Source organism: uncultured Bradyrhizobium sp., from assembly GCF_947648125.1.
Taxonomy (GTDB): Bacteria; Pseudomonadota; Alphaproteobacteria; order Rhizobiales; family Xanthobacteraceae; genus Bradyrhizobium.
In genome coordinates this window covers 343,547-752,267 of the sequence record NZ_CANSMR010000001.1, presented here as the reverse complement: position 1 = coordinate 752,267, position 408,721 = coordinate 343,547, and the positions used below count along the sequence as shown (strand labels likewise).

The following is a 408,721-nucleotide window of genomic DNA, read 5'->3' as shown; positions in this document are numbered from 1 at the left end:
CTCCCCTTGCGGGAGAGGACAGCGCCTCCGCCAGCTTCAACCACGCTTGGGTGAGGGGTTGCCTCCCCAAGCACGCCGTGTCGAGAGAACCCCTCACCCGTCGTCGCGGAGTTTATCATGGGGCGGCGCTTTGCGCCGACCCGTTGGCGACGCCACCCTCTTCGACAAGGGGAGAGGGAAAGAACGCCGCACTTCGGGTTAGCACATGAACATCCAGTTCCTGATCCAGCTCCTCGTTAATGGCCTCGTGGTCGGCACGCTCTATGGCGTGGTCGCGATGTCGTTCGTGCTGATCTACAAGGCGACCCAGGTCGTGAACTTCGCGCAGGGCGAATTGCTGCTGGTCGGGGCCTGGGTATGCTGGGCGCTGCTGACGAAGTACCAGGTGCCGTTCTGGATCGGCATGCCGATCACGCTGGTGTTCATGTTCATCTTCGGCATCGCGATCCAGGTCGTGATCCTGCGGCCGATGATCGGCGAACCGATCATTTCCGTGATCATGGTGACGATCGGCCTCTCGACCGTGTTCCAGGCCGCGCTGAAGTGGATTTTCGGCGTCAACCCGCAGCCGTTCCCGCGCGTATTCCAGAGCCAGTCGGTCAGTCTGTTCGGCCTGCAGATCCAGACCGTCTATGTGATGAGCCTCGTGGTATCGCTCGCCATGATGGTCGGCATGGCCTGGTTCTTCCGCGCCTCCAAATACGGCCTGGCCATGCGCGCCACCGCCTTCAACCAGCAGGTCGCGCAGTCGCTCGGCATTTCCGTGAAGAGCGTGTTCGCGATGGCGTGGGCGATCTCGGCCACGGTCTCGGCGGTCGCCGGTGTCGTGGTCGCCGTGGTCAACGGCGTATCGTCCGGCCTCTCCGCCTACGGCATCAAGGTGTTTCCGGCCGCGATCCTCGGCGGACTCGACTCGGTCGGCGGCGCCGTGCTCGGCGGCATCATCATCGGGTTGTTGGAGAACGTCGCCCAATATGTCGACAGCGAGTATCTGCACTGGGGCAATCTCTACGAGATCGCGCCGTTCTACGTCCTGATCATCATCCTGATGATCAAGCCGTACGGGCTGTTCGGCACCAAGGACATCGAGCGGGTCTGATCAATGGCAACGAGCACCCTCATCCCGTCGGGCGATTTCCGCACCAGCTACGCGGCCGACACCACGATCTTCCCGACCGCGACCAGCCGCAACTTCGCGATTGCGGGCATTGCGCTCGCCTGCTTCGCGCCGATGCTGCTGTCCAATTATCTGCTCAGCATCGCAATCCAGATCGGCATCTTCGCGATCGCAGCGCTCGGCCTCAACGTCCTGGTCGGCTTCACCGGCCAGATCTCGATCGGCCACGCCGCGTTCTTCCTGTTCGGCGCCTTCACCTCGGCCTACATCTCCAACAACGCGCCGATCCCGGTGTTCTTCGCGATCCCCCTCGCCGGGGTGATCACGGCGCTGGTCGGCCTGGTCTTCGGCGTGCCGGCGGCACGGCTGAAGGGGCTCTACCTCGTCATCGCAACGCTCGCCGCGCAGTATATCCTGCTCGACTTCTTCTCGCGCGCCGACTGGTTCTCGGGCGGCTCGGTGCCGGCCAGCGCCAACCCGTTCTCGATCTTCGGCTACACCCTGCGCGGCGACCGGCAGTATTTCTACGTCGTGCTCGCCTACATGGTGATCAGCTATCTGCTGGTCACCAATCTGATGCGCACCCGCGACGGCCGTGCGCTGGTCGCGATCCGCGATCACTATCTCTCCGCCGAGATCATGGGCATCAACTTGACCAAGTACCGGACGCTGTCGTTCGGACTGGCCGCCTTCTTTGCCGGCATCGCCGGCGCGCTTTACGCGCATTATCAGCTCGTGGTCTCCCAGGAAGGCTTTGGCATCGAGCGCTCGGTGCTGTTCCTCGCGATGGTCATCATCGGCGGCACCGGATCGGTGATGGGCACCCTGATGGGCACGGCCTTCGTGGTGCTGCTGCCGGAATCGATGGAATGGCTGAGCGCCTGGCTGAAGGGCAGTGCCATCGACAAGGTGCTGCAGCTCAACAACAACATCACCTTCCTGCGCGAGATCGCGATCGGCCTGATTATCATCGGCTTCCTGATGTTCGAGCCGGACGGGCTCGCGCATCGCTGGCGGCAGATCAAGGCCTACTGGAAGCTCTATCCGTTCTCGCACTGACGCTTGGAACAACTCAAATTCGGTTCAACGAATAAAAGCAGGAGGAAACAACAATGACGATTAGATCCCTTTTGAGCTCGGTCTCCCTCGCGCTGCTGGTCAGCAGCGCGGCCGCCACCGCGCAGGCGCAGATCGCCATCGGCCATCTGCAGGACCTCTCGGGCGGCACGTCCGACGTCGGAACGCCCTACGGCCAGGGCGTCGCCGACACCTTCGCCTGGGTCAACAAGAACGGCGGCGTCGGCGGCAAGCAGCTCAATGTCGACAGCAACGACTATGGCTACCAAGTGCCGCGCGCGATCGCGCTGTACAAGAAGTGGTCGGCATCCGACGCCAAGGTCGCGGCGATCATGGGTTGGGGCACGGCGGACACCGAGGCGCTGACCGGCTTCCTCGCCCAGGACAAGATCCCCGACATGTCGGGCTCCTACGCCGCCGCGCTAACCGATCCCGAAGGCACCAGCGGCAAGGCCAAGCCCGCGCCGTACAATTTCTTCTATGGCCCGAGCTACTCGGATGCGCTGCGCGCCGAGCTGACCTGGGCGGCCGAAGACTGGAAGGCGAAGGGCAAGCCCGGCAAGCCCAAATTCGTCCACATGGGCGCCAACCATCCCTATCCGAACGCACCGAAGGCGGCCGGTGAGGCGCTCGCCACCGAGCTCGGCTTCGAGGTGCTGCCGCCGCTGGTGTTCGCGCTGACGCCCGGCGACTACTCGGCGCAATGCCTGAGCCTGAAGAGCTCGGGCGCCAATTACGCCTATCTCGGCAACACCGCGGCTTCCAACATCTCGGTCATGAAGGCCTGCAAGACCGCCGGCGTCGACGTCCAGTTCCTCAGCAACGTGTGGGGTATGGACGAGAATGCCGCCAAGACCGCAGGCGATGCCGCCGACGGCGTGGTGTTCCCGCTGCGCACGGCGGTCGGCTGGGGCGGCAATGCGCCCGGCATGAAGACGGTGATGGAGATCTCGAAGATGTCCGATCCATCGGGCAAGGTCTATCGCCCGGTGCATTACATCGCCGCGGTCTGCAGCGCGCTCTACATGAAGGAAGCACTGGATTGGGCCGCCAAGAACGGCGGCGCCACCGGCGAGAACGTTGCCAAGGGCTTCTACCAGAAGAAGGACTGGGTCCCGGCCGGCATGGACGGCGTCTGCAATCCATCGAACTGGACCGAGAAGGATCATCGCCCGACCACGAAGGTCGACCTCTATCGCGCCAAGGTTTCCGGCGCGACCGATGGCGACATCAACGACCTGATGGGCAAGGGCACGATCAAGCTCGAAAAGGTGAAGACCGTCGAACTGCCGCGCAAGCCGGAATGGTTTGGCTGGTAACTCAGGAAGTCGTCATCCCCCGCGAAGGCGGGGGATCCAGTACGCCGCGGCCTCTCGATTGATCGCTGGCGCCTCTGGAATACTGGGTCACCCGCTTTCGCGGGTGACGACAGTGGAGAGTGATCAAGACCATGAACGAAACCCTCGAAGCCACCCGCCCGGTGCCGACGGCCGTCCCGCCGCCGCCACTGCTCAGCATCAACAACATTGAGGTCGTCTATGACGACGTGATCCTGGTGCTGCGCGGCCTCAGCCTCGAGGTGCCGAAGGGCGCGATCGTGGCGCTGCTCGGCGCCAACGGCGCCGGCAAATCAACCACGCTGAAGGCGATCTCCGGCCTGCTCAAGACCGAGGACGGCGAAGTCACCCGCGGCGAGATCCTGTTCGAGGGCCAGCGCATCAACGGCATCGATCCGGACAAGATCGTCCGTCGCGGCATCTTCCAGGTGATGGAGGGCCGCCGCATCGTCGCCGACATGACCTCGCTGGAGAATCTGCGGCTCGGCGCCTTCACCCGGCGCGACGGCGAGGTTTCGTCCGACATCGACATGGTGTTCAAATATTTCCCGCGCCTGAAGGAGCGCACTGGTCTCGCCGGCTATCTCTCCGGCGGCGAGCAGCAGATGCTCGCGATCGGCCGCGCGCTGATGGCGCGCCCGAAGATGATCCTGATGGACGAGCCCTCGATGGGGCTGTCGCCGCTGCTCGTCAAGGAAGTGTTCGCGATCATCAAGGAGATCAACCGCGACCTCGGCGTCACGATCCTGCTGGTCGAGCAGAACGCCCGCGCCGCGCTCTCGGTCGCGAGCCATGGCTACATCATGGAACAGGGCAAGGTCGTGCTCGACGGCTCCGCCGACGAGCTGCGCGACAATGAGGACGTCAAGGAATTCTACCTCGGCGGCGCCGGCGACCAGCGCAAGAGCTTCAAGAACCTGAAGAGCTTCAAGCGGCGCAAGCGCTGGCTGTGAGGATACCGGGCGTTTTCGGGCGGAGTTGCGTGTGCAGAAAACGCGTCAGACCAGGAAGGCGGTCCTATCCGAGCACCTGCTCAGCTTCAGTGACCGCGCAGAGCACATGGTAGAACGACGACGCCGGGATGGTGGCGACCAGCGATCTGCCCTCGCGGTCGAATTGGTCGTACCAGCCGCCGGCCACCGGATGGCTGAGATAGTGCCGCTCCAGCAGCACCAGCGCCGCGCGGGCCTCGTCCGCCGCGCCGGCTTCGCCCGACTCGGCCTGCGCGATCCAGGCCTTCGCCAGCTCGCTCTGCGGCCACAGCCGCCTGCTGTGGCGGCGGATGTTGCCCTCGGCGTCGCCCTCGTCGATCAGGCAGCCGGTGGCGTCGCGATAGCGCAGCGCAGAGGCCAGGAGCTCGCCGCGCGGACGCCCGGTGGGGCAACCGGTGATCCGCTCAAATCCCTTCAGCAGCCAGACCCATTCCGCGAGGTGCCCGGGCTCGACGCTGACCGGCGGGATCCTCGACCAGTCCTCCTCGAAATATTCACCGAGCGTGTGGGTCTGCTTGTCGTAGAGGTTGGCCAGGAACAGCGCGAAGAAATCGCCGGCGCGGTTCTGGAACGACAAATCATGCGTCGCGTCGAAGCAGGCGATCATCGCCTCGAACAGATGCATCTGCGGGTTCTGCCGGCGCGGCATCGACGGCGGCAGGCCTTCCTGGAAGCCGCCATGGGGCGAGCGCAGCTGGGTGTCGAGGAACGACAACAACGCGTCGATCTCGGCGCGGATCTGGGCGTCTTGGTCGAGGCCGTAGGCGGTCGCCAGCGCAAGCAGCACGAAGGCATGGCCGTAAGTGTCGCGCAGCGGGTCATGCACACCGCCTTCCGGCGTCAGGCTGAACACGAAGCCCGGCCGGCCATCCGGTGCCTTGGCCTTGGCCAGCAGGTACTCCAGCCCCTTCAGCGCGATCGCGCGGCCTTCGGGATACCAGCCCATCTGGGCCGCCTTGGCGTAGCAATAAATCTGGCGCGCCTGCACAAGCAGGCGGCGCGGCGCGGCGTTGTCGGCTGTCCCATCCTGATGCAGCCGGTCGACAAAGCCGCCGGCCGTGCCGTCCCAGCCGACCGTCGACCACAGCGGCAAGGCGTGGTCGATGATGCGGTGCTTCAACCTCGCGACGACGTCGGCGGCCCCGTCCGCCGCAACGCTCTCTGCCTCAGCCATCGTGCTCCCTGGAACCGTCCCAATGTCAGCGGTCACCGTCTGATAGCACGGGCGGACCGGCACGCCACCTGCGCAAATCCTCTCAAGGACCTGCCATGACCGACCATTACGATGCCCTTGAAACGCGCGAACCGGCCGAGCGCGAGGCCGCCCTGTTCGCCCGGCTGCCGGATGTGCTGCGCAGGGCGATGGCGGCGCCCGCCTATGCCAACCTGCTGAGGGGCACCGACCCCGCCTCCATCACCAGCCGGGAGGCGCTCGCAGGACTGCCGGTGCTGCGCAAATCGGAACTCCCGGCCCTGCACAAGGCCGCCCCGCCCTTCGGCGGCTTCGTCGCCGACAAGCCGGGCTCGTTCGCCCGGCTGTTCACCTCGCCCGGACCGATCTTCGAGCCCGAAGGCCGCCAGGCGGACCCCTGGCGCGGTGCGCGGGCGCTGTTTGCGGCCGGCTTCCGCGAGGGGGACGTGGTTCTCAACACCTTCAGCTATCACCTCACCCCCGGCGGCTTCATCTTCGACGCCTCCGCGCGGGCGCTCGGCTGCGCGGTGATCCCGGCGGGCCCGGGCAATACCGAGCAGCAATTCGAGCTGATCGAGGCCTATCGCCCGGTCGGCTATAGCGGCACACCTGATTTCCTGAAGATCCTGCTCGACGCCGCCGCAGCGGGCGGCCGCGACGTGTCCTCGATCAAGCGCGCTCTGGTCTCCGGCGCCGCCTTTCCGAAATCGTTGCAGGAGGAGATGAAGTCGCGCGGCGTCGAGGCCTACCAGGCCTTCGGCACCGCCGATCTCGGCCTGATCGCCTTCGAGACGCCGGCGCGCGAGGGGATGACGGTCAATGAGGATTTGATCCTGGAGATCGTCAAGCCCGGCACCGGCAATCCCGTTGCGCCCGGTGACGTCGGCGAGATCGTGGTGACCTCGCTCGATCCGCATCATCCCTGGATCCGCCTCGCACTCGGCGATCTGACTGCCGCCCTGCCCGGCGCGAGCCCATGCGGACGCACCAACATGCGCATCAAGGGCTGGATGGGTCGCGCCGACCAGACCACCAAGGTCAAGGGCATGTTCGTGCGCCCCGAGCAGGTCGCGGAAATCGCCAAGCGCCATCCCGAACTCGGGCGGCTGCGCCTCGTGGTCACGCGCGCCGGCGAGGCCGACGCGATGACGCTGAAGGCCGAATGCGGTTCGCCGTCCAATGCCCTACAGGGTGAGGTTGCGGCCACGCTGCGTGCCGTGACAAAACTGGGCGGCGCCGTCGAGCTGGTCGGCGCAGGCTCGCTGCCGAACGATGGCAAGGTGATTGCGGACGAGCGATAGCCTTGAGGCCCACCCGGGGCGTGCTCGGTCCTCATTGTCGCGCGCGGCATTGTGAACTATTGAGCTGGCTCATGCTTCGTGGAGACGGGATCATCACCTCATGAGCAGCGCTTCCGAAAGTGAGCCGCGACGACCGGCGGTTTTCTTCGATCGGGATGGCGTCCTGAACCGGGATATCGGTTACCTGTTCGAGAGCCACAGGCTGATCTGGATCGACGGCGCCCGCGAGGCGGTGAAGGCCGTCAACGACATTGGTTATTTCGCGTTTGTCGTGACCAACCAGTCAGGCGTGGCAAGAGGCCTCTATGAGGAGGCGCACATCCAGCAGCTCCACGACTGGATGGCCGTCGAGCTCGGCAAGATCGGCGCGCATATCGACGCCTTTGAGTATTGCCCGTTCCATCCTGAAGGGACCGTGGAGCGATATCGGCAGGTCAGCCCCCGACGCAAGCCGTCGCCGGGCATGATCACCGATCTGCTGACGCGCTTTCCGGTCGATGTCGAACGAAGCTTTCTGGTCGGCGACCAGCCGACCGATCTCGAGGCAGCCCGTGCGGCCGGCCTGAAGAGCTACCTGTTCTCAGGCCCTAATCTGGAGATGTTCCTGAGGCCGCTGCTGCAGCGAAGCTGAGCTCCGCACCCCGTGCGAGGCCACCATCGGAGATCAGAACTTCCGAACCAGGTCGATCACCTCATCCTGCTGCTGGCGCGTGATCTCGGCGAAGATCGGCAGCGAGAGAATCTGGCCCTGATCGCGATGGGCGTTGGGAAATTGCTCCGCCCGATGGCCAAACCGTGCATAGGCCGGCAGGAACGGCAGCGCGGTGGGGTAGTTGATCGCGGTCTGCACGCCGTTGGCGTTCAGATGCGCGGCGAGCGCGGCGCGGCGCGGATGCCTGATCGTGTAGAGGTGATAGACGTGGCTGCGCGCCGGCGCCACTTCGGGCACCACAACGTCCTCGATCTGGTTGAGGCCGGCGTCGTAGACCTCGGCGGCGGCCTGCCGGGCTTCGGTCCATGCGGTGAGATGCGGCAGCTTGGCCGAGAGGATCGCAGCCTGCATGCCGTCGAGCCGGCTGTTGACGCCCTCGATGTGGTGCTGGTGCTTCACCAGCCCGCCATGGCGCGCCAGCATCGCCATCTGCTCGGCCAGCGCCGCATCGTTGGTGACGACCGCGCCGGCATCGCCCATCGCGCCGAGATTCTTGCCGGGGTAGAATGAATAGGTCGCGGCCTCGCCGAACGTCCCGACCATGCGGCCCTTGTAGCGCGCGAGATGAGCCTGGGCGCAATCCTCGATCACCCAGAGCTTGTGCTTCTGCGCGATCGCCATGATCGCGTCCATATCTGCGGGCTGGCCATACAGATGCACAGGGATGATGCCAACTGTGCGCGGCGTGATCGCCGCTTCGATCGCGGCCGGATCGATCGTGAACGTCGCGTCATCGGTGTCGCAGAACACGACGGTGGCGCCGGAATGGGTGATCATCGCCGCCGTCGAGATCCAGGAATGCGCCGTCGTGATCACCTCGTCGCCCGGCTTCACCTTCAGCGCGCGCATGGCGAGGTAAAGCGCATCGGTGCCGTTGGCGCAGGACACGCAATGAGCCACCTCCGCAGCCGCGGCGAATTCGCGCTCGAAGGCGTCGACATAGCTGCCGCGGATGAACGCGTTGTCGCGGATCACGCCGGCGATCGCGGCATCGATCTCGCCCTTGATGGATTGGTATTGCAGTTGCAGATCGGCAAACGGCACCGGCATCGATATTCCCCTATTGGCTCGCCAGCAGCCGGCGCGCCGGATTGCCGGCATAGGTGCCTGATATCGTGATGTCCTTGGTCACGACAGACCCTGCGCCGATGACGACGTCATCAGTGATCCTGACCGGCATGATCGTGGCGTTGGAGCCGATCGACACCCGGTTGCCGATAACCGTCTCGCGCCACAGCTCCTTGCGCCCGCGCGCCGGGCCGCCGGTTGAGAACGTGTCGTTGACGAACATCACACCGTGCCCGACGAAGCAGTCCTCGCCGATGGTGACGAGCTCGCAGACGAAGGCATGCGATTGCACGCGGGTGCGGGCTCCGACGACCACGCCCTTCTGGATTTCGGTGAAAGGCCCGATGAAGCAGTCGTCGCCGACCGTGCAGCCATAGAGATTGCAGGGCTCGACGATCTTGACGCGTTCGCCGAACGCGACATCGCGCACGCTGGCCTGATGCACTTCCGGCCGATTCACGAAACGACACCCAGCCGGCTCAACCGCGGCGTGAAGCGCAGCGCAACTTCCTCTCCGGTCTCGATCGACTCATAAAGGGCCGAGATCAGCTCCAGGCTCTTGCGGCCCTCGAGCCCGTCGACCAGCGCCGCACGCTGGTTCTCCAGGCAATCGACCACGTGATGATAGTAGGCCTGATGGCCGAAGCCGTAGACGTTGGGCGGGTTGACCGAGAACTTCTCCACGACGTCCTTGTCCGACGGCAGCTCGTTGACAAAACGCCAGTGCCGGATCTGGTTGACCGCAAAACCGGAAATCTCGACCGTGCCCTTTTCGCCCAGGATCGACAGCGAGCCTTCGAGATCGGTCGGGCGCGCCGCGGTGGTCGCCTCGATGATCCCGAGCGCGCCGTTGCGGAACTTCAGCGTGGCGACGGCGGTGTCCTCGGTTTCGATCTTGGCCAGCGCCGTCGTCGCGCGCGCATGCACGCTCACCACGTCGCCGAAGAACCACTCCAGCATATCGACATGATGGCTCGCCTGATTGGTCAGCACGCCGCCGTCATAGGCCCAGGTGCCGCGCCAATCGTCCTGGTCGTAATAGGCCTGGTCGCGGCACCAGCGCACCCGGACCGTCCCCAGGATGAGCTTGCCGAAGCGGCCGGCATCGAGCGCCTCACGTGCCTTGACCACCGGCACGTTGAAGCGGTTCTGCTTGACGATGAACATCTTGATGCCGGCCTCGTCGCAGGCCCGGATCATGTCGTCGGCATCCTGCAACCGCAGCGCCATCGGCTTCTCGACCACGACGTGCTTGCCCGCCCTGGCACAGGCGATCACATGCGCGGGATGCAGCCCGCTCGGCGTCAGCACGGCAACGGCGTCGATATCCTTGCGGCCTAAGAATTCGTCCATGTCGTAATGGGCGGGAACGGCGAACTTCCCGGCAATCGCATCGGCACGCGCACGAAGCGGATCGCAGACCGCAACCAGGCTCGCTCCCGCGATGTGATTGCCACCCAGGAGATCGGAATGGCGCTTGGCGATACGCCCGCACCCGAGCAGGCCAAATCTGATCATGCAACAGGCCCTGTCTTGTCTCGTGACCAGCCATTGCAGCCAGCCGAAGAGCCGAGGGAACAAGCGGCCTTGCGAGCCGCAGCATAGCGTCCATTACCCAGAAAACTCGGGATAAGGCAAGGCCTTGCCCTGATCGGACAACACGACCGACAGCGGATTTGTGACGCAAGGTAACGCCGCTGCATCACCGGGGCTGGAAAAGCGGCTCGAACACCAGCCTGTCCTTGTCGTCCCACCAGCGCCGTGCCATGTCGTTGGGTCCAGGAGACGTCATCGTGTGGCGATTGTTCGGGCCTAGCCTGCTCGAATACGATCACCAACGAGACAGTCCAAACGCGGAGCCCGGTACGGCGGCAAATGAGAATGAACGATCGCATCATGCAGCTGGAGCCGGATTTGGGCCGGCGCCAAGCCAAACTTGCCCTGCTCGCCTATGCCCACGTCGCGATTTGCTGCATTTCGCTGTACTGCATCACGATCACAGATTCGTTCCCGGGCGTCATCGGCTTCGACAAATCGCACCTGACATCTGCAATCCTGAACGTTCTGCTGTTCAGTCCCGTCGTCATCCTGTTCGCATTCAGCCGCTTCAGCTTCGGCTATCTCGTCGGCTTCTACTTCTACATCATGGTTCTGGGATATCTCTGGCTGATCGAGTTCTCGCTGCTCGACTATGATCACCGCCTGGCGCTCATCTCGATCGTGCTGTCGGCGTTCGCCTTCCTTGTCCCCACGCTGTTTATCACCTCGCCAATGCGGCAGGTTGTCGTCATGCCGGCCCGCGCCTTTCACATGATGCCTTCCGTCATCCTGATCGCCTCGGCTGCAATCATCGGCATCGGCGCCCTCTACAACCTCAAGCTGGTCGACCTCAACGAGATGTACAAATATCGCGCGGAGTTGGCGTTGCCAGGCGCCCTGCGATACGCGGTCTGGATCGTCTCAAACGCCCTGTTGCCACTCGCCTTTGCCTGCTTCGTCACCAGCAAGCGGTTTTGGCAGGCAGGGATCGCTCTCGTTCTGATGCTTCTGTTCTACCCGATCATGCTGACCAAGATGGCGCTGTTCGCACCGGTCTGGCTGCTGTTTCTCGCGCTCGTCTGCAAGCTGGCGGAGGCCAGGGTTGCAACGATCCTGTCGTTTTTCCTGCCCGTCCTGATTGGCATGATCCTGTTCGTCCTGGTCAAGACCGACTTGTTTCCACTGACCCCCGGACTGGTTTATTTCGGCACCGTCAACACCAGGATGGTTGCGATCCCGTCGCTCGCCCTCGAAATCTACAACAACTACTTCTCGGCACATCCGCTGACCCATTTCTGCCAGATCAACGCGGTGAAGCTCGTGGTCGCGTGCGCCTACGACGAGCCGATATGGGCCGTCATGGCCCGGTCGTACGATCTCGGTGCCTTTAATGCCTCGCTGTTCGCCACCGAAGGCATCGCTTCGGTCGGCCTCGTGCTCGCCCCGGTGTCCGCACTGGGCTGCGGCCTGATCATTGCTCTCGGCAATCGCCTCTCGTCCGGATTGCCGCCGCAATTCGTGCTGCTATCCGCCGGGCTGCTCCCGCAAGTTGTCCTCAATGTACCGCTTTCGACAGCCCTGCTCACGAACGGCACCGGGCTGCTCTTCCTGCTCTGGTACGTCGTACCGCGGTCGGCCTTCGACCAGACGGCAGCGCCGGCAGTCGCAGTGAGCGACCACCGACCAAATGCTGAGGCTGCCTAGGCGCGAATGATATTGTCCGCCGGCTGAGGAAACTTTCCGCGACAATCGACCAGCAGCGGCGCATGCGCGCCGAGCAGTTGATAGTCAAACTTGTCGTGGTCGGTCGCAAGCAGGACGCAATCGAATCGCCGCAGATTGTCCTCGGTGAGCGCGACACTGGACAGGTCGAACGAATGCGCCCGCATCTTCGGGAACGAGGGCACGTGCGGATCGCTGTAGGACACCTTGGCGCCGAGATCACGAAGCCGCTCCATCAGCGCCACCGACGGCGATTCGCGGACGTCGTCGACATTCTTCTTGTAGGCGATGCCGAGCACCAGGATCGAGCTGCCGCTGATCGACTTGTGCCTCTGATTGAGGGCCAGCGAGATCTTCGACACCACGTAGTCCGGCATCGCGGAGTTGATCTCTCCGGCAAGCTCGATGAACCGAGTATGCATACCGTACTCCCGCGCCTTCCAGGTCAGGTAGAACGGGTCGATCGGAATGCAGTGGCCGCCGATGCCGGGACCGGGGTAGTACGGCACAAACCCGAACGGCTTGGTCGCCGCGGCGCGGATCACCTCGTGAATATCGATCCCCATCTTGTCGGCAACCATCTTCATCTCGTTGACGAGACCGATGTTCACCGAGCGATGGATGTTCTCCAGGAGCTTCGTCAGTTCGGCGGCCTGGGTCGAGCTCACCGGAACGACCTTGTCGATCACCTGGCGATAGAGGGCGATGCCGGCCTCGAGACATGCCGGCGTGCAGCCACCGCACACCTTCGGGATCGAGCGGGTCGAGAAGTTCTGGTTGCCGGGATCTTCGCGTTCCGGCGAGAAGACAAGAAAGAAATCGCTGCCGACCGTGAAGCCGCACTTCTCGATGCGCGGCTTCAGCTCCTCTTCGGTCGTGCCGGGATAGGTGGTGCTCTCGAGCGACAGTACCATTGCCTGATGCAGGTACGGCAGAAGCGACTCCGTCGTATCCAGCACGAAGCTGAGATCGGGCTCGCGATATTTGTTGAGCGGCGTCGGAACGCAGAGGATTAGCGCATCGACTTCCTTCGCACGAGAGAAGTCCGTGGTCGGCTCGAAGCCCAGCTCCGTCGCCTGCTTGATGCTGGCGCTCGAGATATGCTCGATATAGGAGCGCCCGGCCCGAAGCGCATCGACCTTGGTCTGGTCGATATCAAAGCCAATGACCTTGTAACCGACCTCGCTGTAGCGAAGCATGAGCGGCAGGCCGACATAGCCCAAGCCGACGATGCCAATCCTGGCGGTCTTGCGGTCCAGCCTGTCGATCAGTTCGGAATTCATGTGTAACGCCCGTACGCCTGGTTGTGATGATTTCTGCGCGGCAGATACCATCCGGTTCTAATCAGTCAGCCGAATAAAATGCGCCGATAAAGCTTCTGGTGAGGTGGCTGCATAGACTTGTTGCGCTTGGCCGGCAAGCCCAAACGCGGCACAGCGTCCTATCCTGGGGGCCCCCGGTCGCGCCGCGGCGGGGTTGCCGCACCGGCCAAGCCTTCATTCCAGTGATTTGCGACAGGTCCAATAGAGATCGAGTCCGCAAAGCCGCGGAACCGGCGATGCCAGCAACCGCTCGCGGCTCCAGAACCTGAGTGGTCCCTCGCTGGCCGCATTCTCCGTGGCCGCGTCGAATTCGGATAATCCGGCACAGTATGACCGCAGCGACCTCTCCGAGATGAATTCCGTCGCCGGCGCAAGCGCGCCGTCGCGGGACCTGTCATAGGCCGCCGTCTCGCCATCCCGTAGCGTGCCGCGGTACCCGTTCAGCTCCCGCAGCCAGTAGCCGATTGTCCGCCTCGGCTCGAGCCAAAGCCGGCGGTATGAGTAGCTCCAATAAACCATGCCCACCAGCTGTCCCCCGGGACGCAGGAGTCTGCGGCAAGCTGCGATCGCGGCCTTGAGATCTCCGGTGTGGTGGAGACAGCCAATCGCGATGATTGCATCGAAGGAACTGGCAGGTAATGCACAGCTCAGGATGCTGCCCTGCACGGCCTCGCCTGCTAGCCCACTGCGCCTGAGCCGCTGGTTCACCATCAGGACCGGATTGGCCGCGATGTCGAGCCCGGTAAACACCGCGCCGCTCTCCGCCAGCTTTTGCGAGACGCTGCCGTAGCCAAGCCCGATTTCCAGCACGCGCTTGCCTTGCAGCGCCTTCCAATTCACGCGGCGCTCTAGATACGGATAATACCGGAAATAGTTCTCGTCGTAGCGACGCAGGGACTCCATCGACGAATCGGTGATGCCCCATGCTTGAGCGGCGGCTGAGCCGCAAATCTCATCCCAGAACGAAGCATTCGCGTCGTCGATCGACTGCTGCGCTGCAATCATGGCAGGGCCTCCACGCGAGTGTCCCGACGTATCCTCAGCGTCCCAATCTTCGCAGGCACGCTTGAACGACAGGACGTAGCTGTGTCTGAATTATTGCCGGCGTCAGCCTCCAAAGCGGCTTGCCGTACCTAGTCGCCAACTCCATGACGCCTGTCGCGCTAGCGCCTTGCTGCACCAGCTCGACGACGGTTGTCGCATAAGAGCTTTGCACGGCGGCCTTTTTTTGCACCACTGCGCGATCGAACCGAAGAGCTGAATGACCCCGCACGCCCTTTTCGTCGTGCTTGTCCAGCGCGGCTGCCATCTGATCATAGACAACCTTGCTGGTCGCTTCCCAGTTGAACTTCTCGAGGAAATACGCGCGGCTGGCGCCCCTCCTCCCACTCAGCGAATCCGGATCCCGCGCCAGCGCGTTGACCTCCTCGACCAGCGAGGTCATGTCGCGCAAATCGAATACGCGTCCGAAGTTGTTGTCGGTCACAATGCTCCGCACGTATTCGAGCTCGCTCGTCAGGATTGCGAGCCCCGCCGCGAGATACTGAGACAGCTTGTTGGGACAGGCAAACTTGTATCCGAGATGAACTGATGGATCGTACGGAATTATCCCGACGTCGGCCTCCGCCGCCGCCGCAACCAGGTCCTCTTCCGCGACCGCCTCGGGAAAGAATATCCTCGTACCCAGCAGCCCGGTGCCCCTCGCAATCTCGATCAGTTCGTCCCTGTACGACCAGTGCGGGCCCCGAAGCCACAGGATCGCCTTCTCGTCCGTTCGCGGCCAGGCATCGATCAGCTTGCGAACCGGACGTTCCGGATGGAAGTTTCCCTGAAAAAGGAAGACGACCGAGCCCGGCTTCAAATCGCTGCGATCGACAAATCGCTTGCCGATCCCGGCTGCGGCGGACACCAGCTCGCAGTTCGGTACCGCAGCGAAGGGCTTGCCATATTCGAGTTCAAGCTGATCGGCCAAAGGCGGCGAGACGGTGCAGCAGACGTCGGTCAAGCTGACAAGCCTTCGCTCGATGCTCCCCCAGAACTCGAATGCCCACGAGCTATCGATGAAATTGCCTTTCCAATATTCGTGAGAGTCGTAGACGCATACGGCATTCGATTCCTTGGCGAGGATCAGCGCTGCCGGCAAGGCATCGAGGTCCGCCGCGACGACCACGTCGTAAGTGCCGATGGCCCGGGCCGCCCTCAACAAGGAGGAGTTGACGTCATAGAAATAGCCGCAGTACCACGTGAATCGATCGATCTCCGTCGTGGTTTCAAATGCACCCAGGCGCTCGGCGAGCGTTGCCCGGTTCATCTTCGAATATGCCCGCAGCATGAGCAGGACGTGTTCGGGGAGATGGTCGCCTTCACTGCCGAACTCGACGGGATTCGATACCGCATCGTCGGCATGACTTGCCCGCTCCACCCGAACCCTCGTTCGACCTCGGCCCAAATCCTCGATCGCTGGACCGAGCTTGGCCTCGCTCTTGATCCCGAGTTCGATGACGTCATAGTCGCGGTTGGTCAAACCGGTGCAAAACCAGTCGATCCTCGGATCCACGGATGGCTCGTGAGCCATCACCATCAACGCCCTTCGGCGCGGCGTCTTCGAAGCGGACGGTGCCGGCGCATCCTCGGATCCGGCAGATGATGCCGCCTGCCGCCGCGACGTCCGTTCGTTGATTTCCCGTTCCAGGGCAACATCGACCTTCTCGACGAAGCGGGCGTAGCTGAGATCATCATTCATCACGATCTCTTCGAACGCGGCGTCCGTCAGCTGCTTTGCCCTCGTGTTGTCGCCAGTGACCTCCAAAGCCTCGTCCAGATTCGAAAGGTCCCGCTTCAATGAAATGTAGTGGCGGCCGGGAACAAAGATTTCCGAGTAGCGTCCTTCGTACAGCAGCTGAACCGAGCGCGTTGCGGCGGCTTCGAAATGCCGGGGCGAGATCTGCGCATAGTCGACGTTTCCTTCATACTTGTGGAGGAACAGCTCATGAGCGCGCAGATAGAACTCCTCCGAGTCCCGAGCGCCCTCTCGGTTCAGATTTTCGTAGCCTTGGCACCATTTCTCGACGGAGCCATCAAAGTCGAACAGGTTCGATCCGCTCTCGACACCGAGGCTCACTCTCGAGTTGGCCAGGAACTTGAACCAGTTCTCGCCGCCTATCCGGTCTTCCCATCGGCTCGAGATATCGATCTTCCGATTCGAGCCCGACACCGCCTTCGCGACATCGAATCCAATCTTCCGCTTTTCAAACCCGAGCCTGCCAAACGACAAGGGCTGCACCGATCCACGATAGCCGATGTCGATGGTGCGATCCGCCAGAGGCGGACTGCTCAACGAGCGGAGGAATGGAGACACGAATCCGGTGAGCGCATGGACCACCGAAATGTTGCCGACAGTCGAACGGGGGTACACTTTTTCGAGCTCGGCCGGCGGCACGCACGTGATCAGCACGTTGAAGCAATTGTCGCGGATGAATTCGGCCCAGCGCGCCGAATGATAGTGCTCATCCTGCTTGGCGAGCACCTTCACGCCGTCATAGTCTCGGAACTTCAACGCCAGGCGGCTGTCCAGATTGAAGAGATTGGCTGGAAAATATGCGGTCGTGTTGTGAAGAATGATCCCGTCATAGGCCTTGAGATCCACGGTATCCGGCATGGCCAGACTGCCACCCCCTGGGTTGGGCCACAGATTCAGGAGGTGAAAGTCAAAACGAGTGAAGGACTGCCAGCTTGCGATCTGCTCGCCGACGGTGTTGATGCCGTGCGGGTCGAAGAAAGCGACAAGCAGGAACTTTGGTTCGCTCTTGCGGTTGGGATTTCCGCCGTAGACCGGACGGTTCTGCAGAAACGAACTCATCCTGCCTTCCTCAATTCATAGCACCCGTCGATACCCGTGACCTTGCCATCGACGTAAGGAACACCTCTGTCATCGAATACGATCTTTGAAAGAAACTTCCTGCTCTCGATCCGCAACGATGGATTCATCATCGGCGCGAACCGCTGAGGAAGCAGCGTCATCTCGAACAGCGAGATGCAGTTGCCGATGTGCTTGGCCTGAAAATTGGCCGCCGCGGCGACTGCGAACATCTCTTCGACGGTCCAGTTCCGGCTGATCGGGCAATCAAAGCCATCCGTGGAGCGACGGAACGCCTCCTCGGCGGGCAAACCACGGTACCTTTCGTCTGCCGCAGGCAGGATGTGCGTGGCGTAGAGGTGAAACCAGAGGCTGTCGCGATTGTACACCATCAGCCGCGCGTACCCCGACGGCTTCAGGATGCGCCAGAATTCCTTGAGAACCCTCTCCGGATCGGGGACGTGGTTCAACACACCGCTACAATGCACGTAGTCAATCGAGTTGTCCTCGATCGGTAACCGTTCGGCGGTTTCGCTGATCTGAATGAGCTTGCACTGATAGCCGTGCAGGTTGAGGCGGGATGCAGACTCCGCGAGGGACGGCTTAGAAACATCAAGCCCGTAGACCAGAGCGGGACGGGAGTTGGCCATGAAGCCAACCAGATCGTGCCCCGGCCCGCACCCGTAGTCGAGAATAACCTCGCCGTCGTGCGACGCTGTGGGCAGAAACTTTTCATAGTCGATGTACTGGCTATTTCGCCAATCAAGGTATTCGAGTGACTCGGTCACGCTGGAGAACTGCTTATGGAGCGTGACGTTGTGGTCGCTCCAATAATTCTCCGATGAAGGTTCGGCAGCTGTCGCGTCGCCAGCAGTGTGCGACGTCACCAATTTGCTCATCAGCAAGTTCCTCAGCTTTCTAGACATAGTTCAATGTTCGACCAGTTGAATTTTGTGTGACGATCAATTTCGATTCCCGCCGCGGCCTGGATGTTGTCCGTGGCTGGCAAAGCCGGCGGGAACTTTAAAATAGGGAAGGCAGGAAAAACCACCTTAGCCGCTCGGCGTGCGGTTTTAGTTCAGTGACCTCGGCGGAAGCTGGTTTCCGTCGGGGGCAACCCGCGTGTCAGCCGTTCATAGACCAGTTCGAACCGCTCGGCGCAAGCATCGGCGGAATGCCATTTGAGCGCAAATTCGCGACTGGCCTTGCCCAAAGCACGGCGCCTTTCTGCGTCCAGGAGCAAGTCCTTCAGCACGGCGTAGATCGTCTGTTCAGTCGCAGACACGATCGGGCATTCCTCGAGGAAGCCGAGCGTGCTCACTCCCGGCGCTTCGTCCTTTTTCATGAAGCAGATCGTCGGCCGGCCCAGCATCATGGCCTCGCAAGCCTGCGCACCGTATCGGCCGTAGTTGAGCTGATCGACGAACACATCGGCCTGCGCCTGGATGAAGCGCACATCCTTGCTCGGCACGTTGGTCACGAATTCCAACCGTACCGGCATCCCCTCGCCCCTCAATCGATCTATCGCAGCCAATATCGCCGGAGTTCCCTTGATGTTTCGGCCATTCCGGGACCTTAACTCGTAGTTCCCGACCGCATGGTAGACGATCAATTCGCCTTCGGACCGCTCCAGCTTGTACTCGGCGGGGATCTCAAGATCGGGTCGCCAGAGCTCTGCGTCGACTGCCGCCGTCAGCGGATCGCGGAAGACGTTGTCCACCGTTCCCTTCCAATCGAGAGCAGGCGATCCGCCAGTATCCACCACGTCGCACATGGTATGGATCTTGCGGCCCCATGCGAGGTTTGCGGCGTCCGAACAGACTTCCGGGTGCTCCTGCCAAACGCATTTGTTGCAGGCTCCGCTCCAGTTGACGATGCTCGATTGAGCGACACCGTCGTTGCACCCCGATACTGTGTAGCCGATCTTGATCCCTCGCTGTCTCAGGCGAAGGAAATCGACCGGCAGCCCGTCGTAGCTGCGCTGTTGATCGAAATATGCCGGGAAGATCGACATGCACCCGACCCCATGGAAGTGAACCATGCCGAACCGATCCTCGACTTCGGCAAAGAAGTCGAAGAGCCTGCGCTGAAACCGTTCTGGATCCGGGTCGAACAGATTCAGGTCTTCGCCATGATAGAACTTCGCGTTCGGCCCGTTCGGGTTTTCGATGCTGGCGGAGATCGCGTCCCACCCGCGCCTGCGCAACGCCGCGGCAAGGTAGAAGTAGTTGTAGTAGCAATTGTGGATGAATAGAACGCTGCGGCGACCGGCTCCGCTGCCAGCATCGCGACCAGTTTCCCGGGATTTACCAACCTCACGCTCAAATTCCTGGAGCGGCTTAGCGACCCTCTCGAGGTCGAGAGCACGCATGACTGCAACCGGACCAAATTTGAGGACGGAATGCCTGCGGCCCTGTTCGGAACCCTGCCCGGAGATGATCCGTACGCCCCGGCCGAGGGCGTCGAGGTCTGATGCAAGTCCGATGATCAATGGACCAATCTTCACGGCACGGGCTACGCTATCGAACATCGAGGGCGGCCGAGCGACCACGCCCGATTGATCGAGCATCAGCGTCGTCGCGGCCAAGCGCCCGCGCTGCCAGACACGAGCAAGGAGGTATTTCATACGGGCAAGAAACAAACTCGACTCCTATTTGCCGCCGGCATTGCGTCGGCCCGCCAGCGCCAAACGTCTGTCATAGTCGTCGCGGAGCCGACGCGCCCGGCCGAGCAGGGCCCGAGTGATGCGTTCGGACGGAGACATCGCGTCGGGTGTCCACCAATCCGGATGGGTCAGCAGGTGAAGGCGTTCGTGCCCCATGGCGATCACCTCGCCCATCGGCTTGAAACGCCAATAGCCGTTGGAGTCTGAGCAATAGACGTAGTCGCGCCGCAAGGTTCCCGAATACGCGTTCGACAAGCCGGCAATCTCGCTGTCCTGAAAGTCCAGCAGGTTTGACTGATCGGGATTGTGCCAGCTCAGAGCCCGGATGGGCGATTGCAGCAGCGTCTCAAGCAGGGCCTGCTCTCGACGCACGGCTGCGCTCAATGCGTCCTCGCTCCAGGTCCTGGTGGCGTAGGCGCTGGCATCAAAATGCAAGCCGATCTCATGGCCGAGCGACTGGATCCGCCGCAGCATGGCTTCGGTTTCAGGCTCAAAGATGCTATAGAAGCAGGAACGTGGATTGATGAAGTAGGTCGAAACGACGCCTTCCTGGTGTTCAATCTCTGCCAGCCGGACCGCGCGATTCATCGAGACGTCGACGTCATGCCGCCAGATGACGTGAGACCCGGAGGATTGATCGCCATAACGCGCAAAGCGATAGCCTGCGCTCTTGAGCTGGCGCAGGATGTTCTGGAACCCCGCTTCGGTGAATTCCGAGAACTCACCCAGACCGTCGTCGATGGCCGCCGCCCGGTCGATTTTGAAGATCTGCCCGTGAAGCTCCACCGTCAGGTTGCTGTGGGACGTCGACGCGCAAGCACGTCGACGCAACTCGAACTCCTGAGAGGTGGTGAGAGCGTTCACGCGGCAGAGCTGCAGGAAATCGCTGCGCCGCGTCTTAATCGGCCCCCAGCGGACGTCGGGGAGCGCCCGCATCGGCTTCCGCTCCAGCATCCGCGCTCCGCACCGCTCAATCAGCCGGAGTGCCGCCCGGTTCGCTTCGGCGAGCAGGCTGTCCGGCGTCGCATCCGGCTTCACGTCGAACATCTCCACCGCGACAATAGCGCCGTCGTCGACCCGCTCCGTCATCAAGTGGAGCGTGGCGCCGTACCTTTGCGCACTGCGATAGATAGCAAAATGATGCGGATCGCGGCCGGGAAACTCCGGTGAGGCCGCGTGCAGATTGTAGGCGGGCTTGGTCAGGCTGGCCAATAGATCGCCAGGCACGATCACACCCGTGCCGAAGCAGATCAGGCTGGTGTCCCGATCGACTGGAGCCGCGCGCAGCGACTCCAGGTCGCGGACCACCGCGATCGATGCCGAAGGCCCGAGGGCTTCCGTTACCCTGTCCAGGGCCCGCCCGGTCGAGCTCGTGAGCAGAATGATCTTTTGCGTCATGGACCCTTCGCGGCCTCCGCGAGCGGACGGCCATCCCACATCAGGTAATCGATCACCGAGAGCCCGGGAATGAACCGGGACGGCTCGCAATAGGCCTGCTGTACGAAATTCAGCTTGACGAGACCGAGACCGTTCTCTGCAAAGAGCTCATCACGCTGATATCCGGCCGCACCGTCGCCTGACAGATAGGCCGAGCCGTCGACTGCCTTCACCAGCGAGACCAGCAGGTCGGTGGCCTTGCCCGAGTATTGTAGCGTCGATTGCAGCACAAATCGGGTCGACAGGCCGAGGTGAGCCGCAATCGCCTTGATCGCGCGAATGTTGAAACTCGCGAGGTTGCTCTCGCTTTCAAGGATGAGCGGTTTCAGCACCGCCATGCCGGCGTCAAACCGCGGCGCCTTGCCGTAGTTTGCTTCCAGGGTCCGCACCAGTTTGGCGCGCCAGGATTGCGCGTCGTCAATGCTCACCGCGCCGATCGGAGTACCGAGAGACACATGCTGGAGCGGACAAGTCACCCAGCGCGCCTCGCCCTGCACCGCCAGGCGCACCCGGTTGCACCAGGACCCCATGCCGCCCGAGCCGGCGCGCGGATAGGCCACCGCATCGAGGAACACCAATGCGTCGGCGCGCCGGATCTTCTCAAAGTAGCCGAGCCACGGAAAGAAATTCGGCTGATGAATCGCAATAAGACCGGTCACGGCGGCTCACAGGCGCGCGTCGAAGAACGATTTGAGGCGACGAAACCACATCAAGCCGCCCGCAAAGACGGCGGTCGAGACCACCGCCAGGTAGATGAACATCCACAAGGGAGGCAAGGCACCATCGATGATCGGCGCGCGAAACATTGCCGCGATGACGTAAAATGGATTGAACTGAAGCAGCTTCGCAATTCCGGCCGGATAGGCGCTGAGCGGATAGAAAATCGGGGATGCGAACAACAGCAGCGTCAACACATTCGGCAGGGCCAGCGCGGTATCGCGCACAAAGACGTTCAGTGCGGCCAGGAAAAGGCCAAGTCCGGAGACGAAAAGCGTGCCGAGGAAGAGCGAGACCGGCAGGAACAGCAAGACCGGGTTCGGGGTTTCACCCGACACCGCAAAGAGAACCACGATGACGGCGAGCGATACCAGGAGCGGGAAGAGCCCGGTCAACGCGCCGACCACCGGAAGGAGTTCGGATTTGAAAGCCACGTTTTTGACGATTCCGGCATTGCCGACGACCGACGTCGTCGACGCGGAAAGTCCCTCGCTGATCGCGAGCCACGGGCCATAGCCGCTCAGAAGCCAGACCACGTAGGGGATTGCGCCCTCCCGGCCCGGCAGCCGCCCGGGAAAGACAAACGTGAAGACGAACGTGAAGATTCCCATCAGGAACAGAGGTGACAGCACCGCCCAGATCAGTCCTAGACCGGAACCGAGATACCGGTCGGCGACAGTGAGCTTGAACAAGCTCAGGAGCATGCCGAAATCTCGGCGATCAAATCCGGCAATGTTCATGTGCTGGCCGCCACGATCGCGCGCCCCCTGATTTCCGGCGAATACAGCAGCAACGGCTTGCCACCAAACTGCCCTTCGACATCCACGACTTCGAACACCCGCGTCGAGCTGTCCAATTGTCCTCTCTCATCGCTCAGCTCGACATCCAGTTGATAGAGATCGGCTCCGAGAATGAAAGGGTCCATGGCGACGCGCACCTCGAATGATGTCGAAGCCGGCAAGTCGAGCCCGGCGGAACTCGAGTCCTGTCGCCAGACAGACCGGCCATCCACTCTCACGATCGAGAGCAATATTCGGCAGCGCCCAACGGGTTTGCGCAGCGTCCCCGCGACCCGCATCTCGAGTGGATGCATCGCAGTCAACGCCCCGCTTTGATCCTTGCCGTCCTGGACCAGGTTGACTGCCGTCAACTCTCCCCCATCCCGGCGATCGCTCCGAGCGGAAGCCGATTGCCCGAACTTCTTCATCAATGTCTTTTCGTCCGCTTCACGTATCGACTGCTCATATGCCGTAACAACGGTCTTTGGATCGCCATCCATCACGATGCGACCGTGATCCATCCACAGACAGCGCGAGCACATCTGCACGATGGCCTTCAGCCCGTGTGCAACCACGATGACGATGCGTCCTCCGGCGGCTACTTCAGCCATCTTCTTCGAAGCCTTCTGGCTGAAGAAGTAGTCGCCGACGGAGAGCGTCTCATCGATGATGAGGATATCGGGCTCGATGAAGGCGCCCATCGAAAACGCCAGGCGAGCCTTCATTCCCGATGAATAGGTGCGCACGGGCCGATCGATGAATTCCCCGAGCTCGGTGAAATCGATGATCTCCTGGCGAACCGCGTCGATTTCGGCGCGGCTGCGGCCGTGGATCGCCCCGTCGAGATCGATATTCTCCCGCCCGGTGAGATCGTCGCGCAGCACCGCTCCGATCGAGAGCATCGCGTGGACGTCGCCCACCACCTCGACGGTGCCCGACGTGGCCGGCATCAACCCAGTCAGGACCGATAGCAGCGTCGTCTTGCCGGCTCCGTTCGGGCCGATGATGCCGACCCGTTCCCCCTGAACAATATCGAGCGAAACCCCTTCGAGCGCCCGCACCTCACGCACGCGACCTTCGCTCTTGCCCGCGCGCAGTGCCGCCAGCAATGAGACCGGACCACCTCCGTGCTCGGTGAGTGCGAATGTCTTGGTCAGATCGGTGACCTTTATCGCCGCGCTGCTCATTGCAATGTCCATCGCGCCGGAAGCACCAGACTTCCAGTTGCTTGCCCGACGACCTCAAGGGCAAGTCCGGTACCGTCGAGCCAGCTGTAGCCATCAAGGCCGATACGCTTGCCGGTCTCGTCGACCAGCATGAGGCCGAGCCGGCACTGATAATGGCCAGGCTCGAGCGGAAACGCGGGCACTGAAGCCTCAACTGCGTAGCGTCCGGGTGCATTGCCCACCAGGACGGGGGCGCGCGACATCACCGACGTTTCCCAACCGAAGCCGGGCTGGAGACGCTCGATGGTGAATGTCGAAAACACCTCGGAGGGCTGAAGTATCTCGGCCTCGGCCCGCATGATAAAATCTTCGCCCTGCCTTATCGTCGGCGGATAGGACGGTGGCGCATTGAATTTCGCAATGCCTGCGACGTATTCGTCCCCCCCCTGATCGCTATAGAGGTATTGCCGCACGGCCCGGTCGGCCGGCCCCGAGAAAATCACCTTGCCGCCCTCCAGAATGCGCGCGGTTTCGCACAAGCGCAGGATCGCAGCCCAGTCGTGGGTCACGAGAATTCCCGTTGCGCCTCTGGACAGCCTGTCGCGCAGCCGCCGCCAGCACTTAGACTGGAAGTGCTGATCCCCGACCGACAAGATCTCGTCGAGCAGATAGACATCGTACTGGCCGGCCGTCGCCGTTGCGAAATAGAGCCGCGCTCCCATGCCAGCCGAATATGTCTGCACGGGGTCGTCGAACCGGTCTTCGAGCTCCGAGAAATCGTGGATATCGGCGATCATCTCAGACCGCTCGCGGGCCCCGAACCCATGCACCATCAGCAGACGATCGGCATACTGGCGGCCGGTGAGTTCCCGGCTCGCCACGACGCCGAGCTCGTAAAGTGCCGACATTGCCCCCCTTACGGAGATGCGTCCGACGTCCGGTGCATAGGCGCCACCGATGATCCGCAGCAGCGTCGACTTGCCTGCCCCGTTCCGGCCAAGGATGCCGACAAACTGCCCCTTGGGCACGTCGAAAGTCACATCTTGAAGCGCCTTGAAGCGGGCCACCGATGCGTCGAGCCCAAACGCGATCCGCCACGCATTGCCGCGATCGATCAGCGCAAAGCTCTTCGAGACCCCCTCGCAGGTGATGGCTACGGCGCGACGCATTCTCGTGAAATTCCTTCGGGCAGGCCGGACGCTGAAGCTCAGGTCGCCGCGAGCGCGCGGCTCAACGCCTCGACGACGATGTCGATATCCGACATCGTCATGCCGGGGAACAGCGGCAGCGTGATCGTCGTATCCTCGGCCCTGATTGCATTCGGAAACTGATTGGGATCGAGACGATATTTGTCCCGATAGTATCCCAGCCCAGGTACGGCGTGCGTTCCCGGTCGGGTCTGAATACGTTGCTCGGCGAAAGCGGCCATCACCGCATTGCGACGACGGCGACCGCCATCGGAAATCCGAACGACGAAGGACTGATAGCTGTGACCCGCGTCCTGGGCTGGTAGCACGATGTCGGGGATGTCCGACAGACGCTCCCTGTATGAAGCCGCAAGACCGCGACGCTCCGCCAGGAGAGTGTCGAGTTTGGCCATTTGCGCAACGCCGACCGCGGCCTGAATATCAGACAGGCGCAGATTGTATCCGATGCGATCGTAGTTCGCCATCGTCCACGGCCCAACGCCTTCGTCCTCGATGATGCGCTGGCTGCCGGCACCATGATTGCGCACCGAGCCGATGATCGCGGCAATCGAGTCATTGTTGGTCGTCACAGCTCCGCCCTCGCCCGTGGTCACGACCTTCCGCGGGTGAAACGAGAAGCAGCCGATATCCCCGAGCCCGCCGACGGGCTTGCCACGATAGGACGTACCGATCGCGCAAGCCGCATCTTCGATAATCGCGATCCCGTGGCGCGATGCGTGCGCGCGGATTTCATCCATCGGCGCGGCCAGCCCGAACAGATGCACAGCAACGACTGCCCGTGTTCTCGGCGTGATCGCCGCCGCGAAGGCTGCGGGATCAAGGTTGTATGTCGCGAGATCGATATCAGCGAACACCGCCTTCGCTCCGACATATTCGGCGCAATGGGCACTCGTCACCCATGTGAAGGCCGGCACGATGACCTCGTCTCCCGTCTTCAGTCCCAGAGCCATCGTGGCAAGGTGCAGGGCGGCGGTGCAGGACGTCGTAGCGAGCGCGTGTTTCACGCCGTGCCGTTCGGCAATGAGCCCCTCGAACTTCTGGGTCATCGGCCCTTGCGTAACCCAGCCGGAGCCCAGACAGGCGCGCAACTGCTCGATTTCGGCTTCGTCAAATTTCGGCGCTGTAAGCTGCATCATGGTGCCAGGAAGAGAGGAGTGGTCAGAGAGCGAACGACAACAAGTCGGGACTCTCGTAGGTGTGACGTTCGTCGGACTGGGTTTCGCCGAGGAAGAGATCGAGATAGGGAAGATATGAGTCTGCCCCGACCAGAACAACCTCTATCTTTCCGCGCGTTCGCAAACCGTCGAGTCTTCCGGCGACCTTCTCCCGGTGCAGTCTGCGCAGCGCGCCTTGAAAGGCAAGACCGAAGCTCGGACCAAGCATCTGCGGCAGAACCCGCCAAGAATAATAGGCCAGCAGGAACGACGGATGCCGTGTTCCAAATTCGAGATCGTGAGGGGCAAACAGTTTCTGCCAAGGAAGCCGGATATCCTTCTGAACCTTCGACAGCGGTCGCGCTCCCGGAACTTCGTGATGCTCTTCCAGCAAAACCGGGAGGACGCGCGTGCCGAGGCCGTGCTCGTCGATATATTGCCTCAGCCCCACGCACGTCCCCATCGTGCCCGACGCCACGGCTACCAGCGAGACTTCTCCGGTCGCCGAAAAAAGCTGCGGCGCAAGATGGGTCTTGTGCGCCCAGGGATTTCTCCAGTTGTCGTACTGGTCGAGGGTGTAATTTCCCTCCTGGGCTCCCTCGCGACGGGCGCGCTCAACCGGCGTTTCTGCGGGGTCGCTGTGCAGGACGACCTCGACGCCGCCCCCCATTACGGAGATGGCATTGATCTTGCCGCGCGCCGTACCGGCCGGCATGATGAGCTGGCAGCGGATGCCGAGCGCCTTGCAGATCTTGGCGATGCCGTGCCCCGTATTGCCGCTGGTCGCCTCTTTCACGATGGTTCGTTGCGAGATCAGACCTTCGGAGATCGGTCCGAGCAGCAGTTCACGCGCCATATACGACTTGCTGTGCTCGACCTCGCCTGGAATCGACGCCGCCCGGATGACGACGCCATCGCCGTGGAATGGATTGAGCCATTCCGGAAACGGTGCGGAAACACGCACCAGGCGGCTGGCTGCCGGATCAGTCGCAGCAAGAAACGGATGATGCGCAAGGCTCATGGCTTGTCACCTTCTTGATCAGCAGTAACGAACTGCACGGATTCGACCAGTCTTGCGGCGCGGTCGCGCGCCTCCGCGTTCGATTTCGATCGCACCAGCACATAACCCGGGCGTGCCAGATCGTTGTGAAGGTCGAGTCGGGCCTTGCCGACCTGTTCGTACATCTCGGCATCGACCACGTCTGGGAGATCCTTGATCCCGCGGAAGCCATCGATGGCCCGCAGAATGCCCTCTCCCCGCGGGAAATAGTGCCACACCAGATGCTCGGATGCTTTTCTCGTGAAGTCCGGCAGGCCACCGGTCAAGATCGCCGCGAGCAGTCCCGGGTAGTCATAGCCGGTCGATATCTCGCAGATCGGATGGAAATTGAGGCCACCGCCCGGACGTCCTCCGACCTCGAGCAGAAATGCCTCACCATTACGGATCAGGACTTCGAAATGCGTCGTGCCATCGGTCAAGCGCATCGATGCACAAGCGGCAAACACGAGGCGTTCGAGCGCTGCCCGGTGGGAGTGACCGATAGGTCCGGGGAAGTGGAGCTTTTGCACCACCGTATCGTTCCCGGGATAGTTCTCCTTGTCGGAGATCGACAACAAGGTCGGGCTTCCGCGGCAAATCAACACCTCCAGTGTGTGCTCGGTTCCCTGGATGAATTCCTCGATGACCACGTCGCCGTCGAGATAGGTCTTCTCGACGTCGCTCAGACGGGCCTGCACCTCGTCCCAGCCGCGGGCGACAAACACGCCGCGGCTTCCTCCACCCGAAAATGCCGGCTTGACCACGGCCGGCCAGCTCTCCCATTGCGGAAGCTGCCCGGCCGCAAGTTGCGCCACCGTGCTGAACACGCAGCGCGCAGTCGGCAATCCGCCCTCGATCCAGCAACGCTTCATCGCAACCTTGCTGACGAAGCAAAGCTCTGCAAATTCGTTCCAGCCTGGCAGACCGCGTTCTCTCGCGATACTGGCTGCGGCGCGGATGGCAAAGTCGTTCAGCGGAATGATCCCGTCGAATGCGACCTCTGCCAGCGCTGCCGACGTCGCGGCAACGTCGGAGAAATTCTGCTGGACAAACAGGTCCGCGACGTCACGCGCGGGGGCCTCTGCGCTGCCGTCGACCGCAACGACACGATAGCCATGTTGCTGGATCCGCTTGATGGCCGGGCATGCCATCTGATTGCCACCGAGCAATACAACAGTCTTCATCGGTTTCAGCTCCAGCTGCTTCCCACGCGTCGGCGACTAGCTAGCGGCCCATACCGCGCCATCGGCCGGTTAATTCGGCGAAGCGCTCCTGTTGGGCAGCGAAGATGAAATTGTCCTTGTCGATCGCATTGTCCTTGTACGCGTAGATGGCGTACTCGTACGGCATGTAGTCATGCCTGACCGTAAATCTGTTGGTCAGGCCGGTAACGACCCGAAGCACGTCTGCGAACGGCGGCCTCGCGTGAACCGGGTGGGTGTAGTCGACCAGCGGGCTCAGCAGATTGAAGACGAGGCCCTTTCGGCAGAGCCCCCACATGATCCCCAGCATGCTTTCAAAATGATCCATGAAGGGCACGGCTTCGGTTGCACTGCTGAGCGCCTGGCAGCAGAAGCACCAGTCCCAGACGCGATCCGGCGGCGTCTTCTGGATATCGACAACAGCGAGCTCCGCTTCGGGATAGACACGCTTTCCTTCCTCGATCAGCTGCGCGTTGATGTCGATCCCGGTGTAGACGCCCTGCCAACCCGTGGAGCGGAGAAAATCGAACAGGTCGCCGTAGCCACAGCCGATATCGACGATCGAATCGGCCGCCAGCAAACCGTCAACCTGACGCAGGATGTCAAAGAAGAACGCCTGTCGATGCTTGGGTTCGCCGAGTGCGGCGGCGCCATGCCCGATCTCGTCGATACGGCTCGCGTAGCGCGCCAGGATCTTTTCCTTGTCAATATCGTGCATGAGTTCGCTCGGTTGGTCGGGAGTTTCAGTTAAAGACCGGCTCGTTCAGCCTGCGGCGCCTTGGCCCGTATCAATTCACCGAACGCGTCGCCGTTGACGATGCCTGATGCTCGGAAGATTGCTGACGCAACGCATATTCGACGTTGATCAGCGACCAGATGAGCAGGCGGCGATTTTCGCGACCGTCGAGATGATCGCCGATCAAGGCGCGCAGCGGCTTGGGGTCGAGGTAGCGGTAGATTTCCGCTTTATCGTCGAACAGGATGCTGCGGACGAAATCGATGCTCTGCCCCTTGAACCAGCTTGCGTCCGGACCGGAGAAACCCTGCTTGCCCCGTTCGGCGACTTCTTGCGGAATATGGCGAAGCATCACGTTTCGCAGCAGCATCTTGCCGTCGTGAGCCTTGTGGAAATATGCTGCCGTCTTCCTGCCCAGTGCATTCTCGTCCAGTGCGACGACCTCGTCGAGCTTGCCGAGTTTCATCCGGACCGGCAGCTTCATGGCGAAATCGACAAGATCGTTGTCAAGAAACGGCACGCGCGTTTCCAGCGAATGCGCCATCGACAGCTTGTCCTCCACGGTCAGCAGCCCGTGGAGAAACGTCTTGGCCTCCAGATAGAGCGAATGATTGACGTAGTCCTCCGGACGGGTCAGGCGCTCCGCGTGCTGGCTGAACATGTCCCGGAAGATATCGCGCGTCCAGACACCCTGCACCTCGCTCCAGATCGGCGCGAAGACACGCTTCAGCACGCTGTTGGGAATGAGGCGCTGCCAGTAGTCGTAATACTTGTCGATATACTCCTCGAAGCTCTGGTTCACCACGGCACGATAGTAACGCCACGGATAGCCGCCGAAGATCTCGTCGCCGCCGGTCCCCGCCAAGACGACCTTGTTGAACTTGCTGGCGAGCTGCGCGACGTAATAGTTCGGATAACTCTGTCCGACCCGCGGCTCTTCCAGATGCCAGGTCAGCTTGGGAAGTACGCGCTCCATGTCGCCCGACTTCAGCACCATTTCGTAGTGCTCGGTACGAAACAGATACGACATTCGCTCCGAGGCAGCGCGCTCGTCGTACTGCAGCTCCATGCCGGACACCGAGCTCAGGTCGAAGCCGCACGTGAAGGTCCGCATGTAGCTGAGCGACTGCGCCGCGATCGCCGTGACCGTTCCCGAGTCCAGGCCGCCCGAGAGATACGCCCCGATGTCGACATCCGATACGAGCTGCCGCTTCACGGCCTGCTGAATCAGATGGTCGAGCTCGTCCTGGTAGTCAGCTTCGGACCGGCCCGTCTCCGGCTCCTGAAAGGCATAGTCCCAGTATCGGGTCAGCCTTGGCTGCGTGCCGGGTGCAGCCTCGGGCGATACGGTCAGGTAGCAACCCGCGGGCAGGATACGAACGCCCTTGAGCAAGGTGCGGTCAGTGAAGAAGTTCTGGAACGTGAAGTACTCGAACAGCCCTTCGGAATCGAGCTGTGAGCTGAAGTTCGGAACGGCACGGAAGGCCTTCGATTCCGATGCAAACAGCAACTGGTTGCCGCCGGACCAGTAGTAAAGCGGCTTGATGCCGTAGCGGTCCCTCGCGAGCGTGAGCTTGCGCTCCTTGCGATCCCATAGGGCGAAGGCGAACATGCCGTTGAAGCGCTGCAGGGCACCCAGGCCCCATGCAGTGATCGCTTGCAGCAGGACTTCGGTATCGCTGGTCGACCTGAAGCGATGCCCCTGCGATTCAAGCTCGGCGCGAAGCTCCCGGTAGTTGTAGATTTCGCCATTGTAGGAAATCACAAACCGGCCGTCGGCCGTGTGCATCGGCTGCTCGCCGGTCGGGCTGAGGTCGATGATCGCAAGCCGGCGATGTCCGAGACCGATCGCGCCGTCGATCCATTGGCCTTCGCCATCCGGACCACGATGGGCGATCGCCGTCGTCATCGCACGCAAAACATGCGAAGAGACCGGCCGCTGGTCGAGGTTAAGAATGCCTGCGACGCCGCACATGCCTAAATCCGCCTGATCCCGGACCGCAAAGCCTTATTCAAGGCCGGCCTTCGCACGTCGGCGCTCGAGGCCGGTCCGGTGCTTCGACCGCCATTCGATCAGCATCTGCAAGCCCTCACGCAAATCGACTTCGGCAGTGAAGCCGATCTCCTCTGCGGCTCGCTTCGTGGAGCCGACCCGATTGCGGACGAACGTCGCATTGCTCCGCGGCGCATACTGGATCGGCTGATTTGACCCCGTCAGCTGCAACAGCAATTCGGCGAGCTGCTTGAGCGAGGTGCGCTCGCCCGTGCCGACATTGTAGTAGCGGGCGACCGTATCGGCCGACATCGCGCAGATGTTTGCACGCGCACAATCCAGCACCGACACGAAGTCGAACGCTTCCGAACCATCTCCCAGGATGGTCGGCCCTTCGCCGCGGTCGATCGCATCGAGCATCTTCATGATGACCGCGATGTAGGCGCCCTGATAGTCCTGACGCGGCCCGTAGACGTTCATGTAGCGCAGGCCGACCGCCGGAAGGCCATAGCGGTGACAGAATGCGGTCGCCATCGCCTCGCCCGCAATCTTGGTCGCTCCGTAGAAATTCTTGTTGTTGAAGGGATGATCCTCGGTCATCGGCTCTTCCACGGCATCGCCGTAGACCGAAGCCGACGACGAATAGACGAGACGCTTGATCCGGTTTGCGACGCAGGCTTCGAGCACGTTGAACGTACCGCGGATGTTGGTGTCGAAGGCCGCCCGCGGAAATTCATGACATTGCAGCAGCCACAGCGCGGCAAAGTGGAACACACCATCCTTGCCCTTCATCGCGGCGTCGAGGATGTCGGGTTGGCAGACATCGCCACCCGCTTCGAATATCTTGACCCGCGGATCCCTGAGGATCCGGTCGAGGTTCTCGAGGGAACCGCGCGCGAAATTGTCGAAGATCACGATCTCGCCGACGTCGTGCTTCGCGAGCTGCTCGACTGCATGGGAGCCGATCAATCCCGCTCCGCCGATGACGAGGAATTTCTTGCCGTTGATTTCCAAGGCTGACCTCTTGGACTGGAGTTTGCGCTTCACCACGAGCGGACAGATTGAGCTCGAGGAAAAATCATGATGACTGTGAAGACGACCGGCACGAGAGCGACGGACCCAATCCGTCGGCGAGGACCTCAACCCGCTGCACGTAACGGGGCTTGATCTCGCAGCAGTTCCGCTATCTCGAAAGCTGCCCGTCCTCGCCCGTAGTCGGTGATTTCGCTCCGCACCAGATGCGCCGGCCCCTTCCAGAGCCGATTCCAGCCGTTGGTCACCGTCTCGGTCCATTCGGTTTCATCGCGCAGCGTAATGCATGGCACGCGATGAAAATAAGCTTCCTTCTGGAGACCGCCCGAGTCCGTATACACTTCCGCAGCGTGGTGCAGCAGCTTCGCCATGTCGAGATAACCGACCGGGTTAATGACGCGCAGCCCTTCCAGGCTCACGCCCAGCCGCGCGGCGGCGCCCCTGGTGCGCGGATGCAGCGGCAGGACCACGGTGCGCCCGCGCGACTGCTCTAGCAGGAACTGAACGACTTCACGGAGCCGCTCTGGATCATCCGTATTCTCGGCGCGGTGTACGGTTGCGAGCGAATATTGCTTGGGCCGCAGCTGCAAATCGGCCAGGATCGTCGAACCGATCTCGGCCTTCTCCAGCGCGAACACGGTGGCGTCGTACATCACGTCGCCAACGTGATAAACGCCGTTCACCACACCTTCGGTCGCGAGGTTCGCAATGGCCGTCGCGGTGGGGCAGAGATGAAGCGTCGAGAGATGATCCGTCACGATCCGGTTCAGTTCCTCGGGCATGCGCCGGTTGAAGGAACGGAGCCCGGCTTCGACATGGGCCACCGGAATGTGGAGCTTGGCGGCGGCCAGCGAACCAGCCAGCGTCGAATTGGTGTCGCCGTACACAACGACCCAGTCCGGCCTTTCGGCAAGCAGGATCGGCTCGATCGCCATCAGCATCCGCCCGGTCATGTCGCCGTGACCACCGCCATTGATGTCCAGATGATGCTTCGGCTTCGGGATCGCCAGCTCCTCGAAGAACAGATCGGACATGTTCGCATCGAAATGCTGACCGGTGTGAATCATCACTTCGGCCAGACCATCCGTTTCACGGATCGCCCGGCTGACCGCTGCGGCCTTGATGAACTGCGGGCGCGCGCCAACAACTGTAAGAATCTTGATCGACATCAGGAATACTTCGCAATGTCCGGCACATGCGCGACATGGTTGTGCATGCAGCCGAGGATGCGGCCGCGATTTTCTCGCGTCCACGCGATGGTCCGCCTAAGGCCTTCCTCATGCGCGACGCGCGCGACGAAGCCGAGCTTCTCGCGCGCCTTCGCCGGATCGCCGAAGCGCTGACCCGACCTGTCCCAGTCGCGCGCCGGCGTGAGCGCGATCGGGGTCTGGTTGCCGGTGATCGAGTTCACCCGCTTCGCCAGATCGAGGATGCTGGTCTCGACGCCCGAAGCGAGATTGTAGATCTCGCCGGGGTCACCCGAGAGGGCGCAAGCCATCAAACCGCGCGCCATGTCTTCGACGAAGATGAAGTCGCGCGAGGCTACCCCGCCATTCTCGACCGGAAGCGCTTCGTCGTGCAACGCCTTCCAGATGAAGGTCGGGGTGACGTTCCGCCAAACCGTGTGAACGGTGCCGCGCCAGCGGCCCGCACCCAGGATCTCTCCCGGCCCGTACACGTTCTGGAAACGAGCCTTCACGAAGGGGAGCTTGTACCGGGTGAAATAGTAGTTGCCGTACATCTCCCCGATCAGCTTGGAGATCGAATAGGGGCTGTCGTGGTACAGCGAGACCGGAGCATCCTCCGTCGTCGCCGAAGCGCCGTCGAAGGTCTTCTCGGCCACCGCGCAACCGGCTGCGGCATACACCACCTTCTGCAGTGAGCGGATGGCCTTGAGCCTTTCGAACAGCTTCAGGCTGGTCAGCGTGTTGTTGTCGTGATCCGCCATCGGATCGGCGATCGACGACTGGTTGCCGTGGAAGCATGCCAGATGGAAGGCAAAGTCGAGGTCATCGGGCAGTGCGGCGAGCACGGCGTCATCGGTGATCGGACGCGAGACGAACTGGATCCGGGGATCATCCGGCACGTTCGAGGCGTCGGCCGACAGCAAATTGTCGACGACAATGACCTTGGCCGGCGCTTGTTCAAGCAACAGCCGCACGAGATTTGAGCCGACAAATCCGGCTCCGCCGACGACGAGAATGGTCGATCCGTTAAATGACTTCATGATCAGCTCTTGGGTGCCACCAGGTGACTGTAAACGTCGCTCACGCCATGGGCGTCGTACCAGGCAAGCAGCCGTCGAATGGTCTCGTCGAACGGCACTTTGGCCTGCCATCCGAGACGCTCGCGGGTCCGGCTTGGGTCCGGAACGACCGACGGCACGTCGTCGTCGCCCACCGGCACCACCTTCACGTCGGGATCGGCCGGCAGGCCGAGGTGGGCACGCACGAGGTCGTAGATTTCCTTGATCGAGTGGCCGATCCCGCTCGATACGTTGAAGACGCCGGTCGGCGCCTGCTCGGCCATCGCGAGATCGACCGCAGCCAGGAAGTCGGACATATCGAGGAAGTCGCGCTGCGCGTCGCTGCAGAAGCAGCCCTGCCCGGCCTTCAGGCGCTTGTAGAAGGTCGGGATCGGACCGATCGCCAGACGGGGACCGGTCACGTTGGCAAGTCGCAGCGACATGTAAGGCAGGCCGCTCATCGCCAGATACTGCTCGCCGGCAACCTTCGAAATGCCGTAGCTGGTGAACGGCCGCAGCGGATGCTCGACCGGGATCGGCGTGGTTTCCGGCCGGCCATAGCACAGCACGGTCTGGAAATTCAGGATCCGGCTCGCGCCGGCGGCACGTGCCGCATCGATCACGTTCACGGTGCCATCGACGTTGGTTACGACGTCTTCCCGCCAGTTCGCCGGATCCTTGTAGGACGCGGCCGAATGCACCACATGAGTCGGCCGAAACCCCTCGAATGCCGAAGTGACGAGGTCCCGATCGGCGATCGAGCCTTCGATCAAGGTCAGGCCCGGAAGCGCAGGCACAACCTCGCGCTTGCCGGTGGCGAAATTGTCGATCACGAGGATCTCGTGACCTTGCGGCAGCCAGTGCTCGATCAGGTTCGAGCCGAGGCAGCCCGCGCCGCCGGTGATGATGATGCGCATGTCGCCGTTCCGATCAGGTGCGGATTTCCGCACGCGCTTCCTTCAGGTGCGTATAGCCGCCGACAACGCCTTCCTTCTCCCAGCGCTCGACCGACAGGCGGGCGATCTCATCGAGCGAGGTGAACTCGACGGCACCGAAATCCATGAAGGTGCGTGACGGGTCGAGCAGAATCGAAGGTGCATCGTCCGGGCCGAGCGGCTTCACTTCCGGCTCCGGATAATCATTGATCTTCATGGCCCGCACCACGGAATCGTAGAGCTCCTTGATGGCGACATCCTTGCCCGACGAGAAGTGATAGGTGCCGCGGCCGACACCACCGGCGGCCTTGACGACGACGCGGGCAAGATCGCCCGCGTAGCAGAAGTCGCGGCGCGCCGGCGTGACGAAGCACTTCTGTCCCTTGGCCAGCCGCCCGTAGAAGATCGGCAGCGGCCCCGACACGTTTCGCGGCCCGATCACGTTGGCAAGGCGGAACGTCACCCATTCGACGCCGGAGAACTGCACGTAGTGCTCGCCGGCCGTCTTCGAGATCGCATAGCTGGAATTGACCGGGTTGATCGGGTGGTCGAGCGGGATCGGCGACTGCAACGGCTTGGTGCCGTAGCAGAGCGCCGTCTGGAAGTAGATCAGACGCGAAACTCCGAAGGTCTTGCAGGCCTTCGCGATGTTGGCGGTCCCGACCGCGTTCACCAGCGCATCGCTGCTCCAGTCCTCGGGATCCTTGTAGGACGCCGCGGTATGGATCACGACCTCGGGCCGGAAGTCCGAGAACAGCTGATCGACCACCGCGGCATTCGCGATCGTGTCCTCGACCAGAGTCAGGTTTGCATGCTTGGTGAGGTTGTCCGCCCGGCCGGTCGCATAATTGTCGATCGCGACCACCGTGTCGCCGCGCGACAGCAGCATGTCAATGACCGTCGATCCGACCTGCCCGGCACCGCCGGTTACAAAAATCTTCATAGCCACCGTCCAGATTGAGAAGTTTAAGCCTTAACCATCGCGCGGAACTCGGCCGCCCGGTCATGAAACCGCTGGTGCCAGAGCTCCAGACTGAGGAGACCCCAGGTCTTTCGAGAGAAGCGGGATTGCCCGCCGAAGCTGGAGAGCACAACGTCGCTGTTGAAGAACGGCCGATGCTTCGAGCGCTGTTCGCCAAAGATGTCGAGCACGAAGTCCTTGAGCTCGCCGTCGAACCATTCCTTCAGCGGCACCGGGAAGCCCATCTTGTCCCGTCGCTGCAGCAGCGCCTTGGGAAGGGTGTCGCGATAGGCCGTCTTCATGAGTTGCTTCATCTGCCCGCCCATGAACTTCACGTCGGCTGGCACGGTCGCGAGAAACTCCACCAGCGGATGATCCAGCAACGGCACGCGGCTCTCCAGCCCGTGTGCCATGCTCATCCGGTCCTCGACGTGAAGCAGCGCCGGCAACAGGCACTTGAAGTCGAAATGCGTCATCTTGTCGAAGTACGCTTCCTTCTTCACGTTGTCCTGGTTGTTGAAGATCGCGCGGAACGACTCGAACACAGCTTCCTTGTTCAGCGCACTCCAATCGACCTCACCGACCATGTCGGTCGAACGATCGACCAGGCGGAAGTACCTCTGATCAAGATCCTCGAACAGGCCGGCGCGCCAGAATTCCTTGATCATGGGCTTGTATTCGCGCAGCAGACCGAGATTCGGCACAATCGACTCGATCGTGACCACGTAGTGGCCGCTCTGGTAGGTGCCATCGATCGCAGCTTTGATGCACTGCTCGAAATAGGCCACCAGGTAGCGCGCATAGCCGCCGAGCAGTTCGTCGCCGCCCTGCCCGCCGAGCACGACCTTGACGTTCTTGGCCGCGAGCGCGGACACCATGTATTGCGGGAACGAACCCGGCCCGGCGACCGGAAAATCCAGATGGTAGATCACGTCGCCGATGCTGTTGCGGAAGTCGGCGGCGGTGATGTCGACCATGTGGAGCGACATGTCCGCCAGATCGGTCACCGTCTTGGCGTAGCCGCTCTCGTCATAGCCGGGGAATTCGAGAAAGCGGCCGTGGAATGCATCGCGGCTGCGGTGATCCAGTTTGGACGCCATCAGCGCGACGAGGCTGGAGTCGAGACCACCCGACACGTAACCGCCGACCGGGACGTCGGAGCGCAGATGCACCTGCATCGAGTCGGACAGCAGTTCGGTGAAGCGCCGCTCGAAGTAGGCAGGGCTGCGATCGAAATCGACATCGTACTGCACGTCCCAGTACCGGGACGTCACGACGTCGCCGCCCTCGAGCCGCAGCAGATGGCCAGGCAGCAGGGCGGATATCCCCCTGAACAGGGTCTTCTTGCCAATCGTGTACTGGAATGTGAGATACTCACTCAGCGCATCCGCGTCGGTCTCGATGTCGCTCAGGAACGGCAGCAGCGCCTTGGCCTCCGAGGCGAAGTAGAAGACCTCCTGCTGCACCGTGTAATAGAACGGCTTGATCCCGAAGCGGTCGCGGGCGGCAAACAGCTTCTTGTTTCGATCGTCCCAGATCGCAAAGGCGAACATCCCGCGCAGATGATCGACACAGCGCTCGCCCCATTTGGCGTAGGCGGCGAGGATCACCTCGGTGTCCGAACTGGACTTGAACGTCCAGCCATCCGAGAGCTGTTCCCGAAGCTCGATGAAGTTGTAGATCTCCCCATTATAGGAAATCACGGTGCCGTTCGCGCCCTTCATGGGTTGGGCACCGGAGGGGGTCAAATCGATGATCGCGAGCCGGCGGTGAACCAGCCCGACGGCTCCGGCTTCATCGCTCCAAAGCCCCGAACCGTCGGGCCCGCGATGAGCGATCAGGCTGCTCATCGCATTGAGCGACGCCGCGCCCCTTGCAACGGGACGACCGGACAGAGATGCGAATCCTGCAATGCCACACATGAAGTCAGAAAACCCCGATATTCAAGCTCGTCGAAGAGACCACACTATCCGCGAATTCTACGCACCAGCGAGAGCATCTGGCGGACAAGCGCAACGACAATTGCGTGAAAGAAATTGGGCAGCAACCTGATTTCCTTCACATCCTCGATGTGATGTTGATGCGCCTGAAGAATGGCGCGGGTAAAAGATTCACGTAAGGCAAGCTCGTCTGTTATCGCACCAGGCGGCGGATCGCAATCGGGCAGTCGCCGCCCCTTTCGGATCGCAGCATCACGAACTTCCGCTAGCAGGCCTGCCACGAAATTCCTATAGCGGAACTTCGGATCGTCGACCAATGCACGGTAGCACGCCTCGATCCGCGCCTGGTTTGCGCTCTGGTCCTGCATCTGCTCGTAGACCTCATCGGCATTCGAGCAATCAGGCGCGAGCGCGATGTAGTGCTCACCCGCCTTCAGGGCGCCGGCGTAGTTGCCTGGCGTCAGGATCTGACAGGACCGCGCGATCGCCGCCTCGAACAGGCGCGGCCCGGCCGCAGTATACGCCTTCTTCATATCCTGACCCGGAAAGCACGCCTGCTCCAGTTCCTCGAAGCTCGCCGCCGGATTGCGCTGAAGCTGCCTCTCGACGCGTTCCCTCATCTCCCCTCTGGGATCCAGCAGGGAGCTTCCGCTCTCGCAGCCGAGGGTAAACCTGCTATTGCCCAGAAACTGCAGCCAGGCGTCGCCGACAAGAGCGTCACGCGCCTGCGTCGAGATATCCAGCTTCAGCCTGCGATCGGCCATTTTCGACCGGAAGCGATCGCCCAGTTCGGCCTTCACCTGGCCGACTCTTCCGTAATAGGCGGGCAACGCTCGCGCCCTGTAGCCGACGTCGATCGCCCTGTCGTTGAATGGTAGGGCAAAGCGCTGCATCAGACCGATGTCGACATCGTCAACATATCCCGTAAGCGCCTCGAGCACCCGCGCCTTCTTCTGCGCCCGAGGATAAAACTCCTCGCGGTGCTCGTAACATACCGAATAGACGAGATCGACGTTCCAGTCCGCGAGCCAGCTGTCGAGCACTTCGGCATGGTCGTACTCGTCTTGGGGCAGCGCCACCTTGACGGCATCCGACTTCCCGACAAAGTCGTAAGCATCGAGGATCCGATCCAGCCATAGCGACTTCGGCCGCGCCCATCTCCAGCACAAGAACGTGGTGTCGAGAACGATCGCATCGAAAATCTGTTCGCGCAGACGTGCCGTGACGGGTTGGCGCGCGCTGTGCAGCGTGTACTCATGCTCGGGAGCATATTTGACGAGCGCGAACGCATGATTGATCGACGTGCGTCGCGCCGACGCAAGATCGTCGAGTTCGTGCAGGATGAGAATTCGCATGACCGAAAATCAATCCTGCACCCGGCGACACGGAGCCGCGAGCGTCCTGCAGCGGATACAACGCTGTTGGGTGTCTTCCATCCCAATCCAGCGCATTTCATTCCTCTCGTGGGATGAACGGGTGCGGCCCATCACGAGATCTTCGGCCTTGTCCAACGACGCAGCGGGGCCCGAGCGAGGCGCGCAAACACACCAAACGTCCTCACCACAACAGTCCCCGCCGTTTTGGTCGGACGCCGGCGGCCTCGCTCCAGACGCTGCAGCGCTCTTCGGATCGTGGCCCGGCGACGTTCCTTCCTCATCAGCGCAGTGAGTTCTGCGTCGGCATACGGCGATTTGGCCGCAGCCATTTCGGGACGGAATGCGCGGTCAATGACGCGATCGACCTGCGCAACCATTGCCTCGAAGCTGTTGTCGGGATTGAGGGCAACCTCGCGATAGGCCCGATCGATGATCTCCTGGACCCGCGAGCGGTCGCGCAGCACACCAACGACCTCGGACATGTTGGAATGATCCTTTCTCAGCGGCACGTAGTGCCGCCAAGCCTCAAGTCTTCCGGAATAATGGCCGTCATAGAGGATCATTAATGTTCGCAACGCGGCTGCTTCGAAACAGCGCGGCGAAATGACCGAAAGAACGATCTGACCGTCTGCATCCTTGAAGTAGAGATCGCGCAGCGTGTCGAAACCTACCGCCGGGTCACGGGCCACATGTCGTTCGACGTTGCGCTGAATCTCGCCGGTGAAGTCACAAATGCTCGAGCCGCTTTCGGTGCCGAGGACGGCCTTGCAGTTCGCGAGAAACTCGATCCAGCTCTCGCCGTATATGCGATCTTCCTCGCGCGTCGACATGTCGCAGATCAGCCCGTACCCGGCGGCATCCGCCTTGAACCGATCCGCAATCAGCCACTTTTCCCGGGCAAAGCTTCCCAACCACGCCGGAAGCTTTCGCGCGCGATAACCGACATCTACAGCGCGATCCTCGAATGGCGGGACCGTCCTGCCGAGCAATTCAGTTGGAACGTAGCCGGTGAGCAAGGTTTCCCGGACGACACCCGGCAGTCGCTCCTGGGGATATACGTCGTCCATGATCTCCGGCGGGACGACGCTGAACAGGACGTGGATACCAAGCCCCCTCAAGGCGTCAGTAGTCTCATTCGTCCATCGATACTCGTCCTGGACGAAGGCGGCCTTCAGCCCCTTGAACCTGCTGATGGCCGCACGCAGATTGGGACCAATATAGTCGTCCATGCAGGCGACGAGAGAATAGTGGATTAGGACGCCGTCAAACCGGTCGAGCTCAAGCGCGTCGGACAGGTCGCCTTTCGAGTTGAAGATATGGATCGCGTGCCGGGATGATTTCCTCAGACTCATCACATGGTCGATGATCGTAGAGGCACTTCCTCCCGCGAAATCGCAAAGCAGCAGCAATTGAAGAGACCGCCCAGACGTGGGCGCCTCGACCGCCCGGCGCGAGAAATCGGAGACTGGGTGCATCTGTCTGTATGACTGAAGTTGATTTGGAAGCGCAGGCTAGTGCGGCTCTTTCAGAAAACATCGACCGTCGGCTTCGATGTAAGCCTCACCCGACCGCGGACACACAAGATCCACCCCGAGCCGCTCGCCGGCCCTGCTCATCCAGCCGATCCGTCTTGCCGGATTTCCTGCCATCAATGCAAACGCAGGGACATCCTTCGTGATGACGGCGCCGGCCCCGATGAAGCAGTATTCGCCCAGCGAATGTCCGCAGACGATGGTTGCATTGGCACCGATGCTGACGCCGCGCCCGATCGGCGTCCTGCGAAATTCATCTTTCCGCGACACGTCGGCGCGCGGATTGTTGACATTGGTGAAGACGCAGCTCGGGCCGCAAAATACGTCGTCGGCGAGCTCGACACCGTCATAGATCGAGACGTTGTTCTGGATCTTGCAGCCGTTTCCGATCCTGACATTGGGACCAATCGTCACGTTCTGGCCGATCGAGCAATTCTCACCGATCACTGTGCGCGACAGGATGTGACAGAAGTGCCAGACCTTGGTGCCGCGTCCAAGCACGGCACCGTCGTCGACGTAGCTCGACTGATGGATCAGCACGCCGGGGAAGCGCGGATCCTCGCGCATCTCGCTCATTTGTGCATCGCCTTCTGGGCGAAGGCGTGAACGCCATTGCTTCGAACGATCGGCGCATGGCGGAACGTGGACACGATATCGATCGAGGGGCGCACTTCGTCGAGCCTGAAGCCGCGGCCGGCGATGATCTCCTCGTAGCTTCGCGTGTGGAGATCGGTGAACCCTTCGGAGAACTCGACCTCTTCGCCATCGACGGTGATGGAGCGGAAGGTCGTCTTCTTGCCCTTCACGCCCTCCGGCAGGTCGTTGCGGTCAAGCGAAAGGAACCAGCTGACGTCGGCGCGCTCGCATTCCAGCGAGCCTGCCGCCCGCTCCGCCTCGCGCAGATGCGCCTCGTTGCGGCTGGCGGGTCCGAACACGAAGCTCAACATGTCGAAGAAGTGCACCCCGATGTTGGTCGCCACGCCACCGGACCGGTCTTCTGCGCCTTTCCAGGAGGTGTGATACCAGCGCCCGCGCGACGTGATGTAGGTGAGCTCGACCTTGTGGCGCTTCTGCGAATTCGCGAAACGATCCCGAAGCGCAATGATCGCCGGGTGCAGACGCAATTGCAGAATGGTGGATATCCGCCGGCCGGTATCGCGCTCGATCGCCGCCAGCCCGTCGATATCGCCGGGATTGAGCACCAGCGGCTTCTCGCAGATCGCGTCGGCCCCGGAGCGCAGCGCGAACCGGCAGTGCGCGTCGTGAAGGTAGTTCGGCGAGCAGATCGTCATGTAGTCGATTTTCTTGCCGTCGCGCTGCATCGCGCCGACGTAACGATCGAACAGCTCGAACTCCGTGAAAAACTCGGCATCGGGAAAATGGCTGTCCATGATTCCCACGGAGTCGTTGGGATCGTAAGCCACGGCGAGCTTCCCACCGGTGTCGGCCATCGCCCGCATGTGACGCGGCGCGATGTAGCCGGCCGCCCCGATCAGCGCGTAGTTCGTCATGAAGTCCCTCTCTTCGAACGTTCTGTTTGCTTCAGGCAAGCTACCGCACTCGGGGTGAATCAGCGTCACACCCGAGCCAAAATATTTCCGTCACGCCCGCCGGACAGCAGAACGCGCTCAAGCCGCGGCGATCAGATCCGCCCCGACGAGAACGCGCACCTTGCGGCCCAACAGGTTCAAGAGAACGGCCACACGATGGTGGTCGCTGGCATTTTCCACAAGCGCAAGACTATCGACGAATGCGCCATCGACAATTCGTACCGTGTCGCCGGGCGAGAAAGCCGCTCTGCGCACAAGCGTGATGAAGCCGGCCTCATCCTCGCGCGACTTCAAGGCATCGATGACGCCGTGTTCTACCACGGCCGGCCGATCGCCGACGCACACAAGATGCGACACGCCGAGCGTCGACTGGACTGCACGCCATCGCTGGGACTCGACGTCGATCCCGACAAAGAGATAGCGCGGAAACAACGGACGCGGCACAGTCTCCACTTTCCTGGCGTGACTGCGGCGCTTCATGTAGCGGGGAAAATAGATAGAAAACCCCTGCCGTTCGAGATTGGCGGCGGCCTTCACCTCGGCATTGACTTGCGTCTGCACAACGTACCAGTGGAAACCCGGCTCCATGGCCATCACGCTCCCTGTGGCTGCTTGGGACACAAGCCCAGCAGCCCCGGCGCGAGCACCCTCTCCGCCCCGAAATTGCTAACCGCCTGATCGAAGACAGTTCGCGCGGCCGTCAAATGGGTCACCACAACCGCATCGAACGGCTCGTCCACCAGCGCGTAGGAGGACACCACCTTTACCCCGATGAACCGGCTCGCGGTGGCGTCGGGATCGACGATGGCGAGGATCGCGATCGGGCCGTCGACCGCACACAGGATCGCGATCTCGCAAAGGTCCGACTGTCCGGCGAGCACGACCCGCCTGAAGCCGCGCGCCTGCGCGTCCTCAAACAGCCGAGCAAATTCCTCCTTCGCCTTGCGGAAGAGCGAAAAGGAGTCCGTAAGGAACTGGACGGTCAGGCGCGATTTTTCGGAGAAGCCTTGCGGGGTGAGGTAGTAGGCATAGCGCCGCGCAGGCGCCGACCCGACCTTGACGAAGCCTTTCTTGATCGCCCGCTTCAGGTAGGCATTGACCAGCCCGAGCGCGACGCCCAGTTCGGCCGCGATGTGCCGCTGCGATTGCGCGCCATCCGCCTCGAGGGAGCTGAGCAGTCCCAGCACAAGCCGGTCGCTGTCACCCTCATCCGTCGGTAGAATGCCTGCCATCACGCCTATCCCCACTGGAGAGGCTGATAGCGCGTTCACTCGATGAACGTCAAGCGAATTCGTTCACGCAATGAACACGTCAACTATCTGATTATAAATGGATTTTATTCACGCTTATGTGTCGGGATGGCCACACTTCAGGCCCGATCATGCCGTTCCAGCCAGATATCGCGCCGCGAGCGCTGAATAGCTGTAGCGCTGCGCGACAGCGATGCGATCCCCCCGGGGGCGGGCCGGACCGTTCAGGGCCGCGCACAGCGACGCTGCGAGCGCACCGGGATCATCCGGCGCGCACCGCGCGGTCACCAGGTCTCCGAGCCCGGCGAGCGCCGGCTCTTCGCAGGCGATGACGCTGCGCGGCGCGAACAGGCAATAGTCGAACAGCTTGTTGGGGCTGATGCCATGATAGTAGAGCGCGTTCTTGTGGAAGGCGACCACCGCGCAATCGGAAGCGTGCAGCATGCCGTGCACGACCGATCGATCGATTTCATCGTGAAATTCGACATTGGCAAGCCCGGCAGCCCGCTGTTTGAGCGCCTCGCGCGAGGTGCCCGACCCGATCATCACGAAATGAATCTCGGGGCTCGCTTTGCCGAGAATGGAAGCGGCGTCGAGAATGGCTTCCACGGCATTCGGGGGGCCCATGCCACCGGCGTAGAGTACGACGCGCCTGCCCTGTTGCTTCAGCACATTGATGCGGTCGATCAGAGGGTGAGCGAGATTCTCGATGGTCAGCGCGTTCTGGATTTCGTCGTCGGACACCCCGTTGGGAATCCACAGGAACTTGCCGGCCGCCAGGCCGCGCGCACGCATATGGGCTTCCGCGCCCGCCAGCAGACAGATCACGCGATCTGCCTCACGATAGGCGGCGCGCTCTTTCCAGCCGAGCACCTTCATCAGGGGATGCCATGCCGGGGTCATCCCAAGGGCAATGATGCTCTCCGGCCAGAGGTCGCGGATCTCGATCCAGAACCTGGCATCGAAGCGCCGCGCGACCTGATGCGCCGCCGAAATGAAGAACAGATGCGGGCTCGACGCGATCATCAGATCCGGTTTGCCGAACTGCGCGGCAATTGCCGACGCTGCCGAGCTTACGGCGGGACCAAAGCTCAGATTGTTGCGAAGCCGCCCCAGGCTGCCATTGCCGTAGCGCGGCGTGTCGAGGAACCAGAAGTCGACGCCATTGATCCGCTGCGGTCCCGGCGCGCGCGGTTGCCTGTGCAGATGATGGAAGCCGGCGCTGACCACCACCACCCGATGGCCCATCTTTGCCCAGGCGTCGGCCAGCCAGAACGGACGATAGTGACGGCCGAGGCCCGGACCGCCGGCAAAGGGATGCAGCAGCCAGATGTTCATGCCACGCCACCGGGCGCCGCAAATCGCCGGTAGAGCCGGTTGAGCTCCGCCGCGTCGTGCTGCCAATTGTAATTCCGGGTGACCGCCGCCCGCCCCGCCAGCCCCAATGCGATCGCGCGTCGAGGGTCGTCGGCGAGCCTGGAAAGGCTGTCAAGTAAGGCCGCGCGATCGTCGAGCGACACGACAAAGCCGCATCCCGCCGCCTCGACGATCTCTTTGGACTTCGGCAGATCACTTGAAATGACAGGTAGCCCAGCGGCCATATATTCAAAAAGCTTGGTTGGAAGTGACAGCAAATAATTAGGTTCGGGCAACAGCAGATTGAGCCCGATGAGACTTTCGTTGAGCAGCGTCGCGATCTCACCACGCCCCAGCGTGCCTCTGTATGACACGTCCGTGGACGTTTTCTCAAGCCAGGCCTGTTCCTCGCGGCCGATGCTCCCCGCGAGCACGAGCGGCAGCCGGACCGCCGCACATGCCTCCACCATCTCGACCAGTCCGCGGTCAAAGCTGGTGCGCCCCACATAGACCGCCTGACGTCGCCGCGCGGTCGTCGCCGTCGGCGCGATGAATTCGTCCAGCCGCACGGTGTTCCGGACCAACGTGACATCGGCACCGTAGGCACGGAAGCGATCGGCCATCGCCGGCGTCGCGGCCACGATCGCATCAAAATGCCGCGCGGCGTTTCGCTCCACCAGTTCCATCGCGCGTGCCACAGCCGGCCGCATCCAAGGCCAAATCCACCGCTTGGAATGGATATCCAACGGCACGTCCTCATGGACGTCGTAGATCACCTTGCAGCCGCGCCTCTTGAGCCGCAACGCGAACGGTATCAACTCGGGGTCGTGGAATTGCACGACATCGGCTGTGGCCGCATGGGCGAGCGCAATCGCTGCCCTTCCCGCCACCCAGGGACGCTTCCATCGCGCCATCGGCGGTATCTCGATCAACTTGAATGCAATGCGTCCCGGGTCACTCGGGCGCGGCGGCCGCGCCACGACGGTCACGTCGTGACCGGCCTCGGACAGGCTTCGCGCCTCCTTCTCAACAATTCGAATGTCGTTGGCGGAGTGGACGCTCGACAGCATGCAGATCTTCATGGGGCTCCAACCCGGAAGCGTTCACCCCAAAGCGCCACGCAGTAGAGCCGCCAGCGCATTCCGAGGTCGAGCCGGTGGAACTTGCGCTTCACCGCCACCATGTCGACGTAGCGGGCAAGCAATGTGCTGCCGACCACCTTCTCATACATCGCCGGCGAGTGCCGGTTGAGCCAGATCTGATCGGGCGCGGCAAAGCCGATCTTGTCCTTGCGCCAGGAAATGCTGGCCGGAAGAACCTCCTGCATGGCTGCACGGAGCGGCCATTTCGTCCAGCCTTGGTTCAGCTTGATGCGCGTCGGCAGACTCAGCGCAAACTCGACAAATCGATAGTCCAGAAACGGCAATCGCGTCTCGATGCCGAACCGCATCGAGTTCTTGTCCTCGAAACGCAGCAACATCGGCAAATTGGTTTCGGTGATCTCCAACACCTGCATTTGCTGCGCATCGCGCGTCTCACGCGCGAAACGGCGAAGACACTCCGGCAGGTCCGGGCGCTTCAGGAAGGTGTACTGCCAGCGGTAGAATGCGCTCCGCAGCGCCGCCGAGCTGGCGCCGAACAGGTACATCAACAGGCGGCGCGCCGATACGCCGGCCTGCGTGGCGGCACGAAAGGCGGAGAGAAATCCGCCGACACCGGCGTGATCGAGCCGATCGCGGAGCCAGGCCGCATAATAGCGGTGATAGCCCAGCAGCGTCTCGTCACCGCCCTGGCCGTCGAGAAGCACGATCACGCCGTTCGCGCGCGCCGTCTTCATCACCTCGTATTGCATCATGATCGAGGGTCCGCCGAACGGCTCCTCCTGCACATCGAGCAAGGCTTCCGCGGTCGACGCGAAATCCTCGTAGCTCGGCTTGGTGCGCAGCCAGTTCAGCTCGGCCTTGGCCACGACATCGGCCGCGTAGGCTTCCTCATTATTCGTCGTCTCCTCGCTGACGGCCGTGATGGCAAAGAACCGCTCGTTGGAATTTGCCGCATAGCGCTTCGCAGCCAGCGTCGCGACGCTGGAACTGTCCAAACCTCCCGACAGGCAGGTGCCGACGCGAACGTCCGAGCGCAGGCGCAGCCGCGTCGCATCGTCCAGCAGCTCGGCCAGCGACCTCGTGGCATCCTGCTCGTCCGCCACGGCCGCGCGCGGCGCCAGCGAATAGTAGCGCTCTATGGCGATCCGGCCGGTCGAGACGTCGACCCGCATCTTGTGTGCGGGCAGCAGCTTCTCGATACCCTTGAAAAAGGTCCGATTGGTGTGATCACTCAAACCGCAGACTAGGAAATCCCTGACGAGATCGTCGTCCGCGATCGAACGCCCGATCAACGGAAGCAGTTGGCGGATCTCCGAGCCGAAGGCGAACTGGGTTGGCATGTCTGCGAAGTAGAACGGCTTGACGCCAAAGCGATCGCGCGCGCAGAACAGCGTGTTGTCGCGCTCGTCGTGAATCGCAAACGACCACATGCCGTTGAAGCGGTCGAGGCAACTCTCGCCCCAGTGGATATAGGCCGCCAGCAGGACCTCGGTGTCTGAGGCCGTGTGGAAGACATGTCCCAGCGCCTCCAACTCGGCGCGAAGCTCGAGGTAATTGTAGATCTCACCGTTATAGGTGATCCAGATCGGGAGCAGACGGTCGCGCATCGGCTGCGCGCCGTCTTCCGTCAGGTCGATGATGGCAAGCCGCCGGTGCCCTAACCCGACATTGCCATTGATCCTGACGCCGCGACCATCCGGACCGCGGTGCGCGACAAGATCCGTCAATCGATCGACCTGACCGGCATCGACGAGCCCGTTCTTGGCGACTAGGCCGAATATGCCGCACACGGTTTGATGAGCCTAATCCGCTTGTGTTTCGTGATCGGTCCGACAGGCAGCGCATCTGAGCTGCCGCGTCCTGCGCGCAAACACTTCGCGTCTGTCGCGAGGAAATGCCACGCAGCACCCAAGCGCCTCTCTAGCCTGTTCACGCGATGAACGTCAACCTTACGGCGCAAGGGATATCGCGGGCGGCGCGCCGGACCGAATGGGCACCGAACATCCAGCGACACGGTCGTTCAAACTAACACCGAGCCTGGATAATCGGCAGACCCGCGCAACACTGGTAGTTGTTCTGACGTTCCCGATCGTCTACCAGAGCGAAGGAAGGCCACGAGGGCGTGACTATGGACCATGGCGAATACGTCTCGAAGACCGCGGCGCATTACACTGAACAGTGGGGCGCGGACCTGAAATTTGGCGATTTTGTCAAGCAAAACCCTGACGCTGCCAAGGCCATGCCCTCCCGTCAGCTACCATGGCAAAGCGTGTTCGACAGAATCCGAGACGAAGCCAGCCAGCGTACCGTGAGGGTCTACGACGCAGCCTGCGGCTACGGCGACATCATGAATGCACTGACAGCAACGCCGAATCCTAACGGCCTTCGCTATTTCGGGATGGACCTCCACGGTTCTCTGGACGACATCGCGCGCCCGGCTAACGCTTCGCTGGTGCAGGGCGACATCACGAAGCCGGCTGATCAAGGCCTGTTTGATTTCGTTCTGTGTCGTGCGGCAATCCATCACACGCCGAATCCACAGGCTACCTATCGGACGCTGGTCGACCAGCTTGCGAGCGGTGGCACGATCGCGATCACAGCCTACGCAAAAAAAACTCGAATGCGGGAGGCGATCGATGACGCTCTGCGATCGGAGATCATCGCTATGGACACCGGCGCGGCCTTTGCAGTAGCCAACCAGGTCACCAAGCTCGGGCGTGATCTTCAGGCGTGCGACGGCGTCGTCACAATCGCGGAGGATCTGCCGTTCCTCGGCATCAAGGCCGGCCGCTACCCTGTGCAATCGTTCATCTATCAGCATTTTATGAAGTGCTGGCACAATTCGGGATTCTCCGAGCGACATTGCGACCTGGTCAACTTCGACTGGTATCACCCGCCCTATGCGTACCGCTACGAAATGGACGAGCTAAGGCAGTGGTCAGCCGAGTGCAGTTTGGTGGTGACGAGGACCGCTTCTACCGAGGCACAGCACTATCTGGAAGCGACCAAACCCTAGCCGAGGTTTGATTTGTGTCGTGAGCGGCCGGGGCAGCTGGTTTCCGTGCACGGCGGTCTACTGGTCGTGACTTGCCGAAACTCCGCGGCCGACCACCGCTCAACCTTCACATCAATTTTGCGGCTGGTTGATCGATATCCCGGTGAACTGCCCGCCGCATGGCATCGGCGAAGCTCGCCGCGAAGGCGCGCACGCGATCATCCTGCTGCGGAACGATGTTTCTCACCACCTGTCCGTGGCATTGTCCCGATAATTGCGCCAGATGATCTGCCAGCGCGGCTGGATCATCGACACCGAAATAGCGCGCAGCTCCTTCGGTCTGTTCCCGATGCACGTCGATATCGGACAGAATCATCGGCACGCCGAACGACTTCGCCTCCTCGACCGTCGAACTCCAGCCTTCGAAACGCGATGAATTGATCATCGCGGTCGACGCCCGCAGCAGCGCGTAGACGTGCGCCAGCGGAATGATGCCGACGTGGCGGAAAGATGAATCCAGGCCGCGCTTTTGGATCTCCGCTTTGACGAGCTCGTAGTAGCCGGGTTCGCGCCGATCCTCGGTGCTGCCGGACGCACAAACGGTTACGTTCACGCCACGACGCTTCAGGATGGTCAGCGCTTCGACCACAAGCTGGTGGTTCTTGTGGCGATAGAACTGGTTCGGCAGATAGAAGTAGTTCTCCGGCAAGCCATAGGTCGCGATGACCTCGCGCGGGTCTTCGTTGAGAAGCCCGGTGGGCGGCTGGGTCGCGAAGCGAACCACGTAGACCTTGTTTCTAACCCGCGGATAGTAGGCTTGGAAATCGCGCAGCGCGCTTTCGCTGCTCAGCAATATGGACCGCCCGGAGGCGATCTGCATACGGAAGCCGAGTTCGCGGCGCCAACGTGCGGTGGCTGGAAATAACTCCGGCAAGGATCGGTGCTGCAGATCGGGGATCCAAGCCACCGCCGGCAGCGCGAGCCGCCAGCCGAAGAAGCGCGCCGATTCGACCACCGCATCAACCCGCGCGTTTCGAAACGCCTGCGCTGCACCACGATCCAGGCCGCGCACCAGCGCGGCGGTCAGGCCCGGCTGCCCGTCGAATGCCGCTGAGCGCGCGATCTCGACACCCGGGATCGCGGCGAGTTCGGCAAGCTCGTTCGCATCGGCCTGATGCCCCGCGAGGACGACCGGAACGAATTCGCCGGGATGAAAGCGGGCCAGCGCCGCAAACAGATTGCGCTGATAGTTGTACCCGCCAGCCCAGAGCGGACGCGAAATATGGTTGAACGCAAAGCGTACCGGGCCGGCAATCGTCACGAAGCCTGTCCCTTGAACCAGGCGACGTAGTCGGCAAGGCCGCGATCGAGCGGAATCCGCCAGTCGAACTTCATGCGACGCAGACGCGCATCGTCGGCCAGCAGGCTGACCGGATCGCCGTGCCGCGCAAGGCCCGAATAGTGCACGACAGTGTCGCTGCCCCAATGCCTGATCAGCCCGTCCGCGATCGCCGTCACGCTGGTTCCGTGGCCGGAGCCTCCGTTGATCACGGAGAACGCCTCCGACGATAGCTGCTGCGCGACACTTGCCAGCAATCTGGCGACGTCGCGCACGTCGATCCAATCGCGGATTTCAGCGCCGGTCCCGCCGAGAGTCAGCGGACTCTGGCCCGCCTTCAGCCGCGAGCAGATATCCCACAGCAACTGCTTGCGCAGGTTGGGTCCATACACCGAAAACAGCCGCACAACGGCGGAGCGAATACCGAATGACCGGGCGTAGCTCTGGCACAATTGCTCCATCATCAGCTTGTGCTGGCCATAGGGTGACATCGGCGTCAGCACCGCGTCTTCCGGAATCGGCCCCAAATGATCGGCCCCATAGACCGCCGCGCTCGATGCCACGATCAGTGCGGAGTTTGGCGCAGAGCCGCGCAACCATTCCAGCAGGCGAGCGGTGCTCGCCACGGTCCGGGAAAAATCCTCAAAAGGCCGTTCGATCGAGACACCGACGGACGATCCGCCGGCCAGATGAAAGATATGCGTCGGCAGCCCATGCGCCGTCGCGAGTGCATTCAGATTGGCCGCATCGATCTCGCCGTTGATCCAGCTCTGCAAACCGAGCCGCCGGGATTCCGTTGCGTCAAGCGCGCCGTGTCCGACGCCGTGCACCGCGTGGCCCGCTCCCGCCAACTCATGCACGAGATGGCGGCCGATAAACCCGTTCGCGCCTGTAACCCAGACGATCATCGCTCAGGCCTTGTGACAGACAAAGGAGTAGAGCCGACCAGGTCGATTGTCGAAACGTTCGGCCATCGACAGCAGCGATCCGAAGACACGGCGCGATCCAAGCGCGGTTCGCCACAGCGGCGCCACCGGAATCTTTTGCGACAACCTGGTCACGATCGCGGCTTTCAGGGTCTCCGACGTATAGGGAAACAGGTTGATCGGACTTTGCAGCGGCGCCAGCGTGTCGACCGCGGAAAACCCTGCCTTGGTCAACGCGCCGGTGTAGCGATCGAGCAGGAAGGCATGTTCGCCGCCGTAAAGATGGTGCAACGGGTGCTGCGCAAGGAACTGCGGAAGATCCGCCTCCTTGCTGATGACATGCTCACGCGCCGCGATCAGCATGCCACCGGGCCGCAGCACGCGAAACATCTCCCGGCACGCGCCCTCGAGATCGCGCGTATGGTGCAGCACAGCGCGGGCGAAGACGAGATCGAACGTCGCATCGGCGAACGGCAGCCGCTCGGAAAACTCTTCGACCACCTGGATCGGCAATTGCGTCTGTTGCGCCAGGCCGCGGATCGCCGCCCCGCCCACGATCGCGCTGGGGTCCGGTTCGAGTGCCGTTACGGCAAAGCCGGTTCGGGCGAGCGCGTAGCTCGCGATGCCGCGACCGGCTCCAACGTCGAGCGCGGCACCTGACCGGCCGGTGAGCAACGTGGCGACCGCTTGCCACTCGGAACTCTGGAAATAGCGCTCAGCAGCGCCAACCAGCGGATCGTCGTAGAACGCGTCGAGCACAAGCTGGCGCTGCTCCGGCTGATTGCGCAGCCAGACCACCGCGTCCTCCCAGGTGGTAAACTGGCGCTCACCGTTCATTGGGGCCAAGCTCCCTTACCAGCACGGCCGGATTGCCCGCCACGATCGAAAACGGCGCGACGTCCCTGGTCACGACCGCGCCGGCCGCGACGATCGCGCCCTGCCCAACTGTCACACCGCGCAGCACCATCGCAGCCGCGCCGATCCAGGCATCATCGCAGATCTTAACCGGGCTCTCGTCAAGCGAGATATCGTTCGGATGTCCGCGCGTGAAAATCTGCCGGACCTGCCGGTGACGCTCCGCCGAACGCAGCGGATGCGTGAGATTGTCGAAGATATTTGCCGAATGCGAGATCAACACGCGGTTGCCGAGCTCGATCGAGGCGGCCGACCAGATCCGGGTTCCCTCGCCGACGTAGCACCACTCGCCGATCTTGATCTCGCCGCCATGCGCGAAGGTCAGGAGTTCGCCTAGGATGCGGCTGTTGCGGCCGACGACGATCTTGTCGGAATCGCCCCGGATGTTTCTGATCCTGGCAGAGCGGCCGAGCGCCGCGTCCGGCTGCAACCGGCACGTCGCACGACCGATCAGGCGCTGGATCAGATAGTCGATATTCATGCCGTCAACTGCAGGCATGCGACGGCGCGCGACGACGCCGCAAGGTCGTTGCCCCGCCCCTTGCCGGTGTGGGTGTCGAAAACGGTGGCGTCAGCGAGCGCCTCGGCGCTCTGGCGCGACCAGCCTTGTCTCGAATAGCCGAAATAATCGACATGGTGAGACGCCGCCCCGAATACCTCGATGATCCGTTCGATCATCGCAAGATCGAACACCTGATACCAACCGAGATTCTCGCGTTTGCCGAACGGCACGGAGATCAGGCAAGTCCCGCCGGGCTTCAGAATGCGCTTGAACTCCTTCACCGCGGGAACAAAGCCGTCCCGATCGGTCTCGGCGTCGCGCGGATCGCCCGTGTAAAGCATCTGATTGTCGAGGCCGATGTGCTCGATCGTCGAGATGCTGGCGACGGTGTCGAACACCTGATCGCCGAACATCGTCTTGCGGAGATCACCGAACACATAGGAGTAGCCGTCACGCCAGTAGCAGCGCCGCTCCGGCGCCAGCGTCATGATGGTGAGATCAGCGCCGCGCAATGGCGGACGCTGCAGCAGGAAGTCGTGGTTGAAGGTCGATCCCGCATCCAGCATCTTGCCGACATTGCTCAGCCGGCCATAGACCCACGGATATTCCACCACGCGCTCGTCCATGGCGACGCCGTAGCCGGGCGGAAGCTCCTTCCCGGCTCGAAGCAGGCCCGCGTCGATGGCCGCGGTGATCGTATCGCGCTTGACCGTCTGATAACCCGGGCCGAACGGCCGCGGCCGCAACCTGAACAGCGGCACGGCGAGCCCGTCGGCCACCCATTTCAGTTGATGGATCAAGTCACTTGCAGACATCATCTCGGCCCGATCGCCCGCCCACCGGCCGGCACTGTGCACCCTCTAGAGCCTTTTCCGTTCCGATGGAATCGGAACAGGGCTCCAGATTCTCGTTTCGGCGTATTTTCTTTACGCGAAACAGCATCCACTTCGCTCGAAAAGCCCTCTAGCACGGCTCAATCCGCGCAACGAGATCGATAAACTGGGCCCATTGCGAGGCCTTGCTGTAGGTCTGCCGCACCCGGCTTCGGCCGGACGCGGCGATCGCGGCCCATTGCGGCCAATCCTGCAGGCTGCTTGAAATCGCCCCGGCGGCCCTTTCAGGCGCGTCGTAGGTGCGCATCGTGACGCCGTCCTGCATCGCCTCCGGATAGTTGCCGGAATCCGACACGAGCAGCGCTCCGCAGCCCATTGCCTCGAAGCAGCGCATATTGCCGCGATCGTTGCCGGCCATGTCGATGGCGCCGTTGAGCACGATCTTGGCGGACCCGAACAGCTCGTAGAGGTCCCGGCCGAACAGCGGCAGTCGCGCTATTCGCGCGATGACGTCGGGCCTGCGGTGCTTTTGCAGCGGCAGCAACCGACCGACCGCGCTTTCGGCAAGCCGTGTCAGCCGCGACGCATCGAGGCAGAACACGATCTTGCGTTCAGCGGCCAGAGCCGCGACCTGTTCGAGCGTCCTGCCGCGCGCGCTGTGATGCCGCGAATATCCACCGACAAACGCCACATCGATCGGCCGTTCGCCGTGGCCGTACTGCTCCATGACAGGATCGATCGCGGGGAAGAACAGCTCCGCCCGGCAGCCCTTGCTGCGCCACGCCTCGAGGATCGACGGGAAGTTTCCAAGCACCGCGCCGTAGGCGGTCAGGTCGGCATTACCGGAAGGCGCCGCGCGCCAGCACAATGTCTTCTTCACACAGCCCGGAAGCCTGGCGATGAACGCACTCGGATAACGCACCGGATCGAGATTGTAGAACACGTCGGTCATGTGATGCTCGATCTGCGCGAGCAGAATGGCTTCGAGCGTCGGCGTCCCCTTCATGCCCTGCTCACGCGCCCACTGGCGCTGCAGCACTTCGTCGTCGCCATTGGTGAAGAAGGCTTCGGGTGCACCGTCGAGCACGGGCTCGAGAAAATGTGCCGCGCCGAAGCGATCGTGCAGGAACACATCGCGACGTGCCGCAAAGGTTGACGCTTTTGCCGCAAGCTGGTTCAGCCGCGGCAGATAGGACGGATAGAGACCGCTATTCTGGAACAGACGCATTGGTTATACGGACCTTGCCAACATCCATTTCATGTTCAGGTATGGCCAGATCCGGCCGACGGATTCCCAATCCCAGCTCTGCGATGCCGTCAAGTGGCCGACGGTCTTTCGAAGCGGCGCTTCGTCGACGAACTCGGCAAACGCCGGGACATTGCGATTGAGCAGCTCATTGGTCCAGCCCGCCAATGGCCCGTTCAGCCATTCCGGCATCGGCGAGTTGAAGCCGACCTTGCGGCGCGCGGTGCGGATACTCTCAGGCATCAGGTTTGCCATCGCCTGCCGCGCGACCACCTTGGTCATGCCATCGGCCGATTTGCTCGTTTCCGGCAGCGCCATCGTGTAGGTCACCAGCCGCCAGTCCATGAACGGCATGCGCACCTCGATCCCGTGCGCCATCGAGAGCCGGTCGAAATTGCGCAGAATGGTGGGCAGCGTGGTCGAGTGGAACATCCGATAGAGACGCCGGTTCAGCGCGCCCCACGCGTTCGGCAACTCATCATCCTCTGCGACCAACGGCAGCGCTGCGGGCATCGCCGTCAGGCCTCCCCGCAGGAAATAATGCCCCTGGCGCCTGATCATCTGCGTCCGCAGGAAGTCGATGCCGCGTTGCGCCAACTGCGATCGTGACGTGAGCGCGGCTGCGGCGTTGCGGATCCGGAATGCGGTGGACTGCCCCTCCTGCAGGTAGGCGCCCATCAATTCGTCCGCTCCGTGGCCATCGAGCGAGACAGTGACGTTCTGGCGCCGGAGTTCGCGATAAATCAGCCACGGCGCACTCGGCAGCCCGATATAGACGTCGTCGTTGTCGTCAAGGATCCGATCAAGGTCAGTGAGCGCATCGGCGCGCCCGATCTCGAGAAAGCTCGGCGCCACATCGGCCCACGCCGCCGCTTCCTCCGCCATCGGCCGTTCGTCGTTGCTGGCGCCGGGAAAGGTGGCGACAAAGGCGTGCCGCCAGGCGGTCGAGTCGCGCGGTCCCATGCCGGCCTTCTCATGGGTCGCCATCGCGCAGATCACCGCAGACGAATCGAACCCGCCGGACAGGCAGGTCCCAATCGGAACGTCGCTGCGCATGCGCAGCGCGACGGAATCCTGAAACAGGTCGCGAAAGCGCTCGATGCGTTCGGCCTCGGTATCCGGGATATCAGGCAGATGATCCACCGTCCGCCACCAGCGGCGCACCTGCACCCGGCCCTGGCGCAACCACATGCAGTGCCCGCCCTGCAGGCGCCGCAGTTGCGCGAACAGAGTGCGCTCGCTGCCTTCGATCCCGAACGGGTCAAGCAACAGCCGCCGCGCCACGTCGACATCGAGCGACGTCTCGACCAGCCCGCTCCGCGCCAGCGCCCGCTGCTCGGACGCGAACACGAACCGCTCGCCTGACAACGCGTACAGCAGCGGCTTGATGCCGAACCGATCGCGCGCGAGGAACAGATCATCCGTGACGGTGTCGTAGATCGCCAGCGCCCACATGCCGTTGAAGCGCAGCAGCATGTCCTCGCCCCACGCCTGCCAGGCGGCAAGGATCACCTCGGTGTCGGACTGACTGCGGAAGACCGCGCCCTTCGCCTCGAGCTCGCGGCGCAGTTCGAGAAAGTTGTAGATCTCGCCGTTGTAGACGATCACATGGCGGCCATCGCCCGATGCCATCGGCTGATAGCCGCCCTCGCCGGGATCGATGATGGCGAGCCGGCGATGGCCGAAGGCGACGTTTCGCTTCGCGTTGAACCAGGTGCCCTCGCCGAACGGACCGCGATGCGCGATCAGGCTGGTGAGCCGCGAGATGTCGGCTGGGTCCACGGGGCCGCCGCGCAGATTGACGATGCCTGCGATACCACACATGTCTAGGCGGCCTTGAAGGGCAAGAAGCGTGCGACGATGACGCGAAGATCCCGCCAGCAGATGGCGCGATAGGGACCAAGTTGCGACACGGCGACGGCGGCGACAAAGATCGCCGCCGCCGACACGCCGTAGAGCGACACCACATACCACCATGACGGCGCGTGGTCGAACGGCGCATGGCCAAGCTGCGCGCGCAGCACCAGCGCAACGGCGATTCCCGTGCCGAGCGGGATCAGGACGAAGTGCATCATCCGTGACCACATGGCCGAGAGCCTGAAGGTTCGTCGCAACAACAGCACCGTGACGACCATCTGGGCAACCATCCCGACGCAGGAGCTCCAGCCGGCCGCCTGCCAGCCGAAATACGGCAACGCAATGGCGCTGGTCGCCAGCGTGAAGGTGCCGGTGACGAGCGAGATCAACGCGTTGAAACTGGAGCGTCCCTGCGAGAGCAGATAGAACGCGAACACGTTGGCGCTCGACCCCAATATCCCGCTGATCGCAAGCACCACCAGCACGAGCTGCGCCTCGGCGGCGACCTCGGCGCCGGTCCATCGATACAGCAGCGCGCCGGCAACCGGGATCAGGCCGCCAAGCGCGCTCGCGGCAAGCACGTTGAGAATCCAGGAGGAGCGAAGCAGCAGGTCGACCTTGCGATCGTCATCCTCTTTCTGCAGCGTGCTGAAGAACGGGAACAAGATCTCGCCGATCTTCAACACGCCGATATAGACCGCCTCCTCCAACCGCTGCGCGACGCTGTAGAAGCCGACGAATTGCGGCTGCAGCAGCGCGCCGAGCAGATAGCGGTCCGCCTGGCCGGCAAACAGCGCGCCGCTTTGCGCCGCGACCTGCCAGCCGCCAAGTTTCACGAGTGCGCGCAGCGCAGTGCGATCGAGCGCGGGCCGCACCAGCCAATCGCTGATCGCGTGCCGCGACCAGGCGAAGGCCATCAGCAGATTCGTCGCGAAGCCCAGGGCCTGGCAGCCGAGGAAGGTCGAGGCGCGTGGGGCGTATGGGATCAGCAGCAGCATCGACATCGTCGTCACCACCGTGCCGGTGATGCTGATCGACGCGATCCGCCGATAATCCTGGCGCGCCGTGAACAGCGAGAGGAAGACCGCAAACAGGCACTGGAACAGCCAGCCGGCGCCGGCCAATGCAAAGGCAAGCCCGAGGTCATCGGACGCCGGACCACCCAGGTGAAATCCCAATCGCGCGAGCGGCGGTCCGGCAAGGATCAGCAATGCCGAGATCAGGCTGCCCACGGCGATCGCGAGCGCAAGGGCGGTCGCGAAGAAATGCCGTGCCTCGTCACGATCGGACGGTTCCAGCCTTTGCGCGAGCTCGCGCGCCGTCGAGAGGCCAAGCGCATTGCTGAACATCAGGGCAGGCGCGACGCAGGCTGTCACCAGGCCCGCAACCCCGAAGGCGGCAAGGCCGAGCCGGAAGATCACGAATGGTAGAATCGCGAGGTTGAGCAGAACCGCGACCGCGAACGCCGTCGCGTTCCACGCCGAATTGCCGAGCAGATGGGATGGGCCCTTTTTCACCGCCATGCCCGCTTTCGGTCGATCGCCTCGATGCGCCTCAAGTGCCTCTTCCATAAGGGCAAAAACTCACTCGGATGGCGACGGGCTAGCAGCCGGCGCAGTGATTGTCGAGGGTTGGCGGATGGCAGGGCCTGTAAGCAGGTGTGGGGAAACCTGAACGACGGCCGAGGCGGGGGCCGATATTCACGGAATCATGCCTGTTTGTTTCCAGCCCGGCTTGTTGCCCGGGTAACAGTTGGAAAGGTCAGCCAAATTGTCTATGGCAGATAGGCAGTAGCCCCAGAGCGGCCCGCCAAACAAGAGGTGTCTCAATGCCCTTTCCCCGCGCATCCCAAGCCCTGTCCCGGTTCACCGTGCTGGATTTGACCCGGGTCCGGTCGGGGCCGACCTGCGTGCGCCAGCTCGCCGACTGGGGTGCCAACGTCATCAAGATCGATGCGCTGCTGGAGGACGGCGGCGGCGAGCAGCCGGGCGGCCCGCGTGGCGGGTCGGATTTCCAGAACCTGCACCGCAACAAGCGTGCCATGACGCTGAACCTGAAAGATCCCAAGGGGCTCGAGGTGTTCAAGCGGCTGGCCGAGCAAGCCGACGTTATCGTCGAGAACTTTCGGCCGGACGTAAAGGCCAAGCTCGGCATCGACTATGAGAGCGTGCGCAAGATCAATCCGCGGATCGTCTACGGCAGCATCTCCGGGTTCGGCCAGGATGGCCCCTATCACAAGCGGCCGGGCTTCGATCAGATCGCGCAGGGCATGGGCGGCCTGATGTCGGTGACCGGCGCGCCCGGCGAAGGACCGATGCGGGTCGGCATTCCCGTCGCCGACCTCACCGCGGGGCTGTTCTGCGCGATCGGCATCCTCACCGCGCTCCTGGAACGCGACGTCTCCGGCGAAGGCCAGTGGGTGCAGACCTCGCTGCTGCAGGCGCAGATCTTCATGCTGGATTTCCAGGCGGCGCGCTGGCTGATGGAAAAGGAAGTCGCGAAACAGGCCGGCAACAACCATCCGACCTCGATCCCGACTGGTGTGTTCAAGACCACCGACGGCTACATCAACATCGCCACGACAGGCGGGCGGATCTGGGAGCGCTGCGCACAGGCGATCGGCGCGCCCGACCTGGTCACCGACCCCGATTACGCGACCGCACCGGCGCGCTCGAAGAACCGCGACGCGCTGAATGCACGAATCAACGCGCTGACCGAGAAGAAGTCGACCGAGACCTGGGTGCAGGAGCTGAACGCCGCCGGCGTGCCGTGCGGGCCGATCTATTCGATCGACCAGATGTTCGAGGATGCCCAGGTCAAGCATCTCGGCATGGCGCAGCACGTGCCGAATGACGAGAACCGGCACATCCAGCTGGTCAGCCAGCCCGTGACGCTGTCGCGGACGCCGAGCAAGATGGCGGCGCGCCCGCCGGAATTCGGCGAGCAGACCGAGGAAGTGCTGGCCGAGTTCGGCTTCGGCCAGGACGAGATCGCCGAGCTCAGGCAACGCAAAGTCGTCTAGAGATTCTAGTCTTGACGCGTTTTCTTCACGCGAACCGATATCCACTTCGCTTGAAAACGCTATAAGGCCTCACGTCTTTGCCGGCCGCACCAGACGCGCGACGCCGGCAAAGGCCCGATCGATCACCGGCCAGAATAGCAGCACGATCGCCAGGGTCGTGATGGTGCCGACCAGGCCGTTCGACCAGAACACCTTCATGTCGCCGCCGGCCCCGATCATCGAAAGCCGGAACGCGTCCTCGGCGCGGCTGCCGAGCACCAATGCGAGCGTGAACGGCGCAAGCGGGAAGCCGATCTTCTTGAAGACGTAGCCGACCACGCCGAAGCCCAGCATCAGCCAGATATCGAACATCGCATTCTGGATCGCATAGGCGCCGATCGCGCAGGACACCACGATCATCGGGGCGACGGCCGCGAACGGCACGCGCAGAATCGAGGCGAAGATCGGCACCGTGGTCAGCACCAGCACGAGACCGACGACGTTGCCGAGATACATCGAGGCGATCAGGCCCCAGACGAAATCCTTGTGCTCGACGAACAGCAGCGGCCCGGGGTTGAGGCCCCACACCATCAGGCCGCCAAGCAGGATCGCCGCTGTGCCCGAACCGGGAATGCCGAGCGCGAGCATCGGCAACAAGGCCGCGGTGCCCGAGGCGTGGGCGGCGGTCTCCGGCGCGAACACGCCCTCGATGCGGCCCTTGCCAAAACTTTCCTGATCCTTGGCGAAACGCTTGGCGAGGTTGTAGCCCATGAAGGACGCCGCGATCGCACCGCCCGGCGTGATCCCGAGCCAGCAGCCGATCACGGACGAACGCAGCAGCGTCACCCAGTACTTCGGTAGATCCTTCCACACCGAGAGCACGACGCGCAGGCTGATACTGGCGGCGTGCCCGCGCAGCGCCAGGCGCTCCTCCATCGTGAGCAGGATCTCGCTGATGCCGAACAGGCCGATCACAGCGACGAGGAAGTTGATGCCGCGCAGCAGCTCGGCGGAGCCGAAGGTCATGCGCAGCTGCCCGGACACCGTATCCATGCCGACGCCGGCGAGCAGCAGCCCGAGCGACATCGAGATCACGGTCTTGTGCTTGGCCTCGCGGCCGAGGCCGACGAACGAGCAGAACGTCAGCAGGTAGACGGCGAAGAATTCCGGCGGGCCAAACTTCAGCGCGAACGACGAGATCATCGGCGCCAGGAACGTGATCAGCAGCACCGCGACCAGCGAACCGATGAAGGACGAGGTGAACGCGGCCGTGAGCGCTTCGGCCGCCCTGCCCTGCTGCGCCATCGGATAGCCGTCGAACGTGGTCGCGACCGACCAGGCTTCGCCGGGGATGTTGAACAGGATCGAGGTGATGGCGCCGCCGAACAACGCGCCCCAATAGATGCACGACAGCATCACGATGGCGGATGTCGGATCCATCGTGAAGGTCAAAGGCAGCAGGATCGCGACGCCGTTGGGGCCGCCGAGCCCAGGTAGCACGCCGACGAAGATGCCGAGCACGAGGCCGACCATCATCAACAGCAGCGTCTTCCACGTCAAAAGGACGGCAAAGCCGTGTAGCAGGAGACCGAAGGCTTCCATGTCTCGAAATCCCGTCGGTTACTAAAGCGCGATGAAATGAGGTCGAATTGTCATCGCGCTTTAGCTCCTTGTTTGAGCATGATCTTTTCGGAAAACCGCATCACACTTTTCCGGATCATGCTTCAGTAGCCGAAGGCCGCTTCGAGCGGCCCCTTCGGCATGATGACGTCGAATGCGATGTCGAAGGTCACGAACATCGCGGCGGTGAAGATGAAGGCGGTGAGCAGCGACTTCCACAGCGCGATCTTGCCGACGAGGCGCATGAAGCCCGCGATCAGGAGAAAGCTCGCGACATAGAGGCCGAGATATTGGGTGGCGAGGCAGAACAGGAATGTCGGCACGAACACCGCCATCACCCGGCGAAACTGGGCGCGGGTGACGAAGGTCTCGGCGGCTTCCCGGCGCGAGACGAAGGCGGCGCCGAGGCCATAGAGGCTGGCGGCGCCGAGAATCACCGAGAGATAGAACGGAAAATAGCCCGGCTGCGGCCCGGTCGAGTCCCACGATGCGCCGGTCCGCCAATTGTCCCAACCGAGCACCAATGCGAGCGCAAGCAGCAGCAGCGAGACGATGACATCGACGACGCCGGTAGAGACGACGGCGGGCGAGTTCTCTTCAGGCGCGGTCGGATCGTCGACGACGATCTCAAGTTCGGTATTGGACATGGATTGGACGGTCTGGGTTGCGAGGGCAACGATTGGGATAGCGTGCTGAACCAATCACCGTCAATGCAGCCTTCAGCTAACGCCCGGAACGTTCGGGAAATGCGCTCGCAAGCGCAGCACGATCAGCGCCGAGGACGCCGCGCTCGGTGATCAATCCCGTAACCAGCCGCGCCGGCGTGACGTCGAAGCCGAAATTGGCGACGGAAGAGCCGTCCGGAACCACGCGCACGGTCTCGATCCGTCCGTCCGCCGTGCGCCCGGTGAGGTGCGTCACCTCACTGGCGGCGCGTTGCTCGATCGGAATCTGCCTGACGCCATCATCGATACTAAAGTCGATGGTCGGCGACGGCAGTGCAACGTAGAACGGCACATCGTTGTCGTGCGCGGCGAGCGCCTTCAGATAGGTCCCGATCTTGTTGCAGACGTCGCCATTGGCGGCGACGCGGTCGGTCCCGACGATCGCAAGGTCAACCATGCGATGCTGCATCAGATGGCCGCCGGTGTTGTCGGGGATCACCGTGTGCGGCACGCCGTGGTGACCGAGTTCCCACGCGGTGAGCGAGGCGCCCTGATTGCGCGGACGCGTCTCGTCGACCCAGACATGGATCGCAATGCCGCGATCATGCGCCTGGTAGATCGGCGATGTCGCCGTCCCCCAGTCGACGGTTGCAAGCCAGCCAGCATTGCAATGCGTCAGCACGTTGACCGGCTCGCCCGGCTTCTTGGTCGCAGCGATTTTTTCGATCAGGCCGAGCCCGTGGCGGCCGATCTCACGGTTGATCTCGACGTCCTCGTCGGCGATCTCGCGGGCGCGGGCATAGGCCGCTTCCGCCCGTGCTGAAGCTGCGAGCGGCGCGAGCGCGCGTTGCATCTCGTCGATCGCCCACTTCAGATTGATCGCGGTTGGCCGGGTCGCAGCCAGCATCTTGCCGGCCCGGTCGAGCGCCGCATCGGAGGAATCGGCGCGCATCGCCAACGCCATGCCATAGGCCGCGGTCGCGCCGATCAGCGGCGCACCGCGCACCAACATCGAGCTGATGGCCTCGCCGGCCTCCTCAGCCGTCGTGATCTTCGCAACGATGAATTCATGCGGCAGCCGCCGCTGATCGATCGCGCCGACGGACCAGCCGTCGGACTCGAGCCAGATGCTGCGAAAATGGCGCCCGTCGACTTTCATGCGCTCAGGATCCTTCCTGCGACGGCATCGAGCTTGGCAAGCAGCTGCGGATCGCGGGCCGTAGGCGCCGTGATCAGCGCGGTGTCCAGCGCGCGATCCGAGCCGATCGGACAGGGCTCGTGCTCGCGCGGAAAATCCCGTGCCAGACGCGCGACCAGCGCCTTGGCCTTCTCGGCGTTCGAATTCAGCACCCGGATGATATCCTGCACCGTCACGGCATCATGCGCCGGATGCCAGCAGTCGAAATCGGTGACCATCGCCACGCTGGCGTAGCAGATCTCGGCCTCGCGGGCGAGCTTGGCTTCGGGCATGTTGGTCATGCCGATCACCGAATAGCCCTGCGCCTTGTAGGTCAGGCTTTCGGCGAGCGAGGAGAATTGCGGTCCCTCCATGCAGAGATAGGTGCCGCCGCGCGCGAACGCGATGCGCTCGGCTTCGGCAGCGGTGGCGAGATGCTTCACCAGCAACGGCGAGACCGGATGCGCCATCGACACATGCGCGACGCAGCCCTTGCCGAAGAACGAACTCTCGCGCTTGTGGGTGCGATCGACGAACTGGTCGACCAGCACAAACGTGCCCGGCGGCAGCTCTTCCTTGAACGAGCCGCACGCGGACAGCGCGACCAGGTCGGTGACCCCGGCCCGCTTCAGGACGTCGATATTGGCGCGATAATTGATGTCGGACGGCGACAGCGCGTGTCCCGGGCCGTGCCGCGGCAGGAACACGATCGGCAATCCAGCCATATCGCCACGGCGCAGCGGCGCCGACGGCTCGCCCCAGGGGCTCGCGATGGCTTCTTCGCGGACGTTTTCCAGGCCCGGCAGATCGTAGATGCCGGATCCGCCGATGATCCCCAACACGGCTTTGCTCATGATCGCTCCATGCGGTCCCGCAACGGCGACGGAGGGGTGACCCAGCCCGATCGGGCTCGCCGGACGTTCGGCCATACTGCGGCGCAATAATCACTGCGCCGCTGCCGCTTGCAAGCCTATTCCGGCGAGAGGGTAAGCAAAACCGCGACCGCTATTTCGCAACAAAGCCCGCGGCGTTCATCAGCGAGGCATTCTGCTTGTCGTCATCCTCGAGGAACTCGACCATGTCCTTGCCGGTGAGGAAGATCGGCTTCAAGGCCTGCTTCTCCATGTAGTCCTTGTACTCAGCCGTCTGCGTCACCTTCTGGAACAGGTCGACATAGAACGCCTGCTGCTCCTGCGTGACCTTGCCCGGCAGGAACATCGCGCGCAGCATCAGATACTGCACGTCCAGCCCCTCTTCCTTGCAGGTCGGGATATCGTTCCAGGATTGCGTGTCGGTGACCTTGGTCTTGTAGGAGATGCGCTCCTTGTCGAACACGCAGAGCGCGCGGACCTGCCCGGCGCGCCAGACCTCGAGGTTTTCACTGGGATTGTTGACGTTGGACTCGGTGTGGCCGCCGACCAGTTGGGTCGCAGCCTCGCCGCCGGACTTGTAGGGCAGATAGGAGAATTTCGCGCCGGTCTTCTGCTCCATAAAGACAGTCAGGACATGATCTTCGCGCTTGGAGCCGGTACCGCCCATCTTGAACGGCGCGCTCGCCGCCTTGGCGGCCGCGATGAAATCCTTGACGGTCTTGGGGCCCGACGCATTGTCCCACAGCACGAACTGGTCGAGCGCGATCACCGACACCGGCGTCAGGTCGCGCCAGTTGAACGGAATCTTGGCCGACAGCGGCAGCATGTAGATCAGCGAATAGGCGATCAGCACCTTGTTGGGATCGCCCTCGCTGGACTTCATGTACATCAGCGCTTCCGCACCCGACGCGCCGCCCTTCAGCGAGACCACCATCGGCTGCTTCATCAGATTGTTCTTCTGGATCGCCGCCTGCATCATGCGCGCCATCTGGTCGGATGCGCCGCCGGCGCCCGCCGCAACCACGATCTCGACCGGCTTGCTCGGCTCCCAGCCGGCGAAGGCCGGCGCGCTCAGCAGCAAGGCCGCGATGGCAGCCGTGGCTTTCACAATCTGTCCCACGTTCTTCTTCCCTATCTATTTGTTCGGCTTGGTAAAACCGTTGCGGTGGCGGGTTGGCGTCATTGTGCCGAGAATGCAGGTGAGTTCAAGCCGCCGAACTGCCGCATGGCGTATGACTTTGGAATGAGGTGAGTGTCGTTGCTCTGCTCGCATTGACAAACGGTGTCATCGCCCGGCTGACCGGGCGATCCAGTATTCCGGTGGCAGTCGTTATTGAACCGATGGGCCGCGGCGTACTGGATCGCCCGGTCAGCCGGGCGATGACAGCGGTGGTTGCGACATAGCTCGCCCCGGAATGACGACGGAGAGCCCCCCGCGCCTTGAGCCAACTCGCCGCCGCTACTTGCCCTTGAAGTTCGGCGCGCGCTTGTTGAGGAAGGCGTCCATGCCCTCGCGGAAATCCTCGCTCATATAGGCGCGCAGGATCAGGTCTTCGCCCTCGTCGCGCGACAGGGTGCGGCGGATGCGGCGGACCGCTTCCTTGGTCACCTCTATCGTGATCGGCGCATGGCCGGCCACGAGCTGCGCGGTCTCGGTGGCACGGCGTTGCAAGGTTTCCATGTCGGGGACGACTTCGTTCAGCAGCCCGAGCGCCAGCGCTTCGGGCGCCTCGACCAGACGCGCCTTGAAGATCAGATCCTTGGTGCGTGCCGGACCGACCAGCGACACCAGCCGCGAGATGTTGGACATCGACAGGCAATTGCCGAGCGTACGTGCGATCGGGAAGCCGATCCGGGTCGCTTCGGTGCCGATGCGGATGTCGCAGCATGCGGCGATGCCGGCGCCCCCGCCGGTGCAGGCGCCGGCGATCGCCGCGATGACAGGCACGCGGCACTGTTCGAGCGTTCCCAGCACGCGGTCGATCCGCGCCTCATAATCCAGCGCATCCTGCGCCGTCTTGAACGCCCGGAACTGCGAGATGTCGGTGCCGGAGGCGAACGCCTTCTCGCCGGCACCGGTCAGGATCAGCGCCTTGATGGAGCGATCCTGATTGATGTTCTCGCAGATGGTGGCCATCTGCTCATACATCGCAAACGTCAGCGCGTTGCGGGCCTGCGGCCGGTTGAACGTGATGCGCGCGATCCCGTCCGCGACGGAGTAGATCAGGTCTTCGGTCGGTGCGACAGGCGCGTTCATGTCTCGCTCTTTCTGTTCTTTGCGATAAGATTTCAGGCCAGTCTGCTCAAGCAACGGCTTTCGACGCCTGCGCGGCGTCACGCCCCTTCAGAACTTCCATCGCCGCCAGCACACCGCCACTGCGATGCGCCACCTTGGCGAGATCGAGACCCATCTCGACGCCGGACAGCGTGCCCATCAGCATCAAATCGTTGAAGTGGCCGATATGTCCGATCCGGAACACCTTGCCCTTGACCTTGTTGAGGCCGGTGCCGAGCGACATGTCGAAATTCTCGAGCACGACCTTGCGGAAGTGGTCGGCATCGTGGCCGTCAGGCACCCGCACCGCGGTCAACGCCGGCGAATGCGCGCCCTGTTCCTGACACTGCGTCTCCAGCCCCCAGACCTTGATGGCGGCGCGCGTCGCTTCGCTGTGGCGCTTGTGGCGGGCGAAGACGTTGTCCAGCCCCTCCTCCTCCAGCATCTTCACGGCCTCGCGCAGACCGAACAGCAGGTTGGTCGCGGGCGTATACGGCCAGGTGCCGGCCTTGTTGATGTTGATGACCTCCTGCCAATCCCAATAGGAGCGCATCCCCGGATTGGCCTTGGCCACGGCAAGCGCCTTCTCCGACACAGCGTTGAAGCCGAGACCGGGCGGCAGCATCAGCCCCTTCTGGGAGCCGGCGATCGAGACGTCGATGCCCCAGGCATCGTGCTCATATTCGAGCGAGCCGAGGCCGGAGATGGTGTCGACCATCAAGAGGGCGGGATGCTTCAAAGTGTCGAGGATCTTGCGGACGTTAAGCGGATAGGTGACGCAGGCGGTCGAAGTCTCGTTATGGACCACGCACACCGCCTTGATCTTGTGCGCCTTGTCGGCGGCAAGCCTTGCTTCGATCTGCTCGAGGTCGGCGCCGTGGCGCCAGTCACCCGGAATGAAATCGACGTCGAGCTTGAACTTGTCGGCGATGCCGTGCCACAGCACCGCGAACTGGCCGGTCTCGCACATCAGAACCTTGTCGCCCGGCTGCAGCGTGTTGACGATCGCGGCCTCCCAGGCGCCGGTCCCCGACGAGGGGTAGATGATCACGGGCTGCTTGGTGCGGAACACACGCTGCATCGCAGAAAGCACGGCAAAGCCGATCTCGGCGAATTCGGCACCGCGATGGTCCATGGTCGGCATGTCCATCGCCCGCAGCACCCGGTCCGGCACGTTGGTCGGTCCCGGAATCTGCAGAAAATGCCTTCCAGTATGCACGGTCATGAGCGTCTTTCCCGGTCTTGTCTTGGTCGTGGTGAGCCGCTCGCATATCACTATCCGGAAATTGAAGCCAACCATATCAGCCCATAACGGCCCACATGGCTTAACCTTTCTTGAGATAGCTCAGTGAGTTGACCCGACGTCCGATCCCGCACATTCAGCCCGGGAAGCGCTCGAAGGCCGGAAGATCGTGAAGCGAACCCACCCATCCGACGCGTTCGGCCGTCTGCACCTGAACCCTGGGCGCGATCGCATTCGGATCGTCAAGCGCGGCGATCCTGACCTGCATCATGCCCATCTGGTCGAGAATTCCGTTGCTGAAGAACAGCCCCGCGCCGCATGCCGGGCAGAACGAGCGCTGGCCGTTCTCTGAAGACGAATAAAGCTTCGGCTTCCCCTGGATCGAGACCGCGGCCCGCGGGACCATTGCCCATGCCAGCATCGGCGCGCCAGATTGCTTACGACAATCGTGGCAATGGCAGACGGTACTGAAAGCCGCCTGATCGGGGATTTCGAACCTGATCTCACCGCAATGGCAGCCGCCGCGAAGCATACCCAAGCTCAAACCTCCCGACCTCTCTTCAAGATCGCATCCATGTCACCATTTTCGCCGGGTTTGTTCTCCTCCCGGCGGGGGGCCGTCATGCATATCTGACGGCGCTCCGCCGAGGCCGGCAGCCGCTCATTCGGCGGCCACCACCTTCCCCGTCGTCGCCAGTTCGCTCGCCTCTTCGAACGGACGCTCGGGGTGCATCAGGAACGCCGAGAAACCGCCGAGCAGCAAGAGGCCCATCGACATCAGGAACGGCAGGTACCAGTTGCCGGTGGCGTCGATGACGAAGCCGGCAACCAGCGGCGAGACGATCGCCGCAAACGCCGAGCCGGTGTTCATGAGCCCAGCCGCCGTGCCGGAATATTTCGGCGCGATGTCCATCGGGATCGACCACATCGGGCCGATCACGAGCTCGGCGCAGAAGAAGCCGGCCGACAGGCAGAGCGCGACCACCGTGATGTCGTGAACGAACAGGATCGGCATCAGCGAGAGCAGCGCGCCGGCAAATCCCACGATCGTGACGCTGAGCCGCGCCAGCCGCACATTGCCCGTGCGCTCGAGGATGCGGTCAGAGATGACGCCGCCGATGCTGTCGCCGACGACGCCGGCAAAGAACACGCCGGATGCGAACAGCGCCGAGTTCTTCAGATCGAGGCTGTAGTTGTTCTTGAAGAACAGCGGCAGCCAGTTGAGGTAGAGCCACAGGCACCAGCCGTAGCAGAAATAGGTCAGCGTCACCGGCCACATCCGCTGCAACAGCGGTCCCCACGGCACTTTCGGCCGCTCGCCCTGCGGCCGCGGCGGCAAGGTCGCAAGCTCGGCCGCGGTGATGGAGCCATGGTCGCCCGGCTCGTTGCGGAAGTACCAGACCCACGCGACACCCCAGATCAGACTGACAACGCCGAGCACGACGAAGGCGCCGCGCCATGTCAGCCAGAGGATCAGCAGCGCGACCACCGGCGGGGTCACTGCGTTGCCGAGCCGTGCGAAGGCGTGTGTCAGGCCCTGCGCGAAGCCGCGGCGGTTCGCGGGCGTCCAGTACTGCATGGCGCGGGTCGCGGTCGGGAACGTCGCGCCTTCGCCGAACCCGAGCGCGAAGCGCGCGATGAACAGCGCGGCAAGACCATGGACAAAGCCGGTCATGATGGTCGCCGCAGCCCAGATCATGCCGCACCAGAACAAGGTCTGGCGCGGCCCGAAGCGATCGCCGACCCAACCGCCGATCACCTGGAACAGCAGATACGGATAAGCGAAGGCCGAGAACACCAGGCCGAGCTCGGTGTTCGACAGACCGAGCTCCTTCTGGATCTCGCTGGCCGCGGTGCCGATGTTGACGCGGTCGACATAGGTGATGAAGTACATCACGCAGAGCATGGCCAACACGACATGCGTGGCCTTGAACCGAAGCCTCATATCCCTCCCCTCCCTAGATCCGCGATTTTTCTGAGCCGTTGGCGTGCGGTATGCCGTTGGTCGGCGCTTAGGTACCGACCACCTTCAGATGCGACGCGTTGCGTTGATCGCGCTGCTCCAGCAGCCGCATCGCCGCCTCGACGCCGCCCGAGCGGTGCGGCACGCCGGCAACCGACAATCCCATCTCGACGCCGGTGAGCGCGCCGAGCAGCGTCAGCTCATTGCATTCGCCGAGATGGCCGATGCGGAACACCTTGCCGGCGACCTTCGACAGGCCGGCCCCGAGCGACATGTTGAAATTGTCGAGCACGGCCTTGCGGAACTGATCGGCATCATGGCCGGGCGGCATCAACACCGCAGTCAGCACCGGCGAGAACTCCGACGGCTCCTGGCAGAGATTCTCGAGCCCCCATTGGTTGACGGCCGCGCGCGTGGCGGCGGCGAGCCGCCGATGGCGGGCGAACACGTTGTCGAGCCCCTCCTCCAGCAGCATCGCGATCGCCTCGCGCAGCCCGTAGAGCAGGTTCGTCGCCGGCGTATAGGGGAAGAAGCCCTTGGCGTTCGGCTTCAGCATCTCCTCCCAATCGAAATAGGAGCGCGGCATCTTGTTGCTGCGGGAGGCGGCGCGGGCCTTTTCCGAAATGGCGTTGAAGCCGAGGCCGGGCGGCAGCATGAACCCCTTCTGCGAGCAGCTGACGCTGACATCGACCTTCCACTCGTCGTGCCGGTAATCGACCGAGCCGAGCGAGGAAATGGTATCGACCATCAGCAGCGCCGGATGCGCGGTGCGGTCGATGCCGGCACGGATGTCGGCGATCCGGCTGGTCGCGCCGGTCGAGGTCTCATTGTGGACGACCATCACCGCCTTGATGCTGTGCGCGGTGTCCTCGGCGAGCCTTGCTTCGATCAACGCAGGATCGGCGCCGCGCCGCCAATCGCCGGCGATGAAGTCGACCTCGATGCCGAAACGGCCGGCGAGCTGCCGCCACAGCGTGGCGAAGTGGCCGGTCTCGACCATCAGCACCTTGTCGCCGGGCGACAGCGTGTTGACGATCGCGGCTTCCCAGGCACCGGTGCCCGACGATGGGAGGATCACCACCGGGCATGTGGTCTGGAAGATCTTGGCGCTTCCTTCGAGCACGGTGCGGCCAAGCGCGGCAAACTCCGCGCTGCGGTGGTCGATGACCGGCATGTCCATCGCGCGAAGAATGCGATCCGGGACCGGGCTTGGGCCTGGAATCTGCAGAAAATGGCGTCCTTGATGCATGAGAACCTCCCAATCGCCGGATTTCGGCCTCGCCGTCAGTCATTTTGCATTCATTTTTTGTATTTTCAATCCAATTTTGGTATTCGATTGTGGAGATCGACGCGACCGCGCCGGCAAATTATTGTTCAGAATATGAAATCTGCGATTCCCGAGATTGGGGCTCCGATCACCGAGCCAGCCGCCGGCAACGGCGGCGACCGCCAGGAGGTCTCGCTGCACGGCGAGATCCTGTTGCGGCTCCGCGACTACGTCGTGGAGGGCAACATTCCCGAGGGCGGGCGCGTTCCCGAACGCCAGCTCTGCGAAATGCTGGGCATCTCCCGGACGCCGCTGCGCGAGGCGCTCAAGGTGCTGGCCGCCGAAGGCCTGATCGAGCTATTGCCCAATCGCGGCGCCCGGGTGCGCCAGCTCAGCCAGCGCGACCTCGAGGAATTGTTCGACGTCATGGCCGGGCTGGAGAGCCTGGCCGGACGGCTGGCCTGCGAGAGCATCACCGACGAGGAAATCGCCGCGATCGAGCGCCTGCACTACGAGATGTACGGCCACTATTTGCACCGCGACATGCACGGCTATTTCCAGAACAACCAGCAGATCCACGAGAGCATCGTTGCGGCCGCGCGCAACGAGACGCTGAAGACGACCTACGCCAACTTCGCGGGCCGGATCCGCCGCGTGCGCTACTCCGCCAATTTCGCCCGCAAGCGGCAACGCTGGGCCGAGGCGATGCGCGAGCACGAGGCGATCCTCGATGCGCTGCGTCGCCGCGCCGGCAGCGAACTCAGCGACATCCTGTTCGCCCACCTGCGCAACAAGCGGAGCGCCGCGATCGAGCACCTCGCCGAGGGAGCGGATGGCACCCAGGAGGCAGCGCCTCACGGCAGCTAGTTGCTCATTTTGAATTCATAATGTAATTCTCGGCGCAATCGAATGAATAATCCACGGGCAATATGGGTTGCGCCGCGGATCACATCGGATCTGGGATGAAGAACGCCTCATCGCTCGAACAGCGCCTGCGGTCCGACCTGACCGGCGACGTGTTTTTCGATGCCTTCAACCGCGGCCGCTACGCGACCGACGCCTCGTTCTACCAGATCATGCCGGCCGGCGTGGTGGTGCCGCGCACCGTCGACGAGGCGCTGCGAACGCTTGCGATCGTCCGCGACGCCGGGCGGATCGTGACCCCGCGCGGCGGCGGCACGTCGCAATGCGGCCAGACCGTCAATGACGGCATCGTGGTCGACCTGTCCAAGCACCTGAACCGCATCGTCTCGCTCGATGTCGAGAACCGCATCTGCGTGGTCGAGCCCGGCATCGTGCTCGACGATCTCAACCGCCAGCTCAAGAAGCATGGGCTGTGGTTTCCGGTCGACGTCTCGACCGCGTCGCGCGCCACGATCGGCGGCATGGCCGGCAACAATTCCTGCGGCGGACGCTCGCTGCGCTATGGCACGATGCGCGACAATACGCTGTCGATGGATGCGGCGCTTGCCGACGGCACGCTGCTGCATTTCGGCGAGGTGCCGCGCGACCTGACGCGGATCAACGCTCCCGACAGCGGATCGCAGCTATTCCGCGACATGCTCGATCTCGGCGAACGCGAGGCGGCCGAGATCGCGGACAAATTCCCCAAGGTGCAGCGCCGCGTCGGCGGCTATAACCTCGACGCGCTGGTGCCACGCAACGCGCCGAACAACATGGCGCATCTTCTGGTCGGCTCGGAAGGCACGCTCGCCTTCACCACGCAGGTCGAGCTGAAGCTGTGGCCTGTGATCCGCAACAAGGCACTCGGCGTCTGCCATTTCGGCAGCTTCTACGAGGCGATGGACGCGGCCCAGCATCTGGTCAAGCTGCGGCCCATTGCCGTGGAGCTGGTCGATCGCACCATGATCGCGCTGGGCCGCGAGATCGCGATGTTCCAGCCGATCATCGCAGCAGCCGTGCGCGGCGATCCGGACGCCATCCTGGTGGTCGAGTTCGCCGAGGAAGACCAGGCCGACAATCTCGCCCGCCTGAAGCAGCTCGGACAGCTGATGGGCGACCTCGGCTTCGGCTGGGACAAGCCGCAGCGCAAATGGGGCGGCGTGCTCGAGATCGTCGATCCCGCACTGCAGACCGGCATCGCCGATTTCCGCGCCGCCGGGCTCAACGTCATGATGTCGATGAAGCAGGAGGGCAAACCGGTCTCCTTCGTCGAGGATTGCGCGGTGCCGCTGCCGCATCTTGCCGACTATACCGAAAGGCTCAACGCCGTGTTTGCCAAGCACGGCACCCGCGGCACGATGTATGCGCATGCCTCCGAAGGCTGCCTGCATGTGCGCCCGGTGCTCAATCTGAAGCTCGAGAAGGACGTCAAGGCAATGCGTGCCATTGCCGAGGAAGCCTTCGCGATGGTGCGCGAGTACAAGGGCTCGCATTCCGGCGAGCACGGCGACGGCCTGGTGCGCTCGGAATTCCACGAGACCATGTTCGGCGCGCGCATCGTGGCGGATTTCCGCGAGGTCAAGCAGCGCTTCGATCCGACCAATACGCTCAACCCGGGCAAGATCGTCGATCCGCCCAAAATGGACGACCGCTCGCTGCTCCGTTTCTCGCCGGAGTATCGCGTCGGCGAATTGAAGACCGCACTCGACTGGTCGGCCTATCCCGGCGCCGGCGGCGGTTTCCAGGGCGCGGTCGAGATGTGCAACAACAACGGCGCCTGCCGGAAGCTCGAAGGCGGCGTGATGTGCCCGTCCTATCGGGCGACGCGTAATGAGAAGGACGTCACCCGCGGCCGCGCCAACACGTTGCGGCTGGCGATCTCGGGCCAGTTGGGGCCGAACGCACTCGCCTCCGACGAGATGATGGAGACGCTGAAACTCTGCGTCTCCTGCAAGGCCTGCCGCCACGAATGCCCGACCGGCGTCGACATGGCCAAGATGAAGATCGAGGTGCTGGCCGCGCGCGCCGCGACGCACGGCCTGTCGCTGCGCGACCGGCTGGTCGGCTATCTGCCGCGCTACGTCGATCTCGCCTCGCGCCTTGCGCCGGTCGCGAACTGGCGCAACCGCAGCCCGCTGCTGCGCGTGCTGTTCGAGAAGGTCGCCGGGATCAGCGCCAAGCGCGCGCTGCCGGCGTTTCGCCGCGACACCTTCCGGCCGGACGCCGAGATGCTGGGTCCGGCGGATGGCCGCGAGGTGGTGCTGTTCGTCGATACGTTCAACCGCGGTTATGAGCGCGAGAATCTCGACGCCGCGGTCGAGGTCCTGGTCGCCGGCGGCTATCGCGTGCATCTGCCCAGGCCGTCGGACGGCGGCCGCCCGCCGTGCTGCGGGCGCACGTTCCTGTCGGCCGGGCTGGTCGAGCAGGCCCGCGCCGAGCTCGACCGGCTGGTTGCGACCTACGCGCCGTTCGCGGCGCGCGGCGTGCCGATCATCGGCCTTGAGCCGAGCTGCCTGCTAACGCTGCGCGACGAGCTGCTGTCGCTGCGCTCGGACGACGCTGCGGAGACCGTCAGCGCGCACGCTCTGCTGCTCGAGGAATTTCTGGTGCGCGAGGCCGAGGCCGGGCGCCTCGCTCTGCCGCTCGGCGCGGTCGCCGGCAAGGCGGTCGTGCACGGTCATTGCCACCAGAAATCCTTCGGCGCGTTCAAGCCGGTGGAGAAGGTGCTGCGGCTCGTGCCGGGCCTCGACGTCAAGACCATCGAGTCGAGCTGCTGCGGCATGGCCGGGGCGTTCGGCTACGGCGCGGACACCTATCAAACCTCGATCGAGATGGCCGAGCTGTCGCTGTTGCCGGCAGTCCGTAGCGCGGATCAGGACACGCTGATCGTGGCCGACGGCACCTCATGCCGGCACCAGATCAAGGACGGCAGCGGACGCACGCCGCTGCATGTCGCCAGCGTATTGGCGATGAGCCTGAAACGTGCGACATCGAATTCCGACCAATCGTTACCGACAAAGGAAGAGGCCCATGGCTGAGCTCACTCTCGATATTGCCCGCAAGATTCTGGATGCCGCGCTCGCCAAGGGCGTCGAGAAGAAGCTGAAGCCGCTGGTGGTCACCATCCTCGACGCGCGTGGCGCGGTGAAGGTGACGGCGGCGCAGGACGGCACCAGCCTGATGCGGGCCGAGATCGCCCACGGCAAGGCCTATGGCGCGCTGGCGCTCGGGATGGGATCGCGGGCGCTGTTTCAGCGCGCGCAGGAGCAGGCCTATTTCATCGACAGCGTGAACACGCTGGCGCAGGGTCGGCTGGTGCCGGTCCCCGGCGGCGTGCTGATCATGAACGGAGGCACCCTGCTCGGCGCTGTCGGCGTCAGCGGCGACACCTCAGACAATGACGAGATCTGCGCTGTGGCCGGTATCGAAGCCGCTGGCCTGAAGGCCAACGCGGGTTAGATCCCGCCTCATTTGCTGATACCCTCAGGTATTATGGCGGGGCCATAGCGCTGGGCGATGTTCTGCGCACGGGGCAATGAGGGCGCAACTTATGTCGTGGGGGTTCGAGTCACGAAACCCACTATTTTGGACGCTCAGTTTTCTTACCGCAGAGCGGTATGACTCGCGAGGCGGCTCATTGACAGTTCGTCAAAGCTGCCATTTTCGCGCGATTCTTCCCCCCAGAATAGTGCCCGAGCAGGTTCAAATCCCGGACGTGCAACCATCTCAAATTGCTGTTTCAGGCAGTAGCCTGACTGAACCCCGCCTCGTCTCCTGGCCAGTGCGTCCCGAACGCAGTGAGCATCTTCTAAGCTATTGATTTTTCTTGCGTGACATCCGTTTTCGTACCGTTTTGTTCACGGTCGTTTCACCCCAATTCGTTGCGATTTCGTTGCGGAGTTTCTCAACGAGAACTGCATTCGCTGCAGCGTTCGGGCTTTCGGAGACTTGGATAGCTGGTCGGAACTCGGGCAAGGTCCACCCGACCAAGCGGTCATTGCCAGACCGGCTCTCCGGCGCGACGGGCACGAAACTGAGGCCATCTTGCACGAAGCGGTGAGTCCTCTGTGAGCGGTCGGGGTTCGAGTCAGTGGTCGCGGAACGCTTTCATGGCAGAGGCCGAGCCTGCAGCGCCACCCAACAGGATTTCTGGGCGTGGTCGAATAGGCCGAGGTGCTCGGCGATGGCCTCGGCGGCCAGACTGGTCAGGTCGGGTCGCGGTAAACGCACGAATGCTTCCGCCTCGGCGCCTGACACAGCGATCTTGAGACCCTGCTTGCGCGCCAAATGCATCATGGCGACATTCTCGACCAGGCAGTTCATGAACATCACGCGCATACCCCAGTTGCGGGCACGCGCCGTGCAACGTTCGAGCAGAGCGCCGCCGATACCTTGGCCTCGGCTCTGCGGCAAAACGGAGATGCCCAACTGCGCATGTCCGTCCTCGCGAGCGAGGTGGGCCGCACCAATGATTTCGAGATCGTTACCCGTGACGACAAAGACGACGTCACGGGTCAAGTCGATACCTTCGACGTAGTGGCGTATACCATCGTCGGACAGCATATGCGCGAATCTGAGGTGGCGATCTTCCACGTCAAGGGCCAGCAAATGGGTGAGCAGTTGCGGCCGTTCGTTCGCGTGTAGTTCACGCGTCAGTGCGCTCATTCCCAGCCAGATCCCTGGATCATTCCCATGGCCAGATCCCTGGATCATTCACATGCGTTCGCGGGCCGCGCGTCCCTCAATGCGCGGGCGCGGCCGCCGGTAGACCTTTGGCGGAGGCTGGACGTATCGCCAGCAACAGAAGCGCCCCCGACAGCAGGTACAAAGCCATCACGAAGTAGATGCTGTATATATTGTCGCCGGTGCTTCTCAGGATCAACCCGTTGATTGACGGGCTGACCGCCGGACCGAGATTTCCAAGGCTGCTGATGAGAGCAAGACCGCCGGCGGCGGCCCCGGCCGACAAATACTCGCTCGTCAGCGCGAAAAAGAGCGGAGTCGCCGAGGCGATCCCGATGACGGCGACGGCGAGCGCCAGGATCGATCCGACCAAATTCCCCTGCAACAGGGTGGTTGTGAAAAGACCGATCGCCGCAATGACGACGCAGACCGCAAAGTGCCATCGGCGCTCATGTCGCTTATCCGAATGACGGCCAATCAGGATCATGCCGATGATCCCGGCGGCATTCGGGAAGCTCGCGTAGATCCCGACGAGGAACAGATCCTTGACGCCCCAGCTCTGGATCAGGGTCGGCACCCAAAACACCATTGTGTAAGTGGCGCCCAGCAGAAAGAAATAGACCAGCGCCAGCGCATAGGCCTTCGGATCCTGCAGCATCTGCACAAAGGTTCCGTCAGCCTCGCCTGCGACATCCTTGACGTCATGCCGGAAGGCATCCTCGACCAACCCCTTTTCCTCAGTCGAGAGCCAGGGGGCTTGGTCAGGTTTGTCCTTCAGCAGGAGGTAGACCAAAAAGCCGAGAACAATCGCGGGCAATCCCTGCGCGAGGAACAGCCATTGCCAGCCATGAAGACTGGCGAAACCGTCGAGGTATTTCAGAATGAATCCGTTCAGTGGTCCCGCCACAAGCGATCCTATCGTGGTGGCCGACATGAAGATCGCAATCACCTGCCCGCGCCGCGCTGACGGATACCAGTAGGTGAAGTACAGAATTACGCCCGGAAAGAAGCCCGCCTCAAAGACGCCAAGCAGAAATCGCACAACGTAAAACTGGAGAGGCGTTGATACGAACATCATGGCGGACGCGGCCAGGCCCCAGAGCACCATGATGCGCAGCAACGTCTTGCGCGCGCCGATTCTGTCCAAAAGAAGATTGCTGGGCACTTCAAAGAGGAAATATCCGATGAAGAAGATGCCCGCGCCGAGGCCGTAGACAGCATCGTCGAACGGCAAGGTCTGCTTCATCTGCAGCTGCGCATATCCGATGTTGATACGGTCCAGGTAGGCGACCATGTACGCAACGAGCAGCAGCGGCAGGAGACGCCAGTCGATCTTCGAGAACACGGCCTTGACAGACGGGTTTTCCAGCGCCGACGACGCGACGCTATTTGCAGGCTGCAAATGCATATGCTTCCACCCGATATTCCTGGACTCTGGTGACCCGCGCGCGGCATTCGCCCGCCGGCCCCGGCGAGATATTTTGGGTCAATCCCGCCGCGGCGGCGTTACCTCGCCGCTCGTCCGGCCGCTTGCGGTTTCTTCTGCCGCCGTCGGGCCCTGATGCGCGGCTACGGGAGGCGCGGGCCTTATCGATGCTCCCTTCGTGGAAACCTCGACAGGCTCGTTCGACGCCATTGTTGGCGGCGTGGCCGTCGCGGCGACGGATGGCAGCGCATGAATCTCCCGCAACGCCGCGCGAAAGTGATCGATCAACTCATAGGACTCGTCCTGCGAGCTGCGGCCGCTGCGATGCGCTTATGTTCGGGACCACTATACTCGGGCGAGTGGTCGACGTAGCTGCGCGGAATATCTTTTCATCCAATGTCAGTGCAGCCGGTACAACCTCGAGATATGCCGCATGCGCATAATGCGCGCGCCGTCATCTACTCGTTCGTCTGTCAAACACCCGAGACCGAAGCTGCCTTCATGTTGCCTTCCGTTTCCGTGTCGACCTTAAAGCCCCTTGCGGATAAATCACGACCCAGGGTCTCGGGAAGCAGAAGTGAGGAGAGAATGAAAATAGCCGCAGCGGGAAGGGCCACGGCCACCATGCCGTTCAGCAGGCTTCCGCCTAAATGCCCGGCCGCAAGCGGTACAATCACGGGGGCGATGCTGCCGAGCCCTCGACCTCCCATATAGAATGTAGACACCGCCGTCGCACGCAGGTTGACCGGATAGAGTTCGGAAATCCAGACGCCTGTCACACCCAGCGCCACGTTGCCAATGCCGAAACCGATGTAGAGCCAGAACATCGGCCATTCGGTCTTCGATCCGGCGTAGAGCTGACTGCCCCATACGGCCATACCGACCAGAGACCCGACCCAAAACAGCGCGGGCACGAGAGCTCCGAAGCGGCGGCCGGCTCTGTCGTTGAAAAAGCCGTTCGCGAGGTAGCAAATGCCGCTGACTACGGAGAGCAGGACGGCCGTCGTACGGACGACATCACCTGGCGTATGCATATCACGTAGAAGCAGCGTCGGAATAAAAGAGACGACGCTGTAGTAGCAGAGCATATAGCTCATCAACCATACGAAGCCGATGACGGTCTGCCGTGCCAGCCCGTTCCGGAAGAGATCCGCGAGCGGAAGTGTGCGAGCTTCTGCCGTGGCCCGGCTGGCCTTGCGTTGCGCCTCATACTCCAGCCAGATCTTGGATTCAGGCATGAAGAAGCGAATAAAGATGATCAGTAGAATGGGCACGCCGCCACTCAGCAAACCGATGCGCCAGCTCCACTCGTCACTGAACGTTGCAATCAACCAGATGCCAACGATTGAAGCCGTGGACGACGCGATCACGGCGCAACCTTGGAGCGCGGCCGCCCCCAAACCTCGGCTGCCTTTTTTCCAGGCCTCGTTGAAGAGCACCATGCCGACGCCGTACTCGCCGCCGAGACCGATGCCGGTGATCAAGCGCAGCGCGGCAAGAGACCAGTAATTCCATGCGAACGCCGAAACAATCGCGGCGACAGAAAACAGTGCGATTGTGAGCTGAAGCGAAGTCTTTCGGCCAAATCGATCACCGATAACGCCGAATAGCGCTCCACCGATGGCCGATCCGAACAATGTAAGCGCTTGCAGCGAGCCGACCTCGGTGAGCGATAGCGACATCGATCGCTGGATCGCAGGCAAGAGGAACGGGAATATCAGAACGTCATAGAAATCGAGTATGTAGCCCAGCATCGCCGATATCATGATCGAGTACCGTTGCCCCGGGGTGTAGTCTTCCGAACTCGAGGTGGCTGCCGACATGTGACGCGTTCCTGTTGGAGGATTGAGATCGATAGAATTGCCGAGACGCTTGCTGCGTCTTTGAGGGTCGAACGGCGACTCCGGCATTTATTGGAGGGCACAAACGCGACCCCGGTATCATTCGGAGCGCATTCGCGACTCCGGACTTGCGCGCGTGATGCGCAGGGCCTAGCGGCCCGGTGCCTTCAACTGCGGATAAGCAAAATCGCCCTTGTCGAGGATGTGAATATCATCGAGCCACAGGCTGCAGCCGCGAAGCGGAATGTCCAAATGACACGGCGTGTCATTCGTACCGCCGAGCTCCGTGTTCGGACCCGTCGAGAACAGGACGTTCCCGTAGAAGGAGAGCGCATTCATGATGTGCTCCGACGAGAATTCCTGGGAAGCGGCGATGTGGTGCCAGGTGGCACGCTCGTTCGCCCCCCAGCCGATATGCGAGATCGCCCAGCCGCGCGTATCGCCGAAGCTGTCGATATAATTCTTGATGAGCAACGCATCGGTGCCTTCACCCTTGAGGTCGACGATGTAGCCATCCTTGATGGTCAGCGTGACCGGCGACTGGATGTAACGTTTAAACGCGCAGAGGATGTCACCGGGCATCAGCACCACAGTGCCGTTGACCTCGCCGTCGGTCGCCTGGGTAAAGGCAAAACCTGACGGGAAGTGATCCCAGCGCCCGGGCTCATCCGTGTATCCGTATTCGGAAATGACCGGGTATTGCTTCAGGCCATAGATGACGTCCGTTCCGCCCGGTGACGTGATCCGCATTTTGCTGGCCGACTGCAGCAGGGTTCGCGAGAGCTCTGTTCGCCGGCGCAGATCTTCGGTCGGGAACATTTTCTTGAGGATGTGGAACGGTTCCATCACACGCAGGATGCGCGTGCCTGCCTCCTGAATTTCGAGTTGCTCACGGGAGAACAGCAACCCCAGAAGATCGATCACCATATCCACGCGCTTGAGCGTATCGATCGCCGGCTGGTTGCCGGCGAGCGCATGCCGGCCCTGCACGCCCGCGACCTTGCCCTGGCCGTACTTGGGCACGTTGAGATGAAAGGTCGTTGCGCCCAGGCTTTGCGCAGCGAGCATGAAAGCCTGGGCGTATTCCTGCTGATCCTCGCCGCCGCTCAGGACCGCAACAATTTCGCCCTTCTTCACCTTGCAGAGTGTCAACTCGGCCTTGAAAAGCTCTAGCATGTCAACATCAACGATTTGTCGGGACATCTTCACTGATCTCCTGTTTGCTGGACGTGGACGCGCGACGGTCGAACCGGTCGCGCTAGAAGCTCTTCAACGATCGAAAGAAAGCCCTCCGTATCGTCGATCTGCATTTGGTGCCCCGCGCTCTCCAGCGTCCTGATCGCGATCGACGGCAGCAATCTGCGAATTTCTGTTTCATCTTCGGGCCGAATGACCCCTCCTCGCCCCGCAACGATTAATGCGGTCGGAACGCTGAGGTGGGCGAGGTCGCGATGAATGTCATCGTGATGAAAGCCCCTGTGACCTTCGATGAGCGCGCGCTCGTCGCAAGTATGCATCCACTCCGCCCTGGCGCGGATGTGCTGCTCAGGCCACCGAGGCGCGGAAGGGCTGCGCAGAGCTGCGTCGATCTCGCCACGCTTTGCGCTATGAAGCAGTTTGAGGAGGGGTTCGATCGGAATCGGGTAGGCCCGGCGTCCCGGACCAGAGACCGGTGGATCGATCAATATCAGCTGTTCAACAGATGATGGCCGCCAGCGTGCAGCACGTATTCCGATGCGGCCGCCCATTGAGTGGCCCATCAGTGTGTACGGACCAAGTCCGAGCGCCCCAGCGAACGAGACGAGATCGGATGCGCACGCGTCGAGAGAGTAATTGAGATGCGGGCCACTTTCGGACAGGCCGCGGCCGCGGACATCGAGCACGTATACGTCGTGTCCGATGCACAATCGCTCCGCGATGAAAGCCCATTGCGCCGCAGTCGTCGATATGCCCGGCACAATCACGATAGCAGTTCCTGTTCCGCCGAAACGCAGATAGTGCTGACGGATGCTGTTGGCGCGCACATGTGCCCCGTACAGAAGTCCGGATGCTGGGGCGCGGCTCACGTCAGCTGATCCTCTGTACGAAAGTCCGACAGCGGACGAAGGCGCTCGATTGCGACGTCCGTCGGCACCACGTCTGCGTACTTGCTGGCGATATCGAACAGGTTGATGGCGTGCGACGTGGGCGAGCGGTCATAGACCGCATCGCTCGGCACGATTGATTTGAAGTTCAACGCGCACGCATCCACGACCGAGGCCCGGACGCAGCCGCTTGTCGTGCAGCCGGTCACCACAAGCGAGTCGATGGCGGCCCCGATCAGATACGTCGCAAGCGGAGTGCCGAAGAATGCGCTTGCCTGCGTCTTCGGCAGCAGTAACTCGCCGGGCTCCGGAGCCACTTCACGGACGAACTCATAGCCCTCGGGCGGGATCCGCATGATACCGGGGATCTTTGCGGAGAACGCGCCCTGGTCCTGGCCCACCTTCCGCGCTACATGCGGGAAAATCACCGGCCATTTTCTCTCGCGAAACAGCCGCACCAATTCGGCGATATGTGCGATGGCATGCCAACCCGCTTCGCCGCAGCTGGTGGGATATTGCTTGATTGCCTCGCGGATCGGCATCGGCCTGTCGCCGACCGAGCGGTACTGCACATCGATGACAAGAAGCGCAGGTCGTTTGCCAAATCCAGCCGCGCCACCTAGCCCTGCGAGCACATACGTCTCGCGCTCTTCGAGAGGCAGCACATCATCCCACGGCTGCTTTACGGCAGTCATTGCCCGCTCCAGTTATGTTCGTCGGCGGAGTGAAGAGGAATGGTGGTCGCGTCGTACCGGTAGATCCAGTCGTAGCGTGCGGATGTTGCTTCCGATGACCACTGCGTCTTGATGTAATCACCCGCCGTCTCCGGCTTGCACAACGCCTTGTTATGGAAGATCGGCAGCATGCCGGCCGCCGACTTCACGACCTTGCTGGTGCGATCGAGCCGGAGACTTTGATATGCCTCGAATACCGCCGCGACGTCGTTGGGATTCTCATCGAGGCAACGGGCGAGGACTGATGCATCCTCCAGCGCCATGTTCACGCCCTGCCCGAGGTACGGCAGCATCGAATGGCAGGCGTCGCCAAGCAGGGTAACGCGCCCCTTCGACCAGCTAGCCAGCGACGGCCGCACGAATAGGCCCCATTTGTTCAGGGTATCGACGTTCTTGACCAAGTCGACGATGTCCGGATGCCAACCCTCAAAGTCCTTTAGGCATTCCTCGACCGAACCGCTCTCCGACCAGGATTCGAGAAGCCAATCGTCATGGTCGACCTGGCCCGAAAAGGTCATCATCACCGTGTTCTGCCAGCGGACCGGGTAGGCCGTGACATGCGCGGTGGGCCCAATCCATGTTGCCACCTCGGGTTCGCGCTGATGCGGCGCAAGGCGGTCGACCGGCACAAGGCCGCGCCAGGCGATGGTCTTCGTGTACTGGCTCTCGATCTTGCCGATAAGGCCAAGACGGACCTTCGAATGAGCACCGTCAGCGCCGATCAGGGCGCGCCCTTCGACTTCGGAGCTGTCAGCGAGCTTGGCCCGTACCCCTTCGCCGTTTTGACTGAACCCGACAACGTGGGCGTTCAGATGAATGGCGCCCGGCTTCAACTGGCGCACGCCGTCAACCAGGATCTTCAGCAGGTGAGCGCGCAGCAGCAGATAGGGTTGATTGCGCGCTGCATCGGAGCTGCGGTTGTAGAGCGGCCACCTATCCCCGGTGTTCCACAGCCGAATCGAGCGTCGCTCGGCCGCTATGCAGTTTTGCTCGACCTGTTCGGTGAGGCCAAGATCCCGAAGAACGCGCACGCCGTTCATGGAGATCCAAAGGCCGGCTCCCACCTCGCGCAACTCGGACGCTTGCTCAAGTACGTCACAATCGATGCCGCGACGGAGCAGTGACAGCGCCATCGCTAAACCGCCGATGCCGGCGCCGGCAATGAGGACGCTTGATTTGCTGACCTGTTCAATGCTCATGACATCTCCAAACGATAATTGCGCTGTCTCGCAACGGATTAAGCGGCATCTTCGGAGACTTGCCCGGCGGCAAGGCTCCTTACGGCTACGAAAATCTTGGTGTATCCCGTGCAACGGCAGAGGTTGCCGTGCAGGTAGTGACGGATTTCTTCATCGGTCGGGTGCGGCGTCGCCTTCAGCAATGCTGTGACCGCCATAATGAAGCCCGGCGTGCAGAAGCCGCACTGAAGGCCGCCGTGAAGTACGAACGCCTTCTGAATCCGTGATAGGCCATCGGGCGGCGTCACGCCCTCAATTGTCGTGACTTCCCGCCGATCGACATCGACGGCGAGTGTGGTGCAACTCGATATCGGTTCACCGTCGAGCAGAACGGTGCAAGCGCCGCACACTTCCATGTCGCAGGAACGCTTGGTCCCCTTTAGGCCAAGGCGATCGCGGATCAGATCGATCAACAGCGTATGGGTCGGAACCTCGATCGCGGTCGCCTGGCCATTCAACGAGAATGAAATTGGCAGCGCATACGTCATGTCATGCGCACCCGCCTGCTGCGATGGCCTCTTCGGCGTTTCGCAGCAGCAAGACACCTGCAAGATGGCGCTTATAGTCGGCGCCGCCATGCCTATCCTCATTGACTTCAAGCTCATCCAGTGCCGTCGGGAGCACCGCCTCGATAGCCGGGCGAACCTCGGCGACGGATATGCCCTGGAGGGCTTCTTCAACTGCCTTCAAGGGCTGAGGTCGCGAACCGAGCGCTCCGACCCGCACGCGGGCGCTTCTGATCCTCCTTCCGTTGGCGTCCAGCGACCAGGCCATGGCGACGTTCACCGAGGGCCTCTCACCGTGCTTGAACCGCCGATAGGTCACGGGCCCGGCAGGGCGCGGAAACACCACGCGCGTCAGCAACTCGTCGGGCTCCCGCACCGTTTCCAGCTCGCTCCGGATAAAATCGTCGGCGTGGACCAAGCGGGTGCCGCTCGGACCTTGAAGCACCAGCCGCGCATCCAACGCCCCGAGCATCGTTGGCGGATCCGCATGCGGCTCGCCGAAGCACAGATTGCCGCCGATTGTTCCGACGCTGCGGACCCGGACGTTCGCCACATCGGCACAGAGCGAGGCCAGCGCCGGCACATGTTCGCGAATGACGGGATCGCCCGCGATCTTTGCGTGCGTGCAGCGCGAGCCGATTTCCAGCTCGTTCGCGTCGTTCAGGACGATGCGATCGAGGCCGGGGATTCCCTTGATGTCGATAAGCCGCTCGGTATGGATGACGCGCATCTTCATCGCCAGCAGCAATTCGGTGCCGCCGGAATAAAACATGCCGTCGCCCTCCTGCCCGACCGCCCTGATGGCGTCGGCGATGGTGGATGCCCTCTCAAATTCGAAAGGAGTCGTCAGCATGATCAGGCCGCGCCTAGCAGGTTTTTGAGTCGCGCCTCGAATTCCTCGAAATTCTGGTCAACGCGGCGTCTGATGATCCCGAGTCCCATGGTCGCCAGGCGCCCCTGGATGTCGACCTTCGCGTCGACGGCCAGCTTGGAGCCCGAGTCTTCCGGAATCACGCTGACGTCGAGGATGACCGCGAGCCTGGTCCCGGTGATTTTGTCGCGGCCCGTGGCACGAGTGCGGACGTGAGACGGCTCCGTCACCGACTCGACAAGGATCTCGGCCGGCACTTCGAGCTTGAAAGGCCCGATCTTCTGCTTGACCGTCGCCTTGTAGGATTCCAGCCGCGCGATCTCTTCGACGTCCTCGCATCCGGGGATACAGGACGAGATGCTGGGCACGTCAATCAACGTCTTCCAGAGATCCTCTGGCGTCGCCGGCACCAGCATCGACATATTGAATTCCATGAATTCACTTTCTCTTCTGCAAGGCGCGCCATACCTTTTCAGGCGTCATGGGGAGATCCGTAATTCGGATGCCGTAGGCCGAGAACAGCGCATTGGCGATCGCCGGCGCGACGGGCAGGATTGCTCCTTCACCCATTCCTTTGGCGCCGCCCGGGCCCGGCCCGTCGCCATTCTCGACCAGGATGGTGTCAAACACCGGCGGCACGTCCGAAATGCGCGGGATCATGTAGTCGATTGGCGTCGCGTTGATGGGTTGACCGTCCTCGAATTCTAGCTGTTCGTAGAGCGCGTGTCCGAAGCCCATGGTGGCGGCGCCCTCGTCCTGGCCTTCCGCGGCGACGCGATTGATCACGCGCCCGACGTCGGCGGCGCTCGCGTAACGTGGCACGCGAATCTCGCCGGTGTCCTCATCGACGACGATTTCGGCAAGGCCCGCGGATGTTTCCCAGAACAGCGGTGACTCGGCCAGCGCGCCTTTCTTCGAACGCGGCGTGATCGCGCCACGCCCGACGACCTCCCCGGAGTCGACGCCGAGCGTGCGGTGGAAGATCTGATGGAAGGTCAGAACCTCCGACCCGGTAGAGACCCCCCCCTCGACGAGCGACAGACTCTCCTTGGGAAGCTCCCAGACATCCATGACCATGTCGAGGATCTGATCGGCGGCATCGAGCGCAGCATTCTCGACCGACAGGCCGACCACGACGGTCGATCGGCTCGCGCCCGTGCCCCAGTCGTATGGGGCGACGGCCGTATCTGCGCGCAAGGTGCTGACTGCGGAGAACGGCTGCTTCAGCGTCTGCGCGGCGATCCGGGCCATGGTTGCATGCGCGCCCTGGCCGACTTCGACGCTGGAGACCGAAACCAGGATCGATCCATCGATCTTGAGACGGACGATCGCGTTGGCGATCGGCGTGTTCGCCGGATCGGTCGCGGCGACCGCCATTCCGCGAGGCCGCCGATTCGAAGCCTGCGAGTCCGATGCGAACGACTGGGTCACACGGCCCATCAGCTCACTCATGTCCATGTCGAGCGCACGGAGATCGGGCCGTGTGCGCTCACCACGGGCAGCGAGGTTCTTCAACCGGAACTCGGCCGGATCCATGCCGATGGCCGCAGCGACATTGTCCATATGGGATTCTTTGGCCCAGACAGCCTGCGGCCCGCCGATAGAACGGAAGGCGGCGCCGGGAACGGTGTTGGTATAGATAGCCGAGGCCTCGAGGCGCAGGTTCGGCACCGCATAGGGGCCAATGATGCGATTGGCTGATTTGGTAGCGACAGCCGAACCCGTGTCGGAATAGGCGCCGCCATCGAGTAGCAGTTTGGCGCTCTTGGCGAGGATTCGTCCCTTTGCGTCCACGGCCGTGCGAATCGTGACGTCGGCCCCGAGCCTTCGGCAGGTCAGCATCGAATCGGAAATCGATTGGGCCACGCGGACAGCGCGCTGCACCTTCCACGAAGCGGCCGCCACCAGCGGCTCGATCTTCACTGAGGCCTTGCCGCCGAAGCCGCCGCCGACGAAAGGGACGATGACACGGACCTTGGCCAACTGCAGACCGAACAGGCGCGACAGCACCTTTTGAACCGCGGTCGGCGTCTGCGCACCGGCCCAGACTGTGAGGGAATCGCCCTTGAAGTCCGCGATGACCGTGTGCGGCTCCATCGCAAAGTGAGAGATGGCTGGAAACGTGAAGTGATCCTCGTGAACGTAGGCAGCGGCCGCCTCGGCGGCGTCGACATCGCCGACATTGCTGCGGTAGGTGTGGAAGATGTTGCTACCTTGCGTCGGCTTGGCGCCACCCTTGAAATAGAAGTCCTGAAGATTTTCGTGGCGTTCATGGATCAGCGGCGCGTCTTCCGCCATGGCCTCCTGGATGGTCGTCGCGCGCGGAAGCTCATCGTATTCGATATCAACTAGTTCTGCGGCGTTTTCCGCGATCTCGATTGTTTCAGCGATCACCACGGCGACGGGTTCGCCTACATATCGCACACGGTCGGTAGCAATGATGGGCCGGTCCTTGAGCACAACGCCCCAGCGCCCGAACGAGGCGACATCCTTGCCGACAAGCACGTCCACGACGCCGTCCATCGAACGGGCTGCGCTCGTGTCGATCGAAACGATGCGGGCATGAACGGCCGGCGAACGAACCACAAATCCGTGCAGCATCCCCGGGACCGTCAGGTCGGTAATGTATTCGGCGCGCCCCGTGACCTTCTCGATCAGGTCTGGTCGAACGGAGCTCATTTGGTCAGTTGCCGACATTCGTGAAGCCGATGGTGCCTTGGTGCCCCGCTGAGGCGATCTGAGGACACTACGGCATTTATCACTTGTATGCAAGTGCTGCACTTGTACACATGATCTATGATGCACCGCACCGCGAATGAGGGGAGCCCGTCCAACAGCTCGCGGCCGAATGTTGAGCGCCGCACGGCTTCAGTCCTTAAAGCTGTAGATGTCCGCCACCCGGACGACCGAGGAGCCGGGAAACGGGCAGCTCGTGCCGGATCACCTCAACACGGCGGTGGGACGATAAAGTCGGTCTCCGGCCAACAAAGATGGATTCCTGAGTTCAACGAATGTAGACCAATGATCGGCGCCGAGGACTTCGGAGTCGATCAGCCAAAGCTCTCTCGGCGAGATGCGGCAACCGCAAGGGAACGAAAGTCGTGCAAACGAAAACGAAGCGGCGCTCGGTGGAAAAGAAAAAAGAAGCTGCACAGTCATACAGGCTGGATGACGCACCGGGCTTCTTGCTGCGCGTCGCGCTCCGTACTCACACAGCCATCTTTGCCGCGAAGATGATTGAAGAATTGACGGCGCCCCAATTCTCAACGCTGGCGAAATTGAGGGAGGTCGGACCTTGTTCGCAAAACCATTTGGGACGCCTTATACACTACGACTCGGCTACCATTACCGGCGTTATTAATCGTCTCAAATTACGCGGCCTTATAACGAGTTCCGAGGATCCTTTGGATCCGCGACGGCGGGAGGTCGATTTGACCGACAAGGGCAGACGAGTGGCGGACGCCGCAATCGAAACGGTCGGTGAGATTTCAAGCGAGACGTTCGCTCCCTTGACCCGGGAAGAATTTCGAACACTTACCGAAATCCTCAAGAAGATCATACGCCGCTGAGCCCGTTCCCGTCCGGGGTCGAGGATTTTGCGCCTGATCCGGCACGCGATGCCGCCTCCGAAAAAAATCGGCGGCCCACAGGCCGCCGATTGGATCGCAGAACTAAGCAACTAGCCCGCAGGCCCCGCGACCTCCAGGATTGGGCCGAACAGCTCCCAGCGTTCGCCGTTGAACCGCATCATCTGCAACCGTTTGTGGAGGCGGTAGTCGGTCGGCGAGGTGTCGATCGTGATCCCGGGCAGCGCGAGGTCGCCCGTGACATTCTTGAGCGAGGCCGCCTGCTTCATGACGTTCTCGCGCGTCAGGTTGTCGCCGCACTGCTGCAGCACGTGGACCAGAAGCTGTGCCGCGCTGTAGGCATAGGTGTTGAAGTTCGAGCTCTTGTCCCCGTCCGGATCGTACTTCTCCATGAAAGCCAGATAGCGTTTTATGCCCGGATCGTCCTTCCATTGCGGATCGAGCGGCTCCTTGCCGTAATTGGTGCTGATGAGACCCTTGGCGTTTTCAAGCCCGGCCGGTTTCAGGACGCTGCCGACCGAGCTAGCCTTCATGTCGACGATCTGGACCGGATGCCACCCGATCTCAGCGGTCTTCTTGATTGCCTGCGCCGTCTGCTTCGGGGTGGCGGCGATGAAGAACAGGTCGGCGCCGGCATCCTTGATCCTGAGGACTTGCGAGTCGACGGCCGGATCGGTCACCTCGTAGGCAGCTTCCGCGACCACCATCTTGGCGGCATTGTCTCCGAGCCCCGCCTTGATGCCGTTCAGATAATCCTTGCCGAAGTCGTCATTCTGATAAAGCACGCCGATCCTGGCGTCCGGATGCTCCTTCAGGATGAACTGGCCGTAGATGCGCCCCTCGACAAAGTTGTTCGGGTCATAGCCCATGGTCCACGGAAAGTCTTTCGGATCGGAGAACCTCGAGGCGCTGGCGGCCGCGAACAGCTGTGGCACCTTCCTGGAATTGAGATATTTCTGCACGGCTGCGTTCGAAGGCGTGCCGAGGATCTGGAAAGTCAGGAGCACCTCGTCGCTCTCAATGAGCTTGCGCACCTGCTCCACCGCCTTCGGCGGCGAATAGGCGTCGTCATACTGAATCAGGTTGATCTTGCGGCCGTTGATACCGCCCTGATCGTTGATCATCTTGAAATAGGCGGCCTCTGTCTTGCCGATCGAGGCATAGGCCGATGCCGGCCCCGAGAATGGCATGGTCTGACCGACCTTGATCTCCGCATCGCTGGCGCCGGGGTCGTATTTTTTCTGGGCTTTCGCCGGTGAGACCGTCAGCGTAATCGTTAGCACCATTGCGATGACCAGATGCAGAAACCCAGTCCTCATTCTCATTTCCTTTCCGATGCAATTCTTCATGTAATGTCTCCTCCAGTGCATCAAGGGATTCGACATTCATCCTCGCTCCGCAAAGCGCTTCCGCTTCTCTGCAAATGCGGCCACAGCTTCGCGTCGCTCTGGCGACGTGAAAGTCAGTGCCTCCAGTGCAACAGACGTATCGAGCAGCAGATGCGCATACTGCTTGATAATCTTGTTGATGCTGTATTTGGTCCAGATGATTGACTTCTGCGGACCGCCGGCGAGCATCTCGGCATACTCGATGGCTGCGTCCTTAACGTCCCGGTCAGAAATGACTTCGTTGATCATCCCCATGGACGCCGCCTTCTCCGCGGAAATGAACTCGCCCGTCATGAGATAGTGTTTCGCTCGCACCGGTCCCATCAGCAGCGGCCAGATCACGGCACCACCATCTCCGGCCACCACGCCGGCCGTCACATGGGTATCGGCAAATCGCGCAGTCGGGCTTGCGAAGATGACGTCGCAGAACAATGCAAGTGTTGCACCTAGACCGACAGCAACGCCGTTGACGGCGCCGATAAGTGGCACCTCCACCTCAAGCATATTGCGGATGAGGTGGCGTCCGCCCCTCGTTGGCGACGGACCCTTGCCCTTGCCGAGCCCCGTGTCGAGCGACTTCTGATCGCCCCCCGAGCAGAAGCCGCGGCCTGCACCGGTCAGAACGATCGCACGGACGGACTCGTCCTTGTCGAGATCCACAAAGACCTGCTCCAGTTCCTCGTGCATTTCCCAGTTGATCGCGTTCAGAATATCCGGCCGGTTCATCGTCACAACGGCGACGCCGCTGTCGCGCTTCTCGATGATCAGATACTTGTAGCCATGCTGTGTCATTGATCTTTTCCTTTTGTTTCCCTGTCGGTTACGTCTGCGGCTGCAGCCTTCCGAACTCGCTGCGGTGGAAGATGAGGGGCTGCCCGCGGCTATGGACGACGACGGCATGGAGTTGGAGCAGCACGATGACGTGATCGCCCGCCTCCAACTCCTCGCGGACAGTGCAGTCATACTGGGCGATCCCCTCGGTGAGCATCACCGCACCGCTATCAGTGATCTCGAAGGCGATGCCGCTGAACCGCTCCTGAGCCGGGCCGGCGAGCTGGCGGCACAATGCGCCGTGGTCTTCGGCGAGCACCGTGACACCGAGGTGCTCGGCTTTGCGCAGCTCGGGCCACGTGGACGAGCCTTTCGCAACACAGAATGACACCAGCGGGGGTTCGAGAGAGACCGAGGCGAACGAGGAGGCCGCGAGACCCATCAGCCTCCCGTCGACCTGCGCCGCCACCGCCACCACACCGGTCGGGAATGCGCCGAAAGCGTCGCGCAGCATCCTGCTATCCATCTGCTCGCTCATGGATGGCATGCGACTCACGCTCCGTACGCGGTGGCGTACTCGACCACGAGATCGGTCACGGCATCCAGTGCGGCGTGGCCGATCGCTGTCGAACTCCCTTTGGGGTCGCCGAGGACACCGTTGGGCGAGACCGCGTCGATGCCGTCGACGAACGCCCGATGCAGAAATTCCTCGTCGACCGTGCCCAGGTATCCCGCCGCCGCCCGGTCTGCCCGAACGCTTTCGGGGTGCAGGACGAGCATCACCGAGGTCTCCGCCACGTCTGCGTGACCACCGACGTGGCTTCCCAGACCAGCGACCGACTGCGCGGACCTCCGCCACGCGTCCAGAATCGCGGCACTGTCTCTATAGACGATGACCTGAAGTGTCGGGGTGAGCGCCGCAGCCAGCCGCGGCTCGAAGTCGCGCATGATCGGATAGTTGCCGATATGACCGGAGAAGAGGACGACGCGGGTGAACCCGTGCGCAGCCAGGCTGCTGCAGTAATCCATACAGATCGCCTCCAAGGTGGAGGGACGCACCGAGAGGGTACCGGCGAAGCCGAGGTGGTGGGGCGAGTACCCCACCCTGACCGTGGGCAGGACCAGTGCAGTGCCTAGCTTGTTGGCGATGCGAAGCGCGAGGGCGTCGGCGTGATCGCTGTCCACTGACAGCGGGAGATGAGGTCCGTGCTGTTCGATCGCGCCCAGCGGAAGGATCGCCGTACGGGCGCCGCCGGCGATCGCCTCAACGATCTCGGCGCTGGTCAGATACTCCATTCGCAGCTCCCTCGGTCGCCTGGGATACTTCATCTCATGTCCCTCCTCAGCCCTGGAGCCGCGCCTGGCCAGCGAACTCGTTGCGCTCCGCGGCGCTGTACATCTCGTCGACGAGCGCGCTGAACGAGGTCAGCACCGCAGCTCGACGGATCGTGCCCTTGGACGTGAGCTCACCCGCGCCGGGCGAGAGCGCACGTGGCGCGATACGGAAGTCCTTGAGCTGAAGGGGACGCGCGAGTTCGGCGTTGAGTTGCTCGATCCAGGATCGCAGGCCCTCATGCAGCGCATCCCTGTTGAGCCTGCCGCCCTTCTCGGTCGGCCAAATGAGGACGGTGAGGTAATTGCGGCCATCACCGACAACCACGGCCTCCTCGACAAGGGGACTTGCCTTGAGGCGCACCTCGATGGGCTGCGGGCTAATGGTCTTGCCGCCACTGGTGACGATGATGTCCTTGGCCCGACCGATGAGCTTGACCTCTCCGGAGGCGTCGACCTGGACGAGGTCGCCAGTGCGGTACCACTCCCCATCCATCACTGCCGCGGACGCCTCCGGGTCGTTCCAGTAGCCGCGGAACAGCAGGGGCCCCTTCACCATCAGCTCGCCCTCGCTGCTGATCTTGATCGCGAATCGCGGATCCGGCATCGCCTTGCCGACGGATCCCGGAGGTGGGAAGGCGCGGTCCCACTGCGCGAGGACCCAACCGCAGGTCTCGGTGGTGCCGTAGAGCTCGCGCAAATCCAAGCCCCACATTTGCCACAAGGCATGCACCTCGGGGGTCATCGCTCCCGACGCGGTCCAAGCGACGTCGACCCGATCCACGCCCAACTTCGCGCGCAGGGGCAGGAACACCTGCTCCTGCGCCTTGTCGTAGCGTGCTTGCAGTTCGGCAGGCACGATGTCGCCGCGCCGGCGCGCGGCGGCGACCTCTCGAGCCACCGCCATCGCGTCCTCGTAGGACTTTTGGAAGGATGCCGGCGAAGCTTTGATCGCCGAGAGTGCGCCGCTGAGCAGCTTCTCATGAAGCCGCGGCGGCCAAACGATCCCGGTAGGACGTACGCCGCGGAGGGCCTCGGAGCTCTGGTCCAAGCGGCAGAAGGTCACCACCGCCCGGGTCATGATCGGCGCAAAAACGCCGGACAAGGCCGGAGAGACGTGTGACAGGCCCAGGAAACTGACTGAGTCTCGGCGGCTCTTGGTCAGTTCGGGGTTGAGAACGACGGAGCCGAGTATCGAGTACTGCAGGGTGCGGTGGGTATGGATGACCCCCTTGGGGGTTCCTGTGGATCCTGAGGTGTAGAACAAGGCCGCCGTTTGATCGATGCCCCCACCGTCGAGGAGGAAGTCGAACAGAGCCGGGTTGGTTTCGTCGAGGGCTTGGCCGGCCTCGCGCAGGTCGGCCCAAGTCTTGCTGGCGACCGTCTCGGGCAGCCCCGACGGAGCGCCGTCGAAGCTGATCACGGCCCGCAGCGCGGGAAGCTCCGCAGCGACCGCGGCAACCTTTGCGACGTCGGCATCGTCTCCGACGACCATGGCGACAGCTTCGCTGTGCCCGGCGAGCTGCCTCACCTCCACGGCGGCGCTCGTGGGGTAGACGCCCACCGGGATCGCCCCGACGGAGAGGATGCCGAGCGCCGTTATCACCCACTCGCCCCGGCCTGGCGCCATGATGGCGACCCTGTCCCCGCGCGTGACGCCGAGGGCGGCCAGGCCGAGCGCCACCTCGCGCACGGCCGAGGCATACTGCGCCCACGTGGTCGGGATCGCGCGCGTACCGTCCCATTGACAGAACGCGACCTCCTCGGGTTCGATCTCGGCTCGGTCCTGCACCATCTGGGCGAAGGTTCGCTCGACGGCCTCGAAGTTGGCGACGCCGCTGTCGACGACGCCGCTCAGCACTGGCACCTGCTGTGTGCGGGCGGCGGCTGCGGGGGCGGGATTTGTGACCATTGTCATCGCTCCGGTTCGTGAAGCAGACCTGCCGGGCCTGCGTTCGGTGTGGTGTTCAGCGCTGGCGGCCTTCCGTCGGAAGGTCGCGACAACGCACGACCCTGCCTCCATCCTTCACGGAGGCTCCGGGCCACGGGGTCATTGAACCAGGAGGCAGCCTTGGCGAGCGTCATTTCGGCTCGCTGTTGATTCTCAATGTCGTCGTAGTCGTTCACGGTATGCTTGAGCGCCGCATAGAGGACAGGCGCGCGTCGTCCGGCCTCGCGGGCTCGGCCGAGCGCTTCCGCCACTAATCGGTCCGGCTCGACGATGGCGTCGACGAGACCCAACCGCGCCGCCTGGTCAGCGCCGATGAGCTCCCCGCTCAGCAGCAGGTCACGCGCGGCCCGCATCCCGATCAGTCGGACGAGCCGCTGGATGCCTTTATCCGCAGGCAGAAGGCCATGTCTGATCTCTGGAAATCCGAACCTGGCGTGAGGCACGGCAAGCACAGCGTCCGCAAAGAGCGCGTATTCCACGCCGCCGCCGACGCAGTCGCCGTTGACGGCGGCGATCACCGGAGCCGGGTATCGTTCCATCGCAACCAGCAGGTTGTGGAACGCCCGCATCCGGTCCGCGATCGGGTCAGCGGCGAGGCCATCCGCCTCCTTGATGTCGCCGCCGACGCAGAAGAACCGCTTTCCGGCGCCGGTGATCACCAGCGGCGGCGGATCGCTCTCGCCACGATCCCCGAACAGCGCCGTCATGGCGAGCAGCAGCGGACGGTTCAACGCATTGGCCGGCCTCCTGTTGAGCGTTGCGACCACGACACCGTCGTGGTCGACCGTCAGCAGCCCGGTAGCCGCCTCGCTCTCGTTTGGCGTGGATGGAGCCGTCATCTGATGCATCGCTCCTCTAGTTGCTCGAGCGTGTGATCATGACCGAACGGTCCTCATCGCGGGCCGATGGAAGCGCGAGGGTCGCTTTTCACGGAAGGCCTGCCGGCCTCCGCGAAGATGTCGTCGTGGGGCAAGTTGGTCATCGGGTCTCTCCCACCATGGCGGCGCCGACGGCCTTGTCGGCTTTCTTGGGAGCAGTCTCGTCGGTCTTTCCGGCGGCGCGCTGGTGGGCCTCGACTTCGGCATAGTGGGCAGGGCGAGCGGTTCGAATGTCGGCAAGGATCTCCTCTGCCCTGCGCACCACCGACCTGGGGTTCTTGAAAGCAGGGATAACGTAATTGCCGAAGAGCTCGATGGACTTCATCAACTCCCGGTGCGGGAGACCGTCGACGCGCATCGCGATCGCGTCGATGCCTATGTCGACGAACCGCTGAACCTGGGCGATGCAGGTCTTGGGATCCCCGACGATGAAGCTGGCCGACTCATCAAATAGGTAGCGTTGGTTTCTGAAGTCGACGTTCTTGATCTTTCCGAGGCTCGCATAGTCGCTGGACAGCTTCGAGAGCCGCTCGTAGGCGTCGATGGACAGAGCGACGCTCTCGGCCAGAGTGGCCGCCCACCGCTCCGCCTCCTCACTCGTCTCAGCGCAGTGCATTCCGCCGGACACGACCGCTACCTTCTGCGCCTGCACCGGGTACACATGCTCGGCGCTCGCCAGCTCCTTGTCGTAGAGGTCGGCCATCCTCTGCACGGAGCCGAATCCGCTATAGCCGCCACCCATCATGGCGCCGATGCCCATCCGGGCCGCAGCAGTGACCGACTCCGGGCTTCCGGTCGCCATCAGGATCGGCGGATAGGGCTGCTGAACGTGCTTGGGAACCAGGCTGCGCGGCGGGATCTTGTAGTGCTCTCCGACGAAGGAGAAGACGTCGTTCGCGAGGGCTCGGCGAATGACCTCGATGCCTTCGATTTGCTGGCCCCGCGTCTCGTCGGGGGAAACCTCGAAGGCGCGCAGCGCGAGGGTGGTGTTGCCGCGTCCGACGCCAAGCGCGACGCGGCCGTTGGACAGGATATCCTCGGTCGCCAGCCGCTCCGCAACGCGCAGCGCGTGGTTGATCTTCTTGGGCAGCGGCGTGATCAGGTGGATGAATTGGATCCTGCTGGTCAGCGCCATCAAGTACGGAAAAATCACTTCGGGGGCTGAGGTCGAGGCCGTGCCAATCGCGACGTGTTGTTCCGAGCACCCGAACGCATCGAAGCCCACTTTTTCCGCCAGCAGAACCTCGTCAATGAGCTCGCGGTAGCGCCGCGCGTGGGTATGTCCCGGTGGGGTCTCCCCCTCGCTAAAGAAGACAAACCGCATGCGTCGCGCCTCCATTTGAGTCCAAAATGTTAATCTGCACTAACATTGAGCTCAGTGAATCGCCTTGTCAACAGCCTTCAGTCAGCCGGGCCCTTGAATAGAATATTTCTAGATTTCTCGCAAAAATATGAAATGCTGTAAAGCAAAGCGCGTACAACAAGGTGCCGAGGCCCTTACCCGAGGCCAGGCGACGTCGCAAAAAAGTTAGGCATGATTTACATTCCGATGAAACGAGATGTTTACGTGATCCGTTCATTCAGCTTGGGACAGACGACGCGGGCGCGAGGGATGGCAAGGTGCTTCGTGTGCGCTGCGTGGTACGGTTCGTCCCGATGAGCATCCAGCCATTACCGATCAAGCGGGCATACAGCAGCGGGCGGCGCGCACAGTTGATCGCGGTCGCCGCCGAGCTCTTCCTGCAGCACTCCTACGACGCGGTCACTGTCGAGATGATCGCTGCACGCGCGGGCATCACCGGCCCCGGACTTTATCGCCACTTTCAGAACAAGCAGGCACTTCTGATCGCGGTTCTGGAGGAGCCGACGCAGATCGTGCACGGGATCGCAAAGCGGATCGCGGAAACGACGACGGAACCTAAGGCGGCCATCGTGGCGATGGTCGAGTCGCACATCCGGTTGATTCTCAAGGGACCACCCAGCACGCTCATCTTCACAAAGAACGAGCACGCTCTTCCTGAACACGACCACAGAAGGATCCGGCGCGAGATGGCGTTGTACGCCGAAGAGTGGGTTTCCGTCGTAATGCCGCTTCGGCCCGACCTGTCCGAACCGGAGGCGCGACTGCTAACGCAGGGCGTGTTCTCCATGCTCAACACGGCGGCGACACTCAAGAAGGGCCTAGACGAGGCGTCAATCGTCTCCATCATGCGGCAGGCTGCGCTACACGCGCTGCTCGGCCGCGGCGACCTCTAACCTACGTCTGGCCTGCCTGCGCAAACCCTATCAATGAGACGGTCCTCGCGTCCGCAGAATCCCGCGTATCGCCGTTGCTGCACATGAGAGATCCGAATGTGATGGGCGAGCCCCGTGCGATCCAGGCCTTGATTAGTTCCCTTCGGCGTAGCTGCAGAGACGTGTGGCGCTTGACGTTAGCAGGCTTTCCGTCAGCCCGACGGGCAAGGCATCCTCAAGCGCCGCACCGCGACGACGCTGCGGTGGGTCGCCTACAAGGCTAATGCGCATACTGATCTGGGAGAGAACATATGCATCAGGTATTCCAAGAATTCATTGATGCAATAGTCGGCGCCGAAGATGCCGCAGGCTTCTCCAACGCGCTGGCGAAAACAGCATCCGCTTTGGACCTATCGTGTTTCGCTTATCTCGCTCTCAAGAGCGAAGAAAACAAGCATCCCCAACTCATCTCGACTTATCCATCGCGGTGGACGGCCCATTATCTACACAACAAGTATCAAATCATCGACCCCGTCATTAGAGAAGCGCTTCAGAACCCAGAGCCCTTTCGATGGGGAGTCGATTTTCGATCACAAACCACTTCGATGGCGCAGCGGCAACTATTCGACGAAGCCGCGCAATTCGGAATCCGGTCTGGCTTCACGGTTCCCATTCACGATGGGTATGGCCCAATCGCTGCATTGACTTTCGCCACCGACGAGCGCCGGCCACAGTTCGAGAAGTGCATTGATTCGTACGCGCGTGTTCTTCAGCTCATGGCAATGTATTTTCATGCTCACCTTCGTCGCAAGCTCGGGAACGAACATGGTCTCGACGGAATTCGACTGTCGCGCCGCGAAGTAGAATGTTTGGAGTGGGCGGCTCAAGGAAAGAGCTCTTGGGAAATCGGCTGCATTCTCGGTATCTCGCGCAACACAGTTGCGTACTACCTCGAGAATGCGAAGGAAAAGCTGGGCGTTCGCACGATCGCGCAGGCGGTGACGCATCTAGCCGCTGCTAGCAAAAGAAAGCAGAATTAGGACGCACGCCCCCTACAACCACAGGTAATGACTCACATCAACAATCTCGCTTCAAAGGAGTGATGATCACCTTTGGAGGGATTATGATTCAACTGATCACGCCACCTTCGTATGGGGAGTTTTCCGGCACTCTCGTTGAAATGCATCGGTTGAGGCATCGTGTCTTCAAGCTGCGCATGGCATGGGAAGTCCAGATCAGCGGCGACATGGAGATCGACGAATTCGATGCGCTGTATCCTGACTATCTAATCCAGATAGATGAAAACGGCCAAGTGCAAGGTTCCGTTCGCCTGCTTCCAACTCTTGGCCCGACCATGCTTCGCGACACCTTTCCAACGCTCCTTGAAGGCCGACCCACGCCATCAACTCCTCTCGTCTGGGAAAGTAGTAGATTTGCAATCGATGTTGCTGCCGATGCCCCAAAAGGAGATCACGGTATCACTCGCGCTGCTTACGAGCTATTTACGGGAATGGTCGAGTTCGGGCTTTCTAGGCAGCTCACGGATATCGTTACCGTCACGGACGTCCGAATGGAGAGAATCCTCCGACGAGCTGGCTGGCCGCTGCGACGTATTGGCATTCCTTCCACAATTGGCAACACGTTAGCCGTGGCGGGTTACCTTCAGGTTTCTCGCGATACTCTGGTCAGCCTTCGTAAGGCCGGCGGTCTCTCGGCACCGGTCCTTTGGACGCCAGTAATCTCCGCGGCCGTCTAGAACGATCTATGCCAACAAGCAATATGCACGTCCCGCCTTAAGCGGGACGCCGTGTCTTGCGGTTTGCCTACTGGCTATGAACATGACAGAGAACAATCGACGAAACGCGGCGAGCGCCGTTAACCTGCAACAGCTTCGATTCGCCGTGGTTGCCTGCGACTACGGCAGCTTTCGACGAGCCGCTGAAGTGCTTTCGATCAAGCACACTGCCCTGAGCCGATCCATCGGTCAGCTTGAATATCTAGTTGGGACTTCGCTGTTCGAGCGCTCCAGCGGGGGAATCAAGCCCACTGTCGCTGGCCAAGCGGTTTTGCGAATTGCGCGGCTGATCCTGGAACAGGTCGACACGCTCGTTGACACTGGGAGGTCCGGTGGTCGCGGCGATGCTGGCCATCTTGTCATTGGCTTCTACACGTCGGTGTCCACCGGAAATTTGCGAACAACGATAGGTGAATTCAAGAAGCTGCTCCCGCAGATCGAATTGGCAACGATGGAGCGCTCTCGCTTTCATCTGATGACCGCGCTCCGTAACGGGACCGTCGATGTCGTCATTAGCCCTGGACGTCTGGTTTCAAAGGATGTCAACTCACGGCTGCTCTGGAGCGAACGCATCTTGATCTCGTTGCGTCAGGATCACTGGTTGGCGGCACGCGAGATCATTTATTGGGCCGATTTGCGTAACGAAAAGATACTTCTAAGCAAGATTGATCCTGGACGAGAGCTCGAGGATCTCTTGATTTCGAAGCTCGTGTTATCTGACGACCGGCCCGCGGTAGAGCGCCATGACGTAAGCCGCGGCATTATCAAAAATCTGACGAATATGGGCATGGGGCTCACTCTGGTGATGGAATCGGATATCGGCGCAAGTTTCGCTGGCCTGGTGTACCGGGAATTGCAGGATGGAACGGGGCCAAGCCAGGTGGACTTCTACGCGCATTGGCGCGGCGACAATGGGAATCCGGCTCTGAAGCGTTTCCTCAGCCTGTTGGCGGAACGCTATCCCTCACCTCCCACAGCTCTCAGGCTGTGACCGGCTCGCCTCGCCTTTGCAAATCCACGGTCCGTGGCCATGAAGCGCGCCAACATAGGCGCGATCAGCCTCGCCGGATCGATGGACTGCCCACATTCGCGTGCCAAAACCTCTGCATATGCGACTAGATCTCGATGAACTGAAGCTGAAAGCTCAGTGGTGACCTTGACCGGCTTATCGTCGGGCAACGCTCCTATTTTAAGCTTGGGCATGGCACTACCCTCCGTATGGTGCGAGTATGAGGTCGCGGTTGACAAGAACGCGAACCGGGAAACCAGGTCGTATGGTCAAAGTGGGTTGAATATTGAGGCTACGCCGAACCACCTGCTGTCCAGTTTGGTTCAATGAGTCGGAGGCGCCATGCCGCAACGCCTGAATGATGGCGCTGTCGTTGCTATTTGTGTCGGATCCTGCACCTAGTTCCGTCCCGACAGCCAAGAACGTCGACAGCGCAGCCGCCTTGAATAACTCACCCCAGTGATTGTCGACCTGGTCTTCGAGGCCTGCATAGCCGGCGGTGTCAGCGCCAGACTGCCGCTCAAGAACGATGGAATGTCCATTCGGCATGATCAGCCTCGTCCAAACAAGGAGGACGCGGGATTGGCCAAAAGCGACCTGGCTGTCGTAGATGCCGATCAGACGCGCTCCCTGAGGCACAAGCAGATAGCGGCCAGTTGGCGTGTCAAAAACATTCTCTGTCACCTGCGCTGTGATTTGGCCTGGAAGGTCCGATCGGATCCCGGTGATCAGGGCCCCCGGAATGACCGTCCCGGCCTGTACAATATACGGTGAAGCCGGCCTGGAGATTCGGTCAGGGCTCACCGTGCGACGATCCACAGCAGCATTCACGAAGGCAAGCTTCCCGTCCTGACCGTTCTGCAAAAATCCGTCGGCGGCGGTGCTCGCTGCGTTCGGTGACCCGACACGGTCGCCTACAGCAGCCGCAGCGGCGGGCGGACGCACCTCTCCTCCATTGGTCGCAGCGAACAAATGGCTGATCCGGGCTGCTTCGGTCTCTTGGTCTCGGCGCTGCTGTTCCGAGTCAGCGCCGATCGTCGACGACTGGCCTCGGGAAGCAAGGATTGGTCGACCGAGGTCACCAGGGAGCGGCGGACCTAGCTGCGGTACCGCCTGACGTGGAATGCCAGTGTAGTCCTTCGGCAGCGTCGCTATGCCGTCGGCAACATTGTGGTGGTCGGTGCTGTAAAGCTCATCGGTCGCCTGGTTTCGGGCACGATTGCTCTGCAACGACCACAACATAGCTCCGCCGATGACGAGCAAGGCAACCGCGCTTCCTCCCGCCAGAACCTTCCGCGACAACCGTGTCACGCGCGGATGGTCCGCTCTTAGCCGGAAACTTCTGGACGCATCGTCCTGCGTTTGCGGAGGAATCGCCTCTTCGCGGTCATTTCCGTTCTGCGTGTTCATTACGACGGCCTCCCGTCGGTCCTGACAACTCTGACCTTCTGCTGGTGTTCACCCCCGAGCCGCAGTTCCGCGGCAGCAAACAGTCGATCCACAATCAACACATTGCCGTAGGCGCGATAGTTGACGAGTTGCGTCTTGCCGTCGGGGCCGATGACGAAGAGCGGAGGCATCTCGCCTTGGACAATCCCTTGTGGAAATTCGACGTAGACCTTACGGCCGTCGTCATATGCGGCAAGCGGCCGCCAGGGTGGGCTGTCTCCTTCGATCGCATAACGAAAGACACGCTGGGCTGGATCGGGAAGGACGGGTCTGAGCGTGGCCGATCGCGATCGTTCGCGAACGGTTTCGGGATAGTACCAGGCGACGGATGGCATGTAGGGCCGCTCGCGGGAGCGGAGCTCGATCAGATAAGTACGCTGGTCTGTATTGACGACAAGGTTGGTTTCGATCGACGCGCGGGTCGGCTTCACCAGGATATGGACGCGTCGCGTGTCACCACTTCCGCTCTCGGTATCGCCTACGACCCAGCGCACTGTGTCTCCGGCCGCGATTGGCCCCGATCCTGTCAGTTGCTCTCCCTCCTCGAGCGCAATGTCCGTGATCTGACCCGGGGCCGCGTAAACCTGGTAGAGCGCTCCCGGACTGTAAGCGTAGATCTGAGCCGCGTTGAAATATCCCCGCTTACGCGGTTCGACGCGCGCCGCGCTGTTTGCGGCTTCAACCCGGCTTACAGGTTCGGCCTCTTCCTTCACCCCCGACTTGCCGCCGAGCACTGGTTTCCAAAGCGGAGGAACGTGAAGCGATTTCGATCTGTCGTCGACGGGCACTGGAGGCGCCGGCAGCGCTGGCACTTCCGCGTCATAGCTGATCTCTGGTGGAATATAGGTCGCGCAACCTCCGAGGGCCGACGTACAAAACAGCAGAGTGGACAAGATCGCTCGCTTCGAGGTTACGAACCCGGCGTTGAGCCTGCTGTGTCGAATAGAAGGCTTTGCACAAGCGTTTGACGTCGTCTTGGTCACTGACCCAGCTCCTTCGACCAGTTGATGGCGCGGACGTAGACGCCAAGAGGATTTTTGCGCAGGCGTTCGGCATCGCGCGGCATCTCGATGACGACCGTGAGTATCGCGGTCCAACGTTCGGTCGAGCTCAACGAGCCGTTGTCGTAAATGCGCTGATTCCACGCGACCCGAAAGCTGTCGGGTGAGGCACGGATGACGCTCGAGACCTCGACGGAAATCTGCGTTTTGCCCAACTTGGCAAAGGGATCGTTGTTGCGCGCGAAGTCGTTGAGGGCGACCGCGCCGCGATCGGTCGCAAAGTCATAGGCCCGAAGCCAATTCTGGCGCAGCACGATGCCATCGGCGGGAAGGCCTCTGACATCCTCGATAAAGCGCGCTAAGTGATAGGCGATCTGTGCATCAGTGGGTTGATAGTCGACGCTGGCCGGAGCGACCCTTTGAGCCTGGCCGAGACGATCGACCTCGACCACCCAAGGCGTGATCGACCCCTGCGCAGATTGCCAGACAAGTCCGCTTGCAAGACCTGCCGACAGCATGAGACAGCCGAACGCCATGAAGCGCCAGTTTTTAGCCTGCACGCGGGCGGATCCAATGCGTTCGTCCCAGACCTGTGCCGCCTTTTGATAAGGCGTAATCGGTCCGGGCATGCGCCCGTAATGAACGGAAGATCGTTTGAACATCGATGTTGCCCCAGTGGATCGAGTGATCGGTGTCAAGTCGCGCGGCTTTATGGTTTGAGCCGTCGCCGCCTGCGGCGGGTGGCTAAGGCGATGCTTGGCTGCGTTTCAGCGCTCTCCTTCGGACAAATCGACGGAGGAACCGCTGCCGCCATGATCGCCGGAGCGGACCGCGTGGCCGGCGGTCGCCGCGCCATGTTGGATGGTCTGGGCACGTTTCAAGCGCCGCGCCCAATCAGGCTGCCCGTCCGCGGAAGCGCTCGCAGCCGGTTCATTCCCCTGGCCGTTGCTGGTGAATGCGGCGACCGCCCGACGTAGCGGACTCATGGCGGTCGAGCTACCGGCTTCGGCGACGCCGGCAAGACCACCGCTTCGATAAGCTGCGGTTGCTCCACTTAAGACAAAGCTCCCACCGCGCGCAGCACCGGCTATGGCTCCGCCGGCGAGGCCGGCACCACCAGCAGCAAGGCCCGCGCCCGCTGCAGCGACGCCGCCAGCGGCAAGACCCGTTCCGATCGCAGCGCCAGCGCCGACTTGCGGTCCGCCGGACACCAGGCCATTTGCGATTCCGGGACCGAAGATACCGAGGCCCAACAACGAGAGCGCCGCAAGTACCAACGTCATCGCGTCCTCGATGGTCGGCTGTCCGCCGCCGAAGCCTGAGGTGAACTGCGAGAACAGGGTCGAGCCGATGCCGACAATCACGGCCAGGACCAGAACCTTGATTCCGGACGATATGACGTTGCCCAGCACGCGCTCGGCCGCGAAGGCAGTCTTACCAAACAAGCCGAAGGGAATGAGCACGAAGCCGGCGAGTGTCGTTAACTTGAACTCGATCAGGGTGACGAAGAGCTGGATCGCCAAGATGAAGAAGGTGAGCAGAACAACAACCCACGCGAACAAGAGAACGACGATCTGGACGAAATTCTCGAAGAAGCTGATGTAGCCCATCAAGCTGGAGATCGAGTCGAGCAGCGGTCGACCAGCATCGAGCCCGACTTGCGCGATCTTTCCCGGTCGCAGGAAATCTGCCGAGGAGAGGCTAGCGCCAGATGCTTTCAGCCCAAGACCGGCAAAGCTCTCGAAGACGATGCGTGCGAGGCCGTTCCAGTTGCCGATGAGGTAGGCAAAGACGCCAACGAACAGCGTCTTCTTGACGAGGCGCGCGATGATGTCCTCGTCCGTTCCCCAACTCCAGAACAATGCGGCGAGCGTAATGTCGATCGCAGCCAGGGTTGTTGCGAGATATCCGACATCGCCACCTAATAGCCCAAAGCCATTATCGATGTAGCGGGTAAACGTCTCCAGAAACTGATCGATAATGCCGGTACCGGTCATGGCCTGCTCGCTTCAGGTAGCGCCACGGATGGATACCCTTGCGGCATCCGGCTCTCATCCTTTGGCGTGGGCGACAGACTCGAGGCCAGATCGGGACGCCGAGACGCGGCACCACCGCCAAAGAAGCGACGCCGGCTTTCGGCCCAAACTTTTTGGCAATATTGATAACCTGCCGCGTCCTCCGAAGTGACGGTACGGCAGCGGGCTAGGTCGGAACTGTCGACGTTCGAGGTCTGCTCCGCCTTTGGCGGCGCAGATGTCTCCTCTCCGCCACGGAGCTGGATCGCGCAGGCTGCGACGACCAATATCCCGGCGGATACGAGCAGCGACAACGCCTTGAATGGCCCTGTATCGCTCATCAGTGAAACATCTGCACGTTGGAGGATTGATAGCCCTGTGCCGGCGTCAGAAACCGCCTGAGTTGCTCTCGGCCCTGGTCTTGCGCCGCAGCGCGCTGTGCCGCTTCAAGGCTTTGCGCCCTGCCCTGTGCCGCCACGGCGGCGGTAAGATCCGCGAGTTGCTGCGCTTGAAGCGCAAGGATCTGGTTGCCGGCCTGGGTTGCCTGCAGCGCGCCGCTGGCATCTTGACTGGATGTGACAAGTGCCGATGTCTGGATGCGGTTGGTGTCGAGATTGCTGACGACTCCGGCCTGGACCCGGAGCGAGTCTTGCAACGCTGCGACAGAATTTTGCCACCGCGATTGAGCGTTGCTGGTCAGCACTTGGCTCGACTGGCTGCCCGTAGCTGGCGCATAGCTGGTCGAGAACGCGCGATCGATCTGCTGGACGTCGTAGGCGATCCGCTGAGCCTGGGCCAGCAATTGCTGGGTCCGTTGGATCGATGCTTGCAATTGCTGCAAGGACGAGTACGGCAGGTTTGCCAGATTCCTGGCCTGATTGATCAGCATCTGCGCCTCGTTTTGCAACGAGGTGATCTGATTGTTGATCTGCTGCAGCTCGCGCGCGGCGGTCAGGACGTTCTGGACGTAATTGCTGGGATCGAAGACGATCAGCGCCCGCGCCGGCGCTGTGGCGCCAAGCGCCAGGGCAATAGTGCTGGCAGCCAGCAAACAGTTAAAGCGGCTCATAGCGATCTCTCTAGGTTGCCGAGATTGGGGATCAGATCCGTGGCCCAGGCGACGCCGCGGTGCTGGAGCCAGGCGGGCACGAAGCCGTCACGTCCGTGCTCGGCAAGGAGCCGTTCGATGGCAGCCTGGTCCGTCTTGGACGAGGCCGCCGTAAAGGCGAGGGCCACCTCGCCAAGCCCAAGTTCGAACATCCGGTTGCCGCGGCGGGACTGGCAGTAGTAGTCGCGCTTGGGCGTCGCCCGGCTCAGAAGCTCGATCTGGCGGTCATTGAGGCCGAAGCGGCGGTAGATAGCTGATATCTGCGGCTCGATCGCCCGCTCGTTCGGCAGCAACAGCCGCGTTGGACAACTTTCGATAATCGCCGGCGCGATCGCGGAGCCGTCGATGTCCGAGAGCGATTGGGTGGCGAAGATGACCGACGCGTTCTTCTTGCGGAGCGTCTTCAGCCATTCCCGGAGTTGGCCGGCAAAATCCTCATCATCGAGGGCAAGCCAGCCTTCATCGACAATAAGAAGTGTGGGCCGGCCATCGAGACGGTCCCCGATTCGATGAAAGAGGTAGGCCAGCACGGCCGGCGCCGCGCTCGTTCCGATCAACCCTTCGGTCTCGAACGCCTGGACAGAGGACTCGCCAAGGCGCTCGAATTCGGCGTCGAGCAGACGACCTGACGGACCGCCCAGGCAATAAGGCTGGAGGGCACGTTTCAGGGAATTGGATTGCAGCAAGACTGAAAGGCCCGTGAACGTACGTTCCTCCCTCGGCGCTGAAGCGAGAGACGTCAGCGCCGACCACAGATGGTCCTTGACCTCCGGGTTGATCTCGATCCTTTCACGCGCCAGGATCGCGCCGATCCATTCGGTCGCCCATCCTCGCTCAGAAGGATCGTCGATCCAGGCCAGCGGTTGCAGCGCGACAGGGTTTTCGTCTCCGTCGGACAATGCACCGCCGAGATCATGCCAGTCGCCGTCCATCGCGATCGCGGCCGCCCGGATCGAGCCACCAAAATCGAACGCAAAGATCTGAGAGTTCGGATAACGCCTGAACTGTAGCGCCATCAGAGCGAGCAGGACCGATTTGCCAGCTCCCGTCGGTCCCACCACGAGAGTATGGCCGACGTCACCGACGTGGAGAGAGAATCGGAATGGGGTCGATCCCTCGGTCTTGCCGAACAGGAGTGGCGGACCCTTGAAATGCAGATCCCTCGCTTCGCCTGCCCACACGGCCGACATCGGAATCATATGAGCGAGGTTGAGGGTCGAGACCGGCGGCTGCCGCACGTTGGCATAGACATGTCCCGGCAGGCTACCGAGCCAGGCTTCAACGGCGTTCACCGTCTCGATCATGCAGGTGAAATCTCGCCCCTGGATGACCTTCTCGACAAGCCTCAGCTTTTCATCGGCAGCACCGGGATCACTATCCCAGACAGTGATGGTCGCCGTGACGAAGGCTTGTCCGATCTGGTCCGAACCCAGTTCCTGCAGAGCGGCGTCGGCGTCGATAGCCTTGTTGTGGGCATCGGTATCGAGCAGCGTCGACGCCTCGTTGGTCATGACCTCCTTGAGAATGGCACCAATCGACTTTCTCTTTGCGAACCACTGGCGGCGGATCTTAGTCAGGAGCTTGGTGGCATCGGTCTTGTCGAGCATGATTGCGCGGGTCGACCAGCGATACGAAAATGCCAGGCGGTTCAAGTCATCCAGAATTCCCGGCGTCGTCGTGCCCGGGAAGCCAACGATCGTGAGAACTCGCAAATTGGCTGAGCCCAACATCGGCTCGAGCCCGCCAGTGAGCGGCTGGTCGGCCAAGAGTGCATCGATGTACATGGGAATTTCGGGCACTCGAACGCGATGACGCTTGGTCGAAATCGTTGAATGCAGGTAGGTCAGGGTGTCCTGATCATCGAGCCAGCCACATTCCGGCATGAACCCTTCGAGGAGCTGAAGCACGCGGGTGGTTTGATCGGTGAACCCGCGGAGTACCTCGCGAGCGTCTGCTCCCACGGTCCGATCGCGTCCCTCATAGAGCAGTCGCTCTGCCTTCGCCGCCCCCTCCTCCGGCGGCAAATAGAGGAAGGTCAGGAAATAGCTCGACTCATAGTGGGCGCCTGCCTCTTCGAATTGCGCTCGGCGCTCGGCGTCGACCAGTGCAGACGCGACGTCCGGAAAGGTGTTCGGCGGGTAAACACCTGAAAAATGACGCTGCGCCTCAACGAACACGGCCCAGCCGGATCCCAGACGACGCAAAGCGTTGTTCAGACGGCCGGCGACGGCGACAAGTTCAGCCGGCACTGCGCTGTCGAGGTCGGGGCCCCTGAATTTCGCAGTCCGCTGAAACGAACCGTCCTTGTTCAGAATGATCCCCTCATCGACCAGCGCTGCCCAAGGCAGGAAGTCGGCGAGGCGAGCATTGGAATGGCGATATTCGGCAAGGTTCATCATGACTGAGCTCAAGCGTTGAGGTGACCGGGAATGCGCAAATGTCGGCGCACCACATCGACGAAGGCAGGATCGCGCTTGGCGGCCCAGACGGCGGCCATGTGACCGATGAACCAGAGAACGAGACCCGCGATCCACAGCCGCAGTCCAAGTCCAAGAGCGGCCGCCAACGTGCCGTTGATGATCGCGACCGATCGCGGCGCGCCACCCATTAGGATGGGCTCGGTGAGTGCGCGATGCACGGGCACAACAAAGCCTGCGACTGGCTCATCCATCAGATCACCACGCCGCCGCCGAAAGAGAAGAACGACAGGAAGAAGCTCGAGGCTGCGAACGCGATCGACAGTCCGAACACGATCTGGATCAGCCGCCGGAAACCACCCGATGAATCGCCGAACGCGAGCGTGAGCCCGGTCACAACGATAATGATGACGGCCATAATCTTTGCGACCGGACCTTCAACCGATTGCAGGATCTGATTGAGTGGCTGCTCCCACGGCATGTTCGAGCCAGCCGCCCGTGCCGGCGCGGCCGTCAGGAGAATAGCGCCAAAAGCTCCCAGTGAGGCGGCTTCTCGAAGAAAGCGAAACTGCGGACGCATATCAGTCTCCTGCTGGTGAAAGGCTATAATCGCCAGTGGCTCCAAGCCCCGTGACGAGGGCGAGCTCGGCAAGGCGACGATCGGCACCGCGTCCCGTGAGCACAGCGACGAGGTTGATGGTCTCGGCGATCAGCGCCCGCGGCACCTTGATGACGGCTTCCTGGATGAGTTGCTCAAGCCGCCGTAGCGCACCGAGCGCGGTGCCGGCATGGATGGTGCCGATGCCGCCGGGGTGACCGGTGCCCCAGGCCTTGAGCAAGTCGAGCGCTTCAGCGCCCCGGACCTCGCCGATCGGGATACGGTCAGGACGCAGTCGAAGCGAGGAGCGGACAAGGTCTGATAAGGTGGCTACCCCGTCCTTTGTCCGCAGCGCGACAAGATTGGACGCCTTACACTGAAGTTCGCGCGTGTCTTCGATCAGCACGACCCGGTCAGAGGTCTTGGCCACCTCGGCCAGGAGCGCGTTGGTCAACGTGGTCTTGCCGGTCGACGTCCCACCAGCGACGAGGATGTTCTTGCGCGCAGCGACCGCAGCCCTTAAGGCGCTGCCATGATCTGATGTCATGGTTCCGGCAGCGACATAGTCGTCGAGTGTGAACACGGCGACGGCGGGCTTGCGGATGGCGAAGGCGGGAGCGGCAACGACTGGAGGCAACAGGCCTTCGAAGCGCTCCCCAGTTCCGGGGAGTTCGGCCGAGACGCGTGGCGAGCCGGCATGCACCTCGGTGCCCACGTGGTGCGCTACCAGGCGTACAATGCGTTCGCCGTCCGCCGCGGACAAGGTTTCGCCAGTATCGGTGAGGCCAGTCGACAGCCGGTCGATCCACAAACGCCCGTCCGGATTGAGCATGACCTCGATGATTGCGTCGTCTTCTAGGTAGCCGGCAATCGCCGTACCAAGTGCGCTGCGGAGCATTCGCGCGCCGCGCGAATTCGCCTCCGATTGAAAGGAATGGATTGCCACCGCCGTCCTCACCAAATGAGGGCGTCTAAAGAACGCCCTCAGATGGGATGATTAGAAAAGCCACCGATCGACCTAGCGCAACAAGCGCTTTCATCGATCGTAGACTGGCGTAGAAAAAGGAAAGACTAGATACAGATACTTGACGTCGTCTGCTCGAACGTTGCGGTCGCTGCTCACCACTCCACATCGCCATCCGCTGGGATTAGTACGACCGCTTGGTCGTATGGAATGACCAGCTCGACTGCGTCGGAGACGCCAACCCCCTCGAAGGAGGGTATTGAACCCCTTCTCCAGGCAAAGGATCGAAGCCATGGTAGCGCAAACCAAACGAACGCCGCTATCTGTGCTGCTACGTTGAGACCGAACGCGACTTGATAAGCCAGGATGGCCCGATGGCCATCCACCGTGGACCACTGGTCCAGAACCAGGCCCGTCCCATATTGGGCGAGAAATGCCCAACCGAAGTGCAGCAGGTTCAACGCACCGTTTGCACGCCCGGCAAGCTCTGGCGGAAAGTAATCCGCTATGACCGTAAAGCTGACCACTGTCGCAGTTCCGACAATTGCTACAACGGACCACGGCAAAAGGGATGGCAAAGGCGCGCGCAGGATCAAGGCAAGCTCGGCGACGATGAACAGCACTGCGACAATCGCTAATATCGTTTCGGCTCCCACCCCTCTTCGTCTTAGATAATGAACCGTGGTACCGAATATCCAGGCACCGCCGCAGAGTGCCGTCGACATCGTGAACAGCTGTCCGACAAGGCCAGCACGATCAAATCCCTCTACGTCCGTCAGCCACGACGACGCCCATAATCCCTGCAGAGACCAGGCGGATCCCACACAAGTCGCTGACAACGGGGCAACGCGCCAGAAACGCCTGTCGCCAAAAACGGACCTAAGGGTGGCGGGATTTGATGCGGTTGGTGGGATGATGGCTCGTTCAGGAACAGCGAGATAGATGAGCACCGCCGTCGCGCCGGTCGCGGCCGCCAGGATTTCAAGGAGCTGTCGCCAGTCCATCCAGGCGAGCAGGTGTTCAGCGGGAGCAGTCGCGGTCACCGCGCCGAGCGACCCCAACATGATCATGTAGCCATTCAGCAAGGCTACCCGTTCCCCAGGAAACCAGAGAACGATGGATTTCAACCCGGCCGTCAGCGCAGCCGCAACTCCAAGGCCGATCATTGCTCGTGAAATCAAAAGCGACGGTAATCCCGTCGACATCGCGAACAGACCGGCACCCGCGGCGGCGACCAAGAGCAACGCACTTTGGACGCGGCGCGGGCCAAAGCGGTCCAGCAATATACCGATGGGGATCTGAGCCGCCGCGAACACCAGGAAATAGACTGACGTGAGCAACCCGAGGTCGGCAGTCCCGAGCCCGGCATCCGAGACGAGACGGCCGGAGATCAAAGCGTTGATCGTTCGAAACAGATATGAAAGATAGTATGCGGCGGTGAATGGAAGAAAAACGCGCGCGACGAGACGCCATGCCACTGAAGTTTGCATGCTGGCCCCCTTTTGCTCCTCAGCTCATTCGAGCCGATAGCGCGTCCAGCTTTTTGTCGGCTTGGCTAAATTACTACGGTCGTGGACTGGCGTAGAAAAAGGAAGACCCGCGAACAGCGTGTCTCGTCATTCAATCAGGTTTCGTTGCCAGGTTCCTGACAGACGATATCTTCCGGAATCTCTCGTAGAAAGCTCTGCCCCTTTTGCAGGCGGCGCCCGAGCGCCTCGATAAATCCTTCAAAGCGTTCCCGGCCCTTGAGCTGCGCGGCCGCCTGTGCGTCGTTGGGCAGCGGTGGCGTGATGGTCAGCCAGAAGCGGATGAATAGGGCTAGGGTTTCGGCCGTCAGGCCAACGTCACGCTCCAGCCTCTGCATCTGACGCGATAGACGGTCCAGGCGACGGGTGAACGCCGCCTCCCGCCTGTCCGCCCCGTCTGGTGACAGAAAGGACGCAACGGCCGCTTCCACGATCGCAGACCTGGAAAGATTCTTACGATCGGCGAGATCTGCGATCTGCTTCAGAAGCTCCGGCGGAAAGTACACATTCATGCGGTCGCGCATGTTGGCTCACAGCTCCATGCCGTCATTCGGGTCCATCGCGACTTGACGGGGGACGCCACGCATCTGCTGACGGAGAAGTCGGGACTGGCGTACCGCATCATCATCGTCGTCAAGAACAACGGAAAATTCTTCTGCCGGCGTTGAATCGATCGTCTCCTTCACGATCGCAACGTGATCGGGGAGCTCAGGCTCGCGACGGAGCCCGCTGTTCGCCGTGTCGTCCTCTGCCTGCTCCGCCCTGCTGGTTGGAAGCGCTGCCGGCGTAAGGGTTCCAAGCGTCGACCATCCGTCCGTCCGCGATGAGAGGCCAGAGGCCGCAGGATCCGGCGGCGACAAGACGCGTTCGGAGAACCGCTGATCCTCGTAATAGCGCACCTTCTTGGCGCGGATCGGGGGTGTCCCTGCCACCATGACGATTTCCTCCCGCGGCGGGAGCTGCATGACCTCACCAGGAGTCAAGAGCGGCCTCGCCGTTTCCTGACGCGAGACCATGAGGTGCCCCAGCCAGGGATTCAACCGGTGACCGGCATAGTTCTTCATCGCCCGCATCTCGGTCGCCGTACCCAGCGCGTCTGAGACCCGCTTTGCGGTCCGCTCGTCGTTGGTCGCGAAGCTGACTCGGACGTGGCAATTGTCGAGGATCGCGTTGTTCGGCCCATAAGCCTTCTCGATCTGATTGAGCGATTGCGCGATCAGGAAGCTCTTGATCCCATAACCAGCCATGAATGCCAGCGCGGACTCGAAGAAATCGAGACGTCCAAGTGCTGGGAACTCATCGAGCATCATGAGAACTCGGTGCCGGCGGTCGCTGGCATGCAAGTCTTCGGTCAGGCGGCGGCCGATCTGGTTCAGCACCAGGCGGATCAACGGCTTGGTCCGCGAGATATCGGATGGCGGGACCACGAGGTAGAGCGACGTTGGTCGGCCATCAGCAATCAGGTCGGCGATACGCCAATCGCACCGCCGGGTCACCCGTGCCACGACGGGATCACGGTAAAGCCCGAGGAACGACATCGCCGTGGAGAGGACGCCGGACCGTTCATTCTCGGACTTGTTGAGGAGCTCGCGCGCAGTCGAAGCGACCACCGGATGGGCGCCCTGCTCGCCAAGGTGCGGCGTGGTCATCATGGCCTTCAACGTCGCCTCGATCGACCGCTTCGGATCGGACAGGAAGGCCGCCACACCGGCCAAGGTCTTGTCCGCCTCCGCATAAAGGACGTGGAGGATGGTACCGACCAGGAGCGAGTGACTGGTCTTCTCCCAGTGGTTCCGCTTGTCCAGTGAGCCTTCGGGGTCAACCAGGACGTCGGCGACGTTCTGGACGTCGCGCACCTCCCACTCCCCGCGCCGGACCTCGAGAAGCGGATTGTACGCTGAAGACTTGAGGTTGGTCGGATCGAACAACAGGACGCGGCCATTCCGCGAACGGAAGCCGGCGGTCAGTTGCCAGTTCTCTCCCTTGATGTCGTGAACGATGGCCGATCCCGGCCAGGCCAGAAGCGAGGGAACGACGAGCCCGACGCCCTTGCCCGATCGTGTGGGCGCGAAACACAACACGTGTTCCGGTCCGTCATGGCGAAGGTAGTCCTCCTCGAGCTTGCCTAGCACCACGCCATCCGGACCGAGCAGTCCAGCAGCTCTGACCTCCTGCTTATCGGCCCAGCGCGCCGAGCCATAGGTCTCGACATTCTTGGCCTCCCGCGCCCGCCAGACCGACATGCCAATCGCCGCGGCAATCGAAAGAAATGTTCCTGACGCCACGATGAGGGCTCCCTCGACAAAAACCTGAGGCGCGTAGGCGTCGTAGACGAACCACCACCAGAAGAAGATTGGCGGGTAATAGACTTTCCAGTCCGACAGTTCGAACCACGGCCGCCCCAGCTCCGGCTGGTACGCGAGCCGCCAGGCCGTCCACTCGGTTGCTCCCCAGACGGCCATCAAAACGATCAGGCCGACGACGATCGACTGGCCCCAAAGGATCTTGGTTCCGGACATCTCGAAGGTCCCTCCGCAATGGGGTTATCGTGATAGCTAGAGGCCCAGGTCGCGCTTGCGGCCAAAGCCCCATTCGATGCCGCCGCTATCCTTCGCGACGCCGGTGACGTGTTGGCCCAACTTCTTCTCAAGCTCGCGCGACCACGGCACGAGCTGGAAGCCGAGCCCGTTGTCGATCATGGCGAAGCGTCCCGAGGCGAGCGTCAGCCGCTGGCGATACGTACCCGCCACATGCTCTCCGGAAGCCGCCTTCGTGTGAGGCAGCCCTGTGTCGGCCGAGACCTTTACGGCTACCTCGTCCAGTTCGCGTCGGCGCAACGTATTCAGAAGGTCGCGTTGCAGGATGATGCGCTGGCCCTGCCGCCGCGCCAGTCCTTCCTCAACCAGACGCTCGGCGCGAGCTTCCATGGCCTCTCGAGCCTCGCGACCAAATCCTCCCATGGCGAGCGGCATCGGATCACGTTCGACCAGCCGATGGTCGAGCCAGGTCGCTCCCTTGGCAGTAACCTGCTCAGCCAGATCGAGATCTGAACGGGTCGCGAGTACCAGGGTGGGACGCGGATCACTGGCGTGACCGAAACTTCGGACTTCAACGATGCCGCCGACCGGCGGCGCATGGTCGAAGGCCTCGATTCCACGGAAACGAACGTGGTGCGCGCGTCCGTCTGTTCCGTCGATCAGGGCGTAGGCCTCGCCCGTCAGTTCGTCATGCAATCCCCGATCGACCAACCGGCCGGCTGTCTGGGCCGACGGCTGTCCGCCTTCGATAACGAAGTCGGCAACTCCGCGCGCCTCGCCGCGCTCGGTGAAGGCGCGGTGCATGGTCTTGATGATATCGCCGCGCATACCGAGATCCCGGAGGTTGCGCTCCGCCTCGAGCCCGACCATCCATTCCCCTGGCGACGCTGGTGCCGCGAGGCCCATCTTCTCCAGATGCTGGAGGCGACCAACCATCAGACGTCGGATCTCAGGATCGGAGCTACCGGGATTCTCGGGCCGAAGATCGATATAGCCGGTTTCATCGGCTGCCCACCGGATCTCCCGATCGAGCCGCGTCCATCGCTCTGCCGTGACTTCCCTATCCAACGCGTTACGAATCGCGTGCTCCCGCTTAGGACCGAGTTCGATGGAGACGAGTTCTTCAGCGCGTGAGCGGAGGCCTCGGCTGATGTAGTCCCGGGAGATCACGAGGTCAGCTCCTTCCTGATCGACTCCTCGAACGAGAAGATGGACGTGAGGGTTGTCTGTGTTCCAATGATCGACGGCTACCCAATCGAGCCGCGTGCCAAGGTCGGTTTCCATCTGCTTGGCGAGGTCGCGGGTGAAGGCCTTGAGGTCGGTCATCTCGCCAGCATCCTCGGGCGAGACGATGAACCGGAAATGATGCCGGTCGCCCTCACACCGTTCCGCGAAGGCCACGCCATCGGCACGGTCGCTGCCGGCGTCGAACATCTCGGCCCGCTCACCGCTCCGAGTCACGCCATCGCGCCTCAGATATGAGATATGGGCAGTCGGCGGCGCCGAACGGAACGCTCGCCCTTTGTGTCGAACGACGCGCGCCTTCATCACCACACGCCGCGTCGGACTGAACAACCGGCTGCGGCTAAACGCGAGCCTGCCGCGTCCAAACGTCGAGCGCCCATAGGCTGCGGAACGCTTACCATACGCAGCCTGACCCGAGGTGTGCCCGGCTTTGTTCGCCGCGCGGAGCACTTGGTTGATGAAGCTCTTCGGCTTGGGCGCGCGGGTGCTACGGATGCGCCCTGGCCGAATACGCAGTTCACTGTCGCGTACGATCATGGCTGGGCCCCGAAGAGCTCAAAAGCGCCTACAGTGCCGAAAATGTCCTTGATTGCATTGCTCAAAACGCAAGGCGCGGCACGCGCCACGACCGACCGGCACGGAAGAACCCAAGCCACGTCAGTGGCTTGCTGTTCGACCGGCGAGCCTCTTTTATCTCGCCGTCCTGCCGTCGTGGTCTCCCGGTCGCCGGTTCCCCAAAGAGCCGCCGCGACTTGGCAGCCAACTCGCGAAGCCCCCACTGCTTCCGAGCGCTTGCGATAGCGATCGTTACCCGAAGGGCCGAGACACCCGAAGGGTGGCTCGGTGAGGAGCAAAGCGACGAGTAGAGCGCGGGCCGAAGGCATCGCCCGTATGCCATCAGCACGTGCCACTAGCTTTGTGAAGCACGCCAAGGCTTGCGAACTCGCACAGTTGGTCATTGCGATGCTCCCGAATCCGATCGAGGGACGAACATGCCAATCGGCTTGGGGACCATGGCTGAAACATCGGGCGCCGAGATTGCGGTCGTGACACCGCTCGACGGCATGAGCGCCAGCAACCGATCGCGCGTTTTCATGAGATCGGATCGCCCGACGAATTGCGTCGCCGCCGCTGATGATTGGCCGATGAACGCCCACCTCGGCGGCAGTTCGATCGCAAGCAGATTTGCTAGCTTTGCAACGTATGTTCGCGTCTCTTCTGGCAAGGAGCCGTCAGCGAGATGCTCTTCGTAGCGAGATGGTCCCGCGTTGTACGCGGCAAACACGCCAGGCGAGCCATACCGATCGAGCAGTTCGCGCAAGTAAGCCGTGCCGGCCAAGATGTTGTCGTGCGGGTCGTAGGGGTCGTTCCCGAGATTGTAGCGCTCGCGCAGTTCAGCCCAAGTCGCCGGCATGATTTGCATCAGGCCCATTGCGCCTTTCGGCGATCTGGCGTGCACGTCACCAGCACTCTCGATACTTTGGACTGAACGGATCCAGTTGGGCGGAATTGCAAAGCGTAGTGAGGCTTCATTGATGAAGCGGGCAAATGAGTGAGCGGTCTGACTGATCGCCGGACGTCCCTCTGATGCGCTCTGGGCAAAAGCATCACTGTCGGGCGCGGTCAGAAGAAGCAGCAAGGGCACGACAGAACAAACGCGCGTGCCCAACCGACCCAAGCACGCGGTCGGGCTCGCGCCAGCCTTGCCGACATCGATCGAGACGGAGGTGCGATCCCGTGACCGATCAAACAAGGGAACGGGGAGGATAACACGTCGAATACGCACCATCACTCCTCCCACGACCACACCGGGATCGCGCGGCCGATCACGCTAGATGCCGGAAGAAATCCAAAATACCGGCCATCAAAAGAGTCGTCCGACTGCCAGTTCATCAGAAACAGCTCGCCGTCGCCGACGACGCGGCAGCCCTGCCATTTCGGCAGCCGCCTGCCTCGTCTGTCGTGATCCTTCGCCTCGCCCACCGCGAGGTCGTCGACCGAAATCGTGAGGCCGGATCTGCAAACGCTCTGCCCCGGAAGGGCGAGCACGCGTTTCAGCATGGGGACGCCAATGGGCAAATAGCCATTAAGGTCGAGGAAGGTCGCGAGCGGCTCCGGCGGCTGCACGGCGACCAATTCAGTGACTTGGAATTGGTCCGCCGGCCGGAGGCGGTAGAGACCGATCGGCACGCTCGCGGATGCGTTCCAGATGTAAAGCGGAAGCGGCTCCAGGATGATCGTCGTGACGAGCGCAGTAGCCGCCCCAAACGTCGCGGTCAGCGTCTTCAAGCGGCCCGTCATCGCATTGTCCTCTGACGGTGAAGCCAGGCCTGATGGCGCGCTTTCGTGTATGGGCGCGGGTTTTCGTTGACGGACAAGCGGTTATGGACGTGATGCCAATGATCAGGCGCGACATCAGCTGGATCGATGCCGAGTGCCTCAACGGCATCGGTTATTTGCAGCACTCGCTCGACCTTCGGCCAGCTGGACAGGCGCAGCAGAATCTCACCGCCGGGTGTCACATAAGGGACGGTCGAGCAGCGCTGTCCCGGAGCGACCGCGCGCAAGATGTCGATCCGCGAAATGATTGTCCCAAAGTCGTTGGAGGTCCAACGGACGAAAGCAAAGATGCTGCCGGGCGCAAATGACAGGACGCGCCGATGGCGATCAAGCTTCCGTTCCTTCACGATACGACCGAACCGAATGCGGTTTTCGATGCGTTTCTCAAGCCACAGCACTTCTACTTCGGTAAGATCGCTCACGCCGCCGCTCCCTGATGCTGGGACGGAGTGCGGTGAGCGTTGAGGCCGATGAAGGACTGGCGCGGCTTCTGGCGGCGAGCAGGATTGACGGGCCCCCGCTGCCAGTCACCTCCAATGTGGCTGGTCGTCTGATCCGTTAGAAGAAATCCGAAGGATTTCTGGTTAGTAAAGTTAGAGGGTCTAGAAAGCGCGAAGAAACAAGCTCTTAGGCTCGATTCCGGTCCCCGATAGCACGATGATTGGGTCCTCCATAGCACGAGGGTTGCGGTCCCCGATAGCACGAGTTGATTCACAGGTTGTCCTCCGAATTTGGAACGAGACCGCGCCGGCGCAGGCGTGCCGTTAAGGGAGCAACAGGCGTAGGAGCGAAGTTCAGCCGCTCGGTACCGTTCGGATCGCGCGTCAGCGCGAGCTGATAGCCGGGCAATGTCTGGCGCTGGACGATCTGGCGGACGTCGTAAGAAAAATGCTTAAGCGGCGAGAGAATGCCGGACTTGGCATGGAGGTGCAGAAGATCAAAGCTCCAGCCGCTGTCCTGCCGACCGCCATGCTTGCGCACGAGCCGATAGAGCCACCGCTCAAGTCCGCCCGTCAGATCGAAATAGGCGCGATCGATCGTCAGCACGAGCGCTTCATCGATGACGCCAGCGTAGAACCAATCCGGCAGGATCAGCTCGATCCCAAATGGACGACCGTTTGCATCGGCCGTCTCCTTCCATTCGTTGATCCAGGAGAAGCGGTGTCGCCGTCGTTCTGCCGGCTGACGGATCGACGTCAGCACGGTCGTTGACTGAAGTCTGTCAAGACCAGCCTTCAGGCGGTCATAGTCACGTGCGCTGGTGCCGCGGCCCACGAACGTCAAAATCTCGTAAGGCGTTGCAGCCATCAGGCGCGAGGTCTTCAAGCCTGCGTCACGGGCTTCGACAATCTGGGACGCGGCCCAAATCAGAACGTCTGCATCCCAGATGGTCGCCATGCCGTGTTCCGGCACCGGTTCGACACGAATTGCGATCGTACCCGCGCGGAAATCGATCGGCACGATCCGCTTGGTCTTTGCGAGCGAGAAGAACGGATAAGCCATCAGATCCTGCGCTTCGCGGGGCGCGAGATCACCGGGCAGCGTTCGAAAGAGCTCAAGCTGCTCGCGCTCGGAATGGTGTTTGCGCCGCATGGTCATTGCTCTCACGCGGCGATCAGCGACGTTCCTGGCCCGCATACGGGCGCAGCACCGGATGCTTCTTGGCCGGCAGCACAGTGCCCTTTCCGGGATCTGACGTTGACGTTTTGGAGCCGAGATCGGCCCACGCTTTCAGGTCATCGACGGCGTAGACGACACGTCCGCCAATCTTCCGATACGTCGGTCCCGTGCCGTATGTGCGGTGCTTTTCCAGCGTACGACCGGACAGGCCAAGATAGCGCGCGGCCTCAGGTGTACGCAGGAAGCGCGGGGGAAGACCGGCCATTGGATCGGGCATTTGGGAACTCCAGGAGGACAGCGCATTACGCTTGGCTAGGCCGGCGTGCGTGCGGTCATCATGGAGGAGCAGGATCTCGGAGGGGGATGCTGAATGTTGAGGGTACGATTTTCGGCACCCCTCGGGGACTGCCCTACTCGTCCCTGCGCCCGGGCCGCAGGAGTTTGCGGTAACCGCCGCGCATCAACGCGAGGCCGCCTTGCACCAGGCGGATTGTTCGATTGCGCAGATCATGCGTTTTCCAGGCGCGATCAGGGACGCGCTTTTTGCCGAAGAGCGCCTCGGCGATAACGCGATAGCTACCGCCGGCGCGGTGAGCATCGAGCGCCCGGATCGCAGCGCTCAGGCGTTCGCGCCGGTGTTTAGGTAATTGGTGAAAGGCAGGGCCTGGCGCGCGTCCATTCATCGCGCGCCATAGCCGTCGGGCTGCATACGCACGTGTGTCGAAATCGCCATCGAACGGCAATTCGGCTGCGTATGACGCGCCGAGCACCGGCGGCTCTTTGGACCAGACACGATGATCTACCGCGCCAATACGCAGCACGGCATGCCAGCCGTCGGCAGCGCGGCGCATCTGGCCCGCCGTAAGATCGAGCAGTGGCCGAGACGGCGCCCTGCCATCGTCGGCCATTGCGACCTTGACCGGAACGACCGCCGCTAAAACTTCGGGCGTCCAAAAGATCGTCTGCTCGTCGAACGACCTCTGCGGATCATGGGCGAAAGCAGATACCCCATTTCCTCCTGAATTCCTCGGTCACTGCACCATCTGAGTTGCTTGCGATCATCGCCGCGTACTCGCGTCGATAGTCCGCGTTACGGCGAAGACATTCCCAGGCGATGTCGGTGATTTCGGCGTCTTGTAGGCTCTTGTAGGAATCCGGCGACCGCCAGTCGAATTCAGGCATTGCTTCCGCCCCATTGCACGCAGCTAACAAGGATTGCGGCGCAATAGGTATGAACGAGGCGGTTGTAGGAAGCCCCTAGTTTGGCACCACGTGGTGCACCGGAATGACCACCCGTCAGCAAAAGAAAATAGTTCTGCCTGCAAGTCGGCAGCCGGCCATTTTCTTCTATTTGGAGCCAGTGCCACGTAATAGGCGGCCCTGCTCAGTTACCCATTTGGCACGCGCAAGGTGGCTCTGATATGCGCTCCGCGCACGGTCCGGCTCTCGCTCGGGGTCCATATGCAAGACCAATCGAGCCACTTCGCGCCAGTCCGCCCCTTCACCTTCGGCCTGCAGAAGGCGAATGTACGTGACGACATGCTGTTCGTCATAAGCCGTCAACGTCGGCTCGTTCGGCGCACTGTCAGCTACGTTTGGATCTAGGGATGGCTTCTGCATCATACCCCGCTTTTAGAACGCCTATAAGCTACGCCATGGTTTGGTCGCAATCCAGACTCCGTTGCCCGTTGGAATCCTGGATAGTCGTTCGGTAGATCGGTGGCCGAGCTCGGTCGCGTACGTCCCGTCGCCACAGTCGATAGCATGTTCGGACACGAATAGGAACGATCGTTCCTAGAACGATCGTTCCGGCTCAGTTCCCATATCGCCATGGATCTCAAAGAGATCATGGCTGTGAACCTGCGTCGGAAACGCCACGATCTACAAATGACGCAGGAGGAGCTGGCCGAGCGCGCGGGTTTAAGCGCCCGCTACGTCGGCGCCATCGAGCGCGGTGACGTATCAGCAAGCGTCACCGTGCTCGGGCAAATAGCTGAAGCATTGGGGGTCGAACCGGGGGACCTGCTCAAAAAGGCTGCGCGGCTTAGCAAATCGTAAGCCGCCTCAGGCCTGCCGCGAAGCGCCCCGCCCGGCGGACCGGACGGGGCTTGGTGGGGCGCTCTTACTCGCCGGTCTTGCGTGGCCGCGACCACAGGAGATTGTAGCCTTCACCGCCCTCATCATCGAACAGGTTCGCGTAGATCGGAGCGTTGAAGGAGGGGTCGTCGAGCTTGAGCGAGAGGTAGTCCCGGCCCTCCTCGGAGCGCTTCGACCAGGCAGCCCCGATCTCGGCCCGGCCCACGTAGATGCGGTGGCTGGGCGCGTTGTCGTTGGACCGGTTCGTCTCGGCGACGATGCGGACGCCCTTAGCTTGCAGGCTCAGGGTGACGATCTCGCCCTGGAAATCGTTGCCGACCTTCTTGAAAGAACCGATGTTAGCCATGTCACTTCTCCTGTTGTGTTTCGAGCCCGCGACCACCGCGGCCTCGATGGCGATCTGCAGGCCGAAGACGATCGGCGACGCACCCGCTCGCGGGCCGGAGCACAGCGGAGGACGCCGTTGTGGCGACTTTCTTGCCTCGCGAGGAATGGGCGAAGCCCAGGGGAAGAAAGTCGCATCAACGGCGTTGCGGCTCAGACGATCGAGGCGAAGCCGGTCTTCGGCCAGATCAAGCCATCAATGAGGCCACGTGCGTCGCGTGCTGAACCGCAATCTCGGGAGAAGACGTGGCGTATCTCGGTTGTGCTGAACAAGAGATGGAAACGATTCGGCGCAGAAAGAGAAACAACCTGCTGCAAAGGGTGGTATCGTCTCCGAAGAAACGATCGAGACATCGCTGCTCCGCCGCAGGCTTAGTGGGCCCGGCCGAAAATGGGGCGCTTGGTCAAGGCCCCGAGGGGGACTGCCCCTCCCCGCTCAGGTCCCGATCATCCCTCGTTCAATGCTTCGATCTATGCGAGCCTGCTCGGCGACGAAGGCGGTGAACGGTCATCCCTCGCGCGTAGCGGCTGGAAGAACTGGGTGTGATGGATTCTCCACCAGCCCAGCCAGTTCGAGCGGGCGTGGCTCTGCAAAAGCAGTCAAGCGTGTCCACGTTGTGCCTCCAATACAGACCGCGCCCAGGCAAGCGAGGATCTCTCGCCAAGCCAGCGAGGGCATACCGATCTGGGACAGAGCGAACGCCAAATGATAGCCGGCGACGGCGGCGGGAATAGCGAATGCTGTCGCGATTGCGATGCGCAAGGCCAAGGACCGAGCAACGGCAACCGCGATCTGGCCGAGGACGAGCGTCAGCGCACCGCCCGCCGTTGCGATAAGCAGCGCGCCAATGAGGCCGGCACCGCTCTGTAACGCCATCATCCCGATAGTGAGTGCGACGAAAAACGGCAAGGCATACACAGCGAGCGCAAAAATCGCCCAGCAGAACAAGCCGATGCCGAGTGTGTTGAGAACAAGCCCAATGGCGAGCATGGTGGTGGCTCCATGTGCATAGATTTGAGAGTCGCGCCTTCCACCACCACCACGGCGCAACCTGGACATAAGATCGAAACGAGGCGGAGTTGCGGCGCACCCCGCTTTGATGGTTGGAGGCGAGAAGACGGCGCTCACGCGCCGCCGAACCTCCAAACGGGAATACCGAGGCGCTTCGCCTTGTCAGCGAGGTTGTCCTGAATTCCCGTGCCTGGGAAATGCATGACTCCGATCGGAAGAAGTTCGAGCATGGCGTCATTGCGCTTGAACGGTGCCGCCTTGGCGTGCTTCGTCCAGTCGGGCTTGAAGCCGATCTGAGGCACTTTGCGGTTGATCGCCCATTTGGAGGCGATCAGTTCGGCTCCTTTCGGGGAGCCGCCGTGGAGCAGCACCATGTCTGGATGCTTGCCATGAACCTTGTCGAGGCGGTCCCAGATGAGGTGATGGTCGTTGAAGTCGAGCCCACCGGTGAGTGCGATCTTTGGTCCCGGTGGCAACATGACTTCCGTCTCGGCCCGACGCTTGGCTGCGATGAAGTCGCGGGAGTCGATCATGGCCGCGGTTAGCGTACGGTGGTTTACCAACGATCCCGATCGGGGGCGCCAGAATGAGCCGGTGTGAGTCTCGAAGCGCTCTATGGCCTGATCACGGAAGAGCTCCAGGCAGTTGCGGCGCTCAATCAACGTGATGCCTTCCGCCGTGATGCGTTCGAGTTCGACGGATCGAATTTCGGAACCGTCCTGCTCGCGCTGACTCTTCTGTTGCGCCTGTTCGTTGTCGTCGAGTTGGCGACCGATGCGGTCGACGGCACGATGGAACAGGTTGACAGTCGACCAGAGCAGATCGTCGAGGTCCGGCTCGAGCCGCGTGTCGCTCAACGTGGCGACCAAGGCATCGAAGATGTCAGCGACGGCACCGGTAATGATCCTGCCCTCGGGAAGCGGCCGTGGATCGGGCTGGTCGTCGAAGGGGCGGTAACCGAAGAGCTGCAATTCGGTAAGAACGTGTTCGGTCGCAGATGCGGCGTGCGGCGGTTCGATGTCATCGTGGTCGGTCATGGAGGCGATCCTTTGCCGGATCGGCCGCGACCATCGCGGCCTTCGTGGCGATCACTCAGACGGCAAGCGGAACGGGCCAGAACCCGGAGCAGAGCGGAGGGCCGAAGCTCAGCGGAGGATGGCGGAGGCCGGCTATTTTGCTTCGCGATGCAAAGCGCGCTCGCCAGATGGCTAATGTGACTTCTCGTCGCCGGCGCGCGGCGGAAAATAGCCGGATGCAGCCATTGCCGGCCCGAGCCGCTTGCCGTCCGATCGCCCTCTAGAAGGCCGTGGTCGCGTCCTCTTCCGGCAGTGGCGGCACCGCGACCGACCTGTCGACGCCCATCGAATTGCCGGGGCTATTCCGCGGTTGCCATCGACGAATGCAGGAAACGGACGACGTCCTCCGGTACGAGTTGAAGTAGCAACGCTGCTCGTAGGGCCTCAAGGCCGAAGATGTGCAGATCTTCGTTGAAGTCGCCCAGCCGGGGCGACAATGCGATCGCTTCAATGCCGGCGGCTTCTGCGCGCTGGGTGAGAATAGCCTGTACGGCATCTCCGGCGGCATCTGCGTCACGGGCGATATAGAGTCGGCGTAGGCCAGACGGCAGCAACATGGCTGAGAGGTGATTGGCCGAGAGAGCAGCGGTCATGGGCAAGGTCGGCAGTACACAACGCAGCGACAGCATGGTCTCGATCCCCTCGCCCGCAGCGAGCACGTCGTCCACCACGCCGAAGCGAACGGCGTTACCAAGCAGGTCGCCCATGGCCCGTCGTGGCGTGTCGATCGGGGCCTTGCCGAGCCGCACGCGATCAAAGCCGTGTGGATCTAGCCAGGTGCGATGCACGCCGGTGATCCGTCCCTCGAGGTCCGTGACAGAGCCTATCATCGCCGGCCAGGTTTCAGTCGGCAAATGCTCGTCCGGTCGGTAGTAGCAACGTGGGTGGAAGCGCAGGCTACCACCATGGTGGATTTGGCTTATTCCACGACGTTGCAAATACGTTTCCACCAACGTCCCTTCGATCGGACCGGATATCGCAAAGAGTCGACGGGCGGCTTCTTGCGATCCGGCCGGCACGACTGGACGAACGGGTCTCGGGAGTGATTGCTCCTCAGAACGAGGCAGCTTCAGAAAGCGCCTCGCCTCCTCGGCGACCTCGCGGAAGTCTCGCAGGGAAAGGCTTTCGCGGATGATGTCGAGGAGATCGCCATGCCCCCCGGTCGCGGCGTCGGTCCATTTGCCGGCGGGGCCCTTCGACGATTCCTGGAGCCGCACAAATAACGAGCGGCCCGGAGTATTGTGGACGTCGCCAACCACCCAGTACCGCCCCGCCCGCTTACCATTGGGGAGATAGTGTCGGCACACCGCCTCGGCCTCGCGCGCGAGGCGGCGTGCCAGCTCGGAGACATCGCCGGACATCACGCGGCCTCCCGCTCACTGACGCCCGTAACAGGATAGGTGTCGAGCACCCTCGACAGGACTTCAATGCCGCTCGCGTCCGTGGGTACGAACATGCGCAGCTTCCAGGAGATGATCTCCCCAAAGAGGCCGTAAGCACGGAGGCGATCGCGCATCGTGTCGTTGAATCCCGACAGCTCGATGCGATATGCACCCATCACCCGAACTCGACGAAGCTGGAGCCCCTCCGTTAGATCGAGGACGGTCCGTCCTTCCATCAGCGCGGCAAAGGCAGCATCCGGCGTCAGCGAAGGTGCGTCCGCCGCAAGGACGCTTGCGACCCAGACAGCAGAGACCTTGCGTCCGATGATGCGTTCGCCCGCATCGGTTTGGAGCCGATAGACGCGGGTCGACTCGTTCGGCAACCGCTTCCAGATCGGTAACAGCAAGCCCGCCACAACGTGGATCGTGCTTTCCGTGAACTCGGGTACCTCGGCAAGCTCCGCCAGCCAGGTCGAGGCAAAGCGTTCACGATCCGCTTCGTCCCAATGACTTTCGGCCATGGTGGTCAAGGGGACCGTGTGCTGATCCATCGGCCGGATCAGACGGACGCGCTGCTCGATCTCGCCGTCATCGAGCATGATGCTCGGGGCCGGAACCTGCACGGCGGCTCGTCCCGAGCGCTCATTGACCAGCAGGACGGCCTGACGATCGGAAAGACGAGCAAGAGCATCATCCAGACTCACCGGATGATTGCGCTGGCGCTGGGCGACCGTGAGCAGCCGGGTCTCGGCGCCGGTCCCCGGATGGTCATAGATCGTCCGCCGGTCGGTGACGACAAAGCTCTCGGCACGGAGGGTTTCCAACCCCACTTCGTAGGTGCCGGATGCAACCGCGCCTTCGATCCGAGCGGTCAAGAGCTGCTCGAAGGCGGTGAACAGCACATTCTGTAGGTCAATGGTGAGCGCCAATAACCTGTTCAGAAAGGTCGTGATCGGCGGCAGGTCATCCCTGAGCCCATTGGCATCCATGAGCTTCAGACCGGTCGCATCCTCGAACCTCCCAAGCGAGCAACCGTCGACCTTGCCTCGGACGAGCAACATGTAGAGTTGACGCAACGCGTCACGCCCATACTGACTTTCGAGGTTGTCCTCGGGCCGGAACAGCCCCTGTCCTCCGGTCTGGCGCTGGCCGCGCGTAATGGCTCCCAAGGTGTCGAGCCGTCGGGCGATGGTGCTGAGAAAACGCTTTTCGGCCTTCACGTCGGTCGCAATGGGGCGAAACAGCGGGGGCTGAGCTTGATTGGTCCGGTTTGTCCGGCCGAGCCCCTGGATCGCAGCATCCGCCTTCCAGCCGGGCTCGAGCAGATAGTGGACCCGCAAGCGGCGATTCCGCGCCGACAACTCGGCATGGTAGCTCCTCCCGGTGCCACCCGCGTCGGAGAACACGAGGATGCGCTTGATGTCGTCCATGAAGGCCGATGTCTCAGCTAGATTGGCCGAACCCGCGCGATTTTCGACCACCAACCGGTCGCCCTTACGAATGATTCGGCGCGAGCGGCCAGTCACTTCAGCGACCATGTCGGTGCCGAAGCGCTGCACGATTTGATCCAGCGCCCCGGGTACCGGAGGCAGCGAGGCGAGTTTCTCGATGAGGCGGCCGCGTCGTGTTACGGCTTCCCGGCTCTCAACCGGTTGGCCATCACGATAAACAGGCCGAGAGCAGAGGTTGCCCTCCGAGTCGGTAAAGGGCTCGTAGAGCTGGACCGGAAAGGAATGGGCGAGATAGTCGAGCACATACTCGCGCGGGGTGATGTCGACCTGGACGTCGCCCCAGTCTTCGGTCGGGATCTCGGCGAGCCGGCGCTCCATCAGCGCTTCGCCCGTTGAGACAATCTGGATGACAGCGGCATGGCCGGCGTCGAGATCGCGGTCGATCGATCGAATGAGCGACGGCGTCTTCATCGAGGTCAGCAGATGGCCGAAGAAGCGCTGTTTGGCGCTCTCGAAGGCGGATCGGGCCGCGGATTTTGCCTGCCCGTTCAGCGTTCCGGTTTCGCCGGTGATGTTGGCGGCCCGCATCGCCGCGTCGAGGTTGTTATGGATGATGCTGAACGCATCTGCATAAGCGTCGTAGACGCGAACCTGTTCCGGCGTAAGCTGGTGTTCAGCGAGTTCGTACTCGACGCCCTCATAGGACAATGAGCGGGCAGCGTAGAGACCAAGCGCCTTGAGGTCGCGCGCCAGCACCTCCATTGCCGCAACTCCACCCTCCTCGATTGCCTCAACGAACTCGGCGCGTGTGGCGAATGGGAAATCGGCACCGCCCCAAAGGCCGAGGCGTTGGGCATAAGCGAGGTTGTGGACCGTGGTGGCGCCAGTCGCCGAGACATAAACCACGCGAGCATTGGGCAAGGCGTGCTGGAGCCTCAGGCCCGCACGCCCCTGCTGAGAGGCCGCCTGGTCGCCGCGCTCGCCCTTGCCCCCGACCGCATTCTGCATGGCATGGCTCTCGTCGAAGACGATCACTCCGTCGAAGTCGGAGCCCAACCATTCTACGATCTGCCGTACACGCGAAAGCTTTTCGCCACGCTCGTCGGTGCGTAGCGTGGCGTAGGTGGCAAAAAGGATGCCTTCCGAAAGGCGGATTGGGGTGCCCTGGCGAAACCGGGACAGAGGTGTAACGAGCAGTCGCTCCATGGCGAGCGCGGACCAGTCGCGCTGGGCATCTTCGATCAGCTTGTCGGATTTGCTGATCCAGACCGCACGGCGGCGATCCTTAAGCCAATTGTCGAGCAGGATTCCGGCGACCTGCCGCCCCTTGCCCGCGCCGGTACCATCGCCGAGAAACCAGCCGCGGCGAAAGCGGACGGCATTCTCTGCGTCGTCGCGCGCGGCAGTTACAACATCAAACGTCGCGTCGACCGTCCAGGAGCCCGCCAGAAATTCGGAATGCGCCTCGCCGGCATAAATGACGCTCTCCATCTGGGCGTCCGACAGAACTCCATCTGCCACCAGGGTCGACGGCAGGTGCGGACGGTAGGACGGCTTCGGCGGCGCAACGGACGCCATCGCCGCGGATTGCACGAGCTTGGTCGGATGCGCGCACGATCCGGGAATACGGATCGACTGCAATCCGTACTCCTCATAGAGCGCGTCGGTTAGCCGGGCGCCTTCCGGCGGCGACCATTCGACCGTCTCGTACGTTAGTTCGACGCCATTTGGCGCTGCACTTTCCGAAGTGGACGACAGACGTGATGCGGAAGCGCCCGCTGATCGAGACATTGCACGCCGCCTGACGACGTCGGCCACGACCGGCGCGGCGAGGGGCAGCCTCGGAGGCACATGCTGGGTTACCCAATTGAGCAAGGTGGCGACATCGCCGGCCATGCCTTGCGAAGCAGGAAAAGCCTTCAGATCGGCAGCGGGCAGCTTGTCGATCACAAGCAGCCGCGTGTCCGTCTGAGTGCCGTGCTTGGCGTAGACGGCGCCGTCGATCGCGGCAGAAAACACGACCCGTCCGCGCTCCTGGAGGCGAATAAAGGCCTCTAGCCACGCTGGGTTATCCGGCGCAAGGCCTGCGCCAGCGATGGCGACGAGGCGTCCACCGTCGCAAAGACGCGCGAGTGCCGAAGCGATGTGCCGGAAGGCGGCGTCCGCCATCCGTCGATCGACATTCGCTACCGCGGAGAACGGCGGGTTCATCAGAACGACGCTTGGTACTACCCTCGTGTCGAGATGATCATCGATCTGCGCGCCGTCGAACCGCGTAACCTCAATGTCGGCAAACAAATGGTCTAGCAACGCCGCTCGGCTATCGGCCAACTCGTTCAACATCAGAGAGCCACCGGCGAGCTCGGCAAGGATGGCGAGCAAGCCGGTCCCCGCGGATGGCTCCAGAACGCGGTCGGCAGGCGTAATGCCGGCCGCGGCGCATGCGGTCAGCCCAAGCGGGATCGGCGTCGAGTATTGCTGGAGCGCCTGACTGTCCTCGGAACGCCGCGTATGGGTCGGCAGACAGCTCGCGATTCTCGCGAGCATTGGCAGCATGGCAGCCGTCGAGCCAGCCTTGGCGCGCATGGCCGGACCAAACTTGCGCAGGAAGAGAACGGTTGCCGCCTCGCAAACGTCATAGGCGGTCTTCCAATTCCAGGCTCCGGTTGCGTCCGAGGCACCGAATGCAGCCTCCATGGCGCCACGCAGGACGGCGGCATCGATGCGACGTCCGCGTTCGAGATCAGTCAATATCTGTCGGGCGGCCTTGAGGGCGGCAGAGGTGAGAGTGGCAGCGGCATGCATCGAGAGCGGCGCGGCGGCGGCGCCGCCAGCGAGGGATTCGGTCATGGCAGGATTTCTCGGGAGAGCAGGAACGGGTCGAACCATCAGGCGCTCTCCTTTGACCCAACGGCTCAAACCCTTCCCGGCCCGACTCTCCCTCTCAGCGCTCGCCCACAAAAATGGGGACCGGCGCTGCACGCCGGTCCCCAAGCAACTGCAGGACGGCCGGAGCCGTCCCGCTCATGTCACTCAGCCGCGTCAAGCTGTTGCGGGTCGTCGTCGCTCGCGTTCTCCCGATCCTCATCGTCGGCGAGGAATTCGGGCAGCGGGCCCGCTTCGCCCTCCTGCGCCACTGGCGCCGCATCGGGATCGACGAGACGCAGCGGTTCCGGTAACCAACCCGAGCCGTCGAGAAGCCGCTCAGCCTCCTTGGCCATGTCAGCTTTCTTCAGGTGGTCGATCAGTTGCGCGGACGATTCACCCCGTGCTTCCCGCACCGCCTCCAGAATGCGAGGCTTGGTGACCCGGCCGAGATAGTTGTCGGCGGTAGGTCGCCAGCCGGCCTGCACCATGTCGAGCCCGACCGCGCGCGCCAGCACATTTGCCTGGTCGAGACGCGTTCGGACGCCGTGGGCGGAGACACGGCCCTGATTGTAGCGGTTGGCTGGCTCGTAGAGAGCGTTGATCGCAAATGAGGCACAGTGAGCGAACAGGGACGCCTGAGCGGCACCGTCGAGAGCTGTGAGCGCATCCCAAAGATCGTTCTCGCCCTTCGGCAACCGTGCTTTCCAGAACTCGTGCCGCGCCTCAACGGCCTTCGCGGACGCGCTCTCCCTCAGGCCGGGGGCTTGAGCGGGAAAGGTCGGCGTGCGAAGTCCGATCTCAAGGGAGCTCCCAGACGACGAGAACCGGTAAAAGGCCGTCAGCACGAAGTTGTGCAGCACTGCCTGGAACGCGATCGCGGGATTTTCTGCCAGCGCATCTCGCAATGCCAGCGTGCGATGCGCCGTCAGCTCGGTGATAAGCCGATCTGGCAGAGGCTTCCTCGCGTCCTCATCATCTTCTTCAGCATCAGCAGCGTCACCAGCGACCGCGATGACCGTGTGCTGGACGGAGCTACCTGCCTCCTTCCCCTCGATCGACGGTGTATCGGCGCCCTGCGCGACGTCGGGATTGACTGCGGCCATGTCGTCCTCCGGACGGACATAACCCCGGTCCACCTGGAGACGCCCTTCGGAATCGACGCTGACAAATACACCGGCATGGACGATCTCGGCCGGATCGTAAATCATCGACCGGTCCTCGAACGCCATCAACACCGCCTCGATTTGGCGGAGACGCTGATCGATCTCGTCCGGCAACTCGTCGGCATCCTGGTAATCGGATTCAAGCTTGACCTGCTCGGCGTTGAGGGCGTCGATGGTGGCCTGCTCCTCAGGAGAGAGATCGACAAGTTTGCCGTCGAGTTTTCTGAGACCCCTGGTGTGATTGAAGGGGAAATCGACGGCCACCGATATCCACCTCCAACCTTCGGCGGCAATGGTCTCAGCCTCGACTTTGAGCTTTTCCGTAACGAGGCGGTCGAGCAATGCGATGTCCTGAAGCCAGCCGCCGTCATCGTGCTCAAACAGGTCCCGCAGAACGCCGCCGCCGGCTTGCTCGTAAGCAGCCAGCCCAACGAATTGCACGCGTCGATCAGATGCGCGGGCGGTGCTTTCCGTCAGCATGCGTCGGATCTGATAGGGCTCGTCGCAGCCGGAGCGACTGACGTTGTCCCAAACTTGCTCCCGTCGGGCGTGATCGCCGGTGACCGAGAACGCCATGAGCTGTTCGAGGGTCATGCGGTCGTCGGCGTAGAGCTCGTGCAGCTTCTGCGACACCGACGCCAGGCGCAATCTCTGCTTCACGATGGCCGGCGTCACGAAATGCCGCGCGGCGATATCTTCCTCGCTCAACCCGGCGTCGCTCAACGTCTGGAAAGCTCGAAACTGATCGAGGGGGTGCAGACCGACCCGCTCGTCATTCTCTGCGAGCGAGTCATCTTCGGCAATTCCCCGGTCACGCACGATGCAGGGAACGGCTTGCGTCCTGGCCATGCGCTTTTGCTTCACAAGCAGTTCGAGGGCCCGGTAGCGCCTGCCACCTGCCGGCACTTCGAACATGCCAGTTTCGTTTCGTTCGGCATCAAAGACGGAACGAACATTGAGGCTCTGCAGAAGCGTGCGCTGCGCGATACTTTCAGCGAGCTGCTCGATGGAAATTCCCGCTTTCACACGACGAACGTTGGACTGGCTCAGCACTAGCTTGTTGAAAGGGATGTCGCGCGAGGGAGACAGCGTGATCTTTTGGACAGCCTTAGTCATGTCGATACTCCACGACGGGCGGCCGAAAGCCTCTCTCTCAGCCTCCAACCCGTCGCTCGACAAGGCTCCGCCCTCTAACTCTCACACTGGCCCTTGGGGCAATCTCCCAACCGCCCCCGAGAGGAAGCCCTCTCCCGCGCGAACGACTGCTTGGGCCTTGTGGACCATTGCAGCGGACCTCTTGCCTCGACACCGCAATCATCGAGAAAGGTGAGCAGACTGCCACAGGCCGAGTCCTGCCGATGCGCCTTGTCCACAAGGCAACACATTGTTTGGCCCGAGCAGTCGTTCCATCGCCTCAAAAGTGACCTCAGCGGAGCGAAGCGAAGCCAACAAAGACGCAGCCGGCGAAAGGGCAGTGATAGCGACGCGGGCATGAAATGACCGCGGGCACCGAGGAGACTGCAGTCGCGAGACCGGTTAAAAAGGCACCCGCGTTCGGGGCAGTGATAACGGCGCCGGCATGGAATGCCGGCGGCCCCTAACGCGAGAGCCTCCGGCGAGCGACACATTTCCTCTCTTTCCAAGAGCCGGACGCTAGGTGTCACCCCTTTTTGGGATTTCAGCCAAGCAGCCATGGCGCCAATCAGAGCCGTCAGCATACCGGGCTGAGATACAGAAATGCTCCGAGTACAACGCCTTAGCGCTTGCGAAAATCACCGCTTCTGCGAGCAATTTCGACGAGGTCTGAAGACCTCATCTGATGATCTATCGTCACGTCTCACCTCATGCTTAAGGGATTACGATACGAATAAGCTGGCCATTGCGTCAGAACTTTCCATTTTTCAGAATATTGTGATCGCGTTGTGTAGCGCGAGGGACCGAAGCCTGCAAAGGCCGTGACGCGAAGCGGCACGGTTCATATGTGGACGGCCCCCGACTTGCAAGGATTGGATCGGTCAGCATGCTCGGATCGCTTGCGCTCATATGTCCGGCCTATTTTCGGATCTTACGACCCTTGGCCAAGATGGGCTTCGCGGACAGTGAGTTCCAAACACGAGAGCGGCATTTGCTGCCGGTAAACCGAGCGGAGTGTCTCACATGACCGGCTCGCGCCGAACGTACCACCTCTTCCTTTCCTGCAAGTTCCGGCCTCAGCGTCAGGTCTAGCCGTCTGACGCAAAGCTCTGCTTGTCGTTCAAAGTCTATGTCGGCGATGGGATCGGCACCGCGCTCGCAGCCCGGTACCGTTCGCCGGTGACCATCAGTTTCCAAGCTATTCGCGCCAGCTTGTTTGCTAACGCTATCGCCACCAGCTTCGGCGGCTTGCGCGCGATGATGTTTGTCAGCCAGGGCCAAGAGCGGCTCCCGCGTCGTCGCACATCCGCGATCACGGCTGTCGCGCCAGCTACCAAGACGGTTCGCAACATGCCGTCACCGGCGCGCGTGATGACACCGAGTCGATTCTTGCCGGCCGTGGAATGATTTTTTGGCGTCAGGCCAAGCCAAGCGGCAAAGTTTCTTGCCGATTTGAACCCGCGGGCATCCACGACCTTGATTGACAGCAGCGTCGCGCCGATTGGCCCAATTCCTGGAATGGTTGCCAGTCTTCGGCTCATCTCGTTGCTCCGATGGATTTGCGTGAGCTTCTTATCGAGAGTAACGACCTGATCATCGACGCGCGCCAGTTCTGCAGCCAACGCCTCTATCAACTCTATCGCCAGGTCCGGGACTGTCGCATCAGCCTTGATATCGATCAGCAATTGCGGAAGCCGCGAAAGCACCTTGGGCGCGGTAAAGCCGAACTCAGCGGCGTAGCCGCGGATCGAATTGGCGAGCTGGGTGCGCCTACTGATGAACTGAGCCCGCACGCGCGTCAGCATCTGCGCGCCCTGCTGCTCAGGACTTTTGACCGGCACGAAGTTCTTGCGCAGTTTTGGCCGGCTTGCCGCCTCGCAAATCGCCTCGGCGTCCGCAGCGTCGGATTTCCCTCGCTGCACATACGGCTTGACATATTGTGGCGGGATCATCGCGACCTCATGTCCGAGCGATCGTAGCTCCCGCGCCCAATAATGCGACGCGCCACAAGCTTCCATCGCGACAAACGCTGGCGGCAAACGACGGAAGAATTCCAGAACCTGGCCGCGCCTCAACTTGCGCCGCAAGACTGGTTGCTCCATCCCGTCAACGCCGTGTAGCTGAAATACGCTTTTTGACGTGTCCAAACCGATTCGAACAATTGCCACGGACGGCTCCTTTGTTTGAGGTCATCGACGACCCCATCCTGCCACGCACACCGGCGGAAGGGGGCCGTCCACCCCAACACGAGAGCCCGGCCGCCTCGAGCGGCGCGCAAGAGACCGCAATTCGAGCATCCGGTGAGAGGCCATCCATGTTGCAAGATCTAGCCCTTACTTCAGGATCCATTCATAGACGAAGCTCTCCGGGCCGCGAAGCGATTGGAAGCACCAAGATCGTCAGACCGCTGCTAAGGTGACACTCCGCGCGAGGTGTGAGCCGAAAATCGCATGAAATGGGGAGCCGACCGACGACGGCGTGCTGGGCCGCCTGACCTGACGGTTACGTCCAGCGATGTGCACAACGACAGCGACGTCAGCGGCCGCTTGCCGCGCGGACTCACACCCACCTCGATGCCGGCTATTCCGACGACCAAGGCATCTAACTATCGTGCGATGCGCTTACTATCCAACACGGTTGTCGGAATAGACGCACATAATGTGTGCGATTCATATGCCTCTCGATAAGCGGCTAACATTGTAAACCGAGCGCAGCGTTGAGGGGAGCGGCGTCGCAGTTCGCGATCATCGGTTAATCAAGCTAGATCGGCTCTTCGGGTCTGCCGACGCCGACATCGGCGGATAACCGAATTGTCGTCTACCGACCTATTTACGCGCCAAAGCCGCCGATTACCACATTGGAGAATTGATTCGCTTTTTTGCCCGCTTTGCGAGCTCCGATTGGAATGTTCGCTTGATCGGGTAGGTGATGCTCATGACGCACCGTGCGACTATTCCGGCTCGCTATCCGCCTATCGGAGCGTGGCCCGCCCTCATGCTAGCCGACATGGCAGCAGCATACTTGGATTTCACCGATACTCGTGAACTTGCGCGAGCCGTAAGGCGCGGAGAAGCACCACCACCAGTCGCATATCGTGGGATCGGACGGGCTCGGCAACCGGTTTGGTCCAAGGCCGCGATCGATCATTTCACAAGCCCGCGTTCCAGTATCAATAGAGATGGACCGGCAGGCGAGGATTTAGCCACCCTCGTAAGACCTCGAGCTGTGTAGCATTGAAGCTTCCCCGATACTGCCGGTTAAGGCCATTGAAGAGCGGTCAATGCGGATATTACTTCGAGCCGCCTACGTGGGCGCGCCATGAGGGATGCCCGGTCCATGCCGAACCATTGGGGCGCGATCACGCAGTCGCTGTCGTCAGAGCCGAGAACATTCTCCTGCCGGCCTTTGACAGCTGGCGATCTAACGGTTTGAGCGATATGGTCCCAGCTTCCCCAGTGCCCGGCACATTCGATTGGCTGGTCAGCATCTTTAAGGCGCACCAGAAATGGGCCGAGATCGATTTCAAGACCCAACGATTATATGGCCAAGGGCTAGCGCTCTTCGCAGACTATGAATTGAGCGATGGTAGCCGCGCAGGCTCAAAGCAACTCGCTGATTTCACCAAGGCATATGTCGACGCGATCTATGCAAACCTGCTCATCGTCGAGGATAAGGACAAGGGCGGAAAGATCGTCAAGCGTGAGCGTCGCCGATTCGCAAATGCGGCCATGACCGCTTGTAGAAGAGCCTGGTTCGTTGGCCAACGCGCGCAAGAAGCGAGAGTTCCGCCGGTCAACCCGTTCGCGCGGATGGGTCTAAAGTCGCGCGGCCCCGGGCAAACGGTGCGCGAGACGCCAACGGCGACTTGGGAAGAGCTTGTGTTGTTCAGGCGAGCCGCAAGCAGATTGGGATACCATTCGGTCGCAACCGCTGCATTGCTCGCGTGGGAATGGTTGCAACGCGAGGAACATATATTCGGCGCCTTCGAAATTCCTCACTATCGGCCGAAAGAACGGCCCAATAGCGTGAGGATTGTACATCCAAAAAACGGCGAGGAAGCCTGGTGGCCGCTGTTCGACGAGAAGGGAGATTCACTATTTCCTGAGTTGATGGCAGAGCTCGACGCTCTTAACGAAAGAATCTCCTCAGGCCTGGTCTTTCGGCGTGATCATGCTCATCGCAAGTCGTCCAACCTGGTTCCGTGGATTACCGAGCGAAAGGATCTGCGATACCTTCGGCACGTCGTCAAAAAAATAGTTTTAGCAGCTGGACTGCGAAAAGAGCTGTCCTTTACGTCGTTTCGCCATGGTGGGTTCACGGAAGGCGCCGACAGCGATCTCACGGATGCTGAACTACGTAGCGCCGGTCGTCATCGCTCGAGCCAACAGCTTCCAACCTACGCCAAGCGGACGCAGAAACAGTTGATTGCCGCCGCCAAAAAGCGCCGCGAGGAACGAGCCAGAACGGCGGCTCTGGCAAGTGGCACTCCTGCTGCTCATTCTCCGATCGATTCGAAAATCGACGCTGCCGACATCTGATCTTTGGGGCGCGCGCTCAATTCTCAGCTGAAGGAGCCAATGCCTTCGGCCTAACGTCCAGTCCATGATGGCTTGCGCTTCTCGCCGAAGGCCTTGAGGCCTTCCTTGGCGTCCTCGGTCATCGCGAGCAGCGCGATCTGGCTTTCGGTGTAGGCGATGCTTTCGTCGAACGACATCGACGCGATCGCGCGCATCGCGTACTTGCCGCGACGGATCGCGGTCGGCGACTTGTCGACGATGCGGCCGATCAGCCAATCGACCTTGGCATCGAGCTCGGCCGCCGGCACGACGTAGTTGAGGAGACCCGCGGCCTGCGCGGTCTTGGCGTCGAACGGCTCGCCGGTCAGCGCCCATTCGTTGATGAGGCGTGCAGGCGCGATCGATTGCAGCAGGCTCAGCACCTGCATCGGAAACACACCGACCTTCACCTCGGGCAGACCGAAGATCACGCCATCGGCGGCGACCGCCATGTCGGTCATGCACAACAGCCCCATGCCGCCGGCCATGCAGACGCCGCCGACCCGCGCGATCGCGGGCTTGGTTGCGTTCTGCGACAGCCGCAACAAGTCCGCGTAGTCGACATTCGGGCGCGAGAAATCCATCGAGAATGCCGCGCCGCTGTTCTGCAGATCGGCGCCGGCGCAGAACGCCTTGTCGCCCGCGCCGGTCAGCACGATGACGCGCACGTCCTTGTCGTCATGCGCCTCGCGATAGCCCTTGGCGATGCCCGCGATCACACCGGCATTGAGCGCGTTTCGCTTGTCCGGGCGGTTGATGGTGATCCAGAACGCCTGCCCGCGCTTCTCGAGAAGAACGCTGTTGTCGGTCATGTTTCCTGCCTGTTTTCTTAGCCGTGCGCCGTTGCCAGCCGACATTTGCGGCAGGAACGGCGCCGACTGCAAGCAGGATTTAAGCCGCGGCGGACGCCTTCCGGATCCAGACCTTGTTGTCGTGGAACGCGGCGCCGCCAAGCGGCGCGACAGCCTCCGCCCCAGTCAGCATGTTGATGCCGCGCCCGCCGATGTGGGACTTGTTCGGATGGATCGACTCGGCAATCAGCACGCCGCGGCGAACGCCATCGAACAGTTTTGCGGTCAGCGTGGTCTCGCCGCGCGTGTTGCCGAGCGTCACGGCCTCCCCGTCGGCGATCGACAGCGCGACCGCATCGTCGGGGTGGATCATCACGGTCGGCGCGCCCTCGCGGGCCTGCGACGACGGCGTTTCGTTGAAGCTGGTGTTGAGGAAGCTGCGCGACGGCGAGGTCGCGAGCCGGAACGGATGCTGCGCGTCCGCTTCCTCGATGATGGTCCAGTGGTCGGGCAGCGAGGGCATCTTGTCCCACGCACCCATCAGCCCGCCGACGCCGACCGGGACCTTGCCCCAATCGACCTTGAAGTGGAACTTCTTGTCGGCATGGGCAAAGCCGTCGAGATAATGCGAGGTGCGGAAATCCGGCTGCAGGTCGCGCCAAATATCGGCCTCCAGCTTTTCGATATCGCCATGCCCGCTCTTCTTCAACGTCGCATCGATCAGCTGGCGCGGCGTCATTTCGAAACCGGGATGCACCGCATTGAGGCGGCGACCAAGCCCCTGCAGCACCTCGTGATTGGAGCGGCACTCGCCGGGCGGATCGATCAGCTTCGGGCCGACCGAGATGTGCTGGTGACCGCCGCCGTAATAGAGGTCGTCGTGCTCCATGAACATCGTCGCCGGCAGCACGATGTCGGCCATCTGCGCTGTCTCGGTCATGAACTGCTCATGCACCGCGACGAACAGATCCTCGCGCGCAAATCCCTGCCGCACCAGCGCCTGCTCAGGCGCCACCGTCATCGGATTGGTGTTCTGGATCAGCATCGCCTTGACCGGGCCGCCGCCCTTCAGCGCCTCGGCATCGCCGGTCAGGATGCGGCCGATCTTCGACTGGTCGAGCACCCTTGTGGTGGGATCGATCGCATCGTGGCCCTCGATGATCGACTCGTCGAAGCGCCAGATGCCGGCATTGTTGAAGAATGCGCCGCCGCCCTCATATTGCCAGGCGCCGGTCACCGCAGGAATGCACAGCGCGGCGTGCATCTGCGCGGCGCCGTTGCGGCTGCGGGTGAAACCGTAACCGAGACGGAAGAACGAGCGCTGGGTCGTCCCGACCAGCCGCGCGAATGCTTCGATCTCCTCGACCGGCACGCCCGAGATCGCGGCGGCCCATTCCGGCGTGCGAGTCTTCAGATGCGCTTCCAGCTCGTCGGGGCAATCGGTATAGCGCGCGAGATAGTCGCGATCGGCAAATCCCTCGCGGAACAGCACATGCATCACGGCGCAGGCGAAGGCGCCATCGGTTCCCGGCCGCAGCAGGATCTTGATGTCGGCCTGCTTCATGGTCTCGTTGTTGTAAACGTCGACCGCCGCGATCTTCGCGCCGCGCTCCTTGCGCGCGCGCGATGCGTGCGTCATCACGTTGACCTGGGTGTTCACCGGATTGGTGCCCCAGATCACGACGAGGTCGGAGACGCCCATCTCGCGCGGATCGACACCGGCGATCTTGCCGGTCCCCGCGGCGAAGCCGATGCGCGCGATGGTCGAGCAGATCGTGCCATAGAAGCGCGAATACTTCTTCACATGCGACAGCCGGTTGAGGCCGTCGCGCATCACGAGCCCCATGGTGCCGGCGTAGTAATAGGGCCAGACCGACTCGGCGCCGAACTCCCGCTCGGCGGCGTCGAAACGCGCCGCGATCTCGTCCAGCGCCTCGTCCCAGGAAATCTGCGCGAACTGGCCGGAGCCCTTCGGGCCGGTCCGGCGCAGCGGAACCATCAGCCGTTCGGCATGGTGAATCCGCTCGGCGTAACGCGCGACCTTGGCGCAGATCACGCCGGCCGTATAGGTCTGTCGTTTCGAGCCGCGCACCCTGCCGATCGAGCGTCCCTCGATGACCTCGACGTCGAGCGCACATGCCGAGGGGCAGTCGTGCGGACAGGTGGAATGGCGGATGTCGACCTTGGCATGCTGGTTCATGGCCGAATTGGTAACATCAAATATCCGCTCCGCCGAGGGGCATTATTGACCCAATCCGGGCGAAAACCGCGCATAAGCCATGCGGCAAACGCCCAAATGCTCGGCTACCGGCCCACTGCGTCCGTCAAACGCGGAAGATGCGGGTGTAGTGCGATTTGATCGATTCCCCTTCCCTCTCCACCGCCGCGGGGTCGTCCTTCATCGTCTTGATGTCCTTGAGCGGCTTGCGCCCGGCTTTCTCTTGAGCCTGCGCGTGGACCGACCTGAGGCCGCCGATCTCGACGTTGAGCTGCTGTCCCTCGCGCCCGAGCGCGAACGATTGAAACAGCCTTGCCGCATTCGGATGCGGACAGTCCTTGAAGATCCCATCGGGGCCGACAATGATCGGCGACCCTTCGGTGGCGTAAACCGGCTCGACCGGTCGGCCGGCCTCCTTCAGCTGAAAGATGTTGTACTCGTTGCCGTCGGCCATCACCGCGCGCTCGCCGAGATCGAGCTTCTTCGGTGGATCGGTCGAGGACTGCACCTGCATGATGTTCTGCTTTGCGAGCTGCTCGAAGAAGCTCCAGCCGAGGTCGCGCTGCATCTGATAGGTCGCCGTCATGATGGTGCCGCTATAGCCGGGGTGCCCCTTCACGATCTTGCCCTTCCATTTCGGATCGAGCAGATCGGAAAAGCTCTTCGGCGCATCCTCGGCCTTCACGAGATTGGTGTTGTACGCAATGATCGAAAGCCAGACCCGGAAGCTTGCGAATTGCCCGTCCGCGTCGCGATGCTCCTCCGGATAGTATTTCGCGACCTCCTCCGGGACATAGGACGCCAGAATGCCATCGCGCTTCCACACGATGAAATGTGCGGCGTCGGAGGAATTGACGACGTCAACCGCGTGAATGTTGCTGGAATATTCTTGGCCCACCCGCTGGAACACACGCTCCGCGCCGGTGCGTTCGACACGCACGGTGATCCCGGCATATTTCGCCTCGAACGCCTTCGCCAATTTCTCGGCGACCGGCAGATCGGTCGAGGTGTAATAGACGACCTGTCCCTCTTTCTTCGCCGCCTCGATCAAGGTCGGCGTCACCGGTTCCGCAGGTGGTGCGGCGGCGATCACGCGCGTTGAAAAGGCGGTCCCTGCCAGCACGGCACTGGTGCCCTTCAGCAGATCGCGGCGCGACAGCCCAGGATGTTTCCTCATGTGATCCCCGCACGCGATGGCGAAGTTTGAGTACGATGTCTGTCGTCGACAGATGCTTCAGGTTGCAGCTAGACTTCTGGTCAAGAAAGAAGACTAAAGTTGGGGGAGACGATCAATGGCGGGCTTTCGGTACGCCTTGATGTGTGTCGCGGCATTGCTGACCGTGTCGATGTCAGGCTCGCATGCCGACGCCGAGGACGCTTGCGGTCCGCACCGCCGATCCGCTGCCCCGCCGAGGACGCTGCTGGCCTGCGCGCGGTGCTGCTCGCTGCGGACGCGTTCTTCTTGCCCGACGCCAAGGCATCAACCGCCGGAATTCACGTCGCCAAGGTGCTGGGTCAACTCGACATCGCTGGTGCCGTCGCCAGTCGACTGAGAATCTATCCGAGCGGCGCGACGGCCATGCGGCATCTGGCCGAGTCCAGCGACCGGCGGCCGATTGGTTGCACGCAATCGACCGAGATCATCAGCACCAAGGACGTCGTGCTATCGGGCACCTTGCCGCCGGGATCCGGCTCGCGACCATGTATACGGCTGCTGTTGCGACACAGGCCTCCGCTGCATCGCATGCGCAGCGCCTGATCGCACTGCTGACGTCACCGCGGGCGGCGCCGCAAAGCGGGCTTCGTCTCCTAAAGCGGGATGGGGTTAGGTTGAATCGATTTGGGATTCCCAAATCAGTGTGTTTCTGATTCACCATGCTGGCTGGACGGGAGGCCAGCATGGATGGGTAAGCCTTATTTTCTGGATCTGCGTAGGCGTGTCGTGTCCGCGATAGAGGGCGGGATGTCGCGCAATCGGGCCGCCAAGCAGTTTGGGGTGGCGATCAGCACTGCCATCGGCTAGATGCAGCGGGTCGAGGAGACCGGCAGCGTTGAGCCTGGCCAGATGGGCGGTCACAAGCCGAAGGCGGCTTCGGGAGACCACGCAGTCTGGCTGTCACAGCGGATCAAAGACGGCGATTTCACCATACAGGGGCTCGTTGCCGAACTTGCCAGACGCGGCCTGAAGGTCGACTACCATTCGGTGTGGGACTTCGTGCATGCCGAGAAGCTCAGCTTCAAAAAAAGCGTGGCGGCTGGCGAACGCGATCGACCCGAGGTCGCGCGGCGGCGAGCCCAGTGGACAAAATATCAAGGTCGCGTCGAAATTGAACGGCTGGTCTTCATCGACGAGACCTGGACCAGGACTGATATGGCGCCCTTGCGGGGATGGGCGCCGCGCGGGCGCAGGCTTCACGCCAAGGTTCCCCACGGCCGCTGGAAGACCATGACCTTCCTGGCGGCCCTGCGCCATGACCGCATCGATGCGCCCTGGTTCATCGAGGGGCCGATCGATGGCGTGAGCTTTCGTACCTATGTCGAGAAGGTCCTCCTGCCGACCCTTCGACCCGGCGATATCGTCATCCTGGACAACCTCGGCAGCCACCGGAGCAAAGCAGTTCGCCAATTCATCCGTTCGGTCGGCGCCAAACTCTTCTTCCTCCCAAAATACTCGCCCGACCTGAACCCGATCGAACAGGTCTTTGCCAAGCTCAAGCACCTTGTCCGAAAGGCAGCCGCGCGATCCGTCGACGCGGTCTGCGCCGCAATCGGCCTCGCACTCGATGCCTTCACCTCCGAGGAATGTGCCAACTACCTCAAAAACTCAGGCTATCGAACGTAATGCCATCACGCTTTAGGTGGTGTGGACTCTAAGGATTCCCTTTTAGGAGCAAATCAGATTCAAGGCTGCTTTTGGGGAGGTAGCCATGGGTGTGATGGACCGTTTGGTATTGAGCGACGCGGCGTGGGAGCGGATAGCGCCGCTGATCATAGGGCGCCCCGATCAGAAGGGCTCCACCGGGCGCGACAACCGGATGTTCGTGGAGGGTGTGCTGTGGATCGTGCGAACGGGGTCTCCCTGGCGCGATCTCCCGGAGGTCTTTGGCGATTGGAACAGCGTGTTCCGACGCTTCAGCCGATGGAGCATCAAGGGCATTTGGTGGCGGATCTTCGAGGCGATGTCCGATGATCCGGACTTCGAATATCTGATCGTCGATTCCACCATTGTTCGGGCGCATCAGCACGCCGCCGGCGCCAAAAAGGGGGGTCTGAAGATCAAGCGATCGGTCGCTCGCGCGGGGGCCTGAGCACCAAGATACATATGGCCGTTCGAGGCTTGGGATGTCCGGTGCGGTTCACGCTTACCGCAGGTCAGAAGGGCGATGCACCGCAAGCCGCCGCATTGATCGAAGGCTTATCCGCCGAGGTCGTCATGGCCGACACCGCCTATGACGCCGATCATTGCGCCAAGCCATTGTTGCCAAAGGCGCGATCGCCGTCATTCCCAACAACCCGTCACGCGCGCTCAAATATCCGCTCGACAAGCACCTCTATGCCCAGCGTCACCTCGTCGAATGCTGCTTCTCAAAGCTCAAGCAGTTCCGACGCGTCGCAACCCGCTTCGAAAAGACCGCCCGAAATTATCGCGCCGTCGTCACCCTCGCAGCCATTGTCCTATGGATGCGCTAGTGTCCACACCACCTAGAGCGCGCCGCGAGCCGGCTCGGTAGGTGCGTAGGATGGGTAGAGTCAACGGGGCCGCGCAATGCGCGGCCCCGTTGACTCTACCCATCCTACGATCGTTGCTCACCACTGATAGCGCACCACGCCCTTGCCGGCGTAGCTGGTCGTCACGCTGGAAAATTCGCCATCGAAGGTCGCGGCCACCGACCAGTTGTTCAGCCATCGCATCTCGACGGACGCCGTCGTCAGGGCGGATTCGCTGGCCCGGGCGGCGCCGTTGACCACGAAGGACGCGCCGGGCAGGGCCTGGAACGTGCTGGCGACCGAGCGGTCCGGATTGAAATCATGCGCCCAGGCAAAGCGGCTGCGCAAGGTCAGCACGCCGTTCGATAGCGCAAGCGATTTGTCGGTGCGGATGCCGAGCTCGCTGCTTGTATCGGTCACGCTTTTGGCGGCATAGGCGAGCGCAAAGGTCGACGCGCCGGTCACGGCGCCCTCGGCATAGGCAGGCAGGTTGAAGGTCGTGAACTGGCCCGCTGCGTAAGGCGTGATGCCAAGCCCGCCGATCCACGGCGTGACGAAGCGGTAGCCGCTCTCGAGGCGGCCGGAATACGCATTGGCATTGAATTCGGCGCGAAGCTGATCGACGCCGGCGACCGTGACTGTGCGATTCGTCGTGATGTCCTGCCAGCCGTAGGCGAGGCCGGCCGCGACGTAGGCAGCACCTTCGGTGTGGCGCACATAGGCGCCGGTCTGGAACAGGTCGGAGCGGCCGGAGCCGCCATTGGTCACCGAAAAACTCGTGCCGCCGCCGGCCAGCGCGAAGCCGGCGACGGTGTTGGGCGAGAACTGGTAGTCGGCGCCGACCGCAGTGCCATAGATGCTGCTGCTGGTGTTGTTCGATCCCGTCGCTGTGTTGCCGTCGGTCGATTGCGAGCCGCCGAAACCCGCCACCCACACGTTCCAGCGCGGCTGGAGCGGCGCCGCACGCGGCGCCTTGATGAACATCGCATAGGCGTCGTTGCTCTTCCCGGCCGCATAGGCGCTGGCGCTCTCATCGGCGAAGCCCGGCGCGCCCGGCATGACATCGGCTCCGCCGCTCCGGTTGGCGAAGGGATCGGTCATCACCCCCATGAACTGGCTCATGGCGTCAAATGTCGTCTGCTGCGAGGCGGTCGCGGTCTCGCCGGAGATCTGCGTCAGCGCATTGGACAGGTTGGTCCCGGTCAGTGCGAACAAATTGAGGAAACCGGGCGGCAGCGTGCCGCCGCCGTTGAAGAAGTTGTTCAGCGTGTTGGCGATGCCTTGCTGATTGCCGTTGAATGCCCCTGGCGCTATCCCGCCGCCACCACCACCGCCATCGCCGCCGCCAGGGGTCACGGGCGGAGGCGGGCCGAGCGTCGACACCAGTTTGAGCACGACGTCGGTGTTGGTATAGCTCAGGCTCGCGACGAAGTTGGCCAAATTGACGGTCTTCAGCGCATCGAACGTGGTGCCGCCGAGCCCGGCCGAATGCAGGATGGTGTATTGCTTGCTCAGGCTGCTGCCGGCAGTGAACACCGCCTGCACGTTGCCGGCCAGCGCGGCCGTGCCGTTGACATTGACGAGCGACGCCGTCGCGCCGTTGACCTGCACCAGATAGAGCGCTCCGGACGTGAAGGCGAGATTGCCGGCGACCGTCAGCGTGCCCGGCGTACCGATGAGCGGTCCCGGCACGGTGATGCCGAGACCTGGAACCACGGTGCCGGGTGCCAGGATGCCGCCGTTAATCAGCGTCGTGCCGACCGTGCCGGTACCGCTGAGCACGCCGGGGATATTGAAGGCGCTGTTGACCGTGGTCAGGGCCGAGCTCGCAATCGAGCCATCCACCTCGAGTGTGCTGCCCACGGTGGTGTTGCCGGTGTATGTGTTGGTCCCCGAGAGAACCACCTTGGCGAGCGATGACGGAGAGGAGGGCACGACGAGTGAGCCGGTCCCGGAGAGCGCCGCGCTGATATTGCCCGACTCGATGTGGAAGGTCCCCGACGAGGCGAGGGTGCCGTTGGCGATGGTGCCGCCGAGCATGTACAGACCGCCGTTCTGCGTTTGCGTCGTGCCGCCGAGATCGAGCGTGGCCCGGGGGCTCAGCAGCTCAAGCGAATTTGACGCAAGGCCGAGGGTCCCGGCGCCGACCAACCGCAAGCCCCCGGTGGCGAGCGTGGTATCGCCCGAATAGGTGTTGGCACCGGAGAGCGTCAGGGTCTCCTCTGAATATTTGGCGAAGTAGCCACGGCCCGAAATGACACCGGAGAATGTGGTGTTCGCCCCGGGGAAGCCGGTCAGCCCGAGACCTCCATTGCCAAGGGTGACGTTGCCTGCGCCGGCGAGCGACGCAACATTAACGCCGTAGCCATTGAGATCGAGGGTGGCACCCGCGGCGACCGTGACTGCGCTTTGCGGTGCGAACGCGAAGTCAGCGCCCGCGCGCAGCATTCCGGCGAGGACATTCGTCGGCCCGCTGTAGCCGTCTGTGCTCGCTAGCAGCCTGAGCGTGAGCGTCAGGGTGCCGGCCCCGGTCTTGGTCAGACCGCCGGTTCCGGTGAATGCGCCTCCGAAGCTCACGTCATTGCCGTTGGTGTCGAACGTGCCGCCGCCTGCATTCATCGTCACGGCGCGCGTTGACGCGAGCGTGAAGCTGTTGGTGAATTGCAGCGTGCCGCCGTTGAAGGTGAGGCCGCCGGTCGCCGCGCCGAGATTCTGGTCGGCCGACACGGATAGCCTGCCGCCGGTCAGGGTAGTGCCGCCGGTGTAGCTGTTCGCGCCGGTGAGGCTTGTGCTGCCCGCCAGCACATTGACCGAGCCGGCGCCGCTGATCGTCGGGGCGAAGACGTAGTTCGTCGATGTGTGGTTGAAGTTGATCGTGCCGGTGCCGGCGCCGAACGATACGCTCGCGGTGCTGAGCGTGCCGGGTGCAGCCACCAGGCTTCCGGCACCCGCCCCGATATTCAGCGTCGCGCTCGACCCGGCCTGCACCGCCAGCTGGAGCGCTGCCGCCGTCACCGTGCCGCCATTGGCAATCGTCAGCGTTCCGGCGCCGCCGCTTCCAACGACGATGTTGCCGGTCGACGTCCAGGTCGAACCGGCGCCGGTCACGGTGACCGCGCCTTGCGAACCGGACGAGAGACCGAGCGTGCCGGTCGAACTGGCCAGCGTGCCGCCGCCGCCGATCGTCAGCTGTCCGACGCTGGACAACCCGACTTGCAGATTCGTCGTCGCGGCACCCGGCGTTCCGATCACCGTCGGATTAGGCGTGACGGTATCCAGCTTCGCGTCGGTGCCGGCTGTCGGAACGCCGTTATTCCAGTTGCCGGGGGTGAACCAGTCGGTGGAGGTCGTGCCGGTCCAGACGGTCTGTGCGAACGCGGGGTCACTCGCCGCGCACAACACGATCAGGCCCCCAAACACTTGCGCGCGCCGCAACTTCATGATGCCCCCGCGGAACGGCTTCGGGCCGTGATTCCCGTTCATCGCCTGCGTCCCAACCTTTAGTTGAAGGTACTCTTCGAGGGTCACAGAAACAAGATGCCTACGGCGACACAAACCGTGAGGCGTTGTCATCCCGCGGACATAAACCGCAGCGATTCGAAATGGCACGCGCGTGCCACGAGGCGGCTGGGTAGGATGGGTAGAGCGCAGCGAAATCCATCATCTCATACGCGGCGCGAAGCCGATGGGTTTCGCTCGCGCTCTACCCATCCTACGGATCGGCCATCCCGGCTATCGCCATGCCCAAAACTGTCATCGCCCGCGAAAGCGGGCGACCCAGTATTCTAAATTAGCGCCAGTTATCTGAGGCCTGTCGGTGGTTCATCGACCGCGGTACCGCCGCCGTCGACGAACAGCGTGCTGCCGCTGACATAGCTTGCCGCGTCAGATGCAAGATAAGCGACGGCGGTGGCGACTTCGTCGGCGCTGCTCCAGCGATTGAACACGGTGTGGCCGGCATAGAGGCTGCGCGTTTGCCTTCCGTGGCGGCTTCATATACTAATATATCAATTCTGGGAGCAAGAATGCCCGCCCGCTCGCCGAAAAAGTCGGAGCTCCGCACCCTCGCCAGCCACCGGCGGACCGGCCGTCCGCGGACCGCAACTGCGGCGGCGCGGATCTATGCCGAGCTGCGTGCTGAGCTGGTGTCGTTGCAGCGCAGGCCCGGCGATCCAATCATCGAGGCCGAGATCGCGCGCGCCTATGGCGTCAGCCGAACACCGGTGCGGGAAGCCATCCTGCGCCTGTCGGACGAGGGCCTGGTCGAGATTTTCCCGCAATCCGGCATCTTCGTGTCGCGCATTCCGCTCGCTGCACTTCCGGAGGCGATCATCATCCGCAGGTCGCTGGAGGAGACCACGACCGGCATGGCAACCGAGCGCGCCAGCGCCAGCCAGATCCTCAGCCTGCACGCGATCCTCGAACGTCAACGCGAGGCCGAGATGGCCGGAGATCGCGAAGCATTCCATCAGGCCGACGAAGCCTTTCACGCCGCCATCGCCGACATTGCCGGACATCCCGGCATCTGGAAGCTGATCCTGCAAGTCAAGGTTCACGTCGACCGCTTCCGATGGCTGACCCTGCCCCAACGTGGGCGGATGGCCGAGGTTATCGCCGAGCATGAGGCCGTGATGGCCGCGATCGAGGCGCGCGACCCGGCAGCCGCTGGAGCTGCGATGGCGCGGCATCTCGAACGGCTTCTGGCCGACATCTCGGCCACCCAGCACAACAATCCGGAGTTCTTCGACGAGCAGAGCCAGCCGGCATGACCGCGGCCGGACTCCGGCCAGGCATTTTTGGAAGGAAACAACATGAACCGTACAGATCGAGCACAGCAGCGCGGTGCCGGGCTCAACCGTCGTGACCTCATCAAGATCGGCGCCGGCCTCGGCGCAGTCGTTGCGACCTCGGCGCAGACGGCCCCCGCCCAGTCGAAAGCGGTCTTCAAGGCGTCGGACGTGCAGCCGCCGGGCTACCCGACCGTGGTCGCGACGGAAAACCTCGGCAAGAAGCTGGCGGCGGCGACCAACGGCCGGCTGTCGCTACAGATGTTCCCCTCGATGCAGCTCGGCGGCGAGAAGGAAACCATCGAGCAGACCCAGATCGGTGCGATCCAGATGCTGCGCGTCAGCGCCGGCTCGATCGGCCCGATCGTCGATGACATCAACGTCGTCAACATGCCCTTCCTGTTCAAGAACATGGCGCATGCCGAGCGGATGATGGACGGCCCGATCGGCCAGGAGCTGCTGGACAAGATCACGGCAAGCCCGAATGCCGGGCTGGTCGCGCTGTGCTGGATGAATTCCGGAGCACGCAGCCTCTACAACACCAAGCACGCGATCAAGACGATCGCCGACATCAAGGGCCTCAAGTTCCGCGTGATCGGCAATCCGATCTTCATCGACATGATGAACGCGCTTGGCGGGAACGGCGTCGCGATGGGCTACGATCAGGTGTTCAGCGCGCTGCAGACCGGCGTCATCGACGGCGCCGAGAACAATCCGCCGAGCTACGTTTTCAGCAATCACTACACCGCGGCGAAACACTTTTCGCTCACCGAGCACCTGATCGTTCCCGAGGTGCTGGTGTTCTCGAAACGCGCCTGGTCCGCGCTGTCAGCCGATGACCAGACGCTGATTAGGAAGCTTGCCCGCGAGGCGCAGATGGAGGAGCGCGGGCTCTGGACCACCTACGAGCAGCAGGCGATGGAGAAGGCGAAGGCTGCCGGGTGCGAGATCATCGAGATTGCCGACAAGGCGCCATTCCAGAACGCAGTCAAGCCGGTCTGGGACAAATACGGCCCGAAATATCAGGACATGATCGCACGCATCCAGTCCGCCTGACGCCACGTCACAAGGGACATCAACATCTTGCAGGAAACGGGCATGGCCGGATCGTATCGCCGCGCGATGGACTATTTGTATCTTGCCTGCGTCATCACGGGCTCTGCCGCGCTGATCCTGATTTCAGCGGTCATCCCCTGGGCGGTGTTCACGCGCTATGTGCTGAACAGCGCCGCATCCTGGCCCGAACCTCTCGCGGTGCTGCTCACCATCGTCGTGACGTTCATCGGTGCAGCCGCCGGATATCGGCTCAATCTGCATATGAACGTCGCATATTTTGCCAACAAGCTGCCTGCCCCGCTGCGCAATCTGACCGACCTTGTCGTCCAGCTGCTGATGGGCGTGATCGCACTGTTCATGATCATCTGGGGCGCTCGGCTCGTCGAGGTGACCTGGTACAACACCATCGCCGACTTCCCGTCGCTTTCGGTCGGCGTCACCTATCTTCCGATTCCGATCGGCGGCGCCTGTCTGCTCCTGTTCATCATCGAGCGGATTTTTCTGGGTGCCCCGCCCGACCCGATCGCACCACACCGCGACTTTTCCGCCGACTGATCGCGAGAGGCCCCGATGGATATCCTCATTCTGCTCGCGACGATGCTGTTCTGTTTCCTGATCGGGATGCCGATCGCCTATTCGCTGGCGATGGCGGCCATCGTCGGCGCCTTGTGGATCGGCATTCCCCTGGAAGCGGTGATGCTGAAGATCTCCGACGGTGTCAGCAAGGTCGCGATGCTGACGATCCCATTCTTCGTGCTGGCCGGCGCGATCATGGCGGAGGGCGGCATGGCCCGCCGCCTGGTTGCGTTTGCCGACGTGCTGGTTGGACTGACGCGGCTGCGTGGCGGCCTCTCGATCGTCAATGTGCTGGCGACGACATTTTTGAGCGGCATTTCCGGATCGGCCGTCGCCGATACATCCGCCATCGGCTCGGTGATGATCCCGCAGATGGAAAAGAACGGCTATCCTCGCGTGTTCGCGACCAATCTGACGATCACCTCGTCGGTCCAGGCCCTTCTGGTGCCGCCGAGCCACAATGCGGTGCTCTACTCGCTTGCAACGGGCGGAACGATTTCGATCAGCGCCCTCTTCATGGCCGGCGTGTTCCCCGGGCTGCTGCTCGGCTTCTCGTTGATCATCCTGTGCCTGGCCGTCGCCTATCGCGAAAAGCACCCGCACGGCCAGACCGTGCCGGCCAAGGACGCAATCCGGATCGCCATCGATGCCTCCTGGGGTCTCATTACCCTCGTCATCATCCTTGGCGGCATTCTCGGCGGCATCTTCACCGCAATCGAGGCCGGCGCCGTCGCCTGCATCTGGGCCTTCTTCGTCACGATGTTCATCTATCGCGACTATCGCTGGCGCGACCTGCCGGTGCTGCTCCATCGCACGCTGCGCACCGTCGCGATGGTGATGACGCTGATCGCGTGCGCCTCCAGCGTCGGCTACATCATGGCCTTGACGCAGATGCCGGCCAAGATGACAGCCTTCTTCCTGTCGATCTCCGATAACAAGTACGTCATCCTGCTCCTGATCAACGTCCTGCTGCTGGTGCTCGGCACACTCGTCGACATGGCGCCATCGATCCTGATCGCGACACCGATCCTGTTGCCTGTCATGAAGAACTTCGGCGTCGATCCGGTGCATTTCGGCATGATCATGCTGCTCAATCTCGGCATCGGCCTGTGCCATCCACCGGTCGGAGCAATTCTGTTCGTCGGCTGCGCGGTCGGCAAGGTGACGATCGAGCAGGTCATGCGCAAGATCTGGCCGTTCTACGCGGTGATGTTCTTTGTCCTGATGTGCGTGACCTATCTGCCGGAAATCTCGCTCTGGCTGCCGCGGCAACTTCAGGTGCTGCACTGAGGGCAAGCGGCACCTTGCAGAACTGCTGCCGTCACCGGAACCCATCGACATCATCGCCAGGGCCGGGATCAAGCCGCTCTGAGCAGATCAACATTGCGCGACACGCACAGCGTGTGACCTTGCGACCGTTCGCCGGCATCCCTAGGCTCCCTGCCCATAACAAACAAGACCAGGGAGGCGATCGTCATGACCACAAGGCGGGATTTCCTGAAAGCGGGAGTAAATGCGGCGGCAGGCATCGTGTTCTGCGGCTGCGGGTTCGTCCACCATGCGAATGCGCAGCAATCGCGCCGGAAATTGCCAGTCAGCGTCGACGGCAAGCGCATCAGGACGATCGACATTCACTCGCATTGCCACTTCCGCGAGGCCGGCGCGCTGCTCGGGGCAGACGCCGGAAAATATCAACTGCCGCCGGTCAACGGCGCCGCCGAGGCCTTTATCGAGATCGACAAGCGCCTCGCTGCGATGGACGCGCAGGCCGTCGATATGGAGGTGCTCTCGATCAATCCGTTCTGGTACGACTGCGATCGCGACCTTGCCGGGAAGATCGTGAAAATCCAGAATGAAAGGCTCGCCGAACTCTGCGCTTCGAAGCCCGAGCGGTTTGCGGCTTTCGCCTCGCTGACGCTGCAGGCGCCGGATCTTGCGGTGCAGGAGCTGGAGACGGCGGTGAAGAAGCAGGGGCTGAAGGGCGCGGCGATCGGCGGTGTGGTCGATGGCGTCGAATTCTCCGATTCCAGGTTTCATCCCGTATGGGCCAAGGCCGAGGAACTCGGCGTTCCCCTGTTCATCCACCCGCAAGGCGTGCCTGAGCTCGGTAAGCGGCTCTCCGGCAATGGCTGGCTCGGCAACACCATCGGCAATCCGCTCGAGACCACGATCGCACTGTCCCATTTGATCTTCGAGGGCACGCTCGACCGCTTCCCGGGATTGAAGATCATCGCCGCGCATGGCGGCGGCTATCTCCCCTCCTATGCCGATCGCTCGGATCATCCCTGCCTGGTCGGACCTAAGGGATGCAATCCGGAGACCAAGCTCCAGAAGGCGCCGACCGAATATCTCAAGCAGATCTACTTCGACTCTCTGGTCTTCACGCCTGAAGCGATCCGGCATCTCGCCGCCCAGGTTGGCGCCGGCCAGATGGTGCTGGGAAGCGACTATCCCTATCCATGGCAACTGGCACCGGTCGACCACGTCTTCGCCTGCTCATCGCTGAGCGACGACGACAAGGCCAACATTCTCGGCCGGACCGCAGCGAAGCTGCTCGGCGTTGCCGCGTGACGACGGTGCCAACGATCAATTGGCCTTGACCGTCCGCGTCTCATTGCGCGGCAGCGCCGTGGGCGCCGGCTGCGCGATCCTGGTCAATGGATCGGCATCGACGGCGTCGGTTCCCGCGAACTCCGCTTGCGCCGCGTCCGATATCCATTTGACCGCGGCGGGGTGGCTGACCAGCATCCCGATCAATGCAACGATCACGAGCACCGGCAAAGCGATCAGCTTGATGCTGAAGCTCCCGTAGTTGCCTTCCGGATCCCGCTGCCGGTTGTCGAAAGAGCCCTGCATGGATTCCTCCACAGTGCGAGTGTGCTCCACCGAAGCGTCACTTACCGCAGGGCACGCAAGGCCGATGTGAATGGTTTCACAGGCTTTGTCCGGTTCACCATTTCGTGAAACGCCGGAGCGACCGCGCAGACGGGAGAGCGACTACTCGCCGTCATCAGCCCCGGCGTCGACCAGCGCCTGCAGCGACTCGGGCTTCAGCACGACGATCGCGCCATGTTCGAGCCTGACCCAACCGCGTGTCGCCCACGCGCGGAGCTGCTTGTTGATGCTCTCGCGGGTCATCCCGACCATCTCGCTGATCTCCTGCTGGGTGATCGAGATGGTGCGCCCCTGCGGCTTGTGCTTGTCGCTCAGGCGCAGCAGCGCGCTCGCCAGACGGCCGGGCAAGTCCTGCAGGATCACCTGTTCGACCTGGTCGCTGGTCCAGCGCAACCTTGCGCAAAGCAGCTCGATGAACTTCATTGCAAGCGTCGGCTGGCTGCGCACGAACGGAATGAACTCGCGCCGGTCGATAACGAACAGCTCGCAATTGGTGTTGGCGGTGGCGTCGGCCGTCCGCGACAACCCATCGAGCAGCGCGATCTCGCCGAATATCTCCCCTGCCTCGATCAGGTTCAGGATCGCGTTGCGACCATCCGGCGACGAGATGCTGATCTTCACCGTGCCCGAGATCACCGCGATCAGGCTGGTACCCGGATCGCCCTTGGAGAAGATCGTCGTTCCGCGTTTCAGCGTGGTGTGCTTGGCATAGCGGCAGAGCTGATCGAATGCCTCGGGCTCGAGATCGGCAAAGTAAGGATGCTTGCGCAGCACCGATAGCTTGTTGTTTGAAAACAACGGCGCGCCGGCAGTTCGTTCTATGGGCAGCGCACCGGTCATTGTGATCCAGACTGATTGTGTTGCGTTCGATCGGCGCGCCAGCAGCGCGACACACCGACAAGCCATCGATCAATGAAAGCGGAAAGGAGTATAGCCCCACCGGGGGCCTACAGCAACAAAAGGTCCAGGCCGGTGAGATCGGGCCAGAAGGCGACCAAGATACAATTTGGGATAAATATGCGCCTAGTTGCAACGCTCAATTGCAGCCGGCGATTGTCCGTGATCTGGAAAACCCGGTCGATCAGCGACAATCTCGCCTGGCAAGACCCTTTCAGGTCATCGCCACCCACTCACAGCAGCTTGCCGTCCGGCCCAAAGAACGGATGCGGCCCGTCAAACTGACCGATGGGGATCTGGTGCGTGACCAGCTGTCCAAAGTCCTGCCCGGGAAACCATGTGTGCAAATGAAATGCGGGCGGTTCCACCTTGAACGATGGTTCGCGGAGATGTCCGAGGTCCAGGTCAACCGCGTGGTTCGGCGCGGGGCATATTGTCACGGCAATCCCGGCGACGGTGGTCAGCATCGCGCGATGGACGTGCCCGCACGCGATCAACCGCACACGCGGGTGACGCTTGACAATGTCCGCCAATGCGTCGGCATTGAAGAGGTCTTGCCGGTCCATATGCCAGATGCCGCCCTTGAATGGCGGGTGATGCAGGAAAAGCAGCGCCGGTCGGTCGGCTGCCGTTGCCAGCGCCGCGTCCAGCCATTGCAGCGTGGATGCTTCGAGCATACCGTGCGGCTTGCCGGCAACGCTTGAGTCAAGCAGCAGCAGATCGAGGCCATTCACTTCGATCTTCTGGTCGAGCGGACCTGTTGGGTGAACATAGGGCGCGGCCGGAAACGCGTCGCGCATCCACTGGCGCGAGTCGTGATTGCCGGGAATGCCGGCAAACGGCAGGCGCAGCGGCGCAAGCAATTGCTTGAGATAATCGTATTCCTCGACCGACGGCGTATCGACAAGGTCGCCCGAGATGACGACGAAATCGGGCGCCGGCTCGAACGCTCCGAGCGCCGCCACACAGCGCTCAAGCGCCTTCGCGGTATCGACCCGGCCATAGGCCAGCGCTCCCGGCGGCTTGATGTGGAGGTCGGATATCTGTGCGATGAGAACCGGTTTCGGCGGCATCGATCAATCTCAGGGTTCGGAAGGGAGCAGACGAACGGCGTCGGCCGCGATCGAAAGCCCGATTCGATCGCCAACCTTGGCCTGGACTGTGTTGGGCGCGTCGACATTGAGTGGCTTGCTCGATGCACCACTCACGACGAGCCGCTGCCGGTCGCCGACGAAGCTGACGGAATCAACTGCTCCCGAGAGCAGCCCTGCCCCGGCGTCCGTCACGCGAATGGTTTCGGGACGGATCATGACGGTCGCGTTCGCAGCTGTCGCGCCACCCTCGATCGGCAATCGCCCGCCGGGCAGGATCAGTACGTCGTTCTCGATCGGAGCTTCAACAATATTCGCCGCTCCGATGAATTCCGCCACGAAGCGGTCCTTCGGTGCGAAGTAGACCTCGCGCGGCGTGCCGATCTGGGCGATCGCACCTTTCCGCATCACCACGATACGGTCACCCAATTCCATGGCTTCGGACTGATCATGGGTGACATAGATCGTCGTGATACCAAGCGCTCGCAACAGCCGGTTGAGCTCGCCTCGCAGCCGATCCCGCAAGGCGGCATCAAGCGCGGTCAAGGGCTCGTCGAGCAGCAATATGCCCGGCTGGATCGCGACGGCGCGCGCCAGTGCCACACGCTGACGCTGTCCGCCCGAAAGCTGGTCGATGCGGCGGTTCTCCAACCCCGTGATGTTCGTGAGAGCCACCAGCTCGGCGACGCGTGCGGCACGCTCGCCCCTGGCGACGCCGCGGATCTTCAGGCCGTAGGCGATATTGTCCGCCACCGTCATGTTGGGGAACAGGGCGTAGGACTGAAACACCATGCCGACATTGCGGCGCTCGATCGGGACCGAGGTCATATCCTTGCCGTCGAACAGCACCTTGCCGCCCGCATCCGGCAACTCGAGGCCCGCGATGATGCGCAGCATCGTGGTCTTGCCGCATCCGGATGGTCCGAGCAGCACCAGCGTCTCACCGCGCGCGATGTCGAGGGTTGCGGGATCGAGCGCCCGCGTCCCATCGGCAAAGGTCTTGCCGCACGCCTCGATCCGCACTGCTGCACCGTGCCCGGTCGTATTCATCGCTTGTGATTCCTGTCGGCCAGCAGTTGCATCGCGACCAGCAGCGGAATGATCATCACGAAGAAGATCAGCGTGTAGGCCGAGGCCACTTCGAGCCGCATCGAGGCGTAGCTGTCGGCGAGCCCGATCGGCAGTGTCTTCGTTAGCGGCGTATGCAGCATCCAGGTCAGGTTGAACTCGCCGAGCGACAGCGTGACCACCATCAGCGCGCCGGCCAGAATTCCCGGCAGCGCATTCGGCACGATGACATCGCAGAATCGTCGCCATGGCGATGCCCCGAGTGAGGCAGCGCCTTCATCGAGCGTCTTGATGTCCACGGTCGCAAACACCGCCATGACCGAGCGCACCATGAACGGCATGGTGAAGATCACGTGGCCGACCAGGATGAAGAGCCAGGAACGGCGAAACCCGCCAAAGCTCCCATACGTGAGCAACAGCGCAAGCGCGATCGCAAGCCCGGGGATCGCCAGCGGCAGCGTGATGATCTCCTCGACGATGCGGGCAAGGCGGCCTCCCCGCGCATGCAGCGCGTAGGCCGCAGGGACGCCGGCGAGCAGTGTAACGGCAAGCGTTGCGAAGGCGATCACGAAGGAGAGCAGAATGGTGCCGGCATAGAGCTCCCAGACCTGCGCGACCCATTGCAGGGTCACGCCGGATTGGATGCCCCGGAAATAATTCACGGTGACGCCGGCCGAGATCGAAAGCCCTGCGGGCACCACCAGGAAAGCCGCAACGAGCAGCGTAAAGATGAACTGGCCGGTGAAGATCAGGCGATCGCGCATGCTTTTCACCCGGCCGCCGCGACGGCACTGCCGCTGAATGTGCGGGCGAGCGCAAGAATGAGCCAGGTGATCAGGCCAAGCCCCACCGACAGCGCCGCCGAGGTCGCGAAATTGGCGGCCAGCGTGAATTCGGTGTAGATCAGCATCGGCAGCACGTCGATGTTCGTCGCCAGCGTGAAGGCGGTGCCGAAGGCGCCCATCGCGGTCGCAAATGCGATCGCACCGGACGCGACGAAGGCCGGCGCCAGTGCCGGCAGCACGACGTCACGCTGGACCGCCCAGGGGCTAGCGCCGAGCGAACGCGCGGCCTCCTCCAGCCCGACGTCGAGCTTCTGCACGGCCGCCATGATGGTGAGGATCACGCGCGGGATCGAGAAGTAGAGATAGCCGAGGAAGAGCCCGTAGATCGAATAGGCGAAAACGAACTTCTCGCCGAAGATCCGGTTCGAGAGATCGCCGATCAGCCCTTGCCGGCCTGCCAACAGAATGATCATGAAGCCGACCACCACGCCGGGAAAAGCCAACGGAAAGGTCAGCATCGCAATCAGCACGGCCCGCCCGGGAAAGCGGTGCCGCTGCAGAAACATTCCGGCGATCGTCGCCACGATCAGGGTGACGGCCGTGGTTGCCGCCGCCAGCAGTACGGTGTTGATCAGCGTCGCGCGATAGCGGGCTTCGGTCAGGATGGCGAGATATCCGGCAAGCCCGTGCGGCCCTTCGGCGCCCGCGACCACCAGCCGTGCCATCGGCAGCAGGAAGAACGCCGCGGTCACCAGCACGAGCGGCAGCAGGCAGAGCCAAACGAAGGATTTTTGCGACATCGGAAGAATGGTGCCCCGTCGAAGGCACCATATTGCCTCAGCGGACCTCGGCGAGATAGCGGTCGACGAAGGCTTTTTGCACGTTTTCCATCTCGCCCCAGTCGACGCTCTTGGCGCGGGCATAGTCGCTGTCGGGGAGGAATTTGCCCTTCACGGAGGCAGGCAACTCGATCGGGCGGGCCGGACGCAGATAGGCATTGGTCCAGATCGCCTGCCCCTTGTCGGACAAGAGATAGTCCATCACCTTCTTGGCCTTCTCCTTGTCGGGTGCGTTCTTCACGAGACCAACGACATAGGGAAACACCACCGACCCCTCACAGGGAATGACAAACTCGAAGTTGCCCTTCTCCGAATATTTCGCGCGGTAGGCGTTGAAGTCGTAGTCGAACAGGATCGGCATCTCACCGGAGACGACGCGGGCATATGACGTCTGCTTGGGCACGATCGGATCGTTCTTGCGCAGTCCCTTGAAGAAGGTGATCGCCGGATCGAAATTGGTGGACGAGCCGCCCAGCGCGAGATTGACGGCGACCGCGCCGACATAACCGACCGCCGCCGACGACGGATCGAGATAGCCGACCATGCCCTTGTAGTCGGGCTTCAGGAGGTCCTTCCAGCAGGCCGGCACCGGCTTGCCGCCCAGCGCGTCCTTGTTCACGAACAGGCCGAGCGTCCCGGAGTGGATCGTGGTCCAGTAGCCGTCCGGATCCTTGAGGCCGGCGGGCACCTGATCCCAATGCGCGGGCTTGTATGGCTCGAGCGCGTCCTGGGCCTTGGCCTTCATGCCGAAGGTCACGCCGAAATAGCCGATATCGCCGACCGGATTGCTCTTCTCGGCGAGGATCTGGGCCAGCGCCTGGCCGGAATTCTTGTTGTCATGCGGGATATCGTAGTTGAGGTCCGCCTTGATCGCCTTCAGCATCGAGGCCCAATCCGCCCATTCCGGCGGGCAATTGTAGCAGATCACGTCGGCCGCCTTGGCGGATTGCCACGGCGCGATCAGTGTCAGCGCCAGCAACGCAAGGACAAGGCGGATCTTCATGGGAGGCTCCGGTCTGGGAGAGGATGCAATGCGGATTTCAACATCAACGGGGGACCAAGTATAGGCCGCGCATGAAGGTTTTGCGACGCGCTTGCTGCCGTGCAGCAAATGCAACAGCCGGGTGCCAACGATCGGATGCTCGCGGCAGACCGCCGTTTCGCGCTAGGCTGAGAGCTAAAACAGGAAGCGCCCATGTACGAGCCGCCCGGCGTCAAGACATCGCCCGATCTTCCCGTCCCCGATCTGATGAAAGCCTGGGTCCTTGGTGACCCCGACCAGCTCCTGCTTCGCGACAAGCCGACGCCGGTCCCGTCGCGTGCCGAAGTGCTGGTGCGCATCGACGCGGTTGCGATCTGCGCCACCGATCTCGAAATCATCCATGCCGGGTCGCCGGCAAGCATTCAAGGCGGCGCGCCCTTCAACAAGAACTTTACGCCGGGTCACGAATACATGGGCACGGTTGCCGCGCTTGGCCCTGATGTCGACGAGTTCAAAATCGGCGAGCGGGTCAGCGTCGAGATCCACGCCGGGTGCGGCCAATGCAAACGCTGCCGCCAGGGCATGTACACATCCTGCTTCAACTATGGAAGGCCGGAGAAGGGTCACCGCGCCAACGGCTTTACGACCGACGGCGGATTCGCCGAATACGCGGTGAACCACATCAATACGCTGGCGCACGTCCCGGATACCATGAGCGATGCGGAAGCAACGCTCGTGGTGACTGCCGGGACGTCAATGTATGGCTTGACGGAATTGGGGGGATTGGTGGCCGGCGAGAGCGTCTTGGTGATCGGCCCAGGGCCGATCGGACTTCTCGCAGTTGCTGTGGCCAAGGCGCTTGGCGCAAGCCCGGTCATCCTGACCGGGACGCGCAACAAGCGGCTGGCGATCGGCGGGGAATTGGGGGCCGACCGCGTCATCAACGTCAACGACGAAGACGTCGTTGAGGTCGTGAAACAACTAACAGGGGGGATCGGCGCGGACTATGTCGTCGAATGTGCCGGCACCGAAGCGACACTCAACCAGGCCATTCACATGACCAATCGCGGCGGCAAGATCTGCCTCGCCGCCTTCCCGCACGAGGCCGCGACGCTGGACGTTGCGCACCTCGTTCGAAACAACATCTATGCCTATGGCATCCGCGGCGAAGGCCGCAGCGCCACACACCGCGCGATGGAATTGATGGCAGCGAAGCGGTTCGACGCGACCAGGATCCACACGCATACGTTTCCGCTGGCCGACTTGCCGACCGCGCTCAGATATGCGCGGGACCGCGTCGATGACGCGATCAAGGTCGTCGTCACCGATCGGAAAGCCGACGCGATCGCGAGCGCTGCGGAATAAAGTTCAGTACGTGCCGGTGGCACGCGCGCTGATCCGAGAGCCTGCTCACACCGAGCAGTAGCGCTCCTTGATCTCGTCGTCGGCGAGCAGCGCCTGCGCGGAGGCCTGATGCACCACAGCTCCCTGGTCCAGCACATAGGCACGATCGGCGATGCCGAGTGCGAGCTCGACGTTCTGCTCGACCAGCAGAACCGTCGTTCCCTGCGCCTTCATGCTGCTGAACAGCTCGAACATCTCGTCGACCAGGACCGGCATGATGCCCTCCGACGGCTCATCCAGCATGATCAGGTCTGGCTTTGCGATCATCGCCCGCGCGATCGCCAGCATCTGCTGCTCGCCGCCGGACATCGTGACCGCCTCTTGATCCATGCGCTCGGCCAGCCGGGGGAAGATCGCAGCAATCTCGTCGATCAGCTCGGCTTCCCGCTTCTTCTGCTTCGAGGCGACCAGCCCGAGCCGCAAATTCTCCCGCACGGTCAGTCCCTGCACAATCCGTCGTTCCTCCGGAACGTAGGCCAGTCCCAACGCGAAGCGCACATGCGCCGGCTGGCGCAGCAGCTCTTCACCCTTGAAGGTGACCGAGCCGCGCGCGCGCCCCATCAACCCCATAATCGATTTCAACGTCGTCGTCTTGCCGGCCCCATTGCGACCGATCAGGCAGACGATTTCGCCCTTGCTCACCTCGAGACTGATGTCCTGTAACGCGTGACTTGCGCCATACCAGGCATTGAGCTTGCTGATCTGCAGCATCCCGTCAGTGCTCCCGCTGGCCGAGATAGACCCGCTTTACCGCCTCGTTCTGCCGGACCTCCTGCGGCGTTCCCTCGGCCAGCAGTTCTCCGTGGTGCAGCACGAGGATGCGATCGCTGATCCCGAGCACCAGCTTCATCTTGTGCTCGACGAGGATAACCGTGCGCTCCCTGGCGAGTTTCACGATCAAATCCATCATGGTCCGGGTTTCTTCCGGGCTCATGCCGGCCGTCGGCTCGTCCAGCAGCAGCAAGCGGGGCTGGCTGGCAAGCGCCATGCCGATCTCCAGTGCCCGCTGCTCACCATGGGCCAGCGTCTTGGCCGCGCGTTCCCGGGATTCCCACAACCCGACGAGCGCCAGCAGCTCGTCCGCCCGCTCGACAAGTTCGGTCAGGCGCGCACGGGGACGCCAGATATCGTATCGCGACACCAGCGCCTGCAGGCCGACGCGGATGTTCTCTCGTGTCGTAAGCTGTGGAAACACGCTGGTGATTTGAAAGGATTTCGCGATCCCCATATGCGCGAAGCGGTGTTGCGGCAGACCGGTGACATCCTTGCCCTCGAACTCGACGTTGCCTTTCGTCGGCGGAAAGGCGCCACACAGCAGGTTGAAGTAGGTGCTCTTTCCAGCCCCGTTCGGACCAATGATGGAGGTGATCGCTCCCCTGGAAAACTCGGCCGAGATATTGTTGAGGGCGACGAACTTCCCGAACGTCTTGCCGACGCCGCTGGTGCGCAGAATGATTTCTCCGGCCCGGCCTTCTGTGGCGCTCATCGTCTGCCCCGCGCGATCAGCGTGCCCCAGATGCCCGCCGGGAAGAACAGCACGCATGCGATGAAGATCGCTCCAACGATCAGTTGCCAGTGAACGGTCCACACCGAGACCACATTCTCCAGGACCAGGAAGACAGCGGCGCCGATCATCGGTCCGAAGAACGTCCCCATGCCGCCGAGGAGAGCGATCATCACGACCAGGCCCGAGGTCTCGTAATGCAGGATTTCGATCGGAACGATCGACAGGTGCAAGGCCTGCAACGCACCCGCGAGGCCGCAGAAACCGCCTGACAGGACGAAGGTCAGCAATCGCGTCAGGGTCACGTCGTAACCGGACGCGCGGGCACGCCCCTCGTTCTCGCGCACCGCTTCGATGACGGCACCAAAGGGCGACGCCAGAATGCGTGACATCACGAAGAACGCGGCGATCACAAAAGCCGCGATGACGTAGTAGCGGGTCATCGGATTGATGAAATCGATCCGCAGGCCGAACAGATCGATGATGCGGACGTTGATGCCGCGAAGGCCGTTCTCGCCGCCGGTCAGATCAACCGCCTGGTAGAAAAGGTAGTAGACGCATTGCGACAGCGCCATTGTGACCATGGCGAAGTAGATACCTCGGGTCCTGATCGCGAGCACGCCGATCAACAGCGCCATCAACAATCCGCCGGCTATCCCGGCCGCGATCGCCGCATACCACGGCCAGCCGAAGTGCACGATGGCGATGCCACAGAGGTAGGCACCGGTCCCGAACAGCGCCGCATGACCGAACGACAACAGACCCAGATATCCAAACACGAGGTTGAAGCCGAGAGCATATAGCCCGTAGATCAGGATGTTCACAGCCAGAGCTGTAAACGGCATCACCAGCGGGAAAACCAGAATGACCGCTGCGACAATGCTGGCACGATGCCGCGTCGCGAACTCGTACAAACCGCCCGTCGCGGCACCGGGCTGTTTGATCGATTGCGTGGTTTCGGTCATGCCGGGCTCAGCTCATCAATCCGGCGCGGCCGAAGAAGCCCTGGGGACGAACGATCAGAACGACCGCCATCAAGGCAAAGATCGAAACCTTGGCCATTTCGGGCGCGAACAACGAGGTCATGCTGACCACCACACCAACCAGGAGGCCTGCCAGTACGGCGCCGCCGATCGACCCCATCCCTCCTACGACGGTCACAACGAAGGCTTCGGCGAGGATCGTGCCGCCCATCTCCGGAATGACGCCCTGGAGCGGCGCGGCCAGCAGGCCGGCAAAGCCCGCGATCGCGGTACCTATCCCGAACACGATCAACCAGACCTTGGAAACATCGACCCCAAGGACACGGACGATTTGCGGATCGCGCGCGCCGGCGCGGATAATCAGCCCGAAGCTGGTCTTCTCCAGAAACAGCCAGAGCGCCAGCAGCACGACGGCCGTCGCGCCGATCACGAACAGGCGGTAGAGCGGGAAATAGCCGACGCCAATGTCGACGGCGCCCTGCAGAACCTCGGGCGTGTCGAAAGGATAGCCGGTCTTGCCAAAGGCAATGCGCACACATTCGACCATCACGTAGCTCAGCCCGAAGGTCAGCAGCAGCGGATAGTCGATGCCGCGGCCGTAAAGCGGCCGGATCAGCACGCGCTCGACGGCAAGGCCGAACAGTCCGATGGCGATCGGCACAGCCACGAGGCAAATCCAGAAATTGCCCCCGATCGAGATCAGATAGAGCCCGACATAGGCGCCGACCATGTAGAACGCGCCATGGGCGAAGTTGACGACCGTCAACATCCCGAAGATCAGCGAGAGGCCGATCGCAAACAGCACGTAGATGGCGCCGAGCGCCAGCCCGGCAAACAGTTGCAGCGCGATCAGGTCAAAGCTCAGGCCCGCCATTTGTCCCCCTCCGCACGGCGCGCACCGCCCCGTGGCGCACGCCGTCGCACGAGCTCAGCTCTTGTGACCGAGCGCCTCGCAGGTGCGCAGGTACTTCTCGTTGGGTTCTTCGGTCGACAGGACCTCGAACACGTCGGACTCGTTCCTCAGATCCTTGGACTTCGACTTGATCACGAGCACCGATTGCACCGACTGGTGGTCGCATTTGCGATAATATTGCGGCCCCTTGTAGTCGTCGTACTTCAGCGCTTCCAATGCCGCGACGACCTTGTCGGTCTCCACGCTGCCGGCGCCCTTGACCGCCTCCAGCACCGTCCGAACACCGCCATAGCCGAGCGCACCGTAGTCGGTGGGCAGCTTGCCGTCGTACATCTTGCGGAACGCATCGTTGAATGCCTTGGTCGAGGCGAATTTGTCCTCGATGCCCCAGTAGAACGAGCAGCCGCCGACGACGCCTTCGAATGCCTGGGGGCCGGCCGCGACGCGGCTGGCATGCGAGAGCAGCGGCGCGATGATCTGGATCGACTTCTTGATGCCAAAGTCGGTCGCCTGCTTCAGTGCGATCTGCTGGTCGCGGCCGAAATTGCTGATGCACAGAATATCGGGCTTCAGCGCCTGGAGACGCGGCAGCAACGTGGAGAAGTCGGTCGTTCCCAGCGGATGGCGGACGTCGCCGAGGTTCTCGACGTTGAACTCCTTGCCGACCTCGAGGAAACCGCGAACCATCTCGTGACCGTAGGCGTAATCCGCCGTGAGGAACGCAACCTTCTTGCCGAATTTGGCGAAGGCATAGCGGCCGACCGCGCCTGACGTCATGTGCGGATTCAGCGCTTCGTGGAATGTGTACTTGCTGAAGTCGGCCGCCTCGTTGATGGCGTCGGACTGGCTGATCGAATTGAAGATGACGCCGCGCTCTTTGGTGACGTTGTTGATCGCAAGCTGAACTGCCGCGGACAGACTGCCGACGACGAAATTCACCTTCTCCTTCTCGACCAGCTCCAATGTCCGCGTTGCCGCCTCACCGGGATTGAGCTTGTCGTCGCGCACGACGAGCTCGGCCTTGCGGCCGTTGAGACCGCCGGCATCGTTGAATTGGGCAACAGCGAGCTGCCCCGCCCGCACCTGGTCCTGCGCCTCGGCGCCATACGGACCGGTCAAAGGAACCGGGAAGCCAATCTTGATCGGGGCTTCCTCAGCCTGGAGCAGATTGATGCGAAAGGGCGAGACGGCGAGAGCGGCGCCGGCGCTTGCCGTCGTCAGCAGACGACGCCGCGATATCGATCCAGCTTTGGTGACCTTGTTCGTCATGACCTATTCCTCCCCAAGAACTGTCTGTGTTTTGCTTATCGTGTTGTCTTTGCCCGAAACGTCTCCACTCAGATTCGTCCCAAGGCCGTCAGGATAACCTGAGGCGTGAGCGGAATCTCGGTAATTGTTGCGCCGAACGGCCGCAGCGCGTCATTGACCGCATTGGCAACCGCAGCTGCTGCGCCCGCCGTGCCTGCCTCACCTGCCCCTTTGGCTCCGAGCTCCGTTTCCTGCGTCGGAGACACCACGTGACCGATCTCGATATCGGGCATCTCGCCGGACATCGGGACCAGGTAGTCCGCCATATTGGCGTTGGTCAGCTGACCGCGCTCGTCATAGACGCATTTCTCGAACAGCGCCGCGCCGAGCCCCTGCACGACTCCGCCCCGGATCTGCTCGTCGACCAGTTGCGGGTTGATGATGGTGCCGCAGTCTTCGACGACCCAATGCTTCAGCAGCGTCACGAACCCGGTATCGGTATCGACCTCCAGCCATGCGGCCTGAACCCCGTTTGTGAACGCGAAGGGATATTGGCGCGGCACGAAATGACGGGTCGCCATCAATTCGGGCTGGATGCCCGGCGGGAGGGTATCCGGCCGAAAATAGACGATCTGCGCGAGCTCGTTCAGCTCGATCCGCGGCGCACCGTCGTCAGCGTTGACAATGCTGTTGTTGACGATATCCAGCCCGGCCGGCGTCGATTGCAGGATGGCCGCGGCGACATCAAGGATATTCTGGCGCAGGGCCTTGGCGGCCTGCAACGCGGCTTCGCCGCCGATGCCGGCACCGCGCGAGGCCCAAGTGCCGCCGCCATAGGGCGTGTTGTCGGTATCGCCCAGGGTCACGCGGACCCGCTCCATCGAAACGCCCAGCACGCTGCCCACGATCTGGGCAGTCAGCGATTCCGACCCTTGCCCCTGCTCCGTGATGCTGGTCTGGCAGATCACCGAGCCTTGCGCGTCGAGCCGAACCGCAACGCCATCCTGCGACGAGATTTTCGCGCCGCCGACGCCGTAGAAGGCGGCACTGGGATTGGTCACCTCGATGAAGCTGGCGATTCCGATACCCCGGTGAATGTTTCTGGCGCGCGATGCCGCTTGCTCGGCACGCAAGGCGTCGTAATCCATCATCTGCAGCAGCTTGGCCAGCGAGGCGTGATGCGAAAGCTGCTCGAATTTCATCCCGGAGGGGGATGCACAAGGATAAGCATCGTCGGGGATCAGATTGCGCCGGCGGATCTCCACAGGATCCATGCCGATCTTCGCTGCGGCAAGGTCGACCAGACCCTCGGTGACCGAACAGGCAATCGGGTGTCCGACTGCCCGGTACTGACACATCACGTTCTTGTTCTGGAAGACGACCCGCGCTCGCGCCCGATAGTTCGCCGTGACATACGGCCCGCCGACGAGATTGACCACCTGATTGGCCTCGATGGCGCTGGTGCGCGGATACATCGAATAGGGACCGATCCCCGTCAGGTCGTCGATCTCGAAAGCCGTGATGGTGCCGTCCGGCCTGACGCCGATCCGGCCCCTGCATCGATGATCGCGGGCGTGAATGTCCGTGTTGAAGCTCTCGACCCGGTCGGCCACGAACTTGATCGGCCGCCGTAGCAGCTTGGACAGCGCATAGGTCGCCATTTCGTCGGCGTAGATGTGGACCTTGATGCCGAACGAGCCGCCGACATCCTTGCAGACCACCCGGACCTGCGCTTCCCTCAGTCCGAGATGCAGGGCTGCGATGTTCTGTACCATGTGCGGCGCCTGTGTGCCCTGATAGATCGTCAGCCGCGCCTCGGCCGCATTCCAGTCGGCAACCACCGCCCGCGGTTCAAGCGTCACGCCGGTGTGGCGCCCGAATACGAAGTCGGCCTCGACCACCTCCGACCCCGACAATGCCAGGTCGACGTCGCCGGCGTTGAGGGTCCGTTCAAATGCAAGATTGTCACCGAGCGCGGCGTGAATGACAGGCGTCGCCGGATCGAGCGCGGTGCGCATGTCCGTGACCGCCTCGAGTTCCTCGTAGTCGACGGCAATTTGCTCCATTGCATCTTCAGCCACCGCACGGCTGGTTGCGACAATCGCCGCGACCGCCTCACCCTGCCAGCAGGCCCGATCGACCGCGATCGCGTGCTGCGGCGCCGACTTCAATCCCTTCAGATGCGAGAGCACGCCGACCCACGGCGTGATGACAGCCTCAAGCTCTCGACCGGTGACGATGGAAATGACACCGGACATACGTCGTGCCGCGTCGGCATCGATCGCCACAATTCTGGCGTGGGCATAGGGCGACCGTAGAAAAACCACGTGCGCCATCCGCGGCAATTCCAGGTCGCTGACATACTGTCCACGCCCTTGCAGCAACCTGTCGAGGTTCGGCCGTGGCACCGTCTTACCGATATAGGAATTCGGGCGATCGAGCACCGAAAGGGTCTCTGCTGGCGCACGGGTCACCGTCATGCCGGCCGCTCCGCGCGCGTCTTGGCGGTCGCCTCGACGGCGTCCACAATGGCTTGATAGCCGGTGCAGCGGCAATAATTGCCGGAAAGATGCTCGCGGATCGCTTGACGATCAGGCACGGGCAAATGCTTCAGCAAGTCTTGCGCCGTCATCAGCATCCCAGGCGTGCAATAGCCGCACTGCAAGGCATTGCGTTCGCGAAAGGCCGCCTGAAGGTCGGCGATTTCGCCGCTGTCGGACAGCCCCTCGATGGTCTCGACTGACGCCCCCTGCGCCTGGACCGCCAGCATCAGGCAAGAGCGGACGATCTCGCCATCGATCCGGACCGTGCAGGCACCACAAACGCCGTGCTCGCAACCGACATGGGTTCCGGTCAGCTTCAGGTTCTCCCGGAGGAAGTCAGCGAGATTGAGACGCGGCAATACAAATGCATCAATGGGCTCGTCGTTGACCAGAAGCGAAACCGGCACTGGGGCGCTCACCTGGCTACTCCCGCTTCCAGCTCGGGCCGCGCCAGCAATGCGGCCACGCAGCGCCGGAGCAAAACCGTAGCGAGATGTCGGCGCATCGCCGTGGTGGCCTGCTGATCCTCTAGTGGATCGAGTTCATCGGCCAACGCTGTCGCGGCTTCTGCGAGCACGGCTGAGGTCACGGATGCATTGATCAACTTGTCTGCGGCCGCCGCCAGCAGAGGCCGGTCGCCAACCGCAAAGAAGCCGAGCCGAAGATCCGTGAACCTGCCAGTTGCAACAAAGGCACGCGCGGCGAGACCAACGACGGCGTAATCACCATGCCGCCGGGCATACTCCTGAAAGAAAAATGTCGAGCCCTCGCCCGCGACCGGCACCTCGATCGCGACAAGCAATTCGTCCGGCGACAGCGCCGTTTCGTAGATGCCCTTGAAAAACTCGGTCGCAGCAATCCGGCGCTCGCCCGTCGGACCGCGAACAACGATCGTGGCGTCAAGCGCGATAACACAGGCCGGCAGCTCCGATGCCGGATCGGCATGCGCAAGGCTACCGCCTATCGTTCCGCGATTACGAATTGCAGGATGAGCAACGTGGGCAACGGCATCCCGCAAGAGCGGCGCGTGCAGCGCAATCTCCGGCGATCTGAGCAGGTCGACATGCCGCGTCAGCGCGCCAACGGCCAGCACGCCTGCCCTCACGGCGATGCCGCGCAGCTCGGCGAGGCCACCGATATCGACCAGAATGTCCGGGGAGATGAGTCGCAAGTTCATGGCCGGCATCAGGCTCTGGCCACCCGACAGAACCTTCGCCTTGTCGCCATGCGCGGCAAGCAACTCCAGCGCATTCACGACGCTGGTCGCGCGGGCGTAGGCGAAAGCCGCAGCTTTCATGTGGGCGTGGCCTCCCGGCCCAATTTTGGTTTGCCCGATTAGAGGGCCGGCCCCTTCAAAGGTCAAGTTTGTTTATCGAGTGATTATTTGTGCGGCAGGGCTTGTCTTCACCTTGGGAAGGCCGCAGGTTCCTTGCCAACTAAAGTTCAACGCGCAGGGAGGCGGATCATGAAGCTCGGATTCTTTACGATGCCGATCCATCCTCTCGAAAAGGATTGGCGGCAATCGCTCCGGGAGGATCGCGAGGCCTTCCTGCTCGCGGATGAGCTCGGGTTCACCGAGGCCTACGTCGGCGAGCACGTCACTGACAAAGCCGAGAACATCACCTCCAGCATCGCCTTCATTGCCTGGCTCGCGGCTGCAACCAAGCAGATCAAGCTTGGGACCGGTACCATCAACATGCCGAACACTCATCCTGCAGCGGTCGCCGCATCCGTCGCCATGCTCGATCACATGCTTGATGGCCGCTTCATACTCGGAATAAGCCCCGGCGGATTGCTGTCCGACGCGGAGGTTTTCGGCAATCTCGATGCCGACCGGAATGCGATGTTCCTCGAGGCGATCAATCAGGTTCTGGAGATTTGGGCTGGCAAGCCGCCCTATGATTTGCAGGGCAAGTATTGGAATGTCTCGGTCGAGCGAACCCTGATCGAGGACATTGGCCAGGGATTGATAGCCCGCCCATTGCAAACCCCTCACCCGCCGATCGTGGTGACTGCGGTCGCGCCGTTCTCAAAAGGCGTCACGGAAGCCGCTGCGCGCGGCTGGGATCCGATCTCGGCGAACTTCCTGATGCCTGCTTGGGTAAAGAGCCACTGGCCCAAATACGTCGAGGGTTGCGCGCGTGCGAACCGGGCGGCAGACCCTGCCAATTGGCGCGTCGCCAAGAGCGTGTTCGTGGCAAACGACGCGGCAACGGCGAAGGCCTATGCCACGTCGCCCGATAGCCCCTACGTGTACTATTATCACCAGCTGTTCACGAAGCTGAAGCGCAGCGGCCGGCTCGAACTGTTCAAGACGAGGCGGGATCAACCAGACTTGGAGGTCACCCTCGAGTCGATCTGTGACAAGCTGATCATCCACGGCACGCCTGAAAGTGTAGCCGATCAACTGCTGGCATTCCAGGAAGAGATCGGCACCTTCGGAACCTTGCTCTATGCCGGCAAGGACTGGAAGGATCGCGAGCTTGGCCGTCAATCGATGATCCTGATGGCCGAAAAGGTCTTACCGCGCATCAACGCCGCCGCCGGATCATCCGCGTGACCAAGGGAGTTTTGACGTGGCTTTCACCGATCGCATTCCGTACCAAGCTCAAATCGACCGACCGAAACTGACATTGCCTGACGGCAAGAAGCTTGCTGTCTGGGTCATCCTCAATGTCGAGGAATGGCGCATCGAAAATGCGATGCCACGCACCGTGCTGAGCCCACCAATGGGCCAGCCGCTGCTGCCTGACGTGCCGAACTGGTCGTGGCATGAATACGGCATGCGCGCCGGCTTCTGGCGGCAGTTCAAGGCCCTCACCGACCGAAAGATACCGGCGACGCTGGCTACGAATGCCAACGTCTGCAACAGCTATCTGCGCGTGGCATCGGCGGCGCGCGAAGCGGGCTTCGAATTCATGGGGCATGGGTTCGTGCAGGGCCCAATGCACAAGGTCGAGAACCAGGCGGATGCGATCAAGCGTGCTGTCGACACGATCGCCGCATTTACCGGCAAGGCGCCGCGATCGTGGGAAAGCCCCGGCCTGACCGAGACCGAAGAAACACTCGATCTCCTGCGCCTCAACGGGATCGAGTACGTGGCCGATTGGGTGATCGACGATCTTCCTCAGGACATCGCAACACCGCACGGAACTGTGACGACGATTCCCTATTCCGTCGAGACCAACGACATTGTCATTCACGCGCTACAGCACCTGCCCTCGGAGCAGTTCCTGACGCGCTGTACCGACCAGTTCGATCGGCTGTATCTCGAAGGCGCCGAGAACGCGCGGATCATGGCAATTTCCGTGCATCCATACATCACGGGGGTACCGCATCGAATCAAGTACCTCGAGGCGCTGCTCGACTACGTGATAGGCCATGACGGCGTCGCGCTCATGACGGCGAGCCAGATTGGAGATTGGTATCGAGATCAGATGGCGGCAAAGTAATCCGCGAGCAGTTCGAGCAATATCAACGTCAGTTTTGAATTCCGGGCCAATTCGGCGTCCAATCGGATCAATAGGTTAGACGGCAATTCAGAATGCTTCGTCGCCTGCCAGCAGGCCTCCGGGAGTCTCGTCGGCGCTCCGCCACCGCCTTGCTGTAGTCTATTGCGCAGTACGGACTGGGGTTTGCAGCCGGTCCAGCGCCATCCAGCATTCGTGTTGTTCCATCCGGGTCGGATCGCTGGGAATAGTTCACGACGGGGAAGTTTGGTACGAAGCGCCCGCGGCAAGATCTGATTCAGAAATTCAAGAACCAGTTGAGCGCCCTCGATGCGTCAGCTGCTGGCTATGACGCCGGAAAGGAATGGGAAGCGGAGCGACTCTCAGCGGCCGTTTTCACTTTGGTGCATGACCATGGCAGCATTTCCTCACTGCCCAGCCAGCTGGGAGTGACTCTCAGGTTTGTCTCGTCAGGCGGCGTGGTTACTGGCCATGGCCTACCGGCGCCCGCCATAGCGTTCCCAAGCCTGCTGATATTTGAAGGCGACACCGACGGCCGTGATTTGTCCCCAAGCTCGACGGTGAACCACGACTTGGATCCGGACCGCCAGATTATCCCTGCATTCCGTTCGACGATTGGTAGGAATACAGGTGAATCTATCAAGAGGGGCAACTGCGCACATCAACCATGCGAATGCTCCGAGCACTAAGCAGGAGTGCTTGCGAAACTCGCGGCATCGGGCTGAGAAGCCGACGACGAAACTGGACGCATACCGGAATTGCAGACCATCGTGGGATCTATGCCGCCGTCGCGGTGCTCATCGAAGAGCTGCTGCTGACCCGGAACACTTAACTCATGGCCACACTGGCCGAAATCGCAGCCGCATCAACCATCGCGCAGATCAGCTATCTGTCTCCGGACAGCGATAAAATGACGAGGGAGGCCGCCTTGGCTGGCGGCCTCCTGATTCTTCGCGGCGTTTCTTCCTTGCGGCCTCGAGCCGAGCCGGCGCTCGGCCCGATCCGACCCACGACGTTCAGCTACTGAAGCGTATATCGCCAATACCTGAATTGATGGTCATCGTTGACGTTTCTGGCATTATACTGATTGCCGGAAACAAAGAGGTCTAGGAAGGGCACCGACGTCATGCCGTTGCTGTTCGGCTGAGCGACCTTGACACTCGTGCCAGGCCCAAACAGGGTGGCGATGTATTGGGCCGGAGCAAACGTCGACAGATCTTTCGACCACGTCACGCCAAAATTCGGATAAGTCATGGGCAAGCCAAAGCCGGCTGGTCCGCGGTTGTTGGCAAAGATTACAAAGTTGCCGTTGTCCAGTTTTGTCATCGACATCGCATCAATGTTGCTTGAGTACGTAAAATACGACGTGAACAGCGTTCCGAGATCGGCAACGATGACCGTGCCATCCTTGTACAATTTAAAGCGGCGATTCCAGTTGGACATGGCATTGGAGCCCGCCTTGTTATTTGGATCATAATTTGTCAAATCGGTCGCTCGCTCGATCGAATAGATAGAGCTTCCGTCGCTGAAATGAGCAAGTGGAAACCGCTCGCTGGCCCAATAGCAGCTGTCTCCATGCCCATCAGGACCGGCGTCCGGTGCGGCATCGCTCCACGTGCCAGCGATTGCCCCTCCGAATTTTCCCTCATAGTTCACAACGTCCTTATAGGTTGTTGGAATGAGCCCATCGTCCGGTTTGCCAGGATCTACGCAAGGGGCACCATTGGAAAGCACCGCAAGTATGCTTATTGTGCCACCAGTGCTTGGTGCTATCCCATCACTTCGGATCGCGACATGCGGATACACCGGATTCCAATACGCTGGTGAATCAGGATACGAGGTCACAATCTGGGAAGGCGCCCAGGTTGTATAGCCGCTCGCGGCAGTGACTTTTGTTAATTCCAGCGTCCGAGCATTTGGCCTTTTGCCATAGCCTGCGATGACGATGTCACCGGTTTTCGGATCCATCGCACCTCCGAGATAATTGAAGATGTTACCGACATCGCCGACATAACTGCTGACCGCCGTCCAATGAGGCCCGGGCGGAGCAAAGGAAAACAGTTGAACGAGCGAACGCCCGTCAGTTGTGAAAACCCAGAATGCCAAATAGATCGTGCTGGTACTGCTGTTGAAAAAGAGCATGGGAGGTTGGTACGCCTCGGCACCCGCGAGACCATTAGGAAGGGCGGTCTGGCCCATAATCATCGCGTCAGATGCAACCACGCCGTTCTTGGTAAGATAGACGCAGTAAAAGGACTTGGGCACCCCATTCGAGTTGGTGCAGGAGTAGAAAACGAGGGCATATTGGCCGGCGTTTGGACCGCTTGGGATGGTTACGACCATTGGATCCATGTAACCCCAGCCGACAGGGATTGATGCGTTCATATATTGGGGATCGCCAGCGTAGGACGCTGTAACATCTTGGTGCCACTGAAGCGTCAACGCATCAGCATACGCTGTCACTGATAGACCCAGCATAATCAAAGTAGCGCACGCAAAAGCGACCGCTCGTCGCATCAGACTGGTCGCTTTAGCTTTGGTGTTGATCCACATCATTGATGCACCCATGCTTGGTTGGCGAGTTCAGCGGCGTTGCCACACACAAGTTTCGTGTGTCCGGTGGCGAGACTAAAGAAGATAGGTCGCGTGCATGACCGATCTACGACAACCTGTATGAGTGGCACGAGGCGTGCGAGTGATCACCTTCGACGATTATCGCGGGCTGACATATCACCTCGTCCGATGGCGCCGCCTGCCTGGGAGCGAACGAGGTCCACGCCCAATCGGCCAGCGGCCTGATCCTCGCTGCGGCGATTGCGGCAACCACGGCCCTTCTCTACCTTCGCGCGACCGACGTCCAAACACTCTTCCAGTCAAAGCCCACCACCCCAGCCCAAAACCCAGCCGTCGTCGCCCAGCGGCGCCCGCTACCAATCCAGCGCATCCTCTTCTTCGCGCCTGCAATCGCTCGCCCATCAGTCGCGGGGATAAAGCAGTAGCTCGATCGAACGCCCGGCCTGCTCAAGCTTGACGCCACCTTTATCGACCGACTTGACCTTCCATCCCTGAAACGTCTCGCCTTCAGCACTCCACCCGGCGCCCATACCCGCCTCGCTATACAAATAGGCCTTGCTCGAGCCGTTCCTGATCATCACGCCGCCGACCGCAAGGCCAGGATCAGCCAGAACGACTGGCGGTGGTGCTCCTGGAGACGGCCGTGGCGGAGGTGGTGCAGGAACGAAGGGCTCGCGCGACTTGAAGAACACAGGATGCGCCAGAATCCGCTGATAGCTGTCGAGCGGCTTCTGATTGGTTACCTTCGCACCGATGTCGGACCAATTGACGGTCCATCGACTGCTGTCGATGCGGGTTGCGTTGTTCGAGGCAGCCAGACTCCAGATCCATCCCACGAGGCCGGCATTGACTCCCAGCAACATCAACAGACCGCTGGTCCGGAACGGAGCGCCTTGCCATCTCATGGCTGACCTCCAAACTGGATGGCACCGAAAATATCCAGTTGCGCCTGGATCGCGGGCTCCTGAATCCCTCCCTGCCCGGTTGCGGGGACCATCTTCAACGTCGCACTGCTGACAAACAGATACGGCTTCGCATTCTCGATCGTATGAACTGCACGGAGAATGGATTGAAGCGGTCCAAAGATCTCGATCCGTGATCCGCTGTATCTGATCTGATCCGAGACCTTGACGGGGAGCGCCTGAACAGCACGCAGGCGCGCACCTGCCGCTTCGGCGAGCGCCTTCAGGCGTGTCTGGAGATCAGCACTGATCACGCTCTCATTCGGCCCGGTCAGGAACTCTCCACCCTGCATCTGAGCCTTGGTATCGGACACCATCGACTGCACCGCCTCAGCCTGGGCAGAAATCGCCGACAGCCGCGCAAGTACTTTCTGTTGTTCTGCAATCCGACTATCCCGATCGGTGAAGAACGTCACGATCGGCATGACAACGATACCGGCTACGAGCGCACACGCCGCCAAGTTTCCCGCTATGAACAATAGCTGCCGACGGCGACGGCCATCAGTGAGTATCTCCTTCATCGCGGGATATCCTTGATCTCGGAGCGCCTCACCTTCGCCTGCAGCGCAAAGCGTTCGCGGCCTTCAGATGCATCGAGTGCGATGGGAGAAGTCAGCGTTGCGTCAATGAACAGCGGCGAGCTATCGACGATGCCAACCAGGCTCGGCGCCGCGCCGGAGAACCCCGTCAATGACAGCTGCTGCTCGTGCTTGTCTGCGGTTTCCGTCAGCCGAAACTCGGTCAGCCATGAATGCGATGGCAGTATCCGTGTCGTCTCCCCCCAAAGATCACCCAATCCTGGAGCCTCACTCCGTTGCAGCCGCAACCGAAGAAGGGAAGCACGCTTCTCCTGCAGCTGATCGACCTGACCACGAACCTGCTTGGCTTTCGCGCCTGCTGTCACAATCTCTGCTTCGAGGCTATCCAGCATGACTTGCTGGTTCCAGTACTTCAGGCCGAGTGCGACGAGGAACAGTAATACCGCGCTATAGCAGAGAATAGGCGAGAGCCGCGCGGTCCAGGACGAGTCGATCTCCGCGCCCCGCCGCAAGCTGACGAAGGGCACCGGCTGCGTGGCCCCGCTGCTGTCCGACAAGACGAAATTGACATCCGCCATTCCGAGCCGGAGCGGTGTCAGAGCAAGATCAACAAATTGACGACAGACGACCCATTGCCAGACTTCAAATCGCCCATCCTCGGTGTCGTTCCCCGCAGAATGATCGGTATAGACGTCATCCATTTTGAACGGCGTCTTGTTCGTAAGATCTCGGACAACAACTGCTTGGACATCGTTGCGCGCTTCCGCCGGCAACACCAATCGTCTGGCAAATATGCTTTCGGGCAAAAGCCGGAGTCCGATCTCGACATCGCGCCGATCAAGGCCGCGGTCAGTCAGGAATCGATCAATGCATGCCGATGCGCCGCCATCGGACATTGCGATCCGATCTGATCCGATCAACGACCGCCTGCCGTTCATGAGTTCAAGGATAACCGTCCCTTGGTCTGGAGCGACAACCAGAAGCCGCTGTTCATGGCGCGAAAACAGCTCCACCAGCCTTCCAGGAAGCAACTGCAGGAGCTCGCTTACCCACCAGCCAACGAAGCGATGCCCGTATTGTCGCACTCGTCCAAGGCTGAGCTGGTTTGCCGATAGCCGCATGATTGCCTCTTTAGCCCGTCTCTCCGGGGACGCTCATGGTTGGTCATCCCATCCGCGTCGCGCGCAGGACCTCGTCGATCGTCGTCTCCCCTCGCCAGACCCTCGTAGCCCCCATTTCATACATGTTGAGCATGCCCCGCGCGCGTGCCGATTTTCCGATCTGGTCATCTGATGCATTGGCCAGTATGAGGCCATGAAACTCGTCGTCGATCATCAGAACTTCGGCGATCGTCGACCGGCCCGAGAAGCCGGTTCCGCCGCACTCCGTGCAACCACGCGCTTCAAGAATGTTTGGCTTACCGAACGCTTCGATCTGAGGAATGATGCGGACGAACTCGTCCTCCCAATGCCGCGCCTGCCGGTGCTCGCAAGCACAGTGCCGGCAGATCTTACGGACCAGCCGTTGCGCCACGACGCCCTTGATCGTCGACCCCAGCAGATAGTTTTCGACCCCGATATCGATCAACCGGGTAATGGCAGCCGCGGCGTTGTTGGTATGAAGGGTCGAGAGGACAAGGTGGCCGGTCAGTGAAGACTGAATCGCGATCCGGGCCGTTTCCAGATCGCGGATCTCACCGATCATGATGATGTCCGGATCCTGTCGCAAGATGGCCCTCAGCGCGTGCGGAAAGTCCATTCCGATTTCCGCCTGTACCTGGACCTGATTGATGCCTCTCAACTGGTATTCGATGGGATCTTCGACAGAGAAGATCTTGCGATCCGAGCTGTTGAGCGATTTCAATGCGGTGTAGAGCGTGGTCGTCTTGCCGCTGCCTGTCGGACCGGTCACGAGGATGATGCCGTTGGGCTCATGCAGCAATTGGTCAAATACTGAGATCTGACCGGCCGAAAATCCGAGCTCGGCAAAGTCGAGCGTGACGCGCGAGCGATCGAGGATACGCAGCACGACGCTTTCGCCGAAGATCGTCGGAATCGTCGATACTCGAAAGTCAATGTCGATGCCTCTGATCGCAATCTTGATACGTCCGTCTTGCGGCATGCGCCGTTCCGCAATGTCCAGCTTGGACATGATTTTGAGACGCGAAGTGATGGCCGCGCGCAGCGCCGGCGCCAGCACCTGCGTCGTTCGTAGCATTCCGTCGACGCGGTAGCGCACAACGACATGGTCGACATTGGGTTCAATGTGAATGTCGGAGGCTTGTGCCTCCACCGCGCCGGCAATGATCTGATTGACGAGCCGGATGACCGGCGCCTCGCTTGCGATGTCGCGCAAGCGCTGGACGTCGAGTTCGCTAGCTTCGCCGTTGCCAAAGGACCCGTTGCTGGCGTCCTTGGTCCGGACGGCATAGAGGGTGTCAAAAGCCTTCTCGAAATCGGCAAGCGCAAAAAGCCTGACCTCCATTGTCAGGCCGGTGAGATAGGCCAATGCCCGTACCGGCTCCGGATTGAGCGGATCCACAACCCCTACTGAGAGGGTGTTGCCGGCGAGAGAGATGGGCAAGATGCGGTTGCGGCGTACGAAGTCGCCCTCAATGACTTCAGGAAGTACGCATTCAAGAGGCAGATCAGCCGCCAAAACCAGATCGAGGCAAAGAAATTTTGCGAACGTAACGGCAAGTTGATTCTCGGCAACCAGTCCGAGCTTGGTCAGAACCCGATCCAACCGCTCTCCGGTCTTGCGCGCCGCGTTGGTTGCGCGATCGAGGATGATATGGTCGACCACGTTCTCCGCAACGAGAAAACGGCCAAACTCCTCCTCGAACCGGACGCTATCGGCGAAGTGGGGCACCGGCGGCGCCACTCCAGCTATCGCTTCGGCGCTCGTTTGACGATCTTGAACCGTCGTCGCTTGTTCCACGACTAGGTCCTCACCGCGACGGCTGCCAGCCAGCATGCGATCGTGCCGATCCCAAGGAACGGCCCGAACGGCAGCCGCGATGTGCGGCCGAAGCCGCCTCCTTGTGTAGATCTGATCGCCACGAACAACAGAGCCGAGCAGGAGGCAACCAGCAGCATCGAGGGGATTGCATTCCATCCGATCCAAAGTCCTGCCGCTGCCGAGAACTTCTGGTCTCCGAACCCGAGCCCGTCGATACCGCGAACCCTCCGGAATAGGAATGCGATCGTCGAAAGGACGGCGAAAGCGAAGGCTGCTCCCAGAACCGCGTCAACTGGCCGAGGCAAGCCGAGGAAGATCGCCTGGCCGGCTCCGCCGGCCGCCAGTAACCAGTTGAGGCTGTTCGGCAGGATCATATCTCGCACGTCGATGACCGACATGACCAGGATCAGACTGACAAGAAGGCAACCAAACACGGCTTTCGATGCGATCAGCATGTGCAAAAAAGCAGGGATCATCTGGACCTCCAGTCAAGCAGCCAATAGGGCTGATTTGGGTTATCCGTCAGCCGCACGATCGCTTCGTTCACGATCTTTCTGTTCGACCATTCGAATTCAGTGCGGATCGCAAACGCACGGCCTCGCAGAGAGGCCGCGATGTCGGCTCCCAATGCTCCCAACGACACTTGCTGATTGGCCCGGGAAGCCAATAGCGCTTCGACGCCCTGCATCGACATATTGGGGAGCGCCAGTAAAGCGGCGCGAGGCGCCAGCTGCGGATCGATGAATTGCCGGCCGGAATAGACCGTCAACGCTGGTTCAATCCGCCGAAGCAGCTCCGGCGTCATATCCATGACGAGCAAGAGCTCATCGACACTTTGGAACGGACCGTTACGTGGAAGATATGTGCTTCCGCGTGCGCGATAATCTTGTTCCTTTGCGCCATTGAGCCGCTTCAGCTGGGTTGCCGTCCGCCAGTCGACGATCTTGTCGGTCAGACTGCCGGCAGCGCTCGCATCAAGGCCTGCAGACCTGAGTAGACCAGCAAGCAGCGTCGGCTCAGCCTGATTGAGGTCGATCTTGCCGAGCTCGTCCTGAACCGACACCTTGATGGGAACGCCATCAAATTCGAAGCTTTGGACGCCTCCATCCGTCCGCCATCTTCGATCCGTCTGTGGATCGAGCAAAGCCGCGACCGCACGATTGATGCCGGCATCGACCGTCGCGTTGACGCGGGCCATCTCCAGGCCATTTTGTGCAAGCCGGTAGGACTGAGTGCCGTTCCACAGCAGTGACAGCGAAATGGCCGTCAGCAAGCCTAACCCCCACAGCACAGAAACGATCGGCATCGATCCCTCCGTCCTAGCGCCCGCGGCATCGCATGGTGATCGGCTCATAGACGCAAGCGACGTCGGCCTGGATGCGCGGAGCGATCAACAGATCTGGCCACAGTTCGGGGACGCCGGGAGCTGCGATGACACGGATGCGGACAAGGCTTGGGATATCGGTTCGCTTCGTCCAGCTGTCATTCCACTGCGGACCCTGCCCCGGTGACGGAGCGCCGAAGTAGGCAAACTCGGCTCGCTCAATTCCGGAGAGCAGGATGGTTCTCGTCGCATTCGACGATACGTTCGGGTCCGAGAGCTCGGGCGCGGCGTTCACGACCAGACTGGTTTCGCCGTGCGGCCTCTCGACAAAGACCTTGAACCGGAAGCGGCCACCGTTCGCGACCGTCGGCGCGTACCCCAGGAAGCTGATGGCCTCCTTTGCTCCGTCGAAGTCGATATAAGGTTGGATCGCTTCTCCTCGCACGAGCATGGGGTAGAAATTTCCGATCGCACGCCGCAGAAGATCCTGGGAGATCATGATGCGCTCGAAGCGCTCGGTATTGACGCGGCCTCTCTGCCAGGCCTGCAAACCAAACCGCACGCTGCCGAACAGCATCGTTGCGAGGAGGCTGAACAGCGCCAACCCAACGAGCAATTCGACCAGCGTGAAACCTGCCTCATCATCCGTGCCATGGCGTGCTGCTACAGGGATATCCCGGGTCATCGCCGCGTAACCCTTGGACCAAGCCGCAATGTCGCAAGCGCAAAGGAGCGCGCGTCCGCTCCCTCCCCCCATTCCACCTCGGTGGATACGGCGTAGAGCCCAAGACGTCCTTCGCCTTGATTTGCCTCGGCCAACGGCTGCATTCTGACGCGCCATCGGTATCCCTCGGAGTACTTGCCGTCACGCTCCTCTGGTCCGACCGGCAGCTCAGTCCCTACCTTGGCCATGAGAGACTGCGCGATCGACCCCGCCGCAGCCATTTTCTCGGCGGACGCGGTTCTCTGCAGCGCGCTGGATATCATGCCGAGAACGAGGCTCAATCCAGCCGACAGGATTGCAAGCGCTACGATGATCTCAATCAAAGTAAAGCCGGCCTCGCCCTCCACGGAGCCCAATCGGCGCCCGCGACGCCCCGCCCGACTTCGCATCGAGCCCAGCCATGCCTCGGCGGCCCAACGACTGTTAACCGTCGCGGCACGAGGATGAGCCCTCCCCTGCGATGCCAGCCGACAGCGCATCGGTGTCACCTCACTGCTGCGAATTGGAAATCGACGCACCCGCAGATGCATCGCCCTCGCGCCCCTCAGGCCCAAGCGAGACGAGGTCATAAGGCCCGTGCTGCCCGGGGAACTTGTAAACATAGGGCCGTCCCCACGGATCGTTCGGCACAGCCCCACCACTCAGATAAGGACCATTCCAGGCAGCGGCTCCATCCGGTCGCTTGGCCAACGCCCCCAGTCCTTCCGACGAATTCGGATAGCGCCCATTGTCCAAATAGAACAGATCGAGCGCCGACGAGAATCCCTGAATTTGAATCCGTGCGGTCTTCACCTTGGAGTCAGAGAGGTAGCTCAGAACGCGCGGGCCAACGAGCCCCATGATGAGGCCTATGATCGTGATCACGACAAGCATCTCGACCAGCGTGAAGCCCGCCTCCGAACGGCGCGAACGGTAATCACAGCTGCCGGCCTTCCGGCGCTTACCGAGCCTTGCCAACAAGGCAGCAACACCTGTCTTCATTTTGTCAATCATTCCCTTCATGCTTCCCACCCCTATGACCGCTTCAGCAGGCTGACGCGGCGCGCACAGTTCCGGTCAACCAATCGACACACAACTTTGTCTGTTTGCCTCGCATTGACAGTGTCACATCCCCTCCCGTTGATGATCCATCGGGAAAGAACCTGAACTCCCCTTCCGATCCTCTCGATCCTATTCCCGCTGCGAAGGTGAGCTTTGCGTCAATGCCGGCATCGAATGTGCGCTCGGCAACGACTGACGACTTGAACCTTCTCCGATTGACGTCGATCGTCAGGGCCGTGGGTCGATTGCTTGTAATGGCAGCCGATCGCGTTACACGCAGGGCGTTCGTCAATTCGCTGGTAGCCACGTCCAACCGAACACCCTCCGAGCCGCTCGATAGCATTGGCACGGCGAACGTGGCGGCCAGCGCCAGTATGGCCAACACGACCAGCATCTCGATCAACGTGAACCCCGAGATCCGCCGCCAACGACTATTCACATGCGCCCTCATCGTCCGGCTAGGTCGTTGATGCTCAAAACGGCGTTCATGACAGGCATGATCAAGGCTCCGACCATGACCGCTATGGCGACCGTCAAGGCTGGCGCAAGTGCTGCCATGAACCGGTCGATGCTGCTTTGAGTCTGTCGCTCGAGCATGGTCGCGACCCGCATCAGCATACGATCGAGTTTCCCCGCCTCCTCACCTACCGAGATCATCTGAAGGGCGATCGCAGGCAAGACGGCCTCATTCCGGAGCGCGCGGTGCAGTGCGCTTCCCTGGTGAACAGCCTCGATCGCGCGGCTCAGCGCCGATGCAACGTAACAGTTCGAAATGACGCTGCTCGCCGATTTCGTCGCCTGAATCAGCGGCACACCGGCTTTGAGCATTGTTCCAAGCGTCCGAGCGAACCGCGCGGCTTCCTGTTGAAGCAGGAACGCGCCAATCACCGGGAGCTTCAACTTGAGACGATCGAGCTCAACACGGGCGTCATTCCGGCGCATGGCGACGGCAACACTGGCCCATGAGCCTATCGCAACGACGGCCATCCCGCCGACAACTTGAGCCCAGTGATCCCTTAAGCCCAGCATGAACTTGATGGTGCCGGGCATCGGCTTGCCGCTTTGGCCGAACACGGGCGCTATCGAAGGGATAAGACCGCCGATGATAATCGCAAGCGCACCAAGGCTGAGCGTGACCAGCATGGTCGGATAGATTAGCGCCGACTGGACACGCGACCGGATTTCCGCCCTATGCTCGAGCAGTTCAGCCAGCTCGGTCAGCACCTCCGAGAGCGTGCCGCCGGCCTCCGCTGCCCTCACTACGGCAATATAGTCCGCCGGAAACACCTTGACCTGCTTTTGCATCGCGTCAGACAGCGGCGCGCCGTTCAGCACCTCGGAGAGCAGCCCCTCGACCAGTGCCCGCAGTCGCGACGACGACGCCTGCGTTTGCAGGATCCGCAACGCATCATCCAGCGCAATATCGGCTGCGCTCAACATCGCAAACTCGCGCGTAAATGCGACGAGGTCGGCCCGCTGGGAGCCGCCTCCGATCGTTATCTCGCGATTCCACCATTTCGTGCCGCCCTCGGCAGATGCACGCATCTGGAATGGTGTCAGCCCTTGCGACCAGAGCATCTCACTGGCCGCATTCACCGATGCGGCGTCAATCGCCCCTTCGGCAAGGCCACCATCCAATCCGTAGGCCCGGTAGCGGAAGGTCGGCATTAGTCAAGTATCCTGCGTCCCACCTCTTCGGGACTCTGGCGTGATTGCCTGCGCTTATGCGGCCCTTCGATTGCCATGTATCGGCGGTACTCGTCCGTGATGGATCTTGCCTCGTCAAGATTTCGAACGACGTGCGGCCGGATCAGAATGATCAGCTCCGTCTTGTGAATTAGATTGTCCTTGTTGGATGCGAGATTGCCGATGACGGGAATATCGCCAAGTATCGGTATCTGCGTTCGCGTGGTCGTCCGTTCATCCTGGATCATTCCCCCAAGCACCAAGGCGTCGTTGTCGTTCACTACGACACTGGTCTGGATCTTGCGCTGCCGGATGGTTGGCGAGTCTATGTTCGACGTCGTCGTTTGCGCAACGTTGGAAACCTCCTGCTGGATATCGAGCAGGACGCGTCCGCTCTCATTGATCCGCGGTATGATCGACAGAATGACGCCAGTGTCCTTGTAGCTCACCGAATTGACGATTGGCGCTCCGGGAGTAATGACACCTGTCGCCGATTGGGTCGTAATCGGCACCTGATCGCCTATCTGGAGGATCGCCGGCTTGTTGTCCATGACAGTCAGTGAGGGCGACGAAATGACGTTGACCCTCGTAATGTCACTCAACGTATTGAGTGTCGCAGCAACATTCGCAGCGGTCAGCGCATAGGAGAATCCTGGGAATACTGAGCCGATAGCGCCGGAAGCTGCGTCACTGAAGGTGTATCCGGCGTTCTTTTGCTGCATGTACCAACGCACGCCGAACTTCAGGTCATCGTTCAGTGTAACCTCGGCGATGGTTGCTTCGATCATCACCTGGTTCGGCATACGGTCGAGCCTTCCCATCACGCGCAGGATGCGCTGATAATCGGCCTTCGTCGCCTCGACCAGAATCGCGTTTTTGGCTTCGTCAGCCACGATCTTTACGCGAGGACCGTCAGCATCGCCGTCTTTGCCAAGCTGAACGGTCGTCCCGGAGCCACCAGGGCGTACCGATTGCGGCGCTGACGCGCGGATTGTGCTGCCGCTTCCGAAGCCGCCGCCCCCCGATCCAATGGCTCCGGTGATGCCGCCCGACGCCTGTGAACCAAAGCCCTGCGATTGTTGCGGCGGCGTGGATTGAACGCTAGCCTCTTGATAGTTTGGCGCCACATTGCGCTTGGCCGTCGCAGTACCCGTCATTTCATTCGAGAACATCGACTGCAAGACGTCGACCAGCTCCTGGGCGCGCCTGTTCTGCACCGAGTAGGTGAAGAGTTCCTTCTCGCTGCCTTGGGCCTGCGCATCCAGACGTCGAATCCAGGTTTCGGCGCGGTGAAGATACTCAGCCTGCGGCGAAATCACGAGGATGGCTCCAAGCCGCTTATTCGGCACAAAGCGAATCATGCCGGTCATCGGTCCTTCGCGTTCGGCCGCGAAAACAGTCTTCAATTCCCCGGCTATCGCGTCTGGCTGCGACGTCTTCACCGGAACGATCGCAAACGACATGCCCTTCATGGTATCGATATCGAACAGCGCAATTGCGTCCATCATGGCCGCAATATCCTGTCGATTGCCTGACAGAGTGATCAAATTGCGGGCGTCGTCGACGCGGACGATACCGTCCTTGGGTGCAATCGTCTCGAGCACCCGACGGATTTCAGAAGCAGAAACGTATTTCAGCTGCACGACTTGCAAGCCCGAACCGATCATTTCCGTATCTGGCGCGTCGTCCGTTCGGAAGCTGCTGCCTACGGCAGTCTGGCCCGCAGCGACGATCCGGTAGATCCCCTTGTTGTTGACAATGGCGGCGTTGTTCGACCGCAGCGCCGCCTGAAAGAGATCGATGACGCCAGACCTTGCTACTGGCTTCGGCGTCTGGATCGTGATCTTGCCTTCAATACCAGGGTCGACGGTGTATTTTACGGCTAAGATATCGCCCAGAATCGTCTTGGCAGCCTGCGGAGCGGGAACGTTGACCAGATTGATCGTGACGCCATCAGTCACATCTTCAGAGGTACGATCGACTGAGCCGGTGGGTAGCTCGCCGACAAAGCGACCTGAGCCCTCGATGACGGTAGAGCTGCCTCCGCGCGTCTCGGCGAGCAGCAGTGTACCGCCCGACAGATCTGGTTGCGGCTGCCTACCGCTTGATCTTGTTACAGGCTGCGGCGTTGATTTGCTCGACCATTCGGACGCGGTGGGCGTATCCGTGATCGTCTGGCATGCCGAAAGGGCAAGCGCGAACAATGGCACCGAGATCCGAAGCTGGGCTGCTCGGAAACGCAACGTAACCGCTCCTAACCATGCATCAACTAGTCAACGTTCTCCGTACCTCTGTACACATTCCTGACGTGTAGATGTCGATGGCTGCAATCCAACGCCAACTAATGCACACGTTTCTTTGGAATTCAGTCTCGGAAGCTGCCTTCGATCGAAAGCCCACTGGGCCATGGAGCGCACAGCCGACCCAAAGCCCGCGTTGGTTCTGAAGAACGCTCGCATCAAGAGCGATCAAGCACTCGGAATCCAAGACACCCGGCACTAGCGCAGCATCTAAACTCGTATCGGCGCGCCTCGACTATCGCAAGAGTTGTGGACAGGAACTGACTCAGTTCTCCACAACCTGATATTGTAGAGGATCATTCGATATGGAGATGTCTTCGCGACCTGTGCAGCCAGCACGTTGATCAGATTAATAGTGACGCCATCCGTGACCTCCTCAGGAGTTCGACCGATCGCACCAGTCGGCTGTTCGCCGACAAAACGTCCGGAGCCCTCGATCACCGTCGATTGACCGCCACGCGTATTGGCCAGAAACGGCGTGCCGCTCAATCGGTGGGCCCGCCCCTGTCTTTCGCGCGTACGCGGAGCGAACCCCGCCGGCTCAAAATTGTAGGCCACCGCCGCGGAGCCATCTTCCATCGTCTGGCAGCCCCAGTGCAAATGAGAGCATCGCAATCCAGAACTGGCAATTCCCAAGACGCAACGCAAACGCCCCACAAACATGTCCGAAACGCGGATCCGTTCTCAATCTCCGGTTGTATAAATTCTGCGCGGACCGACATCACCAGGTGCAGCTATGCCAACTGCAATTCACGTGAATCTTTGGATTGTGCGCTGGGTTGCTACGGCAGTTGGGCTACCGTACCGAAGTCCAGAGAGCCAACCAGTGCTCATCGTAGCGTGGTCACCTTGGTGGTCTTGTTACCCGCATGCCGATCAGCGCGCCGCCGGCCCTCAAATAGTCGGTCCACCGCGCCGCACCGCTGTTGCTCTTGAACCGGTCCGTAAGGCACCGAACGCCACGAGATAGGTCACCGTCCCCGACGACGTCACCAGCCGATAGCGTTGATGGTCCGCAGGTGCTAGAGTTCATCGTGGCTGCGCCGCGCGATGCCCACGGGCTGGTTGCACGACGTGTAGCCGATCGTCAGCCCGCCCCCGTCAGTTGGTTGCCGTTCTGTGGTCGGCCGGAGTGACGTGGTGCAGATGATTTGGGGGCGACGATAGAGGCGAGACGGGCATGCCACATTCGGTGCGCCGCCTGCTTGATCAATTTAGTGCACTGCCACCGAAACTCGTTCCGCTGCCCACGACATTTGCCTACCGCAAGGCAGTTGCTTCCCGCTATTCAAGGCATATACGAGCTTTCATCCCTCATGAGTAAGGAGTGTGCGACGCGCCGTTTGAAGCGCAACAATCACTTGATCTAGCTCTTCACTTCCGAACACGACCTCAATATCTCCGTTCTTTCGAAGTGATAAAGCTAATCCCACCGAATCTTCCAGCACGCGCACCAGTACTACTCCCTCGTCACCGCTACCGCGGTCGACAAATTTGATGGGGGCAATACTCATGACCGCTCCTCACAGTTCAAGGCAAAGGATCCCCTGGCAAAAATCGCTGGTGGGGAGCTCCTGGAGTATCCAGATGCCAATGGGGATCCGTATGGTACGCTGGCGCGTTAGGGTGATATGGATGAGCTTCATAGGTAATAGTTGTATCCTCGTTTGGCGTCCAGACTATTTTGCCTCGACCAGGCGTCGTTGGTCCGTCGGGAATGCTTCTTCCAGGCACCCCAAGACCGGCTTCCATTTCTGCCGGAGTACTTGGCCAAATCTTACCGCGCACCCAATTGCTTAGAACCTTGCCGAGGTCAGCTAGATCAAAAGGTTCTCCTCCACGAGAAGCAACACCTCCTCCGCCGCCTTCAAGCAGCCGCGTGCCCGGGCCGCAAACGGGATCTGGATAACGGGTGCCGGCGCACAAGTCGGAATTGTATGCGTCCTTCCAATCCCGGCGCGCGTCTTCAACGCTCAGTCTTGCCAAATACGCAAACGCTCCAGTCACAGCGCCGTTTGCGAATTTTCCGCCACCAGCGACCGACGCGAGGCCCCCTGCGGTCGCCTGAACGATGGTACCGCCAATTCGCTCCCCGATGTCGGCCTGAGCATTCTGGAACACTGATGATGTAATTGGCGACAACGCTGACCCGACGGCTCCCGACAGCGCCCCGGACCCACAGGAACCGCCGGAAGCAACCGACGAAGCGCAACCAACTGCCGCGGATCCCGCCACATTAGCTATGTATGTACCGGGGTTTGTGGCAATTGATGCGAGCGATGGCGTGGGGCCAAGACCACTGAATGCGAAGTAGGTCGCACCTGCTATTGCTGCTGCTTTCAATATCTGTCCGAGATTGCCGCCGGATAGCCCGGTCGCGATGGCGGCACCTCCGACTGCGGCTAGAGCTCCGACCAATGCCCCTGATCCAGGAAGGACGATATTGAGGATTATCGTCGCACCGATCTGGAGGATGGATCTTGCGATCGCATTGGTCTGGAAGAAATGCGTGACGTCGCGAGCAATGCCGCTGAAGAAGTTGCCAACGGAGTGGAAGAAGCTCGAGAACCAGGAGAATCCGTTCGGATCAGTAAAGGCGAGCGGATCGTTGCCGACGTAGGAATATCGATTCCACCCTTGAGCATTCATTGGATCGGTAACGGTTGGATCCGCGGACGTGAATCGCGCCAGCAGCGGATCGTAGACACGACCGTTCAGATGCACGAGGCCGGCGACGGAGAGCTCCTCCTCGCCGGTGAAGCCGCGCGTGGTCTGGCTGGTGATGCTGCCGGCGGTATCGTCGCTGCCGTTGGCATTGCGCCGCTTGCCCCAGGCGTCATAGGAGAGCCGCTCTACGATGGCGCCGGTCTCGTCGGTGATGACCGAAATCGAGCCAAGGTGGTCGGTGTGGAAGTAGCGCGTGGTCAGCGTCTCCGAGGCGACCTGCAGGGTGCGCATGCCGACCTTTTCGTTGCCGACCGAGAGATATTCAGTCCACTTGGCCGAGCTAGTGCCGGGATTGCTGACCTCCGCCAGGACGCCGAACGCGGCGACATAGAGCGTTGTTCCCTCCGGGGTCACCTGCTTGAAGCGCTGGTGCTCGGTGTCGTCCTGGAAGCTGATGGTCCGCGTGCCCTGGGTGATGCTCGCGGGCTTGTTATAGGAGGTATAGGTGATCGAGCGGCCGAGCCCAGCAGTCTGGTTGCCGTTAGGGTCATAGGTAAAGGTAGCGCTGATCGCCCCGCCGCTTATGCCGGCAACCGCATGTGGGAGGGGTGAACCGGCTGTCGCGTAGCTGTAGGTGCCGACGTCGGACTTCGAGATGATGTTGCCGATGGCGCTGTAGGAGAAGTTCTTGATCAGCGGACCCGCGGCCAGGTTGACGGTTGCCGTGGTCAGGCGGTTCAACGCGTCGTAGCCGAAGCTTTCGCTCAGATTGGTGTTGGCATCGCTGCGCGACAGCGGGTTACCAAGCCGATCATAAGTATAGGAGAGATTCTGGACAGCGCCGGCGCTGCCGGTCACGATGGCGGAGAGCCGGCCGGTAGTCGCGCTGAAGGTGCGGACGGTGGCGAGGCCGTTACCCGCGGTCTGCTGGGTCAGATGACCTTCCGCGTCCATCGCGTTCGTGGTCCAGTGCACCTGGCCGGTGGCGTCATCGAGCAACTGGTTGGCGTAACCAAGACTGTTGTAGCCATAGCGAGCGGTGAAGCCGGACGGATAGGTCACCTTGGTGAGACGACTGTTGCTATCATAGGCAGCCGCCATCACATAGCTTGCGCCATCGATGGTGGTCGATACCTGCGCGGGGCGGCCCAGCACGTCATAGCTGATACTGCGGGCAAAGCCGTTGCCGGTGCCTGCGATGATGGCTGATGAGGCGAGCTTGCCGATACCATGCGCTGCGGTGTCGTAGGTCCAGACACTGGTCATGTCAGGTTCGGCGCGCTGCACCATGCGATTGAGCTTGTCGTAGCTGATCGTCGTGACCTGGCCCTTGGCATCGGTCTGGCTGACCGCCTGCCCAAGCGTGTTGTAGGAGTAGGTCCAGTAACCTAGATCAGGATCGAGGCTCGAGATCTTGCGGCCCCGCAAGTCGTAGCCAGCTTTCACCACATTGCTGTCGGGATCGGTGGTCTGCACCATGTTGCCGACGGCGTCATAGGCATAAGTCATGGTCTTGCCGAGCGCGTCGGTGACCGACACCACCTGGCTCTGGCTGTTCTTGATGACCGTGCGGGTCTGGTTCAGCGCGTTGGTCGCGGTGACCGTCAGCCCGTGATAGGCGCTGGTGGTCACGCTGCCATCGGGCTCAGTCTGGGTCACCACGCGCCCCAGCGCATCATAGGTATACGTGGTGTATTGCGGCGTGCCGCCGGAGGCAGCATAGGGCCTGCTGGTGAGTGAGACCCGGCTGAGCGCATCGTATTGTTTGACGGCACGCACGGTGCTGCCATCAAAACCCTGGGTCTCGCGCGAGGTCTCGCGCTCGAGCATATCGAAATAGACCGTGACAGTCGGCGCGTTCAGCGTAGTGCCGTCAGCCGCGTAGGACGACGTCGTGATCAGGTAGACCGCACCGGCCGGACAGGTAGCGGCGCCACCGGCGTATCCGCTGCAGAATTTGTAGGCCAGCTTGGCCTGGGTGCCGTCGGCATGCACCTCGCCGATCTTGCGGCCGAAGCTGTCGTAGCTGAAGGTTGTGGTCAGGCCGTTGGGCCCGGTCTGGCTGGTCGACTTGCCTAGCCGCGCATCGTACTGAAGGCTTTCGCTCTGGCCGAGCGCATTGGTGTTGGTGGTGACGAATTGGCCCTTGGCATCGAACGTGCTGCTGCTGCCGCGGCTCGCGATGTCGGCGCCGCTTACCGTGACGGTCAACGTGTTGCCAAAGGCGTCGTAAGTGTAATCGGTCTGCAGCCGCAATGCCGGGGTATTGGGCTCCACCACTTCCTGATTCAGCAATCCGGTGGAATCATAACCGAACGATGAGGTGCGCGTGATGGTGTCGGCCCAGGCCTGGGTTGACAGCATCACGACGGCAGCTGCCACCATCGACGAGGTCGCGATCTTGCTCATGGCATTATTCCCCAAAACCCCAAAAGGAATTCTTTACGTCTGGATTCGCACGCAGCTACGCGGGACGCCAACGGGCGCCGAACTTGATCGACAAAACGCGCGCGACAGAGAGAGCTTAGCGCCGCACGCTACGGCGCGACGCTGGTGACCGAGGCCCGAGTCAGCCGGCCGAGATACCAGTTGGTGTAGTCATTGGTGTAGGTATTTGTCGTCGTCTTGCTGAAGCCGTCCGGCGTCGACACCACGACCTGTGTCGCATTGTTGTAGGCGTCGTACTGGTTCGTCGTGGTCACTGCCGGCAGTGCTGAGCCATCCAGGTCGAAGCCAGTCGAGACGTTCTGCGACAACGACACCCGGTAGGGCGCGCTTCCCGGGCTGATCGCTGTTCCACCGAGCAGGTTGCTGAGTTGATAGGTGTTGGTCGACTGCCCCAGCGTCTGCGTGCCGATGGTCCGTGTCGCCGACGACACCAGCCCGATATACGGGAAGTCCTGCCGGTACGTCGTCGAGTCGGAGATGTTGGTCTGAAGATCCTTTACCGTCATCTGCCGGAACCCAAGGAAACCTCTTCCGCTCAAATCGAGCTTTGCTCCAGCATACCGATACGTCGAGCTATACGTTCCCCCGACGCCGTTCGAAACACCGACCTGCGACACCACATTCATCGCGGATTGCCAATCCACCTGCGGATAAACCGCGGTCGTATCCTTGCTGTAGACACCGCCGTTCGACAGCGGCAAGTATGAGATCGCGGTCTTCGCACCAAGGCCAGTCGTTATTGTGCCAACCAAATCCGGCGAGACACCATCACTTAACCACATGCTCCGCTTGCCCTGCGAAGGGACGTTGGATTGATTGGGCGTCGCCCCCCCCATTGCGGCCCATTGGGCCTGATTGGCGTTAGGCTGCGTACTGACGTTAGATAGCGTGCCCGGATCGACCAGATTCCAAAATACATCCGCCTTGCCATCGCCGTTGAAATCAGCGAGCGCCGGGAACCATCCGTTGTAGTAGCTATCGAACCCGCCAACGTTGGAGTTTATCGAAAAGGTGCCGTCGCCGTTGCTGAGCCACAGAATCCGCTGGCCCAGAGACCGGCCATCCGCAGACTCATTGTCCCACAAAATGTCGGCCTTGCCGTCACCATTGAAGTCTGCAAACAGGCAACGCCATCCGACATAGTAGCCATCGAGCCCTGCAACGTTCGAGATGCCCGCAAACGTCCCGTCCCCCCTGCTAAGCCACAACACGCGCTTCCCCGACGAACGGCCATCATTGTAGCCATTTTGGTAATCCCACAGGATGTCGGTCTTTCCATCGCCATTGAAATCAGCGAACAAAGCTCGCCACCCAATGTAGTAGCCGTCTGCACCGGCAAAGTTATTGGTCTGAGCGAACGAATTGTTCCCGGTGTTGATCCAGAGAATCCTGGTGCCGGACGATCGACCATCCGCATAATTGCTGTAGTCCCAGACAATGTCCGTCTTTCCATCACCGTTGATATCTGCGAACTGTGCACGCCACCCAATGAAGTAGCCGTCCGCCCCCGCAACATTGCCGATGGTGGAGAACGTTCCGTCACCATTGCTGATCCAAGCATTCCGATTGCCCGACGAACGGCCATCTGAATAACCGGCCTGATTGTCCCACCAGATGTCGGTCTTTCCATCTCCGTTCAGATCGACGAGGTAAGCGCGCCAGCCGATATAATAGCCGTCTACCCCGGCAACGTTGCCAATGATGTTGAATGTGCCGTCACCATTGCTGATCCAAAGTATGCGATGGCCAGATGACCTGCCGTCCGCATAGCCGCCCGCGTCATCCCAGAGAATGTCGCTCTTTCCGTCACCATTGAAGTCGCCGAACAAGGCATGCCACCCCTTGTAGTAACCATCAGCTCCAGCGACATTGGAAGTTGCAGTAAACGTGCCATCGCCGTTGCTCATCCAGATGATGCGATTGCCAGACGACCGACCGTCCGTGTTGGGGTACTGATTATCCCAGAAGACGTCGGTCTTTCCGTCCCCGTTAAAATCAGCGAAAGTCGCCGTCCAACCGATGTAGGTGCCATCGGCGTTCGCAAGGTTCAACAAATTCTGAGTTGGCGCCGATGCGCCGTTCTGTGCCGCGAAGACAGTTGAGGGAAGGCAGTTGCCACTCCCATCACACACTGTCACATTCGTTAGCCGGCTGGACTGAGTGGATGGGCTTCGGTCGTAAGCAAGTTGATAGTCTGTCGTGAGGCTAGCTCCGGCATAAGTTTTGACGTCGGTCAGGCGGACGGTGGTCTGAGACAGCGATCCGGCCTGATAGCGCGGAGTGATATCTGGCTTAGCTGCATAAACGAACTGCACGGAATTGTAGGCGCCAACAGACGCTGTTACGTTGCCGGTATAATCGATCCTGCTCGGATAATATTGGCCATTAATCGTGTCGTTGATGTAGGTAACCGCGAAATAGTTGGTCTTGACGTCACTCACCTTGTTGACCGCCCACAATCGCGCGGTGGTCTTTCCCTGAGCCAGAATAAGCGAATCGGTCGTACGTCCGAACTCCATCACTTGGCCGGACTTCGTATGCACTTCGAACCAGGCCGGCCCGCTGCCCGCGGCGCCGTGGGAAATGACCTTCGAGAACGCGTCAATCTCAGTGCGATACTCGGTGCCATCGGCTCCATAAACGCCGTTGAAAGCGACGAGCCGCTGCCCATCCAGACAAAAGCGATCGTTAGCATCATAATTTACGCTACCGACCACACCATCCTGCGCCAACGTTCGCGGACAGCGCGCGATCGACGGCAAGCCGGCGAGGGTCCACCCCATTCCCAGCAGACCGTCGCCATCTTGACTGCTGTATTGGAGAGACAGAGTCGGAGCCATGCCGGCCGTTCCTGGCGGCACCGCGATAGGAATACTGTAGGTGCCGGCCCCACTCTGACCAACTGTGAACTGGCCCTGAAGCGCCATCGTACCTGAAGAGGCGCCAGTTGGAAGCAAAGCTAGATGAAAAGCAGATAGAGCAAAAACCGCCTTGGACACGTACGCAAACACGCGTTGGCGACGGCCAACGATGCTATCCACCTGCATCCCCCAACTCCCCTTCCAATCGGCGCAAAACTCGGCAACAGAATACAACCTCTAGATACAAAACCTGTGCGAGCCGTCAACCAGATCTACAACTTTTCCAAAACTAACTTTCTTTTTGCAACATAGGCACGCCGGAATGGCGCTGAGAGCACATCGGTTTTGTCGCGCGACCGCTCTCCAAACATTCGCCCTCACCGGGATTAGAACGTCTAACCGGTCAGACCAGCAGCAAGTAAGCCGCAGCGGTGCTGCGAGTTGAAAGAGCCTGAGTGGAAGCCATCCGCAAAGCAGCGCGGCACCCGACTGGCATGCGATGGTCGATGGCGTTCGAAATCCTAGCTGGCTTTGGACCTCTTGCGCGTCACGCGACCGGACGACAACGAATCATGCGCAGCGAGCGCCTCCCCGGAAGCTTCCACTCGTTGCAAAGCTTCCAGTGGTGTTACGCCGGTGCGGAGTACCGTTCTTGCGCCAGAAACAGCGTCACGGCAGCAAAGAAGATCCCGTTCTATGAGCCCAAGGCCGGCGGCTTCGAATGGCTCACCGCGATACCTCCCCCCAGCACGCGCGCGACCTCTGGATGGAACTAGCTTCGCACACGCTCCGTCCCGATGATGCACCGGGCCGGGCCAAATAGCTCTGCCGGAAACACAGCCGCGACTACCCAACGATTGCGCGCGGTCGGATAGACGCACCATTGTCACTCGACGATCCGACCTACTTGGAAGGTATGATGCTCCGAGGTGAGACTGTGTCGGAGCGCTTGCAAGAGCGACGGTAGCGAGCACACCACCAGGCGGCAGCGGCGCCGCCTAGTGCCTCACCGCTACTCACAACCCTCATGCCTATTTTACTATACATCAATCTTAGATTGTCACACGTTTGGCGAAGTTCGCATGTCAAGTGTCGCCGTGGCGCAATCGCCCACAAGCTAATTAACCTAGGGAACCACCTCAATGCCATGGCAGACCGCGACCAATGTCCTGATACCTTCACTGTCCCCCGTCGAATTCCCCGCTGTCTTTCTCAATACTGCTACTGGCGTTTTCCAACTATGCGGCCAACCCGCAGGTGCGATCCCAACCCCGAACGCATGGCACGACCTAGACTTGAAAAGCATCGGAGTGCCAGCGACGGCGCTCGCGGTCGATATTCGGGGTTTTTTGATCATCACCAGCGGGACAGGAACAAGCATCGCCGACCTTGCGGTGGCATTCCGGTCACCCGCATCTGGCGCTTCCGTGTACACACCCGGCAGTTATGTTAACCAGACAATCTCGGTATTACCTACTGGCGGGTCGCGCACGAATGGCACCGCGATCGCTCCCTGCGTCAATGGGGTAACGCAGTGGGCGTGGCTCCGCGGTGATAATGGCAAGGGCGAATGGCCGGATCAGCCCATTCCTCCCTATCCGACCGGTGCATCCTACGGGTTGAATCTGAGCGTGGCGCAGATATTCATGCCGTAGACTGGCGTTGGGGGAAGTTTCCGACGCGATCTCTACAGACTTGCGCTAGATGTGAAGAAGCCATGGGCGAGTGGCGGGAGCGAGCCAACAAGCGCAGGTCGCCCCGTTGTCGCTCGACATGCCAGCCTACCTAGACGGGCACAAGGCTCCGAGGCGAGATCGCGTCGAACGGATTGCGCGGAGCTAGCTCACTCGCGCTGCGCTAGGCGGCGGTCTCCGCCGTCTGGCGTTCGCAGCATCCACTTATTGTAATCTTCATCGGAAAGGTACCAAGGATGACCGCCGCAGCTTCCCAATAGGTGGCCAGCGGATGCTCATTGCAGGACGATCGGTTTAAGAGTCTGAACGTCGGGCCTCGGTCGCGTCGGCAGCCGGCCGATCAAGTTCGTTACCCCGCTGGGCGCGGACAAGTTGTACGATGCATTCGTCAGAGGTGGGAAAGGCAACCGGCTGCGGACCGCTGAAAAACTGGTCGTGTTATGCCGAAAGGCCTGGCGCGTCGTTCATCGGTTGCCTCCCGCCGAGTTCCCAGCGGACATACCGAACCCCTGGCTGGGCGTCACGATGGCAACCCGGGTCAAGCAGGTCAGACACGCCGTTACGCGAGAGAGCAGACCTACAAGTTCGCGCACGGTTGCCTGGAGCATGGTGAGCCGGAGTATGACGCTGCAGCGGTCATCTGCTTCGAGTAGTTGCAGCGCCCGGAGAACATGATTGCCGGCCACATCAAATGGACTAGTTATCGGACCGGGCAAAAGCCAACGATTCGAATCGAACACCACAAGACCGGAGCCCGTCATCGACCATCCCCTTTTTTGGAAGAGCGACTTCCAACCGGCGAGATTGTCAGATTCTATGAGGAAGCCGAGGCGGTGCAGGCGAAGCTCGTACGTCGCGGCGTACCCATGATTCTACTGGAAGTCGAGGAAGGCGTTTCCAGCCCACTCCTTCTCTGGCATGCAAAAGATTGTCCAGCGCATGAGAAAAGCAATTGGCCTGCCCGAAGAAGTTCGCCCTGGACGCCTGTCGGCACGGGGTATGACCGAACTCGATGGGGCGGAACTGACCGAGGGCCAAGGACGCGCCCTATCTGCGCACCGCGCCCGGGAAAGCAATTCGGGATGCGCCAAGCGCACCGATGCCCGGATGCTTTCGGCGACCTAGAAGCGCCACGCCCACATGCTGGCGAACCAAGTGGCAACAGACGTTCAGAATGCGGCATCTGACACAGTTCAGAGTGCCGGATCGGACTGGCTGGGCGGGAGGATCGAAGTTCCGAATGGCGGAATCAAAATCCGGCTCAGCCGACAACCTTGATCGACGCCGCCCGACGATCGGTCGCGCTTTCCGCCATCCTCTCAAATCCCGCAAGAAAGATATCCAGCGCATCACTGATCATCTGCGCCTTGTCCTCGAGGACGGGCGCTTCGTAGATGTACTTGCGTACGCCGTAATAGAAGATCCCGCCGTGAAACACCCAGGCCAGCTCCAGTTCGGCGGCGCTGGGCCTGCTTTGGGTCGCGAGGCCGGCGTCGTGGCGGCATTCCCTGAGAATGCGCGTCAGTATCTTTTCCTTGACCATGCCGACATACCAACGGTTGATATCGAGTCCCTTCAGGCCGGAGTAGAGATAGATTCTGAGCCATCTGCGGTTGAAGATCGCATCCGTGTAAACTTCGTAGAATTCCTGCAGCCGCACACGAATCGGACGCGACCGATCCGAGAGCAATTTCTCCCAACCGATCTCCAAGGGTTCCAGATAGACCTTGCGGTAGACCTCCTTGATGAGCTCATCCTTGCTCGGAAAGTAGCGGTAAAGCAGCGGCTGGGTTACGCCGAGCTTGCGCGCCAGGGCACGCGTACCGCCGCCAAATCCTTCCTCGGCAAAGAGCTCGGTTGCCTTGGTGACGAATTCACTGCGACGATCATCGGCTGATAACCGCTTATGCTTGGCGCGCGCTCGCTTGACTGGCGCTTTTCGATTCATGATGTCTTGTCACCGTCGTGAGCCTGGAACCGGCCAAAACCTCCTCGGGCGAACAACAGCGGATTGTTCCGGTTATAGGCGTACGCTTCCACTGCGCCCAGGAAAATGACGTGATCGCCGCCGTAGTAGCGGTTAGCAGCCCGGCATTGGAAATTTGCGACCACGTCGGCAAGCACAGGAGCGTTCCCGAGGCCTGGTGACCAACTCACACCGGCGAATTTGTCACCCGATGATCTGGCAAACTTTATCGCCAGCGTCTGCTGCGACGCGTCAAGAACGTTGACCGTGAAATGGCTGGCATTCTGGAAGATCGGCAGTCCCTGCGAAAACATCCCCAGGCTCCACAACACGAGTGGAGGGTTGAGCGACACCGACGCAAAGGAATTGCACGTAATTCCGTACGGTCGTCCTTCGGCCGACATCGCGGTGACGATCGTCACACCGGTCGCAAACATACCGAGGGCATGGCGGAAGTCACGGGGATCGATCGTCGAGCTGTCGCTTGCGAGTTCACTGGCCGGATCCGGCGGATGTTTGGGTGAGTCGGACATCCCAGCCTCAAAGCGTCAGGTTTTCAGACGGCAGCCCAAGAGCCACCCGCCCGTAATTGGTGCCCGCCGCGTCGAAATTGAAGGCGAGATGTGCGTTCACTGCATGCGCATCGCGAAACTGGCGCTGTAGTGCACCCGAGGTGAACAGGCTGCGCGCCCCGCTCGCTGCAAACAGAAGAGAGACGGCTTCGGTGCACAAATTGACCGCGAACGCGCCATCGCGCCGGAGCTTCGTCTTCGCCGCAATGCTGGGGATATCACCACGCCGAATCTCTGCAAGCACATCAACGCAATTCGTGCGCATGATCAGCCGTGCGGCATCTATCTTCGCAGAGGCCTCGGCGATCTTGATCTGTGTGCTCTGCAGGTCGCCGAGCTTGGCCCGATTGTATGTCGAGGCACGGTGTCGCGCGATCTCGACGTAATCATCCAGGCACGCCTGGGCATTTCCCAGACCGACCCCAGACAGCACATAGGGGAACAACGAGAAAACCGGAAGCATGTAGAGCGCGTTCGGATTGACGACGCTGCCTGGCGTTGCGCCACCCGCAAGATCGCTGACGGCGACCGTCATATGCTCGGGAACGAATGCGTCAGTTACTCGCACATCGTTCGATCCTGTTCCGCGCAGACCTGCCGCGTTCCAGGTGTCGTCGATGCTGTAGTCGCGCCTGTTCAACAGGAAGAGCCGATACTCGACGCCGTCGGCCTCATCATCCGAGGCAACCACGCTCGCGAGCATGTTCCACCCGCAGGCTTCCACCCCGGACGAGAACGGCCAATGACCGCTCAGTAAATAACCGCCACGTGCCTTCCTGGCCCGTCCTGCCGGGAAAACAAAGGAAGACGCGATCAGCGTATCGGGATTCTCGTCCCACACGGCGCTCTGCGCCTCGGGCGCGAACATACCCAGCATCCAGTGGTGGCTCGCAAGATTGGCAAAGTTCCAGGAGACCGAGGCGTCGCCCTGCCCCAGGGCGTCGGCGCAATCGACCAGCGCAACATAGTCGAGTTCGCTGCCCCCGACGCGCTTGGGCTGCAGGATTCGGAAAAGCCCACTATCGTGCAGATCCCGCTCGGTCTCGGGCGGCAAACGGCGCAATTCTTCGGTCCGCGCAGCCCGTTCACGCAGAGCCGGTGCCAGCGCTCGGGCTCGCGCGACCATGAGCGAATAGTGATCCCGATCTGACCCTGGCGGCATCTTGGTGTCGAGCCCGCGGCCAACCTCAACCATGGTCTCTTCCTTCGTTCGATCTCCGAAACATTCGCGCGACGGGTCGTTCGGTTCAGTTTATCGAGCGATCACCAGAGATCAAGACGCGCAAACCTGCGTCCGGCGAATCAAGGCACAGAGTTCTCAACTGCCGCCACCGGGCGTCCAGTGGCGGGAACGCTCTCAGCCATGTTCCGTCCGCGCGGCACAGGGCACCCTAGCATTCTCCCACCCAAAATTCGATGCGAGGCCAAGCTCCGGCTAACGACCGCAGCTTACCGAAGGGTGCGGCCTACGAACCAGAAACGCCAAGAAGCCCGGCGGCCAATCGACCACCGGGCGCCCTACGTCGTCAAATTGTCGGCAACGGTCAATTCCACCTCGCAGGAACTAGACGAGCTGCTTCCGCCAATACAGCGTGTGCTGCCATGCCCAGGGCGAGGCAGGTTGGAAGAGCCGATACCCCTGCCGGATGAAGTTGTTGGCTGAGAAATGATTGAGTGCGCTTCTTGTATGGCTCCGCGCAAGCGAGCGGATCTGCGTGATCGTCTTTGCCAAGCTATTTCTCCTCCCAATCGGACGGGAGATATTCGCTCGGAGCCGTATCGACATCATGCGTATCAGGATCGGGCAACGCCGAGCGAAATGCGATCGTGGGAAAATCCGTTCGCTCGCCTTCGTGACGCGGACGGGGGATGAACTGTATGATCTCTGCGCTCATGTAAACTCCAACAACGCAATGGCGATCAGGCCGGCGAGTGCGAGCGATATCAAATAAGCAGTCATGCGAACCTCGTTGATCGGCCGTCCGCGCGCGATGCGGCCATCGAATGGAATGTGCGGCAGATCGCGCAGCGGGCGGCGATCTTTGGGGCGCGAACCTTATCCCTGACGAGTGGGGCCGCGGGCGACGCCGGCTTTCGCCGCGCCGCAGGACCGGCGCGTTCGCGCGCACCGGCCAATTTCACGCTCGTTTCAATGGGTTCGGACGGCGGCTCGCTTGCGACGCTCAGGCGACGGGCTGGGAGGATGTGGCGTCGTGACGTTGCGGCCGCCGTCCGATTGGTGAAACGGCAAAGAAAAAGCCCGCGGCGGATTGCTCCGCGCGGGCTCAACAATTTCTGATTTTCGGATTATGCCCCTGAGTTGCCCGACGTGTCAAACGTTTTTGCGAACTGAATGCGATCGGTAAAATGTGATGCGTCGGCTTCGACGGCGGGAAACCGCTTTGACCGAAACTCTGCGCATGATCCGGAATCGCAACACGAGCCGGCGCCGATCGGCCGTATGCTTGTTGCGATGATGTCAGTGTGCCGCTGAGTTGCCCGACGCGTCAAGCGGACAAGCGGCTCACAACATTTGGATCGACATCAGGACAGTTTTGGCTCGCGTCGGTCGACCCGAGCCGCAGTTAGATTGCAAGGAGGAAGCCTCGATGTATTTCGTTGCTGCCGTGCTCGCGGTCCTGTCCGGCCTGTTCTATGCGGCGGGCCATCATGAGATCGGTTCGATCGGTGCCACCATGTGCCAGTATGGCGGTATCTTCTGCGACAGCCCGGTGCTGGTTCTCGTCGGTGCCGGGTTCGCTGCGGCGTGGGGCATGCTCGTCAGCGTGCGCTGATCGTCCCGCAGTATTTCGACTATAGCTTTGTGCCGCTGATTTGCCCGACGGGTCAATTCCTGCACTTTGCGTCGGATGCAATCTCAAGGACGCCCCGTGTCTGCTACTGCGTGCTCGGATTTGCCGGCTGAGCGGGCTTTGGGCCGGGTGGATCAGGCTCAATCGGTGTCTTGGGCTCGGTCGGCATCACCTTTGCGCCGGCCGCGCGTGCCGCCTCGCCCGTCGTTGAGTAGTTGGCGGAAGCGGCGGGCTGCACCTTCGGCTTGCTCCACGGACCGTGGTCGACCATCAGCATGCCCAGCACGCCGAGGATCGCAACCAGGGCCGCGATCAACAGCGGCGTTCCGCCGTGCCGATTTCGATGCTTGACCGAACGACCATCCGATATGCCATACGCCTGCATTGTCATCATCGTCTCCTCCACGGAAACAAGCCGCAACCGGCGTGTAAGTTTCCGGTTCCGCGATATGAAAGCGAGGCATGTTGCTGGAACCAATCCGCAGCTGCTGAATTTCCCGATATGTGGACGTCGCCACGCGCACGCGCGGATAGCCAGGGTAACGGCCACCCCACCTTTAGTGAAATCGCGGCACGGCACATGAGCTCTGAAACACCCGAGTCTCCGCTTCAGCCCACACTCGGTGAGCGCGCGATCGACACCGCGACGGACGTTTCGCGTACCATCACGGAGGTGTCGGACGGACTTCGAGCGGCGGCCGATCGCCTCAGCGACGCGATCGCGACCTCACGCCGGCCGGGCGGCGTCCTCGCCACCGTGAGCGCGGTCACGCGCGAAGCGCCGCTCGCAAGCCTGTTTGTCGCGTTTCTGCTCGGCGTCGCGGTCGCACGCCGGCGCTAGTGGCCGCCCCGCCGCGAAGGCCGCCTGCCCTAGAACTTGCCCTTGGTGGCGTCCTTGGTGGCTGACATCACGCTTCCGCTGATCTGGCGCATATGTTCGCCGGCATTGGTGAACTGGCTGCGCAGAAATTCCGACTGGATCCGCATCGCCTCCTGCAGATCGGTCGCGTGCACGAGCTTGCGCGCGTGCTCGAACGCCGCCTTCATGTTCTGCTCGGTGAACGACAGCGCCTGTTTTGAAATCTCGCTACCCGTGCCCGGCATCGCCGTCATCGACTTGCTCGCGGCATCAAAGAACAGGCTGAAGGCCTGTTCGGCCTGGTCGATGGTCTTTTCCGCCAGATCGCGCAACTCGGCGGGAACTTCTAGCTTCGGCTCAATCATGATCGCGCCCCCTGAAAAAAGCGTCTGCCAAGGTTAGCATAGATTGTGACGGCGTCAGCGCCGTATCGCCAAGTCTTGAGAGGCCCACTTGTTGCAGCCAAGGAAAATTTACCTAGCAGCGACTGGACTGCACCGCAGGCCGATTCCAATCGTGTCAGCACTGTGGCATAGTGATTCGGCCTCGTCGTTGGTCGCGTTCGCGTCTCTTGTGGGGAATAAGGGGATCCGATGCTGCGCGCCGTTCGTCCAACACCGACCTGCACCCGCTTCAAGACCAGCATAGAGATGCCGTGCATGAAGTGCGGCAGGCAAATGCGGCTCGCCTTGATCGAGCCGCGCGACCAAGTCTACGACGTGCTGACCTATCAGTGCGCGCCGTGCAATTCCGGCGAAAGCTTCCTGAACGCGCGCTAGGCTATCGGCTCGTTCAGTCGTTCAGCACCGCGGCCCCCGCCTCCGTCAGCTCGGGCTGGTCGTCATACAGTTCGACCAGACCAAGTTCGATGAGGACGCCCAGATCCTCGTCGCTGACCGGCGACAGTTTGAGCCGGCCGGCCTGGATATCGCGGAGGGTCCAGCGCAAGGCGATCGCGCGTTCAAGTGAATATTCAGCGAATGGATTGTTTGCCATTCGCTTCGACTAGTGCGGCATTTGGATCAGACTTTGTCTTTGCCGCGGCGGCTTCATGGACACCACAGATAGACGGCGAGCCGGCGCGATCGAGGTACCGGGCGCCCCGACCGCGTCATCGCTCCATATGGCTTCGCAGCGCGCGGCTCAGTAGCGGTAGGGATCTATGTCGAGCAGCGGAAATGCGCTGAACACGCTCGGCAGATTGGTCGGCGTCGCCGGATGCAGATAGGACTTGTCCAGTTCGGCGAAGCTGGTGACGCCGAGCAGACCGAGGCAGCGGATCACCTCGTCCTCCAGCAATTCAAGCATCCGGACGATGCCTGCCTCGCCGGCCGCGGCGAGCGCCCAGCATTGCAGACGGCCGATCCCGACGAGATCGGCCCCGGAGACGATCGCTTTCACAACGTCAGTGCCGCGGCAGATCGAACCGTCGACCATGATCTTGGCGCGGCCGGCGACGGCCTGAACGATCTCGGGCAGGACGTGCATGGATCCGCGGCCGTGGTCGAGCTGCCGTCCGCCATGATTTGAGACGTAGATCCAGTCGACCCCGTGGTCGAGGGCGATCTTGGCGTCTTCCGCGGTGGCGATACCCTTGAGGATGAGAGGAATCTTGTACTTGTCCTTGATCAATTTCACCGTCCGCCATTCCAGCCCCTTCTGGAAATCGCCGCCGGTGGCGCGGATGCGGCTTTCGCGGACATAGCGCTTGGCGATGTCGCGTTCACGCCGGCTGTAATGGGCGGTGTCCACGGTGAGGCAGAACGCAGCGTAACCATTGTCGATGGTGCGGCTGACCGTATCCTCGACGAACGCATCGTCGCCGCGCACATAAAGCTGGAAGATGCGCAAGGCGTCGGGCGCCGCCTTGGCGGTATTCTCCAGCCCAGGCTCCGACACCGAACTCAGCATATGCGCCGCGCCGAACGTCCCCGCTCCGCGCGCGACGGCTGCGCCCGCATCCGGATCGAAGATCTCGAGCGCGCCGACCGGCGCGATCATCACGGGAAGCCGGAGCTTGCGGCCAAATACCTCGGTGGATGGATCCACATTGATGACGTTGCGCAGCACGCGCGGCCGGAACGCGATCTCGTCGAGCGCCATTCTGTTGCGGCGCATCGTGGTCTCGGTTTCCGAGGCGCCGACGATGTAGTCCCAGGCGTTCTGGTTCAACCTGGCGCGGGCCTTTTGCGCGAATTCGTGAAGGTTCTGGAATTCTTCGCCGCTGGCGCCGAGTTCAACATTACGCGCCTGCCGAATGGGGGTCCCGTCATTCATGGTCGTTTCTTCTCCCGATTTGGCCGGCACATTAGCCGCAGATAAACCGGAAAAGCTACCACCTTGACCCACGAAACCGGCCAGCGAAGGCCAGCTATTCGCTTGTGAGATAGATCGGATTTCGACGCCTCCGAGCTGAGCCATCCAACACGCGCTAGCTGCCCGAAAATCGGTTTCGATACTCGGTCGGCGACACGCCGAGGTGGCGCAGGAAGGCCCGCCGCATTCGTTCGTCGTCGCCAAATCCCGCGCGCTTGGCGACCTCGACCACGCCACCGATCTGGCGGCTTTCGAGCAGCAAGCGCGCCGTCTCCACCCGCAGCGCCTCGACGCCGCTAGCAGGTGTCATGCCGGTGCGGCTGACATAGGTTCGGGCAAAGGTGCGCGGCGTCATCCCGGCCTTTTCAGCGAGGGTCTCGACCTTGAGGTCGCTCGTGATGTTCTCGATGATCCAGGCATGCAGCGCGCTGAACCGTCCCTCGACGTCCGAGGCCTGGGCCGCAAGGACGGTTGAGAACTGGCTCTGACCGCCCGGCCGCTTCAGAAACACCACAAGTCTGCGCGCGACATCGAGCGCGATGGTGTGGCCGAAATCCTCCTCGATCATCGCGAGCGCCAGATCGATGCCGGCGCTGACACCCGCCGACGACCAGACATGTCCGTCCTTGACGAAAATCGCGTTGGGCTCGACGCGAATGTTGGGAAAGCCGTCCTGCAAACGCGGACAATAGCGCCAGTGCGTTGCAGCACGCTTGCCGTCCAGAATCCCGGTCCAGGCCAACGCAAATGCGCCGAGGCAGACTGATGCAATGCGGCGCGCCTTTGGCAGCGCCTCCGCAATCCAGTTCATCAACTCGGCGTCGTTGCGGATCTTCCAGATGCCGGGTCCGCCGGGGATCACCAGCGTGTCGACCTCGGCGGGCGCAACACTGGCGATCGGCGCCGTATCGATCATCATACCGACATCGGTCGGCACCAAGCCGCCTGAAGTCGACAAATAGGATAGCGAATAGTCCGGCCCGGGCAGTTCGATCGCCTCCAACTCTGCGAACACCTGAGCCGGCCCCGAGATGTCAAGCAAGGTCACGCCCGGAAAGGCAACGATCGCAATCCGCCGCGTCGCTTTCTTGTCGCGCGGCTCCGGCCGGGGCGGCTTGGCAGTTTTCGAGGGCATATTGTCCTTTAAGCCATTCGAGGCTGCCCTGTATAGCTTGCAATGGAATTCTGGAGTTCTGCCATGTCGCGAAATCTGGGCAGCGGATACGAGGCGATCAAATCGCCTTGGGCGGATTACGCGATCTACAGTCTACCCGATGCCTCCCGGATCGAAGCCCGCGACCGCCAGCCGCTGATGGACGCCATGAACGGCATCATTGCCGTCAATTGGCAGGCCACCGAGCCGCATTGGACGGCAACCTCCTCACCCTTCGACCAGAAGTACAGCCTGATCCTCGTCTATGACGGCTCCGGCCTCGTGGCCTTCTCGGTCTACCGCATCCTGCAGATGTCGGCCGGACTTGGAATCTATCGCAGCGGGACAGAAGTACTCCCGGCGCACCAGGGCCACGGCCTCTACGGTTTCTTTACGTCGGAAGTTCTGAGGTGCTCGGGCGCCGCCGAGAGGGCCGACGGCAACGTGCTCTACGGCTGGCGGACCCGCAATCCGATCGTCTGGGCAGCGAACGCTAAAATTTGCGAAAAAGTGACTCCATCGTTGCTCGATGATGCGCAGGACCCCGCATTGCAGGCGGCCTGTGTCGAGATGTGCACCTCGCTCTATCCGGGCAAGCCGCTGGAACTGCCCGACATGATCATGCGTGGCGCCTACGGCCACATTAAACACCATCGGCAGGCCTATCGTGGCACCGCGTCGCTGGTCGATGCCGCGATGTCGCGGAAGATTCCGAATTCCGCGGATGCCCTTTTCTCGGTCGGTTACGCGAGGGTGTGATGTCGATGCTCGGACAACAAGCCGTTTACGCCCCGACGTCGCGCCTCACCGACCGTGCCTATCTCGCCTGGACGGCAGTGGCGATCGCCTACGCCATCGCCTTCCTGCAGCGCGTGTCACCGCAATCGGTAAGCCTCAGTTTCATGCACGACTTCAACACCGATGCGGCCGGTGTTGCGATGCTCGCCTCGAGCTATTTCTGGGGCTACACCTTGATGCAGATTCCGGCCGGCCTTCTGGTCGATCGTTACGGCGTCAAGCGCGTCGTCCTCGTCAGCATGATCGCCTCGTCGCTCGGCAGCGCAGCGTTCGCGCTGGCGCCGAACCTGCTCGACGTTTTTGCTGCCCGCCTGATTGTCGCCTGCGGCGATGCGCTGGTCTTCACGGCACTCCTGAAGCTCGTGGCACAAAGCTTCGCCGACGAGCGGTTCGGCATGATGTCTGGTATTTCGCAGGTCTCCGGCTATGTCGGAGGCGTGATTGCGACCACGCCGCTCGCAGCCGCCGTCTCGGGGTTCGGCTGGCGGGCCTGCTTCCTGTTCATCGCTTGCATTGGCCTTGCCAACCTCGCCTTCGCCAAGCTAGCGCTCAAGCCTGATCCGGCATCGCATAGCAACAAGACGCTGAAGGGCGTCGTGATCGCTGCGCGGCAATCGCTGGCCCATATCGCGAACTGGGGTTGTGCAATGACGTTCGCGTCGCACTTCGCGGTTGTGACGACGCTGTCGGGCGTCTGGGGCATTCCGATGGTCGCCCACTTCTTCCATATCTCTCCGACGGCCGCCGGCACGCCGCTGCTCGCCTTCATGATCGGCAATGCGCTCGGCTCGATCTTCCTCGGTCACGTCGCCGATCGCGCCGCAGCTGCGCTCGACCGCGCATTGATCGGCATTTGTGTATTGCGCATGCTGCTGATCGCGCTGCTGCTACCGCCAATCGCCCGAACATTTGGTCTCGCCTACGTCACCGTCGTGTTCACGGCCTTGGGGCTCGTCGCCGGCGGCACCGTCCCGCTGGTGCTGAAATGCGTGAAGAAGCTCTACACCTCTGACCTGATCGGTGTCGGCGCTTCCGTGAACACCACCGCTGCCGGGATCTTCGCCGGCGTCTCGCAGCCGATCATCGGCTTTGCGATGCTCGCCGCCAGCAACGCCTCCGGAACCGACGCCGTGCACAACACGGCCGCGATCGGTGACGGCGGCTACAGCGCCTTGATCGTCATTCTGCTTCTCATGTCGCTGCCGGGCATCGCCGGGCCGCTATTGATGAGAAGCAACTTGATAGCTCGTTAGTGTCGTTATGAGTGTAGGGGGTGTTATGGAGCGCTTGTTCTTGAGAAAAGGCGAAGTCGCGTCAAACTTTCCAGTCAGCAGCTGGCAGAGCGTGATGTTCTCTGAGTTTGAAGCGCAGATGAGCAGCGAGGCAAGGCCGTTCCCTTGCGTGTTCGGGGTGACCGGACATCGCCAGGATCAGCTCCGCTATCTGTTCCTCGACCCGTATGACGTTGCGGTGCTCGGCGAGCAGCTCGCACAATATGTTTCGGAGGCGCGCTCGTTCGGTCCCAACACTTCCTTGATCGTGTTCACGCGGCCCCGTCCCGTGCAAACGCTCGACGCCTATTATCGCAAGATGTGGCTGACGCTCGACCAGCTCGCACGCCTGGACAAGAACCCGTGGCCATCAAACATTCCGGAGCAGATCGACCATCCGATGTGGGAATTCTCGTTCGCGGGCGAGCCGATCTTCGTCGTCTGCACGACGCCGGCCCATGTGATGCGCCAGAGCCGCCGATCCAGCGCCTTCATGCTCACGTTCCAGCCGCGCTGGGTGTTCGATAAGATCCTCGGGACGGAAAAGGCCGCGACCGCCGCGTTTGCCGAGGTGCGCAAGCGCCTGATCCCGTACGACAGCGCGAGCCCCTCTCCGCTTCTTGGCCGCTACGGCGCGACCGATGGCCGCGAATATCTGCAGTACTTCCTGCACGACGACAACAATGCGAGCGGAGGCTGCCCCTTTGCCAAGCTCGCGCAGAACAAGACGCCACCTATCGCAAACAAGGAACAGGCAGCATGACCCAGATCATCGCGGGCACGAAGACCGAATTTGCCATCGATCCGGAGATCCTGAACCTACTCCCGGCCCAGGGGTCCGTCGAGCTGCAGCATGATGCAGCCGGCAAGGTGCATCACTTCCATACCCATCCGGTCGATGAAATCCTGATGATCATCAGCGGCCGGTTGAACTTCATCTGGGACGGCGGTGAGCGGGTCGTCGGCGCCGGCGACACCATCCTGCTGCCTGCCGGCACCCGGCATCAATCCGAAGCGCTCGAGGGCGGTGCAATCTACGTGATCGCGACACGGCGGCCCGCCAGGCCAATGAACAACTGACATCCAGGAAAAACGCGAACACCTCAGGACAGTGAGGGATCGCGCGGCGGTTCAACCGCCAAACGTTCGACCAGCTCGATGACCTCGGAACGCTGGTCGGGCGCAAGTCGAAGGAAAGCCTTCAACAGTCGCAAGCTTTCCAGTGTTTCGCTCGATGGAGCTCCGAGCTTGTTGTGCAGCTCTGCAACGTATGTGGGATTTTTCATCTCGCACCTTAAGTGAGGATTACGAATGGCATACCCAGGTAAACGTGAAGGCTTGGCCCAGAAGGTCGACACCGCAGCGCAAGAGGCCGAACGCCTCGGCCTAACCACGGCAACCCTCATACTCCGGATGGCCCGTCTCGAAATTGATCGAGCAGAGCCCGAGGAAGTTGAAAGTATGCCAAGGAACAACTTGCGCAGCAAGCCGAACTGAGGTCCCGAACGGGCCAGTTCCGGGTCGAAGGCCGCCGGCACGCGTGGAGGCCCGTGACGTCTGAACGACATCTTGCGAGGCGAGAGGTTTCCCTCTCGCCTCAGGTCAGGTGATTGGCGCGCATCTGATCTTGGTTCAGGCCAAACAGCTAGCCGGTGTTGCCTGGCTTGCCGAACGCGCCCGCCTCGGCCAAAGCGGCGATGCGCCGGTCGTCGTAGCCAAGCGTCTCGCTCAACACATCCCGGGTGTGCTGACCGAGCAGCGGAGCCGCAACGGGATCGACCGTCGGCGTCAGACTCATATTGACCGGCGACTCGATGTTCGGAACCGAGCCGGCGGTCGGATGCGCGATCTTGCTCAGGCGATGACGATCGCGCACCTCGGGTGCGTTGAAGCCTTCCTCGACCGTACGCAAATAGCCAACCGGAATATTGGCCTTCTTCATCTTTGCCATCCAGTGCTCGAGCGTGTCGCTTGCAAACACACTGGCGATGATGGCGCGCAGCTTCTCCTTGTTGGCGGTCCGCGCCTTGCGGTGAGCAAACTCGGGGTCGGTGACGAGATCCGGGCGCTCGAGTACGTCGGTCACGAGCCGGCGATAGAGCCGGTCGTTGGCGCAGGCCATATAGAGCGGACCATCGGACGCCCGGTAAACGCCGACGGTCGGCGAACCGTTCGGTGAGTTGCCGAAACGGCCGGGGTTGTTGCCGTTGATGAGATAGGCCATGCCGTAGAAGCCGGTCATCGACACCGCGGTGTCGATCAACGCGACCTCGACCTGCTGCCCGCGACCGAGCCGATCGCGCGCAATCAACGCCAGCAGGATGGCGTTGCAGGCCGACATACCGGTTGCCATGTCCACGATCGGTGGTCCGGTGCGCACCGGTTCGCCGTCCGGAAAGCCGTTGAGCGACATGAAGCCGCTTTCGGCCTGCGTAATCGGGTCGAAGCCCGGGCGCAGCGCGAAATCGCCCTTGCGGCCATAGGCGGAGATCGAGCAATAGATCAGCCGCGGATTGGTCGGCGCCACCGACGCATAGTCGAGGCCAAATTTCTTCATCACGCCGCCGGAGAAATTCTCCACCACGACGTCTGCCTTGGCAATCAACGCGCGCGCGACTTCAAGCGCGGCCGGATTATTGAAATCGAGCGCAATGCCGCGCTTGTTGCGGTTGAGGCTCAGATACGCTGCGCTTTCCCCGCCAATTTCAGCGTGCTCATAGGCGCGCGTGTCGTCCCCGCCGTCCGGATTCTCGATCTTGATGACCTCGGCCCCGAAATCGGCCAGCGTTTGCGTGCAGGCCGGGCCGGCGACGACGCGGGTGAAGTCGACCACCAGCAGGCCATCGAGCGCCGTCGGAACCCCCTCCCCGCGCGGGGCGCGCCCTGGCAATTCTGGTTTGGTCATGATCTGACGCTTCCTCTGTTATTTTGTCAGGCGAAATACGACGGCCCTTGCCAGGACCGGCACTGCCTGCCTTTTAGCGGAAGCCCGTCACCAAAACCAAACCCGGATTTTGCAGGGCGGGACCTTCGGCTGACATGGCTGTCACCGGCAAGGGGTCCCAGTGCCAGCGGCGCCGACGCGGTCGAACGATTCGAATGTCAGGGAAACCCGCCGGATACCGAATCTGTCAGCGCGTCCGGCCGACGGAAGAATAGACATTGGCGGGTAGCGACGCTCAGTCGCCACCCGCTCGAGAACCGTCGCGCTATTCGGCGATCATTTCGCCGGAGCCGCCGAACTCGGCCGGAAAGTCCTTCAGCTTCGGCAGGCCATCGCGTATCGGCAGCACCGCCTCGGAATAGTTGACGTGAACGCCGGGGCTGAACTTCAGCGTTGGGATCGTTGCCGTGAACACGTCGACGAGCCCAAGCGTCGGGTGGTTCGTCATCAGGTGACCGCCGCACTTGGTGCAGTATTTGCGCTGGCTCATCGCGGTCTTCTCGAACGTCCCGATATGATCGGCGCCCTTGGTGACCTCGACCGCCTCGGGCTTCCAGAGGCTGAACGCATTCACCGGGCCGCCGGACCAGGAGCGGCACGAACGGCAGTGGCAGTAGCCCATCGCCTCAGGCTCCCCAGTGACCTTGAGCTCGACGGCGCCGCAAAAGCAGTTTCCAGTGTGATTCATCGCTCGTTCTCCTTGGGTGAGTTGATCGGACTCCGCGCCGGCATCGACCCACGTTATTCGTGATGTTCGCGATGCAGGATAAGATCAAGGCGGGCGTAGCCGCTGCGAACTCCCTTGTGGACGCGAGCGAAGTTACATGAAACTCCGCGCTGCTGTCGACCGTCTTCGACGCAGATAAGAACGAGCTCAGCGTGAGGCAAAGCACAGTGCTGCAATGTACGGTGCTGCAATGTAATGAATCGCCGCCGCGCCGGATGCCTGCGCGGCAACCGGCCCGTGAGCACATCACTTCAAGTCAGCGTTGCCGGTCCTTCACCGGAACCTTGTTCGGCGTGGCAAGCCCGTACATCAGCGCCAGCCGATCCAGGCATTCCTTGAGGCGCCGCGCAAAATAGTCCTGCCAGCGCTGCGTACGCAGTCCGCGCCGCTGCCCCACCTGCTCCATGGTCATGCCGAGGATCAGGACGTCGTGCACCAGCGCCGAACCGTCGGCACCAAGCTCATGCTCGGCGCGATTGAGGCGCAAGGTCGCCTGGCGCTGTCCCTCCGTGATCGACTCACGTTGCTGACCGCCGTCAACATATTCACGTGTCGTATCCACCGCGCGAGGGCCGCGCTCGGCCTTCTCCCAGTCGTTCTGGAAGGCACGACCGCTCCGGTACTGGGTGTCGTCGACCTGCCGGTGTGCATGCAGCCGGCCGAGCGGGTCGTTGCGTATCGAGCGAAAGGCAACGATCTTCTCGCCCGGCTCGAGCGCGAGGGGATCGTCGATCTCGACGGTCGCCACCTCGGCATTGAAGGGCAGATCCTGGGAGCGCCGGTCATGTGTTAAAGTGGGATCGTACGGTTTCCGGCGTTTTGCTCGCGGCATTGATGACCTCCGAAATGTGTGATGAAAGCGCGCGGCGTCGTCCGCGCGACCGCGGTTGTGTGGACCGACATCGATCGGTGATGAGCGGCCTCAGATGGCCCCGATGGCTTGAAGCCAGGCGTCGTTCAGGACCGGCCTCGTCGATGCCTCGGGATCGCGGCTCAGGTGAAAATGCGGCGTGCAATAACTCGCGCCCGGCCGGCACGGGTGACCACAGAAGGTCATGGTTTCGCCGTCGGTATCCCCGCCATAGGGATACCGGCAGTCTCCGCGCTTGAGGTCGAACAGTGAAAGGTGCCGTGGCGCGACCGCCGCGCAGCGAAGTCGGGGCATCTCCACCGTTTCGGTGAAGCTTTTCGGCCAGCGAAGCAGATCGGACCTCAGCTCGGCCCGGCCTTCACGCAAGCGCCCGATCCTCGGTGGCTCCGGCAACGCCGGCTTGGGTGGATCGAGATGCCCTGGCAGGGACGGCTCGGGCCGATCGAGGCCGGCCATCCCCATGCGCTGCGCCCGGCTGAGCGCCGCGTTGCGTGTATAGGCCGTGCTGAAGGTTGCGTTGATCGTGTCAGCGATTTCCGAATAGGACAAGCCGCGGGCGCGCAGGTCCTGCAAGGCAGCCGAATGCTCCGGCAGCCAGTTCACCATATCCATTCCAAATTCCCATTTTTGTCATTCCACCGGCGCCTCGCATACCTTCCGATATTCCGAAGAAAAAGTCAAGCTTGAATTCTGATAATCGTAACGCTAATAATGTGTCCAGCTTTGGAGAGGATGAAACATGCTGGACGCGGCACTTATCGAACGAGCACTGGAAAAGACCGGAAAGAGCAAGGGCGGGCTTGCCCGCGCAATGGGCGTTCGGGCCGGGGCGGTGTCCGAAATCCTGTCGGGAATCCGCTTGATCAAGGCATCGGAGATCGCCCCGATCATGGAATACCTGGAGCTGAACGCGGTGCCGATCGTGGGCCGGGTCGGCGCCGGCGCCTCGATCCAGCCCGAGCTCGAGCAGGTCCCACCGGAAGGCCTCGGCGAGATCGAACTTCCCTTCCCGATGACCGAGGAAACCGTCGCTTTCGAGGTTTCGGGCGATTCGATGCTGCCGAAATACGAGAACGGCGATGTCATCGTGGTGTATCGCGAGCAGCGCTATCCGCTGTCGAGCTTCTATGGAGAGGAAGCTGCGGTCCGGCTGAAGAGCGGCGAGCGCTATCTGAAGACGATCGAGCGGGGCAGCTCGTCCGGCACGGTCAACCTCAAGAGCTTCAATGCCAAGCCGATCAACGGCGTCAAGCTGGAATGGATCGGCGAGATCTGCGTCACCCTGCCCCGCGGCCAGATCGAAAGGCTGCGCGGCAAGACGGCGGCGAAGGGCCGCAAATCCGCCCGGTCGCAGGGCGGACGGTCGTCCGAGAAATAGCGGCGAGGCTTCGGGGGCCGGCCCGACCGATTCGGATGCCTTCGGACCGAATCGGTCGGAGCGACCGCGCCCGAGTTCCGATTATCGTCAATTTCTCTTGACATAATTCCGATTATCGGAAATAATGACCTACGAAAGTCAACGCATCGAACCCGCCAGGCAATGCAGTATTTTGTTGTGATGATCGACTATGGCCGCCGTGGCCGCGAGGCGATCGTCGATCCCGAAATGACGCGGCGAGAGGTCATCTCGCGAGTCGCGTCAGGGGAATACACCAACATCAGCTTCATCCACGAGGTTGCCGAGTGCTCGGTCGAGGATATCACGGACGATATCCTCGCGGAGGCTGCCCTGCCGGAGGTCGCGCCGACGGGTGCAAACCTGCAAGCCAATGCACTGGATCACACCCACGACCTGCGCAAACACGAGCCGGTCTGACGGCGCTCACGCGGTGATTGCGAAAACGTGATCTTTCTTGAGCCGGCCACTTGGCCGGAACCCGAAACAGACTAGATAGGGTTCACGCAGAGTCTATTCGGACCGGGCGTGGGTTCCCACTAGATTAGCGATCGTTTTCCCGGGCCGGCAGATTTCAGTTTCAGATGACTTCGACAACAAACGCCGAGATCGCGAGAGCCGATGGCGATCTCAGGATCGCGCTGCTGCTTGGCATCGCGAACTGGTTTCTGTTCCTGGATCACGTTCCGCACAACGTCGTCAGCGCGCTGACCATGCGCAATTTCGGCTTTAGCGGCGCGACCGACCTGTTCGTATTCGTCGGCGGTTATGCGACGACGCTGATCTACACAAGGATGGCGGTGGAGCGCGGAATGCTGGTGGCGACCACCCGCATCTTCAGGCGTGTGTGGCAACTTTACGCCGCCTACATCGTTCTTTTCGTCATCTATGTCGAGTTGATCAGCTATGTTGCGGCCCGGACTGCGGCACCCGAAATCATCAGCGAGTTCAACATCACGGGCTTCATCGACCACGGTATCCGAACGCTGATCTACGGTCTGTTTCTGCAGGCCAAGCCGCTCAATCTCGATGTCCTGCAACTCATTATCGTTCTGATGGCGTTCCAGCCCATTGTCGTGTGCGGGCTGTTCTATGCACCGAACGCGACGCTCGCCGGCTCCACGGCCCTTTATGCGACCGCTCGCATGCTCGACTGGAACCTGACGTCATACCCGGATGGACGCTGGTACCTTAACCCGCTCTGCTGGCAATTGCTGTTCGTGATGGGTGGCTGGCTTGCGCTTGTCGGCAAACGGTTCGCGCCTGAGATTCGCGCGCTGCAGGTCATTCCAGCGCTGCGCGCTGCGGCCCTGTTGTATCTGGTGTTCGCTCTCGCGATCGTCTCCAGCAGCGACATTCCGGCAGTTGCCCAGATGATGCCGAGCGGATTGAGCGATATGCTCTTGCCAACTGACCGGGAGGACATCGCGCCGCACCGCATCCTGCATTTCCTGGCCCTGACATTCCTGTTCACCTTGCTGGTGCCGTGCAATTGGCAGCACTTGCGATCTTACGCCCTGCAACCGATCATCAAGTGTGGGGAGGAATGGCTCGCCGTATTCTGTGCGGGTGTTTTCCTTTCCTTTGCCGCGCACCTGATCCTGATCACGGGCCCGAACTCGGTGGTCAGGCAGGTCGCGGTCAGCATCGTCGGCATCGCGGCGATGATCGCCGTTGCCTACTACGTCTCGTGGTCGAAGCAGCAGGACAACAAATCGGCCGTCGGAGCTCATTCCTGAACTCGGCGCTCTAGTCGACCAGCGTCGCGCGCCTCAGCCGCGTCTCGCTGTCGTGCAGCATGGCGGCGTCGAGGCCCCCTCGCGCAGCTGCATCCGCAGCGCAAGCGAACAGGCGGTAGAACTGCAACCCGTCATAGGCGACCAGCAACAGATCGACACCCGCGTTCAACGCCTCCACGACCGCGGTGCAGACATCGTGCTGGTAGATCGCGCCCATCACCAGATCGTCCGTCATGACAATGCCCTGGTAGTTCCATCTCTTCCGGATCAGCCCGTCGACGACGGCCTTTGAATGCGACGCAGGCCGTCCCGGGTCGAGCGCATTCACCGCCACGTGCCCGACCATCAGGCGCGCCCCGGTCGACGACAGCACAGCGCGGAACGGACGCCAGTCGGTCGCCCCGAGCTCGCCGGCCGGCGCATTGAGATCGGCGTTGAAATGATGCGTGTCGGCACGCACCCGGCCCAATCCCGGAAAGTGCTTCACGGTGGCATTGACGCCCGCGGACTCGAGGCCGTGAATGTAGGCGCCCGCGATCGCGCTCACCTTGGCCGGATCATCGGAGATCGCCCGCTGATTGATCAGCGTATTGAAATCGAGCCGATTGTGCTTCGCCTCCGGCCGCAGGTCGAGCACCGGGGCAAAATTCAGGTTGATGCCAAGCGACGCCAGCTCGCGTCCGTGGATGCGCCCGAACTCCTCGGCTTTCGCCTTTTGCTCATCCGGCGCCAGCTCGGCCAGAGAGGCAAGCGCAGGCAGCCTCGTGAGCGGCGGAGCGAGATGTGAAACGATGCCGCCTTCCTGATCCGTCGCGACCATCAGCGGCGGCAGCCTCGCGGCCCGCCGCCTCGCCTGCAATGTGGCGATTTCCGCCTTCAAGACGTCAGCCGTCCTGCCGGCGACGTTGCGCCGGGTGACATAGATGCCCGCCACGAAACCCTTCTCCACAAGCGGCGCGACCTCGTCGAACGACCGATAGCCGACGATGAAATGCTGCCCGAGCGACTGCGCGAGAACCGGCTCAGTTTGGAGAACGCGGTGCTTCCGTACCTCGAACACACCATGCGCGGCAAGCGTCGCAAGCGGCGGCACGCACCACAGGATAACCAGGAGCTTTCCAGCCCGTGTCCGCCACGCGGCGCCGCGGACCAGCATCAACACGACGGCGAAGCTTGCGGCCACAAGGAGAAGGTTACCCGTCCCGCGCAATGGGACCAGATACGGATCGTTGATGTTGATGCTCGCGAAGACAAAGACCAACCCGACGATCCAGAGCAGGATAGTGCCGATGCATTTGCTGGCTTGCATGAGACCACGCGTGACTGGAGAGGCCGATCGGCGTCGTCCGTATCAGACGAGATTCGCCGGCGCGAGCCGATAAGTCGCATCTGCACGCAATCTGCATAAGAATCCTGAACTCCTGCTGATCGCATTCTCACCCTCTGCAAATGCATCGCTCAGCTTCGGCAAGCTGCGGGTTGGAGATCATCCGCTCGCGATGGACCAACCCGCACGCGCCCTTACCGACCGTCATGAAGCCGATCCGTTCTTGTCTCCCGCCGCAGTTGCCTTGTAGAACATTTGCAGCAAGCGAGACCAAAGGCGCGGCGAGGACGCCGCATTCGGAGATGCCCGTTGACCCACCGTATTCTCGTTGTCGACGATGACCCGCATATCCGCGAGGTCATCCGCGTCGCCCTCAGGAAAGCCGGCATGAGCGTGACCGAAGCGCGCGACGGCAAGGACGCATTGGCGCGGTTTGCCGGCGAGCGGCCGGACCTGATCGTGCTCGATATCGGCATGCCGGAGTTCGACGGCCTCGACGTCTGCCGCGAGATCCGCAAATCGTCCGACATGCCGATCCTGTTCCTCTCCGCCCGCGACGAGGAGATCGATCGCGTCCTCGGCCTCGAGATTGGCGGCGACGACTATGTAACCAAGCCGTTCAGTCCGCGCGAGCTGGTCGCGCGGATCAATGTCATCCTGCGACGCCTTGCGCCGCGCGCGGCGGGTGCGATGTCGGAGGCGGCGGTGCTCTCGCGGGGACAGCTTTCGATCGACCCCGAGCAGCACCTTGCCACATTCGCAGGCGCCGCGCTTCATCTCACCGCGATCGAGTTCGGAATCCTGCGCGCCTTCCTGACGCGGCCGGTCGCGGTGTTCAACCGCGAGCAGATCATGAGTGCGGCATACCAGCTCAACATCCAGGTTTCCGACCGCACGATCGACAGCCATATCCGCAACATCAGGGCCAAGCTTGCGGCCGCGAACTGCGACAATGTCATCGAGACCGTGCACGGCGTCGGCTTCAAGCTCGGACGCTGCGAGAAGCAGGCATGACGCCCTTCCAGGCCGACCAGAAGTGGCGACCGTCGCTCGGTTTCGTGATCTTCACCGTACTCGCTTTGGTCGCGGTGCTGCCGCTGATGGGCCTGTTCTTCTTCCGCCTCTACGACAACCAGCTGATTCATCAGACCCAGGCCGAGCTGATCGCGCAGAGCCGCGTGCTGGCCGCGATCTATGCACGGGACGTGCAGGCACGGCTTGGCAATGGCATCCCGCTCGGCGCCGCGGTGCCGCCGGAAGCGCTGCCCGATCCCGGCGATCAGGTGACGCCGATCCGGCCCGCGCTCGATCTTGCGGGCAATGACCTGCTGCGGCGGCGGCCCGACGCACTGCCGGCGGCGGAGCCCGCCGATCCGGCCTATGTCGAGATCGGGACCGCGCTCATGCCGATCATCCTGGAAACCCAGAAGGTCACGCTGGCGGGTTTTCGGATTCTCGATCCGCAAGGCGTGGTGATCGCCGGGCGCCAGGAGGTCGGGCAATCGCTTGCCCATATCGAGGAGGTGGCCGCGGCGCTGGGCGGCCAGTACAGCGCTGCGCTGCGCATCCGCATGCCGGACAAGCCTCCGCCACCGATCTATTCGATCAGCCGCGGCGTCGGTGTCCATGTCTTCTCCGCGATGCCGGTGATCGTCAACGACCACGTCGCCGGCGTGATCTACACCTCGCGGACGCCGAGCAACATCTTCGACCATCTCTATCAGGAACGCGGCAAGTTCCTGCTCGCTACATTGGCCGTGCTGCTGGCAACCGTTGCAATCGGACTGATGTTCTCACGCACGGTCACGCGTCCGATGCGCGAGCTCGTCGATCGCGCCGTGCGGATCGGCCGCGGCGATCGCAATGCGTTTCAGCCGCTGCAGCACTATGGCACCCGCGAGCTCGCCCAGCTCTCCGACAGCTTCCTCGACATGGCCCAGCAGCTGTCGCGCCGCTCCGATTACATCGCTACCTTCTCGGCCCACCTGACGCACGAGTTAAAGTCGCCGCTGACATCAATCAGGGGCGCGGCCGAGCTGCTGCAGGATTCGTTTCAAAGCAAGTCGGACACGCTGACCCGATCCGAGCAGCAGAGCTTCATCTCGAACATCCTTGGCGACGTCGAGCGGCTCGATGCGATGAGCCAGCGGCTGCGCGAGCTGGCCCGCGCAGAGAGCGCGCCGCAGAACGAGCAGACCCCGCTCGCCATCGTCATCGCGAACCTGAAGAGCCGCTTTGCGGAGCGGACAATCGTGGCCAGCGGCTGCTTCGACCGCCCGATCGGGATGTCCAGCGAGAAGGCGCTGATCGTGCTGGCGCACCTGGCCGACAACGCGTTCCGTCACAATGCCAGGTCGGTGCAGCTCGAAGCGATCGCTGAGGCCTCGACCGTCAGGGTGACGGTGAGCAACGATGGCGACCCGATCTCCGACGCCAACAGCGACAAGATCTTCGATGCCTTCTTCACCACCCGTCGCGATAGCGGCGGCACCGGCATGGGGCTCGCCATCGCGCAGGCCGTCATGGTGAGCCATGGCGGTACGATCCGTCTCCTGCCCTCAGACCGGGGCGTGGCTTTTGAGCTGGAGTTTCCTGCGGTGTGATCACCAGGGCGCGTCTTGCAACCGCGCAGACGCACTACGGCAACGCCGGCGGGATCACGGCAGAGCCGTCGACACACCGGCGGAATTTGCCGCGCGGTGGACAAAATCGACATCGAGATGGCGCCGAGGGAGACGTTCCATCCTCGCACTAGACCGGAACCAGACTTTGTTGAAGTGCCCCTGATTGCCGCTGCGAGCGCTTTTGGCTCGAGCCAAGCGCATCGACGTCCTCTGGCGAAATCCCTTCCATGGTCGCAATCGCAGCGACGATTGGCGTGCCGCGCTCTCCGGTTGTCCGATCAGGCATGCTCAGCCGAGCCCTGCTTGACGCGCAAATTCGTTTGTGCGCAGCTGCTCAAAACAACAAGGCTACTCAGGGGCAGGAAAAATGGGCGGGCTTCGGCAGGCGCTGGCCGGTTACGGCTTCCTCATCGCATCGATCAATCTGGCGGCAGCGGCGGAGCCGATCAAGCTGCGCGTTGCCGACTCCTTTCCGAAGGGACACTACCTGGTCCGCCTCATGCTCGAGCCCTGGATGGCCGAGGTGCAGAAGCGCACCAACAACGCAGTGACGTTCGAGCACTATCCGGCCCAGCAGCTCGGCAAGGCCGCTGACATGCTCAAGCTGACGCAAACCGGCGTTGCCGACATCGGATATGTCGCGCCCGCCTACGTGTCCGACAAGATGCCGGTGTCCGAAGTCGCGATGCTCCCGGGCGCGTTCGAGCATTCCTGCCAGGGCACGCTCGCCTATTGGAAGGCCGCGCGGAGCGGTGTGATTGCGCAGCAGGATTATACCGCAAACGGCATACGGCTGCTGCTCGCGGTGAGCCTGCCGCCCTATCGCATCCTGACCGTGAAGCAGCCGGTGAAGGATGTCGCCGACATCAATGGACTGAAGCTGCGATCGACCGGCGGCGCGCAGGACCTCACCCTGCGCGCGATCGGCGCGGTGCCGGTGCGCATGGCCGCCCCCGACGCCTATGAGTCGCTGTCGCGCGGCACGATGGACGGCCTGCTGTTTCCGCTCGAGAGCGTCGTCGCCTATGGCGCCGACAAGCTCGTGAAGCATTCCACCGACGGCTTTGGCTTCGCAAGCTTCGTGGTCGCCTATTCGATCAGTGAGACCGCCTGGAAGAAACTGTCGCCGGAGATCCAGAAGGCGATGATCGACACCGCCGAGGAGATCCTGCCGTCGGCCTGCAAGGAAGTGCAGAAGCAGGATAGCGAGACCATGACGTCGATGGAAGCCGCGGGCGTCCACTTCGACACCCTACAAGCTGATGTCGTCGCAAAGCTGAAGGACCTGACAAAGGGCGTGGGCAAGGCATGGGCCGACGGGCTCGATGCACGCGGCAAGCACGGCAGCGACGCCCTGAAGGAATTCAGCGCCGCCGTTGCGGCCGTGCCGGCCCAGTAACGCGGACGGAGCCCAACGTGATCAAGACAAGCCTGAAGGCTCTGACCGCCATCGAAAAGGTGACCTCGGCCATCGCCGCGGCGATGATGTTTGCGATCATGCTCATCGTCTTCTCAGATGTCGTGATGCGCTACGTCTTCAACCGGCCGTTCTCCTGGGCCTATGACCTGATCTCGCTCTACGTAATGGCCGGCGTGTTCTTTCTCTCCCTCTCCGGCACCTATGCGGTGAACGGGCATATCAGCGTCGATATCCTGCTGCCGCGCTTCTCGGCGATCATCCAGCGACTCTGCGTCATCATCTCCAACCTCGTTGGCCTCGCGATCTTCATTCCGATCGCCTGGCTCGGTTATCAGCGGGCGCTCGACAATTATGTGTCGGGCGACGTCATGGCCGGTGCGATACCGTGGCCGACCTGGGCGTCCTCGATCTTCGTGCCCGTCGGTGCGGGTATTCTTGCGCTGCGCCTTGCCGTCCATCTCATTGCCAATACCGCGAGCCTCCTGACCGGCGAGAACTTGCTGCCGCTGCCGGCCATCTCCGGCCATTCGGACAAGGCTGCCGGAGGTTTCGAATGATCCCGACCTTCATCCTCGCGCTGCTGTTCTTCCTGCTCGCGATCGGAACGCCGGTCGCATTCGCCATGGCGTTCTCCGGCGGGCTCGGCCTCTATCTGACCGGCGGCCTGCCGATCCTACTCGGCGTGCTGCAGACGACGCCGCTGTCGGCCGTCACCTCCTACGAGCTGATCACGATCCCGATGTTCCTGCTGATGGCAGACCTCGTGCTGCTGTCGGGCGTCGCCGACGACCTGTTCAAGACCGCCGCAGCCTGGGTCGGACGCATCCCCGGCGGTCTCGGCATGGCGACCGCGCTTGCGGGTGCGGGCTTCGGCTCGATCTGCGGCACCAGCACGGCCTCCGCCGCGACGCTCTCCTCGACCAGCCTGCCCGCCATGATCCGCCAGGGCTACGAGCCGAAAATGGCCGCCGGCGTCGTCGCGATCTCGGGCACGCTTGCGATGCTGCTGCCGACCTCGGTGGCGCTGGTGATCTTCGGCCTGCTTGCCGAGGTCAACATCGGAAAGCTCCTGATCAGCGGCATCATCCCGGCGATCTTCGTCACCATCATCATCATGTCGACGATCTATATCCTGGTGCTGCTCGATCCCACCCGTGCGCCGACGATATCGGCGGTGACATGGTCCGAGCGGTTCAGCCTGCTCTGGCAGGTCAGCCCGATGATGGTTCTGTTCTCGATCGTCACAGGCACGATCTATCTCGGGATCGCGACGCCGACGGAAGCCTCGGCTTTCGGCGCGTTCGGCGCCTTCTGCCTCGCCTGCTGGAAGCGCAAGATCAACCTGACCTCGCTCTACACGACGTTACGACATGCCGCCCAAGGCACCTGCATGATCGTGCTGATCATCATGTGCGCGCACATCTTCGGCTATTTCTTCACCCTTACGCAGGTGACGCAGAACATCGTCGGCTGGGTCGGCGGGCTCGACGTCTCGCGCTGGATCATCATCACGCTGATCCTGTGCGGCTACATCGTGCTCGGCTCGTTCATGGATCAGATCGCGATCCTCGTGCTGACGGTTCCGATCGTGCTGCCGCTGATCAAGTCGCTCGGCTTCGATCCGATCTGGTTCGGCGTCATCAAGATCGTGACCGCCGAGGTCGGCATGATCACACCGCCAATTGGGCTGAATTGCTTCATCGTGGCGCGGTATGCACACCGCCCCGTCGGCGAAGTGTTCCACGGCACGTTCCCGCATTTCATCGCGCATCTGATCGCCATCGCCATTTTCGTGGCATTTCCGGAGATCATCCTCTGGCTACCGAACCATATGCAACATTGAAGAAGCCGTCGGTCGAGACGGCCATTTCTGGGAGACCATGATGAATATCCGTTCCCGTTTCCTCACAGGCGCCGGCGTCGCCACGGTCTTGCTGGCGGCTTCCGCATCTTCGGCCTTCGCCCAGGAGAAGATCACCCTGCGCCTTGCCGACAGCCTGCCCTCCGGCCATGTGATCCACGAGCTTGTCGGCAAGCCGTTTTCGGAGCTCGTCACCAAGCTGACCAACGGCCAGGTCACGTTCCAGCACTTCCCGGCCGAGCAGCTCGGCAAGGCCAAGGACATGGCCCAGCTCACCGCGCTCGGCGTTGCCGACGTCTCCTACATCGTGCCGTCCTATTCGTCAGACAAGTTTCCGCTGACGGCCGTCGCCGAACTGCCCGGCATCTTCGACAGCGAATGCCAGGGCTCACTCGCCTTCTACAAGGTCTCGCACAATGGCGGTATCCTGGAGACCAAGGAATTCGCGCCCAACCAACTTCGGCCGCTGGTGACGCTCGCGCTGCCGGCCTACCAGGTCCAGCTTGCGACCAGCCGCGATGTGAAGACGGCAAAGGATCTCGAAGGCCTGAAGATCCGCACCACCGGCGGTGCGATGGACCTAATGATGCGCTCGATCGGCGGCGTGCCGGTTCGGATGGCCGCGCCCGAGATCTATGAATCGCTGACCCGCGGCACGCTTGACGGCCTGATCTTCTCGTACCAGAGCTCGGCGTCCTATGATTTCGGCAAGATCCTGAAGTCAGGCACCGAGGGGCTGAACTTCGGCACCGCGATCTTCACCTATTCGATGGGCGAGCTGAAGTTCAAGTCGCTGCCCGAGAACGTGCGCAAGGCGCTGGTCGAGGCCGGCGAGCAGACCACGCGCGAGGCCTGCAAGCGGTTCGAAGACGGCGAGAAGGCCGCGGCCGACAAGATCAAGTCACAGGGCATGAAGGTCATCAACTTCAGCGCCGACGACAAGAAGGTGTTCGACACCGCCTTCAAGTCTGTGGCGCAGGATTGGGTGAAGGACGTCGACAAGCGCGGCAAGCCGGGCACCGACGTCTTCAAGGCCTTCACCGAGGCACTGGCCGCCACCCATTGAGCCCGGCACCGACGAGAGACAAACCATCCGCGCCGGCGGGCCCGCTCGCCGGTGTCAGGATCATCGACCTCACCAGCGTGATGATGGGCCCTTACGCGACCATGATCCTCGGCGACTACGGCGCCGACGTGATCAAGGTCGAGAGCCCTGATGGCGACGTCATGCGCCACGCCGCCCCGATGCGCCATCCCGCGATGGGCGCAATGTATCTGCAGGGCAACCGCAACAAGCGCTCGATCGTGCTCGACCTGAAGAAGGCCGGCGGCCGCGCCGCGCTGCTGCGGCTTGCCATAAACGCCGATGTCTTCGTCCACAACGTTCGTCCTGCGGCAATGGCGCGGCTGAAGCTCGGCGCCGGCGATCTCCTCGCCACCAACCCGCGACTGGTCTATGCCAGCCTGCACGGCTTCGGCGAGACCGGGCCTTATGCCGGCCGGCCCGCCTATGACGACCTGATCCAGGGGCTGACCGCCCTGCCCTCGCTGACCGGCAGGATCACCGGCGAGCCGCGCTACTCTCCGGCGACCATGGCCGACCGCATCGTCGGCCTCAATGCCATCCACGCCATCCTGGCCGCGCTGTTCCATCGCGAGCGGACCGGCGAAGGCCAGGCGATCGAAATCCCGATGTTCGAGACCATGGCGCAGTTTGTGCTCGGTGATCACATGGCCGGCCGCAGCTTCGAGCCGCCGATCGGCCCACCCGGTTATTCCCGGCTGCTGTCGCCGGACCGCCGGCCCTACCAGACCAGCGACGGCTACATCTGCGCGCTGGTCTATTCCGACAAGCAGTGGAATGCGTTCTTTGCCAAGATCGGCCTCGCCAATGAAGCCGACCGCGACCCGCGGCTGAACAGCATCTCGGCGCGAACCAGGAACTACGACTTCGTCTACGACTGGTTCTCGCAGATGATGAAGACCCGCAGCACCGCCGAATGGATGCGCTTCTTCGCAGACGCCGACATTCCGCATGCGCCGCTGCACGACCTCGACAGCTTGATCGACGATCCGCATCTGGCAGCGGTCGGGCTGATCCAGCCACTGGAGCATCCGACCGAAGGCACGTTGCGCCTCGCCGGCCCGGCCGCCACCTGGAGCAAGACGCCGCCATCGATTCGAACCTATCCGCCGAACCTCGGCGAGCATGGCCGGGAGATCCTGCGCGAAGCAGGACTTGCGGATGCGGAGATTGCGGCCCTCCTCAAGGATGGCGCGCTGATCGAACCCGACCGCTGACTATTTCCTGCGCGACGCCAGGATCTTCTCGGCGGCGCGCAGATGCGGCTTGTCCAGCATCTTGCCGTCCATCTTGGCGACCCCCGACGGATTGTCGGCGAACGCGGCGATCACCCGCTCCGACCAGGCAATCTCCTCGTCGGTCGGCATGAACGCCGCGTTGACGACATCGACATGCTTGGGATGGATCACCGCCTTGGCCAGGAAACCGTCCTGCCGCGCGGCGATCGCCTCGGCTCTCAGCGCATCGAGATCGTTGATATCGGTGGCGATGGTGTCGATCGCAATCACGCCGGCCGCGGCCGCGCCGATCAGGCAGAGATCGCGAGCAAGAATAAAGGGTGAGTGATAGCGGCCGTCGGTGCGGTTGCGCGTTGCGCCGAGCGAGGCCGCAAGGTCCTCCGCGCCCCACATCATGCCCCAGAGCCGCGGGCTCATGTTCTCGAAGTCGAGGATCTTCAACACCGCCCGCGCCGTCTCGGTCGCGACCGTGACGATCCGTGTTGTGCCCGGCGCGATGCCCGAGGCGGCCTCGAATGCATCGAGATAGAGTGCGAGCTTGTTGACGTCTGCGGCGCCGGCGCATTTCGGCAGCACGATGCCGTCTGGCCTTCCGGGCATCACGGCCGCGAGGTCGCCGAGCGTCAGATCGGTGTCGAGCGCGTTGACACGGATATAGAGCTTCTGGTCCGGATTGCGCGCATCGAGCATCTCGCGCGTGATGCCGCGCGCAGCGACCTTCTGCTCCGGCGCGATGGAATCCTCGAGATCGAGGATCAGGGCGTCGGCCGCGGTCTTCTTCGCACTCTCATATTTCCGGGTGCTGTCACCGGGAACGAACAGGAACGATCGCATCGTCTATGCCTTCGGCTTGCAGTGCATCAGGCCGGTGCGGCGGCAGCTGGCCACCACCTCGCCGCGCTGGTTGGTCATGGTATGCTCGAACTCGACAATGCCCTGGGTCGGCCGCGACTTGCTGGCGCGCTTGCCGATGATCCTGGTATGCGCTTTCAAGGTATCGCCATGGAACACCGGCTTTGGAAACTTGACGTCGGTCATGCCGAGATTGCCGACCGTGGTCCCCAAGGTCGTGTCGTACACGCTCATGCCGATCATGATGCCGAGCGTATAGAGACTGTTGAACAGCCGCTGGCCGAACTCGGTCTTCTCGGAGAAATGCGCATCGAGGTGCAGCGGCTGCGGGTTCATGGTCAGGAGGCTGAACATGGTATTGTCCATCTCCGTCACGGTCCGGCTGAACTCGTGATGAAATTCCTGCCCGACCTCGAACTCTTCGAAATACAATCCAGCCATTTAGCGTCCCTTGTAGTTGGGCGTTCGCTTTTCAACGAACGCATTCAGCCCTTCCTGGCAGTCTTCCGTCGACGCGACCACCACGAAGCTTTCCGCCGTGTTCTCCACCGAACGTCGGAAATCGGCATCGACCGCACGCATGAAGGCGTCGCGGCCGATCTTCATCACGATAGGCGATTTCGCCGCCAGCTTCCGCGCGATCTCGCGGGCCCGATCGAGCGCGGTGCCCTTCGGCACCACTTCGCTGAGCAGCCCCATGCGATAGGCGGTTGCGGCATCGAAGGGCTCGCCGAGGAACAGGGGCCCGAACGCCTGGTGCTTCCCCACCAGCCGCGGCAACTGCACGAAATGGATCGCCGGGATCAGGCCGACATCGATCTCGGGATAGCCGAAGGTCGAGCTGTCGCCCGCGACGATCATGTCGCAGGAGATCGCGATCGTCATGCCGCCCGCGCGCACCGCGCCATCAACCGCTGCGATGGTCGGCTTGCCCATGCGGTACTGCGTATCGTTCAGCGCGAAATACAGCCGCTCGAGGAATGTCTTGGTCTCGATCGCGGGCTTACCCCTGACGATGTCGAGGTCGAGGCCGGCGCAGAACACCTTGTGGGCGCTGCTGACGATGACGGCGCGCACCGCGTCATCATCGCGCGCTTTGGCCAGCGCCGCCAGCAACGCGTCGATCAAGGGAATGCTGAGCGCATTCACCGGCCCGCGATCCAGCGCAATCTCTGCAATCTGATCGCTGACCGAGTAACGAACGAGGTCCGTGCTCATGATGCCTTGCCTCCTGTCATCGCCTTGGCCTGCCGCACTGCGCCCGACAGCAGCAAGCCGTCAATCTCCACCGAACCCAATCCAGCCTCCATCAGCACAGCGCGACTATCCTGCCCAACATCCGGCGCGGGACAAAGATGATCCTCGGACAGGCTCGCAATCCCCGGCGTCCGCGGCGAATAGACCGGGCCGACGCCCGGCGTATCTTGGCGGACCGACGCGCTGATCGCCTCGACATGCGGATTGCGCAGCCATTCGCCGGGATTGAGAATTCGCTCCGCGATGATATCGGCCGCGTGCAGCCGCGTCAGCCAGGTATCGGTCGCCTGCGCCAGGAACACCTCGCGCAGCTGCGGGATCAGCGTGTCGGCCGCGTCCGCACGCCGCGCGAAGTCGGCGAAACGGGGATCACTTGCAAGATCCTCGCGGCCGATCGCACTGCACAGCCGCTTGTATTGCGGCTCGTTCACCAGCGTGACCATCATCCAGCCGTCCTGCGTCTGGTAGGTGCCGGCCGGCACATTGAGCGCGCGCGGGGCACCACCCTCGAGGATGAACTCAGCGACCTTGTGCCCAAGCAGCGCCGACGTCGACTGGCAGAGATTGACGTCGATCCAGCGACCGGTGCCGACGGTCGCACGCGCGAACAGGGTGGTCGCGATCGCCTGGAACGCATAGACGCCGGTGACGACGTCGGAGATCGTGGTGCCGACCCGATGCGGCACACCATCGGCGCCGACATTGACCGAGACCAGCCCCGAGAACGCCTGCGCGACCGAGTCCGAGCCGGGGCGCTTCGAGTATGGCCCGCTCTGCCCGAAGCCGCTGACCGACAGATAGACCAAGCCCGGGTTGTCGCGCGACAGGCTCTCATAGCCGAGCCCGAGCCGCTCCGCGACACCAGGGCGAAATCCTTCAATCAGCACGTCGGCCTCGCGCGCCAGAAGCTGCGCGATCGCGATCCCATCCTTGTGCTTCATGTCGAGGCATAGGCTGCGCTTGCCGCGGTTGTAGACCGCCGACAGCGTCGTGTGATTGCCGTAGGTCGTGCCGAGATAGCGCGACCAGTCGCCTTCGGGCGGCTCGACCTTGATGACGTCGGCGCCATAGACGCCGAGCAGCATCGCGCAATAGGGCGAGGCGATCCCCTGCCCGAAATCGAGCACTTTCAGCCCGCGATACGGCGCTTCGTGCGTCGGCGTCAACTTGCCCGCCATTTGTCCTCCCATGACAATCGAAGAGCCCTACAGCGCCAGATAGCGCTGCCGGATGTTGTCGTTGGCCTTCAGCTCTTCGATGGAGGATGTGTAGACGATCTGCCCCTTGTCGATAACCGTCGCGTGGCTCGCAAGGCCAAGGCAAAAATGCATGTTCTGCTCGGCGATCAATACTGTGGCACCGGTACCGCGGAGCTGCCGCAGCAGTTCGCCGATCCGCTGCACGATGATCGGTGCCAGCCCCTCGCTCGGCTCGTCGAGCAGCAGCAGCACCGGATTGCCCATCAGCGTGCGGGCGATCGCCAGCATCTGCTGCTCCCCGCCAGACAGCCGGCCGGCGATCCGGTGCCGCAGCGGCTCCAGCAGCGGGAACACGTCATAGACGCGGCGGATCGACCATTCATCCTCGCCGCCCGGGCCCTTCTTCTGGCCGATGACGAGATTGTCCTCAACCGTATGCTCGGGGAAGATTTGGCGGTCTTCCGGCACGAAGCCAAGCCCGGCCCGCGCGATGCGATGCGGCCTCATGCCGGATACCACCTGGCCGCGCAGGCTCACCTTGCCGCGGCGCGCCGGCGCCAGCCCCATGATCGCCTTCATGGTGGTCGACTTGCCAGCGCCATTGCGGCCGAGCAGCGCCATGGTCTCGCCCTTCCGCACGGCGAGTCCGACGCCGAACAGGATCTGGCTGGTGCCGTAGTAAACGTCGAGGTCCTCGACCTGCACCACCGGCTGCGCGCTCATGCCACCGCTCCCGCGTGGTCGTCGCTGCCGAGATAGGCCTCGATGACGGCTTCATTCCTGCGGATCGCATCGGGCGTCCCGGTTGCCAGGATCCGGCCGTAGCATAGCACGACGATCTGAGGCGCGATCTTGAACACGATATCCATGTCGTGCTCGATGAACACGACCGTGATCTTCTGCGTCTCCCAAAGCTCGCGCACCTTGTCGATCATGCGCCAGCGCTCCTCGGTGCCCATGCCGGCGGTCGGCTCATCGAGCAGCAACACCTTGGGATCGAGCACAAGCGCGAGCGCGATATCGAGCAGCTTCTGGTCGCCATGCGACAGCGTCGCCGCGGTCCTGTTGCGCTTGCCGGCAAGGCCGAGCAGCTCCATCGCGTGCTCGGCGCGGTCGCGCGTCTCGGCCAGCGGAAAGCGGCGGTGCATCACGCCGGCACGGCGCTGATCGGCGCAAACCGCCGCCAGCATCGTCTCCTCGACCGTCAGCGACGGGAAGATGCTCGCAACCTGGAAGGCGCGGCCGATACCATGGCGCACGATCTCCGGCGGCGCCTTGCCCGCCATGTCGACGCCGTTGAGCAGGATCTGCCCGGCGTCCGGCCGCAACGCGCCCGTGATCAGGTTGAAGAAGGTGCTCTTGCCGGCACCGTTGGGGCCGATCACGGCGGTGAGCGAACCGTCGTCAAAGTCGAGCGAGACGTTGTCGGTCGCCTTGACGCCGCCAAAGGATTTCGAGAGGGCACGAATTTCCAACATGGCTAACCACGCCCCTCGTCGCGACGCTGCGCGAACCATTCGACGACGAAGTCCATCAGGCCCTTCCGCAGGCCGATGGCAAAGAACAGGATCACGATGCCGAGCACGATGCCGTGATACTCGGTCAGGCGGGTGACGGTGTCGTTGAGGATCAGCAGCAGCACCGTTCCGACCATCGGCCCGAGGAAGGTCGTCACGCCGCCGAGCATGTTGATGAAGATGCCCTCGCCCGAGATCGTCCAGTAGGCGAATTCGGGATAGGCGCCGGAGACGAACAGCGCCATGATGATGCCGCCGGTCGCCGCGAACAGCGCCGCCAGCACGAAGATCACAAGCTTCGCGCGCCAGACATCGATGCCGATAAAGCTCGCCCGTGTGGCGTTGTCACGGATCATGCGCAGTGTATAGCCGAATGGCGACTGCGCGATCTGGCGCATCAAGAACAGCCCGATCACCAGCAGCGCGCAGCTCGTGATGTAGAGATGCAAATGGTTCGACATGTCGATGCCGAGAAACGGCGGCCGCGGAATGCCGCCGCGCAGGCCCTGGTCGCCGCCGGTCAGCGATTGCCACGACAGGATGGTCGAATGAATCAGCATCTGGAACGCCAGCGTGACGAAGGCGAAATAGATCTCCTTCAATCGCACGCAGATCGCGCCGATGACGACGGCGACGACGAAGGTCATCGCCAGCGTGGCGACAAAAGCCACCGGGATCGGCACGCCGGTCTTCTGCATCATGAGGCCGAAGCCATAAGCGCCGAGGCCGAAGAACATGCCGTGCCCGAACGAGATCAGGCCGGTGTAACCGACCAGAAGGTTGAGCGACGTCGCGAATAGACCGTAGGCCGCGCAGCGGATCACAAAGTCGAGCAGCTGCTTGCTGCCGAACACCATCGGCAGCACCGCGAGCACGGCAAATGCCGCGAGCGCGATCAAAAGATCGCGATAGCGCTGCGGCCTGGCGTCGATCCGGGGCACTTTGAGGGGCTGTGCGCCCTGCCCGGCCTGCAACTCGGTCATGCGACCTCCTTGCCGAACAGGCCGGTCGGACGCGACACCAGCACGATCACCATGAAGAGATACATAAGCCCCTCGGTGAACAGCGGGAAACCGAGCGATCCGAACGAGCGGATCAGGCCGATCAGGAGTGCGCCGATCAGCGCCCCCAGGATGGAACCCATGCCGCCGATCACGGTGACGATGAAGGACTCGATCAGGACAGAGAAACCCATGCCCGGCGTCAGCGAACGCACCGGCGCGGCCAGCGCGCCCGCCAGTCCCGCCAGCATGCCACCGAGCGCGAACACGCCGCCATAGATCAGCCCGGTGTTGATGCCGAGCGCCGACACCATCCCGGGATTGTGCGCGGCTGCACGGATCACCTTGCCGATCCTGGAGCGCTCCAGCCCCAGGCCGAGAACAACAGCAGCGGCCAGCGCCACCCCGATCAGCAGCAGATAGTATGGCGGCACCACACCGCCGGCGATGAACAGCGGCGGCACCTGGAATGCGGCCGGCATGCCCATCGACTTGAATTCAGGTCCCCAGATCATGCGGACGACGTCGTCGAAGATCAGCACGAAGGCGTAGCACACCAGAAGCTGCATCAGCACGTCGCGGCCGTAGACCCGGCTCATGAACACACGCTCGAAGATCAGGCCGAGGATCGCGGTACCGACAGCGCCGCTCAGGATCGCCAGCGCGAAGCTGCCGGTGAGCTGGTAGGCCGTCATCGCGAAATAGGCGCCGAACATATAGAAGGCGCCGTGGCTGAAATTGACCACCTTGAGCACGCCGAAGATCAGCGTCAGCCCGACGGCGACGAGAAACAGCAGCATGCCGATGATCAGGCCGCTGGTGGTCTGCGTCACCAGGCATGCAGGACTGGTGAGGCAACTGGCGAGCGCGTCGAGGTCCACGAAAATCATCCATTACGGCGGGCCGCAACGCCGGCGCGCGACAAACATCAGACGGAAGGCGGAGGCAGCGGGTCGCTACCTCCGCCCCACATGCGGATCAGGTGTAGCCCTTGCTCTTCTTCCACTCGGCTTCGAGTTCGAAGATGGTCTTCCAGTCGCCGGCCTTCACGTCAGGCACGTAAGGCTCCTGCGGGATCGTGGTGCCCCAGCCGATCGCGTAGCCGACCAGCGTGTGGTCGTCGGCGCGCATCGTGACGGTGCCGTCGGCACCGAACGGGCATTTGATGGTAAGCCCGGTGAGTGCTTCCGCGACCTTCTTGCCGTCGGTCGAGTTCGCCTTCTTGACGGCCTCGCTGAGGAACATGACGGCCGTTGCGTTCTGCCAGGACCAGTTGGTCGGGTACTCGTTGTACTTCGCCTTGTAGGCATCGCCCCAGGCTGCATTCTCCTGCGTCGGCGGGAATGTCTTGATGTAACGATCGCCGGAATGGATGCCCTTGGGCAGGTTCTTCACCACCGTGAGCGCGGTGTAGTCGGCCATGTTGACCGCGAACACCTCCATCTGGGTGAACATCGCGTAGATGTTGGCCTGGTCGATATACGAGGTGAGATCGCCGCCCCACAGGCAGGAATAGAGCGCCTGCGGCTTGGCTTGCAGGATCTTGGTCACCACCTCGGTGTAATCGGGCTGGAACAGCTTTGGCCAGGACTCGCTGATGATCTCAACATCGGGCGCGAACTTCTTCAGGTACAGCACGAACTCGCCGGTGGTGTCGCGGCCATAGGCGTAGTCGGGCGAACAGGTTGCCCATTTCTTCAGGCCCTTGGCCTTGGCGATTCCTGCCGCGTAGCCGGCGCCGACGATCGAGTCATGAATGCCCTGCCGCACGCAGCGGAACGCGTTCGGGATGTGCTGCTTGGGATCGGCGGTCAGCGACGACGCTTCCGAACAGGTATGGATGCAGAGCACGCCAAGATCGCGCGCTACCTCGTGAACCGCGAACGATCCCGACGATGCCTCGCCGTCGAGCAGCATCTCGCAGCCATCAGTGTTGACGAGCTCGCGCGCGATACGCGCGGCTTCCTGCGGCTGCCCCTTGGAATCGCGGATCACCATCTCGATCTGCCGCCCGGCAAGGCCGCCTGCGGTATTGACCTTCTCGACTTCCAGCAGCACCGCATTGCGCGAGGACGTGCCGAGTTGCGCGACGCGGCCCGACAGAATGGTCGGCATACCGATCTTGATGGTCTTGGCCTGTGCGCGCGCCACCCATGGCGCGGCAAAGGTCACCGCACCAGCGCCCATCAGCGCAAGCGTCGAGCGCCGGCTGATGCCCGGTTTCCGGGTCGTTTTCATATTCCCCTCCCTGTCGGGTTCGCGTTCCCAAAATCCCTGTCGGAGATCGTTTCGTCTCCATGGCCACGATGTTTTCAGAGCAAGGGGGGTGACGTCAAGCCAAAGATGAATTACGACTCATAATTCATCTAGGGAGAAAACGGCGCCGGAACTGGCCCGACGGACGGCAAATGATCAATCTTTCCAGCTTCATCGCATTTCACGCCAGGCGGTCTCCGGACCGTTGTGCGCTGAAATATCGCGGCGAGGACGTCTCCTACGCCGATTTTGATCTGCGGATCCGGCAGGTCGGCAGCTGGCTCGCGCTGCAGGGGATCGCGCCCGGCGACGTCGTCGCCGTCCTGATGAAGAACAGCACTGCTTTTCTCGAACTGGTGTTCGCGACCAGCCATATCGGCGCGGTGTTCCTGCCGATCAATTATCGGCTGTCGGCCGATGAGGTCGGCTACATCGTCGGCAATTCCGGTGCGCGCCTGCTGGTGGCCGACGAAGAGCTTGCCGCGATCGCAACCGGCGGCGCGCCGGTGGTGTTGCTGGGTGAAGTCGCGCAGTCCAGCGTCACCAACCTTGCGCCCGACATTGCGCCGGCGCCGATCCATGTGCGCCAGCCGCGTGATCTGATGCGCCTGATGTACACCTCGGGCACGACGGATCGCCCTAAGGGCGTGATACTCACCTACGAGAACATCTACTGGAAGTCCGCCGACCAGACGCTGGTGCTCGGGCTCAATGCCGACACGCGGCTGCTCGTCGTTGGCCCGCTCTATCATGTCGGCGCGCTCGACCTGCCCGGCATCGCGGTGCTCTGGCACGGCGGCATGCTGTGCATTCACCGCACCTTCGAGCCCGAACCGGCGCTGGCCGCGATCGAGCGCGAGAAGCTGAATGCGGCGTGGCTCGCGCCGGTCATGACTACGGCCCTCCTCACCTGCCCGAACCGCGAGCGCTACGACGTCTCCAGCCTGCGATGGGCGATCGGCGGCGGCGAGAAGACGCCGGAGGTCCGCATCCGCGCCTTCTCCCACTATTTCACGAACGCGCGCTACATCGATGCTTACGGCCTTACCGAAAGCTGCGGCGGCGATACCTTCATGGACGCGGGCCGCGAGATCGAGAAGATCGGCTCGACCGGCCGCGCCATCGCCCATGTCGAGATCGAGATCCGCGACGACGCCGGCAAGCGCCTGCCCGCCGGACAGAATGGCGAGATCTGCCTGCGCGGCCCGAAGGTCACGCAGGGCTACTGGAAGGATCCGGAGAAGACCGCATCCGCCTTCTTCGGCGACTGGTTCCGCACCGGCGACATCGGCTATCTCGACGACGACGGCTTCCTCTATCTGACCGACCGCAAGAAGGACATGATCATCTCCGGTGGCGAGAACATCGCCTCCTCCGAGGTCGAGCGTGTCATCTATGAAATCCCCGGGGTGCGCGAAGTCGCGGTGATCGGCCTGCGGGATGAACGCTGGGGCGAAAAGCCGGTCGCCATCGTGGTGTTGGCGGGCGACGCCAAGCTCGACCTGCCCAACCTAACCGAATTCTGCCGTGCGCGGCTCGCAGGCTTCAAGGTGCCGCGGCAGTTGATCATCCGCGACAGCCTGCCGCGCAATCCATCCGGCAAGGTGCTCAAACGCATGCTCCGCGCCGAACTCGAGGCCACCGCATGACGCAAGCGACATCCGCCAAAGTGACAAAACTCAACCGGGTCGAGCGAAACGCCTGGACCAAGCAGAAGATCTTCGACGCCGCGACCAAGGTCGTCGGCAAATACGGCTATGCCGAAGCCTCGGTTGCACGGATCACGGAAGCTGCCGGCGTCGCGCAGGGCACGTTCTACAACCATTTCGAGAACCGTCAGGAGTTGCTCGACCAGCTGCTGCCGAAGATCGGCCTCGACATGGTCCGCTTCATCCATGCGCGCACCGGCACCGCAAACGAGGCCCGGCAGGAGGTCGAGCGCTTCAGCGCCTTCTTCGACTTCATCCGCGAGGTGCCGGAATTCCTGCGCATCCTCAACGAGGCCGAGTTCTTCGCGCCCATCGGCTACCAGAAGCATTTCGACAACATCTCGAGCGCCTATGTCCGGATCCTGCAGCGCGCGCGGGCCGCAGGCGCCACCAACACCTTCAGCGATGAAGAATTCGAGGCCATCGTCCAGGTCTTGATGGGTGCGCGCGGCTATCTCAGCCGCCGCTATTCCTATTCCGAGCAAGGCGTCACCGCGGTGCCCGATTACGTCATCACGGCCTACCAGAAGCTGGTCACGCGCGGCCTGTTCACCACGACCGACAAGGGAAGAAAGTCATGAGCGCCGACGGCACCATCCTCGTCACCGGCGGCAGCCGCGGCATTGGCGCTGCGACCGCAACGCTGCTTGCGGATCAAGGCCATCGCGTCGTCATCGTCGACATAGCGCCCGAGCCGCTGGTCGGAACGACCGCCATCCTCTGGCCGGCGCCGTTCGACGTCGCGAGCGAAAGCGCCGTCGTCACCGGCATCGCCGATATCGAGAAGGCGCACGGCCCGATCACCGGCCTCGTCAACGCGGCCGGCGTGTTCGGCAAGATGCACACGATCGAGCGGGTCCGGATGGAGCAATGGGACCGCGAGGTCAATATCGACCTGCGCGGCACCTTCCTGGTCGCGCGTAGCGTCGGCATCGGAATGGCGAAGCGGCGGCATGGCGCGATCGTCAATGTCGCCTCGGTGGCCGGCATGACGTCGGGTCCGATCCACGCCTATACCGCGGCGAAGGCCGGCGTCATCCAGATCACGCAGACGCTGGCCGCCGAATGGGGCCGTTCCGGCGTGCGCGTCAACGCGGTGTCGCCCGGCTTCACCCGCACGGCGGCACTCGAAGCCGGCATCGCGTCGGGCGCGCTGAACAAGGACCTGCTGGCCCGCCCGACTGCGATGAACCGGCTGGTCGAGCCGATGGAAGTGGCGCAGGCGATCGCTTGGCTGCTCTCGCCGCAGAGCAGCGGCGTGACCGGCATCAACCTGCCGGTCGATGCCGGCTACATCGTCGGCACCACTTGGGCCGCCTATGGCGGTCTGCCCCACGCACCGGCGAGCTGAGGACAACGCATGAATATCGAGCTTTCGCGCAAACACCTCGATCTGTCCTCCGCCATCGCCGAGGGCGATATCCGCGTGCTGCTGATGGTGCTGGTGCATATGACCGGCGACGAGAAGTGGCTCGAGCCGCCGTACAAGCCGAAGCGCGACGTTCGCCTGATCCCCGATCCGGATGCCGGCGTGCCGAAGGAGATCCAGGACGAGATCCGCGCCGCCGTCCTGAACCTGTTCGCGAACGGCACGCCGAAGCCCGTCATCACCGATCCCGGCGATGAACTGATGCTGCGGATGATGCGCGCGACGCTCGGCGAGAATGTCGCGCCGGAATATGCCCCGCTGATGCGAGAAGAGATGGGGTTCGTTCCCCGCGACGCGCGCTGGCGCGAGCGCCCCTCCGAGGCGAGGCTTGCGCAGCAGCACGTGCTGATCGTCGGCGCCGGCGTCTGCGCGATCGCGCTCGGCGTTGCGCTCGGGCGGCTCGGCATTCCCTACACCATCGTCGAGAAGCAGGACGAGATCGGCGGCACCTGGTACGTCAACCGCTACCCCGGCTGCGGCGTCGATACGCCGAACCACTCCTATTCGTTCTCGTTCGGCGCCCGCAATCCGTGGACGCGCTATTTCGCACAGCGCCAGGAACTGCTGGACTATCTGCTCAAGGTCGTGCGCGAATACGACATCCGTAAGCACGTCCGCCTCTCGACCGAGCTGGTCGCCTCGCGCTGGGACGAAGGCAAGCGCCGCTGGATCTCGACTCTGAAGACCGCGAGCGGTGAAGAGACGTTCGAGTCCACCGCGCTGGTCAGCGCGATCGGGCAGCTCAACGATCCCTCGCCTGCCTCTTTCAAGGGCGACGGCGATTTCACCGGCCAGAAGGTTCATTCGGCGCTGTGGTCCGACGATATCAAGCTCGACGGCAAGCATGTGGCTGTGATCGGCACCGGCGCGACCGCGATGCAGCTGGTGCCGTCGATCGCCGACCGCGTCGCCTCGGTCACCGTTTACCAGCGCACGGCGCAGTGGGCGCGGCCGGTGAAGGGCTATTCCGATCCGATCACCGAAGGCGCGCAGTGGCTGCTAGCGCATCTGCCATTCTATGTGCAGTGGTATCGCTTCAACATGTTCTGGCGTTACGGCGACGGGCTACTGCCGTTCCTGCGCAAGGATCCGGCCTGGCCGCATCCGGACCGCGCCGTCAACAAGGGCAACGACCGGCACCGCCAGGAGCTGGCCGACTTCATCCTCTCCGAGCTGAAGGATCGCCCCGACCTGATCGAGAAGTGCATGCCGACCTATCCGCCTTACGGCAAGCGCATCCTGCTCGACAACAACTGGTTCAAGACGTTGACCCGGCCGAATGTCGAGCTGGTCACCGACAAGATCGATCATTTCGCTGCAGAGGGAATTGTCACCACGGACGGCACGTCGCGGCTGCACGACGTCATCGTGATCTCGACCGGCTTCAAGGTCTCCGAGATGGCGGCGCGTCTCAACATCATCGGGCGCGACGGCAAGAACCTCAAGCAGGCGTGGCGCGACGACAATCCGACCGCGTATCTCGGCCTCACCGTGCCTGACTTCCCCAATTTGTTTCTGATGCTCGGCCCCAACTCGGGGCCTGCGCATGGCGGCAGCGTGATCTTCCAGTCGGAATGCCAGAGCCGCTACATCTCCGCTTGCCTCGTCGAGATGATCGAGAACGACATCGCCGCGATCGATGTGTATCCCGACGCGCATGACGAATACATCCGCAACGTCGATGCCGAGCATGAGCAGCTGATCTGGACGCATCCGGGCATGACGACCTACTACCGCAACAGGAGCGGGCGGGTGTTCTCGGCAATGCCGTGGCGGTTTGTTGACTATTGGAAAATGACGCACGATCCGGACTTCTCGCAGTATCGAAAGACCAAGGCGCGACAGGAAAGCTGACCTGAAATACCCCGCTCGTTAACTTGACAGCAGGCTATATCTGCCGCAGCATTTCGCCGACTGCACCTGTTGGGGTGCGGGAGCGCCTGCTCCCCGCGTCGCAGGAATTGACGGACGATTTTGGAATCGGCCGCCAGGCAGAGAAGCGGACAGAGGTCCGTCGGCCCACCCTTGGAGAGGAGCATGACGCCACCGGCGAAAGCCAGCGACCTTGCTCGGCAAGGTCTCGGTGCACGTTGAGGCGAACAGCAGCTGCTAGCCGCGTGCACTGCCGACAATCTGAACATATCCGCAGGACGAGAGCGCAAAGGCCAAGCGCTTTTAGGTCCCGAAACACCACTGGTCTACACCAGAGATCCTTCGCTAAAACGAAGTAGCAGGGCCCCGCGATGCTTGAATGCACCGGGGCCCATTCGCTTGCGCGCGATCTCTCCCTCGTCGCCCCGCATTGCGCCACCGCGCGGGATCGGGAACAATTGTCGCGACAGGGTGAGGAGTGATGATGGAAAAGCCGAAGGTCAGAATATACACCGACTACAAGTCTCCCTACGCCTACGTCGCCAACAAGCGATTGTTCGAGCTCGAGGAGACCTTTGGCGTCGAGCTGGAATGGCTGCCCTACACGCTTCGCATTCCCGAGTTCATGGGCACGGTCGAGGCGCGCACGCCGCATTTCTGGCGCAAGGTACGCTACTCCTACATGGATGCACGGCGGTTCGCCAATGCGCAGGGACTGACCATGAAGGGCCCGCGCCGGATCTATGACGCCTTCTACTCAAGCGCCGGGATGTTGTTCGCGCAACGGCACGGACTATTCCGCTCCTATCATGACACGGTGTTCCGGAGATTCTGGAACCACGAGCTGGAGATCGACGAATTGTCAGAGATTGCCGGCGTGATCACCGCGATCGGCGGTTCCGCCGACGCCTTCGAGGCCTATGTTCGCGGCCCTGCCCGCGCGGAACACGATCGCATCATCGACGAGGCCGAAGCACTCGGCGTATTCGGCGTGCCCAGCATGGTGTTCAACGGCGAACTGTTCTGGGGCGGCGACCGCATCGACATGCTGGTCGAGCGGATCAAGAAGCCGGAGACGATCGCCGCCGCACTCGGGAGCAGGCACCGGACCTAGGCTCACGCCGATTTGAACCTGATTGGCATCCCTGATTGATCAGCCTCCATCCAGGATCGCCCAGCATCCCGTGCGTTCCAGCATGGGCATCAACGCCGCGCGATCTCCGGCATCGAGTGCGGCAAATTTCGCGCGCAGCTGCTGCAGGCACTTGACCTGATATTTGAACGGCGCCAGCGCGTAAGGCAGTCCCCAGACATTGATCTCGAGCCGCTCCAGGCCTTTCGCGAATGCATCCGCATTGGCAGCAAGGAACGGCAGATAGAGCTCGCCCGCGATCCGCAGCAGCGCTTCGGCAAACCCGCCAAGCGCCTGCTCGCGCGGATACCAGTTGCCCTCGACACCGGAGGCATCGTCGAGCCGCCGCACCCAATGATCGGTGAACGGCGCACGCTCGCGCATGATCCGCATCGGCGTCGGGTCGGTTGCCATCTCGCTGAGCTGGCCGAACCAGGCGAAATCCGCCAGCGACGGCCGGCTGCCGAACAGATAATTCGTCATGCCGACATGCGGCTCGAACGCTGCAAGGGTCCGCCGATAGCTCTCCTCCAACAGCGGCCTGTTCTCCTCGGTCGCGCCGAGAATGACCATCCGCGAAATCTGCCGCTGCCGGAACTCCTCGATCTCCGCGCGGCTGCCGGCCGCGGCCTCCGACGTCGACCATTCCTCGCCCGCCCAGCGCGAGACGTAGGCCTGATCATCCGGGTCCCACCAGCGATACAGAAACAGCGGCTTCACCGCCCATTCATCGGCGAGGTCCTCGAGCAGATCGCAGACGAATGCTACGGCTTTATCTTGCGGGATCACCGAGCGTCCCCGGTGACGCGCTTCCAGATCATAAGCCAGCGTCGTGGTCTCGCCGCGATAGCTGCCGTCGGGATATTGCAGCACCGGGATCAGCATCGGCTTCAGATGCGCGGTCGCCGCGCGCAACGCCTTGGTCATAATCACCCAGTCGTGCGGGATGCGCCGGTAGCGCATCAGCGCGCGCAGCTTGATCGCATAGGGCGACGCGGTCGAACCGATCAGGCGATAGCGGCCCTCCGTCATGACGACGCCTCCGAAAACGTATTCTTGCGATCGCTCATTTTGGTTTGCCTCGGCTGTTTTTCCGCATCCTGGCATCGAAGGCGCGGCGCGCCAATGCCGCATTCGGTTTTTGCCCGCCAGACCTGCAAATAAGCAGACGCGCCGCCGCTTGCCGCCGTGCGGATTCTGCTATGGTCCGCGCCAACAATCGGGCCCCGGCCTCGCAGACATCCTCAAGGAGAGAACGCCATGAATCCCCCCGTCAGCTCGCCCGCGATCAAGGTCGTGAAATCCGTTCGCGAGCAGGTGAGCGCGGAGGAGTGGCAGGCCCGTGTCGATCTCGCCGCCTGCTATCGTCTCACGGCGATGTACGGCATGACGGAGATGATCGCGAACCACATCTCCTGCCGCGTGCCCGGCACCACCGACCAGTTCCTGATCAATGCCTACGGCATGCTGTATGAGGAGATCGACGCCTCCAGCCTGATCAAGGTCGACGTCGAGGGCAACACGCTGCTCAACGCGACAGACTATGACGTCAACGTCGCGGGCTTCGTCATTCACAGCGCCATCCACATGGCCAAGCACGACATGGACTGCGTCGCGCACACCCACACCCCCGCCGGCATGGCGGTGTCGGCGATGGAATGCGGCCTGCTGCCGCTGGCGCAGACCTCGATGCGGTTCCTGCACATCGCCTATCACGACTTCGAAGGCATCGCCGACAATGTCGACGAGCGCGAACGCCTGGTGCGCGACCTCGGCGACAACGAGGCGATGATCCTGCGCAACCATGGCCTCCTGGTCGTCGGCCGCACCGTGCCCGCTGCCTTCAACGTGCTGTTCCGCCTCGAGCGCGCCTGCCAGACCCAGGTGATGGCGCTGTCCTGCAACACCAAGCTGGTCTATCCGCCGCAGAACATCCTCGAAGACACCTATGAGCGGATGCTGCCCAAAGCCGGCCGCGCCGCGCGCAACGGCGAGCTCGCCTGGCCGGCGCTGCTGCGCAAGCTCGATCGCGCCGATCCCTCGTATCGGGACTGAGGCGAAATCGCGCCTTCGCATCAACTTTGGGCGTCGCTTGCCCGCTATTTGAGCGCACATTTTGCCGTGACATCGCCGATGCTAGCCGTCGGCGAGACGGCAGGTGCGTGTGATGAAAACCTTCATTCGCGTTGTTGAACTGTGGGTGCCCGATCAAACGCGGGCGCGGCTGGAATTCGGTGGCAGCCTGCACAGCTCCGAGTTCGCGGAATTCCAGGCGGTCAGCGAGCACGCGCTGTTCGCCTACGACGAGGGCCTGCCCGGCAAGGCCTGGGCGAGCGGCCATCCGGTCATCCTGACCGAATTCGCCAACTCCTATTTCAAGCGAACCGACGAGGCGCGCGAGGCCGGCCTGACCTGCGCCGTCGCGCTTCCGGTGTTCGCCGGCGAATTCCTGATGGCGGTCATAGTGCTGCTCTGCGGTGACGACAGGAAGCATGTCGGCGCGATCGAGCTCTGGCACAACGATCCCGAGAAATCCCACGAGATGGCGCTGGTCGACGGCTACTACGGCACGGCCGACATGTTCGAGTTCAACTCGCGCCACACCAAATTCCCGCGCGGCTTCGGCCTGCCCGGCCGGACCTGGAAGGCCGGCATGCCGCTGATCATCAAGGATCTGCACAATTCCAAGGGATTCCTGCGCTGGGAGGACGCATCCGAGATCGGCATCAATTGCGGTGTCGGCATCCCTTACACCACCGGCGACCAGACCTGGGTGGTGACATTCCTATCCGCCCAGGCGACGCCGATCGCACGCCGGTTCGAGATCTGGGTGCCGAACGAAGAGCGGTCGGCGCTGGTGTTCCACTCCGGCGATTGCAGCGAGCAGTCCGATCTTGCTGCGCTCCATGCAGCAAAGACGATCAACCGCGGTGAAGGCAGCATCGGCGGCGCATGGGCCACCGGCATGCCCGCGCTCACCGAACACCTGAAGCAGGATGAATCGATCGCGGCTGCATCGGCGCGCAGCTCCGGCATGAACCAGGTGGTCGCGCTGCCGGTGATCGAGAACGCCCGGCTCAAGGCGGTGCTTGCCTGGTATTTGTGATTGTTGGCTCGCCTACATTCGTCGTCCCTGCGAAAGCAGGGACCCATAACCACCGAAGGTGATCGTTGCGCGACGTTGGGGCCACAGCCCGTTCAACAACTCAACCCTGTGGTCATGGGTCCCGGGTCGCGCTTCGCTTGCCCGGGACGACGCTGGGGTTGGTCCGCTTCAATTTTCAAACAGCTGCACGTTCGCATTCTCGCGACGCAATTCGTCCGAGTCTCGCCTCACGCTCGGCCGTCTCACTTGGCAGAGGGCGCAGGGAAAGCCGGGTGCCGATCGCACCCATGGGTCCGGTGCAACAAAAGCACCGGGTAGGACCACAGGTGTAACCGGAAAACACTCCGGCTTTCCCTGCGCGATGGGTTACGGCTTATTTCGTGCTCTCCCCGGCGAGACTTGGCTTGCTTGTCACCGCTTTCGCAAAAACACTTGCGCGTTTTGCGAGAGGACACCTACCGCTAGGGCGTCAGGACCACACGACTTCACCGTCCGCCCCATGCGCACCCGTCAGTTGCGCAATCGGCGTCAACCGCATCTCACACCGCGTTCGTGACGATCGCGATTCGCCCCTCGATCGGGTGAGACGGGTGCATTGAACATCTGAGTTGGGTCAAACGCGAAGCGGAAAATTGCCCGTAGGGTTAATTTGTCGCACGGGGCGTTCGCCTCGTCTGCTCAGCAATGAGGCCACACGCGAGGCTTGCGGGAGAGCCGTTCAAGGGCATACTTCTATTTGTGTCGGCGATTGGTTTGATTTGCTTCAGGGGGGCTGGGAAGTGGGCAAAGTACACGGTCTCCGCTTTGGAGACCTGATTCTTGACGAAACCTGCCTTTTCGGGCACCGCAACGGGGTTGTAGTTCAGTTTACCAGAAACGAACGCGCCCTGCTGCTCGCGCTCACCCGTAACCCGCAGCGCCTGATGCGCCGCGGCCATCTACTCGATGAGGTCGCCTCGGAATCCGACGTATCCGATCGCAATGTTGACTTTCTGGTCAACAGGCTGCGGGCCAAGCTCGGCGACAGCGCCAAATCGCCGATGTATATCGCCACGCAATACGGCGAGGGTTACGTCTGGATCGCCGCACCGTCTCCGGCGATGCCGACCGACGGATTCCTGGCGATCGGGCCGGCCTTCGGACCGCAGCAGCATCCCTTCGGCGCGCAAGCATCGTCTTTGGTCGATCAGCTTCGCGACAAGATCGCCACCGGCCTTGGCATTAACCACAAGGTCGTGATTGCCGAGAACTCGAACCCTGGCGTCACCGACAAGCTGCGTTATTTCCTTCAGATGAGCTTCCTCGCCGGCGACGGGCAGCTTGATTGCGCGGCCACCTTGCGAGAAATGCCGTCAAAGCGCATTGTCAAGGCGTTCCGTCTCCATCTCGATATCACAGACGCCGCATCGTTCTCGTCCGAGGCGAGTAGGGTTTCGAATGGCGTCATCGGTGCCGTGTCGCAGGCGCTCGTCGATGCTTCCACCGGTCTCGGCATCCCCGCGGACGAACCGCTTGAAATGCGCCTCCCCAAGGCTTCAAGCGTGCTGTCGACGTCAAATCCGGGGTGGCTGGCAAGCGGCGAGCAACTAGGAAAGGCGCGCGAGCAGGATCCTCAAAATGCAGACATCGCCCTGCAATGGTGCCTGCATCTATTCGCGCGCCTCATCCTGACCGGTCCGTTCGGTGGGATGAGCCTGGAAGAACGCTACCGCATCGAAAGCGAGATCGACGCCACGGTGCTGGAATGCCTGCCCGCCGTCGAGCCCAACCCGCTGCTGATGCTGGCGGCGGCCAAGCTGTTGTACTTCATCAACCGGGGTCATCTCGACCTTGCGGAGGACCTGGCCGAGCGCGCCTTCGCACGAACTGCGGACTTTGCCGCCGCCTTGCCCATCATGGGGCAATTGCGCTATGCGCGCGGCCGTTTCGACGAAGCCGTCGGGTTCTTTGATCGCGGCATCGAGATGGCCGAATTGGGCCCCGCACTTCATCTCCACATGAGAGTCCTGAAGTGCATCGCCCTGCTTGCTGCCGGCGACCGCGCCGCGCTGGACGCGGCTGCCGTTGACACAACCAACATGGGTTCGCCTTGTCCACCCGAAATCGCCTTGATGATCGGCTGGATGATGGCGTCGCCGGATCGAACATTGCCGGCGGCGTCAGCGCAGGCACTGGCAGCGCTTGGCCCAATCGGCGCTGCCGCTGCAATCGAATATGTCTACTTCACGTCGGCGCGTCACCTCGTGTCGGAGCATGCACGCGCCAACGTCATGCGCGGCCTGATCGCGCATGTGACGAGGCTGCACGGCGAGCACGCTGTTCCCGCTTTTGTTCTCAGAAGCATCGGCTTCGGCCGCCGCGGCTTGGGCGTGACTGGCAGCGCGCCCCGGCGACGCTCGGCGCTCGACGCGCGGGCACGCAAGAACAAGGCCGAAGCCTGACAAGGCGGCATAACGCGCCGTTCGACTCAACGCCGCGTGGCACAGAAGCCACAACCGGCTTCGCCTCTGCGATCTTCAAATAGTGTCCAAACAATTGCCTGCTAGACGACGACTCCGGCTCAATTTGCCGGTCAGCGTGCAAAGTGGTGGGCAGCATGTTCATTTATTCAGTCCAGATCGAAAGCCGGGCCTCAACTCTTCACAGGCCTCGGCTGGCGGCCCGGCGTTCGCTCGTTTCCCTTTTGTCGGCATCGGCCTCGCGCCGGGTTCTGGCAGCACGTCTTGCCGCGGGCACATTGCTGGCCGCATTGGCGAGCGGCGCGCTTTCTGATGCGGCCGCAGGAGCAGGTCTCGATTGGGTCGCTCCGAATAACGGAGTAGCTGCCAACTGGGCCGTGACCGCAAACTGGAATACCACCGAACGTGAAGATTTTAAGCGATTCCTGAACAATGGCGCTAACCCGCGCGTTTATATCGATAGTCAAGTCACGGAGACTCGTGTCAATTTTTTTGGCGGCCAATATCAGATCGAGATCAGGCCGGGCGGGCTGCTCGATGTTCGCCAGATGACGGCTCCTCTCGTATCAAATTCGGATCGACAGACACAGATCACCAACAACGGGACGCTTCTGGTCAGGGAGGTCCTTGCCGGCTCCCGGTTCTTCAGCGACCAAATCAAGATCTCCAACTATGGTTCGCTTCAATTTCTGGGGGGATCCCTTCAGGGGGCGGTCACCATTGATAACTTCGGATCTATGGTCACGGATACCAGCCTGGGAGAGACCAGGCTGAACAATCAGACGACCGGGACCATCAAGCTCACAAAGAACAGCACGGCAAGCAGGGCGACGATCACCAACCAGGGGCAGATCGAATTCGCAGACCTTGCATCGGCTGTCTTCTCCAGCATTACCAACACCGGCTCCGGTATCATCGCCCTGAAAGACAGGTCGTCGCTTGGAGAAGCGATCGTCAACAACGCTGGGCTCCTCGCTTTTAGCGAGTATGGGTCGATGGCAGCGGCGAAAATCACCAACACGGGAAATATGACTTTCGCGAATTTCTCTGGTGCCGGGAACGCATCGATCGACAATGCGAGCACCGGGGTCATGCGTTTCAGCGACAACAGCTCGGCCGCCAGCGCGACGCTGAACAATGCCGGCAAGGTCTTCTTCGCCGGCTTTTCAAGCGGGGGCAATGCGACCATCACCAACACCGCGTCGGGCAACATCGACATCTCGGGACTGACCGCTGGCGGGATGGCACTCGGTGCGCTCGCGGGAGGAGGCACGGTTTCGCTGGGCAACCATTCGCTGATGATCGGTTACAATAACAGCAGCACGCTGTTCTCCGGCGTGTTGCAGGATGGCGGAGACAGTGGCGGAGTCGGCGGATCACTGGTGAAAGAGGGCACCGGCACGCTGAACTTGACCGGGGTCCAGACGTTCACCGGCGTGACCAACATCAACGCCGGCAATCTAAAGGTGAACGGCTCGCTGACAACCTCGTCGGTCATCAATGTCAACAAAGGCGGCACGCTGTCAGGCAACGGCAAGGTCGCAAACGTCAACGACAATGGCGGCACGATATCGCCGGGAAATTCGATCGGGACCCTCCATATCCTCGGCAATCTCACGATGGGGCCCCAGTCAACATACCATGTCGAGCTCAGCGGCACCGCCAGCGATCTGATCGAGGTCGGCGGCGCGGCGAACATCAAAAGCTCGATCTTCGAGATCGCGCACGACACCGATACCACGTCAGCGCCGGTCGTGCCGGGCAAGACCTATACGATCCTCACCACCCAGGGCGGCCTGACGGTGTCGTCCCCGACCGTCGCGATCGCCGACTTCCCGTTCATCGCCTTCACCCTGAGCGCCGATGCCTTCAACGGCTATTTGACGACCGCGCGCAGCGCGATCCACTTCGCCGATCTCGCCTCGACGGCCAACGAGAAAGCAGTGGCGGGCGCGCTGGACACGGCAACGGCGAGCAATCCGGTGTGGCAGCAGGTGGTGGGCGCCAGCGCAGCCCAGGCACGCGCCGCCTTCACCAGCCTCGGCAACGCCTCGATCCACGCCAACGCCGCCGGCGTGCTGTCGGAGCAGTCGCAATATCTGCGCGACGCCGTCGTCGGCCGGTTGCGGCAGGACTTCGGCTACGGCACGCCGTTGGCACAGGGGGCCGATGTGCTGTCCTATGCGGACGAATCCCCGCGCAACGCCTATGCCTCCCTACCGTTCTACAAGGCGCCGCCGGCCGCCGCTGCGTCGAGGCCGGCGCAGGTCTACTCGGTGTGGGCGCAGGCGCTGGGCAGCCAGGGAACGCTCAACGGTGACGGCAACGCCGCGCGGACCGATCACTCGCTCGGCGGCGTGATCTCCGGCCTCGACGTCACCTTCAACGGCACCTGGCGCGTCGGCCTCGCCGGCGGCTACAGCCAGTCCACCTTCAAATCCCCCGACATCGCGGCGTCCGGTTCGAGTGAAAGCTACCATGTCGCGATCTATGGCGGCGGCCAGCTCGGCGCCTGGGGCCTGCGCGGCGGCGCCAGCTTCTCGTGGAACGACATCAGCACCGCGCGACAGGTCACCGCGGTCAACATCGTGGACACCGAGCGCGGCGATGACGCCCTGAAGACGACGCAGGTGTTCGGCGAGGTCGGCTACACCTACGGGTTCAATGCCGCTGCGCTGGAGCCATTCCTGAACCTTGCCTACGTGCGGGTTGATGGCGGCATCAACGAGCGCGGCCTTGCGGCGATGACCGGATCTGCGAATCTCGACACCACCTACACGACGCTCGGCCTGCGCGGCGCTACGGCGTTGACGCAGGCCCTGACGGCGCGCGGGATGCTCGGCTGGCGGCACGCGCTTGGCGATGTCACGCCGGTGGCGGCGCTGGCCTTCCAATCCGGCGCGCCGTTCGCGCTGGCCGGCGCGCCGATCGCCCGCGACGCGTTCGTCGCCGAAGCCGGTCTCGACCTGGCCGTCGCCGCCAACGCCGCGCTCAGCATCTCCTGGACCGGCCAGTTCGCCGACCAGAGCCGCAGCAACGCCGTCAAGGGCAGCTTCAGCTGGCGATTCTGACACCTCGCCGCAGGTCGTTTGATTCCGATCCCGCTCGTGCCGCTCAGCCTCCAAGCTGAATGGTGCGCTCCAGCGCAGCGGCGAAGCCGTTGAGGGGGACATTGAACACGACGGCCTGCCCGTTGCTGATGTTCTGCGCGGCAACGGTGAGCGTCTTGGCCTTGCTGATGGTGTCGGTCACAACCGTGGGAAAGGATACCGGTAGCAAACAGCCTTGCGCCGTGCAGGTGGAGAACCGGGTCTGCTCCAGATCCTTGCCGTCGAGCTTGAGGACGGCCCCGGCGTCGAACTTCAGCCCGAACGGCATCAGGATGTTGCCTTCGGCCTTTCCATCCCTCGGAATCAGCTCGATGGCAAAGATTTGCTGATTGGTCTCCTTGGAGGTCTGTATCTGTCCCAGGGTGCAGAGCTTGGCACCGCCATCGAGCAGGCATTTGACGATCCAGTCTCCGTAGGTCTCGCTGACCGCAGAAGCGCCCTTGGGAAGCTGGACGGGGCGGACCACGCCCTCCATCGCTGACGTCTGGCTCCTTGTGTCGATCGGAATCGAGACCGTACCCCCGCTGGCATCCGACTTGTCAGACGTTCGAGCGGCCTGCGCCGAACCGATGCCGGCCATGACGACGAGAGCTGCGATCGCCCGAAGACGTCTGTCTGTTGCGCTGACTCTCACCATGCCTTCGCTCCGCCTCGTCACATCTCGAAACCGAGATTCACTTTACGTGGGCATAATTCCCACGTATGAGAGGTACGTGTACTTGGAGAGCCGCCGACATGCAAGAGATTATCGCCGCCACCGTGATTGTTGCGATTGTTGCATTCTGCGGCGGGTATTTCTGGGCAGTTGCGCGTGAAGCCAGGATCACGAACAAGACCCCGAACAAGCAACAGCGGAAATGGTAGTCCGTAGGATGGGTAGAGCGCAGCGAAACCCATCATTCGCGCCCCGAATATGAATTGATGGGTTTCGCTTCGCTCTACCCATCCTACGCCCCACCGTTCCTCCCGCGATTTGCGCGCGGGACGCGTTTTCAACTATGGTCGCCGGATGGACATGCTCGTCAAGCTCTACGCCCTGCCCGATTCCCGGCCTGCCTATGATCGATTGCTTAAGGCCGGAATTGTCATGCGCCGGGCGCTCGCGCCCGAAAAGCACAAGGTCGTGGCCTGGGTGCAGGAAACGTTCAGTGAGGCATGGGCCAGCGAAACCGAGGTCGCGTTCGGTCGCCAACCAGTCTCCTGCTTCATCGCGATCCAGCAAAAGAAGATTTTGGGATTCGCCTGCCACGACGCGGCCTGTCGCAACTTCTTCGGTCCGACCGGCGTCGCGCCGAAGGCGCAGCAGGGCGGCATCGGCAAGGCGCTGCTGTTCGCCTGTCTCGAGGACATGAAACACCAGGGCTTCGGCTACGCCATCATCGGCGGCGTCGGGCCGGCCGAATTCTATGCGAAGGCCGTCGGCGCGGTGGCCATCGAAGGCTCAGCGCCCGGGATTTATCGGGGACTTCTGTAGCCGCGCCGCAGTATCGCGCCAGCTCGTAGAAATGGATGGGCGCGCCTGGCGGTCGCAGCGGTCTTGCGCACCTAGCAGTGCACGTCGGAACATGGCACACTTGCGATCGGTCGCACCTTTCGTGAGGTCTCCTTCAGCTTGACGGTGGCCACGGTCTTGTCGCGCAGAGAGACAGACTGACAGTCCTTTTGTTCAAGAAGGTCGGATAACCCAAAGATGGGCGGCGGGTTGAAGATCACGACCGGCATCATCGCCGCGGTGCTGGTCACTGCGGCGGTGGCTCAGGCACGCAGTGTGCTCGCTCCGCTCGCGGCCGCCCTGTTCATCATTGCGATCGTCTGGCCCATTCAGGAACGGCTCCAGTCGTGGCTACCGAAACTCCTCGCGCTCGCCATCACGGTCGTTGTTACGACCGCAACCTGCGCCGCGTTTGCCTCACTGGCGGCGTGGGGTTTCGGCCGCGTCGGGCGGTACCTGATTGCGGATGCGGCGCGGTATCAGGCCTTCTACGACGCCGCGGTGATCTGGCTGGATGGCCATGGCGTCTCGTTCGCCGGCCTTTGGGCGGAGCATTTCAATGTCGGCTGGCTGCTGCGCACCACGCAATACGTCACGGGCCGCATCAACACCACGTTGAGTTTCTGGCTCATCGCGCTGGTCTATGTTGTGCTCGGACTTCTCGAGGTCGACGATGCGGGTCGACGAATCCAGCGGCTGGAGAATCGCACGGCTGCGCGCGTGCTGCTCAAGGGCAGCAAAGCGACGGCCGCCAAGTTCCGGAAATATATGTTCGTACGGACGCAGATGAGCGCGGTCACAGGCCTGCTGGTCGGCCTGTTCGCTGCCGTGACCGGACTGCCTTTCGCATTCGAATGGGGCGTGATCGCATTTGTCCTCAACTACATTCCTTTCATCGGCCCTTTCATCGCGACCCTGTTCCCCACCTTGTTGGCCATGACGCAGTTCGAGAGTTGGCCCGCGGTGTTTGGTGTCTTCGCCTGCCTCAACGTCATCCAGTTCGTGGTCGGCAGCTATGTCGAACCGCGGGTCGCCGGCTCGACGTTGTCGATCTCGCCGTTCCTGGTGCTGTTTGCGATCTTCTTCTGGAGTTCACTTTGGGGCCTGTTCGGGACTTTCATCGGTGTGCCGATCACGCTCGCTATTCTGACCTTCTGTGCCGAGAGCCCCTCAGCCGCCTGGATCGCTGATCTCTTCGGCGGATCGCACGAAGATGAGCCGGAAATTTCCTAGTTTTTGGCGATTTCCACTCGCTCGGGCTTCGCGAGGCAGAGCTTCCAATCCGGCCCGACCGTCATTCTGTGGATGTAAAAATAGGTGACTGCATCATCGGCGCCCATCACCGGCGACGGGGCCGAGACGATCCTCGACGCACCACATCTACCGATCCAATCGATATGACGGTGACCGTGCATCACGACCGAGCGATCGGAGAACTTTTGCAACCTGCGCACAAACCAGCTGCCGTTGATCAAGGCCGTCCCGATGCGCTCGGCAAAGGTCTTCACCGGCATGGGATATTCCATCAAGTGATGATGTAGCGCGATGGTCCAGTACGCCGTCGGAAAATGACGAATCGCAACTTCCAATCGCCGCGTTTGCGCTTCCGAAACCAATCCGAGCGCGTTGGTGAAGGAGAAATGAGTTTCGGCATTGGAGTTGAGAATGGCGATCCCTAGGCCGCCGTCCTGGTCCGGCGGCAAGATCATTGGAAACTGATCATCGAACAATCCGCGCAGCGCAGCTGCGCGGCGAACGCCGCCGTGCTGCGCAAATTTCGTTATCCGATCATGATAGGGCGCCAGCGCCTGATTCAGCGTCACCGATGGTTTGCCGGAACCGTCGATAACGCGCACGCGATCGCCCTGGACAGCCGCGATCGCTGATAGGGTACGCATCTGCCGTAACCGCTTGCCTGGGCTGAACGGAAGGTCGAGGCGCGCGGGATTGGCGCGGTCTACAACGTTAACGTCATGATTTCCCGGAAGCATGACGACGCGCGCGGCGAGTTCGGGATGACTTGCCAATGTATCAAGAAATTCGGCCCATTCGCTGGGCCGGCCGGCATCCGTCATGTCGCCGCTGATCAACACGTGGTCGAGCGGATCAACGGCGTGAATCTCGGCAAGCCTCGCCAGCACGCGATTGAAGCGTTCGTTTCCCTGCGGACCAGCCGTCCCGCTTTCGATGCGGAAACCGTATCGCTCGCCGACCACGTGGAGATCGGACAGATGTGCAAGGCGCCAGAGACGGCCTCCGGGCGGCGTTGCGTCGAACGCGGCAAGATCAGCCGGTTGGTCCATACTGGCGTCGGCTACGCTCCAGGCCAATGATGCGACCGCAAGATAGCAGGACACGAGCACCACAGCGTTCGCGAACGTCGGCATCACAAGACGATGGATCAGGACCAGGTCATTGATGGTCGCGGTCCATTGCGAAGCCGGCCAAGCCAGGACCGCGACCAAGGCCGCACCAGCAGCGAGCAGTATGCCAGCGCCGACAGAGCAGCCGCGGCGCAGCCTCATGCGCGAGGCAGGAGTTGCGCCAGTGCGCCAAAGCAGCTCCGCCAGATGGCCCAGCGCCTCGCGCGCGAACGCGTAGCTCGGTTGGATCGCGAGCGCGTTGAGTGACCAAAAGCTGGTTTCCGCGATTTGAATTAGCGGTCGGCCGCCGAGCCATCCTAACGCCGCGATCGCAACCAGCGCCAGCACGGCGCCCACTTCGGACAGTGCAAGAACGTGTTGCGAAAGGCTCGAAATCCAGACGGACGCGACCAGCGGCGCAAGGCCGAGCAGCACGCCCGGAAGCAGGATCGAAATCGTCCAGGCAAATAGCAGTTTCGCCGGGCTTATCTCGACGAGAAGGCTGCCCACGATCGCGAACAACGACCGCTGCTCGGGGCTGGCGGCATTGTCCTCAAAGTCGCCGTGGCGGGGATCAAGCAGCATGCCGACGTCCCTCCGTTGCACAGCGCATTCTGTCACAAACCGCTCCAGACCAACATACGCGCGATCGACCCTGGTGGCGGGTTGCGTCGTTGACATCAATGCTTGCCTGGAGGTTTCACTCGGGCCTTGATCGGGAGGCTGAGGCGACCAAAAGCTGATCGATTCAGCGGTCACGACGCGTGCTGCTGACGAATAGGGTCGGCTAACGCACAACATCTCTTGGTGGCGTTGTAGCGGAGCCAGTCCGTAGGATGGGTGGAGCGGAGCGATACCATCATTCGCGCCTCGAATCTAAGTTGACGGGTATCGCTCCGCTCGCCCCATCCGCAGCTAGCGCAGCTTCCCGAAAAACTCCCGCACCTCGCCGACAAACAGCTCGGGCTGCTCGAACGCCGAGAAATGTCCGCCCTTCGGCATCTCGCGCCAGTGCTGAATGTTGGTGAAATTCGTCTCCATCCATTTGCGGACCGGCGTAACGATCTCTTTGGGAAATACCGCAACGCCGGTCGGCACGCTCACCTTGTGCGGGGTTCGCTTGCCGGGCCCAAAACTCTCCCAATAGAGCCGCGCCGACGATGCGGCCGTCTCGGTCACCCAGTACAGCATGACATTGTCGAGCAGTTCGTCGCGGCTGAGGATGTTTTCCGGATGCCCGTCGCAGTCGGTCCAGGCCCAGAACTTTTCCAGGATCCAGGCCGCCTGCCCGCTCGGCGAATCCGTCAGAGCATAACCGAGCGTCTGCGGCCGGGTGGACTGTTGCTTGGAATAGCCGGAATCCCAGTCGGCATAGTATTTGATGCCGTTGAGCGCACGGGTTTCCTCCGGCGTCGGCTGGCCCTCGACATTGGGCCGCGTCGACATCGCAAGCGTGATGTGAATGCCGGCGCAGTGTGCCGCGTCCTGCCCGCCGATCGAGGTCGTGACCGCGGAGCCCCAATCGCCGCCCTGCGCGAAATACCTGGAATAGCCGAGCCGCTCCATCAGGACGGCCCAGGCCCTGGCGATGCGATCGACGCCCCAGCCTGTGGTGTCCGGCTTGGCCGAGAAGCCGAAGCCCGGCAAGGACGGGCACACCACATGGAAGGCATCCGCCATGCTGCCGCCATGCGCCGTTGGATCGGTCAGCGGTTCGATCACCTTGTGGAACTCGACCACCGATCCCGGCCAGCCATGGGTGATGATCAATGGCCGCGCCTCCGGGTGCTTGGAGCGGACATGGATGAAGTGGATGCCGAGCCCGTCGATCTCGGTCGTGAACTGGCTGAAGCGATTGAGCTGCGCCTCGCGCTGCCGCCAATCATAGGTCTCGGCCCAATACTGGCAGATGTCCTTGATCCATTGCAGCGGCGCGCCCTGGCTCCAGTCGTCGACCAGTTCGGCCTCCGGCCAGCGGGTCCGGCGCAGCCGGGTGCGGAGATCCTCGAGGACATCGTCGCTGACGGCGATGCGGAACGGGCTGATGGCGGTAGTCATAGCGTCTCCCCGGGCTCGAAACCTGCCCGGGGAACATAGGGTCGGACCGTCAGCCGATCAAACCGTCAGGTGACGCTATTTGCCGATCGCCGTCTCCAGCAGCGCCTGGGCCTGCTTGGTGGCTTCGGCGAATGCCGGCTGCTCAGGGGCGTGCTGAACGAAGCAGTGCTTGAACGCATCTTCGCCCTGCTGGCGCAGGTCGCCGAGCTTGTCATAGGCCTTCCGGGTGAACTGCTTGCGCTCGAGCTTCTCGGCCGCTTCGTCGGCCTTCTTGTTGTAGTCGGTCCGGATCGCCGTACAGGCCGGCACCTTCACGGCCGGCTCGATCTCGCCATAGGCGATGTAGAACTTGCCGTTGGCGAGCGCGGCGACAAATACCTCGTCGGCGGCCTCAGGGGTTGTGTCCTGTGTGCGGCCGGCCAGGAAACCATAAGTCAGGGTGGCTGAGGCCGGTTTGACGACCGGCAGCTCGTTGAAGTTGATCACCGCGGCATCGGTCGAAATCGCCTGCGTGTACAGGCCCTCGAACTTCAGAGCCGGTTCGATCTGCTGCGGCACGTTTTTGCTGCCCTTGTCCCACCATGTCTTGTGCTCGTGCAGCCAGCGCGTGAATAGAGCTTCGGAGGTGACGATGATATGGGCTTTCGGCTCGACAAAGCCGCCGTCGGCGCGTTTTTCGCCGATCTTGCCGCCGTCCCTGCCCTTGTCCGCGTCGAAGCGCAGGCCGTCCAGCATGCCGAATCCCATATCGCCTTTATATAGAGTGTCGAGATTGAGCTGCGCTGGCGCGAAGCCCGGCCGGACGGGCTGGGACAGGATCGCGATCAACTGCCCCTTCAGCTCGTCGCGCGCGGCCGCCTCGGCCTTGTCGACGGCCTCGTCGATCTTGCCGTCCTTCTCCTGCTTGGCGAATTTGGCGATCGCGGCGTCACGCGCGGCAATGTAGCGGTCCTCCGGCGACGCGGCGCGGGTCGGCGAAAAGACCAGGATCGGGGATAGGACGAGGGCAAGGCGGAAAATAAAATGCATGCCCTGTGGTCGCCCGCAGGGCATGCAAGGTTCAAGGTCACGGGTACTACCAGCATATCCGTCGCCGACAGGCCCTCTGCCGGCACCGGATCTCGTCAGAGCCGGCCGGTCAGACCGCCCTTGTCAGACTGCCTTGGTCAGGCCGCCTTGGATTTCGCCACGTGGGTGGCAATGGCGTCCATCAGCGCCGGCGACAGGCAGTCATAGGGCTCGAGCCCAAGCTCCTTCAGCCGCGACCTGATCCCGGCCATGTCGGCCGGCTTGACGCCGGACTCGATCACCGACGACACGAAGGCGGCAAATCCCGGGGCCGCCGAACCGGACTCCTGGAACAGCTCGGGGTGGATGAAGTCGAGGCCATAGAACGGATGGCCCTTGTTCTCGATCCGGCCGTACATGTGGGTGCCGCATCCGGTGCAGGCATGGCGTTGGATCACCGCGGCCGCATCGACGATCTTCAGCTTGTCGCCGTTCTCCAGCACGGTGACGTTCTCGCGCGGCACGACCGCGACCACCGAGAATGTGGCGCCCGAAGGCTTCCAGCATTTGGTGCAGCCGCAGGCGTGGTTGTGGGCGACATCGCCCTTGACCCCCACCTTGACCTTCTTGTCCGCGCATTTGCAGACCAGTGTGCCGCCGGCAAAACTGCCGGAGCCTTGCTTGACGCCATTGTCGACTGACGGGTGGATATGAACAGTCATTGACCTATCCTCCTATTGCTTGGTGTTTTGATTTTAGAACACGACGACCGAACGGATCGATTTGCCCTCGTGCATCAGGTCGAAGCCCTTGTTGATCTCGTCGAGCTTGAGCATGTGGGTGATCATCGGATCGATCTGGATCTTTCCGTTCATGTACCAGTCGACGATCTTCGGCACGTCGGTGCGGCCGCGCGCGCCGCCGAACGCGGTGCCCTTCCAGACGCGTCCGGTGACGAGCTGGAACGGCCGGGTTGCGATCTCCTTGCCGGATTCCGCAACGCCGATCACGACCGACACGCCCCAGCCGCGATGGCAGGCTTCCAGCGCCTGGCGCATCACGTTGGTGTTCCCGGTGCAGTCGAAGGTGTAGTCGGCACCGCCGTCGGTCAGGCCCACCAAATGCTGCACGATATCGCCGCTCACCTTGGTCGGATTGACGAAATGTGTCATGCCGAACTGGCGGCCCCAATTGTCCTTTGAGTCGTTGATGTCGACGCCGATGATCTTGTCGGCGCCGACCATCTTGGCACCCTGGATCACGTTGAGGCCGATGCCGCCGAGGCCGAACACGACGACGTTGGAGCCCGGCGTCACCTTGGCGGTGTTGACGACAGCTCCGACGCCTGTGGTGACGCCGCAGCCGATGTAGCAGCTCTTGTCGAACGGCGCGTCCTCACGAATCTTGGCCACCGCGATCTCAGGCAGCACGGTGAAGTTCGAGAAGGTCGAGCAGCCCATATAGTGGAAGACCGTCTTGCCCTTGTAGCTGAAGCGCGAGGTGCCGTCGGGCATCACGCCCTTGCCCTGCGTCGCGCGGATCGCGGTGCAGAGATTGGTCTTCTGGCTCAGGCAGCTTTTGCACTGGCGGCATTCGGGCGTGTAGAGCGGGATCACGTGATCGCCAGGCTTCACCGACGTCACGCCGGCGCCGACCTCGCGAACGATGCCGGCACCTTCGTGCCCGAGGACCGAGGGGAAGATGCCTTCGCTGTCGAAGCCGTCGAGCGTATAGGCATCGGTGTGACAGATGCCCGTCGCCTTGATCTCGACAAGGACCTCGCCGGCCTTGGGGCCTTCCAGGTCGAGCTCGACGATCTCAAGCGGCTTCTTGGCTTCGAATGCGACTGCGGCGCGGGTCTTCATCTTGGTCTCCACAAAACATCAAACAGGTTTGTCATTCGCGCCGGTCAGGCTCAGTTCTTGTTGCCCATGCAGGCGTCTTCCGCCTTTCCATAGGCATCCGACTTGTCTTCGTGCTTGGCCGGCCGGACACGCCCAACCGCATCATTGGCGCGGGCGCGCAGGTACACATAGAGGTCGTCCATGTAGCAGGCAACGTTCGGATTATCGCCGAATGCCGGCATGACGTTTTCCTGCGACGTCGATACATTCTTGCGCCCGCTCGCGACCACACCCATGAAGTCGGCATAGCTCATGGTCTTGAGCGAGTCCTTCAACGCCGGCGCGTATGTCGAGCCCATGCCGTCGGGTCCGTGGCAGACGTGGCACTCCGAATGATAACGGCGGTAGCCGGAGTAGGTGTACCAGTCCACCGTACCGTCGGACGTCACCTTGAACGTTGGGTTGCCATCCTTGTCGAGATACTTGCCGTCCTCGGACTTGACGGCGGCTGGATCACCCACGTCCTCGGCGGAGGCAACTCCACCCATTGCCACGACGAAGATCGCAGCACTCACAAACCAGATCTTACGCAAAAGCCTATCCTCGCGTGCAGATTGAAGACGGACCGGCGCATGGAGATCACCCCATGCGCCGGAACGAGCTTGCTCAGCTCACTGCTGCGGCAGCGAGAACACGGTGAGCGTTCCGCCGAGCGCGGTATAGTTGCTCAGCGCGGCATAGCCACCGACTGCACCCAGACCGGCCGTCGGATCAGTCAGACCAGCCGCGAGGCCGATGCCTGCCCAACCGCCAACACCCGACAGCACGGCGATGTACTGCTTGCCGCCGTTCTCATAGGTGGTGACGTTGCCGATGATGCCGGACGGGGTCTTGAACTTGTAGAGCTCCTTGCCCGTCTTGGCGTCGACTGCCTTCAGGTAGCCTTCCAGCGTGCCGTAGAACACCACGCCGCCGGCGGTCGCGAGTGCGCCCGACCAGACCGAGAACTGCTCCTTGTTCGACCACACGATCTTGCCGGTCTTGCCGTCCCAGGCGATGAAGTTGCCCATGTTGGTCTCACCGGGGGGCGGATACATCGACAGCGTCGCGCCGACATAGGGCTGACCTGCGGTGTAGCTGACCTTGAACGGCTCGTAGTCCATGCAGACGTGGTTGGTCGGCACGTAGAACAGCTGCGTGTCCGGCGAATAGGCCGCCGGCTGCTCGTCCTTCGAACCCAACGCCGCCGGGCAGATGCCCTTGACGTTGTGGTCTTCGCCGGCCTTGTCGGTCGACGCTGCGTCAAGAACCTTCGGACGACCATAGGTCGGCGAGCTCTTGTTCATGTCGACGCCGGAGGTCCAATTCACCTTCGGATCATACTTCTCGGCGACCAGCAGTTCGCCGGTGGCGCGATCGAGCGTGTAGCCGAGGCCGTTACGATCGAAGTGCGTCAGCAGCTTGCGCGCCTTGCCGTCGATGCTCTGATCCGAGAGGATCATCTCGTTGACGCCGTCATAGTCCCATTCGTCATGGGGCGTCATCTGATAGACCCACTTGGCAACGCCGGTATCCGGGTTGCGCGCCCAGATCGTCATCGACCACTTGTTGTCGCCGGGACGCTGCTTCGGATTCCAGGTCGAGGGGTTGCCCGATCCGTAATAGACGAGGTTGAGTTCGGGATCATAGGAGATCCAGCCCCAGGTCGCGCCGCCGCCGATCTTCCACTGATCGCCTTGCCACGTCTTCAAGCTCGAGTCCTTGCCGATCGGCTTGCCAAGCTCGGTAGTCTTGTCGTCGACCAGGAGCTGGTCATCCGGGCCTTCCGAGAATCCGCGCCAGACCAGCTTGCCGGTCTTGAGGTCGTAGGCCGTCATGTGGGCCTGAACGCCGAACTCGCCGCCAGAGATGCCGACCAGGACCTTGTCCTTGACGACCATCGGCGCCGACGTACCGGTCGATCCCTTGCTCGGATCGCCGTTCTTGACGCTCCACTCGACCTTGCCGGTCTTCGCATCGAGCGCAACCAGCGTGGTGTCGGCCTGATGCAGGATGATCTTGCCGTCACCATAGGCGACGCCGCGATTGACCGTGTCGCAGCACATTACCGGAATGACGTTCGGATCCTGCTTCGGCTCGTACTTCCAGACGATCTGGTTGTCCTTGGAAAGGTCAATAGCGTAGACCTTGTTCGGGAACGGCGTATGCACGTACATCATGTTGCCGATGATCAGCGGGCCACCTTCGTGACCGCGCAGCACGCCGGTCGAAAACGTCCACGCTACCTGCAACTTTCCGACGTTCGAGGCGTTGATCTGATTCAGCTTCGAATACCGCTGATTGGTGTAGTCGCCGGTCGGCATCACCCAGTCTTTCGGGTTCTGCGCCATCTTGTGGAGTTCGTCATTGGCGTTGGCAGCTCCGGCGGCGAACACCGCCATTGCCCCAAGGCTGGTCGCGTAAAGCAACTTGCGCATCGTGGATTTCCTCCCAGGTTCAAGAGCTCAAGGGTTTCCGCCGAAACGGCCCCACTTCTTCCATTTTGGTACCCCAGTGGTAGTCCGATCGAATCCCGCTGACTTGCCCAGCAGCGAAGCGCCGTTTGCTCAGAAGCGAAGCATTGTCAGATTTTTGCGGTTGGACCGCGAATTGGCGGTAAAGGCTGCTTCATGTTGCAGGGCATCAAACGCCTTCAGTGCTGTTCCAGCGTCGGATAGAATCGGCCCAAGGTTGCGCTTGACGCGCCCAGAACTAAGTCGGAGGATCGCCCGGCTTTGATCGGGAAGAAATCCCGCTGCCTCCCTAAACTATTCAGAATCAGGGAGAAGGCGCATCATCCCGAACCGGAATTAGGCGCGATGGGCAGTCACGTTGGGGATCGAATCGGTGGCTGGAAAGATGACCGACACAGTCCATTCACTCAGCACGAACGGATTGACGCCCAAGCGGCAGATCCAGCGCTGGTCGGATGCGCTCACTGACCTCTGCGGTCAGTTCGACGTCGATGCGCTGGAAGGATCCTCGCTCGAGGGCCGGATCAATTTCACAACCGTATCGCGATTGAAGCTGTGCCAGATCGAGGCAAGCCAGCACCGCATCGCGCATACCATCTCGCGCATCAAGCTGAGCGAGCACCCCTACATCAAGATCGTGTTCCAGACCCACGGCGTCTCGCATTTCGAGCAGGACGGTCTGCACTTCGACATCATGCCAGGCGACTGCTTCGCCTACGACGTGTCGTGTCCGCATACGATCATCAGCCCATCCCTGACGCGTCACGAGGTTGTCATCGTTCCGAAGGACCTGCTCAAGGAGCGCGGTTTCCAACTCTCCAAGATGGCGCCATGCAAGCTCTCGGCGCGTAACGGCACCGGCCGCATCGCCTATGATTTCGTCCATGCCGCGTTCGGCGAGGCGCCGACACTGACCCCGGTCAACGCCGTCGGCGTGGCCGATGCGCTGATCGACCTGCTCTTGCTGCCGCTGCGCGAGACCGGCGCGATGTTCGACCGCGGCAGCGCCGAGGCGACCTATGTGCGGGCCCAGGGCTTCATCCGCGAGCATCTGCGCGATCCGGATCTCTGCATCGACCGCATTTCCGCGGCGCTCGGCTGCTCGAAGCGCTATCTGCACATGCTGTTCAGCGATCGCGGCATGACGGTCAGCGACTACATCTGGAAGGCACGGCTGCAGAATTGCCGGCAGGAGTTGGAATCCCAGAACGGTAAGACCATCACGGACGTCGCGTTTTCCTGGGGCTTCTCGAGCTCATCGCATTTCAGCCGCGTATTCCGGAAGTATTTTGGCATCGCCCCCTCCTCCGTGCACAAGGGTCTGCACGGCGGCATGCCGGTCGATGTGGTACTGGAATAGCGTTTCGCCTGGCGTGCAGGCGCCACGCCATGCCGTCCATCAAGCTGTCCTCAATCAAACTTTCCTCGATCAAAGCTTGGGCGCGCAACCTCAAACGAGACAGCGTTGCGCTGTATCTCGCGTCGCGTGATCCGCGCGTACCGTGGTACGCAAAGGCCCTCGCCGTCGCCATCGCGGCCTATGCGCTCTCACCCATCGACCTGCTTCCGGATTTCATTCCGGTCATCGGATATCTCGACGATCTGATCCTGCTGCCGCTCGGCATCTGGCTTGCGATCTCGCTCGTTCCGGATGATGTGATGGGCGAATGTCGCGCCAATGCCAGCGCCGTCTTGCAACGCCCGACCAGTCGAGCGGGAATGATCGCGATCATCGTGCTCTGGATCGCCGGCGCACTCGCGCTGGCATGGGCCGTCTTCGCATACTGGCCGCGAATCGCGCCCTAAGCCTGCGCGGCCTTTGGCACCAGTGCCTCGACCGTCACGCCGTCATCGCTGGAATTGATCTTGAGCGTGCCTCCGAGCGCGAGGATTCGTTCCTGCATGCCGGTCAAACCGCGGCCAAGGCGGTGATCCCTGAGCAGGCCGCGGCCGTTGTCGCGGACGCGCACCAGCGCGCAGCCGCGGCTGCCGCGCAGGCCGGTCTGCCGCTCCGCAGGCTCGATCGTGATGTCGACTGCCGTTGCGCCGGCGTGGCGGAATACATTGGTGAGCGCTTCCTGGACGATGCGATAGATCGTCAGATCTGCCGTCTCGCCGGTCTCGCCGAGATCGGGCGATATGCTGCTCTCGATCTCCACCTCCGGGTGGGTGTCGCCCCACAGCCGCACCAGCGCGCCAAGTGCTTCCGCAAGCCCAAGCTCCGCCAAACCCACCGGCCGCAATCGCTCCAGGATGCGGCGAGTGAACTGCTGAAGCGCATTGACCTGCTCGAGGATCGCGCTGCCGTGCTTGCGGAGCGCAGCAGGATCGGGCTTTTCGACCTCCGACAGCCGCGTCAGCGCGCCGGCATGCGCGCGCAGCGCGAACAGATAGGGCCCGAACTCATCGTGCAATTCGCGCGCGATCTCCTTCCGTTCGGAATCCTGCAGCGAGACCGCACGTTCGGCCAGCTGCCGCTTGCTGTCGACGGCTTCGCCAAGGGTCGCGGCCAAATGGTTCAGTTTGGCACAGATTGCAGCCAATTCAGGCGATCCGCCGGGCTCGACGCGTGCGTCGTAATCCCCGGCCTCGATACCGGTCATGGCCTGCGACAGCGCTTCCAGCGGCGCAAGTGCGCGGCCAACCACCAGCATGGTCACCAGCAGCAGCGCCGCCGCGATCGCGGAGCCGATCTCGATCTGGGTGACGATGCCGTCCCAGATCTCGGCCATTTCGTCATCGGGATGCGAGGTGATGACAAGCGATTGCGGCTTGCCGTGAACCGAGATCGGCACCCGCACCGAGGTCTGCTCGGGATGAACGAGCGCGACGAACCACTCCGGCGGAGCGCGCGGATCGCCTGCCTCCTCCGGGTGCTCGGGAGACTTTGCGGTTGCGTCATCCTGCCGCGTGATGCTGACGTGACGCAGCCGGCTCAGATCCTGAACGATCTGGTCGAGCCGCGCATCCGGATCCGGCACCTCGTCGAGGCCGGCCACCATCGTCGCGACAAACTCGCGCGCCAGCCGGATCACGCTCTGGTCCTCGGCCTGGACGCGCGGTCCCGCTTCAAGCACGAGGCGCGCAATATTGATGCCCAACCCGAGCGCCAATATCAGCGCCAGCAGCAGGTTGATCCGTGCGCGCAAGGATAGCTTTTGCCACATGACGTTGCCCCCGACCACGACTCCTCCTCCGAGAGGATCGTTGACAGCCAAATTTGCCCGGCTATCTAATCGCACCCTATCGCAATCTCGTGCGAGGTGCACAACCGGTCGGAACCGAGGTGTTCTTCGTGCAAATCGATGTGGACGAAGAGTGAATCGAAGCAGGTCGCCGGAACAACGCCATGCGCATTCTGATCGTTGATGATCATCCCATCGTTGCCTCCGGTTGTCGCACCGTGTTCGCCGACGATCCCGATATCATCCTGCTGGAAGCTGCGGATGCCGAAAGCGGCGAACGCGCGTTCGTCGCGGAGAAGCCCGATCTCTGCGTGATCGACATCAACCTGCCGACCGTCTCCGGCTTCGAGCTGGCCCGCCGTATCCTGACCCGCGATGCATCCGCGCGCCTCATCATGTTCAGCATGAACGACGACCCGGTGTTCGCCGCCCGTGCCATCGACATCGGCGCCAAGGGCTACGTCTCGAAGACCGGCGACCCCAACGATCTGGTGGAGGCGGTGCGCGAGGTCGGCAATGGCGGCGTTTATCTGCCGCCCGCCATCGCACGCAACGTCGCCTTTGCGCGGCCGGGCTTTGCGCAAAATCCACTCTCCAAGCTCACCTCGCGCGAGATGGAGATCCTGCGCCTGCTCAGTTCCGGCAAGAGCCTGTCGGAGATCGCCTGGCTGGTGCATTCGTCATACAAGACGGTCGCGAACACGTCATCGATCATGCGCCAGAAGCTTGGCGTGCGCACCTCGGCAGAGCTGGTGCGGTTGGCGATCGAGAGTGGCGTCGGCTGACGTCGCGCTCCAACACAGAGGAATATGGCAATGCAGACGGTGTCCCAGAACAAGTCGCATGGCGGTACGCAAGGCGTTTACCGGCATCCAAGCCGCGAGACCAAGACCGACATGACCTTCTCGGTGTTTGTCCCGGAGCATGCAGCTGGGGCCAAGCTGCCTGTCGTCACCTATCTCTCGGGACTGACCTGCACGCACGCCAACGTCACCGAGAAGGGTGAATTCCGGCAGGCCTGCGCAGAGCTCGGCCTGATCTTCGTCGCGCCCGACACCAGCCCGCGCGGCGAAGGCATCCCCGGCGATCCCGCCAACGCCTACGATTTTGGCCTCGGCGCAGGCTTCTATGTCGATGCGACCGAGCCACCGTTCGCGACCAATTACCGGATGTGGAGCTATGTCACCGAGGAATTGCCGAAGCTGATCGCCGAGCAATTTCCGGTCGATACGGCGCGGCAATCGATCCTCGGTCACTCCATGGGCGGCCATGGCGCGCTGACGGCCGCGCTGCGCTATCCCGATCGGTATCGCGCGGCGAGCGCGTTCGCGCCGATCGTGGCTCCGTCGCAGGTGCCGTGGGGCAACAAGGCGCTGGGCGGCTATCTCGGCAGCAACAAGCAGGCGTGGCGCAAGCACGACGCGGTCGCGCTGATCGAGGACGGCGCCCGTTTCTCCGATCTGCTGGTCGACTATGGCGATGCCGATGGCTTTCTCACCGAACAGCTGCGGCCCGAGCTCCTGAAGGGCGCCTGCGAGAAGGCCAACATTCCGCTCACCCTGCGGCGACAGCCCGGCTACGATCACAGCTATTACTTCATCTCGACCTTCATGGCCGATCATCTGCGCTGGCACGCCGCGCGGTTGAAGGCTTGAGCGTCACTTCACCGCGGGAAGGGTGCGTATCCCGTCATCCTGCGGAGGCCGCAACGCGGCCGTCTCGAAGGATGCACGGCCCGGCTGGTGGCCGTCGACCCTTCGAGACGCGCGCAAAGAGCGCGCTCCTCAGGGTGACGGAGATGGACTGCCGTCGCCCCATCAACGTTATTGCGAGCGAAGGACTGCTTTACCGCGCTTGCGGCGCGCCGTAGTTCGGCGCGAGCAATCGGTTGCGGACGACGTAGGCAGTGGCACGCGACCATGATTCATCGGTATTGCCGCGCATGTCGGCGCTCGCCGCTGCCACCAATTGCCCGGTATGCACGTCGCGCAGATAGAGATTGATGTTGAGGATGAGGTTGGAGACCTTCTGCACCACGCCGGTCATCGCAAGATCGGCGCCTAGCTCGCCGGCCAGCTTCACGTCGCATCCACCGCAGGCCTGAAGATTGGCGCCGTGCGCCGCAGCATTGACGGGCGCGATGTCGAGCACGTGGAACTTACCGGAATCTGCAAGCTCCTTGCGTACCTGATCGCCGGTCCGGAGCAGCCGCGCCTGTTCGTCGGTCCGCGGTCCATCCACCTCCCCTTGAAGGCTGGTGTCGATCATCTCGAGGTCGAACACCGCGAGCTTGAGCGGTTCGGCGCGCGCCGCCGCAGACATCAGCAGCAAAGATATGACGAAGACGAACGCTGATCTCATGATTGTGAACCAATCGAAATTTGGTACCGCGCAACGACAAAAAGCGGGGTTGCAAGCTAGGCCAATTCCGGCATCTTGCAAGTCAACGCTTGGGCCGGAATAGCGAAGTCGCTTTTCGACAACGCCATGCCCGGTGAAGAATGACTGCGGGAGGAATTATGTTCCGATGGCTGATCGGCACGATCGCGCTCAGCATGGTGGCGACTAGAGCGCTGGCGGCTGATCCCGTCGAGGTCCATATCGGCTATCTCGGCCATGCCGGCATCAAATCGACGCTCTCGCTGGTCGAGCAACCGGCAGACAATGACGGCATCGCCGGCGCACGCCTTGCGATCGAAGACAACAATACGACCGGAAAATTCCTCAACCAGCGCTTCGTGCTCGATGAGGTCAAGGTCAAGGATAGCGCCGATGTCGCCAAGGTCGCGACCGATCTCGCCAGCCGCAACGACTATATCATCACCGACCTGCCCGCCGACGCCCTGCTCAAGGTCGCCGACGCGCTGCGCGACCGCGGCACCGTGCTGTTGAATGCCGGCGCGATCGACGATCGGCTGCGCGAGCAGGACTGCCGCGCCAACGTGATCCATGTCGCACCGACCCGCTCGATGCTGGCGGACGCGCTGGGCCAATACCTGGTGTGGAAGCAGTGGAAACGCTGGCTGCTGGTGACTGGCTCGCACGATCAGGACAAGCTGTACGCCGACGCGCTGCGCCGCGCCGCCACGCGCTTCGGTGCCAAGATCGTTCAGGAACGGACATTCGAGGACACCGGCGGCGCGCGCCGCACCGACTCCGGCGTGACGCTGATCCAGCGCCAGATGCCGGTGTTCACGCAGCAGGCACCGGCTTACGACGTGCTGGTCGCCGCCGACGAGAGCGAGGTGTTCGCGAACTATCTGCCCTACCGGACCTGGGACCCGCGCCCCGTGGCAGGTTCGGCGGGCCTGGTGCCGACCAGCTGGGACGCAGCGCATGACCAATGGGGCGCGGTCCAGATCCAGAACCGCTTCGTCAAGCTGAACATGCGCCGCATGACGGCACTCGACATGCAGGCCTGGACCGCTGCGCGCATGATCGGGGAAGCCACCTCCCGCACCAATTCGGGGGATTCCAAGAAGGTCATCGCCTTCCTCAAGGGCAAGGATTTCTCGATCGCCGCCTTCAAGGGCACGCGATTGACCCTGCGAGACTGGAATCTGCAGCTCCGCCAGCCGATCCTGCTGGCCGATGGTCGTATGGTCGTTTCGGTCTCGCCGCAGGAAGGTTTCCTGCATCAGGTCTCCGAACTCGACACGCTCGGTGTTGACCGGCCTGAAACGAAGTGCAAGCTGCAGTGAGGGAGATGAAACGTATGTGGCGCCGCTGTCTGTTGACCGGGATGCTCGTTTGGCTTGCCGCGACACCGGCGTCCGCCTTCGTTGCCTACGTCTCCAACGAGAAGGGCAACACCGTCACGGTGATCGACACCAACAGCTGGACGGTGACCAAGACCATCAAGGTCGGCCAGCGGCCGCGCGGCATCGAATTCTCGCGCGACGGCAAGTTCGTGATGGTCGCGGTCGGCGACGACGACACGATCCAGGTGATCGATACCAAGACCCAGGAGATCGTCGACGCCCTGCCCTCCGGCCCCGACCCGGAATTGTTCACCCAGGATGCCGCCGGCAAGACCATGTATGTCGCCAACGAGAACGACAACACGGTCACCGTGATCGATCTCGAGAAGCGCGCCCGGCTCGGCGACATCCAGGTCGGCGTCGAGCCCGAGGGTATGACGATCAGCCCGGACGGCAAGATCCTGATCAACACCTCTGAGACCACCAACATGGCGCATTTTATCGACACGACGACGCGCCAGATCGTCGCCAATGTGCTGGTCGATTCGCGGCCGCGCTTCGCCCAGTTCAAGCGTGACGGCTCCGAATTGTGGGTCTCCTCCGAGATCGGGGGCACGGTGTCGATCATCGACCCGGCCAAGCGCGAGGTGACCGGCAAGATCACCTTCGAAATCCCGGGCCTGCGCAACGAGGCGATCCAGCCCGTCGGCATCGGCATGACCAAGGACGGCAAGACCGCGTTCGTCGCGCTCGGCCCCGCCAACCGCATCGCGGTGGTCGACGGCGCGACCCACAAGGTCCTCAAATATCTCCTGGTCGGCCAGCGGGTTTGGCACATGGATTTCACCCCGGACGAGAAGTACCTCATGGTCACCAACGGCGTGTCGAACGATGTCTCGGTGATCGACGTCGCGGCCCAGAAGGTGATCAAGACCATTCAGGTCGGCGAATTGCCCTGGGGGATCACGATCGCACAGCCATGACCGCAACCGACTCCCATATCGCGAGCCAGCCCTCGCCGGATGCAGGCCCTGTAGCAGCCGTGCAGCCGGCGCTGTCTATCGGCAATGTCAGCCACAGCTACGGCCCGCGGCGCGCCTTGATCGATGTCAATTTCACGGTTCAGCCTGCGAGCTTCACTGCATTGCTGGGCCTCAACGGCGCCGGCAAGAGCACATTGTTTTCGCTGGTGACGCGGCTGTTCGGCATCCAGAACGGCCAGATCAAGATCTTCGGCCACGACATCAGCCGGACGCCGGGCGAGGCGCTACGGCTGATGGGCGTCGTGTTCCAGCCGCGCACACTCGATCTCGATCTCTCGCTGACGCAGAACCTGCTGTATCACGCCGCGCTGCACGGCATCTCGCGGCGCGAGGCGCGGCTGCGCAGCGCCGAGGTGCTCGCCCGCATCGGTCTTGCCGACCGCGCCGCCAGCAAGGTGCGCGATCTCTCCGGCGGCCAGATGCGGCGGCTCGAGATTGCCCGCGCGCTGCTGCACCGACCGCGGCTGCTGCTGCTCGACGAGGCCACCGTCGGGCTCGACGTCAAGGCGCGCGCCGACATTCTCGACCATGTCCGCCAGCTCGTCACCGAACAGGGCATCGGCGTGCTCTGGGCGACGCATCTGTTCGACGAGATCATGCCGGGCGACGACCTCGTGGTGCTGCACCAGGGCCGGATGCTGGCGCATGGCCCGATGTCGCGCGTGATCGCGGACGCGGGCGCCCAGGACGTCAACACCGCATTCATGCGCCTGACCGGAACGGCAACCCTCACCGGAAAACCGCCAACATGAGCAGCACGACGGTCACGCCTGAGCGAAGCGGCTTCTCGGTGTCGGAATACATCGTCTGCCTGAACGGCATCGTATGGCGCGAGGCGCTGCGCTTCCTGCATCAGCGCGAGCGCTTCGTCTCGGCGCTGGTCCGGCCGCTGGTCTGGCTGTTCATCTTCGCCGCCGGCTTCCGGCAGGTGCTCGGCATCTCGATCATCCCGCCCTATGAGACCTACATCCTCTATGAGGTCTATATTGCGCCCGGCCTGATGGCGATGATCCAGCTCTTCAACGGCATGCAATCGTCGCTGTCGATGGTCTATGACCGCGAAATGGGCAACATGCGCACGCTGCTGGTCAGCCCGCTTCCGCGCGGCTATCTCCTGTTCTGCAAGCTGCTCGCCGGCACCGCGGTGTCGCTGCTCCAGGTCTACGCCTTCCTGCTGATCGCGTGGTTCTGGGACATGACACCGCCGACCATCGGCTACCTCACCGTGCTTCCGGCGCTGATGCTCTCGGGCCTGATGCTCGGCGCATTGGGCATGCTGATCTCGGCCAGCATCAAGCAGCTGGAAAATTTCGCCGGCGTGATGAACTTTGTGATCTTCCCGATGTTCTTCGCGTCGTCGGCCCTCTACCCGCTCTGGCGTGTGCAGGAAGGCAGTCCGATGCTGTACTATGTCTGCCAGTGCAATCCGTTCACGCATGCGGTGGAGCTGATCCGGTTTGCGCTGTACGGCAAGATGAACTGGGTTTCGCTCGCGGTGGTCGGCGGCTGCACGGTGGTGTTCATGATCGGCGCGATCCTGGCCTACGATCCATCGCGCGGCCTGGCGCGCCGCGGACCCGGCGGAGGCGAGGCATGACAGGCTGGCGGCCAGCACTGGGCGCGGCGCTCGCGATGGTTCTGTCGAACCAGGTCGCGTTCGCTGCCGACCCGCGTTATCCGGACTGGCCTTGCGCGCAGGCCAAGGTGCCCGAGATCTCGCTCGCCGCGGTCTGGGCCGGGCCGCCGCTCGGCGATGCCGAGACCAAGTGGCGGGACGATCCGAAGATCAGCCAACTTGCGACCAAGCTCGCGGCGCGCCGCGTTCCGCTCGAGGATGCGCAGAAGGAGATCACCGATTTCCTGTCGGCCGCCGCGGCTGACAAGGCCAATGCGGGAAAACTGCTGTTCGCGGGCCTGTTCGATACGCTCAACGGCCAGCGGGCCTCGGTCATGAACGGGCTGGAGCGCGTGATGCGCAAGCAGCGCGAGGCCGCGGAAAAGATCCGCGCCGACACGATCGCGCTTCAGGCGTTGCAGGACGCCACGCCGCCGGACCAGGCCAAGGTCGACGAACTCGGCAACCAGCTGGTCTGGGAGACGCGGATATTCGAGGACCGCGGACGCGTGGTGAAATTCGTCTGCGAGGTGCCGACCATCATCGACCAGCGGCTGTTCGCGCTGGGCCGCACCATCCAGCAGGAGCTGGATTAGGCCTGCGGCCGATCGCCCCAGCGATCATCAACAGGCCGCCGGAACAAACTGCCCCGCCCGCTCGTTGTCTCCAACTATATCTGAAGTTGGGAGACCTCGATGAGAGCAGCCAAGATCGTCATGACCAGCCTCGCCGCCGCGAGCCTGATCACCACAGCGGCTTTGGCCCAGCAATCCATGTCGGGAATGGTCACCAAGATTGACCGACTAAGTGGAACCATCTCGATCCAACAGACGCAAACCGGCACGGTGGGCGCGGCCGGGGGCGCCATTCAGGAATACAAGGTGCCCAAGGGACAGTCGCTCGAAGAGCTTCACGCCGGTGACAAGGTAACGTTCACCACCACTGACGGCGACGGCGGCAAGGCCATCAGCAAGCTCGACAAGCAGAAGTAGCTCGCTGGAGCATTTTCCCCAGCCGTGCAAGGACGGGCTCACTGCTCGCTCTCGCGCGGCTCGGGCTCCGCATCCGCCAGCGGCAGGTTGGCACGCTCCCAGCCGTCGGTTCCCTCCGGATACCACGCCACGTTGCGGTAGCCGTAGGAAAGCACGCGCTTGGCGGCGTTCCATGACATCCAGCAATTTTCCTGGCAATAGATCACGAGCAATCTGACCTTGTCGTCGCCGGAAGCACGGGCGAGGCCGCGCCGCAGATAGTCCTCGGTCGATGCGGCGAGCTTGCCGTAGCCGGTGTCGGGCAACCAGATGCTGCCGGGAATATCGCGATGCGGCCGCTCGCGCCACACCGTGCCGGCCGGCAGATTGGGCTTCGGCGCGCGCGGCAGCACGTCGACGAACGCGCCGGACTTGTCGCGCCAGATCGCTTCCGCCTCCGTGGTCGTGAGCACGCGTGCGCCTGCAAGCGTGATCGGCACCGGCGCGCGATAATCCTCGGTCCGGTAGCCCTCGGGCTCTGTAGGCGGGTCCTGCGCGCGGACATGCGAAACGGCGAGCAATATCACCGCAAGCATGGCCGCGAGCTTGATCATGGCGATTTGGTCGCAGTCTCCGGCCCGATCGGACGGTCGTTCTCGTCGAGCAGCGGAACGCCGAAGTCGAGCAGGATCTTGTTGATCGCCGGCTGGTTCTCCTGGATCAGGCGATTGAGCTGCCGCTTCCAGTTCTGATCGGACGCCCGCACGCCCATGCCGATGCGATAGACCAGCTTGGGTCCTGTGGTCTCCTTCAGCAGCGGCGTGACATGCAGCGGCGGGGTCGCCTTCTTGGCATAAAAGCCGGCCATCGGCCCCCACAGGATGCCAGCGTCGATCTCGCCCTTTTCGAGGTCGTTCATCATCGCCTCGGCCGAGGAATCATAGCGCGTGTCGATCATCAGCGGATAAGGCTTCGCATTGCTCATCAGGCCGTTGATGGCCATGTTGGTTGCGGGCGGCGTTCCGGCGACGATGCCGATATGCTTGCCCTTCAGCCGCGCATCCTCGAGCGTCGTGACCTCATCCAGTCCACTGCCCGGCTTGGCAACGATCGCATAGGCCGTGCGGTAATACGGATTGGTCCCCTGCGCGAGGTCGTCGCCTTGCGGAAAGCCCATGATCACGTCGCAGCGATGCGAGCCGAGCGTGACCCGCACGAAGCCGGTCGCCTGCGGGAAATACATATAATCCAGCTTCTTTTGCAGCTTCTCGGCGAACAGCTCGCCGATCTTGTTCTCAAAGCCCTCGCCCTTGTCATTCGAGAACGGCAGGTTGCGCGGATCGGCGCAGATGCGCAGCACCTTGGGATCGACCAGCTCGATGGAGAGTTCGCCCTGCTCATTGACCTGCGCACGCGCGACGTCGCGGCCGGCGAGACAGACGATGAAGCCGGCAAGCGCGAGCAGAACAGGACGGCATCCGATAACTCTCATTGCGCGGTCTCCTCTTGATCGGACAGATTGCCGCCGTCCACCAATTGCCCGGCGCACCATGACGTGCAACAGGGATAATGATCGCGACGGCGCCGCGTTGCTTGTTGCAGCGCAAACGGGAGCGCGGCGACATCGCTCGCGCGTCCGGGAAAAACTGAGGCGGAAACATGGCTCATGGCGGTTCGGTGCTTGCGCTGCTCCTGATGCTTTGGGCGCCGACCATAGCGCGGGCTCAAGAGGCGGAATTGCCTGTGAGCGAAGTCGCCCCCGGAATATTCGTTCACACCGGGGTCACTGCATTGATGACGCGCGACAACGAAGGCGCCATCGCCAATGTCGGCTTCGTAGTCGGCGACAGCGCCATTGCCGTCATCGACACCGGCGGCAGCGTCCGCGAAGGGCAGCAATTGCTCGCCGCGGTGCGCAGCCATAGCGACAAGCCGATCCGCTACGTGATCAACACCCACGCGCATCCGGATCATAGCTTCGGCAACGCGGCGTTCGTCGCTGACGGGACCAGCTTCGTCGGCCACAAGGCCCTGCCCCGCGCGCTGGCGGCGCGCGGGCAATTCTATCTCGACGGCTTTCGCCGGACCATGGGCGATGCGTTGATCGACGAGGTCCGGATCATTCCGCCGACCATGCTGGTCGCGGACACGCTGAAACTCGACCTCGGCGGAAGGACCCTCACCCTGAAGGCATGGCCACCGGCCCACAGCGACAACGACCTCACGGTGTTCGATGAACGCACCCAGACCCTGTTCGCCGGCGATCTGGTGTTCCTCGAGCATATTCCCGTGGTCGACGGCAGCCTCAAGGGCTGGCTGCATGCGCTCGACGACCTCCAGGCTATTCCCGCCGAGCGCGTGGTTCCCGGTCACGGCCCCGTGAGTGCGTGGCCCGCGGCGCTTGCCGACGAGCGGCGTTATCTTGAGATGCTGGCCGCGGACGTCCGCGCGCTGGTCGCAAGCGGCAAGCCGATCACGGCTGCGGCGGAGCACGCCGCGGCGGCCGAGCGGCCACGCTGGCAACTGTTCGACGACTACAACGCTCGCAACGCAACTGCAGCATTCTCGGAAATTGAATGGGAGTAGCTGTTCGTCCTATAATGACGCGGCTGCATAGGATCTCGCGAACATGACTGGACACCGCGCCCGCCTGCTTTGCATCGCCAGCCTTCTGACGATCGCGCTGGGGACACCCGCTGCGTCCGCGGCCGAGACCTATGATCCCTGGCCGGGTCTCGTCCAGGACATCTTCAGCAATCGTCCGATGAATGACGGCAACGATATCATCGGCATCGAGATGCCGGCGCGCGCGGAAGACGCGGCAATCGTGCCGGTGACGCTGCGCACCAAGCTGCAGCCCGGCGACAGCCGCCGCGTCGTCGCGATCACGCTTGTCATCGACGAGAACCCGGCGCCGATGGCCGCAAAATTCACGCTCGGTCCCGACGCCAATGTCACCGAGATCTCGACCCGGGTCCGGGTCAACAACTACACCAATGTGCACGCCGTCGCCGAGCTTAGCGACGGCAAGCTCTACGTGAGCAAGGTCTATGTCAAAGCATCCGGCGGCTGCTCGGCACCGGCCGGCAAGAACGTCGAGGAAGCGAAGAATCGGCTCGGCCAGATGCGCTATCGGCAATTCACAAAGTCCGAACAGGGGCCGGCGACAAGCACACGGGAAGCCCAGATCATGATCGGGCATCCGAACAATTCAGGCCTGCAGATGGACCAGGTCACGCAGCTCTATATCCCGGCCTTCTTCGTCAATGAGCTGCACATCTGGCAGGATGACAGTCCGGTGCTCGCGATGGAGGGCGGGATCTCGATTTCAGAGGACCCCAACATTCGCTTCACCTACGTCTCGAATGGCGCCAAGCACTTCCGTGCCGAGGCCAAGGACACCGACGGGCACGTCTTCGACCACGAATGGAAGGTCGAGAATCCCGGGACCTGACGCGTTCGCGTCGCGCGATAGGCGTTAGAAGCACCTCACTTCGGCTTCCGCCTGCGCCCGCCTGAGGTCGCTGAGCGCGTTGGCGGCCTGCTCGGACGAGCGGAACTGGCCGCCCAGATTGCCGCGCACCTGCGCCATGCTCAGCACGGTCTCGGCGGTGACGTAGCGATCATAGGGGATGATCGAGGCGACCACGTCGATCGAGCAGGAACATTGTTCGATCGACTGCCGGGATTCGCCATTGGACTTCATGCAGCCGAACACATATTCGGCCCGCGCCGAGGTCGGATAGTCGTTGATCTCCTGGGCCCGTACGCTGATGCTCGTCCCGGCGACCACGGCCAAGACGGCGACAATCGGTCGTAGCATGCCAGCTCCTGCCATGGTCCTGCTTCCTCTTCTCTTCCGGCAAGCTATGCTATGGATGTTGATCAGAAAAGAAAACATTCGGGGAAGTGGCTCAACAAACGATGATCATCTCTGTACGCACGGTGTTGGCTGCGGCAGTTCTGGCGGTGATGCAGTTCGGCACCTCGTGCGATGCGGAGACCATCCGCGTTGCAGCGCAGAAGACCGGAACGCTGGCCTGGGAACTGGCCGTCATTCGCTCCCATGGTCTCGACAGGAAGGCCAATCTGTCGATCGATGTCGTCGAGCTCGCTAGCCCCGAGGCCGGCAAGATCGCGCTGCGCTCCGGCTCGGCCGACGTGATGGTGTCGGACTGGCCCTGGGTGTCGCGCGAGCGCTCGCTCGGCGCCAAGCTGCAGTTCTATCCCTATTCGAGTGCACTGGGCGCCGTGATGGTCCCGGCCGCCTCGCCGCTCAAGACGCTGGCGGACCTCAGGGGGCGCAAGCTCGCCGTTGCCGGCGGCGCGATCGACAAGAACTGGCTGCTGCTGCAGGCCGCATTGAAGCAGGACGGCGTCGACCTGAAGTCGCGGGCGACCATCGTCTATGGCGCGCCACCACTGCTGGCCGCCAAGACCCTCGGCGGCGAGATGGACGCGACGCTCAACTACTGGAATTTCTGCGCTGCGCTTGAAGCCAAGGGCTTCCGCCGGCTCGCCGGCATGGAGGAGATCCTGCAAAAGCTCGGCAGCAAGGGCCGCATCGCGATGATCGGCTACGTGTTCGACGAAGCCTGGGCCAGCGCCAACAAGGATCTGGTGGCCCGCTTCATCGCCGTGACGCGCGCCGCGAAGGAGATTCTGGCGACCTCGGATGCCGAATGGGATACGATTGCGCCGCTGACCGGCGCGGGCGATGCCGCAACCCTGCATGCCTATCGCGACCGATACCGGGAAGGCATCCCGCGCCGTCCGATCGCTGACGAAGAAGCGGATGCACGAGTGCTTTACCGGGTGCTGGCACAACTTGGCGGCCGCGAGCTCGTCGGCCCGGCAACCGAGCTCGATCCCGGCACGTTCTATCAAGCGATCCCGGGAGACTAGCGGTGCTGCGCCTCCTGTCATTCGCGCTGTTCATTGCGACCTGGTGGATTGCCTCGCTCTTGATCGGCGACGCAAAGCTGCCGGCGCCGCCGGCAGTGCTGTCTGTTCTCGCCGCCGAGGCGCGATCGGGCGCGCTGTTCGTCAACCTCGGCGCAACGCTGGCGCGCGTCGCGCTGGCCTTCACCCTCGCCATGGCGCTCGGCTCGGCGATCGGCTATCTGATGGGCCGCGTGTCGCTCGCCAATCGCCTTGGCGACCCTTGGCTGATCCTGCTGCTCAACCTGCCTGCGCTGGTTGTCATCGTGCTGGCCTATATCTGGGCCGGGCTGACCGAGGTCGCCGCGATCACGGCCATTGCCATCAACAAGCTGCCGACCGCCGTCGTCACCTTGCGCGAGGGCGCCCGCGCGCTCGACCCCGCGCTCGACGAGATGGCAACGGCGTTTGCTTTGCCGCGCGGCCGTGCCTTCCGGCACGTGGTTCTGCCTCAACTTGCGCCTTACATTGCGGCCGCTGCGCGCTCCGGGCTGTCGCTGGTCTGGAAGATCGTGCTGGTCGCCGAATATCTGGGCCGCCCCAACGGGGTCGGCTTCGAGATCGGCGTCGCCTTCCAGCTGTTCGACATCCCCCTGCTGCTCGCCTACTCGCTGAGCTTTGCAGGGGTCGTGCTGGTCATCGAGACCCTGATGGTGCAGCCGTTTGAAGCGAGGCTAACGCGGTGGCGGCTCCGTGCAGCTTGAGGTCAAGATTACAGGCAAGAGCTTTGCCAGCGCGGCCGGAAAGCGGCACGACGTGCTCGACAACGTCACCTTCACGTTGAACGCCGGCGAGGTTGGGGTGCTGTTCGGACCGTCGGGCTGCGGCAAGAGCACCCTGCTCCGGATTCTCGCCGGGCTCGACACCAACTACGAGGGCCATGTCGCGCGCTCCCCCGGCATGCGCCTCGGCATGGTGTTTCAGGAGCCGCGGCTGTTGCCCTGGCGCACCGTAGAGGAGAATGTGCGGATCGCCGCTCCGCATGTCGACGACGCCACGCTGTCAGCGCTGTTCGAGGTGCTCGAATTGAGCGTGCACCGCAACCACTTTCCCGGTGAGCTGTCGCTCGGCCTCGCCCGCCGCGTCGCGCTCGCCCGCGCCTTCGCCATTGAACCGGATTTCCTCATCCTCGACGAGCCGCTGGCCTCGCTCGACAATGCACTTGCGGGACGGTTGCGCGACCAGGTCGCCACGCTGGTCGCCAGCCGGAAGATGATGACGCTGCTGGTCACCCACGATCTCGACGACGCAGTCCGACTCGGCGACCGCCTGTTCTTCCTGTCGCCGCGACCGGCCCGAATCCTTCACGTCGAAACCATCGCCGCGCCGCGCTCGGCGCGCAGCGAACCAGAGATCGACGAAATCAAGCGGCAGCTCTCACAGTTGGACCTTGCAAATATGTGAGACGCCGTCATCCTCGGACGAAAACGTGAGGAGAGATTGAATGTCGCGTGCGTTGATCGCTGTCGGTGTTGCGTTGCTTGTGCTGCCGGCCACAGTGCTCGCCCAAAGCAAGGGCAAGGGCATCCGGCTGTGGAATCTGACCAGCACCACGATCTCGAGCTTCGAGCTGTCGCCGGCGGGCAAGAACGAGTGGGGTCCGAACCAGACGCTCAACGACAAGGACAAGGAAGTCGACCACGACGAACGCTTGCGGATCACCGGCGTCGAGCCCGGCCGCTACGATGCCAAGGTCGGCTACAGCGGCGCCAGGCAGTGCTTCGTTCGCGACATCGAGATCAAGGCCGATGCGGTGTTTTCAGTGTCCGACAAGGACCTGAAGGACTGCAGCAAATAGCAGCTAGCCCGCCGGCGGCTTGCCGTCCGCGCCGGCGCGATCGTTGCTGTGCGGATATTCGCAACGCCATCGCACCGCGGTCCATTTCGGATGCTCGCCGACCCATTGCGCGATGTAAGGCGGCGCGGCCATGGCGCATTGCTGCAGCGAGCCGTTCCAGTTGAACACCAGATGCTGCTCCTCGCAGGTGGCGGGCGACAGCACGGCACATACGGTGACGATCAGATCAATCGGGTTCATGCATGAAACCTCGCGGGCGTCCTCAAAAGATAACATAAGCGCTACGCCCGCAGCAGCCGGAAGTTTCAATTCCGTGCGAGATCAAGCGGAACTTGGCGGTCACGGCCCCGCATGCACGCCGACCTGACCCGAGCCGGCACCTGTGAAACCGGCGCCTTGCCGTCAGTTCATTTCGTCAATAAGCTGGTTCCCAACAACTGCTAACAGGCTGATGGCTCTTACGGAAACCTCCTGGCGCGGCGTCGCGGTCGCGGTGTGCTTGCTGGCGCTCGCCGCCGGCGCTTGGCCTCTCACGGGTCAAGTCAGGCGCGCAGCTGCGGAGCCGCAGCCGGACAAATCGGATTCGGGCCGCACGGAGCCTTCCCGCACCGCAAACAGCGACCAGGCAGCGGTCAAGCTGACGCCCAGCCAGCAGGGACAGATCGGACTCGAAACCGCGGTTGTGGAAGCCGCCCCGCATCCTGAGCAATTCCGCGCATACGGTGCAGTGCTGGACATATCCCGCATTACCGAGCTCGCCAACAGCTACGCCAATGCGCAGGCTCAAGTCCAGACAGCGCTAGCCAAGCTCGAAGTCGCAAAGAGCGCATTCGACCGGACCAAGAATCTCGTCGACTCCGCCGCGCTCCCGAAAAAGGAAGCCGAGACCGCAGAGGGAACGTTGCGGACCGACAAGGCCGCGCTTGCCGCAGCGGAATCGCAGCTCAGGACTCTCGCCGCAACAGCACAGCAGGAATGGGGGCCGGTGATCGGCCGCGGAATCGTCGAGCGCTCGCCCGCCGTTGTCAGGCTGATCGAGCGCGATCAGTTTCTGGTTCAGGTGACGCTGCCGCCCGGCGTGAGTGTCACCGGAACTCCAGGAGCGGCTCTGGCGCAAGCGCCGACGCGAAATGCGAATATCGATCTCCAGTACGTCTCCCCGGCAACACGCACCGACCCCCGTATTCAGGGATTGAGCTACTTCTTCTCAGCTCCCGGCGACAGCGGCCTGCTGCCCGGCATGAACACCACTGTCTATGTGCCGTCCGGCAACACTTACGAGGGCGTGTTCATTGAAGATACGGCGATTGTGCGATGGCAGGGCCGATCGTGGATTTACCTGCGCGTGAGCCCCGACAGCTTCCGACGGCATCCGATCAGCACGGATCAGCCGGTCTCGGATGACGACTACGTCGTCCGAGACATCCCATCGGGATCCGAAATCGTAGTCCGGGGCGCACAGGTCTTGCTGTCCGAGGAGGCCAAGAGCCAGCTTCGGGGCGGCGATGACAATGACTGACGGCATCGGCTCCAACAGGTCCGGGCCGCAAGCCGCGCTCGTCGCGTTCGCCGTCCGCTTCCGTGGCATCGTGCTCGCGCTTTCGTTCGCGCTGCTCGGCTATGGCCTGTTCACGCTCGGCGAAGCCAAATACGGAGTCTTCCCCGAATTTGCACCGCCACAGGTCGCGATCCAGACCGAAGCGCCGGGCCTCAGCCCGGAGCATGTCGAAATTCTGGTCACACAACCGATCGAAACGTCGATCAACGGCTTGGCTGGCGTCGAAAGTCTGCGCTCGTCGTCGATCCAGGGCCTCTCCGTGGTGACGGTGGTCTTCCACCCGGGCAGCGACATCTACCGGGCGCGCCAATTGGTGACGGAGCGTCTCGCGGTCGTGGCCGCGCGGCTGCCACAAGGCGTGCAGCCGCCGTCGATGACACCATTGACCCCGCTGGCCGGTACGGTGCTGGTCATTGGCCTGACGTCCGACCAGCGCTCGCTGATGGATTTGCGCACCGTTGCGGACTGGACGGTGGCAAGACGGCTTCTGGCCGTACCGGGCGTGGCACAAGTATCCACCTACGGCAAAGATGTCAGGTCTCTGCAAGTGCAGGTCCGCCCGGACGACCTGATCCGGTTCCGGGTCGGCCTGAATGATGTACTGGCCGCCGCGCGCAAGGCCACCGGTGTACGAGGCGCCGGCTTCATCGATACCGCCAATCAGCGCATCACGCTGCAAACCCAGGGCCAGTCTTTGACGCCCGACCAGCTTGCCCGCACCGTTCTTCTGCACGAGGGCGGCGCAAGCGTGGTTCTCGGCGACGTCGCCACCGTCGTGACCGCTCCCGAGCCACCAATCGGGGCCGCCCTCATCGACGGCGTGCCTGGCGTCATGCTGATGGTGAGCCAGCAATACGGCGCGAATACGCGAGAGGTCACCACGCGGGCGGAAGCCGCCCTGCAAGAACTGCGACCTGGCCTTGAAGCCGACGGAGTTCGGCTCCATGCGGATATATTCCGCCCTGCCAATTTCATCGACGCGGCGACCGAGAACGTGCTCAACGCCTTGTTGATCGGCGGGGTGCTCGTGGTCGTTGTTCTGTTTCTATTTCTGTTCGACTGGCGCACCTCGATCATCAGTTGCACTGCCATCCCCCTATCGTTGATAGCGGCCGTGCTCGCACTGCAATGGATGGGTGAAACGCTCAACACGATGACGCTGGGCGGCCTCGCAATCGCGATCGGCGAAGTCGTCGATGACGCCGTGATCGGCGTCGAGAATGTCGTACGTCGATTGCGCGAGAACCGCCGGGCAGCGGCGCCGAGATCGGAGGCTCGCGTCGTGCTCGAGGCATTCCTCGAGGTGCGTACCGCCGTTGCCTATGCGACGTTTGCGGTGCTGCTGGTCTTCTTTCCGATCCTGGCACTCTCCGGCATTGCCGGCCGTCTCTTCGGCCCCCTGGGCATCGCCTACATCTTCGCCGTGCTCGCCTCGCTCGCGGTCGCCCTTACGGTGACGCCGGCGCTCTCCATGCTGCTCCTCGTCGGAAGGACCGGCGGACAGCGCCTGCATGAACCGCCGGCGGTGCGGTGGTCTCGTCGGTATTACCAGGCGTTGCTGCGTCGTATCGGCCGTTATCCGAAGCTGGTGATGACGGCGGCCGCGGCTTTGACGATCGCCGGCGCGGCGATCCTGCCATTCTTCGGCGGGACCTTCCTGCCCGACCTGCGGGAAGGCCATCTGATTCTGCACGTCTCCGCGATCCCCGGCACCTCGCTCGACGAATCGCTTCGTATCGGCAAACTGATGACCGATACGCTCCGACAAATCCCGGGTGTGCGGAGAGTGGCGCAGCATGCGGGCCGTGCCGAGGCCGGCATCGACACGGTTGGCCCGCATTCCAGCGAGTTCGAGGTCGACCTGGAGCCGGGGCTCTCGGGTCGGGCGCAATCCGCAGCAGAGGCCCGCATCAGGACCGCTCTTGCCGACTTCCCCGGGGTTTCCTTCTCGAGCAAGACCTACCTGACGGAACGCGTCGAGGAGACCGTCTCCGGCTTCAGCGCGGCGGTGGTCATCAACATCTACGGGCCCGATCTCGATTCACTCGAACGCGCGGCGCGCGACGTCGCGCGAGAACTGGATGAAGTCGCGGGCGCCGTCGACGTGCAGCAACGGTCCCCGCCGGGGATGCCGCAGGTCAATGTGACGCTTCGCCCGACCGATCTGCAGCGCTGGGGGCTCGATGCGGTCGAAGTGCTCGAACTGATTCGCACCGCCTATCAGGGCGATGTCGTCGGCCAGGGGTATGAAGGCAATGCCGTCTTCAATGTCATCGTGATCCTCGACGCGCATGCCCGCGCCCGACTGACTCAGATCGGTGACCTACCGGTGCGCACGCCGAGCGGCGCTTATATTCTGTTGAAGCAAATCGCCGACGTCTACGAGACCTCGGGCCGTTATCAGATCCAGCACCTGAATGCGCAGCGCGTTCAGACCGTAACGGCGAACGTCAGCGGACGCGATCTCGATTCGTTCGTGGCCGCCGCCAAACGCAAGCTGGCCCGCGAGGTCACGCTGCCGCCCGGTGCTCGTGTCGAATTTGCCGGAGCGGCCGAGGCCCAAGCCCGCTCGCGGCACGATCTCATCGTCAACACTTTGCTGGCCGGGACAGGAATCGTCATTCTGCTTGCGATGGTTACTGGCCATTGGCGAAATCTGCTGCTGGTCATGATCAACTTGCCATTTGCCTTTGTCGGTGGCGTGTTCGCTTTGGCATTGACCGGTGGCCTGCTTTCGCTCGGATCGATGGTCGGCTTCGTGACGCTGTTCGGAATCACGCTGCGCAACTCCATCCTCATGATCTCGCACTACGAGCACCTCGTCCTCGTCGACGGTCGCGTGTGGGGACTGGATACCGTGATCGAGGGCGCAGCCGACCGTCTCGTCCCGATCCTGATGACGTCTCTCGTAACCGGCCTGGGATTGCTGCCGCTCGCGATCGGCGCAGGAGAACCGGGACGTGAAATCGAGGGCCCGATGGCGATCGTCATCCTTGGGGGCCTGATGACTTCGATGGCACTCAGTCTGCTGGTGCTGCCTACCCTCGCGCTTCGATATGCGCGTTTCAAGAACCGCTCCTAGGCACTCGCAAGGCGCGTGACGATCTGAACCGGGTTCGCTTCACAAGCGGCAGCAGCCCCGACCAGTCATTGGCGCAGCACAGTCCGGCAATGGACGGTTGAGCTTTTGGGCGGATTGTCGAAGCCGGCTGAGATGCGGCTCTGCGTGACGAGACCGGAGCGATCAATTCGACAGGCGCCCAGAGATCGAAAGACCGGTCGACGCTGCCACGGCTTCGACGGCGTCCGCCATGGAAGCCGCGGCAGGTCGTCAGGTGGTCTTACTTGCGCGCTGCGCAGGCGTACATGTTGATTTCCATGCCGACCGGCACTTCAACGATCTTCGGTGTTTTCCAGGCCATTTCCTTCTCCCAAGTATATGTTGGCGCAAGCGTCGCGCCGCGCGGCAAGCTAGGGCTGGCCATTCCAGGGCGCAAGCCGGCCGGGTAAGGACCCGACTTCGCTGCTGGACATGCCGAAACGGACGACGGCTCGCTGACGTCCGTCCGGCCTTGAAACGGCTGGGAAACCCCGACGCTGATCTGTCAGGCATTTTCCGGCTTCCGGACGGCGACGCACGGATAAGCAGACCCGATTGCGCCGGCCGAGTCTTGCCCAAGAGCGAAATCGCAACTTTTTTTGTTATGCGCGGAATCCAGCACCAATAACCAGAATCCGCCCGGCGAGATGCGCAGGCACCGACCTATTTGAGCAGGCGCAGCAGCGCCCGGCCGGCGCGCGACTTCAACTCCTTCGCATCCAGCGTTCCGTCATTGTCGGGATCGGCGGCCTTGAAGCGCTGCTCGACGACCGCGAGATACTCGTCGAGCGTCAGGGTGCCGTCGTGATCCGGATCCGCCATCTTGAGCTCTTTCGCAGTCAGCCGTCCGCGCAATTCACGCACATCGAGCGTGCCGTCGTGATCGGAATCGAGCTTCGCGAACAGATCGGCGGCAGCCTTCTTGGCTTCGGCAAGGTCGACCGTGCCGTCATTGTCGGGATCGAGCATCTTGAGCGCGCTGCGACCGCCCGATGCGGCCAGAGCAGGACCTGACAGCACGGCCATGGCCAAAGTCAAAGCAAGCGATCGGCGCGAAATCATCATTCGTCTCCCTTGAGTGCCGCTCCGGCAAAGATACCGGCCCACCATAGCAGCTTCGGCGAAGCTTCCCACAGCTAGTGCAACCCGCGAGACCAGTCGGGTTTCGGGTGGAAAGAAACTTCCTCACGGATCATCTGTGGTGCTCGGATGGCATTGCACCGGAACGAGCGAGGTGACCCATGAGCGGCATTTGCAGGACCACGTTGGGCTGCCTCGTTGCGCTCGGTCTGACCGCGCCCGCGTCCGCGCAGAACAAGGCCCCTGCCCCATCGGCAGAGGTTGTCCAGCAGCGCACGCTCACCGGCAAGGAGCGGCTTGGACGCAAATGGACCGACGAGCAGCGCATCGACAATTGCAATGTGCCGCCGGACAAGCGGGGCACCAAGCCGCGCCCGAGTGCCTGTCCGCATACGCCGTCTAGCTGATCGAACCGTTCGCGCCGCGGCATAGCGGCGGGTCACACATGGCGTTGTGTATTCCACGTGGCGGTAAGCTACGGGCGCATCAGCGAAAACCTGAGGCTTTCGACCGGCCTCTCGAGGCTGCTGGGGTTCGTTCACGTTTTCGTATTGACCCGTTTTGGTTTCGGGGGGATGGTTCCGTCCGCAACGTCAGGAATAGGCGTGCGGGAAAAGGTTCATTGGGAGGATATGATGAGACGCATTGCGCTGGCCGCAAGCCTCGTGATTCTTGCATCTTATGGTGCAAGCGCTCAGACCAACGAGCAGTTGGTCAAGGGTGCGACTGATACATCGAACGTTCTCAATTATGGAATGGGCTACAATCTTCAGCGCTTCTCGACGCTGAACCAGATCAACAAGGACACCGTCAAGAATCTGGTCCCGGTCTGGAATTACAGCTTGAACGACGACCGCAGCGAGGAATCGCAGCCGCTCGTCTACCAGGGCGTCCTTTACGTCACCACGCACAACGCGACGATCGCGATCGACGCCAAGACCGGCAAGCAGATCTGGAAGACCAAGGTCGAATATCCCGCCGAGACGCCGCGTATCGTCTGCTGCGGCATCATCAATCGCGGCGCGGCTCTGTATGACGGCAAGCTGTTCCGCACCACCCTCGACGCCAATGTGATCGCGCTCGATGCCAAGACGGGCAAGGAGCTGTGGCGCGAGAAGGCCGCGGACATCAAGGAAGGCTACTCGATGACGGTGGCGCCGCTGGTCGCCGATGGCGTCGTGATCACCGGCATCTCCGGCGCCGAATTCGGCACCCGCGGCTTCATCGACGGCTGGGATCCGGCGACCGGCAAGAAGCTCTGGCGGACCTACACGATCCCGACTCCGGACGAGCCCGGCGGCGATACCTGGAAGGGCGACACCTGGAAGCTGGGCGGCGGATCGACCTGGATCACCGGCTCCTATGACGCCGAACTGAACACCGTGTATTGGGGCATCGGCAATCCCGGACCGTTCAACTCGGCGGTGCGTCCGGGCGACAACCTCTACACCTGCTCGGTGCTGGCGCTCGATCCGAAGACCGGCAAGATCAAGTGGCACTACCAGTTCTCGCCGAACAACCCGTTCGACTATGACTCGGTGGCCGAGATGGTGCTCGCCGACATGAATGTCGAGGGCAAGCCGACCAAGGTACTGATGGATGCCAACCGCAACGGCTTCTTCTACGTGCTCGACCGCACCAACGGGAAGCTGCTCGCGGCCAATCCTTATGTGAACGTCAACTGGGCCACCGGTGTAGACCTGAAGACCGGACGGCCGATCGAGACCGACGTCGTCAAGGATGCACGTGACGGCAAGAAGGTCACGGTCTATCCGTCGATCCTCGGCGGCAAGAACTGGGAGCCGATGTCGTTCAATCCGCAGACCGGCCTCGCTTACGCCAACACGCTCGCCTTCGGCGGCAAGTACAAGTCCGAACCGGTGACGTTCAAGCAGGGCGAATGGTATGTCGGCATGGACCTCACCGATCCCTGGGAATGGGGCACCGGACCGCGCGGCCATCTCAAGGCGATCGATCCGATGACCGGCAAGGCGAAGTGGGAAGTGCCAAGCGACATTCCGCGCTTCTCCGGCGTGCTCTCCACCGCCGGTGGCGTGGTGTTCTCCGGTCAGCTGACCGGCGAATTCGAGGCATTCGACGCCGATACCGGCAAGAAGCTCTGGCAGTTCCAGACCGGCTCGGGCATCGAAGGACAACCCGTGACCTGGCAGCAGGACGGCGTGCAGTATGTAGCCGTCACCTCGGGCTATGGCGGCGTCTATTCGCTGTTCTCGGGCGACGAGCGGCTTGCCAAGGTCCCACCCGGCGGCTCGCTGTGGGTTTTCGCGGTCAAGAACTGAGCGCGGAGCACACGTGACTGAAAGAGTAACTCTGTTGACGGCGGCGATCTTCGCCGCCGTCGCGGCGCCCTTGATCACGTTGATCCCGGCGGCCGCACAGCAAGCCAGTGCAATCGACCTTCAGGGTCAGGCCGACCAGGGCAAGGTCACTTACGCCAAGAACTGCTCGCATTGCCATGGGCCCAACATGGTCAACTCCGGCACCATCACGCCGGACCTGCGCGCGTTTCCCGACGACAAGACGCGCTTTGTGACCACCGTGAAGCAAGGCAAGAACGGCAAGATGCCGCCCTGGGCAGATATCCTGAGCGAGCAGGAGATCGCCGACGTCTGGGCCTTCCTGTCGAGCCGGAGGACTCCATGAGAGCGCCCGTGAGAGCCGTCCTGGCGGGCGCAGCGACAGCTTTGCTTGTCGCCATGACGGCGGCAGCGCATGCCGCCGACGCGCCGCTCAAAGTATGCCTCGATGAGGATCTGCCGCCGTTGTCGGCGCATCACCGCGGCAAGCCGGATGCCGGCTTCGATGTCGCGCTCGCGCAAACCATCGCCGAGCGGCTCGGACGGCCGCTCAAGATCCAGTGGTTCGAGAGCAAGCTCGACGAGGATTCGAGCCCCGCGCTGGAGGCCAATGCGTTGCTGTCGGACGGGCGATGCTCGCTGGTCGGCGGCTACGCCCTCACCACGGACTCGCTGAAGGCGCCGGGTGTCGCGACAGCCAAGCTGCCGGACTTCGATGGCGCCACGCGCGACGATCGCCGCCGGCGGATTCCGATCGGGGTGCTGGCGCCAAGCCAGCCCTACATCTATTCACCGATGACCGTCGTGCTCGGCCCCAAGGCCCGGGACCGGCTCAAGGACCGCAAGGTCACCGATATCGGCGATCTCGCCGGCCTTCGCCTGACGATCGAAAGCGGCACGCTGGGCGATGCCATCCTGATGACCTTCGACAAGGGAAAGCTGATCGAGGACATCACCCACCTCGTTCCAGGGCGTAGCGATCTCCTGGGAGAGCTCGAACGCGGTGAATTCGACGCCACGCTGCTCGACCTGCGCCGGTTCGACGCCTACCGCGCTGATCATCCCGACACCAAAATCACCGCCTCCGGCTACTACTATCCGATCGGCGCCAACCGCGGCTACGTCGCGCTCGAAACCGACAAGGCGCTGCTGGAGGCCGTCAACAAGGTGCTCGCCGATCTGCAAGCCAAAGGCACCATCGCCGAGCTTGGCAAGGCAGCTAGCCTCACCTGGCTTCCCCCGCGCGAGCCGATCATCCTCGGCGATGTCTGGCTGAAGATCCTGAACCGCTGAGCCGCTCGCCGCGGCCACGCTATTTCAGATAATTGGCCAGGTTCATGCTCTGGATCTTGGCGATCGCCGAATAGGACGCCGTCAGCTGCGCCTGGTATGTCGACAGCTGCGCTGTCACCGCCGCGACGTCGACGCTGGTGAGGTTGGTCGACAGGGTCTTCGCAAAATTCTGGTAGTCGCTCTGGTTCGTGCTGGCGGTCTCGATCTGCGACGCCGCGGTCGAAAGCTTTGCCTGCACCGTGGATGTTGCATCCAGCGCAGTGCTGGCGAGGTCGAGCGCCTGCGAGATATCGCTCGACGACAACGTCGTGCTGTTGCCGACGTATTTCAACAGCCGCATGACCTGCTCGAACGCAGGATTGTCGGCGGTGACGCCGTAGGAAACCGACTGGCTGTCCGAAACACGCACCGACGCGATCTCGCTGTCACCCTTGTAGTAGCCGGTGTCTGATGTCGTCAGCGATCCGGTGCCGGTGTCATAGCTCGACAGATCCACAGGCGCAGCGTCGGTGCGGGCGCCGCTGAAGACGTATTCGCCGTCATACTGGGTGTTGAGCAGCCCCTGCATCTGCGAGATCGCCTGCTGGGCATAGTTGATCACCGATGCCGTCGCTGTGCTGCTGCCGGTCGTGGCGGCGCTGAGCTGGGTCCGAAGCTGCGTGATGATATCGGTCACCGAACCGACCGCCGAATACATCGCCTGCACCTTGTTGTCGGCAAGATTGCTGGCATCGATATAGGACTGGGCGCGCGTCACCGAGACCTGCAAATTGATCACGCGCCCGGCGCCGGAGCCGTAGCCGCCGAAATCGTCGGATTGCAGCCCAGAGGACTCCTGCACCTGCTCATTGGCCATCACCGACTGCACGCGCAGCGCGCTCGATATCATCTGCTCCGATTGCGCGAAGGTAGCAACACGCATCATCATGACAACGCCCTCACACTCAGGCTGCGCTCATCGCGGTCATCAGCGCCGAGAACATGGAATTGATCGTCGTAATGATCTGGGATGCGGCAGCGTATTTATTCTGCAACGCACTCAGATTCGCGCTTTCCTGGTCAATGTTGACGCCGGACTGCGACGACAGCGAACTCGCATAGGTCGACTGCGCGGTCTGCTTGGATGTGTAGGTTGCCGACGCCTGGCTCGCCTTGCCGGCGACGCTGGCAACGATCGCTGCCGCATAGTCTGTGAAAGAGCCGGTGGTGGCGCCCAGCCCACCCGCCATCGCGAAGTTGGTCGACCCCGTGAGCGCGCTCGAGAGCGCGTTCACCACCGTCGCCGAGCCCGACGACAGCACCGAGTTTCCGACCGTCAGGGTGGACGACGCATCGAGCGTCGCCGTCGGCAGCGTCGCCGTGCCGCTCGGGATGTCGGCGCGCACCGCGATGTTGGAGGCGCTGGTCCCCGTGATCAGGTCGTTGAGCCCGAAATACTGGGAAAATCCCTCACCGCCGACTGAACTCGTCATCTGGTTGATGGCGATGCCATTGCCCGACCCGGTCGCCGAGATCGATAAATGTCCGTTGGCGTCGACCGATGCCGATACGCCGGAGATGGTGTTGATCTTGGCGGCAAGGGCCCCGACCGTGGAATACGCCGATAGATCAATATCCTGATACGATACGAGATTGCCGCTCTTGTCGGCGACTGCGATACGCACCGTGCCGGTGCCTGCGAACGATGTCGAATTGCTGACAGTCGCCGTACCGGTCAAGCTCGTCGGCGGCGGCACCGATGTGCCCTGGTTCGATACCGCATTCACGCTCGAGGCCAGCTGTTGGGCAAGCTGGTCGAGCTGCGACTGCGCGGCCGGCAAGGTCTGGTCGCGCAGGGCAATCAAGGCGCTGACCTTGCCGGAGGAGACCTGCGAGGTGATGTCGACCCCGTTGACGGTGATGCCGCTGAAGCCGCTCGTCGCCGATCCCGCGGTATACGTTGTCGACGCCGTGACGCTGGGCGCCGCTGTATAGCTCAGCGGGTGTGCCGTGCTGTCGACCAGCGCCTGCCCGGAACCGGTATAGACCTGGAGATCTCCGCTCGACGTGGTGAAATAACTCACATTCATTTGCGACGCGAGGTCCTGCAGCGCGCTGTTGCGCTGGTCCTCGAGATCGGCGGTCGGCTGGCCTGCGGCCGCCTCCTGCTTGATCTGCTTGTTGAGGTCGGAGATCTGCTGCAGATCAGAATTGATGTCGGTGACCGACGAAGCGATATCCTGGTCGGCGTTGGAGCGCAGCTTCTGGATGCCGCTCGAGGTCTGCTGCAGCTGATTGGTGACCGCCGCGAGCGCGCTGACGGCGTTCGATTGCAGCGAGGCGCTGCTCGGGGTGCTGGCGAGCGAGGACAGCGCCGATTCGAATGCCGCGATCGTGTTGGCCAGCGAGGTGCCCGTCGTGGAACTGCCGCTGCTCGACGTGCTGCCATAGAGCTGCTGGAGCTCGGTCAGATAGTTGTTGTTGGTGTCGGCGGCGCCGAGATCGGAATTGGCCCCGACCAGCGACTTCAGGAGCAGCTTGTCGACCGCGCTGGTGATCCCCGAGATCGTGACGCCAGTGCCGACACCGCTGGTGACGCTGCTGCTCTGGTTGGCGGTCTTCTCGGTATAGCCCTTGGTGTCAGCATTGGAGATATTGGCCGAGGCTACGCTGATCTGCACCTGCGTGGCTGACAGGCCGCTGAATGCGATGCTTCGTGCAATATCGAGCGACGACATGGCCAACTCCCTCCGGCGACGGCCCGATCAGGCCCGCACGTTGGTGCCATAGGACATCGCGGATGTGACGCGACGGCCGCCGGCCCCGTAAGGCGATACGTTGGCGATCTGCTCGCGGATCGTCTGCATGATCGCCTCGATCCTGCGGTTGCTGGCATCGATCGCCGCGCGCAGCCGCATCACGTTCTCGTCCATCGCGACCCGGAGCTTCAGGATCCGATCCATCAGCTGCTCGCGCAGCACGCGATCCTGGACGTTGAGGTTGGCGGCCTTGCCGACGGCCTCCGCCACACACTGCTCGAACAGCGTCGCGAGGCGGTTCTTCTCGTCGACCTGTTTCAGCCGAGAGGCCGGCAGGCCCTTGGCGAGTTCGACGTTCTCCTCGTTCACGATCTCGATCAGATTGTCGATCAGCGCGATCAACGACCTGGCGCGCTCGTCATTGCCCGCGGGATTGATCTTGATGTTGCGTTCCGGTGTCATGTCATCGCTCCCGTTCAAGCTAGTGTCCGCGACGCAGGGCGCGAACCGATTGTGCGCTGCGCCCATACGCGGTGATTGCCGTTACCCGGACCGAGGCCCGGTTGAGTTCCTGGTCGAGCCGCGCGCATTCGCGCATCAGCAGGTCGCGCAATGCTCCGACGTCGTCGAGCAACGCAGTGAGTTGCGCCCGATCGTTCGGCTGAACCGAGGCAGCCCTCGCCTTCAGCCGCTGAAGCCTGACCAGCAAGCGGTCATTCTTCGCTGCGGTCATCATCGCGACACCGCCGAAATCAGCGTGTCGAACATCTTGTTGACGGTGGTGATGACCTGCGACGCCGCCGAATAGGCCTGCTGCGCCGAGATCATGTTGGAGAACTGCCCGCTGGTGTCGGTGGTGCTCGATTCCAGCTCGCTGCCGTAGATCGTGCCGGCGCCGTTGGCCCCCGATGTCTGCAGCGTGGCGTTTCCGGAGGCTGCCGTCGCGGAGTACAGGCCGTCGCTGGCCGCGCTCAATCCGTTGGGGTCGCTGAAGGTTGCGACCGCAATCTTGTAGATCGCGATCGTCTGCCCGTTGGAGTAGGTCGCATCGACCACACCACCCTTGCCGATCGCGATGCTACTCAGCTTGCCGTAGGGAAGACCGTCCGACGTGATGCTGGTGAGATCGACGGAGGGCGTGGTCTGCCCCGACGAATATTGCGTCAGGCCGTCGGTCTTGCCGGCCGTACCGAGATTGAGCGTGATGGCCGTACCGTTGGCGGTGGAGCTATCGGCCGCGCCGTCCTTCCAGCCGGTCACCGAGATGGTCGGCGGACTCGGCACCGTCGAGTTAAGTGAACCATCGGCGTTGAAGGTGATCGCTACCGTATCGGTGATCGCGTTGGCGCTGACTGCGCTGGAGTTCGACGCAAGCTTTGGCTGCTCAAAGCTGGCCTGCCAGGCATTGTCGGCGGTCTTTTTCCAATCGATCTGGATCGTGCTCGCCGTTCCAAGCGAATCGTAGACCGTCATCGAGCTGTTGAACGTCGCGCCGATGGCGGCATCGGCCGGCAGGTTCGCCGCGACGGTGGTCTTGGTGGTGGCACTGCCGCTGGTCGAGGCCACCTGCGTGTTGATCGGCCCAAGACTCGCGGCCGACGCATTGCCGAGGATGTTGCCTTGCGCGTCGGTGCGCCAGCCCTCGAGGTAGTTGCCGTTGTTGACGAGATAGCCCGAGTTGTCGGTGGTGAACGCACCGTTGCGCGTATAGGAGGTGGTGCCGCCGGTCGTCGCATTGGTGGTGACAAAAAAGCCGCTACCCTGGATCGCAACGTCGGTGGCGTTGGTGGTCGCGGCCAGCAATCCCTGCTGGCTGATGTTGGCGCGGCCGGACACGTTGACGCCGCCGGACGTGTACGAGGTGGCGCTGTTCGACGCCGTCACCAGATCTTCGAACATCGCCGACGTGGTCTTGTAACCGGTGGTATCGGCGTTCGAGATGTTGTCGGAAATCATTGCCAGCGACTGGCTCTGCGAATTGAGCGCCGAGATCGCCGAGGAAAGTGCACCAGTAAGACTCATGATGATACTCCGGAAGCAATCAGGACGTGACGCCGATGATGTTGGCTGCGCTGACGGGGACACCGTTCACGAGCAGCGAAGGTGTCGAGCCGGACGCATCGATCCCGGTCACCGTTCCCGTCATCGTGGTGTAGCTGAGAAGCGAGTTTCCGGCGGAGTCGGTCGCGGTCACCTGGATGGTGTACTTGCCGCCATTGCTGAGCTGAGTGCCGTTCGTGGTCTGGCCATTCCAGGTGAAGGTGTTGGAGCCCGCCGTTCCGGTCCCCTTGCCGCTCCAAACCGTGTTGCCCGCGGAGTCCTGGATCGCGATCGCAACGTTGGAAGTGGCCGAAGTGAGCGAGTAGCCGAAGGTCGCCGAGCCGTTGGTCAGCTCTGCCGTGTTCGTCTTCGCCTCGACGGTGTGGCCGATATAGTTGACCGAGTTGAGCGTCACGAGGCTCGAGAACGAGCTCGCGAGCGACGTCATGCTGGCGTTGGTCGACTGCTGCTCGGTGAAGTTGGCGTAAGAGGTGAGCTGATTGATGAAGTCGGTCGTGCTGGTGGCGTTCAGCGGATCCTGGTTTTGCAGTTCGCTGACGAGCAGGTTGAGGAAATCGGTCGAGCTCATCCCCATCGACGCGCTGGTTGACGAACTCGACGACGAGCTCGAGGCGGCGGAGGCAGCAGCAGAGGTTGCCGAGGAAACGGTCATGACAAGGCTCTCTTCGTCGCGGGCTAAGGCGACGGAACGCGGTGGAACATTGGGATCGTGAAGTCGTTCGCAGATAAAACGGATGACGCGGCGATTTCAGGCGCGGATTCATCCGCGCGGAATCATTTGATTAATCGGCAGAATTTGCCGATCGGCCACGGCCCCGCGGCGCGCAAATGCGCATGCAGCCCAACCCGCCGCGGAAGGGCGCGGAGAACTGCAAAGGGAATGCGGAGAGCTTAGAGCGAGAGGCTGATTGGCAGATCCGGCTCGCCGAGCATCAATGCCGGCGGCGCCAGCGCGGGCAGCACGCAGAGGGCCAGCAACAGCGCACCCAGCACCTTGCCTTGCTGAGCGGAATCGCCTTGAGCCTGCGCATCGTTCGGCTGCTCCTCGGGGGAGGCCGGCCCCGAGGCCGGCTCTTGGGGCAGTTCCTGTTGGGGCAGTTTCGCCGCCGCGGTCACGATGCGGTCGAGAAGGCCCTTTGGCGCGCGAACCGGCGGCACCGTGAGCGCCCGGCGGACCGCGCTTGCCTGCTCATAGAGCGTCCGCGCCTCGGCCGAGGATGCGAGCAGCTGGACGGCAGCAAGACGTTGATCATCAGGCCAGCGGGACAGATCCTCCCCCAGCCGGTCGATCAGGTCTTCGAATGTCGCAACGTCCATCCCGCGCGCAGATCCAGCCTCGTCGCCAAGGCTGTCATAAAGCATTCGCGGGACGGCGGAAATCAATTTCCGCCGCCGTAGCGTCAGGTCCAGCATGGTGCTCACCGAGCGGCCTTTTTCCCCAACAGGACGCCCGCCCGAGCGCCCTGCCCCCTCCCGGCGAAACGGGGTTCGCCGTCCGATTCGCCCGCTCAGCGGCCGGTGGCTGGTTCGAGCGTCTTGCCGAGCGTCCTGGCCTTGGCGGCCTTGCCGGCGGTCGTCTCGACGAACTTCCAGGCGTCGCGGAGTTCCGTCAGGCTGGCGATGATGCGCCGGAAATTCTCCCTGGCGTGCGGCCGGCCGTAGGAGCGCAGGCATGCCATGATCAGGGCGTTGTAGGTCCGGAACAGGCGATCGGCCATCGCGCCGCCGCGGGTGACGTCGAGATGGTGGCTCAGTCCGCGCAGGATCGCAGTCGCCCGCGTCAGATAAGCGTGCCCTTCCTCGAAGCGCTTCGCCTCGTGCGCATCCAGCGCCTTCTGCAGCAACGTGATGGCGCCGTCGCACAGCATCACCACCGCCTTCAACGGCGGAACCGCCACCGCGGCGGATCGATAGGCATTATTCGCAAGGTAGGCCGTAGCATTCTGTGTCATTATTTGCTCGATGATGCGTTCAGGAGGGCACTCAGGTAGCCCAGCGTGTTGTTCGCGCTTTCGATGGCGGCCTGATAATTGGCGTATTGAAGCTGCAGCTGCGCCTTGAACGTCGCCGCATTGCTCTGGATGTCACTGACCTGGGACTGCAGATCGGTATCACGCGATTGCAGGTTGGTGATCATGGTCTGTAGCTGTCCGCTCGTCCCGGAGTTGGTTTGTGCGAGCTGATAAAGTTGTGCCGCAAGCCCGGACGATGACGTCACGGTGATCGATTGCGAGGTCGAGCCGGTGTAGGTGAATGCCATGCCGGCGTAGATCGTGCCCGAATTGCCGATGATGGAGTCGCCGACCACCGAAAAGCCGGAACTGTCGCCGCCGACCGAGGCGCCGGTCAGCGTGCCGGTCGAATCCACCGCGACGTCGAGCGTGAACGATTGCGGCGACGTGCCGGTGTTGACGACGTTGAGCTGGCTGGACGAGGTCGTCGTCTGCGCGGACAGCAGCTTGGTGACGCCGGCCAGGTTTTGCGTCAGCACGGTCGACAGCGTACCGGTGTCGAGCTGCAGCTCGTTGTTCTGGTTGAACGACAGGCCGAGGTCGGCCATCGTCATGCCGCCGACGGAGCCGCTGAGCACCTGCTGAAGCTGGGTCATGATATCGCGCATCGTACTGTCGCCGAACAGCACCGCGCTCGATGACGCCGTGCCGTCGGAATTCTGCGCGGACTGCGCGATCACCTGGTCGCGAAAAGCGTTGTAGTTGGTGACGAAGGTCTGCAGCGCCGAGGTGATCTGGCTGGTGTCGGTCGAGATGCTGATGTTCAGGCTGGTACCGCTCGGCGTCGGCTGCAGCAAATCGAACGTGACGCCCGAGAGAACGTCGGAAACATCGTTGGTGTTGCGGGTGAGCGCGATGCCGTCGAGGGTGAATTCGGCGGATTGCGCCTTCTGCAGCACGTCGGTGAACGCCCCCGTTGTGTCGGTGACGCCGAGCTTGTTCAGGATGTCGTCACCGGATGTCGATGAATAGGTGATGTTTGCGGCGTCCTGGGTTCCCGTCAGCACCATCTCATAGGACCCGCTCGATACCTGGACGATGGAGGCCTGGACGTTGGTGCTCGAGGTCTGGGCGTTGATGGTGTCGACGATATCCTGCATCGACATGCCGCTGGTGATCGAGATCGCCGTGCTACTGCCGCCGGCGAGGCCCAGCGAAAACGTCCCGGAATAGCCGAGTGCGGTCGAGCTGCTCGACTGCGAAGTGCCGATCACCTTCTGCGCGGTTGCGAGCTGGGTGATCTGGAGCGTGTGATTGCCGGTCGCCGAGCCGCTGTTGACGCTCATCGACAGTGCCGAGGAGGCACTGACGTCGCCGGTCGACGAAATCGTCGCCGAACGTGTGGCGAACGCATTGGTGGCGATCGAGTTGATGATCGACGTGCTGAGCGACGACAAGCCGGTTGCCAGTGTCGACAGCTCGGTCTGCAAGGATTGGTAGGCCGTGACCTTGGCCTGGTTCGCCGTAATCTTGGTGGTGATCGTGGTCGCCGCCGTGAGCTTGGCGTTGACTTCGGCATCGATCAGGGCAGTCCAGTCGATACTGGCCGAATTGGTCGTGCCTGTCGTCGTCACCGTGCTGGCAGAGCTGGCGGCACTCGACGATGTCGTGCCTGATGTGCTCGAGGTGGCGCTGCTAACCGTCATGTCGACGCCTCCGCCGTCGTGAGAATCGGGCCGGCAAGATGCCGGCCCGATCTATCGTTCGAATTAGCCGAGCAGCTTCAGCAGGTACTGCGGCATCTGGTTGGCAGCGGTTTCCGCCGACACCGCGGCCTGGGTCTTCACTTCGGCCGACGACAGCGTCGCCTGCTCGGAAGCGATATCGACGTCCTTGATCGCCGAATTCGCGGACTGCAGATTCTGGGTCTGGGTCGAGATCGAGTCGGCGCTGAAGTTGAAGCGCGATTCCTGGGCACCGATCTCGGCGCGGGCGGACGACACCGTGTCTATCGCGCTGTCGAGGGCCGACATTGCGCTGGTGGCGCTCGACAGGCTGGAGACGTCGAGCGAGGTCACGCCGAGCGAGGACGCCGTCAGGCTGGTTAGCGTAATCGTGATGGTGTCGGCCGAGGTCGAGCCGACCAGCACCGAGACGCCCGAGGAGAACACGCTCGAACCATTGAGCAGGCTCTGGCTGCTGTAGCGGGTGCCGGAGGCGATGGAGTCGATTTCGCCCTTGAGCTGCGTGAATTCCGAGTTGATGTAGGCGCGGCTGGAGTCAGCCACGGTGCCGGAGGCGGACTCGGAAGCCAGCGACTTCATGCGAGCCAGGATGTCGGAGATGTTGGAGGCGCCGCCGTCGGCGGTCTGCAGGATCGAGGTCGCCTGCGCTGCGTTGGTTGCAGCCTGCTGCAGCGTCGTGATGTCCGAGGAGATGCGGGTCGAGATCGCGAGGCCGGCAGCGTCGTCGGAGGCGGAGGTGATGCGCGAGCCGCTCGACAGCTTCGACAGCGCGCTGGTTTCCTGTTGCGAGTTGATGTTGAGGTAACGGACCGCGGAGTTGGCGGCTGTGTTGGTGGAAATTGCGGGCATGAGTAGCTCCTGTGCTGATGGGGCATGGCATGCCGCATCGTGAGAAAGAGAGGTGACGCGGATCCAGCCCCCGTCCGACCGGTCAAACGGGTCGGCCGCCGGTGGTCAGGCGCGAAATCTTCAGAAGCTGGAATTTATGGTTAGCAGTCGGTAAACGCGCCGCGCAGGTCGCGCTCGTGCCGCTTGAGCAGCTCGCGCAGCTGTTGCCGCCCGCGCTTCAACAGCGACTCGACCGCAGCCACGGTCGTATCCATCACCTCGGCGATCTCGCCGTTGCTCATGTTCTCGTGGTAGGAGAGGATCACCGCGACGCGCTGCTGCTCGGGCAGCCGCTGCATCGCAAGCTCCAGAAGATTGCCGATCTCGTTGCGCTCGATGACGGTAGAAGCGTCGAGCTGCGTGTCGGCGACCTCGGGCACGACATCGACATTCTCGGTGCGCGGCTTGCGGCGCAGATCGATGCAACGGTTGCTGACGACGCGATAGAGCCAGGTCGAGAACTTGGCGCGGCCATGCTGCCAGCGGCCGCGATGCGTCCAGACCTTCAGCATGGTGTCCTGCACCACGTCTTCGGCATCTGCAGCGTTTCCGACGATGCGCAGCGCGATTGCGTAGGCGCGATCGACGTGGCGTTCGACAAGAGCACGAAACGCCGCCTCGTCGCCGGCGGCGAGGCGGTCGAGCAACTCCTTGTCCTCGTCCTGGATCTCGACGGTGTCGAGCGGGCCTGCATCGGCAACCGTGGGGACGTCGCTCCAGGCAGAAGTCGCTTCGACCGGCGCAGCCGTGGCCGCCGTGGCTTCCACCTCGACCGCTGCCATCACATCAAGCGCGTAACTCATCCGCCGCTCTCCAACCAACGCCGCAAGCACACATCGCATGCGGCTTCTGAGCGTTGAACGGAGGGGCCAGACAAACCAGGCGAACTTTTTTCGTTATTTTTCAAATGCTTAGCTGGATTTTTTTGCCGACCGCCCGGCAAAAGCTGCCGCTGCGCGGAAGCGCAGGCAGCAATTCTACGGAGTCTGGAGCAGTCGTTCAGCATCGCCTTGCATGCCCGCGGAAAAATTTCGTCGCGCCGGAAAACGCTGTTGTCACATCAACTAACGCCACGCGAACACATGCATGCGCGGAGCATGCGAGTGATCCATTGCCGTTGGTCGCCATCTTGCATTCGACGATTGCGACTAGGCAATTTTTTCCGAATCACCATTTCGACGTTATCGGATTTTTTGAATCTGTCAGTCGCGAAGCGCGCGTTTTCGAATCCCGCATCAACTTTTTTGAATCATCGCGCCTGATTTGTCTCACGCAGGCGTTCAACGCATGAGGACTGGCGGGAATTTTGCGCATGACGATCATGACGGTCGACGCAACGCGTCGAGCGCAGAATGTTTCTGCATGTTCATTCGATGTTTTCGATACATTTCTGTTGCGCGCCTGCACGACACCGGATGGCGTATTTGAAAGGGTTTTTCAGCTTTCTCGCATTGCTGAAAAATTTCCGAATATGTCCGTCAGTTTCGTTCAGCATCGAATCCAGGCGGAAGCGCGCGCGCGCAAGCTGGCGCTGGAGCGCAGCGGCTCCACTGAAGTGCGTATCGCCGACATCTATAAGTACTTTCCGTTCAGACTGTTCGGCCTGAGCCGCGATGCGTTGGGCGATCTCGCGCAGATCGAATTCGAAGCCGAGCTTGAGCTGTGTCGCGCCAACCCGGAAATGCTCGAGCAATATCTGGACATGAAGCGCGGCGGCCTTCGCGTCGGCTTCATTTCAGACACCTATTGGAGCACCGACCAGCTCGCGCGGCTGCTGCGCTCCTGCAGCCCGGGACTGACCTGGGATTTCCTCTACGCATCCTGCGATCACGGCTCTGGCAAGAGCGAAGCGCTGTTCGAGACCTATTTGGCCGAACAAGGCATCGATGCGGCAAGCTCGTTCCATGTCGGCGACAATCACAACGCCGATATCAAGGGCGCCCGCCGTCACGGCATCCGCCCGCGCTACTATCCGCAGGCCAGCGCGCCGCTGGCGTCGAAGTTTCAGCGCGAAACATCGATCTTCGAACTGCAGTGTCCCGATCAGCCGTCGCGGCTCGATTGCGGCGCCCGCACGCTACGGCGCGCGGTGACGGCACGCAGTGCGGAGCATTCTCCCGCTTTCAACGTCGGCGTGACCGTGCTCGGCCCGGTGATGGCGGCGTTCGACGCCTTCATCGAAGCGCGGCGCGCTGCGCTGGCGCGCGAGGGCGCGCGCGTTGCGATCGGATTCCTCGGCCGCGACGGTCTGCTGCCATATCGCGTTTGGCAAGCAAACCGTGGCGAGACCGGCGCCTATGTCGAGATCAATCGTCGCGTCAGCCTGGTCGGGTCCGCCGACACGCTCGAACCTCTCAGTGAGCTGCTGAGCCCCGTCGTCAAGATCGACGCCGCGACCTTTGTCGATATCGTCAAGGTGCAGCCTCCCGCCGTGATGAAGTTCTTCGCGCAATATCCTGACGGCATTGCGAGCGGCCGCGAACTCGCGGACGCCCTGCCCGATCTGATGGACCCGCTCGAAATCACCGACATCGCTGCCGGTGTCCGCGCACGCCTGCTCGCTTATCTTCGGGCGAAGATCGCGGAATTCGACGGCTGCACCGACCTCATCCTCGTCGACCTCGGCTATTCCGCAAGCGTGCAGAAGTCGCTGCGGCGCATCTTCGATCGCGAGGGCATTCGCATCCGCCTGCATGGCGCCTATCTGCTGACGCTCGACGATGCCTTCGACGACATCGCCGACGACGACACCGCAGAAGGCCTGATCTCGGATCGCATCGTCACGCCGCACGTCAAGCGCATGTTGATCCGCAACGTCGCCTTGCTGGAACAGCTCTGCTGTTCCGATGAAGGATCGGCGCGCGATTATCACGGCGGTGAAGTATTGCGCGAGGGCGATCAGCGCCCGGCCGCTCAGCTGGCGCTCGCGAACGAGGTGCAATCCGGAACGCTGGCCTATGCGTCGCGCGCTCGCGCACTGGCACCGCACTATGCATTGCAGCCCGACGCGGATCCCATCGTTGCGGCACGCTGGGCCGCCGCCGTGCTCGGACGCCTTCTGCTGCTGCCCGACGATGATGAACTCGCGCTGCTCGGCGGCATCAAGCATGACGTCAACCTCGGCACGCAGGCGCTCGCGCCGCTGCTCGACGCCGGCTTCATCAATGATTGCATCGTCGCCCGCGGCCTCTTGACCGCCTGCACGGCGCCGGCGCCGCCGATGTGGCTGGCCGGCAGCTTTGCCGCGCTGTCGCCGTCGCACGCCTATCTCTACACATTATTTGGCGCCAATCGCCTGCCAGCGAACGTGTTCGGCGAGGCGCAATGCGGGACGCTGCAGGTCGGCCTGTTCGGACCGGACAGCCAGGCGTCGCTGGAGGCCGTCAGCGTCTATCATACCGGGCTCGGCGACCTCCGCCTGCGGATTCCACTGTCGCGCCGCATGGCGGTTGCGACCATCGCGCTGCCGCTGGCAAAGCTCACTCGCGGCGGGATGCTCCACGGCATCACGGTCCAGTACGGCGAGAGCGCCGCGAAGGCTGCAGAGAATTCGAACGTGAAGGCGATCCCGGAGGGACGGCTGATCGATGCCAGCCTCGAGAGGAGCGGCCGTCAGTTCCGAGCCACTACTGAGGACGGCATGCTGCTGATCCCGGTCGACGGCTTCGAGGACGATGTTGCGATCTATACCGTCGCGCTGACGGCCCTCGACCATGACCGTATCCTTGCGGTCGAGGACCGCGACGGTAATCGGGCCCCCTCGGCCACGCTGACCTGGCGCAGCGCCAACGATGCCCAGGCAACCAACGGCAATTGATTTGTCCGCCTGATCTGGCCGCCCCGCTCGTAGAAGGTTAACGAGGGGTAGTGCGGGCATGATTTCGGCTGACACGGTGCAAGCGGACGGCTTGCAGACGAATTTCGACCAATTACTGGCGACCAACAACATCCGGCTGAGCGCGGCACAGCGCCGGCGGGTCGTATGGCTGTCCGAGCGGCTCGGACGCGCGACTGTCCACGACGCCGGTTCGGTGCCGGGGCGGGACCATGGCGTCATCATCCTCGTCGAGCCGCCGAGCGGCCCCGCCGCCGAATTGCTCTACCGGTCGCTTCGCGCCGATTGTGCGGTCGTTATCCCCTTCGGCGAGAACCCCGCCTTCGATTTCCTGAAGTCCAAGCTGACCGACTTCGGGACCATCGGGCCGAGCTTCGACGGCCCGCACGAGATGTGGTGGGGCGGCCTCAACTGGCGGCCGATCGCTCCGGAAGGAGGCTCCCGCCCCGTCGCGGCGCTGCGCGTGGTCTCCTGCTATCCCCGCACCTGCGGCGACGATCACGCCCGCGCGCTCCGCGAGAAGCTGGCCGAATTCGAGATCGCCTGCGACATCGTGACGATCGACACTGTTGACGGCCAGCACATGCGCGCGTCCGATAAGTCTGCCTTCATGCTGCGGATGTGGCAGGAGCACCGCGAGCCGCTGCTCTTCATCGAGGCCGATGCAACGCTCAGCGAGCCGCCATTGCTGCCGTCGTCCCTCGATTGCGACATCGCGCTCCACAAGTGGAACCGGTGGGAGATGTCGGCCCGCACCTTGTATCTCGGCCGCACCCCAGCCGCCGAAGCGCTGCTGCGCAACTGGCATCACATCGCAACCGCATACCTTGCGGTCTGGGAGGGCTACCTGCTCGACCAGGCCTGGAGCCTGACGTCGTCGCAAATGGCGCTCGACACCGCCTGGCTGCCGCGGTCGTACCATGCGCCTGCCGAAGATGCCGGCACGCCCCGCCACACCACGGTCGTCCACAATCTGCCGACCGACAACCGCGATCTTGGGCCCGATGCCGAATTCGGCGTCACGATGCGGGCCGCGCGGCGCGCCAGCCGCAGCGGCGGCCGCGACGCCATGATCGTGATCAAGTCGCAGGCAGCCTCGAACAACGCTATCACCGTGATCATGCGCGACATCGCGACCAGCGACGCACGCGAAATGGCCGCCAGCATCGAGGCCGTCACCGGCGCGTTCGCCGCCGATTGCGGCGGGTTCGGCCGGCTCGAGCTCGCGCTCTGCCCCTGGCAGGACGATATCCGCGCGGCGAAATCGGCCGCCGCCAGCGCGAACAACCGGATCATCGAGATTGCACCCTGGCAAGCATTGCCGGCCGATCTGTTCCGCACCGTGGGTCAATCCCGTGATGCCGGCAGCGTCCTCGTCATGGCCGGGCAGCGCGGCTGATCAACGGTACAATAACCAGGCAAGAGAAGGACATCGACATCATGAAGACCATCATCCTTCTCACCGGCGTCGCCAACCAGCAATTCGCGCTCACCGAGCTGTTGAAGGCGCACAATCCGGCGCTGTCGTTCCGCTGCGCGGTGACGGCCGAGGACCTCGCGGCGATCGAGCCCGAGGTGTTGCGCGAGGCGCGGCTGCTGGCATTCACCACCAGCGTCATCGTGCCCGAAAGCATCCTCGCGGCGCTCGGCCATGGCGCTTACAATTTCCACCCCGGCCCGCCGCAATATCCCGGCTGGGCGCCGGCGCATTTCGCGCTCTATGACGGTGCACGCACGTTCGGCGCGACCGCCCATGTGATGGCCGCGCGCGTCGATTCCGGTCCGATCGTCGGGGTCGAGTCCTTCATCATTCCCGACAAGATCAGCGTGCGTGGGCTCGAGCAGATCGCCTATGTGCGGCTTGCCCATCTGTTCTGGCGGATGTCGCGCGATCTCGCCCGCGATCCCTCGCCGCTGCAGGAATTGGAAATCGCCTGGTGCGGCATCAAGAGCACCCGGCAGACGTATCGCGACATGTGCGAGCTTCCCGCCAGCATCAGCGCCGGCGAGCTGGCCCGCCGGATCCGCGCCTTCCACGACGACTTCCGCGCCATCCCGCTGACCATCTCCGTGCACGGCATCCGCTTCCAGCTGGCGACGACCGCCACGCAGGCCCCCGAGGCACCGCAGGTGGCATCGCCGCCGCTCGCAGCCGCGTCCTGAAGGGCGACGAGATCAGGTTGAAGAGTCATCACGCTCGCGCTGTTCAAGCACGGCCCTTTCGCAAAGACGCTTCGCACGTCTCCGGATCATGCTCTAATGCCGCCAAGGCTCTCCCTGGGGATCGGCAAGCATTCCGTTCAGGAGCGCTTCGGCCCGATGCAGCAACGGCTTCGTGCCACTACTCGACGCAATCGCGATCGCTGCGCGCAACTGGTGCAGAATGGAAGTCCTGTCGTCGGCATTTGACGCCGGCGATACCGTCGCCTCTCCGAACAACGCCTCGGCTTCCAGGCCAGAAAATCCCTGCTGCCGCGCGGTATTTCGCGCCTCTCGCAGCATGTTCAGCGCAGCCTTCGCATCGCCGAGCCGGCTGAGAGCCAGAGCCAGATAAATCGAGGTACGCAGCACGATCGAGGTATAGCCCACCGACCTGGCTTCCTCTCGGGCTTCGACGAGTGTCACCCGCGCCTCAGCGAGACGTCCCTGTTCCAGATAGGCAATACCGAGATGGCAGGTGATGACGGGTACAAAGAGGCGAATTCCATACTTTTGTGTGATGGCAAAAGCGTCCTCCAGGATCGCCGCTGCTTCGCCGGGGTTGCCTCGACCGAGCGCCAGACAACCGCCGCTATAGCCGGCACCAACGCGATCAAATGGCCTGTTGCTCTCATTGGCAATGGCTATCGCGCGCCAATGAAACTCAGCCCCCGTGTCGATCTCTCCCAAGGTCGTGTGGGTCACGCTCTTCATCATGCAGCATAGCAGCTCGAGGGTTTTCGGGGTCGTGCCGGGCGGCGCGCTGGCATCCGGCCCCGACAGGCGGAGGCAAGCCTGTCCCAGCATCTGCTCTGCGTCGCGATAGCGCCCGGCAATGAAATAGGCTTGGCCAAGGCTGTATTGAGCCAGGTTGAGCCAACCGGGATTGCCCCACTCTCCTGCCAGGCGAGCAACCTCCTCGCCGGTTTCGATGGCCTCGACCGGCGTGCCGTAGAAGTTTTGCGCCCCCGACCTGACCGCCATCGCCGCGACCTTCCGCCCGATATCATCGATTGCGTTGGCGCGACCCTCCGCGTCCCTTCCAAGGTCGAACCATTCGGCGACCTTGCCCGCGCTCATGAACGCGGTGCGCGCCTCGATGCGAAGGTCGACCGCATCCGCTTCGCGCGAGCGAGTGAACGGCGTCTTGTCGAGTGCGGTCATCGCGATCTCGAAGTAGTTGGCTGCGTCGGCGAATGCCGATCGTGCCAGGCTCTTCCGCGCGGCAGTTCTGCCGTAGCTGAAGGCTTTCTGCCAATCCTTCGCTCGCTGTGCATGATAGCAGAGCCTGCTGGGCTCATCGTGCGAGCTTCCATTGCCCTCCAACGTCGAAAGAATGCGTGCGTGGACGCCTTCACGCACTTTTTCGACCATCGAGTCGTAGATGACCTGGCGGACCATTTCGTGCGGAAACTCGAGCAATCGATCCGGCTCGATATCGATTTTCACTAGAAACTCGGAGCGGTCGAGTACCGCAAGGCAGTGCTGCAGCACGGGCTCGGGGAGGCCGGACGCCTCGCGCAAGATAACTTCCGTCGAGCGTGGGCCCAGCGCTGCCGCGATCTGCAACAGGGAGCGTTCCTCCCTCGACACCCGATCCAGACGCGCTGCGATCACACCCTGGATGCTACTCGGGATACCAAGCTCGCCCACCGGACGCACCAGCGCCAGATCGCCCCAATGCCCCCGCAGAATCCCGCTGTCCTTGAGGCCCCGGCAGACTTCCTCAATGAAGAGCGGCACGCTTGCCGTATGAAGGATGACGCGGCTCTTCAGATCGGCCATGTTTGCGGACCGCCCCAAGATATCGTCCAGCATTTCCCGTCCGTCATTCTCGGCGAGCGACCGCAACGCGGCGATCTCGGCGTTGCACCGCGCGATCCAGTCCGGAATTCCGTTGGGCCTGCTGGTCAACAACACCAGAAGGCCAGAGATCTGCAGCGACGCGAGCGCAGCGATAACGGCTTCGCTGGCTCGATCGATCCAGTGCAGATCCTCGACGAGGATCACCGTGCGCTGGCGAGCGACCAGGCTCTCGAGAATCGCGCAGCTCGCGTCGCTGATTGCGCGGCCGCGCGCGTGTGGCTCCAACTCGCCCCACTCTGGATCCGATATCGGGCGGTCCAGCACCGCACTGATGGCGGAACGTGCAATCCCGGCCAGAGCCGTTGGGGACTCGGTCAGGATATCGGCGTCCGCCGCAGTCCCTTCGAGCATCGACAGCATCAGCGCCTTCAGCGCGCTGAACGGTGCACCTTGAAGATTCGGACTGCACTCTGCGTGGACCGGGCGCCAGCCCTCGCGCTTGAGCTCGTCGACAAACTCGTGCACGAGCCGCGACTTTCCGATGCCGGGATCACCGATCAAGAGAGCCGTTTGCCGGCTCGCCCCTGCATTTTGAGCCAGCTGCCTGAGCAATCCGGTCTCGTCCACGCGGTTGACAAACCTTGCAACGCTTCGCGCCCTGCGTACCCGCCAACTCGAGACATTGGTTGCGCCGGTCACACGGTAGATCGGCACAGGCTCGCTGAACCCTTTGAGCCGTTTGCGACCCAAATACTCGAACTGGACATTGCCATCGGCGAGATTCTGACAAGCCTCGGACGCGTAGATCTGATTCGGTCCGGCGACCGCTTCGAGGCGCGCCGCGAGATGCTGCGCTGCCCCTCCGATCTCATAGACCTTGGAATATTCGCTGGCGACCATGTAGGTCACCACGCGCCCCGAATGGAGCCCCACCCGAACCTGGAGCGCCGGATCACCCAAGCCTCCGATACGTCGAACGAGCTCGATCGCAGCGTGGCAAGCAAGCGGCGCGTGGTTGTCGTCAGCGATCGGGGCGCCAAAGACCGCAGCGAGCCCATCACCCAATTCCTTGCTGACGATGCCGCCAAACTGGCGCACCGCTCCGCGCATGGCAGCCAGGGCCGGCTCCAGGCGGGCGACCGCCTCTTCCGGATCCAGGTCCGCTACGAGCCCCGTGGAATCGACCACGTCGGCGCGAAGGATCGTCACAAATCGCTGTTCGCTGTCGGGATCGACGCGCTTAGCTACGGCGGCACCGCATTGGGCGCACCAATTGTCGTCCGCTCCGATCGTCGATTGGCATGCAAAGCAAAGCATTCCTGCTCTCAAAGGCTGCTGCGGTCTCGCCAGCTCAGCATCCCGGTGAGCAGCTCAGAGTAGAGATTACCCATCGGGACATGCTTATCAATCCGGACGTGCAATCCGTCTGCATCCGCGCCAACCCGAGAGGTTGCTAAACTGGACGAAATACAGTCTTGAGTGGTAGGCCGAGGCGCGAGAAATCAGACGGCGCAACTCGAGCCGTGCGATCTATTTCGTTCGACATCCCCGCGTTGCATAACTTACGTATAGCCAGAGCAAGCCAAGTTGTAATGAAAGGGAAATCCTATGGGCGGAAGAGTATTCAATAACCAGCAATTCAAAGATCATATCAACGCGCACTACTATCCTTTGGACAACATGATCAAGAGCGTCGCTATACTTAAGGCGTCGGATCTCATCGACATCGAGACGCTGGAATATGGCCAATACCAGCCGATCCTGTCACCCAGGCACCAATGGCCGGGCGGAAGCGGCAAGTTGTGGCAGAAGGAGATGGGCAAGGCGCGCCTGGACCTCGCCACTCAAGCAAGCACCGCAGCCCTCTCCAAGGACGAGGCTAGCGTCGTGCCGCTGACGAAATGCGCGCTGCTGGATGCCGCCGTCCGCAAGTGCTTCAACTCCCAACCTCCGATCCCGATGAAGATCGATGTGAAGGAGAAAGACAAGAATGCGCCGAACGCCGATCGGCACGACATTCTGCTGACCTGGGAGCACGCCAATGGCGACAATCAGCCGCCAACGCTGCTGCTGCTGACGATGGTCTGCCCGGCCTGATCCTCGATCGCAGGCGGTACTTTCCGCATGACGGTATTGCACATCACGCGGCTGCCTGGTGGCAGCCGCAGCAACCTTGGCGCGCCGACGATGCTATGGGGTGATCTACGACGCCGGGCGGCGCTGCAGCAACAGCGCCCTCACCGCACGCTCCGCGGCGCGAGCGGAGCCGAAATAGCCGCCGTCAAGGCCATCAAAGGTGCGATCCGAGGAGAAGAAGCAGAAGCCTCTGGCGTCGCTGACCACGATACCCGCGGTTCGATCCGATACTTCGATGACGTAAGCTTGGGAGTTTTGGACTTGGGACGTTTGGGCCTGGGACATGCGTGCTCAATCGCCGAATGACGGCGCTCCTGTCTGATTGTCGGGTGCTTGGGATTTTTCTTAAGCGATCAACAACAGACGCCGGTCGCCGCCGAGACGCAGCGATGCTGCATGCGCCTTCGCATGTCGGACATCAAGCTGCGGCGGTAATGTCTCATGGTGGTGGCCTTGAACAGCGCGGGTTAGCGCGGATCAATATCCGGCCGAATCGCGCGGCGGTCAATGAAATGACCGACCAAAGATGACCGCCCGGCGCGATGCCTCATTCGCGCCAGCCGGTAAAACAGCACAGTTTTGGTGATGACGGTTGCAGTCAGCGGAAATTGATAGACGCTGGCCGGGGCACCGCGTGTCCTGGTGCCCGGCCATGATCGCTCAGGGCAGGATCGGCGGGTGATAGGTGAAGGTCGCCATCAGGATCGCGGCCAGCAGCATCACAATCGGGAAGTGGATGAAGAACTGCACCGAGGTATAACCGATCAGGTCCTTCGACTTCAGACCGAGGATACCGAGCAGCGGCAGCATCCAGAACGGATTGATGAAGTTCGGCAGCGTCTCGGCGATGTTGTAGACCATCACCGTCCAGCCCAGATGCGCGCCGATGTCGTTGGCCGCCTTCATGATGTAGGGCGCCTCGATGATCCACTTGCCGCCGGCCGACGGCACGAAGAAGCCGAGCAGCGCCGAATAGATTCCGACCAGGAATGAGAACACGGTGGAATTGCTGGAGGCGCCGACGAACCAGTGCGCGATCGTGTCCGACAGCGTGGTGCCGCTGCTGTTCGGCACCTTGGTCAGGATCTGCGCGATGCCGGCGTAGAACGGAAACTGCAGCAGCACGCCGGAGACGCTCGGCATCGCCTTGGAAAAGGATTCGATCAGGCTGCGCGGCCGCCAGTGCAGCACGATGCCGAGAATGACGAAGACGAAATTGTAGGTGTTGAGCCCCGACAGCGTGATCAGCGGATTGCCCGACTGGAAAGTCTGCCACAGCCAGCCGGCGGCAAGCAGGGCGATCAGGATCGTCAGCAGCGGACTGAACTCCAGCCAGTCGCCCGGACGGGCCGGCTTCCTCGCCTCGATGCGATCATCGCCGAGCGCAACGCCGAGGTCTTCCGCCGTCTTCGCCTGCTCGGGCGCGGGCGTCGTGAAATAGCAGATCGCCGCCGACACGACGCTCACCATCGCGACGGTGACCATGTTCTGCCAGGTCAGGATGGTTTCCGAGAAGCCGATCACGCCGGTGATCGGCAGAAGCGATGCCGGAATGCTGCCGGCATTGGCCTGGAGCTGCGCGGCCGACGACGTGATGCCGAGGGTGAAACCGCAACCGAGCCCGAGATAACCGGCTGCGCCGGCAGCGCGATAATCGAGCCGGATATCCGTGCGCCGCGCGATCTCCCGCACCAGCAGACCGGAGAAGATCAGACTCAGACCCCAGTTCAGCAGCGAGAGGAAGATGCTCAGCATCCCGACGAACACCACTGCGCCGCGCCCGGTCTTCGGCACGCTCGCGAGCCGCGCCAGCACGGCCGCGACCGGCGGCGACATCGCCACGACGTAACCGCCGATCGCAACCAGCGCCATCTGCATCGTGAAGGGAATCAGATTCCAGAACCCGTCGCCAAACGCGCGGCTGACCGCGAGCGGCGAACCGCCATGCAAGATCGCGCCTGCGGCAACCGCAATCACGGCGATCAGGACGAAGACATACGCATCCGGGAACCAGCGCTCGGCGAACGCCACCAGGGCCTGCGAAAATCGCGCCATGATGTTGTCAGCGACAGGTTTTCGCAGGCTCACGGTTTGGTCGTGCGTTGCATTCGTCATCAATCTGATCCCCTTCCGGTGATGCGGTTGGCCTTCAATCGTGTTTGGTCATCAAAGCGCGAGCGTGAGGTCGGTAAGCGGCACGGCCTGGCAGGCAAGGCACTGGCCCCCGCTCGCATCGGCTGGGCCGAGATGGGTGAATTCCCCATCGACCACCTCGACCATGCAGCTTTCGCATTGTCCGACACGGCAGCCGCTCGGCAAGGCAACGCCCGCCGCACTTGCGGCGTCGAGCAGCGTCCCCTGCTCCGGTCCCCACGAGAAACTTTGCTTGCTGCTCGCAAGCCGGATGGTTCGCGGTGCAAGGTCGCTCGGCACCGATGGCGGTGACACGAAGCTTTCAGCGAAGATGTCGAAGCGTGGCACGCCGAGCGCGGTCACGGCCTCGATCTGCGCCGCGACGAAATCCGGCGAGCCGCAGATGTAGACGAGAGGACGGCGTGCCAACAGCGGCTTGACCTGTTCGAGATCGAGCCGCCCCTTGCGCAACGAATGCGAAGCGACCGGGTCCTGCGCGAGCGGGGCTGAATAGAACGTCATTCGCGTCAGCTCCGGCGTGCAGGCTTCCAGCTCGGCGAGCCGCCGCGCGAACGGATGCTCGCGGCTGCTGCGGCAGCCGTGCAGCAGCAGGATTTCGGCTACACGATCCTGTTGCGCAACCTGTTGCAGCGTCTCGAGATGGCTGATGAACGGCGTGATGCCGATGCCGGCAGCGAGGAAGACCAGCGGCCGCGACCCCTTCAATGGCGGCGTGAAAATGCCGCCTGGCAGCTCCAGCAGAACCTGGTCTCCAACGGCAAGACCATGCAGACGATCCGGCATGAAGAACGGCGCATCGCCGCTACGCGCCTCATTGAGGAAACGTCCTTTCACCGCGATCGATAGCGTTTGCGGCAGATTGCCGGATCCGGTCAGCGAATAGGCACGCGCCTCCGCAGCGCCAGACAACGCGGTCATCACGTGCTGCCCCGGCAGGAAGTCGGGCAGCGGACCACCGTCAAGCGGCAGCAGGCTGAGGGCGATGACGTTGCCGGCCTCGGCCCGGCGCTCGCCAACCACAAATCGCCGCTGGCCGCTCCAGAGACCGCGGCTGGCCACGCCGTCCCGCCTGATATCGCAGACGATCGCGCGCAGCGGAACGGAGCCGCTGACCGGATCGCGCGCATCGTCGTGCAGCACCGCGTTGATGTTGCGCGTGAGGCTGCCTGATGTCGCGGAACGATCGCGGCCGAGCGGCGGACAGTCTTCCCACCAGCCGAATTCGGCGACGACGACCCGCGCGTCGAGCGCCGCATTGAGGCGTACTTTCAGACGCACGGCACCGCCTTGTGTTTCCACCACGGCCCAGTCGCCGTCCACAAGCCCGCGCCGCTCGGCGAGTTGCGGGCTGATCTCGACGGCCGGATCGGGTGACTTTCGCCGCAGCGAGGCGACATGTCGCCAGGAGGAGTGAACGAACCAGCCGCTCTTGGCGGTCGAGAGCACGAGCGGAAAGCGTTCGTCCGCCGCTGTCGTGAGCGGGCTGCCGACCGGTTCGACATGATCTGGCAACGGGTCATGCCCGTGTCCCAGCATCAGCTCCGAATAGATCTCGACACGGCGAGTCGGTGTCGCAAAGCCCGCCATCGTTCCGTCCTCCCGCATGACGGCGTATTTTTCATCGCGGAAGACCTGCGGGAAGCGGCGTCCTTCCGGATGTTCGCGCAGATCCTCGACACCGATGCCGAGCGGCGCCAGTTGATAATTCCAGCCGGCCTTGATGTCGCCGCCGAAGAACAGGTTCCCCATGCCGAGCTTGAGCGCGAGCGCGGCGGCGATCTCGTAATCGGCCTTCACTTCACCGAGCGGCTCGACCATGCGCGGGCGAAACTGCACGGTCTCGACGGCTTCCTGCGTGATCTCGAACCCGATCTTCAGCGCATCGCGCTCCCACGGCGTGCTGGCCGGCAGAACGAAATCGGCGCTCTCCGCGGTCGGGTTCATGAACATGTCGATATGAACCTGGAATTCCAGCGCGTTCAGCGCTGCGCGGTTGCGCTCCGAATGGCCCTGCGAAACGACGAAGTTGGTGCCGAAGGCGACCAGCGCGCGCACCCGGTAAGGCTCGCCCTCCAGCACCGCCTTGCTGAAATCGCGCGCCGTGATCCAGCCCTTCGCCGGCGGACCGAGCGGCAATTCGGCAATGCCCAGCGCCTTGGCCTGCTGCTCCGGCGGCAGGATGTTGTAGTCGTTGAGGGGACGCGTCGGCGGCGGCACCGGCCAGCGATTGCCGCCGGGCCGATCGCAAGCGCCGGTCAGTGCGTAGAGCGACGCGATCGCGCGCTCGATCGCGGTGGCATTGGTGTGCTGACCGACGCCGGTCCAGGAATGATAGGCGAGCCGTGGCCGGGCCGCGAGCAGCGCATTGAATGCGTCGATCTCCTCGACGCGCAGCCAGGTCAGTTCCGCCACGCGCGCCGGCGTGTAGGGCGCGGCTCGCTCGGCCAGCAATTCGAACGCGGTTGCCGCCGAGATCATCCGGCCGTCGCGCGCACGGATCGACAGCGCGCCGCGAAGCCGGCCGCCGCGCTCCGGCGCGTAGCGGGTGTCGCAAGCCACCGGCGACCCCGACGTATCGAGACGAACGAAAGCCTTAGGCACGCCATCCGGCCACAACGCGTCGGCGCGCAGGAAGCGCCCCGTCGCGCGATCGACCAGCAGCGATCCATTGGTCCATTGGTCGACGAAATCCGCGTCGAAGCTGCCGGTCGCGATGAGATGACGGATCGCGCCCATCGCAAGTGCGCCATCGGCGCCCGGGCGAATGCGCAGCCAGAGATCGGCCTGCTGACCCGAGCCGTTCGGCTTGGGATCGACGACGACAACCTTGGCGCCGCGCCGTCGCGCATCGGCGATCCGCGTCGCCTGGGCGAGCCACGTGCGCGCGGGATTGTGGCCCCACAGGATGATCGCATCGGCATTGTCGTAATCGGGAAAGCCGATGCCGCGGCCGAAGGTCAGGGCGTGCGCATAGTCCTTGTGCCAGCCGCAGATCTCGACCGCATAGATCAGGTTGGGGCTGCCGAAGCCGCGGATGAAGCGCTCGACCCACTCAAAACTGTCGACCATCGGCGTGCCGCTCGGCGTGGTGACGCCGAACGCAACCGTCTCGGCGCCGCTCTCGGCGCGGATCCTGCCGAGCCGGTCGGCAATCTCGGTCAAGGCCTCGTCCCAGGAAACCTCGACCCAGCCCGGATCGGCGGCATCGCGCGGCCGGGTCCGCTTCAACGGGACGGTCAGACGGCGCGGGCTGGCGACGATTTCGGGTGCGGCCCGGCCCTTGGCGCAAAGCGCGCCGCCGGTCGGATGGTTATTTAATACCTCTACACCGACAACGCGCCCGTCCTCGACCACGGTGATGGCACCGCAGCGCGAGCGACAAAGCGTGCAATAGCCGGGTATCCGCTGTTTCACCGCCGTCTCATCATCAAGTCAGCCCGCGTGACGCATTTTAGTGATGCGTTACACATTTACGTCATACGCTACCGGCCCCGTCAAGGCTAAGTAATAATCAGGGACGAATCGGAGTTCGGAGCGAGAGGCGGCGCGACCACCCCATGGACCAGAATTTGCGCGAACAGGTGCTGCAGCGGGTGCGCGCCGAGATCATTTCCGGGCAGAGCCTTCCCGGCACGATGTATTCGGTGCCGTCACTCGCGGCGAGCCTCGGCGTGTCCTCGACGCCGGTGCGCGAGGCGCTGCTCGAACTCAGCCGCGGCGGCCTGGTCGAGCCGATGCGCAACCGTGGCTTCAAGGTGGTGGAGCCGTCGCTGACCGAGCTGCGCAATTTGTTCGACATGCGCGAGGTGCTGGAGCTGCACGCCGCCGTGCTGGTCGCCGCCAATCCTCCAAAGGATCTACCAGTCGTGCGCGGCTGGGCCGATGAGATCGCCAAGGCCGTCGAGACCGACGACGTCCAGCTCTATCTCGAAGCCGACCGCAACTATCATCGCGAGTTCATCGCGGCCGCCGGCAACGAGCTCTTGACCGACATGGTGATGGGCCTGCGCGACAAGATGCGGCTCTACGGCATCAGCTCACGCGCCGGCCTCGAGCGGCAGCAGGCCTCGGTGCCCGAGCACTACCGGCTGATCGAGCTCGCGCTCGCCGGCGAGACCGAGGCGCTGCCGACCCTGCTTCGCAGCCACATCCGCTCCTGGGAGCCGATCTTCGTCGACGCATTGATGCGCTCGAAGGAGTATGCGCGCGAGCCGCTGCGGCAGGCGCGCGGATAACGCGCGGAGCGAAATAGACGGTCGGCCGCGGTGACCGGGTCGCGGTGACCGGCTAGTCCAAGATGCTCTTGTAGTGCTCCGAGAAGACATCGCGGCCGATGATCAGCCGCATCACTTCGGAGCTTCCCGCCAGGATCCGATTGACGCGCGCGTCGGTGAACATGCGGCTGATCGGATATTCATCCATATAGCCGGCGCCGCCGTGCAGCTGCACGCCGAGGTCGAGCATCTTCCACTCGACTTCCGACGACATCATCTTGGCCTTGGCGCCCATATTGCTGGTCAGACGTCCGGCATTGTGCTCGGCCACGCAGTGATCGACATAGACCTGCACGAGGTCGATTTCGGCATCCATCTCCGCCATCCGGAACTGGGTATTCTGCTGTTCGGCGAGCGGCTTTCCGAACAGCTTGCGATCCATCACGTAAGTGCGTGTGATGTCGAACGCCTTGCGGCCGTTGGCGATCGACCCGACCGCGGAGATCAGCCGCTCTTCGGCAAGGCCTTCCATCAGATAGTAGAAGCCCCTGCCCGGTTCTCCGAGCACGTTGGCCTTCGGCACCTTCACATTTTGGAAGAACAGTTCGGCGGTGTCCTGCGCCGGCATGCCCATCTTCTTGAGATTGCGGCCGCGCTCGAAGCCTTCCATGCCGCGCTCGACGATCAAAAGCACCATGGCGTGCTTCTTCTCGGCACCCGCGAGCCTGGCCGCCACGATCACCACGTCGGAATTGATGCCGTTGGAGATGTAGGTCTTCGAGCCGTTGAGCAGGAAATGATCGCCCTTGTCTTCCGCCGTCGTCCGCATGCCCGCGAGGTCCGAGCCGGCGCCAGGCTCGGTCATCGCGATCGCCAGGATCGTCTCGCCGCTGACGCATTTGGGCAGGAAGCGGTCGCGCTGCTCCTCGGTGCCGAAGCGCTTGAAATAGGAACCGACCAGGCGGCTGTGCAGCGTGTTGAACCAGCCCTTGCAGCCGGAGCGCGCGGTCTCCTCGATGATGATCTGCTCATAGCGGAAGTCCTCATCGCCCATGCCGCCGTATTTTTCCTCGGGCCAGATCATCAGGAAGCCAAGGTCGCCGGCCTTCTTGAACGCGCCGCGATCGACGATGCCGGCCTCCCGCCACGCCTCCATATGAGGCGCGATCTCGCTGGCGAGGAACTTGCGGTACGAGTCGCGGAAAATGACCTGGTCTTCGGTAAAGCTGCGCATCATTCACCCAATAGCGCTCTCAAGCGGCGCGGAAACCGGCCGGCGTGCCGCGCGGCACTCACAAAAAAAATCGGAGCGCCGGTTCTGCTTCAATCAAAACCGGCGCTCCGTTGTCGAAACAGGCGACGCCTTACTTGCCCTTCCAGTTCGGCGCGCGCTTTTCTGCAAAGGCAGCCGCACCCTCGCGGGCATCTTCGGACACGAAGACGGGACCGACGATCTCCTGCTGCTTCTTCCACATCTGGTCTTCCGGCCAGAGCCGGGATTCCACGATCACTTGCTTGGATGCCTTGACGGCGAGCGGGCCGTTGGCGCCGATCGCGGCGGCAAGCTCGAGCGCGGCGTCGAGGGCCGGGCCATCGGTCACGCGATTGATGATGCCGAGTTCGTAGGCGCGCTGTGCTCCGAAGAACTCGCCGGTCAATGCGAACTCCATCGCCACGCGGAACGGCATCTGGCGCGGCATGCGGATCAGCCCGCCGGCCGCAGCAGCCAGCCCGCGCTTCACCTCGGGGATTCCGAACTTGGCATTGCGGTTGGCGACGATCATGTCGCACGACAGCGCGATTTCCATTCCGCCGGCGAGCGCGTAGCCGTCCACCGCCGCGATCAGCGGCTTCTTCGGCGGCGCCTCGGTGAGGCCGGCGAAGCCACGGCCGGTGATCGAGGGCCGTTCGCCCTTCAGGAACCCCTTGAGGTCCATGCCCGAGCAGAACGTGCCGCCGGCGCCGGTGATGATGCCGACGCTGAGAGCATCGTCGGCGTCGAGCCGGTCGATCGCCGCGGCCACGCCCTTGGAGAGCGCGAGGTTGGCCGCATTCTTGGCTTCCGGCCGGTTCAGCGTGATGATCAGTATGGGTCCGCGGACTTCAGTGAGGACCGGCGTTTCTTCGGACATCGCATTCGTCTCCTGTTGCCGTGCGCGATCTTTTAAAGCGCGATGAGATTGAATCATCATCGCGCTTTAGTTCATTGTTTGAGCATGATCTCCGCGCAAACGCGTTCCGCGTTTGTCGCGAGGGAAAACCGCTTCGCACTTTTCCGGATCATGCTTAGCGCGGGGCCATGCGGATGGCGCCATCGAGGCGAACGTCTTCACCGTTGAAGTAGCCGTTGGTGATCATGGTCAGCGCCAGCTGCGCATATTCCTCCGGCATGCCGAGACGCTTCGGGAACGGCACCGAGGCGCTGAGCGCGGCCTTGACGTTCTCCGGGGCGCCCTGCAGCAGCGGCGTGTTGAAGATGCCCGGCAGGATGGTGTTGACGCGGATGCCTTCGGCCATCAGGTCGCGCGCGATCGGCAGGGTCATGCCGACGACGCCGGCCTTCGAGGCCGAATAGGCCGCCTGCCCCATCTGGCCGTCTTCGGCCGCGACCGACGCCGTGTTGACCACCGCGCCGCGCTCGCCGTGCTCCAGCGGGGACAGCGACAGCATGCCCTGCGCCGACTTGGCGATGCAGCGGAAGGTGCCAACGAGGTTGATCTGGATAATGCGGTTGAAGGCGTCGATCGGGAAGTGCGTGGGTTCGCCGGTCTTCTTGTCCCGGCCGGCGGTCTTCACCGCGTTGCCGGTGCCTGCGCAGTTCACCAGGATGCGCTCCTGGCCGTGTGCCGCGCGGGCCTTGGCGAAGCCCGCATCGACCAGTTCGTCGGAGGTGACGTCGACCTTGCAGAACACGCCGCCGATTTCCTTGGCGATGGCTTCGCCCTTCTCTTCGTTGAAGTCGAAGATCGCGACCTTGACGCCTTGCGCAGCAAGCGCCCGCGAGGTGGCTGCGCCGAGGCCGGAAGCACCGCCGGTGACGACGGCGGCGACCGATGAATCGAGTTTCATGGCGATATCCTTTCGCGATCAGAGGCGTTCGATGATGATGGCCGGCGCCATGCCGCCGGCGGCACACATGGTGACCAAGCCATAACGTCCGCCGCTGCGCTCGAGTTCGTCGAGCGCCGTGCCGATCAAGATCGATCCGGTCGCGCCGATCGGGTGGCCGAGCGCGATCGAGCCGCCGTTGATGTTGACCTTCTCGCGATCGAGCTCGAGGTCGCGGATGAACTTCTCGGCGACGACCGCGAAGGCCTCGTTGATCTCCCAGACGTCGATATCGTTCTTGGTCAGGCCGGCCTTGGCGAGAACCTTCTTGGCCGCCGGAACCGGCGCGTTGAGCATCAGCGTTGGATCATCACCCTGATTGGCATAGGCCACGATGCGGCCGCGCGGCTTGAGCCCGTGCTTTTCGGCATATTGCTTCGACGTGATCAGCACCGCGGCGGCGCCGTCCACCACGCCCGAGCTGTTACCGGCATGATGCACGCCCTTCCACTCGAGGCCGGGGTAACGGCGCTGGATCTGCTTCTTGAACGTCGTGCCGTTGCCGAGGTCGAAATCGGCAAGTTGCTCGAAGCTCGGCTTCAGCGAGGCAAGGCCTTCGGCCGTGGTCTCGGGGCGCGGGAATTCCTCACGATTGAGGGCGACGCTGCCGTCGTCGTTGAGCACGGGGATCACCGACTTGGCGAAGCGGCCTTCATCGATCGCCCGCTTGGCGCGCTGCTGACTGACCAGCGCCAGGGCATCGCAGGCCTCCCGGCTGATCCCCTCACGCGTCGCGATGGCGTCGCCGCACACGCCCTGGTGCGACTGCGGGTGAATCTCGTCAAGCGCCGGATTGCCCGAACCCATCATCCGCGCCGGCTGCCCAGCCTTGGAGCGCTCGGCTGCGAGGGTCTGCTGATAGCTCATCATCTCGGTGCCGCCGGCGATGACGCAATCCTCCATTCCCGACATCACCGAAGCTGCCGCGAGGTTCACCGTCGTGATGCCGCCGCCGCAGAAACGATCCAGCGTCGTGCCGCTGGCGTTGATGTCGTAGCCGGCGGCGAGCGCCGACATGCGTCCGAGATCGCCGCCCTGCTTACCTTCCTGGGTCGAGGTCGACCAGATGATGTCATCGACGGTCGATGTATCGAGCTTGTTGCGCTCCTTGAGCGCGCCGAGCACAGTTGCTGCCAATTGCTGCGGATGCAGATGCGACAGCGCACCCTTGCCCGGCTTGCCGATGCCGCGCGGCGTGCGGACCGCGTCAATGATGTATGCTTCAGACATGCGTTTCCCTTTGCTTTGGATGTTTCTTTGACTGTGAGCTCGTGCCGATTGGTCTCGACCGCTTTCGCTGCGTCTTCCACCCCGGAGCGAGCCGAGGCGTCAGCGGTGCGGCGTGACCGAAAGCGGCGCGGCAACCGGCTTGCGCTGATCTTCGAAATACTCGAAGCGCGAGTTGATCAGCATGGACGGCTGCGCCGTTGCGCGGTCCCGCTCGTCGGCGCAGACCGGCTTGTCGCAGCCCTCCGCGAACAACGGGACGCCGGGCGCGGCGGCGTGCGGACCGAGAGCATATTTCTGCTCTTGCGGCAGGTAGATCAACTGGCCGATCTGGGTGAGGGTCAAGGTGAGACGGGAGACCGTCGATCGGGGAAGACCGCAGCGATCGGCGATGTCGCGATTGCCCAGGCGTATGCTTCGACCTTCGAAGCAACGCACGATGTCGAATGCGCGCGATACCACTTGTATCACGCGCCGGTTGTCCGTGCCGGCGGTGTCTTGCGCCATCAGTACCTCAGATCGACGTCCCATCGTTTACGCCTCACTCCTCATTTGTCGTACGGGTGAATGAAGCCCGCCCTGTTTCGGGCAGGCCGCGCCGATCCGCGACATCGCTGTCGAGCGCGCAACGCCGAGCGGCGCGCGCGTGAACGGACCTGCATGCGGGATCTGACGGCAGCAATCGGCGCACGCCGTGTCGCTGCCCGTAAGGATCGAGCCGACGCCGTGCCATGCCCGCTCGGCAGCGAATGCGGCGTGCTGGACAAAGCCGTTCCCGGCCTGTTCGAGGCCGGTCTGCATGACGCCGACGGCCGCCTGGTCGTCCAGCCCGGCGAAGCCGCGACCGCGCGGGGTAAGCAGCTTCGGATAGCGACGGCCGGCCGGCATCAGGCGGATTCTTTCCCTAGGGTTTCAGGCCTTAATTAATTGATTAATTAGTCAGGTGATTAAAGTGGGCGCCCCGCCCTGTCAACCGTCCTCGCCGCAGGGCGCCCCGCGCCCGGGTCGCACCTCACGCATCGCTCAAGCCGCTCGGTCCGGTTGTCGGAGCAGCAGCTGCCGATCCGTCGTCACGAACTGCAGACCGGTGCTGGATGGTGATCGAACGAAATGCGCGACACGAGAACCCACCCGCAAGCGCCGAGACGCAGCGATGGGGTAAGCGGTTTCTTAGTTGCACATCAGCTTTCGTCGTTCGGTATGGCACGCGCTCACGCTGCTCTCGCTCCGCAAGCACCACTCAGATCTCGAAATGCGATCGCTGATCGGCGATCGCTCCGAGAATGAATTTTCTTTGTCGGCTCGGCAGGCGAAGCGACCGTTCCATAGAACCGGCACCGTCGGAAGGCACCATGTACACTTTGGCCGTGGCCGAGGAATTTCGATCGTTTGAGACCCGGTGACTACGCACCGTTAGAACTCTGCGGATCGCCACATTTGACGGCGTCAGCGAGTCTCTGATTGGCGACCAGCTGCCCGCCGACTGAAAAGCGTTAGCGAAATCCTCCGGTGAGGTTCTCGCCGCCCCGAAATGCCGTCCGGGCTTAAGATGCAATGCCGTCAAGATCGACCATGTCTCCGATCGGCATCCAGTTGGTGCCGTCAAATTGGGTGATTTGGAGATTATGTATGGCGCGATAGTCTGTCGCCGAATTACTGACCTTGATGCCGTCCAGGAAGAGCGGCGGCTGCTCGTTGCTGAGCGAGGTCGCATGCTTCAGCAGATTTTCCCGCGTCAGTTCGTTACCGCATCGCCTCAGGACCTGCTCGATCATGTGGGCGTTGTTGTAGCCCGGAGTTGCCGTGTTGTCGTCGATGCTGACTGACGGCATGTATTTCTTCATGAACTCGACATAGGCCTTGACACGAGGTTTGTCCCGCTGGTGCGGATCGGTCGCTATGACCTCCCACCAGGCCGAGACCAGCCCTTTGGCATTGTCGAGACCGGCCGGCGCCAACGTACCTCCAACCGAGCTGCAGTTCGAGTTGACGATATGGAGAGGCTTCCAGCCGAGTGCGGCCACCTTTCGGATACCCTGCGCCGCGAACTTGGAATAAGTGAGCTGCACAAAGACGTTGGCGCCCGCCCCCTTGCAATCGGCGACCTGGTTGTCGATCGTCGGTTCAGTGATCTCGTGACTGACTTCCTTGACGACGGCGCTGACGTTGCCGCCGAGCCCTTTCTTGAGACCGCGAAGGAAATCCTTACCGAGATCGTCGTTCACATACTGGAGGGCGATCTTGGCATCCGGCTTCTGGTTCAGGATGAATGTGCCCAGCGCCGCTCCCTGCGCGACGTAGATCGGGTAGAACGGTACGATCCAGGGAAATTCCTTAGGGTCATTGAAGCGCTCGGCGCCCGACGTCAGGAACAGGTTCGGCACCTTCTTGGCATTGAGATACTTCTGCACGGCGGCATTGGTTGCCGTACCGAGAAATCCCGCGATCGCAAAAACTTCCTCCGACTCGACCAGCTTGCGGGTTTGCTCGACCGCTTTCGGCGGCGAGAATGCATTATCGAGCGAGATCAGGTTGATCTTCCGACCGTTGATGCCACCATTGTCGTTGATCATCTGGAAATAGGCGGTTTGCGCCTGTCCATAGACGCCGTAGCCGGAAGCCGGTCCGCTGTAAGGTGCAGTGGTCCCAAGCTTGATCTCCGTGTCGGTGACACCGGGTCCATAATTTCCTGCGGCGCGCGCCCGCGAGCCGCTCCCCAATACGAGCGCGCTGGCTCCCAGGCCCGCGACCGCAGATCTTCTCGAAATCAATCCCATGTTCAGCTCCTCCCTTTTCGATTGCTGGTAATCTTGAAGCTCTTGAACGGCTCCAATGATCTGTTGCGCGGGCTCGGCTACGTGAACGTCACGCTGACGGGGCCGAAACCGGAGATCCTCGCCTCGTAGACTTCGCCGACCGCGACCGGGGACACCGGGCCAAGGGCGCCCGTCAGTACGACGTCCCCGCTCCGCAACGGTTGGCCAGCGCGCGCCATGGCTCGCGCCAGCCAGAGTGCGGCACGCAGCGGGTGACCGAGACAAGCCGAGCCGCAGCCGATGGATGCGATCGCGCCGTTGCGGGTCATCGTCATGCCGCAGGCCCCGAGATCCACGTCGGTCAATCGTCGCGGCGATGCGCCGAGCACGTACCGCGCGCTCGAGCCATTGTCTGCCACGGTATCGAGAATGCTGATCTTCCAATCCCGTATCCGGCTATCGACCACTTCGAGCGCAGCCACGGCATAAGCGGTCGATCGCATCAGCTCGCCGAGCGTGAGGTCTTCGCCAGCGAGATCGCGCTCGAGGACGAGCGCAATCTCGGCCTCAACGCGGGGCTGGATCAGCCGCGCAGCCGTGATCGCCTCTCCCGTCGGGACTTCCATGTCCGCGAACAGGGCGCCATAGTCTGGCTGATCGACGCCAAGCTGCTGCTGCACGGCTTTCGACGTGAGGCCGATCTTGCGGCCAACCAATCGTCTCCCGCCTGCGATGCCCCGCCGGGTCACCTCGGACTGGACCGCGTAGGCAGCCTCAACGTTGCCCTCGCCGATCTCGCCTGCAATCGGATCGATCGGTTGCCGGGCCGATTCCGCCTGCTGCAAGCGTGTTGCGAGCCTGTCAACGACCGCGTTCATGGCCGGTCCAGGAAGTCGGCGACCAGCGCGTTGAACTCGTCGGCCTTTTCCCACTGCGCCCAGTGACCGCATTTGGGATAGACGTGAAGCTGCGCGTTCGGCATGGTCTTGAGTAGAATGAAGGCAGAATCGAGTGGCACGACGCGATCGTCACGTCCCCAGACGATCAGTGTCCGGTGCTTCAGTCCGGCGAGATTCTCGCGCCAAATGTCGAGCGGCGGTCGCTTGAAGATGTCGATGACGTCCTTGCGCATTGCGGCCTTCAATCGTTCCTCGAGCAATGCGTCCGTGATCGATTTCGAATCGAATACCAGGAGCTCGATGACGCCCCTCAACTTCTGCATCGAGGGTCCCTCGCCGCCGTGGAACATCGCCATGCGACGCAAGCCTTCCGTCGGCATCGGCGTAAAGATCGCCTGGCTGCCGCCCGTTCCCATCAGAACCAGACGATTGACCCGTTCAGGGGCGCGCAGCGCGACTGCGAGCGAAGTCGCGCCGCCCAGCGAGTTGCCGACGAAGCTTGCCGTCTGAACGCCAATCGCATCCATGAAGGCGCGAACGAACTCGCCCATCGCCTCGAAGATCGGTCCGTCCTGCAACTTGCCTTCGGTTTCGCCGAAGCCGGGCAAGTCGACGACGATAACACGGCGCCCGGCCGCGAGCGGCTCCACATTCTTGCGGTAGTTGCTGAGGCCGGATGCGCCGGGGCCACCGCCGTGGATCAAGATCGTCGGCTCTCCGTGTCCTACATCGTGGTAACGCGTGCGGGTCCCCGCGACGTCGACAAACTTATCACTCAGGTCCACTCTCGATCTCCCACTGGTAAAGTTGCTCAGACCGGCGCGACGCCGGATTGAAGGTAGCCGTCTCGCAATTTCCGCTTGAATATCTTGCCGCTCACCTCGCGCGGCAGCGCGTCGTGGAAAACGAAGCGCTTTGGCACCTTGAAGCGCGCGAGACGCTGCTCGAGGAATACCTTAATGTCGGCCACCGCTGGTGTAGCGTCCTGCTCGGCTTCGATCGCTGCGATCAGGCTTTCGCCGAACTCCTCATCAGGGACGCCGAACACCGCGCAGTCCCGCACACCGGGACAATTGACCAGAACGCTCTCGATCTCGGCCGGGTAGATGTTGACCCCACCCGAGATGACCATGTCCCGCTTGCGATCGCAGATGTAGAGGAAACCGTCGCCGTCGAGATAGCCGACATCTCCGCAGGTCACGAGCCCGGCGCGATCGACCTGCGCGCGCTGATCCGGACGGCCGTGATAGGTGAAATCCGAATAGGCTTCGGTCCGCAGGTAGATCTCGCCGATACCACCGGGAGCAACCTCGCCGCCGGCCTCGTCATAGATCCGCAGTTCAGTCCCCAGCATCGGCCGGCCGACCGTACCGGGATGAGCAAGCCATTCCTCCGCATTGCAGCCAACGGCGGCACCGGTCTCGGTCGCGCCATAGGTCTCGTGAATCACCGGCCCCCACCACTCGATCATCCCCCGCTTCACGTCCGGCGGGCAGGCCGCGCCGGTGTGCGTCACCCATCGGATCGACGACAGGTCGTAGCTCCGTCGCGTCGCGTTGCTGAGCCGCAGCAGCCGGACAAACATCGTCGGCACCATCGTCAGATGCGTGATCCGGTGCTGGGCGATGACACGCAACAGATCCTCGGGATCGAAGCTCTGCTGGAGCACCGTCAGGTCGGCATGCTGGAAGGCCTGTCGCGCGAAGGCGCCAGGCGATGCGTGATAGAGCGGCCCGCAAACAAATGCCCGCATGCCGTCCTCGATGCCGTAGATCTCGCGCAACAGCGCCGCGTTCTTCCCGATCTGCTCGGGCGTCATCGGCGCACGCCGAACACCCTTGGGACGTCCTGTCGTGCCTGAGGTGTAGATCATCGTTCCCCGGGGCGCGCGCGCAGGCTGTTTCCACCGTGCGCCCCTGTCACGGAACTCGGGCCACGCCTGTGCGTGAGGCGGTGAGGCCGACAGCGACCGAGTGCCCGCGGCTGGATCGTCCATGACGAATGTCGGCAGTTCGGCAGGAACGACGCGTTCGACCGCCGCGATCAGGTCGCGATGCCCGATCAGGACCCGCGGGGTGCAGTCGGCGAGAATGTAGGCGATTTCGTCGGCTTTGCTGTGCCAATTCAGTGGAACCACGTAAGCCCCGAGCAACGAGGCCGCATGCAGGATCTCGAAGTAGCAGGGGTCGTTTCGGATCAGCAACGCGATCGCGTCGCCTTCGCGGACACCAACCTCCTCAAGAACAGTGGCAGCACGACTGCCATGGTCGAGCAAAGTCTGGCGCGCAACATGGTGCTCCCCAATCACGATTGTGCTGTCATGCATCGCGCTCATTCCAGACAAACCGTCACTTCGGCGCGTGCCGGCGGCAGCAAAATGCTGTCGAGCAAGCCGAACTCCTCGTCCGTCAACGCGAGCGGCGTTGAAAATGTCAGCGCGTCCATGTGACCGCTGAGAACGGCCGGGTACCACCATTGAGCTCTGGCGACCGTATGACCTCGACCGCGGAATTCGATCGCGAGCGGCTCGGGTAAGCTCGCACCGTGACCGCTCTGATAGCCGTCTCCGATCGCGTAGACCTCGCATTCGAAGACGCCGGGAGCCCGACGCTGGACCGCAATCTCGATGTCGAGCAAACCGAATGCAGGATTCGCTCCATCGCCATTCTGGTAGAAATAGACGAACGGTATCCGTCCGTATTTGCTTGTGCCCCTCGCCGCGTCCGAAGGCACCTGCGCATCGCTGCGGCCAGGCGTTCGCGGCGGGATGGGACCGAGCAGGCACATCTGAGGCAGTGAGCGGCAATCAGCCATGGGATGGCCTCGCCTGTCCGCCCGTCGCTTGCGCCACTGCAAGTCCGAGCGGCTCCACGTCGTATCGCCGGCCGAGGAAGCCAAAGGAATTTTCCGCGAGCACTGCATCACTGCTCAGCGCGCGCTTTGCCAACGCGCCCGGCTGTTTCTGTCGTATCGCAAAGGGGTAGTCCGATCCGACAACGATGCGGCCCTCGCCCACCGCATTGCCAAGGAACGACAATGAAACCGGATCGTAGAGGATGCTGTCGTACCAGAATTGCCGGGCAAGCTTCGAAGGCGCCCGCGTCATCTTGCCTTTCGCGCCGAGCGACCAGCCAAAATCCATCCGCGGCAGAATCCACGGCAGCGCTCCCCCGCCATGGCTGAGCAGGATCCGTAGCCGCGGAAATATCTCGGGGACGCCAGCCGCGAGCAGTGACACGGCAGCGAGCGCCGTTTCGAGCGGAAACACCGCCGTCGCAGCGAACTCTGGGCTGCCGCCCACGCGATCCATGCCGGCCGGATGCAGCGGATGCACAAAGATGCCGAGGCCGAGCGATTGAGCCGCTTCGTACACCGGAAACAGGCGCTCGCTGCCAAGCGCCACACCGTCGATGTGCGTACCGATCTCGATCCCAGCCAGGCCGAGCGCTCTGACCTTCTCGAGCTGCCGGACGGCGCGCGCCACATCCTGCATGCACACCATCCCGATGCCGGCGAAGTTGCGTGGCGCGTACGCGATCATGGCCGCGATCTGGTCGTTCATGACCTCCGCGAGGTATTCCGCATCGTCAGCGGGCAGCCAATGCGACAACAGTTCGGGCATCGGCGAGAGCACCTGCATGTCGGTGCCATCCTCGGCCATGTCTGCAAGGCGTCGCTCGACATCCCACGATCTCGTATCGATCTTTCGGAATACCTTGCCGGCGATCATCACCGCGGCCTGATCCCCCATCGAATGATCGACGCTTGGCCAGCGCACGTCCCGCCTCGGGTCCGCGGCCAGCCGCGGAGGCACAATATGCGTGTGAATATCAATCACCGTGCCCAATGCGCTCTCCCTGTCGCTCTATTGCGAGCTTCTTTGCGTGAACGCTGCCTGCGCTCGCGCGCGCCGCAGAATTCACTTTACAAACAGGAATGATTGTTTTTATTGTCGCTGTCAAGACGCCTCGGAGCGTCGTGATGGCGCAGCACGGAAAAGCCGCGCCAAGGGAGCGAATGACGTTGAACCCTCAGCAAGCGCGCATCGTGATCGTTGGCGCCGGACAGGCAGGCGCCCGGGCCGCCGAGGCATTGCGCGCGGCCGGCCATCGCGGGTCGATCACCCTCGTTGGCGAGGAAGAGCACCTTCCCTACGAACGCCCGCAATTGTCGAAAGCCATTTTGATCGACCGGGACCCTAATCCGACACTGATCCGGCAGAGTCCGGAGTGGAATGAACTCGATGTCGCACTGCTCACGTCGTCGCGCGTGGTGGCAGCCGATGGGCAGAAACGCATCGTCGGCCTTGCGAACGGGCAGGAATTGGCATTCGACTGCCTGCTGCTCACGACCGGGACCCGCGTCCGGCGCTTGATTGAACTCGACAATGCTCCACTCCCGGTCCGCTACCTGCGCGGCATGGGCGACGCGCTCGCGCTGCGCGAGGAGTTGCAGCCCGGGCGCAGGGTCGCGCTGATTGGCGGCGGGGTCGTCGGCCTCGAAGTCGCGTCGGCCGCGATCGGGCGCGGCTGTCTCGTCACGATCGTCGAGAAAGCCGACCGGCTGCTGCCTCAAATCGGCTCCGCGTCGCTTGGCCGATATCTTCAGCAACTGCATGCGTCGCGAGACGCCGAGATCATTTGTGGCGGCTCAGTCAGGCAGGCGACATCTCGCGGATTGGAGCTCGGCGACGGTCGCTTCATTCCGGCCGATCTTGCTTTGGTCGGCGTCGGCGTCGAACCAGTCACCGAGCTGGCGCGTCAATTGGGCCTCGATGCCGAACGCGGCGTCCGCGTCACGTCGACCGGCGCAACCGCCGCGGATGGCATTTTTGCCGCTGGTGATGTCGCCGAACAGTGGAGCCGAAGTCACGACCGCTGGATGCGCGTCGAGAACTGGGCCAACGCGCAGAACCAGGCGATCGCCACCGCAAAATCCATGGCTGGCGTCAGTACCGCCTATGATGCCCCGCCCTGGTTCTGGTCCGACCAGTACGACGCCAACATCCAGGTGGTCGGCAATCCGGCCGGCGGAGACGAGATCGTCAGGGGAGACGTTGCGGCTGGATGCTTCGTCAGCATCAGCGTCCGTGACGGCGAAGTCATCGGCGGCATCACCGTCAATTCCGCGCGAGACATGGCGGTGCTGCGCCGCCTCGTCGCCTCGCGCAAGCCCGTTCGAAAAAGCGACCTGGAAAATCCTGCATTCGAACTGAAGCGCTCACTCGCCGCCTAGGGAAGAGGACCCCAATGAACGCACAACACCAGCCCGCACTGCTCGTCGATCCGGCACAGCGCATTTTCAAGGTGGCGCGACGCAACTTCGTTGACCCCGAGATCTTCAGGGCCGAAAAGGAAATGATCTTCGACCGCTCGTGGCTCTACCTCGGGCATTCGTCCGAACTGCCGAAGCCGGGTGACTTCATCACCCGCAAGGTTGCCGGCCGCGGCGTCTTGTTTACCCGGGACAGCAAGGGCCAATTGCGCGCCCTGCTCAATACTTGCCCACACCGTGGCGCCCAGGTGTGCCGCGAGCGCAAGGGCAACGCCAAGTCGTTCCAGTGCTTCTACCACGGCTGGGTGTTCGGCGCAGACGGCAAGCTGCGCAGTCAGCCCGGTGAAGCCTCCTACCCCGAGGGCTTCAAAGGCCGCGACACCTCGAACATGCAGCCGGTGCCGCGGTTCGAAACCTATCGCGACTTCAACTTCATCTCGTTCGACAGCAACATCGTTCCGCTCGTCGACTATCTCGCCGGCGCCAAAGAATTCCTCGACGTCATCTGCGATCAGACCGATGCGGGAATGTCGATCGTCGCCGGAAGCCAAGAATATTCGATCCGGGCGAACTGGAAGCTGCTCACCGAGAACAGTATCGACGGCTATCATGCCGCAACCACCCATGCGACGTATTTCGACATCCTGATGAGCTCGACCGATAATCTTGCTGGCGGCATGGGCGGTGGCGGTTACGGATACGATCTCGGCAACGGCCACGCCGTGCTCGAATACGGCGCCCCATGGGGACGCCCGGTTGCGCAATGGATTCCCGGATGGGGTGAAGCCGGCAAATCGGAGATCGACCAACTCTACGACAACCTCGTCAAGCGCCACGGCCAGGAACGCGCCGATCGGATCGCGCGCAAGAACCGCAATTTGTTCATTTTTCCGAACCTTGTCGTCAACGACATCATGGCGCTGACTGTGCGCACCTATTTCCCGGTGGCCCCCGACTACATGGTCATCAACGCCTGGGCGCTTGCGCCAAACGATGAATCGGCGTGGGCGCGGAAGTATCGTCTCAACAACTTCCTGGAATTCTTGGGCCCTGGCGGTTTCGCGACACCTGACGACGCCGAGGCGCTGGAACATTGCCAGCGCGGCTTCGAGAACTCCAAGGAAGCCCTCTGGAACGACATCTCGAAGGGAATGGGCAAGGACAAGGCGCATCACGACGACGAGTTGCAGATGCGGGCATTCTGGACGCAGTGGAACAAGCAGATGTTCCCTGCCCCGGCATCCGGCATCAAAGGCGTCGCGGCCTGAGGAGGACAACATGCAATCCCTGAGCCGAACCGAAGTGGAAGACTTCCTGTTCAACGAGGCCGAGTTGCTCGATCAATGGCGTCTGCCGGAGTGGCTCACGCTGTTCACGGACGATGCGAAATATGAAGTGCCCTGCACCGATCTGCCGGCCGACGCCTCGTCGGAGAGCAACCTGTTCTACATCGCGGACGATCGCGTCCGGCTCGGCGAGCGGGTCAAGCGGCTGATGAAACGCACGGCGCACGCGGAGTTTCCGCATTCGAAGACAAGCCGTATCGTTGGCAACGTCCGGATCCAGGCAAGACGCGAGGACGAGATTGACGTCAGTTGCGTTTTCCAGACCCTGCGGACCAAGGATGGCGTCACCGATCTCTACTTCGGAACCAACAAGTACAGGCTGGCGCTCGATGGCGAGGGCTTTCGTATCCGGGAGAAGCGCTGCCTCCTCGCCGGCGACGGACTGCGGCCGAGCGGTCGCATCAGCATCGTGCTCTGACGGGTAAAATTACATGGCTTTACGGTTCGAAGGACAATCAATCGTGGTGACCGGCGCTGCCAGCGGCATTGGCGCAGTCATCGCCCGCCATTTCGCCGACGCCGGAGCCAAGCTCGTGCTTTCGGATATCGACGAGGGACGCCTCGGCGCCGTTGCGGATGACATCGCCGCGAGCGGCGCCGGGCGGCCAATCATGAAAGCCGGCGACCTGTCCCGGGAAGACGTCGCACGCGGCGTGATCAAGTCGGCGGTGGATAATTTCGGGGGTCTCGACATTCTGGTCAACAACGCCGGCGGTGGGATCATCAAGCCGTTTCTGGACCACACGCCCGACACGTTACGGACGACGATCGATCGCAATCTCTGGACCGCGCTGTGGTGCACCTGGCACGCCGTTCCGGTCATGAAAGCCCGGGGCTATGGACGCATCGTCAACATCGGCGCCGATTCGGTCCGCAACGGACTTTGGGATCACGCGGCCTATAATGCCGCCAAGGGCGGCGTGCATGCGATGGCGACCGGATTGGCGCGCGAGTTTGCCAAGGACGGCATCACCGTGAACGTCGTCGCCCCCTGTATCGTCGACACGCCCCAGGTGCGGGAGGCCACCCTCAGGGCGCCGAAGGCATTGCAACGCTTCGTTGACGTCGTACCGATGGGGCGCGCAGCCGAGATGGACGAGGTGGCCTCGATGGTATGTTATCTCGCGTCGAAAGAGGCCTCGTTCGTCACCGGACAGGTCATCAGCGTCAACGGCGGAAGCACCATGCTATGACGACCACGATCAATGGTGTCCTCGTTGGCACGGTTCAGGACTTTCCGGAAGGTGAAATTCGTCCCGCGGCGATGCCCGACGGCACCAATCTTGCCATCTACAATGTGGAAGGAACGATCTACGCGACGGCGGACCTGTGCACCCATGGCGAGGCTTCGTTGTCCGAAGAGGGTATTCTGGCCGGAAACATCGTCGAATGTCCCTGGCATTTTGGTACGTTCGACGTCACAAGCGGCGCGCCGACCGGCATGCCGTGTACGGTTCCGTTGAAGAGCTTTCCGGTCAAGGTGATAGCAGGCAGCGTCTATGTCGAATTCTGACGACCCCAAGCCCAGGACCCGGCGTGCCGCCGGCACGTCGCGGCCGCCCGCAACCCGACAGAAACTGAGATCGCGCCGCGACAGCACGGCGGAGCCGACATACGCGCCGCGGCGAACCCAGGCAGAGCGCAGCGAGACCACGCGCAAGCAGCTCATGGACGCAGCCGTCAAGCTGATCCGCCAGAACGGCTTCGGCGGCCTGCGAACCGTGGAGGTCGCCGACCTCGCCGGCGTTTCGCGCGGCGCGCTGATGCACCATTTCCCAAGCAAGCACGAGCTTGTGGTCGCCGTGCTGACCTACGTCAACGAAATTACGTTCACCCAGAGTACACGCCGTGCGCAATCGGCGCGACACGATGGCGGCGATCCGATCGACAGTATCATCAAGGACGCCCAGGACTTCTTCTTCGGCGACTACTTCTTCATCGAGCTCGCCATCGGCATGAGCGACGAAAGCACGCGGCGGCTCAAACGAGAGACCCAGCAGTTTGCCCGGCAGACCCGCTTCTCGATCGAGGCAACCTGGCTCGACACGCTTATATCGTCGGGAATCCCGGAACAGCTCGCCAGGGACGTGCTTGCGCTCACGCTCAGCGTGGTTCGCGGCTTCTCGGTCCGAATGCTGATCGAGAACGATCCCGAGCACTTCTCGCGCCTGCTCGCGGTCTGGCGCAAGATCGTGCGGCAGCACATCGAGGACTCGATCCCCAAGCAGTCGAGAAAACGGCCATGACGGGACGCAATTCAGCTGGCAGAGGTCCCCAAGGCCCTTTGATCGCGCTCTGCTACGTCAGACTCGCGGTCCGTGAGCCGCTCTCGGCGGCCGCCTTCGCAACCGACATTCTGGGCTTGCAGCCGGTGCCCGACAAACAGGCCCTGCTGTTTCGCTCGGACGATCGTTATCACTCGCTGTCGCTGGTGCCGGCGCCGACGGTGGCGTCGTCAATCGGGATCGAGATATCAGACGAAGTCGCTCTTGAGCGCATTGAACATGCGCTGCAGAAGGACGGTTTCGCCGTCCGCCGGAGCAGTCGGGACGAATGCAAGCAGCGGTTTGTGCGCGACACTCTCATCGCGCAAGACGCCAGTGGCAACGAGATCGACTTGGTGTTGCGCCCGGCGCAAAGCGGCCGACGCTATTTTCCAAGCCGCGACGCGGGCATCACTGGACTACAGGGCGTGGGGCTACGCAGCTCACAGTTGCGGGATGACCAGCGATTCTGGACGTCAATCCTGGGCGCCCGGATCAGTGACTGGGCTGGCGACATCACATATCTGAGGATCGACCAAAAGCACCACCGCATCGCGCTCTATCCATCCGACCGCCCAGGAATTCTCTATGTGAGCTACGGCGTCGAGAGCCTGGATGCGATCATGCAGAGCCACTATTTCGTGCAGGATCGTCAGATCAGGATCTTGCACGGTCCCGGACGCGAGCCCGCGTCGGGACAGATCTTTCTGAGGTTTGAGGGACCCGAGGGACTCGTCTTCTCGTACAGCCACGGCCTCAACGACGTCGAACCCGATCATCGCCCCCGGCAGTTTTCCACCCATCCTGACTCGCTCTGCGAGTGGGGCAGCCAATGCCAGGGCATCCCGGAACTGCAGCCAGCCGCCACTGATCAACGCTGAAGACGACGGAGCGCCAGATGATTGAATTGCGAGATCTCGCTTATGTACGGCTGGGCGCCTCCAACCTCGAGGATGCGCAGAGTTTCGCGACCAGGAGCCTCGGCCTGCAAGTTGGCGAGCAGGCGAAGACGGCGCTCTATTTGCGATCCGACGACCGCGCTCATACGCTCTGCTATTTCGAAGGCGATCCGCGGGACCAGACGGTCGCCTTCGAGGTCACCGATGAGGACAAGCTCAACGCCGCCGGCGCGACGCTCGACGCTCTCGGCCATGCCGTCCACGCCGGCACGCCGGACGAGTGTATGCTCCGCAAGGTCAAGGCCTTCATCGGCTTCAAGGATCCGACCGGCAACCAGATCGAACTGGTCGTGCGGCCCGAGCGCAGCGGCAAGCGATATTTTGCCACCCGCGATGCCGGAATTACCGGCTTCAGCCATGTAGGTCTGTTTACCACCGATCCGCTGCGGGACGAGCGGTTCTGGACCCAGGTCTGCAACGCACGGGTCAGCGACCGCATCGGCGACATCGCACTCATGCGGGTCAATGCTATCCACCACACCGTGGCCCTGGCACCAGGACGGGGGCCAGGCGTTCAGCACATCAACCATCAGGTCGAGAGCAACGACGATGTATTGCGCTCGTACTACCATTTGTCCGGTCAGCGCGTCCCGATCGTCTTCGGTCCCGGTCGTCACCCGACGTCCGGCGCGCGCTTTCTGTATTTCCAAGGTCCGGACGGCATGGTTTTTGAGTATTCCGTCGGCGTCGACGAAATCGAGGATGAGGAAACCCATAGGCCCCGACAGTTCGGCTTCGAACCATCAAGCCTTTGCATGTGGGGCGCGAAATCAGCGCGTCCACGCTAGCTCGTCCGGCAGCAACGACACCGTATCAGCGCCCCCGATCACCTCGGAAAGCCCATTCACGTTGGCCGTAGCGAGATTCTCCTGGACCTCCCGGCGCACACGTCGTGCACACGCCGCCTTCTGACCACTCGGAAAACTTGAACTCTCTGTCCAATCCATCATGGGCAAGTTTGAGCTAACTCTGCCAAATGAGCTCCAAGGAGGCCGTATGAATATCTGAGCCGCCGGTTCGAGCGGGATGACGCTTCGGACAAAACGCCATCCCGCCGCGTGCTCACGCCGGAATGGGGGTGAAGGGAGAGTCATAGGCGACATTGCTGTGACCAATGCCAGTGGTCCGTATATTCATGCCGTCATCCAAAAGGACGGTCGGCTCCTTGTAGTCCGGCTGAAAGTGCACTTCGGTGAGCTGGCCACCGCTGACGGCGTCCAACTCGTCGTCCAGAAGAACTCGCTTGAGGCAGTTGCTCATGATCTCTCTCCGTTTGTGAGGTGGCCTCGTCGGCCGGTTTACAGTTCCACTGTCGTACTTGTGCCGCGGAAAGCGCCGGGCGTCGGGGCCATGCGGCGAAGGTCATTCATCACACTGCGCTATTGGCTTGGATTTGTTCCCGACCTCCGGTCTCTTCAGCGACACGACATCAGTAGCTCGAGGCGCCGAGGCGCTCCGTGATGCCGATCACAATTCGCAAGACCGTCCTGCGTGGTGCGCTTACCGTTCGTCGAACCGGCGACGCGATTTCCTTCGCCGAACTGCGGCCGGGGAACGCCGCAGTCGTACGATCAACGCTGTAGGCGCTGGTCGCAGTCTCTTCTCAGCCCACACGACTCACATGAGTCCGCGTCATCCACTTGCGTGGCGCATCAGCAGTTCGGCAATGCGGCTGTCGGCGCGACGGAGCCGCCGACAAAGCTCGCGATTGATGTTCTGCATCACGATCACATAGGCGTGGATGTCGGCCCTGTAGTACGTATAGAGGCTTCGGGCCGTGAGCTCGTACAATACGGCCGAGCTCTGCGCGACGACGGACGCTGATCGGTTCTGCATTTCGATGAGCGTCATTTCGCCGAAAAAATCACCAGGTCCGAGATCCGCCATCCGAATGACGCGCCCCGAATCCCCGAGTTTGCCCACCAGGAGCTCGCCGGAATGAACAACGAACATTGAGCGCCCCGGTTCTCCTTCCGTTACGATGGTGGCGCCGACGTCGAAGCGGCGCTCGACCAGCATTGAGATCAGGAGATCGAGGCTCGCGTCTCCGAGGCCACCGAAGAAAGGTGTGGAGAGCAAGAACGCTTTCAGATCGGGCGAGCTGACAGCCATCGGCCAAATATACTCCCGCGCCCAGCGGCGGCAAGCGGACCAGGCTCTACGGGACGTGCGTACGCTCGCAGTCGAACCTTGTGACGCGCATCACGGTCGATCTGAGCCAAATGACTATCGTGCTGCCCACGGATCGAGAGGGGACCGTCCTTCCCGAACACCTACATCAGGAGACAGCCATGAACCTGGAGTTTGAAATTCGCGAAATCTCGATCGAAACCCTCGATAATGTCGTCGGGGGCAAGAGCGGAGACGGCTCCGGCACGGGCACCGGTACCGGCCATGGCGGCGGCGGCCTCGTCCGAATTGTCAGGCCGATCGTCGAGCCGATTGTCGACGCGCTCGGAAGCGTGCTCGGAGCACTGGGTCACATCTTCTGATCGCCGGCCATGTCGACTCTCCAATAGAGGCCGCTCCATTGGCGACCTCTTTTCTTTCCGGATCAGGAAGAATGATGCACGAGGCCGAGCTACTCCTTCAATCGCGCGATCGGCCTCGGCACGCATCTTCACAGACGTTCGCGAATGGAACTAAGGATTCCGGTCGTCGTATCGATGACCTTCAACGCCTCCTGTGCCTTTTCAAGCCCCACCGGATATCTGGCACACTGCTCGGACAATTGGACCAGCCGCTTCCTCTCGCCGATGAGAATGACGCTGGTTTTCTCAACCGCAAACTTGACGACGCCTCGCAACGGGTTGTCGTCGCCGACGTCAGTCAGGTCCTTCTCCATCGTGATCAGGTATTCGTAGCTGGCGAGTTCGTCGGAGATCTGCAGGAGCTCACGGATCGTCGAGTTGATGCAGCCAGCGTCTCCGCTCGGTACATCCGGGCGCTTTATGGCTTCGACGAGATCGTTCATCAGCCTCGCAAACAGCGGCCTCAGGCCCTCCGCCTGCTTGAGGTCGCTCTCGGACAGGACGCCGGCCCGTGAAACGGAGGACCATAGCAGGCCCACCGCAAGGCTCGCCGCAAGCATCACATGCCGTGCGTGCGCTGCAAACAGCCGCTTTGCGTTGCCGATCACCATGCGCATTCAAGCCCTGACGCCGGTTCCGCGCGGGCGTTTGTTGTTACCACGTCCGTTCTATGCGATGATCCCGGCATATTCATTCAATCAGTTGAACGCTTTGCGTGCAGATATGTCGGCCTCGGACACGCTCGGACAACCGGAGAATAGGAGGGCGACCCCCGAGCCGCAACGGGCATTTCGCGCCGCGGCACTCGACCGTGCGGCCTCTCCCGAGCAGCTTGATCATCTTGTCGTCGTCACCAGGCCCGCCGACTGGATTATCACGCTGGTGATCCTCGTTGCGGTGGCGGCCGCGTTGGTGTGGGGCATTTTCGGACGCGTGCCCTCCCGCGTCTCCGGCGAGGGAATCCTGATCAGCAATGGCGGCAACGTGGTCGACGCGGTATCCGCTGCTGCCGGCCGGCTCCAATCCGTTGCCGTCACGGTCGGCGACCACGTCGAGCTGGGTCAGCCGATCGCCCAGATCGTTCAGACCGACATCGAACAGAAGCACAAGTCGGCGGTCGAAGTGCTCCAAGAGCGCCAGCACGAATACGCCGACCTCAAATCGAAGGTAGCGAGCGAACTCGCCGCCAAGAGCCAGAACTTCGAGAAGCTGGAAGCCGCACTTGAACAGGTCATCAAGGCGACGGGCCAGCGCGTCGATTATCTTTCGGTCGACGTCAAGAACCTCGAAGGTTTGCTCGCGAAGGGCTACACGACGCGGCGCAATCTGGAGGAGCGGCGACAGGAATTGACCGATGCGCAGCAACGCCGCATCGACGCGCAGAACGAGATCCTGAAGCTCAGGTCGCAAAAGACGGATCTCGAGACGCAGCGCGAGCGCGAGATCCAGCAGTCCGAATTCACCCTGAACGAAGCGCGACGGCAGATGCATGCGGTCGCGGAGCAATTGAGCCAGAACACTCAGGTGCTTAGTCCGATTGAAGGGCGCGTCCTCGAGGTGAAGATCTCCCCCGGCTCCGTGCTCTCCGTCGGGATGCCGGTGGTCCAGATCGAAAGCGAAGGCAAGAAGCTCCAGGCCGTCGTCTACATCCCGGCCGAACATGGCAAGCAGATCAAGCCGGGAATGCAGGTTCATCTCGAGCCGAGCACCATCAAGCGCGAAGAGTTCGGCATGATGCTGGGTACTGTCTTGAACGTCTCCGACTTCCCGATGACGCCTCAAGGCATCAGCGCGGTGCTGCACAATGAAAGCCTGGTGTCCCGCTTCTCCCACAATGGCGCGCCGTATGCCGCCGAGGTGGCGCTTCAAGAGGATGCTTCCACTGCGACGGGCTATCGCTGGGCCGTGGGCAAGGGCCCGGACGCTCATTTGACGAGCGGGACCCTGGCGCGCGCGGAAATCACGACTCGGCGGCAACGACCGCTCGATCTGGTGATCCCCTTGATCAGGCATCTCACGGGAATTGATGGGTAGGCCCTCTCCTCACTCGGCCCGGGAAAGCCCGCAGCAGGGAAGCCGCATGCCAGAACTGTTGCGCAAGAAGGTAAAGCGGACGCCCATCATCCTGCAGATGGAGGCGGTCGAATGCGGCGCTGCGGCGCTCGCGATCATCCTCGCCTATCACGGCGCCTGGATTTCCCTGGAGCAGCTTCGCATCGCCTGCGGCGTGTCGCGGGACGGCAGCAAGGCTAGCAATATCGTCAGGGCAGCGCGCCGCTATGGCCTTGTCGCAAGGGGTTATAGCGTCGAGCCCCCGGCGCTGGCCCAGATTCCGAAGCCCTGCATCATCCACTGGAACTTCAATCACTTTGTGGTCCTGGAGGGCATCAAGGGCGAGCATGCCTACATCAACGATCCCGCGACCGGCCGCAGGCGCATCAGCATGGCCGAACTCGATCTCGCCTTCACCGGGGTCGTGTTGGCCTTCGAGTGCGGCGAAGAGTTCAAAAAGGTCGGCAGCAAGCCGAACGGGATCGGCCTGCTGCTGCGTGAGTTGCGTTACTCTCGGGTGGGGGTTGCCCTGCTGGTGATCGTAAGCATCGCGCTCGTCGTGCCCAATATCCTTGCCGCCGGCTTTTCCAAGATATTTGTCGACGACATCCTGATCCAGCACAACAATGGCTGGCTCATGCCGCTCCTGATCGGAATGGCATTGACGGCGGCCTGTCGCGCCATGCTGGTCGCGGTTCGTCAGTCGGTCCTGCTGCGGCTGCAGGCCAAGCTCTCCGTCGTCATGACCAGCCGTTTCCTTTGGCGTCTGATGGCGCTGCCGCTGGAATTCTTCACCCAGCGCCATGCCGGCGATGTTGCGAGCCGCGTCGCGTCCAACGAGCAGGTGGCCCGGCTTTTGTCCGGCGGCGTCACGATGAACGCGCTCAGCCTGACGTCGGTGCTGCTGTTCGGTGCCGCGATGGCGGTCTACGATGTCAGCCTCACGCTGCTGTGCGCCGCGATCTCCCTCCTCAACGTGCTCCTGCTGCGCCTGGTTGCAGCACCGCGGCAAGACCTCAGCTACCGGCTCGCGGTCGAACAAGGCAAGCTCCTGGGCGCCACCGTGGGCATGGTGCGCACCATCGAGACCATCAAGGCGAGCGGCCTGGAGGACGATGCCTTCGGCAAATGGGCAGGCCTTCAGGCCAACAATTTGAATGCCGAGCAGAAGCTTGGCGTGTCGGCCATCATCCTGGACATGGTGCCGACGCTGCTCTCGGGCCTGATGGTCGCCGCGATCCTCGGCCTCGGTGGCTTGAGGGTCATCCAGGGCTCGCTGACGCTCGGCAGCCTGGTTGCGTTCCAGTCCCTGGCGGCGAACTTCTCCGAACCCTTCGCCAATCTCGTCAACTATTTCGGCGGCCTGCAGACCATCAAGGGAGCGCTCGAACGGCTCGAGGATATCTACAAATACCCCCTCCGCCCCGCGTCACTGCGCGACTCGGCCAATGATTTTCCGCCAAAACTCGCCGGCAGGGTCGAGCTTTGCAACGTCAACTTCGGCTATTCGGTCCTCGAGCCGCCGCTGCTGGCCGATCTGTCGCTCGTGATACCTGCGGGATCTCGCGTGGCGCTTGTCGGCGTCTCCGGCAGCGGCAAGTCGACGCTCGGCAAGCTGATCTGCGGACTGTACGAGCCGTGGTCGGGGGAAATTCTCTTCGAACGATGGAAACTGGCGGACCTCCCGCCCGAAGAGTTCGCAAATTCCGTCTCTTATGTCGACCAGGACATCTTTCTGTTCGAGGGAAGCGCGCGAGACAATCTGACCCTTTGGGATTCGACGGTCGACGAGCGCGATCTGATCGCCGCCGCCAGGGATGCGCTGATCCATCATGATCTTGCCGCGCGCCCCGGAAACTACGACTGCCACGTCAATGAGGGCGGCAGCAATTTCAGCGGCGGTCAACGCCAGCGTATCGAGATCGCCCGAGCGCTGGTCTGCAATCCATCCATTCTCGTGCTGGATGAGGCAACCGCCGCCCTCGATCCGATCACGGAAAAGGCCATCGACGACAATTTGCGGCGCCGGGGCTGCACCTGCATCATCATCGCGCACCGGCTGAGCACGGTGCGCGACTGCGACGAAATCATCGTGCTGGAGCGTGGCCGGATCGTGGAACGCGGCACCCATGAACAACTCGTCGCACTCCAGGGCGCTTATGCAAGGCTCGTGGCAAGCGAATGAGTGACCCTCTCGCCAAGGATGAGTTTGCGACCGTAAGGCCAATTGCGGCCCCCGGCTCTCGCCGCGTGGCGATCGATCCACGCCATCCCATTCTCCTCGACGAACGCGATCAGGTGCTGGAGGTGAGTGCCGGTCACGTCGATATCTTCGCCGTCGAGACCGGGGGCGTCCGCCATCATCTGTTTCGATGTGAGGTGGGTGAAATCATCCTGGATCTGCATGCCGCCTGCGAAAGATCGGCGAGCCGGCTGCAGATCGTCGCAGTCGGCGGGCCCGACGCCGAGATCATCGCGGTTTCGCGAAGCGAGATCGCTTCTTCCGACCGCATGTCCGGCTGGATTACGCAGCTGTGCATGCTCGCGGCCGGCTCGACCCGATCAGACAACAGTCCCGAATTGATCGGCGGCGAGGCGAGAGACCTGCAGCCGGGCGCGCGTAGTTGCGGCCCACGGCGGAGCATCGTCTGGGCCCGCATCGAAGCTGGCAGCGTAAAACCGCTGAACCTCGACCTCGAACTCGAAGCCGGAGATCTTCCCATCCCGCTCACGGCGGGGTTCTGGCTCGACGCGGGAGCACGCGGCTGCAGGATCGTGGCGGAGGCGGCCGCGCTCGAAGCGCCGCTGGTCTGGCCCGCGATCGACCTTTTTCACGCGGTTGTTGTCGCCAGTCTGGAACGGTCGCTTGGACGCAATCTGACGCTCGAACGGCAGCGGCTCGCCAGGCGAACCGAATTGACCCACGCGCGGACGCTCGATGCCTTCGAGCGCCTGTCCGAGGTCGTCTCCAGGCCAGCCGATCGTACCCAATTCGAACCGGATGCCGCCGATCCCCTGCTCTCCAGTTGCCGGATCGTCGCAGAGGCTCTGGGAAGCTCGATTGCACACTCCAGCCGAACCCGACCCGCAGGCCAGAGCTTCGGCGACATTCTGGAGGTCGCGCGTGCATCCCGATTGCGAATTCGCCGAGTGCAGCTGCGCGATCGCTGGTGGAAATCCGACGCCGGCCCCCTGTTGGGGTGGCATGGGCCGGAAAGCGACCCGGTCGCCCTGATCCGCGACCGGCGCGGCCGGTACATGATGGTCGATTCGAAGCAAGGACGGCGACACTCGGTCAGCCGCTCGGTCGCAAACGATTTGGCTCCGGAGGCCGTTAGCTTCTACAAGGCCCTGCCGGCACACCCGCTTCGCTATCGTGATCTGTTGTCATTCGCAACGGGAAGCCTGGCCGGCAGCATCGTCCGCATGGGGCTTGCGATCATCGCCATCGGACTGCTGTCGCTGATACCGCCGCTCGTGACCAACCTGCTGGTCAATTCGGTGATCCCTCGCACCGAGATCGACCAGCTCGTCGTTTGCGCGGCGGCGCTCTCCGTCACCGCGATAGCCATGGCAAGCCTGCAGGGGATGCAGGGAATGGTCACGCTCAGGCTCGAAGGCCTGCTCGACTACAAGCTCCAGGCTGCCCTCATCGATCGCTTGCTAAGGCTGCCCGCTTCCCTGTTTCGCGACCACACGACAGGCGATCTGGTCAACCGCTCGATGGGCATCGAGGCGGCGCGCCAGATCTTCACCGGACGTACCTTGCGGGGCTTCACGTCTGCTCTGTTCGGCCTCTTCAGCATTGGGCTCATGTTCTACTATGACCTCAGGCTCGGCAGCATCGCGCTCCTGATGATCGTGCTAAGGGCAGCGGCGATCGTCGCAACCAGCGCCGTGCGGATCTACTACGAGAGCAAGCACTTCAACCAGCAGGGCAAGGTCAGCGGGTTCGTCCTGCAACTGATCGCGGGCGTCAGCAAGCTTCGCGTGGCGAACGCCGCGGCGCGCGCGCTGGCCCGATGGTCGGAACAGTTTGCGACGCAGAAGCGCTACTTCATCGCCTCGCAACGGGCAGCCAACGTTCTGACGGTGTTCGAGACGGCCTTCCCGATGCTGGCGACGTTGAGCATTTTCGCGATCGCCTCGCGTACCAACAGTCAGCTCCTGACCAATCTCGGCGCCTTTCTTGGCTTCCTCGCCGCATTCGGGCAGACCGCGGCGGCCGTCGGCAACTGGGCCTCGAGCATGAGTGAATCGCTCGTGGCGATTCCACACCTCACCCGCATGAAGCCGATTCTCTTCACCGCGGCCGAGATAGCGGAAGATCGACGGGCGCCGGGAGATCTGTCGGGCGAGATCGAGTTTTCCGGCGTCACCTTCCGCTATATCGAGGGCGGACCGAAGATTCTCGAGGACATCACCCTACGCATTCCGAGAGGGGAATACGTGGCGATTGTCGGTCCGTCGAGCAGCGGAAAATCGTCGCTGTTGCGCCTACTGCTTGGCTTCGAGCGGCCGGAAGCCGGGACCATCTTCTATGACGGCAAGGCGCTGAACACGATCGAGGTCAACGGCGTGCGCCGCCAGCTCGGGGTCGTGCTGCAGGACACCAAGCTGGCAACAGGCAGCATTTACGAAAACATCTGCGGCGGCGTCGAACTGACGCTGGACAAGGCATGGGAGGCTGCAAGGCTGGCGGCGCTCGACGCCGATATCAGGCAGATGCCGATGGGCATGCACACGCTGGTTGCTGAAGGGATCAACACGCTCTCCGGCGGACAGCGTCAGCGGGTGTTGATCGCCCGCGCACTGGCGCGTTCTCCGCGCATCCTCGTGTTCGACGAGGCGACCAGCGCACTCGACAACCAGACCCAGGCGATCGTGGGCACCTCGTTGCGGCAGCTGAGCATAACGCGAATTGTCATTGCCCACCGCCTCAGCACCATCCGCCATGCCGACCGCATCGTGATGTTGTCGGGCGGCAAGATCGTGCAATCCGGAAGCTATGGCGAGCTCATCAATGGAGCGGGACCGTTTGAAGAATTCGCGCGCCGGCAAATGGTCGGATAGGCTGGCTCGCGCGGTTACGGCAATCTGATCCGGCGCACGAAGGTGCCGCGCGCCGAAGACCTTGGGCAGCAATGGGCCAGCGAGTTAAGCGCCCATGAGACCGGCGGCATCGCCAAAGCGCTAGCTGATGCTGCTGATCTTGCCGTTTACATCAAAGGTGAAAGTTATTCCCAAAACCGTGAAATAGCCACCTCGTGCGTCGATGACATCTTTGCTCACGTAGTTCGGGTCGGTTTTCATTCCGCCGCACACCGTATCGAGTTCGTCAGCGTTCAACTCCTGAAACGCGTCTTTCATGGCAGCCTCCGATTGTCTGTGACTTTGCAAAGTCGTCACCTATACGCGTCCAGCGGATGTCAACCCGCCATCAACACGTGATGTTAGCTGCCTTGATGTGTTGCCCAACCGCGCACGCCACCCACAGGTGGCCGCGGCCACCCGACACCTTGGATAGTTCTTCTTCGCTAAGCTCGGATTTGACATCATAGAATTCTTCGGTGCGCTTGATCGTTTCTTCCACGTCGGTTTTGCCGTTGCTCATGGCGTGATCCTCTTCTTTCGAATTGCATCAGTATGATGCTCTGCGCTCACGCGGATGTGGCCAAGGTCACGTTGCCGGGTCACAGGCCTTAGGAGTGTGCAGAGCCGCGATCCATTTCCGTTACGACATCTAGGCCAAGAGGTAGGTGACGGATGTCACAGTATGCCCGCCTGCGATGAGGCATATTGGCTCCGAAGTGACGGGACGCCCGGCACTCGATCCAACCACGCCCGGGAGGAATGCGATGACCACGATTAATCTTCGGAACCAGACGTCTATCGATCATTTCGAAACAGAGGTCCTCTCGCTCGAGCGACTGGAACAGGTGAGCGGCGGCCGTGGCGGCGAGGTCGTTATCATCGGCTGCACGACGCGCCCGCCCCTTGGAGGCTATCCGCCGGGCACCATCACATGGAATCCTTGGATCGGTCAGCCCTACCCGCAGCCGATCTGATCAGGGCGGGCTAACGACCCGTGGTCTTCCCTGTCCTGCACCAGCGTCGCACTCGTCCGTTAGCCGCCGCTTTGCTGCAGCCTCACTCTCCAAAGCTCCGGCCTGCAGCGCAGGAGTGACGCTTTCCACCTCCGACAAGCGATACTCGCCCTTGCTCCCCTGCCTTCGAACATTTTGATCGTGCACGTGCGCCAACCGGAGACGGATCCGCTCACTTCAGAAGGCTCGCTTACATTGGCCGTTACTAGATTTTTTTTGGCTCTGCCGGTGCACACGTCGTGCACGCGCCATCTTCCAACCGATTGAAGGCCTTGAACTCTCGCTCCAATCCATCATGGGCCAGTTTGGGCTAGCTCCAGCTACCGATGTCCAATTCGATCCAATCAGAGATAGTGTCATCTCACCAATGACTGAACAGAAGACCGCCCTTTCCTCCCTGCCCGCGACCGATCACACCGCCGCAGGGTCGAGTAGAGGCGTCGATTGCTCGACGCCCCCCTCACAGATCCGGACGTGCAGCTTTCCCGCATCCGGCTCCGCTGACGAGTAACTTGATTCGGCCATTTGGTGACGCCAGTCGCGTACATGCCCAATCGGTATCGGGAAGACCTTCAGGATCGCGTTGAACCGCTCCCACGACCGCTTCGGCCGTTGGCTTCGTCGTAGCAGGACCCGCAGCCACGCCTTCGTTACCTGAAGACGGAAGCGACGGAGGCAGGTGCTATTGCCAGAGATGCCGAAGTAGGCGTAGTGCCCGCGCGGCACCGCAGCCAGCCACCTGTGCTGGTCGCGGAGCCGTTAGTGCATCCGTCACTAGAGGAGCTGAAGTTGCAGAGTCGGGGAAGCAGCGAAATTTGCACTGGCCAGGATCGACATACCGTCAGCGGCGATGGAGAAGGATTTCGACGTGTAGTGCCGGCAGTGAGTGAGATTTCTTTGAGGTGGGTTGCCGGGGCGAGATCTGAAGCGATGTCAAGGTTCGCGAGGTCTGCCGGACGAAAAGCGGAACCTTCGGCGGAGGAACAAAGGGCCACTCAGCTCAGCGTTCACAACCGTGTAGCGTATGAGATCGTGAGCAATCGTAGTTTGGCGTGGAAAGTCGTGGGGTCACGAGGGGACGAATCGCCTCCCGGACAATCCAATTCTGATTCTTCAGCAAACGGTACCCTGTGGCGACGAGCAGAACAGACTGTCCGTTCTGCTCGCCCTGATATCCTATTCTACGACGAGCACGTAATCGACCTGTACCAGCGGATCAGCGCGCTGTATCGAATGGGGTGAAGATACAAAAACAAAGGGAAAGTCGCACAGCAATCTGGCTGCACCACGTCCTTCCGCAAAAAAACGTCGCACGAGACCCATTTTGTTCTCGACGACCACGCCGCGAAGGTCTTGGAAAATAAGGATTTTCCTTTGGTGGGCGCACCAGGGCTCGAACCTGGGACCCGCTGATTAAGAGGCGAATGATTTCTCTGTAAGATCAAGGGCCATTCCGACAAACGCCTCGTTGAAGGTGCATTGAACCCACAATTGGATTTCCATTTGTCGGAATGGCGCGGTAGCAAATACGCGCACCTCGCGAGAACCTACAAGATGAAGCGTCGGGGGTTCGGGTCAGGAGACCGCTACCGCCTTTCCACACTCGGCGGACCTACGTTACTTGCTTCAATCCACCGCATGAAAAAGCCGTGCTTCTCCAAGCGGGCCAAGTTGCGCTGACGACGCCGAATGCTGAAGGATCAACAGACACTCGGAGCGAAGCCGCGCCAACCAGTCGAAGACAGGGCGTCCTCAGCAGCCCCAGCCGCTGGCTAGTCGCCAATCGCAAGCCGACCGAATCGCCGATCACGAACTGCTCTTCATCGATGCCGTCGCGTACATGGATATTCGATCGCCGCTGCTCGGCAACCGTTGTCTGAAACTGCGGCTTGCGGCCGTTCTGCGGGTAGTCGCGGCACATGAACAGATGGGCGCAACGCTCGGCGCTTATCCACAATAGGATCAGGTCGGGCGGCAAAATAGAACGTTATTATGACCGTCGCCGAGAAAGACGAAACGCGAGAACCATCCGTCGATCCCGAAAGCGTGATCAGCGTCCAGACCTCGCGCCGAAGTTAGCACCGAAGGACGCCTGCTTAGTTCTGCGGCGCAGGACCCTGGCGCCGCCGCCATTACGATGCGTCTACGGGGCAGCGAGCGACAGCTCTCAGCTCGCGTTCCATCTTGGCACGTGTGACGACCGACAGTCGCGAGGCCAGTTCGGCCAGAGCGCCCTGCGCTTCGTTGGGCAAACGCTCGATCAATTCCGCATTCAGAGGTGAAAAGCCACTTAATGCGCCGCAGATGCCGGCGGCCATGCAGGCAACCGTATCGGCATCGCGGCCAAAATTGGCGCCGAGGGCGGCGGCCAACCGGGGATCGCCCCCGGCAAGACGGACGATCGCCAGTGCAGCGGGGACCGTTTCGCGGCTGTCGCAGGCGATTTGCCGACGGAATTTGGCGTGATAGCGCTCGCGGAACATCTTGTAGTCGGCCGCCTCGCCGGCAAGCTCGAGCGCGGCTGCGATCAGCGACAGCATTTCCTTGCCACTCCAGGGCTTCAGGTGAGCCGTCGACGCTTTCAGGACCGACTCGACCGTCGACTCCGGCATCAGTGCCTCGGCCACGGCGGCGGCGATTGCCGCCGCCCCATCCTGGCAGAACGCGAGGTCCGTGACGTGGAGCAGGCTCGCGATCTCCATGGCCTGCGCCGCCGCCGCGCGCGGATTTCCGGCATTGACGATTCCAACCGGTGCGATCGCCATCGCGGCGCTCGAGCTCGGCATCGTACCCTCGGCAATCGTGCGCGGCGCATAGCCGTGGCGCAACTTGGCGGCCGCATGCAGCACGGACGGGAAGAAACGACCGACCTTGCTGCCGAAGATCAAATCGTGCCGATCACGCCACTCCTCGGCCCAATGATCGGCGTCGGCATACCCGCCGGTCCGGATGAGCGCGGATGCGATCAAGTCGCGCATGATCGTGTCGTCGGTTCCGTCACCCTCGAACGAATTCACCCAGCCGAAGCGCCGCTCGATCTCGGCCGGCTCGAGATTCTCGGTCGGCGTTCCCATGGCGTCGCCGATCACGCCGAACGTCAAGCAAGCCAGAACGTGGGTCTCAAACCGGCTGGAGGTGCTGGCTTGCATGTCGGCTCCTTAAAGCGGGGAAATATCGACGGCCTTCGTCGAGATCGACCCGGTATCGACGACAAGTCCGACCGCGCCACCGAGCAGCGGCAGCCTGCCTTCGTCGCGAACCGAAAACACCTGACGACCGTCGATGAAGGCCAGGATCTCCACGTCATGCAGCCGAAGCTCAAGGGCGTATGGCCGGTCGACGTCCCAGGCGAAACGGTTGCTGGCGAGAACCGTCTCCTCGTGGTCGCGCCTGAGCAGCGTGACGCGGCCTCCGTCGACCGCGTCGAACATCAGCGCGTAGTAGCGCTCGCGCCCTTGCAGGCGGGCCGCGAGACCCCAACGCCTGGCGAGCAGCGGCGTGATCACTGAGCTGACGCGGTAGTCACGCCACTCCCGCGAACCCTGCGAGACGAAACCGATGCCTTCACCATTGGTGACGCGCAATCCTTCCCAGCGGGTCTGAAACTGGCTCGCGCCGTTCACCCAGGCATGCTTCCACATCGTGCTCAGATTATCGTCCGGCCGATAGAGCCTGGCCTCCGGCGCGCCGGACCAGGTCAGATAATCGAGGAAGACCGTGCCATCCGCGCCAAGCGGGTCTTCGGTTTCAAGTTCGAGCCCGATCTCGAAGATCGGATATCCGCCGGTATCGGGAATCCGCCAGGTCAGGACGGCATCCTGACCTGGCTGCAATGGCAGCCGGTCGCCGAAGATCGGGGCGAGTTCATCGCGCTCGTCATAGACGCTGGCGTAGAGACGCACGGAAACGTCTCTGACGCTTGAACCAGCCTCGACCCTGGCTTCGACAAGCTGTCCGGAATGCAACGTCGGACAGGCCAGCAGCTGGTAGATCGGCATCGTGAAGACGTCCTTGTCGAAGAACGTTGGCGTCGCCACGCGCGCGACCCGTCCGCGCGCGAGACGTCGAAAGCCGACGGCGAGGCAGCGATGCCCGTCTTGGCTGTGCCCCTCCACGTTGCCGACCTGCAATGGATGCAGGCTGGCGGCCTCCCCTGACTTCGCACAAAATCCTTGCAGGCTACCCGGGAAATCGAAGTTGAAGCGCGCACCGTTCTTCGGCCGCGCGGGCGGGTTCGATCCCACCAGCCTGTGGCCCGCCTCGATCAACGCATTGGCCTCGATCACGGCATCGGTGATCGAAGCGCCGCCATCCGCCGTCGAGATGTACATCCTGTCTGCGATCGGCGCACGAAAGTCGGGTCCGGCGTCGATGCCCGCAAGACCCGTCCTGATGCCGAACAGGCACCCGACATTGCCGGCATTGCAATCGGTGTCCCAGCCGGCGGTGTTGGCGATGCGCATCGCGTCCTGGAAGCTGTCGGCGCCGTAGAGTGTCGCGAGGATGACAAGGGCGTGATTGGGCACGACGTGGCAATTGCCACTGAACTTGTCGTAGCCATAGCGCCCGGCGATCAGCGCCCGCGTGCGTTCCCAGTCGTTGCCATTGTCACCCGCATGCCATGCGCGCACGTCATCGACCACGCGCCGGATCAAGCAATCGGCGGGAACGAATCCGAGGCCGATGTCGACCAGCTTCTGAACGTCCGCTTCGACGAATGCCTGCGCCTCCATCGCGGCCAGCAGCCTGGCTGCATGCACCGCCTCGCCATCGTGGCTGACGCGGGCCGCCTGCTCGGCGAGATAAGCCGCCTGTTCGGGATTGCCGGGGCTCACCATCGCCCAGCCATCGATGAATATCTGTCCGCCGATCTGCTCGGCGACGGTCTTGCCGTTCAGCTCGACCGAACCGCTGCGCGGAGCCGGTATTCCGGACTTCAGCCTCAGATACGCCGTATGTTCCGTCGAATTGCCGATGCCGCCCCACCACAGGACCGAACGGTCCTCGACGATGTAGTTGAGCCAGCCGTTCCCGATCTGCTGCGACGTCAGCCGCTCGGGAAAGCCGCAGTCGGCAAGCGTCCGCGGAAAGGCGAAAGTGCCCGAAACGTCGTCGTCGGTGACGACGAGATGGTGCGACCGCAATGCAACGTCACGGCGCTCGTTGACATAGTAGTTGATCGGACCGAGCTCCTGCATGATCCGATCATAGGTCCAGCCCTCGAACGGGCGCCCGAGATAGACGCCGATCAACTTGCCGAGCACGCCCGCGTAGACCCGTTCGGCATAACCACCTGGTATCGTCGGCACGTCGCACTCCCTTCGTCCGCAGCCTCAAGCCGACGAACGTGTCATGACTTCAAACTTCAACTCGCGGCTCTGGCCGCGGGAATTCAAGCCGCCCGGCTGCAACCGCTCGAGCAGCGTGCGTGCCGCGAGCGCACCGAGATCGAATTCGGGCTGCCGGACCGTCGTCAAGCCCAGGAGCTTGGCGGCTGGAATATCGTCGAAGCCGGCGATCGCGATATCGTCCGGAACCGACAGACCAGCGCTTCGCGCGCTGACCATCGCACCGATCGCCAGCATGTCGTTGGCACAGAACACCGCAGTGGGTCGGTCTCGGCCTCGCGCCAGGATCTCGCTCATGGCGCGCGCGCCCGACTCCTCCGAATAGCGGCTGTCAGTCACCACATCCGGCACGAGACCGGCTGCGCGCATCACCGCGGCATAGCCGAGTGCCCGCTGCCGGCTCGGCCCGACCTCGGCGAGGATCATGGCGATCCGCCGATGTCCCCGCTCGATCAGATATCTCGTCATGGCGGCCGATGCCTCCGCGTTGTCGATGTAGACGCTGTCGATCGGCAAATCGCCGGCCGCCTTGTACCGGCTCTCGAGGCGAACGATCGGGACACTCTGTCCGGCAAGCGTCGACAGTTGCGGAACACGCAGGTGAAAGAACGTGCCGACGACGCCATCCGCACGGCCCTGCAACAACCAGCTGACGGCGCGCGCCTCCCCTTCTTCACGGCCATCGGTATCGAACATCAGCACGTCGTAACCGGCAGGCGCCGCCACCGATTGCACGCCCCGCACGAGTCCCGGATAGAACGGGTTGGTGATGTCCGGCACGACGCAGGCGAGCGCCATCGTGCGGGCGCGGCGCAGCATCCGTGCGGGATGGTGCGGCTGATACCCCATTTCACCGGCGAATTTGAGAATGCGCGCGCGCGTCGCATCGGGGACGGACGGCGTCTCAGACTTGTTGAGCACCAGCGACACGGCAGCCTGCGAGACGCCGGCCGCCAACGCAATGTCTTTCTGCGTCGTGCGCGGATTGAAGCGCTCGCCGCCTCCGCCGCTCCGCGGTGTTTGTGTTGACGATCTCATCTCTTTTAATTATACGTATTACTAATGGAATATCAACAATCATAATTCCTCCGTCCCGGGAAAGAGGAAGCGCCGCCATGCCAGTAACCCGACGCCAAATCGTTGCCGCCCTGCCCGCCGCCGCTGTCGCGGCCAGCCTGCCTCGCGTGCCCGCACGGGCACAGGACGGACGCAAGGTGGTGACGTTCTGGTTCGCGCAGGCCAACTCCGATGGCCAGACGGCGCTGCGCAACGACCTCGTCGATGCATTCAACGCCTCACAAGACAAATATCTGCTTCAGCTCGAGGTCAAAGGCGCTGCGGTCAACAATCTGCTGAAGGTCGCACTGCTTGCCGGCAACGGACCCGACATCGTGCAGACGTCAGGCCCCTCCTATCTCACGGCGATCGCCAATGCCGGCCAGTTGCTGCCGCTCGATGATCTTGCGGCGCGCTACAAATGGAAGGAGCGCTTCCTGCCGGCGCTGCTCAATACCGGCGTTTATGGCGACAAGCTCTACGCCCTGCCGCGCGACTACGAATCCATGCACTTGTTCTACAACAAGCAGGTGTTCAGCCAGAACGGCTGGAAGGTTCCGACCAATCGCGCCGAAACCGAAGCCCTCGCGGACGCGGCCCTCGCCAAGGGCATCACGCCGTTCAGCGCCGGCAACGCGGACTGGAAGGGCGTCAACGAGTGGCTGATGACAGTGTTCTTCAACAATGTCGCCGGTCCCGACAATGTCCGCAGGGCACTCAGCGGCGAGTTGCCGTGGACGGCGCCCCCCTTCGTCGAAGCCGTCGAACTCGCCAAGGCCTGGTACAACAAGGGCTACTTCGGAAAGAACTATTTCTCCCTCACCAACGAGCAGAGCTTTCTGCAGGTGGTGAACGGCAAGGCAGCCATGGCAATGAACGGCACCTGGTCGTTCGGCACCAAGTCCTTCGGCATGTCGAAGCCCGATACGGTGATGGACGTGGTACCGATCCCCGGCCTGAGCGACAGGGTGACTGAGCCGCTCTCGCATCTTGCATGCGGCGCCACGCTTTCGATCGCGAAGACTTCGCAGAACGCTGAAGGCGCGGCAGCCGTGTTCGAGTTCATGCTGTCGCGGCAGTTCTACCAAAGCATGAATCGCGATTGGCCGGGCAAATGGGCGCTGCCGGTGAAGGATCTTCCCCCCGATCTGTTGCAAGGCATCGGATATCCCCTGTTCGAGAAGACCATCGCCAGCCTGCATGAGGCGTTCAGCAAGGGACGGTTCGGCTTCACGACATGGACGTTCTGGCCGAACGCCGCGAACAGCTATGTCACGGAGGGTATCGAGCAGGTTTGGCTCAACCGGATCACCGCCGACGGCTATCTCAACCGCTTGCAGACCGTGTTTGCCGAGGAACTCAAGGCAGGCAGGGTGCCCCCACTCCCTCCCCGCACAGCGTGAGCGACAGAATGTGGTTGTTTGCGCTTCCCGCACTGCTGATCAACGTTTGCATCATCCTGATTCCCGGCCTTCTCACGCTGATGGCAGCGTTCTTCGTCTGGGACGGCGTGGGCACGCCGGCATGGGCGGGGCTCGCGAATTTCCACAGCTTGTTCGACGATCCCGTGTTCTGGACCGCGCTGACCAACAACTTCATCTGGACCGCAATCTTTCTGATCGTGCCGATGTGCCTCGCGCTGGTCATGGCGGCCGCGCTGATGATGGTTCCTTCGTCGCGCATCGTCGTGCAATGCATTATCTTCCTGCCCCGGATTCTCGCCGCCGCCGTCACCGGCCGGGTCTTCCAAGGCATGATCTTCAGCCCGGTCACCGGACTGGTGGGATGGCTGAACGGGCATGGCCTTTCCATCTCGGATCCGCTCGCCGATCCTGACCGCTCGCTCTATGCGGTCGCGGCCGTCGACATCTGGCATTGGTGGGGCTTTCTCGCAGTCGTGTATTTCGCAGCCATGCGGCAGATCAGCGTCGATCAGATCGAGGCGGCCCGTCTCGACGGTGCCGGCTTTTTCGCACTGCTGCGTTATGTCCTGCTGCCCGGCATTCGGCCGACGCTCGTGCTGATGATGATCCTCACCGTGATATGGTCATTCCAGGTCTTCGAGTTCATCTACATCGTGACCCAGGGAGGTCCTGCCAACGGCAGCGAGGTGCTCGCCACACTCGCATATCGCAACGCGTTCTTCGCAGGCGATATCGGCAAGGCGACGGCGGCGGCCTGCGTGATGAGTCTCTTCGGCCTGTGCGCGACGTCGGTTTATCTCTGGCTGCAAACCCGCGACAGTGCCAGCGCAGCATGACCGAGAGCCGCCTGAACCGGACGCTCTGCCTGATCCTGATCGGCGTGGCGTCATTCGCCTCCCTGCTGCCCATCGTGCTCGCGGTGATGAATGCACTGAAGACAACCGTGGAAATCAGCACAAACCCACTGGCGCCCCCTCGCCAATTGCACTGGGAGAATTTCACCTCAGCCTGGAACAATGCGGCGCTCGGCCCCAGCCTGTTGCACACCGCCGAAGTCGCCGCCCTCACCATCGTCATGGTTTGCGCCACGGCGGCACCTTGCGCCTACGTCCTGGCACGGCAGCGAGGACGAGGCTTCCGGCTCCTCACGTTCTATTTCATGGCCTCGATCACCATCCCGGTGCAGCTCTATCTCTATCCGCTGTATTTCATCTTCGCCAAGCTCGGACTGGTCAACTCGATCCCGGCAGTAGCGCTGATCTATACGGCGATGTTCTCGCCGTTCTCGATCTTCCTCCTGCGTACCTATGTGGTCTCGATCCCCTACGCGCTGGAAGAGGCGTCGGAGGTGGACGGCGCGACTGCCTGGCAGAAGTTTTACTACGTCGTCCTGCCGATGATGCGGCCTGGACTTCTGACCGTTGCGATTATCGTCGGCCTCAATGCCTGGAATGAATTCGTGATCGCAGTCACGTTCTTGCAGAACGACAGCAATGTCACGGCGATCGTGAAGTTCTACAATCTGACTGGACAGTATTCGACGGATTGGGGTGAGATGCTGGCTGCAGCAGTGATCATAGTGTTGCCGGTCGTACTGGCTTTTGTGCTGCTGCAACGTCGCTTCATCGACGGCATGACAGCCGGCGCGGTCAAGTCATAGATGCTTCTTCGCGGGCTCGACGGCTTCTTCAGCCGCGTGTGATCTTCGCGTAGCAGATGGTCTCGGAAATCCAAGAGTGTCTCCGAGACTACCGGATCGCACCAATAGAGGGATAACGGCTCTGCACATTATTCCCTCCAGTAGTTCGAGTGGTGGCTAAAGCGGCTTGGCGCTTATCATGCAGCCCACAGAGAGGCAGGGCTTGTTGGATCGATTGCTCCATCCGTGATTGGTTCCACGCACCACGACGGAATCCCCCTGCTTCATCAGCACCTCTTCCGCGTCCGTGACCAGATACATTTCGCCGTACACAATGGCGATGCAATCAAGCGTATCCGTGCGATGCATGCTGGGATGACGTTCAAGATCCGCTTCGGTCGGAGGGTACTTCTGCTTGACCATTCGGTGAAGTTCGCTAACTCGTTCCTTCTGCTTTTGGCGATCCTCCATGTCAGGCCAGATTTCAAGCATGCGGAATAACATTCCGCCTTCGGGCGGCTCTCGCAACTGGCGACCGTCCGCTTGATCTCCGGTCAACGTGTTATCGACCGGAATCTGATCGCTGCCCCATAATGTGGCTCGCCAAAAATGCCCTTCTTCTGATTGGACATTATTCGGCGTGTCCATCAGAACCGCTGACTTTCCCTCGCTATTCAGCCCCACTACATACCGCTTAAACCTGGACATGGCTTCTCCTGAACGCTCCGTGTTGTGCCTAAGTTACGAGGGGAAGGGCTGGGATAAGCAGCAATTTGGGTACCATCCAATCATGCACGGCCTCCGCTCGTTCATTTCGATGAGCGAGTTTTTGGCCTCACATAGACGCCCACCTCGTACGCTGCTCCATCCCCAACTTCACCAAGTCACCTAGTGTATATTGGAATTCAGCGATTGGCAACACTGGCCCGCCCGCCAGTCCGTGGCCAGCGCGTACTGGGCCTGCGTGCCGAGCAGACAGGGTCCTTCGATACATGGAAGGACCATCAGCAACGGCCGGGTCTCGGTCGAAGCTCCATTCATGCCGGGATCGCGGCGCCGACGGTCGTCGCGCCCGCGCCTCGAAAACCACAGCAGCCGATCGCCCAACCGGTGACGCTGCAGCAACCGGCTCGGCCGAAGTCGAGCAGCCGAAGCGAAAGCTCGCCATTTCTACCTGGAAGCCTTTGCCGGTCAGAATGGAGAGCTCACTCGCGTAGAGAATAAAAACAGATAACAAGAAGATTGCGACACGCAAAGCGTGGTCCTCGTGCGACGGAGGCCGGCAACGAACAGAGCGGAGATCGACGCACGTTCGCTCCTGACGTTGCCCCGGTCACCGAAGACGCGAAGCGACGATGCCATCATGGGCCGCTCTGCCGGACTGATCCGCCAGGCACTTCGCCGAGGCCTGAGGTACCAGTCTCGGCGAAGTTGGGCGGCGGTGAAGTTCAGCCGTCCACCAACATACTCGGTCGGATGGCCGCGGAGGAGAGCGCCGCGGCCGCCGCAACGACGCCCGCGATAAGAAAGAGTGAGGTCGGCGTGAGACCCGCGCCTACCAAAAGTCCACCTAAGAGCGGTCCCACCACCGCTCCGATTCGACCCACCCCGAATGCATAGCCGACCCCGGTTGATCGGATAGAGCTCGGGTAAAGGCGTGAGGACAAAGCGATAGCCGACATCTGCGCACCTACTGCAGACATGCCCACCACGAAGGCTGTAGCGAGGAGGCCAGGCGCCGAACGCGACCAGACGCCTAGAGCCGCGACGGCTACCGCCCCGACAGCATACGCGATGGCCACCGGACGCGGCGAGCGCACCCGGTCGCAGAGCCGTCCGATCGTGAACCCACCAACGATGCCGCCAATGTTGAGCGTAGCCACGGCCAACACCGCCTGGCCGACCTCCAGGCCGGCCGCATGTGCGATCAAGGGAATCCAGTTGACGAGAAAGACGGTGAGCAACAGGCTCAGAAACAGTGTTGTCCAGATCAGGAACGTCGGAGCGATCCGATTGGGCGCGAACAGGTCGGCGAACGACGCGCGAACGGCGGCCTGTTGAACAGCAGCGGGTTGCCCATCGCTCGACACGCCCAATCGACGGACGGCCCGCTCGGCCTCATCGTCCCTGCCCTGGCGGCGCAGGAATTGGACAGATTCCGGCACAAAGACAACCAGAAGAGGCGTTAGAAGAAGCGGCAGCAAGCCCCCAAGAAGAAAAATGCTTTGCCAGCCGTAAATCGGCACGAGCAGCGCCGTCGCCACTCCACCCAAGACGGCGCCGAGCGGAAAGCCGCAATACATCAGCGCGACGATACGGGTTCGTGTACGAACCGGCGCACATTCGGAGGTGATCGAGATGATGATCGGCAGGGCTCCACCCAGGCCGAAGCCCGTGGCGATGCGCGCGACAAGCAGTTCGCGCATCGAACCAGCCCAGATCGTTGCGACCGAGCATGCGGCGAAGATCAGAGTCGCTGCGATCAATGCTGGTTTACGTCCTCGACGATCAGCTACCATACCGAACAGGAAGGCACCGAAGGTTCCGGCGAGCAGCCCGCCTCCAAATACAGGACCAAACTCGGCGGGAGGCGTGCGCCAAGCTTGGGCGATGGATGGCGCCACGACACCGATCGACTGAGTGTCCATGCCGTCGATGAGCGCGATGAGAGCGCAAAGCGTGATGACAATCACGCGGTACCGAGCGCTGGTGTCAATCACCGGAGCACTATTGATCTGGTGCATCGCCCCCCCTTTTTACCTGTTAACTGGTGACTAGTTCATTAAGCAGGTAGAGTCCATAGGGGCCCGGTAGGACCCGTCGTGCTTCGGACCACGGAAGGATCACCAAACCGGACCAGACTGCTTCCGCCGCGCCGAGGTCTTCGCTGACCTGCTGGAATGGCCGTCAAGAGCCAAATCGTAGAGCGCGCAGTCAGCGCGGGCGTCGCGCCAGCAGCCGCTCCGCGCGCCGCACATTAGCTTCGTCGACCATCATGCCCTGGATTTTGATGACGCCGTGCCCTGCCGCGCGGGCCGCCTGGTAGGCTGCGATTAGAGCTTCGGCGCGCTCGATCTGCGCAGGCGCAGGCGAAAACACATCGTTTATGGTGGCGACCTGACGAGGATGGATGGCGACTTTACCGTTGAAGCCGAAGGTCCGGGCAAGTTCGGCTTCGCGCCGCAGGGCTTGGTCGTCGGAGAATTGCATTAAAGGCCCATCGACAAGCCAAGGCAGGCGTGCCGCGCGGGTATCTGCCACGAGCTTGCCACGGGCATAATGGAGCGCTTCGCCGCCAGGGGTCCAACAGCCGCCGAGATCGGCCATAAGATCTCCTTCCTCGGCCGTGGCGAGGGACGCGCCCCGGATTCTCCGCGCGCTGCCGAGTATCGAGGGCAGCGCCTGCAGGCCGGCACAGCTCTCAATCACGACCATGACCCCGACACAGTCCGGCGCGAGCCCCGACCGCTGCTCGAAGGCGCCGAGCGCATGGTCGATGGCAGCGACGTCGGCAGCGCTTTCCGTCTTCGGCAGCAGCACCACCTGATTTGTATGGGGCGCCAGTACGGCTATGTCGCGATGAAGCTCGCCCAGGGCTGGATGACGAACGCGCACAAGGGTCAATCGATCAGGCCATTGAGCGAGGGCCTCGGAGGTAGCCTCTTGCGCCCTCGCTTTCTCGGCGGCTGGAACGCCGTCCTCCAGGTCCAGAACGAGAGTGTCCGCCGTCGAACGGGCCGCCTTGGCGAACAATTCCGGCCGGTTCCCGGGCACGAACAACAAGCTGCGTGGAATTTCCTGATCCGGCATGATCATTTTCCTCTGGTCACCTTGTGACAATCACTCTTTTGGCGACCGAACGCAATCGCGCGCCGCGTGGGCGAGCGATAAGACTGCGTCACGGGGGGCATTCAGGGCGCTTGGCCGGTGCGGCGCGAACGAGAAGGCGATAACGGAAGGACGGGAGTGGCGAGGCCAGCGCCTGAGACTGCGCCCTGCATGGCACGCAGTTGCCTTCCGCGCGTGAGCTTGCGCAGCAGCACCTGGTGAGCGTGCCGTAATGCGGCGGACGCTACAGCGCGTCCGCAACCCGATACCACATGTCACCTATTCACCAGTTGACTAGTATCTTAAACCAACTAGTTTAGCGCTCGGTCGAGCACTCAGCGCGGTGCGGTCGTCGATCCCCATGATCACGAAAGTTACCCCGGCTGTGTCGTTGCCGAAGAGTGGGTGGAGAAGGTTTCCATGGGCGGCGTGGCTAATCGGCTGAGCGGTATCAGGTTTCTTCCCGAGACGGCGGACGAAGCTCTCCTTTCCCACCCCTTGCGCGACATCTCCGACATCGAAGCAATCGAGCAGACTCCGCTGGAGGACAGGCTGCGGATCAGTGATTTCTATCTGCGGGTGCAGATCGCCCTGCAGGCGCACGACCAGGAGACGAAGGCGATCAGCTTCATAGCCGATGGCAACGTAGACGGGGTGGTTGAAGAAGCGAGTTTCGGAACCTTGCGCGAGAAGGTTGATCGCGTAGCGGCCCTTCTGAGATCTCACGCGATCCAACGGGACGACGTGGTGGCGATCATTCTGCCGACCTTGCCGGCAACTTACTGGGCGATCCTGGGCGCGATGGCGACCGCGATCCCTTTCCCGATAAATTGGATGCTTGAAACGAAGCCCCTGATTTCACTGATAGCGGAGTCGGGCGCCAAGGCGATCATCGCGCTTGGCCCAACGCCAGGCTTCAAGATATGGGAGAGCCTGCTCGAGGGTCTTGGTGAGTTGGCACCAGGCCTTCCGATCTGGTCGGTGCGCGGACCCGGCGGCGAGGAGCAACCTGGCGATCTCGACAAGGCGCTGAACAGCGTGTTGCCCTGCAACACCGCGCGCGAGCGGCGGCAAAATCCCCGCCGCGCCCAAGACATCGCCGCCTACCTTCATTCCGGTGGCACGACCGGTAGCCCCAAGATCGTGCGCCTGACGCACCGCAACCTCTCCTACCGGCACTGGGCACAGCAGCTCGTCATGCAGGTGGAGTTCGGCGAAATCATGCTCCAAGACACACCGATTTTTCACGTCGGCGGCCTGGCGGGCCGGTCTCTGCCAATGCTCGCCTCGGGCGCGCGCTTCGTGATCCCCAGCATCATGGGGGCCCGCGACAAGCGTTACATTTCGAATTATTGGCGGTTTGTCGAGCGTTTTCGGCTCACACGGCTTTCGGGAGTGCCGACGATGTTCTCGATCATCGCCAAAAATCCTCCTGGCGACATCGATCTGTCCTCGCTGCGTCCATTCTTCCAGACCGGATCGAGCGCGCTGCCACCTTCGGTTCAGCGAGACTTCGAGACTGTATCAGGTTGCCGGATCCTCAACTCTTACGGTTTGACCGAGAACACCGCAACCGTGGCGGTGGACCTACGCGATGGCGAGCGACGGCAAGGAAGCTCGGGCGTTCGCGTACCCTACACGCACGTTCGTATTGTTGCGCAGGACGGGGGACGCCGGCGCATTTGCGGCGCCAACGAAATCGGCATGATCGAGGTCGACGGTCCGGCGGTTACGCCGGGCTATCTCGATGCGAGCAAAGCCGCGAACTCGCGATCCGATGACGGCTGGCTCATTACCGGCGACCTCGGCCGTCTGGACGAAGCCGGCAGGTTATACGTCACCGGACGAGCAAAGGACATTATCATTCGCGGAGGCCACAACATCGAACCCGCACCTATTGAGGATGCCCTGCTGCGATCACCGGATGTCATCTATGCCGCGGCGGTTGGCAAACCCGACGCGTATGCCGGAGAGCTGCCGGTTGCATATGTTCAGTTGGCGCCGGGCTCGACGCTCGACGAAGCGCAATTAATTGCGCTTGCCGCAAACTCCATTGAGGAACGCGCAGCAATCCCAAAGCAAATCCTGGTGGTCGATCGGCTGCCGCTCACTGCCCTGCAGAAGCCCGATAAGGTGGCGCTGCGAATGGACGCGGCGCGTCGTGCGTTCACAGATGCGCTTGGGAGCGTCGGTCTTGGTCGCGGCAAACTCGGAGTATCGGTAGAATCACATACTTCGCGCGGCACCGTGGTGAAGCTCGCGGTTCGGAACGTGCTTGCATCCGAGCGGGAACGCCTGGTTGATGACATTCGCGGCGTTATGGAATCATATGCCTTCAACTATGACATAGTGTGGCCTGATGAAGCGCAATGATCGATTGAGATACCGTGCCGGCTATGCCGATTCTCAATTGCCATCCATCGACAGGACGGCAACTGCATTGCCGCATCGACTTGGCACAAATCGAGATCAATTATGGCTCCGAGAGCACATTTCATCACTAGCTCGCATTCAAGCATCAAACGAGATGCCGATCTTCGAGGACCCTTTTGAGGGCAGCATGGATACGAAAGCAGATGAGCACTCCTTTCCAGGACGAGTTGCAGCCAGCACTTTACCGGTTCAGGCTCGGTCGCTTCGAAGTGATGACGATCATGGACAGCAAGATCGTTCGCGAAGGATTGAGTCCAAGTCACGGGGGCGAGGCACGCGCCAGTGAAGTGCAGGCTCTGGCCCGCGCAAACCGCATCGACCACAATCGATACGAACACCCGTTCATTCCGACAATAGTCAAAACCGAAAGAGAGCTGGTCCTGTTCGACACCGGCAACGGCGCTTTACAACGCGAGCACGAACCGCTTCGCGGTCGATTACCCGATGGGCGCCTGGTCGAGCGCTTGCGCTGGGCTGGCTATCAGCCGCAGGATGTCGATATCGTCGTGATAACGCATGGCCATCCGGATCACATCGGCGGCCTGATGGAGGCGGGCAGCCCAGTGTTCCCCAATGCGCGCTACGTCTTCGGTGCTGCTGAATTCGATTACTGGAGGCGCGGCGACGTCCGTGAGGCACGAAAGTTCAATCGGTCACTATTCATGCAGCTAGCGGCGCCACTGGCCGATCGCGCCAACTTTCTCGATCCCGGTGACGAGGTCGTATCTGGTATTCGAGCCGTCGACGCGGCAGGGCATTCTCCGGGTATGATGGCCTACCTGATCGAGAGCGATGGCAAGCGCCTGCTCAACTGGGCCGATACCTGCAGTCACTATGCGGTCTCGGTGCAGCGGCCCGATATTCATCTCGATATGGATGACGACAAGGAAGCGGCAGCGAACACGCGCAAGCGGATCCTGGATATGGTCGCTACGGATGAGTTGTTCGTAGTCGGCTATCACATGCCATTTCCCGGTATCGGGTTTGTGGAGCGCGAGCACGACGGTTATCGCTGGATTCCGCACGGCTATCAGTTGAATTTGTGAGACGGCCCAATTTTCTCGCACCCTACGCTGCAAGAGAAGTGGCTCCTCGCCCGCGGCTTCGCCAAACGATAGACGGCACAGGAGTTTCGTTGGAACCGTGGCTTATACTACCATCCGTTGGCGTGAGGCTCAACTCAACACTTCAGCGTGCCAATCCTTCAGCACGCCGCTGCGGTGCTTGGCTGCGTTTGCAAGCAGTTCGGTATCGCTCCCGGAGATGACTAGCGGCGCAATCCCAAACGACAGGAATTTTCGAAGGAGACCGAGGTCTGAAACACCTCCGAGCACGCAGAGCTTACCATTGTCTCTGCATGCGGCCGCGACCTGCCGTATGCTTTCCTGCAAATTGGAGTTGCTGAAATCGCCCGAGTATCCCAGTTCAGCCGAGAGGTCGTTGGCACCGATTGCCAACATGTCGACACCATCGACTTGGGCAATGGAAGACGCATTCGATACGCCTAATGGCGTTTCAAGCAGTACTTGCACGACCACCGACCGATCCAACATCGGATTGAGCGTCGCTGCCGGAGTGGGAACGAAGCCGAATTGAGGCACCGACGCGATCTGAGACCGCTGCCCGCGCGGAGCAAAGCGGCACGCTCGCGCAACTTCTTCGGCCTGAGTTGCACTCTCGATCCGCGCCGCGACGATGCCCAATGCTCCGCCGTCCAGACAGCGTCCGATTGCCCCATAGTCGCGCTCCGGTACGCGAACAAAAGGAAACAAGCCAAGGTCACTTGCCGTTGACGCCATCACCGCCGCTTCATCAAGCGACATCGTGCTGTGCTCGAGGTCTACTATGATGCTATGATGTCCACTGGAATGCGCCATACGGACCACGTCGGGAGTCCTGGCACTCCTGATCATCATGGCGAGCGTCAGCTCCCCCCTGCTCAACCTGTACAGAAGCCCATTTTCGTTCGAACAGGTTCTATTCATCGTTACCTGCGGTGAATGACGAGCCGCACTCAGCTCTCGTGTGCCGCGAAGCGTCAGCAAAACTAGCGTAAATTAACCTAGTCACATGTTAACTTTGTCTCAAGGTGAGAGTCAACCATTGAAGAGAGAGAGAGAGAGAGAGAGAGAGAGAGAGAGAGGCACCCCGGTGACTTATCGTTCCGCTGGCGCTCTTCGGTCTTGTTGCCATTTGGCATCGATCGATTCCGGCTGGATTGCTTCCGGGCACTCTCGCTGGCGTCGTTCGATTAATGGATCCGATGGCCGACATATGCCAGGGAGAGATTGGTCAGCCCGACAGCAATCGAGAGTGCTCGACGGATCTCTGTCTTTGCTCCACGCACTACGATCAAGGCGATCGCCTGAACTCGTCGCAGTTCGCGCTCGGGTCGCCTCGGTTCGGGTGCACGTTGCCTGCTGGACCAACCTCGGCCGGAGCCCAGTTAGCCCGAGAAGTTGAGTTTTGACGTTTGGCTTGAGCGGGCCAGCCCTGCTATGGTCCAAGAGACCTAGTCTCCTCCGCCCCGATTCACACTGTTATTGGGAAGCAGCAAATGCCAAAGCAACCGAAGCACGCAAATAGCGGCCGCCCAGATGCGGCCAAAATCGCCCCGTTTAGCACGTTGGAGCGAGGAAATGCCGCGGAGCAAATTGCCGGAGAGATTCATAGACAAATACTAAATGGTCGACTTTCTCGTGGCAGCAGGCTTCCGACAGAGAAACAACTGGCTAGCGGCTACGGAGTCAGCAACCCCACGATTCGCGAGGCGATCCGGAGCCTAGCGACTATGAGGTTAATCGAAGTCCGGCATGGCAGCGGGGCTTACGTTACTGCCGACGCCGATCAACTACTCGCCGTCTCTCTAAACTCTTTGATCCCGCTTGAGCGTATGGGCGTGGAAGATCTGCTGGGAACGCTCGGTGCACTGAATGCCTACGCCGCGGAATTGGCGGCGGCAAACGCGACAAAACGGGACATCGAGGAAATGCAACGCGGACTGGACCGGATGGACAATGCAACTGAGGCGGACGAAATTGCCGAAGGACTAACCCACTTCTTGCACGCTCTCTCGTATGCCTCTCACAACCCATTACTGGATATTCTCTGCCGGTTTTTGGCCCGTCTCCAGGTCCGATTTGCTAAGGAGATAACTGGACACACGATAAAGGGCTGGCGGAAGACGGCCGACAAGCTTGCACCTTATCGTCAACGTCTGGTCAACGCGATAAAGGCGCGCAATGTTGAGAGTGCCATGAGCTGCGCTCGGGAATACCAGGCACAGTCTCTCAAAGTCATTGCCGCCTCGCAGCCCGCCCGCATTTCTGATCCTGTCCTGACCAAATTGTTCATTTCTTCGACGTCAAAATGAGCAGCCTTGTGAGGCGTAGATCGGGGCCAGCAAGCTGATAGTTGAGCTTGATCGAGAAGCATTCGCGTTCGACTTCCACTGCGGTATCACCGCATCAGCGGTGAGTGCAACCCAACCGCGATTTTGGACAGCAGTGATAGCGCTCGACCACGAACGCCAACGCTTCGCCCTCCTGATCATCCAAGAAAACGGCGCCACAAAAGGCGGCGCCAAGTTGAGGGATGAACCTTTACACAGAGGGCTCCTTGGAAATCTCGATTTGTGGGCTGGCCGTTCGACCTCAAACGTCACACAGGACTCTGCACTCAAGCGAGAGCAGCAGCTAGTCCGGGACGAACTTCGTCACGGAGCAACGGATGCAAGCGCGCCGATCGGAGTGAGCTGCGGGGCCAAAGTTGATAAAGCTCCCGCACAACCCTCATGACTTGTCTGACGCTGATCCGATGGTCACTACCCTGAGCTCTTCTCGTCCTCCCAACTTCCGGCCCCCACCGGTTAGAAGTCAAAGGCCGCTTGGCGGCGCTGGCGATCGCCCAAGATTTGTGCCCACGACCGCGGCATTGACAGCCGCTACCGTCTGTTCGCAGAAGTAGCGGAAGCCCAAAGTATCGAGACCCAAGCTGAAGACCCTGACTCCATCCTCGATCGCCTTTCGGCAAGCCTCGGGCGTCGCGATTATCGGCCCGCCGACCATCACCACGCCGTTACGCGCCGCGGCATCCAGCACCTTGCGATGAGCCGCCAGGATCTGGGGGCTTCGCACCCCCCGCAAGCCCAGGCCCAGTTGAACGGCAAGATTCCCGGGCGCGAAGTACAACATCTTCACGTCGGGATGAGCACAGATTGCATCAACGTCCTCCAACGCTTCGCCCGTTTCGATGATCGGAACTAGCGCGACCTCGGTGTTATTCCATTCGGAATACTGGTCCAGACCAGGAGTGTTGTAGTTCGCTGCACGCGTTGCTGGACATATGCGACGTCGGCCTTTCGGAGGGATGAAAGCGAAGTCGGCGATCCGTTTGATGTCCTCAACCGAATTTATCCGCGGCAAGAACAGACCTTCGGCTCCGGCCTCGAGCGCACGACGGATTTCTACTTCACTATGCAAACTGGTGATGCGGACGTACGGAATTAGGCCGGCTAGCTCCGCCGTTCGGATCAGCTCGTCCAGCGTCTGGACGTTGGCCGGGGAGTGCTCGGTATCAATCATGACGAAGTCGTAGCCGGTTCGCCCAAGAACTTCGATGATTGCCGGGCTTCCGGTGAAAAACTGGATACCGAGCGGAATTTGCTTCTGTTCGACCAGCGCGAGCAACCGGTTTTTGTGCATTTCGTCTCCCCTACAAGGGCATGATATAGCCGCGCGTTTTTGCTTGGCCATCAAGCCTGCGACGGCCCAGGCCAAGCGTCCCGACAAGTTCGATCCGCCAACCATAACACGACAATAAGTCACCTGGTCACTATTGTCCAGACGCTTGTTGCTTGTTCATCCCGCGGAGCAATCCGTTCCCGTCGAACGCGCCGAGCGTCGAAGGTCTGCCGCTGCAACATTGCGGGCAGGTCGCGAGGGATCGAGCCAGGTCTTGGCGGCAGGCATTCGCCGGCGGCATAACAGCGCTCGCGCGCGCGAACCGGGTCGATTCCAATCGCTACGAGCACCGATCTCGTCCAATGATAGTCTATGCCGGAAAGCAGTTGGTCCTGCTCGACCTGGGTAACGGCTCGTTGCAAGGCGAGCACAATCGGATTGGCAGGCGCTAGATGCAGGCCTTCCTGTACGAGCGGCCGCGGGCGCCCTCGTCGTCAATACCGAGATCAACCTCAAAGGCGCCTGATCGCTGCGAGAAGAGCAATCGCCGCGCCGAGCTCAAATCCAGATACCTCCGGCAAGGCATTGCCGGAGGTCCTGGAGATTAGGAAGGGCCAGGATTTGAATGCACCTTCTATGCCGATTGAACTCAAAAGTTGCGCTGAGCACGAAGCTGGAGGGCTATCGTGTTCTGATCCTTGAGTTCGTAAATCGCGGCTGGTTTACCGACGGTCGCCGACGGAGCCGAGACTGTACCAACATAGTTCTGATCCAGATGGGTGTAGGTCAGATCAGCCGAGAAGGTCAAATTTCTGACCGGCGTCCACCGCGTGACCACACCAAGCTGCGCGATGTTGTAGTCGGGATTGCAGGTGCTGATCGTTCCACCGGCAGCATTTAGCACGGCACGAACCGAGCCACCTACACCACCGACACCGCAGAGCAACGTCTTGGCCGTGCCATTGTAACGTATCCCAGCATACGCACCGTAGATCGCAGTGTTCCAGTAGGGATCCCAATTGTGGGTGTACGCGCCGCGCATGCCCCAAGTCGTTATCAACTGCTGCGATGTGTTTACGCCACCGATGGCCCCGAACACACTATCTGGAGCAAATCCGATCCCGATGCTCTGGTAGGCGCCGGGAAGGCTTGTGCTGCCATAGATCTGGTTCGCCCCCGCCTGGAATGCCAGATCAGTAATGTTGTAGCGGGTAGCGCCGTTTGTATACACGCCTTGAATGTTGATCGTGTCACCCTCGCCGGTCGGAATGTTCTTGATCGACAGGGCCAACTGACCGGCCCAACCCCACTTGTCGTCAGGATGGCCGGTGAGCTCTGTGGCACCGTAATACGCTGCGTGGTTGTCGTGCGCAGCGACCGACGCCTGAAACAAACCCCAGGCTTGGTCGACGCGAAGCATACCAACGACGTCGGGCGCGATGGTTCCAGCGTAGTCGCTGGTGCCGTAAGCGCCACCCGCAAGGATATTGTTGACGCCGGCTTGATTGTAGCCGGTCTGGTCCTGCGCCGAAACCGACGCCGAAACCCCGTTGCCGAACTCAGCGGTGTAGGTGAACTGGTTGACACCAGTTGCCGCGCCGCCACCGCCGACCAGACCATCGAAGGTGTTGCCTGGATAGCTGACCCAAGGCGTACTGAACTGCGAGACCGCCTTGCCGAACATGAAGCCAGCGAACTGGATGAAAGCGTAGTAGACACCGATCTGGCCACCCGCGACAGCGCCATTGTTGGCATTGTTCGGCGCCGACACACTACCGATGGCCGAGTAGATGCTCGAACCTGCCGCGGCCGGGTTCGCCGTGTAGTTATCCGTCGTCCAGTTGAACGTCGCCTCAAAGAAGGTGCGGACCAAGCCGTACTCGGTCGCGGTGCGTGTATCCAGGGTGAGGTCTTGGCGGGAGCGCCATGTGTAACCGTTGGTGAACCGGTTGTTGGCGCCGCCGGGCAGACCGGTGTTACCCAGATTGTCCGAGTTCGAGTTTGCCACGATTTCAGTGCGCAGGTAGCCGCCCAGCTTGATGCAGGTGTCAGTGCCGGGAATGTAGTAGAACCCCGGGCCATACAGCGAACAAACCTTGACGTACTCAACCGCCTTGGCCTTCACCGGAAGATCAGCCGCCTGAGCTGCTCCGATAGCAATCAGACTCGCCGCTGAGCCCAGCATCACGCCTCTAGTCAACTTCATTGTATCCCCCCAATCCTTTTCCACTCATTCATTTACTTCATCTGTGCTCCCTGCCAGCTGAAGTCAGCCTCTGTTGAGACGAGACCAAAGATCGGCCAGCCAGCATTCCAAACATCCAATCCGCACACCCTCGTCCCTTCGTTGGTCGCAGAAGGACGACGTGAAAGCCGCTACGGCGCGATCGCTCGGCTTTGCCAAGCTGCACTAATGAATCGTGTTTGCGAACAGATCGAGTGCCCCGCAAACGCAGTCGATCGGCAGGAGTGTCGATGGCACCACCCGCACGCAATCGGTAGCGCGACCAGCCTCCGGCGAGCCGCCGTGTTTGGCGAACACCGGCTTTCAGCGTGCATGCCCTCCCCCTCTCGACCTATCAGCCAAACAGCCTCGTCATGAAATTCGACGGCTGGAATACTAAGTCACCTAGTCACATAGAGTCAACACTCATTCGCGTTCGACTGTCAGTATGGCTGGATTTGGCGGCCATATCCCCGAAAGACGAGGGCGAGATTGACCGACGCCGGAATGCCGCATGCGATCGACGGCGCTGTCGGAAAGGTGTCGTCCGCTCCCCATGGACCACCCGCGAACTCGCCTTCGCCACTGAGAGCGCGCCGGGTGGAAGGAGCCCGGTTTGGCGGGGAGCCACCTCAGGCGCCGAACACTTCACTGCCGCAAATCGCTTTCATGGGAAGCGTGATGCGCAACGGCAGAATCCCTCCCGGATGAACTAAACAGCCTTCGACGTTTTGCGTCCGTCCATGAACGAATCGACACTAAGGCGACCGGATCCGGCGAGTGCCAAAAATAGAAAAATGAAGCAGAAAAGGATCGCGGCATCGCCTCCGTTGAGCACCGGAAAGAAATTACGGGACGCATGCGCGAGAAAATAGGCAATTGCCATTTGTCCGGAGAGAACAAACGCCACGAGACGAGTTTGGAACCCCAATACGACTGACAGGCCGCCGAATATCTCGAGGCAACCCGCCAAGCCCATCAAAGACAGGACTGGCGCTATGCCACGCGTGGGCTCTGGAAAGCCTAAGAGCTTTTGGGTCCCGTGCTCCAAAAATAGCAGGCCAGACATAATTCGGAGGGCGGCCAGCCCCAACCCAGCCCAGCGCCCGGAAGAAGAGCGGTCGAAGCACGGTGTTGAACGTTCGGTCATTTGATGTCCCACAATCGGCAAGAATTAGCTCTGAAGCGATACTTAGCCCAGCCTCAAAAAGCGCGCGCAGAGATTGAGAGTAGCAAGTGTTGACTCGGGATTACGAAGCGCGGCCACTCAAGATGATTTGCAGCCTGCGGTGTCGGCACACATTGCCGATCCCGTGCCTTCCGAGTTGCTCATTCTTTCTGCATCGAAACGAACGCGCGGCGCTTGTTCCCTCGACAAGCGCACACCGTCAGTACGTCAGTATGCGGACTTTGCGGTGCTCGTCATTGAATTGGCTTCGAGCGGTTTCCTATCGCTGCGGAGCAGCTCCATAAGACCAACTGCGACTCCAGCAAGTAAGGATGCCAGACCAGCAACGGCAAATAGGCCTGCCGGACCAAAGCCCTCGGCAATCAGCAACCCTCCCAACACGGGCCCGACGACCGCCCCGATGCGCCCAATCCCCATTGTCCATGCGACCCCGGTCGCCCTTATATGTTGAGGGTAGTAGACTGCGGCCACCGCAACGACGCAAAGCTGCGCGCCAAGACTGAAAAAGCCCGCAACAAATACACTGATCAACACCGCGGCTAGCGAAGAAGCCGTTAGTCCGATCGTGACGATTGCCAATGCCCCCAGCAAATATCCAACGCAGATCGTGTAGTTTGCATTGAATTTATCGATACACCAACTTAGGACAAAACATCCAATGATTCCTCCTATATTGAGCACAGCAACCGCGCCTACCGCACCTTCGGTAATCAATCCTGCTTGCCGAGTTACCGATGGAATCCAGTTGACCAGGAAGTAGCTGAGAAGGAGGCTTAAGAAGAAGGTCAACCACAACAGCGTGGTCCCTACGAGACGCCCTCCCCTGAATATCTCGGCAAGGGAACGACTTGGCTGGATCTCCGAGGAAGGAGAATCGTCGTTGGTTTGCTTGTAGTCGGAAATGCCGAGGCGTCTCGTGATCTGGTTTAACTTAGCCGCTTTTCCATTCCGAACGAGGAAATGAAGCGACTCAGGGATAACCACGCCGACGATTGGTAACAGCAACAGCGGGAGAACGCCGCCCGCAAGGAAGACGCTCTTCCAACCGTAGTTCGGAAGAGCCCAAGCGCTCGCGGCCGCCCCCAACGATGCGCCAAACGGAAACCCACAAAACATAGCCGCAACAAAAGTAGTTCGTTTGCGACGCGGCGTGTACTCTGTTGTCAGAGCAATGATGCTTGGCATCGCGCCTCCCAACCCAAGTCCCGCAATGAAACGAAAGATCGTCAGCTCACCGAGCGAATTCGCTCTCGACATGAGCAATGACGTCAGGCCAAAGGTGAACAGGGAAAGCAATATTCCCGGCTTCCTGCCAATACGGTCAGAAACGCTGCCTGCTATGAGCGCCCCGATCAACGCGCCAAACAAGCCCGCACCAAACACGGGCCCGAATGACGAGATCGGCACCTGCCACTCCTTGGCGATGTCGGGTGCGACAAAGGCGATCGCCTGGGTGTCGAATCCATCGATCATAGCTACCAACGAGCAAACCACAATTATCGTCAGTTGATACGAACTCAGCGGCATATCGTCGATCGCTGATGCGCGGAGATGATCGCCGCTCAGGTTCATTGCTCACTCCCTCTCTATTCCGACCGATACTTGCTTGCACTAAGCGCTACAAAGATGCTTCTCCGAAGTGCACCAACAGGCAGTTGCGCTCGAAGAGGCCGGCCAATCTTCATTCTATTGAGACGTTCAACATCGCGATAGCAGTGGACGTGACCGCTCGGGCCGAGCTCGATGACGGCCGTCACGTCGCAGACGCCTGCCGAAAGACAGACTTCCGTAATGTTCTAGGATTCCAGAATGCCCTTGATCAGACTTACGTCTTCGCTTGCGCTCATCGGCCGATCGGGACGACGCGACTGTTTGTCTCACCAACGGCCTCGCTTCGTGGGCCGAAGAGGCTACTATCCTCGCTGGCGTGACTGACATCGCAGAGATCTGCAGGGAGGAACTCCCGTTCATTTCCGTCCCTTGCCTCGGCCTATTTTAGATTTTCTAGACCACACGCGGTGGTTAACCAGGGAGAACCCTTCCAACGCAACAATTTATTAGGTCACCTAGTGACATAAGTCAAGCGTCAGCCGTTCTCGCTTGAGCGATGGCCGCCCTTGAGCAAAATGAACCTGCCGCGAGGCGGGACGCGCTGTCCCGCTCACCCGCGTCTCGCTACGCCGCCGCCAACGCCTCCAACATGCGCTCGCTTTCGACAATTAGGCATTACCGACGGCAAGGTCCGCTTCGGTCCGAGAACTGACACATCAGCGACGTGACCCGAAGCCGACTTGGGCTGACCCAGGGATAGAAAATAGCGGCGATCACGGCCATATTCACAGGATAGGCATCATCAAACCGACAGGGCTTCGTCCCGGCTGGCGGAAGCTTATGATCGCGGTTTACGTGGCGGTGACAACTACGCTGGCCTACGGGGTATGGATGTATCCAGATGCTCCGCTCCATAGGTGCAGTGCCGGGGTTGAGACTTACTGCGGGAAATGAGGCAAAGAGCATACCCTGTCCGAGTACGAAGGCTTTCGCAGATGGGAGAATGCGCTTTTATTGTGTGGCCGATCGGAATGGGCCTTCAAATCTTGGGCGGTCCAGACGGTTTCAAGGACACGGTGACGCCGCGCGCCATGTCGGTTGAAGAGATCGCTTCGACCGTCGCGGACTATGGGCCAGCCGCAAAGAACGCCCGCGAGGCCGGCTTCGATGGTGTGGAGCTGCATGCCGCAACCACCTATCTCCTGCCGGAACTCCTCAACAGCGCGCTGAACATCCGCGAAGACGCCTATGGCGGCTCCGCGGCGAACCGAACTCGAATCGTCCTGGAAGTTCTCGACGCGCTCATGTCCTCAGCGATGGAAGGAGAGCGGACGACGAAGCGTGGGGACGACCGGATCGTCCCGGGCCCGTTCAAAACGGTCTGCGTGCGGGTTCGAGTCCTGCCGGGCCCACCACAGAAATCAATCAATCGCATATACGGCCTTACTTGACCTGATCTGGACGACCGCACCAGATTGCTGTTTTCGGTCGTGCGCGGGTGCTCGGTATTCGTGAACGAGATGAGACCGATAGCTTGGGTGACGGTATCCAGCTGCAATTTTCTGCGGGTTGAATTGCCACCTGCGACCCGTGGGTTCAATCCAACGGACGACCACGCGTCTCCGGCACGAGGCAAATAGCGACAACAAAGGCGAAGCCGGACACGATCACGGGATACCACAATCCGAAGTACGGATTGCCGGAATACACATTCATTGCCGTGACGACGAACGACAGCATGCCTCCGACCCAGCCGGCGCCCACATGGAACGGAAACGAGAGGGAGGTATATCGAATGCGCGCTGGAAACAGTTCGACCATGAAGGCCGCCATCGGGCCGTATACCATCGCCAGATAGAGCACGAGCACGAACAGAAGCCCGAATACCGCGGGGCGATTGATCTTCGAAAGATCGGCGGACGACGGCCATCCCGCCGAGACCAACGCCTGCCTAAGGCTGTCGGGGTTGAAGCCTTCGACCACCTGTCCCGCGATCTTGACTGTGGTCGGTGCGCCCGGGGCTGCCTGCTCCGATCGATATTGAACGCCAAGATCAGTCAGAAAGCCGGTGACCTTGTCGCATTCCGTGGCGGCCTCGGCAAACAAACGGAAATTGCAGTCGCGCGCCGTGACGACGATATCGGTGCTCTCGAGGAAGCGCTCCAGGGCCGGGTTTGCATAGTGGGTCAGTCCCTTGAAGATCGGCTGGATGGTGACAGCTGCGAGCAGGCAGGCCATCGCCATGATGGGCTTGCGGCCGATGCGATCGGACAACCAGCCGAAGAAGACATACAGCGGCGTGACCACCACCAGGGCCGGCCCAATCAGCAATTGCACGTCATCCATCGGCACTTTCAGGGTCTTGTTGAGAAAGAACATCGAATAGAAGTGTCCAGTGCCGAAGATCGCGCCAAGGCCGGCAGCAACGACGAACAACAGGACGACGTATTTGAGGTTCGCGGCGCGCGTAAAGCTCTCCGTGACCGGCGCCTTGGACGTTGCGCCGGCAGCCTTCATGCGCTGGAACGTGGGCGATTCATGTAACTTCGCCCGGAAGTAGACCGATACGACCAGCAACAGCAGCGACAGCACGAATGGCAAACGCCAGCCCCAATCGTGGAACTGCGCATCGGAAAGGATGAGCTTCAACCCGAAGACGACGATGATGGAGCTCAGAAGCCCAAGCGTCGCCGTGGTCTGAAGTGAACTGGTGTACGCGCCACGCCGGTTCACCGGCGAGTGCTCCGCGACATAAGTCACGGCTCCGCCAACCTCGCCGCCAAGCGCCAGCCCTTGCAGCAGGCGGCAAAGCACGAGCCCGTACGTCGCGGCTATTCCGATCTGATCGTAGGTCGGGAGCAATCCCACGCCGACCGTGGCGACGCCCATGAGGATAATGGTCACCAGAAACGTCTTCTTGCGTCCGACCATGTCTCCCAGGCGGCCGAAGAACAGCGCGCCGATCGGGCGAATGAGGAAGCCGGCGCCAAACGTTGCGAGGCTTGCGAGGAATGCCGCCGTCTCATTGCCCTTCGGAAAGAACAGGTGCCCGAGCTGAACGGCAAGGGCCGCGTAGATGTAGAAGTCGTACCACTCGAGCAGCGCGCCAAAGGACGATGCCAGTACGACCTTCTTCTCCTCGGCGGTCATTGCGGAAGTCGCGCGAATGGCGCGCGCAGAATGCAGCGTGTCCGTCATCGTCCCCTCACCTCTTATGCTGTTAATTGAGATGTATACTGATCATATCATTTTTGCGACGGCAGACAATACGGAATCGACGCAGGTTTGATTCAGCTGAAATTCGCATATTTTCCGCAACATAACCCGATCATGGACAAACTAGATGCACCAAGTTTCATCAGTATACAAACGAACTTTAGATCCTGATCGACGCCTGACGACTGACCTCTGCGTCAAACCTCGACCAGCGCGCGGGCAAAAAAAATCCCGCGGAGGCGCGGGATAGGCAGGGAGCTTGTTGTCGAAACGTGCGGGCACGATCGCCGACTGTTGCGCAGTCGAGGCTGCCGCCGAACCGACGGCCGATATCGCTAGCTGATGTCTGCGCCGCCAGTCACAACGGCAGATCCAGCAGCTTTGGATTCCAAGTGCTTCAAGGTATCGGAGAGGTCCATGACGACCGCGTACTTCTCCGACATGTCGAACAGATTCGCCTCGTGCGGCCCGATGGCACGGTCCCCGACGCAATCCCTGACCACGAGCGGAAGGAAGCCCAGCGACATCGCGTCAACGACGCTTGACCGGACACAACCGCTGGTCACGCAACCAGCGACCACAAGCGTGCGGACGCCGCGCTGCGTCAGCCATGGTCCCAGTCCCGTCGCGAAGAATGCCGACGGCACGGTCTTCCGGACAACCAGTTCACCCGGTTCCGGCGCGAGCTGCGGAACGATCGCGCTATTGGAAGAAGACTCCTTCAGCGTGAGCAGCCCCGGCACCTTCATCGCGAACACGTTGCGATCAGCGTCGTCGTCGGCGAATACGATCCTCGAATGCGCAACCGGCCACCCTCGCCGGCGTGCTTCATCCAGCAGTCCGATCGTCCTCTCCATGGCGGCGGCGATGTTGCCGCCGCCGAAAACGGCGGGATCGAGAAATCCGTTGACGAAATCGACGATCAGCAGCCCGAATGGAGCATCGAGATCGAGGTTCTTACCGAAGCCCTGCCGGCGATATGCCGCCTTGTCATCGGTCATTCGGCGGCCTCCCGAACCGGTCCTCCATCGAGCACCTTTCCGTTTCGGACGACCCCCTCCCCGTCGAGCGCAATCGTGCAATTCCGCATCGGAATATCGATGTGACAGGCCGTTGTCCGGCTCCCGCCGGCCTCGTTGTTCGGGCCGAACGAGAACAGGAAATTGCCCTCGAACGCCCGTGCGTCCATGCCGATCGTGGCCTCCCGGTCATAGAGACCGAGCGTCGACCACTTGGCTCTCGGCTGCAGTCCCCAGCCGATGTGCGACATCGCATATGCGTCTCGATCATTGTACGAGGCCATGTACTCGCTCAGAATCTCGGCATCGACGCCGCCCTCGATCGAGGTCACAAAGCCCTTCTCGATCCTGAAGTGGATGCGATCCTGAATGTAGGACTTCATCGGAAGCAGAATATCGCCCCGCTCCATCACGATCGTTCCATCGGCCTCCCCCTCATTCGCCCAGGTCAAAGCGAAACCGCTCGGCCAATGATCCCACCGCCCGGGCTCGTCGACAAAGCCATATTCGCTGATGGCCGGGAACTGACCCAGTTTGAAGCGGACGTCCGTGCCGGCCGGCGACGTCACATGCATCTCCTTCGCTTTGCCGAGCTTCGCACTCGCGGCGGCAACGCGCGCACGGTCAGCCATTGTCGGCACCATCCGAACCAGGACTTCCGGTGGTTCGACAGCCAGCAGGATTTTCGTGCCCGCCTTCAGGATGTCGTGCTGCTCGGGCGAGAACAGCAGGGTCATGAGGTCCAGGACGAGGTCGCTCTCCTTCAGTGCAGCGATCGCTGCGCGATTCCCGGTCAGGGGCGTCGTCCCGAGATAGGCCAGCGAGTCGCGGCTCAGAGCCTTCTCGCCGTTGACCGGAAGCAGATCGAGCCGGTTGACGATTGCGCCCATCGACGCAGCCGCGAGAATCGCGGTCGACAGGGTCTGCGGATGCGTCGACGAGCTGGTGAGCACCGTCACGAGTTGACCTCGCTCCAGCTTGGAAAGCGAGAGAACCTGTTTCCAGGCCTGTATCAGATCGTGATCACTGACCGACATGTTGCTTCTCCTTGCTGACTGCGGCGCCGAGGGGAGCGCCAAGAAACTCCTCGAAGGCGGCGTAGAACCCCGCCTCATCGTCCCACGGAATCATGTGCCCCGCGTCGGGGACGCGCGTGGTCGACGTGCTCGGCAACAGCCGCCGGATTTCGGCGATGTCCTCGTCGCGAATGACGTCGCCGCGTCCTGCAGCGATCAGTCGGACGGGAACGGTGATCCGTCCGAGATCGCCGTGAATATCGTCATTGTGGAATCCGTCAAAGCTCTCGCGCACCGCGCGCTCGTCGCAAGTGTGCAGCCACTCCGCACGCAGCTGCAGCTGATCCTCGGTCCAGGTCGGACAGAACGCCCGCATCTTTTCAGCGCAGCAACCGGCAACCGAGAGCCGAATGGAATCGACGTACCAATCGAGCTTCGCCGGATAGGCGCGTCGACCCGGTCCCGAGACCGGCGGATCCACCAGGACCAGCCTTGCCAGTCCAGGCGATCCGTTCCGCGCCGCGCGAACGGCAATGCGGGCCCCCATCGAGTGGCCGACTACGGTATATCGTGGCAGTTTCAACGCCGCAGCCAGCGCGGCCAGATCGGCGGCCTGCGCGTCGAGGCTGTAGTCGAGCGTGGGGCCGGATTGCGACAGCCCCCGGCCCCGAATATCGAGAACGTAGGTCTCGAACTCGCGTCCAAAGCGCTCGCCGACGAACCCCCAGGTGATGGCTGGACTGGTTATGCCCGGCAGGATGATGACCGGATCACGCCCCGCTCGCGCCTGCCCGTAGAGCAGATAGTGCAGCCGCACGCCGTTGGCCTGGACGTTTGCGCCATATCGGAATGTACTCATCCGGCCGCCTGCAGCTTTGCGGTATGAGTGGCGGCTGCATTGTTGCCGAAGGCGCCCGAGAGCAATGCGCCGGCACCCGGCACCCGCGTGCTCAGGTCGAGCGCCGTCAGCATGGCGTAGGTGGTCGCGACCGCCGCGGTGATCACAGGCTTGCCGGTTCTCGCCTCGACCTCGGCGATCGAAGGCAACGACGGCATCTGGACGCACGCCGACAAGACGACCGCGTCGGCGTCCTTGAGGTCCATCCCCGCCACGATCTTCGGCAGGTTCGCAGGGTCGTGCCGACCGACCATGATGTTGTCCGGAATCTCGAGTGCGCGGGAATCGCAGACCTTGATCCCCTCATGCTCGATGTAGTCGATGACGAGCTGCGTCAGCGGCTTCATGTACGGCGCGACGACGGCAATGCGCTTGGCGCCGATGACATGCAGCGCATCGACCAGTGCACCGGCGCTGGTCACCACGGGCGCCGGCGCACCGTTCTCGACCGTGCGACCATGGAGCCGCTGCTGCGAGACGCGGTGATACGACTTCCCCATGCTCATGATCGCGACCAGGCAGGCGTAGCCGAGGACGTCGACACGTGCATCCGAGAGCTCGAGCGCGCAGCGATCGGACTCGCTGTCCATCGCGGCGAGCTCCTCTTTCTTGACCGTCTTCATCCGCATCCGGCTCGAATGGAAAGTGAAGCGCGTGCCGTGCGCGAGCGAATGCGCGCCAAGCATCGCGGGAATTTCAGTCTCCATGGTTGTATTCGAGCTCGGAACGATTTGGCCGATGCGATAGACCTTCTGCATGTGGTGTCTCCTCGGCCGATCAGGCCAGCTTCAGAATGCGCTCGGCGTTGCGCGAGCAGACCTGCGCGCGGACGTCCTCGGATATCGGTGCGCGCTCGATGAAATCCGCGGCGATTGCCGTCGACTCGTAGGGGTAGTCGACCGAAAACATGACGGCGGCGTTGCCCATCTCGGCAAGCGCGCAGGCAAGCGCCGCGGACGAGCAGACGCCTGACGTCGTGATGAAAATATTGCGTCCGAAGTATTCGGACGGCTTGTGCGCAAGCCGAACGCCATGGGGATACACCGCGAAGCGGCTGTCGAACCGCCAGAGCAGCATCGGCAGCCCCTCGCCCATATGACCGAGGATGATCTTCAACCGCGGAAAGCGATCGAAGACTCCTCCGAACAGCAGCCTGAGCGCATGGGTCGCGGTCTCGACGCCCCACCCCCACACCGCGCCGGTGAGTTCAGGATGGCCGTCATAGGCTTTCGGCACCGGACTTGGGTCCGTCGGATGCAGGTAGAGCGGCACATCCAAATGTTGCATCCGCTCCCAGAACGCGTCGTAGGCCGGATCGTCATAATAGATCCCGCCCGTATGACCGTTGACCAGCGCTCCCTTGAAGCCGAGAACATCGACGGCACGGGTCAGCTCGCCTGCGGCTGCTTTCGGGGAGTGCATCGGCAGCGATGCGAAGCCGGCATAGCGGTCCGGATGCCGCTGAATCTGCCGCGCCAGATAGTCATTGCCTTCGGCCGCGCGCCGGATGGCGAGGTCAATGTTGGTTTCGCCCTGGACGCTTGGTCCAGTCTGCGACAGAACGACCTTGTCGATTCCGGCCCGGTCCATCTCCCCCAGCCGCAGATCGTCGAAATCCCTGAGTTGGGACGACAGCCTGGATTGCGCCGCGGCGTCCATGTGCTTCGTGAAGACCTTCGAATATTCCTCGAAGCCCGGCGCCGTGAAGTGCTCTTCGAGCGCGATCTTGCGAATTCTGGACGACATGAATTGCTCCTTGCGGATCTCGACGTACGCGGATCCCGGTCACGGCTGGGACAAACGCGACCGGGACGGCCCTGACAGTCACTTCACCAGGGGGCATTCGCTTTCAGCCAAAGGCTTGAACGCCTCGGCCGCGGGAATGGTCGCCAGAACCTTGTAGTAGTCCCACGGCGCTTTCGACTCCGACGGCTTCTTCACCTCGACGAGGTACATGTCGTGGACCATCCGTCCGTCGGCTCGCACCGAACCGGTCTGCGTAAAGGCATCCCGCACGGGCAGCTCGCGCATCTTTTCGGCGACCGCAATCCCGTCATCGGTACCGGCCTCCTTCACCGCCTTCAGGTAGTGAAGCACGCCGGAATAAACGCCAGCCTGCGCCATCGTCGGCATCGCTTTGCGCTTCTTGTAGAATTTCTCCGCGAACGCACGGGTCTGGTCGTTCAGATCCCAATAGTAGCCGGTCACGAAGGTGAGCCCCTGGGCGACCTGAAGACCCAGACTATGCACGTCGGTGATGAACGTGACCGGCGTGACGATCGTCTGCCCGCCTTGCACGATCTGGAATTCATTGGCCTGCTTCACGGCATTGACCGTGTCGCCACCGGCGTTGGCGAACGCGATGACTTTTGCCTTGGAGGATTGAGCCTGGAGCAGGAAGGAGGAGAAATCCGGTGTGTTCAGCGGATGGCGCGCAGCTCCCACCACCTTGCCGCCGGCTGCCTTGACGGCTTTCGAAGCTTCCGCCTCGAGCGAAAGACCGAACGCATAATCGACCGTCAGGAAATACCAGGTGTCAAAGCCCTTCTTCACGAGCGCAGAGGCGACGCCCGCAGCATTCGAATAGTTGTCGTAGGTCCACTGAAACCCGGTCGGCGAACAGGCCTTGCCGGTAAGGTCCATGGTTGCCGCCGTGGAATAGATCGCAATCTTCTTCTTCGCTCTCGCGACCTCCTGCACGGCCAGTGCCACGCCCGAGTTCGGGAAGTCGATCACCATGTCGACGTGGTCAACGTCGAACCATCGACGCGCCAGCTGCGAACCGACATCGGCCTTGTTCTGGTGATCTCCCGACATCACCTTGATCGGCTTGCCGATCACGGTTGGCCCGAACTCCTCCACCGCGATTTCCGCGGCCGCAACGGAGCCGGGCCCGCCGAGATCCGAGTAGACGCCACTGAGGTCGTTGAGGACACCGATCGTCATTGCGTCCGGGCCAGCCTTCGCTGGACCCAGACCCGACATGAGGGTCAGCGCGAGAATTGATGATGTGAGCCTGTTCATGAGCCATCCTCCGTTTGCCTCGCGCGCCGCCATCTTATTGTTGTTATTCTCAGGTCAATCCTGGAATCGGCAGTACCGTTCGCGATAAAGAGATGTATACTGAGTAATTAGGAGGCCCGTCAAGGGGCCTTCGGCTCATTTGCTGACCGCGGGCCGCTCAAATGGAAGGAATGCACGTTGAAGAAGCAATCATCCACCAATTCCACGAGGTCCGAGGTCAAGGTGGAAATGGCGCGGATGCCCCTGGCATCGCGCCCGGGCTACCTGGTCCGCCGGCTGCATCAGATCCACTCGGCGATCTTTCTTGAGGAGTGCCAGGAATTCGGCATCACACCGGTGCAGTACGGCCTGATCACGACCCTGCTCAACAACCCCGGGATCGATCAGGTCACGTTGGGTGGTGAAGTGGGCATCGATCGCACAAATGTAGCAGATGTTCTGAACCGCCTGTCGGAACGCGGCCTGGTGCGGCGCGAACGCAGCCAAACCGACCGGCGTTCGATGGTGGCCTTCCTGACCAAGGAGGGCGAGGCGGTCGCAGACAAGATGTACGACAGCATGCGCCGTGCACAGGATCGCTTCCTCGCGCCCCTGCGGCCCGAGTTCAGGGCCGCTTTTCTCGCGATGGTGACTGAATTGATCGAGGGCAACAGCAAATACAGCCTGCCCGACACCAACTCGGCATCCGGTCGGCGGAAGTCGACGGCCAGCCGGGACGAATAGCCGGAAGCGATCCAATTTTAGTCAGTATACATCTCTATTACAGGAGTGAACCTGGCAGTTGTTCGGGAGATGGGGCCGCTTCGGCGGCCCTATCGCCGAGAGAACAAGCGCGCCTTGATGACGGACCAGATCAATCCGAGGCCACCGAGCGCCTTACGGCGAGGCGGAGCCGCCCCGGTAATGGCCGCTTCGAGATTCTCGGCGAATGTCGCCGCCAACCGGCGCACGACGTCGTGCACCAGTCCGGCTCGGTTGAACTGAGCGAGGGGTCCACTCAGCTTCCAGGTCAGGACGACCGCAATCAGGGACGCGCTTGCCCCGTCAGCGATGACGGTCCAGCGCGCGCCGCCCTCCGCGGACGAGCCTTGCCCGGCATCACGCCCGCGGCCCGTCAGCCATCCCTCCCGCTTGGCGGGATCCATCCCGACCTTCGCCTGGCCGTTGAAGGTGACCTTGATCGGGCCGAGTGCGATCCTGACCTTTCCGACAATATCTTCTCCGTCAAGTGACGTGATCTCCGCTCCGGGCACGCACGGGACCACCCGTTGGAGGTCCGAAAGCAGGCTCCAGACCTGTTCGGCCGGCGCAGCCACCCGCACCCGTTCCTCAATTGACGTGCTGCCCGCGGATCCGCCAACCGATGATGTCATGGCTTGTGTCGACGTGCGCGTGACCGGGCCGGTTGTCTGTTGAGACGACGGCGCAGGCGGCGACCTCGAACCCTCGAGCCTGCCGACGACCGGTGCCACAGCGGCCGCGACGTCGGGCTTCTTCCCTGTGGCGACTTTCTTGACCGCGGCGACGATCCCGACATAGCCGGTGCACCGGCAGAGATTGCCGGAAAGCTCCTCACGCAGCGCCCGCTCATCGATCTCGCCGAGCCGAAGCACGATATCCCGTGCGGTCGTCAGCATTCCCGGCGTGCAAAAGCCGCATTGCAGGGCGTGGTGCTCGGAAAACGCCTCCCGCAGTTCCTGCATGGTTGGATCATCGTCAAAGCCTTCGATCGTGGTGACGTCGGCGCCATCGCAATCGGCGGCAAATGTGATGCACGACCGCTGGATCCTGCCGTCGAGCACAACGGTGCAGGCGCCGCAGACACCCTGCTCGCATCCGAGATGCGTTCCGGTGAGTTGCAGATCGCCCCGCAAGAAGTCTGCCAATAGCGTGCGCGGCTCAACATCCGCCGCGACGGCGCCTCCGTTGACCGTCATCGACACCTGCGTCATCGGCGCTGTCCTTCACCCAAAGTCGCCAGAGCCCGGCGAACCGCGACCGCATGCAATTCCTGCGTGTCGAGATCAAGATTCGGCAGAACGGCGCGGATTTCCTCTGCGACGATCTCGCATGCCGCACGCGGCCCCGCCTCGGCGAGTCGTGCAGCGGTCTTAGAGAGCAGCGCCGGTGAACCGCTGGTCGCACCGGCAAGCACCCGCTGCAGACCTGCCTTCGGATCGAGAACGACAACGCCGATCGCATTGGCGAATTCACCGGTCTTGCGGCAAATCTTGTGATAGGCCCAGGATGCATCCGCCGACAGCCGCGGCACCTCGATCGCGGAAATGATTTCGCTCTCGCCGAGCTTGGTCGCAAACGCTCCGTCGACGAAGCTCTCGGCGGCATGGCGCTTCGGCCGTTCGTCGCCGCCCTGGACGACGATCGTGGCCCCCAGTGCCGCCAGCGTCGAGACCCAGTCTGCGGCTGGATCGGCATGTGCCAGGCTTCCGCCCATGGTGCCGCGATTGCGCACCGCTCTGTAAGCAATTCCGTGTGCGACTGATCGCAGCAGCCCGCGCGTCGGATCCTCCAGCACACCATCCTCGATCTCGGCGTGGGTCCATCCGGCACCGATCGAGAACACCCTGTCGTCGGCCGCAAGCTCCCGAAAGCCGGACGCGCGCTTGATGTCGACCAATAGTTTGGGCCGGGCCAATCGCAGGTTCAGCGTCGGCACCAACGACTGGCCGCCAGCCAGCACCTTGGCGTCGCCATCGGCCGCAGCGAGGAGTTCGGTTGCCTCGCCGAGGGTCCGTGCATGCTTGAGCTCGAACGCCGACGACTTCATCGCTCTGCGCCCGCTTCAGGAGCTGCCGCCTGCGACGGACGCGCGCGCCGAATTGCCTCACGGATCCGCCGTGGGCTCGCAGGTACCTGACGTATCGCAGCGTTGAGCGGCGACAAGGCATCGTTGATTGCATTGACGATCGCAGCGGGCGGCGCAATCGCTCCGCCCTCGCCGACGCCCTTGATTCCGTGAGCCGAGTAAGGCGACAGCGTCTCGCGATGGTCGATGCGGAAGCTCGGCAGCTCGGTCGGACCAGGCAGAATATAATCGAGCAGCGTCGAGGCGAGCGGTTGAGCGTTGTCGTCGTACGGGCTCTCTTCGAACAGCGCGGTGCCGATACCTTGCGCCGCCCCTCCATAGGTCTGCCCCTCGACAATCATCGGATTGACCATGCGTCCACAATCCTCGACGATCGCATAGTCGAGGATCTCGACAAGACCGGTCTCGACGTCAACTGCGAGCCGAACGGCGTGCGTGGCGTAAGAAAACACGCCCGTATCGACGTCCGGCTTGTATCCTTCGGTCGCCTCGAGGCCTGCCGTGTTCACGGTCTCGGGAAGCTGGTCCGGGCGGAGATACCAGGCGCGTCCGACGTCCTCGTAAGAGACACTGGCATTCGCCGCAAAGATCCGCCCCTCGGCAAATCCGACGGCGGCCGGCTCGACTTGCAGCAAATGGGCGGCAATCGACTTGATCCGGCCTGCAACGACCTCGGCGGCCCGCGAGACCGCACCGCCCGACATGACGATCCCGCGCGAAGCGTAGGCACCGGTCGAGAACGGCGTCATCGCCGTATCGCCGAGCGTGACCCTGATGTGCTTGAGCGGAACACGCGTCTGTTCGTGAGCAATCTGCGCCAACGTCGTTTCCAGACCCTGCCCGATGGTATGGATACCCGCCGCGACCTCCAGCGCGCCGTCCGGCGTCAGCTTCACATGCGCCTGATCGAACCCCGGCACCAACGGCAATCCCCAGGATGCAAACACCTTGGTGCCATGCGCGGACTGCTCCGTGAAACTAGCGAACCCGATGCCGAGGTAACGTCCCTTGTCGTCGCGCCTGGGCCCTGCGCGGAATGCCTCAAGACCGATCATGTTCTTGGCAGCAACAAGTGCCTCCGGGTAGTCGCCGGAGTCGTAATGCTTGTTCGTGATGTTGGTGTAAGGCATCGCCGAAGCCGGGACCAGATTGTCCCGGCGGACCTCCCATGCTTCGCGACCGACCTTCTGCGCGATCGCGTCAATGACCTGCTCCATCGCAAAGCAGACTCCCGGCCGCGCGACACCGCGATACGGCGCGAAAGGCGGCTTGTTGGTCGCAACCGAATAGGTACGGCACCGGTACGCAGCCAGATGGTACGGTCCGGGCAGGTTTCCTCCGGCCTGCGCAGCTTCCAGGCAGGCGGTGAACGGCCATACCGAGTACGCGCCCGTATCGACGGACACTTCCGCGTCCAGCGCGAGAAGCCGCCCCTGCCTGTCAGCATAGGCCTTGATATGGTATTCGTGCTGCCGTGCGTTGGCGCCGGCGACGAGATGCTCCCTGCGATCCTCGGTCCAGCGGAACGGCTTCTTGAAAGTTGCAGCCAGCCAGGCGACGGCAACCTCCTCGGGCTGCAACAGGCACTTGTAGCCGAAGCCGCCTCCGACGTCCGGCGGAGCGACCCTGATTTGCGCCTGCGCAATCCCGAGACACTCGGCGAGCCCGGCCCGTATCAAGTGCGGCACCTGGGTGGAGGTGTGCACCACGAGCTGATCGGTGCGATCATCCCACCAGGCCAGCACGCCCTTGCCTTCCATGGGATGCATCGTCTGTCGGGCGCATGACATCTCGAGCTCGACCGAGATCGGCGCCCTGGCGATAACCTCGTCGACGCCGCTGTCGAAGAACGTCTCCAGGAACAGGTTATCGCCCCACTCCGGATGCAGGAGTTCCGAGTTCTCGCGACGACCGCCCGCGCAAGAAGCGATCGCCGGCAGCTCGTCGTAGCCGATCTCGACTTGCTCGATCAGGTCTTCCGCGATCGCGCGATTTCTTGCCACGCACATGGCAACGGGTTCGCCGACGAAGCGCACCTTGTCAGTGGCCAGGATCGGATATTGCGAGACCTTGTACCCAGGAATGGAAGATCGCGTAACGATCGGCGCGACCCCGACCAGATCCTCGGAGAAGAAGGTATCGACGGCGTGATCCGGCGATTTTGTCTTCGACAGGAGCTTCGCATGCGCCATTGGACTGCGCAGGAACGCCACTTCGCGTAGCCCAGGCATCTGGATGTCACCGACGAACCGGCCCCGGCCGCGCAAGTGCCGGGCATCCTCCTTGCGCCGTGCTCGCGCCCCGATACCTTCACCGACCGCCCCGTCCCCGCTCATGATGATCCTCTCATGCGCTCTACCTAAACGTTCCCGACGTCACGAAGGTCACAGTGATTGTCCCCTGATCGCAAGCGGCTTTACACCGGAATGCAAAGCGCGTTGGGAACGAGCAGGTTGTCGTAAACGCAGCGGCGTTGCTTGAGCTTGAGGCCCTCGTCGGAACGCCGAAACACGTCGTGATAGGTTCCGACCTGGTGAATGGTCGCGTCAGGACGATCGAACAGGACCTGCAGGACGACATAGTTCGCCCGGGCCGTGATGTTTCCGTGCTGATCTTCGCCGAGCAACTGCAAATTGCTGATCAAGTGACGAAGGTACCGCGGCGCAAACATGGCGGTTTTCTCCAGCGCGAACGCCCGATCGCGAATCATGCCCCTATTCTCGCAATAGATGAGACCGACCGGATGGCCGCGATCCTCATTCTCGCGCGACAAAACGACATAGCTCGCGTCCGGCGTGAACATCTCGCTCCAGTCCGAGAGCCGCTGCTCGTCGAGGGCGGCCGCGTACTGGCAGTTGAACTGCTCGATTGCATTCCGCAGCAGCAGCTGGTGAATTTGTGCGGTGTAGGTGGGATCGGTGGCCAACATCTGAATAGCCCGCATCTCTCGTTAGAGTTCCATCGCGCTGCGCCAATGCTGATACATCGCGCGTATCGACGCCTCAGAGATCAAGGTGTCCGCGGTACCGATGACCCCGGGGTCCAGTTCGACCACATGTTGGCCGTCGGGGACCGCAAGCATGCCGTCCTGCACGAACTTGATGGCTTCGTTGTCTTCGAGGCCAAGGAAGCCTGCCGGCCCCATCAGGTTGCCTTGCCGCAACCGATGACGGGTCATTTCCTCATCGTCACCCTCGAAGCCGAACATGGTCCACTTCATGATGAACTCGTTCGGTCCCGTCGGGACGATCTGCCGAACGCCCAGGGTGTTCATCTCCCGTTGCACGATGAGATTGGGCCAGATCGTCGTCATGGTCACCGACCAGGGACTGTCGAACTCATTGACGAAATCCATGAAGCGCGGCTCCTCGAGCTGCATGCCTTCCTTGTAGGCGCGCATCTCCTTCTTGGTGTTGTTGTCGAGCTTGCTGACGTCCGACTTTGCCGATGCCATCACGCCATGCCGCCCCGAGGGGTCGGCGATCATCGACGACTTGTTGCCGGCCACCAGCAGGCCGAACGTCACCAGAAACGTGTGCAGCAGCGTTGCGTGATACGGGTCCTTGAGGTTCTCGTGATAGAGCTTCCAGTTTCCCGGAAGACTGTGGCGATAGTGACCGAGCACCTTGGGCTTCCGCCCGTCGAAAGTCGCCTCGAACTCGCGGAGAATCTCCGGTCCGAGATATTCGGCCAACGGCTCCATGTCGTCGCAGTACGACGCGAACACCACGCCACGATGGGTCGTGACTTTCAGCTGCCTAAGCCCGTGGTCTGCATTCTTGAAATCGCGCGGCATTCCGCCCTTGCCGTCGACCCCCCGGCGGAACGGCACCCCCGCCAGATTGCCCTTTAGGTCGTAGGACCACTGATGATAGGGACAGACGAATTCCTTGGCGTTGCCGCTCAGCTCGCGACAGAACTCGGCCGCGCGATGAGCACAGCGGTTCTCGAAGACGTTGATCGAACCGTCCTCGGCGCGCGATACGACGACGGGCGTCGGTCCTACATTCGACCGGATGAAATCGCCAATTTCGGGAGTCTCGCTCTCCAGCGCGACGTAATTCCATGTTCGCCCGTGAAAGATCTTTTCGACTTCGCGTCGGTAGATGTCGCTGTCCGTGTAGACCCAATCAGGCACCCTGGTGAGCCCCTCGGATGGCCAGACGTATTGCTTCGACGTCGTCGTCACCGACCTCTCGTTCACCACCTGGGTATTCTCCTTTTTGCCGTCACTCGTGAGCAGAGCAGCGGAAACCTTGGCGATATCGAACATGTCAGGGTTTTCGAGCTGCTTGCGCGCCTGCCGTATCGCGGCGGGATCAGAAAACGCGACCACGCTGGTAAGCCGTCCGGTGTCCGGATCAATCGTGCGATAGACGGCACCAGGTTCGCCATCGCGGCCCGTGAGCGCGACCTTGTCGCCCGGTGACGAGACCCCGACTATCTGAATGTTCAGGCCGAACTGGTCGGTCCAGAACCAGGGAGCCTGCGCATCCGTGCTCGGCGCCGCCCCGGCAATCGACTGCCCTGCGGCTGCACCTTGCTGCTCCGCATTATGCCAACTCTCAAAGCGGTGGGAGCGCCCCCTGACCGGACGGCAATGCAGTGCGCAGTCGCCCGCTGCCCAGATTCCCGCGATGCTGGTCCTTTGCTCTGCGTCGACAACGATCCCCCCATCCACCTCGCAGCCGGCCGCGGCTGCCAGTTCCGTCTCGGGGGCCAAGCCGACACCGACGCAGATGGTATCTGCAGCGAAAGCGCCGGCGGAGGTATTGACCACCAGACCCTCACCGTCGCGGCGGATATCCTGGACCTGTACGCCCCGCAAAACGGTAACGCCGTGGCGCTCGGCAAGAGAGCGAAAACTCCGCCCCAATGATGGAGGCAGCACGCGGGCCATCAGTTCGGTTTCGCGCTCGAGGAGGACAGTCGCGACCTCGAGCGTCGCAGCGACCGAAGCAAGTTCAAGACCAATGAAACCGCCGCCGACGATGACGAGACGCTTCGCGCCTGCGAGCGATTGCCTGATGGAGTTGGCATCCTCGATCGTGCGCAGATAGTGCACACCTGGCAGATCGGCACCGGCGATTGAAAGTCGCCGCGGAACTCCACCGGTCGCCAGCAGAAGCGCATCATATTGAAGCTCAGTCCCGTTGCTCAGGAATGCGGTCCTGGCGTCTGGATCGATCCGGGCAACCGAGCACCCGAGGTGGGTCTTGACGTCGAGGGAAGCCGCATCGGCTTCAGCCAGACGCCGACAGGATTCGATCGCCGCTTTTCCAAGGAGAATATCCTTTGAAAGCGGTGGACGCTCGTACGGGAGGTGCTCCTCCCTACCGACGAGATCTATCGTGCCGGTGAAGCCGCCGGCCCGCATGCTGCGAATCGCCACTGCAGCCGCCTGACCGGCCCCCACGACGACGACCGCCCCGCGGGAAGGCGCCCCCCTCCTGGTGCAGACCTCCTCCTGATCCTTCGGCGCAGCCTTCTTGTCTCCATCGAGATCGATAAATACCTCGCCATCCCTGACCTTGACCGCGTAGGTCTCGAGGTCCTGCGTGACCGGCGAGCAGAGCGCCTTCCCCGATCTGATATCGAAGATGCCCTGGTGCAGCGGACACTCGATCGTGCCGCCGTCGACGAATCCATCGGCAAGAAAGGCGAGCGCGTGCGTGCATATGCCATGCGTGGCGAAGACCTCACCATCAAGGAGATAGAGCGCCACGGGCCTGCCGTCGATCTCGACACTCGTCACGCCGTTGGGCTTCAGCCCATCCACGGCAATTACTTTTCGCCACGCCATCCCACACCTCGGAAACCGCCCTGAATTTTAATCAGTATACATCTCTTTATGAGCAATGCAAGGCAAACCCGATTCTCCAAGCAAAGCATGCCAAAACGGCTAATATATGCGACGATAATCCGAAAATCATCCAATCATTTGACCTTGCGAGCTGCCAGCACGCGGAATGCATATAAGGTGCTATACTGACTATATAGACATGCATGCGAAGCGGATGCTGAACTCCCCGGCTCCGCCCCGTAACCCGCACCTGCTGATCCAGAATTGGTTGCCAACGAAAGCACGCCAAACGCGGCCGCGCTGACAGTCAGCACGCGCTGTGCCTGTCAGGGCTGACTAGCGGTACAGAGGTCAGATATTCGAGAGCTGCTCCTCTCCGGCACGCGCTTGATGTCGGCCTGGGCTCCGGCGCCGCGCGCGCCTTCCGCGACAGCTTCGGCCATTTTTTCGATATGGCCGTAGGACGAGTAATAGAGAACGAGAACTTTTGTCATCGGGATGCTCCTGAATTTCGAGACGCCCGATCTAAAGCGATTTATCTTATCGCCCGCTGGATTCGTAAAACGTCGTCGGCATGACGCTCACAAGCTAAGTTTCAATGGCGCGTTGGCGCTGCTGTCGAGGAACTCAACCGTGGTGAACCACAGGTCGGTATCGCCGACATTTTCGAGGTCGTGGATCTTGTATTCACCCCTGCCATAGGCGAAGTGACGCGTCTCGCCGGCCGAGTAGACCGCTTCGACGATCGTCCCGTCCTCGGCATGCGATTGGGCCCGGCCCGGCGTTACGGCGGTCCAGAAGTAATCCAGCACGTGACGATGGAATCCGATGCGCTCACCTGGGGCAAGCCGGATTTCCCAGATCCGCACGCGCTCGGTCTCGGACAACAGCCGCGTCCCGACTCGCCCGTTGAGCTGATTGGTATCGAACTCCTTGCGAATGTCGTCGGGCCAGGCGGCTCGCCTCTTCTCCATCACATCGACGCTCATTGTTGTGCCTCCCTGAGATGAGTGATCCACGCTGCGTTACTCGACGCCGAGCCCGGTCTGGGCACGGACGTGCTGCGCGCCGAACGAGGCGCGGACGGAAGCCGCCGCCGCACTGCGGTCCAGCACCGACACCGCCCACGATACGGCGAAGGCGAGCGGAACCGAGACCAGGGCCGGATTGTCGTAAGGGAAAGGTGCAGGCCCGAGCTTCAACGCCGCGCTCCATACGCCTGGGCTAAGGGCGACCAGTCCGACCGAAGCCAGCAACCCGGCGAGCGATCCGCTCACGGCGCCCCGTGTCGTCAGGTCAGGCCAGACGATCGACAGAAGGATCACCGGGAAGTTCGCACTCGCTGCGATCGCAAAGACCAGTCCGACCATGAATGCGATGTTCTGGTTTTCGAACAAGACACCCAGACCCATCGCAATCAGGCTGATCGCCACCGCGGCAGCCTTCGAGACGAGCACTTCCTCATGCTCGCTGGCGCGGCCCCTGCGGATCACGCGGGCATAGAGATCGTGGCTCGCCGCCGAAGCTCCCGCAAGCGTCAGCCCCGATACGACAGCGAGGATCGTCGCGAACGCCACCGCCGAGATGAACCCGAGCAGCAGCGATCCGCCGACGGCATCAGCCAGATGCAGGGCCACCATGTTGACGCCGCCAACCAGCCCGCCGGACGCATCCCGAAACTGCGGGTTGGACGAAACGATCGCAATGGCGCCAAAGCCGAGCACGAACAACAGGCTGTAGAAGATGGAGATGAAGCCGGTCGCGACCAGCACCGATGTGCGCGCCTGGCGGGCGTCGCTCACGGTGAAAAAGCGCATCAGGATGTGCGGCAACCCGGCCGTGCCGAAGATCAGGGCGAGCCCGAGGGAGATCGCCGATACCGGATCCTTGACGAGCCCGCCGGGCGCCATGATGGCGTCGGCCTTCGGATGCAATGTCACGGCTGCGCGGAACAGGGCCTCGAGGCTGAAGCCGAAGTGCCCAAGGATCAGGATCGACATCAGGACCGAGCCCGACATCAGCAGGATGGCCTTGATGATCTGCACCCAGGTCGTCGCGAGCATGCCGCCGACCGTCACGTAGATCATCATCAGCACGCCGACGATGCCGACCGCGTAGATGTAGGGAAGCCCGAACAACAGCTGGATCAGCTTGCCGGCCCCCACCAGCTGGGCGATCAGATAGAAGACCACGATCACGAGCGTGTTGACGCCCGCGACCGCCCTCACCGGCACCTCGGACAGCCGATATGCCGCCACGTCGGCAAACGTATAACGGCCGAGATTGCGCAACGGCTCGGCAATCAGGAACAGGATCATCGGGAAGCCGACCAGGAAGCCGATCGCATAGATCATGCCGTCGTAGCCTGAGGTATAGACGAGCGCCGTGACGCCCAGGAACGTCGCGGCCGACGTGTAGTCGCCGGCGATCGCGAGTCCGTTCTGGACACCCTTGAGACCGCCGCCGGCGGCATAGAAATCCCTGGCCGTGCTCGTGCCACGTCGCGCAGCCCACCATGTGATGCCGAGACTGATCGCGACGAAGCCGAGAAACATCGCGATCGCCGTCGCGTTCAACGGTTGCCGCGTGCCTGTCGCTGCGGTCAGCGCGTCGGCCGCTGCGGGCCCGGACAGCAGGATGAGCGCGGGTGCAAACAGGGCACCGCAAACCGAACGTGACGTCATCGGAGATCCTCCAGGAGAAGCTGACTGAGGCTGTCGAAACGGGAATTGGCGCGCCGCACGTAGACCGCTGTCAGCAGGAAGCCGAGCGCGATGAGGCCGACGCCGATCAACACGCCCCAGGTGATCACCGTGCCGCTCCACAGCGGATACCCGAGCAGCCGCGGCCAGAATGCGATGGTCAGGATGTACGCGAAGTAGGAGGCAGCCATGACGATCGACATCCCAACGCCGAGGCGTGTGCGCTCGCTCGCAAGCTGTCTGAACGTCGGATGCTGTTGGATGGTTTGCAGGTCCATTGGTGATTGTCCTCCCTCCATTGAATTCGCCTAGGCGGCAATGCCGTTTGCCACCGCAGTCTCCGCCATCACCGCCTCGGGGCTGCGATGCTGCTCTGCCATCGCCCGTTCTTCGGCCGTGGCGATTTGCGCCTGCATGTATGCGCCGAGGTGGCGGGCGCGCCGCACGACCGCGGCGCCGAACGGAAGTCGGGCCGCCTCGAATTTCGCGAGCGCCATCGGCAGATCGGCCGGATGGCCTCGCAACGCATCGACCAGAGCCGCCGCATCCGCCGCGGCCTTCGTCACGCCCATGCCGACATGCGGCCTCGCTACGAACGCAGCATCGCCGAGGATGACGGTGCGGGATCCGAGCGCCATGCGCGGCGTTTCGAGATCAAGGATGGCTTGGATGAACGGCTGAGATGTGAGGTGAACGACCTCGGCGAATTGCGGCGCCAGCAGCCGCTCCGCGTCCCGACGCATCGCGGTAATCACATCGGATCGAATTCTGGTCGGCGGAATCGACAAGGGCTGCCTGACACCGTCGATATCCGTCAAGAGATCCGCCAGTCCATGGTCGGCATCGGCCGGGCGATACCACACGAAATTGAATCGGCGCTCGCCGACATCCATCTCTTCGTTGGTCCCGGCGACGGGATAGCCGAGCATCTGCTCCCCGGGAGGCAGGCTGAAGGCGAACCAGTCGCACAATTCCGCCCGCGTCCGAGCCGACAGGTCCCGCTCGTCGACGAGGCCCCGCCAGGCGACGTAACCGGCGTATTTGGGCTGGACCTCTGTCGCGAGTTGCGCCCTGACGCTCGAGAATATGCCGTCGGCGCCGACCAGCAGATCTCCCGACGCTTCGGTGCCGTCGGAAAAGCGCGCCACCACCCGGTCGCCGAATTCCGTGACACCCTCGAGGTTCTTGCCGTGATGGTAGTGTTGCGCCGGAAGCGCCGCCTTCAGTAGCCCGTAGAGGTGCCCCCAGGATGTGAGCACCTGCCGCAACGCGAGCTCGCCTGCGATCCGGCCGCTTCGGTCCAGCACGCGCCGTCCCGGAACGACGACCCCGACCGCCGCGGCCGCAGTATCGATGCCCGCCCGGGCCAGGACGTCGAACAACTCCGAATGCGTGACGATGCCCGCGCCACGGCCCGCGAGTTCGGCGCCGATACGCTCGTAGACGTCGACGTCCCAGCCTTCCCGCCGCAACAGCAACGCGGCGAATAGCCCGGCCATCGATCCGCCGATCACAAGTACCTTCGGCGGCACTCCACGCTTCCAGCGGTCGTCGCTCATGAGCATCCTCCTTTCGGTGATCGACTATGCAGCGTTTCGCTGCTTATTTATCAATTGATCAATAACTGGCGCGACGCCCAGCGCGAGTCAATAGCTATTTATCAATTGATAAACAAAAAGTGATGGCCGCTTGCTGCGGTCCGCCCCGGCGACAAATCGGTGTATGAAGGCACGAAAGTGTCCTCAAACCGACGAATCAGGCGTGAAGCAGGCCAGACGAGCGCGTCTTCCGACGCCGATCCGAGAGCAGCAGAGACTGGACCCGTCCGAGCGGGAGGCCATTATCGCGCGAGAAGCCGTGTCGTTTTTCGCCGAGCACGGGTTCGAAGGGCAGACCCGCGAACTGGCAAAGCGGCTTCGCATCACCCAGCCCCTGCTCTATCGCTATTTTCCAAGCAAGGAGGCCCTGATCGAGCGGGTCTACCAGGAGGTTTTCATCGGGCGCTGGAAACCGTCCTGGGAGAAGATCATCACCGATCGCTCGGTTCCCCTGAAGGCCAGGCTGATCCAGTTCTATCGCGAATACGCCGAGGTCATTCTCACTTACGAATGGATCCGTCTGTTCATGTTCGCAGGCCTCAAGGACCTCGGACTGAACGCCCGCTATCTCAAGATGCTGCGCGAACGGGCGTTCGAAAAGGTGATAGAGGAGATCAGGTTCGAGTATGGACGCCCCTCGACCGACGAGCTGCCGACCACCGATCTCGAAGTCGAGATGGTGTGGGGCCTGCACGCCGCGATCTTCTATCTCGGAGTTCGCAAGTTCATCTACTCGATGCCGCTGGAAACCGACGTCAATTCGATCATCGATGCAAAGGTAACGACGTTCCTCGGCGGCGTTCGCTTCGTCCTCCCGGCGAAAGCGATGGCCTAGATCCAGATTCCTCGAACTACGCGCCGATCGCCTTCCTGATGCGGGCGGGACTGAACGGAAGGTCGTGCATCCGTACGCCGGTCGCATCCCTGATCGCGTTCGCGATCGCAGCTCCGGTCGGCCCTTGCGCAGCCTCGGCGACGCCATAGAAGCCATCGCCGGGCCGGTCGATCAGGTGAACGTCGACCGCGCCCGGAACGCTGTCGAACCGCATGATCGGATAGGCGGACCAATCCACCGAGGTCACGCGGGTGCGATCGAACGTGACCCGCTCGAACAGCGTCCAGCTCATCGATTGCAGAATGCCGCCCTCGATCTGGTTGCGCACGCCGTCCGGGTTCACAACCTGCCCCGTATCCACGGCCGCCACGACGCGGCGGACGCGAACAGCCCCGGTGAGGCGTACGACCTCGATCTCGACGGCCACCGCGCACCAGGCCTCGAGGTTCTTGTAGCGTGCAAAGCCAAAGCCGAAACCGGTGCTGTCGGAACGCTTGACCCGCGGTGCCCAGCCGAAGCGCGTTGCCACCGTTTCGATGACGTCACGCGCGCGGGGATCGACGTTGTGGCGAAGCCGAAACGTGACGGGATCCTGCCCCGAGCGCGCCGCCAGTTCGTCAAACATGCTCTCGATCGAAAGCACGTTGAGGTAACCGCCCAGCGAGCGCATGGAGGAGCCGCGCAAGGGCATGTCAGGCAGGAAATGACTGATCACCTTGCAGTTCGAAATCGCATAGAGCGGAATCGCGTTGCGGTCGCCGCCGCCCTCGGGCTGCGCCAGCGCAACCGGCGGCGCGGGTGGCGAAGCGTCGGACTTCAGCCGGGCGGCCGTCAGCGTTCCCGGAAGTCCGGGCCGCATCATATGCGACTGGCTCCAGACCTCATGGTGCCAATCCGCAATCATCCCGTCCGGTCCGACCGCGGCGCGGAGCCTGACCACCATGCCAGGTCCGAACGGATCCCAGGCGTGCTCCTGTTCACGCATCAGCTGGACCCTGATCGGCCGCCCGGGCATCGCGACGGCAAGCATCGCAGCATCGGCCGCGGCATCGTCGGCTCCATTGTGGCCGTAGCAACCGGCGCCTTCCGCATGGATGCAGCGAACGTTTTCGGTGGGCATGCGCAGCATGCCGGCAATCGCATCGCGAAGGAAGAAGACGCCCTGGGTATGCGTCCAAACCGTGAGCGCTCCGTCCTGGAATTGCGCAATCGCACAGGATGGTCCGATCGAGCCGTGGGTGAGATAGGGCCGGCTGAAGCTCGCTACGACCGCGATTCCCGGCTTGCCCGGACGTCCCTCGTCGTGAATCGTCGTATCGCGCGAAGGCAGATTGATCAGGGCACCCGGCAGGTCCGCGCTATCAGGCAGAGCTTGCTGTTCGATCCAGGTCGTGGTCGCCGCGAGCGTTCGCATTCCCTGAACGGCGGCCCACTCCCGGTCTGCGATCACGCCGAGGAAATTGCCGTCGCGCACGACCTTGGCGATCCCGTTCATCCGCTCGACAGGCGCGATATCGAGATCGCGCAAGGTGGCCCCGTAACTCGGTGGACGGACGACACGACCATGCAGCATCCCCTCGGGACGCAGATCCTGAACATAAGCGCTACCGCCTGTCACCTTGGCCGGGATATCGATCCGCGAAACCGGCTGGTTCATCACCGTGAAGTCCTCCGGCGAGGTCAGGCGCGACGTTGTGCTCGCTTCCACAGACAGCAGTTGATCGCGAACCAGCTCGCCATAGGCGAGGCGCGCGCCGTGCGGGCCGAATACTGCGCCGTTGCGGACCTGGAGCGTGGTTGCGGGCACGCCAAGCCTGCGAGCGGCCTCGCCACGAAGGATCTCGCGCGCCTGCGCCGCGGCGTGCCGAATTGCGGTGCCGGAGTCCTGCGTCGAATGGCTTGCGGCCGTATAGCCTTCATTCGGCGTCCGTGCGGTATCTGCCGTGACGAGCGACAGCCGATCGAACGGCACCTTGAGCTCCTCGGCCGCGACCTGGAGCAGCGCCGTCTTGAGACCCTGGCCAAGTTCAGCCTTTCCCGTGAGGATCGTAACCGCGCCCGATGCATCGATCCGAATCCATGCATCGATGTTTGGTGTGTCGTCGAGGCTTCCGGAAAGACCATGCTTCGAGGGACCTCCACCGGTGCCGGTTTCGGTCTGCGCGCGCGCTCCGGAGAATCGTAAGGCGACAATGAGCGCGCCGGCACCCGCCAATACGCTCCGTCGAGAGACAGCATGCGTCATCGCCCCGCCCTCACCTCGGCAGACTTCTTCTTCAGCTCGTCGGCCGCACGACGGACCGCACGCAAGATCCGCATATGAGTTCCGCATCTGCACAGATGCGGCTGCAGTTCGGCCCTGATCGCCTCATCGGTCACGTTCGGATCACGATTGAGCAGCGCCTGGGCGCGCATCATCATGCCGGGAATGCAATAACCGCACTGCGCCGCCTGCTCGGCGATGAAGGCCCGCTGCAACGGCCCCGGCGCTGTCTGGCTCCCAAGCCCTTCCAGCGTGACGATCGCCCGCCCTTCCAGCACCATTACCGGCGTGATGCAGGAGAAGATGGCCTTGCCGTCGACGATCACGGTGCACGCGCCGCACTGGCCGAGACCGCAGCCGTACTTTGCAGCGTTCAGCCCGAGTTCGTCGCGGAGAACATAGAGCAGCGGCGTGTCCGGGCTCGCCTTGATGGATCGGCTCTCGCCGTTAACGGTCAACGTTGTCATGGCGCGTCAGCGACCCTTCTAGTCATTGTTCTCTTGCCGGCTCACCGGTTGGCTCTTGCGTCCGCGACCGCCTTGGCGACCCCGTCCCACTGGGTCTTGCCGGCGAACTGCGTGCGCAGGTAATTGGCGAGATCGGAGATTTTCCGGTCGTCGAGAACATCGCCGAAGCCGGGCATGATCGGATGCGTCGAGCCATCGGTGGATGCGGGTATTCCCCGCAGCACCAGATTGATCAGATTGGCTGGCGTGTCGTCGGCAAGAGCTGTTGAGAGAGCAAGGCCCACGCCCCCAAACGGCAAAGGTCTGGCGCCCTCATGGCATGACGCACAAACGGCACCGTAGATCGCTCCGCCCGGATCGGACTGGAGCGGCGGCGTCGCAACTTGCACGCCGGCCGCCTGCGGCTGTTGTCCCGGCCCTGAAGCAACGGGAATCTTTGCGGTTGTCCTTGCTTCGCCCTTGCCGAGCGAAGCCAGATAATAGGCCATCGCGCTGACGTCAGCGGGATCGACCAGGGACAGATTGTCAGCCACGTTCGCCATGGGACCTTGAGCCGTGCCATGCATGGGATGCGAGCCACGTGCGAGATAATCCGTCAGGGCCGCCTCATCCCACGGGACCGGCGACGGTGAGCTTCGACCGAGCGCGTAGGCACGCCAGCCTTCGGCCACGCCGCCCTGGAAACTGGCCGAGATCTCTTCTGCTCCCATCAGGTTTCGCGGAGAATGGCAGGCGCCGCAGTGCCCAAGCCCGTCGACCAGATACTTCCCCCTGTTCCACTTGTCGTCCTTCGACGGGTCGGCAACGAAGCGCTCCTGATGCAGAAACAGCAGCTTCCAGCCGGCGAGCGTCAGGCGAATATTGAGCGGAAACGGAAGTCCGTTTGGCGGCGCCGACGATCTGACCGGATCGAGCGACATCAGGAAGGCATACAGTGCCTTCGCATCATCATCCGCCACGCGCATGAAGTGGTCATACGGGAACGCCGGATAAAGGTGACGGCCCTCGCGGTCCACACCTGAACGCAAGGCACGAACGAACGCCTGCTCGGACCATCGACCGATGCCGGTCTCGGGATCGGGCGTGATGTTGGTGGAATAGATCGTGCCGAACGGCGTCGGCATCGCAAGTCCGCCGGCGTACGGTGCTCCGCCGGACGCGGTGTGACACGTGGCGCAGTCGCCAAGCAGCGCGAGGCTTGCGCCACGCCGCACCATCACCGTATCGGTGGCCCCGGCTGATCGCGGATCGATCGGATCAATCGACGATTCCCAGGCGTAGAGAAGCGCCCCCGTCCCACCGATCGCCCCGACGGCAAGCAGCGCGAGCAGAACTGACCTGAGCTTCATCGCCTTCCCTTCCTGAATGGAAACGCCATACCAGTTCGCCGCAGCCGTCATCTTTTCAGTTTGATGCGGCCCTTGAACAATCTCCCGATGAGGTCACGGCGGTGCGGAGCATGGGCGTCGTGTCGCCGGTTCGGCCAACGACGTTCGACCGGGAGGTCGCACCGCCGCAATGCGCCCGCGGACTCAAAAGCCAGTCCAAAGCATGCGCGTTCAGTCCAATACGTTCGCAGACTAGCCACGTAAGGTGCCATGCAAGCTCTCTCACCCGGAGCGCGCGTTGCGCAGCCAGCGGCACATGACAGCCATTCATTTTGCACGGAGTTGCTATTTATCAATTGATAATTAACTGCCGGTCGTGTTTGAAGTCAAGCGTCGGACGCAGCGAATTGAAGCTGCGCACCGACCAGCGAGGATTGCGGCCATGTCGACGTCTGCTCTCAGCACGGATCAACGGGTCACTGAACTCACCCGCGCACGGACATTTGCCATGGCGGTTTGTGCGAGCATCGCGGTCGCGAACATCTATTACAATCAGGCGCTGCTCGGCCTGATCGAAGCGAATTATCCGGGCTCCTCGGCGATCGGCCTGATACCCACGGCCACGCAGTTTGGCTACGCCGTCGGTCTCCTCCTGCTGGTCCCGTTGGGCGATCTCGTGGAGAGGCGGCGCCTTATCGCCGCGCAATTCGTCGTTCTGGCGGCAGCACTCGCTTTCGCTGCTGTTGCACCAACCACGCTGGCGTTGATCGCAGCCTCGCTGGTGCTGGGCATAGCGGCCACGGTGGCCCAGCAGATCGTCCCGTTCGCCGCAACGCTCGCCGACGACAAGACACGGGGCGCCGCGGTCGGAACAGTCGTCAGTGGAATCCTCGGCGGAATCCTTCTCAGCCGCACGATAGCCGGCTTCGTCGGATCGCATTTCGGATGGCGCGACATGTTTTGGCTTGGCGCGCCTTTGGTGCTCGGCGCCGCCGCGCTGGTCCGCCTGACCCTGCCCCGCCATCATCCGACCCAGAGCCTGGGATACGCCGCCGCGCTGCATTCGCTCGTGCATTTGCTGATCGAAGAACCGGCGCTTCGGCTGGCCGCTGCGACGCAAGCGATGCTGTTCGCCTCCTTCATCGCCTTCTGGACCGTCTTGTCCCTGCATCTGCAAGAGCCGGCGTTTGGCTTCGGCCCCGAGATCGCCGGCCTGTTTGGCGTCATCGGCGCGTCGGGGATCCTCGCTGCGCCGCTCGCCGGCCGCACAGCCGACAAGCGCGGCCCTCATCTCGTGATCGCGGTCGCCGCCGCGATCTCGCTATCCTCCTGGGCGGTGTTCGGGGGCTGGAACACCATCGCCGGACTGACCGCCGGAGTGGTGCTGCTCGACGTCGGAGTGAACGCGGCGCTGGTTGCCAACCAGCATCTGATTTTCGCGCTCCGTCCCGAGGCGCGAAGCAGGCTGAACACGGTTTTCATGACCGCCATGTTCATCGGTGGATCGCTTGGATCGCTCGGCGCGAGCTGGGCCTATGCGCACGCGTCGTGGTTCGGCGTTTGCGGCTACGGAGCCGCACTTGCGGCCGCTGGCTTGCTCTTGCAGTTGCCGACGTTGTTCGGCCGGAAGGCAGCGCATCACTGACGTCCCGAGGTCGAATGGACGCATTTGGAGATCGCAAGGCATGCGCATCGCAATCATCGGAGGCTCTCTCGCGGGATTGTTCGCCGCGACGCTGCTGACCCAGGATGGACACGACGTCATCGTCTACGAGCGATCGCTCCATGGGCTCGAAGGGCGCGGCGCCGGCCTGCTGGGCAAGCGCGAGACCTTTGCCGTTCTGCGCGCGGCCGGCTGCGAACATGTCGCACGCGTCGGGGTGGTCGCGCGGGAACGGATCGTATTCGGCGACACGGGCCCGACCATCGATCAAAAGATGCCGCCCCAGATGCAGATTTCGTGGGACTACATCTATCGTGTCTTTCGGCAGCGGATGGCGAATGGATCATATCTGCTCGACCGAAAGGTCGAACAGCTTCGCGAGGAGGCCGATCGCGTCGTCGTTCGCTTCAGCGACGGCAGCGAGACGGCTGCCGATCTCGTCATCGGCGCGGACGGCATCGCGTCCGTCGCGCGCGCCACGGTCGACAGCCAGGCCGCGGCGAATGTCTACGCAGGCTATGTCGGGTGGCGCGGCCTCTTGCCGGAACGCGACCTGCCGGGCTTCGCGGCCAGCGACCTCCTCGAGCGCTTCGCATATTTCCGCATGCCGCATTCCCATGTGCTCGGCTTTCTGGTCCCCGGACCGAACGGCGAAACCAAGCCCGGAGATCGCAGATACAACTGGGTCTGGTATCGGCCAGCTATCGGACCGACGGCGCGCGACGATGTGCTTACCGACCGCGAAGGCCGCATCCACCCATACTCGCTTCCCCCGGGCGCGATTTCCGAACGAGCTCGCGAGAGGCTCGTCGACGACGCCAAGCGACTGCTGCCGCGCTCCTTTGTGGCAGCGGTTGAAGCGACACGCCAACCGTTCGTGCAGGGGATCTTCGACTACGAAACGGAGCGAATGATCTCGCAACGGATTGCGCTGGTGGGAGACGCGGCGTTCGTCGTTCGGCCGCATACGGGGATGGGCATCGCAAAGGCGGCGGCTGACGCCATGGCGCTGCGAAAGCATCTTGCATCGGCGCCGCTCGGCGAGGCGCTCCAGCAATACGGCCGGGAACGCAGACAGGCAGGCGGCGCGATCGCCGCGTCCGGCCGCGAGCTGGGTGCGCACCTCGTGTGAGCCCGCCGATTGTCGAAACAGCAAATCAGGGAGAAGCAGATGAGCTGGCATGCCGATCATGATTTCAGGGTGACGATCAGCGGCGGATCGGTTGCCGGGCTTTGCAATGCAATCACCCTTCGCAAATTGGGCGCGGCCGTCACCGTGCACGAGCGCGTGCCGGGTCCGATGCTGGCCCGAGGGGCCGGGATCGTCGTTCAGCGCGAACTGATCCAGCTGCTCGAGGACAACAATGCAGGTCCGCTCCCTTTCACGACCTGCCGCGGCCGGCGCTATCTCGACCCGGACGGCGGCGATGGCGTTCTCCAGGACATGCCGCAGGAGTTCACCTCCTGGGAAGCCATCCACAAGGCGCTGCGGGCAGCCGTTCCCGCTGAATGCTATCGGGCCGGCTCCGCGGTGACGGCGGTGTCCCAGGCAGGCTCCAAGGTCGCAGCGACCCTTGGCGACGGCTCCATCGTGGAAAGCGACCTGTTCGTGGCCGCGGACGGTTCGGGCTCGGCGGTCCGGCGTCAAATGCTTCCTGATGTCGAGGCGCGATACGCCGGTTATGTCGCCTGGAGAGGCACGCTCGATGAACGCGACGTGCCGTCCGATCTTTTTCCCTTCTTCAACGACCGCTTCACCTTCTCGGAAGCCCGCAGCGGCGGCCACATGCTGGCGTATTTCATCCCGGGGCCCGACGGGGCCGTTACGGTCGGATCACGTCGGCTGAACTGGGTCTGGTATGTGCACGTTAGTCGCGCCGATCTCGCCCACACGTTGACCGACAAGAGCGGCGTGCAACATCGATCCTCGCTTCCGCGCGGCACGACACCGGATAGGGCCATCGCCGATCTGAGGGCCCGCGCATTGCGCGAGATTCATCCAAAGATGGCCGCGCTGGTCTCGGAGACGCCGGATCCGTTCCTTCAGACCATCCTAGACGTCACTGTGCCGAAAACCCTGTTCGGCCGCATCCTGCTGACCGGCGACGCAGCTTTCGTGGTGCGGCCTCACACGGCCGGAGGGACCGCCAAGGCAGCCTACGAGGCCTCGGTGCTCGCACGCGCATTGCAATCGGCACGCGCGAATGTCGACGTCGCGCTGCAATCGACGGAGCGGCTGCAGCTCGAATATGGCAACGCGCTCTACCAATACGGCCTCGCGCTCGGCAATCGCTGGTCGCGCGAACGGAACACGGATTAGCTCGCTCAACCGGAGCCCGCCCCGAACCGATCGACGAGAAAATCGATGAAGAGATCGCGACCGTGAAAACTGGCCGAGAGGCGCTCCGGCTTCCAGTCGATGTGCCAGCTCCGCGTCTGTCCGGCACGGCGCTGGACCAGTTCGAACAATCCGTTGCCCGGGCCGACATACCAGCGGCCGTCGGCCTCGACGATGACAGGCGGGCGTGCCCCGCCGACGCCGGGATCGACCACGCCAAGAAAAACGGTACCCGCCGGAAACCATGCGGCATAGGCCGCCAGTAGGTAGGCCGATGCCTTGGGATTACCAACCGGCGCATCAGCAAACAGGTCAATAATGGATGTGCCCGGCGCCATCTGGTCCAGCACCGCCTTCATCTGACCCACATACGGGCCGTGCAACCCGAAGTCCGTGAACAGCACAATCAAAGTTGCCAGCTAACCTCCGTGCGTCCTGCCGCAATGGGCTCGAGCATCATAGCGCGACGGCGAAACAATAGTGCGCATCTTCAGCGGCCCATGGCGCGGCAATGATATCAGTGGGTTAGTTGAAAATTTCCGATTTCATTGTGTTGCGCTTGCTGCGTCGGATTTCCACCTATTTTCAAGCGTGCCCCTGCACTCTCGGCGGACGCAACCCTCCGTCGATGTGAATGGCAAGTGCGGCCCCCTTGGCGGCCTGAGGCCGGCATGCGCGGGCGAACCGCATCACCCGGAGGCTGCCCGCTGAAAAGTGACCTGTAGCCTGGCCGGCCGAACATGAGGAGAGGTCGGTGGTCAAGAAGACGAAGAAGGCCGCCAAGTCCGCGAAGAAGCGCAAGCCGGCCCCAAAAAAGGCAGCGCCGAAGACGACCCAACGCGACCGGTCGATCTCGGAGCGATTGCATGGCCTCGGCAAGGTGCGCAAGGCGGCCGAGGAATTTCTCAAGATCCAACTCGAGATCGATCATGCATGCGGCAAAGGCGGTCAGCTCGCGTTCGGCGAGTTCGGCGCGCGGTTGGCGGCCGCCAAGAGTGCTTGGGAAGCTGCGATCTTGAACTCGGACGATGTCACGGATTGGATTGCAGCTGCGCGTAAAGCCGCACATCTGCCTTAGGTGTTCGGCAGCCGCCGCATTGGGAGCTTCGATACGCTCGCCGTTTTGATAGGCTAGGCGCGGCAGTTCCGTTTCCCACAGATCGAAGAGCCTCGCCACAATGGCGGCGGACTTTCCTGGCGGGCTTTCACCCGTGCTGCAGGATCCTTGCCGCGGATGTCCTCTTCGACCTTCCAGAGCGCCGCCATTGTCGTGATCGTCTGCGTCGCCAGCCGCGAGCTTTCGTTCACATGCAGTTCGAAGAAGCGCCTCCTCATATGGGCAAAACAGGCGATCATCGGCGCCGCCTTCTTTGGTGTGCCGGTTGTAGGCCGCATAACCGTCCACCTGTAGCAGGCCGCTAAAGCCCACCGGATACGCTCCGGCTGTCTTCGAAGCAGTATGCGCAACGTGAAAGGGGGTCCATCGCCTGACGTATATTCGCTATTATCTCAAGCGAGCCTAAGTGCCACGACGACCGGGCCTCAGCCCGATCGTCGCATTTTGCCCCCAAACCCAAGGAGTTCGACATGAGTAGGACTCGTACTCAGGCGCGCGGCGAATTGGGCCGCCTCAATCTGATGTTCCTCTTCTTCGGCTTGCTGTTGGTCCTCCCTCAAGCTTCCCGGGCGCAGCAAAGCCCGCCAATTGCCGAACAGATCGCCAAGACCTACGGCCTCGATTCGTTCGGGCAAATCGAGGCCATCCGCTATACTTGGACTTTGGAGGCTCCCAATCTCAAAATTTCCAACACATGGGAATGGAGCCCGAAGACCGACATGATCTCCTATGAAGGGAAAGACAAAGAAGGCAAGCCGGTCAAGGCGAGCTATCAGCGCTCGCAGATCTCTAGCCAAAGCGATGCAATCAAGAAGGACGTCGATCCGGCATTCGCCAACGATCAGTATTGGTTGCTGCTGCCGTTCCACGTCGTATGGGACGGCGCGACGGTGACCGATGAGGGCGCGCAGAAACTCCCCCTCGGCGGGGGTTCCGCTCAGCGAATCGTGGCGAAATACCCGTCCGAGGGCGGCTACCAGCCCGGCGACGCCTGGGACCTCTACATCGGCGACGACAAGCGAATAAAGGAGATCGTCTACCACCGCGGCGCTAACAATCCGCCCAAGCTCGTGATGGCGACCTATGCGGACTACAAGAAGGCCGGTCCGCTCCTGATCTCGACGGATCACCGCGGCACGGTCGACGGACAGCCCTTTTCGATTTCTCTTTCGGATGTGTCGGTTAAGCTGACCGGCTCGGACAAATGGATCAACGCGCAATGACCGTCGGAAGCGGTTGGTGATGAAGGGCAAGGCGCGCCGCGGCGGTGCGCCTTGTCAGTTAACCGATACGCGGAGTAACGATTCAATCAACCGATACGTAGAGTAATGGCTCGGTTCTTGGAGCAAACGCATATGCCCGCCAATCCCTTCACCGACGTCTGGCATTTCCTGACCGCGACGACGAACGATTATCTGCATCAGGGAAACTGGCGCTATCCGATCCTGGCGCTGTTCTGGGCGTTACTGCTCGCCGGCATTGCGATTGCTTTCCAGAATTGGCGGGAGGATTCGGAGCAACGTTCTGGCCGACATCTCGGAATCTGGCTGGTCCGGGTCCTGATCGGCTGCCTGTGGTTCCAGGGGATGTTGTGGAAACTGCCGCTGCCGGTGTCCGACGGCTTGCAGTACTGGACCGAGCAGGAATCGACCAACGCGGCGTTCGAGTTTCACCGCACCTTCATGAAGGATGTCGTGTTGCCTCATATGAGCGTGCTTGGACCGATTGTCTTCCTCGCCGAGTTGGTCTTCGCTGGCTCCATGCTCCTCGGGCTGGCCGTGCGCTTCGTGGGAGTACTGGCCGTCGCCTATACGCTGCAACTCTGGCTCGGCCTCTATGACAATCCGTCCGAATGGCCGTGGACGTATATGTGCCTGGCCATCGTGATATTCCTGTTCGTGATTGACGGCGCCGGCCGCAGTCTCGGCCTTGACGCCTGGCTACGCCGCAACGTCCCTCCCGTGCGCGATGGGAAGGGCCTCGTTGGATGGTTCTTCAATATCGCGGGCTAAAGCGGCTAAGGATGCCTGGCAGGCAGATAATGGCACTGGCGCGTTTGGCGGCGCTTTTCGCGGCGCTGGGCGCTACTTGCGCTTATGCCGCCGATATTGGTTATCTTGCTCCGCTTGGTGTCCCGGCAAAGGAGTTTCCCTCACCTCGGCGACCGGTTGCACAGATCGTCAGCCCAGGCCGTTCCGCCGAGGAGCACCGTGATGCCTTGAATGAGGCAGGTGAGATTGCCCGCCGTCTTGAACTGAAGCCTGGCATGACGGTCGGCGATATCGGTGCGGGCAGTGGCTACCACACGGTCCGGCTCTCGCGCCTTCTCGGCCCCACCGGCTCCGTCGTCGCCGAGGACGTCACGCGGGATTACCTCGTCGAGCTCGCCCGGCGTGCGGAAACTCTGAAGCTCGCAAACGTCAAATACGCGCTGGGCGAGCCACACGACCCGCGCCTGCCCGCGTCCTCGTTGGACGCCGCAATCCTCGTGCACATGTATCACGAGGTAAGCCAGCCCTATGCCTTCCTCTATAATCTCGCGCCCGCCTTGAAACCGGGCGCGCGGATCGGCATTGTCGACCTCGAGCGTCCGACGTCGGAGCACGGCACGCCGATTGAGCTTCTGCGTTGCGAACTGAGCGCCGTCGGCTATCGCGAGATCGCCACATCTCAGCTCGCCGGCGATGGCGGATATCTGGCGGTGTTCTCGCCACCGGAAGCAGGGCAACGGAAATCTCCCCGGGATATCGTTGCGTGTGGGGATCGCGCCGGCGTGCGTTGATGCCCTCGCCGGAATCCTGATGAAATCATTGCCTGCGAGTTTCCCGGTGACGCAGCTCAAGCGCGAGGCGAACGAACGTCGCCGAAATGGACCAGGCCGCCTTGAGGCCGGCGAAGAGATTGCCGGAGACCTTCGATACACCGCCAATCCGCCGTCGCTGACCGACGGCGATCTCCAGTGCCGGCAAACGCGCGGCTGCTATTCGCATCAGCATTTCCAGGTTCCAACCATACGTCTCTTCCCTCATGCCGAGGCGTCTGAGTTCGTCCCGCCGGATGGCGCGAAAAGGTGACAGGTCGGTGAAGCTTGCGCCGTAGACGAGACGCAGGAGCAGCCGGCCGACGCGAGCTGCAATGAGCTGCTGTGGCGCCAGGCTACCCGGCTCGCGTGGACCGCGAACGCGCGAGCCGAGAACGAAGACAGCCTGCCGAGCGACAATCGGCGACACCAGATCAGGGATGAATTCCGCGGAATCGCTGCCGTCACCATCGAGAAAGACGAGAATGTCGGCGTCAGCGCGCACAGCGGCGATACCCGCCTGTATGGCGCGACCGTAGCCGCGTCGCGGCTCGACGATCACGCGAGCTCCAGCTGACTCTGCCCGCTCGACCGTACGGTCCCGCGAGCCCCCGTCGACAGCAACAACCTCGCTCACATTCTGTGCCAGCACCGCGGCGACGACCTGGCCGATTGCGGCCTCCTCGTCGAGGCAGGGAATGATCGCGGAAACGACGGGCGGGTGGCGCGACGCAGGCCGCTTCTCACCCATCTCGTCGGTAACCTTGTTCACAGGCTCCAGCGCAGGCCGCAATTGGCGCAGCATTCAGGCGGCTTGTCTGAGAGAAGCGCCGCACGAAAATCCCGATAGGCGGGCCCGTTCCAGATGTCCTGCAAGGACTGCTTCCCCACATGGCCAAGCGTGTAATTGTCATAGCCATGCTGCGAGAACGGCGCGATACAGCATGGCAAGGCGCGGCCATTGGCCGTGAAATACATCAACGACCACGGCCGCCGGCAAAGCGACCACGGCGAGCCGTCGCTAGTTCCCTTCAGGCTCAACCCCGGCTCGGTCGCAGCCCCCGACGCGCTGAAGGTCACGCCGAGGGAACGCGCCAGATCCTCGGCCTGTTTCAGATAGGCCGCTTCGCCCTCGGTCAGGCGTTCGAACAGGGCCTGATCCGGTTGCGCCTTGCCGATCGCCTTCTCAGCGAAAAACACCAGCCGCTGCAGATAGACTTCCTTGACGCCGATCTCAGCTGCAACCTTCAGAAATGCGGGGAGCTCCTCGACAGTCTCTCGAAGGCCGGTGAGCCAGACAGAAACCTGCGGCTTGGCGTGCCCTTCCCGCTCCTGCAACTCGCGAAACGCACGCACATTGCGGAGGATGCGGCCGAAATAATCCCTGCCCCGGATCGACTTGAAACTCGCGCGGTTTGACGCATCGAGCGACACACGCAGCTCATCGAGCCCGGCGTCGATCAGGGCACGGCCGTTGCGCTCACTGAGCACCGTTCCATTGGTGTTGAACAGGGCATAGACGCTCCGATCCTTCAGGTATTTCACCATCCGCGGCAGGTTCGCGACCAGCATCGGCTCGCCGACGCCATGCAGAACCGCCCGCGCGAGATCGGGAACCTGGTCGACAATCGACGTGAATAGGTCCCAGTCCATGTCTGCCGGCGGCTCGAGCTCCTCATAGGTGCGAGGACATGTGGTGCACAACAGATTGCAGCGGTTGGTTACCTCCAGATAAAGGCAGACCGGCGGGCGCGAGGCGACCTCGGTGCGCTCGCCCGTGACCGACTCGTGATACCGGCGCGGATCGATTGGCGCGTGAGTGCCTGGCGCTTCGCCGGAAAGGCTCATGATGATAACCCTGTCTCTGCGGTCCGCTGCATGCGAGTCTTCCACGCCACCAAGGCCCAGGCCAGCAAAAGACCTCCGAACAGAATTGATTTTGTCACCATTCTTGGAAGGTAGAAATCCCAGTCGAGTTGCTCGGACAGCAAGAGCCCGCCGATTGAAACGACCCAATTTGCCGAGGTCCCACACAGCGCAACAAACGGCGCGATGACTAGAAAATACCAGGGATAATTGGGCGACACCAACAAGAGGGTGAGGAGTAACAGCATGTTGATGTCGCCAAGCGCAGACGCGACGGTGCGGTCAGAGTTGCGGGCCACGGAGACCCCCCTCAACAGCAGGACTAGCGCGGCCATCACGACGTAGGCGGCAACATCTCCTTGATGCTCTCCGAACACGAGCCGCCAGAGCGACAACAGCCAGAGATCGTTGCCGGCACTGACGCCCTCTTCCGTCAAATAGCCCTTGGTCAGGAATCCGAGGACTCCCCAACCGACCGACAAATAAGGAAGATAACAAAGCGAGACGGTAGCGATCACGACCAGCGGCATCTTGAGATCCCACGGGCGCCAGATCCCGGCGAATACCGCCGCCGCAAATGGTTTGACCAGCACCGAAAGCGCGATCAAGACGGCTCCGCGGAGCGCGTGCCCGGTCAGCGCAGTGAACAGGCCCAGCATCATCAGCGCAACCATGAGCGCGTCAATATGACCGCTGTTGGCGATCTCCCACAAGGGCAGTGGATGCCAGAGATAGGCGACCACGCGTGTCACCGGGCGGTTCATTCGCCGCAGCAGGAGCACGATCAGCGTTACCGTGACGGCCTCGCACCCGAGCAGCGCGAGACGCATCACAGTCACGCTTTCACCGATACGCGTGACAATGAGAAAGAAAAGTTGCGCCACCGGAGGATAGATCGTGACCGCCGTATCGGCGCGGTTGATGTGGGGAAAGATCGCGCCATCGCGCAGAAACGCCAGCGCCTCATCGGCCGGAAAATACCGGTAAGGGTTGATGCCGGCAGCCTGAACCCCGCCGTCCCAGATATAGCGATAGATGTCGCTGGACAAAAACGGACCGAACAGCAGCACATAGATCCTGAGCGCAATCCCAAGTCCAAAGATGAGCCACAGCGCACGATCGGGCGGCGCGCGCTCGGAGAGGCGTGTCGCCACGATCGCCAACAGACCCGCGGCGATGGTCAGAGCAATGAAGGCATTGTCACCATAAGCTTCGAAGGCAAAGGGAGTGACCAGGGTCAAACCGACCAGGACGGCGCCGATACCAGCCAATAGATGCAGCGGATGCACGTTGTTGGCGGCGCGCCCGAGTCGACCGAATTGACCCGAAATATTCTCTGACATCGACGTCACGGGTTTATCTCCGGCGCGGCCTTGAGAAAGGCCCGGCTCGCCGGAGCGGATCCGCCAGCACGAAAGCGGGTCGAATGGCCGGCCAGTTCCTCCTGCAGCCAACGCAAGGTTTGGACATCATCGACATCGTACCATTCCGGAAGCAGCGTGGCGGGAAGCCCAATTTCCGCAGCGCGCTCGCATGTGGTGCGAGCCACGGTTTCGGTTCCCCACGCGATCTGCGTGAACAGATGCCGATGCGGGTGTTTCAGGCCGATGAGGTAATAGCCGCCGTCGCTTGCCGGCCCGAGCACCATCCGGTCGCCCGGACCGCGCAAGGCTTCAATGGCCTGAACCAGCAAACGAGGTGGCAGGGTCGGGCTGTCGCCATTGACGAGAAGGACACAGCCATGTCCGGCATCTAGCAGAGCGCGCGTCGCGCCAAGCAGCACGTGGCCAAGATCATCGCCGGCCTGTAGCAACAGTCCGAACCGTGGGGGAAGCAGCTGCCGCATGATGTGTTCGGTTCCCGCTGGAGCGTAGACACCGTAGCCGCGCCGGCCGAGCACATCCGGGACCGCGTCGATGCTTGCTGCGACATCGCGCAGAAAGCAGGCGGATAGCTCGGAAGCAGCAACCGCGCCAATGGCCGTCGCAAGCCGCGTCTTTGAGCGGCCGGGCTGCGGCGCCTTGCAGATGATCCCGATCGCCGCGCCGCTCACGGCTTAAGCCGGGACCGCAGGCGATCGGCGGCGATCGCGATCAATTGCAGCGCGTCACGGCTACCGTCCGCTTCGCCCTTCTCAAAATCGCCGTCGGCGCGCCCCATCTGGTTTGTCACGTGGGCAAAACACAGGACGGGCTTTTGACGAACTTGCGCGAACGCGTAGAGCGCGGCGGCTTCCATTTCGACCGCCATCAGATTCATCCTCACCATGGCATCGATCGCTGGCTGGGTTTCGCGGAACGGCGCATCGGTCGTCCATGTCGCGCCTGACAACACCGGTACGGGAAGTTCGCGGAATGCGCCGTCTAGCGCCGAGATCAATCCAGCATCAGCATGCGCATAGTCGGACGCTGCCATGTAGTGATAGCTGGTGCCTTCGTCGCGCAGCGCGCTTTCGATCATGATGAAATAGGGCGGCGGACGTATCGGCATGAGTTGCCCGGAGGATGTGACGCTGATCAAGAGCCTGCAGCCCGATGCGAACATCTCCTCTGCGATCAGCACCGCGTATGAGGCGCCGACGGCACAGCCGACAATTCCGAACTCAATTCCGCTACGGTTGAAAGCGTAGAGCTGCGTGTGATAGCAGGCCCATCCCGGGTCAAGCCGGGCTTCCCCACGGGCCAGCAGGCTCCGCACAATGTCTCCGTCCGGATCGAGGACGCAGATCTTTGGGATGCCGGAGTCTGCGATCCGCTTTTGCCTGCGTGCTTCGCGCAGCAGATTTTCCGGCGTGAATGCAGACGGTTGCGCATAATGCTTTTGCCCGAGGATCGGCGGGGTCCCGCCGTCATTTCCAGCCATCACCAGACTGCCCTTGTTATGCCATGGCTGATTGCTGTTCGCAGTCTCGTCGCGCGCGGATATACTCCGTGTAGGAGATACGGCGATCGTTCCCGCGCGTTACGCTCGGAAGAGACAAAATATTTCAACGACGCCATGGGCCGACGGGCTTCCACTAAGGCGCTTCCCAGATGTAACAGTATGGTCTTCAATAGCGTATTACGGATATTGAGAGGTGGATAGGGACACTGTGGCAGAGGATATTCCAACCGCCGCAGCGCTTTAGCGCGAGGGTCGTCATGAACCACGAGACCGCTGTTTCGAAGGCCAAAGAGATCGCCGAACAGATCCTTGCTCCGGCGGCGAGGCAAAACGACAAGGATGCGCGATTTTCCTCCGAGGCGATCGCGGCGCTCGGTCCGGCCGGATTGTTGGGGATCACGCTGCCTGCTGAAGCGGGCGGCGCGGCGCTCGGACCGCGGACCGTCGCCGCCGTGATAGCGACGCTCGCGGAAGCGGACGCGTCCGCCGCGATGGTCTATTTGATGCACACGTGCGCCACGGCGACGATCGCTGCGGCCCGTCCCGCCGCCGCGGTCGGGCAAACGCTGAAAGACATTGCGGCTGGCCGACACCTCACCACCCTCGCCTTCAGCGAAGCCGGATCACGCAGCCACTTCTGGGCGCCGGTCTCCCGAGCGAAGCGCAACGCCGGCAACGTGCACCTCACGGCCAAGAAATCATGGGTGACGAGCGCCGGTCACGCGCAGAGTTATGTCGTCTCGGCATTGGCTCCCGAAGGAAAGAGCCCGACGGAATCGACCATTTACCTTATCGCGGGCGGCACACCCGGACTTTCGGTTGCCGGCCCATGGGATGGGCTCGGGATGCGCGCCAACGCGTCGGCGCCGATGATCCTTGAGGATTGCGAGGTCGAACCGGGTCTCCAACTGACTGATGACGGTGCCGGCTTCAAGGCCATGCTGGATGTCGTGCTTCCGTTGTTCAACCTCGGAACATCGGCGGTGGCGCTGGGTCTGTGCCGGGCCGCCGTGGCGGGAACGGCAACCCATCTCAACGCCGCCCGTTTCGAGCATTTGGGCCAGTCCCTCGGAGAAAGCCTGCCGACGCTTCGCGCGCAGCTTGCAACGATGCAGATCGACACCGACGGGCTTGCAGCACGCATCGACGATCTCGTCGATCACCTTGAGCGCCCGCGAGATACCACCATGCTGCGCGTGCTCGAGAGCAAGGCAGCGGCGGGAGATATTGCAATCGCGGTGACGTCGGCGGCGATGCGGGTATGCGGAGGCGCTGCGTTCTCCAAGCATATGGCGATCGAGCGATTATTCCGCGATGCTCATGCCGGAGCTGTCATGGCGCCAACGGGCGATGTTCTGCGCGAATTCATCGGCAAGGCCATTTTGGGAATACCCCTGTTTTGAGCGCTGCCCGCGATTCAGCGCGTTGAATTTCGAGGCCCAAGAGCGAGACACAATCATGAGCCGGACGATCTGGGTAGGTGCCGTCGCATACGATCCAAAGGTGGTCGGTATCTGGGAGGGCTTGCGACGGTACTTTCACGACGAAGCGCATCTCGCCGTCGAGGTCGTTTTGTTTCAGAGCTACGAGACGCAGGTCGCAGCCCTCCTGGCCCTACCCGGTGACCCGCTGCCGCGCATCGACATCGGATGGAATACCAACCTCGCCTATATCCAGGCTGATGCCTGGAGCGACCATCGCTGCCGGCCGATCGCGATGCGTGATACGGATGTCGGCTGGATGACCAAGATCGTCGCGGTCACCGGCGGACTGGTCGCCAAGCTTGCCGATCTCAGGAATCGCACCCTGGCTCTCGGCAGCCGCGACAGCGGACACGCGGCCATTCTCCCGGCCTATTTTCTAGAGCACGAGGGACTGGTCGAGGGCAACGACTACAAGTCGCTGCGATTCAACACCGACCTCGGCAAGCACGGCGACACAGGCACGAGCGAATCCGACGTTATTCGCGCGGTGCTCGATGGCCGTGCCGATGCCGGTGCCATCGGCAGCCCATTCTGGAGCGCAGTGCGCAGCGAGCACCTAGTGCCGGAGGGCGCACTCACTGAAATCTGGACCTCGCCGCCCTTTAATCACTGCATGTTTACGGCGCGGTCCGATCTGGACCCGGCGTTGGAGCAGCAGTTCGCTAAAGCCCTGTTCGCGATGAGCTTCGACAATCCGACACATCGTGCTGTGCTTGAGGCGGAAGGGCTACGCCAATGGGTAGCGCCACAGCTCGAAGCGTATGCCGAGTTGCGGGAAGCCTCCGCACAACAGGGATTTTTGACGCGGCCTTCGGCTTAGCGGCTTCACCAAAAAAGCGCTTCGGCGCTGACCACGGGCGGCGGTTCAGTTTGGTTCAATCAAGGTCTTCGACAGCTCTAACGGTCCCGGCCCGCCTAAGACACAAAGATTGTACTACGCCCAATGAGAACGAACGCGAACCTTGAGCTCGACGCTGGCAGCAAGACATTTGCCTCGGGTCTCTTGCCGGATTTGATAGCTGCGCTGCGCCGCAGCCGTAAGGGCGACCTCGTGGCCGTGATCAGTGGTAATCCAAGCGTCGGCCCCGAGCTCGAGGCTTGGTGTCGCTTCACCCGCAACAGCTTAATCGATACTTCAGTCGAAGACGGGCGCACCCGTTGGGTGCTCCGGTACGGCGAGGTTCCTGAGAATATCGGAGATGTTCGGCCCATCGGCTCCCGCCTCTGGCTCTATACCAACTTCGACTGCAACCTTAGCTGCGACTATTGTTGCGTGCGGTCGTCGCCCAAAGCTCCGCGACGGGCACTTGGCGTCGAGCGCGTGCGACAGATCACGATCGAGGCGGCCGAACTCGGCGTGAGTGAAATTTTTGTCACTGGGGGTGAACCATTCATGCTGCCGGAGATCGGCAAGATCCTTGCAGCATGCGCTGCGGTGGCGCCGACCACGGTCCTCACCAACGGCATGTTGTTTGCCGGAAGCCGGCTCGAGACGCTGCGCTCACTGCCGCGCGAGCGCGTGACCTTGCAGATCAGCCTCGACAGTCCGACACCGGAGAGCCACGACAGTCATCGTGGAAAGGGGACATGGCTACGTGCCTGGAAAGGAATAGAGCTGGCCCGCGCCGAAGGTTTCCGCGTGCGACTGGCGGCGACCGTAGCAACGGACGCGGGGGCGGAGGAATTCCGCTGCTTTCTGGATGCTCATCACATTCACGAGGAGAACCGGGTAATCAGGCGAATTGCGCTGCGAGGATCCGCGACAGAGGGCATCGCGTTGGCGAGGGCGGACCTGGTGCCCGAAGTGACGATCACTGCGGAAGGCGTTTTTTGGCATCCGGTGGGAGCCGAGGACACCGACCTCCTGGTCACACGCGACATCTTTCCGCTCGCCAAATCCTTCGCAGCTGTGCGCCGCGCCTTCGATCACGAATCCGAGCATCAACGCCGGTTGGCCAAGATTTTCAATTGCGCCTGACAAGGGCACCAATCGATCGTCGGCCGGATGGCCTCGCGCCAGAGGGCTGCCGTCGATGCCGCAGCGAGTACGAACCCCACCGATTTTTACGCTGCGCTACGCTCCTGCCCTCTCGAAGGGAAATCGTGCTTTTGCTTTGCGCGGCCGCCGTTCAAATAGAGCGCTGGGACGACAGGAGCAAACGCTGCGTGCATTGGAGACACCGGTGACAAGCTTGAAGAAGAGGGTGGCGATGCAAGTGTCTCGCTGCGCTTGCAGCAGATGGAAAACGGGAGCTGGAGGGTGACCGCCCTTATGCGAAGTGCCAAAATTGACATCTCGCCACCTGAACGAATTTCGTCAACCAATCAACTGTCGATTGAAGAGGGAGCAAACCGAAGACGGGCGGGGGAAAAATTTGCGCGGAACAGAAAAGTAACATTACACCGCGAGTAACAAAATGGGAGTAGAGTAGTCGCGAAAATACTTTTCGTATCAGTAACTTACGTCTTTGGTGCGCTCGGAGGGCGGCCGCATTTACTGCGATATCAATGAGTTACCAAGGTTTGTCAAACCATAAGGTGCATTTCGAACCTGAAAGTGTCTTTCAGAAGGCCCAGTATGCCCTCCCCAAAGGTCCTCCGCGCCTGGGAACCGGTCGGGGGACTCCCAGCTCGTACCGAGCAAGAGATGCACGCCACTTATGTCCGCTTTGGGGTCAATCTCGGCATTATTGCCGTTTGGCTAACCACGTCCGATCTGCCCCCAACTTCGGACATGCCGCTGCACTGCGCCAACCGACGCGATGGGCCATAACCGGAAGTAGCCGAGCGCCCGGCGTTCATGGACGCAGATCAGCCAAGGTCGATACCGGAAACGCTCCTCTATTGCGCGAACTGGACCGACGCGCCGATGCGGTGCGCGTCGGTCAGCGGTGTACTGCGCTCGATCCGGCGACCTGACGGCTGTCGTTGCGCAGCCTGCCGGCGAGCTCTGTAAGTGAGCTTCCGCTGGTTGCGCGTGGGGTGCCGGGTCAAGATTATCGATGCCGGCCGCCACTACCGAGACGCGGACGATGCCCTCCAGGCTTTCATCAAACGATACGCCAATGATGATGTTGGCGTCCTGGTCGGCCTCGTCGCGAATGCGGGTAGCAGCTTCGTCAACCTCGAATAACATCAGGTCCTTGCCGCCAGTGATGGAGATTATGAGGCCGCCTTGATAGTGTGTGCAGCCGTGTCCTCGTCTTGATCCTTGAAGGCGGGTCCATGGACGTGTCTTCGGAAGTAGTCGAGAGTCCGCGCCGCACCGTCCTCATCCATTTTCCATCCGTCGCAGATGTATCGCGTGCGCAACAGGTCGACGATTTGCTCGACATAGGCCAAGATGCCTTTGTGATCGATCGCAAGCGGCTCATCGGCGGCCGAGTTCATTGCAACAGCGACCGCCGCGGTCGAGACGAACATATTCATTAGGAGCCTCCTGCTCACAGTGGGCGCCCCAGCCCGCCCCGTAAAAGTCGGCTGCGTGGTGTTCGGTTTACTCGCTCGTTGCCGACCGGCTGGCATGCGCCGGCCGGTCTGGTCGGAATCAGAGGCCTCGAGTTGCCCGCTAACCGACAGGATCGAAAGCCATATCTATGCGTTGACTCATGGAGCCCAAAAGGGAGGTCATCCGATGATTAACGACCGAAACCGCCGGGCGCCGCCAGCTGCAGAACGCGAAGCCCATAAGATATTTAAAGCGGTCAGGACGAAGGAAACTATGACCGAATACGCGAAAGCGCAAAAGGCACTCCACGACAATCGAGAGCGCCTAAAGGCGGAACGGCTGGCGCGGGAGGCTGAAGCCGCCAATCGCACAAAAGCAGGTTAAAGCGTCCATCTGGATGACCGCGGAGGACCAAGCTTGGACCTCTGCCTGGTGGAGGGTGAAATGGCCCTGCACTTTCGCCGCGTGGATACTGCTGAGGATCTGGAAATTTGGATCGCAAGCAGCGACGACTATTCATTCGTCATCAGCAGCGAGAGCCGAAGTGGACCTGGCCTACATGGAGAGCCCGGTTTTGTTGCGTCATATCGCCCAGACTTTCTGAATATGCCCGCGGCTCAAGTGTCCGGATCGCCCTTCAGCACGTTCGCTGAAGCCGAGCAGGCCTGCAATGCGTTCCTGGGTCGTCTCATTATCGAGGGATGACTACCGGAGCCTCCCG

The 408,721-nt window shown here is 62.2% G+C and carries 367 protein-coding genes, 1 tRNA gene and 7 pseudogenes; 125 read left to right on the top strand and 250 right to left on the bottom strand.

Features of this window, described 5'->3' with window-relative positions; all coding sequences use genetic code 11:
- Positions 1-205 precede the first annotated feature (205 nt).
- The 4 genes from Q0030_RS03530 to Q0030_RS03515 all read left to right on the top strand — a co-directional run bounded on the left by Q0030_RS03530 (position 206) and on the right by Q0030_RS03515 (position 4,484).
- The gene (locus Q0030_RS03530) at positions 206-1,099 is read left to right on the top strand and encodes a branched-chain amino acid ABC transporter permease (RefSeq protein WP_298363209.1); all 894 of its coding nucleotides are present in this window, start codon (positions 206-208) and stop codon (positions 1,097-1,099) included.
- A 3-nt stretch (positions 1,100-1,102) separates the two neighbouring features.
- Positions 1,103-2,176, top strand: a complete 1,074-nt coding sequence (locus Q0030_RS03525) for a branched-chain amino acid ABC transporter permease (protein WP_298363208.1) — start codon at positions 1,103-1,105, stop codon at positions 2,174-2,176.
- Positions 2,177-2,229: 53 nt separating this feature from the next.
- Positions 2,230-3,513 (top strand): ABC transporter substrate-binding protein, encoded by a 1,284-nt coding sequence (locus Q0030_RS03520; RefSeq protein ID WP_298363207.1) that lies wholly within the window; start codon positions 2,230-2,232, stop codon positions 3,511-3,513.
- A 131-nt stretch (positions 3,514-3,644) separates the two neighbouring features.
- Positions 3,645-4,484, top strand: a complete 840-nt coding sequence (locus Q0030_RS03515) for an ABC transporter ATP-binding protein (protein ID WP_298363206.1) — start codon at positions 3,645-3,647, stop codon at positions 4,482-4,484.
- A gap of 64 nt (positions 4,485-4,548) precedes the next feature.
- Here Q0030_RS03515 and Q0030_RS03510 read toward each other — a convergent pair whose 3' ends face one another.
- Positions 4,549-5,697, bottom strand: coding sequence for an AGE family epimerase/isomerase (locus tag Q0030_RS03510; RefSeq protein WP_298363205.1), 1,149 nt, complete (start codon positions 5,695-5,697; stop codon positions 4,549-4,551).
- A gap of 95 nt (positions 5,698-5,792) precedes the next feature.
- On the opposite strand from Q0030_RS03510, the gene Q0030_RS03505 reads away from it, so the two are divergent.
- Entirely contained in the window at positions 5,793-7,016 is a 1,224-nt protein-coding gene (locus tag Q0030_RS03505; protein ID WP_298363204.1) for an AMP-binding protein, read from the top strand.
- 100 nt (positions 7,017-7,116) lie between these two features.
- A complete protein-coding gene (locus Q0030_RS03500; RefSeq protein ID WP_298363203.1) occupies positions 7,117-7,647 on the top strand; it encodes an HAD family hydrolase in 531 nt (176 codons plus the stop codon).
- A 33-nt stretch (positions 7,648-7,680) separates the two neighbouring features.
- Here Q0030_RS03500 and Q0030_RS03495 read toward each other — a convergent pair whose 3' ends face one another.
- The 3 genes from Q0030_RS03495 to Q0030_RS03485 are packed head-to-tail and all read right to left on the bottom strand — an operon-like array spanning position 7,681 to position 10,314.
- Entirely contained in the window at positions 7,681-8,778 is a 1,098-nt protein-coding gene (locus Q0030_RS03495; protein WP_298363202.1) for a DegT/DnrJ/EryC1/StrS family aminotransferase, read from the bottom strand.
- Positions 8,779-8,788: 10 nt separating this feature from the next.
- The gene (locus Q0030_RS03490) at positions 8,789-9,256 is read right to left on the bottom strand and encodes an acyltransferase (protein ID WP_298363201.1); all 468 of its coding nucleotides are present in this window, start codon (positions 9,254-9,256) and stop codon (positions 8,789-8,791) included.
- Positions 9,253-10,314 carry a Gfo/Idh/MocA family oxidoreductase gene (locus Q0030_RS03485; protein WP_298363200.1) on the bottom strand — a complete coding sequence of 354 codons (1,062 nt, stop codon included), beginning with the start codon at positions 10,312-10,314 and terminating at the stop codon, positions 9,253-9,255. Before Q0030_RS03485 ends, Q0030_RS03490 begins: the two co-directional genes overlap by 4 nt.
- Positions 10,315-10,677: 363 nt before the next feature.
- Between Q0030_RS03485 and Q0030_RS03480 the strand changes: the two genes are divergently transcribed.
- Entirely contained in the window at positions 10,678-12,039 is a 1,362-nt protein-coding gene (locus tag Q0030_RS03480; protein WP_298363199.1) for a hypothetical protein, read from the top strand.
- On the opposite strand, the gene Q0030_RS03475 is transcribed toward Q0030_RS03480, so the two are convergent.
- From Q0030_RS03475 to asnB (Q0030_RS03330), 30 genes are all read right to left on the bottom strand, one after another.
- Entirely contained in the window at positions 12,036-13,340 is a 1,305-nt protein-coding gene (locus tag Q0030_RS03475) for a nucleotide sugar dehydrogenase (protein WP_298363198.1), read from the bottom strand. The two genes, Q0030_RS03480 and Q0030_RS03475, sit on opposite strands and share 4 nt — an antisense overlap.
- Positions 13,341-13,553: 213 nt before the next feature.
- On the bottom strand, positions 13,554-14,384 hold the full coding sequence (locus Q0030_RS03470) for a class I SAM-dependent methyltransferase (protein ID WP_298363197.1): 831 nt from the start codon (positions 14,382-14,384) through the stop codon (positions 13,554-13,556).
- A gap of 34 nt (positions 14,385-14,418) precedes the next feature.
- Positions 14,419-17,238 (bottom strand): glycosyltransferase, encoded by a 2,820-nt coding sequence (locus tag Q0030_RS03465; protein ID WP_298363196.1) that lies wholly within the window; start codon positions 17,236-17,238, stop codon positions 14,419-14,421.
- Positions 17,235-18,134: a class I SAM-dependent methyltransferase gene (locus Q0030_RS03460; protein WP_298363195.1), complete on the bottom strand. Its 900-nt coding sequence runs from the start codon at positions 18,132-18,134 to the stop codon at positions 17,235-17,237. Before Q0030_RS03460 ends, Q0030_RS03465 begins: the two co-directional genes overlap by 4 nt.
- A 179-nt stretch (positions 18,135-18,313) precedes the next feature.
- Positions 18,314-19,876 (bottom strand): hypothetical protein, encoded by a 1,563-nt coding sequence (locus Q0030_RS03455; protein ID WP_298363194.1) that lies wholly within the window; start codon positions 19,874-19,876, stop codon positions 18,314-18,316.
- A 9-nt stretch (positions 19,877-19,885) separates the two neighbouring features.
- Positions 19,886-21,298: a formyltransferase family protein gene (locus Q0030_RS03450; protein WP_298363193.1), complete on the bottom strand. Its 1,413-nt coding sequence runs from the start codon at positions 21,296-21,298 to the stop codon at positions 19,886-19,888.
- Positions 21,295-21,996, bottom strand: a complete 702-nt coding sequence (locus Q0030_RS03445) for a WbqC family protein (protein WP_298363192.1) — start codon at positions 21,994-21,996, stop codon at positions 21,295-21,297. The genes Q0030_RS03450 and Q0030_RS03445 overlap by 4 nt, the downstream gene beginning before the upstream one ends.
- A 6-nt stretch (positions 21,997-22,002) precedes the next feature.
- Positions 22,003-22,794 carry an ABC transporter permease gene (locus Q0030_RS03440; protein WP_298363191.1) on the bottom strand — a complete coding sequence of 264 codons (792 nt, stop codon included), beginning with the start codon at positions 22,792-22,794 and terminating at the stop codon, positions 22,003-22,005.
- Complete coding sequence (locus Q0030_RS03435) at positions 22,791-24,020, bottom strand: ABC transporter ATP-binding protein (RefSeq protein WP_298363190.1); 1,230 nt, start codon at positions 24,018-24,020, stop codon at positions 22,791-22,793. Before Q0030_RS03435 ends, Q0030_RS03440 begins: the two co-directional genes overlap by 4 nt.
- Entirely contained in the window at positions 24,017-25,168 is a 1,152-nt protein-coding gene (locus Q0030_RS03430; RefSeq protein ID WP_298363189.1) for an ABC transporter ATP-binding protein, read from the bottom strand. Before Q0030_RS03430 ends, Q0030_RS03435 begins: the two co-directional genes overlap by 4 nt.
- Before the next feature lie 38 nt (positions 25,169-25,206).
- Complete coding sequence (locus Q0030_RS03425) at positions 25,207-26,481, bottom strand: DegT/DnrJ/EryC1/StrS family aminotransferase (RefSeq protein WP_298363188.1); 1,275 nt, start codon at positions 26,479-26,481, stop codon at positions 25,207-25,209.
- Positions 26,366-27,382, bottom strand: coding sequence for a pyridoxal-phosphate dependent enzyme (locus tag Q0030_RS03420; protein ID WP_298363187.1), 1,017 nt, complete (start codon positions 27,380-27,382; stop codon positions 26,366-26,368). Before Q0030_RS03420 ends, Q0030_RS03425 begins: the two co-directional genes overlap by 116 nt.
- On the bottom strand, positions 27,379-28,584 hold the full coding sequence (locus Q0030_RS03415) for an ATP-grasp domain-containing protein (RefSeq protein ID WP_298363186.1): 1,206 nt from the start codon (positions 28,582-28,584) through the stop codon (positions 27,379-27,381). The genes Q0030_RS03420 and Q0030_RS03415 overlap by 4 nt, the downstream gene beginning before the upstream one ends.
- 40 nt (positions 28,585-28,624) lie before the next feature.
- The gene (locus Q0030_RS03410; protein ID WP_298363185.1) at positions 28,625-29,320 is read right to left on the bottom strand and encodes a class I SAM-dependent methyltransferase; all 696 of its coding nucleotides are present in this window, start codon (positions 29,318-29,320) and stop codon (positions 28,625-28,627) included.
- 70 nt (positions 29,321-29,390) lie between these two features.
- Positions 29,391-31,313 carry an asparagine synthase (glutamine-hydrolyzing) gene (asnB, locus tag Q0030_RS03405; RefSeq protein WP_298363184.1) on the bottom strand — a complete coding sequence of 641 codons (1,923 nt, stop codon included), beginning with the start codon at positions 31,311-31,313 and terminating at the stop codon, positions 29,391-29,393.
- Between the two features lie 33 nt (positions 31,314-31,346).
- Complete coding sequence (locus tag Q0030_RS03400) at positions 31,347-32,345, bottom strand: NAD-dependent epimerase/dehydratase family protein (RefSeq protein ID WP_298363183.1); 999 nt, start codon at positions 32,343-32,345, stop codon at positions 31,347-31,349.
- 125 nt (positions 32,346-32,470) lie between these two features.
- Positions 32,471-33,532 carry a UDP-N-acetylglucosamine 2-epimerase (non-hydrolyzing) gene (gene wecB, locus Q0030_RS03395; protein ID WP_298363182.1) on the bottom strand — a complete coding sequence of 354 codons (1,062 nt, stop codon included), beginning with the start codon at positions 33,530-33,532 and terminating at the stop codon, positions 32,471-32,473.
- Positions 33,532-34,590 carry an NAD-dependent epimerase/dehydratase family protein gene (locus Q0030_RS03390; protein WP_298363181.1) on the bottom strand — a complete coding sequence of 353 codons (1,059 nt, stop codon included), beginning with the start codon at positions 34,588-34,590 and terminating at the stop codon, positions 33,532-33,534. Before Q0030_RS03390 ends, wecB begins: the two co-directional genes overlap by 1 nt.
- 2 nt (positions 34,591-34,592) lie before the next feature.
- Positions 34,593-35,525 (bottom strand): NAD-dependent epimerase/dehydratase family protein, encoded by a 933-nt coding sequence (locus Q0030_RS03385; protein WP_298363180.1) that lies wholly within the window; start codon positions 35,523-35,525, stop codon positions 34,593-34,595.
- Positions 35,526-35,538: 13 nt separating this feature from the next.
- The gene (locus tag Q0030_RS03380) at positions 35,539-36,486 is read right to left on the bottom strand and encodes an NAD-dependent epimerase/dehydratase family protein (protein WP_298363179.1); all 948 of its coding nucleotides are present in this window, start codon (positions 36,484-36,486) and stop codon (positions 35,539-35,541) included.
- Positions 36,487-36,509: 23 nt separating this feature from the next.
- Positions 36,510-38,426, bottom strand: a complete 1,917-nt coding sequence (asnB, locus tag Q0030_RS03375) for an asparagine synthase (glutamine-hydrolyzing) (protein ID WP_298363178.1) — start codon at positions 38,424-38,426, stop codon at positions 36,510-36,512.
- A gap of 44 nt (positions 38,427-38,470) precedes the next feature.
- A complete protein-coding gene (locus Q0030_RS03370; RefSeq protein WP_298363177.1) occupies positions 38,471-39,799 on the bottom strand; it encodes a hypothetical protein in 1,329 nt (442 codons plus the stop codon).
- A 131-nt stretch (positions 39,800-39,930) separates the two neighbouring features.
- Complete coding sequence (locus Q0030_RS03365) at positions 39,931-41,229, bottom strand: hypothetical protein (RefSeq protein ID WP_298363176.1); 1,299 nt, start codon at positions 41,227-41,229, stop codon at positions 39,931-39,933.
- 102 nt (positions 41,230-41,331) lie between these two features.
- Positions 41,332-41,928, bottom strand: a complete 597-nt coding sequence (locus tag Q0030_RS03360) for an acyltransferase (RefSeq protein WP_298363175.1) — start codon at positions 41,926-41,928, stop codon at positions 41,332-41,334.
- Positions 41,925-42,863 carry a Gfo/Idh/MocA family oxidoreductase gene (locus Q0030_RS03355; protein ID WP_298363174.1) on the bottom strand — a complete coding sequence of 313 codons (939 nt, stop codon included), beginning with the start codon at positions 42,861-42,863 and terminating at the stop codon, positions 41,925-41,927. Before Q0030_RS03355 ends, Q0030_RS03360 begins: the two co-directional genes overlap by 4 nt.
- A 117-nt stretch (positions 42,864-42,980) precedes the next feature.
- A complete protein-coding gene (locus Q0030_RS03350; protein ID WP_298363173.1) occupies positions 42,981-43,496 on the bottom strand; it encodes a transcriptional activator RfaH in 516 nt (171 codons plus the stop codon).
- Positions 43,496-44,134, bottom strand: coding sequence for a winged helix-turn-helix transcriptional regulator (locus Q0030_RS03345; RefSeq protein WP_298363172.1), 639 nt, complete (start codon positions 44,132-44,134; stop codon positions 43,496-43,498). Before Q0030_RS03345 ends, Q0030_RS03350 begins: the two co-directional genes overlap by 1 nt.
- Positions 44,135-44,281: 147 nt before the next feature.
- Entirely contained in the window at positions 44,282-45,490 is a 1,209-nt protein-coding gene (locus Q0030_RS03340; RefSeq protein WP_298363171.1) for a glycosyltransferase family 4 protein, read from the bottom strand.
- Positions 45,487-46,578: a glycosyltransferase family 4 protein gene (locus Q0030_RS03335; protein WP_298363170.1), complete on the bottom strand. Its 1,092-nt coding sequence runs from the start codon at positions 46,576-46,578 to the stop codon at positions 45,487-45,489. Before Q0030_RS03335 ends, Q0030_RS03340 begins: the two co-directional genes overlap by 4 nt.
- Before the next feature lie 8 nt (positions 46,579-46,586).
- Positions 46,587-48,401 carry an asparagine synthase (glutamine-hydrolyzing) gene (gene asnB / locus Q0030_RS03330; protein WP_298363169.1) on the bottom strand — a complete coding sequence of 605 codons (1,815 nt, stop codon included), beginning with the start codon at positions 48,399-48,401 and terminating at the stop codon, positions 46,587-46,589.
- Positions 48,402-48,739: 338 nt separating this feature from the next.
- Between asnB (Q0030_RS03330) and Q0030_RS03325 the strand changes: the two genes are divergently transcribed.
- Entirely contained in the window at positions 48,740-49,627 is an 888-nt protein-coding gene (locus Q0030_RS03325) for a methyltransferase domain-containing protein (RefSeq protein WP_298363168.1), read from the top strand.
- Positions 49,628-49,733: 106 nt separating this feature from the next.
- Here the strand turns inward: Q0030_RS03325 and Q0030_RS03320 are convergent, their stop codons facing one another.
- From Q0030_RS03320 to Q0030_RS03285, 8 genes are all read right to left on the bottom strand, one after another.
- Complete coding sequence (locus Q0030_RS03320; protein WP_298363167.1) at positions 49,734-50,927, bottom strand: glycosyltransferase family 1 protein; 1,194 nt, start codon at positions 50,925-50,927, stop codon at positions 49,734-49,736.
- On the bottom strand, positions 50,924-51,853 hold the full coding sequence (locus tag Q0030_RS03315; protein WP_298363166.1) for an NAD(P)-dependent oxidoreductase: 930 nt from the start codon (positions 51,851-51,853) through the stop codon (positions 50,924-50,926). The genes Q0030_RS03320 and Q0030_RS03315 overlap by 4 nt, the downstream gene beginning before the upstream one ends.
- Before the next feature lie 3 nt (positions 51,854-51,856).
- Positions 51,857-52,708, bottom strand: a complete 852-nt coding sequence (locus Q0030_RS03310) for a class I SAM-dependent methyltransferase (RefSeq protein WP_298363165.1) — start codon at positions 52,706-52,708, stop codon at positions 51,857-51,859.
- Positions 52,698-53,285 (bottom strand): acyltransferase, encoded by a 588-nt coding sequence (locus tag Q0030_RS03305; protein ID WP_298363164.1) that lies wholly within the window; start codon positions 53,283-53,285, stop codon positions 52,698-52,700. Before Q0030_RS03305 ends, Q0030_RS03310 begins: the two co-directional genes overlap by 11 nt.
- Positions 53,264-54,103, bottom strand: a complete 840-nt coding sequence (locus Q0030_RS03300; RefSeq protein WP_298363163.1) for a methyltransferase domain-containing protein — start codon at positions 54,101-54,103, stop codon at positions 53,264-53,266. The genes Q0030_RS03305 and Q0030_RS03300 overlap by 22 nt, the downstream gene beginning before the upstream one ends.
- Positions 54,104-54,251: 148 nt before the next feature.
- On the bottom strand, positions 54,252-55,349 hold the full coding sequence (locus tag Q0030_RS03295) for a glycosyltransferase (RefSeq protein WP_298363162.1): 1,098 nt from the start codon (positions 55,347-55,349) through the stop codon (positions 54,252-54,254).
- 3 nt (positions 55,350-55,352) lie between these two features.
- Positions 55,353-57,191, bottom strand: a complete 1,839-nt coding sequence (gene asnB, locus Q0030_RS03290) for an asparagine synthase (glutamine-hydrolyzing) (RefSeq protein ID WP_298363161.1) — start codon at positions 57,189-57,191, stop codon at positions 55,353-55,355.
- 2 nt (positions 57,192-57,193) lie between these two features.
- Positions 57,194-58,747, bottom strand: a complete 1,554-nt coding sequence (locus Q0030_RS03285; RefSeq protein WP_298363160.1) for an oligosaccharide flippase family protein — start codon at positions 58,745-58,747, stop codon at positions 57,194-57,196.
- Between the two features lie 305 nt (positions 58,748-59,052).
- Between Q0030_RS03285 and Q0030_RS03280 the strand changes: the two genes are divergently transcribed.
- Positions 59,053-60,246, top strand: a complete 1,194-nt coding sequence (locus Q0030_RS03280; RefSeq protein ID WP_298363159.1) for a CoA transferase — start codon at positions 59,053-59,055, stop codon at positions 60,244-60,246.
- 69 nt (positions 60,247-60,315) lie between these two features.
- Here the strand turns inward: Q0030_RS03280 and Q0030_RS03275 are convergent, their stop codons facing one another.
- From Q0030_RS03275 to Q0030_RS03230, 10 genes are all read right to left on the bottom strand, one after another.
- Positions 60,316-61,827 carry a tripartite tricarboxylate transporter permease gene (locus Q0030_RS03275; RefSeq protein WP_298363158.1) on the bottom strand — a complete coding sequence of 504 codons (1,512 nt, stop codon included), beginning with the start codon at positions 61,825-61,827 and terminating at the stop codon, positions 60,316-60,318.
- A gap of 122 nt (positions 61,828-61,949) precedes the next feature.
- Positions 61,950-62,492, bottom strand: a complete 543-nt coding sequence (locus Q0030_RS03270) for a tripartite tricarboxylate transporter TctB family protein (RefSeq protein ID WP_298363157.1) — start codon at positions 62,490-62,492, stop codon at positions 61,950-61,952.
- 76 nt (positions 62,493-62,568) lie between these two features.
- On the bottom strand, positions 62,569-63,669 hold the full coding sequence (mtnA, locus tag Q0030_RS03265) for an S-methyl-5-thioribose-1-phosphate isomerase (protein ID WP_298363156.1): 1,101 nt from the start codon (positions 63,667-63,669) through the stop codon (positions 62,569-62,571).
- Positions 63,666-64,541, bottom strand: a complete 876-nt coding sequence (locus Q0030_RS03260) for an S-methyl-5'-thioadenosine phosphorylase (RefSeq protein ID WP_298363155.1) — start codon at positions 64,539-64,541, stop codon at positions 63,666-63,668. The genes mtnA and Q0030_RS03260 overlap by 4 nt, the downstream gene beginning before the upstream one ends.
- A 151-nt stretch (positions 64,542-64,692) precedes the next feature.
- Positions 64,693-65,679 (bottom strand): tripartite tricarboxylate transporter substrate-binding protein, encoded by a 987-nt coding sequence (locus tag Q0030_RS03255; protein WP_298363154.1) that lies wholly within the window; start codon positions 65,677-65,679, stop codon positions 64,693-64,695.
- Between the two features lie 339 nt (positions 65,680-66,018).
- A complete protein-coding gene (locus Q0030_RS03250) occupies positions 66,019-66,816 on the bottom strand; it encodes an enoyl-CoA hydratase/isomerase family protein (protein WP_298363153.1) in 798 nt (265 codons plus the stop codon).
- Between the two features lie 46 nt (positions 66,817-66,862).
- Positions 66,863-68,059 (bottom strand): aminotransferase class V-fold PLP-dependent enzyme, encoded by a 1,197-nt coding sequence (locus Q0030_RS03245; protein ID WP_298363152.1) that lies wholly within the window; start codon positions 68,057-68,059, stop codon positions 66,863-66,865.
- 154 nt (positions 68,060-68,213) lie between these two features.
- Positions 68,214-68,609: a GFA family protein gene (locus Q0030_RS03240; RefSeq protein ID WP_298363151.1), complete on the bottom strand. Its 396-nt coding sequence runs from the start codon at positions 68,607-68,609 to the stop codon at positions 68,214-68,216.
- Between the two features lie 129 nt (positions 68,610-68,738).
- Positions 68,739-70,022, bottom strand: a complete 1,284-nt coding sequence (locus tag Q0030_RS03235; RefSeq protein WP_298363150.1) for an MFS transporter — start codon at positions 70,020-70,022, stop codon at positions 68,739-68,741.
- A gap of 67 nt (positions 70,023-70,089) precedes the next feature.
- Positions 70,090-71,289 carry an alanine--glyoxylate aminotransferase family protein gene (locus Q0030_RS03230; RefSeq protein ID WP_298363149.1) on the bottom strand — a complete coding sequence of 400 codons (1,200 nt, stop codon included), beginning with the start codon at positions 71,287-71,289 and terminating at the stop codon, positions 70,090-70,092.
- 132 nt (positions 71,290-71,421) lie between these two features.
- Here Q0030_RS03230 and Q0030_RS03225 point away from each other — a divergent pair, with 132 nt between their 5' ends.
- From Q0030_RS03225 to Q0030_RS03215, 3 genes are all read left to right on the top strand, one after another.
- Entirely contained in the window at positions 71,422-72,174 is a 753-nt protein-coding gene (locus Q0030_RS03225) for a GntR family transcriptional regulator (RefSeq protein ID WP_298363148.1), read from the top strand.
- 95 nt (positions 72,175-72,269) lie between these two features.
- The gene (locus Q0030_RS03220; protein ID WP_298363147.1) at positions 72,270-75,248 is read left to right on the top strand and encodes an FAD-binding and (Fe-S)-binding domain-containing protein; all 2,979 of its coding nucleotides are present in this window, start codon (positions 72,270-72,272) and stop codon (positions 75,246-75,248) included.
- A complete protein-coding gene (locus Q0030_RS03215; protein ID WP_298363146.1) occupies positions 75,241-75,669 on the top strand; it encodes a heme-binding protein in 429 nt (142 codons plus the stop codon). The genes Q0030_RS03220 and Q0030_RS03215 overlap by 8 nt, the downstream gene beginning before the upstream one ends.
- A 648-nt stretch (positions 75,670-76,317) precedes the next feature.
- Here the strand turns inward: Q0030_RS03215 and Q0030_RS03210 are convergent.
- The 11 genes from Q0030_RS03210 to Q0030_RS03160 form a co-directional block, all read right to left on the bottom strand.
- Positions 76,318-76,875 carry a GNAT family N-acetyltransferase gene (locus tag Q0030_RS03210; protein ID WP_298363145.1) on the bottom strand — a complete coding sequence of 186 codons (558 nt, stop codon included), beginning with the start codon at positions 76,873-76,875 and terminating at the stop codon, positions 76,318-76,320.
- 76 nt (positions 76,876-76,951) lie between these two features.
- Entirely contained in the window at positions 76,952-78,301 is a 1,350-nt protein-coding gene (locus Q0030_RS03205) for an MFS transporter (protein WP_298363144.1), read from the bottom strand.
- 491 nt (positions 78,302-78,792) lie between these two features.
- A complete protein-coding gene (locus tag Q0030_RS03200) occupies positions 78,793-80,142 on the bottom strand; it encodes an MFS transporter (protein WP_298363143.1) in 1,350 nt (449 codons plus the stop codon).
- 168 nt (positions 80,143-80,310) lie between these two features.
- The gene (locus Q0030_RS03195; RefSeq protein ID WP_298363142.1) at positions 80,311-81,363 is read right to left on the bottom strand and encodes a leucyl aminopeptidase; all 1,053 of its coding nucleotides are present in this window, start codon (positions 81,361-81,363) and stop codon (positions 80,311-80,313) included.
- 2 nt (positions 81,364-81,365) lie between these two features.
- Positions 81,366-82,226 (bottom strand): alpha/beta hydrolase, encoded by an 861-nt coding sequence (locus tag Q0030_RS03190; RefSeq protein ID WP_298363141.1) that lies wholly within the window; start codon positions 82,224-82,226, stop codon positions 81,366-81,368.
- Positions 82,223-82,939, bottom strand: a complete 717-nt coding sequence (locus Q0030_RS03185; RefSeq protein ID WP_298363140.1) for an isochorismatase family protein — start codon at positions 82,937-82,939, stop codon at positions 82,223-82,225. Before Q0030_RS03185 ends, Q0030_RS03190 begins: the two co-directional genes overlap by 4 nt.
- Positions 82,936-84,177: an FAD-dependent monooxygenase gene (locus tag Q0030_RS03180; RefSeq protein ID WP_298363139.1), complete on the bottom strand. Its 1,242-nt coding sequence runs from the start codon at positions 84,175-84,177 to the stop codon at positions 82,936-82,938. The genes Q0030_RS03185 and Q0030_RS03180 overlap by 4 nt, the downstream gene beginning before the upstream one ends.
- Before the next feature lie 38 nt (positions 84,178-84,215).
- The gene (locus tag Q0030_RS03175; protein ID WP_298363138.1) at positions 84,216-84,704 is read right to left on the bottom strand and encodes a (2Fe-2S)-binding protein; all 489 of its coding nucleotides are present in this window, start codon (positions 84,702-84,704) and stop codon (positions 84,216-84,218) included.
- A 1-nt stretch (position 84,705) separates the two neighbouring features.
- On the bottom strand, positions 84,706-85,575 hold the full coding sequence (locus Q0030_RS03170; RefSeq protein ID WP_298363137.1) for a xanthine dehydrogenase family protein subunit M: 870 nt from the start codon (positions 85,573-85,575) through the stop codon (positions 84,706-84,708).
- A gap of 2 nt (positions 85,576-85,577) precedes the next feature.
- Positions 85,578-86,015: an SRPBCC domain-containing protein gene (locus tag Q0030_RS03165; protein ID WP_298363136.1), complete on the bottom strand. Its 438-nt coding sequence runs from the start codon at positions 86,013-86,015 to the stop codon at positions 85,578-85,580.
- Positions 86,016-86,031: 16 nt separating this feature from the next.
- Positions 86,032-88,272 carry a xanthine dehydrogenase family protein molybdopterin-binding subunit gene (locus Q0030_RS03160; RefSeq protein ID WP_298363135.1) on the bottom strand — a complete coding sequence of 747 codons (2,241 nt, stop codon included), beginning with the start codon at positions 88,270-88,272 and terminating at the stop codon, positions 86,032-86,034.
- Positions 88,273-88,694: 422 nt separating this feature from the next.
- On the opposite strand from Q0030_RS03160, the gene Q0030_RS03155 reads away from it, so the two are divergent.
- A complete protein-coding gene (locus tag Q0030_RS03155; RefSeq protein WP_298363134.1) occupies positions 88,695-89,162 on the top strand; it encodes a MarR family winged helix-turn-helix transcriptional regulator in 468 nt (155 codons plus the stop codon).
- Positions 89,163-89,272: 110 nt separating this feature from the next.
- On the opposite strand, the gene Q0030_RS03150 is transcribed toward Q0030_RS03155, so the two are convergent.
- The 7 genes from Q0030_RS03150 to Q0030_RS03120 form a co-directional block, all read right to left on the bottom strand.
- Positions 89,273-90,499, bottom strand: coding sequence for an ABC transporter substrate-binding protein (locus Q0030_RS03150; protein WP_298363133.1), 1,227 nt, complete (start codon positions 90,497-90,499; stop codon positions 89,273-89,275).
- Positions 90,500-90,565: 66 nt separating this feature from the next.
- Complete coding sequence (locus Q0030_RS03145; protein ID WP_298363132.1) at positions 90,566-91,360, bottom strand: enoyl-CoA hydratase-related protein; 795 nt, start codon at positions 91,358-91,360, stop codon at positions 90,566-90,568.
- A gap of 28 nt (positions 91,361-91,388) precedes the next feature.
- Entirely contained in the window at positions 91,389-91,877 is a 489-nt protein-coding gene (locus tag Q0030_RS03140) for a flavin reductase family protein (RefSeq protein ID WP_298363131.1), read from the bottom strand.
- Positions 91,878-91,891: 14 nt separating this feature from the next.
- Positions 91,892-92,635 carry a creatininase family protein gene (locus Q0030_RS03135; protein WP_298363130.1) on the bottom strand — a complete coding sequence of 248 codons (744 nt, stop codon included), beginning with the start codon at positions 92,633-92,635 and terminating at the stop codon, positions 91,892-91,894.
- A gap of 46 nt (positions 92,636-92,681) precedes the next feature.
- Positions 92,682-94,583 carry an AMP-binding protein gene (locus Q0030_RS03130; protein WP_298363129.1) on the bottom strand — a complete coding sequence of 634 codons (1,902 nt, stop codon included), beginning with the start codon at positions 94,581-94,583 and terminating at the stop codon, positions 92,682-92,684.
- A gap of 2 nt (positions 94,584-94,585) precedes the next feature.
- Entirely contained in the window at positions 94,586-95,461 is an 876-nt protein-coding gene (locus tag Q0030_RS03125; RefSeq protein WP_298363128.1) for an enoyl-CoA hydratase/isomerase family protein, read from the bottom strand.
- A 139-nt stretch (positions 95,462-95,600) separates the two neighbouring features.
- Positions 95,601-96,824 carry an LLM class flavin-dependent oxidoreductase gene (locus Q0030_RS03120; protein WP_298363127.1) on the bottom strand — a complete coding sequence of 408 codons (1,224 nt, stop codon included), beginning with the start codon at positions 96,822-96,824 and terminating at the stop codon, positions 95,601-95,603.
- A gap of 332 nt (positions 96,825-97,156) precedes the next feature.
- On the opposite strand from Q0030_RS03120, the gene Q0030_RS03115 reads away from it, so the two are divergent.
- The 4 genes from Q0030_RS03115 to Q0030_RS03100 all read left to right on the top strand — a co-directional run bounded on the left by Q0030_RS03115 (position 97,157) and on the right by Q0030_RS03100 (position 100,521).
- A complete protein-coding gene (locus Q0030_RS03115) occupies positions 97,157-97,756 on the top strand; it encodes a TetR/AcrR family transcriptional regulator (protein ID WP_223970494.1) in 600 nt (199 codons plus the stop codon).
- A gap of 290 nt (positions 97,757-98,046) precedes the next feature.
- A complete protein-coding gene (locus Q0030_RS03110; RefSeq protein ID WP_298363126.1) occupies positions 98,047-98,775 on the top strand; it encodes a LuxR family transcriptional regulator in 729 nt (242 codons plus the stop codon).
- Positions 98,776-98,858: 83 nt separating this feature from the next.
- Positions 98,859-99,491, top strand: a complete 633-nt coding sequence (locus Q0030_RS03105; RefSeq protein WP_298363125.1) for an acyl-homoserine-lactone synthase — start codon at positions 98,859-98,861, stop codon at positions 99,489-99,491.
- A gap of 76 nt (positions 99,492-99,567) precedes the next feature.
- Entirely contained in the window at positions 99,568-100,521 is a 954-nt protein-coding gene (locus Q0030_RS03100) for a LysR family transcriptional regulator (protein ID WP_298363124.1), read from the top strand.
- Here the strand turns inward: Q0030_RS03100 and Q0030_RS03095 are convergent.
- The 23 genes from Q0030_RS03095 to Q0030_RS02985 form a co-directional block, all read right to left on the bottom strand.
- Positions 100,488-100,733 carry a DUF2274 domain-containing protein gene (locus Q0030_RS03095; protein ID WP_298363123.1) on the bottom strand — a complete coding sequence of 82 codons (246 nt, stop codon included), beginning with the start codon at positions 100,731-100,733 and terminating at the stop codon, positions 100,488-100,490. The two genes, Q0030_RS03100 and Q0030_RS03095, sit on opposite strands and share 34 nt — an antisense overlap.
- A 4-nt stretch (positions 100,734-100,737) precedes the next feature.
- A complete protein-coding gene (locus Q0030_RS03090) occupies positions 100,738-101,949 on the bottom strand; it encodes a TrbI/VirB10 family protein (protein WP_298363122.1) in 1,212 nt (403 codons plus the stop codon).
- The gene (trbG, locus tag Q0030_RS03085) at positions 101,949-102,971 is read right to left on the bottom strand and encodes a P-type conjugative transfer protein TrbG (RefSeq protein ID WP_298363121.1); all 1,023 of its coding nucleotides are present in this window, start codon (positions 102,969-102,971) and stop codon (positions 101,949-101,951) included. The genes Q0030_RS03090 and trbG overlap by 1 nt, the downstream gene beginning before the upstream one ends.
- Entirely contained in the window at positions 102,968-103,651 is a 684-nt protein-coding gene (gene trbF / locus Q0030_RS03080; protein ID WP_298363120.1) for a conjugal transfer protein TrbF, read from the bottom strand. Before trbF ends, trbG begins: the two co-directional genes overlap by 4 nt.
- A gap of 105 nt (positions 103,652-103,756) precedes the next feature.
- A complete protein-coding gene (gene trbL, locus Q0030_RS03075; RefSeq protein WP_298363119.1) occupies positions 103,757-104,986 on the bottom strand; it encodes a P-type conjugative transfer protein TrbL in 1,230 nt (409 codons plus the stop codon).
- On the bottom strand, positions 104,983-105,345 hold the full coding sequence (gene trbK-alt, locus Q0030_RS03070; protein ID WP_298363118.1) for a putative entry exclusion protein TrbK-alt: 363 nt from the start codon (positions 105,343-105,345) through the stop codon (positions 104,983-104,985). The genes trbL and trbK-alt overlap by 4 nt, the downstream gene beginning before the upstream one ends.
- Complete coding sequence (trbJ, locus tag Q0030_RS03065) at positions 105,345-106,073, bottom strand: P-type conjugative transfer protein TrbJ (protein ID WP_298363117.1); 729 nt, start codon at positions 106,071-106,073, stop codon at positions 105,345-105,347. Before trbJ ends, trbK-alt begins: the two co-directional genes overlap by 1 nt.
- Complete coding sequence (gene trbE / locus Q0030_RS03060; protein WP_298363116.1) at positions 106,070-108,511, bottom strand: conjugal transfer protein TrbE; 2,442 nt, start codon at positions 108,509-108,511, stop codon at positions 106,070-106,072. Before trbE ends, trbJ begins: the two co-directional genes overlap by 4 nt.
- A gap of 8 nt (positions 108,512-108,519) precedes the next feature.
- On the bottom strand, positions 108,520-108,783 hold the full coding sequence (locus tag Q0030_RS03055; RefSeq protein ID WP_007594498.1) for a VirB3 family type IV secretion system protein: 264 nt from the start codon (positions 108,781-108,783) through the stop codon (positions 108,520-108,522).
- The gene (locus Q0030_RS03050; protein WP_298363115.1) at positions 108,783-109,109 is read right to left on the bottom strand and encodes a TrbC/VirB2 family protein; all 327 of its coding nucleotides are present in this window, start codon (positions 109,107-109,109) and stop codon (positions 108,783-108,785) included. The genes Q0030_RS03055 and Q0030_RS03050 overlap by 1 nt, the downstream gene beginning before the upstream one ends.
- Position 109,110: 1 nt before the next feature.
- On the bottom strand, positions 109,111-110,025 hold the full coding sequence (trbB, locus tag Q0030_RS03045; RefSeq protein ID WP_298363232.1) for a P-type conjugative transfer ATPase TrbB: 915 nt from the start codon (positions 110,023-110,025) through the stop codon (positions 109,111-109,113).
- A gap of 221 nt (positions 110,026-110,246) precedes the next feature.
- Positions 110,247-111,581 (bottom strand): MFS transporter, encoded by a 1,335-nt coding sequence (locus tag Q0030_RS03040; protein ID WP_298363114.1) that lies wholly within the window; start codon positions 111,579-111,581, stop codon positions 110,247-110,249.
- Between the two features lie 134 nt (positions 111,582-111,715).
- Positions 111,716-112,141: a CopG family transcriptional regulator gene (locus Q0030_RS03035; RefSeq protein ID WP_298363113.1), complete on the bottom strand. Its 426-nt coding sequence runs from the start codon at positions 112,139-112,141 to the stop codon at positions 111,716-111,718.
- A gap of 6 nt (positions 112,142-112,147) precedes the next feature.
- Positions 112,148-114,136 (bottom strand): conjugal transfer protein TraG, encoded by a 1,989-nt coding sequence (locus tag Q0030_RS03030; RefSeq protein ID WP_298363112.1) that lies wholly within the window; start codon positions 114,134-114,136, stop codon positions 112,148-112,150.
- 36 nt (positions 114,137-114,172) lie between these two features.
- Positions 114,173-115,936 (bottom strand): DUF3363 domain-containing protein, encoded by a 1,764-nt coding sequence (locus tag Q0030_RS03025; protein ID WP_298363111.1) that lies wholly within the window; start codon positions 115,934-115,936, stop codon positions 114,173-114,175.
- 418 nt (positions 115,937-116,354) lie between these two features.
- Positions 116,355-117,188 carry a lytic transglycosylase domain-containing protein gene (locus Q0030_RS03020; RefSeq protein ID WP_298363110.1) on the bottom strand — a complete coding sequence of 278 codons (834 nt, stop codon included), beginning with the start codon at positions 117,186-117,188 and terminating at the stop codon, positions 116,355-116,357.
- Complete coding sequence (locus Q0030_RS03015; protein WP_298363109.1) at positions 117,188-117,700, bottom strand: S26 family signal peptidase; 513 nt, start codon at positions 117,698-117,700, stop codon at positions 117,188-117,190. The genes Q0030_RS03020 and Q0030_RS03015 overlap by 1 nt, the downstream gene beginning before the upstream one ends.
- Positions 117,697-118,161 carry a DUF2840 domain-containing protein gene (locus Q0030_RS03010; RefSeq protein WP_298363108.1) on the bottom strand — a complete coding sequence of 155 codons (465 nt, stop codon included), beginning with the start codon at positions 118,159-118,161 and terminating at the stop codon, positions 117,697-117,699. The genes Q0030_RS03015 and Q0030_RS03010 overlap by 4 nt, the downstream gene beginning before the upstream one ends.
- Positions 118,162-118,450: 289 nt before the next feature.
- Entirely contained in the window at positions 118,451-119,332 is an 882-nt protein-coding gene (locus Q0030_RS03005) for a replication initiator protein A (RefSeq protein ID WP_298363107.1), read from the bottom strand.
- A 22-nt stretch (positions 119,333-119,354) separates the two neighbouring features.
- Positions 119,355-119,636 carry a helix-turn-helix domain-containing protein gene (locus Q0030_RS03000; protein WP_298363106.1) on the bottom strand — a complete coding sequence of 94 codons (282 nt, stop codon included), beginning with the start codon at positions 119,634-119,636 and terminating at the stop codon, positions 119,355-119,357.
- Positions 119,637-119,769: 133 nt separating this feature from the next.
- Positions 119,770-120,267: a DUF2285 domain-containing protein gene (locus tag Q0030_RS02995; protein ID WP_298363105.1), complete on the bottom strand. Its 498-nt coding sequence runs from the start codon at positions 120,265-120,267 to the stop codon at positions 119,770-119,772.
- A 79-nt stretch (positions 120,268-120,346) separates the two neighbouring features.
- Positions 120,347-120,541: a DUF6499 domain-containing protein gene (locus Q0030_RS02990; protein WP_298363104.1), complete on the bottom strand. Its 195-nt coding sequence runs from the start codon at positions 120,539-120,541 to the stop codon at positions 120,347-120,349.
- 165 nt (positions 120,542-120,706) lie between these two features.
- A complete protein-coding gene (locus Q0030_RS02985; protein WP_298363103.1) occupies positions 120,707-120,979 on the bottom strand; it encodes a DUF2285 domain-containing protein in 273 nt (90 codons plus the stop codon).
- Positions 120,980-121,189: 210 nt separating this feature from the next.
- Here Q0030_RS02985 and Q0030_RS02980 point away from each other — a divergent pair, with 210 nt between their 5' ends.
- Entirely contained in the window at positions 121,190-121,417 is a 228-nt protein-coding gene (locus Q0030_RS02980; RefSeq protein WP_050385492.1) for a helix-turn-helix transcriptional regulator, read from the top strand.
- A gap of 64 nt (positions 121,418-121,481) precedes the next feature.
- On the opposite strand, the gene Q0030_RS02975 is transcribed toward Q0030_RS02980, so the two are convergent.
- From Q0030_RS02975 to Q0030_RS02945, 7 genes are all read right to left on the bottom strand, one after another.
- Positions 121,482-121,802 carry a DUF736 domain-containing protein gene (locus Q0030_RS02975; RefSeq protein WP_212428557.1) on the bottom strand — a complete coding sequence of 107 codons (321 nt, stop codon included), beginning with the start codon at positions 121,800-121,802 and terminating at the stop codon, positions 121,482-121,484.
- Between the two features lie 546 nt (positions 121,803-122,348).
- Entirely contained in the window at positions 122,349-122,831 is a 483-nt protein-coding gene (locus tag Q0030_RS02970) for a hypothetical protein (protein WP_298363102.1), read from the bottom strand.
- Positions 122,832-122,965: 134 nt separating this feature from the next.
- Positions 122,966-123,889: a DUF2493 domain-containing protein gene (locus Q0030_RS02965; protein WP_298363101.1), complete on the bottom strand. Its 924-nt coding sequence runs from the start codon at positions 123,887-123,889 to the stop codon at positions 122,966-122,968.
- A 338-nt stretch (positions 123,890-124,227) separates the two neighbouring features.
- Positions 124,228-125,289, bottom strand: coding sequence for a toprim domain-containing protein (locus Q0030_RS02960; RefSeq protein WP_298363100.1), 1,062 nt, complete (start codon positions 125,287-125,289; stop codon positions 124,228-124,230).
- Positions 125,289-129,611, bottom strand: coding sequence for a strawberry notch-like NTP hydrolase domain-containing protein (locus Q0030_RS02955; protein ID WP_298363099.1), 4,323 nt, complete (start codon positions 129,609-129,611; stop codon positions 125,289-125,291). Before Q0030_RS02955 ends, Q0030_RS02960 begins: the two co-directional genes overlap by 1 nt.
- Before the next feature lie 179 nt (positions 129,612-129,790).
- A complete protein-coding gene (locus Q0030_RS02950) occupies positions 129,791-131,908 on the bottom strand; it encodes a ParB/RepB/Spo0J family partition protein (protein WP_298363098.1) in 2,118 nt (705 codons plus the stop codon).
- 1,145 nt (positions 131,909-133,053) lie between these two features.
- Entirely contained in the window at positions 133,054-134,094 is a 1,041-nt protein-coding gene (locus tag Q0030_RS02945; protein WP_298363097.1) for an IS110 family transposase, read from the bottom strand.
- 1,260 nt (positions 134,095-135,354) lie between these two features.
- On the opposite strand from Q0030_RS02945, the gene Q0030_RS02940 reads away from it, so the two are divergent.
- Complete coding sequence (locus tag Q0030_RS02940) at positions 135,355-136,464, top strand: hypothetical protein (protein WP_298363096.1); 1,110 nt, start codon at positions 135,355-135,357, stop codon at positions 136,462-136,464.
- Between the two features lie 50 nt (positions 136,465-136,514).
- Here Q0030_RS02940 and Q0030_RS02935 read toward each other — a convergent pair whose 3' ends face one another.
- The 3 genes from Q0030_RS02935 to Q0030_RS02925 form a co-directional block, all read right to left on the bottom strand.
- The gene (locus Q0030_RS02935) at positions 136,515-137,294 is read right to left on the bottom strand and encodes an enoyl-CoA hydratase/isomerase family protein (RefSeq protein WP_298363094.1); all 780 of its coding nucleotides are present in this window, start codon (positions 137,292-137,294) and stop codon (positions 136,515-136,517) included.
- A 79-nt stretch (positions 137,295-137,373) separates the two neighbouring features.
- Positions 137,374-139,473 (bottom strand): molybdopterin oxidoreductase family protein, encoded by a 2,100-nt coding sequence (locus Q0030_RS02930; RefSeq protein ID WP_298363092.1) that lies wholly within the window; start codon positions 139,471-139,473, stop codon positions 137,374-137,376.
- A 124-nt stretch (positions 139,474-139,597) separates the two neighbouring features.
- Positions 139,598-140,668 carry an extracellular solute-binding protein gene (locus tag Q0030_RS02925; protein ID WP_298363090.1) on the bottom strand — a complete coding sequence of 357 codons (1,071 nt, stop codon included), beginning with the start codon at positions 140,666-140,668 and terminating at the stop codon, positions 139,598-139,600.
- 99 nt (positions 140,669-140,767) lie between these two features.
- On the opposite strand from Q0030_RS02925, the gene Q0030_RS02920 reads away from it, so the two are divergent.
- The 3 genes and pseudogenes from Q0030_RS02920 (at position 140,768) to Q0030_RS02910 (ending at position 143,181) form a co-directional block, all read left to right on the top strand.
- Positions 140,768-141,250 carry a hypothetical protein gene (locus Q0030_RS02920; RefSeq protein WP_298363088.1) on the top strand — a complete coding sequence of 161 codons (483 nt, stop codon included), beginning with the start codon at positions 140,768-140,770 and terminating at the stop codon, positions 141,248-141,250.
- Positions 141,251-141,394: 144 nt separating this feature from the next.
- A pseudogene (locus tag Q0030_RS02915) lies at positions 141,395-142,333 on the top strand (IS630 family transposase).
- A gap of 85 nt (positions 142,334-142,418) precedes the next feature.
- Positions 142,419-143,181 (top strand): annotated as a pseudogene (locus tag Q0030_RS02910) (IS5 family transposase).
- A 117-nt stretch (positions 143,182-143,298) separates the two neighbouring features.
- Here Q0030_RS02910 and Q0030_RS02905 read toward each other — a convergent pair.
- Both Q0030_RS02905 and Q0030_RS02900 read right to left on the bottom strand, forming a co-directional pair.
- Complete coding sequence (locus tag Q0030_RS02905) at positions 143,299-146,682, bottom strand: autotransporter domain-containing protein (RefSeq protein WP_298363086.1); 3,384 nt, start codon at positions 146,680-146,682, stop codon at positions 143,299-143,301.
- 317 nt (positions 146,683-146,999) lie between these two features.
- Positions 147,000-147,167: pseudogene (locus Q0030_RS02900) on the bottom strand (SDR family oxidoreductase); the annotation flags it as partial.
- A gap of 57 nt (positions 147,168-147,224) precedes the next feature.
- On the opposite strand from Q0030_RS02900, the gene Q0030_RS02895 reads away from it, so the two are divergent.
- The 5 genes from Q0030_RS02895 to Q0030_RS02875 all read left to right on the top strand — a co-directional run bounded on the left by Q0030_RS02895 (position 147,225) and on the right by Q0030_RS02875 (position 152,189).
- Positions 147,225-147,968: a GntR family transcriptional regulator gene (locus Q0030_RS02895; RefSeq protein ID WP_298363084.1), complete on the top strand. Its 744-nt coding sequence runs from the start codon at positions 147,225-147,227 to the stop codon at positions 147,966-147,968.
- Between the two features lie 42 nt (positions 147,969-148,010).
- A complete protein-coding gene (locus Q0030_RS02890) occupies positions 148,011-149,042 on the top strand; it encodes a TRAP transporter substrate-binding protein (RefSeq protein ID WP_298363082.1) in 1,032 nt (343 codons plus the stop codon).
- Positions 149,043-149,084: 42 nt separating this feature from the next.
- Positions 149,085-149,597, top strand: a complete 513-nt coding sequence (locus tag Q0030_RS02885) for a TRAP transporter small permease (protein WP_298363080.1) — start codon at positions 149,085-149,087, stop codon at positions 149,595-149,597.
- 15 nt (positions 149,598-149,612) lie between these two features.
- Positions 149,613-150,908, top strand: coding sequence for a TRAP transporter large permease (locus Q0030_RS02880; RefSeq protein ID WP_298363078.1), 1,296 nt, complete (start codon positions 149,613-149,615; stop codon positions 150,906-150,908).
- A 186-nt stretch (positions 150,909-151,094) separates the two neighbouring features.
- Positions 151,095-152,189: an amidohydrolase family protein gene (locus Q0030_RS02875; protein WP_298363076.1), complete on the top strand. Its 1,095-nt coding sequence runs from the start codon at positions 151,095-151,097 to the stop codon at positions 152,187-152,189.
- A 15-nt stretch (positions 152,190-152,204) separates the two neighbouring features.
- On the opposite strand, the gene Q0030_RS02870 is transcribed toward Q0030_RS02875, so the two are convergent.
- From Q0030_RS02870 to Q0030_RS02840, 7 genes are all read right to left on the bottom strand, one after another.
- Positions 152,205-152,474: a hypothetical protein gene (locus Q0030_RS02870; protein ID WP_298363075.1), complete on the bottom strand. Its 270-nt coding sequence runs from the start codon at positions 152,472-152,474 to the stop codon at positions 152,205-152,207.
- Positions 152,475-152,615: 141 nt separating this feature from the next.
- Positions 152,616-153,353 (bottom strand): Crp/Fnr family transcriptional regulator, encoded by a 738-nt coding sequence (locus Q0030_RS02865; RefSeq protein ID WP_092115577.1) that lies wholly within the window; start codon positions 153,351-153,353, stop codon positions 152,616-152,618.
- 290 nt (positions 153,354-153,643) lie between these two features.
- Entirely contained in the window at positions 153,644-154,483 is an 840-nt protein-coding gene (locus Q0030_RS02860) for a phosphodiesterase (RefSeq protein ID WP_298363071.1), read from the bottom strand.
- Positions 154,484-154,492: 9 nt separating this feature from the next.
- Positions 154,493-155,551, bottom strand: coding sequence for an ABC transporter ATP-binding protein (locus tag Q0030_RS02855; protein WP_298363069.1), 1,059 nt, complete (start codon positions 155,549-155,551; stop codon positions 154,493-154,495).
- Positions 155,548-156,333, bottom strand: a complete 786-nt coding sequence (locus Q0030_RS02850; protein WP_092115580.1) for an ABC transporter permease subunit — start codon at positions 156,331-156,333, stop codon at positions 155,548-155,550. Before Q0030_RS02850 ends, Q0030_RS02855 begins: the two co-directional genes overlap by 4 nt.
- A gap of 5 nt (positions 156,334-156,338) precedes the next feature.
- A complete protein-coding gene (locus tag Q0030_RS02845; RefSeq protein ID WP_298363065.1) occupies positions 156,339-157,154 on the bottom strand; it encodes an ABC transporter permease in 816 nt (271 codons plus the stop codon).
- A gap of 37 nt (positions 157,155-157,191) precedes the next feature.
- Entirely contained in the window at positions 157,192-158,196 is a 1,005-nt protein-coding gene (locus Q0030_RS02840; RefSeq protein WP_298363063.1) for an ABC transporter substrate-binding protein, read from the bottom strand.
- Positions 158,197-158,388: 192 nt separating this feature from the next.
- On the opposite strand from Q0030_RS02840, the gene Q0030_RS02835 reads away from it, so the two are divergent.
- Positions 158,389-159,540, top strand: a complete 1,152-nt coding sequence (locus Q0030_RS02835; RefSeq protein WP_298363061.1) for a zinc-binding dehydrogenase — start codon at positions 158,389-158,391, stop codon at positions 159,538-159,540.
- Between the two features lie 45 nt (positions 159,541-159,585).
- Here Q0030_RS02835 and Q0030_RS02830 read toward each other — a convergent pair whose 3' ends face one another.
- The 8 genes from Q0030_RS02830 to Q0030_RS02795 form a co-directional block, all read right to left on the bottom strand.
- A complete protein-coding gene (locus Q0030_RS02830) occupies positions 159,586-160,290 on the bottom strand; it encodes an ABC transporter ATP-binding protein (RefSeq protein ID WP_298363059.1) in 705 nt (234 codons plus the stop codon).
- 4 nt (positions 160,291-160,294) lie between these two features.
- Entirely contained in the window at positions 160,295-161,065 is a 771-nt protein-coding gene (locus Q0030_RS02825; RefSeq protein ID WP_298363057.1) for an ABC transporter ATP-binding protein, read from the bottom strand.
- Positions 161,062-162,048, bottom strand: a complete 987-nt coding sequence (locus Q0030_RS02820; protein WP_298363055.1) for a branched-chain amino acid ABC transporter permease — start codon at positions 162,046-162,048, stop codon at positions 161,062-161,064. The genes Q0030_RS02825 and Q0030_RS02820 overlap by 4 nt, the downstream gene beginning before the upstream one ends.
- A 7-nt stretch (positions 162,049-162,055) precedes the next feature.
- A complete protein-coding gene (locus Q0030_RS02815; protein WP_298363053.1) occupies positions 162,056-162,940 on the bottom strand; it encodes a branched-chain amino acid ABC transporter permease in 885 nt (294 codons plus the stop codon).
- A gap of 54 nt (positions 162,941-162,994) precedes the next feature.
- Complete coding sequence (locus tag Q0030_RS02810) at positions 162,995-164,248, bottom strand: ABC transporter substrate-binding protein (RefSeq protein WP_298363051.1); 1,254 nt, start codon at positions 164,246-164,248, stop codon at positions 162,995-162,997.
- A 68-nt stretch (positions 164,249-164,316) separates the two neighbouring features.
- Positions 164,317-166,707: a xanthine dehydrogenase family protein molybdopterin-binding subunit gene (locus tag Q0030_RS02805; protein WP_298363049.1), complete on the bottom strand. Its 2,391-nt coding sequence runs from the start codon at positions 166,705-166,707 to the stop codon at positions 164,317-164,319.
- Positions 166,704-167,189, bottom strand: a complete 486-nt coding sequence (locus Q0030_RS02800; RefSeq protein WP_298363047.1) for a (2Fe-2S)-binding protein — start codon at positions 167,187-167,189, stop codon at positions 166,704-166,706. Before Q0030_RS02800 ends, Q0030_RS02805 begins: the two co-directional genes overlap by 4 nt.
- The gene (locus Q0030_RS02795) at positions 167,186-168,067 is read right to left on the bottom strand and encodes a xanthine dehydrogenase family protein subunit M (protein WP_298363231.1); all 882 of its coding nucleotides are present in this window, start codon (positions 168,065-168,067) and stop codon (positions 167,186-167,188) included. Before Q0030_RS02795 ends, Q0030_RS02800 begins: the two co-directional genes overlap by 4 nt.
- A 168-nt stretch (positions 168,068-168,235) precedes the next feature.
- Here Q0030_RS02795 and Q0030_RS02790 point away from each other — a divergent pair, with 168 nt between their 5' ends.
- The 3 genes from Q0030_RS02790 to Q0030_RS02780 all read left to right on the top strand — a co-directional run bounded on the left by Q0030_RS02790 (position 168,236) and on the right by Q0030_RS02780 (position 171,267).
- Positions 168,236-169,330, top strand: coding sequence for an LLM class flavin-dependent oxidoreductase (locus Q0030_RS02790; protein WP_298363230.1), 1,095 nt, complete (start codon positions 168,236-168,238; stop codon positions 169,328-169,330).
- A gap of 16 nt (positions 169,331-169,346) precedes the next feature.
- Positions 169,347-170,222, top strand: coding sequence for a polysaccharide deacetylase family protein (locus Q0030_RS02785; RefSeq protein WP_298363045.1), 876 nt, complete (start codon positions 169,347-169,349; stop codon positions 170,220-170,222).
- Between the two features lie 853 nt (positions 170,223-171,075).
- The gene (locus Q0030_RS02780) at positions 171,076-171,267 is read left to right on the top strand and encodes a hypothetical protein (RefSeq protein ID WP_298363043.1); all 192 of its coding nucleotides are present in this window, start codon (positions 171,076-171,078) and stop codon (positions 171,265-171,267) included.
- On the opposite strand, the gene Q0030_RS02775 is transcribed toward Q0030_RS02780, so the two are convergent.
- The 16 genes from Q0030_RS02775 to Q0030_RS02700 form a co-directional block, all read right to left on the bottom strand.
- Positions 171,261-172,796, bottom strand: coding sequence for a hypothetical protein (locus tag Q0030_RS02775; RefSeq protein WP_298363041.1), 1,536 nt, complete (start codon positions 172,794-172,796; stop codon positions 171,261-171,263). The genes Q0030_RS02780 and Q0030_RS02775 overlap by 7 nt on opposite strands.
- 419 nt (positions 172,797-173,215) lie before the next feature.
- Complete coding sequence (locus tag Q0030_RS02770; protein ID WP_298363039.1) at positions 173,216-173,719, bottom strand: hypothetical protein; 504 nt, start codon at positions 173,717-173,719, stop codon at positions 173,216-173,218.
- Entirely contained in the window at positions 173,716-174,297 is a 582-nt protein-coding gene (gene gspM / locus Q0030_RS02765; protein ID WP_298363037.1) for a type II secretion system protein GspM, read from the bottom strand. Before gspM ends, Q0030_RS02770 begins: the two co-directional genes overlap by 4 nt.
- Positions 174,294-175,436, bottom strand: a complete 1,143-nt coding sequence (locus Q0030_RS02760; RefSeq protein ID WP_298363035.1) for a PilN domain-containing protein — start codon at positions 175,434-175,436, stop codon at positions 174,294-174,296. The genes gspM and Q0030_RS02760 overlap by 4 nt, the downstream gene beginning before the upstream one ends.
- A gap of 43 nt (positions 175,437-175,479) precedes the next feature.
- Positions 175,480-177,255: a type II/IV secretion system protein gene (locus Q0030_RS02755; protein ID WP_298363033.1), complete on the bottom strand. Its 1,776-nt coding sequence runs from the start codon at positions 177,253-177,255 to the stop codon at positions 175,480-175,482.
- A gap of 2 nt (positions 177,256-177,257) precedes the next feature.
- The gene (locus Q0030_RS02750; protein WP_298363031.1) at positions 177,258-177,731 is read right to left on the bottom strand and encodes an A24 family peptidase; all 474 of its coding nucleotides are present in this window, start codon (positions 177,729-177,731) and stop codon (positions 177,258-177,260) included.
- 17 nt (positions 177,732-177,748) lie between these two features.
- Positions 177,749-178,582 carry a type II secretion system protein GspK gene (locus Q0030_RS02745; protein ID WP_298363029.1) on the bottom strand — a complete coding sequence of 278 codons (834 nt, stop codon included), beginning with the start codon at positions 178,580-178,582 and terminating at the stop codon, positions 177,749-177,751.
- A gap of 13 nt (positions 178,583-178,595) precedes the next feature.
- On the bottom strand, positions 178,596-179,285 hold the full coding sequence (locus Q0030_RS02740) for a prepilin-type N-terminal cleavage/methylation domain-containing protein (RefSeq protein ID WP_298363027.1): 690 nt from the start codon (positions 179,283-179,285) through the stop codon (positions 178,596-178,598).
- Positions 179,282-179,671 carry a type II secretion system protein gene (locus Q0030_RS02735; RefSeq protein ID WP_298363025.1) on the bottom strand — a complete coding sequence of 130 codons (390 nt, stop codon included), beginning with the start codon at positions 179,669-179,671 and terminating at the stop codon, positions 179,282-179,284. The genes Q0030_RS02740 and Q0030_RS02735 overlap by 4 nt, the downstream gene beginning before the upstream one ends.
- A gap of 142 nt (positions 179,672-179,813) precedes the next feature.
- On the bottom strand, positions 179,814-180,326 hold the full coding sequence (gene gspG / locus Q0030_RS02730; RefSeq protein ID WP_298363022.1) for a type II secretion system major pseudopilin GspG: 513 nt from the start codon (positions 180,324-180,326) through the stop codon (positions 179,814-179,816).
- A 22-nt stretch (positions 180,327-180,348) separates the two neighbouring features.
- Positions 180,349-180,816, bottom strand: a complete 468-nt coding sequence (locus Q0030_RS02725; RefSeq protein ID WP_298363020.1) for a GspH/FimT family pseudopilin — start codon at positions 180,814-180,816, stop codon at positions 180,349-180,351.
- Positions 180,813-182,033: a type II secretion system F family protein gene (locus tag Q0030_RS02720; protein WP_298363018.1), complete on the bottom strand. Its 1,221-nt coding sequence runs from the start codon at positions 182,031-182,033 to the stop codon at positions 180,813-180,815. Before Q0030_RS02720 ends, Q0030_RS02725 begins: the two co-directional genes overlap by 4 nt.
- Positions 182,033-184,294, bottom strand: a complete 2,262-nt coding sequence (gene gspD, locus Q0030_RS02715; RefSeq protein WP_298363015.1) for a type II secretion system secretin GspD — start codon at positions 184,292-184,294, stop codon at positions 182,033-182,035. Before gspD ends, Q0030_RS02720 begins: the two co-directional genes overlap by 1 nt.
- 1,364 nt (positions 184,295-185,658) lie before the next feature.
- Positions 185,659-185,865 (bottom strand): hypothetical protein, encoded by a 207-nt coding sequence (locus Q0030_RS02710; RefSeq protein ID WP_298363013.1) that lies wholly within the window; start codon positions 185,863-185,865, stop codon positions 185,659-185,661.
- A 16-nt stretch (positions 185,866-185,881) separates the two neighbouring features.
- Positions 185,882-189,427, bottom strand: coding sequence for an RHS repeat-associated core domain-containing protein (locus Q0030_RS02705; RefSeq protein WP_298363011.1), 3,546 nt, complete (start codon positions 189,425-189,427; stop codon positions 185,882-185,884).
- Between the two features lie 128 nt (positions 189,428-189,555).
- On the bottom strand, positions 189,556-192,513 hold the full coding sequence (locus Q0030_RS02700; RefSeq protein ID WP_298363009.1) for an FG-GAP-like repeat-containing protein: 2,958 nt from the start codon (positions 192,511-192,513) through the stop codon (positions 189,556-189,558).
- A gap of 956 nt (positions 192,514-193,469) precedes the next feature.
- On the opposite strand from Q0030_RS02700, the gene Q0030_RS02695 reads away from it, so the two are divergent.
- A complete protein-coding gene (locus Q0030_RS02695; protein WP_298363007.1) occupies positions 193,470-193,982 on the top strand; it encodes a hypothetical protein in 513 nt (170 codons plus the stop codon).
- Between the two features lie 1,300 nt (positions 193,983-195,282).
- On the opposite strand, the gene Q0030_RS02690 is transcribed toward Q0030_RS02695, so the two are convergent.
- The 5 genes and pseudogenes from Q0030_RS02690 to Q0030_RS02670 form a co-directional block, all read right to left on the bottom strand.
- The gene (locus Q0030_RS02690) at positions 195,283-195,969 is read right to left on the bottom strand and encodes a TetR/AcrR family transcriptional regulator (protein ID WP_298363005.1); all 687 of its coding nucleotides are present in this window, start codon (positions 195,967-195,969) and stop codon (positions 195,283-195,285) included.
- Complete coding sequence (locus Q0030_RS02685; RefSeq protein ID WP_298363003.1) at positions 195,966-196,520, bottom strand: flavin reductase family protein; 555 nt, start codon at positions 196,518-196,520, stop codon at positions 195,966-195,968. The genes Q0030_RS02690 and Q0030_RS02685 overlap by 4 nt, the downstream gene beginning before the upstream one ends.
- Positions 196,521-196,527: 7 nt before the next feature.
- Positions 196,528-197,754: an acyl-CoA dehydrogenase family protein gene (locus tag Q0030_RS02680; protein ID WP_298363001.1), complete on the bottom strand. Its 1,227-nt coding sequence runs from the start codon at positions 197,752-197,754 to the stop codon at positions 196,528-196,530.
- 369 nt (positions 197,755-198,123) lie between these two features.
- A pseudogene (locus Q0030_RS02675) lies at positions 198,124-198,222 on the bottom strand (GNAT family N-acetyltransferase); the annotation flags it as partial.
- A 70-nt stretch (positions 198,223-198,292) separates the two neighbouring features.
- The gene (locus Q0030_RS02670; RefSeq protein ID WP_298362999.1) at positions 198,293-198,454 is read right to left on the bottom strand and encodes a hypothetical protein; all 162 of its coding nucleotides are present in this window, start codon (positions 198,452-198,454) and stop codon (positions 198,293-198,295) included.
- 714 nt (positions 198,455-199,168) lie between these two features.
- Here Q0030_RS02670 and Q0030_RS02665 point away from each other — a divergent pair.
- Positions 199,169-199,354 (top strand): hypothetical protein, encoded by a 186-nt coding sequence (locus Q0030_RS02665; protein WP_173637755.1) that lies wholly within the window; start codon positions 199,169-199,171, stop codon positions 199,352-199,354.
- Positions 199,355-199,457: 103 nt separating this feature from the next.
- On the opposite strand, the gene Q0030_RS02660 is transcribed toward Q0030_RS02665, so the two are convergent.
- Complete coding sequence (locus Q0030_RS02660) at positions 199,458-199,757, bottom strand: hypothetical protein (RefSeq protein WP_298363229.1); 300 nt, start codon at positions 199,755-199,757, stop codon at positions 199,458-199,460.
- A 195-nt stretch (positions 199,758-199,952) separates the two neighbouring features.
- On the opposite strand from Q0030_RS02660, the gene Q0030_RS02655 reads away from it, so the two are divergent.
- Positions 199,953-200,213, top strand: coding sequence for a hypothetical protein (locus Q0030_RS02655; RefSeq protein ID WP_298362994.1), 261 nt, complete (start codon positions 199,953-199,955; stop codon positions 200,211-200,213).
- A 29-nt stretch (positions 200,214-200,242) separates the two neighbouring features.
- Here the strand turns inward: Q0030_RS02655 and Q0030_RS02650 are convergent, their stop codons facing one another.
- Complete coding sequence (locus Q0030_RS02650; protein ID WP_298362992.1) at positions 200,243-200,596, bottom strand: phasin; 354 nt, start codon at positions 200,594-200,596, stop codon at positions 200,243-200,245.
- Between the two features lie 228 nt (positions 200,597-200,824).
- Between Q0030_RS02650 and Q0030_RS02645 the strand changes: the two genes are divergently transcribed.
- Complete coding sequence (locus Q0030_RS02645; RefSeq protein WP_298362990.1) at positions 200,825-201,010, top strand: hypothetical protein; 186 nt, start codon at positions 200,825-200,827, stop codon at positions 201,008-201,010.
- Between the two features lie 13 nt (positions 201,011-201,023).
- On the opposite strand, the gene Q0030_RS02640 is transcribed toward Q0030_RS02645, so the two are convergent.
- The 3 genes from Q0030_RS02640 to Q0030_RS02630 all read right to left on the bottom strand — a co-directional run bounded on the left by Q0030_RS02640 (position 201,024) and on the right by Q0030_RS02630 (position 203,682).
- Entirely contained in the window at positions 201,024-201,227 is a 204-nt protein-coding gene (locus Q0030_RS02640; protein WP_298362988.1) for a hypothetical protein, read from the bottom strand.
- A 147-nt stretch (positions 201,228-201,374) separates the two neighbouring features.
- Positions 201,375-202,508, bottom strand: a complete 1,134-nt coding sequence (locus Q0030_RS02635) for an alpha-hydroxy acid oxidase (protein WP_298362986.1) — start codon at positions 202,506-202,508, stop codon at positions 201,375-201,377.
- 154 nt (positions 202,509-202,662) lie between these two features.
- Complete coding sequence (locus Q0030_RS02630; RefSeq protein WP_298362984.1) at positions 202,663-203,682, bottom strand: AraC family transcriptional regulator; 1,020 nt, start codon at positions 203,680-203,682, stop codon at positions 202,663-202,665.
- 63 nt (positions 203,683-203,745) lie between these two features.
- Here Q0030_RS02630 and Q0030_RS02625 point away from each other — a divergent pair, with 63 nt between their 5' ends.
- The 4 genes from Q0030_RS02625 (at position 203,746) to Q0030_RS02610 (ending at position 206,849) form a co-directional block, all read left to right on the top strand.
- Positions 203,746-204,459 carry a hypothetical protein gene (locus tag Q0030_RS02625; RefSeq protein ID WP_298362982.1) on the top strand — a complete coding sequence of 238 codons (714 nt, stop codon included), beginning with the start codon at positions 203,746-203,748 and terminating at the stop codon, positions 204,457-204,459.
- Complete coding sequence (locus tag Q0030_RS02620) at positions 204,459-205,751, top strand: MFS transporter (RefSeq protein ID WP_298362980.1); 1,293 nt, start codon at positions 204,459-204,461, stop codon at positions 205,749-205,751. The genes Q0030_RS02625 and Q0030_RS02620 overlap by 1 nt, the downstream gene beginning before the upstream one ends.
- 94 nt (positions 205,752-205,845) lie before the next feature.
- On the top strand, positions 205,846-206,532 hold the full coding sequence (locus tag Q0030_RS02615; RefSeq protein WP_298362978.1) for a YqcI/YcgG family protein: 687 nt from the start codon (positions 205,846-205,848) through the stop codon (positions 206,530-206,532).
- On the top strand, positions 206,529-206,849 hold the full coding sequence (locus Q0030_RS02610) for a cupin domain-containing protein (RefSeq protein WP_298362976.1): 321 nt from the start codon (positions 206,529-206,531) through the stop codon (positions 206,847-206,849). Before Q0030_RS02615 ends, Q0030_RS02610 begins: the two co-directional genes overlap by 4 nt.
- A 23-nt stretch (positions 206,850-206,872) precedes the next feature.
- Here the strand turns inward: Q0030_RS02610 and Q0030_RS02605 are convergent, their stop codons facing one another.
- From Q0030_RS02605 to Q0030_RS02585, 5 genes are all read right to left on the bottom strand, one after another.
- A complete protein-coding gene (locus Q0030_RS02605) occupies positions 206,873-207,055 on the bottom strand; it encodes a hypothetical protein (RefSeq protein ID WP_298362974.1) in 183 nt (60 codons plus the stop codon).
- A gap of 359 nt (positions 207,056-207,414) precedes the next feature.
- Positions 207,415-208,677: a CoA transferase gene (locus Q0030_RS02600; protein WP_298363228.1), complete on the bottom strand. Its 1,263-nt coding sequence runs from the start codon at positions 208,675-208,677 to the stop codon at positions 207,415-207,417.
- Positions 208,678-208,978: 301 nt separating this feature from the next.
- Positions 208,979-209,401, bottom strand: a complete 423-nt coding sequence (locus Q0030_RS02595; RefSeq protein WP_298362972.1) for a GFA family protein — start codon at positions 209,399-209,401, stop codon at positions 208,979-208,981.
- A gap of 295 nt (positions 209,402-209,696) precedes the next feature.
- Positions 209,697-210,272, bottom strand: a complete 576-nt coding sequence (locus Q0030_RS02590) for a DUF6456 domain-containing protein (RefSeq protein WP_298362970.1) — start codon at positions 210,270-210,272, stop codon at positions 209,697-209,699.
- Between the two features lie 90 nt (positions 210,273-210,362).
- Positions 210,363-210,923 carry a GcrA family cell cycle regulator gene (locus Q0030_RS02585; RefSeq protein WP_298362968.1) on the bottom strand — a complete coding sequence of 187 codons (561 nt, stop codon included), beginning with the start codon at positions 210,921-210,923 and terminating at the stop codon, positions 210,363-210,365.
- Positions 210,924-211,050: 127 nt separating this feature from the next.
- On the opposite strand from Q0030_RS02585, the gene Q0030_RS02580 reads away from it, so the two are divergent.
- From Q0030_RS02580 to Q0030_RS02570, 3 genes are all read left to right on the top strand, one after another.
- On the top strand, positions 211,051-211,689 hold the full coding sequence (locus Q0030_RS02580; protein ID WP_194460034.1) for an XRE family transcriptional regulator: 639 nt from the start codon (positions 211,051-211,053) through the stop codon (positions 211,687-211,689).
- A gap of 162 nt (positions 211,690-211,851) precedes the next feature.
- Positions 211,852-212,127 carry a hypothetical protein gene (locus Q0030_RS02575; protein ID WP_298362962.1) on the top strand — a complete coding sequence of 92 codons (276 nt, stop codon included), beginning with the start codon at positions 211,852-211,854 and terminating at the stop codon, positions 212,125-212,127.
- A gap of 164 nt (positions 212,128-212,291) precedes the next feature.
- Positions 212,292-213,446 carry an OpgC domain-containing protein gene (locus Q0030_RS02570; protein ID WP_298362960.1) on the top strand — a complete coding sequence of 385 codons (1,155 nt, stop codon included), beginning with the start codon at positions 212,292-212,294 and terminating at the stop codon, positions 213,444-213,446.
- Positions 213,447-213,456: 10 nt separating this feature from the next.
- On the opposite strand, the gene Q0030_RS02565 is transcribed toward Q0030_RS02570, so the two are convergent.
- Positions 213,457-214,755: a glycoside hydrolase family 3 N-terminal domain-containing protein gene (locus Q0030_RS02565; RefSeq protein ID WP_298362958.1), complete on the bottom strand. Its 1,299-nt coding sequence runs from the start codon at positions 214,753-214,755 to the stop codon at positions 213,457-213,459.
- 327 nt (positions 214,756-215,082) lie between these two features.
- Between Q0030_RS02565 and Q0030_RS02560 the strand changes: the two genes are divergently transcribed.
- The 7 genes from Q0030_RS02560 to Q0030_RS02530 all read left to right on the top strand — a co-directional run bounded on the left by Q0030_RS02560 (position 215,083) and on the right by Q0030_RS02530 (position 222,979).
- Positions 215,083-215,787: a response regulator transcription factor gene (locus Q0030_RS02560; RefSeq protein ID WP_298362956.1), complete on the top strand. Its 705-nt coding sequence runs from the start codon at positions 215,083-215,085 to the stop codon at positions 215,785-215,787.
- Positions 215,784-217,376 carry an ATP-binding protein gene (locus Q0030_RS02555; protein ID WP_298362954.1) on the top strand — a complete coding sequence of 531 codons (1,593 nt, stop codon included), beginning with the start codon at positions 215,784-215,786 and terminating at the stop codon, positions 217,374-217,376. Before Q0030_RS02560 ends, Q0030_RS02555 begins: the two co-directional genes overlap by 4 nt.
- 388 nt (positions 217,377-217,764) lie before the next feature.
- Positions 217,765-218,796 (top strand): TRAP transporter substrate-binding protein DctP, encoded by a 1,032-nt coding sequence (gene dctP / locus Q0030_RS02550; RefSeq protein ID WP_298362952.1) that lies wholly within the window; start codon positions 217,765-217,767, stop codon positions 218,794-218,796.
- A 17-nt stretch (positions 218,797-218,813) separates the two neighbouring features.
- The gene (locus tag Q0030_RS02545; protein WP_298362950.1) at positions 218,814-219,374 is read left to right on the top strand and encodes a TRAP transporter small permease; all 561 of its coding nucleotides are present in this window, start codon (positions 218,814-218,816) and stop codon (positions 219,372-219,374) included.
- A complete protein-coding gene (locus tag Q0030_RS02540; protein ID WP_298362948.1) occupies positions 219,371-220,660 on the top strand; it encodes a TRAP transporter large permease in 1,290 nt (429 codons plus the stop codon). Before Q0030_RS02545 ends, Q0030_RS02540 begins: the two co-directional genes overlap by 4 nt.
- A gap of 40 nt (positions 220,661-220,700) precedes the next feature.
- The gene (dctP, locus tag Q0030_RS02535; RefSeq protein ID WP_298362946.1) at positions 220,701-221,744 is read left to right on the top strand and encodes a TRAP transporter substrate-binding protein DctP; all 1,044 of its coding nucleotides are present in this window, start codon (positions 220,701-220,703) and stop codon (positions 221,742-221,744) included.
- Positions 221,741-222,979, top strand: coding sequence for a CoA transferase (locus Q0030_RS02530; RefSeq protein ID WP_298362944.1), 1,239 nt, complete (start codon positions 221,741-221,743; stop codon positions 222,977-222,979). Before dctP (Q0030_RS02535) ends, Q0030_RS02530 begins: the two co-directional genes overlap by 4 nt.
- Here the strand turns inward: Q0030_RS02530 and Q0030_RS02525 are convergent, their stop codons facing one another.
- From Q0030_RS02525 to Q0030_RS02485, 9 genes are all read right to left on the bottom strand, one after another.
- On the bottom strand, positions 222,980-223,834 hold the full coding sequence (locus Q0030_RS02525; RefSeq protein ID WP_298362942.1) for a CoA ester lyase: 855 nt from the start codon (positions 223,832-223,834) through the stop codon (positions 222,980-222,982). It abuts the gene before it with no gap.
- A gap of 3 nt (positions 223,835-223,837) precedes the next feature.
- Positions 223,838-224,293, bottom strand: coding sequence for a MaoC family dehydratase (locus Q0030_RS02520; RefSeq protein ID WP_097674680.1), 456 nt, complete (start codon positions 224,291-224,293; stop codon positions 223,838-223,840).
- Positions 224,294-225,070 carry an enoyl-CoA hydratase/isomerase family protein gene (locus Q0030_RS02515; protein WP_298362937.1) on the bottom strand — a complete coding sequence of 259 codons (777 nt, stop codon included), beginning with the start codon at positions 225,068-225,070 and terminating at the stop codon, positions 224,294-224,296.
- A complete protein-coding gene (locus tag Q0030_RS02510) occupies positions 225,067-226,287 on the bottom strand; it encodes a CoA transferase (RefSeq protein ID WP_298362935.1) in 1,221 nt (406 codons plus the stop codon). The genes Q0030_RS02515 and Q0030_RS02510 overlap by 4 nt, the downstream gene beginning before the upstream one ends.
- A 27-nt stretch (positions 226,288-226,314) precedes the next feature.
- Positions 226,315-227,031, bottom strand: coding sequence for an ABC transporter ATP-binding protein (locus tag Q0030_RS02505; RefSeq protein ID WP_298362933.1), 717 nt, complete (start codon positions 227,029-227,031; stop codon positions 226,315-226,317).
- Entirely contained in the window at positions 227,028-227,786 is a 759-nt protein-coding gene (locus tag Q0030_RS02500) for an ABC transporter ATP-binding protein (protein WP_298362931.1), read from the bottom strand. The genes Q0030_RS02505 and Q0030_RS02500 overlap by 4 nt, the downstream gene beginning before the upstream one ends.
- Before the next feature lie 2 nt (positions 227,787-227,788).
- The gene (locus Q0030_RS02495; protein WP_298362929.1) at positions 227,789-228,808 is read right to left on the bottom strand and encodes a branched-chain amino acid ABC transporter permease; all 1,020 of its coding nucleotides are present in this window, start codon (positions 228,806-228,808) and stop codon (positions 227,789-227,791) included.
- A complete protein-coding gene (locus tag Q0030_RS02490; RefSeq protein WP_363323424.1) occupies positions 228,805-229,707 on the bottom strand; it encodes a branched-chain amino acid ABC transporter permease in 903 nt (300 codons plus the stop codon). Before Q0030_RS02490 ends, Q0030_RS02495 begins: the two co-directional genes overlap by 4 nt.
- Before the next feature lie 97 nt (positions 229,708-229,804).
- A complete protein-coding gene (locus Q0030_RS02485) occupies positions 229,805-231,064 on the bottom strand; it encodes an ABC transporter substrate-binding protein (protein WP_298362925.1) in 1,260 nt (419 codons plus the stop codon).
- A 170-nt stretch (positions 231,065-231,234) separates the two neighbouring features.
- Here Q0030_RS02485 and Q0030_RS02480 point away from each other — a divergent pair, with 170 nt between their 5' ends.
- The 5 genes from Q0030_RS02480 to Q0030_RS02460 all read left to right on the top strand — a co-directional run bounded on the left by Q0030_RS02480 (position 231,235) and on the right by Q0030_RS02460 (position 237,206).
- On the top strand, positions 231,235-232,731 hold the full coding sequence (locus Q0030_RS02480; RefSeq protein WP_298362923.1) for an AMP-binding protein: 1,497 nt from the start codon (positions 231,235-231,237) through the stop codon (positions 232,729-232,731).
- Positions 232,728-233,372, top strand: a complete 645-nt coding sequence (locus Q0030_RS02475) for a TetR/AcrR family transcriptional regulator (RefSeq protein WP_298362921.1) — start codon at positions 232,728-232,730, stop codon at positions 233,370-233,372. Before Q0030_RS02480 ends, Q0030_RS02475 begins: the two co-directional genes overlap by 4 nt.
- A complete protein-coding gene (locus Q0030_RS02470; protein ID WP_298362919.1) occupies positions 233,369-234,142 on the top strand; it encodes an SDR family NAD(P)-dependent oxidoreductase in 774 nt (257 codons plus the stop codon). Before Q0030_RS02475 ends, Q0030_RS02470 begins: the two co-directional genes overlap by 4 nt.
- 9 nt (positions 234,143-234,151) lie before the next feature.
- Positions 234,152-236,074 carry an NAD(P)-binding domain-containing protein gene (locus tag Q0030_RS02465; RefSeq protein WP_298362917.1) on the top strand — a complete coding sequence of 641 codons (1,923 nt, stop codon included), beginning with the start codon at positions 234,152-234,154 and terminating at the stop codon, positions 236,072-236,074.
- A gap of 502 nt (positions 236,075-236,576) precedes the next feature.
- Positions 236,577-237,206, top strand: coding sequence for a DsbA family protein (locus Q0030_RS02460; RefSeq protein ID WP_298362914.1), 630 nt, complete (start codon positions 236,577-236,579; stop codon positions 237,204-237,206).
- 39 nt (positions 237,207-237,245) lie between these two features.
- Here the strand turns inward: Q0030_RS02460 and Q0030_RS02455 are convergent, their stop codons facing one another.
- A complete protein-coding gene (locus tag Q0030_RS02455; RefSeq protein WP_298362912.1) occupies positions 237,246-238,256 on the bottom strand; it encodes a glutathione S-transferase N-terminal domain-containing protein in 1,011 nt (336 codons plus the stop codon).
- Positions 238,257-238,484: 228 nt separating this feature from the next.
- On the opposite strand from Q0030_RS02455, the gene Q0030_RS02450 reads away from it, so the two are divergent.
- From Q0030_RS02450 to Q0030_RS02435, 4 genes are all read left to right on the top strand, one after another.
- Positions 238,485-239,279 carry a class II aldolase/adducin family protein gene (locus Q0030_RS02450; protein ID WP_298362910.1) on the top strand — a complete coding sequence of 265 codons (795 nt, stop codon included), beginning with the start codon at positions 238,485-238,487 and terminating at the stop codon, positions 239,277-239,279.
- 112 nt (positions 239,280-239,391) lie between these two features.
- Positions 239,392-240,330, top strand: a complete 939-nt coding sequence (locus Q0030_RS02445) for a GAF domain-containing protein (protein WP_298362908.1) — start codon at positions 239,392-239,394, stop codon at positions 240,328-240,330.
- A gap of 779 nt (positions 240,331-241,109) precedes the next feature.
- Positions 241,110-242,771 (top strand): helix-turn-helix domain-containing protein, encoded by a 1,662-nt coding sequence (locus tag Q0030_RS02440; protein WP_298362906.1) that lies wholly within the window; start codon positions 241,110-241,112, stop codon positions 242,769-242,771.
- Positions 242,772-242,926: 155 nt separating this feature from the next.
- Positions 242,927-245,860 carry an autotransporter domain-containing protein gene (locus Q0030_RS02435; RefSeq protein ID WP_298363227.1) on the top strand — a complete coding sequence of 978 codons (2,934 nt, stop codon included), beginning with the start codon at positions 242,927-242,929 and terminating at the stop codon, positions 245,858-245,860.
- Positions 245,861-245,903: 43 nt separating this feature from the next.
- On the opposite strand, the gene Q0030_RS02430 is transcribed toward Q0030_RS02435, so the two are convergent.
- On the bottom strand, positions 245,904-246,479 hold the full coding sequence (locus tag Q0030_RS02430) for an invasion associated locus B family protein (protein WP_298362904.1): 576 nt from the start codon (positions 246,477-246,479) through the stop codon (positions 245,904-245,906).
- A 155-nt stretch (positions 246,480-246,634) separates the two neighbouring features.
- On the opposite strand from Q0030_RS02430, the gene Q0030_RS02425 reads away from it, so the two are divergent.
- The 3 genes from Q0030_RS02425 (at position 246,635) to Q0030_RS02415 (ending at position 248,624) form a co-directional block, all read left to right on the top strand.
- On the top strand, positions 246,635-246,763 hold the full coding sequence (locus tag Q0030_RS02425; RefSeq protein ID WP_298362902.1) for a hypothetical protein: 129 nt from the start codon (positions 246,635-246,637) through the stop codon (positions 246,761-246,763).
- 145 nt (positions 246,764-246,908) lie between these two features.
- Complete coding sequence (locus Q0030_RS02420; RefSeq protein WP_298362899.1) at positions 246,909-247,373, top strand: GNAT family N-acetyltransferase; 465 nt, start codon at positions 246,909-246,911, stop codon at positions 247,371-247,373.
- A 216-nt stretch (positions 247,374-247,589) separates the two neighbouring features.
- The gene (locus tag Q0030_RS02415) at positions 247,590-248,624 is read left to right on the top strand and encodes an AI-2E family transporter (RefSeq protein ID WP_298362897.1); all 1,035 of its coding nucleotides are present in this window, start codon (positions 247,590-247,592) and stop codon (positions 248,622-248,624) included.
- Here the strand turns inward: Q0030_RS02415 and Q0030_RS02410 are convergent.
- The 7 genes from Q0030_RS02410 to xoxF5 all read right to left on the bottom strand — a co-directional run bounded on the left by Q0030_RS02410 (position 248,621) and on the right by xoxF5 (position 257,141).
- Positions 248,621-250,339, bottom strand: a complete 1,719-nt coding sequence (locus tag Q0030_RS02410) for a metallophosphoesterase (protein ID WP_298362893.1) — start codon at positions 250,337-250,339, stop codon at positions 248,621-248,623. The two genes, Q0030_RS02415 and Q0030_RS02410, sit on opposite strands and share 4 nt — an antisense overlap.
- A gap of 330 nt (positions 250,340-250,669) precedes the next feature.
- The gene (locus tag Q0030_RS02405) at positions 250,670-251,812 is read right to left on the bottom strand and encodes an epoxide hydrolase family protein (protein ID WP_298362891.1); all 1,143 of its coding nucleotides are present in this window, start codon (positions 251,810-251,812) and stop codon (positions 250,670-250,672) included.
- A gap of 75 nt (positions 251,813-251,887) precedes the next feature.
- On the bottom strand, positions 251,888-252,841 hold the full coding sequence (locus tag Q0030_RS02400) for a hypothetical protein (RefSeq protein WP_298362889.1): 954 nt from the start codon (positions 252,839-252,841) through the stop codon (positions 251,888-251,890).
- Between the two features lie 137 nt (positions 252,842-252,978).
- On the bottom strand, positions 252,979-253,542 hold the full coding sequence (gene gfa / locus Q0030_RS02395) for an S-(hydroxymethyl)glutathione synthase (protein WP_298362884.1): 564 nt from the start codon (positions 253,540-253,542) through the stop codon (positions 252,979-252,981).
- Between the two features lie 33 nt (positions 253,543-253,575).
- Positions 253,576-254,685 (bottom strand): S-(hydroxymethyl)glutathione dehydrogenase/class III alcohol dehydrogenase, encoded by a 1,110-nt coding sequence (locus Q0030_RS02390; protein WP_298362879.1) that lies wholly within the window; start codon positions 254,683-254,685, stop codon positions 253,576-253,578.
- A gap of 50 nt (positions 254,686-254,735) precedes the next feature.
- Complete coding sequence (locus Q0030_RS02385) at positions 254,736-255,212, bottom strand: c-type cytochrome, methanol metabolism-related (RefSeq protein ID WP_298363226.1); 477 nt, start codon at positions 255,210-255,212, stop codon at positions 254,736-254,738.
- A 123-nt stretch (positions 255,213-255,335) separates the two neighbouring features.
- Positions 255,336-257,141, bottom strand: a complete 1,806-nt coding sequence (gene xoxF5, locus Q0030_RS02380) for a lanthanide-dependent methanol dehydrogenase XoxF5 (RefSeq protein WP_298362876.1) — start codon at positions 257,139-257,141, stop codon at positions 255,336-255,338.
- A gap of 421 nt (positions 257,142-257,562) precedes the next feature.
- Between xoxF5 and Q0030_RS02375 the strand changes: the two genes are divergently transcribed.
- Entirely contained in the window at positions 257,563-258,537 is a 975-nt protein-coding gene (locus Q0030_RS02375) for a helix-turn-helix domain-containing protein (RefSeq protein ID WP_076859017.1), read from the top strand.
- A 29-nt stretch (positions 258,538-258,566) separates the two neighbouring features.
- On the top strand, positions 258,567-258,983 hold the full coding sequence (locus Q0030_RS02370; protein ID WP_298362867.1) for a YkvA family protein: 417 nt from the start codon (positions 258,567-258,569) through the stop codon (positions 258,981-258,983).
- Here the strand turns inward: Q0030_RS02370 and Q0030_RS02365 are convergent.
- A complete protein-coding gene (locus Q0030_RS02365; protein ID WP_298362864.1) occupies positions 258,980-260,344 on the bottom strand; it encodes a histidine kinase in 1,365 nt (454 codons plus the stop codon). The two genes, Q0030_RS02370 and Q0030_RS02365, sit on opposite strands and share 4 nt — an antisense overlap.
- A 182-nt stretch (positions 260,345-260,526) precedes the next feature.
- Between Q0030_RS02365 and Q0030_RS02360 the strand changes: the two genes are divergently transcribed.
- The gene (locus Q0030_RS02360) at positions 260,527-261,147 is read left to right on the top strand and encodes a response regulator transcription factor (RefSeq protein WP_298362861.1); all 621 of its coding nucleotides are present in this window, start codon (positions 260,527-260,529) and stop codon (positions 261,145-261,147) included.
- Between the two features lie 24 nt (positions 261,148-261,171).
- The gene (fghA, locus tag Q0030_RS02355) at positions 261,172-262,017 is read left to right on the top strand and encodes an S-formylglutathione hydrolase (protein ID WP_298362858.1); all 846 of its coding nucleotides are present in this window, start codon (positions 261,172-261,174) and stop codon (positions 262,015-262,017) included.
- 190 nt (positions 262,018-262,207) lie between these two features.
- Here the strand turns inward: fghA and Q0030_RS02350 are convergent, their stop codons facing one another.
- On the bottom strand, positions 262,208-262,723 hold the full coding sequence (locus tag Q0030_RS02350; RefSeq protein WP_298362855.1) for a DUF3280 domain-containing protein: 516 nt from the start codon (positions 262,721-262,723) through the stop codon (positions 262,208-262,210).
- A 158-nt stretch (positions 262,724-262,881) separates the two neighbouring features.
- Here Q0030_RS02350 and Q0030_RS02345 point away from each other — a divergent pair, with 158 nt between their 5' ends.
- From Q0030_RS02345 to Q0030_RS02320, 6 genes are all read left to right on the top strand, one after another.
- Positions 262,882-264,063: an ABC transporter substrate-binding protein gene (locus tag Q0030_RS02345; protein ID WP_298362853.1), complete on the top strand. Its 1,182-nt coding sequence runs from the start codon at positions 262,882-262,884 to the stop codon at positions 264,061-264,063.
- 5 nt (positions 264,064-264,068) lie between these two features.
- Complete coding sequence (locus Q0030_RS02340) at positions 264,069-265,046, top strand: YVTN family beta-propeller repeat protein (RefSeq protein ID WP_298362850.1); 978 nt, start codon at positions 264,069-264,071, stop codon at positions 265,044-265,046.
- Positions 265,043-265,858, top strand: a complete 816-nt coding sequence (locus Q0030_RS02335) for an ABC transporter ATP-binding protein (RefSeq protein WP_298362846.1) — start codon at positions 265,043-265,045, stop codon at positions 265,856-265,858. Before Q0030_RS02340 ends, Q0030_RS02335 begins: the two co-directional genes overlap by 4 nt.
- The gene (locus Q0030_RS02330) at positions 265,855-266,703 is read left to right on the top strand and encodes an ABC transporter permease (RefSeq protein ID WP_298362843.1); all 849 of its coding nucleotides are present in this window, start codon (positions 265,855-265,857) and stop codon (positions 266,701-266,703) included. The genes Q0030_RS02335 and Q0030_RS02330 overlap by 4 nt, the downstream gene beginning before the upstream one ends.
- A complete protein-coding gene (locus Q0030_RS02325) occupies positions 266,700-267,317 on the top strand; it encodes a hypothetical protein (RefSeq protein ID WP_298362841.1) in 618 nt (205 codons plus the stop codon). The genes Q0030_RS02330 and Q0030_RS02325 overlap by 4 nt, the downstream gene beginning before the upstream one ends.
- Before the next feature lie 99 nt (positions 267,318-267,416).
- A complete protein-coding gene (locus tag Q0030_RS02320) occupies positions 267,417-267,713 on the top strand; it encodes a copper-binding protein (RefSeq protein WP_298362838.1) in 297 nt (98 codons plus the stop codon).
- Between the two features lie 38 nt (positions 267,714-267,751).
- Here the strand turns inward: Q0030_RS02320 and Q0030_RS02315 are convergent, their stop codons facing one another.
- Both Q0030_RS02315 and Q0030_RS02310 read right to left on the bottom strand, forming a co-directional pair.
- On the bottom strand, positions 267,752-268,306 hold the full coding sequence (locus Q0030_RS02315; protein WP_298362835.1) for a PQQ-dependent catabolism-associated CXXCW motif protein: 555 nt from the start codon (positions 268,304-268,306) through the stop codon (positions 267,752-267,754).
- Positions 268,303-269,184 (bottom strand): substrate-binding domain-containing protein, encoded by an 882-nt coding sequence (locus Q0030_RS02310; protein ID WP_298362832.1) that lies wholly within the window; start codon positions 269,182-269,184, stop codon positions 268,303-268,305. The genes Q0030_RS02315 and Q0030_RS02310 overlap by 4 nt, the downstream gene beginning before the upstream one ends.
- A gap of 167 nt (positions 269,185-269,351) precedes the next feature.
- On the opposite strand from Q0030_RS02310, the gene Q0030_RS02305 reads away from it, so the two are divergent.
- Together Q0030_RS02305 and Q0030_RS02300 are read left to right on the top strand one after the other, a co-directional pair.
- A complete protein-coding gene (locus Q0030_RS02305; protein WP_298362829.1) occupies positions 269,352-270,278 on the top strand; it encodes a quinoprotein relay system zinc metallohydrolase 2 in 927 nt (308 codons plus the stop codon).
- Between the two features lie 43 nt (positions 270,279-270,321).
- Positions 270,322-271,146, top strand: a complete 825-nt coding sequence (locus Q0030_RS02300; RefSeq protein WP_298362827.1) for a quinoprotein dehydrogenase-associated SoxYZ-like carrier — start codon at positions 270,322-270,324, stop codon at positions 271,144-271,146.
- Positions 271,147-271,170: 24 nt separating this feature from the next.
- On the opposite strand, the gene Q0030_RS02295 is transcribed toward Q0030_RS02300, so the two are convergent.
- The gene (locus Q0030_RS02295) at positions 271,171-271,530 is read right to left on the bottom strand and encodes a hypothetical protein (RefSeq protein WP_298362825.1); all 360 of its coding nucleotides are present in this window, start codon (positions 271,528-271,530) and stop codon (positions 271,171-271,173) included.
- Between the two features lie 134 nt (positions 271,531-271,664).
- Between Q0030_RS02295 and Q0030_RS02290 the strand changes: the two genes are divergently transcribed.
- Genes Q0030_RS02290 through Q0030_RS02275 form a run of 4 tightly spaced genes read left to right on the top strand, consistent with a single transcriptional unit; the run spans position 271,665 to position 274,431 of the window.
- Positions 271,665-272,597, top strand: a complete 933-nt coding sequence (locus Q0030_RS02290) for an ABC transporter substrate-binding protein (RefSeq protein WP_298363225.1) — start codon at positions 271,665-271,667, stop codon at positions 272,595-272,597.
- Between the two features lie 2 nt (positions 272,598-272,599).
- The gene (locus Q0030_RS02285; RefSeq protein WP_298362823.1) at positions 272,600-273,337 is read left to right on the top strand and encodes an ABC transporter permease subunit; all 738 of its coding nucleotides are present in this window, start codon (positions 272,600-272,602) and stop codon (positions 273,335-273,337) included.
- Positions 273,327-274,037: an ABC transporter ATP-binding protein gene (locus tag Q0030_RS02280; RefSeq protein ID WP_298362820.1), complete on the top strand. Its 711-nt coding sequence runs from the start codon at positions 273,327-273,329 to the stop codon at positions 274,035-274,037. Before Q0030_RS02285 ends, Q0030_RS02280 begins: the two co-directional genes overlap by 11 nt.
- A 40-nt stretch (positions 274,038-274,077) precedes the next feature.
- A complete protein-coding gene (locus Q0030_RS02275; RefSeq protein WP_298362817.1) occupies positions 274,078-274,431 on the top strand; it encodes a hypothetical protein in 354 nt (117 codons plus the stop codon).
- Between the two features lie 3 nt (positions 274,432-274,434).
- On the opposite strand, the gene Q0030_RS02270 is transcribed toward Q0030_RS02275, so the two are convergent.
- Positions 274,435-274,671: a hypothetical protein gene (locus Q0030_RS02270; RefSeq protein ID WP_298362815.1), complete on the bottom strand. Its 237-nt coding sequence runs from the start codon at positions 274,669-274,671 to the stop codon at positions 274,435-274,437.
- 211 nt (positions 274,672-274,882) lie between these two features.
- Here Q0030_RS02270 and Q0030_RS02265 point away from each other — a divergent pair, with 211 nt between their 5' ends.
- Positions 274,883-275,950 carry an efflux RND transporter periplasmic adaptor subunit gene (locus tag Q0030_RS02265; RefSeq protein WP_298362813.1) on the top strand — a complete coding sequence of 356 codons (1,068 nt, stop codon included), beginning with the start codon at positions 274,883-274,885 and terminating at the stop codon, positions 275,948-275,950.
- The gene (locus Q0030_RS02260; protein ID WP_298362810.1) at positions 275,943-279,071 is read left to right on the top strand and encodes an efflux RND transporter permease subunit; all 3,129 of its coding nucleotides are present in this window, start codon (positions 275,943-275,945) and stop codon (positions 279,069-279,071) included. Before Q0030_RS02265 ends, Q0030_RS02260 begins: the two co-directional genes overlap by 8 nt.
- Positions 279,072-279,330: 259 nt before the next feature.
- Here the strand turns inward: Q0030_RS02260 and pqqA are convergent, their stop codons facing one another.
- Positions 279,331-279,411: a pyrroloquinoline quinone precursor peptide PqqA gene (pqqA, locus tag Q0030_RS02255; RefSeq protein WP_009031067.1), complete on the bottom strand. Its 81-nt coding sequence runs from the start codon at positions 279,409-279,411 to the stop codon at positions 279,331-279,333.
- A gap of 341 nt (positions 279,412-279,752) precedes the next feature.
- Complete coding sequence (locus Q0030_RS02250; RefSeq protein WP_298362807.1) at positions 279,753-280,151, bottom strand: EF-hand domain-containing protein; 399 nt, start codon at positions 280,149-280,151, stop codon at positions 279,753-279,755.
- Positions 280,152-280,330: 179 nt separating this feature from the next.
- On the opposite strand from Q0030_RS02250, the gene Q0030_RS02245 reads away from it, so the two are divergent.
- The 4 genes from Q0030_RS02245 to Q0030_RS02230 all read left to right on the top strand — a co-directional run bounded on the left by Q0030_RS02245 (position 280,331) and on the right by Q0030_RS02230 (position 283,780).
- Positions 280,331-280,576 (top strand): hypothetical protein, encoded by a 246-nt coding sequence (locus Q0030_RS02245; RefSeq protein WP_298362802.1) that lies wholly within the window; start codon positions 280,331-280,333, stop codon positions 280,574-280,576.
- A gap of 228 nt (positions 280,577-280,804) precedes the next feature.
- Positions 280,805-282,469: a methanol/ethanol family PQQ-dependent dehydrogenase gene (locus Q0030_RS02240; protein ID WP_298362799.1), complete on the top strand. Its 1,665-nt coding sequence runs from the start codon at positions 280,805-280,807 to the stop codon at positions 282,467-282,469.
- A 70-nt stretch (positions 282,470-282,539) separates the two neighbouring features.
- Complete coding sequence (locus Q0030_RS02235) at positions 282,540-282,833, top strand: cytochrome c (protein WP_298363224.1); 294 nt, start codon at positions 282,540-282,542, stop codon at positions 282,831-282,833.
- Complete coding sequence (locus tag Q0030_RS02230; RefSeq protein ID WP_298362796.1) at positions 282,830-283,780, top strand: transporter substrate-binding domain-containing protein; 951 nt, start codon at positions 282,830-282,832, stop codon at positions 283,778-283,780. The genes Q0030_RS02235 and Q0030_RS02230 overlap by 4 nt, the downstream gene beginning before the upstream one ends.
- 19 nt (positions 283,781-283,799) lie before the next feature.
- Here the strand turns inward: Q0030_RS02230 and Q0030_RS02225 are convergent, their stop codons facing one another.
- The 11 genes from Q0030_RS02225 to Q0030_RS02175 all read right to left on the bottom strand — a co-directional run bounded on the left by Q0030_RS02225 (position 283,800) and on the right by Q0030_RS02175 (position 293,967).
- On the bottom strand, positions 283,800-284,708 hold the full coding sequence (locus tag Q0030_RS02225; RefSeq protein WP_298362792.1) for a flagellin: 909 nt from the start codon (positions 284,706-284,708) through the stop codon (positions 283,800-283,802).
- A gap of 16 nt (positions 284,709-284,724) precedes the next feature.
- Positions 284,725-286,497 carry a flagellar hook-associated protein FlgK gene (gene flgK, locus Q0030_RS02220; RefSeq protein ID WP_298362789.1) on the bottom strand — a complete coding sequence of 591 codons (1,773 nt, stop codon included), beginning with the start codon at positions 286,495-286,497 and terminating at the stop codon, positions 284,725-284,727.
- Positions 286,498-286,524: 27 nt separating this feature from the next.
- On the bottom strand, positions 286,525-286,980 hold the full coding sequence (locus Q0030_RS02215; RefSeq protein WP_298362786.1) for a flagellar protein FlgN: 456 nt from the start codon (positions 286,978-286,980) through the stop codon (positions 286,525-286,527).
- 19 nt (positions 286,981-286,999) lie between these two features.
- The gene (locus Q0030_RS02210; RefSeq protein ID WP_363323423.1) at positions 287,000-287,251 is read right to left on the bottom strand and encodes a hypothetical protein; all 252 of its coding nucleotides are present in this window, start codon (positions 287,249-287,251) and stop codon (positions 287,000-287,002) included.
- Positions 287,251-288,540 carry a flagellar hook protein FlgE gene (gene flgE, locus Q0030_RS02205; RefSeq protein ID WP_298362780.1) on the bottom strand — a complete coding sequence of 430 codons (1,290 nt, stop codon included), beginning with the start codon at positions 288,538-288,540 and terminating at the stop codon, positions 287,251-287,253. The genes Q0030_RS02210 and flgE overlap by 1 nt, the downstream gene beginning before the upstream one ends.
- A gap of 19 nt (positions 288,541-288,559) precedes the next feature.
- On the bottom strand, positions 288,560-289,231 hold the full coding sequence (locus Q0030_RS02200) for a flagellar hook capping FlgD N-terminal domain-containing protein (protein WP_298362777.1): 672 nt from the start codon (positions 289,229-289,231) through the stop codon (positions 288,560-288,562).
- A gap of 239 nt (positions 289,232-289,470) precedes the next feature.
- Positions 289,471-289,992, bottom strand: coding sequence for a hypothetical protein (locus tag Q0030_RS40565; RefSeq protein ID WP_363323422.1), 522 nt, complete (start codon positions 289,990-289,992; stop codon positions 289,471-289,473).
- A 95-nt stretch (positions 289,993-290,087) separates the two neighbouring features.
- Positions 290,088-290,531: a flagellar export chaperone FliS gene (locus tag Q0030_RS02190; RefSeq protein ID WP_298362774.1), complete on the bottom strand. Its 444-nt coding sequence runs from the start codon at positions 290,529-290,531 to the stop codon at positions 290,088-290,090.
- Positions 290,531-292,237, bottom strand: a complete 1,707-nt coding sequence (gene fliD / locus Q0030_RS02185; RefSeq protein WP_298362771.1) for a flagellar filament capping protein FliD — start codon at positions 292,235-292,237, stop codon at positions 290,531-290,533. Before fliD ends, Q0030_RS02190 begins: the two co-directional genes overlap by 1 nt.
- Positions 292,238-292,300: 63 nt before the next feature.
- On the bottom strand, positions 292,301-293,125 hold the full coding sequence (locus Q0030_RS02180) for a flagellin (protein WP_298362768.1): 825 nt from the start codon (positions 293,123-293,125) through the stop codon (positions 292,301-292,303).
- 140 nt (positions 293,126-293,265) lie between these two features.
- Entirely contained in the window at positions 293,266-293,967 is a 702-nt protein-coding gene (locus Q0030_RS02175; protein ID WP_298362765.1) for an RNA polymerase sigma factor, read from the bottom strand.
- A gap of 104 nt (positions 293,968-294,071) precedes the next feature.
- Here Q0030_RS02175 and Q0030_RS02170 point away from each other — a divergent pair, with 104 nt between their 5' ends.
- The 4 genes from Q0030_RS02170 to Q0030_RS02155 all read left to right on the top strand — a co-directional run bounded on the left by Q0030_RS02170 (position 294,072) and on the right by Q0030_RS02155 (position 299,162).
- Positions 294,072-294,455, top strand: coding sequence for a hypothetical protein (locus Q0030_RS02170; protein WP_298362761.1), 384 nt, complete (start codon positions 294,072-294,074; stop codon positions 294,453-294,455).
- A gap of 180 nt (positions 294,456-294,635) precedes the next feature.
- Complete coding sequence (locus Q0030_RS02165) at positions 294,636-296,981, top strand: hypothetical protein (protein ID WP_363323421.1); 2,346 nt, start codon at positions 294,636-294,638, stop codon at positions 296,979-296,981.
- A gap of 58 nt (positions 296,982-297,039) precedes the next feature.
- Positions 297,040-298,398 (top strand): hypothetical protein, encoded by a 1,359-nt coding sequence (locus tag Q0030_RS02160; protein ID WP_298362756.1) that lies wholly within the window; start codon positions 297,040-297,042, stop codon positions 298,396-298,398.
- Positions 298,399-298,436: 38 nt separating this feature from the next.
- Positions 298,437-299,162, top strand: coding sequence for a formyltransferase family protein (locus Q0030_RS02155; RefSeq protein WP_298363223.1), 726 nt, complete (start codon positions 298,437-298,439; stop codon positions 299,160-299,162).
- A gap of 93 nt (positions 299,163-299,255) precedes the next feature.
- Here the strand turns inward: Q0030_RS02155 and Q0030_RS02150 are convergent, their stop codons facing one another.
- Entirely contained in the window at positions 299,256-302,321 is a 3,066-nt protein-coding gene (locus Q0030_RS02150; RefSeq protein WP_298362753.1) for an AAA family ATPase, read from the bottom strand.
- 363 nt (positions 302,322-302,684) lie between these two features.
- Here Q0030_RS02150 and Q0030_RS02145 point away from each other — a divergent pair, with 363 nt between their 5' ends.
- On the top strand, positions 302,685-303,101 hold the full coding sequence (locus Q0030_RS02145) for a hypothetical protein (protein ID WP_363323420.1): 417 nt from the start codon (positions 302,685-302,687) through the stop codon (positions 303,099-303,101).
- Positions 303,102-303,206: 105 nt separating this feature from the next.
- On the opposite strand, the gene Q0030_RS02140 is transcribed toward Q0030_RS02145, so the two are convergent.
- The 3 genes from Q0030_RS02140 to Q0030_RS02130 form a co-directional block, all read right to left on the bottom strand.
- Positions 303,207-303,425 carry a hypothetical protein gene (locus Q0030_RS02140; RefSeq protein ID WP_298362747.1) on the bottom strand — a complete coding sequence of 73 codons (219 nt, stop codon included), beginning with the start codon at positions 303,423-303,425 and terminating at the stop codon, positions 303,207-303,209.
- 375 nt (positions 303,426-303,800) lie between these two features.
- The gene (locus tag Q0030_RS02135; protein ID WP_298362744.1) at positions 303,801-305,255 is read right to left on the bottom strand and encodes a TIGR00366 family protein; all 1,455 of its coding nucleotides are present in this window, start codon (positions 305,253-305,255) and stop codon (positions 303,801-303,803) included.
- A gap of 51 nt (positions 305,256-305,306) precedes the next feature.
- The gene (locus Q0030_RS02130) at positions 305,307-308,708 is read right to left on the bottom strand and encodes a molybdopterin-dependent oxidoreductase (RefSeq protein ID WP_298362741.1); all 3,402 of its coding nucleotides are present in this window, start codon (positions 308,706-308,708) and stop codon (positions 305,307-305,309) included.
- A 143-nt stretch (positions 308,709-308,851) separates the two neighbouring features.
- Between Q0030_RS02130 and Q0030_RS02125 the strand changes: the two genes are divergently transcribed.
- Positions 308,852-309,529 carry a GntR family transcriptional regulator gene (locus Q0030_RS02125; RefSeq protein ID WP_176529952.1) on the top strand — a complete coding sequence of 226 codons (678 nt, stop codon included), beginning with the start codon at positions 308,852-308,854 and terminating at the stop codon, positions 309,527-309,529.
- Positions 309,530-309,581: 52 nt separating this feature from the next.
- Here Q0030_RS02125 and Q0030_RS02120 read toward each other — a convergent pair whose 3' ends face one another.
- From Q0030_RS02120 to Q0030_RS02065, 12 genes and pseudogenes are all read right to left on the bottom strand, one after another.
- Positions 309,582-310,742 carry an acyl-CoA dehydrogenase family protein gene (locus tag Q0030_RS02120; protein ID WP_298362734.1) on the bottom strand — a complete coding sequence of 387 codons (1,161 nt, stop codon included), beginning with the start codon at positions 310,740-310,742 and terminating at the stop codon, positions 309,582-309,584.
- Between the two features lie 130 nt (positions 310,743-310,872).
- Positions 310,873-311,640 carry a crotonase/enoyl-CoA hydratase family protein gene (locus Q0030_RS02115; RefSeq protein ID WP_298362731.1) on the bottom strand — a complete coding sequence of 256 codons (768 nt, stop codon included), beginning with the start codon at positions 311,638-311,640 and terminating at the stop codon, positions 310,873-310,875.
- A 154-nt stretch (positions 311,641-311,794) separates the two neighbouring features.
- Entirely contained in the window at positions 311,795-312,577 is a 783-nt protein-coding gene (locus tag Q0030_RS02110; protein WP_163156503.1) for an SDR family NAD(P)-dependent oxidoreductase, read from the bottom strand.
- A gap of 18 nt (positions 312,578-312,595) precedes the next feature.
- Positions 312,596-313,846: an acetyl-CoA C-acetyltransferase gene (locus Q0030_RS02105; RefSeq protein WP_298362727.1), complete on the bottom strand. Its 1,251-nt coding sequence runs from the start codon at positions 313,844-313,846 to the stop codon at positions 312,596-312,598.
- 264 nt (positions 313,847-314,110) lie between these two features.
- A pseudogene (locus Q0030_RS02100) lies at positions 314,111-314,374 on the bottom strand (helix-turn-helix domain-containing protein); the annotation flags it as partial.
- A 3-nt stretch (positions 314,375-314,377) separates the two neighbouring features.
- Positions 314,378-314,731 carry a hypothetical protein gene (locus Q0030_RS02095; protein ID WP_298362724.1) on the bottom strand — a complete coding sequence of 118 codons (354 nt, stop codon included), beginning with the start codon at positions 314,729-314,731 and terminating at the stop codon, positions 314,378-314,380.
- A gap of 656 nt (positions 314,732-315,387) precedes the next feature.
- Complete coding sequence (locus Q0030_RS02090; protein ID WP_298362721.1) at positions 315,388-316,620, bottom strand: ABC transporter substrate-binding protein; 1,233 nt, start codon at positions 316,618-316,620, stop codon at positions 315,388-315,390.
- A gap of 77 nt (positions 316,621-316,697) precedes the next feature.
- A complete protein-coding gene (locus Q0030_RS02085; protein ID WP_298362718.1) occupies positions 316,698-317,444 on the bottom strand; it encodes a fumarylacetoacetate hydrolase family protein in 747 nt (248 codons plus the stop codon).
- 29 nt (positions 317,445-317,473) lie between these two features.
- A complete protein-coding gene (locus Q0030_RS02080) occupies positions 317,474-318,283 on the bottom strand; it encodes an alpha/beta fold hydrolase (protein WP_298362715.1) in 810 nt (269 codons plus the stop codon).
- 26 nt (positions 318,284-318,309) lie between these two features.
- Positions 318,310-319,824 (bottom strand): AMP-binding protein, encoded by a 1,515-nt coding sequence (locus Q0030_RS02075; RefSeq protein ID WP_298362713.1) that lies wholly within the window; start codon positions 319,822-319,824, stop codon positions 318,310-318,312.
- Between the two features lie 5 nt (positions 319,825-319,829).
- Positions 319,830-320,312 (bottom strand): hypothetical protein, encoded by a 483-nt coding sequence (locus Q0030_RS02070; RefSeq protein WP_298362711.1) that lies wholly within the window; start codon positions 320,310-320,312, stop codon positions 319,830-319,832.
- Positions 320,305-321,336, bottom strand: a complete 1,032-nt coding sequence (locus Q0030_RS02065; RefSeq protein ID WP_298363222.1) for an amidohydrolase family protein — start codon at positions 321,334-321,336, stop codon at positions 320,305-320,307. The genes Q0030_RS02070 and Q0030_RS02065 overlap by 8 nt, the downstream gene beginning before the upstream one ends.
- 143 nt (positions 321,337-321,479) lie before the next feature.
- Here Q0030_RS02065 and Q0030_RS02060 point away from each other — a divergent pair, with 143 nt between their 5' ends.
- From Q0030_RS02060 to Q0030_RS02025, 8 genes are all read left to right on the top strand, one after another.
- The gene (locus tag Q0030_RS02060) at positions 321,480-322,733 is read left to right on the top strand and encodes an FAD-dependent oxidoreductase (protein WP_298362708.1); all 1,254 of its coding nucleotides are present in this window, start codon (positions 321,480-321,482) and stop codon (positions 322,731-322,733) included.
- Positions 322,734-322,747: 14 nt separating this feature from the next.
- Positions 322,748-324,040 (top strand): aromatic ring-hydroxylating dioxygenase subunit alpha, encoded by a 1,293-nt coding sequence (locus Q0030_RS02055; RefSeq protein ID WP_212310365.1) that lies wholly within the window; start codon positions 322,748-322,750, stop codon positions 324,038-324,040.
- 10 nt (positions 324,041-324,050) lie between these two features.
- A complete protein-coding gene (locus tag Q0030_RS02050; protein WP_298362702.1) occupies positions 324,051-324,536 on the top strand; it encodes an aromatic-ring-hydroxylating dioxygenase subunit beta in 486 nt (161 codons plus the stop codon).
- Between the two features lie 46 nt (positions 324,537-324,582).
- Positions 324,583-325,311: an SDR family oxidoreductase gene (locus Q0030_RS02045; RefSeq protein WP_298362699.1), complete on the top strand. Its 729-nt coding sequence runs from the start codon at positions 324,583-324,585 to the stop codon at positions 325,309-325,311.
- Positions 325,308-325,631: a non-heme iron oxygenase ferredoxin subunit gene (locus tag Q0030_RS02040; RefSeq protein WP_298362697.1), complete on the top strand. Its 324-nt coding sequence runs from the start codon at positions 325,308-325,310 to the stop codon at positions 325,629-325,631. The genes Q0030_RS02045 and Q0030_RS02040 overlap by 4 nt, the downstream gene beginning before the upstream one ends.
- A gap of 154 nt (positions 325,632-325,785) precedes the next feature.
- On the top strand, positions 325,786-326,364 hold the full coding sequence (locus Q0030_RS02035) for a TetR/AcrR family transcriptional regulator (RefSeq protein WP_298362695.1): 579 nt from the start codon (positions 325,786-325,788) through the stop codon (positions 326,362-326,364).
- Positions 326,361-327,263, top strand: coding sequence for a VOC family protein (locus Q0030_RS02030; protein WP_298362692.1), 903 nt, complete (start codon positions 326,361-326,363; stop codon positions 327,261-327,263). Before Q0030_RS02035 ends, Q0030_RS02030 begins: the two co-directional genes overlap by 4 nt.
- A gap of 17 nt (positions 327,264-327,280) precedes the next feature.
- Entirely contained in the window at positions 327,281-328,129 is an 849-nt protein-coding gene (locus Q0030_RS02025) for a VOC family protein (protein WP_298362689.1), read from the top strand.
- Positions 328,130-328,403: 274 nt separating this feature from the next.
- On the opposite strand, the gene Q0030_RS02020 is transcribed toward Q0030_RS02025, so the two are convergent.
- Both Q0030_RS02020 and Q0030_RS02015 read right to left on the bottom strand, forming a co-directional pair.
- On the bottom strand, positions 328,404-328,601 hold the full coding sequence (locus Q0030_RS02020) for a hypothetical protein (protein ID WP_298362686.1): 198 nt from the start codon (positions 328,599-328,601) through the stop codon (positions 328,404-328,406).
- A 372-nt stretch (positions 328,602-328,973) separates the two neighbouring features.
- Entirely contained in the window at positions 328,974-329,453 is a 480-nt protein-coding gene (locus Q0030_RS02015; protein ID WP_298362683.1) for a cyclic nucleotide-binding domain-containing protein, read from the bottom strand.
- A gap of 179 nt (positions 329,454-329,632) precedes the next feature.
- Here Q0030_RS02015 and Q0030_RS02010 point away from each other — a divergent pair, with 179 nt between their 5' ends.
- Entirely contained in the window at positions 329,633-329,833 is a 201-nt protein-coding gene (locus Q0030_RS02010) for a hypothetical protein (protein ID WP_298362680.1), read from the top strand.
- Between the two features lie 128 nt (positions 329,834-329,961).
- On the opposite strand, the gene Q0030_RS02005 is transcribed toward Q0030_RS02010, so the two are convergent.
- A complete protein-coding gene (locus Q0030_RS02005) occupies positions 329,962-330,489 on the bottom strand; it encodes a hypothetical protein (protein ID WP_298362677.1) in 528 nt (175 codons plus the stop codon).
- Between Q0030_RS02005 and Q0030_RS02000 the strand changes: the two genes are divergently transcribed.
- Genes Q0030_RS02000 through Q0030_RS01990 form a run of 3 tightly spaced genes read left to right on the top strand, consistent with a single transcriptional unit; the run spans position 330,482 to position 336,997 of the window.
- Positions 330,482-331,906, top strand: a complete 1,425-nt coding sequence (locus tag Q0030_RS02000) for an NHLP bacteriocin system secretion protein (protein ID WP_298362672.1) — start codon at positions 330,482-330,484, stop codon at positions 331,904-331,906. The two genes, Q0030_RS02005 and Q0030_RS02000, sit on opposite strands and share 8 nt — an antisense overlap.
- Positions 331,907-331,952: 46 nt before the next feature.
- Positions 331,953-334,109 (top strand): NHLP family bacteriocin export ABC transporter peptidase/permease/ATPase subunit, encoded by a 2,157-nt coding sequence (locus Q0030_RS01995; RefSeq protein ID WP_298362669.1) that lies wholly within the window; start codon positions 331,953-331,955, stop codon positions 334,107-334,109.
- Positions 334,106-336,997 carry an NHLP bacteriocin export ABC transporter permease/ATPase subunit gene (locus Q0030_RS01990; RefSeq protein ID WP_298362667.1) on the top strand — a complete coding sequence of 964 codons (2,892 nt, stop codon included), beginning with the start codon at positions 334,106-334,108 and terminating at the stop codon, positions 336,995-336,997. Before Q0030_RS01995 ends, Q0030_RS01990 begins: the two co-directional genes overlap by 4 nt.
- A gap of 120 nt (positions 336,998-337,117) precedes the next feature.
- On the opposite strand, the gene Q0030_RS01985 is transcribed toward Q0030_RS01990, so the two are convergent.
- Positions 337,118-337,294 (bottom strand): hypothetical protein, encoded by a 177-nt coding sequence (locus Q0030_RS01985; protein WP_298362664.1) that lies wholly within the window; start codon positions 337,292-337,294, stop codon positions 337,118-337,120.
- Between the two features lie 70 nt (positions 337,295-337,364).
- On the bottom strand, positions 337,365-337,538 hold the full coding sequence (locus Q0030_RS01980; protein ID WP_298362661.1) for a bacteriocin: 174 nt from the start codon (positions 337,536-337,538) through the stop codon (positions 337,365-337,367).
- 244 nt (positions 337,539-337,782) lie between these two features.
- Between Q0030_RS01980 and Q0030_RS01975 the strand changes: the two genes are divergently transcribed.
- Complete coding sequence (locus Q0030_RS01975; protein WP_298362658.1) at positions 337,783-337,992, top strand: hypothetical protein; 210 nt, start codon at positions 337,783-337,785, stop codon at positions 337,990-337,992.
- Between the two features lie 2,171 nt (positions 337,993-340,163).
- Here Q0030_RS01975 and Q0030_RS01965 read toward each other — a convergent pair.
- Genes Q0030_RS01965 through Q0030_RS01955 form a run of 3 tightly spaced genes read right to left on the bottom strand, consistent with a single transcriptional unit; the run spans position 340,164 to position 344,417 of the window.
- The gene (locus Q0030_RS01965) at positions 340,164-341,180 is read right to left on the bottom strand and encodes an ADP-ribosylglycohydrolase family protein (RefSeq protein ID WP_363323418.1); all 1,017 of its coding nucleotides are present in this window, start codon (positions 341,178-341,180) and stop codon (positions 340,164-340,166) included.
- A 9-nt stretch (positions 341,181-341,189) separates the two neighbouring features.
- Complete coding sequence (locus Q0030_RS01960; RefSeq protein ID WP_298362652.1) at positions 341,190-343,340, bottom strand: ADP-ribosylglycohydrolase family protein; 2,151 nt, start codon at positions 343,338-343,340, stop codon at positions 341,190-341,192.
- A gap of 24 nt (positions 343,341-343,364) precedes the next feature.
- Positions 343,365-344,417, bottom strand: a complete 1,053-nt coding sequence (locus tag Q0030_RS01955) for a LacI family DNA-binding transcriptional regulator (RefSeq protein ID WP_298362649.1) — start codon at positions 344,415-344,417, stop codon at positions 343,365-343,367.
- A gap of 77 nt (positions 344,418-344,494) precedes the next feature.
- On the opposite strand from Q0030_RS01955, the gene Q0030_RS01950 reads away from it, so the two are divergent.
- The 3 genes from Q0030_RS01950 to Q0030_RS01940 are packed head-to-tail and all read left to right on the top strand — an operon-like array spanning position 344,495 to position 347,519.
- On the top strand, positions 344,495-345,838 hold the full coding sequence (locus tag Q0030_RS01950; protein ID WP_298362647.1) for an extracellular solute-binding protein: 1,344 nt from the start codon (positions 344,495-344,497) through the stop codon (positions 345,836-345,838).
- 8 nt (positions 345,839-345,846) lie between these two features.
- Complete coding sequence (locus tag Q0030_RS01945) at positions 345,847-346,695, top strand: sugar ABC transporter permease (RefSeq protein ID WP_298362644.1); 849 nt, start codon at positions 345,847-345,849, stop codon at positions 346,693-346,695.
- Positions 346,692-347,519, top strand: a complete 828-nt coding sequence (locus tag Q0030_RS01940; protein ID WP_298362641.1) for a carbohydrate ABC transporter permease — start codon at positions 346,692-346,694, stop codon at positions 347,517-347,519. Before Q0030_RS01945 ends, Q0030_RS01940 begins: the two co-directional genes overlap by 4 nt.
- 156 nt (positions 347,520-347,675) lie before the next feature.
- Here the strand turns inward: Q0030_RS01940 and Q0030_RS01935 are convergent, their stop codons facing one another.
- The 3 genes from Q0030_RS01935 to Q0030_RS01925 all read right to left on the bottom strand — a co-directional run bounded on the left by Q0030_RS01935 (position 347,676) and on the right by Q0030_RS01925 (position 351,308).
- Positions 347,676-348,206, bottom strand: a complete 531-nt coding sequence (locus Q0030_RS01935) for a cupin domain-containing protein (RefSeq protein ID WP_298362638.1) — start codon at positions 348,204-348,206, stop codon at positions 347,676-347,678.
- Between the two features lie 740 nt (positions 348,207-348,946).
- Positions 348,947-350,242 (bottom strand): MFS transporter, encoded by a 1,296-nt coding sequence (locus Q0030_RS01930; protein ID WP_298362635.1) that lies wholly within the window; start codon positions 350,240-350,242, stop codon positions 348,947-348,949.
- A 190-nt stretch (positions 350,243-350,432) separates the two neighbouring features.
- Positions 350,433-351,308: a CoA ester lyase gene (locus tag Q0030_RS01925; protein ID WP_298362632.1), complete on the bottom strand. Its 876-nt coding sequence runs from the start codon at positions 351,306-351,308 to the stop codon at positions 350,433-350,435.
- A gap of 438 nt (positions 351,309-351,746) precedes the next feature.
- Here Q0030_RS01925 and Q0030_RS01920 point away from each other — a divergent pair, with 438 nt between their 5' ends.
- Positions 351,747-353,699, top strand: a complete 1,953-nt coding sequence (locus tag Q0030_RS01920; protein WP_298362630.1) for an AMP-binding protein — start codon at positions 351,747-351,749, stop codon at positions 353,697-353,699.
- Between the two features lie 203 nt (positions 353,700-353,902).
- On the top strand, positions 353,903-354,805 hold the full coding sequence (locus Q0030_RS01915; RefSeq protein ID WP_298362627.1) for an MBL fold metallo-hydrolase: 903 nt from the start codon (positions 353,903-353,905) through the stop codon (positions 354,803-354,805).
- Between the two features lie 129 nt (positions 354,806-354,934).
- On the opposite strand, the gene Q0030_RS01910 is transcribed toward Q0030_RS01915, so the two are convergent.
- Positions 354,935-355,672 carry an aldolase/citrate lyase family protein gene (locus tag Q0030_RS01910; protein ID WP_298363221.1) on the bottom strand — a complete coding sequence of 246 codons (738 nt, stop codon included), beginning with the start codon at positions 355,670-355,672 and terminating at the stop codon, positions 354,935-354,937.
- Positions 355,673-356,316: 644 nt separating this feature from the next.
- Here Q0030_RS01910 and Q0030_RS01905 point away from each other — a divergent pair.
- Positions 356,317-357,132, top strand: coding sequence for a GntR family transcriptional regulator (locus tag Q0030_RS01905; protein ID WP_298362624.1), 816 nt, complete (start codon positions 356,317-356,319; stop codon positions 357,130-357,132).
- Between the two features lie 502 nt (positions 357,133-357,634).
- On the opposite strand, the gene Q0030_RS01900 is transcribed toward Q0030_RS01905, so the two are convergent.
- The 4 genes from Q0030_RS01900 to Q0030_RS01885 form a co-directional block, all read right to left on the bottom strand.
- Positions 357,635-358,462, bottom strand: coding sequence for an aldolase/citrate lyase family protein (locus Q0030_RS01900; RefSeq protein ID WP_298362620.1), 828 nt, complete (start codon positions 358,460-358,462; stop codon positions 357,635-357,637).
- A gap of 628 nt (positions 358,463-359,090) precedes the next feature.
- The gene (locus tag Q0030_RS01895) at positions 359,091-360,647 is read right to left on the bottom strand and encodes a porin (protein ID WP_298362617.1); all 1,557 of its coding nucleotides are present in this window, start codon (positions 360,645-360,647) and stop codon (positions 359,091-359,093) included.
- Between the two features lie 730 nt (positions 360,648-361,377).
- Positions 361,378-361,815, bottom strand: coding sequence for a DoxX family protein (locus Q0030_RS01890; protein WP_298362614.1), 438 nt, complete (start codon positions 361,813-361,815; stop codon positions 361,378-361,380).
- A 246-nt stretch (positions 361,816-362,061) separates the two neighbouring features.
- Positions 362,062-363,426 carry an MFS transporter gene (locus Q0030_RS01885; protein WP_298362612.1) on the bottom strand — a complete coding sequence of 455 codons (1,365 nt, stop codon included), beginning with the start codon at positions 363,424-363,426 and terminating at the stop codon, positions 362,062-362,064.
- Between the two features lie 929 nt (positions 363,427-364,355).
- On the opposite strand from Q0030_RS01885, the pseudogene Q0030_RS40560 reads away from it, so the two are divergent.
- A pseudogene (locus Q0030_RS40560) lies at positions 364,356-364,703 on the top strand (hypothetical protein); the annotation flags it as partial.
- A 43-nt stretch (positions 364,704-364,746) separates the two neighbouring features.
- Positions 364,747-364,820: transfer RNA gene (locus tag Q0030_RS01880), tRNA-Leu, on the top strand.
- 181 nt (positions 364,821-365,001) lie between these two features.
- Here Q0030_RS01880 and Q0030_RS01875 read toward each other — a convergent pair.
- The 7 genes from Q0030_RS01875 to Q0030_RS01845 all read right to left on the bottom strand — a co-directional run bounded on the left by Q0030_RS01875 (position 365,002) and on the right by Q0030_RS01845 (position 372,578).
- Entirely contained in the window at positions 365,002-366,603 is a 1,602-nt protein-coding gene (locus tag Q0030_RS01875) for an MFS transporter (protein ID WP_298362610.1), read from the bottom strand.
- Between the two features lie 353 nt (positions 366,604-366,956).
- On the bottom strand, positions 366,957-367,622 hold the full coding sequence (locus tag Q0030_RS01870; protein WP_298362607.1) for an isochorismatase family protein: 666 nt from the start codon (positions 367,620-367,622) through the stop codon (positions 366,957-366,959).
- On the bottom strand, positions 367,619-368,677 hold the full coding sequence (locus tag Q0030_RS01865) for a 2,5-dihydroxypyridine 5,6-dioxygenase (RefSeq protein WP_298362604.1): 1,059 nt from the start codon (positions 368,675-368,677) through the stop codon (positions 367,619-367,621). The genes Q0030_RS01870 and Q0030_RS01865 overlap by 4 nt, the downstream gene beginning before the upstream one ends.
- Positions 368,664-369,515: an alpha/beta hydrolase gene (locus tag Q0030_RS01860; protein WP_298362603.1), complete on the bottom strand. Its 852-nt coding sequence runs from the start codon at positions 369,513-369,515 to the stop codon at positions 368,664-368,666. The genes Q0030_RS01865 and Q0030_RS01860 overlap by 14 nt, the downstream gene beginning before the upstream one ends.
- Positions 369,512-370,312, bottom strand: a complete 801-nt coding sequence (locus Q0030_RS01855; protein WP_298362601.1) for an Asp/Glu racemase — start codon at positions 370,310-370,312, stop codon at positions 369,512-369,514. Before Q0030_RS01855 ends, Q0030_RS01860 begins: the two co-directional genes overlap by 4 nt.
- Before the next feature lie 19 nt (positions 370,313-370,331).
- Entirely contained in the window at positions 370,332-371,300 is a 969-nt protein-coding gene (locus Q0030_RS01850) for an amidohydrolase family protein (RefSeq protein ID WP_298362598.1), read from the bottom strand.
- A gap of 78 nt (positions 371,301-371,378) precedes the next feature.
- Positions 371,379-372,578 (bottom strand): ABC transporter substrate-binding protein, encoded by a 1,200-nt coding sequence (locus tag Q0030_RS01845; RefSeq protein WP_298362596.1) that lies wholly within the window; start codon positions 372,576-372,578, stop codon positions 371,379-371,381.
- A 177-nt stretch (positions 372,579-372,755) separates the two neighbouring features.
- Between Q0030_RS01845 and Q0030_RS01840 the strand changes: the two genes are divergently transcribed.
- Positions 372,756-373,301 (top strand): MarR family transcriptional regulator, encoded by a 546-nt coding sequence (locus tag Q0030_RS01840; protein WP_298362594.1) that lies wholly within the window; start codon positions 372,756-372,758, stop codon positions 373,299-373,301.
- A gap of 89 nt (positions 373,302-373,390) precedes the next feature.
- On the opposite strand, the gene Q0030_RS01835 is transcribed toward Q0030_RS01840, so the two are convergent.
- The 10 genes and pseudogenes from Q0030_RS01835 to Q0030_RS01790 form a co-directional block, all read right to left on the bottom strand.
- Entirely contained in the window at positions 373,391-374,530 is a 1,140-nt protein-coding gene (locus Q0030_RS01835; protein WP_298362590.1) for a 2Fe-2S iron-sulfur cluster-binding protein, read from the bottom strand.
- Positions 374,527-375,366 carry an FAD binding domain-containing protein gene (locus tag Q0030_RS01830; protein WP_298362587.1) on the bottom strand — a complete coding sequence of 280 codons (840 nt, stop codon included), beginning with the start codon at positions 375,364-375,366 and terminating at the stop codon, positions 374,527-374,529. Before Q0030_RS01830 ends, Q0030_RS01835 begins: the two co-directional genes overlap by 4 nt.
- Positions 375,363-377,741, bottom strand: a complete 2,379-nt coding sequence (locus Q0030_RS01825; protein WP_298362584.1) for a xanthine dehydrogenase family protein molybdopterin-binding subunit — start codon at positions 377,739-377,741, stop codon at positions 375,363-375,365. Before Q0030_RS01825 ends, Q0030_RS01830 begins: the two co-directional genes overlap by 4 nt.
- An 80-nt stretch (positions 377,742-377,821) precedes the next feature.
- A complete protein-coding gene (locus Q0030_RS01820) occupies positions 377,822-378,334 on the bottom strand; it encodes an aromatic-ring-hydroxylating dioxygenase subunit beta (protein WP_298362580.1) in 513 nt (170 codons plus the stop codon).
- 21 nt (positions 378,335-378,355) lie between these two features.
- A complete protein-coding gene (locus tag Q0030_RS01815; RefSeq protein ID WP_298362576.1) occupies positions 378,356-381,208 on the bottom strand; it encodes an FAD-dependent oxidoreductase in 2,853 nt (950 codons plus the stop codon).
- A gap of 368 nt (positions 381,209-381,576) precedes the next feature.
- A pseudogene (locus Q0030_RS01810) lies at positions 381,577-381,702 on the bottom strand (flavodoxin domain-containing protein); the annotation flags it as partial.
- Between the two features lie 87 nt (positions 381,703-381,789).
- Positions 381,790-382,197 carry a hypothetical protein gene (locus Q0030_RS01805; RefSeq protein ID WP_298362573.1) on the bottom strand — a complete coding sequence of 136 codons (408 nt, stop codon included), beginning with the start codon at positions 382,195-382,197 and terminating at the stop codon, positions 381,790-381,792.
- A gap of 36 nt (positions 382,198-382,233) precedes the next feature.
- The gene (actP, locus tag Q0030_RS01800) at positions 382,234-383,892 is read right to left on the bottom strand and encodes a cation/acetate symporter ActP (protein ID WP_298362570.1); all 1,659 of its coding nucleotides are present in this window, start codon (positions 383,890-383,892) and stop codon (positions 382,234-382,236) included.
- Positions 383,889-384,188, bottom strand: coding sequence for a DUF485 domain-containing protein (locus Q0030_RS01795; protein ID WP_298362567.1), 300 nt, complete (start codon positions 384,186-384,188; stop codon positions 383,889-383,891). Before Q0030_RS01795 ends, actP begins: the two co-directional genes overlap by 4 nt.
- Positions 384,189-384,218: 30 nt before the next feature.
- Positions 384,219-385,469: an FAD binding domain-containing protein gene (locus tag Q0030_RS01790; protein WP_298362564.1), complete on the bottom strand. Its 1,251-nt coding sequence runs from the start codon at positions 385,467-385,469 to the stop codon at positions 384,219-384,221.
- 202 nt (positions 385,470-385,671) lie between these two features.
- Here Q0030_RS01790 and Q0030_RS01785 point away from each other — a divergent pair, with 202 nt between their 5' ends.
- Positions 385,672-386,343 (top strand): TetR/AcrR family transcriptional regulator, encoded by a 672-nt coding sequence (locus Q0030_RS01785; protein WP_298362561.1) that lies wholly within the window; start codon positions 385,672-385,674, stop codon positions 386,341-386,343.
- A 16-nt stretch (positions 386,344-386,359) separates the two neighbouring features.
- On the opposite strand, the gene Q0030_RS01780 is transcribed toward Q0030_RS01785, so the two are convergent.
- The 3 genes from Q0030_RS01780 to Q0030_RS01770 are packed head-to-tail and all read right to left on the bottom strand — an operon-like array spanning position 386,360 to position 390,422.
- Complete coding sequence (locus Q0030_RS01780; RefSeq protein ID WP_298362558.1) at positions 386,360-388,588, bottom strand: molybdopterin cofactor-binding domain-containing protein; 2,229 nt, start codon at positions 388,586-388,588, stop codon at positions 386,360-386,362.
- Positions 388,585-389,073 carry a (2Fe-2S)-binding protein gene (locus Q0030_RS01775; RefSeq protein ID WP_298362555.1) on the bottom strand — a complete coding sequence of 163 codons (489 nt, stop codon included), beginning with the start codon at positions 389,071-389,073 and terminating at the stop codon, positions 388,585-388,587. The genes Q0030_RS01780 and Q0030_RS01775 overlap by 4 nt, the downstream gene beginning before the upstream one ends.
- A gap of 41 nt (positions 389,074-389,114) precedes the next feature.
- On the bottom strand, positions 389,115-390,422 hold the full coding sequence (locus tag Q0030_RS01770; protein WP_298362553.1) for a cytochrome c: 1,308 nt from the start codon (positions 390,420-390,422) through the stop codon (positions 389,115-389,117).
- 421 nt (positions 390,423-390,843) lie between these two features.
- Here Q0030_RS01770 and Q0030_RS01765 point away from each other — a divergent pair, with 421 nt between their 5' ends.
- Genes Q0030_RS01765 through Q0030_RS01755 form a run of 3 tightly spaced genes read left to right on the top strand, consistent with a single transcriptional unit; the run spans position 390,844 to position 394,384 of the window.
- Complete coding sequence (locus tag Q0030_RS01765; protein ID WP_298362550.1) at positions 390,844-392,046, top strand: MFS transporter; 1,203 nt, start codon at positions 390,844-390,846, stop codon at positions 392,044-392,046.
- Positions 392,047-392,086: 40 nt separating this feature from the next.
- Positions 392,087-393,196, top strand: coding sequence for an FAD-dependent monooxygenase (locus Q0030_RS01760; protein WP_298362548.1), 1,110 nt, complete (start codon positions 392,087-392,089; stop codon positions 393,194-393,196).
- Positions 393,197-393,235: 39 nt separating this feature from the next.
- The gene (locus Q0030_RS01755) at positions 393,236-394,384 is read left to right on the top strand and encodes an FAD-dependent monooxygenase (protein WP_298362545.1); all 1,149 of its coding nucleotides are present in this window, start codon (positions 393,236-393,238) and stop codon (positions 394,382-394,384) included.
- Between the two features lie 5 nt (positions 394,385-394,389).
- Here the strand turns inward: Q0030_RS01755 and Q0030_RS01750 are convergent, their stop codons facing one another.
- On the bottom strand, positions 394,390-394,806 hold the full coding sequence (locus Q0030_RS01750) for an SAM-dependent chlorinase/fluorinase (RefSeq protein WP_298363220.1): 417 nt from the start codon (positions 394,804-394,806) through the stop codon (positions 394,390-394,392).
- A gap of 350 nt (positions 394,807-395,156) precedes the next feature.
- Here Q0030_RS01750 and Q0030_RS01745 point away from each other — a divergent pair, with 350 nt between their 5' ends.
- On the top strand, positions 395,157-395,480 hold the full coding sequence (locus tag Q0030_RS01745) for a hypothetical protein (RefSeq protein ID WP_298362543.1): 324 nt from the start codon (positions 395,157-395,159) through the stop codon (positions 395,478-395,480).
- A gap of 53 nt (positions 395,481-395,533) precedes the next feature.
- Here the strand turns inward: Q0030_RS01745 and Q0030_RS40555 are convergent, their stop codons facing one another.
- A complete protein-coding gene (locus Q0030_RS40555; RefSeq protein WP_363323428.1) occupies positions 395,534-395,710 on the bottom strand; it encodes a hypothetical protein in 177 nt (58 codons plus the stop codon).
- Between Q0030_RS40555 and Q0030_RS01740 the strand changes: the two genes are divergently transcribed.
- The 4 genes from Q0030_RS01740 to Q0030_RS01725 all read left to right on the top strand — a co-directional run bounded on the left by Q0030_RS01740 (position 395,637) and on the right by Q0030_RS01725 (position 398,301).
- The gene (locus tag Q0030_RS01740; protein WP_298362540.1) at positions 395,637-395,813 is read left to right on the top strand and encodes a hypothetical protein; all 177 of its coding nucleotides are present in this window, start codon (positions 395,637-395,639) and stop codon (positions 395,811-395,813) included. The genes Q0030_RS40555 and Q0030_RS01740 overlap by 74 nt on opposite strands.
- Positions 395,814-395,989: 176 nt before the next feature.
- Positions 395,990-396,742 carry a hypothetical protein gene (locus tag Q0030_RS01735; protein ID WP_298362538.1) on the top strand — a complete coding sequence of 251 codons (753 nt, stop codon included), beginning with the start codon at positions 395,990-395,992 and terminating at the stop codon, positions 396,740-396,742.
- Positions 396,743-396,874: 132 nt separating this feature from the next.
- Positions 396,875-397,531 (top strand): DoxX family protein, encoded by a 657-nt coding sequence (locus Q0030_RS01730; protein WP_298362536.1) that lies wholly within the window; start codon positions 396,875-396,877, stop codon positions 397,529-397,531.
- 29 nt (positions 397,532-397,560) lie between these two features.
- Positions 397,561-398,301, top strand: a complete 741-nt coding sequence (locus Q0030_RS01725) for a methyltransferase domain-containing protein (protein WP_298362533.1) — start codon at positions 397,561-397,563, stop codon at positions 398,299-398,301.
- Positions 398,302-398,326: 25 nt separating this feature from the next.
- Here Q0030_RS01725 and Q0030_RS01720 read toward each other — a convergent pair whose 3' ends face one another.
- From Q0030_RS01720 to Q0030_RS01700, 5 genes are read right to left on the bottom strand one after another with little or no spacing between them, the layout of a single operon-like run.
- Positions 398,327-399,124, bottom strand: coding sequence for a glycosyltransferase family 2 protein (locus Q0030_RS01720; RefSeq protein WP_298362530.1), 798 nt, complete (start codon positions 399,122-399,124; stop codon positions 398,327-398,329).
- Positions 399,088-400,167 (bottom strand): radical SAM protein, encoded by a 1,080-nt coding sequence (locus Q0030_RS01715; RefSeq protein ID WP_298362528.1) that lies wholly within the window; start codon positions 400,165-400,167, stop codon positions 399,088-399,090. Before Q0030_RS01715 ends, Q0030_RS01720 begins: the two co-directional genes overlap by 37 nt.
- Positions 400,164-401,528, bottom strand: coding sequence for a glycosyltransferase 87 family protein (locus tag Q0030_RS01710; RefSeq protein ID WP_298363219.1), 1,365 nt, complete (start codon positions 401,526-401,528; stop codon positions 400,164-400,166). Before Q0030_RS01710 ends, Q0030_RS01715 begins: the two co-directional genes overlap by 4 nt.
- A gap of 5 nt (positions 401,529-401,533) precedes the next feature.
- Positions 401,534-402,238, bottom strand: a complete 705-nt coding sequence (locus Q0030_RS01705) for a TIGR04282 family arsenosugar biosynthesis glycosyltransferase (RefSeq protein ID WP_298362525.1) — start codon at positions 402,236-402,238, stop codon at positions 401,534-401,536.
- On the bottom strand, positions 402,235-403,047 hold the full coding sequence (locus tag Q0030_RS01700; protein WP_298362522.1) for a nucleoside phosphorylase: 813 nt from the start codon (positions 403,045-403,047) through the stop codon (positions 402,235-402,237). The genes Q0030_RS01705 and Q0030_RS01700 overlap by 4 nt, the downstream gene beginning before the upstream one ends.
- A gap of 278 nt (positions 403,048-403,325) precedes the next feature.
- On the opposite strand from Q0030_RS01700, the gene Q0030_RS01695 reads away from it, so the two are divergent.
- The 3 genes from Q0030_RS01695 (at position 403,326) to Q0030_RS01685 (ending at position 406,530) form a co-directional block, all read left to right on the top strand.
- Entirely contained in the window at positions 403,326-404,471 is a 1,146-nt protein-coding gene (locus Q0030_RS01695; RefSeq protein ID WP_298362519.1) for an acyl-CoA dehydrogenase family protein, read from the top strand.
- 55 nt (positions 404,472-404,526) lie between these two features.
- Positions 404,527-405,372: a PhnD/SsuA/transferrin family substrate-binding protein gene (locus Q0030_RS01690; RefSeq protein ID WP_298362515.1), complete on the top strand. Its 846-nt coding sequence runs from the start codon at positions 404,527-404,529 to the stop codon at positions 405,370-405,372.
- Between the two features lie 123 nt (positions 405,373-405,495).
- Complete coding sequence (locus Q0030_RS01685; protein ID WP_298362512.1) at positions 405,496-406,530, top strand: radical SAM protein; 1,035 nt, start codon at positions 405,496-405,498, stop codon at positions 406,528-406,530.
- A 723-nt stretch (positions 406,531-407,253) separates the two neighbouring features.
- Here the strand turns inward: Q0030_RS01685 and Q0030_RS01680 are convergent.
- Complete coding sequence (locus tag Q0030_RS01680) at positions 407,254-407,688, bottom strand: hypothetical protein (protein ID WP_298362509.1); 435 nt, start codon at positions 407,686-407,688, stop codon at positions 407,254-407,256.
- Between the two features lie 26 nt (positions 407,689-407,714).
- Entirely contained in the window at positions 407,715-407,975 is a 261-nt protein-coding gene (locus tag Q0030_RS01675) for a hypothetical protein (protein WP_298362507.1), read from the bottom strand.
- Between the two features lie 211 nt (positions 407,976-408,186).
- Between Q0030_RS01675 and Q0030_RS01670 the strand changes: the two genes are divergently transcribed.
- Together Q0030_RS01670 and Q0030_RS01665 are read left to right on the top strand one after the other, a co-directional pair.
- Entirely contained in the window at positions 408,187-408,384 is a 198-nt protein-coding gene (locus Q0030_RS01670; protein WP_298362504.1) for a hypothetical protein, read from the top strand.
- Positions 408,385-408,444: 60 nt separating this feature from the next.
- Complete coding sequence (locus Q0030_RS01665; RefSeq protein ID WP_298362501.1) at positions 408,445-408,705, top strand: hypothetical protein; 261 nt, start codon at positions 408,445-408,447, stop codon at positions 408,703-408,705.
- Positions 408,706-408,721 lie beyond the last annotated feature (16 nt).

Excerpts from the sequence above, each read along its gene's own strand:
- Q0030_RS03530 (WP_298363209.1), top strand. The coding sequence starts at position 206 with ATGAACATCCAGTTCCTGATCCAGCTCCTCGTTAATGGCCTCGTGGTC.
- Q0030_RS03525 (WP_298363208.1), top strand. The coding sequence starts at position 1,103 with ATGGCAACGAGCACCCTCATCCCGTCGGGCGATTTCCGCACCAGCTAC.
- Q0030_RS03520 (WP_298363207.1), top strand. The coding sequence starts at position 2,230 with ATGACGATTAGATCCCTTTTGAGCTCGGTCTCCCTCGCGCTGCTGGTC.
- Q0030_RS03515 (WP_298363206.1), top strand. The coding sequence starts at position 3,645 with ATGAACGAAACCCTCGAAGCCACCCGCCCGGTGCCGACGGCCGTCCCG.
- Q0030_RS03510 (WP_298363205.1), bottom strand. The coding sequence starts at position 5,697 with ATGGCTGAGGCAGAGAGCGTTGCGGCGGACGGGGCCGCCGACGTCGTC.
- Q0030_RS03505 (WP_298363204.1), top strand. The coding sequence starts at position 5,793 with ATGACCGACCATTACGATGCCCTTGAAACGCGCGAACCGGCCGAGCGC.
- Q0030_RS03500 (WP_298363203.1), top strand. The coding sequence starts at position 7,117 with ATGAGCAGCGCTTCCGAAAGTGAGCCGCGACGACCGGCGGTTTTCTTC.
- Q0030_RS03495 (WP_298363202.1), bottom strand. The coding sequence starts at position 8,778 with ATGCCGGTGCCGTTTGCCGATCTGCAACTGCAATACCAATCCATCAAG.
- Q0030_RS03485 (WP_298363200.1), bottom strand. The coding sequence starts at position 10,314 with ATGATCAGATTTGGCCTGCTCGGGTGCGGGCGTATCGCCAAGCGCCAT.
- Q0030_RS03480 (WP_298363199.1), top strand. The coding sequence starts at position 10,678 with ATGAACGATCGCATCATGCAGCTGGAGCCGGATTTGGGCCGGCGCCAA.
- Q0030_RS03475 (WP_298363198.1), bottom strand. The coding sequence starts at position 13,340 with ATGAATTCCGAACTGATCGACAGGCTGGACCGCAAGACCGCCAGGATT.
- Q0030_RS03470 (WP_298363197.1), bottom strand. The coding sequence starts at position 14,384 with ATGATTGCAGCGCAGCAGTCGATCGACGACGCGAATGCTTCGTTCTGG.
- Q0030_RS03465 (WP_298363196.1), bottom strand. The coding sequence starts at position 17,238 with ATGAGTTCGTTTCTGCAGAACCGTCCGGTCTACGGCGGAAATCCCAAC.
- Q0030_RS03460 (WP_298363195.1), bottom strand. The coding sequence starts at position 18,134 with ATGAGCAAATTGGTGACGTCGCACACTGCTGGCGACGCGACAGCTGCC.
- Q0030_RS03450 (WP_298363193.1), bottom strand. The coding sequence starts at position 21,298 with ATGACGCAAAAGATCATTCTGCTCACGAGCTCGACCGGGCGGGCCCTG.
- Q0030_RS03440 (WP_298363191.1), bottom strand. The coding sequence starts at position 22,794 with ATGAACATTGCCGGATTTGATCGCCGAGATTTCGGCATGCTCCTGAGC.
- Q0030_RS03435 (WP_298363190.1), bottom strand. The coding sequence starts at position 24,020 with ATGAGCAGCGCGGCGATAAAGGTCACCGATCTGACCAAGACATTCGCA.
- Q0030_RS03430 (WP_298363189.1), bottom strand. The coding sequence starts at position 25,168 with ATGCGTCGCGCCGTAGCCATCACCTGCGAGGGGGTCTCGAAGAGCTTT.
- Q0030_RS03420 (WP_298363187.1), bottom strand. The coding sequence starts at position 27,382 with ATGAGCCTTGCGCATCATCCGTTTCTTGCTGCGACTGATCCGGCAGCC.
- Q0030_RS03415 (WP_298363186.1), bottom strand. The coding sequence starts at position 28,584 with ATGAAGACTGTTGTATTGCTCGGTGGCAATCAGATGGCATGCCCGGCC.
- Q0030_RS03410 (WP_298363185.1), bottom strand. The coding sequence starts at position 29,320 with ATGCACGATATTGACAAGGAAAAGATCCTGGCGCGCTACGCGAGCCGT.
- asnB (WP_298363184.1), bottom strand. The coding sequence starts at position 31,313 with ATGTGCGGCGTCGCAGGCATTCTTAACCTCGACCAGCGGCCGGTCTCT.
- wecB (WP_298363182.1), bottom strand. The coding sequence starts at position 33,532 with ATGTCGATCAAGATTCTTACAGTTGTTGGCGCGCGCCCGCAGTTCATC.
- Q0030_RS03390 (WP_298363181.1), bottom strand. The coding sequence starts at position 34,590 with ATGAAGTCATTTAACGGATCGACCATTCTCGTCGTCGGCGGAGCCGGA.
- Q0030_RS03385 (WP_298363180.1), bottom strand. The coding sequence starts at position 35,525 with ATGCGCATCATCATCACCGGCGGCGCGGGCTGCCTCGGCTCGAACCTG.
- Q0030_RS03380 (WP_298363179.1), bottom strand. The coding sequence starts at position 36,486 with ATGAAGATTTTTGTAACCGGCGGTGCCGGGCAGGTCGGATCGACGGTC.
- asnB (WP_298363178.1), bottom strand. The coding sequence starts at position 38,426 with ATGTGTGGCATTGCAGGATTCGCATCTCTGTCCGGTCGTCCCGTTGCA.
- Q0030_RS03370 (WP_298363177.1), bottom strand. The coding sequence starts at position 39,799 with ATGCGAATTCTCATCCTGCACGAACTCGACGATCTTGCGTCGGCGCGA.
- Q0030_RS03360 (WP_298363175.1), bottom strand. The coding sequence starts at position 41,928 with ATGAGCGAGATGCGCGAGGATCCGCGCTTCCCCGGCGTGCTGATCCAT.
- Q0030_RS03355 (WP_298363174.1), bottom strand. The coding sequence starts at position 42,863 with ATGACGAACTACGCGCTGATCGGGGCGGCCGGCTACATCGCGCCGCGT.
- Q0030_RS03350 (WP_298363173.1), bottom strand. The coding sequence starts at position 43,496 with ATGGCCATGGAGCCGGGTTTCCACTGGTACGTTGTGCAGACGCAAGTC.
- Q0030_RS03345 (WP_298363172.1), bottom strand. The coding sequence starts at position 44,134 with ATGGCAGGCATTCTACCGACGGATGAGGGTGACAGCGACCGGCTTGTG.
- Q0030_RS03340 (WP_298363171.1), bottom strand. The coding sequence starts at position 45,490 with ATGAACATCTGGCTGCTGCATCCCTTTGCCGGCGGTCCGGGCCTCGGC.
- Q0030_RS03335 (WP_298363170.1), bottom strand. The coding sequence starts at position 46,578 with ATGCTGTCGAGCGTCCACTCCGCCAACGACATTCGAATTGTTGAGAAG.
- Q0030_RS03325 (WP_298363168.1), top strand. The coding sequence starts at position 48,740 with ATGGACCATGGCGAATACGTCTCGAAGACCGCGGCGCATTACACTGAA.
- Q0030_RS03315 (WP_298363166.1), bottom strand. The coding sequence starts at position 51,853 with ATGATCGTCTGGGTTACAGGCGCGAACGGGTTTATCGGCCGCCATCTC.
- Q0030_RS03310 (WP_298363165.1), bottom strand. The coding sequence starts at position 52,708 with ATGAACGGTGAGCGCCAGTTTACCACCTGGGAGGACGCGGTGGTCTGG.
- Q0030_RS03305 (WP_298363164.1), bottom strand. The coding sequence starts at position 53,285 with ATGCCTGCAGTTGACGGCATGAATATCGACTATCTGATCCAGCGCCTG.
- Q0030_RS03300 (WP_298363163.1), bottom strand. The coding sequence starts at position 54,103 with ATGTCTGCAAGTGACTTGATCCATCAACTGAAATGGGTGGCCGACGGG.
- Q0030_RS03295 (WP_298363162.1), bottom strand. The coding sequence starts at position 55,349 with ATGCGTCTGTTCCAGAATAGCGGTCTCTATCCGTCCTATCTGCCGCGG.
- asnB (WP_298363161.1), bottom strand. The coding sequence starts at position 57,191 with ATGTGTGGTATCGCAGGCATCGTCAATCTGCGCGGCGGCCCCGTGGAC.
- Q0030_RS03285 (WP_298363160.1), bottom strand. The coding sequence starts at position 58,747 with ATGGCGGTGAAAAAGGGCCCATCCCATCTGCTCGGCAATTCGGCGTGG.
- Q0030_RS03280 (WP_298363159.1), top strand. The coding sequence starts at position 59,053 with ATGCCCTTTCCCCGCGCATCCCAAGCCCTGTCCCGGTTCACCGTGCTG.
- Q0030_RS03275 (WP_298363158.1), bottom strand. The coding sequence starts at position 61,827 with ATGGAAGCCTTCGGTCTCCTGCTACACGGCTTTGCCGTCCTTTTGACG.
- Q0030_RS03270 (WP_298363157.1), bottom strand. The coding sequence starts at position 62,492 with ATGTCCAATACCGAACTTGAGATCGTCGTCGACGATCCGACCGCGCCT.
- mtnA (WP_298363156.1), bottom strand. The coding sequence starts at position 63,669 with ATGAAAGTCGACGGGCGCCATTTTCGCAGCATCTGGCTCGAGTCCGAC.
- Q0030_RS03260 (WP_298363155.1), bottom strand. The coding sequence starts at position 64,541 with ATGAGCAAAGCCGTGTTGGGGATCATCGGCGGATCCGGCATCTACGAT.
- Q0030_RS03250 (WP_298363153.1), bottom strand. The coding sequence starts at position 66,816 with ATGAACGCGCCTGTCGCACCGACCGAAGACCTGATCTACTCCGTCGCG.
- Q0030_RS03245 (WP_298363152.1), bottom strand. The coding sequence starts at position 68,059 with ATGACCGTGCATACTGGAAGGCATTTTCTGCAGATTCCGGGACCGACC.
- Q0030_RS03240 (WP_298363151.1), bottom strand. The coding sequence starts at position 68,609 with ATGCTTCGCGGCGGCTGCCATTGCGGTGAGATCAGGTTCGAAATCCCC.
- Q0030_RS03235 (WP_298363150.1), bottom strand. The coding sequence starts at position 70,022 with ATGAGGCTTCGGTTCAAGGCCACGCATGTCGTGTTGGCCATGCTCTGC.
- Q0030_RS03230 (WP_298363149.1), bottom strand. The coding sequence starts at position 71,289 with ATGCATCAAGGACGCCATTTTCTGCAGATTCCAGGCCCAAGCCCGGTC.
- Q0030_RS03225 (WP_298363148.1), top strand. The coding sequence starts at position 71,422 with ATGAAATCTGCGATTCCCGAGATTGGGGCTCCGATCACCGAGCCAGCC.
- Q0030_RS03220 (WP_298363147.1), top strand. The coding sequence starts at position 72,270 with ATGAAGAACGCCTCATCGCTCGAACAGCGCCTGCGGTCCGACCTGACC.
- Q0030_RS03215 (WP_298363146.1), top strand. The coding sequence starts at position 75,241 with ATGGCTGAGCTCACTCTCGATATTGCCCGCAAGATTCTGGATGCCGCG.
- Q0030_RS03210 (WP_298363145.1), bottom strand. The coding sequence starts at position 76,875 with ATGAGCGCACTGACGCGTGAACTACACGCGAACGAACGGCCGCAACTG.
- Q0030_RS03205 (WP_298363144.1), bottom strand. The coding sequence starts at position 78,301 with ATGCATTTGCAGCCTGCAAATAGCGTCGCGTCGTCGGCGCTGGAAAAC.
- Q0030_RS03200 (WP_298363143.1), bottom strand. The coding sequence starts at position 80,142 with ATGTCGGCAGCCACCTCGAGTTCGGAAGACTACACCCCGGGGCAACGG.
- Q0030_RS03195 (WP_298363142.1), bottom strand. The coding sequence starts at position 81,363 with ATGTCCCGACAAATCGTTGATGTTGACATGCTAGAGCTTTTCAAGGCC.
- Q0030_RS03185 (WP_298363140.1), bottom strand. The coding sequence starts at position 82,939 with ATGACTGCCGTAAAGCAGCCGTGGGATGATGTGCTGCCTCTCGAAGAG.
- Q0030_RS03180 (WP_298363139.1), bottom strand. The coding sequence starts at position 84,177 with ATGAGCATTGAACAGGTCAGCAAATCAAGCGTCCTCATTGCCGGCGCC.
- Q0030_RS03175 (WP_298363138.1), bottom strand. The coding sequence starts at position 84,704 with ATGACGTATGCGCTGCCAATTTCATTCTCGTTGAATGGCCAGGCGACC.
- Q0030_RS03170 (WP_298363137.1), bottom strand. The coding sequence starts at position 85,575 with ATGCTGACGACTCCTTTCGAATTTGAGAGGGCATCCACCATCGCCGAC.
- Q0030_RS03165 (WP_298363136.1), bottom strand. The coding sequence starts at position 86,015 with ATGTCGATGCTGGTGCCGGCGACGCCAGAGGATCTCTGGAAGACGTTG.
- Q0030_RS03160 (WP_298363135.1), bottom strand. The coding sequence starts at position 88,272 with ATGAGCTCCGTTCGACCAGACCTGATCGAGAAGGTCACGGGGCGCGCC.
- Q0030_RS03150 (WP_298363133.1), bottom strand. The coding sequence starts at position 90,499 with ATGAGGACTGGGTTTCTGCATCTGGTCATCGCAATGGTGCTAACGATT.
- Q0030_RS03145 (WP_298363132.1), bottom strand. The coding sequence starts at position 91,360 with ATGACACAGCATGGCTACAAGTATCTGATCATCGAGAAGCGCGACAGC.
- Q0030_RS03140 (WP_298363131.1), bottom strand. The coding sequence starts at position 91,877 with ATGAGCGAGCAGATGGATAGCAGGATGCTGCGCGACGCTTTCGGCGCA.
- Q0030_RS03135 (WP_298363130.1), bottom strand. The coding sequence starts at position 92,635 with ATGGAGTATCTGACCAGCGCCGAGATCGTTGAGGCGATCGCCGGCGGC.
- Q0030_RS03130 (WP_298363129.1), bottom strand. The coding sequence starts at position 94,583 with ATGGTCACAAATCCCGCCCCCGCAGCCGCCGCCCGCACACAGCAGGTG.
- Q0030_RS03125 (WP_298363128.1), bottom strand. The coding sequence starts at position 95,461 with ATGACGGCTCCATCCACGCCAAACGAGAGCGAGGCGGCTACCGGGCTG.
- Q0030_RS03120 (WP_298363127.1), bottom strand. The coding sequence starts at position 96,824 with ATGCGGTTTGTCTTCTTTAGCGAGGGGGAGACCCCACCGGGACATACC.
- Q0030_RS03115 (WP_223970494.1), top strand. The coding sequence starts at position 97,157 with ATGAGCATCCAGCCATTACCGATCAAGCGGGCATACAGCAGCGGGCGG.
- Q0030_RS03110 (WP_298363126.1), top strand. The coding sequence starts at position 98,047 with ATGCATCAGGTATTCCAAGAATTCATTGATGCAATAGTCGGCGCCGAA.
- Q0030_RS03105 (WP_298363125.1), top strand. The coding sequence starts at position 98,859 with ATGATTCAACTGATCACGCCACCTTCGTATGGGGAGTTTTCCGGCACT.
- Q0030_RS03100 (WP_298363124.1), top strand. The coding sequence starts at position 99,568 with ATGAACATGACAGAGAACAATCGACGAAACGCGGCGAGCGCCGTTAAC.
- Q0030_RS03095 (WP_298363123.1), bottom strand. The coding sequence starts at position 100,733 with ATGCCCAAGCTTAAAATAGGAGCGTTGCCCGACGATAAGCCGGTCAAG.
- Q0030_RS03090 (WP_298363122.1), bottom strand. The coding sequence starts at position 101,949 with ATGAACACGCAGAACGGAAATGACCGCGAAGAGGCGATTCCTCCGCAA.
- trbF (WP_298363120.1), bottom strand. The coding sequence starts at position 103,651 with ATGTTCAAACGATCTTCCGTTCATTACGGGCGCATGCCCGGACCGATT.
- trbL (WP_298363119.1), bottom strand. The coding sequence starts at position 104,986 with ATGACCGGTACCGGCATTATCGATCAGTTTCTGGAGACGTTTACCCGC.
- trbK-alt (WP_298363118.1), bottom strand. The coding sequence starts at position 105,345 with ATGAGCGATACAGGGCCATTCAAGGCGTTGTCGCTGCTCGTATCCGCC.
- trbJ (WP_298363117.1), bottom strand. The coding sequence starts at position 106,073 with ATGAGCCGCTTTAACTGTTTGCTGGCTGCCAGCACTATTGCCCTGGCG.
- trbE (WP_298363116.1), bottom strand. The coding sequence starts at position 108,511 with ATGATGAACCTTGCCGAATATCGCCATTCCAATGCTCGCCTCGCCGAC.
- Q0030_RS03055 (WP_007594498.1), bottom strand. The coding sequence starts at position 108,783 with ATGGATGAGCCAGTCGCAGGCTTTGTTGTGCCCGTGCATCGCGCACTC.
- Q0030_RS03050 (WP_298363115.1), bottom strand. The coding sequence starts at position 109,109 with ATGCGTCCGCAGTTTCGCTTTCTTCGAGAAGCCGCCTCACTGGGAGCT.
- trbB (WP_298363232.1), bottom strand. The coding sequence starts at position 110,025 with ATGCTCCGCAGCGCACTTGGTACGGCGATTGCCGGCTACCTAGAAGAC.
- Q0030_RS03040 (WP_298363114.1), bottom strand. The coding sequence starts at position 111,581 with ATGCAAACTTCAGTGGCATGGCGTCTCGTCGCGCGCGTTTTTCTTCCA.
- Q0030_RS03035 (WP_298363113.1), bottom strand. The coding sequence starts at position 112,141 with ATGCGCGACCGCATGAATGTGTACTTTCCGCCGGAGCTTCTGAAGCAG.
- Q0030_RS03030 (WP_298363112.1), bottom strand. The coding sequence starts at position 114,136 with ATGTCCGGAACCAAGATCCTTTGGGGCCAGTCGATCGTCGTCGGCCTG.
- Q0030_RS03025 (WP_298363111.1), bottom strand. The coding sequence starts at position 115,936 with ATGATCGTACGCGACAGTGAACTGCGTATTCGGCCAGGGCGCATCCGT.
- Q0030_RS03020 (WP_298363110.1), bottom strand. The coding sequence starts at position 117,188 with ATGGTGCGTATTCGACGTGTTATCCTCCCCGTTCCCTTGTTTGATCGG.
- Q0030_RS03015 (WP_298363109.1), bottom strand. The coding sequence starts at position 117,700 with ATGACGGGCCGCTTGAAGACGCTGACCGCGACGTTTGGGGCGGCTACT.
- Q0030_RS03005 (WP_298363107.1), bottom strand. The coding sequence starts at position 119,332 with ATGCGGCGCAAACACCATTCCGAGCGCGAGCAGCTTGAGCTCTTTCGA.
- Q0030_RS03000 (WP_298363106.1), bottom strand. The coding sequence starts at position 119,636 with ATGCCCGATCCAATGGCCGGTCTTCCCCCGCGCTTCCTGCGTACACCT.
- Q0030_RS02995 (WP_298363105.1), bottom strand. The coding sequence starts at position 120,267 with ATGGCCGACGATGGCAGGGCGCCGTCTCGGCCACTGCTCGATCTTACG.
- Q0030_RS02990 (WP_298363104.1), bottom strand. The coding sequence starts at position 120,541 with ATGCCTGAATTCGACTGGCGGTCGCCGGATTCCTACAAGAGCCTACAA.
- Q0030_RS02985 (WP_298363103.1), bottom strand. The coding sequence starts at position 120,979 with ATGCAGAAGCCATCCCTAGATCCAAACGTAGCTGACAGTGCGCCGAAC.
- Q0030_RS02980 (WP_050385492.1), top strand. The coding sequence starts at position 121,190 with ATGGATCTCAAAGAGATCATGGCTGTGAACCTGCGTCGGAAACGCCAC.
- Q0030_RS02975 (WP_212428557.1), bottom strand. The coding sequence starts at position 121,802 with ATGGCTAACATCGGTTCTTTCAAGAAGGTCGGCAACGATTTCCAGGGC.
- Q0030_RS02970 (WP_298363102.1), bottom strand. The coding sequence starts at position 122,831 with ATGCTCGCCATTGGGCTTGTTCTCAACACACTCGGCATCGGCTTGTTC.
- Q0030_RS02965 (WP_298363101.1), bottom strand. The coding sequence starts at position 123,889 with ATGACCGACCACGATGACATCGAACCGCCGCACGCCGCATCTGCGACC.
- Q0030_RS02960 (WP_298363100.1), bottom strand. The coding sequence starts at position 125,289 with ATGTCCGGCGATGTCTCCGAGCTGGCACGCCGCCTCGCGCGCGAGGCC.
- Q0030_RS02955 (WP_298363099.1), bottom strand. The coding sequence starts at position 129,611 with ATGACCGAATCCCTCGCTGGCGGCGCCGCCGCCGCGCCGCTCTCGATG.
- Q0030_RS02950 (WP_298363098.1), bottom strand. The coding sequence starts at position 131,908 with ATGACTAAGGCTGTCCAAAAGATCACGCTGTCTCCCTCGCGCGACATC.
- Q0030_RS02935 (WP_298363094.1), bottom strand. The coding sequence starts at position 137,294 with ATGACCGACAACAGCGTTCTTCTCGAGAAGCGCGGGCAGGCGTTCTGG.
- Q0030_RS02930 (WP_298363092.1), bottom strand. The coding sequence starts at position 139,473 with ATGAACCAGCATGCCAAGGTCGACATCCGCCATTCCACCTGTCCGCAC.
- Q0030_RS02925 (WP_298363090.1), bottom strand. The coding sequence starts at position 140,668 with ATGAGGAAACATCCTGGGCTGTCGCGCCGCGATCTGCTGAAGGGCACC.
- Q0030_RS02905 (WP_298363086.1), bottom strand. The coding sequence starts at position 146,682 with ATGAACGGGAATCACGGCCCGAAGCCGTTCCGCGGGGGCATCATGAAG.
- Q0030_RS02895 (WP_298363084.1), top strand. The coding sequence starts at position 147,225 with ATGCCCGCCCGCTCGCCGAAAAAGTCGGAGCTCCGCACCCTCGCCAGC.
- Q0030_RS02890 (WP_298363082.1), top strand. The coding sequence starts at position 148,011 with ATGAACCGTACAGATCGAGCACAGCAGCGCGGTGCCGGGCTCAACCGT.
- Q0030_RS02885 (WP_298363080.1), top strand. The coding sequence starts at position 149,085 with ATGGCCGGATCGTATCGCCGCGCGATGGACTATTTGTATCTTGCCTGC.
- Q0030_RS02880 (WP_298363078.1), top strand. The coding sequence starts at position 149,613 with ATGGATATCCTCATTCTGCTCGCGACGATGCTGTTCTGTTTCCTGATC.
- Q0030_RS02875 (WP_298363076.1), top strand. The coding sequence starts at position 151,095 with ATGACCACAAGGCGGGATTTCCTGAAAGCGGGAGTAAATGCGGCGGCA.
- Q0030_RS02870 (WP_298363075.1), bottom strand. The coding sequence starts at position 152,474 with ATGCAGGGCTCTTTCGACAACCGGCAGCGGGATCCGGAAGGCAACTAC.
- Q0030_RS02865 (WP_092115577.1), bottom strand. The coding sequence starts at position 153,353 with ATGACCGGTGCGCTGCCCATAGAACGAACTGCCGGCGCGCCGTTGTTT.
- Q0030_RS02860 (WP_298363071.1), bottom strand. The coding sequence starts at position 154,483 with ATGCCGCCGAAACCGGTTCTCATCGCACAGATATCCGACCTCCACATC.
- Q0030_RS02855 (WP_298363069.1), bottom strand. The coding sequence starts at position 155,551 with ATGAATACGACCGGGCACGGTGCAGCAGTGCGGATCGAGGCGTGCGGC.
- Q0030_RS02850 (WP_092115580.1), bottom strand. The coding sequence starts at position 156,333 with ATGCGCGATCGCCTGATCTTCACCGGCCAGTTCATCTTTACGCTGCTC.
- Q0030_RS02845 (WP_298363065.1), bottom strand. The coding sequence starts at position 157,154 with ATGTCGCAAAAATCCTTCGTTTGGCTCTGCCTGCTGCCGCTCGTGCTG.
- Q0030_RS02840 (WP_298363063.1), bottom strand. The coding sequence starts at position 158,196 with ATGAAGATCCGCCTTGTCCTTGCGTTGCTGGCGCTGACACTGATCGCG.
- Q0030_RS02835 (WP_298363061.1), top strand. The coding sequence starts at position 158,389 with ATGTACGAGCCGCCCGGCGTCAAGACATCGCCCGATCTTCCCGTCCCC.
- Q0030_RS02830 (WP_298363059.1), bottom strand. The coding sequence starts at position 160,290 with ATGCTGCAGATCAGCAAGCTCAATGCCTGGTATGGCGCAAGTCACGCG.
- Q0030_RS02825 (WP_298363057.1), bottom strand. The coding sequence starts at position 161,065 with ATGAGCGCCACAGAAGGCCGGGCCGGAGAAATCATTCTGCGCACCAGC.
- Q0030_RS02820 (WP_298363055.1), bottom strand. The coding sequence starts at position 162,048 with ATGACCGAAACCACGCAATCGATCAAACAGCCCGGTGCCGCGACGGGC.
- Q0030_RS02815 (WP_298363053.1), bottom strand. The coding sequence starts at position 162,940 with ATGGCGGGCCTGAGCTTTGACCTGATCGCGCTGCAACTGTTTGCCGGG.
- Q0030_RS02810 (WP_298363051.1), bottom strand. The coding sequence starts at position 164,248 with ATGACGAACAAGGTCACCAAAGCTGGATCGATATCGCGGCGTCGTCTG.
- Q0030_RS02805 (WP_298363049.1), bottom strand. The coding sequence starts at position 166,707 with ATGACGGTGACCCGTGCGCCAGCAGAGACCCTTTCGGTGCTCGATCGC.
- Q0030_RS02795 (WP_298363231.1), bottom strand. The coding sequence starts at position 168,067 with ATGAAAGCTGCGGCTTTCGCCTACGCCCGCGCGACCAGCGTCGTGAAT.
- Q0030_RS02790 (WP_298363230.1), top strand. The coding sequence starts at position 168,236 with ATGAAGCTCGGATTCTTTACGATGCCGATCCATCCTCTCGAAAAGGAT.
- Q0030_RS02780 (WP_298363043.1), top strand. The coding sequence starts at position 171,076 with ATGGCCACACTGGCCGAAATCGCAGCCGCATCAACCATCGCGCAGATC.
- Q0030_RS02775 (WP_298363041.1), bottom strand. The coding sequence starts at position 172,796 with ATGATGTGGATCAACACCAAAGCTAAAGCGACCAGTCTGATGCGACGA.
- Q0030_RS02770 (WP_298363039.1), bottom strand. The coding sequence starts at position 173,719 with ATGAGATGGCAAGGCGCTCCGTTCCGGACCAGCGGTCTGTTGATGTTG.
- gspM (WP_298363037.1), bottom strand. The coding sequence starts at position 174,297 with ATGAAGGAGATACTCACTGATGGCCGTCGCCGTCGGCAGCTATTGTTC.
- Q0030_RS02760 (WP_298363035.1), bottom strand. The coding sequence starts at position 175,436 with ATGCGGCTATCGGCAAACCAGCTCAGCCTTGGACGAGTGCGACAATAC.
- Q0030_RS02750 (WP_298363031.1), bottom strand. The coding sequence starts at position 177,731 with ATGCTGATCGCATCGAAAGCCGTGTTTGGTTGCCTTCTTGTCAGTCTG.
- Q0030_RS02745 (WP_298363029.1), bottom strand. The coding sequence starts at position 178,582 with ATGCCGATCGTTTCTGTGCTGTGGGGGTTAGGCTTGCTGACGGCCATT.
- Q0030_RS02740 (WP_298363027.1), bottom strand. The coding sequence starts at position 179,285 with ATGACCCGGGATATCCCTGTAGCAGCACGCCATGGCACGGATGATGAG.
- gspG (WP_298363022.1), bottom strand. The coding sequence starts at position 180,326 with ATGAAGGGAATGATTGACAAAATGAAGACAGGTGTTGCTGCCTTGTTG.
- Q0030_RS02725 (WP_298363020.1), bottom strand. The coding sequence starts at position 180,816 with ATGAGGGCGCATGTGAATAGTCGTTGGCGGCGGATCTCGGGGTTCACG.
- Q0030_RS02720 (WP_298363018.1), bottom strand. The coding sequence starts at position 182,033 with ATGCCGACCTTCCGCTACCGGGCCTACGGATTGGATGGTGGCCTTGCC.
- Q0030_RS02710 (WP_298363013.1), bottom strand. The coding sequence starts at position 185,865 with ATGAGTATTGCCCCCATCAAATTTGTCGACCGCGGTAGCGGTGACGAG.
- Q0030_RS02705 (WP_298363011.1), bottom strand. The coding sequence starts at position 189,427 with ATGAGCAAGATCGCGACCTCGTCGATGGTGGCAGCTGCCGTCGTGATG.
- Q0030_RS02700 (WP_298363009.1), bottom strand. The coding sequence starts at position 192,513 with ATGCAGGTGGATAGCATCGTTGGCCGTCGCCAACGCGTGTTTGCGTAC.
- Q0030_RS02695 (WP_298363007.1), top strand. The coding sequence starts at position 193,470 with ATGCCATGGCAGACCGCGACCAATGTCCTGATACCTTCACTGTCCCCC.
- Q0030_RS02690 (WP_298363005.1), bottom strand. The coding sequence starts at position 195,969 with ATGAATCGAAAAGCGCCAGTCAAGCGAGCGCGCGCCAAGCATAAGCGG.
- Q0030_RS02685 (WP_298363003.1), bottom strand. The coding sequence starts at position 196,520 with ATGTCCGACTCACCCAAACATCCGCCGGATCCGGCCAGTGAACTCGCA.
- Q0030_RS02680 (WP_298363001.1), bottom strand. The coding sequence starts at position 197,754 with ATGGTTGAGGTTGGCCGCGGGCTCGACACCAAGATGCCGCCAGGGTCA.
- Q0030_RS02670 (WP_298362999.1), bottom strand. The coding sequence starts at position 198,454 with ATGAGCGCAGAGATCATACAGTTCATCCCCCGTCCGCGTCACGAAGGC.
- Q0030_RS02665 (WP_173637755.1), top strand. The coding sequence starts at position 199,169 with ATGTATTTCGTTGCTGCCGTGCTCGCGGTCCTGTCCGGCCTGTTCTAT.
- Q0030_RS02660 (WP_298363229.1), bottom strand. The coding sequence starts at position 199,757 with ATGCAGGCGTATGGCATATCGGATGGTCGTTCGGTCAAGCATCGAAAT.
- Q0030_RS02655 (WP_298362994.1), top strand. The coding sequence starts at position 199,953 with ATGAGCTCTGAAACACCCGAGTCTCCGCTTCAGCCCACACTCGGTGAG.
- Q0030_RS02650 (WP_298362992.1), bottom strand. The coding sequence starts at position 200,596 with ATGATTGAGCCGAAGCTAGAAGTTCCCGCCGAGTTGCGCGATCTGGCG.
- Q0030_RS02645 (WP_298362990.1), top strand. The coding sequence starts at position 200,825 with ATGCTGCGCGCCGTTCGTCCAACACCGACCTGCACCCGCTTCAAGACC.
- Q0030_RS02640 (WP_298362988.1), bottom strand. The coding sequence starts at position 201,227 with ATGGCAAACAATCCATTCGCTGAATATTCACTTGAACGCGCGATCGCC.
- Q0030_RS02635 (WP_298362986.1), bottom strand. The coding sequence starts at position 202,508 with ATGAATGACGGGACCCCCATTCGGCAGGCGCGTAATGTTGAACTCGGC.
- Q0030_RS02630 (WP_298362984.1), bottom strand. The coding sequence starts at position 203,682 with ATGCCCTCGAAAACTGCCAAGCCGCCCCGGCCGGAGCCGCGCGACAAG.
- Q0030_RS02625 (WP_298362982.1), top strand. The coding sequence starts at position 203,746 with ATGTCGCGAAATCTGGGCAGCGGATACGAGGCGATCAAATCGCCTTGG.
- Q0030_RS02620 (WP_298362980.1), top strand. The coding sequence starts at position 204,459 with ATGTCGATGCTCGGACAACAAGCCGTTTACGCCCCGACGTCGCGCCTC.
- Q0030_RS02615 (WP_298362978.1), top strand. The coding sequence starts at position 205,846 with ATGTTCTCTGAGTTTGAAGCGCAGATGAGCAGCGAGGCAAGGCCGTTC.
- Q0030_RS02610 (WP_298362976.1), top strand. The coding sequence starts at position 206,529 with ATGACCCAGATCATCGCGGGCACGAAGACCGAATTTGCCATCGATCCG.
- Q0030_RS02605 (WP_298362974.1), bottom strand. The coding sequence starts at position 207,055 with ATGAAAAATCCCACATACGTTGCAGAGCTGCACAACAAGCTCGGAGCT.
- Q0030_RS02595 (WP_298362972.1), bottom strand. The coding sequence starts at position 209,401 with ATGAATCACACTGGAAACTGCTTTTGCGGCGCCGTCGAGCTCAAGGTC.
- Q0030_RS02590 (WP_298362970.1), bottom strand. The coding sequence starts at position 210,272 with ATGCCGCGAGCAAAACGCCGGAAACCGTACGATCCCACTTTAACACAT.
- Q0030_RS02585 (WP_298362968.1), bottom strand. The coding sequence starts at position 210,923 with ATGGATATGGTGAACTGGCTGCCGGAGCATTCGGCTGCCTTGCAGGAC.
- Q0030_RS02580 (WP_194460034.1), top strand. The coding sequence starts at position 211,051 with ATGCTGGACGCGGCACTTATCGAACGAGCACTGGAAAAGACCGGAAAG.
- Q0030_RS02575 (WP_298362962.1), top strand. The coding sequence starts at position 211,852 with ATGCAGTATTTTGTTGTGATGATCGACTATGGCCGCCGTGGCCGCGAG.
- Q0030_RS02570 (WP_298362960.1), top strand. The coding sequence starts at position 212,292 with ATGACTTCGACAACAAACGCCGAGATCGCGAGAGCCGATGGCGATCTC.
- Q0030_RS02565 (WP_298362958.1), bottom strand. The coding sequence starts at position 214,755 with ATGCAAGCCAGCAAATGCATCGGCACTATCCTGCTCTGGATCGTCGGG.
- Q0030_RS02555 (WP_298362954.1), top strand. The coding sequence starts at position 215,784 with ATGACGCCCTTCCAGGCCGACCAGAAGTGGCGACCGTCGCTCGGTTTC.
- dctP (WP_298362952.1), top strand. The coding sequence starts at position 217,765 with ATGGGCGGGCTTCGGCAGGCGCTGGCCGGTTACGGCTTCCTCATCGCA.
- Q0030_RS02540 (WP_298362948.1), top strand. The coding sequence starts at position 219,371 with ATGATCCCGACCTTCATCCTCGCGCTGCTGTTCTTCCTGCTCGCGATC.
- dctP (WP_298362946.1), top strand. The coding sequence starts at position 220,701 with ATGAATATCCGTTCCCGTTTCCTCACAGGCGCCGGCGTCGCCACGGTC.
- Q0030_RS02525 (WP_298362942.1), bottom strand. The coding sequence starts at position 223,834 with ATGCGATCGTTCCTGTTCGTTCCCGGTGACAGCACCCGGAAATATGAG.
- Q0030_RS02520 (WP_097674680.1), bottom strand. The coding sequence starts at position 224,293 with ATGGCTGGATTGTATTTCGAAGAGTTCGAGGTCGGGCAGGAATTTCAT.
- Q0030_RS02515 (WP_298362937.1), bottom strand. The coding sequence starts at position 225,070 with ATGAGCACGGACCTCGTTCGTTACTCGGTCAGCGATCAGATTGCAGAG.
- Q0030_RS02510 (WP_298362935.1), bottom strand. The coding sequence starts at position 226,287 with ATGGCGGGCAAGTTGACGCCGACGCACGAAGCGCCGTATCGCGGGCTG.
- Q0030_RS02505 (WP_298362933.1), bottom strand. The coding sequence starts at position 227,031 with ATGAGCGCGCAGCCGGTGGTGCAGGTCGAGGACCTCGACGTTTACTAC.
- Q0030_RS02500 (WP_298362931.1), bottom strand. The coding sequence starts at position 227,786 with ATGTTGGAAATTCGTGCCCTCTCGAAATCCTTTGGCGGCGTCAAGGCG.
- Q0030_RS02495 (WP_298362929.1), bottom strand. The coding sequence starts at position 228,808 with ATGACCGAGTTGCAGGCCGGGCAGGGCGCACAGCCCCTCAAAGTGCCC.
- Q0030_RS02485 (WP_298362925.1), bottom strand. The coding sequence starts at position 231,064 with ATGAAAACGACCCGGAAACCGGGCATCAGCCGGCGCTCGACGCTTGCG.
- Q0030_RS02480 (WP_298362923.1), top strand. The coding sequence starts at position 231,235 with ATGATCAATCTTTCCAGCTTCATCGCATTTCACGCCAGGCGGTCTCCG.
- Q0030_RS02475 (WP_298362921.1), top strand. The coding sequence starts at position 232,728 with ATGACGCAAGCGACATCCGCCAAAGTGACAAAACTCAACCGGGTCGAG.
- Q0030_RS02470 (WP_298362919.1), top strand. The coding sequence starts at position 233,369 with ATGAGCGCCGACGGCACCATCCTCGTCACCGGCGGCAGCCGCGGCATT.
- Q0030_RS02465 (WP_298362917.1), top strand. The coding sequence starts at position 234,152 with ATGAATATCGAGCTTTCGCGCAAACACCTCGATCTGTCCTCCGCCATC.
- Q0030_RS02460 (WP_298362914.1), top strand. The coding sequence starts at position 236,577 with ATGGAAAAGCCGAAGGTCAGAATATACACCGACTACAAGTCTCCCTAC.
- Q0030_RS02455 (WP_298362912.1), bottom strand. The coding sequence starts at position 238,256 with ATGACGGAGGGCCGCTATCGCCTGATCGGTTCGACCGCGTCGCCCTAT.
- Q0030_RS02450 (WP_298362910.1), top strand. The coding sequence starts at position 238,485 with ATGAATCCCCCCGTCAGCTCGCCCGCGATCAAGGTCGTGAAATCCGTT.
- Q0030_RS02445 (WP_298362908.1), top strand. The coding sequence starts at position 239,392 with ATGAAAACCTTCATTCGCGTTGTTGAACTGTGGGTGCCCGATCAAACG.
- Q0030_RS02435 (WP_298363227.1), top strand. The coding sequence starts at position 242,927 with ATGTTCATTTATTCAGTCCAGATCGAAAGCCGGGCCTCAACTCTTCAC.
- Q0030_RS02430 (WP_298362904.1), bottom strand. The coding sequence starts at position 246,479 with ATGGCCGGCATCGGTTCGGCGCAGGCCGCTCGAACGTCTGACAAGTCG.
- Q0030_RS02425 (WP_298362902.1), top strand. The coding sequence starts at position 246,635 with ATGCAAGAGATTATCGCCGCCACCGTGATTGTTGCGATTGTTGCATTC.
- Q0030_RS02420 (WP_298362899.1), top strand. The coding sequence starts at position 246,909 with ATGGACATGCTCGTCAAGCTCTACGCCCTGCCCGATTCCCGGCCTGCC.
- Q0030_RS02415 (WP_298362897.1), top strand. The coding sequence starts at position 247,590 with ATGGGCGGCGGGTTGAAGATCACGACCGGCATCATCGCCGCGGTGCTG.
- Q0030_RS02410 (WP_298362893.1), bottom strand. The coding sequence starts at position 250,339 with ATGCTGCTTGATCCCCGCCACGGCGACTTTGAGGACAATGCCGCCAGC.
- Q0030_RS02405 (WP_298362891.1), bottom strand. The coding sequence starts at position 251,812 with ATGACTACCGCCATCAGCCCGTTCCGCATCGCCGTCAGCGACGATGTC.
- Q0030_RS02400 (WP_298362889.1), bottom strand. The coding sequence starts at position 252,841 with ATGCATTTTATTTTCCGCCTTGCCCTCGTCCTATCCCCGATCCTGGTC.
- gfa (WP_298362884.1), bottom strand. The coding sequence starts at position 253,542 with ATGACTGTTCATATCCACCCGTCAGTCGACAATGGCGTCAAGCAAGGC.
- Q0030_RS02390 (WP_298362879.1), bottom strand. The coding sequence starts at position 254,685 with ATGAAGACCCGCGCCGCAGTCGCATTCGAAGCCAAGAAGCCGCTTGAG.
- Q0030_RS02385 (WP_298363226.1), bottom strand. The coding sequence starts at position 255,212 with ATGGGTGGAGTTGCCTCCGCCGAGGACGTGGGTGATCCAGCCGCCGTC.
- xoxF5 (WP_298362876.1), bottom strand. The coding sequence starts at position 257,141 with ATGCGCAAGTTGCTTTACGCGACCAGCCTTGGGGCAATGGCGGTGTTC.
- Q0030_RS02375 (WP_076859017.1), top strand. The coding sequence starts at position 257,563 with ATGACCGACACAGTCCATTCACTCAGCACGAACGGATTGACGCCCAAG.
- Q0030_RS02370 (WP_298362867.1), top strand. The coding sequence starts at position 258,567 with ATGCCGTCCATCAAGCTGTCCTCAATCAAACTTTCCTCGATCAAAGCT.
- Q0030_RS02365 (WP_298362864.1), bottom strand. The coding sequence starts at position 260,344 with ATGTGGCAAAAGCTATCCTTGCGCGCACGGATCAACCTGCTGCTGGCG.
- Q0030_RS02360 (WP_298362861.1), top strand. The coding sequence starts at position 260,527 with ATGCGCATTCTGATCGTTGATGATCATCCCATCGTTGCCTCCGGTTGT.
- fghA (WP_298362858.1), top strand. The coding sequence starts at position 261,172 with ATGGCAATGCAGACGGTGTCCCAGAACAAGTCGCATGGCGGTACGCAA.
- Q0030_RS02350 (WP_298362855.1), bottom strand. The coding sequence starts at position 262,723 with ATGAGATCAGCGTTCGTCTTCGTCATATCTTTGCTGCTGATGTCTGCG.
- Q0030_RS02345 (WP_298362853.1), top strand. The coding sequence starts at position 262,882 with ATGTTCCGATGGCTGATCGGCACGATCGCGCTCAGCATGGTGGCGACT.
- Q0030_RS02340 (WP_298362850.1), top strand. The coding sequence starts at position 264,069 with ATGAAACGTATGTGGCGCCGCTGTCTGTTGACCGGGATGCTCGTTTGG.
- Q0030_RS02335 (WP_298362846.1), top strand. The coding sequence starts at position 265,043 with ATGACCGCAACCGACTCCCATATCGCGAGCCAGCCCTCGCCGGATGCA.
- Q0030_RS02330 (WP_298362843.1), top strand. The coding sequence starts at position 265,855 with ATGAGCAGCACGACGGTCACGCCTGAGCGAAGCGGCTTCTCGGTGTCG.
- Q0030_RS02325 (WP_298362841.1), top strand. The coding sequence starts at position 266,700 with ATGACAGGCTGGCGGCCAGCACTGGGCGCGGCGCTCGCGATGGTTCTG.
- Q0030_RS02320 (WP_298362838.1), top strand. The coding sequence starts at position 267,417 with ATGAGAGCAGCCAAGATCGTCATGACCAGCCTCGCCGCCGCGAGCCTG.
- Q0030_RS02315 (WP_298362835.1), bottom strand. The coding sequence starts at position 268,306 with ATGATCAAGCTCGCGGCCATGCTTGCGGTGATATTGCTCGCCGTTTCG.
- Q0030_RS02310 (WP_298362832.1), bottom strand. The coding sequence starts at position 269,184 with ATGAGAGTTATCGGATGCCGTCCTGTTCTGCTCGCGCTTGCCGGCTTC.
- Q0030_RS02305 (WP_298362829.1), top strand. The coding sequence starts at position 269,352 with ATGGCTCATGGCGGTTCGGTGCTTGCGCTGCTCCTGATGCTTTGGGCG.
- Q0030_RS02300 (WP_298362827.1), top strand. The coding sequence starts at position 270,322 with ATGACTGGACACCGCGCCCGCCTGCTTTGCATCGCCAGCCTTCTGACG.
- Q0030_RS02295 (WP_298362825.1), bottom strand. The coding sequence starts at position 271,530 with ATGGCAGGAGCTGGCATGCTACGACCGATTGTCGCCGTCTTGGCCGTG.
- Q0030_RS02290 (WP_298363225.1), top strand. The coding sequence starts at position 271,665 with ATGCAGTTCGGCACCTCGTGCGATGCGGAGACCATCCGCGTTGCAGCG.
- Q0030_RS02275 (WP_298362817.1), top strand. The coding sequence starts at position 274,078 with ATGTCGCGTGCGTTGATCGCTGTCGGTGTTGCGTTGCTTGTGCTGCCG.
- Q0030_RS02270 (WP_298362815.1), bottom strand. The coding sequence starts at position 274,671 with ATGAACCCGATTGATCTGATCGTCACCGTATGTGCCGTGCTGTCGCCC.
- Q0030_RS02265 (WP_298362813.1), top strand. The coding sequence starts at position 274,883 with ATGGCTCTTACGGAAACCTCCTGGCGCGGCGTCGCGGTCGCGGTGTGC.
- Q0030_RS02260 (WP_298362810.1), top strand. The coding sequence starts at position 275,943 with ATGACTGACGGCATCGGCTCCAACAGGTCCGGGCCGCAAGCCGCGCTC.
- pqqA (WP_009031067.1), bottom strand. The coding sequence starts at position 279,411 with ATGGCCTGGAAAACACCGAAGATCGTTGAAGTGCCGGTCGGCATGGAA.
- Q0030_RS02250 (WP_298362807.1), bottom strand. The coding sequence starts at position 280,151 with ATGATTTCGCGCCGATCGCTTGCTTTGACTTTGGCCATGGCCGTGCTG.
- Q0030_RS02245 (WP_298362802.1), top strand. The coding sequence starts at position 280,331 with ATGAGCGGCATTTGCAGGACCACGTTGGGCTGCCTCGTTGCGCTCGGT.
- Q0030_RS02240 (WP_298362799.1), top strand. The coding sequence starts at position 280,805 with ATGAGACGCATTGCGCTGGCCGCAAGCCTCGTGATTCTTGCATCTTAT.
- Q0030_RS02230 (WP_298362796.1), top strand. The coding sequence starts at position 282,830 with ATGAGAGCGCCCGTGAGAGCCGTCCTGGCGGGCGCAGCGACAGCTTTG.
- Q0030_RS02225 (WP_298362792.1), bottom strand. The coding sequence starts at position 284,708 with ATGATGATGCGTGTTGCTACCTTCGCGCAATCGGAGCAGATGATATCG.
- flgK (WP_298362789.1), bottom strand. The coding sequence starts at position 286,497 with ATGTCGTCGCTCGATATTGCACGAAGCATCGCATTCAGCGGCCTGTCA.
- Q0030_RS02215 (WP_298362786.1), bottom strand. The coding sequence starts at position 286,980 with ATGACACCGGAACGCAACATCAAGATCAATCCCGCGGGCAATGACGAG.
- Q0030_RS02210 (WP_363323423.1), bottom strand. The coding sequence starts at position 287,251 with ATGACCGCAGCGAAGAATGACCGCTTGCTGGTCAGGCTTCAGCGGCTG.
- flgE (WP_298362780.1), bottom strand. The coding sequence starts at position 288,540 with ATGAGTCTTACTGGTGCACTTTCCTCGGCGATCTCGGCGCTCAATTCG.
- Q0030_RS02200 (WP_298362777.1), bottom strand. The coding sequence starts at position 289,231 with ATGACCGTTTCCTCGGCAACCTCTGCTGCTGCCTCCGCCGCCTCGAGC.
- Q0030_RS40565 (WP_363323422.1), bottom strand. The coding sequence starts at position 289,992 with ATGCTGGACCTGACGCTACGGCGGCGGAAATTGATTTCCGCCGTCCCG.
- Q0030_RS02190 (WP_298362774.1), bottom strand. The coding sequence starts at position 290,531 with ATGACACAGAATGCTACGGCCTACCTTGCGAATAATGCCTATCGATCC.
- fliD (WP_298362771.1), bottom strand. The coding sequence starts at position 292,237 with ATGACGGTTAGCAGCGCCACCTCGAGCACATCAGGCACGACATCGTCG.
- Q0030_RS02180 (WP_298362768.1), bottom strand. The coding sequence starts at position 293,125 with ATGCCCGCAATTTCCACCAACACAGCCGCCAACTCCGCGGTCCGTTAC.
- Q0030_RS02175 (WP_298362765.1), bottom strand. The coding sequence starts at position 293,967 with ATGAGTTACGCGCTTGATGTGATGGCAGCGGTCGAGGTGGAAGCCACG.
- Q0030_RS02170 (WP_298362761.1), top strand. The coding sequence starts at position 294,072 with ATGCTTAGCTGGATTTTTTTGCCGACCGCCCGGCAAAAGCTGCCGCTG.
- Q0030_RS02165 (WP_363323421.1), top strand. The coding sequence starts at position 294,636 with ATGTCCGTCAGTTTCGTTCAGCATCGAATCCAGGCGGAAGCGCGCGCG.
- Q0030_RS02160 (WP_298362756.1), top strand. The coding sequence starts at position 297,040 with ATGATTTCGGCTGACACGGTGCAAGCGGACGGCTTGCAGACGAATTTC.
- Q0030_RS02150 (WP_298362753.1), bottom strand. The coding sequence starts at position 302,321 with ATGCTTTGCTTTGCATGCCAATCGACGATCGGAGCGGACGACAATTGG.
- Q0030_RS02145 (WP_363323420.1), top strand. The coding sequence starts at position 302,685 with ATGATCAAGAGCGTCGCTATACTTAAGGCGTCGGATCTCATCGACATC.
- Q0030_RS02140 (WP_298362747.1), bottom strand. The coding sequence starts at position 303,425 with ATGTCCCAGGCCCAAACGTCCCAAGTCCAAAACTCCCAAGCTTACGTC.
- Q0030_RS02135 (WP_298362744.1), bottom strand. The coding sequence starts at position 305,255 with ATGACGAATGCAACGCACGACCAAACCGTGAGCCTGCGAAAACCTGTC.
- Q0030_RS02125 (WP_176529952.1), top strand. The coding sequence starts at position 308,852 with ATGGACCAGAATTTGCGCGAACAGGTGCTGCAGCGGGTGCGCGCCGAG.
- Q0030_RS02120 (WP_298362734.1), bottom strand. The coding sequence starts at position 310,742 with ATGCGCAGCTTTACCGAAGACCAGGTCATTTTCCGCGACTCGTACCGC.
- Q0030_RS02115 (WP_298362731.1), bottom strand. The coding sequence starts at position 311,640 with ATGTCCGAAGAAACGCCGGTCCTCACTGAAGTCCGCGGACCCATACTG.
- Q0030_RS02110 (WP_163156503.1), bottom strand. The coding sequence starts at position 312,577 with ATGAAACTCGATTCATCGGTCGCCGCCGTCGTCACCGGCGGTGCTTCC.
- Q0030_RS02105 (WP_298362727.1), bottom strand. The coding sequence starts at position 313,846 with ATGTCTGAAGCATACATCATTGACGCGGTCCGCACGCCGCGCGGCATC.
- Q0030_RS02095 (WP_298362724.1), bottom strand. The coding sequence starts at position 314,731 with ATGCCGGCCGGCCGTCGCTATCCGAAGCTGCTTACCCCGCGCGGTCGC.
- Q0030_RS02090 (WP_298362721.1), bottom strand. The coding sequence starts at position 316,620 with ATGGGATTGATTTCGAGAAGATCTGCGGTCGCGGGCCTGGGAGCCAGC.
- Q0030_RS02075 (WP_298362713.1), bottom strand. The coding sequence starts at position 319,824 with ATGCATGACAGCACAATCGTGATTGGGGAGCACCATGTTGCGCGCCAG.
- Q0030_RS02070 (WP_298362711.1), bottom strand. The coding sequence starts at position 320,312 with ATGGCTGATTGCCGCTCACTGCCTCAGATGTGCCTGCTCGGTCCCATC.
- Q0030_RS02060 (WP_298362708.1), top strand. The coding sequence starts at position 321,480 with ATGGCGCAGCACGGAAAAGCCGCGCCAAGGGAGCGAATGACGTTGAAC.
- Q0030_RS02055 (WP_212310365.1), top strand. The coding sequence starts at position 322,748 with ATGAACGCACAACACCAGCCCGCACTGCTCGTCGATCCGGCACAGCGC.
- Q0030_RS02050 (WP_298362702.1), top strand. The coding sequence starts at position 324,051 with ATGCAATCCCTGAGCCGAACCGAAGTGGAAGACTTCCTGTTCAACGAG.
- Q0030_RS02040 (WP_298362697.1), top strand. The coding sequence starts at position 325,308 with ATGACGACCACGATCAATGGTGTCCTCGTTGGCACGGTTCAGGACTTT.
- Q0030_RS02035 (WP_298362695.1), top strand. The coding sequence starts at position 325,786 with ATGGACGCAGCCGTCAAGCTGATCCGCCAGAACGGCTTCGGCGGCCTG.
- Q0030_RS02030 (WP_298362692.1), top strand. The coding sequence starts at position 326,361 with ATGACGGGACGCAATTCAGCTGGCAGAGGTCCCCAAGGCCCTTTGATC.
- Q0030_RS02025 (WP_298362689.1), top strand. The coding sequence starts at position 327,281 with ATGATTGAATTGCGAGATCTCGCTTATGTACGGCTGGGCGCCTCCAAC.
- Q0030_RS02020 (WP_298362686.1), bottom strand. The coding sequence starts at position 328,601 with ATGAGCAACTGCCTCAAGCGAGTTCTTCTGGACGACGAGTTGGACGCC.
- Q0030_RS02015 (WP_298362683.1), bottom strand. The coding sequence starts at position 329,453 with ATGGCTGTCAGCTCGCCCGATCTGAAAGCGTTCTTGCTCTCCACACCT.
- Q0030_RS02010 (WP_298362680.1), top strand. The coding sequence starts at position 329,633 with ATGAACCTGGAGTTTGAAATTCGCGAAATCTCGATCGAAACCCTCGAT.
- Q0030_RS02000 (WP_298362672.1), top strand. The coding sequence starts at position 330,482 with ATGCGCATTCAAGCCCTGACGCCGGTTCCGCGCGGGCGTTTGTTGTTA.
- Q0030_RS02005 (WP_298362677.1), bottom strand. The coding sequence starts at position 330,489 with ATGCGCATGGTGATCGGCAACGCAAAGCGGCTGTTTGCAGCGCACGCA.
- Q0030_RS01995 (WP_298362669.1), top strand. The coding sequence starts at position 331,953 with ATGCCAGAACTGTTGCGCAAGAAGGTAAAGCGGACGCCCATCATCCTG.
- Q0030_RS01990 (WP_298362667.1), top strand. The coding sequence starts at position 334,106 with ATGAGTGACCCTCTCGCCAAGGATGAGTTTGCGACCGTAAGGCCAATT.
- Q0030_RS01985 (WP_298362664.1), bottom strand. The coding sequence starts at position 337,294 with ATGAAAGACGCGTTTCAGGAGTTGAACGCTGACGAACTCGATACGGTG.
- Q0030_RS01980 (WP_298362661.1), bottom strand. The coding sequence starts at position 337,538 with ATGAGCAACGGCAAAACCGACGTGGAAGAAACGATCAAGCGCACCGAA.
- Q0030_RS01975 (WP_298362658.1), top strand. The coding sequence starts at position 337,783 with ATGACCACGATTAATCTTCGGAACCAGACGTCTATCGATCATTTCGAA.
- Q0030_RS01965 (WP_363323418.1), bottom strand. The coding sequence starts at position 341,180 with ATGCAAGCCAGCACCTCCAGCCGGTTTGAGACCCACGTTCTGGCTTGC.
- Q0030_RS01955 (WP_298362649.1), bottom strand. The coding sequence starts at position 344,417 with ATGAGATCGTCAACACAAACACCGCGGAGCGGCGGAGGCGGCGAGCGC.
- Q0030_RS01950 (WP_298362647.1), top strand. The coding sequence starts at position 344,495 with ATGCCAGTAACCCGACGCCAAATCGTTGCCGCCCTGCCCGCCGCCGCT.
- Q0030_RS01945 (WP_298362644.1), top strand. The coding sequence starts at position 345,847 with ATGTGGTTGTTTGCGCTTCCCGCACTGCTGATCAACGTTTGCATCATC.
- Q0030_RS01940 (WP_298362641.1), top strand. The coding sequence starts at position 346,692 with ATGACCGAGAGCCGCCTGAACCGGACGCTCTGCCTGATCCTGATCGGC.
- Q0030_RS01935 (WP_298362638.1), bottom strand. The coding sequence starts at position 348,206 with ATGTCCAGGTTTAAGCGGTATGTAGTGGGGCTGAATAGCGAGGGAAAG.
- Q0030_RS01930 (WP_298362635.1), bottom strand. The coding sequence starts at position 350,242 with ATGCACCAGATCAATAGTGCTCCGGTGATTGACACCAGCGCTCGGTAC.
- Q0030_RS01925 (WP_298362632.1), bottom strand. The coding sequence starts at position 351,308 with ATGCCGGATCAGGAAATTCCACGCAGCTTGTTGTTCGTGCCCGGGAAC.
- Q0030_RS01920 (WP_298362630.1), top strand. The coding sequence starts at position 351,747 with ATGGGCGGCGTGGCTAATCGGCTGAGCGGTATCAGGTTTCTTCCCGAG.
- Q0030_RS01915 (WP_298362627.1), top strand. The coding sequence starts at position 353,903 with ATGAGCACTCCTTTCCAGGACGAGTTGCAGCCAGCACTTTACCGGTTC.
- Q0030_RS01910 (WP_298363221.1), bottom strand. The coding sequence starts at position 355,672 with ATGATCAGGAGTGCCAGGACTCCCGACGTGGTCCGTATGGCGCATTCC.
- Q0030_RS01905 (WP_298362624.1), top strand. The coding sequence starts at position 356,317 with ATGCCAAAGCAACCGAAGCACGCAAATAGCGGCCGCCCAGATGCGGCC.
- Q0030_RS01900 (WP_298362620.1), bottom strand. The coding sequence starts at position 358,462 with ATGCACAAAAACCGGTTGCTCGCGCTGGTCGAACAGAAGCAAATTCCG.
- Q0030_RS01895 (WP_298362617.1), bottom strand. The coding sequence starts at position 360,647 with ATGAAGTTGACTAGAGGCGTGATGCTGGGCTCAGCGGCGAGTCTGATT.
- Q0030_RS01890 (WP_298362614.1), bottom strand. The coding sequence starts at position 361,815 with ATGACCGAACGTTCAACACCGTGCTTCGACCGCTCTTCTTCCGGGCGC.
- Q0030_RS01885 (WP_298362612.1), bottom strand. The coding sequence starts at position 363,426 with ATGAACCTGAGCGGCGATCATCTCCGCGCATCAGCGATCGACGATATG.
- Q0030_RS01875 (WP_298362610.1), bottom strand. The coding sequence starts at position 366,603 with ATGACGGACACGCTGCATTCTGCGCGCGCCATTCGCGCGACTTCCGCA.
- Q0030_RS01870 (WP_298362607.1), bottom strand. The coding sequence starts at position 367,622 with ATGACCGATGACAAGGCGGCATATCGCCGGCAGGGCTTCGGTAAGAAC.
- Q0030_RS01865 (WP_298362604.1), bottom strand. The coding sequence starts at position 368,677 with ATGTCGGTCAGTGATCACGATCTGATACAGGCCTGGAAACAGGTTCTC.
- Q0030_RS01860 (WP_298362603.1), bottom strand. The coding sequence starts at position 369,515 with ATGAGTACATTCCGATATGGCGCAAACGTCCAGGCCAACGGCGTGCGG.
- Q0030_RS01855 (WP_298362601.1), bottom strand. The coding sequence starts at position 370,312 with ATGCAGAAGGTCTATCGCATCGGCCAAATCGTTCCGAGCTCGAATACA.
- Q0030_RS01850 (WP_298362598.1), bottom strand. The coding sequence starts at position 371,300 with ATGTCGTCCAGAATTCGCAAGATCGCGCTCGAAGAGCACTTCACGGCG.
- Q0030_RS01845 (WP_298362596.1), bottom strand. The coding sequence starts at position 372,578 with ATGAACAGGCTCACATCATCAATTCTCGCGCTGACCCTCATGTCGGGT.
- Q0030_RS01835 (WP_298362590.1), bottom strand. The coding sequence starts at position 374,530 with ATGACGCAGGTGTCGATGACGGTCAACGGAGGCGCCGTCGCGGCGGAT.
- Q0030_RS01830 (WP_298362587.1), bottom strand. The coding sequence starts at position 375,366 with ATGAAGTCGTCGGCGTTCGAGCTCAAGCATGCACGGACCCTCGGCGAG.
- Q0030_RS01825 (WP_298362584.1), bottom strand. The coding sequence starts at position 377,741 with ATGAGCGGGGACGGGGCGGTCGGTGAAGGTATCGGGGCGCGAGCACGG.
- Q0030_RS01820 (WP_298362580.1), bottom strand. The coding sequence starts at position 378,334 with ATGTTGGCCACCGATCCCACCTACACCGCACAAATTCACCAGCTGCTG.
- Q0030_RS01815 (WP_298362576.1), bottom strand. The coding sequence starts at position 381,208 with ATGGCGTGGCGAAAAGTAATTGCCGTGGATGGGCTGAAGCCCAACGGC.
- Q0030_RS01805 (WP_298362573.1), bottom strand. The coding sequence starts at position 382,197 with ATGAGCGTCGATGTGATGGAGAAGAGGCGAGCCGCCTGGCCCGACGAC.
- actP (WP_298362570.1), bottom strand. The coding sequence starts at position 383,892 with ATGACGTCACGTTCGGTTTGCGGTGCCCTGTTTGCACCCGCGCTCATC.
- Q0030_RS01795 (WP_298362567.1), bottom strand. The coding sequence starts at position 384,188 with ATGGACCTGCAAACCATCCAACAGCATCCGACGTTCAGACAGCTTGCG.
- Q0030_RS01790 (WP_298362564.1), bottom strand. The coding sequence starts at position 385,469 with ATGAGCGACGACCGCTGGAAGCGTGGAGTGCCGCCGAAGGTACTTGTG.
- Q0030_RS01780 (WP_298362558.1), bottom strand. The coding sequence starts at position 388,588 with ATGACGCATGCTGTCTCTCGACGGAGCGTATTGGCGGGTGCCGGCGCG.
- Q0030_RS01775 (WP_298362555.1), bottom strand. The coding sequence starts at position 389,073 with ATGACAACGTTGACCGTTAACGGCGAGAGCCGATCCATCAAGGCGAGC.
- Q0030_RS01770 (WP_298362553.1), bottom strand. The coding sequence starts at position 390,422 with ATGAAGCTCAGGTCAGTTCTGCTCGCGCTGCTTGCCGTCGGGGCGATC.
- Q0030_RS01765 (WP_298362550.1), top strand. The coding sequence starts at position 390,844 with ATGTCGACGTCTGCTCTCAGCACGGATCAACGGGTCACTGAACTCACC.
- Q0030_RS01760 (WP_298362548.1), top strand. The coding sequence starts at position 392,087 with ATGCGCATCGCAATCATCGGAGGCTCTCTCGCGGGATTGTTCGCCGCG.
- Q0030_RS01755 (WP_298362545.1), top strand. The coding sequence starts at position 393,236 with ATGAGCTGGCATGCCGATCATGATTTCAGGGTGACGATCAGCGGCGGA.
- Q0030_RS01740 (WP_298362540.1), top strand. The coding sequence starts at position 395,637 with ATGTCCTCTTCGACCTTCCAGAGCGCCGCCATTGTCGTGATCGTCTGC.
- Q0030_RS01735 (WP_298362538.1), top strand. The coding sequence starts at position 395,990 with ATGAGTAGGACTCGTACTCAGGCGCGCGGCGAATTGGGCCGCCTCAAT.
- Q0030_RS01730 (WP_298362536.1), top strand. The coding sequence starts at position 396,875 with ATGCCCGCCAATCCCTTCACCGACGTCTGGCATTTCCTGACCGCGACG.
- Q0030_RS01725 (WP_298362533.1), top strand. The coding sequence starts at position 397,561 with ATGGCACTGGCGCGTTTGGCGGCGCTTTTCGCGGCGCTGGGCGCTACT.
- Q0030_RS01720 (WP_298362530.1), bottom strand. The coding sequence starts at position 399,124 with ATGCTGCGCCAATTGCGGCCTGCGCTGGAGCCTGTGAACAAGGTTACC.
- Q0030_RS01715 (WP_298362528.1), bottom strand. The coding sequence starts at position 400,167 with ATGAGCCTTTCCGGCGAAGCGCCAGGCACTCACGCGCCAATCGATCCG.
- Q0030_RS01710 (WP_298363219.1), bottom strand. The coding sequence starts at position 401,528 with ATGTCAGAGAATATTTCGGGTCAATTCGGTCGACTCGGGCGCGCCGCC.
- Q0030_RS01700 (WP_298362522.1), bottom strand. The coding sequence starts at position 403,047 with ATGGCTGGAAATGACGGCGGGACCCCGCCGATCCTCGGGCAAAAGCAT.
- Q0030_RS01695 (WP_298362519.1), top strand. The coding sequence starts at position 403,326 with ATGAACCACGAGACCGCTGTTTCGAAGGCCAAAGAGATCGCCGAACAG.
- Q0030_RS01690 (WP_298362515.1), top strand. The coding sequence starts at position 404,527 with ATGAGCCGGACGATCTGGGTAGGTGCCGTCGCATACGATCCAAAGGTG.
- Q0030_RS01685 (WP_298362512.1), top strand. The coding sequence starts at position 405,496 with ATGAGAACGAACGCGAACCTTGAGCTCGACGCTGGCAGCAAGACATTT.
- Q0030_RS01680 (WP_298362509.1), bottom strand. The coding sequence starts at position 407,688 with ATGTTATTCGAGGTTGACGAAGCTGCTACCCGCATTCGCGACGAGGCC.
- Q0030_RS01675 (WP_298362507.1), bottom strand. The coding sequence starts at position 407,975 with ATGTTCGTCTCGACCGCGGCGGTCGCTGTTGCAATGAACTCGGCCGCC.
- Q0030_RS01670 (WP_298362504.1), top strand. The coding sequence starts at position 408,187 with ATGATTAACGACCGAAACCGCCGGGCGCCGCCAGCTGCAGAACGCGAA.
- Q0030_RS01665 (WP_298362501.1), top strand. The coding sequence starts at position 408,445 with ATGGCCCTGCACTTTCGCCGCGTGGATACTGCTGAGGATCTGGAAATT.